Source organism: Bacillus sp. FSL H8-0547 (assembly GCA_038002745.1).
Classification (GTDB): domain Bacteria; phylum Bacillota; class Bacilli; order Bacillales; family Bacillaceae; genus Bacillus_P.
Genome location: JBBODD010000001.1, coordinates 749,727 through 1,211,099, shown reverse-complemented (window position 1 = coordinate 1,211,099; position 461,373 = coordinate 749,727). Strand labels below are relative to the sequence as shown.

The 461,373-nt window shown below is 44.4% G+C and carries 404 protein-coding genes, 17 tRNA genes, 3 rRNA genes, 3 pseudogenes and 3 riboswitches (2 of these 430 running past the window's edge); of the genes and pseudogenes, 298 read left to right on the top strand and 129 right to left on the bottom strand.

The features are described from left to right. A pseudogene (map, locus tag MHB63_05890) lies at positions 1-187 on the top strand (type I methionyl aminopeptidase) (it extends 404 nt beyond the left edge of the window). Between the two features lie 538 nt (positions 188-725). Here map (MHB63_05890) and MHB63_05885 read toward each other — a convergent pair. Together MHB63_05885 and MHB63_05880 are read right to left on the bottom strand one after the other, a co-directional pair. After that, on the bottom strand, positions 726-1,025 hold the full coding sequence (locus tag MHB63_05885; GenBank protein MEK3806108.1) for a hypothetical protein: 300 nt from the start codon (positions 1,023-1,025) through the stop codon (positions 726-728). A gap of 114 nt (positions 1,026-1,139) precedes the next feature. Next, the gene (locus MHB63_05880; protein MEK3806107.1) at positions 1,140-2,099 is read right to left on the bottom strand and encodes a hypothetical protein; all 960 of its coding nucleotides are present in this window, start codon (positions 2,097-2,099) and stop codon (positions 1,140-1,142) included. Between the two features lie 447 nt (positions 2,100-2,546). Between MHB63_05880 and MHB63_05875 the strand changes: the two genes are divergently transcribed. The 8 genes from MHB63_05875 (at position 2,547) to map (MHB63_05840) (ending at position 13,596) form a co-directional block, all read left to right on the top strand. After that, entirely contained in the window at positions 2,547-4,907 is a 2,361-nt protein-coding gene (locus tag MHB63_05875) for an AAA family ATPase (protein MEK3806106.1), read from the top strand. Beyond that, complete coding sequence (locus tag MHB63_05870; GenBank protein ID MEK3806105.1) at positions 4,900-6,150, top strand: hypothetical protein; 1,251 nt, start codon at positions 4,900-4,902, stop codon at positions 6,148-6,150. Before MHB63_05875 ends, MHB63_05870 begins: the two co-directional genes overlap by 8 nt. Positions 6,151-6,266: 116 nt before the next feature. Beyond that, a complete protein-coding gene (locus MHB63_05865; GenBank protein MEK3806104.1) occupies positions 6,267-7,496 on the top strand; it encodes a hypothetical protein in 1,230 nt (409 codons plus the stop codon). Between the two features lie 1,105 nt (positions 7,497-8,601). After that, the gene (locus MHB63_05860) at positions 8,602-9,615 is read left to right on the top strand and encodes a hypothetical protein (GenBank protein MEK3806103.1); all 1,014 of its coding nucleotides are present in this window, start codon (positions 8,602-8,604) and stop codon (positions 9,613-9,615) included. A gap of 280 nt (positions 9,616-9,895) precedes the next feature. After that, positions 9,896-10,714 (top strand): RES family NAD+ phosphorylase, encoded by an 819-nt coding sequence (locus MHB63_05855; protein MEK3806102.1) that lies wholly within the window; start codon positions 9,896-9,898, stop codon positions 10,712-10,714. 682 nt (positions 10,715-11,396) lie between these two features. Beyond that, entirely contained in the window at positions 11,397-11,915 is a 519-nt protein-coding gene (locus MHB63_05850; GenBank protein ID MEK3806101.1) for a hypothetical protein, read from the top strand. Between the two features lie 337 nt (positions 11,916-12,252). Next, complete coding sequence (locus MHB63_05845; protein MEK3806100.1) at positions 12,253-12,756, top strand: ATP-binding protein; 504 nt, start codon at positions 12,253-12,255, stop codon at positions 12,754-12,756. Positions 12,757-12,855: 99 nt separating this feature from the next. Beyond that, entirely contained in the window at positions 12,856-13,596 is a 741-nt protein-coding gene (gene map / locus MHB63_05840; protein MEK3806099.1) for a type I methionyl aminopeptidase, read from the top strand. Between the two features lie 150 nt (positions 13,597-13,746). On the opposite strand, the gene MHB63_05835 is transcribed toward map (MHB63_05840), so the two are convergent. Next, complete coding sequence (locus MHB63_05835) at positions 13,747-14,244, bottom strand: DinB family protein (GenBank protein MEK3806098.1); 498 nt, start codon at positions 14,242-14,244, stop codon at positions 13,747-13,749. A gap of 226 nt (positions 14,245-14,470) precedes the next feature. On the opposite strand from MHB63_05835, the gene MHB63_05830 reads away from it, so the two are divergent. From MHB63_05830 to MHB63_05755, 16 genes and pseudogenes are all read left to right on the top strand, one after another. Then, positions 14,471-16,267, top strand: coding sequence for a T7SS effector LXG polymorphic toxin (locus MHB63_05830; GenBank protein MEK3806097.1), 1,797 nt, complete (start codon positions 14,471-14,473; stop codon positions 16,265-16,267). Between the two features lie 6 nt (positions 16,268-16,273). Beyond that, positions 16,274-16,525, top strand: coding sequence for a hypothetical protein (locus MHB63_05825; protein MEK3806096.1), 252 nt, complete (start codon positions 16,274-16,276; stop codon positions 16,523-16,525). Positions 16,526-16,996: 471 nt separating this feature from the next. Beyond that, positions 16,997-17,353: a T7SS effector LXG polymorphic toxin gene (locus MHB63_05820; GenBank protein MEK3806095.1), complete on the top strand. Its 357-nt coding sequence runs from the start codon at positions 16,997-16,999 to the stop codon at positions 17,351-17,353. A gap of 220 nt (positions 17,354-17,573) precedes the next feature. Beyond that, positions 17,574-18,020, top strand: a complete 447-nt coding sequence (locus MHB63_05815) for an SMI1/KNR4 family protein (GenBank protein MEK3806094.1) — start codon at positions 17,574-17,576, stop codon at positions 18,018-18,020. A gap of 352 nt (positions 18,021-18,372) precedes the next feature. Continuing rightward, on the top strand, positions 18,373-19,263 hold the full coding sequence (locus MHB63_05810; GenBank protein ID MEK3806093.1) for a hypothetical protein: 891 nt from the start codon (positions 18,373-18,375) through the stop codon (positions 19,261-19,263). 16 nt (positions 19,264-19,279) lie between these two features. Further along, positions 19,280-19,585: a hypothetical protein gene (locus tag MHB63_05805; protein MEK3806092.1), complete on the top strand. Its 306-nt coding sequence runs from the start codon at positions 19,280-19,282 to the stop codon at positions 19,583-19,585. 211 nt (positions 19,586-19,796) lie between these two features. Next, a complete protein-coding gene (locus MHB63_05800) occupies positions 19,797-20,294 on the top strand; it encodes an SMI1/KNR4 family protein (protein MEK3806091.1) in 498 nt (165 codons plus the stop codon). A 450-nt stretch (positions 20,295-20,744) separates the two neighbouring features. Next, positions 20,745-21,044, top strand: a complete 300-nt coding sequence (locus MHB63_05795; protein MEK3806090.1) for an HNH endonuclease — start codon at positions 20,745-20,747, stop codon at positions 21,042-21,044. An 11-nt stretch (positions 21,045-21,055) separates the two neighbouring features. After that, complete coding sequence (locus MHB63_05790) at positions 21,056-21,517, top strand: SMI1/KNR4 family protein (protein MEK3806089.1); 462 nt, start codon at positions 21,056-21,058, stop codon at positions 21,515-21,517. Between the two features lie 35 nt (positions 21,518-21,552). Continuing rightward, positions 21,553-21,890, top strand: a pseudogene (locus MHB63_05785) (hypothetical protein). 83 nt (positions 21,891-21,973) lie between these two features. Further along, positions 21,974-22,309: a hypothetical protein gene (locus tag MHB63_05780; protein ID MEK3806088.1), complete on the top strand. Its 336-nt coding sequence runs from the start codon at positions 21,974-21,976 to the stop codon at positions 22,307-22,309. Positions 22,310-22,461: 152 nt separating this feature from the next. Next, a complete protein-coding gene (locus MHB63_05775; protein MEK3806087.1) occupies positions 22,462-23,007 on the top strand; it encodes a T6SS immunity protein Tdi1 domain-containing protein in 546 nt (181 codons plus the stop codon). Between the two features lie 72 nt (positions 23,008-23,079). Beyond that, complete coding sequence (locus MHB63_05770; GenBank protein ID MEK3806086.1) at positions 23,080-23,550, top strand: hypothetical protein; 471 nt, start codon at positions 23,080-23,082, stop codon at positions 23,548-23,550. A 162-nt stretch (positions 23,551-23,712) separates the two neighbouring features. Beyond that, entirely contained in the window at positions 23,713-24,048 is a 336-nt protein-coding gene (locus MHB63_05765) for a tRNA-Val4 (protein ID MEK3806085.1), read from the top strand. 200 nt (positions 24,049-24,248) lie between these two features. Continuing rightward, positions 24,249-24,584 carry a tRNA-Val4 gene (locus tag MHB63_05760; protein MEK3806084.1) on the top strand — a complete coding sequence of 112 codons (336 nt, stop codon included), beginning with the start codon at positions 24,249-24,251 and terminating at the stop codon, positions 24,582-24,584. Positions 24,585-24,646: 62 nt separating this feature from the next. Continuing rightward, positions 24,647-24,895 (top strand): hypothetical protein, encoded by a 249-nt coding sequence (locus MHB63_05755; GenBank protein ID MEK3806083.1) that lies wholly within the window; start codon positions 24,647-24,649, stop codon positions 24,893-24,895. A gap of 71 nt (positions 24,896-24,966) precedes the next feature. Here MHB63_05755 and MHB63_05750 read toward each other — a convergent pair whose 3' ends face one another. From MHB63_05750 to MHB63_05725, 6 genes are all read right to left on the bottom strand, one after another. Next, positions 24,967-25,701, bottom strand: coding sequence for a hypothetical protein (locus tag MHB63_05750; GenBank protein ID MEK3806082.1), 735 nt, complete (start codon positions 25,699-25,701; stop codon positions 24,967-24,969). 12 nt (positions 25,702-25,713) lie between these two features. Further along, entirely contained in the window at positions 25,714-26,550 is an 837-nt protein-coding gene (locus MHB63_05745; GenBank protein MEK3806081.1) for a DUF4097 family beta strand repeat-containing protein, read from the bottom strand. Between the two features lie 50 nt (positions 26,551-26,600). After that, a complete protein-coding gene (locus MHB63_05740; GenBank protein ID MEK3806080.1) occupies positions 26,601-27,635 on the bottom strand; it encodes a DUF418 domain-containing protein in 1,035 nt (344 codons plus the stop codon). 49 nt (positions 27,636-27,684) lie between these two features. Next, the gene (locus MHB63_05735; GenBank protein ID MEK3806079.1) at positions 27,685-28,398 is read right to left on the bottom strand and encodes a type II CAAX endopeptidase family protein; all 714 of its coding nucleotides are present in this window, start codon (positions 28,396-28,398) and stop codon (positions 27,685-27,687) included. A 201-nt stretch (positions 28,399-28,599) separates the two neighbouring features. Beyond that, positions 28,600-29,265: a CPBP family intramembrane glutamic endopeptidase gene (locus MHB63_05730; protein ID MEK3806078.1), complete on the bottom strand. Its 666-nt coding sequence runs from the start codon at positions 29,263-29,265 to the stop codon at positions 28,600-28,602. Positions 29,266-29,315: 50 nt separating this feature from the next. Further along, positions 29,316-29,552 (bottom strand): hypothetical protein, encoded by a 237-nt coding sequence (locus MHB63_05725; protein ID MEK3806077.1) that lies wholly within the window; start codon positions 29,550-29,552, stop codon positions 29,316-29,318. A gap of 237 nt (positions 29,553-29,789) precedes the next feature. On the opposite strand from MHB63_05725, the gene MHB63_05720 reads away from it, so the two are divergent. Further along, on the top strand, positions 29,790-30,500 hold the full coding sequence (locus tag MHB63_05720; GenBank protein MEK3806076.1) for a response regulator transcription factor: 711 nt from the start codon (positions 29,790-29,792) through the stop codon (positions 30,498-30,500). Further along, positions 30,497-32,239 (top strand): HAMP domain-containing sensor histidine kinase, encoded by a 1,743-nt coding sequence (locus MHB63_05715; GenBank protein MEK3806075.1) that lies wholly within the window; start codon positions 30,497-30,499, stop codon positions 32,237-32,239. The genes MHB63_05720 and MHB63_05715 overlap by 4 nt, the downstream gene beginning before the upstream one ends. A gap of 171 nt (positions 32,240-32,410) precedes the next feature. Here the strand turns inward: MHB63_05715 and MHB63_05710 are convergent, their stop codons facing one another. From MHB63_05710 to MHB63_05700, 3 genes are all read right to left on the bottom strand, one after another. Then, positions 32,411-33,076, bottom strand: a complete 666-nt coding sequence (locus MHB63_05710) for a DUF3885 domain-containing protein (protein ID MEK3806074.1) — start codon at positions 33,074-33,076, stop codon at positions 32,411-32,413. A 143-nt stretch (positions 33,077-33,219) separates the two neighbouring features. Beyond that, the gene (locus MHB63_05705; GenBank protein ID MEK3806073.1) at positions 33,220-34,197 is read right to left on the bottom strand and encodes an AAA family ATPase; all 978 of its coding nucleotides are present in this window, start codon (positions 34,195-34,197) and stop codon (positions 33,220-33,222) included. Further along, on the bottom strand, positions 34,197-35,264 hold the full coding sequence (locus tag MHB63_05700) for an RNA ligase (protein MEK3806072.1): 1,068 nt from the start codon (positions 35,262-35,264) through the stop codon (positions 34,197-34,199). Before MHB63_05700 ends, MHB63_05705 begins: the two co-directional genes overlap by 1 nt. A 129-nt stretch (positions 35,265-35,393) precedes the next feature. Between MHB63_05700 and MHB63_05695 the strand changes: the two genes are divergently transcribed. Further along, positions 35,394-36,095: a hypothetical protein gene (locus MHB63_05695; protein ID MEK3806071.1), complete on the top strand. Its 702-nt coding sequence runs from the start codon at positions 35,394-35,396 to the stop codon at positions 36,093-36,095. 40 nt (positions 36,096-36,135) lie between these two features. Further along, positions 36,136-36,519, top strand: coding sequence for a hypothetical protein (locus MHB63_05690; GenBank protein MEK3806070.1), 384 nt, complete (start codon positions 36,136-36,138; stop codon positions 36,517-36,519). 56 nt (positions 36,520-36,575) lie between these two features. On the opposite strand, the gene MHB63_05685 is transcribed toward MHB63_05690, so the two are convergent. The 4 genes from MHB63_05685 to MHB63_05670 all read right to left on the bottom strand — a co-directional run bounded on the left by MHB63_05685 (position 36,576) and on the right by MHB63_05670 (position 42,414). Beyond that, positions 36,576-38,318, bottom strand: a complete 1,743-nt coding sequence (locus tag MHB63_05685; protein MEK3806069.1) for an ABC transporter ATP-binding protein — start codon at positions 38,316-38,318, stop codon at positions 36,576-36,578. A 282-nt stretch (positions 38,319-38,600) separates the two neighbouring features. Then, the gene (locus tag MHB63_05680) at positions 38,601-39,236 is read right to left on the bottom strand and encodes a DUF1266 domain-containing protein (GenBank protein ID MEK3806068.1); all 636 of its coding nucleotides are present in this window, start codon (positions 39,234-39,236) and stop codon (positions 38,601-38,603) included. Positions 39,237-39,253: 17 nt separating this feature from the next. Beyond that, complete coding sequence (locus MHB63_05675) at positions 39,254-40,711, bottom strand: tetratricopeptide repeat protein (GenBank protein MEK3806067.1); 1,458 nt, start codon at positions 40,709-40,711, stop codon at positions 39,254-39,256. Continuing rightward, positions 40,708-42,414 carry a molecular chaperone HscC gene (locus MHB63_05670; GenBank protein MEK3806066.1) on the bottom strand — a complete coding sequence of 569 codons (1,707 nt, stop codon included), beginning with the start codon at positions 42,412-42,414 and terminating at the stop codon, positions 40,708-40,710. Before MHB63_05670 ends, MHB63_05675 begins: the two co-directional genes overlap by 4 nt. A 208-nt stretch (positions 42,415-42,622) precedes the next feature. On the opposite strand from MHB63_05670, the gene MHB63_05665 reads away from it, so the two are divergent. Beyond that, positions 42,623-43,759, top strand: coding sequence for a DEAD/DEAH box helicase (locus MHB63_05665; GenBank protein MEK3806065.1), 1,137 nt, complete (start codon positions 42,623-42,625; stop codon positions 43,757-43,759). Positions 43,760-44,197: 438 nt separating this feature from the next. On the opposite strand, the gene MHB63_05660 is transcribed toward MHB63_05665, so the two are convergent. From MHB63_05660 to MHB63_05640, 5 genes are all read right to left on the bottom strand, one after another. Further along, positions 44,198-44,380 carry a YfhD family protein gene (locus MHB63_05660; GenBank protein MEK3806064.1) on the bottom strand — a complete coding sequence of 61 codons (183 nt, stop codon included), beginning with the start codon at positions 44,378-44,380 and terminating at the stop codon, positions 44,198-44,200. A gap of 339 nt (positions 44,381-44,719) precedes the next feature. Beyond that, positions 44,720-44,848 carry a YfhE family protein gene (locus tag MHB63_05655; protein ID MEK3806063.1) on the bottom strand — a complete coding sequence of 43 codons (129 nt, stop codon included), beginning with the start codon at positions 44,846-44,848 and terminating at the stop codon, positions 44,720-44,722. A gap of 271 nt (positions 44,849-45,119) precedes the next feature. Next, entirely contained in the window at positions 45,120-45,677 is a 558-nt protein-coding gene (locus MHB63_05650) for a GNAT family N-acetyltransferase (GenBank protein ID MEK3806062.1), read from the bottom strand. A 402-nt stretch (positions 45,678-46,079) separates the two neighbouring features. Continuing rightward, a complete protein-coding gene (locus MHB63_05645; protein ID MEK3806061.1) occupies positions 46,080-47,210 on the bottom strand; it encodes an amidohydrolase in 1,131 nt (376 codons plus the stop codon). A gap of 23 nt (positions 47,211-47,233) precedes the next feature. Continuing rightward, the gene (locus tag MHB63_05640; protein ID MEK3806060.1) at positions 47,234-48,136 is read right to left on the bottom strand and encodes a TIGR01777 family oxidoreductase; all 903 of its coding nucleotides are present in this window, start codon (positions 48,134-48,136) and stop codon (positions 47,234-47,236) included. A 163-nt stretch (positions 48,137-48,299) separates the two neighbouring features. Between MHB63_05640 and recX the strand changes: the two genes are divergently transcribed. Then, on the top strand, positions 48,300-49,112 hold the full coding sequence (gene recX / locus MHB63_05635; GenBank protein ID MEK3806059.1) for a recombination regulator RecX: 813 nt from the start codon (positions 48,300-48,302) through the stop codon (positions 49,110-49,112). Positions 49,113-49,117: 5 nt separating this feature from the next. On the opposite strand, the gene MHB63_05630 is transcribed toward recX, so the two are convergent. After that, positions 49,118-49,774 carry an SDR family oxidoreductase gene (locus tag MHB63_05630; protein ID MEK3806058.1) on the bottom strand — a complete coding sequence of 219 codons (657 nt, stop codon included), beginning with the start codon at positions 49,772-49,774 and terminating at the stop codon, positions 49,118-49,120. 71 nt (positions 49,775-49,845) lie between these two features. On the opposite strand from MHB63_05630, the gene MHB63_05625 reads away from it, so the two are divergent. Beyond that, on the top strand, positions 49,846-50,187 hold the full coding sequence (locus MHB63_05625; protein MEK3806057.1) for a YfhH family protein: 342 nt from the start codon (positions 49,846-49,848) through the stop codon (positions 50,185-50,187). Between the two features lie 37 nt (positions 50,188-50,224). On the opposite strand, the gene MHB63_05620 is transcribed toward MHB63_05625, so the two are convergent. Continuing rightward, positions 50,225-50,383 carry a YpzG family protein gene (locus MHB63_05620; protein MEK3806056.1) on the bottom strand — a complete coding sequence of 53 codons (159 nt, stop codon included), beginning with the start codon at positions 50,381-50,383 and terminating at the stop codon, positions 50,225-50,227. A 32-nt stretch (positions 50,384-50,415) separates the two neighbouring features. Beyond that, positions 50,416-50,577 (bottom strand): small, acid-soluble spore protein K, encoded by a 162-nt coding sequence (locus tag MHB63_05615; protein ID MEK3806055.1) that lies wholly within the window; start codon positions 50,575-50,577, stop codon positions 50,416-50,418. Positions 50,578-50,676: 99 nt separating this feature from the next. Between MHB63_05615 and MHB63_05610 the strand changes: the two genes are divergently transcribed. Next, on the top strand, positions 50,677-50,946 hold the full coding sequence (locus tag MHB63_05610; protein ID MEK3806054.1) for a YfhJ family protein: 270 nt from the start codon (positions 50,677-50,679) through the stop codon (positions 50,944-50,946). A 37-nt stretch (positions 50,947-50,983) separates the two neighbouring features. Here the strand turns inward: MHB63_05610 and MHB63_05605 are convergent, their stop codons facing one another. Next, a complete protein-coding gene (locus tag MHB63_05605; protein ID MEK3806053.1) occupies positions 50,984-51,964 on the bottom strand; it encodes a metal-dependent hydrolase in 981 nt (326 codons plus the stop codon). Between the two features lie 235 nt (positions 51,965-52,199). On the opposite strand from MHB63_05605, the gene mutY reads away from it, so the two are divergent. Then, on the top strand, positions 52,200-53,294 hold the full coding sequence (gene mutY, locus MHB63_05600) for an A/G-specific adenine glycosylase (protein MEK3806052.1): 1,095 nt from the start codon (positions 52,200-52,202) through the stop codon (positions 53,292-53,294). Positions 53,295-53,322: 28 nt separating this feature from the next. On the opposite strand, the gene MHB63_05595 is transcribed toward mutY, so the two are convergent. After that, positions 53,323-53,547 (bottom strand): hypothetical protein, encoded by a 225-nt coding sequence (locus MHB63_05595; GenBank protein ID MEK3806051.1) that lies wholly within the window; start codon positions 53,545-53,547, stop codon positions 53,323-53,325. 89 nt (positions 53,548-53,636) lie between these two features. Between MHB63_05595 and fabL the strand changes: the two genes are divergently transcribed. Beyond that, complete coding sequence (gene fabL / locus MHB63_05590) at positions 53,637-54,389, top strand: enoyl-[acyl-carrier-protein] reductase FabL (GenBank protein MEK3806050.1); 753 nt, start codon at positions 53,637-53,639, stop codon at positions 54,387-54,389. An 83-nt stretch (positions 54,390-54,472) separates the two neighbouring features. Further along, on the top strand, positions 54,473-54,658 hold the full coding sequence (locus tag MHB63_05585) for a gamma-type small acid-soluble spore protein (protein ID MEK3806049.1): 186 nt from the start codon (positions 54,473-54,475) through the stop codon (positions 54,656-54,658). A 1,272-nt stretch (positions 54,659-55,930) separates the two neighbouring features. On the opposite strand, the gene crtI (MHB63_05580) is transcribed toward MHB63_05585, so the two are convergent. Next, positions 55,931-57,439, bottom strand: coding sequence for a phytoene desaturase family protein (crtI, locus tag MHB63_05580; protein ID MEK3806048.1), 1,509 nt, complete (start codon positions 57,437-57,439; stop codon positions 55,931-55,933). A gap of 21 nt (positions 57,440-57,460) precedes the next feature. Continuing rightward, positions 57,461-58,012: an isoprenylcysteine carboxylmethyltransferase family protein gene (locus MHB63_05575; GenBank protein ID MEK3806047.1), complete on the bottom strand. Its 552-nt coding sequence runs from the start codon at positions 58,010-58,012 to the stop codon at positions 57,461-57,463. 206 nt (positions 58,013-58,218) lie between these two features. Here MHB63_05575 and MHB63_05570 point away from each other — a divergent pair, with 206 nt between their 5' ends. The 9 genes from MHB63_05570 (at position 58,219) to MHB63_05530 (ending at position 68,388) form a co-directional block, all read left to right on the top strand. After that, positions 58,219-58,476: a YgaB family protein gene (locus MHB63_05570; protein ID MEK3806046.1), complete on the top strand. Its 258-nt coding sequence runs from the start codon at positions 58,219-58,221 to the stop codon at positions 58,474-58,476. A gap of 137 nt (positions 58,477-58,613) precedes the next feature. After that, the gene (locus MHB63_05565; GenBank protein MEK3806045.1) at positions 58,614-59,144 is read left to right on the top strand and encodes a DUF402 domain-containing protein; all 531 of its coding nucleotides are present in this window, start codon (positions 58,614-58,616) and stop codon (positions 59,142-59,144) included. 132 nt (positions 59,145-59,276) lie between these two features. Further along, positions 59,277-61,019 carry an ABC transporter ATP-binding protein gene (locus MHB63_05560; protein ID MEK3806044.1) on the top strand — a complete coding sequence of 581 codons (1,743 nt, stop codon included), beginning with the start codon at positions 59,277-59,279 and terminating at the stop codon, positions 61,017-61,019. A gap of 286 nt (positions 61,020-61,305) precedes the next feature. Beyond that, the gene (locus MHB63_05555; GenBank protein MEK3806043.1) at positions 61,306-62,343 is read left to right on the top strand and encodes an ABC transporter ATP-binding protein; all 1,038 of its coding nucleotides are present in this window, start codon (positions 61,306-61,308) and stop codon (positions 62,341-62,343) included. Continuing rightward, a complete protein-coding gene (locus tag MHB63_05550) occupies positions 62,324-63,292 on the top strand; it encodes a dipeptide ABC transporter ATP-binding protein (GenBank protein ID MEK3806042.1) in 969 nt (322 codons plus the stop codon). Before MHB63_05555 ends, MHB63_05550 begins: the two co-directional genes overlap by 20 nt. A 50-nt stretch (positions 63,293-63,342) precedes the next feature. Continuing rightward, positions 63,343-64,950: an ABC transporter substrate-binding protein gene (locus tag MHB63_05545; protein MEK3806041.1), complete on the top strand. Its 1,608-nt coding sequence runs from the start codon at positions 63,343-63,345 to the stop codon at positions 64,948-64,950. 69 nt (positions 64,951-65,019) lie between these two features. Further along, complete coding sequence (locus MHB63_05540; GenBank protein MEK3806040.1) at positions 65,020-66,021, top strand: ABC transporter permease; 1,002 nt, start codon at positions 65,020-65,022, stop codon at positions 66,019-66,021. 17 nt (positions 66,022-66,038) lie between these two features. Further along, complete coding sequence (locus MHB63_05535) at positions 66,039-66,935, top strand: ABC transporter permease (protein ID MEK3806039.1); 897 nt, start codon at positions 66,039-66,041, stop codon at positions 66,933-66,935. Positions 66,936-67,830: 895 nt separating this feature from the next. Continuing rightward, positions 67,831-68,388, top strand: coding sequence for a YdhK family protein (locus MHB63_05530; GenBank protein MEK3806038.1), 558 nt, complete (start codon positions 67,831-67,833; stop codon positions 68,386-68,388). Between the two features lie 219 nt (positions 68,389-68,607). Here MHB63_05530 and MHB63_05525 read toward each other — a convergent pair whose 3' ends face one another. The 3 genes from MHB63_05525 to MHB63_05515 form a co-directional block, all read right to left on the bottom strand. Continuing rightward, positions 68,608-69,690, bottom strand: a complete 1,083-nt coding sequence (locus MHB63_05525) for an aromatic acid exporter family protein (GenBank protein ID MEK3806037.1) — start codon at positions 69,688-69,690, stop codon at positions 68,608-68,610. A gap of 245 nt (positions 69,691-69,935) precedes the next feature. Beyond that, positions 69,936-74,408: a glutamate synthase-related protein gene (locus tag MHB63_05520; GenBank protein MEK3806036.1), complete on the bottom strand. Its 4,473-nt coding sequence runs from the start codon at positions 74,406-74,408 to the stop codon at positions 69,936-69,938. A gap of 313 nt (positions 74,409-74,721) precedes the next feature. Then, positions 74,722-76,017 carry a glutamate-1-semialdehyde 2,1-aminomutase gene (locus MHB63_05515; GenBank protein MEK3806035.1) on the bottom strand — a complete coding sequence of 432 codons (1,296 nt, stop codon included), beginning with the start codon at positions 76,015-76,017 and terminating at the stop codon, positions 74,722-74,724. Between the two features lie 116 nt (positions 76,018-76,133). Here MHB63_05515 and modA point away from each other — a divergent pair, with 116 nt between their 5' ends. From modA to perR, 6 genes are all read left to right on the top strand, one after another. Then, the gene (modA, locus tag MHB63_05510; protein MEK3806034.1) at positions 76,134-76,904 is read left to right on the top strand and encodes a molybdate ABC transporter substrate-binding protein; all 771 of its coding nucleotides are present in this window, start codon (positions 76,134-76,136) and stop codon (positions 76,902-76,904) included. After that, positions 76,894-77,556 (top strand): molybdate ABC transporter permease subunit, encoded by a 663-nt coding sequence (gene modB / locus MHB63_05505; GenBank protein MEK3806033.1) that lies wholly within the window; start codon positions 76,894-76,896, stop codon positions 77,554-77,556. The genes modA and modB overlap by 11 nt, the downstream gene beginning before the upstream one ends. 79 nt (positions 77,557-77,635) lie before the next feature. Beyond that, positions 77,636-78,040, top strand: coding sequence for an ion channel (locus MHB63_05500; GenBank protein MEK3806032.1), 405 nt, complete (start codon positions 77,636-77,638; stop codon positions 78,038-78,040). Between the two features lie 63 nt (positions 78,041-78,103). Further along, entirely contained in the window at positions 78,104-78,571 is a 468-nt protein-coding gene (gene bcp, locus MHB63_05495) for a thioredoxin-dependent thiol peroxidase (GenBank protein ID MEK3806031.1), read from the top strand. Between the two features lie 153 nt (positions 78,572-78,724). After that, on the top strand, positions 78,725-79,678 hold the full coding sequence (locus MHB63_05490; GenBank protein ID MEK3806030.1) for a D-2-hydroxyacid dehydrogenase: 954 nt from the start codon (positions 78,725-78,727) through the stop codon (positions 79,676-79,678). Positions 79,679-79,794: 116 nt separating this feature from the next. Beyond that, positions 79,795-80,232 (top strand): peroxide-responsive transcriptional repressor PerR, encoded by a 438-nt coding sequence (perR, locus tag MHB63_05485; protein MEK3806029.1) that lies wholly within the window; start codon positions 79,795-79,797, stop codon positions 80,230-80,232. 93 nt (positions 80,233-80,325) lie between these two features. On the opposite strand, the gene MHB63_05480 is transcribed toward perR, so the two are convergent. Then, on the bottom strand, positions 80,326-80,679 hold the full coding sequence (locus MHB63_05480) for a YgzB family protein (GenBank protein MEK3806028.1): 354 nt from the start codon (positions 80,677-80,679) through the stop codon (positions 80,326-80,328). Positions 80,680-80,780: 101 nt separating this feature from the next. Next, complete coding sequence (locus MHB63_05475) at positions 80,781-81,365, bottom strand: CGNR zinc finger domain-containing protein (protein ID MEK3806027.1); 585 nt, start codon at positions 81,363-81,365, stop codon at positions 80,781-80,783. Between the two features lie 194 nt (positions 81,366-81,559). Here MHB63_05475 and MHB63_05470 point away from each other — a divergent pair, with 194 nt between their 5' ends. From MHB63_05470 to MHB63_05335, 28 genes are all read left to right on the top strand, one after another. After that, the gene (locus tag MHB63_05470; protein ID MEK3806026.1) at positions 81,560-82,417 is read left to right on the top strand and encodes an alpha/beta hydrolase; all 858 of its coding nucleotides are present in this window, start codon (positions 81,560-81,562) and stop codon (positions 82,415-82,417) included. 471 nt (positions 82,418-82,888) lie between these two features. Continuing rightward, positions 82,889-83,761 carry a nucleotidyltransferase-like protein gene (locus MHB63_05465; GenBank protein ID MEK3806025.1) on the top strand — a complete coding sequence of 291 codons (873 nt, stop codon included), beginning with the start codon at positions 82,889-82,891 and terminating at the stop codon, positions 83,759-83,761. Between the two features lie 243 nt (positions 83,762-84,004). Beyond that, positions 84,005-85,542: ribosomal RNA gene (locus MHB63_05460) — 16S ribosomal RNA — on the top strand. A gap of 204 nt (positions 85,543-85,746) precedes the next feature. After that, positions 85,747-88,677: ribosomal RNA gene (locus MHB63_05455) — 23S ribosomal RNA — on the top strand. A 127-nt stretch (positions 88,678-88,804) separates the two neighbouring features. Next, a 5S ribosomal RNA gene (gene rrf / locus MHB63_05450) occupies positions 88,805-88,920 on the top strand. The 16S, 23S and 5S rRNA genes sit together here with 16 tRNA genes alongside, the layout of an rRNA operon. A gap of 16 nt (positions 88,921-88,936) precedes the next feature. Next, positions 88,937-89,011, top strand: a tRNA-Asn gene (locus MHB63_05445). A 4-nt stretch (positions 89,012-89,015) separates the two neighbouring features. Then, positions 89,016-89,105 (top strand) — tRNA-Ser (locus MHB63_05440). 9 nt (positions 89,106-89,114) lie between these two features. Beyond that, positions 89,115-89,189: transfer RNA gene (locus MHB63_05435), tRNA-Glu, on the top strand. 15 nt (positions 89,190-89,204) lie between these two features. Next, positions 89,205-89,280, top strand: a tRNA-Val gene (locus MHB63_05430). Between the two features lie 81 nt (positions 89,281-89,361). Further along, positions 89,362-89,438: transfer RNA gene (locus MHB63_05425), tRNA-Met, on the top strand. A 3-nt stretch (positions 89,439-89,441) separates the two neighbouring features. Then, positions 89,442-89,517: transfer RNA gene (locus MHB63_05420), tRNA-Asp, on the top strand. Positions 89,518-89,527: 10 nt separating this feature from the next. Further along, positions 89,528-89,603: transfer RNA gene (locus MHB63_05415), tRNA-Phe, on the top strand. Between the two features lie 13 nt (positions 89,604-89,616). Then, positions 89,617-89,692: transfer RNA gene (locus MHB63_05410), tRNA-Thr, on the top strand. Between the two features lie 9 nt (positions 89,693-89,701). Beyond that, a tRNA-Tyr gene (locus tag MHB63_05405) sits at positions 89,702-89,786 on the top strand. Positions 89,787-89,803: 17 nt separating this feature from the next. Next, positions 89,804-89,877, top strand: a tRNA-Trp gene (locus tag MHB63_05400). Between the two features lie 27 nt (positions 89,878-89,904). Then, positions 89,905-89,977, top strand: a tRNA-His gene (locus MHB63_05395). 33 nt (positions 89,978-90,010) lie between these two features. Beyond that, positions 90,011-90,085: transfer RNA gene (locus MHB63_05390), tRNA-Gln, on the top strand. A gap of 58 nt (positions 90,086-90,143) precedes the next feature. Further along, a tRNA-Gly gene (locus MHB63_05385) sits at positions 90,144-90,218 on the top strand. A 9-nt stretch (positions 90,219-90,227) separates the two neighbouring features. Further along, positions 90,228-90,301 (top strand) — tRNA-Cys (locus MHB63_05380). Positions 90,302-90,322: 21 nt separating this feature from the next. After that, a tRNA-Leu gene (locus MHB63_05375) sits at positions 90,323-90,408 on the top strand. A gap of 35 nt (positions 90,409-90,443) precedes the next feature. Further along, positions 90,444-90,524 (top strand) — tRNA-Leu (locus tag MHB63_05370). 153 nt (positions 90,525-90,677) lie between these two features. Further along, positions 90,678-91,493, top strand: a complete 816-nt coding sequence (locus tag MHB63_05365; protein MEK3806024.1) for a cupin domain-containing protein — start codon at positions 90,678-90,680, stop codon at positions 91,491-91,493. A gap of 297 nt (positions 91,494-91,790) precedes the next feature. Further along, positions 91,791-92,732: a sugar ABC transporter permease gene (locus MHB63_05360; protein MEK3806023.1), complete on the top strand. Its 942-nt coding sequence runs from the start codon at positions 91,791-91,793 to the stop codon at positions 92,730-92,732. Further along, positions 92,732-93,559: a carbohydrate ABC transporter permease gene (locus MHB63_05355; protein MEK3806022.1), complete on the top strand. Its 828-nt coding sequence runs from the start codon at positions 92,732-92,734 to the stop codon at positions 93,557-93,559. Before MHB63_05360 ends, MHB63_05355 begins: the two co-directional genes overlap by 1 nt. An 82-nt stretch (positions 93,560-93,641) precedes the next feature. Next, the gene (locus MHB63_05350; GenBank protein ID MEK3806021.1) at positions 93,642-94,925 is read left to right on the top strand and encodes an ABC transporter substrate-binding protein; all 1,284 of its coding nucleotides are present in this window, start codon (positions 93,642-93,644) and stop codon (positions 94,923-94,925) included. Positions 94,926-95,082: 157 nt separating this feature from the next. After that, entirely contained in the window at positions 95,083-96,891 is a 1,809-nt protein-coding gene (locus tag MHB63_05345) for a sensor histidine kinase (GenBank protein MEK3806020.1), read from the top strand. Beyond that, positions 96,872-98,419 (top strand): response regulator, encoded by a 1,548-nt coding sequence (locus MHB63_05340; GenBank protein ID MEK3806019.1) that lies wholly within the window; start codon positions 96,872-96,874, stop codon positions 98,417-98,419. Before MHB63_05345 ends, MHB63_05340 begins: the two co-directional genes overlap by 20 nt. A 121-nt stretch (positions 98,420-98,540) precedes the next feature. Next, positions 98,541-98,614 (top strand) — tRNA-Gly (locus tag MHB63_05335). A gap of 88 nt (positions 98,615-98,702) precedes the next feature. Here the strand turns inward: MHB63_05335 and MHB63_05330 are convergent. Continuing rightward, a complete protein-coding gene (locus tag MHB63_05330; protein ID MEK3806018.1) occupies positions 98,703-99,368 on the bottom strand; it encodes a phenylalanine--tRNA ligase beta subunit-related protein in 666 nt (221 codons plus the stop codon). A gap of 78 nt (positions 99,369-99,446) precedes the next feature. Here MHB63_05330 and queG point away from each other — a divergent pair, with 78 nt between their 5' ends. The 8 genes from queG (at position 99,447) to MHB63_05290 (ending at position 108,332) form a co-directional block, all read left to right on the top strand. Beyond that, positions 99,447-100,580, top strand: a complete 1,134-nt coding sequence (gene queG, locus MHB63_05325; protein MEK3806017.1) for a tRNA epoxyqueuosine(34) reductase QueG — start codon at positions 99,447-99,449, stop codon at positions 100,578-100,580. Between the two features lie 65 nt (positions 100,581-100,645). Next, positions 100,646-101,542: an amidase domain-containing protein gene (locus MHB63_05320; protein ID MEK3806016.1), complete on the top strand. Its 897-nt coding sequence runs from the start codon at positions 100,646-100,648 to the stop codon at positions 101,540-101,542. Between the two features lie 46 nt (positions 101,543-101,588). Next, the gene (trmL, locus tag MHB63_05315; protein MEK3806015.1) at positions 101,589-102,074 is read left to right on the top strand and encodes a tRNA (uridine(34)/cytosine(34)/5-carboxymethylaminomethyluridine(34)-2'-O)-methyltransferase TrmL; all 486 of its coding nucleotides are present in this window, start codon (positions 101,589-101,591) and stop codon (positions 102,072-102,074) included. Between the two features lie 407 nt (positions 102,075-102,481). Then, positions 102,482-104,377 (top strand): PrkA family serine protein kinase, encoded by a 1,896-nt coding sequence (locus MHB63_05310; protein ID MEK3806014.1) that lies wholly within the window; start codon positions 102,482-102,484, stop codon positions 104,375-104,377. A 119-nt stretch (positions 104,378-104,496) separates the two neighbouring features. Further along, positions 104,497-104,658: a hypothetical protein gene (locus MHB63_05305; protein ID MEK3806013.1), complete on the top strand. Its 162-nt coding sequence runs from the start codon at positions 104,497-104,499 to the stop codon at positions 104,656-104,658. A 344-nt stretch (positions 104,659-105,002) separates the two neighbouring features. Further along, positions 105,003-106,175: a sporulation protein YhbH gene (gene yhbH / locus MHB63_05300; protein MEK3806012.1), complete on the top strand. Its 1,173-nt coding sequence runs from the start codon at positions 105,003-105,005 to the stop codon at positions 106,173-106,175. A 131-nt stretch (positions 106,176-106,306) separates the two neighbouring features. Beyond that, a complete protein-coding gene (locus tag MHB63_05295) occupies positions 106,307-106,801 on the top strand; it encodes a fasciclin domain-containing protein (GenBank protein MEK3806011.1) in 495 nt (164 codons plus the stop codon). A 142-nt stretch (positions 106,802-106,943) separates the two neighbouring features. Continuing rightward, complete coding sequence (locus tag MHB63_05290; GenBank protein ID MEK3806010.1) at positions 106,944-108,332, top strand: M48 family metallopeptidase; 1,389 nt, start codon at positions 106,944-106,946, stop codon at positions 108,330-108,332. A gap of 741 nt (positions 108,333-109,073) precedes the next feature. Here MHB63_05290 and MHB63_05285 read toward each other — a convergent pair. The 4 genes from MHB63_05285 to MHB63_05270 all read right to left on the bottom strand — a co-directional run bounded on the left by MHB63_05285 (position 109,074) and on the right by MHB63_05270 (position 112,460). Further along, the gene (locus MHB63_05285; GenBank protein MEK3806009.1) at positions 109,074-109,637 is read right to left on the bottom strand and encodes a DUF4256 domain-containing protein; all 564 of its coding nucleotides are present in this window, start codon (positions 109,635-109,637) and stop codon (positions 109,074-109,076) included. 110 nt (positions 109,638-109,747) lie between these two features. Continuing rightward, complete coding sequence (locus MHB63_05280) at positions 109,748-111,508, bottom strand: HAMP domain-containing sensor histidine kinase (protein MEK3806008.1); 1,761 nt, start codon at positions 111,506-111,508, stop codon at positions 109,748-109,750. Beyond that, positions 111,505-112,221 (bottom strand): response regulator transcription factor, encoded by a 717-nt coding sequence (locus MHB63_05275; protein MEK3806007.1) that lies wholly within the window; start codon positions 112,219-112,221, stop codon positions 111,505-111,507. The genes MHB63_05280 and MHB63_05275 overlap by 4 nt, the downstream gene beginning before the upstream one ends. A gap of 62 nt (positions 112,222-112,283) precedes the next feature. Continuing rightward, positions 112,284-112,460 carry a hypothetical protein gene (locus tag MHB63_05270; protein MEK3806006.1) on the bottom strand — a complete coding sequence of 59 codons (177 nt, stop codon included), beginning with the start codon at positions 112,458-112,460 and terminating at the stop codon, positions 112,284-112,286. 157 nt (positions 112,461-112,617) lie between these two features. Here MHB63_05270 and MHB63_05265 point away from each other — a divergent pair, with 157 nt between their 5' ends. The 5 genes from MHB63_05265 to MHB63_05245 all read left to right on the top strand — a co-directional run bounded on the left by MHB63_05265 (position 112,618) and on the right by MHB63_05245 (position 117,033). Continuing rightward, positions 112,618-114,024, top strand: coding sequence for a spore germination protein (locus MHB63_05265; protein MEK3806005.1), 1,407 nt, complete (start codon positions 112,618-112,620; stop codon positions 114,022-114,024). Beyond that, positions 114,021-115,202, top strand: a complete 1,182-nt coding sequence (locus tag MHB63_05260) for a Ger(x)C family spore germination protein (GenBank protein ID MEK3806004.1) — start codon at positions 114,021-114,023, stop codon at positions 115,200-115,202. The genes MHB63_05265 and MHB63_05260 overlap by 4 nt, the downstream gene beginning before the upstream one ends. Before the next feature lie 12 nt (positions 115,203-115,214). Beyond that, entirely contained in the window at positions 115,215-116,336 is a 1,122-nt protein-coding gene (locus tag MHB63_05255; GenBank protein MEK3806003.1) for a GerAB/ArcD/ProY family transporter, read from the top strand. Beyond that, a complete protein-coding gene (locus tag MHB63_05250; protein ID MEK3806002.1) occupies positions 116,329-116,541 on the top strand; it encodes a hypothetical protein in 213 nt (70 codons plus the stop codon). Before MHB63_05255 ends, MHB63_05250 begins: the two co-directional genes overlap by 8 nt. 66 nt (positions 116,542-116,607) lie before the next feature. After that, positions 116,608-117,033 carry a ferritin-like domain-containing protein gene (locus tag MHB63_05245; protein MEK3806001.1) on the top strand — a complete coding sequence of 142 codons (426 nt, stop codon included), beginning with the start codon at positions 116,608-116,610 and terminating at the stop codon, positions 117,031-117,033. A 95-nt stretch (positions 117,034-117,128) separates the two neighbouring features. Here MHB63_05245 and MHB63_05240 read toward each other — a convergent pair whose 3' ends face one another. Further along, positions 117,129-117,896 (bottom strand): carotenoid biosynthesis protein, encoded by a 768-nt coding sequence (locus tag MHB63_05240; GenBank protein ID MEK3806000.1) that lies wholly within the window; start codon positions 117,894-117,896, stop codon positions 117,129-117,131. Between the two features lie 239 nt (positions 117,897-118,135). Here MHB63_05240 and MHB63_05235 point away from each other — a divergent pair, with 239 nt between their 5' ends. From MHB63_05235 to speE, 4 genes are read left to right on the top strand one after another with little or no spacing between them, the layout of a single operon-like run. Beyond that, positions 118,136-118,720, top strand: coding sequence for a TetR/AcrR family transcriptional regulator (locus tag MHB63_05235; protein MEK3805999.1), 585 nt, complete (start codon positions 118,136-118,138; stop codon positions 118,718-118,720). Beyond that, a complete protein-coding gene (locus MHB63_05230; GenBank protein MEK3805998.1) occupies positions 118,713-119,057 on the top strand; it encodes an SMR family transporter in 345 nt (114 codons plus the stop codon). The genes MHB63_05235 and MHB63_05230 overlap by 8 nt, the downstream gene beginning before the upstream one ends. Beyond that, positions 119,057-119,371 carry a multidrug efflux SMR transporter gene (locus MHB63_05225; protein MEK3805997.1) on the top strand — a complete coding sequence of 105 codons (315 nt, stop codon included), beginning with the start codon at positions 119,057-119,059 and terminating at the stop codon, positions 119,369-119,371. Before MHB63_05230 ends, MHB63_05225 begins: the two co-directional genes overlap by 1 nt. 16 nt (positions 119,372-119,387) lie before the next feature. Then, positions 119,388-120,221, top strand: a complete 834-nt coding sequence (gene speE, locus MHB63_05220; protein MEK3805996.1) for a polyamine aminopropyltransferase — start codon at positions 119,388-119,390, stop codon at positions 120,219-120,221. A 994-nt stretch (positions 120,222-121,215) separates the two neighbouring features. Here the strand turns inward: speE and MHB63_05215 are convergent. Then, positions 121,216-121,665, bottom strand: coding sequence for a hypothetical protein (locus MHB63_05215; GenBank protein ID MEK3805995.1), 450 nt, complete (start codon positions 121,663-121,665; stop codon positions 121,216-121,218). 159 nt (positions 121,666-121,824) lie between these two features. Here MHB63_05215 and MHB63_05210 point away from each other — a divergent pair, with 159 nt between their 5' ends. The 17 genes from MHB63_05210 to MHB63_05130 all read left to right on the top strand — a co-directional run bounded on the left by MHB63_05210 (position 121,825) and on the right by MHB63_05130 (position 154,809). Then, entirely contained in the window at positions 121,825-122,652 is an 828-nt protein-coding gene (locus MHB63_05210; protein ID MEK3805994.1) for an alpha/beta fold hydrolase, read from the top strand. A gap of 122 nt (positions 122,653-122,774) precedes the next feature. Further along, a complete protein-coding gene (locus MHB63_05205) occupies positions 122,775-123,785 on the top strand; it encodes a substrate-binding domain-containing protein (protein ID MEK3805993.1) in 1,011 nt (336 codons plus the stop codon). A 102-nt stretch (positions 123,786-123,887) separates the two neighbouring features. Next, on the top strand, positions 123,888-125,120 hold the full coding sequence (locus tag MHB63_05200; protein MEK3805992.1) for an extracellular solute-binding protein: 1,233 nt from the start codon (positions 123,888-123,890) through the stop codon (positions 125,118-125,120). Between the two features lie 42 nt (positions 125,121-125,162). Then, positions 125,163-126,029, top strand: coding sequence for a sugar ABC transporter permease (locus MHB63_05195; protein MEK3805991.1), 867 nt, complete (start codon positions 125,163-125,165; stop codon positions 126,027-126,029). After that, the gene (locus tag MHB63_05190; protein ID MEK3805990.1) at positions 126,026-126,847 is read left to right on the top strand and encodes a carbohydrate ABC transporter permease; all 822 of its coding nucleotides are present in this window, start codon (positions 126,026-126,028) and stop codon (positions 126,845-126,847) included. The genes MHB63_05195 and MHB63_05190 overlap by 4 nt, the downstream gene beginning before the upstream one ends. Positions 126,848-126,929: 82 nt before the next feature. Continuing rightward, the gene (locus tag MHB63_05185) at positions 126,930-127,652 is read left to right on the top strand and encodes a ThuA domain-containing protein (GenBank protein ID MEK3805989.1); all 723 of its coding nucleotides are present in this window, start codon (positions 126,930-126,932) and stop codon (positions 127,650-127,652) included. Positions 127,653-128,456: 804 nt separating this feature from the next. Then, on the top strand, positions 128,457-128,750 hold the full coding sequence (locus MHB63_05180; GenBank protein ID MEK3805988.1) for a hypothetical protein: 294 nt from the start codon (positions 128,457-128,459) through the stop codon (positions 128,748-128,750). Between the two features lie 926 nt (positions 128,751-129,676). Next, a complete protein-coding gene (locus MHB63_05175; GenBank protein ID MEK3805987.1) occupies positions 129,677-131,812 on the top strand; it encodes a type I secretion system permease/ATPase in 2,136 nt (711 codons plus the stop codon). A 2-nt stretch (positions 131,813-131,814) separates the two neighbouring features. After that, positions 131,815-133,140, top strand: a complete 1,326-nt coding sequence (locus tag MHB63_05170) for an HlyD family type I secretion periplasmic adaptor subunit (protein MEK3805986.1) — start codon at positions 131,815-131,817, stop codon at positions 133,138-133,140. Positions 133,141-133,253: 113 nt separating this feature from the next. Next, positions 133,254-133,955, top strand: a complete 702-nt coding sequence (locus MHB63_05165) for a hypothetical protein (GenBank protein ID MEK3805985.1) — start codon at positions 133,254-133,256, stop codon at positions 133,953-133,955. Positions 133,956-133,964: 9 nt separating this feature from the next. Then, positions 133,965-151,598: a calcium-binding protein gene (locus MHB63_05160; GenBank protein MEK3805984.1), complete on the top strand. Its 17,634-nt coding sequence runs from the start codon at positions 133,965-133,967 to the stop codon at positions 151,596-151,598. Between the two features lie 224 nt (positions 151,599-151,822). Then, positions 151,823-151,963, top strand: a complete 141-nt coding sequence (locus tag MHB63_05155) for a hypothetical protein (protein ID MEK3805983.1) — start codon at positions 151,823-151,825, stop codon at positions 151,961-151,963. A gap of 83 nt (positions 151,964-152,046) precedes the next feature. Continuing rightward, the gene (locus MHB63_05150; protein MEK3805982.1) at positions 152,047-152,229 is read left to right on the top strand and encodes a hypothetical protein; all 183 of its coding nucleotides are present in this window, start codon (positions 152,047-152,049) and stop codon (positions 152,227-152,229) included. 142 nt (positions 152,230-152,371) lie between these two features. Continuing rightward, positions 152,372-152,788: a DUF2283 domain-containing protein gene (locus tag MHB63_05145; GenBank protein ID MEK3805981.1), complete on the top strand. Its 417-nt coding sequence runs from the start codon at positions 152,372-152,374 to the stop codon at positions 152,786-152,788. Positions 152,789-152,941: 153 nt separating this feature from the next. Continuing rightward, positions 152,942-153,307 (top strand): hypothetical protein, encoded by a 366-nt coding sequence (locus tag MHB63_05140; protein MEK3805980.1) that lies wholly within the window; start codon positions 152,942-152,944, stop codon positions 153,305-153,307. Positions 153,308-153,851: 544 nt separating this feature from the next. Further along, the gene (locus tag MHB63_05135) at positions 153,852-154,310 is read left to right on the top strand and encodes a hypothetical protein (protein MEK3805979.1); all 459 of its coding nucleotides are present in this window, start codon (positions 153,852-153,854) and stop codon (positions 154,308-154,310) included. A gap of 277 nt (positions 154,311-154,587) precedes the next feature. Continuing rightward, entirely contained in the window at positions 154,588-154,809 is a 222-nt protein-coding gene (locus MHB63_05130; protein MEK3805978.1) for a hypothetical protein, read from the top strand. A gap of 34 nt (positions 154,810-154,843) precedes the next feature. Here the strand turns inward: MHB63_05130 and MHB63_05125 are convergent, their stop codons facing one another. Together MHB63_05125 and MHB63_05120 are read right to left on the bottom strand one after the other, a co-directional pair. Beyond that, positions 154,844-155,530, bottom strand: a complete 687-nt coding sequence (locus MHB63_05125) for a response regulator (protein MEK3805977.1) — start codon at positions 155,528-155,530, stop codon at positions 154,844-154,846. Then, a complete protein-coding gene (locus MHB63_05120) occupies positions 155,531-157,108 on the bottom strand; it encodes a sensor histidine kinase (protein ID MEK3805976.1) in 1,578 nt (525 codons plus the stop codon). 102 nt (positions 157,109-157,210) lie between these two features. On the opposite strand from MHB63_05120, the gene MHB63_05115 reads away from it, so the two are divergent. After that, positions 157,211-158,242, top strand: coding sequence for a DctP family TRAP transporter solute-binding subunit (locus MHB63_05115; protein MEK3805975.1), 1,032 nt, complete (start codon positions 157,211-157,213; stop codon positions 158,240-158,242). Between the two features lie 339 nt (positions 158,243-158,581). On the opposite strand, the gene MHB63_05110 is transcribed toward MHB63_05115, so the two are convergent. Then, entirely contained in the window at positions 158,582-158,812 is a 231-nt protein-coding gene (locus tag MHB63_05110; GenBank protein ID MEK3805974.1) for a hypothetical protein, read from the bottom strand. Between the two features lie 342 nt (positions 158,813-159,154). Here MHB63_05110 and MHB63_05105 point away from each other — a divergent pair, with 342 nt between their 5' ends. From MHB63_05105 to MHB63_05090, 4 genes are all read left to right on the top strand, one after another. Beyond that, positions 159,155-160,417: a dicarboxylate/amino acid:cation symporter gene (locus tag MHB63_05105; GenBank protein ID MEK3805973.1), complete on the top strand. Its 1,263-nt coding sequence runs from the start codon at positions 159,155-159,157 to the stop codon at positions 160,415-160,417. A 199-nt stretch (positions 160,418-160,616) separates the two neighbouring features. Further along, positions 160,617-161,237 carry a DUF47 domain-containing protein gene (locus tag MHB63_05100; protein ID MEK3805972.1) on the top strand — a complete coding sequence of 207 codons (621 nt, stop codon included), beginning with the start codon at positions 160,617-160,619 and terminating at the stop codon, positions 161,235-161,237. Positions 161,238-161,248: 11 nt separating this feature from the next. Next, positions 161,249-162,247, top strand: coding sequence for an inorganic phosphate transporter (locus MHB63_05095; GenBank protein MEK3805971.1), 999 nt, complete (start codon positions 161,249-161,251; stop codon positions 162,245-162,247). A gap of 146 nt (positions 162,248-162,393) precedes the next feature. Then, positions 162,394-162,948 (top strand): nitroreductase, encoded by a 555-nt coding sequence (locus MHB63_05090; protein MEK3805970.1) that lies wholly within the window; start codon positions 162,394-162,396, stop codon positions 162,946-162,948. A 150-nt stretch (positions 162,949-163,098) separates the two neighbouring features. On the opposite strand, the gene MHB63_05085 is transcribed toward MHB63_05090, so the two are convergent. Both MHB63_05085 and MHB63_05080 read right to left on the bottom strand, forming a co-directional pair. Next, positions 163,099-163,866, bottom strand: coding sequence for an alpha/beta fold hydrolase (locus MHB63_05085; GenBank protein MEK3805969.1), 768 nt, complete (start codon positions 163,864-163,866; stop codon positions 163,099-163,101). Continuing rightward, positions 163,863-165,104 (bottom strand): M14 family metallopeptidase, encoded by a 1,242-nt coding sequence (locus tag MHB63_05080; protein ID MEK3805968.1) that lies wholly within the window; start codon positions 165,102-165,104, stop codon positions 163,863-163,865. Before MHB63_05080 ends, MHB63_05085 begins: the two co-directional genes overlap by 4 nt. Positions 165,105-165,226: 122 nt before the next feature. Here MHB63_05080 and MHB63_05075 point away from each other — a divergent pair, with 122 nt between their 5' ends. The 3 genes from MHB63_05075 (at position 165,227) to MHB63_05065 (ending at position 169,659) form a co-directional block, all read left to right on the top strand. Continuing rightward, positions 165,227-166,735, top strand: coding sequence for a methyl-accepting chemotaxis protein (locus MHB63_05075; protein MEK3805967.1), 1,509 nt, complete (start codon positions 165,227-165,229; stop codon positions 166,733-166,735). A 57-nt stretch (positions 166,736-166,792) separates the two neighbouring features. Then, positions 166,793-167,383, top strand: coding sequence for an NAD(P)H-dependent oxidoreductase (locus tag MHB63_05070; protein MEK3805966.1), 591 nt, complete (start codon positions 166,793-166,795; stop codon positions 167,381-167,383). Positions 167,384-167,736: 353 nt separating this feature from the next. Continuing rightward, positions 167,737-169,659 (top strand): S8 family serine peptidase, encoded by a 1,923-nt coding sequence (locus MHB63_05065; protein MEK3805965.1) that lies wholly within the window; start codon positions 167,737-167,739, stop codon positions 169,657-169,659. A 429-nt stretch (positions 169,660-170,088) separates the two neighbouring features. Here the strand turns inward: MHB63_05065 and MHB63_05060 are convergent, their stop codons facing one another. Both MHB63_05060 and MHB63_05055 read right to left on the bottom strand, forming a co-directional pair. Further along, positions 170,089-171,855: a glycoside hydrolase family 66 protein gene (locus MHB63_05060; protein ID MEK3805964.1), complete on the bottom strand. Its 1,767-nt coding sequence runs from the start codon at positions 171,853-171,855 to the stop codon at positions 170,089-170,091. A 58-nt stretch (positions 171,856-171,913) separates the two neighbouring features. Beyond that, complete coding sequence (locus tag MHB63_05055) at positions 171,914-174,448, bottom strand: glycoside hydrolase family 31 protein (protein ID MEK3805963.1); 2,535 nt, start codon at positions 174,446-174,448, stop codon at positions 171,914-171,916. Positions 174,449-174,921: 473 nt separating this feature from the next. Between MHB63_05055 and MHB63_05050 the strand changes: the two genes are divergently transcribed. Continuing rightward, positions 174,922-175,320, top strand: coding sequence for a DoxX family protein (locus tag MHB63_05050; protein MEK3805962.1), 399 nt, complete (start codon positions 174,922-174,924; stop codon positions 175,318-175,320). A 20-nt stretch (positions 175,321-175,340) separates the two neighbouring features. On the opposite strand, the gene MHB63_05045 is transcribed toward MHB63_05050, so the two are convergent. Continuing rightward, positions 175,341-176,180: an EcsC family protein gene (locus MHB63_05045; protein ID MEK3805961.1), complete on the bottom strand. Its 840-nt coding sequence runs from the start codon at positions 176,178-176,180 to the stop codon at positions 175,341-175,343. Between the two features lie 143 nt (positions 176,181-176,323). Here MHB63_05045 and MHB63_05040 point away from each other — a divergent pair, with 143 nt between their 5' ends. From MHB63_05040 to MHB63_05030, 3 genes are all read left to right on the top strand, one after another. After that, on the top strand, positions 176,324-177,154 hold the full coding sequence (locus tag MHB63_05040; GenBank protein ID MEK3805960.1) for an aldo/keto reductase: 831 nt from the start codon (positions 176,324-176,326) through the stop codon (positions 177,152-177,154). A gap of 356 nt (positions 177,155-177,510) precedes the next feature. Beyond that, positions 177,511-178,098, top strand: a complete 588-nt coding sequence (locus tag MHB63_05035) for a class D sortase (GenBank protein ID MEK3805959.1) — start codon at positions 177,511-177,513, stop codon at positions 178,096-178,098. A gap of 17 nt (positions 178,099-178,115) precedes the next feature. After that, positions 178,116-178,538, top strand: coding sequence for a GNAT family N-acetyltransferase (locus tag MHB63_05030; protein ID MEK3805958.1), 423 nt, complete (start codon positions 178,116-178,118; stop codon positions 178,536-178,538). A 42-nt stretch (positions 178,539-178,580) separates the two neighbouring features. Here the strand turns inward: MHB63_05030 and MHB63_05025 are convergent, their stop codons facing one another. Further along, positions 178,581-179,492 (bottom strand): RluA family pseudouridine synthase, encoded by a 912-nt coding sequence (locus MHB63_05025; protein MEK3805957.1) that lies wholly within the window; start codon positions 179,490-179,492, stop codon positions 178,581-178,583. Positions 179,493-179,657: 165 nt separating this feature from the next. On the opposite strand from MHB63_05025, the gene MHB63_05020 reads away from it, so the two are divergent. Next, on the top strand, positions 179,658-180,050 hold the full coding sequence (locus MHB63_05020) for a DUF5365 family protein (GenBank protein MEK3805956.1): 393 nt from the start codon (positions 179,658-179,660) through the stop codon (positions 180,048-180,050). Positions 180,051-180,097: 47 nt separating this feature from the next. Here MHB63_05020 and MHB63_05015 read toward each other — a convergent pair whose 3' ends face one another. Together MHB63_05015 and MHB63_05010 are read right to left on the bottom strand one after the other, a co-directional pair. Further along, a complete protein-coding gene (locus MHB63_05015) occupies positions 180,098-180,562 on the bottom strand; it encodes a thioredoxin family protein (protein ID MEK3805955.1) in 465 nt (154 codons plus the stop codon). A 1-nt stretch (position 180,563) separates the two neighbouring features. Then, positions 180,564-181,001: a disulfide oxidoreductase gene (locus tag MHB63_05010; protein ID MEK3805954.1), complete on the bottom strand. Its 438-nt coding sequence runs from the start codon at positions 180,999-181,001 to the stop codon at positions 180,564-180,566. A gap of 658 nt (positions 181,002-181,659) precedes the next feature. Between MHB63_05010 and MHB63_05005 the strand changes: the two genes are divergently transcribed. The 10 genes from MHB63_05005 (at position 181,660) to MHB63_04960 (ending at position 194,822) form a co-directional block, all read left to right on the top strand. Next, on the top strand, positions 181,660-182,322 hold the full coding sequence (locus MHB63_05005; GenBank protein ID MEK3805953.1) for an HAD family hydrolase: 663 nt from the start codon (positions 181,660-181,662) through the stop codon (positions 182,320-182,322). Positions 182,323-182,384: 62 nt separating this feature from the next. After that, complete coding sequence (locus MHB63_05000) at positions 182,385-183,929, top strand: GNAT family N-acetyltransferase (GenBank protein MEK3805952.1); 1,545 nt, start codon at positions 182,385-182,387, stop codon at positions 183,927-183,929. 450 nt (positions 183,930-184,379) lie between these two features. Then, positions 184,380-184,943: a glycerol-3-phosphate responsive antiterminator gene (locus MHB63_04995; protein ID MEK3805951.1), complete on the top strand. Its 564-nt coding sequence runs from the start codon at positions 184,380-184,382 to the stop codon at positions 184,941-184,943. A 160-nt stretch (positions 184,944-185,103) separates the two neighbouring features. Then, a complete protein-coding gene (locus MHB63_04990; protein MEK3805950.1) occupies positions 185,104-185,919 on the top strand; it encodes an MIP/aquaporin family protein in 816 nt (271 codons plus the stop codon). Between the two features lie 24 nt (positions 185,920-185,943). Beyond that, positions 185,944-187,434, top strand: coding sequence for a glycerol kinase GlpK (glpK, locus tag MHB63_04985; GenBank protein MEK3805949.1), 1,491 nt, complete (start codon positions 185,944-185,946; stop codon positions 187,432-187,434). Positions 187,435-187,581: 147 nt separating this feature from the next. Then, positions 187,582-189,252, top strand: a complete 1,671-nt coding sequence (locus MHB63_04980; protein MEK3805948.1) for a glycerol-3-phosphate dehydrogenase/oxidase — start codon at positions 187,582-187,584, stop codon at positions 189,250-189,252. Positions 189,253-189,483: 231 nt separating this feature from the next. Beyond that, positions 189,484-191,214, top strand: coding sequence for a phospho-sugar mutase (locus MHB63_04975; protein MEK3805947.1), 1,731 nt, complete (start codon positions 189,484-189,486; stop codon positions 191,212-191,214). Positions 191,215-192,504: 1,290 nt separating this feature from the next. Then, on the top strand, positions 192,505-193,626 hold the full coding sequence (locus MHB63_04970; protein ID MEK3805946.1) for a GAF domain-containing sensor histidine kinase: 1,122 nt from the start codon (positions 192,505-192,507) through the stop codon (positions 193,624-193,626). A 13-nt stretch (positions 193,627-193,639) separates the two neighbouring features. Then, positions 193,640-194,278 carry a response regulator transcription factor gene (locus tag MHB63_04965; protein ID MEK3805945.1) on the top strand — a complete coding sequence of 213 codons (639 nt, stop codon included), beginning with the start codon at positions 193,640-193,642 and terminating at the stop codon, positions 194,276-194,278. Between the two features lie 16 nt (positions 194,279-194,294). Continuing rightward, positions 194,295-194,822 carry an NADPH-dependent FMN reductase gene (locus tag MHB63_04960; protein MEK3805944.1) on the top strand — a complete coding sequence of 176 codons (528 nt, stop codon included), beginning with the start codon at positions 194,295-194,297 and terminating at the stop codon, positions 194,820-194,822. A gap of 650 nt (positions 194,823-195,472) precedes the next feature. On the opposite strand, the gene MHB63_04955 is transcribed toward MHB63_04960, so the two are convergent. Then, positions 195,473-195,724: a YhdB family protein gene (locus MHB63_04955; protein ID MEK3805943.1), complete on the bottom strand. Its 252-nt coding sequence runs from the start codon at positions 195,722-195,724 to the stop codon at positions 195,473-195,475. A 205-nt stretch (positions 195,725-195,929) separates the two neighbouring features. Beyond that, on the bottom strand, positions 195,930-196,583 hold the full coding sequence (locus MHB63_04950) for a M23 family metallopeptidase (GenBank protein ID MEK3805942.1): 654 nt from the start codon (positions 196,581-196,583) through the stop codon (positions 195,930-195,932). 204 nt (positions 196,584-196,787) lie between these two features. Between MHB63_04950 and MHB63_04945 the strand changes: the two genes are divergently transcribed. From MHB63_04945 to MHB63_04905, 9 genes are all read left to right on the top strand, one after another. Continuing rightward, positions 196,788-198,140 (top strand): acyclic terpene utilization AtuA family protein, encoded by a 1,353-nt coding sequence (locus MHB63_04945; GenBank protein MEK3805941.1) that lies wholly within the window; start codon positions 196,788-196,790, stop codon positions 198,138-198,140. Next, positions 198,137-198,448 carry a DUF4387 domain-containing protein gene (locus MHB63_04940; GenBank protein MEK3805940.1) on the top strand — a complete coding sequence of 104 codons (312 nt, stop codon included), beginning with the start codon at positions 198,137-198,139 and terminating at the stop codon, positions 198,446-198,448. The genes MHB63_04945 and MHB63_04940 overlap by 4 nt, the downstream gene beginning before the upstream one ends. Positions 198,449-198,459: 11 nt before the next feature. Then, positions 198,460-199,356, top strand: coding sequence for a ribokinase (gene rbsK / locus MHB63_04935; protein ID MEK3805939.1), 897 nt, complete (start codon positions 198,460-198,462; stop codon positions 199,354-199,356). After that, positions 199,349-200,248 carry an ABC transporter permease subunit gene (locus MHB63_04930; protein ID MEK3805938.1) on the top strand — a complete coding sequence of 300 codons (900 nt, stop codon included), beginning with the start codon at positions 199,349-199,351 and terminating at the stop codon, positions 200,246-200,248. The genes rbsK and MHB63_04930 overlap by 8 nt, the downstream gene beginning before the upstream one ends. 2 nt (positions 200,249-200,250) lie before the next feature. Then, positions 200,251-201,129, top strand: coding sequence for a carbohydrate ABC transporter permease (locus MHB63_04925; protein MEK3805937.1), 879 nt, complete (start codon positions 200,251-200,253; stop codon positions 201,127-201,129). A 25-nt stretch (positions 201,130-201,154) separates the two neighbouring features. Beyond that, entirely contained in the window at positions 201,155-202,612 is a 1,458-nt protein-coding gene (locus MHB63_04920; GenBank protein ID MEK3805936.1) for an extracellular solute-binding protein, read from the top strand. A gap of 386 nt (positions 202,613-202,998) precedes the next feature. Further along, complete coding sequence (locus MHB63_04915) at positions 202,999-205,104, top strand: ADP-ribosylglycohydrolase family protein (GenBank protein ID MEK3805935.1); 2,106 nt, start codon at positions 202,999-203,001, stop codon at positions 205,102-205,104. 15 nt (positions 205,105-205,119) lie between these two features. Then, positions 205,120-206,256 carry an ADP-ribosylglycohydrolase family protein gene (locus tag MHB63_04910; GenBank protein ID MEK3805934.1) on the top strand — a complete coding sequence of 379 codons (1,137 nt, stop codon included), beginning with the start codon at positions 205,120-205,122 and terminating at the stop codon, positions 206,254-206,256. A gap of 119 nt (positions 206,257-206,375) precedes the next feature. Beyond that, the gene (locus MHB63_04905; protein ID MEK3805933.1) at positions 206,376-206,834 is read left to right on the top strand and encodes an arsenate reductase; all 459 of its coding nucleotides are present in this window, start codon (positions 206,376-206,378) and stop codon (positions 206,832-206,834) included. Positions 206,835-207,025: 191 nt separating this feature from the next. Here the strand turns inward: MHB63_04905 and MHB63_04900 are convergent, their stop codons facing one another. Together MHB63_04900 and MHB63_04895 are read right to left on the bottom strand one after the other, a co-directional pair. Next, positions 207,026-208,909: an alpha/beta hydrolase-fold protein gene (locus MHB63_04900; GenBank protein ID MEK3805932.1), complete on the bottom strand. Its 1,884-nt coding sequence runs from the start codon at positions 208,907-208,909 to the stop codon at positions 207,026-207,028. A 115-nt stretch (positions 208,910-209,024) separates the two neighbouring features. After that, on the bottom strand, positions 209,025-209,459 hold the full coding sequence (locus MHB63_04895; protein ID MEK3805931.1) for an Rrf2 family transcriptional regulator: 435 nt from the start codon (positions 209,457-209,459) through the stop codon (positions 209,025-209,027). A gap of 185 nt (positions 209,460-209,644) precedes the next feature. Here MHB63_04895 and hmpA point away from each other — a divergent pair, with 185 nt between their 5' ends. The 10 genes from hmpA to MHB63_04845 all read left to right on the top strand — a co-directional run bounded on the left by hmpA (position 209,645) and on the right by MHB63_04845 (position 219,675). Further along, complete coding sequence (gene hmpA, locus MHB63_04890; GenBank protein MEK3805930.1) at positions 209,645-210,856, top strand: NO-inducible flavohemoprotein; 1,212 nt, start codon at positions 209,645-209,647, stop codon at positions 210,854-210,856. 212 nt (positions 210,857-211,068) lie between these two features. Beyond that, a complete protein-coding gene (locus MHB63_04885) occupies positions 211,069-212,271 on the top strand; it encodes an MFS transporter (protein MEK3805929.1) in 1,203 nt (400 codons plus the stop codon). A gap of 767 nt (positions 212,272-213,038) precedes the next feature. After that, the gene (locus MHB63_04880; GenBank protein ID MEK3805928.1) at positions 213,039-214,448 is read left to right on the top strand and encodes a SpoVR family protein; all 1,410 of its coding nucleotides are present in this window, start codon (positions 213,039-213,041) and stop codon (positions 214,446-214,448) included. Positions 214,449-214,559: 111 nt separating this feature from the next. Beyond that, positions 214,560-215,009: a MarR family winged helix-turn-helix transcriptional regulator gene (locus tag MHB63_04875; GenBank protein MEK3805927.1), complete on the top strand. Its 450-nt coding sequence runs from the start codon at positions 214,560-214,562 to the stop codon at positions 215,007-215,009. Between the two features lie 63 nt (positions 215,010-215,072). After that, positions 215,073-216,416: an FAD-dependent oxidoreductase gene (locus tag MHB63_04870; protein ID MEK3805926.1), complete on the top strand. Its 1,344-nt coding sequence runs from the start codon at positions 215,073-215,075 to the stop codon at positions 216,414-216,416. 146 nt (positions 216,417-216,562) lie between these two features. Then, on the top strand, positions 216,563-216,910 hold the full coding sequence (locus MHB63_04865) for a metalloregulator ArsR/SmtB family transcription factor (protein MEK3805925.1): 348 nt from the start codon (positions 216,563-216,565) through the stop codon (positions 216,908-216,910). Positions 216,911-216,925: 15 nt separating this feature from the next. After that, a complete protein-coding gene (locus MHB63_04860; protein MEK3805924.1) occupies positions 216,926-218,221 on the top strand; it encodes an arsenic transporter in 1,296 nt (431 codons plus the stop codon). Positions 218,222-218,257: 36 nt separating this feature from the next. Then, complete coding sequence (arsC, locus tag MHB63_04855) at positions 218,258-218,677, top strand: arsenate reductase (thioredoxin) (GenBank protein ID MEK3805923.1); 420 nt, start codon at positions 218,258-218,260, stop codon at positions 218,675-218,677. Between the two features lie 31 nt (positions 218,678-218,708). Beyond that, positions 218,709-219,137: a dual specificity protein phosphatase family protein gene (locus tag MHB63_04850; GenBank protein MEK3805922.1), complete on the top strand. Its 429-nt coding sequence runs from the start codon at positions 218,709-218,711 to the stop codon at positions 219,135-219,137. A 52-nt stretch (positions 219,138-219,189) separates the two neighbouring features. After that, on the top strand, positions 219,190-219,675 hold the full coding sequence (locus MHB63_04845) for an N-acetyltransferase family protein (protein ID MEK3805921.1): 486 nt from the start codon (positions 219,190-219,192) through the stop codon (positions 219,673-219,675). 23 nt (positions 219,676-219,698) lie between these two features. On the opposite strand, the gene MHB63_04840 is transcribed toward MHB63_04845, so the two are convergent. Genes MHB63_04840 through crcB (MHB63_04830) form a run of 3 tightly spaced genes read right to left on the bottom strand, consistent with a single transcriptional unit; the run spans position 219,699 to position 221,568 of the window. Further along, entirely contained in the window at positions 219,699-220,784 is a 1,086-nt protein-coding gene (locus MHB63_04840) for a M42 family metallopeptidase (protein MEK3805920.1), read from the bottom strand. Positions 220,785-220,822: 38 nt separating this feature from the next. Further along, positions 220,823-221,176 carry a fluoride efflux transporter CrcB gene (crcB, locus tag MHB63_04835; protein ID MEK3805919.1) on the bottom strand — a complete coding sequence of 118 codons (354 nt, stop codon included), beginning with the start codon at positions 221,174-221,176 and terminating at the stop codon, positions 220,823-220,825. Beyond that, a complete protein-coding gene (crcB, locus tag MHB63_04830; GenBank protein ID MEK3805918.1) occupies positions 221,173-221,568 on the bottom strand; it encodes a fluoride efflux transporter CrcB in 396 nt (131 codons plus the stop codon). The genes crcB (MHB63_04835) and crcB (MHB63_04830) overlap by 4 nt, the downstream gene beginning before the upstream one ends. A gap of 417 nt (positions 221,569-221,985) precedes the next feature. Here crcB (MHB63_04830) and MHB63_04825 point away from each other — a divergent pair, with 417 nt between their 5' ends. The 4 genes from MHB63_04825 to MHB63_04810 all read left to right on the top strand — a co-directional run bounded on the left by MHB63_04825 (position 221,986) and on the right by MHB63_04810 (position 226,251). Beyond that, positions 221,986-222,660 carry a response regulator transcription factor gene (locus MHB63_04825; protein MEK3805917.1) on the top strand — a complete coding sequence of 225 codons (675 nt, stop codon included), beginning with the start codon at positions 221,986-221,988 and terminating at the stop codon, positions 222,658-222,660. 3 nt (positions 222,661-222,663) lie between these two features. Further along, positions 222,664-224,061: a HAMP domain-containing sensor histidine kinase gene (locus tag MHB63_04820; protein MEK3805916.1), complete on the top strand. Its 1,398-nt coding sequence runs from the start codon at positions 222,664-222,666 to the stop codon at positions 224,059-224,061. Between the two features lie 73 nt (positions 224,062-224,134). Continuing rightward, on the top strand, positions 224,135-224,290 hold the full coding sequence (locus MHB63_04815; protein ID MEK3805915.1) for a lmo0937 family membrane protein: 156 nt from the start codon (positions 224,135-224,137) through the stop codon (positions 224,288-224,290). 314 nt (positions 224,291-224,604) lie between these two features. Further along, entirely contained in the window at positions 224,605-226,251 is a 1,647-nt protein-coding gene (locus MHB63_04810) for a ribonuclease J (protein MEK3805914.1), read from the top strand. Between the two features lie 21 nt (positions 226,252-226,272). On the opposite strand, the gene MHB63_04805 is transcribed toward MHB63_04810, so the two are convergent. After that, a complete protein-coding gene (locus tag MHB63_04805; protein MEK3805913.1) occupies positions 226,273-227,562 on the bottom strand; it encodes an MFS transporter in 1,290 nt (429 codons plus the stop codon). A gap of 276 nt (positions 227,563-227,838) precedes the next feature. On the opposite strand from MHB63_04805, the gene MHB63_04800 reads away from it, so the two are divergent. The 5 genes and pseudogenes from MHB63_04800 (at position 227,839) to MHB63_04780 (ending at position 233,635) form a co-directional block, all read left to right on the top strand. Beyond that, positions 227,839-228,756 carry a proline dehydrogenase family protein gene (locus MHB63_04800; protein MEK3805912.1) on the top strand — a complete coding sequence of 306 codons (918 nt, stop codon included), beginning with the start codon at positions 227,839-227,841 and terminating at the stop codon, positions 228,754-228,756. A gap of 28 nt (positions 228,757-228,784) precedes the next feature. Continuing rightward, positions 228,785-230,326, top strand: a complete 1,542-nt coding sequence (pruA, locus tag MHB63_04795; GenBank protein ID MEK3805911.1) for an L-glutamate gamma-semialdehyde dehydrogenase — start codon at positions 228,785-228,787, stop codon at positions 230,324-230,326. Positions 230,327-230,482: 156 nt separating this feature from the next. Beyond that, on the top strand, positions 230,483-231,952 hold the full coding sequence (putP, locus tag MHB63_04790) for a sodium/proline symporter PutP (GenBank protein MEK3805910.1): 1,470 nt from the start codon (positions 230,483-230,485) through the stop codon (positions 231,950-231,952). A 120-nt stretch (positions 231,953-232,072) separates the two neighbouring features. Beyond that, entirely contained in the window at positions 232,073-233,293 is a 1,221-nt protein-coding gene (locus tag MHB63_04785; protein ID MEK3805909.1) for a helix-turn-helix domain-containing protein, read from the top strand. A 15-nt stretch (positions 233,294-233,308) separates the two neighbouring features. Next, a pseudogene (locus tag MHB63_04780) lies at positions 233,309-233,635 on the top strand (YnfA family protein). Between the two features lie 244 nt (positions 233,636-233,879). Here MHB63_04780 and MHB63_04775 read toward each other — a convergent pair. Then, on the bottom strand, positions 233,880-234,287 hold the full coding sequence (locus MHB63_04775; GenBank protein MEK3805908.1) for a YkvA family protein: 408 nt from the start codon (positions 234,285-234,287) through the stop codon (positions 233,880-233,882). Between the two features lie 132 nt (positions 234,288-234,419). Here MHB63_04775 and MHB63_04770 point away from each other — a divergent pair, with 132 nt between their 5' ends. Beyond that, positions 234,420-235,100 carry a zinc metallopeptidase gene (locus tag MHB63_04770; GenBank protein MEK3805907.1) on the top strand — a complete coding sequence of 227 codons (681 nt, stop codon included), beginning with the start codon at positions 234,420-234,422 and terminating at the stop codon, positions 235,098-235,100. 48 nt (positions 235,101-235,148) lie between these two features. On the opposite strand, the gene MHB63_04765 is transcribed toward MHB63_04770, so the two are convergent. Then, complete coding sequence (locus MHB63_04765; GenBank protein MEK3805906.1) at positions 235,149-237,155, bottom strand: sigma 54-interacting transcriptional regulator; 2,007 nt, start codon at positions 237,153-237,155, stop codon at positions 235,149-235,151. A gap of 277 nt (positions 237,156-237,432) precedes the next feature. On the opposite strand from MHB63_04765, the gene MHB63_04760 reads away from it, so the two are divergent. The 8 genes from MHB63_04760 (at position 237,433) to MHB63_04725 (ending at position 247,611) form a co-directional block, all read left to right on the top strand. After that, positions 237,433-238,860, top strand: a complete 1,428-nt coding sequence (locus MHB63_04760) for a C4-dicarboxylate ABC transporter permease (GenBank protein ID MEK3805905.1) — start codon at positions 237,433-237,435, stop codon at positions 238,858-238,860. A 35-nt stretch (positions 238,861-238,895) separates the two neighbouring features. Then, on the top strand, positions 238,896-240,071 hold the full coding sequence (iadA, locus tag MHB63_04755; protein ID MEK3805904.1) for a beta-aspartyl-peptidase: 1,176 nt from the start codon (positions 238,896-238,898) through the stop codon (positions 240,069-240,071). Between the two features lie 56 nt (positions 240,072-240,127). Beyond that, entirely contained in the window at positions 240,128-242,653 is a 2,526-nt protein-coding gene (locus tag MHB63_04750; GenBank protein ID MEK3805903.1) for a cyanophycinase, read from the top strand. Positions 242,654-243,146: 493 nt separating this feature from the next. Further along, complete coding sequence (locus MHB63_04745; GenBank protein MEK3805902.1) at positions 243,147-243,812, top strand: type 1 glutamine amidotransferase domain-containing protein; 666 nt, start codon at positions 243,147-243,149, stop codon at positions 243,810-243,812. Positions 243,813-243,954: 142 nt separating this feature from the next. After that, on the top strand, positions 243,955-244,935 hold the full coding sequence (locus MHB63_04740) for a zinc-binding dehydrogenase (protein MEK3805901.1): 981 nt from the start codon (positions 243,955-243,957) through the stop codon (positions 244,933-244,935). A 21-nt stretch (positions 244,936-244,956) separates the two neighbouring features. Then, on the top strand, positions 244,957-245,244 hold the full coding sequence (locus MHB63_04735) for a putative quinol monooxygenase (GenBank protein MEK3805900.1): 288 nt from the start codon (positions 244,957-244,959) through the stop codon (positions 245,242-245,244). Between the two features lie 120 nt (positions 245,245-245,364). Beyond that, a complete protein-coding gene (locus tag MHB63_04730; protein MEK3805899.1) occupies positions 245,365-246,222 on the top strand; it encodes a LysR family transcriptional regulator in 858 nt (285 codons plus the stop codon). A gap of 61 nt (positions 246,223-246,283) precedes the next feature. Then, positions 246,284-246,387, top strand: a riboswitch (purine riboswitch). A 189-nt stretch (positions 246,388-246,576) separates the two neighbouring features. Continuing rightward, complete coding sequence (locus MHB63_04725; GenBank protein MEK3805898.1) at positions 246,577-247,611, top strand: PTS sugar transporter subunit IIC; 1,035 nt, start codon at positions 246,577-246,579, stop codon at positions 247,609-247,611. 71 nt (positions 247,612-247,682) lie between these two features. On the opposite strand, the gene bla is transcribed toward MHB63_04725, so the two are convergent. Then, positions 247,683-248,612, bottom strand: a complete 930-nt coding sequence (gene bla / locus MHB63_04720; GenBank protein MEK3805897.1) for a class A beta-lactamase — start codon at positions 248,610-248,612, stop codon at positions 247,683-247,685. A gap of 311 nt (positions 248,613-248,923) precedes the next feature. On the opposite strand from bla, the gene MHB63_04715 reads away from it, so the two are divergent. Together MHB63_04715 and blaI are read left to right on the top strand one after the other, a co-directional pair. Then, positions 248,924-250,729 carry a BlaR1 family beta-lactam sensor/signal transducer gene (locus MHB63_04715; protein MEK3805896.1) on the top strand — a complete coding sequence of 602 codons (1,806 nt, stop codon included), beginning with the start codon at positions 248,924-248,926 and terminating at the stop codon, positions 250,727-250,729. Continuing rightward, entirely contained in the window at positions 250,710-251,093 is a 384-nt protein-coding gene (gene blaI, locus MHB63_04710; GenBank protein ID MEK3805895.1) for a penicillinase repressor BlaI, read from the top strand. Before MHB63_04715 ends, blaI begins: the two co-directional genes overlap by 20 nt. A gap of 325 nt (positions 251,094-251,418) precedes the next feature. Here the strand turns inward: blaI and MHB63_04705 are convergent, their stop codons facing one another. Next, positions 251,419-252,816, bottom strand: coding sequence for a sigma 54-interacting transcriptional regulator (locus MHB63_04705; GenBank protein MEK3805894.1), 1,398 nt, complete (start codon positions 252,814-252,816; stop codon positions 251,419-251,421). Between the two features lie 348 nt (positions 252,817-253,164). Here MHB63_04705 and MHB63_04700 point away from each other — a divergent pair, with 348 nt between their 5' ends. From MHB63_04700 to MHB63_04690, 3 genes are all read left to right on the top strand, one after another. After that, positions 253,165-254,367, top strand: coding sequence for an ornithine--oxo-acid transaminase (locus MHB63_04700; protein ID MEK3805893.1), 1,203 nt, complete (start codon positions 253,165-253,167; stop codon positions 254,365-254,367). Between the two features lie 31 nt (positions 254,368-254,398). Further along, a complete protein-coding gene (locus MHB63_04695; protein ID MEK3805892.1) occupies positions 254,399-255,679 on the top strand; it encodes a Glu/Leu/Phe/Val dehydrogenase in 1,281 nt (426 codons plus the stop codon). 108 nt (positions 255,680-255,787) lie between these two features. Next, positions 255,788-256,381 carry a GNAT family protein gene (locus tag MHB63_04690; protein ID MEK3805891.1) on the top strand — a complete coding sequence of 198 codons (594 nt, stop codon included), beginning with the start codon at positions 255,788-255,790 and terminating at the stop codon, positions 256,379-256,381. A gap of 49 nt (positions 256,382-256,430) precedes the next feature. Here MHB63_04690 and MHB63_04685 read toward each other — a convergent pair whose 3' ends face one another. After that, complete coding sequence (locus MHB63_04685; protein MEK3805890.1) at positions 256,431-257,081, bottom strand: phosphatase PAP2 family protein; 651 nt, start codon at positions 257,079-257,081, stop codon at positions 256,431-256,433. Between the two features lie 117 nt (positions 257,082-257,198). Between MHB63_04685 and MHB63_04680 the strand changes: the two genes are divergently transcribed. After that, complete coding sequence (locus MHB63_04680; protein ID MEK3805889.1) at positions 257,199-258,011, top strand: YihY/virulence factor BrkB family protein; 813 nt, start codon at positions 257,199-257,201, stop codon at positions 258,009-258,011. Positions 258,012-258,900: 889 nt separating this feature from the next. Here the strand turns inward: MHB63_04680 and MHB63_04675 are convergent. Beyond that, the gene (locus tag MHB63_04675; protein MEK3805888.1) at positions 258,901-260,172 is read right to left on the bottom strand and encodes a uracil/xanthine transporter; all 1,272 of its coding nucleotides are present in this window, start codon (positions 260,170-260,172) and stop codon (positions 258,901-258,903) included. A 198-nt stretch (positions 260,173-260,370) separates the two neighbouring features. Between MHB63_04675 and MHB63_04670 the strand changes: the two genes are divergently transcribed. The 5 genes from MHB63_04670 to chrA all read left to right on the top strand — a co-directional run bounded on the left by MHB63_04670 (position 260,371) and on the right by chrA (position 264,606). Next, entirely contained in the window at positions 260,371-261,264 is an 894-nt protein-coding gene (locus MHB63_04670; protein ID MEK3805887.1) for a LysR family transcriptional regulator, read from the top strand. Between the two features lie 2 nt (positions 261,265-261,266). After that, positions 261,267-262,484 (top strand): amidohydrolase, encoded by a 1,218-nt coding sequence (locus tag MHB63_04665; protein MEK3805886.1) that lies wholly within the window; start codon positions 261,267-261,269, stop codon positions 262,482-262,484. Between the two features lie 81 nt (positions 262,485-262,565). Continuing rightward, positions 262,566-263,006, top strand: coding sequence for a FixH family protein (locus tag MHB63_04660; GenBank protein MEK3805885.1), 441 nt, complete (start codon positions 262,566-262,568; stop codon positions 263,004-263,006). A 125-nt stretch (positions 263,007-263,131) separates the two neighbouring features. Further along, on the top strand, positions 263,132-263,434 hold the full coding sequence (locus MHB63_04655; protein MEK3805884.1) for a PadR family transcriptional regulator: 303 nt from the start codon (positions 263,132-263,134) through the stop codon (positions 263,432-263,434). Next, positions 263,434-264,606 carry a chromate efflux transporter gene (gene chrA / locus MHB63_04650; protein MEK3805883.1) on the top strand — a complete coding sequence of 391 codons (1,173 nt, stop codon included), beginning with the start codon at positions 263,434-263,436 and terminating at the stop codon, positions 264,604-264,606. Before MHB63_04655 ends, chrA begins: the two co-directional genes overlap by 1 nt. A 100-nt stretch (positions 264,607-264,706) precedes the next feature. Here the strand turns inward: chrA and MHB63_04645 are convergent, their stop codons facing one another. The 6 genes from MHB63_04645 to MHB63_04620 all read right to left on the bottom strand — a co-directional run bounded on the left by MHB63_04645 (position 264,707) and on the right by MHB63_04620 (position 269,922). Beyond that, entirely contained in the window at positions 264,707-265,570 is an 864-nt protein-coding gene (locus MHB63_04645; GenBank protein MEK3805882.1) for a DUF6612 family protein, read from the bottom strand. Positions 265,571-265,834: 264 nt separating this feature from the next. Then, entirely contained in the window at positions 265,835-266,800 is a 966-nt protein-coding gene (locus tag MHB63_04640; GenBank protein ID MEK3805881.1) for a cation diffusion facilitator family transporter, read from the bottom strand. Between the two features lie 61 nt (positions 266,801-266,861). Further along, positions 266,862-267,986 carry an AI-2E family transporter gene (locus MHB63_04635; GenBank protein ID MEK3805880.1) on the bottom strand — a complete coding sequence of 375 codons (1,125 nt, stop codon included), beginning with the start codon at positions 267,984-267,986 and terminating at the stop codon, positions 266,862-266,864. Between the two features lie 99 nt (positions 267,987-268,085). After that, on the bottom strand, positions 268,086-268,457 hold the full coding sequence (locus MHB63_04630; protein ID MEK3805879.1) for a DnaJ family domain-containing protein: 372 nt from the start codon (positions 268,455-268,457) through the stop codon (positions 268,086-268,088). Positions 268,458-268,544: 87 nt separating this feature from the next. Continuing rightward, positions 268,545-269,288: an STAS domain-containing protein gene (locus tag MHB63_04625; GenBank protein ID MEK3805878.1), complete on the bottom strand. Its 744-nt coding sequence runs from the start codon at positions 269,286-269,288 to the stop codon at positions 268,545-268,547. Next, positions 269,281-269,922 carry a cobalamin-dependent protein gene (locus MHB63_04620; GenBank protein ID MEK3805877.1) on the bottom strand — a complete coding sequence of 214 codons (642 nt, stop codon included), beginning with the start codon at positions 269,920-269,922 and terminating at the stop codon, positions 269,281-269,283. The genes MHB63_04625 and MHB63_04620 overlap by 8 nt, the downstream gene beginning before the upstream one ends. A gap of 299 nt (positions 269,923-270,221) precedes the next feature. On the opposite strand from MHB63_04620, the gene MHB63_04615 reads away from it, so the two are divergent. The 5 genes from MHB63_04615 (at position 270,222) to MHB63_04595 (ending at position 274,893) form a co-directional block, all read left to right on the top strand. Further along, positions 270,222-271,691 carry a potassium/proton antiporter gene (locus tag MHB63_04615; protein MEK3805876.1) on the top strand — a complete coding sequence of 490 codons (1,470 nt, stop codon included), beginning with the start codon at positions 270,222-270,224 and terminating at the stop codon, positions 271,689-271,691. A gap of 69 nt (positions 271,692-271,760) precedes the next feature. Beyond that, positions 271,761-272,378, top strand: a complete 618-nt coding sequence (locus tag MHB63_04610) for a DedA family protein (protein ID MEK3805875.1) — start codon at positions 271,761-271,763, stop codon at positions 272,376-272,378. A gap of 347 nt (positions 272,379-272,725) precedes the next feature. Beyond that, positions 272,726-273,277, top strand: a complete 552-nt coding sequence (locus MHB63_04605) for a copper resistance CopC family protein (protein ID MEK3805874.1) — start codon at positions 272,726-272,728, stop codon at positions 273,275-273,277. A gap of 6 nt (positions 273,278-273,283) precedes the next feature. Continuing rightward, positions 273,284-274,357, top strand: coding sequence for a CopD family protein (locus MHB63_04600; protein ID MEK3805873.1), 1,074 nt, complete (start codon positions 273,284-273,286; stop codon positions 274,355-274,357). A gap of 80 nt (positions 274,358-274,437) precedes the next feature. Next, the gene (locus MHB63_04595; GenBank protein MEK3805872.1) at positions 274,438-274,893 is read left to right on the top strand and encodes an OsmC family protein; all 456 of its coding nucleotides are present in this window, start codon (positions 274,438-274,440) and stop codon (positions 274,891-274,893) included. A 28-nt stretch (positions 274,894-274,921) separates the two neighbouring features. Here MHB63_04595 and MHB63_04590 read toward each other — a convergent pair whose 3' ends face one another. After that, positions 274,922-275,491, bottom strand: coding sequence for a thioredoxin family protein (locus MHB63_04590; GenBank protein MEK3805871.1), 570 nt, complete (start codon positions 275,489-275,491; stop codon positions 274,922-274,924). A 219-nt stretch (positions 275,492-275,710) separates the two neighbouring features. On the opposite strand from MHB63_04590, the gene MHB63_04585 reads away from it, so the two are divergent. The 5 genes from MHB63_04585 (at position 275,711) to MHB63_04565 (ending at position 279,566) form a co-directional block, all read left to right on the top strand. Beyond that, positions 275,711-276,802 (top strand): mechanosensitive ion channel family protein, encoded by a 1,092-nt coding sequence (locus tag MHB63_04585; protein ID MEK3805870.1) that lies wholly within the window; start codon positions 275,711-275,713, stop codon positions 276,800-276,802. Between the two features lie 66 nt (positions 276,803-276,868). After that, the gene (gene proC, locus MHB63_04580; protein MEK3805869.1) at positions 276,869-277,678 is read left to right on the top strand and encodes a pyrroline-5-carboxylate reductase; all 810 of its coding nucleotides are present in this window, start codon (positions 276,869-276,871) and stop codon (positions 277,676-277,678) included. 337 nt (positions 277,679-278,015) lie between these two features. Beyond that, positions 278,016-278,903, top strand: a complete 888-nt coding sequence (locus tag MHB63_04575; GenBank protein MEK3805868.1) for a YitT family protein — start codon at positions 278,016-278,018, stop codon at positions 278,901-278,903. Between the two features lie 264 nt (positions 278,904-279,167). Continuing rightward, complete coding sequence (locus MHB63_04570) at positions 279,168-279,278, top strand: YhdX family protein (protein ID MEK3805867.1); 111 nt, start codon at positions 279,168-279,170, stop codon at positions 279,276-279,278. A gap of 102 nt (positions 279,279-279,380) precedes the next feature. Beyond that, complete coding sequence (locus MHB63_04565) at positions 279,381-279,566, top strand: hypothetical protein (protein ID MEK3805866.1); 186 nt, start codon at positions 279,381-279,383, stop codon at positions 279,564-279,566. Between the two features lie 69 nt (positions 279,567-279,635). Here the strand turns inward: MHB63_04565 and MHB63_04560 are convergent, their stop codons facing one another. The 5 genes from MHB63_04560 to MHB63_04540 all read right to left on the bottom strand — a co-directional run bounded on the left by MHB63_04560 (position 279,636) and on the right by MHB63_04540 (position 290,727). Further along, a complete protein-coding gene (locus tag MHB63_04560; GenBank protein MEK3805865.1) occupies positions 279,636-285,686 on the bottom strand; it encodes a lamin tail domain-containing protein in 6,051 nt (2,016 codons plus the stop codon). 210 nt (positions 285,687-285,896) lie between these two features. Next, positions 285,897-286,658, bottom strand: coding sequence for an anti-sigma factor (locus tag MHB63_04555; protein ID MEK3805864.1), 762 nt, complete (start codon positions 286,656-286,658; stop codon positions 285,897-285,899). Further along, complete coding sequence (locus MHB63_04550) at positions 286,651-287,214, bottom strand: sigma-70 family RNA polymerase sigma factor (GenBank protein MEK3805863.1); 564 nt, start codon at positions 287,212-287,214, stop codon at positions 286,651-286,653. Before MHB63_04550 ends, MHB63_04555 begins: the two co-directional genes overlap by 8 nt. Positions 287,215-287,395: 181 nt before the next feature. Continuing rightward, positions 287,396-288,439, bottom strand: a complete 1,044-nt coding sequence (locus MHB63_04545; GenBank protein MEK3805862.1) for a ribonucleotide-diphosphate reductase subunit beta — start codon at positions 288,437-288,439, stop codon at positions 287,396-287,398. 17 nt (positions 288,440-288,456) lie between these two features. Beyond that, positions 288,457-290,727, bottom strand: coding sequence for a ribonucleoside-diphosphate reductase subunit alpha (locus MHB63_04540; GenBank protein ID MEK3805861.1), 2,271 nt, complete (start codon positions 290,725-290,727; stop codon positions 288,457-288,459). A gap of 190 nt (positions 290,728-290,917) precedes the next feature. Continuing rightward, positions 290,918-291,102, bottom strand: a riboswitch (cobalamin riboswitch). A 566-nt stretch (positions 291,103-291,668) separates the two neighbouring features. Here MHB63_04540 and dat point away from each other — a divergent pair. Continuing rightward, complete coding sequence (dat, locus tag MHB63_04535; GenBank protein ID MEK3805860.1) at positions 291,669-292,526, top strand: D-amino-acid transaminase; 858 nt, start codon at positions 291,669-291,671, stop codon at positions 292,524-292,526. 34 nt (positions 292,527-292,560) lie between these two features. On the opposite strand, the gene nhaC is transcribed toward dat, so the two are convergent. Beyond that, on the bottom strand, positions 292,561-293,937 hold the full coding sequence (nhaC, locus tag MHB63_04530; GenBank protein ID MEK3805859.1) for a Na+/H+ antiporter NhaC: 1,377 nt from the start codon (positions 293,935-293,937) through the stop codon (positions 292,561-292,563). A 213-nt stretch (positions 293,938-294,150) separates the two neighbouring features. Further along, a complete protein-coding gene (locus MHB63_04525; GenBank protein ID MEK3805858.1) occupies positions 294,151-294,666 on the bottom strand; it encodes a universal stress protein in 516 nt (171 codons plus the stop codon). 188 nt (positions 294,667-294,854) lie between these two features. On the opposite strand from MHB63_04525, the gene MHB63_04520 reads away from it, so the two are divergent. Beyond that, positions 294,855-297,182: a PBP1A family penicillin-binding protein gene (locus MHB63_04520; protein ID MEK3805857.1), complete on the top strand. Its 2,328-nt coding sequence runs from the start codon at positions 294,855-294,857 to the stop codon at positions 297,180-297,182. A 724-nt stretch (positions 297,183-297,906) separates the two neighbouring features. Here the strand turns inward: MHB63_04520 and MHB63_04515 are convergent. Beyond that, entirely contained in the window at positions 297,907-298,062 is a 156-nt protein-coding gene (locus tag MHB63_04515) for a hypothetical protein (protein ID MEK3805856.1), read from the bottom strand. Positions 298,063-298,233: 171 nt separating this feature from the next. Beyond that, positions 298,234-298,548, bottom strand: coding sequence for a hypothetical protein (locus MHB63_04510; GenBank protein ID MEK3805855.1), 315 nt, complete (start codon positions 298,546-298,548; stop codon positions 298,234-298,236). Between the two features lie 506 nt (positions 298,549-299,054). On the opposite strand from MHB63_04510, the gene MHB63_04505 reads away from it, so the two are divergent. Both MHB63_04505 and MHB63_04500 read left to right on the top strand, forming a co-directional pair. Then, positions 299,055-300,812 carry an ABC transporter transmembrane domain-containing protein gene (locus MHB63_04505; GenBank protein ID MEK3805854.1) on the top strand — a complete coding sequence of 586 codons (1,758 nt, stop codon included), beginning with the start codon at positions 299,055-299,057 and terminating at the stop codon, positions 300,810-300,812. Beyond that, positions 300,809-302,827, top strand: a complete 2,019-nt coding sequence (locus tag MHB63_04500) for an ABC transporter ATP-binding protein (GenBank protein ID MEK3805853.1) — start codon at positions 300,809-300,811, stop codon at positions 302,825-302,827. The genes MHB63_04505 and MHB63_04500 overlap by 4 nt, the downstream gene beginning before the upstream one ends. A 47-nt stretch (positions 302,828-302,874) precedes the next feature. On the opposite strand, the gene MHB63_04495 is transcribed toward MHB63_04500, so the two are convergent. Beyond that, the gene (locus MHB63_04495; protein ID MEK3805852.1) at positions 302,875-303,486 is read right to left on the bottom strand and encodes an NAD(P)H-binding protein; all 612 of its coding nucleotides are present in this window, start codon (positions 303,484-303,486) and stop codon (positions 302,875-302,877) included. Between the two features lie 183 nt (positions 303,487-303,669). On the opposite strand from MHB63_04495, the gene MHB63_04490 reads away from it, so the two are divergent. From MHB63_04490 to MHB63_04480, 3 genes are read left to right on the top strand one after another with little or no spacing between them, the layout of a single operon-like run. Further along, positions 303,670-304,482 carry an amino acid ABC transporter substrate-binding protein gene (locus tag MHB63_04490; protein ID MEK3805851.1) on the top strand — a complete coding sequence of 271 codons (813 nt, stop codon included), beginning with the start codon at positions 303,670-303,672 and terminating at the stop codon, positions 304,480-304,482. After that, positions 304,469-305,170, top strand: coding sequence for an amino acid ABC transporter permease (locus MHB63_04485; protein MEK3805850.1), 702 nt, complete (start codon positions 304,469-304,471; stop codon positions 305,168-305,170). Before MHB63_04490 ends, MHB63_04485 begins: the two co-directional genes overlap by 14 nt. A 15-nt stretch (positions 305,171-305,185) precedes the next feature. Further along, complete coding sequence (locus MHB63_04480; protein ID MEK3805849.1) at positions 305,186-305,923, top strand: amino acid ABC transporter ATP-binding protein; 738 nt, start codon at positions 305,186-305,188, stop codon at positions 305,921-305,923. A gap of 18 nt (positions 305,924-305,941) precedes the next feature. Here MHB63_04480 and MHB63_04475 read toward each other — a convergent pair whose 3' ends face one another. Next, complete coding sequence (locus tag MHB63_04475; GenBank protein ID MEK3805848.1) at positions 305,942-306,079, bottom strand: hypothetical protein; 138 nt, start codon at positions 306,077-306,079, stop codon at positions 305,942-305,944. 354 nt (positions 306,080-306,433) lie between these two features. Further along, positions 306,434-306,640 carry an alpha/beta-type small acid-soluble spore protein gene (locus MHB63_04470; protein ID MEK3805847.1) on the bottom strand — a complete coding sequence of 69 codons (207 nt, stop codon included), beginning with the start codon at positions 306,638-306,640 and terminating at the stop codon, positions 306,434-306,436. A 258-nt stretch (positions 306,641-306,898) separates the two neighbouring features. On the opposite strand from MHB63_04470, the gene MHB63_04465 reads away from it, so the two are divergent. Further along, entirely contained in the window at positions 306,899-307,147 is a 249-nt protein-coding gene (locus tag MHB63_04465; protein MEK3805846.1) for a hypothetical protein, read from the top strand. Positions 307,148-307,357: 210 nt separating this feature from the next. On the opposite strand, the gene ugpC is transcribed toward MHB63_04465, so the two are convergent. The 7 genes from ugpC to MHB63_04430 all read right to left on the bottom strand — a co-directional run bounded on the left by ugpC (position 307,358) and on the right by MHB63_04430 (position 313,794). Continuing rightward, positions 307,358-308,470, bottom strand: a complete 1,113-nt coding sequence (gene ugpC, locus MHB63_04460) for a sn-glycerol-3-phosphate ABC transporter ATP-binding protein UgpC (protein ID MEK3805845.1) — start codon at positions 308,468-308,470, stop codon at positions 307,358-307,360. 124 nt (positions 308,471-308,594) lie between these two features. Further along, the gene (locus tag MHB63_04455) at positions 308,595-309,479 is read right to left on the bottom strand and encodes a helix-turn-helix domain-containing protein (protein ID MEK3805844.1); all 885 of its coding nucleotides are present in this window, start codon (positions 309,477-309,479) and stop codon (positions 308,595-308,597) included. 72 nt (positions 309,480-309,551) lie between these two features. Then, positions 309,552-309,731, bottom strand: coding sequence for a hypothetical protein (locus MHB63_04450; protein MEK3805843.1), 180 nt, complete (start codon positions 309,729-309,731; stop codon positions 309,552-309,554). 44 nt (positions 309,732-309,775) lie between these two features. Beyond that, positions 309,776-309,988 (bottom strand): YheE family protein, encoded by a 213-nt coding sequence (locus MHB63_04445; GenBank protein ID MEK3805842.1) that lies wholly within the window; start codon positions 309,986-309,988, stop codon positions 309,776-309,778. Positions 309,989-310,010: 22 nt separating this feature from the next. Further along, positions 310,011-311,060, bottom strand: a complete 1,050-nt coding sequence (locus tag MHB63_04440; protein MEK3805841.1) for a YheC/YheD family protein — start codon at positions 311,058-311,060, stop codon at positions 310,011-310,013. Next, on the bottom strand, positions 311,057-312,412 hold the full coding sequence (locus MHB63_04435) for a YheC/YheD family protein (protein MEK3805840.1): 1,356 nt from the start codon (positions 312,410-312,412) through the stop codon (positions 311,057-311,059). Before MHB63_04435 ends, MHB63_04440 begins: the two co-directional genes overlap by 4 nt. Then, positions 312,409-313,794: a YheC/YheD family protein gene (locus tag MHB63_04430; GenBank protein ID MEK3805839.1), complete on the bottom strand. Its 1,386-nt coding sequence runs from the start codon at positions 313,792-313,794 to the stop codon at positions 312,409-312,411. The genes MHB63_04435 and MHB63_04430 overlap by 4 nt, the downstream gene beginning before the upstream one ends. A gap of 119 nt (positions 313,795-313,913) precedes the next feature. On the opposite strand from MHB63_04430, the gene MHB63_04425 reads away from it, so the two are divergent. The 19 genes from MHB63_04425 (at position 313,914) to MHB63_04335 (ending at position 329,754) form a co-directional block, all read left to right on the top strand. After that, positions 313,914-315,050 carry a DUF445 family protein gene (locus MHB63_04425; protein MEK3805838.1) on the top strand — a complete coding sequence of 379 codons (1,137 nt, stop codon included), beginning with the start codon at positions 313,914-313,916 and terminating at the stop codon, positions 315,048-315,050. Between the two features lie 89 nt (positions 315,051-315,139). Further along, entirely contained in the window at positions 315,140-315,493 is a 354-nt protein-coding gene (locus MHB63_04420) for a YlbF family regulator (protein MEK3805837.1), read from the top strand. Positions 315,494-316,454: 961 nt separating this feature from the next. Then, a complete protein-coding gene (locus tag MHB63_04415) occupies positions 316,455-317,321 on the top strand; it encodes a Cof-type HAD-IIB family hydrolase (protein MEK3805836.1) in 867 nt (288 codons plus the stop codon). Positions 317,322-317,921: 600 nt separating this feature from the next. Next, positions 317,922-318,464: a CPBP family intramembrane glutamic endopeptidase gene (locus tag MHB63_04410; protein ID MEK3805835.1), complete on the top strand. Its 543-nt coding sequence runs from the start codon at positions 317,922-317,924 to the stop codon at positions 318,462-318,464. 136 nt (positions 318,465-318,600) lie between these two features. After that, positions 318,601-319,524 (top strand): FkbM family methyltransferase, encoded by a 924-nt coding sequence (locus tag MHB63_04405; protein MEK3805834.1) that lies wholly within the window; start codon positions 318,601-318,603, stop codon positions 319,522-319,524. 157 nt (positions 319,525-319,681) lie between these two features. Continuing rightward, positions 319,682-320,161 carry a hypothetical protein gene (locus tag MHB63_04400; GenBank protein MEK3805833.1) on the top strand — a complete coding sequence of 160 codons (480 nt, stop codon included), beginning with the start codon at positions 319,682-319,684 and terminating at the stop codon, positions 320,159-320,161. A gap of 74 nt (positions 320,162-320,235) precedes the next feature. Next, a complete protein-coding gene (locus MHB63_04395) occupies positions 320,236-320,964 on the top strand; it encodes a Cof-type HAD-IIB family hydrolase (protein MEK3805832.1) in 729 nt (242 codons plus the stop codon). Positions 320,965-321,118: 154 nt separating this feature from the next. After that, positions 321,119-322,615, top strand: a complete 1,497-nt coding sequence (locus MHB63_04390; protein MEK3805831.1) for a coproporphyrinogen III oxidase — start codon at positions 321,119-321,121, stop codon at positions 322,613-322,615. A 345-nt stretch (positions 322,616-322,960) separates the two neighbouring features. Next, complete coding sequence (locus MHB63_04385; protein ID MEK3805830.1) at positions 322,961-323,449, top strand: hypothetical protein; 489 nt, start codon at positions 322,961-322,963, stop codon at positions 323,447-323,449. Positions 323,450-323,700: 251 nt separating this feature from the next. Continuing rightward, entirely contained in the window at positions 323,701-324,240 is a 540-nt protein-coding gene (locus tag MHB63_04380) for a GNAT family protein (protein MEK3805829.1), read from the top strand. A 93-nt stretch (positions 324,241-324,333) separates the two neighbouring features. Continuing rightward, positions 324,334-324,762 (top strand): HIT family protein, encoded by a 429-nt coding sequence (locus tag MHB63_04375; protein MEK3805828.1) that lies wholly within the window; start codon positions 324,334-324,336, stop codon positions 324,760-324,762. A 126-nt stretch (positions 324,763-324,888) separates the two neighbouring features. Further along, positions 324,889-325,659: an alpha/beta hydrolase-fold protein gene (locus tag MHB63_04370; protein MEK3805827.1), complete on the top strand. Its 771-nt coding sequence runs from the start codon at positions 324,889-324,891 to the stop codon at positions 325,657-325,659. A gap of 121 nt (positions 325,660-325,780) precedes the next feature. Then, a complete protein-coding gene (locus MHB63_04365; GenBank protein MEK3805826.1) occupies positions 325,781-326,269 on the top strand; it encodes an NUDIX hydrolase in 489 nt (162 codons plus the stop codon). A 129-nt stretch (positions 326,270-326,398) separates the two neighbouring features. Continuing rightward, positions 326,399-326,773: a hypothetical protein gene (locus tag MHB63_04360; GenBank protein ID MEK3805825.1), complete on the top strand. Its 375-nt coding sequence runs from the start codon at positions 326,399-326,401 to the stop codon at positions 326,771-326,773. Positions 326,774-326,954: 181 nt separating this feature from the next. After that, the gene (locus tag MHB63_04355) at positions 326,955-327,356 is read left to right on the top strand and encodes an NUDIX domain-containing protein (protein ID MEK3805824.1); all 402 of its coding nucleotides are present in this window, start codon (positions 326,955-326,957) and stop codon (positions 327,354-327,356) included. Between the two features lie 2 nt (positions 327,357-327,358). Continuing rightward, entirely contained in the window at positions 327,359-328,147 is a 789-nt protein-coding gene (locus MHB63_04350) for a class I SAM-dependent methyltransferase (GenBank protein MEK3805823.1), read from the top strand. A gap of 36 nt (positions 328,148-328,183) precedes the next feature. Further along, on the top strand, positions 328,184-328,486 hold the full coding sequence (locus MHB63_04345; protein MEK3805822.1) for a hypothetical protein: 303 nt from the start codon (positions 328,184-328,186) through the stop codon (positions 328,484-328,486). Positions 328,487-328,569: 83 nt separating this feature from the next. Then, on the top strand, positions 328,570-328,926 hold the full coding sequence (locus tag MHB63_04340; GenBank protein MEK3805821.1) for a YxiJ family protein: 357 nt from the start codon (positions 328,570-328,572) through the stop codon (positions 328,924-328,926). A gap of 267 nt (positions 328,927-329,193) precedes the next feature. Next, positions 329,194-329,754, top strand: a complete 561-nt coding sequence (locus MHB63_04335; protein MEK3805820.1) for a uridine kinase — start codon at positions 329,194-329,196, stop codon at positions 329,752-329,754. A gap of 228 nt (positions 329,755-329,982) precedes the next feature. On the opposite strand, the gene MHB63_04330 is transcribed toward MHB63_04335, so the two are convergent. After that, on the bottom strand, positions 329,983-331,254 hold the full coding sequence (locus MHB63_04330) for an FtsW/RodA/SpoVE family cell cycle protein (GenBank protein MEK3805819.1): 1,272 nt from the start codon (positions 331,252-331,254) through the stop codon (positions 329,983-329,985). Next, positions 331,245-331,589 (bottom strand): PadR family transcriptional regulator, encoded by a 345-nt coding sequence (locus tag MHB63_04325; GenBank protein ID MEK3805818.1) that lies wholly within the window; start codon positions 331,587-331,589, stop codon positions 331,245-331,247. Before MHB63_04325 ends, MHB63_04330 begins: the two co-directional genes overlap by 10 nt. 581 nt (positions 331,590-332,170) lie before the next feature. Between MHB63_04325 and MHB63_04320 the strand changes: the two genes are divergently transcribed. From MHB63_04320 to MHB63_04295, 6 genes are all read left to right on the top strand, one after another. Beyond that, the gene (locus MHB63_04320) at positions 332,171-333,286 is read left to right on the top strand and encodes an IS110 family transposase (GenBank protein MEK3805817.1); all 1,116 of its coding nucleotides are present in this window, start codon (positions 332,171-332,173) and stop codon (positions 333,284-333,286) included. A 945-nt stretch (positions 333,287-334,231) separates the two neighbouring features. Beyond that, a complete protein-coding gene (locus MHB63_04315; protein MEK3805816.1) occupies positions 334,232-335,791 on the top strand; it encodes a fatty acid--CoA ligase in 1,560 nt (519 codons plus the stop codon). A gap of 18 nt (positions 335,792-335,809) precedes the next feature. Continuing rightward, positions 335,810-336,958 carry an acyl-CoA dehydrogenase family protein gene (locus MHB63_04310; protein ID MEK3805815.1) on the top strand — a complete coding sequence of 383 codons (1,149 nt, stop codon included), beginning with the start codon at positions 335,810-335,812 and terminating at the stop codon, positions 336,956-336,958. 21 nt (positions 336,959-336,979) lie between these two features. After that, entirely contained in the window at positions 336,980-337,843 is an 864-nt protein-coding gene (locus tag MHB63_04305; GenBank protein MEK3805814.1) for a 3-hydroxyacyl-CoA dehydrogenase family protein, read from the top strand. After that, the gene (locus MHB63_04300) at positions 337,840-338,991 is read left to right on the top strand and encodes a thiolase family protein (GenBank protein ID MEK3805813.1); all 1,152 of its coding nucleotides are present in this window, start codon (positions 337,840-337,842) and stop codon (positions 338,989-338,991) included. The genes MHB63_04305 and MHB63_04300 overlap by 4 nt, the downstream gene beginning before the upstream one ends. A gap of 83 nt (positions 338,992-339,074) precedes the next feature. Then, on the top strand, positions 339,075-339,845 hold the full coding sequence (locus MHB63_04295; protein ID MEK3805812.1) for an enoyl-CoA hydratase: 771 nt from the start codon (positions 339,075-339,077) through the stop codon (positions 339,843-339,845). Positions 339,846-339,909: 64 nt separating this feature from the next. On the opposite strand, the gene MHB63_04290 is transcribed toward MHB63_04295, so the two are convergent. Then, entirely contained in the window at positions 339,910-340,095 is a 186-nt protein-coding gene (locus MHB63_04290) for a YhzD family protein (GenBank protein ID MEK3805811.1), read from the bottom strand. A gap of 129 nt (positions 340,096-340,224) precedes the next feature. On the opposite strand from MHB63_04290, the gene MHB63_04285 reads away from it, so the two are divergent. The 6 genes from MHB63_04285 to MHB63_04260 all read left to right on the top strand — a co-directional run bounded on the left by MHB63_04285 (position 340,225) and on the right by MHB63_04260 (position 349,372). Then, entirely contained in the window at positions 340,225-341,124 is a 900-nt protein-coding gene (locus MHB63_04285) for an ABC transporter ATP-binding protein (GenBank protein ID MEK3805810.1), read from the top strand. Continuing rightward, positions 341,117-342,379 carry an ABC transporter permease gene (locus MHB63_04280; GenBank protein MEK3805809.1) on the top strand — a complete coding sequence of 421 codons (1,263 nt, stop codon included), beginning with the start codon at positions 341,117-341,119 and terminating at the stop codon, positions 342,377-342,379. Before MHB63_04285 ends, MHB63_04280 begins: the two co-directional genes overlap by 8 nt. 1,395 nt (positions 342,380-343,774) lie before the next feature. Continuing rightward, positions 343,775-345,004 carry a DNA repair exonuclease gene (locus tag MHB63_04275; GenBank protein ID MEK3805808.1) on the top strand — a complete coding sequence of 410 codons (1,230 nt, stop codon included), beginning with the start codon at positions 343,775-343,777 and terminating at the stop codon, positions 345,002-345,004. Positions 345,005-345,017: 13 nt separating this feature from the next. Beyond that, entirely contained in the window at positions 345,018-348,032 is a 3,015-nt protein-coding gene (locus tag MHB63_04270; protein MEK3805807.1) for an AAA family ATPase, read from the top strand. Positions 348,033-348,109: 77 nt separating this feature from the next. After that, positions 348,110-349,057 carry a 3'-5' exoribonuclease YhaM gene (gene yhaM, locus MHB63_04265; protein ID MEK3805806.1) on the top strand — a complete coding sequence of 316 codons (948 nt, stop codon included), beginning with the start codon at positions 348,110-348,112 and terminating at the stop codon, positions 349,055-349,057. A 123-nt stretch (positions 349,058-349,180) separates the two neighbouring features. Continuing rightward, the gene (locus tag MHB63_04260) at positions 349,181-349,372 is read left to right on the top strand and encodes a sporulation YhaL family protein (protein ID MEK3805805.1); all 192 of its coding nucleotides are present in this window, start codon (positions 349,181-349,183) and stop codon (positions 349,370-349,372) included. 772 nt (positions 349,373-350,144) lie between these two features. Here the strand turns inward: MHB63_04260 and MHB63_04255 are convergent. After that, positions 350,145-351,008, bottom strand: a complete 864-nt coding sequence (locus MHB63_04255; protein ID MEK3805804.1) for a peptidylprolyl isomerase — start codon at positions 351,006-351,008, stop codon at positions 350,145-350,147. 265 nt (positions 351,009-351,273) lie between these two features. Between MHB63_04255 and MHB63_04250 the strand changes: the two genes are divergently transcribed. Together MHB63_04250 and MHB63_04245 are read left to right on the top strand one after the other, a co-directional pair. Next, on the top strand, positions 351,274-351,360 hold the full coding sequence (locus MHB63_04250; protein MEK3805803.1) for a YjcZ family sporulation protein: 87 nt from the start codon (positions 351,274-351,276) through the stop codon (positions 351,358-351,360). 101 nt (positions 351,361-351,461) lie between these two features. Beyond that, positions 351,462-351,542, top strand: coding sequence for a YjcZ family sporulation protein (locus MHB63_04245; GenBank protein MEK3805802.1), 81 nt, complete (start codon positions 351,462-351,464; stop codon positions 351,540-351,542). Positions 351,543-351,634: 92 nt separating this feature from the next. On the opposite strand, the gene MHB63_04240 is transcribed toward MHB63_04245, so the two are convergent. Together MHB63_04240 and MHB63_04235 are read right to left on the bottom strand one after the other, a co-directional pair. After that, on the bottom strand, positions 351,635-351,814 hold the full coding sequence (locus MHB63_04240; GenBank protein MEK3805801.1) for a hypothetical protein: 180 nt from the start codon (positions 351,812-351,814) through the stop codon (positions 351,635-351,637). 167 nt (positions 351,815-351,981) lie between these two features. After that, positions 351,982-352,518, bottom strand: a complete 537-nt coding sequence (locus tag MHB63_04235) for a DUF3267 domain-containing protein (GenBank protein MEK3805800.1) — start codon at positions 352,516-352,518, stop codon at positions 351,982-351,984. Between the two features lie 231 nt (positions 352,519-352,749). Between MHB63_04235 and MHB63_04230 the strand changes: the two genes are divergently transcribed. Further along, positions 352,750-353,085 carry a DUF1878 family protein gene (locus MHB63_04230; protein MEK3805799.1) on the top strand — a complete coding sequence of 112 codons (336 nt, stop codon included), beginning with the start codon at positions 352,750-352,752 and terminating at the stop codon, positions 353,083-353,085. On the opposite strand, the gene MHB63_04225 is transcribed toward MHB63_04230, so the two are convergent. After that, positions 353,072-353,668: an HTH-type transcriptional regulator Hpr gene (locus MHB63_04225; protein ID MEK3805798.1), complete on the bottom strand. Its 597-nt coding sequence runs from the start codon at positions 353,666-353,668 to the stop codon at positions 353,072-353,074. The genes MHB63_04230 and MHB63_04225 overlap by 14 nt on opposite strands. 203 nt (positions 353,669-353,871) lie before the next feature. Next, positions 353,872-354,228, bottom strand: a complete 357-nt coding sequence (locus MHB63_04220; protein MEK3805797.1) for a YtxH domain-containing protein — start codon at positions 354,226-354,228, stop codon at positions 353,872-353,874. A gap of 157 nt (positions 354,229-354,385) precedes the next feature. Here MHB63_04220 and MHB63_04215 point away from each other — a divergent pair, with 157 nt between their 5' ends. Beyond that, entirely contained in the window at positions 354,386-354,574 is a 189-nt protein-coding gene (locus tag MHB63_04215) for a hypothetical protein (protein MEK3805796.1), read from the top strand. Between the two features lie 39 nt (positions 354,575-354,613). Here the strand turns inward: MHB63_04215 and MHB63_04210 are convergent, their stop codons facing one another. From MHB63_04210 to MHB63_04200, 3 genes are all read right to left on the bottom strand, one after another. Beyond that, complete coding sequence (locus tag MHB63_04210) at positions 354,614-355,135, bottom strand: tryptophan transporter (protein ID MEK3805795.1); 522 nt, start codon at positions 355,133-355,135, stop codon at positions 354,614-354,616. Positions 355,136-355,250: 115 nt separating this feature from the next. Next, positions 355,251-356,327: a 3-phosphoserine/phosphohydroxythreonine transaminase gene (serC, locus tag MHB63_04205; GenBank protein ID MEK3805794.1), complete on the bottom strand. Its 1,077-nt coding sequence runs from the start codon at positions 356,325-356,327 to the stop codon at positions 355,251-355,253. A gap of 138 nt (positions 356,328-356,465) precedes the next feature. Further along, positions 356,466-356,888, bottom strand: coding sequence for an HIT family protein (locus tag MHB63_04200; GenBank protein ID MEK3805793.1), 423 nt, complete (start codon positions 356,886-356,888; stop codon positions 356,466-356,468). 937 nt (positions 356,889-357,825) lie between these two features. On the opposite strand from MHB63_04200, the gene MHB63_04195 reads away from it, so the two are divergent. From MHB63_04195 to MHB63_04185, 3 genes are read left to right on the top strand one after another with little or no spacing between them, the layout of a single operon-like run. Further along, entirely contained in the window at positions 357,826-358,563 is a 738-nt protein-coding gene (locus MHB63_04195; GenBank protein ID MEK3805792.1) for an ABC transporter ATP-binding protein, read from the top strand. Further along, positions 358,560-359,789, top strand: coding sequence for an ABC transporter permease (locus MHB63_04190; protein MEK3805791.1), 1,230 nt, complete (start codon positions 358,560-358,562; stop codon positions 359,787-359,789). Before MHB63_04195 ends, MHB63_04190 begins: the two co-directional genes overlap by 4 nt. A 20-nt stretch (positions 359,790-359,809) precedes the next feature. Next, positions 359,810-360,520, top strand: a complete 711-nt coding sequence (locus MHB63_04185; GenBank protein ID MEK3805790.1) for an EcsC family protein — start codon at positions 359,810-359,812, stop codon at positions 360,518-360,520. A gap of 199 nt (positions 360,521-360,719) precedes the next feature. On the opposite strand, the gene MHB63_04180 is transcribed toward MHB63_04185, so the two are convergent. After that, positions 360,720-361,307: an SMI1/KNR4 family protein gene (locus MHB63_04180; GenBank protein ID MEK3805789.1), complete on the bottom strand. Its 588-nt coding sequence runs from the start codon at positions 361,305-361,307 to the stop codon at positions 360,720-360,722. 78 nt (positions 361,308-361,385) lie between these two features. Continuing rightward, positions 361,386-362,585 (bottom strand): M20 family metallopeptidase, encoded by a 1,200-nt coding sequence (locus MHB63_04175; protein MEK3805788.1) that lies wholly within the window; start codon positions 362,583-362,585, stop codon positions 361,386-361,388. A 133-nt stretch (positions 362,586-362,718) separates the two neighbouring features. Here MHB63_04175 and MHB63_04170 point away from each other — a divergent pair, with 133 nt between their 5' ends. Next, positions 362,719-363,369 (top strand): phosphatase PAP2 family protein, encoded by a 651-nt coding sequence (locus MHB63_04170; protein MEK3805787.1) that lies wholly within the window; start codon positions 362,719-362,721, stop codon positions 363,367-363,369. Positions 363,370-363,430: 61 nt separating this feature from the next. Here the strand turns inward: MHB63_04170 and MHB63_04165 are convergent, their stop codons facing one another. After that, on the bottom strand, positions 363,431-364,816 hold the full coding sequence (locus tag MHB63_04165) for a hypothetical protein (GenBank protein ID MEK3805786.1): 1,386 nt from the start codon (positions 364,814-364,816) through the stop codon (positions 363,431-363,433). 189 nt (positions 364,817-365,005) lie between these two features. Continuing rightward, on the bottom strand, positions 365,006-365,512 hold the full coding sequence (locus MHB63_04160; protein MEK3805785.1) for an antibiotic biosynthesis monooxygenase: 507 nt from the start codon (positions 365,510-365,512) through the stop codon (positions 365,006-365,008). A gap of 134 nt (positions 365,513-365,646) precedes the next feature. Between MHB63_04160 and MHB63_04155 the strand changes: the two genes are divergently transcribed. The 12 genes from MHB63_04155 (at position 365,647) to MHB63_04100 (ending at position 376,577) form a co-directional block, all read left to right on the top strand. Next, the gene (locus MHB63_04155) at positions 365,647-367,788 is read left to right on the top strand and encodes a PBP1A family penicillin-binding protein (GenBank protein ID MEK3805784.1); all 2,142 of its coding nucleotides are present in this window, start codon (positions 365,647-365,649) and stop codon (positions 367,786-367,788) included. Positions 367,789-367,975: 187 nt separating this feature from the next. Continuing rightward, the gene (gene hemE / locus MHB63_04150) at positions 367,976-369,034 is read left to right on the top strand and encodes a uroporphyrinogen decarboxylase (GenBank protein ID MEK3805783.1); all 1,059 of its coding nucleotides are present in this window, start codon (positions 367,976-367,978) and stop codon (positions 369,032-369,034) included. A 66-nt stretch (positions 369,035-369,100) separates the two neighbouring features. Continuing rightward, positions 369,101-370,039: a ferrochelatase gene (gene hemH / locus MHB63_04145; GenBank protein ID MEK3805782.1), complete on the top strand. Its 939-nt coding sequence runs from the start codon at positions 369,101-369,103 to the stop codon at positions 370,037-370,039. Positions 370,040-370,120: 81 nt separating this feature from the next. After that, positions 370,121-371,542, top strand: a complete 1,422-nt coding sequence (hemY, locus tag MHB63_04140; GenBank protein ID MEK3805781.1) for a protoporphyrinogen oxidase — start codon at positions 370,121-370,123, stop codon at positions 371,540-371,542. Positions 371,543-371,816: 274 nt separating this feature from the next. Next, a complete protein-coding gene (locus MHB63_04135; protein ID MEK3805780.1) occupies positions 371,817-372,194 on the top strand; it encodes a hypothetical protein in 378 nt (125 codons plus the stop codon). 44 nt (positions 372,195-372,238) lie between these two features. Next, the gene (locus MHB63_04130; protein MEK3805779.1) at positions 372,239-372,379 is read left to right on the top strand and encodes a hypothetical protein; all 141 of its coding nucleotides are present in this window, start codon (positions 372,239-372,241) and stop codon (positions 372,377-372,379) included. A 367-nt stretch (positions 372,380-372,746) separates the two neighbouring features. Then, positions 372,747-373,334, top strand: a complete 588-nt coding sequence (locus tag MHB63_04125; GenBank protein ID MEK3805778.1) for a hypothetical protein — start codon at positions 372,747-372,749, stop codon at positions 373,332-373,334. 197 nt (positions 373,335-373,531) lie between these two features. Further along, positions 373,532-373,690: a tRNA U-34 5-methylaminomethyl-2-thiouridine biosynthesis protein gene (locus MHB63_04120; protein ID MEK3805777.1), complete on the top strand. Its 159-nt coding sequence runs from the start codon at positions 373,532-373,534 to the stop codon at positions 373,688-373,690. Positions 373,691-373,789: 99 nt separating this feature from the next. Then, positions 373,790-374,455 (top strand): GNAT family N-acetyltransferase, encoded by a 666-nt coding sequence (locus MHB63_04115; protein ID MEK3805776.1) that lies wholly within the window; start codon positions 373,790-373,792, stop codon positions 374,453-374,455. 92 nt (positions 374,456-374,547) lie between these two features. Then, on the top strand, positions 374,548-375,072 hold the full coding sequence (locus MHB63_04110) for a DUF2695 domain-containing protein (protein ID MEK3805775.1): 525 nt from the start codon (positions 374,548-374,550) through the stop codon (positions 375,070-375,072). An 88-nt stretch (positions 375,073-375,160) separates the two neighbouring features. Beyond that, entirely contained in the window at positions 375,161-375,841 is a 681-nt protein-coding gene (locus MHB63_04105; GenBank protein MEK3805774.1) for a hypothetical protein, read from the top strand. Between the two features lie 121 nt (positions 375,842-375,962). Continuing rightward, on the top strand, positions 375,963-376,577 hold the full coding sequence (locus MHB63_04100; GenBank protein MEK3805773.1) for a hypothetical protein: 615 nt from the start codon (positions 375,963-375,965) through the stop codon (positions 376,575-376,577). A 141-nt stretch (positions 376,578-376,718) separates the two neighbouring features. On the opposite strand, the gene MHB63_04095 is transcribed toward MHB63_04100, so the two are convergent. Next, positions 376,719-377,651: a sigma-70 family RNA polymerase sigma factor gene (locus MHB63_04095; protein MEK3805772.1), complete on the bottom strand. Its 933-nt coding sequence runs from the start codon at positions 377,649-377,651 to the stop codon at positions 376,719-376,721. A gap of 272 nt (positions 377,652-377,923) precedes the next feature. Here MHB63_04095 and MHB63_04090 point away from each other — a divergent pair, with 272 nt between their 5' ends. The 6 genes from MHB63_04090 to MHB63_04065 all read left to right on the top strand — a co-directional run bounded on the left by MHB63_04090 (position 377,924) and on the right by MHB63_04065 (position 385,921). Continuing rightward, positions 377,924-378,073: a hypothetical protein gene (locus MHB63_04090; GenBank protein ID MEK3805771.1), complete on the top strand. Its 150-nt coding sequence runs from the start codon at positions 377,924-377,926 to the stop codon at positions 378,071-378,073. A gap of 293 nt (positions 378,074-378,366) precedes the next feature. Continuing rightward, positions 378,367-378,882: a GrpB family protein gene (locus MHB63_04085; protein ID MEK3805770.1), complete on the top strand. Its 516-nt coding sequence runs from the start codon at positions 378,367-378,369 to the stop codon at positions 378,880-378,882. Positions 378,883-379,057: 175 nt separating this feature from the next. After that, the gene (locus MHB63_04080; protein ID MEK3805769.1) at positions 379,058-379,630 is read left to right on the top strand and encodes a TetR/AcrR family transcriptional regulator; all 573 of its coding nucleotides are present in this window, start codon (positions 379,058-379,060) and stop codon (positions 379,628-379,630) included. 75 nt (positions 379,631-379,705) lie between these two features. After that, complete coding sequence (locus tag MHB63_04075; protein MEK3805768.1) at positions 379,706-382,057, top strand: YhgE/Pip domain-containing protein; 2,352 nt, start codon at positions 379,706-379,708, stop codon at positions 382,055-382,057. Between the two features lie 158 nt (positions 382,058-382,215). Next, the gene (locus tag MHB63_04070; protein MEK3805767.1) at positions 382,216-383,229 is read left to right on the top strand and encodes a LacI family DNA-binding transcriptional regulator; all 1,014 of its coding nucleotides are present in this window, start codon (positions 382,216-382,218) and stop codon (positions 383,227-383,229) included. A 628-nt stretch (positions 383,230-383,857) separates the two neighbouring features. Then, on the top strand, positions 383,858-385,921 hold the full coding sequence (locus tag MHB63_04065; GenBank protein ID MEK3805766.1) for a catalase: 2,064 nt from the start codon (positions 383,858-383,860) through the stop codon (positions 385,919-385,921). A gap of 788 nt (positions 385,922-386,709) precedes the next feature. On the opposite strand, the gene yhfH is transcribed toward MHB63_04065, so the two are convergent. Then, a complete protein-coding gene (gene yhfH / locus MHB63_04060) occupies positions 386,710-386,844 on the bottom strand; it encodes a protein YhfH (protein ID MEK3805765.1) in 135 nt (44 codons plus the stop codon). Positions 386,845-387,036: 192 nt separating this feature from the next. On the opposite strand from yhfH, the gene MHB63_04055 reads away from it, so the two are divergent. The 11 genes from MHB63_04055 to MHB63_04005 all read left to right on the top strand — a co-directional run bounded on the left by MHB63_04055 (position 387,037) and on the right by MHB63_04005 (position 400,444). Beyond that, positions 387,037-387,777, top strand: coding sequence for an MBL fold metallo-hydrolase (locus tag MHB63_04055; GenBank protein ID MEK3805764.1), 741 nt, complete (start codon positions 387,037-387,039; stop codon positions 387,775-387,777). Positions 387,778-387,789: 12 nt separating this feature from the next. After that, positions 387,790-388,779: a lipoate--protein ligase gene (locus tag MHB63_04050; protein ID MEK3805763.1), complete on the top strand. Its 990-nt coding sequence runs from the start codon at positions 387,790-387,792 to the stop codon at positions 388,777-388,779. 194 nt (positions 388,780-388,973) lie between these two features. Then, positions 388,974-390,530: a fatty acid--CoA ligase family protein gene (locus MHB63_04045; GenBank protein ID MEK3805762.1), complete on the top strand. Its 1,557-nt coding sequence runs from the start codon at positions 388,974-388,976 to the stop codon at positions 390,528-390,530. A 17-nt stretch (positions 390,531-390,547) separates the two neighbouring features. Beyond that, the gene (locus MHB63_04040) at positions 390,548-391,318 is read left to right on the top strand and encodes an enoyl-CoA hydratase-related protein (GenBank protein ID MEK3805761.1); all 771 of its coding nucleotides are present in this window, start codon (positions 390,548-390,550) and stop codon (positions 391,316-391,318) included. Positions 391,319-391,603: 285 nt separating this feature from the next. Next, positions 391,604-392,155: an XRE family transcriptional regulator gene (locus MHB63_04035; GenBank protein MEK3805760.1), complete on the top strand. Its 552-nt coding sequence runs from the start codon at positions 391,604-391,606 to the stop codon at positions 392,153-392,155. 19 nt (positions 392,156-392,174) lie between these two features. Beyond that, the gene (locus tag MHB63_04030; GenBank protein ID MEK3805759.1) at positions 392,175-392,894 is read left to right on the top strand and encodes an AzlC family ABC transporter permease; all 720 of its coding nucleotides are present in this window, start codon (positions 392,175-392,177) and stop codon (positions 392,892-392,894) included. Continuing rightward, entirely contained in the window at positions 392,884-393,189 is a 306-nt protein-coding gene (locus MHB63_04025) for an AzlD domain-containing protein (GenBank protein ID MEK3805758.1), read from the top strand. The genes MHB63_04030 and MHB63_04025 overlap by 11 nt, the downstream gene beginning before the upstream one ends. Positions 393,190-393,266: 77 nt before the next feature. Further along, positions 393,267-394,532, top strand: a complete 1,266-nt coding sequence (locus MHB63_04020) for a M48 family metallopeptidase (GenBank protein ID MEK3805757.1) — start codon at positions 393,267-393,269, stop codon at positions 394,530-394,532. Positions 394,533-394,827: 295 nt separating this feature from the next. Further along, a complete protein-coding gene (gene aceA, locus MHB63_04015) occupies positions 394,828-396,111 on the top strand; it encodes an isocitrate lyase (GenBank protein ID MEK3805756.1) in 1,284 nt (427 codons plus the stop codon). 121 nt (positions 396,112-396,232) lie between these two features. Continuing rightward, positions 396,233-399,421, top strand: coding sequence for a DEAD/DEAH box helicase (locus MHB63_04010; protein ID MEK3805755.1), 3,189 nt, complete (start codon positions 396,233-396,235; stop codon positions 399,419-399,421). 144 nt (positions 399,422-399,565) lie between these two features. Continuing rightward, positions 399,566-400,444 carry a hypothetical protein gene (locus MHB63_04005; GenBank protein ID MEK3805754.1) on the top strand — a complete coding sequence of 293 codons (879 nt, stop codon included), beginning with the start codon at positions 399,566-399,568 and terminating at the stop codon, positions 400,442-400,444. Here MHB63_04005 and MHB63_04000 read toward each other — a convergent pair. The 3 genes from MHB63_04000 to MHB63_03990 form a co-directional block, all read right to left on the bottom strand. Then, complete coding sequence (locus MHB63_04000) at positions 400,431-400,838, bottom strand: DUF4275 family protein (GenBank protein MEK3805753.1); 408 nt, start codon at positions 400,836-400,838, stop codon at positions 400,431-400,433. The genes MHB63_04005 and MHB63_04000 overlap by 14 nt on opposite strands. A 280-nt stretch (positions 400,839-401,118) precedes the next feature. Further along, entirely contained in the window at positions 401,119-401,955 is an 837-nt protein-coding gene (locus tag MHB63_03995) for an alpha/beta hydrolase (GenBank protein ID MEK3805752.1), read from the bottom strand. Between the two features lie 263 nt (positions 401,956-402,218). Further along, positions 402,219-402,452, bottom strand: a complete 234-nt coding sequence (locus MHB63_03990; GenBank protein MEK3805751.1) for an IDEAL domain-containing protein — start codon at positions 402,450-402,452, stop codon at positions 402,219-402,221. 261 nt (positions 402,453-402,713) lie between these two features. Here MHB63_03990 and MHB63_03985 point away from each other — a divergent pair, with 261 nt between their 5' ends. Beyond that, positions 402,714-403,277: a competence protein ComK gene (locus MHB63_03985; protein MEK3805750.1), complete on the top strand. Its 564-nt coding sequence runs from the start codon at positions 402,714-402,716 to the stop codon at positions 403,275-403,277. Here MHB63_03985 and MHB63_03980 read toward each other — a convergent pair whose 3' ends face one another. Then, positions 403,278-403,640, bottom strand: a complete 363-nt coding sequence (locus MHB63_03980; protein ID MEK3805749.1) for a hypothetical protein — start codon at positions 403,638-403,640, stop codon at positions 403,278-403,280. Positions 403,641-403,820: 180 nt separating this feature from the next. Between MHB63_03980 and MHB63_03975 the strand changes: the two genes are divergently transcribed. Together MHB63_03975 and lepB are read left to right on the top strand one after the other, a co-directional pair. Further along, on the top strand, positions 403,821-404,438 hold the full coding sequence (locus MHB63_03975; GenBank protein MEK3805748.1) for a TVP38/TMEM64 family protein: 618 nt from the start codon (positions 403,821-403,823) through the stop codon (positions 404,436-404,438). Positions 404,439-404,459: 21 nt separating this feature from the next. Beyond that, positions 404,460-404,966, top strand: coding sequence for a signal peptidase I (gene lepB, locus MHB63_03970; protein MEK3805747.1), 507 nt, complete (start codon positions 404,460-404,462; stop codon positions 404,964-404,966). Between the two features lie 31 nt (positions 404,967-404,997). Here lepB and MHB63_03965 read toward each other — a convergent pair whose 3' ends face one another. After that, complete coding sequence (locus MHB63_03965) at positions 404,998-406,134, bottom strand: MFS transporter (protein ID MEK3805746.1); 1,137 nt, start codon at positions 406,132-406,134, stop codon at positions 404,998-405,000. A gap of 197 nt (positions 406,135-406,331) precedes the next feature. Between MHB63_03965 and addB the strand changes: the two genes are divergently transcribed. The 5 genes from addB to MHB63_03940 all read left to right on the top strand — a co-directional run bounded on the left by addB (position 406,332) and on the right by MHB63_03940 (position 418,441). Then, entirely contained in the window at positions 406,332-409,829 is a 3,498-nt protein-coding gene (gene addB / locus MHB63_03960) for a helicase-exonuclease AddAB subunit AddB (GenBank protein ID MEK3805745.1), read from the top strand. Beyond that, positions 409,826-413,533, top strand: a complete 3,708-nt coding sequence (gene addA, locus MHB63_03955; protein ID MEK3805744.1) for a helicase-exonuclease AddAB subunit AddA — start codon at positions 409,826-409,828, stop codon at positions 413,531-413,533. The genes addB and addA overlap by 4 nt, the downstream gene beginning before the upstream one ends. Before the next feature lie 66 nt (positions 413,534-413,599). After that, complete coding sequence (locus MHB63_03950) at positions 413,600-414,781, top strand: exonuclease SbcCD subunit D (protein MEK3805743.1); 1,182 nt, start codon at positions 413,600-413,602, stop codon at positions 414,779-414,781. Beyond that, complete coding sequence (locus MHB63_03945) at positions 414,778-418,122, top strand: SbcC/MukB-like Walker B domain-containing protein (GenBank protein MEK3805742.1); 3,345 nt, start codon at positions 414,778-414,780, stop codon at positions 418,120-418,122. Before MHB63_03950 ends, MHB63_03945 begins: the two co-directional genes overlap by 4 nt. A gap of 16 nt (positions 418,123-418,138) precedes the next feature. After that, positions 418,139-418,441 (top strand): HNH endonuclease, encoded by a 303-nt coding sequence (locus tag MHB63_03940; GenBank protein MEK3805741.1) that lies wholly within the window; start codon positions 418,139-418,141, stop codon positions 418,439-418,441. A 544-nt stretch (positions 418,442-418,985) separates the two neighbouring features. Here MHB63_03940 and MHB63_03935 read toward each other — a convergent pair. From MHB63_03935 to MHB63_03910, 6 genes are all read right to left on the bottom strand, one after another. Continuing rightward, positions 418,986-419,204, bottom strand: a complete 219-nt coding sequence (locus MHB63_03935; protein MEK3805740.1) for a spore germination protein — start codon at positions 419,202-419,204, stop codon at positions 418,986-418,988. 44 nt (positions 419,205-419,248) lie between these two features. Beyond that, positions 419,249-419,638, bottom strand: coding sequence for a spore germination protein GerPE (locus MHB63_03930; protein ID MEK3805739.1), 390 nt, complete (start codon positions 419,636-419,638; stop codon positions 419,249-419,251). Further along, positions 419,635-419,811, bottom strand: a complete 177-nt coding sequence (locus MHB63_03925) for a spore gernimation protein GerPD (protein ID MEK3805738.1) — start codon at positions 419,809-419,811, stop codon at positions 419,635-419,637. The genes MHB63_03930 and MHB63_03925 overlap by 4 nt, the downstream gene beginning before the upstream one ends. Then, the gene (gene gerPC, locus MHB63_03920) at positions 419,808-420,431 is read right to left on the bottom strand and encodes a spore germination protein GerPC (protein ID MEK3805737.1); all 624 of its coding nucleotides are present in this window, start codon (positions 420,429-420,431) and stop codon (positions 419,808-419,810) included. The genes MHB63_03925 and gerPC overlap by 4 nt, the downstream gene beginning before the upstream one ends. A gap of 88 nt (positions 420,432-420,519) precedes the next feature. After that, the gene (locus MHB63_03915) at positions 420,520-420,732 is read right to left on the bottom strand and encodes a spore germination protein GerPB (protein MEK3805736.1); all 213 of its coding nucleotides are present in this window, start codon (positions 420,730-420,732) and stop codon (positions 420,520-420,522) included. A gap of 13 nt (positions 420,733-420,745) precedes the next feature. Further along, positions 420,746-420,967 carry a spore germination protein gene (locus MHB63_03910; GenBank protein ID MEK3805735.1) on the bottom strand — a complete coding sequence of 74 codons (222 nt, stop codon included), beginning with the start codon at positions 420,965-420,967 and terminating at the stop codon, positions 420,746-420,748. A gap of 261 nt (positions 420,968-421,228) precedes the next feature. Here MHB63_03910 and MHB63_03905 point away from each other — a divergent pair, with 261 nt between their 5' ends. Further along, positions 421,229-423,352, top strand: a complete 2,124-nt coding sequence (locus tag MHB63_03905; GenBank protein ID MEK3805734.1) for a DNA topoisomerase 3 — start codon at positions 421,229-421,231, stop codon at positions 423,350-423,352. A gap of 480 nt (positions 423,353-423,832) precedes the next feature. Then, on the top strand, positions 423,833-424,987 hold the full coding sequence (locus MHB63_03900) for a DUF418 domain-containing protein (protein MEK3805733.1): 1,155 nt from the start codon (positions 423,833-423,835) through the stop codon (positions 424,985-424,987). Here the strand turns inward: MHB63_03900 and MHB63_03895 are convergent. After that, positions 424,984-425,151, bottom strand: coding sequence for an aspartyl-phosphate phosphatase Spo0E family protein (locus MHB63_03895; GenBank protein ID MEK3805732.1), 168 nt, complete (start codon positions 425,149-425,151; stop codon positions 424,984-424,986). The two genes, MHB63_03900 and MHB63_03895, sit on opposite strands and share 4 nt — an antisense overlap. Before the next feature lie 312 nt (positions 425,152-425,463). On the opposite strand from MHB63_03895, the gene MHB63_03890 reads away from it, so the two are divergent. Further along, positions 425,464-426,369, top strand: coding sequence for a fumarylacetoacetate hydrolase family protein (locus MHB63_03890; protein ID MEK3805731.1), 906 nt, complete (start codon positions 425,464-425,466; stop codon positions 426,367-426,369). Positions 426,370-426,582: 213 nt separating this feature from the next. On the opposite strand, the gene MHB63_03885 is transcribed toward MHB63_03890, so the two are convergent. Then, positions 426,583-427,773 carry an ornithine--oxo-acid transaminase gene (locus MHB63_03885; protein ID MEK3805730.1) on the bottom strand — a complete coding sequence of 397 codons (1,191 nt, stop codon included), beginning with the start codon at positions 427,771-427,773 and terminating at the stop codon, positions 426,583-426,585. 183 nt (positions 427,774-427,956) lie between these two features. On the opposite strand from MHB63_03885, the gene MHB63_03880 reads away from it, so the two are divergent. Further along, positions 427,957-428,313 carry a YisL family protein gene (locus MHB63_03880; GenBank protein ID MEK3805729.1) on the top strand — a complete coding sequence of 119 codons (357 nt, stop codon included), beginning with the start codon at positions 427,957-427,959 and terminating at the stop codon, positions 428,311-428,313. Positions 428,314-428,348: 35 nt separating this feature from the next. Here MHB63_03880 and MHB63_03875 read toward each other — a convergent pair whose 3' ends face one another. After that, positions 428,349-428,915 (bottom strand): DUF2777 family protein, encoded by a 567-nt coding sequence (locus tag MHB63_03875; protein ID MEK3805728.1) that lies wholly within the window; start codon positions 428,913-428,915, stop codon positions 428,349-428,351. A gap of 195 nt (positions 428,916-429,110) precedes the next feature. On the opposite strand from MHB63_03875, the gene asnB reads away from it, so the two are divergent. From asnB to MHB63_03840, 7 genes are all read left to right on the top strand, one after another. Beyond that, positions 429,111-430,961 carry an asparagine synthase (glutamine-hydrolyzing) gene (asnB, locus tag MHB63_03870; protein MEK3805727.1) on the top strand — a complete coding sequence of 617 codons (1,851 nt, stop codon included), beginning with the start codon at positions 429,111-429,113 and terminating at the stop codon, positions 430,959-430,961. A gap of 85 nt (positions 430,962-431,046) precedes the next feature. Continuing rightward, the gene (locus MHB63_03865; GenBank protein MEK3805726.1) at positions 431,047-431,922 is read left to right on the top strand and encodes a hypothetical protein; all 876 of its coding nucleotides are present in this window, start codon (positions 431,047-431,049) and stop codon (positions 431,920-431,922) included. A gap of 158 nt (positions 431,923-432,080) precedes the next feature. Beyond that, on the top strand, positions 432,081-433,604 hold the full coding sequence (crtI, locus tag MHB63_03860) for a phytoene desaturase family protein (protein ID MEK3805725.1): 1,524 nt from the start codon (positions 432,081-432,083) through the stop codon (positions 433,602-433,604). After that, a complete protein-coding gene (crtI, locus tag MHB63_03855; protein MEK3805724.1) occupies positions 433,601-435,076 on the top strand; it encodes a phytoene desaturase family protein in 1,476 nt (491 codons plus the stop codon). The genes crtI (MHB63_03860) and crtI (MHB63_03855) overlap by 4 nt, the downstream gene beginning before the upstream one ends. Beyond that, on the top strand, positions 435,069-435,902 hold the full coding sequence (locus tag MHB63_03850; GenBank protein MEK3805723.1) for a phytoene/squalene synthase family protein: 834 nt from the start codon (positions 435,069-435,071) through the stop codon (positions 435,900-435,902). The genes crtI (MHB63_03855) and MHB63_03850 overlap by 8 nt, the downstream gene beginning before the upstream one ends. 145 nt (positions 435,903-436,047) lie before the next feature. Continuing rightward, a riboswitch (SAM riboswitch) is annotated at positions 436,048-436,154 on the top strand. A 68-nt stretch (positions 436,155-436,222) separates the two neighbouring features. Further along, complete coding sequence (locus MHB63_03845) at positions 436,223-437,038, top strand: MetQ/NlpA family ABC transporter substrate-binding protein (protein ID MEK3805722.1); 816 nt, start codon at positions 436,223-436,225, stop codon at positions 437,036-437,038. A gap of 293 nt (positions 437,039-437,331) precedes the next feature. Further along, the gene (locus tag MHB63_03840) at positions 437,332-438,786 is read left to right on the top strand and encodes a YdiU family protein (protein ID MEK3805721.1); all 1,455 of its coding nucleotides are present in this window, start codon (positions 437,332-437,334) and stop codon (positions 438,784-438,786) included. Between the two features lie 41 nt (positions 438,787-438,827). On the opposite strand, the gene crtI (MHB63_03835) is transcribed toward MHB63_03840, so the two are convergent. The 5 genes from crtI (MHB63_03835) to MHB63_03815 all read right to left on the bottom strand — a co-directional run bounded on the left by crtI (MHB63_03835) (position 438,828) and on the right by MHB63_03815 (position 444,758). After that, positions 438,828-440,306 carry a phytoene desaturase family protein gene (gene crtI, locus MHB63_03835; GenBank protein ID MEK3805720.1) on the bottom strand — a complete coding sequence of 493 codons (1,479 nt, stop codon included), beginning with the start codon at positions 440,304-440,306 and terminating at the stop codon, positions 438,828-438,830. Positions 440,307-440,324: 18 nt separating this feature from the next. Beyond that, positions 440,325-440,984 carry a lysophospholipid acyltransferase family protein gene (locus MHB63_03830; GenBank protein MEK3805719.1) on the bottom strand — a complete coding sequence of 220 codons (660 nt, stop codon included), beginning with the start codon at positions 440,982-440,984 and terminating at the stop codon, positions 440,325-440,327. Continuing rightward, positions 440,977-441,738 (bottom strand): carotenoid biosynthesis protein, encoded by a 762-nt coding sequence (locus MHB63_03825; GenBank protein ID MEK3805718.1) that lies wholly within the window; start codon positions 441,736-441,738, stop codon positions 440,977-440,979. The genes MHB63_03830 and MHB63_03825 overlap by 8 nt, the downstream gene beginning before the upstream one ends. A gap of 139 nt (positions 441,739-441,877) precedes the next feature. Continuing rightward, on the bottom strand, positions 441,878-443,161 hold the full coding sequence (locus MHB63_03820) for an ammonium transporter (protein MEK3805717.1): 1,284 nt from the start codon (positions 443,159-443,161) through the stop codon (positions 441,878-441,880). Between the two features lie 235 nt (positions 443,162-443,396). Next, entirely contained in the window at positions 443,397-444,758 is a 1,362-nt protein-coding gene (locus tag MHB63_03815; protein MEK3805716.1) for an MATE family efflux transporter, read from the bottom strand. A gap of 122 nt (positions 444,759-444,880) precedes the next feature. Between MHB63_03815 and MHB63_03810 the strand changes: the two genes are divergently transcribed. Together MHB63_03810 and MHB63_03805 are read left to right on the top strand one after the other, a co-directional pair. Next, positions 444,881-445,744, top strand: coding sequence for an AraC family transcriptional regulator (locus MHB63_03810; GenBank protein ID MEK3805715.1), 864 nt, complete (start codon positions 444,881-444,883; stop codon positions 445,742-445,744). An 826-nt stretch (positions 445,745-446,570) separates the two neighbouring features. After that, entirely contained in the window at positions 446,571-446,891 is a 321-nt protein-coding gene (locus MHB63_03805) for a 2Fe-2S iron-sulfur cluster-binding protein (protein MEK3805714.1), read from the top strand. Between the two features lie 275 nt (positions 446,892-447,166). Here the strand turns inward: MHB63_03805 and MHB63_03800 are convergent, their stop codons facing one another. Beyond that, positions 447,167-448,936 carry an alpha-glycosidase gene (locus tag MHB63_03800; protein MEK3805713.1) on the bottom strand — a complete coding sequence of 590 codons (1,770 nt, stop codon included), beginning with the start codon at positions 448,934-448,936 and terminating at the stop codon, positions 447,167-447,169. A gap of 391 nt (positions 448,937-449,327) precedes the next feature. Between MHB63_03800 and MHB63_03795 the strand changes: the two genes are divergently transcribed. From MHB63_03795 to MHB63_03775, 5 genes are all read left to right on the top strand, one after another. Beyond that, entirely contained in the window at positions 449,328-450,632 is a 1,305-nt protein-coding gene (locus tag MHB63_03795) for a maltose ABC transporter substrate-binding protein (protein MEK3805712.1), read from the top strand. A gap of 210 nt (positions 450,633-450,842) precedes the next feature. Then, on the top strand, positions 450,843-452,144 hold the full coding sequence (locus MHB63_03790; protein MEK3805711.1) for a sugar ABC transporter permease: 1,302 nt from the start codon (positions 450,843-450,845) through the stop codon (positions 452,142-452,144). After that, the gene (locus MHB63_03785; GenBank protein MEK3805710.1) at positions 452,144-452,980 is read left to right on the top strand and encodes a sugar ABC transporter permease; all 837 of its coding nucleotides are present in this window, start codon (positions 452,144-452,146) and stop codon (positions 452,978-452,980) included. Before MHB63_03790 ends, MHB63_03785 begins: the two co-directional genes overlap by 1 nt. A gap of 104 nt (positions 452,981-453,084) precedes the next feature. Beyond that, positions 453,085-454,620, top strand: coding sequence for an alpha-amylase family glycosyl hydrolase (locus tag MHB63_03780; GenBank protein ID MEK3805709.1), 1,536 nt, complete (start codon positions 453,085-453,087; stop codon positions 454,618-454,620). Positions 454,621-454,755: 135 nt separating this feature from the next. Beyond that, positions 454,756-455,802: a LacI family DNA-binding transcriptional regulator gene (locus MHB63_03775; protein MEK3805708.1), complete on the top strand. Its 1,047-nt coding sequence runs from the start codon at positions 454,756-454,758 to the stop codon at positions 455,800-455,802. Between the two features lie 43 nt (positions 455,803-455,845). On the opposite strand, the gene MHB63_03770 is transcribed toward MHB63_03775, so the two are convergent. Further along, positions 455,846-458,230 (bottom strand): penicillin acylase family protein, encoded by a 2,385-nt coding sequence (locus tag MHB63_03770; GenBank protein ID MEK3805707.1) that lies wholly within the window; start codon positions 458,228-458,230, stop codon positions 455,846-455,848. A 133-nt stretch (positions 458,231-458,363) separates the two neighbouring features. Between MHB63_03770 and MHB63_03765 the strand changes: the two genes are divergently transcribed. Both MHB63_03765 and MHB63_03760 read left to right on the top strand, forming a co-directional pair. Then, positions 458,364-459,299, top strand: a complete 936-nt coding sequence (locus tag MHB63_03765; GenBank protein ID MEK3805706.1) for a nucleoside hydrolase — start codon at positions 458,364-458,366, stop codon at positions 459,297-459,299. A gap of 126 nt (positions 459,300-459,425) precedes the next feature. Continuing rightward, on the top strand, positions 459,426-461,373 hold the start of the coding sequence (locus MHB63_03760) for a tetratricopeptide repeat protein (protein ID MEK3805705.1). Its footprint extends 2,282 nt past the window's final position; only the first 1,948 of its 4,230 coding nucleotides appear in the window; it begins with the start codon at positions 459,426-459,428; its stop codon lies off the right edge, out of view.

Below are 461,373 nucleotides of genomic sequence, written 5' to 3'. Positions count from 1 at the left end.
CCCGTGGGATGACGAGATACTAAAGGAAGGAATGGTCATCGCCTTCGAACCTTTTATTTCCACCTCTGAAGAAGAAGTGTTCCAACTGGATGACGGCTGGACCTTTGCTACGGAAAAGAGCTATGTTTCTCAAGTGGAACATACGATTATCCTTACGAAAAACGGGCTGATTATTTTAACTTTTTAAAGGTTGTTAGAAACAAATTTAAGAAAAGGTAACCCATTCTACATGATGCACAGCTCTATTTCACTGAAGCTTTAAGCTAGACAATTTGTTCTAAAACAAAGAGCAGGAACCCGTTGACAGGTTCCTGCTTCTTTTCATTTACGTTAAAACAGGTATCACCCATGCCTTTCGGAAAAATACGAAAATAAGAGGGTGGGTAGGTTCTGAATGCGGTATATGAAGCGGGTACTCTGATTTCAGCGATAGAAATGCTTTCGAATGACTATAAAAAATTCAATTTGAGTCTTCTGGATACACGCAAAAGCAAGAGAACGGAATACGTACTTTTTCTTTCTTGATAATGTGGATGGATTTCCTGACACAAAATATAAGCTGCTTATCTTCCCTTGGTGAATAGGTGTAGAAAGCCTTCGAAAGCAATGGAATGTACGGTGCATTCATAGACTTAACTATTTATCGTTTATTTTATTTAAAATATCAGATATCATTAGAATAAAGTTTTCATAACCAACTTTAGCCCCTTTAAGGAATTTGTCTTTCATACATCTTCCTCCGATAAAGATTTATTTATAATTTTTGCTGCTTTTTTTCCTAGAAATGCTCCGCCTGTTGTTCCTGTTATGGTACCACATACTGTACCAATGCCATAACCAATACTAGCCCCTATAGGGCCTGCAGCTACAAAGCCAATGCCTGCTCCTATTGTTGCACCTGATAAACCACCAATTACTCCCCCAGAAGTGACTCCTATGGAAACACCGGTTGATAGAATTAGTTTGTTCCCTTTGCCTTTTAAGACCGATTCAATTGACTTGTAGGGAGGGTTAGTGTCAATCATTTTGTTCAACCTTTCTTTCAAGAGTCGTCCGAACATTGTTAACAGCTTTTAGAAATTCATTTAAAATAACTACAATAATTTTAAAGTTCATATTATTGATGCCACCTTTGCCTGTTAGTCGGTTTCTTTGTATAGATCATCTACAAATTGATGTAACAAATGTTTTTGATTAATTGTATCCATTTTGTACTTCTTTGAATAAGCACTATTTCTTTGGTTTTTTTCCTTTTTATAAGCTTGATTAATTAATTTCTCAGTATAAAAAAAGGGACACTGCTCTTGATTAAGATTTTCAATATCATTTTTTAATTCTTTATAAATAATAGAGTTGTTGTATCCTAACAAATTTTTGATATAGTTACATAGTTGAAGAGTAACCCTAAAGTGATTATGTTCTTGATGTAATATCCATTCATAGCAACTTTTAGGGTTTTGATAGTTTTGGTTATATTTTTGAATCTTTTTGGCTAATAGTTCTGTCTGCAAAAATATGATAAATTTGCTACCATAAGATACATTTATTTGTTCACTCCTCATTCCTTTTTCTAACAATTCATAATAATCGTTTATTAAATGATATAAATTTTCACTCTTCTTATCTGGTGTCAGCTCCCCAAAATTATTTATCGCGTTATTAAGTGTGTCTACTGAAGGTACTAAGTTTTTTATTTTTTCGAGCATTATTATAATGTCTTTAGAGTTTCTTACATTTAACCTTTTTTCTTGGTCAATGAATTTCTGAAGTAAAGAGTTCCATCTGGTTGTCAAATTTGACTCATCTCTTTTAAATGATTGAGCATATATCAAATGCTGTTTCAAATCATCTAAGAAACGATATCTTGCTTCCCACTGATTTTCTCTGACATTGGCAACATTCCTTATTAACCATTCAAAGGCCATCGTAGTAATTTCCTCGGTTTTTTTTGCTAATAATAAATCTTTATTGAATTCATCATCATTAATATCCTCATTTAATAAAAAAGTACTTTGAAAGGATTCAGGGTTAAATCTAAGAACCTTAAATAAAGTCACATATTTTGATCTTAGTTGAGTACTATTATGAAAATTTTTCACTTTACTCTCACCTCCATTTCTAACTTTATTCTATTAGAATTCAATTTTTTATAAAATCCTGCATTTTTGATTAAATTTTAATCATATGAGTATGAATTCAAAACATGGAAACGGTTCTCCTGCTTCTTAAGCAATAGCACCGTCCCTGTACTTTCAAAATTCATCCATTTCCAATGGAAAAGCAGAAAACTTAGATCATACTGAAAAATTTCTCGTATACGTTATTTAATGAACTGAGCTGTTTTTCCGGCTCTTTTTGTTTTGATTTTAATCCTTATTTAGAAATTAATTTCACAACATCAAAGGTCAGTAACGTGATCCTAAATTTTCGACGGCAGTGAACCTGTCCCTGATGTGTCCCATTGTTGGCTAATCGGCAGGGATTTTTTTATGAATGTCGAAAATTGTACCTAATACACAAAGCGATACAGGAGGCGGTTTTTTGTGGTGAATAAGGGAATTCGCTGGAACGAATCTGAAACGAAGAAAATATATCAGGCTAATAAAGAATCCGAGAGTTTAATGGAATATCTGGAGAAGCAGCTATTCAATAATGATATTGTAGATTCTTCTGCCGATAGCCCCACACCTGAGCGGGGGTACGGGAGGATGCTTTATTATTCAAAAGGTAAGAGAATTGTTGTTGCAGCTCCGAGAAAAAAATATAAGCATGTTCATGTGATTTTAACGAATAAGGTGAACATGGCTGAGGTGAGAAAATCCGGCATTGAGTTAGGGAATCAAAAAACGGATATCATGATTACTTCAAATGAAGATATCGATAAACTTGTAGACTTACTGAAGGACGAGATGTACAAGGGCTCAACTGTGAAGGAAGAGACTTTGGGATATAAAACGAGATCCCTAGAGGAGTGGGTCCTCCTATATGATAAAGACGAAACAGTACGGTTAAGGAACCATTTCATTTTACACGAGAGATCGATGTTCATTTCTAATTTTACAGAGCTGGACGAACTACGGAATGGCGAGATCGATATATTAGTGTTTAAGAAAAAGGTTGACCAAAAGATGAAAGCAAAGCTGGAATTTGAAGGGGAACGCATTAACCTATGGGGATTCAGCGGCTTCTCGGGACAGATGTTCTTTAACCTACTGTACAATATGGCGGAGTACACCGAAACAGTCTGCCAGCTTCAAGATGAGTTTTTAAAAGCAATTGACATCCCAGCTCATGAAAAAGGAGACTTCAGCTGGACGAAAGGAAAATACGAGCGTTTTGGAGGTTATATTAAAAAACTCAAGAAAAATGCTATTGAACAAGGTTTTCCACCGCAAAAATGCCCGACGATAAAATTTATGACCTTCTTCCTCAGCTTTTTCTGGGGCATCCAGGACATGGATAAATATCCGATCTATTATAAAGCCAGCCGGGAAGGTCTTGAGTATTTAGGCTACAGTCTGGCTGAGGACTCACAGGCTGCCGAACATAATAGGTATTTTCTTTTCGTCAATAAGCTTTATGAGCTGAACAAAGACATTGTGAAATTGTCAAGTGAAACATATGAGCTTGATATGATGTCGATTAGTAACTTATTATACTATGTGACCAAGATATCTCAAGCAGAGCCCAACCCGAATGGAGACGGAACTGACCCAATCGCAGAAGATGAATTCGCGCTTCAAATCCGGGATGTGCTTTTTGAAGAAGGTTATAAATTTTCACAAATGCAGACGGCCGACTGGGAGGAAGCGGGACTCAACGAAGAATACACGGACAATCTCATCTGGCAATACAGGGGCGAAGCGAAAGAAGATATGATGAGCCTGGTGATAATTTGGGAGGACGAGGAGCTTTACCATGCGGATCTTTACACGGTAAATGAAGAAGGGGAACTGCAGAAAGGGAAAGTTATCCAGGCTCTCGATGACAGGGAATTTATCAGTGAGCTAAAATTGTTTCTCCAGAAGCGAACCGGTAGCAGAAAGCCGTACACAATTGAGGACGCAGTGAAGGAAACATATGTAAGCATAGAAAACATGGAGGAATGGCTCGAGCTCCTCACTGAAAAACGGCAGGTCATTTTTTACGGGCCGCCAGGGACTGGAAAGACCTTTATCGCACAGCGCCTCGCAAAAATTTTAACCCAGCAGCCACAGCGGATCGAGCTGATCCAGTTCCACCCATCCTACACATACGAGGAATTTATTGAAGGTCTACGCCCGGAACTTGCTGGAGAAGAAGGGTCAAAGCAGCTTTCGGTGAAAGTGCAGCCCGGCATTTTTACGTTCCTCTGCCAGGAGGCTAGGAAACCGGAGAACCAGGATAAATCATATGTGATGATTGTCGATGAGATTAACCGGGCAAATACAGCGAAGGTATTCGGGGAACTCCTGTATGCCTTGGAGTACAGGAATACGTCTGTACCGCTGCCTTATTCGAAAAAGAAATTGATTGTACCTGAAAATATATACGTAATCGGAACGATGAACACTACTGACCGCTCGTTGGCACAAATTGATTTCGCTTTAAGGAGAAGGTTTCAGTTCATTCCATTTTCTGCGAAGGAGACAGAGAGCGTACTGAAGAATTATCTTTTGGACAATGAGCCGGAGATGGCGTGGGTAGCTGATTTAGTTCAAAAAGTGAATGGTATGATCGGTGATCCTGATATTTCTATCGGCCACAGTTATTTTATTGGGCAGGATCTTTCTATGGAGAAGCTGAGGCGTATCTGGAAATATCAGATTATGCCTTACCTTGAGGAGTGCTTTGTCCATGACAGGCAGAAGCTGGAGCAGTTCGAGCTGGATTTTATGCTAGAGTACGGTGCTGAAGAGAATGAGTGATGAACAAGTAATCAATCTGAAGGAATATGAACAGGTGAACGATGTATATCTGCCGGAAGAGACAGCGGTCATACTAAGGCAGGCATATTCCAATGTTGTGCAACTGCAGCATACAGGCAGGGAAAGCCATTACAGCCTACGGGCAGGAGCAGTTGCTGGGGTGTTCCGCGTGGGAAATTATAAGTTCCGAATCTCTCCAAAGGTGGATCTCCCAGTCATCTGGGACTGGCTTGCAGCTGCATATGATTTGAATTCTGTCCATTGGAGCAGAACAGAAACAGGTTTTCAAAAGCAGCTAGGCGATCTGGAATGGGTCGTTAAGTTTTTCCTTCATGAATGCAAGAAGATATACTCCCGGGGAATCAAAAAGGGTTATATTACTGAGGAAGCACCCCTTCGGGCTATGAGGGGACAACTTCAGGCGCAACGTACTCTCCAGCTTTGGCAGAAGCATGATTACCAATTTGACTGCCGGTACGACGAACTGACTGAAAATGTAAAGGAAAACCATATTATCGTCTGCGCCCTAGCTGATATGCTTCATAGAGAGTACGAGGATCCAATTGTATTAAATGATTTGCGGGAGATAAGGTATATATTCGGCAGGGAGTTAGAAAGCTTTACATTGAAAAAAAGCACAGTCTCTGCAGAACAGCTGAAGGAAATCGAGCTTCTTCCGGTAACAAGACTGAATATGCATTACATGTCTGCCTTTCAGTGGGCGATATTATATTGGCAGACGTCAGCACTCAGCTTTGAGCTTGGGGACAGGAAAAGCAGCTCTTTTCTTCTTGATATGAACGAGCTATTTGAAATGTATATCGGAAAACGGCTGATAAAGGAACTGGGTAGGTACGGCATGCAAGTTAGCCTACAAAAGCATGACTCCCTAGCCAAAGGAGGGAAAATCAGGATTATTCCTGATGTAATAATAAAAAAAAGAGACGGCCGCGAGATCATACTGGACTTAAAATATATCTCACGCCGAGACGATTCTTCGATTAACAGCAACGTCTTTCAAATGCTCGCTTATTTAACGGCAAGAAGAGCACAACACGGCATTTTGCTGTATGCAGGCGGAGGAGAGCGGAGTGATTCAATTAAGAACAGTTCGTTTACGATTCATCAGTGGAGCCTGCAGCTGGACAGGGGGTTGAGAAGGGAGGAAATTGAGAAGCGGATTGGCATGATAGTAGAGAAGATGGTTAGACTTGGAACCGAGGATGCCTCTATAGTTACTTAGTAAAAGCTCTTCATGTGGGGCTTAGCAGTCGATTCACGAGGAGGAACTGATACGGACATTGTAGCAGCCCCTTGGGTAAAATATATTAATGAAAAAAAACCGAGGAGATAGTTTAAATGTCTGAAAATAAAATGTTAAATAACTCAAATGAAATCAATGAAATTGTTGTCTCTAGCCCTATCGGCGGTGAGCTTTCTTTGGAAAAAGTAACTGATGATAAATTGGGTGCAAAGAAAAAATACAAGGAGGTCTTTGTAACTGACTTGTCATTGATGACGGGTAACGTTTCACAAACTGCATTGCAAGTTGCTAATCAAGGAATGACTTTAGCTCAAATTGCAAAACAAGCACCTAATGGCTTGTTTGCTGCAACTACAAATCCCGCCAATTTGTCTAAATTTGCAAATGGAACTACATCAACAATGGTGCGAGACACGTCTGGACGTTTAGTTGAGCACGCTGGTTTTGCTGGCGTTGGATTAAGTGCTTCAGTGAATCCAGCAATTATTCTTTCAGCAGGAATGCAAGTGATGTCAGCTGTTTCAGGGACATATTATTTAGAAAAAATTAATGCTCAAATTAAAGATATAGATGCGAAATTAGAAGAACTTCTAAACATTCATCATGATACAAACATTGGGCGTTTGATTGCAGCTAGAAATGGTTTGTCTGAAATTGCAAATAGAGAATTTGTTGATACTACTGATTTATCTGCTATTAGGAACTATAAAGTAACTACAGATGAAATTCATGAAGAATATATATATCGTTTGAAAAGACAAGGGAAAGAGGAACAGAAACTTTCGGATATTGATTTCACAATTGCTTTTGAGGCTAGTAAATTATCTTTGTTTGCAGAACTAATTGAAATTGGAACAAGAATGAAGATCGGTGGTCAAATAGATATTATTAATGGACTAACAAGCCAATTAAAACAAAATTATGTTAATAGTTTTTATCATAGTTATGAATCAGAAGTTGAGAAGATTTATTCAATGATAGAGCAGCGAAGTATTAACGAATTGGTTAATAAAAATAAAAAATTTGAAAAATCATTAGAAAAATTAACTGATAATAGTTCTACTGGTTGGGGCATTTTAGCTGAAATTGGAATCAAGTCGGTTGTTGCTGGTAAATCTAAATTCGATGTAAATAAAGCAAAAGAAAAAGTTGATTCGGAAAGAAATAAATTGAGCACAGTAAAAAAAGGTATAAAACAAAACAAGGAAAGCGATGGAATTGATAAAATTATTGATGAAGTCGTTGAAATACCATTTAAAGAAATAGAAATCCTTTATATTCCTAATGAAAATAACAAACAACGAATATTTGTGCCAGAAAGATGAGTAGATAAATAATTTGTGAACATGCTATTTAAGCCTTCAAGATTATCTTGTTGGCTTTTTTGATTTAAAAAAATGGAGGTGGTGAAAAGTTTAAAGCTTTACTTGAACCCATAAAATTAACTTTTGATAGGGGAAGGAAAGGGTTGCATAAGCCAATAGTATTTGAAAATGGCACTAGTTTTGCATAAAAGGAATTAAGACCTTAAAATTCTTTTGCAAAGAAATACTATTTAAATTAATACAGGTTTTTGAGTGTTCTTGCGGTTACAAGGAAACACAGGAACCGTCGCTCGCGCTATTGTGAATAAGGATAGAGTAGATAGATGATTTTGAACAAATTAAGCCATTTATTGATTTAGCGTATAACTTAAGATGAAGGGGTTATAGAAATTGGATTTACCAAAGGCCACGGTTCGTTTGTAAAAAGGGGAAGTAAAATATTTATCGAACTTCAACTTACATTCAATGGGGAGAATCTGAAACATCCATTGGCGCGTGTCTATTACTTAACCCAGGATCATCTGATTTAGAAAGTGATTTATCTTTAAAGCTTGGGGAAAAAGGTTATGCAGAAGGTAGAATAAAGTCATAAGATCCTACTATGAAGCAATTAATAGCCTTCATTCAAACTAATTACGAGCAGGATCAGCTAATTTCAGGGAGGTTACATATCATTATTTAATCTTCAGAATAAAAAAATCCAAAATACAATTGATAAATTTGAAGAACTTGTATTGCGTGAAGAGTATTTTGGCATTATTCGTAAGTCAAATTCACGTATGAACCACCGTACACCGAACATAGAGGACTTTCTAGGTAATTGGAATATATACGAAAATAATAGGTTTTTAGAATTCGATTTTTGAAGGTTTTTAAGAGTCTTATGTCGTATTACTAACGACGGGCTAGTAAAAAAGGACTTGAAGCTGAATAGTACTAAAGCATCTTAGCAAGATTTAATGAATCAAAAAGATAATTGCTGAAATTTAAGATATTTTTAATGTGTTTTCTGTTACTAATGGGGATCCCCACATACGCATTTCAGCATATGGCATTGTTGATTTAATCTAAAATGCAATCTAAATAAAATGGAGATGATCTAAGTATGTTTACAAATATTGTGATTAATAAGGATGCAACAGGAATTGTTTTTACTTTTACATCATCACTTTTGACACTCGTAGGTTTAATAGCTATCTTTATCTCCCTAAATACTCAACATATACTTCTAAAAGTTAGAGAGTTGTATTGGCATATTCACACTTTAAGAGCTTCTTTCGACATTAATATTAGTAATGACAGCGCAAGTAATATAGATGACACCACCAAAAGCTTTTATGAATCTCTAGTAACATATAAGACATTATACAAAAAAGATAGTGTCATGAGTGGGGTACTAAGTGTAACTAAATGGTCCATTATTGCAGTACTAATAATTTGGTGGATTACTATAGGTTTGTTGTGGAATAGTCATAGTCATTCTATCTCTGTAGTTACATATTTAAAAACGGATTTATGGTTAATTAGTATCGTATGTTTAATTATTTCGGGACTAATTATATGGTTTTTAGTGTATTTATGGAAGCTAGACAATATCCCTAAAATCAGTAGTTTTCCAAGTGCTGATGAGTTAACAGATATCGAAAAAGATAAATCACTAATATCAATTGGATGTGCTTTTCTTGGTTTGACATACTACCTTAATAAATTATATATAACCATGCCATACGTACGAAATGAATTCACTGAAAGCCCTGATCTAATATTCAAAAACATAAGAGTCAAGATTGATAGTTTAAGATTAAATGTCCTTAAACAAAATGATATACATAAGGGATTTGTTGATTTAGTCCATACTAATCCTGAAGACTGGAGTAGAGAGATACATATTATAGAAGGTCAACAAAATTTTTTTAGGAATGGTACTGCCTGGTACTCACTTCCTAAAAATGTTCCTGGAACATGGGGGGATTTTAGGGTGGTAAGTTTTGATATTTCCCTTAAAATAGAAACGGATGACCAAAGATATATATGTTATTATCCTACAATTAAGAAAGAAGCCCTACTTGAAATTGTAAAAAGAAGTGCAATAAAAATAAGTTTTAAGTTTGAAACTTAATAATTGAATTGCATAAAATGGTAATTTATGCAGCATCCGTACTTGGTGGTTTTATAGTGAACTAATGAAATGCTTTTGATGATTCTATGGATGGTTTAGCAGTGTTAACATGAAAATCTTGTAAGTATATTCATTAGTTTAACATTCTCAAATACATGTAAAATTCCAAGATGAATTAAAACTAGGAAACCTTATATAAATAGTCTAGTTTAAACTTGGCGTAACAAATACCCACAATATATAGAATGATTATGATAGAGAAAAAGGAGTATTGCTAAACATGAAAATTAGATTGGATATTCCTATTAACAAAAGAGATGATAGATTTTTTAAGCCAGAGAACATAGAAAAAAAGATAAATAAGCTTAGAAGTTTGGATTTAAAAAGAGCAGACGATGGGGACATAATATCAGCTCTTAGAGAGATTATTTCGTATCAGCCAGATCCAAATGTCGGTCATTCTGTAATAAACATGGTATCTTCTTCTCGGCTTATAATGAAGGGTTCTACTCTTTATCGTGTTAGAATTTGCGGAGATACTTTAGAGGAAATGAAAATAGAAAGCGATGCATGGAACCCTCCTGTTAAGTTTGCGAATACAGGACGAGTAAACAAAAATGGGGAATCTGTATTGTACGTTGCTGAAGACATGGAAACTGCTATGAAAGAGATGAAAATGCAATATGACCAATACTTTTGGTTAATCGTTTATGATGTTAAAAAAGATATAAATGTAATTGATATAGGGGAATACGCACATGAAAATGACGAATTTGATCCAGCATACCGAGTAATAGCTGATTTCTTAAAACAAGAATTTACGAGGGAAGTTGAGACAGGAATGGAACACGAATACGTTGTTTCAAATTTAATAGCCAAGTTTTTCTATCCATACACTACTTACAAATTTGATGGGTGGTCCTATCCATCTGTTGCTGATAAAGGTTCAAAATGTCTTTGTTTAGCACCACATAAAGCAAGGAAAAAAATGAAAATTAATTATGCGATTAAATATTTGATGCTGAAAGATGAAATTATACCTGTTCATATAGCATATTTGAATAAAGTGCGTCGCTTTGAATATCATACACTAACTTAACTACAAACACATCTAGTGAGATAAAACTTGGATTAATGAAAATAACATCTCTATTTTAAAAAGGATTATGCTAAAGGCTTTAATGAACTAACATTAAAGTCTATTTTTATCGTATTTAATTTATATGAGAAGGTATCCAGCAGTTTCTGTTGGATACATTTTTTTAGTTAGCAAGTAGATGGTTTTACTATTTGGCAGCATGAGAACTTTGTTAATCCATTTGTGAGCTTTTTGTTGAGAGTTCTCTCTATTTTTTAAATTTGAACTTAAAAATACAAATTAAGGATGAGTGAATGTGGTATTATTTGGATAGTTACTAAGGTTGAATCGGGAGTTATATACATGGAAAAAGTGTATTTAAATTTAATGCAGTTTTTCGAAGGTGAAACAGAATTAACTCCTACTCTGATTGAAGTTGTTAACAAATGATTCACATTATCGTCTTACACTTATAAGATACTTTGAGTTTAAACGCAATTAATCAAAAAGAGATTTGATAGATAGATTTGAAGGTGAAGTATTGAGATGGTTCTACTAGTTTGGAATCATGAGAACGCCACAGTGCTTTCTAGTCTTGATTTCAAGGGTGGAGAAGTAAAACATCTGTAAATGCCGCCCATTTTCAAAAGTTTCGAGACTATGGTGTATTCTAGGTAAAACCATTTATTTGAAGGAGGAAAATATGAAAGAAACTCAGTTCTCAATCGAAATAAATGCCTCTAAAGAAAGTGTCTGGACAACTCTTTGGGAAGATACAACATTCCGTGACTGGGCAGATATAATTGATGAAGGCACATCTATGAAAGGAGTATTGAAAGAAGGAAATGAAATCCAGTTTATATCATCTGTAAATGGTTACGGTGTGACAAGTCTGATAGAGAAACTTACATCAAATGAATTTGTTTTATTCAGGCACGGTGCAGACACAAAAGAAAGTGGACAGCAGGAGCGCGAAAAAGAGTGGACTGGTGGAAAAGAGAGTTATTCTCTTACCGAAAAAAATGGAGTTACTACATTAATAGTTAAAACCGATATTCCACAGGGACAAGAAGAAACATTTAATATCAGTTTTCCCAAAGCTCTAGAGCGTATAAAAACTCTAGCGGAAAAATGCAATAAGAATCTAATGCCAATGAATGAAATTCCCCCTGCCCAAAAGCGATCTCCATGCAAAAACGATAATAAATTGCGTATTAATTAGTACTATCTTACTGGCAAAAAACATGTTGAAGCAGTTACCATGCTTAAGCCTCGTTGATATGAAGATTGCCTTTCATAACAGAGTTGCGAAATGCAGCTAATTCTAATTTGACCGCTCAGACATTTATCAATATGGAGTTTCTTGAACATGACCTTGCTAATGGCTACAGACGGTCCAAGGAGATGGTTGCAGATCAGCAATCGGCCCTTACCGGAATAGTAAGTAGCTTTGTAGACCTGCAGCTTTAATTCCAATCCCTTTGAAACGTAGATGGACAAGGCTGAGTAAGAAGAACGATCAACGATAAAACCAATTATTAATAAAGGCGGGATAGCAACTGAACCAACTAGGAACCCTATACTTCTTCTGCGGAAAAATGGGCGCCGGAAAATCTACAGAGTCAAAACGATTGGCGTCAGATAAACGTGCGGTATTGCTGTCAGAGGATGAATGGCTTTCATCACTTTATCCGAATCAGATTGATTCATTTGAGGATTACAAACAATTTGCACTGCAGCTAAAGCCACTGGTGAAAAAGCATGTCCAAAACATATTATCTGTTGGTACAGATGTAGTTATGGACTTTCCGGCCAACACTCAAAAGCTGCGAAAATGGTTTTTAGGTTTGGCTGAAGAGGTTCATGCAGACCATCAGCTGATTTATCTCAACCTGAGTGACGACCAGTGCTTGCGCCAAATTGCTCAAAGACGTAAGGAACAACCTGAACGAGCGGCTTTTGATACGGAAGCGGTGTTTCATCATGTCACAAGTTTCTTCGAAGAGCCAGATGCATCTGAGGGTTTACATGTTATAGAGTTTAGTGGAGGATCTAAAGGGTAGATTGTCCGGCAGCCTATTCCCGAAGCATATTCCGGGTATTTTCGATTAAACAATGGAATAATGACACCTATAGAAGAAAAAGAAAAAGAGGTAGAAAAAATGATTGCTAAGACAGAAGAAGATTTCAACGGTTTAAAGGAAATCGGAAAGATTATCGCGTCCATTCGGGATGAATTGGTTCAAAAAACGGTTCCCGGCATTACGACGAAAGAGCTTGATGAGTTGGCTGGGGAGCTTTTTGAACAAGCAGGGGCCGTTTCAGCACCAAAAGGCGAATATGATTTTCCGGGGTATACGTGCATTAGTGTGAATGAAGAGGTGGCACACGGGATTCCTGGTGACCGGGTAATTCAGGAAGGGGATCTCGTCAATATCGATGTGTCTGCTTCCAAGAACGGTTATTTTGCTGATACGGGAATCTCATTTGTTGTGGGAGAAGGCGAAGAAGTCTTAACGAGATTATGTGCCACTGCGAAGAAAGCATTTGAAGCGGGCCTTGAGAAAGCAAAGCCAGGTTCCAAAAAAAGCAGAATAGGAAAAGCGGTATTCGAAACAGCGCGGCAACATGGGTTCACCGTTATCAAAAACCTTACCGGTCACGGGATCGGCCGTAAAATCCACGAAGCCCCTGACCATATTTTAAACTATAATGACCCGTGGGATGATGAGATCCTGAAGGAAGGAATGGTCATCGCCTTCGAACCGTTTATCTCCACCTCTGAAGAAGAAGTGTTCCAATTGGATGACGGCTGGACCTTTGCTACGGAAAAGAGCTATGTCGCTCAAGTGGAACATACAATCATCCTGACGAAAAACGGGCCGATTATTTTAACTCTTTAATGCTAGATAGAAGCAATTTTGAAAAAAGGTAACTAATATGATGGCAGCTCTGTTACCCTGATGGAGTGCGTTATAATTAGTTCTAAAAAAGAAGCAGGAACCCGTTAACAGGTTCCTGCTTCTTTTCATTTACATTTAAACAGGAGCCCACTAAGACCAATCAACCCCGCCCCAAGAAGATTGTAACTTCCGAAGCAAAACAATTTGTCCAATATGATAAGAATCATGCATCATAATACTGCTGATTAAGCGCTCAATGGAGGGCCTGTTCGCTGCATAGGGGGCTTTTAGCTTTTCGTCATCCAGTTCCGCGATGACGGTTTTGAATTGATTCATGACTTCATCAAGGCGCTGTACTGTTTGGGCCCAGCCATTTTCGTCTTCCGGATCCCCGGGATCTGCAAAGGTTTCTTCATTATCCTTTATTTTATGCGGGTTTTCTGTGCCCTTGATGCGGTGAATGACGTCATCATTCCAATAAATCAAATGGTTGACAATCTGCCATATCGAATTGCTCTTTCCTGAACCTGTCCATGATGCCTCAGGCGCGGTTACTCCATCAAGCGCCTGTTCCAAGGATGCAAACCAGTCATTCTCGCGCCAATGCATGTCGAGCTGATCTGAAAAAATGGTGGTTATTGTTTGCATACATCATATCTCCTCACTGATTAGGGTAATCTTTCAAAATGAAACATAGTTGAAAATCCCGAAGACATTGATTCAGGGTATAAAATTCTTCATCCTACTATTCGGCTCATCCAGCTTATATCCCTGCATCATGACGCCCCACGATGATTCTGCTGGTGGCTGCTATGCTTTTATGTCCATTTACATTTAAACAGGATTCCAACCCGCCTTTCATGATAAACTATAATTGGAAAATTACGACAAGAGGGGGCGGTTGGTTCTGAATGCGTTGTATGAAGCAGACAGTCTGATTTCAGCAATGGAAAAGCGTGCGAATGACTATAAAAACGTTAGGGAACAGCTGCTTGTCTTACAGAAGACCATGGATCAAGTCGCTCAGTCCCATTATCTTTTTCAGGGTGAAGGGGCGGAGGCTGTCCAGAGCTTTTACCAGGAACAGGCGTCGCTTGTGGATGAGTGGCTGATCCTTGTGGATATGCAGATTGCCTTCCATAACGGAGTGGCAGCAGATGCGGCTGATTCGAATTTGGCCGGCCACACCTATATCAATGTGGAGTTTCTTGAACATGAACTTGCTAATGGCTACAGACGGTCCAAGGAGATGGTTGCCGATCAGCGAACGACCTTGACCGGAATTTTAAGCAGCATCAGCGACCTTGTAGACCTGCAGCCTTTCGATTCAGGCCCCTTTGAAACGCAAATGGACAAGGCTGAGAAAGAAAGAAGAACCACCATTGACAAAATGCATGAACTGACTGAAAAATTGACCTATGAGTACCGGCAGTCCGAAGCCATTCAAGCGCACATTGTCAGCCGGTTTCAAGCCTTGATTGATGCTACCCGGCAGGGCGCTCAGGCTTCACCTGTCTATTTTGATGCCAAAGCATACCGGAACAGTGCCGCCTACAAAATGAAAGACAGTGTGCATCATCAATCGCATGCCTATCTTTCGTTTAAAAAGAAACAAGCCGAAGAGCGCAGAATTCAGGAACTACAAAAACAGCTCGATCAGCCAACGCTTTCTCTGGACGAGTATTTGAAAATAGCAGAGTCCATCGGGGATGAACATTTAACCTCTGACCAGAAAGAAATTGTCAGACTGATAAAAGTGAAAAAACTACATGGAGAAAGAGCAAAAGGGGTCAGCGCAGGCTTATGGAACTTCACAAAAGATGCTGCTTCCGGCTTATGGGATGTCCTAATGACTCCTCCCGAACAGGTTCTTTGGGATATGGGGAAAGCTGTCATCAACTATGAAGAAACCTATGCCCAAATCAGCGCAGCCATCGCCAGCTCCTATGAGAGAGATATGGTCAACGGAGACGACTATACCCGCGCTAGATGGGTCACCTATGCAATTGCCACAACCGCAACTTCATTTGTAGGATTAAAAGGTGCTGATAAAACAGCGAAAGCGGGTTTTGTGGCGGGAAAGAATGCTGTGCGGGAGACGAAAGAGGTTGTTTCCGAGAAGTTGAACTCTTTTCCTGAAAATGAGTTAGTACTTAATTATGAAGGTGTACCTTATAATACTGTGAATTCATTTGGGTTGAAGGGTGAGCTGGAAAAGCAGGTGTATTTGTTCTCTAAAAATACCAATAATTCTATACAGTATGCTGAATCGGGTGGAAGAAATATATCACCAGAGCAATTTTTTGAAGAAGAAGATATAGCAGAAGAGATGTATGAAAAATTCAGGAATTTAGGAAAAGAAGATGTAAATGCTATTGCTAGGAATACTGGCTTCCCGGTTACTAGAATACAAAGGATAAAAGAACATGTCTTTTTAAAGTCTCATATTAAGGATCACGGTATCGGGAGGTTTGATCCTGATTATGAACTAGCTCAAGCATGGCAAAGGTTAATAGATGGGAAGTATCTAGATTCTGATATAAAATTATTACATCACGAAATTTTCGAATCGAAATTTGAGGGGATATTTCATACAAACTATAGAACGGCTCATGATAAAACAATAGAATCTGGAAGGCACTGGAACTGGGAGAAAAATTATGAGGAGTGAAGATTCGTGGCGGTTTTTGTTTTAATGTTGAAGGAGTTTGAGGATGAAGATAGGGTAGTTTATCTTTATGGACCCAATGAAGATTTAATGGGACAAATAGAGTATGATAAGAAAAACAGAGTTATCAATCAGTTGTCGCAAATTAATTCAAGTGAGTTCGCGGATGACTTTTTTTTCAAGAGAGCAGGTAGACGCCTTTCAAGAATGATTATCAAGGAAAATTCAAATTTTGTCGATAGAACAACTATTGAATCCTGATTTATTTGAGAAGCACGGGAACGGTTCTCTTTCATCCAAAGTTGGATTGCTACTTGACTTAGAAAATGCGGTTACATGAAAGGTGTATGGAATTGGCGGTACAGAAATCTGCATCGAACAAAACGTGAGCGATATGAAAATAGATCAATTCCAATTTAGGAATTGATCTATACAGCTCGGTGATGTCAGAGATACGTATGGATTTGACGGAATCATCGGCAGTGATTTCTTTCTTGCCAATGAGTTAATTATCGACTTTAAGAATATGGAAGCTAGATAAATAGGTTGAGATAAACATTACCACAACATGCCCAGCTCCATTTCACCTATGGAATGCGGAATAATTTGTTCTAAAACAAGAAGCAAGAACCCGCCAAAAGGTTCCTGCTTCTTTTCATTTATATTAAAACAGGATTCCAACCCGCTTTTCATGATAAACTATAATTGGAAAATTAAGACAATAGGGGGCGATTGGTTCTGAATGCGGTGTATGAAGCGGACAGTCTGATTTCAGCAATGGAAAAGCGTGCGAATGACTATAAAAACGTTAGGGAACAGCTGCTTGTCTTACAGAAGACCTTGGATCAAATCGCTCAATCTCATGATCTTTTTCAGGGAGAAGGGGCGGAGGCTGTCCAGAGCTTTTACCAGGAACAGGCGTCACTGGTGGATGAGTGGCTGATCCTCGTGGATATGCAGATTGCCTTTCATAACGGAGTGGCAGCAGATGCGGCTGATTCGAATTTGGCCGGCCACACAGCTATCCATATGGAGTTTCTTGAACGTGAACTTGCTAATGGCTACAGACGGTCCAAGGAGATAGATTAGATAAGGGAAGCCTATATATGAAATATTTTAGTTAACTATAAAGCACTTGATTGTCTTTTAGGCAACAAGTGCTTTTTTGAGAGAAATTAACCCTTTGGACAACTTTGTAGCACGGGGACGGTTTTCTTGCTTACCAATGGCGTCATCAACAGGAACCGGGAAAAATGGAACTAGTGGACAAAGAAATTCATGCTCAAACAGGAATTAAAGGAGAGATAGTATGATTAATGTAGAATGGGATACTTCAGATTTTATTGAGGTAACTAATAAGGATATTCAAGATGTTGAAAATCAGCTTGGAATTAAGTTTCCTTTGGATTATATTGCAGTAATAAAAAAATTTAATGGCTGTTCACCGATTCAAGACTTGGTCAGTAGAGAGAACTTTAGTGAACCATTTGGCTATTTACTAAGCATTGGGAAAGAAGATGAATCTATTGATTTGTATAAAACCTATACTAATGTTAAAGATCGATTAATTGACAACGTTTTTCCTTTTGCAGATGATCCAGGGGGGAATTTATATTGTTTTGATTATAGATCAAGCGACCACCCTTCAATATGTTATTGGGACCATGAAGAAGCATTTGAGAATCGTGAGAAAGCAATAAAGTTCATTTGCCATACATTTACAGATTTGATAGAGTCTCTTACAGAAGACGAATAAAATACATAAAGCCAACAAATGCATAATGAAACCCTAGAATAATAAAAAGAATGAATTCTTGGGTTTTATTTTTTTTAGTACATCCTTTTAAAACATTTCTTTGAAAATAAAAATATTGCTATGAAAGTTAACGGATTTTCCTCTATTTGTAAAGTGGAATTCAGTCTTCTCCACACGTACGTTCTGATGCAAAAGCATAACATAACCGAACAATGCACCCTACAAAAAGAAAGACAGCGTCCACCATCAGGCACATGCCTATCTTTCGTTTAAAAAGAAGCAGGCCGAAGAGCGCAGAATCCGGGAACTTCAAGAACAGCTCGAGCAGCCAACTCTTTCTCTGGACGAGTAATTGAAAATAGCAGAGTCCATCGGGGATGAACATTTAAACTCTGACCAGAAAGAAATTGTCAGACTGATAAACGTGAAAAAGCAGCACGGAGAAAGGATAAAAGGGGTAAGCGCGGGCTTATGGAACTTCACGAAAGATACTGCTTCCGGCTTATGGGATGTCCTGATGACACCTCCCGAACAGGTTCTCTGGGATCTGGGGAAAGCTGTCATCAACTATGAAGAAACCTATGCCCAAATCAGCGCAGCCATCGCCAGCTCCTACGAACGTGATGTGATTAACGGTACCGGCTATACCAGGGCAAGATGGGTCACCTATGCAATTGCCACGACCGCAACTTCAGTTGTAGGATTAAAAGGGGCTGATAAAGCCGGGAAAGCGGGTATTGCGGCAGGGAAGAATGCTGTCAGGGAGACGAAAACGGTTGTTTCTAATAAGATAAATTCAATAAGTGGCTACAGATTTTTTCCGGACAGGTTAGCTTATGTTGAGGCTTATGATGGTGGTCCTTATAATGTGGTGGATACGGTAGCTTTGAAGGAGAAGTTGGAGACGCAGGGGTATATGTTTTTTAAGGGTACATATAAAACTGTTGAACCTGTTTCAAATATGAATGAGTTTTTTGATATGGACTTTGGAAAATTAATAGTAAATTCCTTATCAAAATCAAAAGTGAAGTATGATGGACAATCAATTTATAAGGTAGAAAAGAAGACTGATAACCCATATTTGAAAAAGGGTTATGGAATTTATCTTGACGCTTTACACAAAGACCATTTAGAAGTAATAGATAAGACAGGGAATGTGAAATACGTTTTGAACTTGGATGGTACTTTAAACCCTGATAAGACTAAAAAAGCACTTGGACGGGTAGTTAAAGGGTGGAAATAAGAGTGGAGGATTTTATATGGATAAAAAATTAGAAGGAATATTGGAGATCCTAGATAAACTTAATTCAAGTAGCAATATTGTCAAAAAAGAAGATTTAGAAGAACAGTACGAGAACTTAGAGGATTTCAAGATGTTGAATAACGACTTAGATAGTCTATTAAAAAACTTTGGTTCAGTGGATACAAACAATGGTGATGAAGTAGAGAGAATGTTATTTGAACTTCATAGAATTATAACGACATTTGAATGGCATTTTTCTGAAATAAGCGATTTAAACACAACTATTTTAAAAGTTTATAAAGACAAAATTAATAATGTTTAATTATGAGAAGCCTTAAAAGAGTTTATTTTCTCTTAAGGCTTTTTTAGTGTGGGTGGATATATAATAGTACAAGATATAATTGATAGGTTTTTAAGGAAAGGTGTGAGGGTTGAAATTTGCTCCATATAATTCTTGGGAAATTCCATGACGAGATGAGTCTGCTATGTATTTGCTACGACCGTTCTTAACATTTTTTTCGGGAGTGAATCAGGTGGAAAAGATAAAGCAGTTGCTCACACAAGTAAAAACGTTACCACATTCCCGGATCATGAAACCTGCAGGTATACCCAGTATTGACGAAACAAAGCATATTTTACCTGCTGATTTAAACGAGTTTTATAGTTTATGTGGGGGATTAGCACTATTTGAAAATGAGGAATATCCCGTCTATTTCGTGTCACCTGATAAGTTTTTATTAGCAAATCCAATAATTGTAGGAGACCTGTGTGAAGAAGATATATCATCTGACTGGTATATTATTTGTAATGATGGAACGGACGAGTACTTAACGATTGATTTAAATAAAGAAAGATTAGGCAGATGTTACGATAGTTTTTTTGACCGTCACGGACTTGTAGGAGAGTCTCAAATCATCGCGACATCTTTAGCAGATTTACTTGAGCGACTTATAAATAATAAAGGTCGATATTGGTATTGGTTAAGAGATGATTTTATCTCTCTAGGTGATGCATATGATGAAATGGATTAGCAGAGTTATTATATGTAGAAAAATTGTCCTTGTTTGGCTAATCGCCACTCAAGGTTTCTTTATGTTGGTGGACATAGCCTCGGTCGCAGAGCAATAATGCTTGATAGCTATGGCTTCTTGGCTCACACTCTTTCACGAAGGGGCTCCAAGGCCTGCTCTATCTTCCAATAAAGTGTAGAGGGAGACGAAAGCGGTTGTTTCTAATAAAATTCATTCGGTAAATACTTATAGTTTTTTTCCGAATAGGTATGCCTATATTGATGGGTATGATGGGGCTCCTTATAATGTGGTGGATTCAAGTGAATTAAAAAATACATTAATTACAAGAGCTGCTGCTTACTCGTTTAAAGATGAACAAGGTAATACAAAAACCATTAATTTAAGAATGGGTCTTTAAAAAATGATGTTCATCCAATTACGAAAGTACCTTACGATAAAGATGGATTTCCTATGTTTGATGTAAAACACACCATATACTTAGATACAAAAGATTTTAAAAAAGATAGAACATCTCATTTTAGAATTTTATATAAGAAATTGCTTGATGAAATCAAGAGAAATCCTAGATTAATTTTAGATCTTGAATTAGATGAAGATGACTTGATAGATTTAAATGCAGGTACAACACCAGAGAAATACACGTGGCATCATCATCAAAACCCTGGCAGAATGGAATTAGTAGACAGTGAGATTCATTCAAGAACAGGACATACAGGTGGACAAAAAATTTGGGGTAAAGACTCTAATTAAGGAGATAAGATATGCAAAAAATAGATTGGCATAAAAGGAAAACCTTCAAACAAGCTTCTGAGCAAGACATTATTGCAGTCGAGAGAGAGTTGTCCATTAAATTCCCCCTAGACTACAGGGAATTTATTAAAGATCATAATGGATGTGCCCCTTTAAATAAGAATGTAGTATGTATAAATGATTTTAGAGAAACTCTAAACTATCTATTGAGCATTGGTGATCAGAGCAGACCGATTGATTTGCTAAGCACATATGCAAATATCAAAGACAGACTTATAGATGGAGTCTTTCCATTTGCGAAAGATCCAGGGGGGAACATGTTTTGCTTTCATTTTACTAATCGGAATAGTGAACCTGAAATTGTATTTTGGAATCATGAAGAAGCATTTGAAGATCGTAATAACGCTTTAACCTTCGTGTGTTCGAGTTTTACAGAATTAATTAGTTCCTTACAAGCTTATGAAGAGGAATAAATTCTCTTTTCCAATTAGATATAAGGAGCTGAAGCATGGGGTACGACACGTTAATTGAGACATTAATAAAGTTTGAAGATAGCGAACTGATTGTGGAATGGGAAAATGGATTGATAGTCAGCGGGAAACTAGATACTGTCTTTGAAACAGACAATGGACTTGAAGAGTCTGATTTTTACTATGCGGAATACGATGCAGCTGTTTTTAGAGTAAGTAAAATCTTATCCCCTCCAGCATCTATTGAAGATGATGTCTATCATTGGTTAACTACGGGGAAAGGTACATTAATTGAAATTTCTCTTCATGAGAACATCCGCCAATTACAATTGCTCTTACGAACGGAAAAGGGATATGGAAACGGAGAGACAACTAAGCATAATGCCTGTAAGAACCTTGTTTGGTCAATCTTTCGAGGTTTTTTTCGTGAAGGTACTCAGCTTGGAAAGGATGTTAATTATGAAACCAGATTCTTTATTTGAAACATTATTAAAATATGAAGGGAACGAAATGATTATCGAATGGAACAGCGGTCTGAAAATTGCAGGCAGAACAGACACATTCTATGAGACAAACAACGGGTTTGATGAAAAAGACTCTAAGTATGCTGACTATTATGCAACTGCGTTCAGAGTGGATCAGATAATAACACGCCCATCGTCTAATGTAGGATGGATTTACAACTGGCTTGTTCAGGAAAAGAGTTCATTAATAGAGATATCACTCCATGACGATCCGCCGAGCAGTGTCTACTTAGCGAATGGGCAATGTGTATGGAAGGGTTCTATAAAATAGATGTCACATCATATACTAGCCAAGTTTATGTTCATTGTCTAAAGCAACTGAAATACATTGCCGCTCACGTTAATTATACCCACAGCGTGGTTTGATCGTTTAGTAAAGGAGCTAAAAAAAGCATTAAAATCAAGCAAAGGAGGCAGTTGTAATTGGGGACAATATTGAATGATTTTACTGAGCATAAAAAGATATGTGCTGATGTTTTTGAGAAATTTAAGGACAAGCTTCCGGCAGAATTGATTGAAGTGTGGAAGAAACATGGGTATGGCTTATTTAAGGATGGATTTTTAAAAACAATTAATCCAGATGAATATTCAGAGATTGTTGAGCACAGCTATCTTAGGCATGATAGGGCCATTCCAATTTTCACAACTGCTATGGGTGATATCATAGTCTGGGAACAAAACAGGTATGTGTATTTATTAAACTACAGAAAAGGATATGCCCACATTGTGTCAGCCGGTCTAGATTTCTTTTTTGAGGATTTAGAAGATGAATCCTTTATGAATGACGAACTAATGTGGCTGCCCTATCCAGACGTTGTAATTAAGCAGGGTATTCCTGATTATAATGAGTGTTTCGGTTACACACCTCTATTAGCCCTCGGAGGAGAAGAGAAGGCAGAAAATCTTAAGATTGTGAAACTAAAAGAACATATACTTGTTCGTACAGAATTTATGGGGCCAATTCAGTAAGATGAGAATAAAAATAGAAGTTGTATTGGATACAATTACAGATTGTATGGTAGCGGTGATTTGGAATATGTCTTGACTAAATATGTTGATAAGGGATACTGGGTCAGTCAGCTATATAATGAGGTTGAAGAAATATTCATCGACAATCTTACCGACTTCAGTTATTCGACATGCTTTTCTTATTTCATTCAATTAACACTGAGCTCTAACTATAGAATAGGCAGTGAAGAATTTACACATTTTCTTAAAGAAAAGAAGGAGATTATTGGGGTTATGGTGTTAATTTCATCAATCGCACCTTATGCAGTAATTAAATTTAGTAAGTACACTTTTAAAGATGGGGCTGTACATTTACATGAAACATATTCTCCACTCAACAAGGAAACAGAGCGAATAAGTGAAAGAATAATAGAAATCTTAAATTCTGATGGCATTCAATCTTTGGAAGAATCTATCTTGAATACTCTAGTTCCAAATGTTTCTCTAGAGTTAAAAGAGAAGGATGTTACAATATTTAACTGTCTTTTTGAGGATAATTATTGATGATCATTCTGAATACAAATTTGCATCTAGAAACTAATTCACATGATTCACATAAAATTGCTGTTAGTTTGGAGAAAAAATTTTGGGAATATTCAGAGGGAAGATGTTATAGGTACACGATGAAGTGGTTGCAGCCCTTAAATACTTAAAAGGAAATGAAAGATGAAATATAAAGTTCTGTTTTATAGAGACCACCTTAACATGCTAAGAATTAAATTGCCGGATCGTGTAAAGCTGTTTACCGACTTTATTGAAGATATTTCTACAGCACAAGAGTTAGATGAATATGTAGAGGATGTTGAAAAAGTATTAAATGGCTTTTACGATGAATTTGAAATTCAATTAAATGCTGCTAGCGCTATAGTAAAGAGAGATCTAACTACGGTTGAAAACACATTTAGGATTGAAGAGCCGTATGAAAATACGATAGAAACTGACCAATTTTTAGAGCTGTTGTTACTATGGAGAGAAAAGATTCCGGAAAGATTTAGAGATTAAACTTTATTCTAGCGATTTACTAGAACGACTGTTGGATAACCAGGGAGACTATTGGTATTGCCTAAAGGATAAGTTTGTTCCTCTAGGAGAAACTTAAAAATCGAATTGTACTAAGTTAACTCAGGCTGTGCTTTGTCGAAGTATCTATTGAAAGGTATAAAGCGTGTAACTAAATATAAAAACAAAAAGAGTTGATTAAAATGAGATATGCGTATGAATTTAGAAAAGATCCTTTTGGAGACCTAGGAATAGTACTTCCAGAAGAAATAAGCATTTTCTCAGATTTCATTGAAAATATTGCTACAGAAGAACAAGTGGATGAGTATATTGAATACATCAAAAAAGTGTTAGATGGCACTTATGATGAATTTGAAATCGAATTAAATGCTGCAAGTGTACTAATAAAGAACGATGTGTCAGTTGTTAAAAACTATTTTAGGATTGAAGAACCATATGAGAATACGATTGAAACCGATCAATTCATACAACTGCTATTGGTGTGGAGAAAGAAAATTCCGGAAATATTCAGAGGTTAACCATCAAATAAGAAAACAGTTAAATCCGAGCTTCCATGGTATCCACCAGAGGATGAGTGAAATTGGCTTCGTACGTTTTGTTAATAAAGGAATATGAAGATGATGAAACTGTAGTTTACAAATTTGGACCTAATGAAGAAATTATGGGTAAAATTAAATTAATTAAAATAAACAGGAAGTTTTCAGAGTTAGAAAGTTTACCAGATCAAAATTTTCCTACTAAGTTTTATTTTGATCGGGCTGCTCAAAGATTGGCTGTTTTTCACAGCTTTACAAATTCGGATAGCTATTGTCATCCGGATTGGCATTGAGAGTGTACGCGGGAATTTGAGCCAAGAAGAATTCCTGGAAGCGTATATAAATTGAATCACACGGGCTGCTACTAAAAGTTCCCGTCTAGCAATGCATTCCAATGCAGTCGCGTTGCGCGCTCCACGCTCCCTGCTGCGGCGCAGAAGCCGAGTCCAATGTTGATCCACGCCGGCAGAGTAATGGGTGAGTTAAAGGTCCCGAAACGCTGAGCGATCTGGGGTACCTGGGTGACCGCATCGATGATTTGAGGGATGGCTAAAACCATCGGAACAATGAGCATGATCAGCGAAATGAAACTGATCCAGCGGCTCAAAGCGGGGTGTTCGCGATCGAGACGGGCACGCCGTCCTTCAGCGGAACTTTCATCCGGAATAAGCTGGTGCACCGTTCCTTCGTCGGTTACGAAATGGCAGCGTTTGAGGCCAAAGACCGTGGACGCTACCTCGATCGTTCCTCCAGCCACGGAGAAGGCGGCAGGGAGCTTAGACTCGGCGTAATGTTTGCCATCGAGGTATAGGTGGGCCGTTCCTTTATCGTCATCTGCAGAGAAAAACTTCTGCCAATACGGGACGTCAACTGCGAACACTGCTTGCCGGCCAGCATCGTTTGTCAATGTGAGGTAAAACAGTGCACGGGAGAGCTGCTGCCACCAGCGGAAATCCTTTAGCGGACGCCCGTTACCGGCCTTGACCCGCCGCGCTGCTTTACGTCTGCGTATCTCTTTGAACATTTCCTCAACTCCTTTTGTATATAAAATTAACAACAGGGGAAACCCTGCCTCAATTTTTTCACCATGTGGTTTCACTGACGATCCACATTACCCGATCCGAATATCACCCGAAACGGTTCTTACCTTGATAACATCTGTCGTCTTTTTAGGGGATTCTGGAGCTGTGATGTCTCCGGAAGTGGTCTTCAAGTCATAAAATCCTATGAACTCCGGATCGGGTGACAAAGTCACATCTCCGCTGCGAACGGAGATATCCAGGCTATCCGAACGTTGCCCCGTCACAGTAACGTTGCCGGCTGTGGACTGGACCGCCAGAGCGCCCTTCAGCCCATCCACCTTGATTTCGCCTGAGTGCAGCTGGATTTCCGCATTCCCCTGGATTCGATCCGCCGTAATATCCCCGGATTTTGAGGTTAAACTCAACCGTCCGGCAGTGATAGCTTCCGCGCGCAGTTTGCCGGAAGAAACGGACAAGTCGATATTTTCCGCCTTCAAACCGGTAAAGCTGGTGTTGCCGGAGTCCGCTTTATAGCTGATCTGCTGCAGTTTGGTTTCATCCGCCAGCGCTACAATTACCTTCGTCTTAATAGACTTATAGGTAGGTGCTGCTAATTTCACATCCTTCTGCAGTGGGAGTTCCAGCGTATTCCCTGTGATCTCCGTCTCTTTCAACTGGTCGATCGTGTTTTGCTGCATATTGCCACTGACTTCCACATAATTGGTGTCATCGGGGCTGGCGATGAACTCCATATTCACGTCAAATTCGCTTTCGATGGTGAGCGCACTCAGTTCGTCCGGTGTAAACTCCCATTTTTGCTCGTGTGAGGACAAATTGTCGACATACTTAAGCGGCTGGCAAGCCGTTCCGGCGAAGCTCAAGACGATCAGCGCAATTCCTGGGAAATACCACTTTTTATTGCGCAAGAATAACTCTCTCCTTTCAAAGTTTCTTAATTTGAATTTTTTGCATCTGTTTATCTTCGTATCGAAAGCCAGCTTCCATACGTTCCGCATCTCCAAAGCCATTCTAATGGGCCATATTTAAAATACGTAAGCCAATACGAAGAAGCTATGATTTGCAGGATCACTACAAGGAGACACGTTATCGCTGAAGACGTGTATGAAACTGCCGTATTAACTGGAATAAACACCGCAATGATAATCAGGATAATGGATTGACCAATGTAATTGGTAAACGCCATTCGTCCGAATGCATTTAATGGGGATAACATTTTCCGAAAATGGGGTTCAAGCAAAACGAGAAAACTGACGTAAAATACAGAGAAAAACGGAGCAAATGCTAAGGACAATTCTGTAAAGGCATAAAAGGCAACATTGGAGTCGATTTGTGCTTTGGATAACTCAAGTCCAGTCATACGGTTAGCCGATCCATTGTCAGGTGCTTCTTGCCAAAGAAAAACAGCTAGAATACAAGTTGCTATAAATGATAGAATAGCAGCCATCGTCCACAATTTTCGATTTTTACTATAATGTTCAAAGACACGATATTGCCCGAACGCCAGACCCAGTATAAAAAAGGGGAAAATGGCAAGCAGTTTATTTTCAAGATAACTTGCTAGAATAATTCCTGCTATACCTAAGATTAGGTTCATCTGTTTTGGAGCCTTATCAAGAAAAAAAACAGGGAGCCCCATAATGGCATAGATTAGCAAGGTTTCACCATCGTATATTAGGTGGTGCAAGACCCCTGCTGCAAGTAAAACCAGCATACGCCGAATAAAAAGGGCAGATGGATGGTCACTTTTCTCTTTCGCCCTGGATAAGAAAATCCAAAGTCCCAATCCGAACAAAAAGGAAAATATAGCGTAAAAGCGCCCCTCGACAAACAAATACAAGAAACGCTGAACCAAAATATCCTGCTGCGTTCCTGACAAATTAACGTTTGTTCTCCAAAGAGCCAGCACATTAACAAAAGGAAGACCAATCAACGCAAACCCTCTAATTAAATCAATAACATCCATTCGTTCCTTGCTTATTGTCGGTTCCATTATGACGTACCCCTTTTTTATCATTTCTGCAACGATAGGAGCCCAGTCTTTAAAGCGAACTAGCCACAACTGCAGTCAGGATTGTTATCGATCCATTGTAGGTTGCATGGACGATCACCCCGGGCCACACTGAGCCCGTCCGGTAAAACAAATAGCCGGCGGCCAAACCAGTCACGAACGCATACAGCCATACTTCATTCAAACCGTGAACGGTAGCAAAAATAAGTGCACTGCCAATAATGCTGATCCATGGACCATATTTTTTCAGCGCATTGGTTAAAACGGCGCGGAAAGCAAATTCTTCACCGAGCGGTGTCAATACAGCAATCATCAGAAATTGAGCGATGAATGCGAGTGTTCCTCCGCTCGCTGCAGATTCATAAGACGACTGGGTGCTGCCGGTAAATCCTATATAGTACATAATCAGAGCAAAAACACGAGTAAATACCAAAACACCAATCCCGAACCCGATGCCAGCCAGCAGCCACCGTACAGATGTCCCCCGGATGCCGAAAGCTTCCCTGGAGCGAATACGCAATACATAAGCCGCAAGGAAAGCACCTAATCCGGCTAGGCCGGATAATGCAGCAAAACTGATTCCGCTTATAACTGAAGCATCCTCCGTGGTCCAATTAATAATTTGGGCAACACCGAGCACAAGTACAAAATAGACGAGGCCCATTATTCCGATTTCAGGCCAGCCAGGCTCCTTTTCGTTCCTTACCGTTTTTCCTGATGGATTTAACGGATTGGAAGTTAACATAGACGGTCACCCCTTTATGGAAAATGTTTGTTTGCTGCTTACTAAAAAAAATTAAATCTTTGAATCTCTCTTTCTTTCCTCCATGAAACGCAACACTCCAGGGAAAAGTTACACTCTATTGAACGTAAAGTCAGTTAATTCTAAAATGAAGTCTCTTACCTGCTCAATACCCATTATTTGGTTATGGTACACTTTACGTATTTATTTCATATCATTTGTCAATCCCGACTGCTGGGCAACGCCCGCCCGCCGTTCGCGCATCCAGACAAATGCGACCATGGCGACGTTGACGGCGGCAAGGATGAGCAGGGATGCATCTCCCGTTTCAGTGGAACGGTCCAAGGTGTATACTTTGCCACCCGCCATGAGCGAGTTGACGGTCGACATCATGACGTTGTTGGCGACGTGGAACGCAATCGACGCCTCGATGCCGCGGCTAATGATCGCAATCAGCGCTGTTGAGGCGCCGACAACGAAGAAGTACCCAAACAGCCAAGGGTCGGTGGAACCGTGCATCACCGCGAAGTGAAGGCTGGAGATCAGGAGACCGACGATCAGGGCAGGGAGGATTGGACGCACCCAGGACGCAGCGGCCGGCATGACGGCGCTTCGATACATCAGCTCTTCACCTAAGGACTGGATCGGAGTGAACAAGAAGGTGACCGCAAGCATAGCCATCGTGGTGCCAGTGAAACCGAAGGCCGTCCATCCCGGTGCTTCGGGTGCGACGAGCGCGATCACACCAATTCCGGCGCCCACTAGCAGTGCCGCGCCGAGCAGGTACTGCACGAAGCGCTGTCTGTCGAATGCACGCGGTGAGCTGAGCAGGCTTCGCCAAGGCACTTTGGCCATCCAGACGAGGAGCAAGACCGCCAGTACACCTGTGACGCCTATGCTTAAGCTGTCGCTTAGAAACCTCAACGGCTATAAGCAGGTGACAGCGGATCGTCGCTGCCTTCAATGAGGCCGACGGCCAGGCGGAACAAAACCTGCACGACAACCAGCGCCACCGATGGCACAACGATGATTGCGAGTGGCTTCCACCAGCTCATAAGGATGTGGGCACCGAACGGTCTGGTACTGTCTGCGGCCGGCTGGGCATTCTTCAAAGCTGCACCTTCGTTTTTCATTTCACCGCTTTTTTCTTTTGACATCGTATTTATCCTCCGATTTATTATTTTTAAATTCATACTCTAGAAACTCCCGCTTGTGATGGGTAACAAACCAATCTTCGGCTGCTGCATCCTTTTTGGAAGATTCTCTTTTACTCAGTATAAGCCGCCTTTATTTCCCTTGAAGAAACAGAAGTTTACTTTCTGATAAACTTTTCCGAGAGTTGTTAATATTCTGGTAATGTTTGTGTGCTACGATATTCACCGAGGTGGATAAAAGTGGAGAATACAGAAATTTTATTAGTGGATGATGAAAAATCAATCGTTAAATTAATGGAAACGGTTCTTAGAAAAGAAGGATTTAGCCATATACACAAAGCTTATACTGCAGAAGATGCGCTGGAGTGTGTTTCCCGGCACCCTATTGATATCGTGGTGCTTGATGTTACGCTTCCCGGACAGAGCGGTTTCAATATTTGCCCAAAAATCAGGGAAATCTCCAACGCTTATATTCTTTTTTTAACAGCACGCGTCTCCGACCTTGATGTGCTGACAGGGTTTGCGATCGGCGGGGATGATTATATTACCAAGCCCTTTAACCCGCTTGAAATTGCAGCGAGGATTAAGGCTAGGATCCGGCGGAACCAAGCTCATGCCCCTTCCTTAAAAGAGACTGGAAGGAAGCATGATTTCGGGCGCTTTATCCTGGATGAAGAAGCAGGGGAACTGATCGTCGAGGGCAAGGCCGTGCAGACGCCTGCCCAGGTATTTCTCCTGCTGCAGTATCTGTGCCAGCACCCGAATACCGTCATTTCTAAGACGAAGATGCTTGAAGCCGTATGGGGATTTGACAGCATTGTGGATGACAACACCGTTACAGTACATATTCGAAGGATCCGGGAAAGAATCGAGATAGACCCGAGCCAGCCTGAACTGCTCGTGACCGTGCGCGGGCTGGGCTACAAGCTGGTCAAGGAGAAAAAGGGTTGAGGTCGCTCAGGCGGAGACTGGCTCTTCACTTCTCCCTTCAGTTCATTTCCATCATGGTGTTTGTCGGGATTATTTCTTTGGTGCTTCTATTTGTGCTTCTGATGCATGTAAACAGAGAAGAAATGAAGCAAAACTTCCCTGAAGGCGCCCTTGAAAACATTGCGATTGAAACGCAGATCGAGGAAAATAAGGCAACCATCAGCGATGTGTGGAAACACCAGCTCGAAGAACGGAATCTCTGGGTGCAGGTTGTTGATATGGAAGGAGACGTCATCGGATCAGAAAATACACCTGAATTCCTGCCCGGCTCATACTCAGTCAGCGAGATTCTCCAGATTGAAAAAACGAACCAATATGAAGGCTTCTACGTCTACTCCCAAGTCGATACCACCTTTGAAAAGCCGTATTTTTATATGCTTGGATATGAAAATAATGAGCAGGAAAGCCTCCAGCACTTGTTTTCACTGTATTCAAGCAATGGCAGGATTTCTGGTGAAAACCTTAAGCAGCTGGAAAGGGAATTAGAGAAAATGGAAGGCTCGATCCAGGTGATAAACCAGGAAGGGAAAGTTGTCCAGTCAACCGGCTCTGAAAAGATGAAGGAAGACTACAAGCCGCTGGACGTGCTTGTCAGGACAACTTCACCAGGAAAATTCGAAACCCATACAGCCATTTTCATGGATCCGAAATCTGGTCTTACTTGGATTCTGCATACACCCAAGCAAGGTGCAGAGCCAGTGACCTTCTCCATTCTTACCGAAATTGTTAGGCTCATTATTATCCTCGGAGTGGTCCTGCTCACATTAACGTTAGGCATTTCCTTTTGGCAGGGATTCAGGTACAGCCAGCCCCTCCTTCTCTTCACCAGCTGGCTTGAAAGGATGGGATACGGGAATTACGGGGAAGTACTGACAGAAAAAGAGCGCAAAAAAGTCTTCAAGAAAAATGGGAAGGTGCGCCTGAAGTATAAGCTCTTTAAAGAAGTGATCGGGGCCTTCTACGAAATGGCCGAAAAGCTTTCTGCCGCAGACAAGGAAAGAGACCGGCTGGAAAAAACGCGTGAAGAGTGGATGACCGGCATATCCCACGACCTCAGGACACCCCTTTCAACAATCCAGGGCTATGCCCATTTGCTCGAAAGCGGACAGTACCGCTGGACCGAAGAAGAGCTTCTGGATATGGGAAGGATGATCAGGGAAAAAGGAGATTATATGACGGCCTTAATTGAGGATTTCTCCCTTGCCTTCCAGCTCGAAAACCAGTCGCTCCCCCATCAGCTGAAGCCTGCTGAACTGAATGAACTAGTAAGGGACATCCTTCTTAAATTTGCCAACGACCGCACCCTTGAAGATGTTCCCTTTCATTTTAAAAGCACAGATTCAAACCTTTACATCCATGCAGATCGGCGCTGGTTTGAGCGGATGCTCGATAACCTGATCTATAACGGCATCAAGCATAATCCAAAGGGAACGAGCATTACCGCTTCAGTCAGCAGACAGGGGGAGTCCGCCGTTGTCACCATCTCTGACGACGGTGCGGGAATGGGCGAAGAAACGGTCCAGCACCTCTTCGACCGCTACTTTCGCGGCACAAGCACAGATGAGCAGACAGAAGGCGCCGGCCTGGGAATGAGCATCGCCCGCGCCATCGCAGAGCTCCATGGCGGCAGCATTCATGTCTCTTCTGTAAAACATAGGGGCACTGTTTTCCGGCTTGAATTTCCTTTGGAAGGGGAGTAGGAGAAACACTTAAATGTTCGTCAAGGTCAGCCCTCTTTCATCATAAATCTCTTCATCTGCTTTCAATACAATACTCCGGTTCTCACCCAGATAATCGGGATTATTGTTCACAAAAACCACTAATGTTTATAAAAAACCTTGATTGGCAATGCCTTTCAAGGTTTTTATAAATTAGGTTGCAGAATTAATCCCCAACACCCCATCAATCTCATCCCGGTCATAATCCAGTATCCACTCTTTAAGCCCGTGATAGAGCGGGAGCAAATCTTCTTTTCTCGATGCAATGACGTCACAGCCCCGGTCATCGTAGAGATGATAAATCATTTTCCTGGTGGTATTTATGAAATAAATATTGATCCCCATTTTGGGGAAGCCCTTCAGGATGGTGGATGGGTGCCGGAAGTCTTCGTAGCTGATGGCAGACAGCAGCGCGCTGTACCGGATGTCGCTTTTTTTGCAGGGAAGAATAAAACGGTGTGTGACCATTTCTTCTTCTGAGAAGGCGTCGGGAAGCGTCGTATGCTTCAGGTTTTGCAGCAGCGCTTTGTTTTTGATGTATTTTTGGTACACGTTTGAGGGTCTTTTTTGCAGAAACCGGTCGTGCCTTCCGCAGTGAATGTCGGTTATTAAAAGCACGTCATCTCCAACTTGAAACACTTTATTGAATATGCCTGTGCTTCGTTCTTCGATTTGGCGAAGGTTGCGTTTGTCCTCATGTTTCATCCAGGGTATAGCAATTTCAAAGCGTATGCCGTATGGAGACGAATAGAAGAGGGGTGGCTCAAGTTTTAGGCTGTTAAAGTGTTCGTGCAAAAAATGAGATAGATCGTCTTTCATGGTTCCTCCTGGTTAGTACGGATGATGTATAAAAGTTGAAAACAGCAGGTCGCCCAGGTTGCCGGTACGGACATGCGGTTTTTGACCATTTGGAAGCACGAGATGGCTGGAAACCATCCCTGTGCTTAATACTTTGAGACTCTTTACTTGGCGCCCATATCTGCTTCATGAAGGATGAGCAGTTTAGTGAAGGCGTCTTCTCCGATCAGCTGCTCGACTTCCTTCAATTTCTTTTCCGTGGCCTTCATTGGAATCATGTGCATTTGGATGAGGTCACTTGTTACCTGTATGAAGGGTTTGTCGTAGCCAAGAGCCGCGAGCCAGTAGACAGCCAGCTGGGAGGACACGTATTCATGTCCGAGGAAGCTGGCGTATTTCGTCGGCTCACCCTTGTAGTTGATAAACGACTTGCAGAAACCTTTTCCCGCATCATGAAACAAGGCGGCCCAGAGCAATGGGAGCTTGTCTGTGCCCTGGTGATTCTCCAGAATGGTCTTCCACACGTGGTATGTGTGCCTGCTTATGGAAAAGCTGTGGTAGGAAGAATCATGCGGCACATTGTAGATGGAGTGAAAGTCAGGTATATAGGAAGCAAGCTGTGTAAAAAGCAGATCATGGTCCGTTTCGGATGTAATGAGGTTCTCCGCAGCTTGTCTGGTGTCTGCGATGCTCTTTTCGCCTGATATGATGATGACGTCATCCCACCCCTCATTTTTTAAAGGGATATGCATGGACTTGTACATTCGGTCAATGACCTGCTTTGAAACTTTGCGCTCGCGACCCGCGTTGCGTGTTGTTACGGTGTCATAATGTTCATTCACATAGTAGGCAAATTTCTTTTCGCATTTGATGACATGGCTGATCAGGTGTTTCCGGCGCTTGCGGTTTGTATTGGTGGCGTCATAAATAACATTTCCGCCATCTGCAAGGTGAAGGTTGATTCGTTTATGCATCTCTTCAAAAATGTCATCGTTGCGGCTTTGATCATGCACATTGCCAAGCAGTTCTTCTCTGAGCAGGTCGGAGGAGAAAACAGCTGCATCGATTTCTTTTGCGAGCTTTTCAGCATAGGTGGATTTGCCGCTTCCGGGTAAACCGATCATCATATGAAAGGATGGCATTACTCAATCTCCCCTTTATAGCTGAGGTAATTTTTGTAGATGTGTTCCTTAACGGTTTGCTCCGTCAATTTCCCGTCTGCCTGTTTGTATACTAAGTATTTCAGCTCGCGGGGGACATGCTGGTTCACGTAGATGGCAAAGGATTTCCTGTCGGATGAATTCCCGCTTGCACTTGAATAGTGATGGGCAATGTTTGTTGTCAATTCCATGAGCTGACGATCCAGTATAGCTTTAAAGCCCTCGATTTCTTTTCGGAATTCTTCAGGCATCTTCAAGATTAGTTCTTCTATTTTTCCAAGTGCCCAGTATTCTGTTTTTAATTTATCTGAAAGGCCGTACGCAATTTTGTGTATGTCCAGGTAGCTGTTTCCCTTGATTTTCAGCCTCATGCCGTTGGACCATCTGAGGACCCAGCCTTCACTGTTATGGTCCATGGTGTCTTTTAATTTGATGGCTTCTTCAACCGTCAGCTTGATTTGCTCTGTGACCTGCATTCCGAGAGCTGCTCCGAGTTCCTGCAGCTCGGCATAGCTGTAGTCATGGCCTGTGAACCTGTTGACGGCCCCAATGATAATTAAATCGGTCATGCCGCCATAATCGACAACCACCCTCGTAGCAGGATGGATAATTTCCACCAGCAGTGTCACTTCAGGCGGAACCTGGACATGGGAGTAGGTTTGATCCCAGATCATTTGAGCAGCCTTCGCCTGATCGGATTCAAAAGACCCCCGTGTAGACCAGTAGATTTGATCATTGATTCTGTAGCAAATGCCCAACGATCCGTCATGCTTGACCGTAAATTCCGGCGTTTCAGAAAAAGGGATGCCGGACTCTAATTCCGTCATCTCTCCATAGTTGAAAAATTTCGGAAACGGTCTTGCCAGCACTTCGCCTGTTAACTCATCAATGATCAGCCCTCTGCAATGAATGGTGACATCATTCCAGCGTTTTTCGTATGTAGCATGATCCGTATAGTTGAGGATCACGATATGCGGATGCTCCGGATGAAGTCTTCTATTGATAAACCTGCCTTCAACCTCGGGCATGTATTGTTCCTTTGTAAACACGCTCATCTCTCCTTTTCCTTATTTTACTATATATGAGAGTGAATCTGGTTTTCTTTTTAATAGAGGGAAAAGCAGGATAGGATGGATTAAAATAGAAACATAGGTTTTTAGTAGAAAGGAGATGACATAATGGCTGATGCCAAGTTGTTTACCGCCATCCACATACCGGGGATCCCATTTGTTCATGAGATCATCAGGCCGAATAAATTAAAGAAACATAACTACCAACTGGCAGAAAATAAGAAGATAACAGATTCGCTTTTTCATTATCTTTATAAAAAGGATGCGAGAGAACTTCACTGCTACTACTTGATAGCGGATCCTGATGATGCGATGGAGAGATATCTGTTTGTGGAAAATAATGAGTTATATCATGACTTTCTTTCGCGGTTCCGGGACGGGCAAAGACAGTATGAAGCCACCGAAATGGATGCCTATTTGGATGTGGACGATCCGAAAGGTGTTTTGAATCAGCTGAAACACGCTTACAGCAAACAGTTTTATGGTGAGGATGAGGCTGTTCCGTTGTGCCATATGTACGGCCAGCGGATGTGGCATCACAGTGCCTTCCTTGTTGCCAACGAGGCAGCGTTACTGGAATTGAAAGAAGCGATTGATACGGCACTGAAACATAAAGAATCAAGGCTTGGCTTATTTCCATCAGATGGAGAAGGGTATGACATGTATATTAAGTGCGTGGAAGATGACTTTGATTGGGAAAAGCTAGAACTACCATACCATGATCGGGAGTACTATATTCCTGATGAAGAGGCAGATTGTTCACCGCCTGAGGTCTTCAGGAGGTTCAAGTACCAGTTGAGGGACCGGTAGTGACAAGAACTTTATTCTTTCCAACTAAGGAGGTGCTTCCATGTTCATCCTTCACGACAGCAAAATCCTGTCCTATCAAGTTGATTTTGAAAACTCGTGCATAGAAATGAAGGCAATAGATGAATTCGGCAAGAAAGCAAAGCTGCTGTTTGACGATGTCTTTGCGCATTATTTTGAAGACCAGCTGCCAGGCAGCATCCTTTTTGACATTACTGAAGGGGATCTCAAAGATTTTGCAGGAGATCATAAGGAGCTGCTGCAAAAATCAAAAGATTATGGTTGGCCGATGGATTATAGAAATGTAGAGGAATTAAGCAATTATCTTGTGAAAAACAGGTTTATATACTACATAGTTGAATCTTCTTATGGATTGAACGGCTGGATTTTAGCCAGGAGGATGAGTACAGAAGATTGCTTTTCTTAAAAAAATTCTCTCCAAAACAAAACCCGGCTCTTTTAACAGAGCAGGGTCAGAAAGATTTATACAATTGGTTCAAACTGCTTTGAATAAAGAAGCGAATAAGCGCCTTGCCTTGAAAGCAGTTCATCATGTGTTCCTTCTTCCGCGATACCCTCTTCTGTTAAAACGATGATCCGGTGTGCGTTCCGAATGGTGGAGAGGCGGTGGGCGATGACGATGGTTGTTCGGCCTTTTGCGAGCAGTTCCAGTGAGTCCTTAATGATGCTTTCACTTTCGTTATCAAGCGCGCTCGTTGCCTCATCTAAAATCAGGACTGGCGGATTTTTAAGGAAGACGCGGGCGATGCTGAGCCGCTGCTTTTGTCCGCCCGAAAGTCTTACGCCCCGCTGGCCAATTTCTGATTGATAGCCGTTCGGCAGTTTCATGATAAAGTCGTGGGCATTGGCGCTCCTGGCTGCAGCGATAATTTCCTCATCACTTGCTTCGGGGTTTCCGTAGCGGATATTTTCCATCACTGTCCCGGCAAACAGGTAAACATCCTGCTGAACGATCCCGATGTTGTTCCTTAATGAGGCTAAATCAATTGTTCGCACATCAATCCCATCAAGCATGACTTCACCGGCGCTTACATCATAAAAGCGGGGGATGAGAGAGCAAAATGTTGTTTTGCCTGCTCCTGATGGGCCAACCAGGGCAACGTATTCCCCGGGGTTAATTTTCAAAGACAATTGATTAAGGACGTTGTCCAGATAATCTTCGTACCTGAATTCAACTTGCTTAAACTCAATCTCGCCACGCACGTGCCCCAGTGTAACCGCACCTGGTTTATTCTCAATGGAGGGCTTTAGCTTCATGATTTCCGTAAAGCGCTGGAAGCCTGTGATTCCTTCCTGGAATAACGTGCTCATTTGAGTCATTTTTTGAACCGGCTCGAGCATGTAGTTTATATAGAGCATAAACGTAATCAAATCGGCTAAATCCAAAGTCTTATTTACGATGCTTGAACTTCCGAAGATGATGACCGCGATCGTAATCAGCTGGATGAACGTTTGGGTGACATTGTAAAAGTTAGCTTCTGTCTTATAGAAGCTGATCCTGCTGTCTAAAAAACGGTTATTTTCACGGGTGAATTTCCCGATTTCTACCTGCTCGTTGGCAAAAGATTTCACAACCCGGATGCCGGCCAGACTATCCTCTACCTGGGCGTTCACATCTCCAATTCTTTCTTTGTTTCGGATCAGCGCCTTGTTTTCAAGTTTATTGAAATAGAAGATGATGAACCCAAGGACAGGCAAAAAGCAGAAAATCACAATCGTCAGCGGCGCGTTAATAAAGAACAAGATGAAAAAGGCTCCGATAAAGCGGACGAGATATTTTAAATAGTCTTCAGGTCCGTGGTGATACAGCTCAGACAGCCAAAGCAGGTCGTTTGTAATTCTGGCCATGAGCTGACCGGTCTTTTCCTTATCATAAAAGCTGAACGAAAGCTTCTGCATGTGTTCAAACAGCTCGGTGCGGAGGCTGCTTTCCATTCTGGCACCGAGTTCATGGCCTTTGTAATCCACGATATAGTTTCCGATATTTTGAATCGCGGTGACCAAGAGCATCAGACCGCCAACCCAATACACCTGTTGAATGGCAGTTGACAAGTCTCCCGCCAAAACTTCCTTGGTGATATACCGGACAAGCAGCGGGAATACCAAAGACAATGCAGATACAATCAAAGCACACGCCAAAATGGATAAAAATAACCTCAGATGCGGCTTATAATAAGAGAAAAACTTTTTGACTGGAAAATCCATGATTTACCCCTTTATGTGTTATTTAAATAAACACATATAAGGGAGTACACCGTGACAATTAAAGAAGTGCTGCCCCCTTATACGGTTGTACGGTTTTCTTCATGATTTTTCTCATTGAAAATTCCTCCTTATGGTTGATAAGAAAAGTATAATCTAAATCTTTTTATTGAGTACAGAAAATTCTTTAAATTCACATCAGAAACCTGATATCGTATTCAGCTGCTTCAGACAGGGAAGGTTATTTTTCTGAAATCTAAAAAAGAGCACATCAACAGGATGTGCTCAAGAAAAACTAGTATGAAAATCAATCTTCCTAAACGGACTGTGCTTCGATGCCATAAATTTAATCAGAGTGTTTTTATGATAAGATAAGTATTTTTCCTGATCGCTTATACTTTTCTGAAGATATTCTGCTCCGGCTGTGCAGGAGATAAGGTAATCACTCCAGTTTGTATACATGCTTTGTGCAAGTGTGACGGCTCTCAATTCGTAGGCTTGTGCTTCTTCCTTTGTAATGAAGCCGATTTTCTGGGCATGCATTGTAACCCATAGCACGCTGGAAATATCGAATGCTCCGAGACTGTGCTGATTTAGGCGATACATATACTTTTTCACTGCAGCGAGCTTAGCCTTGAGCCTTTCATCTTCGTTTGCGGAAAGTGGATCATGGGATTCGTCTTCTGTATGAAAAAGGAAGACGCCTTTAAAGCCGTTAAATTCCCATCTGTTTCCCTTGGTCAGTAACCACTCAAGTCTGAAGTGTGCGGTCTGACTGTCTGTTACTTCAATATGCTTCAGCTTTTTTTTGGCATGGCGCTTGCTGAATGGAACCTTCGTGAGAGAATAGTAAAAAGAAGGATATCCTATCATGCATAGGGGTGCCAGTGTCTTTATATAGTTCTTCTGTTTCCTATTCATAAAATGTTTCCTCCTTTCTATAAAACCGTTTTTCTGACGCGGTTCCATTCTCTCAGGATTGTGATGATGGAAGCGATCCATAAGACTGCCCAAAACAGCGGAGTTAAGGTGTCCTCAAAATAGAAGGAGAAATTAATATACTGAAAGATGGAAAAGATGGCGTATAGAACTTTAAGAATTGGATGATCAAACCATTCCTCTCCGCCAAGAGCGTTCAGTTGATAATGACTGACCATTAAAAAACTTAAAGCGAAAATCATTCTCCATTTTAAATGGCAGCCCAGAAATATAGCCAGCTTATTCTCAAACGTATCCGGCCTGATCTCTTTCTTAATTTCCTTCTTCGTAAGCGGCTTTCGCTTATAGCTGTTTCTGAGCAGAAAATCATTGATTTTAGCCAGGTAAACAATCGTCTCTGCATCCTTCCCCTGAATCCTCTCCAGGTGCATAAAGTGCTCACGGGCTTTTTGCCATTCTTCTGTTTCAAAATGGATTCTGCCTAAAAGGCTGAGAGCATCCGGGTGATCCGGATGGTCAGAAAGGATTTTCAGGCAGGCTTCTTCCTGTTTTCCTGTTTTAAATAGCAGCTGTGCAAGAAGCATTCGATTTTTGATGTTTTCAGGCTGAAGTGCACATGCTTTTTCAAAAGCAGCGGCAGCTTCTTCAAATCTTTCGCTCCGTTCATAAATCATTCCGGCAATTGTCTGCAGCTGCGGATCATCCTGAAAAATGGACAAGGCAGTATTCACATAGGTTTCTGCTTCTTCCAGCCGGTTTTCAAGGAGTTCGTCAAGGGCTCTTTCCCGGTTCATCAGATAGAGATCATATGGAATATCCTCGATATGTAAAAGTGGCTGATACGAAAGCGATGGATAGAGCCCTGTATTGTCTTTCAGGCGCCGCAGAAATGCTTCGGTTTCTTCCTCGCCGAGAATGTACGGGTTTTCCCTAAGCATGTCAGTCCACTGGAAGGTGTCTTCAAGCAGCTTCCAGATGTAGTCCGGGAGATAAGGATTCAGCTCGAGAAAGGTCAGGAGCCGTTCACTCAGATACTCTCTTTGTTCCATATCCCACAGTGCATCATCATTCAGAAGTTCAAGCCACTTCTCTTTGTTTATGCGCGAAGGAAAGTGGTCATAGAGCTGCTCGACTTTCTCCATGAACAAATCGATGGTTGAGCGGGAATCTGTTTCTGTCTCTTGCCATTCTGAAAATGGGAAATGAGACGGGAGGGGAGGGGCAGGTTCCTCCTCCATAGGTACATGTACGGTCTCTTCATACGCTCTTTCTTCAGCCGGACGTAAGTTTCGGTTTTTCCATGCTTTTTTGACCGTTTCAAAGGCCTCCCGCAGCCTCTGATAGCCTTCCGGGTCGTCTTCGGGGTGATGAATTTTGAGCTTTGCCGAGTAGGCTTTTTTAATAGCGGTCATGTCGTCAGTCGGTTCGATCCCTAGTATCTTCCACGCTGAATTCATCGCTGTCTGCTCCAGTTCTCCATCTCTTCTAGGATCTCTTTTAAGCGCACTGCGGCTGCGCGGATCTTCTGGTCATCCTGTGAGGCAAGGATGTGTTCGAACTGTTCAAGGGCTGCAGCTGCAGCTTCCCGTTCGCGTCCGAGTGTTTCCTCATATAACCGTTCGCCTCTTGCAAGAAGGAGCCTGTTTTCCGTGCGGTCTCTCGGATGAATTTTAAGACCCTTCAGCTCTTCCATTCTTTTTTCCATTTCCAGAGGGGTCATGCTCCCTGCATTTTTTTCAATCATCATGTTCTGTTTGCTGCCGGTGCTGATGGTTGTGACCTCAACCTCAAGCAGGCCGTTTATGTCGTATGTATAGCGCACATCGACAGCTTCTTTTCCAGCAGGCGATTTTGGAATGTGAACAGTCAGTTCCCCTATCTTCAAGTTGTTTTCAACGCGTCTGCTTTCTCCCTGATAGATGTCAATGACAATCCGGTCCTGATTGTCCTTGATGGTGTAGAGGCGTTCGACTCTGCTTACGGGAATCGGCGTGTTCCGCTCAATGATCGGCAGGAAATGGCCGGAGGTGTAGGAGTCTGCATCATGCTGTTTCACGACATCTGTTCCAAGCGAATAAGGGCACACATCGGTCAGGATGAGCTCGTCAACGGCTTCATTCCGCTCCTTCAGCGCCACCTGGACGGCGGTTCCAAGAGCTACTGCTTCATCAGGATGAATCGTCAGAAACGGAAGCTTGCCGAAAATCTTTGTGACAATGCTTTTAATCATAGGAAGTCTTGTGGCTCCGCCAATCAGGATCACAGCGTCAATCTCGTCTGTCTGCAGGTCGGCGTCGCGCAGTGCGCGTTCGATAGGATTCCGCAGTTTCAGCACGAGAGGCTGTGATATTTTTTCAAAAGTGACCCTGTCCACGCTGGTTGAATACTCCTGTCCGTTGTGATGAAGCACCATCCGGCCGCGCATATGATGGCTGCCAATTTCCCGTTTGCATGTTTCTGCCTGCTTGAACAGGACAGCTTGCGCCCGTGCATCCAGGTCATCTGCCGCAAGCTTGTGGTCGTTCAGAAAATAGTGCATGAGCAGGTTCGTAAAATCCTCGCCGCCGAGAAAATTGTCTCCTGCAATAGATTTAACCTCCATGACGCCTTCAAAAAGCTCAAGAATCGATACGTCAAAGGTTCCGCCGCCAAGGTCAAAAACGAGGAAGCGGGTGTCCTCATTCTGCTGGTGAAAGCCGTATGCAATAGCTGCAGCTGTCGGTTCGCTGATCAGACGGTCAACCGTAAGACCTGCAAGTTCGGCTGCACGCTTTGTCGCTTTTCGCTGCTGGTCATTAAAGTATGCTGGAACACTGATGACCGCATGTGTAATTTCTTCGTTCAAAAACGTTTCCGCATCTCTTTTTAAAGACTGAAGAACAAAGGAGGACAATTCCTCCGGAGATAAATGATAGGTTCCAAGATCATAAGTTTTAGCCGTGCCCATATAACGCTTAAAAGCGGAAGCTGTGAGGTGGGGATGTGAAATCTGGCGCTCTTTTGCAATTTCGCCGACGAGAATTTCGCCGTTATCATCAATGCTGACAATGGATGGAGTCAAATTGCTGCCGAGTACATTTGGAATAATTTTCGGCCCTTCTTCAGACCAAAACGCTGCAAGACTGTTGGATGTGCCCAGGTCGATGCCAATGACAGTCATTCTGTTCTCTCCTCTGTGAAAAGTTCTATTTATGGAGTCTATTATATAAGCTGGAAACGAAAAGTTAAAACAATAACTGGTAATCTTCAGGATATTCTTGCAGGCGTAAAAACAAGAGCTGTTTTTCCCTTTGCCGAAATGGTATATAATAAGAAAATGCGTCTTTCTTTATGAAAGACGGACTTCAGATACGAAAAGGTGAAAACACATGAACAGCACATGGTCACTGCTTGAAGAAGCAAAACCATTTTTACAGGAAGCCTGGGAAAAGGCTTCGTATACAACTCCAACCGCTATACAGGAAAAGGCGGTTCCTGCCATTCTGGACGGACGCGATGTGATTGCAGAATCGCCGACGGGAACGGGCAAAACGCTTGCCTATTTGCTGCCTGTCCTCCAGCGCATCAACCCTGAGAGCAAAAATATCCAAACACTGATCATGGCGTCTTCAAGAGAACTGGTTATGCAGATCCATGAGGAGATTCAAAAGTGGTCAGCAGGGAGCGGCATTCTCGGAGCAAGCTTCATCGGCGGAGCCAATGTGAAAAGACAGCTCGAGAAGCTGAAGAAGCGCCCGCAGATTATCGTTGGAACACCGGGCCGTGTTTACGAACTGATCAATCAGAAAAAAATCAAAATGCATGAGGTTAAGACAATCGTTCTTGATGAAGGCGATCAGCTGCTGCAGCCGGAGCATCTTTCAAACATTAAAAACATTATCAAAACAACGTTCAAAGACAGACAGCTTCTTCTTTTCTCGGCGACTCTTCCTGAAAAAACGGAAGCAGAAGCAAAACAGCTGATGCAAAATCCGGAGCTGATTAAAATCAGCCGCGGGGAAGCCGTTCAGTCGGATGTTGAACATATTTATTTCCCATCTGAACAGCGCGACAAGATTGATCTTCTTCAAAAGCTTTCAAGAATGGAAGGGACAAAAGCGATTGCTTTCGTAAAGGATATCGGCAATGCAGCGGTCCTTGCTGAAAAGCTGATGTATAAAGGCATTGAACTCGGCATTCTTCACGGCGACTCCTCAAAGCGCGATCGTGAACTAGCGATGAAGAGCTTCCGAACAGGGGAGATCTCCATGCTGCTTGCAACAGATGTTGCCGCACGGGGCCTTGATATTGAAGGAGTGACGCACGTCATTCACTATGACCTGCCGGAAACCTCTGAGCAGTATGTTCATCGCTCAGGACGAACAGGAAGAAATGGTGCCAGTGGAACGGTCGTATCTCTTGTGACAGAACGTGAAGAACGCGAATTGAAGCAGCTGTGCCGCAACCTCAAAATTGAGCTGCACAAAAAGCGTTTTTACCATGGAGCAGTTGTGGATTCAAAGTGAGTTAAGTGAAGGTCCTGCACTTAGTGCGGGGCTTTTTCAGCTGGTTTTACATTATACAGCTATAAAAAAGAAAAAGCCGCCGGGAAGGCAGCTTTGTACATATCATGGGGCCAATCTTGGATGTATCTTTAAAGTGTGTATATCTTGAAGAAACTATACATGTTTATCCACAGTGGGATAAAAGAGGCATGCCCGAAGATATCCACAGATAATTGAAGTATTTAAACTGGAAATTAAAGTGTTTACATAACTTATACACATTATCCACAGTTTTATCACAGTCTGCGTGATAATTCTGTGGATGGAGAGGGCGTTGTGAAATAGTGGGCGTGTTCCTGCTGGAATAGATTTGTACACATTATCAACAGGTGTGTGGATAACTTTATCCCCATTCAAAAGCCAGCGGCGGATGATCCGTCACTGGCTGTTTTTTTTCTGCTATAATGATTTTCCCTGACGCTGGTCGGCAGCTTTTGCTCTAGCCTGAGCTTCTTTGTCTGCACTGTCTGCGAGTTCAGCTGAATATTCCTCGTAAACACCGTCAGCTTCTTTTTTTAAGTTTTTCGGTACTTGAGGCAAGTTGCTCTTGTTTTTGGACTGCTGGCTGTTTGCTCTTCCCATGATAAAAGCCCCCCTAAAAAAAGTTGAACGAAACGTTCTTCTTTAGTGTGGATTATTTGTGAGGACTTATGCTGGTAGTTGCTGACTTTAGGGGTTAAGCTCACTTACGGTGAAGCGGTTATTAGTTTTTGTGCTGGTTAAGAGCACTTTACAAAGAGCGATCAAGAAAGTTTGTGCTGTTAACTCAGGTTAAGAACATTTTCCAAAGCCCAATCATCCATGTTTGTGCTGCAAACTCAACTTAAGCGCACTTTCCATAAAGCAATCAACAAAGAAAGTGCTGCAAACCAAGGTTCACAGCACTTTCTAAAAATATTCACCAAAGCTTATACTCCTGCCTCAGCGTCCGCTCTTACTGCCTATGTACCCGCCCGCGCGGTCTGCCATTTTAAATTCCCGTGAATAGGTTACTTCTTGAGCGCCGCTTAGAGAGTTGCGTGTTTTTTCGCGTTTTCTTTTGTCCGACATGCTTTTTCACCCTTTCGAATTTGTGTCACATCTATTTTCGTCATCCCATCAAAATCTCATACAAAAAAACCTGCTTTGTATGAGCAGGTTTTTTAGGCTTTTCTTAAAACTTCCGTACTATGAGGTTTGCGCACAGATGTCCAGCTCCAGCACCCAGCTCCAGCACCCAGCTCCTCTGTCAGAACAAAATCGCCTAAAAAGTCAAAACCGGACTTTTTAGGCGATTTCTTATCTGCCTATCGGAGCTAAACGGGCGCTTCCGCTTTTCTTATTAGGCCTCTTTAAGATGCTGTTCCTCTGTTTCTGCAGCGGTGCGCACCGTATAGAAGGTGTAAAGGTCTTTTGAAATTTCGTAAAGGTTGTAGATATCTTCACCCTGATTGATTTCATCAAGGAGCGGTTTTCTTGTTTCGTTCGCGTAGACAACGTACGGCAGCTTTTCGGCTGCTTTTGTTGAACGGACGTTTTTCTTGCGGATGCGAAGGAAAATCCGATCGATGCCAAGCTCAAAAAAGAGTTCATTGAAGAAGGCATCTTTTGCGGCCTGGTTATAGCCTTTTCCGTGGTAGGGTTTCCCGAGCCATGTGCCGAGAAATCCTGCGTTGTCCTGAATGTCAAACAGACTGATCGTTCCGATTGGAGAGCCCCATTCATCAAGAATGGTACGTGAAATTAATTCCCCGCGCTCTTCTGCTTCAATTGTCTGTTTGGTTAAAAAAAGATATTCATCAATTGATGCTGCTTTGTGGCGCACAAATGGGAAGACATCAGGGTGGATCATATGATCATATAGCGGCTGACTGTCATGAATATCACGTTTTTTAAGCATTTGCTGTCCCTCCAACCAGAGGGCAGACTTACAGACTTGTCGTGTGAAAGTCCCACCCTCGAAATTTTTTAAATTAGCCAAAAAATTTCGGGGTGGGAATCGAACCCACTAGGACCAGTTTACTGGTGGCGCACCATTTGCCTTCCCACGCAATTGCATCATTCGGTTTTTAGTAATTAATGTCCAGCTGCAGCTCTCGGTCTCCTCTGTCGGAACAAAATCTCGACTTTCTTATCTGACTGCCGGAGAAAAACGGGCTCTTCCGCTTTTCTAGTTTATTACTCTTTCCTCAAGTATCATACTCGATTTTTTTTCAAAATGGAACAATTTTTTTTGTTAATTTTATGTGAATTTGAGCACATTTTTTGAGACTGAGAAAGCGCTGTTTTTCAAGAGGGAAATTCAGGTTTTTTGATAGACTATTTTCCCATTTATCATTGTCAGCCCGGGCTTTGCGAGGTAGTGGAACGGGTGGTGGTTCCACAGGACGATGTCAGCGTCTTTTCCTGGTTCAAGGCTCCCGACTAGGTGGTCGATCATCAGGTTTTTGGCAGCGGTTATGGTGATCGATTCAAGAGCGAGTTTTTCGTCAAAACCTTCCCTTACGGCGATGGATGCGACCACGTTCAAATACTGGATCGGGGTGTAGGGGTGGTCCGTCGTGATGGAGACTTCGACCCCCCGGTCAGCGAGTGCCTGATACGTTTCCCAGCTTTTGTTTTTGAGTTCGATTTTTGATTTGCGGGTAAGGGTCGGGCCGACACTTACTTTGATGTTTTTTCCGATAAATTCATCTGCTATCAGATGGCCCTCTGTACAGTGTTCAATCCTGAAATCCAGGTCGAATTCTTCTGCAAATCTTATAGCAGACAGGATGTCATCTGCTCTGTGGGCATGAATGCGGACTGGAATTTCACGGTTCAGCACTTTTTTGATGGGGATGGATCTGAAGTCATCGCAGTCATTCATGCTGCATTTGGCTTTATAAAAAACTTCCCTGAGCATGCCCATGATACCCATTCTTGTAATGGAATCCTTATTGCCGTGGCTGTGAATCCGCTTCGGGTTTTCGCCCAAAGCAATTTTGAGAGCTGCGGTTTCTACTACGAGCATGTCTTTGATATTGACGCCGTGGGTTTTAATGACGGATGTTGTTCCGCCGATTACGTTCGCGCTGCCAGGCATGACGTGCACAGTTGTGATGCCGTACCGGACTGCATCTTTAAAGCCCTGATCAAGCGGGTGTACCCCGTCAAGGGCACGGATGTGGGGCGAGAGCACCTCGATGGTTTCGTTTGCATCATTGCCTGCCCAGCCTGTTCCTTCGTCGTAAAGGCCGAGGTGTGTATGAACATCGATAAAGCCGGGGAAAAGAAACTGCTCCCCGCACTCGATGATGGATGAATCAGGCGGGGCCGAGAGGTTCTTGCCGATTGCTTTGATTTTTCCTCCTGTTACGAGCAGATCTGATTGATAGAGCGTTTTTGACGTTATGGGATAAATGGTTGCGTTCTTAAATAAAAAACTGTCCATGGCAAACTCCTATTCTGAGTGACCTATCTTGATTTTAATAAGTCTGACAAAGCGTCTTCAAGTAATGGAAAGGAAAAAGTAAAGCCGTTTTCTGCCGCTGCCTTCGGGATGACACGCTGCCCTTCAAGGACAAGAATGCTTCGTTCCCCAAGAGCCATTTTCAAGGCAAATCCCGGGGCAGGAATCCAGTGGGGGCGGTTCATCACTTTTGCTGCCGTTTTTCCGAATTCTTTCATCTGCACCGGATTTGGCGAAACGGCATTCACAGGGCCTTCTATTGTGCTGTCGTTCATGACGAAATGTATAAGTCTCACTACATCATGTATATGAACCCATGACATCCATTGTGTGCCTGAGCCCACTGTCCCGCCGGCAAATAATTTATATGGAAGCAGAATGGCTGGAAGAGCTCCTTTATCACCGAGGATAATCCCGAAGCGGACAAATACGGTGCGGACACCAAGTTTTCCGATTTCCGACGCTTCCTGCTCCCATTTCATGACGGTCTCTGACAGGAAATCAGAGGCGCCGGGATTAGATTCTTCCGTAAATGTCTCGGTCTCTGACGTTCCGTAAATGCCGACTGCGCTTGCATTTACATGGACTTCAGGTTTTTTCTGGAGGCTGTCGATGATTCTGTATACTTCCCGGGTGGTTTTGATTCTGCTTTCCACGATTTCTTTTTTATTTTCCTCTGTCCATCTGTCGTTGATGGATTTGCCTGCAAGGTTGATAAAGGCATCAATGCCCTCGAGTTCTTTCTCAGGAGCAGCGCCGTCTGTCATCCATTCAACGAAGCGCACGCCGCTTTTTTCGCTTTCTTTTTTTGATCGCGTTAAGATCAGTACTTCGTTTCCATTATCTGCGAGAAAGGCAGTAAGCTCGTTTCCGACAAAGCCCGTTCCGCCTGCGATTGCTATTTTCACGGTCATCACTCCTTGTTATTCTCTTTCCTTATAATTCAGCACTCAAACCCCAATAATCCTTTTTAATATGCTCTGCTGCAGAAAGTTTTTTGTGAAGACGGAAGGAGTGCTTTTTAAAAGGTGCAAAAAGGGAAATGTGATAAAATAAAGGGGAGGTGTTCCTATGCCAACAATATCGAAAATAACGACTCAAAAGAGCAGTGAAGAACGGTTTAATGTGTTTTTGAATGATGGCAAAGGTGAAAAATTCGCCTTCAGCGTCGACCAGAACGTTCTATTAAAGTTTGGCCTGAAAAAAGGCCTTGAACTGGATGAGATGGAGATTCTTGAGATCCAGTACGGGGATGCGGTTAAAAAGGCGTTTAACAAAGCGATTGAATTTCTCGGATTCAGAATGAGATCAGAGAAGGAAACGGCCGATATGCTCCTGAAAAAAGAGTACCCTGAATCGGTTGTGACAGAGGTTATCCATCAGCTTCGGCATTATAAATATGTTAATGACAGTGAATTCGCGGATGCATTTGTGCGGACGCACTGGAAAACCGGGGGAAAGGGACCCGGCGTGATTAAAAGGGAGCTTTCCTTAAAAGGGATTGATAAAGCAACCGCTGAGAAGGCGTTGGAGCAGTATACAAAAGAGGATCAGATTGAACAGGCAATGGTTCATGCTGAGAAAACGGTGAGAAAAGAAGCAAAAAGCTCTACTGTTCAGACGAAGCAGAAAATAGAGCAGACACTGCTTCGAAAAGGGTTCAATTTCGATGTCATTTCAATCGTCACGGAAGAAATGACCTATGAGAACAATGACGATGAGGAATATCAGTCTCTGGTGAAGCAGGCAGAAAAACTTCAGCGGAAGTACGCCAAAGAAAAGCCGTCTGCATACCGGCTCAAGATGAAGCAGGCGCTATACAGAAAAGGATTCCAGATCGACATGATCGAACGGTTCCTGAATGAAGAAGAAGAGCAGGACTGAACGCCCTACTCCACAATGATTTCAGGTCTCCCGTCATCAAGACTGTATATTTTTTCTGCGATAACGTCGGGTGACCGAAGCCGCGATTTATCTTTAATATGATCGGTTTCGTTCCAGAACGGAGTGTCCATGCCTCCCATGTAGGCTCCCGACAGAACGATGCCTGTTCCTTCATATTCTTTCACAAGGCTCTCAGTAAAGCCCCTCAGGGCAAATTTGGAGGCGCAGTAGGCACTTTCATTCACTTTGCCTCTGAGGCCTGCTGTTGAGATAATGTTCACGATTTTTCCTTTTTCTTTGAAATGCTTTAGAAATGCCTGTGTTAAAAGAATGGTGCCAAACACATTTGTATCGAGCATTTCTTTGATTCGATCAGCGGGCATGTCCGTGATTGGACCAAAGTGGCCCACTCCTGCGTTATTGATCAGCGCAGTGACAGGATGACGGCTGAAGAGGGTGTCTGTCAGCCGTTCAATCTCCGCATGAGACCTTATGTCAAGCTCATATGTAAATACCTGCTTATCAGGCAGCAGCTGTTTTGTTTCCAGCAGCTTTTCCGTGCTGCGCCCGAGAAGAATGATCTCGTCAAAATCCCTGCTGTAGGCCAAGGCGAGTGAGCGTCCGAGTCCTGAGCCTGCACCTGTGACGACTAGTGCTGTCATAAAATCACTCCTATAGATGTCATACATTTATTTTATCCTTTTAAAGGGCAAAAAAGAAAGGAAGTACCATCATGCAGACAAAACGCTACAGCACGATGACAGAATATGAACTGAAAACAGAAATCGCCGCTCTTTCCGAGAAAGCCCGCAAAGCGGAGCAGCTAGGCATGGTCAATGAATTTGCGGTGCTTGACCGCAAGATTACGATGGCAAAGGCCTATTTGCTTAATCCCGATGATTTTAAGCCTGGGGAAGTGTATGAAATAGAAGGTGCACCGGGCTCATACTTTAAAATTGACTACATGAATGGTGTATTTGCGTGGGGAAACCGTCTTGACTCTCAGGAATCAGAAGAGGAAGGTATACCGATTTCCATGCTTGGACGAAAAAAAGAAGAAAACGAACCACGCTGAATCTGATTCATTCAGCATGATTCGTTATGCGTTTAGCCTATGATCTTTTTCGTGTCTGACGCTCGAGAATGATTAAGTCCTGAGTCTGCTGCGTCTGCCCGTTTACCTGTGCATGCGCATGCTTTGGGTTGGCCCAAGGCTGCTGAAACGGATTAGCCATTCGATTTTCAAAAAACTTTTTGTGTGTTGACCCCATTATAAGCACCTCCGCAAAATGTGTGCAGTCTTTTAAAACTGATTTTCGCGCTCGCCGGAAGCTCTCATGCGTTCCTGCGGATGTGTGTTGATGGTTCCGTCGGCCCGTTTGGACGCGAAATCATCTTTTGCTCTTGGCTCTCCTTCAAACTTATTGCTTGACTGGATCGGAAAGTCTTTCGCTTTATTCCGCATTCGTATGACCTCCAATGGGTTTAAACTAGCTTCATTCGAAGCCTACTTATAGTATGTGATGCTTCCGCAAAAACTATAAACAGAACGGGGTGATGAAAAATGGAAATGTATCACGACCGGCTTGCCCGGCTGCTTATGGAAAAAAATCCTGCCCTGTCCTATGACAAGGCGAGAACATGGGTTGAATTGCTCTGGGATGACTTTGAGACAACGTACGCCAAAGCGGGGGAGAAGTACCGCGGAAAAAACATGACGGAAAAGATCGTCACGCAGTGGATTGTCAATTACGGAGACAAGCTGCACCAGTTTTTGGCGACGAATCCGAAATACAGTCATCTGCTGAATGACAGCGACGGCATGCTCCATTAAACGAAAAAACTTGGCTCCATAGAGGAGGCCAAGTTTTTTATTCCGGCAAAAGGTCTAATTTTTTCCTGAGCTTTTCTTCACTGAAGATCCAGCCGGTGTAAGAACTGACAATGTTCAAGTCCTGATCGAGCTGGACGATGGCGACAAAGGGATAATGTCCCTTGCTTCTGTATCTCAGATCGATAAATTTCACTTCATAGTGGTCTGTATACTCATCCACTTCCCACCTGTACACGGGAGAGAAAGACAGAAAGGCCGAAATGTTTTCATCCTCTTCAGCAGCCTGAATGATGGCCGTCTGCGGGACGGGAACCCGGTCATACTCATCAAGTATCGTTAGTTTTCCGTTCAGCGACCGTCCCACATAGAAATGTGATTTTGTAATAATCGCTACGCGCCACCGTCTGAATTTCATCGTCGGGGAAATGATGATTTTTTCCACTTCGCTGTATTTTTGATGGATTTTTTTCACAATGCTTCTTTTCATAAAGAAGCGTAAAATGTAATAGAAAAACACGATGACAAATACAGTCAGAAACGTGTACCCTGCAGGTGTGCCGAAAACCCAGGACAGAATGCCTGCACAGTAAATGGCAAACAGAATCGGGTCAAACGTGTTGATCATGCCGAGTGCCACCCATTTGTGGGAAAACGGCCTTAGAGCCTGCGTGCCGTACGCGTTGAAAATATCAACGAAAACATGCAGCACGACGGCAATTGTTGTCCATATCCCAAGATGCAGCAAGTTCGAGCCGGGGAAAAGCCAGTACAGCAAGCCGGTTATGAGCACCGACCAGAGAATAACAGCCGGAATCGAATGGGTGATGCCGCGGTGATTGCGGATATATTTTGCGTTATTTCGGAATTTGAGTATCGTATCAAGATCAGGAGCCTGTGAACCGGCAATCGCTCCAATCATGACTGCCTGAGCTGTTACCGGGTCTGAACCGACAGCGGGATCCAGTGTCGCAAGTCCGCCAAGGGCAATGCCCATCACAACGTGTGTGCCTGTATCCACTTTGCAAAACCTCCTGTCACATTCTTATGAAGACTGAGCTTTTCCTATCCCTTGATGAAAAGAATAAGTGTGCTCTTTATGGCATTTTGCATGGAACGGCATGAAAGAGTCAAACACTAACATGCTTTCCCTTTTTAAATACGGATAAATGCTGTATGATTTCTAAGTTGAAAACAAAGATACCCTTTTATTTTCCCAAATATCCAATAAAAATAACATGAGAGGAAAGATAAATATGCTTGATGCAGCCGATAAGAATCTGCACTCATTACATATAGAAGATTTCAGGCGCGATTTAATCTCATGGTACCTGCGCGAAAAAAGAGATCTGCCGTGGAGGCTTGACCAGGATCCTTATAAGGTGTGGGTGTCTGAGATCATGCTGCAGCAAACAAGGGTGGACACGGTCATTCCTTATTTCCTGAACTTTACGGAGAAATTTCCGACTCTTGAAGCCCTTGCAGCAGCTGATGAGGAAGATGTGCTGAAAGCGTGGGAGGGGCTTGGTTACTACTCGCGCGTCCGGAATCTTCAATCTGCTGTTAAAGAAGTCGTAAGTACTTACGGAGGCATCGTGCCAAATACGCCTGAGGAAATCAGCAAGCTGAAAGGTGTCGGTCCCTACACAAAAGGGGCGATCCTGAGCATTGCATACGGGGTGCCTGAGCCCGCTGTTGACGGAAATGTCATGAGAGTCATGTCGCGTATTCTTTCAATCTGGGAAGACATCGCGAAACCGAAGACAAGAACCATTTTTGAAAAAATTCTGTATGAAGTCATTTCAAAAGAACAGCCGTCTGAATTTAACCAGGCACTCATGGAGCTTGGTGCAATTGTATGTACACCGACGTCGCCATCCTGCCTGATCTGTCCTGTGAGAGAACACTGCCAGGCATTTGAAGAAGGGGTTCAGACAGAACTTCCGGTGAAAAGCAAAAAGAAAAAGCCAAGACCGGTAATGATGGCAGCTGCTGTACTGAAAGACGATGCCGGAAATTTCTATATTCATAAACGTCCATCATCAGGACTGCTTGCAAACCTGTGGGAGTTCCCGAACTGTGAAACAGAAATTGGGCTGCTTTCTCAAAAAGAGCAGCTTATTAAGTACTTGCATGAGGAATATGAAGCGGAAGCCGAGCTTGAGCCCCTGTCAGGAACCATTCAGCATATTTTTTCCCATCTCGTCTGGAATATCTCTGTTTACGCTGGAAGGCTGAAGCCGGGCAGCAGCCCCGATAATCTTTTAAAAGTAACAGAAGCAGAAATGCAGAAATATGCCTTTCCCGTGTCCCATCAGAAAATTTATCAGATGACGGAAGTGCACAAATAAAATCCGGCCGGTTGCGGCCGGATTTTCGTCAATCATAGCTCACTCTGGTTCCGTGGGTGTAATCCGCCTCGCCGCGCTTAAGACCTCCGCGCGCTTCAATCTCCTCCATAATTTCACGGTGGATCGTCTGGCCCTCTGCGTTTAAATACGGCATCATCTGCTGAAGCCCGTGGTGAAAGTATGCAAGCTCACTGTCTTTCCATTCGTGTATGGACATCATTGACAGTTCCGTCATATCTCTGCCTACGTACATGATGAATTCCTCCTCTACTACTCGCTTTTCCTATTGTTTGATACAATAAGGGCAACTATACGAACTACTGCATTGAAGGAGATGTCAATATGAACCAGAACAAAACCGCTCTAATTACAGGAAGCAGCCGCGGCATCGGCAAAGCAATCGCCCTCCGCCTTGCCAAACAGGGCTATAACATCGTAATCAACTATGCGCGCAGCAAAAGCGCCGCCCTGCAGACAGCGGAAGAAATTGAAGCACTTGGAGTTAAAGCGCTTGTCGTGAAAGCGAATGTGGGCAAGCCTGAAAAAATTAAAGAAATGTTCGCCGAAATCGATGAGACGTTCGGCAGACTTGATATTTTCGTCAATAACGCTGCATCAGGCGTTCTCCGTCCTCTTATGGAGCTTGAAGAAACGCATTGGGACTGGACAATGGATATTAACAGCAAGGCCCTTTTATTCTGTGCCCAGGAAGCGGCCAAGCGCATGGAGAAAACCGGCGGAGGAACAATTGTCAGCATCAGCTCCCTCGGCTCCATCCGTGTACTTGAAAACTATACAACTGTAGGCGTTTCAAAAGCTGCGCTTGAATCATTGACGCGCTATCTTGCTGTAGAGCTTGCGTCCAAAAATATCGTGGTCAACGCCGTATCCGGCGGAGCGGTCGATACAGAAGCACTCAAGCATTTCCCAAACCGCGAAGAACTGCTTGCTGATGCAAGAAGAATGACCCCTGCCGGCAGAATGGTCGAAACAGAAGACATGGTTGATGCCGTTGAATTCCTTTGCTCGGAAAAAGCTTCGATGATCAGAGGACAGACCATTATTGTAGATGGCGGCCGCTCTCTTTTGATGTAAATCGGTCCGGAAAAAAGATCGAAAAAAAAAGCGGATATAAAAATCACCTCCGGGACATGATAAATTTCGTGGAGGTGATAAAGATGGCAAACCAACAACAAAACAACAAAACACAATCTGGCACAAGCGTGCAACACGTGAAACAACAAAACGCTCAAGCTGCTCAAGGTCAACAACAATACGGTGCTGAGTTCGCAAGCGAGACTGACGCTCAACACGTAAAGAAGTACAACCAGCAAGCTGAAGCTAAAAAGAACCAAAACTCATAATAAAACCGTTAAAAAAACGAAAAGAGACACTTCTCCCTTGTGTGGAGAGGTGTCTTTTTTGTTTGTGGGTGGGGAGCGGGCTTAATAAATGAGAGTTGAAGGGTCAAACAAGGTCGCATATGACCCTTCAGAGCAAAGCAACAGAGCTGAAGGGTCAAAACAAGGTCGCATATGACCCTTCAGAGCAAACCAATAGAGCTGAAGGGTCAAAACAAGGTCGCAAATGACCCTTCAGAGCAAAGCAACAGAGCTGAAGGGTCAAAACAGGATAGCTTATGACCCTTCAGAGCAAACCAATAGAGCTGAAGGGTCAAAACAGGATAGCATATGACCCTTCAGAGCAAACCAATAGAGCTGAAGGGTCAAAACAAGGTCGCAAATGACCCTTCAGAGCAAAGCAACAGAGCTGAAGGGTCAAAACAAGGTCGCATATGACTCTTCAGAGCAAAGCAACAGAGCTGAAGGATCAAAACAAGGTTGCATATGACGCTTCAGAGCAAACCAACAAAGCTGAAGGGTCAAAACAAGGTTGCATATGACCCTTCAGAGCAAAGCAACAGAGCTGAAGGGTCAAAACAAGATCGCATATGACCTTTCAGAGCAAACCAATAGAGCTGAAGGGTCAAAACAAGGTCGCAAATGAACCTTCAGAGCAAAGTAACGGATATCACTTGGTTAGTGGTACTGATCGGAGAAAATGGAACCATCAACAGAGAATTTTGTTTGGTTGGTGGTACTGATCGGAGAGAACGGAACCATCAACAAAGGATTTTGTTTGGTTGGTGGTACTTGTAGGAGAGAATGGAACCATCAATAGAGGAAATCGTTTGGTTGATGGTACTTATTGGGGAGAAAGGAACCCTCAACAGAGGAAATCGTTTGGTTGGCGGCACTTATCGGAGAGAACGGAACCATCAAAAGCGAATTCCGTTTGATTGGTGGTACTTATCGGAGAGAATGGAACCATCAACAGCGGATTTCGTTTAGTTGGTGGTACTTATCGGAGAGAATGGAACCATCAACAGAGGATCTCGTTTGGTTGGTGGCACTTATCGGGGAGAATGAAACCTTCAACAGAGGATTTCGTTTGGTTGGTGGTACTGATCGGAGAGAATAGAACCCTCAAAAGCGGATTCCGTATCCTTGGCGGCACTTATCCCAAAGAATAGACCACCAAAGCCCGGTACTCGTTAGCTTAATGGTCCTTAAAAATATACACAAAAAAACACCGCATCACCCCAAAAGGCAACGCGGCATTCAATATACATAAACCTATTTCACAGCAGCAAGCTCATTCTCTTTAATCAAATCCGCTGTCAGCTGGCCGGAGAGGGTGACCATCGGTACGCCTCCGCCTGGGTGCGTTGAGCCGCCGACAAAGTACAGGCCTTCGTACAGCTGGCTTTTGGACGGGATTTTGAACCCGCTGTTTTTCTTCTTGTCTGATGCGACTCCGTAGATGGATCCGCCGTTTGGACCGTAAAGCTCTTCAAGGTTCTCGGGGGTAAAACGGTATTCAAATTCGATGGAGTCGCGGAGTCCGGTCATGCCCATCCGCTCGAGTTTGTTCAGGACAAGCTCTCTGTATTCGTCCCAGTCGAAGCTTGTTTTGGCTCCTTCTTTTAGAGGAGGGACGTGCGTCAGCACAAAGAGGTTGTCTTTTCCTTCAGGCGCCTGGCTTGCGTCAGATCTTGCGGAAATGCCGATATAAACGGTCGGGTCATCTGCCGGAACCCCTTGATCAAAGATTTGCTGGAATTCCTTTTTCGGATCTTCTGAGAAGAAGAAGTTGTGGTGTTTTAAGTTTTCAAACTTCCGGTCTGTCCCAAGCAGAAGCACGAGTCCGGATACGCTCGGGATGAAAGACTTGCCGAGCTTTTTCACTTCACGCTTCACTTCCCCGGTTGACGGGGCAAGGTTCCGGTAGGCCGGAATGGCTTCCAGGTTTGAAATGACGACATCAGCGCGGTAAACATCTCCGCTCTCTGTCACAACGCCCGTCACTTTTTTGCCTTCGAGCTCAAGGTGGGCAACAGGTGTGTCTGTTTTCACTTCGATTCTCAGTTCGTCCATGACTTTCTTCATGCCTTCTGCGATCTCATACATTCCGCCTTTTACGTAGTAAATGCCGAGGCCGAGCTGCACATAGATCAGCTGATTCAGTATCGCCGGGGCGGAATATGGGTTTGAGCCGACGTACATGACAAAGAAGTTGAAGAGCTGCTGAAGGTGCTTTGAATCAAGATATTTCTCTGTTCCATCGGCAACCGTGCTCAGCGGATCCATCGCCATCAAGTCTTTCAGTGTGTGGTGTTTTTTCAGATCTTTCAGGTCTTCAAGGCTGTATTTGTAAAAGCTTTTCAGACAGAGATCATACATTTTTTCGCTGTAGGAAAGGAGACTGCTCATGCTGCCGTGCGGTTCGTTCGACACCTTTGCCATCTCGGCGATCATCGTCGGCAGGTCGCTTGATACATCAATGGATGTGCCGTCTTCGAAAAAGGTGCGCCACTGAGGTTCCACACGTACAACGGTTATGTAGTCTTCAAGATGCCTGTTGACGCTTTTAAAGAGCTTCTCAAGCACCCACGGCATTGTCAGGATGGAAGGGCCAGTATCAAACGTAAAGCCTTTCCCGGACCTGCGGTTAAGCTTGCCTCCGACATTGCTGTTTTTCTCTAAAACTGTCACATCATAGCCGTCTGCCGAAAGTCTGATTGCAGCAGACATGCCTCCAAGTCCTGCTCCGACTACAACGGCTTTCTTTTTTTGATTTAACATGCAAGCACCTCCAGGTAATGGTTAATATATAGGCGGAACAAGGCGGTATCTTTTCTCTGCCCAGCTCCGGTATTCCTCTCCGTAAGCTTCGATCAGCATCTTTTCTTCAATTTGAATTCTTTTAAGAAGGCCAAGAGCGGCGGCTGTCCCGCCTGCGCCTGCAAGCACCGCATTGCCGAGAGAAAGGCATATGCCGATGATAATGAGCAGGAGTCCTGTATAGAGAGGATGCCTCAGCCTGCGGTACGGGCCGGAGCTGACAAGCTCATCCCCTTTGCGGAAGGATACATGGCGGGTAAACTGCTCTTTCAGGTGAAAAATCCCCCAGTATCTCAGAAGAACCCCTGATGCATATAGAACAATGCCAGCCCCATGAACAAGGGTACTGCCGACATAAAAGATGTTCCATTCCCTCATCAGTACAGCCATTGAAATTGTGAGGGCAATGACTAAAAGCAAAAAAGGATAGGAGCGCCTTTCCTGCATTTCACCCTCAGAAGTTCCCCTGTTCCGGAAAAGAATGAATTCAGCCATCCAGCTGACGGTGATCACTAAAAAGAGAAGGGAAATCAAAGAACGGCTCATCTCCTTTGAATAGGATTACAACTTTTATCCAATTCCCCTATTTTATGACCGGCAAACCAATTAAAGCGCATAGAATGTGCTGAGCCCGCCCAAAATTTTTCCGACAAAACCTCCGATTCCTCAACAGATAAAGTCAAAGGAGATCCGCTCCTGCAAAACGAATTGGTATAGCGGACAAATAAGCGGAGGTGCAAATGAACTTGAAGGAATTTGATGCATTGGTGGGCCGCCAGCTTGAGACAATGGATAAGCTGCTGGATCTCCAGGGAGAGATTGAGAGATGCCAGGAACTGAAAGAGCAGCTGAGCAATCTTCCGGGTGAAGCGTGCGGGGATATCCAGATGGAAATTGAGATCATGAAAGAGGAGCTGCAGTCCATTCAGAAGGTTTTTCAAAAACAGACAGAAGAGGTTATCCGGTCCTATCAGATCAGGGAGCCTCTGCATAAATGACCGACCATAAGAGTCTCCGGTATACGGGCGGCTCTTTTATTTTCTTTTTTAAACGGCAGGCGGTATAATGGTAAAAACGAAAAGTTGACAATCTTTGCTTATTTGCGGAGCGGCGATATAGAAAGTAGGGGAGCAAAATGGGATTTCCCAAGGAAGGAGACAGCATACAGATACATAGTTACAAACATAACGGGCATATCCACAGAATCTGGGATGAGACAACAGTCCTGAAGGCAAGCGGGCACTGCATCATCGGCGGAAACGACCGGACGATCGTAACGGAATCTGACGGAAGAACATGGATCACCCGGGAGCCGGCCATCTGTTACTTTCATACAAAATACTGGTTCAATGTAATTGGCATGATCCGGGAAGACGGAATCTACTATTACTGCAACATCAGTTCGCCATTTGCATGGGATGATGAAGCCCTTAAATATATTGACTATGACCTGGATGTGAAAATTTTTCCCGATATGACGTACATCATTCTTGATGAAGATGAGTACGAATATCACCGTAAGAAAATGAATTATCCGAATGTGATCGACTTGATTTTAAAAAGCAATCTTGAAAAGCTGCTTCGCTGGATCAGACAGCGGAAAGGTCCTTTTTCACCTGACTTTATCGATGAGTGGTACGAGCGCTATCTGACACATGTGAAATGACAAGCACAAGACAAATGAATGGGTTGTTTTTTTAAGAGCCTGTTTTCTAAAGCAGGCTCTTTCTGCATGGGGTCGGCATGAACCGCGCGCAAAAGCACAAAATAAAAAGAAATGAGAGGGGGAGACAAAACCTTGAGTTCAGTTAAACGCTACATGAAATTTGTTAAACCCTACAAATGGCAGATTACAGGGACAATCGCAATTGGAATCATTAAATTTTCCATACCTCTTCTTACGCCCCTGCTTCTTAAATATGTAGTAGATGACATTCTCGGCGGAAACATGTCCGCTGATGAAAAAACGGGAAAGCTGTTCGCCATCATGGGCATCATGTTTGCGATCTTCCTGCTGGCAAGGCCGCCGATTGAATATTACAGACAGTATTTTGCGCAGTGGACAGGTAGCAAAATCCTCTATGATATAAGGGATAGTTTGTTTACCCATCTTCAAAAGCTGAGTCTGCGCTACTATGCGAATACAAGAGCGGGAGAGATTATTTCCCGCGTCATCAATGATGTGGAGCAGACGAAAAACTTTGTCATCACAGGGCTTATGAACGTGTGGCTCGATATCTTTACGATTGTAATTGCGGTCATTATTATGTTCACGATGGATATTAAATTGACACTAGTCTCAATCGTGCTGTTTCCGCTGTACGGTTTTTCGGTGAAGTATTTCTACGGAAGACTTAGACATCTGACAAGAGTGAGATCGCAGGCGCTTGCTCAGGTTCAGGGACATCTTCATGAAAGGGTGCAGGGGATGCCTGTCATCCGAAGCTTTGCAATTGAAGATCATGAACAAAAAGAGTTCGATAAGGAAAACCATAACTTTTTAAACAAAGCTATTGATCATACAAGCTGGAACGCAAAGACCTTTGCCGTAGTAAATACGATTACGGACGTTGCCCCGCTGCTTGTCATTGGCTTTGCGGCCTACCAGGTCATTCACGGGAACATGACAGTTGGCACCATGGTGGCGTTTATCGCCTACATTGATCAGCTTTACAATCCGCTGAGACGCCTTGTGACATCTTCCACAACGCTGACGCAGGCTCTTGCGTCTATGGACCGCGTCTTTGAGCTGATTGATGAAAAATACGATATAACAGACAAGCCTGATGCGAAAGAAGCAAAAGACATCAGCGGCACCATTAAGTTTGACCGTGTTTCCTTTAAATACGATGAGAAGGAACCGATGATTCTTGAAGACGTATCACTTGAGGTAAACAGGGGAGAAACCGTTGCGCTTGTTGGAATGAGCGGCGGCGGAAAGTCGACTTTCATCAGTCTGATCCCGCGGTTTTACGATGTAACCGAGGGCAGGATTCTACTTGACGGCACAGACATCCGGGAATACCGCGCACAAAGCCTGAGAGATCAGATTGGCATGGTGCTTCAGGATACGTTCTTGTTCAGCCAGACTGTGAAAGAAAATATTCTGATCGGGAAGCCGGGAGCCACCGATGAAGAAGTGTTTGAAGCGGCAAAAGCTGCGAATGCACACGACTTTATCCTTGGTTTTCCTGAAGGCTACAACACAAAGGTCGGCGAGCGGGGAGTCAAGCTTTCGGGAGGGCAGAAGCAGCGCCTTGCCATTGCAAGGGTCTTTTTGAAAAATCCGCCGATTCTTGTGCTTGATGAAGCAACCTCGGCACTGGATCTTGAAAGTGAGCATCTTATTCAGGAAGCTCTCGAGAAGCTTGCTGAAGACAGAACGACCTTCATTGTTGCTCACAGACTGTCGACCATCACACATGCCGATAAGATTGTCGTGATGGAAAACGGGAAGATTGTCGAAGAAGGCACCCACGCCGAATTAATGGAAAAACAGGGCCACTATTATTCCCTGTTCCAGATTCAGCAGCTGGATTAACCCATATTTTTCTATCATAATAAAAATACTTTTCAGCAGATATAAAATGCTAAATTAAGTAAAAATAAGCAGTCCTTTGCGGACTGCTTATTTTTTATGCTTCAAATGACATGAATTTCACCATATTCACCGTCTTATGGAAAAGATAGGTACAGATGGAAATAGGAGTAATGAACTATTTTAATATTTAGAATTTTTAGTCTATAATTTGTACATATCCAAATTTTAAGTAGTTTTAATAGTATCTTACAGAAATAACATGACATAGCGGGTCACCCGGCTTCATATGCTGTTTAGGGTGTCCAAACTGGGGGTGAGCGGTCTGTCGCGGGAAAAGATTTTGGAAATCAAAGATTTGAGCATTACGTTCCTGCAGGGAAAAGAAGAAACGCGTGTCGTTGATTCGATCAGGTTTGACGTACATAAAGGGGAAGTTCTCGGCATTGTCGGAGAATCCGGCTGCGGAAAGAGCGTGACCTCCCTATCCATTATGGGGCTGCTGCCCCAAAAAACTTCAAAGCTCTCAGGTGAAATTCTGTTTCAGGGGAAAGATCTGCTGAAGCTGAACGAAAAATCGATGCGCAAACTGCGGGGAAATGAACTGGCGATGGTTTTTCAGGAACCGATGACCTCGCTTAATCCGCTGTTTAAAATCGGGAACCAGCTTGAAGAGTCTCTCCGCGTTCATTTAAGCCTGACGAAAAAACAGGCGAAAGAGCGGGCGATTCAAATTTTGAAGCTCGTCGGCCTGCCGCGCCCTGAAGAGCTTTACGGGGAGTATCCGCATCAGCTTTCAGGCGGAATGAGGCAGCGCGTCATGATTGCCATGGCGATGATCTGTGATCCGAAAGTGCTGATTGCAGATGAACCGACAACGGCGCTTGATGTGACGATTCAGGCTCAGATTCTGAAGCTGATGAAGGATCTGAACAAAAAAATGGATACCTCCATCGTGTTTATCACCCATGACCTTGGTGTGGTCGCGGAAATGTGCGACCGAGTCATGGTCATGTATGCCGGACAGGTTGTGGAGGAAGGCAGCGTCAAAACCATCTTTAAAAATCCGAAGCATCCGTACACAAAGGGCTTAATGAAATCTGTTCCGGACATCCGGAAGAAAAATGAACGGCTGTATTCCATCTCGGGCCAGGTGCCGCGTCCGGGCACTGTGCAGACAGGCTGTCTGTTTGCAGGCCGCTGCGAATATGCGATGGCAGAGTGCGTGAAGCATTCGCCTCCGCTTTATAAACTGCAGGATTCGCACCAGTCGAGATGTTTTTTAGCGAGAGAGGAGGCTTTAGAGCATGACGAAGCCTTTGCTTAAAGTAGAAAAGCTCACAAAGCATTTCCCGATTACGGGAGGGGTTCTCGGCAGAAAAGTGGGAGCGGTAAAAGCGGTTAATGACCTGTCCTTTGAAGTGTACGAAGGAGAAACCCTAGGGATTGTCGGGGAATCCGGCTGCGGCAAATCAACGATGGGGCGCCTATTGCTTAAGTTGATTGAGCCGACAGACGGATCGGTCTCCTTCCGCGAGGAGCAGCTGTTAACGAAATCTCCTAAGGAAATGAGAAAAATGAGGCGGGAGCTGCAGATGGTCTTCCAGGATCCTTATGCTTCCCTGAACCCGAGGATGACCGTTGAACGAATTCTTGAAGAGCCGCTCATTGTCCACGGAATCGGCAGCAAAGAAGAACGCCGCAAAAAGGTGAAAGAGATGCTTGGGATTGTCGGGCTTGATGAAGCCTACGGCAAGCGCTACCCTCATCAGTTCAGCGGAGGACAGCGCCAGAGAATCGGGATTGCAAGAGCGCTGATGACAAATCCGAAGCTCATCATTGCAGACGAGCCGGTCTCTGCCCTTGATGTATCCATCCAGTCGCAAATCCTGAATCTGCTGAAGGATCTGCAGAAGGAATTTTCCCTGACGTATATTTTCATCTCCCATGATCTCGGGGTTGTCCGCCATATAAGCGACAGACTCGGAGTCATGTATTTAGGCAGTTTAGTAGAACTTGCAGACAGCGAAAAGGTGTATGCAGATCCGCTGCACCCGTACACGAAGGCGCTTCTGTCGGCTGTGCCGCTGCCTGATCCGGAAGCGGTAAAAGAGCAGATAGTGTTAAAAGGGGATCTTCCTAGCCCGTCTGACCCGCCAAAAGGGTGCGCGTTTCACACGAGGTGCCCGGCATGCTTTGAACCATGCATGGTCAAAAAGCCGGAATGGAAGGAAGTTAAAGAAGGTCATTATGTCGCATGTCACTTGTATGAGTGACACGGGACGTGATTGATAGATTCATCACTAGAAAATAGGGGGATGTATGCGTGAAAAAGAAAAGTCTGTTAGTCTCAATTATGTTTGTGCTGCTTTTATCAGCTGCCTTGATGGGCTGCAGTTCTGACAGCTCTTCATCAGAAGGCGGCGACGGCGGAAGCAGTGAAAAGAAACAGGACAGCCTCGTTTTTGGACGCGGCGGTGACTCTACTTCTCTTGATCCGATTACAACAACAGAAGGGGAAGCCTTCAAAGTAACAGTCAACGTTTTTGAAACACTCTTAAACTATGGTGAACAGGATACAACAGTACAGGAAGGCCTTGCAACGAAATGGGAAGTGTCAGAAGATAACCTGACTTACACGCTTACTCTAAGAGAAGGCGTCAAATTCCATGACGGCACAGACTTCAATGCAGACGCGGTTGTCTTCAACTTTGAACGCTGGATGAACGGGGATGCAGACAAATTCCCTTACTACACAATGTTCGGCGGCTTTAAAAAGGACGAAGGACATGTCATTAAAGAAGTAAAAGCAGACGGCGCCAACAAAGTTGTTTTCACATTAAAACGCCCTCAGGCTCCGTTCTTGAAGAACCTTGCCATGTCTCCATTCGGCATTGCAAGCCCGGCAGCCATCGAGAAGCACGGAGACAAATTCAGAGAAAATCCGGTTGGAACCGGCCCGTTTAAATTTGTAGAGTGGAAGCCAAACGACAGAATCGTTCTTGAAAAGAATGAAGACTACTGGATGGAAGGCTATCCGAAATTAAATCAGGTTATCTTCAAATCGATTCCTGAAAACTCAGCACGCCTAAATGCCCTTCAAACAGGCGAAATCGACTTAATGGATGGCGTCAACCCATCTGATACGAAATCTATTTCAAGCAACAGCGACCTTCAGACGTTTGAACGTCCGTCTATGAACATTGGCTACGTCGGCCTGACAACAAACCGCAAGCCGCTTGACAACAAGCTTGTGCGCCAGGCGCTGAACCATGCGGTTGACAAGCAGGGCATTATCGATTCTTTCTACGGCGGACTTGCAGAGCCTGCGAAAAATCCAATGCCTCCGTCACTTGAAGGCTACAATGATGACATTGAGCCTTATCCGTATGATCTTGAAAAAGCGAAAGCCTTACTTGCAGAAGCCGGCTTCCCGGATGGATTCAAAATGGAGCTTTGGGCAATGCCTGTTCCTCGTCCATATATGCCTGAAGGAATGAAAGTAGCGGAAGTCATCAAATCAAGCTTTGCCAAAATCGGCGTTGAAGCAGAAATCAAAACGTACGACTGGGCTACTTACCTTGATAAAGCGGCAAAAGGGGAAGCTGACTCATTCATGCTTGGATGGACAGGCGACAACGGTGATGCCGACAACTTCCTTTACACGCTTCTTGACAAAGACAGCATCGGCAGCAACAACTACACGTACTACAGCAACGATGAGCTTCATGACATTTTAATTGAAGCACAATCCAATGCTGATCAGGAAAAACGAAACGAGCTATACAAAAAAGCACAGGAAATCATTAAAGAAGATGCACCTTGGATTCCGCTTGCCCACTCTACGCCAATCCTGGCCGGAAGCAGCAAGCTGACGAACTTCAAGCCGCATCCAACAGGTTCTGACATCCTGACAAAGGTCGAATTTAAGTAATGAGTTGGGAGGAGGACCTGTCCTCCTCTCTTTTTTAAGAGGCACTATTCGCTTAAGAGAGGTGAGAAAATGGTTTCATATACAATTAGAAGAATCGGTCTGCTCATACCTGTTCTGATCGGAATGACGCTCGTTGTCTTTTCCATCATCAGAGCCATACCGGGGAACCCGGCACAGGTCATTCTCGGGCAGCGTGCAACACAGGAGGCCATTGAAAAATTAACACAGCAGCTTGGACTCGATCAGCCATGGTACATACAGTATTTTGATTACGTCGGCGGACTTCTGACAGGTAATCTCGGTCAATCCATCCGGACAGGTGCCGCCATAAGTAAAGAGATGACGCCTTATCTTGCCGCTACAATGGAACTGACAATCTTTGCGATGGTCATTGCCATCGTTGTCGGCATTAATGCGGGGATCATCAGCGCTTGGTTCCGCAATTCATGGTTCGATTACATAGCGATGATCATTGCCTTAGTTGGTGTGTCGATGCCGATTTTCTGGCTTGGCCTGATGGAGCAGTACGTCTTCTCGATCAAGCTTGGCTGGCTGCCGACAACAGGAAGGGAGGAAATCAGAAATCCTGTAGACAGCATCACGAATCTGTACCTGCTTGATACCCTTCTGCAGGGAAGGTTTGATCAGTTCGTTCAGGTGCTGAAGCATATTCTGATGCCGGGAATTGCTCTTGCTACAATCCCGATGGCCATTATTGCAAGAATTACAAGATCAACCATGATTGAAGCGATGGAATCTGATTTTATCAGAACAGCCAGAGCGAAAGGCCTTCACATGTTCTGGGTTGTGTACAAGCACGCTTTGAAAAATGCAGTCATTCCAATTTTAACGATTATCGGACTTCAAACAGGACTGCTTCTCGGAGGCGCGATCCTGACAGAAACCATCTTCGGCTGGCCGGGGATGGGCAGGTATATCTTCGATGCCATCAGCTACCGGGATTATCCGGTCATCCAGTCGGGCATCTTAGTCATTGCCGCCATCTTTGTTTTTATCAATCTGATCGTCGATCTCTTGTATGCAGCCATTGATCCGAGGATTAAATACTAGAAAAGGGGGAGAATGCCATGTCACTGCCGGCACTTCAAGAAGAAAAGACAGCCATCATCAAACAGGAAAAGGTCATCACCCCTTTTCAGCAGAAGCTCCGTTTATTTCTGCAAAATAAACTCGCGATCGCAGGAAGTGTTCTCGTATTATTTTTTATCTTTATTGCCATAGCTGCCCCGCTTATTGCACCGCAGGGCATTGATGATCAGGAGCTTTCAAAACGCCTGCTTCCTCCGTCATCCGAGCATTGGTTTGGAACAGATGACTTTGGAAGAGATATTTTCTCAAGGGTATTATTCGGCGCGCGTATATCCCTTTGGGTGGGATTTTTCTCCGTCCTTGGATCAGCTGTGATCGGAACGCTGCTTGGAATCCTTGCCGGATATTACGGCCGCGTCATCGACAGCATCATTTCAAGGGTGTTTGACATCATGCTCGCGTTCCCAAGCATCCTGCTTGCCATCGCGATCGTAGCCATCCTTGGCCCATCCCTTCAAAATGCCCTGATTGCTATCGCCGTCATCAACATTCCGAACTTTGGAAGACTGATCCGGGCAAAGGTTCTCAGCGTAAAAGAAGAAGAGTATATCATGGCCGCCAAAGCCCTTGGCACAAGTGATACACGGATCCTTTTCGTGCACGTGCTGCCAAACAGCCTTTCGCCCATTATCGTACAAGCCTCCCTGGCCATCGCAACGGCCATCATCGAGGCAGCTGCCCTAGGCTTCATCGGACTCGGAGCCCAGGCCCCGAACCCTGAGTGGGGCAAAATGCTCGCAGATGCTAAGCAGTACCTGGTACAGGCACCATGGACACTCTTCTTCCCTGGTATTGCCATCATGCTGACGGTTCTTGGCTTTAACCTAATGGGGGATGGATTGCGTGATGCTTTGGATCCTAAGGGGAAGCATTGAGGGGGAGTTTACTTGATTTCTTCAAAACGAAAGAAGGATGCTGACTGGGTCAGCGTCCTTCTTTCGTTTTGAAGGTTCTGATCTCCTGGATAAGTGCCATCAAATCTCCGATTCCTGTTCTTGAGGGTTCTTATCTCTTGGATAAGTGCCATCAATTCTTAGATTCCTGTTTTTGAGGGTTCTAATCTCTCCGATAAGTGCCATCAATTCTTAGATTCCTGTTTTTGAGTGTTCTGATCTCTTTGATAAGTGCCACCAATTCTTAGATTCCTGTTCTTGAGGTCCTGATTTCTTGGATAAGTGCCTTCAAATCTCCGATTCCTGTTCTTGAGTGTTCTGATCTCTTGGATAAGTGCTACCAAATCTTCGATTCCTGTTCTTGAGGGTTCTTATCTCTTGGATAAGTGCCATCAATTCTGAGATTCCTGTTCTTGATGGTTCTAATCTCCTGGATAAGTGCCATCAAATTCTTAGAATCCTGTTCTTGAGGGTTCTAATCTCCTGGATAAGTGCCATCAATTCTCCGATTCCTGTTCTTGAGGGTTCTGATCTCCTGGATAAGTGCCATCAATACTTAGATTTCTGTTTTTGAGGGTTCTTATCTCCTGGATAAGTGCCATCAATTCTCCGATTCCTGTTCTTGAGGGTCCTAATCTCCTGGATAAGTGCCATCAATTCTCCGATTCCTGTTCTTGAGGGTCTTAATCTCCTGGATAAGTGCCATCAATACTTAGATTCCTGTTCTTGAGGGTTCTTATCTTTCTGATAAGTGCCACCAATTCTCCGATTCCTGCAGATTCCGTGGCAATACAGTTTTTGCGAGTTGCTTATATGCACACTTTCTGCACAATCTTCTTTTAAAATTACTTTAGACGATGACGAAAGGATGATTGAGATGAAAAAATCTATGATGCTTGCTCTTGCTGCAGCTTTTTCGCTGACGCTTGCAGGGTGTGCGAATGAAAATGAAGGGCAGAAGAAGGAGGAGTCTTCTGAGCATGCCGGTCACGAAGGCATGAACCACTCAGGTTCAGGCGAGTTGCCTGAGGGTTTGAAGGAAGCTGAAAATCCTGCGTTTGAAAAAGGAAGTAAAGCTGTTATGAACGCTGACCACATGGAAGGCATGGGCGGTGCGGAGGCGACCATTGCGGGTGCATATGACACAACTGTTTATACCGTTTCCTATACTCCAGAAGGAGGCGGAGATCCGGTAACAGACCATAAATGGGTCATTCATGAAGAAATTAAAGATGCAGCTGAAGAGCCATACAAAGAAGGAGACAAAGTGACCCTTGCAGCCGATCATATGGAAGGTATGGACGGAGCTGAGGCAACGATTGACTCAGCCGAAGAAACGACTGTCTACATGGTTGATTTTGTTCCTTCAGACGGCGGCGAAGAAGTGAAGAATCACAAGTGGGTGACAGAAAGCGAGCTTTCTGCCGCTGAATAACAAAAAAGGACTGAACGATTTCCGTTCAGTCCTTTTTCGTCGCTTGATGAAATTTTTCAAGTGCTAGAGTGTGGTTGACTTTAATAAGTTTTATCCTCGTCCAGCTCCAGTGCCTAAATCCTCTGTCAGAACAAATCCGCCAAAAAAGTCAAAACCGGACTTTTCTGGCGGATTCTTATCTGCCTATCGGATCTGTTCGAGGCGCTTACGCTTTTGTGTTTAACTTGGTTCTTCCTGCTCCGATATTTGAAGTTCATTCTCTTCTTTGTGATAGCTGTGGAAGCTGTTGATCAGCGTATCAAGATGCTCAAGCTGTTCACTGTAATCAATGATGATGGCGATAAGCGGCAGCAGGTGGTAGAAGCACTCCTGGTCAATGCAGTTTCCTTTAAAGTTCATAAAGGTATCAACAAGCTCCTGTTTGTTGAACTGCCCTTCTTTAATAAACTCCACCGGTGCCTCGGGCTTGATTTTCCCGATAAATTTCAGCAGACTTCGTTCGTGGAAATCAACGAGATAGTCCAGCTCATTTGCGAGAATGCTCTGGAATTCCTCCGGCAGGTGATGCAGTTCGTTTTCCAGGCGGTGCAGCTTTTTCAGGGTATCAAGCGACCTGTTGGTGGTCACCAGCATTTGTCTGAAAAGCACCAGCTTGCGCGATTTTGCATAAATATTGCGTTTGAAATAGGCGCGTTCTTCCTTGTACATTAGATAAAGCTGATCGAGCTTCATCATTTTTTCTTTCAGTCTTTCAATATCTGTCTTGAGCTCCGTGTATTCCGACACCTGTCTCGTGTTAAAACGGATCCACTTAATAATTTCCTCTGTATTATCCACAATTCTGTAATACAGCTTTGTTTCATATTTTGGCGGAATGAAAATCAGATTCACAATGAATGCTGATAAGACGCCGAGGAGAACTGTTCCAAAGCGGATCAGGGCAAATTCAATGAAATCTTCGCCGGGACTTTCCAAAATCGCAATAACGGTTACGACTGAAACCGGAATTGTATTTTCAATCTTTATTCTTAAATTAATCGCAATGACGATAATGACAGTTAAACCGATAACAAACGGATGGGGACCGAAAATCAGCCCGAATAAAATGGCAAAGGCTGCTCCGATGACATTTGCCTGAACCTGCTCGATAACAGATAGATAAGAGCGATAAATCGTAGGCTGTATCGCAAAAATCGCGGCGATACCGGCAAAGGCTGGAGACGGTATGTTTAAAAGAGTGGCCAAATACAGAGCCAGTGTAATGGCAATCCCCGTTTTGATAATGCGGGCACCAAGTTTCATTGGGTGTGTATCTACATTCCCTTCTTTACTGATATGATAATGGACCTTATGACAGAAAAATCTGTCTGGTAAACAAGTAATGACTATACAATGTTAAAAGAAATTATTCAAGTTACTTTTTCCCGTTTTCATGAAAAAAATAAGCCTTTTTTCGAAAGTTTTTTATCCGGTACCACTTAGAACTATGCCGTTTGTGTAAAAAAAATAACACCCGCATAGCAGGTGTTATTTTTAATGTGCCGCAATCACTCAGTCGATACAGATGGATCTGCCTGTTCTTTAACTGGAACAAGCTGAATGAAGTGATCTCCGACTGCGTTCAGAAGCGGCTTCAGTTCATTTGCTTCATCACGCTGTCCGTGTTTTTCAAGTGATTCGATGTAAGTTGTCAGAAGCTCTGTTACATCGTTTTTGCCTTTTGCATTCAGAGATGAGATCTCGATTTTGGCGCCTTTGGCAACACGGCGCTCTAGCGCCTGTTTTGTTAAGCCGAGTTGGGGCTGGTGTCTGACGTACACGACGCCGCCGGTCATGCCTGCACAGATCCATGGTCCAGGATCGCCGAGGACAAGTCCGCGTCCGTTCGTCATATACTCAAATGCAAATCCTTTTATGTTGGCATTTACCCCGATATTGCCATTTTCCTCTGCAGGGATTGGCTTTGTGATTTTTCCCCCGATGATCATGTCGGCACCTGATAAGCGGATGCCTGCACGCGCATCTGCATTCCCCTGAACGAGAAGGAGGCCGCTCTGTGCACCGTAACCGAAGCCTTTTCCGACAGAACCGTTGTAATAGTTTCCGTCTGCTCCTTTTGATTTGAAGACCTGAATCGTACCGCCAAAGGACGTTTTACCCGTGCCGTCCTGGGCGCCGCCTTCTACGCGGATATTGATGCCGCTTGAGTTGTAGGCGCCAAGTCCGTTGCCCGGAATAGAACCTTCTTTGTAGTGCAGCTCAATATCGTCAAGTTTGCGGTATGAACCGTCAAGACGTCCGCGGACCCTGTGACAGGAAACGCGGCTGCCGAGAATGCGCTGCTCGGATGTAACGCTTGAAAATTCTCTTGAGCTGTGAAGTTCGCTTTCGTCATAGTCAAGGTACTCTGCTCCTGCAGCAACTGCAAGACGCTTGCTTTCAAGACTTGCTGCCACTTCTTTATGTGAGAGGTTCTGGATTTCAAGCGTCTCAAGAAGAAGGGACAGGTCCATTTCATCCTTGCCTCGGGTCTGTTCAAGAAGATCAGAGCGTCCGACAAGGTCCTGAAGATTTGTAAAGCCAAGGGAAGCAGTCAATGTCTGAAGCTCTGAACCGAACGCGCTGAACAGGTTCACGAGTCCTTCTACAGACGGGTCGTACTTTCTAGGAACAAATCGGCGAAGACCGTGCTCTTTCGCCTGTGCTTCGGACTCAATTTGTGTCGCAATACCAACATGGCATGTATCCAAATGACAGCCGCGGCATGTTGTACAGCCGATGGCAATCATTGAAAGAGTACCGAAGCCGACGCGGTTGGCGCCAAGCAGCATGACCTTCATGACGTCCATCGCACTCTTGATGCCGCCGTCTGCCCAAAGCTCCACTTTTTCACGGAGACCGGCTTCAAGCAGGGCGTTGTGCGCCGCCTTTACCCCGATCTCAACAGGAAGACCGACGTGCTGAAGGGCATGAATACGCGCAGCACCTGTTCCGCCGTCAAAACCGCTGAGTGTAATGATGTCAGCGCCGGCTTTTGCGATTCCCACTGCGATTGTCCCGATGTTTGGAACAACAGGAACCTTTACAGAAACCTTCGCCTGATCGTTGGCTGTTTTCAGCTCTGAAATCATCTGCGCCAAATCTTCAATCGAATAGATGTCATGGTTATTTGACGGAGAAATAAGGTCAGAACCGATTGTAGCATTCCGTGATTCAGCAATTTTTGCTGTTACTTTTGAACCTGGAAGATGTCCGCCTTCACCAGGCTTTGCACCCTGGCCAATCTTGATTTCAAGCAGGTTTGATGAGTTCAGAAGCTCGGCGTTTACGCCAAAGCGTCCTGACGCAATCTGCTGGCCGCGGGTACGCGGGTATTTCCCGAGCATATCCTTAATCTCGCCGCCTTCACCGTTTAAGCTCACCATGTTCAGCTGCTCTGCCGCTTCTGCATATGCGCGGAACGCGACTTCATTTTGCGAACCGAATGACATGGAGGCGATGACAAACGGAAGGCTGTGATCGCCGACGCCAATATTGACTTTATCTTTAGGGACAGAAGACTTTCCTTTTTTCAGATCAGTCAGATGGCGGATTGTAATCGGATTGCTTTCTTCCTGCTCTGTCAGCTTTTCGCGGTAGCCTTCATAATCTCCGGATTTCGCCACATCGCCGATTGCTTTCCAGATCCGCGGGAAGATGTGGAACGTTTTGCTCGGACGTGCTTTTTCATTTTCAAAATCGCTGCTTCGTTCAATTGCATCTGCCTTCATGCTTTCAAAATTGAATTTCAAAGAAGGAGAGCCAAGGAAGTTAACGATGTTCAGTTCTTTTTCAATTTCTTCATTCAACCCGATAGCGGAGAAGAGTCTTCCGTATCCGCGCAGCTCATGAATGCCGATCGTCGAAATGACTTTTTCAAGGCCTTTATTTAATGACTCATACAAATTGACCGCAGGCTTCGCCGATTCTTCTTCAGCAACCGTCGCAAACAGAATGTACGGGCTGATCAGATTTGCTCCTAATCCATAAGCCACCATAATGTCATGCAAGGATCTGACCGCCCCTGTGCGGAGAAGGATCGAACAGTTTCTGCGCAGGCTTTCCTTTACAAGGGCCTGATCAATGACAGATGTGACCAAATGCGGATCAATCCAGAGCTTGCCGTTTTGATGTGCTTCTCTGTCATCAAGGACAAGCAGGACAGCGCCGTCATTTACGGCATGAATGGCTTCAAGCTTCATGCGGTTGAGAGCGTCTTTAAGCGTTTCATCTTCTGTGTAGACAGCTGAAAGGACGTGAAGCTGCTTTTCTTTTGAAAAATAGTCAATGACTTCTTCATATGGCAGCTGGTCAATCTGCTCAGAAGCCATAATGCCTAGCTTGCCTTCAAGCAGAAGCGGTGACGGCAGTTCAATCATCGCCGTTTTATCATGCTGCTCTGTCAGCGAAGGACGTTTGCCGACAACCGATCGGATTGAAAAGTGCTCGGATTCGCGGTCACGGTCAATCGCCGGATTCGTAACAACCGCAACACTTTCTTTAATGAAGTCTGCGATGTTTTTCCGGTCCGGATGGATGGCTGCAAGCGGTCCGTCGTGTCCAAGCGAGCGGATCGGCTCAGCGCCTTTTTCAGCCATTTGCTCAAGCAGCTGGATATGCTCGCGGTCCCAGCCGAAAGCAGCATAATGTCCGTTGTGGACTTTGAAAATAGGCGAAGCAGAGCATTTGCCTTTGCTGACAGGGTGCAGAAGCCGTTCTCTGTAGCCGTCCACTTCAAGTCTGCTTGAGAAACGCTTGTAGACTTCTTCCTGAAGGGATGGATATTCAAACAATTCCATCTCATCTTCTTTCCACTTAAGGCCAAGTTTTTCTCCGGGTCCAAGCGGCTTTGGTTCGCCCGCATAAAGGGAGTTCGGAATGATTCCCGGCTCTGATGCGAAAATATAGGAAGAAACAGATTCCACTTTCCAAAGCGGTCTAAGGCCAAGTGCGTCGACACTGAAGACAGCTTCATCGGCAAATCTTGAAATAATGCCGGCAGGTCCCTGTGCAAAGTGTCCCCATGCCTCGCGGATGTACGTATATAAATCCTTCAGATGATCTGGATAAGCTTTGATTTCATTAATAATAGGAGGGAACAGAACGTCAAGTGCTTCAAAGAGGCTGTATCCTTCTCGTGCGACAAGCGTTTCAATCGTTCTGTTCAGATCCTGGGAATCACTGCCGCCGTCGGTAAGCGGGACATCCATGATTCTTGCTTCATCGCGAAGCTTGGCAATGGTGTTGATTTCTCCGTTGTGGCCAAGCAGGCTGAATGGCTGCACGCGAAAAAAAGTAGAAAGCGTATTCGTAGAATACCTGTTATGGCCAAGAGTCATCGTTGACGCTGCAAGCGGGTTTGCAAGGTCATGATAGAACTTCGGAAGAACATCTCCTGCTCCCATTACTTTGTAGACGGCTGCATGCTGGCTGAGCGATGCCACATGCACATGATGATTTTTCTCGATTTGTATCGTCAGCTCAAATAGATCCTTATTCAGGGAATCAGAATTTCCAGCAGGAATCACGGCAAATTGCCAAAAGAGAGGTTCTTCTTGTAAAGCGATGGGTCCAAGTGCAGATGAAGTTGTTACTTTGTCCGTTTCAAATAGAAGTTCGAAGTTTTTATCAGAAAGAAGCTGCCTGATTTCTTTTTTAAGTGTATCCGGGTTTTCGTTTTTGGATAGAAACAGGTGGCCGACAATGAAATCTCCGCGCTCGGCAAGCGCCGGGTCAAGGCCTGCATTCTCAAGCTTTTCCTTCCAAAGAGCTCTTGGAATGTCGATATGGATGCCGACTCCGTCACCTTCGCCATTGATGAAACCTGCACGATGGTTCATCGTCACGAGGGCATCAATACAGAGGTCGATATTTTCTTTTGTCGGGACTTTCCTTTTCTCGATGACTGACACGATGCCGCAAGCGTCATGCTCTGCGTTGTGAAAGTCCTTAAACTTACTTGGGCTCCAGTTTTCTCTCATAAAAGCGGCTTGAAAGGGGAATTCGTTTCCCGCTTATAGCCTTCACCTCCCGGGTAAAATATGAATCTATCATGTAAAAACATAGATTTCTTTGTGAGATTTAATAACAAAATTTTCAGAAATGTAATACTTATCATATCATTTAGATTGTGAAAATTCAATTATTTATGCATTTTTTTGAAGGGGGCATACATAGCAGAAAAGTTTAAATATTCATGCAAAAGGTTGAATGGCTTATTTGTAAACGTTTTCAAACATGTGCGAAAAAAGAAAAAAACAGGGAGGAAAATCCCTGTTTGAATAAATTGTATATTTATACAGTCTTTAATTGTTTGAATGATCGCTCCACTGCTGCAAGTGTCTGTGCGATGTCTTCTTCCGTGTGAGCTGTAGTGAGGAACCATGCTTCATATTTGGACGGAGCAAGGTTGATGCCTTCATGAAGCATCAGCTTAAAGAACCTGGCGAACATTTCGCCGTCAGTCTTTTCAGCTTGATCATAGTTTACTACTTTCTCAGTCGTAAAGTAGATGGTGAGGGCTCCTTTTAAGCGGTTCATCGTAATCGGGATGCCGTGGGTTTCTGCATGCTTCCGGATGCCCTCTTCAAGCATCTGGCCAAGTTTGTCCAGCTTTTCATAGACGCCTTCTTCCTTCAGAACTTCAAGGCAGGCAATGCCGGACAGAATGGAAGCAGGGTTTCCGGCCATGGTTCCCGCCTGATAAGCAGGTCCAAGCGGGGCAACCTGTTCCATGATCTCTTTTTTGCCTCCGTATGCACCGATTGGAAGACCTCCGCCGATGATTTTGCCGAGGGCAGTAAGGTCAGGAGTAATGCCGAGCAGATCCTGCGCTCCTCCGTACATAAAGCGGAAGGCTGTAATGACTTCATCATAGATGACGAGTGCTCCTGCATCGTGTGTCAGGTCGTTTACTGCTTGAAGGAATCCAGGCAGCGGCTCGACAATCCCGAAATTGCCGACGATCGGCTCAACAAGCACAGCGGCGATTTGATCTCCCCATTTATCAAGCGCTTCTTTAAAAGGTTCGATATCATTAAACGGCACCGTGATGACTTCATTGGCAATGCTTTTCGGCACGCCTGCCGAATCGGGGGTGCCAAGGGTGGAAGGACCGGATCCTGCTGCCACGAGCACAAGGTCGGAATGTCCGTGATAGCAGCCTGCGAATTTAATGATTTTGTCGCGTCCCGTATAAGCGCGGGCTACACGGATGGTCGTCATGACCGCTTCTGTACCTGAGTTGACAAAGCGGACCTTGTCCATGCCCGGCATGGCTTCTTTTAGCATTTTTGCAAATTTCACTTCATGCGGAGTAGGGGTCCCGTAAAGTACGCCGTCTTCTGCCGCTTTTTGAATGGCTTTTGTAATATGCGGATGGGCATGTCCTGTGATGATCGGGCCATACGCAGCAAGATAATCGATGTATTTGTTGCCGTCCACATCCCAGAAATAAGCTCCGTTCGCTCTCTCCATCACAACCGGCGACCCTCCGCCAACCGCTTTATACGAACGGGATGGGCTGTTCACCCCGCCGACAACATGTTCTAATGCTTCGGAATGAAGCTGTTCAGATTTTGTGAAATTCATAGAATCCTCCTGAAAAATAAGTCTGCTGTCTATTCTAGCACGTTTAAATAAGATGAAAAACGTCACATGAGACTAGTATAATAGAAATAATGAACCTATGAAAAGGATGGGCACCTGTGCACAGAAACTATCTCTTACTCTTACTATGTCTTGTTCTTGCCGCCTGCGGGGGACAGGCACCCTCCGAAAAGAAAACCGTGCTGCTTATTTCGGCTGCAGCAAGCCTGAAGGAATCTCTTCAGGAGGTAAAAATACAGTTTGAAAAGGAAAATCCTTCTATTGAAGTGCGAATAAACTTCGGCTCAACCGGTTCCCTTCAGAAGCAGATCGAACAGGGTGCTCCCGCAGATCTGCTGATATCGGCTTCCAAACCATTTTTCACGGAGCTGAGCAAAAAAGGATACATAAGCGCATCGCATCAAATGGACTATCTGGGGAATGAACTTGTTATGGTTACAGCCGGCGGCGGCCTGCAGTTTAAGGACTTGCCCGAGGCAAGGAAAATATCAATCGGCATTCCTGAAACTGTGCCTGCGGGAGCTTATGCAAAAGAAGCACTTGAATATCACGGTATATGGAACATGGTGGAAGCGAAAACCATCTTTGCAAAGGACGTCAGGCAGGTTCTTTCATATATAGAGACAGGAAACGTCGATGCGGGAATTGTCTACAGGACAGATGCCCTGCAGTCCAAAAAAGTGAAGCAGGAAAGCATCGATCCTGATTCTTATGGGGATATTGTCTATCCGGCAGGTGTTCTGGAGAGAACGAAGCATCCGAAAGAAGCAGAAGCCTTTTATGATTTTTTAAAAACAGACAGGGCAAAGCAGGTATTTAAAAAGTACGGATTTGCTGTTTTGCCTGCAGGTGACGAACATGTGGACTGATGCAAGCGGGCCGGTTCTGCTGTCCGTCCAGGTTGCAGTGATTTCAACTATCTTTGTGGCTGGAGCCGGGATATTCGCTGGGAGACTGATGGCGAGAGCTTCGTTCAAGGGTAAGACGCTCCTTGAAACCTTCTTAATGCTTCCTCTTGTTCTTCCGCCTACAGTTGTTGGATTTTTGCTGATTGTCATTTTTGGGGTGAACAGTCCGGCAGGGAGGCTGATCGAGCAGGTCATGGGATCTCCGGTTATTTTTACCCGGTGGGCCGCTGTCATCGCTGCAGGAGTGGTATCTTTTCCTCTTATGTATCAGGCGGCAAAGCATGGTTTTCAGATGGTGGACAGGGAAATTGAGGATGCATCCAGGGTGGACGGGGCAGGAGGGATGCAGACGTTTCTGCACATTACGCTGCCTCTTGCCGTTCCGTCTCTCATAACCGGAGTGGTGCTTTCTTTTACAAGAGCCCTTGGGGAATTCGGGGCAAGTCTGATGTTTGCGGGCAATATCCCCGGTCAGACCCAGACGGCGGCAACGGCTATTTATATTGCCATGGACTCAGGTGATATGAACCTTGCATGGCTTTTAACGGGAATCCTGATCTTGCTGTCTTTCAGCCTGTTGTTTTTCGTCCAGATGCTCAAGAGACAGCCGTAATTTTCAGACAGGCCGAATAAACAAAGCCTTCCTGTATATATTGTATCATTACCTGTTTTGGACATGGGGTGCTGCATACATGGGAGGGCTTTTTGCGGTAGCTGTAACGCTGTGCCTGCTGATGAGCTTCAACATTTTCATCCGGACATTTTCGAGAAGGAATTTTCTCTCCATTGACACCCTGCTGATCGTGATCTTTCTGTATCTTTCCATATTGATTGGTTTCAGTATGATGTACCTGATCCTTGACGCTAGCGGCTTTGTGGTGCTGGTGGACAATGGGGTGATATTGGAAGGGACGTACCTTGAGCGGCTGCATACATGCTTATATTTCAGTGCGGTGACGCTGTTTTCCCTGGGATACGGGGATGTTGTGCCCATCGGGTTCGGCCGCCTGCTTGCCGTGCTTGAGGCGCTGATCGGCTATGTGCTTCCGGCGGTGTTTGTAGCAAGAACCGTATGGGGCATGGATAAAGTGTCATAAGTTGTATCCTGCCGCTGAATTGGGTAATCTTTTAGTAAACCTATTTTAGCGGAGGATGATACGATGACAATCGAAGCCGGCCAAATGGCTCCTGATTTTGAACTGACAGCAGATACTGGGGAAAAAGTGAAGCTGTCTGACTTCAGAGGGAAAAACGTAGTCCTTTATTTTTATCCAAAAGATATGACGCCGGGGTGCACGACTCAGGCGTGTGATTTCAGAGACCAGCATAAAAGCTTTGAAGAAGTGGATGCCGTCATTCTTGGCGTAAGCACGGATCCGCAAAGCCGTCACGAAAAATTCAAGGAAAAATACGACCTTCCGTTTCTCCTTCTTGTTGATGAAGAACATGAGGCAGCAGAAAAATTCGGAGTGTGGAAGCTTAAGAAAAACTTCGGCAAAGAATACATGGGAATCGAGCGCTCCACTTTCATCATTAACAAAGACGGCGAGATCGCCAAAGAATGGAGAAAAGTGAAAGTAAAGGGACATGTAGAAGAAGCGCTGCAGTATATAAAAGAAAATATGTGAACATGAGGCAAACGTCCAGACAGAACCATTCATCCGTGAGTATGCTGTATGGAAGGCATAACCTCCTCATTCGTTAGCGCATTGTACGTGCAGGAATTCAGATTCCTGCACGCTTTTTATTTTTGGTAAACTAACAAAAAAGGGGGATAAACAGTGAACGTATTTTCTACAGTGAAATTGCCTGTACATATGAAAGAAGACTTGTTAAAAGGATTTCCTGAAGCAGAGTTCAGCTTTGACAACAAAATAGAAGAAGCTGGGGATGAACTGCACAATGCCGAAGTGATTTTAACCTACGGGGAGGATTTGACGGCTGAAATCATTGAAGGGGCGTCGTCCCTGAAATGGATCATGGTCGCATCTGCCGGAATGGACAGGATGCCGTTTGAAGCATTGCGTGATAAAAAAATTCTTGTAACAAATGCTAAAGGTGTACATAAGATCCCGATGGCTGAATATACACTATCAATGATGCTGCAAATCTCAAGAGACGCCGCTAAGCTTTCTGAAAATCAGCAAAAACGGAAGTGGGACCGGAGAGTCGTGATGCATGAAATTCACGGAAGTACCATTTTTGTTCTGGGAGCGGGAGCAATAGGCACGGAAATAGCGAGGCTTGCTAAGGCTTTTGGCATGACAGCAGTCGGAATGAACCGCTCCGGGAAGCCGGTGGACTACTTTGATGAGATTCTGACGTTTGAGGAGATGCACCGGGGTCTTCAGGAAGCGGATTTTGCTGTTTCGGTCCTTCCGAGCACAAAAGAGACAAGGCATATCCTGAACCTGGATGCTTTCAGGCAGATGAAGAAGGAGGCGGTTTTCATCAACATTGGGCGCGGGGATGCCGTTGTGGAAGCGGATTTGATCACAGCCCTTAATGAAGGTTCCCTGCAGCATGCTGTACTAGATGTGTTTGAAGAAGAGCCGCTTAGAGAAGATCATCCGTTCTGGGAAATGGAGAAGGTGACGGTTACGCCTCATTTGTCAGGGATTACGAAGAACTACCTGCCAAGAGCAATGGAGATTTTCAAGCAGAATTTAAGGAGCTACCTGGACGGTGCCCCATCAGCGTTTGAAAACCCGATCGATTTAGAGAAGGAATACTAAGCCATCTTTTAAAGGAATTCCCGGGGCATCTGATTGACAAAAGTCCCAGGCACACTGTACACTAATTATAAATATTATAAAGTAAGAATGTTTTTCAGAAAAGAGGTGCATAGCGGATGTCAGACCATCAGTTGAAAGAAGCCCTTGACACGCTGAAGCAGACTGGAGTAAGAATCACACCCCAGCGGCATGCCATTTTAGAATATCTTATCCAATCAATGACTCACCCTACGGCAGATGATATCTATAAATCCCTCGAAAGCAAATTTCCGAACATGAGCGTTGCGACTGTCTATAACAACCTTCGTGTCTTCAGGGAAGTTGGCCTTGTGAAGGAGCTTACCTACGGAGATGCCTCTAGCAGATTTGATTTCGTTACAACAGAGCACTACCACGTAATCTGCGAAAAATGCGGCAAGATCGTAGATTTTCATTATCCGGGACTGGACGAGGTAGAACACCTTGCTTCTCACGTGACAGGCTTTAAAGTCAGCCACCACCGTATGGAAATATACGGCGTGTGCGGAACCTGCGAAAATAAAGAAACCCATTAATCGTACTGAATGCTGCAAGCGGCATTCAGTTTTTTCTTTATATACGAATAAAAGCGGAGGGCTGTCGCTCTCCGCTTTTGTGTGTAAAGCTTTTTATTCTACTGTCTTCCGGTTGTATTTTTCGTCAAAGTCTTTGCCTTCAAGGTTCGGATCAAGTGTCAGCGGCTCATTGCAGTACATGCACATATCCACTCTTCCAAGAATCTTCGTGGTCTTCCCGCAGGACGGGCAAGTGACCTGGACGGCTTTAGTGGAAAGCATGCCGATCCAGAAATACACAACCGTGCTTCCTACTATTGATAATAATCCGAGCATCATGAAGATGGTCATAATGATCGGAGATGTTCTAAAGAAGATGCCGATATACATAATGAAAAAGCCAATAAAGATGAGACTGAGCGCGAACGTGCGGATTTTATTAATCTTGCTTGAATATTTCAGTGCCATTATTCCGACCTCCTAATTACCAATATAGCACAAATGTAAGGGATTTCGGACAACTTATCGGAAGTCTCTTTATGTTTTAAAGCGTCAATCATAAAAGGCTTCTAGGATTTCTTTTTCTTCGAATAAAATCCGGCTGCTTTTTTGCGGTTTCCGCACAACTCCATACTACACCAACGTCTCTTTCCTGCTTTAGATGTATCGACGAAATAGAGTTTGCATTCTTCATGATTACACTTCCGAATACGCCCGAGAGAGGTGTTTTCAAAAGTATTCATCATTGAATCAATAATGTTGTACATTACGTGATCTTCAACTGTTTCCCCTTCGAGTGTCATCTTCAATTTTTCACTTTCTGAATGAATGGTTAGGCTGACTTGAAGCTTTTCGACAGCTTTTTTTATTCTATTGGTTGTATTAAGGGAAATCTCTCCTCTTTGGTCGATCTCAGACAATATGGTGTTACAAAGAGTACGGATTGACTGAAGTTCAACAATTAAAGAATCCAGTAATTCCTTTTTTTCTAAAGCTAATACATCAGACTCACGCAATAGATTATTTTCCTTCATCCATTGAAGCGCACTTGATGCATTAGCTAAGATGTCAATCTCTTGTTTATTAGAGATGTAAGTTGTATTGACAAGGTTTATCCATAAAGCCCCACCTAAAGTGATTATTGATTTATCCATTAAATTTTCACCTCAATATAATTATAACCACTAAAAATAATTTGACAAGTTATAAAGTGTGATATAATTTAAGTTATAACTTCTAAAATTATTTTTAATGGTTACATATTCGGATTTCAAAGTTCGTCAATAGTTTGAACTAAATTCGATTGGCCTTTTTAGGAGTTAAAAATACTAATTTATGAGGTGGTAATATGTTGGTGAATCACAAAACTATTAGTATCAAGGGCGTAGATATCTTCTATCGAGAAGCTGGTCAAAAGGAAAATCCAACAATTTTGCTGCTTCATGGTTTTCCTTCCTCTTCGCATATGTTTAGAAATTTAATACCGGAATTAATGGAGGAATTTCATGTTGTGGCACCAGATTATCCGGGTTTTGGGAATAGCGATCAGCCAGAAATAAATGAATTCGAATACACATTTAGTAACTATGCCCTTCTCATTAATGAGTTTGTCGAGCAATTAAACTTAGAGAAATTTAGTATTTACGTACATGATTATGGTGCTCCAGTAGGGTTCAGGCTGGCATGCGAACACCCTGAGCGTATTCAGGCCATAGTAACCCAAAACGGAAATGCTTATGAGGAGGGTTTAATGTCAGCTTGGGATCCTGTGCGCACATACTGGGAAAATCCTAATAAGGACAATGAGAATAACATTAGATTCCTTTTATCTGCAGACTTTACAAAATATCAATATACAAACGGTACTCGTAACCCTGAACATATTAGTCCGGACGCTTGGAATATGGATCAGTTTGTTTTGGATCGTCCCGGAAATGACGAGATACAGCTTGCTTTGCAATACGACTATAGAAACAACGTAAAACAGTATTCAAACTGGCATGAATTCTTCAGAACATACCAGCCGCCTACACTCGCTATATGGGGTAAAAATGACATGTTTTTCGGCCCTGAAGGAGCTTTGGCATTTCAGAGGGATCTTGATGATTGTGAAGTGCATTTATTGAATACTGGCCATTTCCCATTAGAAGAAGATTTAAAAACAAGCGCTAGTTTAATTAAACAGTTCCTGCAAGCCCGTCTTTAATGACAAAAGAGTGGGAACAATTCATTTCACACTTAGCTAAAGTTATTGAAAAAGAAATTTAAAAACAAAAGGAGCCTTGCAAACCAATTTGATTTGCAAGACTCCTTTTGTTTGTGAAGAGTCTTATGATATTTAAGTACATTTTTTAACAAAGCAGAAAAAGCTTATCTCCCAATTTAGGAAGATTAAGCTTTTTCTTACGCAACATCTAAGCACATCAGCGTAATTAGAGTAGCGGGAGTCTCAAATTGATGAAGACTTGGTTTTTGTTTTTTCTGCCAGACTAGTAATCGTGGCGCTGCCAAGGTCACCCATATTGGATTTGAAACACCATTTGGATGAGAAAATATCAGAAAACGATAGATTCTCTTTCTTCCTTCCCTTATAATTTTGAAGTGCTGAATGCAAAAGGAGTTTTTTCGCCTTTGTAGAATTGTGATATATAGTCATAAATATAATGGGGGAATACCAATGGAAAATCTTCTCCGTCCTATTTATCAAGAAAGAGCGAGCCATCCGGATACGCTTGCAATCGTCATGATTGAAAAAAGAAACCAGACATCACCGCTTACTGATAATTTGGATGTCGCGCTGCTTGTCATCGTAAAAGAAGCGAAGCAGCCTGTTTTTATTAAACACTATGAATTTGACGGACAAAAGGCTTCTCTTACGATTGTTTCAGATAAGCAGGTGCAGGAGTGGATCCTGCTTGGAACAAACCGCAGAATGGTCGACTGGATCCTGAACGGAAAAGTGTTATTTGACCGCAATGAATATTTAGGCGAGCTTGTAGACCGCCTGAAAGTATTCCCGTTCTCAGAGCGCAGGCTGAAAATCGGCCTTGAATACGGCAAGCTGATCAGAAGATACCTTGAAGGAAAAGTCTTCTTCGAATCAAGGCAGTTTCTTGATGCCTACAATCATATCGTCCATGCTCTTCATCATCTTGCAAGACTTGAAGTCATCGACCGCGGATTTTATCCTGAAGTAACGGTATGGAACCAGGTCCGTCAAATGGAGCCGCAGGTGTACAAGCTCTACAAAGAACTCGTTGAAAGTGAAGAATCTCTTGAAAAAAGACTTGAGCTGCTGTTTTTGGCGAGTGATTTTCTGATCCATTCCAAGTCTGAAATCGGAGCGGGGCATCTTCTTGGCATTCTTTCAGAGAAAGATGTATGGCAGTATGCCGATCTGATGGAGCATCCGGAAGCGCGGTATTATTCCGTTGATTTAAGTGTTCTGCTTGAGTTTCTTGTTGATAAAGAATTCGTTGAAGTCGTGAAGATTGAAACGAAGGGACAAAGAATTTTCCATCGCGGATATTCTGTTACAAAAAAGTATTGACTTTGATATTTTACGGTGATATATTAATAAGCGTCGCTGCTGAAGCAAGTTCACTTTTGACGGCGCAGACAGCGACTTCTCATTAAAAAACTTCTTAAAAAAGTTGTTGACACTGAGTTAACGAAATGATATATTAAGAAGGTCGCTCAAGAGCGATAATGATCTTTGAAAACTAAACAAAACCAAAAGCGTACCAAACGTTTTAAATTTTTTAAGTCAGCAACATTTATGAGTCACAAATTTTCTTCGGAGAGTTTGATCCTGGCTCAGGACGAACGCTGGCGGCGTGCCTAATACATGCAAGTCGAGCGGACCTCTTCGGAGGTCAGCGGCGGACGGGTGAGTAACACGTGGGCAACCTGCCTGTAAGACTGGGATAACTCCGGGAAACCGGAGCTAATACCGGATACTATGTCAAACCGCATGGTTTGACATTCAAAGACGGTTTCGGCTGTCACTTACAGATGGGCCCGCGGCGCATTAGCTAGTTGGTGAGGTAATGGCTCACCAAGGCAACGATGCGTAGCCGACCTGAGAGGGTGATCGGCCACACTGGGACTGAGACACGGCCCAGACTCCTACGGGAGGCAGCAGTAGGGAATCTTCCGCAATGGACGAAAGTCTGACGGAGCAACGCCGCGTGAGTGATGAAGGTTTTCGGATCGTAAAACTCTGTTGTCAGGGAAGAACAAGTGCCGGAGTAACTGCCGGCGCCTTGACGGTACCTGACCAGAAAGCCACGGCTAACTACGTGCCAGCAGCCGCGGTAATACGTAGGTGGCAAGCGTTGTCCGGAATTATTGGGCGTAAAGCGCGCGCAGGCGGTTTCTTAAGTCTGATGTGAAAGCCCCCGGCTCAACCGGGGAGGGTCATTGGAAACTGGGAAACTTGAGTGCAGAAGAGGAGAGTGGAATTCCACGTGTAGCGGTGAAATGCGTAGAGATGTGGAGGAACACCAGTGGCGAAGGCGACTCTCTGGTCTGTAACTGACGCTGAGGCGCGAAAGCGTGGGGAGCGAACAGGATTAGATACCCTGGTAGTCCACGCCGTAAACGATGAGTGCTAAGTGTTAGAGGGTTTCCGCCCTTTAGTGCTGCAGCTAACGCATTAAGCACTCCGCCTGGGGAGTACGGTCGCAAGACTGAAACTCAAAGGAATTGACGGGGGCCCGCACAAGCGGTGGAGCATGTGGTTTAATTCGAAGCAACGCGAAGAACCTTACCAGGTCTTGACATCCTTTGCCACTTCTAGAGATAGAAGGTTCCCCTTCGGGGGACAAAGTGACAGGTGGTGCATGGTTGTCGTCAGCTCGTGTCGTGAGATGTTGGGTTAAGTCCCGCAACGAGCGCAACCCTTGATCTTAGTTGCCAGCATTCAGTTGGGCACTCTAAGGTGACTGCCGGTGACAAACCGGAGGAAGGTGGGGATGACGTCAAATCATCATGCCCCTTATGACCTGGGCTACACACGTGCTACAATGGATGGTACAAAGGGCTGCGAGACCGCGAGGTTTAGCCAATCCCATAAAACCATTCTCAGTTCGGATTGCAGGCTGCAACTCGCCTGCATGAAGCTGGAATCGCTAGTAATCGCGGATCAGCATGCCGCGGTGAATACGTTCCCGGGCCTTGTACACACCGCCCGTCACACCACGAGAGTTTGCAACACCCGAAGTCGGTGGGGTAACCGCAAGGAGCCAGCCGCCTAAGGTGGGGTAGATGATTGGGGTGAAGTCGTAACAAGGTAGCCGTATCGGAAGGTGCGGCTGGATCACCTCCTTTCTAAGGATATGAGGTCGCTTTTGGTTTTTGTTTAGTTTTGAGAGATCATTCTCTCTATATGAAAGAAGGCAATCATTCTTGATCTGCCGGTTGTTCTTTGAAAACTGGATAACGTAATTGATAACAAGTAATTCACTGAGATTTACGCTTACCATAGTGATTTTTCTTAGACTTTACAGTCTAAACAAACGATTGACCAATTTTGGTTAAGTTATGAAGGGCGCACGGTGGATGCCTTGGCACTAGGAGCCGATGAAGGACGGGACTAACACCGATATGCTTTGGGGAGCTGTAAGTAAGCTTTGATCCAGAGATTTCCGAATGGGGAAACCCACTGTTCGTAATGGAACAGTATCTTTACCTGAATACATAGGGTACTGAAGGCAGACCCGGGGAACTGAAACATCTAAGTACCCGGAGGAAGAGAAAGCAAATGCGATTTCCCAAGTAGCGGCGAGCGAAACGGAATCAGCCCAAACCAAGAGGCTTGCCTCTTGGGGTTGTAGGACACTCTATACGGAGTTACAAAGGAACGGGGTAGATGAAGCGGCCTGGAAAGGCCTGTCATAGAAGGTAAAAACCCTGTAGTCGAAACTTCGTTCCCTCCAGAGTGGATCCTGAGTACGGCGGGACACGTGAAATCCCGTCGGAATCCGGGAGGACCATCTCCCAAGGCTAAATACTACCTAGTGACCGATAGTGAACCAGTACCGTGAGGGAAAGGTGAAAAGCACCCCGGAAGGGGAGTGAAAAGATCCTGAAACCGTGTGCTTACAAGTAGTCAGAGCCCGTTAACGGGTGATGGCGTGCCTTTTGTAGAATGAACCGGCGAGTTACGATCCCGTGCAAGGTTAAGTTGATGAGACGGAGCCGCAGCGAAAGCGAGTCTGAATAGGGCGAATTAGTACGTGGTCGTAGACCCGAAACCAGGTGATCTACCCATGTCCAGGGTGAAGTTCAGGTAACACTGAATGGAGGCCCGAACCCACGCACGTTGAAAAGTGCGGGGATGAGGTGTGGGTAGCGGAGAAATTCCAATCGAACTTGGAGATAGCTGGTTCTCTCCGAAATAGCTTTAGGGCTAGCCTCGAGTATGAGAGTCTTGGAGGTAGAGCACTGATTGGACTAGGGGCCCTCATCGGGTTACCGAATTCAGTCAAACTCCGAATGCCAAAGACTTGCTCCTCGGGAGTCAGACTGCGAGTGATAAGATCCGTAGTCAAGAGGGAAACAGCCCAGACCGCCAGCTAAGGTCCCAAAGTATACGTTAAGTGGAAAAGGATGTGGAGTTGCTTAGACAACCAGGATGTTGGCTTAGAAGCAGCCACCATTTAAAGAGTGCGTAATAGCTCACTGGTCGAGTGACTCTGCGCCGAAAATGTACCGGGGCTAAACGTATCACCGAAGCTGCGGACTGTTCTTACGAACAGTGGTAGGAGAGCGTTCTAAGGGCGTCGAAGCCAGACCGGAAGGACTGGTGGAGCGCTTAGAAGTGAGAATGCCGGTATGAGTAGCGAAAGAGGGGTGAGAATCCCCTCCACCGAATGCCTAAGGTTTCCTGAGGAAGGCTCGTCCGCTCAGGGTTAGTCGGGACCTAAGCCGAGGCCGAAAGGCGTAGGCGATGGACAACAGGTTGATATTCCTGTACCACCTCCTCACCATTTGAGCAATGGGGGGACGCAGGAGGATAGGGCAAGCGCGCTGTTGGATATGCGCGTCCAAGCAGTTAGGCCGGGAAGTAGGCAAATCCGCTTCCCATATAAGGCTGAGCTGTGATGGCGAGGGAAATTTAGTACCGAAGTTCCTGATTCCACACTGCCAAGAAAAGCCTCTAGCGAGGTGAGAGGTGCCCGTACCGCAAACCGACACAGGTAGGCGAGGAGAGAATCCTAAGGTGAGCGAGAGAACTCTCGTTAAGGAACTCGGCAAAATGACCCCGTAACTTCGGGAGAAGGGGTGCTTTTTAGGGTGAATAGCCCTGAAAAGCCGCAGTGAATAGGCCCAGGCGACTGTTTAGCAAAAACACAGGTCTCTGCGAAGCCGCAAGGCGAAGTATAGGGGCTGACGCCTGCCCGGTGCTGGAAGGTTAAGGGGAGAGGTTAGCGCAAGCGAAGCTTTGAACCGAAGCCCCAGTAAACGGCGGCCGTAACTATAACGGTCCTAAGGTAGCGAAATTCCTTGTCGGGTAAGTTCCGACCCGCACGAAAGGCGTAACGATCTGGGCACTGTCTCAACGAGAGACTCGGTGAAATTATAGTACCTGTGAAGATGCAGGTTACCCGCGACAGGACGGAAAGACCCCGTGGAGCTTTACTGCAGCCTGATATTGAATTTTGGTACAGCTTGTACAGGATAGGTAGGAGCCTTGGAAACCGGAGCGCCAGCTTCGGTGGAGGCATTGGTGGGATACTACCCTTGCTGTATTGAAATTCTAACCCGCAGCCCTTACCGGGCTGGGAGACAGTGTCAGGCGGGCAGTTTGACTGGGGCGGTCGCCTCCTAAAATGTAACGGAGGCGCCCAAAGGTTCCCTCAGAATGGTTGGAAATCATTCGCAGAGTGTAAAGGCACAAGGGAGCTTGACTGCGAGACCTACAAGTCGAGCAGGGACGAAAGTCGGGCTTAGTGATCCGGTGGTTCCGCATGGAAGGGCCATCGCTCAACGGATAAAAGCTACCCCGGGGATAACAGGCTTATCTCCCCCAAGAGTCCACATCGACGGGGAGGTTTGGCACCTCGATGTCGGCTCATCGCATCCTGGGGCTGTAGTCGGTCCCAAGGGTTGGGCTGTTCGCCCATTAAAGCGGTACGCGAGCTGGGTTCAGAACGTCGTGAGACAGTTCGGTCCCTATCCGTCGTGGGCGCAGGAAATTTGAGAGGAGCTGTCCTTAGTACGAGAGGACCGGGATGGACGCACCGCTGGTGTACCAGTTGTCTTGCCAAAGGCATCGCTGGGTAGCTATGTGCGGAAGGGATAAGTGCTGAAAGCATCTAAGCATGAAGCCCCCCTCAAGATGAGATTTCCCATCACATTTGTGAGTAAGAACCCTGAAAGATGATCAGGTTGATAGGTCTGAGGTGGAAGCGCGGTGACGTGTGGAGCTGACAGATACTAATCGTTCGAGGACTTAACCACAGTCTAACTAAGCGTAAGTTGCACGTGAATCTTGTTATCAAACGTTATTCAGTTTTGAAAGAATAACTTCTTTCAAAAAAAGCTTGAAATCTTCGGATTTCATAGTATAATAATTTTTGTCACTATGTCTGGTGATGATGGCAAAGAGGTCACACCCGTTCCCATGCCGAACACGGAAGTTAAGCTCTTTAGCGCCGATGGTAGTTGGGGGTTTCCCCCTGTGAGAGTAGGACGTTGCCAGGCTGGTGAAAATTATTATTCCGCAGTAGCTCAGTGGTAGAGCTATCGGCTGTTAACCGATCGGTCGTAGGTTCGAGTCCTACCTGCGGAGCCATTTTGGAGAGCTGTCCGAGTGGCCGAAGGAGCACGATTGGAAATCGTGTAGGCGGTAACCCGTCTCAAGGGTTCGAATCCCTTGCTCTCCGCCACAACTTTATGGCCCGTTGGTCAAGCGGTTAAGACACCGCCCTTTCACGGCGGTAACACGGGTTCGAATCCCGTACGGGTCACCAACATATTTTCGCTGCGGAGGATTAGCTCAGCTGGGAGAGCATCTGCCTTACAAGCAGAGGGTCGGCGGTTCGAGCCCGTCATCCTCCACCATGAAAATTTAAAGCAGCAGCGTAACGATCAAGCAGGTTTAACACCAACTTATCGGGACGAAAAAGATTACCTTATTATTATCGCGGGGTGGAGCAGTCTGGTAGCTCGTCGGGCTCATAACCCGAAGGTCGCAGGTTCAAATCCTGTCCCCGCAACCAAATGGTCCCGTGGTGTAGCGGTTAACATGCCTGCCTGTCACGCAGGAGATCGCCGGTTCGATCCCGGTCGGGACCGCCATTTTTATAAAGGCTTGGTAGCTCAGTCGGTAGAGCAAAGGACTGAAAATCCTTGTGTCGGCGGTTCGATTCCGTCCCAAGCCACCATTTACACTTATATGCCGGTGTAGCTCAATTGGTAGAGCAACTGACTTGTAATCAGTAGGTTGGGGGTTCAAGTCCTCTTGCCGGCACCACTGAAATGTGGAGGGGTAGCGAAGTGGCTAAACGCGGCGGACTGTAAATCCGCTCCCTCAGGGTTCGGCGGTTCGAATCCGTCCCCCTCCACCATTTTTAAAAAAGAATACAGGGGTATAGTTTAAAGGTAGAACAGAGGTCTCCAAAACCTCCGGTGTGGGTTCGAGTCCTACTACCCCTGCCAATTTAATTAATCTTATATAGTATAATGGCGGCTGTGGCGAAGTGGTTAACGCACCAGATTGTGGCTCTGGCATTCGTGGGTTCGATTCCCATCAGTCGCCCCTTTTTACTTAATAGGGTTTTTATTTTTGTTTTGGGCTATAGCCAAGCGGTAAGGCAACGGACTTTGACTCCGTCATGCGCTGGTTCGAATCCAGCTAGCCCAGCCATTTTCACTTTAACAGTCATCTTTGTGCACCAGCTGCATAAGATACAATTACAGCGAGTGCGGAAGTAGTTCAGTGGTAGAACACCACCTTGCCAAGGTGGGGGTCGCGGGTTCGAATCCCGTCTTCCGCTCCAGAATCTTAAGGCGGCATAGCCAAGTGGTAAGGCAGAGGTCTGCAAAACCTTTATCCCCGGTTCAAATCCGGGTGTCGCCTCCAATTTTTATGAACTCACCCTTAGCCGGGGTGGCGGAACTGGCAGACGCACAGGACTTAAAATCCTGCGGTAGGTGACTACCGTACCGGTTCGATTCCGGTCCTCGGCATCAACCAGTATCCAGTTCGAAAAAATGATCAATTTGCCGGTGTGGCGGAATTGGCAGACGCGCACGACTCAAAATCGTGTTCCTCTGGAGTGTCGGTTCGACCCCGACCACCGGTATCTATAACTACATGAAAACGAGTAAAGTCAATGCTTTGAGCAATCATAGCGTTGGCTTTTTTTGTTTTATCTGAACGCTGATTGTGTGAACAAGTACATTCGCCCACCTACCTGCATATAATGCTTTCATATGCACTGAAAGGGTGGAGAAGAATGTATTATTATCCGAATTACTGGTATCCAAATCCTTATTATCATCAGGTTCATGCACCGATGAACAGGTATTACAGAGAACCGGCCTATTGGAATTATCCAGGCAGCTACCCCTCTGAAATGAGTGATTACAGACTTTCATTAATGGATTATGGAGCAGAGCCGTTTGTTGTTAATATTAATGAAGCAACACTGCAGAATAATACTTTCCGGACGGCCTTATGGACAGGAACTCATCTGCAGCTTACATTGATGAGCATTAATCCGGGCGAAGATATCGGTTTGGAGATGCATCCTGATGTTGATCAGTTCCTGCGGGTTGAAGAGGGGCAGGGGATTGTTCAGATGGGCAAGAGCAAGGACCAATTGCCTTTCGTGAGAAACGTCTATGATGATTCAGCGATCTTCATACCTGCTGGAACATGGCACAATGTCACCAATACTGGAAAGTCTCCGCTGAAACTTTATTCAATCTATGCTCCTCCAAACCATCCGTTTGGTACGGTTCATGAAACGAAAGCGGCTGCAGAGGCTGCTGAAGAAGGCTACGGCAAAAATGGCGGGAAAACGGTGATTGATGGCAAGACTCCGGACGAATGGGTAAAGCACACGGAGTTTTTGGTGAAGGAAGGGCTTGAGGATGTGCAAAGAGGGATCAATGCGGTTCACATTCTTCAGGAGTTTATTTTGATGGGCGTGCTTGTAGGGAAAGGATACACTCCTGAGAAAGCATATGAAACAGTGGAAGAGTGGGAGCGTACGGGAGAGTCCAAGCTTCTGCAGCAGAGCAAAAAATTAGGGGGCCAAAGCGTATAGTGAGTGGTGTACCCCGGAGTATTAGTCACAATTCAGCAATGAGGAAGAACCTGGAGCTCACCAGGTTCTTTTTTTTGTTGAAGATATTTATTACACCAGCTGCCCAAAATGCCTCGTATCCGCGCATTTCTTAAGCATTAATATGATTTTTGAACTGTCATACAAAAAAAGGACAAGCCTTTCTCCCCACATCTAGTCAAAATAGTGCACCTTCTTCGTCAATACAGTATCCCCTTTTTAGTAAGCGCTATCATTATAATAAAAGAAAGCGATTACAAACTAAGGGTGGTGAGACGGTTGGAAACGAAAATTCAAACGGGGCCTGTGAGCACGAAGGCTCAGATGCAGACCGTTCCTAAGAAGAAGTTTAAGGTGAAGAGCCTGCTTGTATATGGCGCCTTTGTTGGTCCGGCGCTGCTGTTCTTCCTAGTGATCCAGATACTGCCGTTCATAATGGGGCTTTATTATTCGTTTACTTCATGGAATGGAGTCAGTTCGGCTGTTGAGTGGGTAGGTTTGGAGAACTACCTGAAGATCTTTACGAACGATCCGGCCTTTTTTAATTCTTTCCTTTTTACAACGAAGTTTATGTTTGCGGCTGTCATTATCAGTAATGTGATTGGGTTTGCTTTTGCACTGATGCTGAATGCAGCGCTTAAGACGAAGAATGTTCTGCGGACTGTCTTTTTCCTTCCGAACGTCATCGGGGGATTGTTGCTCGGGTTTATCTGGCAGTTCATTTTTGTAAAGGGTTTTGCATCACTCGGAAATTTAACGGGTCTTGAGTTTTTCAAAATGCCTTGGCTCGGCGATGAGACGACAGCGTTTTGGGGAATCGTCATCGTGTTTGCCTGGCAGACGAGCGGCTATATGATGGTCATCTACATTGCAGCTCTTCAGGGAGTGGATACTTCCCTGCTTGAGGCGGCGAAAATGGACGGAGCATCTGCTTGGACGCTATTGACGAAGATTATTGTTCCGCTGATTCTTCCGGCGTTTACGATTTGTTTGTTCCTTACAATATCAATGGCGTTTAAAATTTTCGATCTAAATATTTCTCTTACAGGCGGCGGGCCGTTCAACTCGACTCAGTCTGTAGCGATTAATATTTATCAGGAAGCCTTCCAGAATAACCGTTACGGTCTTGGTACGGCGAAGTCGATTCTGTTCTTTGTGGTTGTTGCCATCTTTACAACCGTACAGGTAATGATGACGAAGAAGCGGGAGGTTGAGGCGTAATGGGCAACCGGTATACAGGCAGAACATTTGTCCTCGAGATCATAGCAATCGCAATTGCGCTGATCTTCCTGATTCCGTTTTACTTCGTTCTAGTAAACTCAGTTAAGCCGTTTGCAGCTATCTTAATAGATGCTGCAGCATGGCCGAAGGAATTTATGTTCTCTAACTACGCCAAAGTGTGGGAGGTTATCAACTTCCCGCGGGCTTTCTGGAACTCGCTTATCATCACGGTTTTCAGTAATATTGGGTTAGTGATCATCAGCTCCATGGCTGCGTGGAAAATGGTCCGCACGCCGGGCAGATTCAGCAAAATCCTGTTTGTCCTGTTTGTAGCAGCAATGGTTATTCCGTTCCAGACGGTGATGATTCCGCTGATGAAGCTTGGAGGCATCCTTGGTCTGACAAACAGCATTCCGGGTCTGATTATCATGTATTTCGGATTTGGTGTTCCGCTTTCTTTGTTCCTTTATCACGGGTTTGTGAAAACAGTGCCTGTTGAAATTGAAGAGTCAGCTAAGATTGACGGCTGCAGTGAGTTCGGCGTGTTCTGGAGAATCGTTTTCCCTCTCCTGAAGCCGATCACGGTAACGGTAGTCATTCTGAATACGCTTTGGATCTGGAATGATTACCTGCTTCCATTGCTTGTTCTGCAGGATGCGGAGCTGCGCACGATTCCGCTTGCGGCAAGTTCATTCTTTGCGCAGTACACAAAACAGTGGGATATGGGACTCGCAGCGCTGGTGCTTGGCATTACGCCGGTCGTGATTTTCTTCCTGTTCCTGCAAAAGCACATTATTAAAGGAATCGCATCAGGTTCGATCAAGTAGATATAAAGTTTCTGCAATCTATTGATTTATAGATTGCAGGAATTTATATAAAATAAAAAGATTCAAGGAGGTCAATCCATCAATGAAACGCTTTCTGTTATTATGTATGTCATTCGTTTTCGTATTCGGCATTATGGCGGGCTGTTCGTCTAAAGAATCATCTTCAGGCGGAGATTCAGGCAAGGATTCAAAATCAGGCGATGAAGTGGTAACGCTTAACTTCTTCCAGTTTAAAGTGGAAATTGCTGACCAGCTGCAGGCAATGATTAAAGAATATGAAGCTGAGAATCCAAACATTAAGATTAAACTTGAAACAGTAGGCGGCGGTGCTGACTACGGTGCAGCGCTTAAAGCGAAATTTGCTTCAGGCGAAGAGCCGGATATTTTCAACAACGGCGGTTTTAAAGAGCTTGAGCTCTGGAAAGAAAAGCTTGCTGATCTTTCAGGCGAGCCATGGGTTGAGAACGTTCTTCCTATCGGAAAAGTGCCGATGACAGATGCAGACGGCAAGCTTTACGGAATGCCTGTCAACCTTGAAGGATACGGCTTTGTCTACAACAAAGACCTGTTTGAAAAAGCAGGCATCACTGAGCCTCCTAAAACAATCGATGAACTGAAAGAAGCTGCGAAAAAGCTTGAAGCTAAAAAGATCACTCCATTCTCTGCTGGATACGGCGAGTGGTGGGTAATCGGGCAGCATTTACTGAACATTCCATTTGCACAGCAGGAAGATCCGGAGAAATTTATCGCAGGTCTTTATGACGGTTCAGAGAAATTCACTGATAACGAGCAGTTCAAGCAGTTCAAAGAAGTTCTTGATACAGAGCTCAAATATGCAAATGACAATCCATTAACAACAGACTACAATACACAGGTTACACTTTTCGCTTCTGGCGAAACAGCTATGCTTCAGCAAGGTAACTGGACAGAGAACATGATCACAGAAATCAATCCTGAGATCAACATGGGCTTCCTTCCAATTCCAATCAGCAATGATGAGAATGCGAACAGCCTTCCAGTCGGCGTACCGAACAACTGGGTACTGAACAAAAATTCAGAGCACCTTGAAGAAGCGAAAGCATTCTTAAACTGGATGGTTTCATCTGAAACAGGCAAACGCTTCATCACAGAAGAGTTCGCATTCATCCCGGCATTCGATAACATCGAGCCTGCTGGACTTGGCGATCTTGGAACATCAATTCTTGATTACTCTAAAGAAGAGAAAACAATCCCTTGGACTTGGTTCAAATGGCCGGACGGGGCGAATAAAGAATTCGCTGCTGCCATGCAGGAATATGCTGCAGGCAAAATCGACTATGACACAATGCTTGAGCGCTTCCAGACTTCATGGGATAACTTGAAGTAATAGACTGATAGAGAAAGCATGCCCTCATGGGTGTGCTTTTTTTCATCCTTTTGCAATCCCCCCCAAGGTATTTGAAGGAAGATTCTAAAAAGTGCTTTCAAGCCTATGAAACTGGCTATATACTATAGAATAAGCTAGTCCCTGGAGGTCAGACCCCATGCTGAAACGAAGCATCCGCAACAAATTGATTGTTCTTCTGATGATTACGACCATCGTGCCGTTCGGCAGTTCCATTTTAATTACGTATTTATATACAAAAGAATCGCTTGAAGACCAGGTTGTGAAAGAAAGCAGCAACCTGCTGTACCAGGGGAAAATAAACCTTGAAAGCTATTTGAATGAGCTGAACGGTCTTACACTCTCCCTGTACAACAACCCGGATTTTATTAACTACCTCAGAGCGCCCGATGATAAAAATGACTATCAGAATGTCGGTGTTGTGAAAAATATTATGCAGACCATTCTCTACACAGGAGATACGATCAACGAGGTGAAAATTTCGTTTGCCAAAGATGACAGGGTGATTTCTGCTACTAAGCGTTCGACTGTAGTCTTTTCAACGAGTATTGAAGATGAAAAAAGTGAGGCCTTCAACAGTGCTGAGCGCAGCCCCTACAACCTGTATATCGAGCCCATGTACGCAAGCCATGAGGACAGCCCAAGAAGGGGAAGGGACATCGTGATGATGCACAGGGCGCTTACGAATGTGCCCGGAAGCGATGTACTTGGATACATCACTCTTGGCATTTCGCCTGATACGATCATTGATATGAGCCGGAATCTGTACAACCGGGAATCAGAGGAGTTTTTCCTCCTGTCATCAGAGGGGAAGATGATTTACAGTTCAAACGCCGAGATCCCGGACGGTTCCAATCAAAAGTGGATTGAGAGCGTGATGGATGCAGACACTGCATCAGGCACGTTTGAGTGGCAGGAGGATTCTTTTAACGGAGTGATGATGTACGACAGGCTTTCTGAATCGTCCGGAGGCTGGATCCTGGTCAAGCGGGTGCCGTTTCATATCCTTTATGACAGCGCATACAGTGTCGCTAAAATCAATATTCTTTTTGGTGTGATCGGTTTGTCGCTTGTGGTGCTTGCTGTTCTGTTCGTTTCCTTTAAGATGACGTCCCCGATCAGAATTCTGCTTCAGAATATTGAACAGGTTGAAAAAGGGAACATGAAGATTGCCTCGCAGTCCTTCGGATCAGATGAAATCGGGATTCTCGGCTCCCGTTTTCAGCAGATGATCGAGCGGATCAATCAGCTGATTACGAGGGAATACAAGCTTGAGCTTGAAAATAAGACAAACCAAATTAAAGTGCTGCAGTCTCAGATTAATCCGCATTTCCTTTATAATGCGCTGCAGTCGATCGGAACGGTTGCCCTTAAAAATAACGTCCCGCAAATCTATTCCCTGATTACCCACCTGTCAAAGATCATGAGATACGGGATGAATATGGAGGAGGATCTTGTTCCTCTGAGGAAAGAAATTACCTACACCAATGCCTTTCTTTTCCTGCAAAAAGAGCGGTTTGGCGAGCATTTGCAGGTGCATGTTGAGGTTGATGAGGATGTCCAGGATATTCTTGTGCCGAAAATGATTCTGCAGCCCGTGATTGAAAACTACTTTAAGCATGGCTTTGATATCCGCGACGGGATTGGAAGCATCGAGCTGAAGTGCTTCAGGGACGATGATGAACTGGTCATGAAAATCAGCGACAACGGCATTGGCGTCACGCCGAAGAGGCTGAATGAAATACATGAGCATTTCCGAGCAGACGCACTGAATAAAAAGGGCCCGGGGACAAATATAGGCCTAAAAAACGTCTATTCGCGGCTGAAGCTATATTATGATCACAAAGCAAAGCTTTTTCTGGAAAATAAAGAGGATGGCGGCTTCATGGTGACGATGAGGCTTCCGGTCCTGCAGGAGGGTGAGACGGGTGAAAGCGATCATAGTTGATGATGAAAAGCATGTAAGGGAAGGGCTCATGCTGCTCGCTGACTGGAAAAAGCACGGGATTGATCTCATTATGGAAGCGGAAGACGGCGAAGAGGCTGCAGCGCTCATTAAAGAACACAATCCTGAAATTATTTTTACAGATATGAGAATGCCAAGGCGCGACGGAATCAGTCTGTTAAAATGGCTGCATGCCGAGAACACGGCAAGCAAAACCATCGTCGTGAGCGGATATGATGATTTTGAGTACATGAGGCATGCTATCACCTATAAGAGCTTCGATTATATATTAAAGCCGATTGAGCCTGATGTGCTGAACGAGACGCTTGAGCGGGCTGTTCATGAATGGCGGGAACAGGCGAAATCAAAGTCTGCCCACGATGAGGAGAGCCGTGTCATCAATGAAGTCAGGCCCCTCTATTGGGATCAGCTTTTTTCAGGGCTTTGTCTGAAAAAAGAACTCTCAAAGGATGCTGAAGAAAACATACAGAAAGAATACGGGGTGCTTTTTTCAAGCGTTCAAAAAACGGCCGCTGTTCTCTCGCTGAAGGCATGTGAAGGAGACCGGGAAGCTGCTGCGGCCTCTATATCCGGCCTGTGCAGCGAGCACTTGAAGGACGGGCTCTGCTTTAAAAACGTGAATAAAGAGGATGAACTTGTTCTGCTTCTATGGAAGGAGAAAAATCCGCTTGCTGCGGCGGAAGAATTCATCAGGCTTGTCAAACAGAAGCTTAAGCTGAACGTTCTTGCTGCAGCTGGCAGCACCGGTTTTCAGCTGAATGAAACCTTTGGTGAGGCGGAGGCGGTTCTCCTTACACATGATCTCCGCCTGAAAAAAACGCTTGCCGCACCAAGGGACAAAGGAGACAAACCGCTGCTTCATCTGTTTGACTTTTCAAATGAGCTGAAGTGGGCGGTGCAGTCAGGCAGTATTCCTCAGACTGAAGCGCAGCTTGTAAAAATATTTGCAAAGCTTGAACAGCAGCATCATCTTTCCCTTGAGCAGATCACGCTGTGGGAAAAACAGTTTGAGCTCCTGCGAAGCAACTGGATCAAGGAATATGAAGTCAGCCACAAGGAAGGCTTTTATTCCGGAAAAGCTTACTGGGATTCAGACGGCGCTTTTTCCATGGCGAAATTTAAGGAAGAAAAAACAAAGGAATTTACAGAGCTTATCACCATTCTTTCGACCGTAAAGTATCAAAAAGAAAAAAACAACATGCAGCAAATCGAAGAATATCTTCAGCAGCATTATCAGGAGGACATTACGCTGCAGGAGATCGCAGACAAATTCTATTTAAGCAGGGAATACATCTCCCGAAAATTCAAGCAGGATTACCAGACAACCCTTACGGACTATTTGACCGGCATCCGTATGGAGAAGGCAAAATCGCTACTTGAAAATCCGTATCTCAAAATCTATGAAGTTGCATACGGCGTCGGCTACCAGAACGAAAAATACTTCAGCAAAGTCTTCAAAAAGTACACAGGCCAGACACCGAACGAATACAGGCAGACGGCAGGCAAGTAAAGGTGTCAGTCCCGCTCCGCTTTAACGCGGTGCGGGACTGACACCAATTTTCGACAAAATTATTCATTTTGTGTTGAAGAATCGTTAAGAATTTGTTAAGATATTTTTATCGCTTCTTCTTGCGGGTGTAGTTTAATGGTAAAACCTCAGCCTTCCAAGCTGATGTCGTGGGTTCGATTCCCATCACCCGCTCCATACATATACAACGCAGTGTTTCGTTTGTCAGAAAAACGGAGCATTGCGTTTTTTCATGTTCAAAAAAACCCCTCCGGAAAAGAGGGATTTACTGTATCACTTTATAATCTCCTGTGCCGCCGTGAATTTGCGTGAACATTTTCGTTAAAGATGATAACATCTCGAGTGCCTGCTCCACGTCCATGCCTGGCCTTAAATAGATCAGATGCAGGGCATTGCGCGTGTTCTCCGTGACTGCCGTCCGCCTGGAGTCAACAAACGGGCTGCCAAACGGTCCGTTTTCATCCGCAGATACAAGTTTGCCGGCCATATTTACTTCCCGTCCGTTGATGGCAAGATAGGAATCATCTGCTGCCCCAACCTTGATTTCAACGGGACCTGACAGTTCATCTGCATCGTAAATGCCAAACGGAATCTGATGCTGCAGCGAAAAGAAGTTATTGAGGTCAACAGCGGAATGAAACGGTTCGAGATACTGCTGCTTTTGGATTCTCCGGTACAGCGCCTCGCTTGAAGGACGGTAGCGCCCCGGATCTGTGCCGAGTTTTTTGAAAATGGCCCGCCACTCTTTAATCGGTTCGAGGTCCTGGACTTTTTTATCTTCCATTTCAAAGAAGATTGATTCCTGGAACAGACGCATTCTGCCTTTCAGCATTTGCGGCGATTCTGATACTTCAATGTTTTTATAGAAGATAACGCCGATTTTAAAACCGGGTACCTCCCGGGTGATTTCGGGACTGATTGAAGTTTCCATTATTTTATCCTCCACATTTTAATGACATTATTTTACCATAGAAGAAGTGACCAATCGAACGGAAAGGAGGGATAGACCATGAATGCAGCCGAATTAAAACAAGATTTAATTGCATACAGCAAAAGCATCGGCATTGATAAAATCGGATTTGCGCAGGCAACCGTTTTTGAAGAACTGAAGCAGCGGCTGATTGTGCACGAGCAAAAGGGCTATATGTCAGGCTTTGAGGAGCCGGATATTGAAAAAAGAACGAACCCGGAATTGCTTGTGCCCGGAGCAAAATCGATTATATCGATTGCCCTTGCGTATCCTTCAAAGCTGAAGGACGCCCCGAGAAGCACGAAGGAAGACAGACGGGGAATTTTCTGCCGGGCATCATGGGGACAGGATTATCATGATGTGCTGAGAGACAGGCTGAGGAAGCTTGAAGCCTATATCCTTGAAAAGCTGCCGGATGCAGAGCTCAAGTCCATGGTTGATACCGGCGAATTGTCTGACCGTGCGGCCGCCGAGAGAGCGGGAATCGGGTGGAGCGGAAAAAACTGCGCCATTATTACACCAGAATTCGGTTCTTATGTCTACCTTGGCGAAATCATCACGAATATTGCCCTCCCTCCTGATACACCGATGGAGGACCGGTGCGGCAGCTGCACGATTTGTGTGGATGCATGCCCGACAGGTGCCCTTGTTCAGGGCGGCCAGCTTGATTCATCCAAATGCATTGCTTTTTTAACTCAGACAAAAGGGTTTCTTGAAGAAAGATACCGCAAGAAGCTTGGAAACCGACTGTACGGATGCGATACGTGCCAGACAGTCTGTCCGGAGAATAAAGGCAAGGACTTTCATCTGCATGCCGAAATGGAGCCGGACCCGGAAATTGCAAAGCCGAAGCTGAAACCGCTGCTTACGATGAGCAACCGCGAATTTAAAGAGAAGTTCGGTCATGTGTCAGGTTCCTGGCGCGGGAAAAAACCGATCCAGCGCAATGCGATCATTGCTCTTGCTCATTTTAAAGATTCAACGGCGGTTCCTGAATTAACGTCCTTGATGCAAAAAGATCCCCGCCCTGTGATCCGGGGAACGGCAGCCTGGGCACTGGGTGTTATCGGTGAAAAAACGAGTCTCCCTGATTTGGAGAAAGCTCTTCAGCAAGAACAGGACGAAGAGGCGCGAGCGGAAATGGAAAAAGGGCTAGCGCTTCTTCAGCAGTAGAGTTCATACTTCCCTCCCGGTTTTCATAGAGTCTTACTAATGACACTTATGGCGGTGAGGCGTATATGAAAAAGGAACTTGCGGCTGCAGTAAAGAGCAAATTGGAGATGCTGGTCAACAATAGAAGTGCAAGGGATCTTCATCTTATCGAAGACAGTGAAACGCTGCTTAGAAAAAAGCAGATTCTAAAAGACCGGGAAGTGGAGCTTCTTAAAGGCAGAGCGGATGTGCAGGTGCTTCAGGTTGAGAACGTCACAGCCGAAGAAATGCACGTGACGTACAAGTGCCACTTTAAATATTTTCATAACGATCGGAAATCGTTCTATATGGAAGAAAAAACCGAAGACCGGATAGCCATTTTTCAAAATGGCATGATTGTCAGCGATGATAAGATTGAAGTGAACCGCGAAGATGAGACAGATGAAAACAGGGAAGACGAGTCAGATGAGCGGGTTCCGTTCCGGTATGACAGGCTCGCTGCGGTTCAGTATGCAGAGAGATGGTGGAACACGCACAATCCGAAGTATAAAAACTTTGATGTGAACTGCACGAACTATGTCTCTCAATGTCTGCGGGCAGGAGGAGCACCGATGCGCGGCTATCCCGGGCGCTCAGCCGGGTGGTGGATGCAAAACAGCAACTGGAGCTACAGCTGGACCGTTGCCCATTCCCTTACGATGCATCTCGGACATTCGAAAACAGGGCTGCGCGCATCAAGAGTCTACAAACCTGAAGCTCTCATGCCCGGCGATGTGATTTGCTATGACTTTCAGGGCGATGGCAGATTTGACCATACAACGATTGTTGTGGCAAAAGATAAATCAAACATGCCTCTGGTCAACGCCAATACGTACAACAGCAGAATGCGCTACTGGGATTATGAAGATTCCACTGCCTACACGCCAAACATCGCGTACAGATTTTATCATATAGAAGATGATGCAGGCTCAAAGAAACAATAATGAAGTGGTATAATAAAGGCAACAGATTTAGATGAGGTGAAAATAAGTGGCTTTACATGTCGTACTCTACCAGCCGGAGATCCCGGCTAACACAGGAAACATCGCACGCACCTGCGCGGCAACCAACACCGTTCTGCATTTGATCCGTCCGCTTGGATTTTCAACAGACGACAAAATGCTGAAGCGTGCAGGACTTGATTACTGGGAATTCGTCACCGTCGTGTATCACGATTCTCTCGACGAACTATTTGAAGCATATCCTGAAGGGGATTTCTACTTTATCTCGAAATTCGGCGAACAGCCCCATACAACCTTCGACTACAGCAGCGTGGAAAAAGACACGTTCTTTGTGTTCGGAAAAGAAACAACCGGCCTGCCGAAGGATCTCATTGCAGCCAACATGGAAAAATGCCTGCGCCTGCCAATGACGGGCAACGTGCGCTCCCTTAACTTATCCAACACCGCTGCGATTTTGATCTATGAGGCATTGAGACAGCAGAATTATCCGGGGTTACTAAAAAAAACGACCTAAGTGGTCGTTTTTTTTATATTATTTTTTCACGCCTGGCTTATCATTGTACCCTGCAGTAAATATAGAAACTAAAAATGTAATGCATACCCCTAGCACTAATGCTGTTTTCATCGCGGCAATTCCTCCCTTTTATGTAAATGATGACCCTTACATAGATAGTCTCATTATAGCTTATCCCTATAGGCATGTGAATAAAAATGGGGGGATTTTGTGAAATATCTTTACGAAAAGCGGAGCCGACTGGGCAGGCCTGGCAGTCAGATGAAAAATACCTAAATCCTTCTCTGACCTTCGGAGCTGAGCAAGGCGCTTCCGCTTTTCGAAATAAATTATAGAATGTTAAGGGACATCCTCGCATAAAGTGTATTAATCGCGCTCAAGTATCACCAATGATGGAGGAGGTCCTTATGGATATCTTAAAAAAAATTGAAAAGTACAGAGAAGATGAACAGCGACTGAAGTGGGAAGGAACCTTCGTTGAGTATTTAGAGATGCTGAAAGAGAAACCATGGGTTGCACAATCGGCTCATTCACGAGTTTACAATATGATCAAAGATGCCGGTATAGAGGAAGAAAACGGGTCAAAGCGCTATAAGTTCTTTGATCATAAACTGTTTGGGCTTGAAGATTCTCTTGAACGCCTTGTGGAGGAGTACTTCCATCCTGCTGCCAAACGGCTGGATGTCCGCAAGCGGATCCTGCTGCTGATGGGGCCGGTCAGCGGCGGTAAGTCCACGCTTGTGACGATGCTGAAGAGAGGTCTTGAATCGTATTCCCTTACTGACCGCGGTGCTGTTTATGCCATTAAAGGCTGCCCGATGCACGAGGATCCTCTGCATTTAATTCCCCATCATCTGAGAGAAGACTTCTTTGACGAATACGGCATCCGGATCGAAGGGAATCTTTCGCCTTTGAACCTGATGAGGCTTGAGCAGGAGTACGGCGGACGGATTGAAGATGTGATAATTGAGCGGATCTTTTTCTCTGAAGACAAACGGACGGGAATTGGAACGTTCAGCCCATCTGATCCAAAATCCCAGGACATTGCTGATTTAACAGGAAGCATTGACTTTTCGACGATTGCGGAATTCGGGTCAGAGTCTGATCCGCGCGCGTACCGATTTGACGGGGAGCTGAACAAAGCCAACCGCGGAATGATGGAATTCCAGGAGATGCTGAAGTGTGACGAGAAATTCCTCTGGCATCTGCTTTCTCTGACACAGGAAGGCAATTTTAAAGCGGGAAGATTTGCCCTCATTTCCGCTGATGAGCTGATTGTGGCGCACACGAATGAAACGGAGTACCGTTCGTTTATTTCAAACAAGAAGAATGAGGCGCTGCATTCACGGATTATCGTCATGCCTGTGCCATATAACCTGAGGGTCTCTGAAGAAGAGAGAATCTATGAAAAAATGATTATGGAAAGTGATGTTTCAAATGTTCATATTGCACCGCATACGATGCGGGTTGCTGCGATGTTTACCATATTAACAAGAATGAAGGATCCAAAGCGCGGCGACATCGATCTTGTGAAGAAAATGCGCCTGTATGACGGTGAGAATGTGGAAGGCTACAACACAGTCGATGTGGAAGAGCTGCAGAAGGAGCATGTGGATGAGGGCATGAGCGGAATCGATCCGCGGTATGTCATCAACCGGATTTCCTCTACTATTATCCGAAAAGAAATTCCGTCGATTAATGCGCTGGATGTCCTCAGATCGCTGAAAGAGGGGCTGGATCAGCACGCATCGATTTCAAATGAAGACCGCGAGCGGTACTTGAACTTCATCTCTGTTGCGAGAAAAGAGTATGATGATCTTGCGAAAAAAGAAGTGCAAAAAGCGTTCGTCTACTCGTACGAAGAGTCTGCCAAAACATTGATGGATAACTACCTCGACAACGTGGAAGCTTACTGCAACAAAAATAAAATCCGCGATCCGCTGACTGGCGAGGAGATGAATCCGGACGACAAGCTCATGCGCTCAATTGAAGAGCAGATCGGCATTTCCGAAAATGCGAAAAAGGCGTTCCGTGAAGAGATTCTTATCCGGATTTCAGCTTATGCCCGCAAAGGAAAACGATTTGATTACAATTCACATGAACGCCTACGTGAAGCGATCCAGAAAAAGCTGTTTGCCGATCTGAAGGATGTAGTCAAGATTACAACATCTTCGAAAACGCCGGATGAGCAGCAGCTGAAGAAAATCAATGAAGTTGTTAAGAGACTGATTGATGAGCATGGCTACAATTCTACGTCTGCAAATGATCTGCTGCGGTATGTAGGAAGTCTCTTAAACCGATAACGGGAAAAGCCGGGCATGGGAGTCCGGCTTTTCATCTTTAAAAAGAGAAAAGAGGATGCAGCCAATATGTTTCAACTTTTCCTCTGACGGGAAAACTAGAAGCATCGGAGGTGGTTTTCATGACAAAGAAGACTGAGACGGAAACAGAAAACGGCACAATGGTGCGCGACATGAAGGATCTGGTTGAGCACTCCAAAATTATGGAACATATGAAAACAAATAAAGAACTTGAGAAGGAAGGCAAAAGGCCTGATCCGGTTCAGCACAAAGAAGACAAATAGAACTCTCTGACACATTTGTGCCAGAGAGTTTTTTTCTGTCTTTTATCTCGCTCATTCCGATCAGTTTACAAAAATATGCAGGAAGATACAGACGGAATCCCTGAAGCAGGCGATCGTTCTGAATAGTGACAAGGTGTATGTAAATAATTATGCATCATGAGACTTGTCTATTTTTAACAGGGCCAAGCCTAATTTTCTAAATTATTTGTCAATTATCTCTTTTTTCAGCATAGGATAGAGTAATCTAAACAACACCGGAAATCGACCCAAAGCTATAGTATGTATATAGGTGCAGTTTGGTGAAGAATCATTCCAAAATAATTTTTGGAGGGGGAGAGTAGAAGATGAGTATAGGAAATGGGCGCAACTTTGTCATTTCGAATGAAGATTGGTCCCTCCACCGCAAAGGCCATGATGATCAGAAACGTCACCAGGAGAAGGTTCAGGAAGCGATTAAGAGCAATTTGCCTGACTTGATTACAGAAGAAAATATCGTGATGTCAAACGGCAAAGATGTAGTGAAAATTCCGATCAGGTCACTGGATGAATATAAAATCAGATACAATTATGATAAAAACAAACATGTCGGCCAGGGGGACGGGGAAAGCAAGGTCGGGGATGTTGTTGCACGCGACGGTTCCCCGCAAAACGCGAACGGTCCGGGCAAAGGTCAGGGCGCAGGAGACCAGGCGGGCGAAGATTACTACGAAGCAGAGGTCAGCATGCTGGAGCTTGAAGAGGCTCTTTTCAGCGAACTTGCGCTGCCTAATTTGAAGAGAAAAGAAATGGATCAGATAATTGTAGAAAATATCGAGTTCAATGATATTCGAAGAACAGGGCTGATGGGGAATATCGATAAGAAACGAACCATGCTTTCTGCGTATAAACGGAATGCGATGTCCGGCGCACCGAAGTTTCATCCGATTTACCCGGAGGATCTGAAATTTAAAACGTGGAATGAAGTATCAAAGCCCGAATCCCGTGCCGTTGTCATCGCGATGATGGATACAAGCGGCTCGATGGGAATCTGGGAGAAGTATATGGCCAGGAGCTTTTTCTTCTGGATGACAAGATTTCTCCGCTCGAAGTATGAGAAGGTGGACATTGAATTCATCGCCCATCATACAGAAGCGAAGGTTGTTTCAGAGGATGATTTCTTTTCTAAAGGGGAAAGCGGAGGGACCATTTGTTCATCTGCCTACCGGAAAGCACTTGAGATCATTGAAGAGAAGTATCAGCCAAGCCGCTATAATATTTACCCTTTTCACTTTTCAGACGGTGATAATCTGACTTCCGACAACGCCCGCTGCGTAAAGCTTGTGGGTGACCTGATGAAGGTTTCCAATATGTTCGGCTACGGGGAAGTCAATCAGTACAACCGCCACTCTACTCTCATGTCCGCTTATAAAAATATCTCTGATGAACGTTTCCGCCACTATATCCTCAAGCAAAAAGCCGATGTGTTTCACGCGATGAAAGGCTTCTTCAGAAAAGAAGAAGAGCAGATGTATGCATAAAAAAGAGGACGAAACCCGTCTTCTTTTTTTGTCCCAATTTTTGTATAAATTCCTCACTGTGAAAAATAATACTCATGGCGGCACTTACAGACGTAAGCTGGCAGATGTATTTATTAAAAGGAGGAATGGTTATGAAAAAGAAGTGGTTTGGGATCTTGATGATTCTCACGATGGTCCTTTCGTTTTCGACAGGTGCGTTTGCAGCTGAAAAAGGCGGGGAAGACAAGAAAGACATTGTCGATACAGCGGCAGCAGCAGGAGATTTTAAAATACTGGCGGCAGCACTGGAAAAAGCGGGTTTGGTCAGCACCCTGAAGGAAGCAGGACCATACACAGTATTTGCTCCTACAGATCAGGCATTCGAAAAGCTTCTGAAGGACTTGAATATTACAGCGGAGGAGTTACTGAACAGAGAAGATTTAAAAGATATTCTTCTATACCACGTTCTCTCCGGAAAGGTTCTTTCAAGTGATCTGAAAGACGGAATGAAAGCAAAAACACTTTCAGGAAAAGAAGTGACAATTACTCTCGATCCTGTTAAGGTGAACAATTCCACTGTTGTAAAACCGGATATTGAGGCTTCTAACGGAGTTATTCATGTCATTGATACGGTTTTGATTCCATAGGGACAGGCATATAGTCGCCAAAGCATTTCTTCTAATAGGAGAAGTGCTTTTTATTTTGGACTGGCTCCAAAAACATCTTCCCAAATTCTTGAAATCTAGGTAAAATAGGATAGTCCATAACACATAGATAACGGAGGAAGACATGTCAGTCTACGTTCATAGAAAAGAAGAAATTTATTTTATATTGCTGCTTTTAGTTACAATCCCAATGTACTTATTGTTTATTTTCACAGGTGTAGGACTCCTGATTCTGCTTCCTTTTATCCTTATTCCTCTGATTGCCCACTGGATCAATACAGGCATCATTCGAGGGAACGGTGTAAAGGTGACAGAAAAGCAGTTTCCCGAAATCCATGCAAGGGTGAAGGAAATCGCTGAGGTCATGCAGGTGAAAAAGCTGCCGGATGTTTTTATTGTTCAAAGAGACGGTATGCTGAATGCATTTGCCACCCGTTTCTTCGGTAAAAACATGGTGACTCTCTACTCTGGAATAGCCGATTTGCATGTGAATGGTGCACAAAAGGAGCTTGATTTTGTCATTGCGCATGAGCTTGCCCATGTTAAAAGAAATCATGTGATGAAAAATTTCCTTGTGTTATTTGGAAATTGGATTCCGTTTCTCGGAAGTGCATACTCAAGAGCCTGCGAATATACTTGTGATGCGATGGCACATGCATGTACAGAGGATTTGGAAGCTTCAAAGCGCGCACTCACGATTCTTGCCGCAGGACCTGAGCTATACAAACATGTGAATGAAGAAGCCTATCTGGAAGACAGCAGCAGGGAGAAACATTTCTTCGTCTGGTTCAGCGAAAAAATCTCAACGCATCCTGTTCTGCCAAAGAGAATATTCCGTCTTAATCAGGTATTTGGCGGAACGAATCCTGCTGTATCGTTTAAAACGACCGCTCTTTTTAAAGCAGGTCTGGCCGGCGCCTTTGTACTTGTTCTCATTCTTGGAGCGGGCGGGGCAGTTCTAATCAGTTTTCTTTCCACCACGAGTCTTTACAGCGACTTCGTTCTTGACAGCGAGGGAACAACCGAGCTGATGGCAGCTGCTTCTGAAAATGACTATGACCAGGCTCGGGAACTGATTGAGCAGGGAGAGGACGTCAATGTTCAGGATGAGTCCGGCATGACAGCCCTCATGTATGCCGTTTATGCAACCTATGACCTTGAGTTTGAAGAAGAAGCAGAAAGCTATGATGAAATGATTGCCCTGCTTCTTGAAAACGGAGTAGATCCGGACCTGATGTCGGATGAAGGAGACATTGCCACTGTGGATATCATCTCACTTGGGAACATTGATCTCGCAAACCTTCTGATTGAAAAAGGTGCAGACATCCATCAGGAAGACGGCTACGGACAAACACCGCTGACCATGGCAGTACACCAGGAAGATTCAGACATGGTTCAGCTTCTGATTGATGCCGGAGCCGATCCGTTTTATGTCACAAGTGAAAATGAATCGGCCCAGTCCATTGCAGAGGATGCCGATTTGACTGAAATTACGGCTCTTTTATATCAATAGACTGTTAGATTCATATAGAAAAATTGGAGTGCAAATCGCAGAGGATTTGTGCTCTTTTTTGTGGGAAATGCGCGGGGAATAACAATTATACAGAGCAATCGTACCCTGAGAAACTGTAAAACGATCTGAGAGGGTAAGCAAGGGGTTGAATCGTACCCTCGGAAACCGTAAAACGATCTGGGAGGGTAAGCAAGGGGTTGAATCGTACCCTGCGAAACCGTAAAACGATCTGGGAGGGTAAGCAAGGGGTTGAATCGTACCCTGGGAAACCGTAAAACGATCTGGGAGGGTAAGCAAGGGGTTGAATCGTACCCTGCGAAACCGTAAAACGATCTGAGAGGGTAAGCAAGGGGTTGAATCGTACCCTGCGAAACTGTAAAACAATCTGGGAGGGTAAGCAAAAATTTGAATCGTACCCTTTAAAACCGTAAAACGATTTGGAAGGATAAGAAAAGAACATTTACTCCCCACACTCCACATTGAAAAATTCTCCAAAGCTCGGATAAGAACACTTACTCCCACCACTTCACACCGGAAAGTGTTGCAAACCTCGGATAAGAACATTTACTCCCCACACTCCACATTGAAAAATGCTCTAAAGCCCGGAATAGAACACTTACTCCCCGCATTCCACTCCAAAAACTGTTCCAAAACTCGTAAACGAACCTCACCATTTTAAAAAGCCAAACGCAAAAAAGACCATCTTCACACAAGACGGCCTTGATCATGTATTCTATTATCTCAAACCTTCAGCAAGCCGCGAAATCCTCTTGCAGCATAGTAGGAATCTGCCCCGTTATGGTACAAGAATACATGACCATAGCGGTAATCGCAGAATAAGGCGCCGCCGAGGTCTCGGATATCAGCCGGTGTCTGGATCCAGCTTGATGTTTTTCTGTCGAAAGGCCCAAGTTCCTGCAGGCTGCGGTACTGCTCTTCGTCTAATACTTCTATACCCATGGCAGCTGCAAGATCCATGATGCTGTTTTCTGGTTTGTTCTTTTTGCGTGCATCAAGAGCTTTGCGGTCATAACACAGACTTCTTCGACCTGTTGGACTTTCAGCTGAGCAGTCACAGAAATGGAACTCCCCATCCTCAAACCCAATTACATCGGGCTCTCCGCCTGTTCGTTCCATTTCATGCAGCGACCACATTTTTTCAGGGTTTGCAGTCAGCTTTTCCTGAACGGCTGCCCACTGCAGACTGGGATGCCTGTTCATGTTTTTCTCAAAACGTTCAGTCAGAACGTCAAGCAGCGTCCTTTCTTCTTCTTGCGACAATTTCTTTTTCACAGTCTCTGCCATACGGTTTCCTCCTTAATGAGTTCCTGTTTTCAGCTTACAGCAAAAGGACAGGAGAAGTAAATTTTCATTCAAAAAAACACGCCGTTTAAAAAACAGCGTGTTCCAGCATATTACCAGTCCTGCTCCTCTTTTTTCTTATCAGGAGACAGCGGAAATTCAAGATGAATCACAGTCCCTTTGCCAGTTTCGCTCCAAACGCTGATTGTGCCGTTGTGTGCGTGGACGAGCTGTTTGGCAATGGCAAGGCCGAGGCCTGTGCCTTTGGTGGATTCTTCTGTGTTGGTTCCCCTGAAATAGCGGTCAAACAAATTGTTCCGGGTGGCCTCATCCATCCCGACTCCTGTATCTTTTATCAAGATGGAGAAGGAATCGTCTCCTTTTTTCAGGGAGATTTCCACTTCTGTTGAGGGAGGATTATGTTTAAAGGCATTGGCGGCAAGGTTTTCAATTATGCGGTGAAACCACCGTTTGTCGATCGGGTAAAAAATCTCTTCTTCTGAGGACCGGTAATCGATCTCGCGGTCCTGATACATCGGATCGTTCAGGAAATGCACGATGGATCTTCTGATTGTCTCATTCATTTCCTGTTCTTTGATTTCAAGAGGCAGGGCATTGTTTTTCAGTCTGTACGTCAGATTAAAATCTTCGATCAGGGATGTCATGTAGCTTGCTTTGTCTTTCATAATGCCGGCAAACTCCCTGACTTCCTCTTTTGACCAGTCATATTGCTGTGATTCAAGCATATACGCATATCCGTAGAGCGAGCTCAGCGGTGTTTTTAAATCATGGGAAAGGCCGGTAATCCAGTCTTCTCTCTTTTCATCCATCATCGCTCTGTCTTTGTCTTTCTGTATGAGATTAGAGGTCAGGACGTTCAGTGAGTAAATAATGTCATGATAGATTTTAAATGATTTCCTAAGCTTTCCGTTTTGCTTGGAGCTTGCCCGGATGCCCTGTTTGGTCAGAGGCTCGGCGTATTTGCCGGTCGCCAGGTTTTCAAGCCAGAGAATGATATGAAGCAGCGGTTTGCCCAGTTTATTGGAATACCAGAATGAAATCAGGAAAAACAAAACAGCCGTAATAAGAATAAAGACAACCATCCACTTCAGAAGTGAAGTCATAAGAGAATTGTCATACTGCTCATCAGGGAAATATTCTTTATTCGGCGAACCGATAATGTATTTGAATCCGGTTGAAGGATCGGCATAGGTTGAATAGGACGTCTTGTGGTTCCACGGTTCTTTTTTATTGGCCATCACTTCAAAATAGCGGGGAAGCTTCTTGCCTTTGTCATTATAGGAATAAATCAGATTGGACTGTGAATCATAGACGGCGAGCCATGCTTTTTTGCTTGAAAACAGGGTGCGCACTTCTTCTGCGAGATCAGGTTTTCCATCTGCAGGGATGCCGCCTTCCACAAGCTTTGTCATCAGGTGTGCATTTGCGGAGTGTTTGCCGTAAAGAACAATATACGATTCTTTCTCCTGGTTAAGCACCCAGTAGGTCTGGTCATAATGAAATGCTTTGTCAATGTCATCAAAGAAGTTCTTCAAAGAATAGGATGCCGGCACGTTCTCGGGTGTTAAATACGAGTAAACAACCTTGCCTTTTTCATTGATGACCTGCAGCCAGCCGTTCTGGTTTTTAATGGCGTTTTTGGCAGAGTCGTCAAGAGCAATGTCATTTTCTGATGTTTCAAAGATATCCCCGATGTACAGGGGGTCCATCCGTTTTACATCTTTTTCAAGCATGTTTTTAAAATCCTGCGTGATCAAAACCGCCAATGAAATTCCGACAAGGGTCATAAACATAAGAAACCATACAATCATATGAAAAATAAAAAAACGGGTCAGCTTTCCTTTTAAATTCATTGTCTTCGCCCATCATCAACAAATTTATAGCCAAGTCCCCGGATTGTTTTTATGTAGGAGGGCTGGCTTGGATTTTTTTCGATTTTCTCACGGAGCTTGCGAATATGCACCATGACGGTATTGTCATCGACCATATAATGCTCGTTCCAGACATTTTCATAGAGCTGATGCTTTGTAAAAACCCGGTTGGGGTGCTTGCAGAAAAAAATCAGCAGCTGAAAAAGCTGGGCGGAACAGTCAACAGGCTTTTGGTCAACGAACAGTTCTGCCGATGACACATTGACTGTGAAGCGGTCATATTCATAGATTTCCTCAATAGCCGTTTTCTTTGCGGTCTGCGGCATCGTCCGTTTTAAAAGAGCTTTAGCGCGGGCTGCAACCTCAAGAGGATTGAACGGTTTTGTAATGTAATCATCTGCGCCGTAGGCGAAGCCGGAAAGTTTATCAAGGTCACTGCTCTTTGCGCTCAGGAACACAATCGGCGTGTTCGTTTTCTGTTTGATGAGCGGGCATAAATCAAATCCGCTGATATCAGGCAGCATGATATCAAGCACAATCAAATCATATTCCTTTGTTTCAACGGCCTGAAGGGCAGCTGCGCCTGACAGGCATTCATCTATATGTGAAAATCCTTCTTTTTGCATAACGGTCCGGACGAGCTTTAGTATTGCTTCTTCATCGTCCACCAATAATATTTTGCAGTTCTGAAACAACGCATGTCCCCCTTTCTTTCTCTCATTACCATAATGCATTACCGGGTGTTTGTTAAGAAAAATTATTTGGCAGGCGTTTTTCTTTTTTCAGCTGCCCACAAAAGGAACTGTCCAAGAAGTGCCGCTAAAAAGACGGAGGCAACCCACCAGTAATATTCGTTTACAAATGACAATCCAACATGTCTTGAAATCAGAAGCAGACAAGCTGCAGTCGAAACGTACCATAAAAAATTTTTCAAAAGATCCAGCTCCTCAAGCATTTTCATACAGTCTAGCACTCCAAGCTTTCTCTCCCGTTATGAAAACCTTAAAGTTCTCTTAATTGTTAAAAACAGGATATACATACATAACTTAGTCGAAAAAACACATACTAACGAAAAAAAATGCGGTGGTTACATGACCATAAAAGAAGGGTCCATTTCGAGCGTTTTAAAAGAAAACATGGATTATATCGAGTCATTTGCCAAAATCAACGCTGACTTGATCATCCACAGAATTCAATCGTTCCAGCATTCCGGCATCAGCGGGGTCATGCTCAGGATCGAGGGCATTTCCGATGATCTTAAAGTGTATGAATTTATGCTGAAGCCGCTGATTGATTCGCTTGCTGCGAAACAAAAGTACGCATCGGCTGAATTTGTGAAAGAACTGAAGGAGTCGATTCTTGCCATTGATTCCATCAATATCGAAACGAAGTGGGAGAACATCATGCAGGAGCTTCTGAGCGGAAACACAGTCCTGCTGTTTGATCAAATTGCTCTTGGGTTAACTGCAGCAACTGCAGGGGGGGATAAACGGGAAATCTCTGAACCTACCTCCCAAACGGTTATCCGGGGGCCGAAAGACAGTTTTATAGAAGAGATCCGGGTGAATACATCCTTAATCAGAAAACGGCTGAAAAGTGCAGAGCTGTCCCTTGAAAAGCTTGAAGAAGGGAAGTACTCCCATACGAATGTGGAGCTGATGTATTTAAAGGATAAAGTGGATCAAAAAGCGTTGAAGTCTCTAAAAGAAAAACTGGAGATGAAAGATCCCAATATTATTATTGAGTCTGCGTATATTGAAAAGATGATTCAGAACAAGCAGATTACTCCCTTTCCTGTCATCAGCCACACAGAGAGGCCGGATGAAATAGTCACAAATCTTATGGAGGGGAGAATTGCAATATTCGTGGACGGAACGCCGTTTGTTTTATACTGTCCAGTCGAATTCAGAAGCTTTTTCCAAACGACAGAAGATTATTTTCAGCAGTTCAACATCGATAAAATTATGCAGGGCCTTCGCTACTTCGCTTTTTTCCTGTCCCTGTTTGCACCGTCTATTTATATTGGTCTCGTTACCCACCATCAGGCCCTGATTCCAAACAGCCTGCTGCTTAGCCTTTATGCACAGAGAGAGGGAATTCCATTTCCATCTTTGATTGAAGCGCTCTTCATGGAAACCACCTTTGAGATTTTGCGGGAGGCAGGGATCCGGATGCCAAGAGCCATTGGCCAGGCGGTATCAATTGTCGGCGCGCTTGTTATCGGCCAGACAGCTGTTGAAGCGGGTCTTGTGTCGACTGCGGTTGTCATTGTTGTATCGATTACGGCCATTTCAAGCTTTACAACGCCAAATTACAGCCTGGCTACTACCGCAAGGCTGCTGCGTTTTATCTTTATGTTTGTTTCTTATTTTCTCGGATTCTACGGCCTGCTTCTTGCCATGATGGTCCTATTTGGGCATTTGATGAGCTTGAAATCACTTGATAAGCCGTATTTTACCTACCAATCATCAAAAAAAGTCGGGAAGAATGTTCTATGAAAAAGGTGATGATCCTGTTCTGCTGTCTGTTGCTGCTGACAAGCTGCGGAACTCAGCGGGAACTGAATGAGCTGGCCCTGATTCTTTCTTTGGGAGTGGATGTCCACGAGGATACCGGGTATCAGGTGACGATGCAGATCGCAGATCCAAGCGAAATCATTTCCATAACCGGTGCGACAAGCGGAACGACTTCAATTCCGATTGTTAACTACACAGGTGTCGGTCCAACCTTTATAGAAGCACTTGAAAATGCGGCCAGACAAGTATCCCGGACAGCCTTTTATACACATATGGCCCTGGTTGTAGTCGGACAGGATCTTGCAGAAAGAGGGATTTTTCCGGTACTTGATATCCTTGAACGTGAAACGGAGATCCGCGAAAACGTTCCAATTGTTGTCGCCAAACAAGAATCCGCTTTCCACATCCTGAATTCACTGACCATGATCAACAAGCTTCCTGCTTATTCCATAAAGGGGAAGCTTAAAATGAACGAAGAAGGCTTTGGAAATACGATGACGGTCACCATCAAAGATTTTCTCGTGAAAAAAGACAGCGAAGCTTCGTTTCCGATCATCAGCGGCGTCATCTCTCCTCACTATACCGAAAAAACGTCAACTAAAGAAAATCTGGAGCAGGCAGCACCTAAATCGAGTCTTGTGTCAGGACTTGCCGTTTTTGACCACGGCGGCAAATTTCTGTACTGGTTGGAAGATGAGCATAAGCGCAGTGTCCTGTTTTTTGAGAACCGGATTCAGCATACGTTTGTGATGCTTCCTTGTGATGAAGAAAACCAAACCGCCATTAAAGTCATCTATGCAAAAACGAAGAAAGAAACAGCGGTTGAAAAAGGGAAGGCAAAACTGAACATCTCCATCAAAGCCGAGGGAGAGATTGACGGTCTGGGCTGCCCGAATAAGGAGATGACTAAAAAACAAATCATATCAGGCTATGAAAAAGAATTTGAGAAAAAATTGAAGGAAGAAATCGAGGCTGCGGTAAAAGAGGCTCAGGAACAGGAGACAGACATATACGGGTTCAACGATGTGCTATACAGAAGCAAACCGGATCAATGGAAGCGTGTAAAGCATTCCTGGTCAGAACTTTTCTCCGGGGCGGAAGTCCGTGTGAAAGCAGAAGCGGAAATTAAGCGTACAGGCAACATTACAAATTCAAACTAAAGGATCGATACTATGCAAAGGCCTTCGATTACAGCCAATCAGCTGCTCGTTACCATTTTTATATTTGAAATCGGAAGCGCCATCTTGCTTGATGCTGCGAAGGGAGCCAAGCAGGATGCGTGGATTGCGATTCTTCTTGGCTTTACTTTGTCCATACCGGTCATTGTCCTTTACCTGGTCCTTATGAAAAAAAATCCCGAACTGACCTTGTCAAACCAGCTGAAAAAGGGCTTTGGGAAATATGCGGGCATCGTTTTCAGTTTTGCCTATATGATTTATTTTCTGTACATATCTGCAAGGGTTCTCAGAGATTTCGGGGAGCTCCTGATCATTTCCGCTTATAATGATACATCCATGATTGTGATCAACAGTTTTATGATCCTGTGCGTCATTTACTTTTCCTTAAAGTCGTTTCAAGTAGTGGCTAAACTCAACATCATTTTGTTCGTCCTCATTTGGGCGCCGTTTGTCGTGATTATCCTCTTTGAAGTTCTATCGCAGCTTGTGCATCTTGACTATGTAAAGCCTGTGCTAGGAAACGGATGGATGCCTGTCTGGCATGCAGCGTTTCCGACTGTTTTAACATTTCCGTACGGAGAAATGGTTGTTTTCTTAATGATTTATCCGCTTCTCGACAAAAAACAGAAGGCGGTCAAAATGACGTTTGTATCCCTTCTCCTTGTGACATTCGTTTTAACTACGACAGCGTTTCTGCATGTAGCCATTCTTGGGCCTGAGATGGTTGAAAGATCGATGTTTCCAATCCTTACATCCGTATCGCTTGTCAGCATTTCCGATTTCATCGAGAGACTGGATTCGTTCGTCGTCATCCTGATGATCGTCACAGGCTTCATGAAGGTATATATCTTCTTTTACGGAGCAACGAGAATTGCCGAGGAGACGATGCCCTCACTGACGATGAAGCAAATATCGCTGACATTCGGGATTTTCGTCATCCTCCTTTCCGTGCTGATTGCGCCGGATTATATCGAGCACATAGAGGAGGGAATCAGGGTCGTGCCATATTACCTTCATCTCCCGTTTCAGATTGGACTTCCGGTCTTGCTGCTTGCCTCTCTTTTGATAAAGGATTTCCTTGCAAAGCGCCAGGCGGCAGGTGGCAAAAGTGGTTAAAACAATCATTTTCGGCGTGCTCAGCTTCTGCGGATTATTCGGAATGGCCATTGGACTGGATCTGCTGCAGGGTATAGACCTGACTGATTTTTTAAAAGAGGCCAAATTTTACTTTGGGACATTGAAGCTTGATGATTATTTTTCACTCTCCCTCTGGGCGGCCATCATCGGCATCTACCTCTACAAAGTGCCGAACGATCTTTGACAGGCATAATCCCCCATCTGAAAAATATATTATGAACAGTGAACCTTCTAAGGGGGAGAGGGAGTTATGTATTACTACGATTATTACAGGCAGAATCAAGATGAAATCAAAAATATCGCTAAAGCGCTTGAAGGAGAATACAATGCCATCCAGTGCTATGAGAAGCTTGCCATCCAGGCAAAATCACCTGAAGAGAAAAAGACAATTCAGGAAATCAGGCAGGATGAGGCAAAACACTATCAGACCTTTGCAGGCATCTATCAAAGTCTGACAGGACAGCCGTACAGTCCGAAACAGACGGAAGAATGCCCGGCAGATTACCTTTCAGGACTGACCGCTGGGATTAAAGATGAACAGGAAACAGTCGATTTTTACCTGACAATCTCAGACAGCGGCAGCACTCCATATATTAAAGAAGCATTCAAACGGGCCGCTTTAGATGAGCAGAATCATGCTGTCTGGTTTCTCTATTTTCTTGTGCAGAATAAATAAAAAAAGCAGCAGGGTAATTTTACACCTGCTGTTTTTTTGCTGTTAAAATGAGCATGCTTCAGCAAAGAAATCAGTCTCAACAGAAGCGGGGAGTTTTACCGCCGTAAGCTTAAGTGAGGTTTTCTTAAGAATAGATAGCATATGCTTGATGATAGGCCAACAGCCAAAACGCCGTACAGTCCGGAAATAAACGCTGTAAAACTAAAAAGGATATGCAGCATTAGGAACAAGTACTGATTATTTCTCTCTAATTCCACTATTGTAGCTTTCTCCTCGAACCTTGATATGACAGCTGCAAATAAAAGTGCAGTCAGATACCATCCCAGGAAATTCTGGGAGGGAATATCATAATACAAACCACCTTCAGCCCAAATCCAATAGGACTTAACGTTGGCAGCGACCGGATCGATGGCTAAGTCCAGCCATACCGCGAAAAGAGGAACCAGTATAATGGTCCGGTGAGGAAACGAGAATAATTTAGAAAATGCCAGACTGGCACCAATGACTGACAGCCACGCTGGCCCCATCGTAATGGGGACACCCAAAAACATCAGTCCAAAATCCGCCTCATACGTGTATTCACCGAATATAAGTCCGGTATGAGTACCCAGTGATTCAATGGCTATGGATCCAAAGAAAATAAACGGAATAATGAACCGCCCTTTCGGCAGCACGTTCCATAAATAGCAGGAAGCATACAAACCAGAAGCAAATAAGAAGACCGTATTTGCCCATTCAAGCCAGGGCGGTAAAATCGAAAAGCCGACTAGAATCAGCCCGATGAAAAACCAAACGCTAAAGAAATACCACAAATATTTCTGAAATACGAACATCCCATTCATCCTCACTTGATTGTCTTTCATCCTTCAACCCCCAATCATTTCTTTTTCTATTTTCCCTTTTCTTACTATTCAGCATGTCAAATGAATCGTCAAACTGTCAAATTTATCACCGGCCAAATGTGTTCTCTGTAAGCGTGTAAAACGAAACGTTCATTAACGCCTTTGTTTTTACCTTTAGCGAGGAGAGAATGCCTACCTTTGACATTTATGAATAAACTGACTAAAATAAACTTACGAACGTTCGTAAGGAAGTGATGTGAGTGAAATCTGAACAATTAAAAGAAATTGCCCTAAAGCAATTTGCCCTTAATGGGTATCAAGGAGCTTCTCTCGCTGCTATAGCAGAAAAAGCAGGCATTAAAAAACAATCTATCTATTCGCATTTCAAAAGCAAGGAAGATCTTTTCATCCAAACATTTTACGATTCAGTCCAAAAAGAATTGGATTTTATCGAGAAGTATTTGAGCGGAAGCAGAACATCCATCAGGTGCATGCTGAATCAGTTCCTTTTTAGTTATCTCAATCGTTATGGGGAAAACTCGAATATGAAGTTCTTTTTGAGAACATCTTTTTTTCCGCCTGTTGAGCTTGAAGGGCAAGTTAAAGAGGGCACTGAGAAATATATTACTGGATTGGAGTTCCTCTTTTATAAGCTGTTTGAAAAATATGGACGCCTTCAAGATGAGATAACAGCGGAGAAGGCTTGCGTTACTTTTTTGACGATAATGGACGGGCTGCTGGTTGAACTGTTGTATGGAGGCTCCGATCGACTTGAAAAACGGTTGGAGCATTCGCTGGAAGTATTCTGGCGAGGGATAAGTATAAAGGAGGGTAATTATGAATAAAGCATGGACATTCGTTTTACTCGGTTCTCTTTTTGAAGTAGGATGGGTCATCGGATTAAAACATTCATCAGATGTTCTTACATGGACTGCAACGATTGCAGCAATTGTACTGTCATTCGGATTTTTGATTAAGGCGACTCAAATGTCCCTTCCGGTAGGGACTGCCTACGCTGTATTTGCCGGACTTGGAACAACCGGCACTGTCATTGCAGAAATGGTTTTCTTTGATGTGCCGTTTCAAATGGCAAAAGTGCTTTTGATCCTTGTCCTTCTAATTGGGGTTGTCGGGCTGAAGCTTGTGACAGGAAATAGCCAGGAACAGGGGGGCGAATCGTAATGGGATGGATCTTTCTTATTGTTGCCGGGATTTTTGAAGTCATCGGTGTAACAGGATTAAATTTAATTAATAAGAAAAAAAGTGTATTTTCTTATCTCGTCTTTGTTATCGGATTAGCATGCAGCTTCACGTTTTTAAGTTTATCGATGCAGACTCTTCCTATGGGTACGGCCTACGCCATCTGGACCGGAATCGGCACCGTGGGATCCGGATTGGTCGGAATCTTATTTTACGGAGAATCAAAGAGCGTGCTGAGGATTGTTTTTATGGCCATGGTGTTGAGCGCGGCCATCGGGTTGAAGTTAATTAGTTAAATGGGAGTTGGAGAGAATGTCATTATGGTTTACAGAGAAACAAACGAAGTCTTTTGGAATTACAGGAAAAGTGCGCCGGACGCTTGAGAGTGAGCAAACGGATTTTCAGCAGCTGGACATGCTGGAAACAGAAGAGTTCGGTAACATGCTTTTACTGGATGGAATGGTGATGACGTCAGAAAAAGACGAATTCGTCTATCATGAGATGATTGTGCATGTCCCATTGAACACCCACCCTTCTCCAAAAAAAGTGCTGGTTGTAGGAGGAGGAGATGGCGGTACAATTAGAGAGGTCTTAAAGCATCCAGGTGTTGAGAGTGTCATGCAAGTAGAGATTGATGGCAAGGTCGTGGAATACTCCAAAAAACATCTTCCGTCGATTTCTTCAAGCTACGGGGATTCCAGGGCGAAATTGCTGATTGGGGACGGCTTCGAGCACATCATCAAGAGTGAAAACGTCTATGACGTCATACTGGTCGATTCCACTGAGCCGGTTGGACCGGCGGCAGGATTATTCACAAAAGGATTTTATGCAGGTATCGCCAAGGCGCTGAAACACGATGGAATGTTTGTAGCTCAGACAGACAACCCTTGGTTCAAATCGGACTTGATTAAAAATGTCATGAAGGATGCCGGCGAAGTATTTCCCATCACTCGCCTTTACACATGTAACATCCCGACATATCCAAGCGGCATGTGGACATTTACACTGGGATCCAAAAAATTTGATCCCTTGGAAGTGTCAGTGGAAAGGATAAGGGATATAGATACGAAGTATTATACTCCTGAGCTTCATCATGCCAGTTTTGTTCTGCCTAAGTTTGTGAAACAGCTTATTGATTCTGAATAGAGTTTCAGTTGAGGGAAAGTTCATAATGCTAAAAATGCAGGTTAAATTATAAATGAATTTAACCTGCATTTTTATTAAATCAAAGTTTGCTTTTGTTGATTTGGTAAATGAGGGGATTGATGGTGCTTTGCTGAATATTACAGCACCAGTGGATTGAAGCGGAAGGCACTTGACTCCTTGTCCAGCTGCAGCGCTCAGGCTCCTCTGTCAGAACAAAATCCCCCAAAAAGGCGGGACCCGGACTTTTCGGGTGATTTCTTATCTGACTGCCGGAGCAAAACGAGCGCTTCCGCTTTTCTACGGGATGAAGAGGGCCCTGAAGATCCCGCAAGCGCAGCGAGGAGGCTCCAGGCCCTCCCCGCGGAAAGCAAGTGACTGGAGCGTAAGGGAACGGGTATTGAATGATTGCCTATCAAAAAAACGAGGATGGGACAAAATATTTGCGCAGAGGTTATATCCCAAGACGCACTTGCATCGTATGCTATCTGGACACTGGCGGCTGATTATACCGTACGAATCAGTCGGTTTCTTATGCTATTTGAGTAGCGGTGGCTGATTATACCGTACGAATCAGTCGGTTTCTTATGCTATTTGAGTAGCGGTGGCTGATTATACCGTACGAATCAGCCAGTTTCTTATGCTATTTGAGTAGCGGTGGCTGATTATACCGTACGAATCAGTCGTTTCTTATGCTATTTGAGTAGCGGTGGCTGATTATACCATACGAATCAGTCTGTTTCTTATGCTATTTGAGTAGCGGTGGCTGATTATACCGTACGAATCAGCCAGTTTCGTATGCTATCTGGGCACCGACGGTTGAATATACCCTACGAACGAGCCGGTTACTTATGTTATCTGGGCAGCGGGTGCTGATTATAATGTATGAAAAGCATGCATGAAAAAGGGTGAATTTGAGTTGAACTCAAATTCACCCTTTAATGTTTCTCTGTCCCTGCCTCGTCTTTTTTTGCAGGCATCTTACAGCCAGGATTTTTTATTTCAGCTCATACTCAACTTTACTGTAAAGTCTTGTGCCATTATGAAGGCCAAGTTCTTTTTCCTGTTTTTCATTCAGGCCGCTGATGCTGACGACGATTTCGTCGCCGCGGAGGGAAATGGTCCCTTCGACAGGTTTGTCCAGAGCAGGATCTTCAATCGTAAACGGGCCATCGCCATTGCCGCGGATGGTCGTTTTTGTTTTGTGCTCCTTGAGAATTTTGCGGTCCTTCGATTTTAAACCGAGAGTCAGTTCAGCAAGCTGGCCTTCATCTTCAGGGAAGTTCACAATCAGAAAATTCCCCTCATCCTTTACTTTTACTCTGTCGACCCATGTTCCATTATAAATGCTCTGCATGCTGTATTCTTCATTATTCATCTGCGGGCGGTTGCAGGCAGACAAAATCATAAAAGCCATAATCAGCAAAGCTGCAGTCCGTTTTTTCATAGCAAATACCTTCCTCTTTCAAATCTTTCTTTTATTATCGCCTAAAACAGGCGAAAGAAGCAAAAGATAGTGGTTGGCGTCAGGATGAACCTTCCAGTTTATGCGCATGAAGCCTGGGGTATATTTTAACCTTACAGCAAGGTTAAGAAAGGACTTTTTATGACTTCAAAAAAAAATATCGCTTTATTTGCAGCAGCAGCCATTCTTTCAACGATCCTTATCATCCAGGCGCTGGGTCCGGACGAGCCGACCCGGGCGAGCGAAGAACAGACGCCCACTGTCTTTATACACGGATACAGAGGAACCATTAATTCATTTGAAGGCATGCTGGACCGCTTTCAGTCAGACTATGAATGGGGCGAAAAAACACATATCTGCACATCCAAAAAAGGGACGGCGGCATGTACACCACTGAACATCACAAAAGCTGAACGCCCTATGATACAGGTGTACTTCGAGGATAACGACGCCGATTTTGAAAATACGAGTGTTGAGCTAGGGAACATCATGAAGCTGCTGAAGGAAGAATACGGTTATGACAAGGTCAACATTGTCGCTCATTCTATGGGGGGCCTTGTTTCAGTCAATTATATTCAGGAAACAAAGCAGGAAAAAGAATTTCCGAAAGTTGAAAAGCTTGTGACCATCGGAACGCCGTTTAAAGGCATTGAGAGGGAAGTGTTTGAAAAACGGTACCACGAAAAAGAACACGATCTGATTGCAGATTCCAAAGCCCTGCAGGAGCTCTATGCAGAGGAAAATGCCTTCGATCCCCGCACTAAGGTTTATTCACTGGCAGGAAAAATCAGTGAAAAAGAAGATGGCGACGGACTTGTCTCTGTTCAAAGTGCTACAGCCTTCGGCGATTATCTTTCAAAGAGCCAGTACCGCGAGCATGTTGTCGTTTCAAAAAAAGCCACTCATAATGGCCTCCATGAAAACAAACAGGTAGACGCGGAAGTCGGCCAGTTTCTATGGGAGCAATAAGAGTCCTTTCGGGGGCTCTTATTTATTTGGTCAAAAAAGGTATTGAAAATGCTTTCATTTGGTGGTACGATCAATTTACGAAAACGTTTACTCACACGCCAGAGCGGGAGAGAAGGTGGGAAATGGCTTACACCATAAAGGATGTTGCAAAGAAGGCAAATGTCTCGATTGCAACCGTATCCAGAATTCTCAACAATCAGAAGGGCTATTCCGAACAGACGAAGAAAAAAGTCCTGAAAGCCATTGAGGAGCTTGATTATCATCCAAATGCGATTGCAAGAGGGCTGATCAACAAAAAAACCTCAACCATCGGCGTTCTTTTTCCCGCGCTCTCAAGCATGCTTGCTACAGAGCTGCTGGCCGGCATTGAGAAGACTGCACATGAGCTTGGATCGAGTGTGATTGTCTGCCACACGGAATCAAACGGCTTAAAAACGATGAAATATCTGCACCTGCTGAATGAGAAACGCGTAGACGGCATTATTTTTACAAGTGAAATTTTAAAAGAAGAATACTACGAGTTTATTCAGAAGATGAATATTCCGCTCGTGCTCCTCTCTACAGAATCGCGGGCATATCCCGTGCCGTATGTGAAAGTGGATGACAGGCGCGCGGCCTATGCGGCTGTGCAGTACTTGATTAAACAAGGCCATAAACGGATCGGAATGATCAGCGGCAACGATCAGGACCTGATTGCAGGGAAGCCGAGGATTGAAGGTTACCTGGATGCCATGAGCGATTACGAGCTTCCCGCTGATGACAGCTTTATTGCGCGAATGAGAGGGTTTACGTTCTCAGACGGAACAGAAGGGCTGAAACTGCTGAAGAAGCAGCTTCCTGATGTAACAGCTGTTTTTGCAGCGAGCGACGATATCGCGGTGGGGGCGATTTCTTCCGCCTACCGGCTTGGCATACGGGTTCCGGACGATCTTTCCATTATCGGCTATGACAACCTGAAGATTGCAGATATGACGATTCCGCCTCTTACGTCGGTTGCCCAGCCATTTTATGAAATGGGGGAAAAAGCGGCTCAAATGATTTTTGATTTGATGGATGGCGATGAAATGATTGAAAGCCGGATCATGCCGCATTCAATTGCTGAGAGAAACAGCGTGTTGAAATTGAGGAGCTAGCTTTCTTCTCTTTTTTACACTTTACGTAAACGTTTACGTTTCTTTTTTTAGAAGATTGAGTATGCGTTTACTCAAATTAGTTATAACGGGGAGGCGATAGGAATGAAAAAGAAATGGACGATTTTTGCAGCGGGCATGGCGCTCAGCGCATCTATCCTTGCAGGATGTTCACCAGGTGAGAGCGAGGACGGAAAAACGACGCTCACCCTCTTTTCAAATAAGTCAGAGAACATCAATACATATAAGGGCCTGATTGAAGAATTCGAATCAGAAAATCCGGATATCAACGTTAAATTTGATTCTCCTCCTGAGGCAGAAACCGTCCTGCGCACAAAGCTGATCAAAAACGATATTCCGGATGTGATGCTGATTGCTGGGAACGCAACTTACGGGGAGCTTGGGCGAGCAGGTGTGCTTGAGGATTTCAGTGATTCTGACCTGGTCGATTCGGTTCAGCCTTCCTACCTTGAGATGATCAACAGGCTTGTCGGACCTGAAAAAGACGGTGTGTACGGACTTCCATATGCGACCAATGCAAACACGGTCATCTATAACAAACAAAAATTTGAAGAGCTTGGCCTTGAAGTTCCAAAGACATGGGATGAATTTATCTCCGTTCTTGAAAAATCAAAGGAAGCAGGAGAGATTCCGATCTATTTTACGCTTAAAGATGCGTGGACGGGCATGATTTCCCTTAACTCACTGGGTGGAGTGCTGGCGGGTGAAGAATTTGCCCAGCAAAAAAGCTCAGGAAAAACGTCTTTTGTCAAAAGCTATGACGAAGTGGCGGATAAACTGCTGACTCTTACCGAATACGGCCACGATGATAACTTCGGCACTGCTTACGGTGATGGAAACAACGCATTCGCAAATGGCGATGGCGTCATGTACATCCAGGGAAACTGGGCCATCCCGGAGATTATAAAAGCAAATCCGGAGATGGAGCTTGGCGTCTTCCCGATGCCGGTAACGAACGATCCCGAGAAAAACAAGCTGATTTCCGGAGTTGACGTCCTGCTTTCTGTGAGCAAAGACAGTGAGCACAAGAAAGAAGCAGAGCAGTTCCTGCAGTTTATGCTGGAAAAAGAAACAGCGAAGAAATACATCGATGAACAGAAGGCCTTTTCAGCCATTGAAGGTGTCTACCAGGAAGACCCCGTGTTTGAAGGAATCAAAGAAAACTTTGAGCAGGACAATATCACAAGCTTCCAGGACCATTACTATCCTGCCGGAATGGGAGCAGAAAACATTCTTCAGGAATTTTTAATCAGCAAAAAGAAAGACGCATTCCTGAAAAAGATGGACAGAGAATGGGAGAAGGTTGAGGACCGCTAAAAGCGGGTCCCGAATCCTAAAGGATTGGAGATGAAAAGCAAGATGGGCAACAAAGAAAAAGTGTTTATGATCATGACAATACCGGCCGTTCTCCTGTTCTTTATTTTTCACACGTATCCTGCGCTGCAGGGCATCTTCTACAGCTTCACCGACTGGAGAGGCTACGGGGAATGGAATTTTGTCGGCCTGAAAAACTACTTGAACGTCTTTAAAGATGAACGGGCGCTTCACGCATACGGCTTCACGTTTCAGTTTGCGATCATCTCAACGATTCTTGTCAATTTCTTCAGTCTTCTGATCGCGATGGGGCTGAATGCAAAAATTAAGTTCCGCAAGACGCTGAGAGCCGTGTATTTTATGCCTTATATTCTCAGCATTCTGATTGTCGGATTTATCTTCAATTTTATTTTTACACACTTTCTTCCTGATATCGCAGGAGGACTTGGAATTGAAGCCCTGTCCAAAAACATTCTTGGCGACCCGAACCTTGCCTGGATCGGCATTGTCATTGTAGCGGTCTGGCAGGCCATCGCGTTTAATACGATTCTTTATCTTGCAGGACTTGTTACGATTACAGAAGACCTGTATGAAGCTGCAAGCATTGACGGTGCTGGAATGTGGACGAAGTTCTGGAAAATTACGTTTCCGCTGATTGCGCCATTTTTCACCATCAATATGATCCTTTCCATGAAAGGCTTCCTGATGGTGTTTGACCAGATCATCGCGCTTACGGGCGGAGGTCCGGGTCAGTCGACGGAATCGATTTCTCTCCTGATTTACAGAGGCGGATTCCAGGGCGGGGAGTTTGCGTATCAGTCGGCCAATGCCGTGATCTACTTTATCGTCATTGTCGTCTTTTCCATCTTCCAGCTTAAGATTCTTGAAAAAAGAGAGGTGGGGAACGGATGATCAGCAAGAAAACCAACTGGCCAGTGACCATCCTATTGATACTCGGTGCCGTGTTTATCCTGTTTCCGCTGTATCTGACGGTTACGATTGCGTTTAAAACCCCGCAGGAGCTTGCCGGCAATCTGCTTGCTCTGCCGCAGAACTGGTCGCTTGCCAACTTTGCCCAGGCGATTGAAATGACGAATTTCTTCAATGCATTGAAAAACAGCGTGTTTGTCACTGTGCTTGTCGTGATTTTCACGGTTTTTACAAACTCCATGGTCGCCTATGCGATCGCACGCAATATGCATAAGAAGTTTTATAAATTTACGTTTTACTATTTTGTCAGCGCGATGTTTATCCCTTTCCCGATTATCATGCTGCCGATTGTAAGGCAGACTGCCTTGTGGAATATGGATAATCTGATTGGACTTGTGATTCTGTACATTGTCTACAATCTATCGTTTAACATCTTTATTTATGTAGGCTATATCAGGTCGATTCCAAAGGAGCTTGAAGAGGCTGCCATTGTGGACGGTGCGTCAACTTGGGGCGTGTTCTGGAAAGTCATTTTCCCTCTGCTTGCGCCAATGAATGCTACGGTTGCAATCCTGACGTGCCTTGGCGCATGGAATGACTTCCTGCTGCCGCTAGTCGTCCTGAGCGACAGCGACATGGCGACACTGCCGCTTGTACAGTATATATTCCAGTCGCAGTTCAGCACAGATTATAATCTCGCATTTGCATCCTACCTTCTGGCTCTGGTCCCGATGATCATCGTTTATGTGTTTGCACAAAAATGGATTATAAGCGGAGTCATGAAAGGATCTATAAAATAATTTTCTCTATTAAGTGAAATTATTGTATATTGGAAAAAGAAAGATTTAATAAACTACTCAGGAAAATAAGGAGATTACTACTATGAAAATCACAGTTTGGAACGAAAACAGACACGAACAGAAAAATCCGGTTGTAGCAGACATCTATCCGGAAGGCATTCACGGAGCCATTGCCGGGTTCCTGAAAGAAAACGGTTACGACGCTTCAACGGCTACTCTTGATGAGGCTGAGCACGGATTAACAGAAGACGTATTGAACAGCACGGACGTTCTTTTCTGGTGGGGACATCTTGCACACGATGAAGTATCAGATGAAATCGTTGAGCGCGTACAAAAGCGTGTTTTAGAAGGAATGGGGCTTGTCGTTCTTCACTCAGGCCACTTCTCAAAAATCTTCAAAAAGCTTATGGGTACATCGTGCGACCTGAAATGGCGCGAAGCAGATGACAAAGAGCGCCTGTGGGTCGTTGATCCATCTCACCCGATTGCAGAAGGCATCGGAGAGTACATCGAAATCGAAAAAGAAGAAATGTACGGCGAGCACTTCGACATTCCGGCTCCGGATCAACTGGTATTTGTCAGCTGGTTTGAAGGCGGAGAAGTCTTCCGTTCAGGCTGCACATACCAAAGAGGAAATGGCAAAATCTTCTACTTCCGTCCGGGACATGAAACATACCCGACTTACCACAACAAAGAAGTACAAAAAGTGCTCGTAAACGCAGCAAAATGGGCCGCACCTGTGAAACGCGACTACCCGGTTTACGGAAATGCGAAGCCGCTTGAGAAGATTACGGTTAAGGCGTAAAAAGAATAGACTTTCTGCTCCATTATCTAAAAAGAGACTGGGCAAAAGTGAGACAGCACAAGAAAAATCCGGACTGGAATAGTTTCGGATTTTTTTGTGCAGAAAGCAATAATGGCTCCTCGGAGTGCTGCCACTTTTTGCGTGATGGCTCCACCATATGTGGCGCTATTCGCAGGAGTACTGTCAAGTTCTTCTTATTCTTACATGTACTTTGAAGAAATTTAAAAAACAAGTTTTGTCCTAACGGGTTTGCTTCAGAAGTGAAAAATGAAAATCGAATAGTAATTCTCACACATTTTCACAGCCAAAGTGACGTGTTTTTTCATTTAACATATTAAAGCAGAACGAAGTATGATTGTGTTAAAATGGAAATATTAGTTATTCAGTTATAGGGCAGTTTAATGGAAGATTGGGTTAAACTTTAGAGAAGATAGGGGAAACAAATTTTGTTGGCATTTTTACTTCATATCTTAATTAGTTTTATCGTGTTAGGAATAGCATTACTTCTAGCTCAGATAGTAGAATTTAATAGTAGTAGAATGAATAAGATTACTACTAGAATTTCATTAATTGTTTTTTTTGGTGGGTACAGGTATATACGTAGGATCTAAATCTTCTCTACATATGTACTTTTATGTAACATTAGTACTTCAATTAATATTACTGTTTGTACTAACTCTCATTTACCATCGATTTAATAAGGTAGGGCATACAACGATTATAAATATTTGTTCAATATTCTTGGTCGCTATCAGTTATTTAGTTTATATAAATAAACTTGGAAGTAATCAGGGAGAATTCAACTTGCCGCATGGAATCACCAGTGACAGCGAAGGCAGCATCTATGTCGCAGACCGCAGCAATGCCCGTGTACAGGTATTCAATAAAAACGGTCGCTACATCGACGATTGGAATACGCCGGAAATCGGCAGGCCGTTTGGTGTAGAAGCCGGAAGTGATGGAAAAATATACGTTGTGGACGGCGGTGATTCGTTAAACGGTGCAAAGGAGAATTTAACGAGTCAGATTATTATTTTGGACAGACAGGGAACTATACTGGAACGTTTTGGAACAAGGGAAGTCAAGAAGGGCAGCTGAAGATTCCCCATGATATTGCAGTGGATGTGCAAGGAAATATTTACGTTGCTGAACTTGAAAATAGGAGAATTCAGGAATTCACTAAAAAATAATTGTTTGACGAGATAAAATACCATAAGCAATGGTTACTTACCTTTTAAAACAGCAGTTTTTTGTGCTAATTGAATCAATCGGGTCAATATTCTCCTCAGGTCTAGAATGATTCAGTAGTGACGGATGTAGAATTTGTCAAAATGGCGGGCATTTATTTATAAAGAGTAAACTGAATAAGGGAACATCTATTACCATACTTTTGCCTAAATTCATGCCAGAAAAAGGTTGAATAGACTTATTCTTAACCCTTTAGAATTAAAGCAACATGGATTTATTGGGTTAGCGATTAGAAAACCAATATTGCAGCTCAAAGGTTTTTGAAGTTTATAAGAAGCAAATTCGATTACCACTTAATAATAATGATAGTGTTTTATTTCATTGATAAAACTCAAAAAATACTGGAAAGTTCAATTATAAAAATTTTCTATTCATATAGTTGAAACTCGTTAAACCAACCTTCAGGGTTGGTTATTTTATTACCATAGATTTCAATTAAACCTTTGAGTAAACGTTAACACTATGTAAATCAAGCTTCTTAACAATTTATATCTAGATTAATATAATTCATTAAAACACTCATATGTAATGTTATTGTTTGTATATGTAAAATTAACCAGTAAGTTTAATTTTTTTAGTTTAACAGGGCTTTCTTTCCTGGTTTATGTTTTAGAAAGAAAACATTTAATACAAAATATTTTTGTATAAATTAGGGTTATTTTAGATTATTTTGTAATAAATTGTTGATTATTACCATCAAATCCATTACGTTTATACTAGTTTAATATAATTACTCAATGACTAGATTTCATTAGTTTTTAAGGAGATAAGCTACCATGGAGGCACTAATCAGCAAAAACAAAAGCATAGACACAGGATATGCTGCTTTAATTGTTATGTTAAGAATACTTGAAATTCCTTTTTCTAATACGGATTTAAGCAATCCCATCGACAACAGACAATATAAAAGTACGGACATAATCTACAACGCTAAACAGCTTGGACTCAAAGCAAAAGAAGCGAATTTGTCGTTAAAAAAGGTAAAGAAATTACCTACTCCTTTTATGTTTCAAAGTTATGAAGACAAGTTTTATATCATGGCAAAGTCGTCGGAATTTGAGTATTTGGTTTTTGACGCAGCATTGAATAAGACAATTACATTAAATCAGGACACTTTTGAAGATCTCTGGAACGGCAAGGTTATTTTATTCAAAAAGCATAACGTAGAAAACTCATCCTCTGAAGAGAAATTTGGATTCAAGTGGTTTATGCCGTTTTTGTTTAAATATAAAGCACCTCTTATTGAAGTCATAATAGCAACGCTGCTTTTGAATTTATTTTCTATTTTCACGCCTCTAATGGTACAAGTCTTAATTGATAAAGTTCTCGCTCATAATGGATACAGCACGTTAAGTGTGCTGGCTGTTGCTTTAATCGTTGTGGCGTTTTTTGAATTTCTTACCAACATTAGCCGGAATTACATATTCAATCATACCGGTAATAAAATCGATGTAATTCTCAGTTCACGGTTATTTAAGCATCTGCTTGATCTTCCTTTGCGATATTTCGAAGTTAGACGTGTGGGAGATACAGTCGCCAGAGTAAAGGAAATTGAAAATATAAGAAGATTTCTAACAGGTACGCCTCTAACGTCGATACTTGATGCAATGTTTATATTTGTATACATATTTTTACTGTTTTTCTACAGTCCAAAGCTCACGTTTATAGTTCTTGGATCATTGCCTTTCTTAATTTTATTATCAGTAATTGTTACGCCTCTAATGAAAAAAAGACTTGATGAGAAGTTTAACAGAGGTGCTGATACCCACTCATTCTTAGTTGAAACAGTGACTGGAATCCAAACCGTTAAAACTTTTTCTATAGAAGAAGACTTTAAACAAAAATGGGACAACCTTCAGTCACGGTATATCTATTCCAGCTATAAGACGCAAATCATTTCTGGGAATGCCAATGCGGTAGCGCAGTTTATCCAAAAGACAACGTATCTCGCCATATTGTTCTTCGGTGCACATCAGGTTATCAACAATGAAATAAGCCTTGGTCAGTTAATTGCATTTCAAATGCTTTCTAGCAGGGTGAGTGAGCCGGTGCTTAGACTTGTACAGCTTTGGCAGGATTTCCAGCAGACAGGGATATCCGTAAAGCGGATAGGTGATATCTTTGACACTAAACAGGAAAATCTAAAAGGAACCATGAAATCCAAATTGCCTAACATTAATGGGACAATCGATTTTAAAAGAGTCACGTTTAGATATGACAGTAAGTCTGCAGAAGTTATAAGAGATTTGTCTTTCAGAATACCGCAAGGAAGTGTTGTAGGGATAGTTGGAAGGAGTGGGTCCGGGAAGAGTACGGTTTCTAAACTAGTCCAAAGATTATACATTCCTGAACAAGGAAAAATCCTTATAGACGGGATTGATACATCCCTTATTGATTCTTCTTGGCTTCGTAAACAGATTGGCGTGGTGTTGCAAGAGAATTTTATGTTCAACGGAAGCATACGGGAAAATATTTCACTTAATAAACCTGGTTCTTCAATGAATGAAGTTATCAATGTTGCGAAGATTGCTGGTGCCCATGACTTCATTTTAGAATTACCGGAAGGCTATGATACCCTCATTGGTGAAAATGGAACATCTTTATCAGGTGGACAGAGACAAAGAATAGCTATAGCACGAGCCTTGATTGCGAATCCAAAGATTTTGATATTGGATGAAGCAACATCAGCACTGGATTACGAATCAGAAACAATTATCCAACAAAATTTAAAGAAAATCTGTCATGGAAGAACGGTTCTGATTATAGCTCATAGGCTTTCCACTTTAAAAGATGCGGATCGGATTATGGTCATCGACAGAGGGAGTTTGGTTGAATACAACACACAGGAGACATTACTTAAGAATAAGGGTCTGTACCATCATCTGCACAGCATGCAAAACAGGAGTGTTTAAGAATGTTTAAAAAGAAAATTGAATACGAATTTTTACCGCCAGCTCTTGAAATCGAAGAAAAACCAACCTCCCCATTGGGGAGAGTTTTTATTTGGTTTATTTTCCTTCTCTTGATCTTTTTAGTGGCTTGGTCATATGTTGGAAAAATTGATATCGTAACAACAGCTCGCGGAACTGTAGTTCCAAATGGAAACGTTAAACAAATCAAATCCTTGAATTCTGGAACAGTGCTGACTGATCTTGTTATTAAGGAAGGGGATGAAGTCAAAAAAGGACAGACTCTAATCCAACTGGATAACACTTCTGCAAAAGCAGATCAAACCAACATTATACGGCAGCTAACAGTTACTAGATTGGAAATGAAATTGCTTCAGGAAGAACTCGACGGGAAAAGCTTTTCAGTTGAAGAAGAGTATAAAAAGGTCCTTGATGATCCAACCATTCGGCTGCTAAGTGAATTGAGAACATCAAATAAAGAGCAGCAAGATATTCGGCTTCAGGCACTAAATATTACGGTTAGCCAAAAGGAAAGTCAGCTTGAGAGGGCGAGAGAAATCAAGAATAGACTAGATGAAAGGCTAGATGAATTAAAGATTGAAGAGGCTGAAAAAAAGAAACAATATGAAGCCGAAGAAATATCAGAGATGGAATGGGAATCTAAAAAAGATGCACTTCGAAATAGCGAAGATCAAGTCATTCAACAGGAGTATATGATTAAAGAGGCAGAACTCGCACTTGATGAGGCAAAAAACACGGTTAAAAATCTAAAAGAAGAATATGAAAAAGATTTGCTTTCCCAAATGAATGAAAAAGAAAGGCTCATATCGCAATTGACACAGGAAGAGGTTAAGTTCACCAAGGAACTAGCATTAGCGACCATTATCTCTCCTGTAGACGGATACATAAGCGAACTCGCTCAATTAACGTCTGGCAGCGTAATCACTCCTAATGAAAAAATCATGAGCATCATTCCAAAAGGCACTGAGCTGATTATTGAAGCAGAAATCCAAAATAAAGACATCGGCTTTATTGAAAAAAATCAAAAGGTTTTTGTGAAAATGGATACTTATCCGTTTCAGAAGTACGGTCAAATTAATGGCACGGTTTTATATATAAGCCCCGATTCTTTTAAAAATAATAAAAAAGAACCTTACTTCAAAGTTCTGGTAAAGCTAGATAAAAATCAGTTAGAAAAGAACGGAGAGAAATATCTGATTATGCCAGGTATGACTGCCAGTGTAGACGTCAAGACCGGCAAGAGAAGAATTTTAGATTTCTTTATTGATCCAATAAAAAAACATTTAGTTGAAAGTATAAACGTCCGATAGGTGCGGTTTAACCGGAAAGGGGGTGAAATCTGATCAGCAAGATGAAATTAGTGCTACTACTCATTGGAATATTCATCTTAAGTGGATGCACAGGAAGCAAGGAGGAAGAAAAAGTGCTTGAAAACTATGAAAAAAATTTCAAAAACCATCTGCAGACGAAATATGAAAGATCCTTTGAAATTAAAGAAATTACCAAGGGAGCAAAGTATTTGGGTGGACCCACTATGGTTACTGCAGAGATGTTCCCAACTGGTGAAGAAGAGCTCATTTTCAGTGTGAGTGCTGTTGAGGGTGAAAATGAATTTACAGAAAACTACTTGGCAACCAAGTGGGAAAAAGATGCGGATGAACTTATTCGAAATAAAATCAAAACAATCTTCAATAACGACGTGAGGTATCAGTTTTTATTTTCTGTAAAAGACAATTTACTAAGGCAGGAAGTCATTGATAAGCGACAGCAAACATTATCATATGCATTGAAAGAATATAATGACCAGATTGTGCCTTTTATTCAAATTGTAGATATTGAAAAAGATGCAGATTCAGATAAAAAACTATCCGAATTATATGATTTTATATCATTTTTACAGGAGAATAATCTAAAAAATACAAGGATTTCACTAGAAACGTACTCATCTGATTTTAAGGATGAAATAGAAAAAAATCCAAGAAAATTCCTTGAATTGGGTGATACCGACAGGATTCGTTATAAGCAAGATAAGACTATTGTTCTCAGTATTTTACTACGGGACAGTGATACCGCATCGATTAAGTCAAAAGAAGATTTGTTCCGTATTTACAACGGAAATCACTAGGAGGTATCTATGGACGCAAACACAGGAATTAATCATGAACAGTACATGCTTCTCTCACAATTATCTTATCAAGATTTAACGGGCAGTTCATCAGCTTATACAGGTAAGACTGTAAAAGAAATGATGCAGGACGGACAGTATAAAAATCACGATGGATGGGACTTTTCAAAAGTAGGAGAATGGGAGATTCTTTCTCATGTAAATAATTATTCGGGCACGGGGTTCAGCGGTACAGCTTTTAGAAACAGTGAAGGTAAGATTATTTTTTCCATGAGGGGAACCGAACAGGAAGACAGCAAAGTTGAAACCCTCGTGGCAAAAGATTTTATAACAGATGCACAGCTTGCTTTAAAAGGTGAAGCCCTTGGTAAGCCTAATCAATTTTTAGAGGCATATGAGTTCGTAAGGGCAACTGTGAGTAATGAATATGGCATTAACGTAGATGACTTGAATCAGGAATCACTTTCTAAACTAATACAAACCAATGGAATTTCCTACACGGGGCATTCACTAGGCGGCGGAATCGATCAGTATTTAACCTATATGACGGGGGGAAAAAGCATATCTTTTAATGCTGTAGGAATTGGACAATCCCTCCCTGAAGGCATCGATCCTTCTCTTTTTGATATAACGGATTTTGTTAATTCAGATGATATTATTGGAAATTTCGGTATCCAGCTTGGGGATACGGTTTATTTAAAAGGGAATATCGATGGATCTACTATCAATTCCAAAACAATTATTGAAGCTTTAAAGATTGTCGAGAAGATGGAATCTACTGGTGATGCTGGAAAGCTTCTAGGTATGGCAGCGCTTTACAACATTATGAAGACCATGGATCCTGCGACAAAAGCTTACTTTGAAGAGCAGCTTAAATTTAAAGCTCATGGAATGGAAACACTTAGGGGTTACCTTGATGAAAACGGTAATTTAACAAGCGGAATCGTCAAAGGGAGTGAAGTAGAGAATCTTACGGATGCTTTACTTGGGGTCACAAATATCGTTTCTGACGAACTTGCTGAAGTGGCAATTATTGACATTATTCTCGGAGCAGGTAAAGTATCAGATAGTTCTAAAAAATTACTTGATGAACTTGGAATTATCACTGAAAACATTACAGAAGCTATCAATGAAAATGTAAACGATATTAGAGTTGAGGCAGGCCGCATCATTAATCATAGAAGTAAAGAGTTAGAAGACAAACTCAAATCCATTCAGGGAGACTCCAAAGCAATCGCACTTGAACTGGAAGACTTTTTCAGAGATGTTAAATCAGAAATAAGTTTAATAATATCTAAGAATAGCAGTCTCATTTCAGAAGGTGTTACTGATACTCTTGGAGGTTTACTTCAGATTGCAGAAGAATTTGGTCTGGACTCGTTGATGAGAGATTTCAATGAACTCTTAAATGATGTCATCAACGGAAAAGGCTTCTCCGAATCCATCATGCAACAGCTTGGTGAAAAAGTGGAAGAAATTATAGCAGGCGCAAATCGTGTTACAGGCGGTATTTCTGATGTTTCTAAAGGAATTGCTGATACCATTAAGTCAGTAATTGAATCAACTGTTAACGAAGTAAAAGAGACGATATCAGCCATTACCCCAAATTTCAAAAATATTTTCAATGATATGGGTGATATGTGGGACAGTTTTACTGTCGGATTTGGAGATTTGTTTTCAAGTTTTACTTCAAATGTATTCGAGATGGGACATGGAATATTCTCGAGCATAGGTGACAGACTGGGTGATCTGGGAGATGGATTTTGGGACGCAATTACTGGAGTTGGACAGTTCTGGAACGGGTTGAGAGATACTTTTTCATGGGAGGACAACTTTGGCGATAATCTGAAATCTTTCTTTAAAAATATACTAAATCTTGATGATTTATTTGATATGGCTTCTGATGCTATGCCAATCAGAAGAGACCCTCTTGTATTAGATTTAAATGGTGACGGAATCACGACCATCAGTTCTGGTAACGGGGTTTATTTTGATCTTGACGTTAATGGATTTGCGGAAAGGACAGGTTGGATTAATAGGGATGATGGTTTTTTAGTGTTTGACCGTAATCAAGATGGCATCATTAATAATGGACTGGAGCTATTTGGTGACGGAACTAAGCTCAAAAATGGAGCTATAGCTGCTAACGGATTTGAGGCTCTTTCTGAAAATGATGATAACAAAGACGGGATAATAGATAAAAGTGACAGTATATTCAATAAATTGAGAGTTTGGAAAGACATTAATGGCGATGGCTTTTCCCAGACCAGTGAGCTTTTTACTTTGTCCAGTTTAGGCATTAAATCTATTTCTCTATCTTTTATTCAGCAAAATAATCTTGATCAGAACGGCAACATTCAATCAAGGACTGGTCATTATACAAAAGAGGATGGAACAAACTTTACTGTTGGCGAATTTTTACTAGATCGAATTACTGACGATACGAAAGAAACAAAGTTTGTAAAAATACCCATAGAAATTAAATTGCTTCCTAATTTACAGGGTATGGGCAATATTACTTCACTTCACAGAGCAATGGCAGCAGATGATTCAGGGGTACTGGCCAAACTCGTTAAACAGTTTATGACTTCTGAGAGCACAGAAGCGAGAGAATCAATATTAGAGCGAATTTTGTTGGAATGGACAGGAAGCAACGAGGTGTTGTCCGGTTCCAGAGGTTCATCATTTGAGGCTTCAAAATTAAGCATTTTAGAGAAATTTTTGGGTACTGAATTTGTGGGGGATAACGGGAGCAATAATCCCAATGAAACGGCTGCGCTATTGTTGGATCAGGCTTACAGCAAGCTGTTTAGTTATCTGTATTCAGCTTTAAGTGTACAGACGCACCTTAAATCCTTGGATGAGTTGCTTGTGGCAAAATGGGACAGCAACAGCGGACAGATTACATTTGATTACCGTGAGATTCAGGAGCTGCTTCAGTCATACATTGATCAGGATGTAGCTACAGGAAAAGATTATTTGTTTGATTTTGTAAGATTGATAAGATCTTTCGAGCTGTACAGTGGCTTTGAAAAGCCGTTTTTTGACCACTTCAAAGCACAGGGTATTGAATTTGAATGGATCATTGAATCAGCCGGAAAGCTTGAAATGAGAAGTTCAGATATTGATGACAGTATAAACGGAACTGTATTGGAAGATACAGTTAGAGGTGAAGCAGGCAATGATAGCATCAGCGGAAATGATGGCAACGATGCATTAGACGGAGGCTATGGTAATGATGTTTTACGCGGTGACAACGGAAACGACTTTATCTTAGGCGGACAAGGAAACGATTCCCTTTCTGGAGGAAACGGCAACGATGTCCTTTATGGAAATGAAGGAAACGATACGCTCTCAGGCGGCGCAGGAAATGATGTGCTGACAGGCGGAAAAGGAAATGATCGTCTGGAAGGCAACAGCGGAAATGATACGTATGTCTTCCAAAAAGGAGACGGTGTGGACCGGATCTATGACAATGATTCGAGTGCAGGAAACCGCGACGTTGTCCAAATTGGAGCTATGCCGGGCGAAGTGACCCTTTTGAGACGAGGTTATAACCTTGAGATACTGCTGATTGGAAGTGCAGACCGTCTGATTCTGGAGGATTACTTTGACAGTACGTCAGAGCGGATTGAAGAGATTAAGTTTGCGGACGGAACGGTGTGGGATTATGCAGCGGTGTACGGCCAAGGTTTTGAACTTGCGGGAAGTGACGCGAGCGAGGTCATGTATGGCAACGGAGGGGCAGATGTCCTGGACGGAGCTGCAGGGGATGACCGGATTGAAGGCCGCGAGGGTAACGATGGCATTTCAGGCGGAACGGGCAACGATTCCCTGTACGGTGAAGACGGCAACGACACTCTCTCCGGAGGAGACGGGAATGATTACCTTTCCGGATCAAACGGAGATGATGTGTTAACGGGCGGATTTGGCGATGACCGTCTGGAAGGCGGAAACGGCAACGATCTCCTTCATGGAAATGAAGGTAACGATACGCTGTCAGGCGGTGCCGGAAATGATGTGCTGTCAGGCGGCGCTGGAAACGACCGTCTGGAAGGCAACAGCGGAAATGATACGTATATCTTCCAAAAAGGAGATGGCGTGGACCGGATCTATGACAATGACTCGAGTGCAGGAAATCGTGACGTAGTTCAGATTCAAGCCCTGCCGGGCGAAGTGACCCTTTTGAGACGCGGGTATAACCTGGAGATACTGCTGATTGGAAGTGCAGACCGTCTGATCATAGAGGACTACTTTGACCATACGTACGAGAGAATCGAGGAAATTCAGTTTGCGGATGGGACCGTATGGGATTATGCAGCGGTGTACGGACAAGGCTTTAAGCTAATTGGAAGCGACGCGGGCGAGGTCATGTATGGCAACGGAGGGGCGGATGTCCTGGACGGTGCTGCAGGGGATGACCGGATTGAAGGCCGTGAAGGCAACGATGCCATTTCAGGCGGAACAGGCAACGACTTCCTGTACGGTGAAGACGGCAACGACACCCTCTCCGGAGGAGACGGGAATGACTACCTTTCCGGATCAAACGGGGACGATGTGTTAACGGGCGGATTTGGCGATGACCGTCTGGAAGGCGGAAACGACAGCGATGCCCTTTATGGCAATGAAGGAAATGATACGCTTTCAGGCGGTGCCGGAAGTGATGTGCTATCAGGAGGCGCTGGAAACGACCGACTGGAAGGCAACAGCGGAAATGATACGTATATCTTCCAAAAAGGAAATGGCGTGGACCGGATCTATGACTATGACTCAAATGCGGGTAACCGTGACATAGTTCAGATTCAAGCCCTGCCGGGCGAAGTGACCCTTTTGAGACGCGGGTATAACCTCGAGATACTGCTGATAGGAAGTACAGACCGTCTAATCCTGGAAGACTACTTTGACCATACGTACGAAAGAATTGAGGAAATTCAGTTCGCGGATGGAACTGTATGGGACTATACATATGTATACGGCCTAGGCTTTGAGGTTACCGGAAGCGATGCGAGCGATGTCATTTATGGCAATGGAGGGGCGGATGTCCTTGCCGGAGCTGCAGGGGATGACCGGATTGAAGGCCGCGAAGGCAACGATGCCATTTCAGCCGGAACGGGCAACGACTTCCTGTACGGTGAAGACGGCCGCGACACCCTCTCCGGAGGAGAAGGGAATGATTACCTTTCCGGATCAAACGGGGACGATGTGTTAACGGGCGGATTAGGGGATGACCGTCTGGAAGGTGGAAACGACAATGATGCCCTTTATGGAAATGAAGGGGACGATACGCTCTCAGGCGGTGCCGGAAATGATGTGCTGTCAGGCGGCGCTGGAAACGACCGTTTGGAAGGCAACAGCGGAAATGATACGTATATCTTCCAAAAAGGAGATGGCGTGGACCGGATCTATGACAATGACTCGAGTGCAGGAAATCGTGACGTAGTTCAGATTCAAGCCCTGCCGGGCGAAGTGACCCTTTTGAGACGCGGGTATAACCTGGAGATACTGCTGATTGGAAGTGCAGACCGTCTGATCATAGAGGACTACTTTGACCATACGTACGAGAGAATCGAGGAAATTCAGTTTGCGGATGGGACCGTATGGGATTATGCAGCGGTGTACGGACAAGGCTTTAAGCTAATTGGAAGCGACGCGGGCGAGGTCATGTATGGCAACGGAGGGGCGGATGTCCTGGACGGTGCTGCAGGGGATGACCGGATTGAAGGCCGTGAAGGCAACGATGCCATTTCAGGCGGAACAGGCAACGACTTCCTGTACGGTGAAGACGGCAACGACACCCTCTCCGGAGGAGACGGGAATGATTACCTTTCCGGATCAAACGGGGACGATGTGTTAACGGGCGGATTTGGCGATGACCGTCTGGAAGGCGGAAACGACAGCGATGCCCTTTATGGCAATGAAGGAAATGATACGCTTTCAGGCGGTGCCGGAAGTGATGTGCTATCAGGAGGCGCTGGAAACGACCGACTGGAAGGCAACAGCGGAAATGATACGTATATCTTCCAAAAAGGAAATGGCGTGGACCGGATCTATGACTATGACTCAAATGCGGGTAACCGTGACATAGTTCAGATTCAAGCCCTGCCGGGCGAAGTGACCCTTTTGAGACGCGGGTATAACCTCGAGATACTGCTGATAGGAAGTACAGACCGTCTGATCCTGGAAGACTATTTTGACCATACGTACGAGAGAATTGAAGAAATTCAGTTCGCGGATGGAACTGTATGGGACTATGCAGCGGTGTACAGCCAAGGCTTTGAGCTTGCAGGAAACGACGCCAGCGAGGTCATATATGGCAACGGTGGGGCGGATGTCCTTGCCGGAGCTGCAGGGGATGACCGGATTGAAGGCCGCGAGGGCAACGATGCCATTTCAGGTGGAACGGGCAATGACTCACTGTACGGAGAAGACGGCAACGACACCCTCTCCGGAGAAGACGGGAACGACTATCTTTCCGGATCGAACGGGGATGATCTCTTAAGCGGCGGTAATGGAGACGACACTCTCATTGGGGGAGCAGGCAATGATATTCTCATCGGCGGAAAAGGAAATGACCGTCTGGAAGGCGGTATCGGTAATGATGTGTATATCTTCCAAAAAGGAGACGGTGTCACTCGTATTTCTGACTATGACACGTCCAGTGGAAATAAAGATATTCTGAAAATAGATGCATTAGCTGAAGAAATCAAGCTTTATCGAAATGGGTACAATCTGGAGCTCGGAATTCTCGGGGGCTCTGATCGTATAATTATTGAAAATTATTTTGATGGGTCATATAAGAAGATAGAGGAATTCCAATTCTCTGACGGAACAGTCTGGAACAGTCAGAACTTTGGCACGCTGCCAATTGAAAATATAAACCTATCAAATTTAAATAAGTTCGGTACGAATTCTGCGGATACAATTCGAGGAGATTCTCTAAACGAAACACTATATGGCTATTCAGGAAATGATGTATTAGATGGCGGACTTGGAAATGATCTGCTTCTTGGAGACAGCGGAAGTGAAAGCTATATTTTTGCCCTTGGGTATGGTCAAGATACTATTGAAGACTATGATTATTCTTCTGGTGACATTGATAGAATTCAGCTAAATCTGTCTCCTCAGGAAGTGAGATTTGAACGTCAGGGAGATAATCTTGTAATCAAAGTAATCGGTACGAATGACCAGCTGACGGTTAACCGATATTTTGAAAGCAGCCGGTACCGTGTCGAGGAAGTGATTTTCAAAGACGGAAGCATCCTCACCTATGCGCAAATCAGTGTTCTGCCGGTAGTGGTCGGTGGAACAGCCGGAAGTGAAATCCTGAAGGGCATCAATGGGAATGACCAGATTTCTGGCGAGGACGGAGACGACACGCTATACGGCTATATGGGCGATGATGTGCTCTCAGGTGGTCGCGGAAACGATGTGCTTTACGGAGCAGAAGGTGCCGATAAGCTTGACGGCGGAGCCGGAAACGATCAGTTATACGGCGGAAACGACAATGATGAGCTGGTTGGCCGTGAGGGCAATGACATTCTGTATGGTGAAGAAGGAAACGATAAGCTTGACGGCGGCGAGGGCAATGATACCCTTGTGGGCGGAAACGGGGATGATGTGCTTGACGGCGGAACAGGCAATGATGCGTTAAACGGGGAAGGCGGCAACGACACGTACGTCTTCGGAAAAGGTTATGGCCAAGACACCATAGATGATTATGAGTATTCTTCAAAAGAAATGGACCGTATCAGACTTGATTTAACCCCGGGTGAAGCAGTGTTTGAACGCCAGGGAGATAATCTTGTGATCAAAGTAATCGGTACGAATGACCAGCTGACGGTTAACCGATATTTTGAAAGCAGCCGGTACCGTGTCGAGGAAGTGATTTTCAAAGACGGAAGCATCCTCACCTATGCGCAAATCAGTGTTCTGCCGGTAGTGGTCGGTGGAACAGCCGGAAGTGAAATCCTGAAGGGCATCAATGGGAATGACCAGATTTCTGGCGAGGACGGAGACGACACGCTATACGGCTATATGGGCGATGATGTGCTCTCAGGTGGTCGCGGAAACGACGTGCTTTACGGAGCAGAAGGTGCCGATAAGCTTGACGGCGGAGCCGGAAACGATCAGTTATACGGCGGAAACGACAGTGATGAGCTGGTTGGCCGTGAGGGAAATGACATTCTGTATGGTGAAGAAGGAAACGATAAGCTTGACGGCGGCGAGGGCAATGATACCCTTGTGGGCGGAAACGGGGATGATGTGCTTGACGGCGGAACAGGCAATGATGCGTTAAACGGGGAAGCCGGCAACGACACGTATGTCTTCGGAAAAGGTTATGGCCAAGACACCATAGACGATTATGAGTATTCTTCAAAAGAAATGGATCGTATCAGACTTGATTTAACCCCGGGTGAAGCAGTGTTTGAACGCCAGGGAGATAATCTTGTGATCAAAGTAATCGGTACGAATGACCAGCTGACGGTTAACCGATATTTTGAAAGCAGCCGGTACCGTGTCGAGGAAGTGATTTTCAAAGACGGAAGCATCCTCACCTATGCGCAAATCAGTGTTCTGCCGGTAGTGGTCGGTGGAACAGCCGGAAGTGAAATCCTGAAGGGCATCAATGGGAATGACCAGATTTCTGGCGAGGACGGAGACGACACGCTATACGGCTATATGGGCGATGATGTGCTCTCAGGTGGTCGCGGAAACGACGTGCTTTACGGAGCAGAAGGTGCCGATAAGCTTGACGGCGGAGCCGGAAACGATCAGTTATACGGCGGAAACGACAGTGATGAGCTGGTTGGCCGTGAGGGAAATGACATTCTGTATGGTGAAGAAGGAAACGATAAGCTTGACGGCGGCGAGGGCAATGATACCCTTGTGGGCGGAAACGGGGATGATGTGCTTGACGGCGGAACAGGCAATGATGCGTTAAACGGGGAAGCCGGCAATGACACGTACGTCTTCGGAAAAGGTTATGGCCAGGATACCATAGACGATTATGAGTATTCTTCAAAAGAAATGGACCGTATCAGACTTGATTTAACCCCGGGTGAAGCAGTGTTTGAACGCCAGGGAGATAATCTTGTGATCAAAGTAATCGGTACGAATGACCAGCTGACGGTTAACCGATATTTTGAAAGCAGCCGGTACCGTGTCGAGGAAGTGATTTTCAAAGACGGAAGCATCCTCACCTATGCGCAAATCAGTGTTCTGCCGGTAGTGGTCGGTGGAACAGCCGGAAGTGAAATCCTGAAGGGCATCAATGGGAATGACCAGATTTCTGGCGAGGACGGAGACGACACGCTATACGGCTATATGGGCGATGATGTGCTCTCAGGTGGTCGCGGAAACGACGTGCTTTACGGAGCAGAAGGTGCCGATAAGCTTGACGGCGGAGCCGGAAACGATCAGTTATACGGCGGAAACGACAGTGATGAGCTGGTTGGCCGTGAGGGAAATGACATTCTGTATGGTGAAGAAGGAAACGATAAGCTTGACGGCGGCGAGGGCAATGATACCCTTGTGGGCGGAAACGGGGATGATGTGCTTGACGGCGGAACAGGCAATGATGCGTTAAACGGGGAAGCCGGCAACGACACGTACGTCTTCGGAAAAGGTTATGGCCAGGATACCATAGACGATTATGAGTATTCTTCAAAAGAAATGGACCGTATCAGACTTGATTTAACCCCGGGTGAAGCAGTGTTTGAACGCCAGGGAGATAATCTTGTGATCAAAGTAATCGGTACGAATGACCAGCTGACGGTTAACCGATATTTTGAAAGCAGCCGGTACCGTGTCGAGGAAGTGATTTTCAAAGACGGAAGCATCCTCACCTATGCGCAAATCAGTGTTCTGCCGGTAGTGGTCGGTGGAACAGCCGGAAGTGAAATCCTGAAGGGCATCAATGGGAATGACCAGATTTCTGGCGAGGACGGAGACGACACGCTATACGGCTATATGGGCGATGATGTGCTCTCAGGTGGTCGCGGAAACGATGTGCTTTACGGAGCAGAAGGTGCCGATAAGCTTGACGGCGGAGCCGGAAACGATCAGTTATACGGCGGAAATGACAATGATGAGCTGTTTGGCCGTGAGGGCAATGACACTCTGAATGGCGAGGAAGGAAACGATACACTTTCCGGAGGAATAGGCACTGATACGCTATTTGGCGGTTTAGGAAACGACCTTTATTTATTTAATGAAGGCGATGGAAACGACGTTATTGAAGATTACGATCTAGTCAACAGTTTGGATAAGATTTCCCTTGGATTTAATTTTGAGGATATTTTGATACTCCGAAGAAACGATAATCTGGAACTGATAAGTAAAATCACCAATGACAAATTAATTGTCAAGAACCATTTTGGAGATAACCGATACCGAATTGAATCCATTGTCTTTGCTGATGGCAAGACCATAAGTCATGAAGACATTTATTTGATCTCCCAGACTATCTATGGAACAGACGACAGTGAAGTCATAAAAGGCAATGGTGGAGATGATTTACTGTACGGTGCTCATGGTAATGACGAATTGTATGGAAACCAGGGATCAGATTCTTTGTACGGGGAACTTGGTGCGGATTCACTCTACGGCGGTGACGGAAACGATTTTCTTTCAGGCGGAATGAACAATGATACTCTCTACGGTGAAAACAATGATGACAAATTAGAAGGTGGAGAAGGATCTGACAGACTGTACGGAGGAGATGGAAACGATCATCTCTTAGGCGGCAAAGGCAATGACATCCTGGAAGGCCAGATTGGAAATGATTTGTTAGAAGGTGAAGACGGATCCGACAGCCTCTATGGAGGCGATGGGACTGACCGATTGATTGGCGGAAAGGACAATGACAGTCTGTACGGCCAAAGTGGTAATGATGTCCTGGATGGAGGAGAAGGATCCGACAGTCTGTTTGGAGAGGATGGAGATGACCGTCTGATTGGCGGTACCGGCAATGATCTATTGGATGGCGGATACGGAAGTGACACGTATTTCTTCTCAAAAGGATTGGGTCAGGATACCATCACCGATTACAACAATTTGCCCTATGTGGATACAATTGAATTTGACATGGGTATTCTTCCGGGAGATATGGTGCTGTCCAGAGGCGGAACCACCGGAAATGACCTAATCATGCGTTTTAAGGGAACAGATGATCAGCTGACGGTCAAAAATTATTATTATGATTCCTACTATAGAATTGAAAAGATCAAGTTTGCGGATGGCACCTCGTGGGATATCGCAACACTTGAGAAACAGTCCTTCATCATTCAGGGAACAGCGCAAAATGACTCCTTGTACGGAGGCGGTGCAGATACCATCGAAGGCTTGGCTGGGAATGACAAGCTGTACGGTTACAGCCAGGATGACGTACTAGATGGGGGCGACGGACTGGACAGCCTCTACGGAGGCGATGGGAACGACCGGTTGATTGGCGGAAAAGACAATGACAGTCTGTATGGCCAAAGCGGAAATGATGTACTGGATGGAGGAGAAGGATCCGACAGTATGTTTGGAGAAGATGGAGATGATCGTCTGATTGGCGGTACCGGCAATGATCTATTGGATGGCGGATACGGAAATGACATGTATTTCTTCTCAAAAGGATTCGGTCAGGATACCATCACCGATTACAACGGTTCTTCGTTTGTGGATTCCATTGAGTTTGACACGGGCATCCTTCCAGGAGACTTGTTAATATCTAGAGGCGGAACCAACGGAAATGACCTGATCATGCGCCTGAAAGGAACCGATGATCAGCTGACGGTCAAAAATTATTATTATGATTCCTACTATAGAATTGAAAAGATCAAGTTTGCGGATGGCACCTCGTGGGATATCGCAACACTTGAGAAACAGTCCTTCATCATTCAGGGAACAGCGCAAAATGACTCCTTGCACGGAGGCGGTGCAGATACCATTGAAGGCTTGGCTGGGAATGACAAGCTGTACGGTTACAGTCAGGATGACGTACTAGATGGGGGCGACGGGCTGGACAGCCTCTACGGAGGCGATGGGAACGACCGATTGATTGGCGGAAAAGACAATGACAGTCTGTACGGCCAAAGCGGAAATGATGTACTGGATGGAGGAGAAGGATCCGATAGTCTGTTTGGAGAAGATGGAGATGACCGTCTGATTGGCGGTACCGGCAATGATCTATTGGATGGCGGATACGGAAATGACATGTATTTCTTCTCAAAAGGATTCGGTCAGGATACCATCACCGATTACAACGGTTCTTCGTTTGTGGATTCCATTGAGTTTGACACGGGCATCCTTCCAGGAGATTTGTTAATATCTAGAGGCGGAACCAACGGAAATGACTTGATCATGCGCCTGAAAGGAACCGATGATCAGCTGACGGTCAAAAATTATTATTATGATTCCTACTATAGAATTGAAAAGATCAAGTTTGCGGATGGCACCTCGTGGGATATCGCAACACTTGAGAAACAGTCCTTCATCATTCAGGGAACAGCGCAAAATGACTCCTTGCACGGAGGCGGTGCAGATACCATTGAAGGCTTGGCTGGGAATGACAAGCTGTACGGTTACAGTCAGGATGACGTACTAGATGGGGGCGACGGGCTGGACAGCCTCTACGGAGGCGATGGGAACGACCGATTGATTGGCGGAAAAGACAATGACAGTCTGTACGGCCAAAGCGGAAATGATGTACTGGATGGAGGAGAAGGATCCGATAGTCTGTTTGGAGAAGATGGAGATGACCGTCTGATTGGCGGTACCGGCAATGATCTATTGGATGGCGGATACGGAAATGACATGTATTTCTTCTCAAAAGGATTCGGTCAGGATACCATCACCGATTACAACGGTTCTTCGTTTGTGGATTCCATTGAGTTTGACACGGGCATCCTTCCAGGAGATTTGTTAATATCTAGAGGCGGAACCAACGGAAATGACTTGATCATGCGCCTGAAAGGAACCGATGATCAGCTGACGGTCAAAAATTATTATTATGATTCCTACTATAGAATTGAGCAAATCAAGTTTGCGGATGGCACCTCGTGGGATATTGCAACACTTGAGAAACAGTCCTTTATCATTCAGGGAACAGCGCAAAATGACTTCCTGTACGGGGGCGGTGCAGATATCATTGAAGGCTTGGCTGGGAATGATAAGCTGTACGGTTACAGCCAAGGTGACGTGCTAGATGGAGGCGACGGATTGGACAGCCTCTACGGAGGCAATGGGAACGACCGTCTGATTGGAGGAGAAGGATCCGACAGTCTGTTTGGGGAGGATGGAGATGACCGTCTGATTGGCGGTACCGGCAATGATCTATTGGATGGCGGATACGGAAGTGACACGTATTTCTTCTCAAAAGGATTCGGTCAGGATACCATCACCGACTACAACGGTTCTTCGTTTGTGGATTCCATTGAGTTTGACACAGGCATCCTTCCAGGAGATTTGTTAATATCCAGAGGCGGAACCAACGGAAATGACCTGATCATGCGCCTGAAAGGAACCGATGATCAGCTGACGGTCAAAAATTATTATTATGATTCCTATTATAGAATTGAGCAAATCAAGTTTGCGGATGGCACCTCGTGGGATATTGCAACACTTGAGAAACAGTCCTTTATCATTCAAGGAACAGCTCAAAATGACTTCCTGTACGGGGGTGGCTCAGATACCATCGAAGGCTTGGCTGGGAATGACAAGCTGTACGGCTACAGCCAGGATGACATATTAGATGGAGGCGACGGACTGGACAGCCTCTACGGAGGCGATGGGAACGACCGTCTGATTGGCGGAAAAGACAATGACAGTTTGTACGGCCATAGCGGTAATGATGCCTTGGATGGAGGAGAAGGATCCGACAGTCTGTTTGGAGAGGATGGAGATGACCGTCTGATAGGCGGTTCGGGCAACGATTTATTGGAAGGCGGATACGGAAGTGACACGTATTTCTTCTCAAAAGGATTCGGTCAGGATACCATCACCGATTACAACGGTTCTTCGTTTATAGATTCCATTGAGTTTGACACAGGCATCCTTCCAGGAGATTTGTTAATATCCAGAGGCGGATCCAACGGAAATGACCTGATCATGCGTTTTAAAGGAACCGATGATCAGCTAACGGTCAAAAATTATTATTATGATTCCTACTATAGAATTGAGCAGATTAAGTTTGCGGATGGCACCTCGTGGGATATCGCAACACTTGAGAAACAGTCCTTCATCATTCAGGGAACAGCTCAAAATGACTCCCTGTACGGTGGCGGTGCAGATACCATTGAAGGCTTGGCTGGAAATGACAAGCTGTACGGTTACAGCCAGGATGACATACTAGATGGAGGCGACGGACTGGATAGCCTCTACGGAGGCGATGGGAACGACCGTCTGATTGGCGGAAAAGACAATGATAGTCTGTATGGCCAAAGCGGAAATGATGTACTGGATGGTGGAGAAGGATCCGACAGTCTGTTTGGAGAGGATGGAGATGACCGTCTGATAGGCGGTTCCGGCAATGATTTATTGGAAGGCGGATACGGAAGTGACACGTATTTCTTCTCGAAAGGATTCGGTCAGGATACCATCACCGACTACAACGGTTCTTCGTTTGTGGATGCCATTGAGTTTGACACAGGCATCCTTCCAGGAGATTTGTTAATAACCAGAGGCGGAACCAACGCAAATGATCTGATCATACGCCTGAAAGGAACCGATGATCAGCTGACGGTCAAAAATTATTATTATGATTCCTACTATAGAATTGAGCAGATCAAGTTTGCGGATGGCACCTCGTGGGATATCGCAACACTTGAGAAACAGTCCTTCATCATTCAGGGAACAGCTCAAAATGACTTCCTGTACGGGGGTGGCTCAGATACCATCGAAGGTTTGGCTGGGGATGACAAGCTGTACGGTTACAGCCAGGATGACGTACTAGATGGGGGCGACGGGCTGGACAGCCTCTACGGAGGCGATGGGAACGACCGTCTGATTGGCGGAAAAGACAATGACAGTCTGTATGGCCAAAACGGCAGCGATGTTCTGGACGGAGGAGAAGGGACAGACTACCTGGAAGGTGGATCTGGCAATGATTCGTATCTGCTCTATAAAGGCATGGGCAAAGATACCATCTATGACTATGATTCCACAACAGGAAACATGGATGCCATCCAAATTGGAGAAGGCTTGACCCAATCAGATATTGTCCTTTCTCGCGGAGGCTATTCGAGCAGAGACCTTATCATCAGTATTGTGGGAACAGAGGACAGCCTGACGGTGACCAATCATTTCTACGACAGCTGGAATCGCATAGAGAAAGTTGTGTTCCCGGATGGTACAGCAGTGGCCATCAATGAAAATGCAGCTTTCCACACAAAAGGAACAGCTGCAGGAGAAACCTTATATGGCGGAGGGATCGACCATATCGAGGGGCTTGGAGGAGACGACAAGCTGTATGGCTACGAGTCAGCAGACCTCTTAGATGGAGGAGACGGATTGGACAGCCTCTACGGAGGCGATGGGAACGACCGTCTGATTGGCGGAAAAGACAATGACAGTCTGTACGGCCAAAACGGAAATGATGTCCTGGACGGAGGAGAAGGGGCTGACTACCTGGAAGGTGGATCCGGCAATGATTCGTATCTGCTCTATAAAGGCATGGGCAAAGATACCATCTATGACTATGATTCCACAACAGGAAACATGGATGCCATCCAAATTGGAGAAGGCTTGACCCAATCAGATATTGTCCTTTCTCGCGGAGGCTATTCGGGAAGAGACCTAATCGTCAGTATTGTGGGAACAGAGGACAGCCTGACGGTGACCAATCATTTCTATGACAGCTGGAATCGCATAGAGAAAGTTGTGTTCCCGGACGGAACAGCAGTGGCCATCAATGAAAATGCAGCTTTTCACACAAAAGGAACAGCTGCAGGAGAAACCTTATATGGCGGAGGGATCGACCATATCGAGGGGCTTGGAGGAGACGACAAGCTGTATGGCTACGAGTCAGCAGACCTCTTAGATGGAGGAGACGGATTGGACAGCCTCTACGGAGGCGATGGGAACGACCGTCTGATTGGCGGAAAAGACAATGACAGTCTGTACGGCCAAAACGGAAATGATGTCCTGGACGGAGGAGAAGGGGCTGACTACCTGGAAGGCGGATCCGGCAATGATTCGTATCTGCTCTATAAAGGCATGGGCAAAGATACCATCTATGACTATGATTCCACAACAGGAAACATGGATGCCATCCAAATTGGAGAAGGCTTGACCCAATCAGATATTGTCCTTTCTCGCGGAGGCTATTCGGGAAGAGACCTAATCGTCAGTATTGTGGGAACAGAGGACAGCCTGACGGTGACCAATCATTTCTATGACAGCTGGAATCGCATAGAGAAAGTTGTGTTCCCGGACGGAACAGCAGTGGCCATCAATGAAAATGCAGCTTTTTACACAAAAGGAACAGCTGCAGGAGAAACCTTATATGGCGGAGCGATCGACCATATCGAGGGGCTTGGAGGAGACGACACTCTATACGGCTACAGCCAGGATGACGTACTTGATGGAGGAGAAGGACGGGACAGCCTCTACGGAGGCGATGGGAACGACCGTCTGATGGGCGGAAAGGACAATGACAGTTTGTTCGGCCAAAACGGAAATGATGTCCTGGACGGAGGAGAAGGGACAGACTACCTGGAAGGCGGATACGGCAATGATTCGTACCTGCTCTATAAAGGCATGGGCAAAGATACCATCTATGACTATGATTCAACAACAGGAAACCTGGATGCCATCCAAATTGGAGAAGGCTTGACCCAATCAGATATTGTTGTGTCTCGCGGAGGCTATTCGGGAAGAGACCTTATCATCAGTATTGTGGGGACAGAAGACAGCCTGACTGTGACCGATCATTTCTACGACAGTTGGAATCGCATAGAGAAAGTTGTGTTCCCGGACGGAACAGCAGTGGCTATCAATGAAAATGCAGCTTTCCACACAAAAGGAACAGCTGTAGGAGAAACCTTATATGGCGGGGGAATAGACCATATTAAGGGCCTTGGAGGAGACGACGCTCTATACGGCTACAGCCAGGATGACGTACTTGATGGAGGAGACGGAAGGGACAGCCTCTACGGGGGAGATGGAAACGACCGTCTGATGGGTGGAAAGGATAATGACAGTATGTATGGCCAAAACGGAAACGATATTCTGGAAGGCGGAGAAGGGGCTGACTATCTGGAAGGCGGATATGGAAATGACACTTATCTACTCAATAGCAGTACAGACAGTGATAGGATTTATGAAAATGACAGTAATTATGGCAATTCAGATACTATTAAAATTGAATCGAGTTTTGAAAATGTTATGTTCCAAAACGATGGAAGAAATTTGATAGTGAAGTTAATCGATACTCAAGATCAAATCATTATTGACTCCTGGCACTCTGGAACAAGCAACCGAGTAGAAGTCTTTGAAACGTCAGCTGGAGACGTGTTGCTGGAATCTCAAGTGTCGCAACTGATACAAGAGATGGCTTCATTCAGTTCGAAAAACAATGGACTTTCTTGGGAAAATGCAGTTCAGCAAGATTCCGAAAGTGTAAAAGCTACTTTGTTGAATTACTGGGAAAACAAGTAATAAAGAAGAGAGGGAGTTCTCAAATTATTTGGGAACTCCTTTTCCATGTGTCTATAACTTTGCGTTAAATATTGTTTTTACACAAAGTTTAATTTGGTAGTACGGATATCGTTAAATGATTATTAAAAATCTCATACATTTATTCTGTTATGGAAAATATTAGATATTCAACAATCGGGCAGTTTAATTGAATAAGGGTTTTGGTGAAAATGGGGGGCTATACAATGAAAAAAGACGAAGAAAAAAGTAAAATCAATACGGATGATGGGTGGAACCGAACAGTTTTTGGTAGTCCTACAATTGGCGGTTTTGTAGTTGTTGGTCTAATTGTCATTTATATTGTTTATCAGTGGTTATTTAGTTAAATGTGGCGATTGCTAAGTAATTTAACCCATATACTCAAATTTCAAAAACAATTTTTATATTCAACTAATTGGAGGTGTAGAACTTGGAGAATACCGTATTGTTAGTAACAACTATTGGAGGTTTGTTAAGTGCTGTAGCATTCACTTGGTATTATGCTGCACTGGGAAAGAGAATTTCAAATGAAGAAAATGAGGAAGGAAAAGATTTAACATATCAATTAAATCCATTCACTGGCTCGTCTAAAGGTGACAACCAAAATAATTAATTAAGCATATTCAATTATCGGGGGCAATACTTCAATAACGGAAGTGTTGCATTTTTTATTGTGCTAACGGGGAGTTGAACAAGAAAATGATATAATTTTGGCATAGAACGAGAATAAGAATAAGTTTTGGAGGATTGAACTTATGGACTACATAGGAAATCAGGTTACATATGATAGGGATGCAGAGATGGGCTATATTTACTTTAGTGAACCATCTAAATACACAATAACTTATACGGAAGAACTTCCAGAAAACGATGATATAATGTTGGATTTTGGAGAAGAAGTCCCGATTATTGGAATAGAGTTAGAAGGAAAAACTGCAAGGAAGATTGAACTTATTGCTGATAAAGTTCACATTTTTAAAAAGAAAGTTTTTACTGATGGAAAGACTTATTATTCTTTTAGACTGAATGATGAAATAACAAGAAAGTCTATTTCTCATCCTGATGTTGAATCAATAGTGTTTCATTTTTCGGATACTGACTGTGAAGATTTTATAGGTATAGACATTTTTGATTCAAAGTCTTATTCGGAACAGTACCTAACTGGTAAATAAATTGTTCCTCTTATACTAATGGGGAAGTTAGTATAAGAAGAATTGTGAGTTGAGCAATTTTAGGAATGAGGCCATATTGCAGTTATTCTATTAAAGGGCGTTTACAGCAAAGTGTAATCAAAAAAAAAATTCTATTTTTATCGGAGGATAAATATGGTGTTAAACAAAGATTTAGAATTAATATTGAATAAAATAGAGGAACTTAAAAGTAATGACGTGGAAATAGATGATTCTGAAGGCGAGACCATATCAATTCACCTGTTTTCACGAGAAGAATTTGAAGAAGGGCAGCTAGGCTATAGTATTGATGAAGGTGGAACTTCTCTAACTGGTAATGAAGAAGGTGAGTGGAAGGAAAGTTGGTATGTCATTGGATACGATGAGCTTGTAGGTGACCCAATCTTCATTGATATAAGCATTGAAAGATATCCTGTAATGACCGCTATGCACGGAGAAGGAGAATGGGAGCCAAAAGTAATGTACTGGACATTGGATAAATTCTTAGAAGCTGTGTTATAAAATAGGGGCTGGACCTTTTTAACTATAAAAACTAATTCGTCGAAGAGAAGAACAGCTTTATAGCTTATTCGACAATCGGGGGCTTATCCGGAATAAGATAAGTCCTTTTAATATGCATTTTTTTGTTGTTAATACGACTTCTATTTGAAATAATTGGTATAAAGATATTGGGCAGTACCCTTATTAAAATGCTGGGCTTAGTTCAAAAGAAATTGACACTTTAAATATATAGAGGTGATTCTGTTTTGAGGTCAATTAATAAAAAACTTCTTTTGCTCATTGCACTAATTCTTACGGTTTCAATAGCTTTTATTCCTAACATAGGATACTGGAGTGAAGGTTCTTATACGTTCTATGGGATACCTGCTCAATGGCTAGGTTACTATGGGGATGGTCAATTTAGTCTAGAAATATGGGGACTTCTGTTGAATGTACTAATTATATATGTCATTCTCTTTGGTTTATTAAAATTGTTTAAGAGTAAATTTTTATAAAACTTTTACAAAAAAACCGTTTAAATAAGTTAAGGAGTTAACTGACAAATATGATTTCACGTAAAATAATATCTGCTTCTATTTCAAGTACTCTATACGCAATTTTATTAAGTATATTCTTTTATCGATTTGGTTCTAATGGCTCTATTTTTTATTCTGTCATTTCTTCCCTTTCAATTTATATGATTTATGTAGTGCCAGCTATATTTTTTTATGGAATAATTACATCGATTCTCAGTGATAAAATTGGTGAACTATCAAAAAGATATTCTAATTTAAAATATATAAGTTTACTTATTTCAAGTATCTTTCATTTTCTGTTTGGGTTAATCTTAGGCTGGATTAGTTTATTAGCAGCAGGAATCTTTTTAATCACTGATCAGCTTTTATTAAAGAAAAAACCATATTATACCGTTAAAGAGGCAATTATAAGCCTTGTTATTCTAGTAAGTGTTTTCATTCTATTTTGGGGTACAATTTACTATTCAGATTACAGAAATGCAGCTTAGATTTGATTTCTTATTATTCAACAATCGGGGGCGATTGCAGCAAAGTGGATCGCCTTTTCTTATTGATAAATTGGGCAGTTTAATGGAATAAGGGTTTTTGTGAAAATAGGGGGCTATACAATGGTTAAATGACTATGGAAACTTAGAAGGAAAAAGTCAGGGGAATGAAACAAATGCAAAACTGTCAAGTGAGAGCGATGGAATAGTGACTGTAAAATGGAAAGATCAAAATGGAAAATTAACCTTAACAAAAAAGAAATAGAGGATGTGCTTTTTAATGAGTGAGGAAAAAAAGAATACGTTTCTTAAAGAGTCACTAAAAGCTGTCAGTGAAGGTTCTGTTTTCAATTCTAAACTTAAAGAAGATCAAGGCAGTGTAGATAAGCTTGTTCCAGCGCGTTCTGTCCTCAACTATTTAACAGGGCGAAAAAAACTTTCAAAAGTGGAAATCGAAAGAATAAAGAAAGCTGCTAAATATAATAAAAACTTACCTATCTAATTTTTAATAAAGACGCAGGGAGCAACCTCCCCGCCTACATCTTCCCCAAAACCACATACTTATTAACAGGCCGTCCGACTCCGCCATACTGAATATCAAGAGAGAGGACGCCCTCTTTTTCCAGGTGCTCCAGATACCGTCTTGCTGTTACTCTCGCGGTACCGACATGTGCGGCGACATCTTCTGCAGATACAGGTTCCTTTTGCGCGGATAGAAAGCCGAGTATTTTTTGAAGGGTAACTTCATGAAGCCCTTTTGGAAGGTCCTGCGAAGCTTTCGGCTCATCCCGCTGAAAGCGGATGGCGTCCAGCTCCTTCTGGGTCAGCTGCACTTTTTCATTGATCATCTTCCGGTACTGCAAATAACGGTCGAGCGCTTCTTTGAGCCGTTCAAACTTGAAGGGCTTCATCAGGTAGTCTGCAGCGCCGTTCTGAAGAACCTGACGGACTGTCTCCATATCACTTGCAGCCGTAATGGCAATAATGTCAGCTGTGTGACCTTCTTCCCGGATGGCTTTGATCGTGTCGAGGCCGTTCATCTTCGGCATGTACATATCAATCAGCACAAGGTCAGGAGCAAGCTCCCTGACAAGCTGGAGTCCTTCCGCACCATTTGAGGCCATGCCAACCACTTTAAATCCTTTTATCCGGTTTAAAAATTCACGGTTCACTTCCTGAACCATTAAATCATCTTCAATCAGCAGAACGTTCACTTGATCCACTTACATCTCCTCCATCTGAAAAGTGACAGTAAAGCTTGTTCCCGCACCTTCTTCTGATTCTGCCTGAATGCTGCCGTTTGCCTGGTGAATAAGCTGCCGGACCATATAGAGTCCAATGCCGCGCTCATTTCCTCCTTTTGTTGAAAAGCCCTGATCAAAAATAAAAGGAAGATCCTGTTCACGAATTCCGCTTCCATTGTCCTCTACAATAAGGATCGACTGCCCTGAAACTTGTTCCAGGCTGACAAAGATTCGCGGCTTGGAACACTCTCCGTGCTGAAAGGAGTCAAAAGCATTTTCGATCAGGTTTCCGATAATAAGAACAAGATCGTGATGGTCGATTCGGGGAGGGAAAAGTTCAAATCTGCTGCTTCGGTCAATTTCTACCGCAATGCCAAGTTCTTTTCCGCGGCGGATTTTGCTCAGCAACAGACCCGCGATGCTTTCATCTTTTATGTTCCTGTTCAGGAACTGAATCAGTTCGTCCTGTTCTTCAGTCGTTTGAAAAACAAACTGCAGCGCCTTTTCATAATTGCCGAGCTGGATTAAGCCTGCAATCGTATGAAGTTTATTGTTGTATTCATGATTCTGAACTCGTAAAGCGTTTACAAATGCCCGTACTCCCGTCAGTTCTTCCGCCATCTTTTTCACTTCTGTACGGTCCTGAAAAATGGCGACAGCGCCAATCGTTTCTCCGTTGACTTTAATTGGCACGCGGTTGCTCAGAATGTTCAGGTTATGGACGTTCAGCTCCTTGCTGTAGATGCCGTGATCAAGCTCAAGGATTTCGGGCAGTGCGGTGTCCGGTATCACATCACGGATGGACCTGCCTGTGACGTCACCTTCGATTCGCATCATGCTCCGTGCTTTCTTGTTAAAGATGGTGATGTTTTCATCTGTATCAATGGCAATGACGCCTTCATGCATCGCGTTGAAGGTTTCCGTCCGTTCAACTAACAGCCTCGCAATCTCATGCGGCTCAAGCTTAAACATCTGCTTTTTGATCTGTCTGGCAAGAATCCATGCGCCCCAGCCTCCAAAAAGGAGAGAAAGCCCTGAGGTGATCGCAATTTCAAACGCCAGGTTTTCAAGTACTTCGGTGAACGACGGCACTTTGTAGCCAGCCAGTACGACGCCGATCTGCTCGTGCGCATCATTCATGACAGGAACGAATGCCCTCATCACGGTTCCGATTTCGCCTTTTGCTTTTGACGTATAGGAATGCTCGGCGAAAGCGGGTCCTTCGTCCGCCCCTTCAGAAACGGTGCCGATCCTCTCGTGTACGGGATGCGTCAGTCTTATGCGGTCCATATTCATCACGACAATATAGTTGGCGTTGTTGATGACCCTTAAGCGGTCGATCACTTCATTCAGGCCGCCGTCATCCTGTTCAAGAGCTTCTTTTACTTCAGGAAGCTCGGCAATCGTCTGGGCCGTGACAAACGAACGGGCCTTCAGTTCCTCTTCCTTTCCGCTGATGTAATTTCCAATCAGCACGATGCCTGCGAGAAAAAGAGAAAACCCGAGGATAAAGAAAATCAGCCCTGTAATTTTCCATAGAATTGATATGCGTTTCATAGCGGCTCCTCATTTTCAGAACAGTAAAATATCTTTTATTTTAACATGAGTAAAAAACTCGTGATACAATGAATCTACTAAATGACTGAAATGGTGAAAAAAATGAAATGGTTTATTAGTGCAAGTGTGCTTACTGTGCTGATTTTGATTGCCTTGTTTTCCCATGACTCCATGGAAGCACTGCAGGAAGATGACGAACAGAAGGGGCTGAGCGACCAGATTGTGATCAAGTTCAGTCACGTTGTGGCTGAAAATACGCCAAAAGGACTTGCAGCGGAAAAATTTGCAGAACTCATTGCCAAACGGACGGACGGGAAAATCAAGGTAGAGATTTTCCCAAATGAAATCATGTATTCAGATGAACAGGAGCTTGCCGCGCTGAAAAGGGGAGATGTTCAGATGATTGCGCCATCCTACTCAAAAATGACCGAGGTTATACCTGAGTGGCAGGTGCTTGATCTTCCTTTTCTTTTCAGGAGCGAAGAGCATGTAGAAGCGGTTTACACAGGAGAAATTGGGGAGCGGCTCCTAAGCAGGCTCGAAGAGGAGAACATGAAAGGCCTTGCGCTATGGGGGAACGGCTTTAAACAGATGACAAGCAGCAGCGGGACACTGATTCAGCCGGAGGATTTCGCCGGACAGCGATTCAGAATTATGCCGAGCGATACAATCGCAAAACAGTTTGAACTCCTAGGCGGAATCCCGAAGGCCGCCTCATTTAATGATGTGTACATCGCCCTTGAAGGAAACGAATTTGACGGACAGGAAAACACAATCTCAAATATTTATTCCAAAGGCTTTTACCGCCTCCAGAAAAATATGACCCTTTCCAATCACGGGTACCTCGGGTATTCCGTTCTCATGAACAAAGAATTTTGGAACAGTCTCGATCCTGAGCTTCAGATTCAAATAGAAAAAGCCATGAAGGACACAACAAAATGGATGCTATCAGAATCAAAAGAAATGAATGAATCCCAGCTACGGAGAATGAGGGAAAACTCAAAGCTCGGCATTCATGAACTCAGCCCGGATGAAAGAAAAGAGTGGGAAAAGGTGTTCGAGCCACTCTATCAATCTTATATTGAACGCTATGGAGATGAGTGGATAGAGGATATACGGAAGGCTGGAAAATAAAGAAGATATGGACGTCCTAACAGGGGGCGTCTTTATTTTGTATTTGAAGCCGAGTTAATAGTGCCATCAAAGGGTTGGGGTTGAAGGTTTGATGGTTCTAAAGCGAGTTAATGGTGCCATCAAAGGGTTGGGGTTGGGGGGTTGATGGAACTAAAGCGGCTTAATAGTGCCATCAATGGTTTGTGATTGGAGGTTTGATGGTTCTAAAGCGAGTTAATAGTGCCACCAAAGGGTTGGGGTTGGGGGTTTGATGGTTCTAAAACGGCTTAATAGTGCCATCAATGTGTTGTGATTGAGGTTTGATGGTTCTGAACTGAGTTAATAGTGTCATCAAAAGTGTCAGATTGGTTGCTTGATGGTTTCAAACCGGATTTTCAGTGCCGTCAAAGGCGTGTAGGACCACAGGTCTAAACGAGCGATTCCGCTTTTCACATTGTCCAGCTCCATGGCCCAACTCCTCGGCCAGAACAGATCCGTCGAAAAAAGCAAACCCGGCTTTTTCCGCCGGATCCTTTTCTGTCCTTCGGAGCTAACCGGGCCCTTCCGCTTTTCTGCATTGTCCAGCTCCATCAGCCAGCTCCTCCGCCAGAACAAAATTCCCAAAAAAGTCAAACCCGGACTTTTCGGGTGATTTCTTTTCTGTCTGTCGGAGCTAAACGGCTGATTCCGCTTTTCGTATTGTCCAGCTCCATCGCTCAACTCCTCTGTCAGAACGGAACCATCGGCAAAGGCAAAAAGCGCCTTTACCGCTGTTTCCTTATCTGACTCCCGGAGCTAAACGAGCGATTCCGCTTTTCTGGTGACCACAAAGACCAAAACGAACTTTACGTTCTAAAGCTTTTGTTGGGGAAATGTTCAGTTATTATAAGGATTATATTGTAAGCGCTAACAAAGATGAAGGGGTGGGTGCAGGTGAAGGTTAATTTCAGGAATTTGACGGTTCAGGTTGTGATCGGGATCATCTTGGGGATTGCTGTTGGGTTTTTGTTTCCGGCTTTTGGGATTGAGCTGAAGGTTCTGGCTGATGTGTTTATTAAGATGATCAAGATGGTGATTGCGCCGATTATTTTCTTTACAGTGGTCATCGGAATCGGCAGCATGGGGGATTTAAAGAAGGTCGGACGGATCGGCGGAAAGGCTCTTTTGTACTTTGAGATTGTAACAACTTTTGCGCTTGCGATCGGGATTATCGTCGTCGGAATTGTAAAGCCGGGTGAAGGTTTTAATACGGATGCGGTTGAAGGCGGGGATGTTTCCCAGTATACGGAGCAGGCGGAAGAGACGAGTCACGGTTTTGTTGATTTTGTTGTAGGAATTATTCCGGAGAACGTTGTAGGCGCCATGGCGGAGGGAGAGCTTCTTCCTATTTTATTCTTCGCGGTTCTGTTCGGAGTATCGATGGCGGCTGTTGGTGAAAAGGCCAAGCCGGTTGTGCAGCTTTTTGAGAGGCTGACGGATATCTTCTTCGGCGTCGTCAACATGATTATGAAGGTTTCTCCGTTTGCAGCTTTCGGAGCGATGGCGTATACAATCGGCCAGTTTGGCATCGGTTCGCTTGTTGCTCTCGGGAAGCTGATGGGGTCCGTTTACATCACGATGTTCTTCTTTATTATCCTGGTGCTGGGAGCCATTGCAAAATACTACGGTTTCAGCATCTTTAAGTTTATCGCATTTATTAAGGAAGAAATTCTTCTTGTTCTCGGTACATCTTCATCAGAATCAGCCCTGCCGAAAATGATGGAGAAGATGGAAAAGTACGGCTGTTCAAAATCGGTTGTCGGTCTTGTTATCCCTACAGGATATTCCTTCAACCTTGACGGAACTTCCATTTATCTCTCAATGGCAGCGATGTTCATTGCCCAGGCATATGGAATTGACTTGAGCATCTGGCAGCAGCTGACCCTTCTTGGTATTTTGATGCTCACGTCTAAGGGCGCTGCAGGAGTAACAGGTTCAGGATTTATCACACTTGCAGCAACACTCGCAGCTTTTCCGATGATACCTGTTGAAGGAATGGCGCTGCTGCTTGGTGTCGACCGTTTTATGTCTGAAGCGCGTGCGATTACAAATCTAATTGGCAACGGTGTAGCGACAGTAGCTGTTTCTAAAATGGAGAATGAGTTCCATCCTCCAAAAGATCACTCTGATTCAGCTCCTATCTCTATTGCCAAGTAAAAAAAGCGGACTTGTTCCGCTTTTTTTTTGCGCATCAAAAAAACATAACATATGAATACTTTGCTAATATTAATTGTTTGTAAAGAAATTGTTAAAATTAACGACAAAGTCTTTTCTGATTCGACATAAAGATATATACTTTCTAAGTTGTAAAAAATAGAGAGAAAACAACTAATACGGCTCCTTGGAGGAAAAAGAAATGGCTATCAAAAGAAGAAAAGATAAGTTTTCTGAAATGTTAAGTCAAATATCTGAGAACTTAAAAGAGACAGGTCAATACTTTTATGATTACAAAATCAAAAACGGCAACGACCTGAAAGTGTTCTCGGACACAATTAAAGAGTATGAATCAAAAGGTGATTCATATGTACACACCATTATTATGGAGCTTAATAAAGCTTTCATTACACCAATTGAGCGTGAAGACATTCTTCAGCTTGCCATGATCATGGACGATGTTTTGGATGGCATCGAGCATTCAGCAGCTCTTTTCGAAATGTATTCTGTCACACAGCCTACAGAGTATATGGTTAAGTTTGTTGACACAATCAATGAGTGTACAATTGAAATTGCAAAAGCGATTGATCTGCTTTCAAATAAAAAGCTGATTGATATCCGCACACATGCGATTAAATTGAAAGAACTTGAATCAAACTGTGATAACTACCTGCGCACAGCTGTTAAAAACTTATTTGCAACAGAAAAAGATCCAATTAAAATTATTCAGCATAAAGAGATTTATGAAACTTTAGAAGAGATTGCTGATAGCTGCCAGGGTGTAGCCAACACACTTGAAACTATCATCATGAAAAACGCGTAAGAGGCGATTATATGGATACAATTCTGATTCTAACCATACTTATCGTTATTTTTGCCCTGGCGTTTGACTTTATTAATGGATTTCATGATACGGCAAATGCAATCGCAACGTCAGTTTCGACGAAAGCACTGAAGCCAAGACAGGCGATTATTCTGGCATCTGTCATGAACTTCGTCGGTGCGATGACTTTTACAGGTGTCGCGAAAACAATTACGAAAGACATCGTTGATCCATTTACGCTTCAAAATGGTTCGGTCGTTATTCTTGCAGCATTAATTGCGGCCATCACTTGGAACCTAATCACATGGTATTACGGAATTCCAAGCAGTTCGTCGCATGCGATTATCGGTTCAATTGCAGGTGCTGCTATTGCAGCAGCGGGTTTCAGCTCCCTGAACTATACCGGGTTCTTGAAAATCCTTCAGGCCCTGATCCTGTCTCCGATTCTTGCATTTGTCGTCGGTTATATCGTTTACAGCATTTTTAAAGTCGTTTTTAAAAACAACAACCTGACGAAAACAAACCGCAACTTCCGTGCAATCCAAGTGGCAACAGCAGCGCTGCAGTCCTATACGCACGGAACGAACGATGCCCAAAAGGCAATGGGTATTATCACTATGGCCCTTATTGCAGGAAATCTGCAGAGCACGACTGATATCCAGTGGTGGGTTCAGTTCTCCTGTGCACTGGCAATGGGTCTTGGTACAAGCGTCGGCGGATGGAAAATCATTAAAACCGTAGGCGGTAAAATTATGAAAATCCGACCAGTTAACGGAGTTGCAGCTGACCTTACAGGTGCTGCCGTTATCTTTGGTGCTTCCATCATACATTTGCCTGTAAGTACAACTCACGTTATCTCATCTTCCATTCTGGGTGTAGGTTCTGCACACAGACTGAAAGGCGTAAAATGGGGAACGGCCAAAACAATGATCATTACTTGGTTCATTACTTTGCCGATTTCGGCAACACTTGCAGCAATTTCTTATTTTATTTTGAATTTATTCTTCTAATAGATCATATCCTCCGGTTTTCCGGAGGGTATTTTTTGTTTCATTAGCAAATACCAGCATCATGTGTTTTCATAGCTGATTGACTCACGGAACGGGCAGTGATATAGTCGTGATAGTGAAAATCATTATCAATTGGAGGCTGTACTATGATTAAGAGTCGCTCTTCTGTTTCCTCAATAATCCGTGAAAGAACGTCCATAAAAACAAATTACCTTCCAAAAGAAGTGGAAGAAGAAACCGTTATATCTCTATTAAATGATGCTGTCTGGGCACCGACCCACGGTCTCAGAGAACCGTGGAGATTTATTTTTGTAAGCGGAGAGAGAAAAACTTTTTTCATTGAGACTGTTCTTTCCTGCCTGGATGCTAAGAATCAGGAGAAAATGAGAGGGAACTTAATGGATGTGCCCGCCTTTTTGATAGCAGTTATGCCGGAAGACCCGCGCCAGAAAATCTGGGAAGAGGATTTTGCAGCCGTTTGTACACTGATACAAAATCTGCAGCTCCTGGGGTGGGAAAATGAACTCGGCATGGTCTGGAAAACGCCGAACCATATGTATGACCCTAGATTCCGAAATGCAATAGGGGTTCAAAATGGCGAGAAAGTTGTTGGTATCCTCCAGCTTGGCTATTTTGATCCGGCCCAGCATGTGAAAGAACGAAAAAGGACATCCGTTTCTGAAAAATGGACATCCTTCTAATAAACTGAACGAAGAAAAGGGTGAATTTGAGTAGGATCTAGTCAAATTCACCCTTTTTCTAAGTGGATGGCAGAAATTTTTAAAGAACCGGAAGCCTTTGTAACCTGTTACCAGGATGTTATGCGGTTCGGTTTATCCCAGCCCTATTTTTTACGTGTACAGATAATCGAGAATGTCAGGCACCCGTTTTCTCCAGGCCGCTTCATTATGCTCAGCGTCCTGTACAATGTCGTAACGGCAGTTCTCAATCCTTTCTTTCAGCAGCGCATAGACGCTGTCGCTTGAATCAATGTAATCCTGCCAGCGGACAGAAGCCGTGCCCTCTTTCGTGCCGACATCCATATAAAAGCGCTCAATGGAAGAGAGGTCGCTTTCTTTAATCAGCTCTTCAAGCTCGGCCTGGTTAAACCAGTAGGCAGAAGAGACTGAGGCAATTCTTCTGAAAATGTGAGGATACTTGCATGCAGCATATGTTGAAATGAGACCGCCCATTGAGCTTCCGGCCATCGCCGTTTCATCCGGCCGTGTCCGGTATTTGCCGTCTATGAAAGGCTTAAGCTCACTTACGATGAAATCAATGTAAGCTTCTCCTTTTCCGCCAAGCTCACCCGGTTCCCCGATCAGATCTTTTGCAAGGGTATGATTCACCCATGGTCCGTATTCATCAAAACGGCCATATCCCTCATGGTTGCAGTCAATGCCTACAACGATTATATTCATGCAGTTTTCTTCAAGGTGCTCTTTTAAACCCCAGCTTACTCCAAAGCTTGCTTTGCTGTCTTCAAACAGGTTCTGTCCGTCGTGCATGTAGAGGACTGGATAGGAATCGCTGCCTTCGCTGTAGGATTCAGGCAGAAAAACAGTGACTTGTCGCTCTAGATCAAAGGCTGAAATGGTTACTTTAAATGTCTCGATCATTTTTCTATCTCCTCTTCACGAAGGATGTTCTTATAGGCTAAAACGCCATTTACAGCATCTTTAAAATCGGCAGCTGCTTTTTTCCGCCACTTTTCTTCAGATGGATAAAACAGTTCCAAGTAGCGATTATGTATAATTTCTTCTGACTTCTTGCTGCCGGCCTGATTAAAATACAGCTGGTTTTCTTCGATTGTCCGTTTAAGAGACTGAATGGAAGCAGCAGTGCCGTCTCCTAGAGTTCCAAATTCAAACGTAGTGGAATAGAGCTCTTTTTCTGGGGCAAGGTCTTCTTTTAATCTGTAAAAATACTCTGTCATGTCACCGTTTGTCACATAGTAATCTTCTGAATCCGGAGTGAAAACGAGAGGATAATTGAATGCCTTCTCTGCTTCTTTTTCTGTCATGGTTTCTTTTGATGAGCTGAAAATGCTCATTTGATAGCGGGGACCGTATCCTGTATGAAGATCAATGTGAATGATCTTTTTATAGCCGCTTTTCAAAATATCTGCAAATGCGCCTTTCATATAGGCTGTAGATGGCTCGTCTTTCGTACCGCCATAATAGACTCCTTTGGAATATGCATACTGACCTGTCAGAAGCGCCTGTTCGATTGCAGACGTTCCACTCGTCACTGCCCGCACTGCAAGCCTGGAATAAAAGCCTGCATCATGCAGCAGCATGTGGCCGACCTTCGTTTCGCTTTCAAAAAAGTCGTTCAGCTCCTCATAATCTTTGTTCTGACTGAGGTCAAAGCTGTTCCAGTCATAGACAAAATTCCTGTTCAAATCCACGTTGTGTTCATTATAGCGGCGTTCATTTTTCATTCCCCACGGGTTTACGGCATGAACGATATGCAGGCCGGTTGTCTTTTCATCCAGCTTTCCTGCAATCTCACTGACAAAAATGGATTGCATCGCGCTCCCGGCATAGCCTTCGATTCCGTGCACGCCTCCGGTGAGCACAATAAGATTTTCTTTTTCTTCTGTTGCATCCGCCTTGATCGAATCTATTGTTTCTTTTTCATTCAGGCTGAAGGATTCGTGCCGGACATTCGTCCATTTAGGTTTCAGGACGTTCTCGTATGATAAAAAAGTCTGCCTGGATTCATCATACGACTCTGGAAAGATTCCTTCCAGTGAGTGACTTTCCCGCTGATTAAGTGACTGAACCGCTTTCGGATAAATGAAAACGAGTAAAACGGCTGCTGCTGTAAGAATGATGATTCCCTTTTTTAGCATCGTACCTATTCCTCCGTGTTTCTTTTTTCTCTCTATCATTATATTGGAAAATTTTCTGAAAGAGTAGAAGTTTGGAAAATTATGACGAAATATAAGGAAGAGAGACCAGGAGGAGGAAAAAGATGGATGTACTATCATTGAAGAAAAGCAACGAAGAAAATGTGAATGCTACTCTGATAAAAGTGTTTGCGGCTGCAGCCATTGTTCTTGCGCTGAACAATGTTTTTCAGATAGCTATGTACGGATTTCCGGAACTGAGGGCAATAAATATAGCTTACCAGCTTTTCTTTACGCTGTTTTTAATACCTGTTATTTATTACAAGTTTTCTAAAAAGAAAGCCCGGTTTAAAGCTTTATCGATCGGCAGCATGATCGTATTTGCCTTTGTCCTGCATACTGATTCGTGGGTAAACGTGCCGTTCGTCTGGCTGATACCGCTTGGAATTGCAGGACTGTATGCTGATTACCGGCTGATGAAAAGAACATTCACAGCGCTGATACCGCTCCTGATTGGCGCCCAATTTTCCCACTTGTGGCTTGCTGATAAGCTGATCATTGAAACCAGTTTAAACCGGTCGGTGCTTACTGCTGTTTACTATGGAATCCAATTTATCCTTATTGGTATTCTTCTTATAAACGGTACAAAAAGGTTTTCGGTGATGCTGAATGAAAGTGAAGCTTTAAAGGTTCAGCTTAATGGACTGCTGGATTCCGTTCAGGAGTCTGCAGGGCAGCTTTCAGAGCATGTTTCCCACTTGAATCAAACCGTTTCGGATTCCAACAGCGGTGTCATCGAGGTGAACCAGTCCATTCAAGCCATACACCAGGACTCACAGTATTTGTATAAAACAATGGACGGAGCTGTGTCGGAAGTCACCAGCATGTATGAACGGCTTGAGCATTCGCTGATTTTCACAAAGCAGCTGGACAGCAATGTAGATGATGCCATGGAAATGATTGAATCAAACAAAGCGAATTTGAAAAAAACGGTAGAATCAATCGATCAAATTAAACATTCTTCCTCAATGTCAATGGATAATGTTCAAATCCTTGCCCGAAAGACGAATGAAGTGGAATCTGTGATGGAACACATTCAGGCGATTGCAGACCAGACGAATTTGCTTGCTCTAAATGCAGCGATTGAAGCCGCGCGTGCCGGAGAACATGGCAAAGGTTTTGCAGTGGTGGCAAGTGAGGTCCGCAAGCTTGCTGAACAATCATCAAACTCATCCGTTATGATCCAAACCATTCTTCAGGAAATACTCGCTGCAAAAGATCATGTCATCGGAGGCCTTCATCATACTGAATCCATTGTTAAGAGCAGTGTTATATCAATTTTAAATGCAGCAGATGACTTTGACAGAATGATTTCCCTTCAAGAAGGAAACAATCAGCATCTTCATCAATTGGTAAATGCTATTGAGGAACTTCAGCTCAAAGGCAATAGTGTGAAGACCGGAATCAGCCAGCTCAGGGCACAGTACAGCGGAAACGAAGACAGAATTTCTGAAGTGGCATCTGTCATGGAACAGATGAGTGCATCCCTTCAGGAGATTGCCTCATTTGCTGAAGTGGTTGATGAAAAAGCAGCAATGCTTTATACCGCAGCAGAAGAAAAAAGCGCAGGATAAATTCATACTTTTTTATTCTCTGTAAATACTAGTAAAAAAGGAATTCAGGAGAAAAAAATGAATGTATTGATTATTCTCGCGCATCCAAATCCGGAAAGCTACAATGCGGCTATTTGCGACGCTGCCGAACAGGAATTCAAAGACAAACAGTATAATGTGCGCAAACGGGATTTGTACCGTATGAATTTTAATCCTATCTTAACTGAAAACAGCTATTCGCACTTTTATCAGGATAAGATTCCTGCCGACGTACAGGCTGAACAAAAAGATATAACATGGGCTGATTTTCTAGTCTTTGTTTATCCTACATGGTGGTCCGGAATGCCGGCGATCATGAAAGGCTATTTTGACAGGGTGTTTACGAACGGCTTTGCATTCAGATATTCAGATGAAGGGCCGGTAGGACTGCTTAAGGGCAAACAGGCCCTCATTTTTCAGACAACCGGACTTCCGGAAAAAGTACTGAAGCCGCCGCAAATCACCATGGCTATCCAGGCAGCATTTGATATCGGGATTATGAATTTCTGCGGTATCGAGGTCCTGGCCCATAAGTTCTTGTACAGTGTCGAATACATCGATGAAGAAACGAGAAAAGTCATGCTGAATGAAGTGAAGGAAGTTGTTGAAATGGTGGGACAGCAGCAATAGGGAAGACCTCTCATATGAGAGGTCTTTTTTTTCGTATACACGGCAAAAAAAAATTTTCCCCCGCAGGCATTTTCCTCTTAAAAACCCAAAATTCGTCATGAGCCTAAATCTTTCGTCCAGTTTAGCAGCGTAAAGAGAACCTCTTTTTCTGTCCAAAGTCTCAGTCCTGTCTCCCGCAACAGGTTCTGCAGTAGGATTTCCATGTTGTGAAAACCTTTGCAATATACTTCTATTATTTTTAAATATAGAGGTCTTTTTCCCAATAAACAGTTCTGCTTTCATGTGATAGATTAGTAGAGAATAGAAGAGCAAGAAAATTCTTCTAGAATAGGATTGTTGAGGAGCTGAGTGAGTTGGCGAAGAGTGTAAAAATGACGGCTTTGGCAGTATCGGTTTGTTTGGCGGGAAGTCTTGTATTCACCCCGGACGGAAATGCGTCTGCTGCACAAATGAACGGGCAGCTGCAGGAACTAAAAGCAAGTCAGGTATCATCGTACAGCAGTGAGTACCGGACAGGCGGCAAAGCAATGTTCAAGATGGACAGCTATGCAAACAAGCTTCCAAAGAGCGTTTTGAAGAAGCTCGAGGCGGCAGGTGCAAAGAATTCGCTGTATGTGGTTCAGCTTAATGGACCTGTGACAGAGGCAAACCGTGCGGCTATTACGGATGCGGGCGCCGAAATCATGGAATACGTGCCGGATTTTGCATTTGTTGTAAAAGCAGAGAAGAGCGCAGTAAAGGCTTTAAAGAAAAAGCAGGAAATTTCATCGGTTACCGCTTATCTCCCATTATATAAATTGGATCCTGCCCTCGTTGAAGAGGGATTTGGAAAGCTCCTTGACGTTGAGCTGAAGGATACAGCTAAAAATAAGAAGAAATTTGCAAAAAGAACGCTGAATGAGATCATTGAGCTTGCCAGCCGGGAAGATACCCTGTTTGTGGGCAAGTCGAATACTTTTCAGCTTCACAATGATGTCGCCGCAGGAATTATGAAAACAACAACTGCAAGCAGCACATACGGTTTGTCAGGTGCAGGCCAGACAGTTGCCGTTGCGGATACCGGTCTTGATACAGGACGAAATGATGCATCGATGCACGAAGCATTCCAGGGCGGGAAAATCAAAGCTTTGTATGCCCTCGGCAGAACGAACAATTCAAGTGATCCGGACGGTCACGGAACACACGTTGCAGGATCTGTTCTTGGAGATGCACAGTTTAAAGGGATGGCACCAAAGGCAAGTCTGGTCTTTCAATCTATTATGGATGCAAGCGGCGGGCTTGGAGGACTGCCGAGCAACTTGAACACGCTGTTTTCACAGGCCTACAGTGCAGGTGCGCGCATTCATACGAATTCATGGGGAGCTCCTGTAAACGGGGCGTATACGCTTGAATCAAAGCAGGTGGATGAGTATGTCTACAATAATGACGATATGACCGTGCTTTTTGCGGCGGGGAATGAAGGTCCCAACGCGAAAACGCTGAGTACGCCGGGAACAGCTAAAAATGCGATTACGGTAGGTGCTTCAGAAAATAACCGTCCTTCATTCGGAACGTATGCGGACAACATTAACCACATTGCCGCGTTCTCATCAAGAGGCCTGACTTCTGACGGACGTGTAAAGCCAGACATCGTGGCACCTGGAACGTTCATTCTTTCGACGCGCTCTTCACTTGCGCCGGATGGAAACTTCTGGGCAACGTATAACAGCAAGTATGCCTACATGGGCGGAACGTCTATGGCGACACCGCTCGTTGCGGGAAATGCAGCTCTTCTCCGCGAGCATTTTATTAAAAACAAAGGCATCACCCCGAAGCCGTCTTTAATTAAGGCTTCCCTTATCGCGGGTGCACAGGACACCGGTCTTGGCTATCCTAACGGAAATCAGGGCTGGGGCCGGGTAACGATGGACAAGTCTGCACAGGCTGCCTTTGTTAATGAAACAAAAGCGCTGAGAACAAGTGAAAAAGCCGCATACAGCTTTAATGCAGTCAGCGGAAAACCGCTTAGAATCGCTCTTGCGTGGACGGATTACCCTGGTAACCCTTCTGCTTCGGTTTCCCTTGTGAATGATTTGGATCTTGTCATCAAATCTCCGAGCGGAAAAACATATACAGGAAACGACTTTACGTCTCCGTATAACAGTGAGTGGGATGGAAGAAACAACGTGGAAACAGTAATTCTTCCAAGTGCTGAAGCAGGAACGTATACCATTGAAGTTCAGGCATACAACGTGCCGACGGGAACACAGGATTTCTCTTTTGCTGTTGTTCAATAAGAATTAAATACGATGCTGGGATATAAAAAGGGTGAATTTGAGTACTAAGCAAATTCACCCTTTTTTATTTTGTTAGTTAAGGTTAAAAGTTTTATAACCTGCTGGCAGGCCTGGCTTCTGCAGCGAGTGGTTTCCCGCCATTGCGTATGGTATTAGCAGCATAAACTCGGTGCTTGTCCTCGCCAAAAGTGTTCCAAACATGAGTTAGCAGCATAAACTCGGTGCTTGTCCCCGCCGAAAGTGTTCCAAACATGAGTTAGCAGCATAAACTCGGTGCTTGTCCCCGCCGAAAGTGTTCCAAACATGAGTTAGCAGCATAAATTCGGTGCGGTGCCGGGTTCAGATAGCATAAGAAAAACGCCTGTATGTAAGTGATAACACCATCAGGCAGCCATTTAACGCAGAATTCGACTATCTTTTATTTTATGATTACATACTCTTATCATACTCAATGACAGCCATACTCCAATATTTGAGCGAAGGCAGGGTCATGATGACATTGTTGCCCTTTTGGGTGAACGAAACAGCCCGGGGCATTCCTTCTTTCGTGTCAGGACTTGCCATCCAGATGCTTTTTATCTTCCGAGGTTCAGATAAACGGATGGACACGTTTTTACGAAGCTCAGGTTCAGGCTGCGTGCCAGACGTATCTCGCCATTCCATGGAGTCCGCCTCTAAAAAGTTAATGAAATGGAGCACTTTCTGATGCCTGTTTTGTTTGGCAAACGACCAGACTGCTCCTTTTTCCGGCATGGCGGAGATTTTTACATCAGAACGGCTCTCCAATTCCGTTTTCGTTTCTTTTAAATCTCTGCTCCGCATAAGATTCTGGTAAGCTGTCAGAAAATCATAATAGCGAATCAGGCCGTCTGACAGTTCATCATCACTTTTAAGCTGATTGTGGGGAAAATATTCTTTGGACAGCATATGCTCGCCAAGCTCCAGATGGGCTCCGCCGCTTGCGAAAATGACGCTGTTTGTCAAAAAGATGCCGGACGGATTGAATGTGCCTCTTGTATCTGAAAGGTCATAGTTCATGTAGGCGGCAAGGACGGTGTTCATTCTGCTGTCTGACATGGTTCTGTTGTCATCAATGATCTTCTTCAGATCACCATAGTACTTGTAAGGATCCCAGACTTCTGTGTACAAAAAGTCTGCCGGAGCCGACGATATATTCTCCTGGCCGTACTGATTGACGGCATTCATCACCATTTTTTTATCAGGAGATTGTGATTTGGCGTAATGGATAAATTCATCAAAGCCGTCTGCGAGATTAACAGATTTCCCTTTAGAATCATACACTGCTCCGCGGTCCCCGAGTTGGTCGATGTGCCAGCCGTCAAAATCAAGAGCCTGATAGACTTGCTTCTGCCTGCCGATCAGATAATCCTGCCAGCTGCGGTCATTGGAGTTTGCAAGGATGACATCACTTTTCCAGTCATCAGGAAGAGGGTGAAAATCAGGTTCCTTTTGATGCGGATCCTTAAACAGCATCCATTCCTTTTTGACCCCGTCTTCTTCTGCTCCTCTGAATGCTCCGTAAAGCAGATTGTAGGCCATGGCATTCATTCCGTATTCATGAGCCCTCTCAATATAGTTTTTTACAGTATCCAGCTGAATGCTTCTTCCGGCGATATCCTTCCATTCAGAAGAAGGTCCGTTTTGTGTCATCTTCAGCGGCTGTTGATGTTCATAATGCCAGTCGTAAAACTGGATGCCGTTTATATGATGCCGGTTCAGTTTTTTCAGCACAGAAGCGGCTTCTTTTTCACTGACATCGCCAAATTCGGATAAAAAGCCGTAGCGTGGGAAAACAGACCAGCTGCTTGAAACGTCAACTGCAATGGTTTTAGCGTCTTTTTCGGACTGCACCTTCACGAGGTAGCCTTTAAAATCATCCCCGGGAGGCTGCCAGGACCAGACGGCTTTTCCGTTATCAGCATTTACGATTTGGGTTTTGATTTTCTCATTCAGTTTCATATAGGTAATGGAAAGGCTTCTGCCGGAGCGTTCTGCAAGTGATGCCTCAAATCTGACAGGCTCTCCGGGTTCGTATCTTGCTTTATCTGTGTGAATGTCAGTGATGTCTGCAGTTTCCTTCTTATCGAGAACCGGAGTACTATGGTTATTCTTATAGAGGAAAATTGCCAAAAGACAGCAAAGGAGAGACAACAGCAAAAGAAATTTTTTTCTCATGTTTTCACCCTTAATAGAAAAGGAGACCGGCTAATAAACAGCCGGTCCCCTTTTGAATTTATTGCTTGATTCTTACATCCCTGTTTTCATCAACCGGGATATTTACATAGAGCTTTTTGGCTTTTGCATCATAGAAGTAAGAACGGGATGTTTTTGTCATTTCATCCATGCTCGCAGCTGCTTTGTATTTCGCAAAGCCTGATTTTACTTCTTTAGGTTTAGCCGCGTTATTCAGCTTCAATGTGTATTTCTCAAGCTTGGAATCATAGTTTTCAACAAGTTTCTCCTGCTTGAAGACGATGTCTTTTCCGCGTTTTTCCACTTTCAGGCTTGTTTCGTTGTACTCGCCGTTTTCGTGGTCAAGTGTTTTGCCGTCATCCTCATAGAAGCTGTACTCTGCTTCATCAGTCAGGTACGTATCAAGAATCAGGTCCGTAAGCGGCTTTTCGTCTGTGTACTGCTGTACATCGCGGTTTGGAATAATCGAGTTTTTCTTCACAAAGATCGGAAGGTGCTCAAGCGGAGCAGAAACACTGATCGTCTGGCCGCCTTTGTATTCTTTTCCAGTCCAGTAATCAACCCATGTTTCATTTTCCGGAAGGTAAACGTCACGGCTTGTCTGGCCTTGCTTCACGACAGGCGCAAGCATCAGAGAGTTTCCGAACATGAACTGGTCGCTGATGTCATATGTGTTTTCATCTTCCTGGAACTGATAAACAAGCGGCTGCTGAACAGGTGATCCTGATTCTGCAGAATCCTGGAATGCGTTGTACAGATAAGGAAGAAGCTTATAGCGCATTTCAATGTATTTCTTGCTGATGCCTTCAACTTCAGGTCCGAAAGCCCAAGGCTCCTGTCCTTGCTTCACTGCTGCTTTTGCATCACTATCGTAATGAATGCGTGAGAATGGAAGGAATGCTCCAACCTCAATCCAGCGTGCGAACAGCTCTGCATCAGGACGCTGCGCAAATCCGCCGATGTCATTACCTACGAAAGAAACACCGGACATTCCGATATTCATGTTCATAGGAAGAGACATTTCAAGGTGTTCCCAGTTACTTACATTGTCGCCAGTCCAAAGAGCGGCATAGCGCTGTGATCCTGCGAACATGTCACGTGTTAAAACGAATGGACGGGTGTTTGGCTTGTATTTTTCCCAGGCGCGGTACGTAGCGTCTGCTTCGTCGTGTCCATAAAGGTTATGATATTCGGTATGAATGATTTTGTTGTCATCATAACCGAAGTAAGAATCAAGAGGCATTGTATGATTGTGTCTTTCATCATCAAGGAATACGGCAGGTTCGTTCATGTCATTCCAGATGCCGTCAATTCCCTGGTCAAACAGAATGTTGTGCTTGCCTGCCCACCATTCGCGTACTTCTTCTTTGGAGAAGTCAGGGAATGCGGAGTCACCAGGCCATACAGGTCCGATGAACGGAGTGCCGTCAGCATTCTTTGCCCAGAAATCATTTTTTGTGCCTTCCTGGTACATTTGATAGTTTTCGTCTTGCTTAACTGCCGGGTCGTTGATGGCGATTGCTTTGAATCCAGGCATTGTTTTTAGTGTCTTCAGAGCTTGTTTGTATTCTTCGCTCCATGTGAATACGCGGTATTCATCCATATAATCGATGTCAAAGTGCATCGTATCAAGCGGAATTTCTTTCTCGCGGTATGTTTTGGCCACATTCAATATTTCATCAGCTGTGTAGCCCCATTTGCTTTGGTGAAGGCCGAGGGACCATTCTGCAGGAACGTCCATTTTTCCTGTCAGTTCTGTGTAGCGGTCAAGAACGTCTGAGATTTCAGGGCCGTTCATGAAGTAATAGCTCAAGTCTCCGCCATTAGCGTAGAAGTAGTAGTAGTCATCAGATTCAGTGGCCATTTCAAAATAAGAACGGTGGGAGTTATCAAAAAGAATTCCGTAGGCACGTTCATTCTTTAAGCCGATAAAGAAAGGAATCGTCGTGTATAAGTATTTTGTATCTTTGTTATAGGCGTAGGCATCTGTGTTCCACATTCCGATGCTTTTGCCGCGTTTATTGACTTCAAGGCCTGACTGTTCACCGAATCCGTAGAAGTTCTCGTCAGGATTTGTTTTCTTCATCACGTACGGCTTTCCGTTTTCATAGCCGGCCGAACCGTTGTTCATGTAGTCTTCATTGATGACATTTCCTTTTTCATCCATGAATTTAACGCCGAATTGAGATTTTTTAATATGAATAATAAGTTCTTTTGTTCGAAGTTCGTAGTGATCTTTCTTGTCTTTTAAAGTGAATCTCGGGGTTTTCCAGTCTTTCTTGGAGATGGCCGGAGTTTCTTTTTCTTTTTCGCCTTTTTCAAGGACGGTTACCTTTGCAAGATCTTCATCAAGGATACGTATGTATGCATCGTTTGTTCCAAGATCAAGCTTTACGCCGTTGTTCAGGCGCTTCATGCCTTTAACAGCAAGCTTCTGAAGGTTTTCTTTGTTCAGCTTCGTATCAGCTTCCGGCTGAGTTACGGCTGATGCGCTTGGTGCAAGGCCTGAAAAAGCCATGACTACTGCAAGTGCGGAAGCAAATACAGTACGCTTCATATTTTTCGAATGTTGCATCATGTCACCTCTTTGAAATTTTTGTGTGTTAGCACAAGAAAACTATAGAGAAAACATGTATAGACAGGCAACCCCCATAAAATTTGGAACCTGAGAGTGTCCATGTGCCCAGACACGCTGCTATTACTGGAATGTAAGCGATCATGAAACTTTGTGAAAAGGGTAACAGAAAAAAATGAAAATGAATCTAATCGTCCAGGTGATTTTCATATATTACAGAAAACAGGACATAACGCTCACAATGTGTAACAAATGACACATAGAGCGTTTACATAAGGATTTTGCAGAAGAATAATCCTCAGGAAATTTACAAAACCGATTGACAGTTTTACAAATAGGTCATATAATTACTTTGAATTCAAGATATTTTAATTAAAAGTAATATTCACCTTCAGCCCGCATATATGGTAAAGAGGGTAAATTTTTTTAGCTATATATCTCGAATTAAAAATAATTTGTGAAGGATGATTAGCATGTTAGATTTAGGACTTTTACTGATTCGTCTTGTTGTCGGATTATCATTTATGGCCCACGGGGCACAAAAACTGTTCGGCTCTTTCGGGGGACACGGACTGAAGGGCACAGGGGGATTTTTTGAATCGATCGGAATTAAACCCGGAGTTGCTATGGCGCTGCTTGCGGGACTTGCAGAATTTGCGGGCGGAGCTCTCTTTGCAGCCGGCTTGTTTACACCACTTGCAGGTGCTGCGCTGGCAGGAACGATGCTTGTTGCGATCTTCAAAGTTCACGCGCCTAATGGCTTCTGGGCTTCAAACAACGGCTATGAGCTGAACCTGACCCTGCTTGCCGTGGCTGTGGGAGTTGCCCTTACAGGTGCAGGTGCTTATTCTCTGGATGCCCTTTTCTTTTAATACGGCATGAAAAAAGGAACTCAAATTTGAGTTCCTTTTTCATTTTCTATAACGAGTGGTGAGTCTGTTTCTAGTCTTTCAAGAATTCTTCTTTTTTGATAAAGCATAATGCCTGCTTCAGCAATGTCTTTGATCATTGAACGGTTTGTATAGGCGCCGAAAAGCATCCCGGCAACAGGGACCATCTGGAGAAGTTTTTTCAGGCCGAAATGGTCACGGTACGTGTAGACAACCTCCCGCCAGCCCTGCAGTTTTGAAAGCATGTCCGCGGGCTTTGCGCTGCGTCCGTAATAGCCTGATAGTTCGTTTAGAATCGCTTCTTTTCCAACCACATCGGCAGAGGCAAACTGCAGGCATTTCACGATAAAAATGCGCTCCTCTTTTTCATCAGGATCATAGCCGTAAATGACCGCGATTTCCTGCAGGGTTTTCAGTGAAAGACCAAGGATGACAGGGATGTCCACTGCAAGAGTGAAAACTCCGCCAAACCCGGTCGTCGCTCCCTGAACCGTCGCGACATTTCCCCTGTTTGTTTTAAGGTCGCCGCTTACAATGTTCATGACATTCAAAGGAACGGTTTTCAGGTCATCAATTGTTTCAATCGTTTTGTCAGGAACGAGCTGCTGCACCTTTTTCAGCATTCCGTTCTTCTGAGTTAAGTATTTTCCGCCGCCCTGGATGAAGCTTCCAAGCTCATCAAGAAGAACGCCGATTTTCTTTTGGATAAATGCAGGTGTAAGTTTATCAAGAATCTTAAAAGGAATCCGGCCGATTTTCTCCCAGAAAAACAGGCCTTTCTGATCGTCTTCCCATTCCTCAATTTCTTTTAAACGTGCAAGAAGCTGCTCCTTTGTTTCCACCGTTCACCGCGCCCTTTCCCTTGCTTTTTCTTCATTTTAGCAAAAGGGAGCAGGAAAAAGAAAAAATGAAGCATATTTTTTGGATTTTGCCGAAGTTTATCAGATAATAGGGTTATTCTGAGTTTCAGAAAGGGGATACAACAATGGCAAAAAATCTGCAGGATACAACAACTTTACATAACGGAGTGAAAATGCCCTGGTTTGGCCTTGGCGTCTTTAAAGTGGAAGACGGAAATGAGGTTGTAAACTCTGTTAAATGGGCAATCGAAGCAGGCTATAAAAGCATCGATACCGCTGCTATTTACGGAAATGAAGAGGGCGTAGGACAAGCAATCAAAGAAAGCGGCGTTGCGCGCGAAGAGCTTTTCATCACGACTAAAGTATGGAATGCTGATCAGGGCTATGATTCTACCCTTAAAGCATTTGACGAAAGCATGAAAAAGCTTGGTCTTGAGTATCTTGATCTTTACCTTGTTCACTGGCCGGTTAAAGGCAAGTACAAAGAAACATGGAAAGCTCTTGAAACGCTTTACAAAGAAGGAAAAGTAAAAGCAATCGGCGTAAGCAACTTCCAGGTTCACCATCTTAAAGATATTATGGAAGACGCTGAAATCGTACCTATGGTAAACCAGGTTGAATACCATCCGCGCCTGACTCAAAAAGAGCTTCATGCATTCTGCAAAGAAAACAGCATTCAGCTTGAAGCGTGGTCACCGCTTATGCAGGGTAAACTGCTTGACGACGAGACACTGACAGAAATCGCAGAAAAACACGGGAAGTCTGTCGCTCAGGTTATCTTGCGCTGGGATCTTCAGAATGGCGTAGTGACCATTCCAAAATCAGTGAAAGAACACCGCATTTACGACAATGCTGCCATCTTTGATTTCGAACTGACACAAGAAGAGATGGAACGCATCGACGGCTTAAACCGCGATGAGCGTGTAGGTCCGGATCCGGATAATTTTGATTTTTAATCATATGCAGAAAAAGGCTGTTCTTTATGAACAGCCTTTTTTTTATGCTTTTTTCGTAAATAAGGTTTCGTGTAATTTCGGTAAACTCCAGTGGATTGCAGCGGAAGGCACTTGACTCCTGCGGGATGAAGAGGGCACTGAAGATCCCGCAAGCGCAGCGAGGAAGCTTCAGGCACTCCCCGCGGAAAGCAAGTGACTGGAGCGGAAAGGAACGGGTGATGCAAAAACAAACTTTATTCAAAAGCAACCTTTTTTATGGCGCTATTTTGTAAAAATTGAGAAAAATCCATGTCCGAATTTTTCAAATTTGATATAATCAAACTGGATGAAACAGTAAAAGGAGACGTGCCGGCTTAATGAAGAAATTATCATTTTTTCCGATACTATTAATTGCTGCCGGACTTTGTTTGACAGGCTACGGGGGCTTTCAAATTGCAGAAACCCACCTGAAAACAAATCAGTCTCTTGCGGATGCAGAAGCCATCATCAAAGCCTCTGCAAGCTCCAAAACGGAAATGCCGACTCAGGAGAACCGGTACGAAGCTGAAACAGGAGATGCTGTCGGCATTCTTAAAATCAACCGGCTTGATGCGGAGCTGCCAATCGTGGAAGGGACAGACCCGGACGACCTGGCCAAGGGAGTCGGACACTACAAAGGCAGCTATTACCCGAATGAGAACGGACAAATTGTTCTTTCCGGACACAGAGACACGGTCTTCAGAAAAGCGGGGGAGCTGAAAATAGGTGACTCTCTTATCGTAGCCATGCCTTACGGAGAATTTGAATACCGAATCAAATCGACAAAAATCGTGGATGCCGATGACCTCAGTGTGATCACTCTTCAAAATGATAAAGAAGAACTGATCCTGACAACGTGCTATCCATTCAGTTTCGTGGGAAGCGCACCGGAGAGGTATATTATTTATGCTGAAAAAGCGGAATGAGATCGGAGAGATACAGCTTGATCATTAGAGAACTGAAAACAGATGCAGAATTTAAAGAAGCCTATCCTGTCATGTCCCAGCTGAGAGTCAACCTGAGTGAAGAGGATTACCTGGGGCTGCTTGAGCCTATGCAAAAGCAGGGCTACAGGCTGCTTGCTCTTTATGATGAACATCAGATAAAAGGACTGGCAGGCATTATTGAGCTGACGAATTTCTACAATGAAAAGCACATTTATGTCTATGACCTTGTGACGGACGGAGCTTCAAGATCCAAGGGGTACGGGGAAAAACTCCTGCACCATGTAGAAGAGCTTGCGAAAGAATCCGGCTGCGGCATGATTTCACTGAGTTCAGGCAATCAGCGGAAGGACGCACACCGGTTTTATGAAGAAAAGATGGGCTTTGACAGAGTAAGTCACGTTTTTAATAAGAAGCTGTAAAAAAATGCTCCGGATACGGTATCCGGAGCATTTTTCATGTTTTTAAAGAAACTCCAGCCGTACTAGGAGATCTCTCATATCCTCAGGAAACGGAGCAGAAACATCAATCTCTTCACCTGTAAATGGATGGACGACGGATATTTCCGATGCATGAAGCGCCTGCCTGCGGATAAGATTTTGATTGCCGCCGTACAGGACATCTCCTGCAATCGGAAAGCCTAAGTAACTGACATGAACACGAATCTGGTGTGTTCTGCCTGTATCAAGCTGGAGCTTAAGCAGAGACTCATCATATTTCGGGTTATATCCTTCGCGTTTAAAATGAGTGAGAGCGGACTGCCCGCCCGTTGAAACTCTCCTGCGGGACGGGTGGTGCCGGTCTTTTCCGATTGGATGATCGATACTGCCTTTTTTCTGTTTCACTTCGCCTTGAACCACGGCCGTATAGGTTCTCTTTACTTTCCGTTCTTCAAGCAGCCGGTCAAGCACGGCATGCGACAAGGCATGTTTCGCAAAAACGACGGCACCTGATGTATCGCGGTCGAGTCTATGAATATGCCTGATTTTCCGCGCTATGCCGTTCATCTGAAAATGGGAAGCAACACCGTTTGCAAGAGTTCCCGTTTGAGACGGTTCATTCGGGTGTGTGTCCATTCCGGCCGGCTTGTTTACAATTAGGAAATGATCGTCTTCATATAGAAAGTCAAGCTCCATGTATTCAGGCTCCGTGTCACATGTTTCATCCTGAAAAACCCGGATCATCAGTGAGTCATTTTCTTTCAGCGGCTGCGTCCAGTCCGGGTCATTGTCATTTAATTTAACTTCTTTATTCATTCTAAAGCTATGGGCAAGTCCTTTTGGAACATGAAGTTTTTCCTTTAACATTTGCTGAAGTGACATTCCTGCCCACTCTTCCTTTGCAGGTAATATCAGCCATTCGCCTTTGCGTTTCATTCTTTGTCCCCCAACTGTGAGTAGTTCTTCAAGTATACTAGACCATCTATTTGGATGTCCAAGCTATAAACGGAAACACTTACCTCTGCTTAGCGGTTTGGAGCTATGTTAAAGTTGAAGTAAGACAAAGAGTGAGCAGCAAAGAGGTGAATAGATTTGAGGATTGTGTTTGCATCAACTGAGGAACAGGAGCATTATATTGAAGAGCTGATTCAAACGATGTACGAAGACATTTTTCCGCGGTATTTTTCAGATGAAACGATCGATCAGCTTGATGAGCTTTCTGTTCTGAAACCCCATTCAGATGACCTCGACTATAACGGAACGCTGAAAGAAGCCTTTCAAATCATGTCGAGTCTTCAGGCGCTGACGGCGCTGCTGGATCACCTGGATGATCAGCAGGGGGAAGATCAGCGAAAATTGTATAACCGCAATATTACTATTTTAAAAAAGTATGGCTACAAATTTCCGCTGACATTTGATCATTTTCTGGCTTCAAGGGAGAAGGCGGATGAAGTGAGCAAGTACGGAAAGCCGGCGAATAAGTGGATTGTGTAAGGAATGAAAAAAGGGACACGGATGTGTCCCCTTTTTGCGTTGGTCGTTTATTTCCATTCGCTGAACAGGTCTTTAAAGAAAGCCCCGTCATTATATCCGACTACACGGTCAACTTCTTTTCCGTTTTCGTATTTAACTAGCGTAGGCGTTGATTCAATGCCGTATTTTTGCCAGCCGTCTTCAAACTCGAGAAGGTTGAACTGTCCGATTTCAACACCTGCTTCTTCAGCTGCAGGCATAAGTTCAGGAGTTGTCCGCTTGCAGTGTGAGCAGGTCGGGCTGAAATAATAAACGATGAAATCTTCTTTTTTGTCCATTTTTTCATCTACTTCTTCAGGAAGAATGATGTTTTGATAGTTAGGATCGTCAAGCTGATCAACCGTTGCGGAGTTCAGCTCATCCTTGCCGTAAGGATTGCCTTCTGATTTTTCCGACTGCTGATAGGTTGTTACAAAGGCCAAGCCTCCGAAAATGACTAAGAAAATCCCTGCAAATATCAAGATCTTTTTCATATTATCGACCTGCTTTCCATTTTCTGTGTATTGTAAAGCTTGCTGCAAAAATAATTGAAAATCCGATTAATGCGAGAAACGGGATCGTAATGAATCCAAGCCAGTTAATGTACTCGCCCGTGCATGGGACGATTCCGCATGCGGCTGAGTTCTCACCGACAAAATCAATTTTCTGGACGGCGTAGTGGTAAATGGAGATTGCTCCGCCTATGCCTGATAAAATCATCGTGTAAAAGGCAATCTGATAATCTTTTTTAATGACGGCAATACCAAGGATTACAACCAGTGGATACATGAGGATCCGCTGATACCAGCAGAGATTGCACGGAACAAAATCGAGAACCTCCGAAAAATATAAGCTGCCGAGCATCGAAATAAAGGACGCTCCCCAGGCGGTAAACAAAGCATTTTCTATGTACTTTTTCTCTCGTTCAGACACACTATCGCCTCTCCATCATTAAGGTTACACGACATATTATAGTTGCCGGGCCCGTTCTTGTAAAATGAAAGCGCCTTGGGAGAGGGCGGGAGTGGGGTTTCAGGAGTTGAAGGAACTCTTGGATTGGGTCCTTTTAACTCGGGATATAACCTATCAACAGGAAAGAAGTTTTATGAAAGGTCATAAATGCCTATGATATGACCTTTTAGAATGAAGGAGCCAGTTTGAAAGGTCATAAGCGCCCATGATATGACCTTTCAGCATGAAAAATCCGTACGAAAGGTCGTAAGCGCCCGTGATATGACCTTACAGCATGAAGAAATCCGTACGAAAGGTCATAAGCGCCCATGATATGACCTTTCAGAACGAAGGAACCCGTGTGAAGGGTCATAAGCGCCTAAGATATGACCTTTCAGCATGAAGATATCCGTACGAAAGGTCATAAGCGCACACGATATGACCTTTCAGAGCGAACAAACCCGTACGAAGGGTCATAAGCGCTCAAGATATGACCGTTCAGCATGAAGGCCCCTGTACGAAAGGTCATAAGCACAACACTTTTCAGATAGAAATGCAATACTCCTCAAACACTCCCCATTTTCTTTCTTTTTAAAATCCGTTATATAATGAACATACTACTCGATAGGAGGGGCACACAATGATCAAAGCAATCGTTTTCGATTTTGACGGACTGATATTGGATACAGAAACGCACGAGTATGAAGTGCTCCAGGAAATTTTTCAGGAGCATGGGAGCGAGCTTCCGATGCAGGTGTGGGGAAAAGTCATTGGAACATCCTCAGATTTTAACCCTTATAAGTATTTGGAGGAGCAGATTGGGAAAACGGTGGTGCATGAAGACCTGATCAGCCTGCGGAAAGAAAAATTCGCCAAGAGAATGGAAGCGGAAGGTCCGCGGCCCGGTGTTGAAGCCTACTTGCTTGCTGCACAGGACCTTGGACTGAAAATCGGTTTAGCTTCAAGTTCCAGTTATCAGTGGGTTTCCGGCTATCTTAAGTCTCTGAACTTATTTGATTATTTTGAGTGCATCCGCACCTCTGATGATGTGGAAAAAGTAAAGCCTGACCCGGCCCTTTACATAAAAGCGGCAGAATGCCTTGGCCTGAAGCCTGAAGAATGCCTGGCTTTTGAAGACTCAGCAAACGGGGCACTTGCAGCAAAACGTGCAGGAATGTTCTGCACCATTGTTCCAAACAGCGTGACGGCCCATATGGAATTTGGGGAGATCGACCACAGGCTGGAATCGATGGCAGAGATGGAGCTTGCAGAAGTGATCAGAAAAATTGAATCAAATCGTTAACATGTTTTAAACCGGTCTCTAGCGGGAATAAATTGCTGGTAAGAAATAAAGGAGCGATTTTTGTGACAGATACAATTGACTTATCGAAATTTGAGAAAAAGATGATTATCAGAAATATTGAAGACAAAGACATAGATGAAATTCTGGCGATGCAGGCGCTTTGTTTCCCGGGGATGGTTCCATGGGAAAGAGAGCATCTTGAAAGCCATCTTGAACATTTTCCCGAAGGGCAGTTCTGTGCTGAATTTGAAGGCAAAATCATCGGATCCTGTTCAAGTCTGATCATCAACTTTGATGAATATGACGACAGACACACATGGGATGATATTACAGACAACGGCTACATCACCAACCACAATCCGGACGGATACAATATGTACGGCATCGAGGTCATGGTGCATCCGGATTACCGCCGGATGAAAATAGGCCACAGACTTTATGAGGCTAGAAAAGATCTTGCGAGAAGACTGAACCTGAAGAGCATTATTATCGGTGGAAGAATCCCGAACTATCATAAATATGAAAAAGAGCTTTCGCCAAGGCAGTATGTGCAGGAAGTGAAACAGCATAAAATTTATGATCCTGTTCTTTCTTTTCAGCTGCTGAATGGATTTACGCTGATGAGGATCAACCCGAACTATCTGCCTGATGACAGGGCTTCAGGCAAATACGCCACGCTGATGGAGTGGAACAACGTTGACTATTTGCCAACTTCAAAGCGCTATTACAAAACGGCTTTTCCGGTTCGCATCTGCGTTGTGCAGTATCAGATGAAGCAAATCAATTCGTTTGAAGAATTTGCGACACAGGTTGAGTATTACACAGACGTTGCATCAGATGCTTCCGCAGATTTTGCGGTATTCCCTGAGCTGCTTACAACCCAGCTGATGTCGTTCCTGGATGAAAAATCACCGAGCAGGGCCATCCGAAGAGTAACGGAATATACAGAGGAATACATCAGCCTGTTTACAGAGCTTGCTGTAAAGTATAACGTGAATATTATCGGCGGATCCCATTTCGTTGAAGAAGACAACGGGAAAATTTTCAACGTGGCCTATCTTTTCAGAAGAGACGGCACCATTGAAAAACAATACAAAATCCACATTACGCCGAATGAGCGCAAATGGTGGGGCATCAGCAGGGGCGACGACATTAAAGTATTCGATACCGACTGCGGAAAAATTGCCATTCAAATCTGCTATGATATCGAGTTTCCTGAGCTTGCGCGGATTGCTGCAGACAAAGGAGCAAAAATTATCTTTACGCCTTTCTGTACAGAAGATCGTCAGGGTTATCTCCGGGTCCGCTACTGCTCACAGGCACGCGCGGTAGAAAACCAGATTTACACGGTGATTTCCGGAACAGTAGGAAACCTGCCGCAGACGGAAAATATGGATATCCAGTATGCGCAGTCAGCGATTTTCGCACCGTCTGACTTTGAGTTTGCAAGAGACGGAATCGTTGGGGAGTGCAACCCTAATATTGAGATGGTCGTCATTGGAGATGTTGACCTCGAGATCCTCCGCAGACAGCGCCAGTCCGGTACAGTCAGACAGCTTAAAGACCGCAGACATGACGTGTACGGAATCCGTTATAAGAAAAACTGATTTGGAACTAATGGAGACAGAGATTTTCTTTGTCTCTTTTTTTATGGAAGGCTGTTAGAACACTTTCCAGATGTCAAAGCTGAGACAAAGTGTTCTAATCGGATTTTAAGAACACTTTCCAGATGCCGGAGCATGGACAAAGTGTTCTAATTGGAACTTAAGAACACTTTCCAGATGCCGGAGCATGGACAAAGTGTTCTAATCGGGTCTTAAGAACACTTTCCAGATGTAAAAGCTGAGACAAAGTGTTCTAATCGGATCTTAAGAGCAATTACCAGATGTCAAAGCTGAGACAAAGTGTTCTAATCGGGTCTTTAGAACACTTACCATTCAAAAGTGAAATGAGATTGTGTTTCACTCAACCCCCCTTGAGTTGTCACCCCGTATATAGTACATTCCTTGTATGCCATTATTCATAAAAAAAACCAAAAAATGAAAGGAGGACGATTCATGAGTTTTGAAGGCCAGCAGATTCTGCCTGCGATCCGCAATATGAAGCAGTTTGAACGGTTTCTCGACAGTCCTTATACATATGGGGTGCTTCTTGATACACACCTTGGACAGGTGCGGAATATTGTCCGTCTTGCCAATTCTTCGAACAAGAAAATGCTGATTCACATAGATTTGATCCAGGGGCTGAAGCATGATGAGTATGCTGCGGAGTTTATCTGCCAGGAGGTTAAGCCTGCCGGGTTGATTTCGACAAGGTCCAATGTGATCGCCAAAGCCAAGCAGCGCGGGATATATGCGATTCAGCGGCTGTTTTTGCTCGATTCGAGTGCACTTGAAAAAAGCCTGGAGCTGATTGCTAGGACAAAGCCGGACTATATTGAGGTTCTTCCGGGCCTTGTGCCGGGATTGATCGCAGAGATTAAGGAGAAAACAGGCATTCCGATTTTTGCAGGAGGCTTTGTGAAAACGTCAGAAGAGGTCCATCAGGCGTTGCAGGCAGGGGCCACGGCAGTGACTTCATCGGAAATGGATTTATGGAAAAATTATCAAAAGCTATCATAAATTTCTGTTGACACCGCTTTCATTAGCATGTACCATAAGGGCAAGTTAATAAATGTGACGGAGAAACGGAGATCCACAGCAGTACTTTACATTATTGTAGAGGTATTTGCTGTGGATTTTTTTCTTTCCCGCCGCATTTAAAGAATTGGAGGAATTATAAATGACTGCTTTTTGGGGAGAAGTTATCGGTACAATGATCTTAATTGTATTTGGAGGCGGTGTCTGCGCCGGGGTCAGTCTTAAAAAATCATTCGCCCACCAGTCAGGCTGGATCGTCATCACGATGGGCTGGGGATTTGGTGTAGCAATGGCCGTATATGCCGTTGGCGAAATAAGCGGCGCGCATTTAAATCCGGCAGTGACATTTGCACTTGCCTTTTCAGGATCATTTGAATGGAGCCAGGTGCCATCATACATCGTTGCACAGTTGCTTGGAGCATTCCTTGGGGCAGTGCTTGTCTACTTGCAATACTTGCCGCACTGGAAGGAAACAGAAGATCCAGGTGCGAAGCTCAGTGTTTTTTCAACAAGCCCTGCAATTCCGAATTATTTTGCGAACTTTATCAGTGAAGCGCTTGGAACATTTATTTTTGTCCTTACATTGCTTGCCATCGGAGCGAATACTTTTACAGAAGGCTTAAATCCGCTGATTGTTGGATTTTTGGTTGTTGCCATCGGGCTATCGCTTGGAGGCACAACAGGCTATGCCATCAATCCGGCGCGTGACCTTGGACCAAGACTTGCACATTTTGTTCTTCCGATAGCAGGAAAAGGGAGTTCGAACTGGAAATATGCATGGATACCGGTTGTTGCGCCGCTTGCAGGAGGTTCATTTGCCGCAGTCTTTTACAATTACGTTTTTAAGGGTACTATGAGTACTGCATTCTGGTATGTAGCGGCAGCTTTAGTTTTCATGCTTTGCGTTGTTTATGCGATGACGAAAAAACAATCCGCGCAGCGTTCAGCCGTTTATTAAAACTTTTGAGGGGGAAAATGTATCATGGAAAAATACATCTTATCTTTAGATCAGGGAACAACAAGTTCAAGAGCTATTTTATTTAACAAACAAGGCGAAATCGTTCACATTGCTCAAAAGGAATTTAAGCAGTATTTTCCTAAGCCGGGCTGGGTTGAGCACAACGCGAACGAAATCTGGGGATCAATTTTGGCTGTTATTGCAACATGCCTGAGCGAAACAAATGTGAAGCCTGAGCAGATTGCAGGGATCGGAATTACCAACCAGCGTGAAACGGCAGTTGTCTGGGATAAAAACACATCACAGCCTGTCTATAACGCAATTGTGTGGCAATCCCGCCAGACTGCAGGGATCTGCGAGGAACTGAAGCAAAAAGGCTACAATGATACATTCAGAGAAAAAACAGGATTACTAATCGATGCCTACTTCTCTGGAACAAAAGTGAAATGGATCCTTGACAACGTGGAAGGAGCAAGAGAAAAAGCTGAAAATGGCGACCTCTTGTTCGGTACCATTGATACGTGGCTGATTTGGAAGCTTTCAGGCGGAAAAGCGCACGTGACGGATTATTCAAACGCTTCCCGCACACTCATGTACAACATTCATGAACTAAAGTGGGACGACGAGCTGCTTGAGTACCTGACTGTGCCGAAATCTATGCTGCCTGAAGTGAAACCGTCTTCAGAAGTATATGCCAACACGATTGAATATCATTTCTTCGGCCATTCTGTACCGATTGCAGGTGCTGCAGGAGATCAGCAGTCTGCCTTATTCGGACAGGCGTGTTTTGAAGAAGGAATGGCTAAAAATACGTACGGAACTGGCTGCTTTATGCTCATGAACACTGGGGAAAAAGCTATTCGCTCTGAAAATGGCCTGCTGACGACAATCGCATGGGGCGTTGACGGAAAAGTGGAGTATGCCCTTGAAGGAAGCATTTTCGTTGCAGGATCGGCTATTCAGTGGCTGCGCGACGGTCTCCGCATGTTTAAAGACGCAAAGGACAGCGAGGCATACGCAGAACGCGTTGAGTCTACAGAGGGTGTTTATGTCGTTCCTGCATTTGTGGGCCTTGGAACTCCTTATTGGGACAGTGACGTGAGAGGTGCTGTCTTCGGCCTAACGCGCGGCACGTCTAAAGAGCACTTTGTCCGCGCTACACTGGAATCCCTCGCTTATCAGACAAAAGACGTTCTGACTGCGATGGAAGCTGATTCAGGCATTTCCCTTAAGACACTCCGCGTAGACGGCGGTGCGGTGAAAAATAACTTCCTGATGGATTTCCAGAGCAATATGCTTGGAGTGCCTGTAGAGCGTCCGGAAGTAAATGAAACGACAGCTCTTGGCGCTGCCTATCTTGCAGGACTTGCAGTCGGCTTCTGGGAAGACAAGTCGAATATTGAAAAGCAATGGAAGCTTGATAAGCAATTCGAACCAGAAATGGAAGATGAAAAGCGCGATGAGCTTTACAGCGGCTGGAAAAAAGCAGTAAATGCAGCTCAGGCTTTTAAATAAATAGAAGCTGTGATATACTAATATCAAGTTAATAGAACGGTTGGAGATTTGGAGAGGCCACAACACTGGCGCATGCATGTCATGCTGCACCAGCTTGTTGTGGTCTCTTTTTTATCCCCTTCTGGAAAATAATAGGAGGTACTAACTATGACTTTTTCAAGCGATAAACGACACGATCTTTTAAATAAAATGACACAGGAAACATATGATGTATTTGTAATCGGCGGCGGTATAACAGGTTCAGGAATTGCGCTCGACGCGGCTTCCAGAGGAATGAAAATTGCCCTTGCAGAAATGCAGGACTTTGCAGCAGGAACATCAAGCAGATCAACTAAGCTCGTGCATGGAGGACTGCGCTACTTAAAGCAGTTTGAAGTGAAAATGGTTGCTGATGTGGGAAAAGAAAGAGCCATCGTATACGAAAATGGACCGCATGTCACAACGCCTGAGTGGATGCTTCTTCCGATGCACAAAGGTGGAACATTCGGACCGTTCTCAACCTCCATCGGGTTGCGCGTGTACGATTTCCTTGCAGCCGTCAAACGCGGCGAAAGAAGAAAAATGCTGAGTGCGAAAGATACTCTTGCTAAAGAGCCATTAGTTAAAAAAGAGGGGCTTAAAGGCGGAGGGTACTACGTTGAATACCGCACAGATGACGCTAGACTGACGATTGAAGTGATCAAAGAAGCGGCGCGATTTGGCGCAGATGCCGTCAACTATGCAAAAGTGGAAGGCTTCATTTACGAAAAAGGAAAAGTAGTAGGCGTTCATTTAGTTGATACGATTTCAGGGAAACAATATGATGTCTACGCAAAAAGAGTCATCAATGCTGCAGGTCCGTGGGTTGATACATTGAGAGAGATGGACAAATCAAAAACAGGCAAATCCCTGCAGATGACAAAAGGAATTCATCTCGTGTTTGACCAGAGCAAGTTCCCGCTTAAGCAGGCCATCTATTTTGATACGCCGGATAAGCGCATGGTTTTTGCCATCCCGCGTGACGGCAAAACGTATGTCGGCACTACAGATACTGTTTACAAAGAAGATCCTAAAAACCCGCGCATGACAGTGAAGGACAGGGACTATGTTATTGAGTCAATCAACTACATGTTCCCTGATCTGAATATTAAAGCAGAAGATGCCGAATCAAGCTGGGCCGGTATCCGTCCTCTTATCCATGAAGATGGAAAAGATCCGTCTGAGATCTCCAGAAAAGATGAAATCTGGACGTCTGAAACAGGTCTCATGACGATCGCCGGCGGCAAGCTGACAGGCTACAGAAAAATGGCAGAGCACATCATCGATATGATTGTGAAGGATTTCAAAGCAGCAGGAATGAAAGATTTCGGTCCGTGCAAAACGCGTAATATGCCTATCTCCGGAGGGCACGTTGGAGGTTCTGGAAGCCTTGAAACGTTTGTTAAAACAAAAACGCAGCAGGGAATGTCCCTTGGCCTGACTGAAATGCAGGCAAAGCATCTTTCAAGAAGATACGGATCAAATGCAGATGCGCTTTTCGAAAGAGTGGAAGCATTAAAATCTGAGGCTGATCAATACGGACTCCCGGTTTACGTCCTTGCTGAAATTGATTACAGCATGTCAGAGGAAATGACGGCGACTCCTTCAGACTTCTTTGTGAGACGAACAGGTGCTGTGTATTTCGACATAAACTGGGCGAAGCAATACAAAGATGCGGTCATTATTTACATGGCTGATAAACTGAAGTGGACTCCTGAGCAAAAACAAACTCACACAAGCATTCTTGAAAAGCAAATTCATGATGCAGTCGTACCTGATGAAGTAAGAAAAGCGAATTAACAGTTGAAGCTGCAGCCCGATACGGCTGCAGTTTTTCTTTATGCTTTCCTTAAATTTAACTATATTGAAATTGAAATTTTTTTACAGAAATAAAAAGTCAGACAGGCTCAAGATGTGTTAAAATAAGCGGAGAAATCGACGTATTTCTATTTTTTACATACGAAATCAGGCAGGATTTGTCTGAAACATGAAGAAAGAGTTACATATAAATAAAATTACTGGAGGTACGTTATGAGTTTTGAAAAAAGCTATCAGCGCTGGAACAGCAAAACAGATTTAGATTCAGAATTAAGACTGCTTTTATCCGGTTTGGAGAGCGACGACAAGGCGCGCGAGGATTGCTTTTATAAAAACTTGGAGTTTGGGACGGGCGGAATGCGCGGAGAAATTGGTCCAGGCACAAACCGCATGAATGTCTATACGGTCCGCAAAGCTTCAGAAGGACTTGCTCTTTATATCGAATCTTTCGGTGAAGAAGCCAAAAAGCGCGGAGTGGCGATTGCCTACGATTCACGCCACAAATCACCCGAGTTTGCCATGGAGGCAGCAAAGACTTTTGCAAGCCACGGCATTCAAACGTATGTTTTTGAAGAGCTGCGCCCGACACCTGAACTTTCATTTGCTGTCCGCTATTTGAATGCGTTTTCCGGCATCGTAGTAACAGCAAGCCACAATCCTCCTGAATATAACGGCTATAAAGTATACGGCGAAGACGGCGGACAGCTGCCGCCTGCTGCCGCAGATGAAGTCATTGCGAAGGTCAACTCAATTGAAGATGAACTGAGCATCGAGGTAAAGGATGAAGCTGAACTGAAAGAAGCCGGCCTCATCAAAATGATCGGGGAAGAAATCGATGCTGCCTATACAGATAAGCTCGTGACCATTTCGGTAAACCCTGACCTGTCAAAAGAAACAGACTTAAAAATCGTTTTCACTCCGCTTCACGGAACAGCAAACAAGCCTGTTCGCCGCGGACTCAAAGCGCTGGGCTATGAGAATGTAACAGTCGTTGCCGAACAGGAACAGCCAGATCCAAACTTCAGCACAGTAAAATCGCCAAACCCGGAAGAGCATGCAGCATTTGAATATGCGATTCAGTATGGGCAGAAAAACGACGCTGACCTATTAATAGCAACGGATCCTGATGCAGACCGCCTCGGCCTAGCCGTTAAGAATCTCGACGGCGAATACGTCGTTCTGACTGGAAACCAGACAGGCGCGATCCTGCTTCACTACCTGCTTTCCCAGAAAAAAGAAAAAGGCACTCTTCCTGAAAACGGCGTGGTGCTGAAGACGATCGTGACCTCTGAAATCGGCCGTGCCGTTGCTGAGTCATTCGGTCTCGATACAATTGACACGCTTACAGGATTTAAATTTATCGGAGAAAAAATCAACGAATATGAAAGAACAGGTCAATACTCATTCCAGTTCGGATACGAGGAGAGCTACGGCTATCTGATCGGCGATTTTGCACGCGACAAAGATGCCGTTCAGGCTGCCATCCTCGGGGTAGAAGTTGCTGCCTACTACAAAAAACAGGGCAAAACGCTGTACGAAGGCCTGCTTGATCTTTTTGAACAGTACGGCTACTACCGCGAAGGCCTTGAGTCTTTAACCCTCAAGGGAAAAGACGGAGCAGAGCAGATCCAGAGAATTCTTGCATCCTTCCGCAGCACTCCGCCTGAAACACTTGCAGGCTTGAAGGTAACAGTTGTTGAAGATTACAAAGCGGGAACCCGGTTGAACATTTCATCTGCCGAAACAGAAGAAATCACGCTCCCATCTTCAAACGTCCTGAAATACTACCTAGAAGACGGCTCATGGTTCTGTCTCCGCCCATCAGGCACAGAGCCTAAAGCGAAATTCTATTTCGGTGTAAAAGGAAAAACCCTGTCAGAAAGCGATCAAAAGCTTGAAGAAATATCTTCAGATCTGATGAAAATAGTACATGCATTGATTTAAGCAGAAAGCTGAAAAGGAATTATCCTTTTCGGCTTTTTTTGCGGATTCTTAGGTGTGAATTCGGATTTTGAGTACACTCAATATTTTATTTCTGCGGTTTGAGGGTACGAATCCGGCATTTGAGTACCCTCAATTTTTGGATTTCTGAGGTTTGAGGGTACGAATTCGACATTTGAGTACCCTCAATTTTGGATTTCTGAGGTTTGAGGGTACTTATCTGTCTTATAAGTGCCCTCAATTTTTGATTTCTGAGGTTTGAGGGTACTTATCTGTCTTATAAGTGCCCTCAATTTTTGATTTTTAAGTTTTGGGGGTACGAATCCGTCTTATAAGTGCCCTCAATTTTTGATCTTTGGGTTTTGAGGGTACTTATCTGTCTTACAAGTGCCCTCAATTTTTGATTTTTAAGTTTTGGGGGTACGAATCCAGCTTATAAGTGCCCTCAATTTTTGATCTTTGGGTTTTGAGGGTACTTATCTGTCTTATAAGTGCCCTCAATTTTTGATTTTTAAGTTTTGAGGGTACGAATCCGGCTTATAAGTGCCCTCAATTTTTGATTTTTGGGTTTTGAGGGTACGAATCCAGCTTATAAGTACCCTCAATCTTTGATTTTCAAGTTTTGAGGGTACAAATCCAGCTTATAAGTGCCCTCAATTTTTGATCTTTGGGTTTTGAGGGTACTTATCTGTCTTATAAGTGCCCTCAATTTTTGATTTTTAAGTTTTGGGGGTACGAATCCGTCTTATAAGTACCCTCAATTTTTGATTTTTGGGTTTTGAGGGTACTTATCTGTCTTACAAGTGCTCTCAATTATTGATTTTCAAGTTTTGAGGGTACGAATCCAGCTTATAAGTACCCTCAATCTTTGATTTTCAAGTTTTGAGGGTACAAATCCGGTTGAGGTATTTTCCTGAGCTAAACGGCCGCTTCCGCTTTTCGAATTGTCCAGCTGCGCCTCCTAGTCCTTCTGTCAGAACAAAATCCCCGAAAAAGTCAAAAGCGGACTTTTCCGGTGATTTCTTTTCCGCCGATCGGACCTAAACGGTCGACTCCGCTTTTCGTGGTGTCCAGCTCCAGCGCTCAACTCCTCTGCCAGAACGGAACCATCGACAAAGGCAAAAAGCGCCTTTACCGCTGTTTCCTTATCTGACTCCCGGAGCTAAACGAGCGCTTCCGCTTTTCTAGTGTCTACATCTAAAGTCGTACTCAAAATCAGTCACATTTACAAGGGAGCAGATGGGAAAAGATTGATATACTGGTTCTATAGACAACGCAGATGAGGGTGAGAAAATGGCTATAGATGAAAAAAGGATTTTTGAGCTGCAGGCTTTGAAAACGATTGCTGAGACGCTTAATCAATCAAACGACCTTATTCAGATGCTGGATGATGTGCTCGGCAAGCTTTTAGATGTGACAGGTCTTGCGACTGGCTGGATTTTTCTGATAGACAGTGACAAGCAATACAGGCTGGCGGCTTATCATTGTCTTCCGCAGGCTCTTGAAGCATGCGGGAAAAAGGCGATGTGCGAGGGCGACTGCTGGTGCATTGATAAATTTTATGACGGCAGGCTGAATAAAGCAGCCAATATTATCAACTGCAAACGCCTTGAGGATGCGGAGGAATTTGAGTGGGGGGATACAAACGGCATTACCCATCATGCGACTGTTCCTCTTCGCACAGGTGAGGAAAAAATCGGACTTTTAAACGTCGCTTCTCCAAATAAAACGCATTTTTCATCAGAAGAACTGGCCCTCCTTGAGGCTGTTGCCCTTCAGATTGGAACAGCCATGAAACGGATGAAGCTTGTAGAGAATGAACAGCGCCTGGCATTGATTGCAGAGCGGAACAGACTTGCGCAGGATCTGCACGATTCCGTTAATCAGCTGCTTTTTTCCATCATGCTGACGGCCAGAGGGGCAAAAGAAATGACCGAGGAAGAGCAGATGCAGGAGATGCTTACATATGTAGGGGATCTTTCGCAGGAGGCTCTGGCAGAAATGAGAGCGCTGATCTGGCAGCTCAGACCTCAGGGACTTGAAAACGGCATTGCATCCGCTCTTATGAATTACGCTAAGGTGCTAGGCTTGAAGCTTGATGCAGATATTCAAGGGGTCCAGACTCTGCCTTGCTGCACAGAAGAAGAGCTGTGGCGAATCGGCCAGGAAGCCTTAAACAACTGTAAAAAACATTCGGGAGTCAAAGAGGCGTCCATTTCCATTTTCAGATGCAAAAATGAAGTAACCATGACCATAAAAGATCAGGGAGCAGGTTTTTCCTATCATGAAAAACTGCTGCTGCCTTCCCTCGGTCTTCAGGGTATGAAGGACAGGGCTCATAAGCTGAAAGGATCTTTTGCGGTGCGGACGGAAATCGGAAAAGGAACCGAAATAGAAATCAGACTACCAATTTAGGGGGATACGGGCAATGGGAATACGCCTGCTGATAGCAGATGATCACAAAGTCGTCCGCAGAGGATTGCATTTTTTTCTTAAAACACAAAAAGACATTGATATTGTGGGAGAAGCCGAAAACGGGCAGGCAGCGGTAGAGCTTGTCCGTTCCTTAAATCCGGATGTCATTTTAATGGATCTCTCCATGCCGGTTATGGACGGCGTGGAGGCAACGAAGGAAATCCGCACGTTCAACCAGGAGATCAAAGTTATTATCTTAACGAGCTATGCCGATCAGGACCATGTCATTCCCGCCATTCAGGCCGGTGCATCAGGCTATCAGCTGAAGGATGTCGAACCTGATGAACTGGTCCATACGATCAGGGAAGTGCTTAACGGGGAAAGCAAGCTTCATCCAAAAGTCACATCCCACGTCATGTCCCACTTGATGCAAACGATTCAAAAAGAGCAAAAGCCATTGACACCGCTTACCAATCGGGAAAATGATGTATTAAAGGAAATTGCAAAAGGCAAAAGCAACAAAGAAATAGCATCAGCTCTCTACATTACAGAAAAAACAGTCAAAACACATGTATCCAATATACTTTCTAAGCTTGAGCTTGCAGACCGGACGCAGGCTGCGCTCTATGCAGTGAAAAACGGATTGGACTAAAGAAAGGAAGATGAAAATGAAATTGCTTGTTATTAACGGAAGTCCGAGAAAAAAAGGAAGAACACGGCTTGCTGCTGCTGCAGTCGCAGAAAAATCAGGAGCAGAGCTGATTGATTTAAGCGTGCTGAATCTCCCGCTTTTTAACGGAGAAGAAGAGCAGGAAACCATTGAAGCAGTACAGGAACTAAAAGCGAAAGTTAAGGCAGCTGACGGAATCGTACTTTTATCTCCTGAATACCACAGCGGGATGAGCGGCGCTTTAAAAAACGCGCTTGATTTTCTTGGCAGCGGACAATTTGCCCGCAAACCAGTCGGACTCATTGCTGTTGCAGGGGGCGGAAAGGGCGGCATCAACGCATTGAACAACATGAGAACTGTCATGAGGGGCGTGTATGCAAACGCCATTCCAAAGCAGCTTGTCCTTGATCCGATTTGCTTTGACTACGAAAACAGAAAGCTGCTTGAAGACTCTGACGTCCTTGTCAATCAGCTGATTGAAGAATTAAAAATGTATGTAGAATTTTATGTACAGAAACAAAAATAATCAGGAGAGGGATGTGATCCCGCTCCTGTTTTTGTTTGACTTCTGAGCTTGAATCATGCGTTGGACGGTTAGGCGCCTGATTCGGATTGTTAGACAGGTTGTTTCGCTTGTTAGATGTGCTGTTTGGATTGTTAGGCACGGAATTTGGATTGTTAGCCGACTTAAACGGTCGGCTCCGCTTTTCTGCATTGTCCAGCTTCATCGCCCAACTCCTCGGCCAGAACGGCTCCGCCGTAAAAAGCAAACCCGGCTTTTTTCGTCGGATCCTTTTCTGTCCTTCGGAGCTAACCGGGCGATTCCGCTTTTCTCACTGTCCAGCTCCGCCTCCCAGCCCTTCCGTCAGAACAAAATCCCCCAAAAAGTCAAACCCGGACTTTTCCGGTGATTTCTTTTCTGCCTGTCAGGGCTAAACGGTCGGCTCCGCCTCCCAGCCCTTCCGTCAGAACAAAATCCCCCAAAAAGTCAAACCCGGACTTTTCCGGTGATTTCTTTTCTGCCTGTCAGGGCTAAACGGTCGGCTCCGCTTTTCACGTTGTCTAGCTCCAGCGCTCAGCTCCTCTGTCAGAACGGAACCATCGGCAAAGGCAAAAAGCGCCTTTACCGCTGTTTCCTTATCTGACTCCCGGAGCTAAACGAGCGCTTCCGCTTTTCTATGTCAAATAAGCATATTCCGCCTCTTCGTGCTCGTGGCCGGTTTCGACGGCGTGGTCTATATAGCGCAGGAGCGAGTAGAGTTTCTTTTCGACTTCTGCGTAGTTGTTTTCAAAGTTGTAGGCGTGCAGGAACTGCTCGATTCGTTTTGAGAGCAGGTCATCTTTTGTGCGCACCATCAGGATCAGCAGGTTGTCCCACTGCGAGCGGTGCGTGTAGTATAAGGCTTTGTCGTAGTCGACTGTCTCCACATTCATTCCTCCTTTGAAGGAGATATGAATAGTGTATGTGGTTAGGGGGTCTTTTTTCTGTGTAAAAGTTGGAGGAGGCGAAGGCAGTGGGTGGGAGTGTTTTCCCGGGATAAAGAGCGGGTGAGTGAAATGATTCTGTTCAGGAAAAGATAAGTGTATAAGAACTTGCAGCCGGAATGGCCGCAAGTTCCAATTAAAGCCACAGTCAGTTGATAAATGGCAGGTCATCTTCAGATGATGACTGGTAGCCGTCACCGACAATCCAAATACTTTGGTTATCAGGGTCAGACACTTTTGTGTACAGGACACTTCGCGGTGACAGGACAGTTCCGGCGGTGCCCGCTTTTATGATATTTGAACTGGAGCCAAGGGTTGGAGAGTACTGATAGTAAACCGTGTCTGTGTCGATTTCAAAATGCAGGTGGGCCCCGGTAGAATACTTTCCGGTGTTTCCGTAGTTGCCCAATCTGGAATCTTTCGTTACACGTGCTCCTTTAGAGACAGCGATTGAATCCAGGTGGTTATACCTGAAAACTAAATCTCTGGTCTTGCCTGTTGAATGAATATAAGCATCGGGATATTTCACGATAACAGTATTGCCGAGTATGTTGTCATAGCCTGTCGCAAGAACTGTTCCGCTGCCGCTTGCCCATACAGCCCGGCTGCCTGATGAAGAAGTCAGGTCCCATCCATAGTGTTTGAATCCAAATCGCTGTTCATACTTCGCATTTAAATATCCTGCAGTGATATAGGCGTTGTTAACAGGCTGAATTAATTTTTGAGCCGCCGAGGCAAAAGAAGGGACCGAGAGCACGAGCAAGAAGACGAGGGCTGCGACACTGAATACAATTTTTTTCATTTTTTTCCTCCTTTGTATGATGGTACCTAATATAAAGAATATTCCGCCTGAAGTACACTGGAATTTTACAATTTGTAAAAAAAGGGAGTATTTTCCTGAGTCATAAGGGCTGTGCATTCCTTCCGCCAAAAGCAGGTATCACTCATACAATGAAGAAGTCTACATATATTGAAAGTACCTAATAGATGGACAAGGGGGGATGAAATGGAAAGGGAGATACGAATTCTGTCGCCATGCGGCATGCTCGGGTACGGTTTTCCGCATGAGAGTTTTTTGAATGGACTGAATTTAAAACCGCACGTGATTGCAGTGGATGCAGGTTCAACAGATGCCGGTCCGCATAAGCTTGGCGCGGGAGTTGGCATTGTTTCAAGGCGTGCTGCGAAAAGAGATATGCAGCTGCTGATTGCTGCAGCGGTTGATCATAAGATTCCGCTGATCATCGGTTCTGCAGGCGGTGCAGGTGCAAAACCCCACGTTGAGTGGACGCTTGAGATTGTTCATGAAATTATAAACGAGATAGCCGCTGAGCAGAAAATCGCCGTCATTTGGGCTGATATTCAGCACCAATCTGTCTTCGAAGCCTTTGAAGCTAATCGTATAAAAAAAATGAGTCCGAATGTTCCCGATCTAACAGAGAAAACGCTCAGTGAAACGAGTGCTATTGTTGCTCAAATGGGCCATGAACCTATAGTCCGGGCACTTGAGCAGGGATGTGACATTATTGTTTGCGGAAGGGCGTTTGATCCATCCGTCTACGCAGCAGCAGGCATCTTTTTTGGAAAGGATCCCGGCCTTTCGTATCACCTTGGAAAAATTCTTGAATGCGGAGCCCTTTGTGCAGAACCAGGAACCACGAAAGACTGCATTTTAGGCACGATAAAAGAACACTCTTTTACGGTACAGGCATTGAATCCGTCCAGGATGTGCACAGCAGCAAGTGTGGCAGCCCATACCTTTTATGAAAAAGACCACCCATACCTCCTGCACGGTCCCGGTTTTATGCTGGATTTATCCGGGTGCACATTCCATGATGGGGGAAGCGGCATTGTAGAAGTATCAGGAAGCAGGTACATCCCTTCAAATGAATACTGGATTAAGCTGGAAGGCGCACGCAAGACGGCATACAGAACCTTTGTGATTGCCGGTGTCCGCGATCCGCTGCTGATTGAAAAAATCGATGAAGTAGAAGAGGCTGTAAAACAGGATGTCTTAAGCCACTACAAGGAAATACTTGCTGACTCCTATCAGATCCAGTTTTACAACTACGGCAAAAATGCTGTACTGGGTGAAAATGAACGGGCTGTTTTTTCAGGACATGAGCTTGGCATTCTATTTGAAGTGACCGCTGTTACCCAGGAGATGGCGAGCAGCATTTGCGCGTCACTTCGCTCTACATTTTTGCATTTTGGCTATGAGGGCAGGAAGTCAACGGCAGGAAACTTGGCTTTTCCTTTTGCCCCGAGTGATATTGATTTTGGACCTGTTTATGAGTTTTCCGTCTATCATCTTATGAAACTTGAAAAAGAGCTGCCTTTTCGGCTGGAGGTTTTATGACATCACTTGGAGAGTATGCAAAAATCCTCAGAAGCAAAAACTCAGGGCCGTTTGAGATTACACTGGATGTTTTATTCAGCGACAGAGTGACCTACGATCATGTGAAGAAGACCGGGAAAATTAATAAAGAAACAATCTGCGGACTTTACCTCCTGAAAAAGGAGCAGCTGAAGAGCATTGTTTTTTTTGATCAGGCACTTGGGTTTAAAGTGACGTTTTACAGAAACACTTCATCGGGGGCGGTTTGTGACCGCGATGTATACGGTGCCCAGCAGCATGCGCCGCTTATGAACCTAGAAATAGATTAGGAGATTGAAAGATGAAGAAAATTGCTGTTATCGGAAGTTTGAATATGGATTTAGTCGCCGTTACGGAAGTGTCGCCAAAGATGGGAGAAACCGTATTCGGCAAAGACTTCAGCATGTTTCCCGGAGGCAAGGGAGCGAACCAGGCAACGGCTGCCGGAAGACTTGGAGCGGACGTCTTGATGTTCGGGACAGTTGGAGACGACGATCACGGGAGGTCCCTGCTTGCAGAGCTTGATATAAATCATGTTGATGCCAGCCATGTGGCTAAGCGGAATGATTCTCCTACAGGCTGTGCCCTGATTGAGAGCTGCCTGGGCCAAAACAGAATTATTGTGATTCCCGGTGCAAACAGCAAAACAGACAGGAGCTATCTTGAGGAGAAAATGGAGGTCATCCTTGAAGCGGATGTGATCCTTCTTTCAATGGAAATTCCGCTGGAGTCGATAGAGTATGCGGCTGAAATACTCAGCGGATATGGAAAGACGGTCATTCTGAATCCCGCTCCGGCTGTTCCCATTCCGAAATCACTGATTGATAACACATCCTGCATTCTGCCAAACGAGCACGAAGCCGCCATTCTTTTCAACATGCCGGAGAAAGAAGCATTAAGGAAATATCCCAATAAGCTGCTTATTACAAAAGGAGAGCAGGGAGTCGTCTATCATGACGGCGAAAAGCCGGTTCATATTCCTGCCGTAAAAGTAAATCCGGTTGATTCCACAGGTGCAGGAGATACATTTGCCGGCGCGTTCGCAGCGGCTTCAGCGAAAGGACTGGTGTTAAAAGAAGCTGTACAGTTTGCCGCAGCTGCAGCAGGCTTGAGTGTGGAAAAACACGGGGCACAAAGCGGCATGCCGACGGAAAAAGAACTGGAGGCATTCAGAAGCAGGGGCAGAAGCAATGAGTAGGGAAAAGCTTGCCTTTATTAAGCGGGACTGGGTTTTATACGTAATGTTTTTTCCTGCGCTTATATATTTCGGTATTTTCCATATTGTGCCGCTGATCGGGATGAAGCTCGCCTTTCAGGATTACCGGATTATCGGTGACAATGTGTGGGTCGGCTTGAAGCATTTTTATGTGTTATTTGATTCGCCCGCGTTTTTCACTGTGCTGAAAAATACCATCATCATCAGCACGATGAAAATCATTTTTGTTTTTCCGATTCCCATTATTCTGTCGCTGCTTATTAATGAAATCAGGCACGCCTCTTACCGGAAGTATGTTCAGTCTGTTGTCTATCTTCCTCACTTTCTTTCATGGGTTGTCATTGCAGGCATCTGGATCAGCCTGCTGAATCCGGTGGACGGAGGAGTGAATATCATTCGGAATATTTTCCAGCTGCCTTCGCTTGATTATATGACAAGCAAAGATCAGATCCGCTGGGTCCTTGTATTTTCCGAAATGTGGAGAAGCGCGGGATGGGATTCCATTATTTATCTGGCTGCAATTATGAAAATCAGCCCTTCTCTTTATGAAGCGGCAAAGATGGACGGGGCCTCCGGACTGCAGCAGATGAGGTATATTACGCTCCCTGAAATGAAAAGCACGGTCATTACCGTATTCATCTTAAACCTCGGATTCTTTATGAATGCAGGCTTTGATCAGGTATTTAACTTTATGAATGACTCAGTCATCAGTGTTGTAGATATTTTGGATACATATGTATACCGGATCGGAATTCTGAACGGTCAGTATGCATATGCGACGGCCGCCAGCCTTTTCAAAGGAGCAATTGGCGTTGTGCTGATCTTTGGAACACATTTTCTCGCCAAACGCCTGACCGGAAAGGGAGTGTGGTGAGAATGAAAACGAAGAAATGGCCGGTCGTGATTTTGTATACAGGCTTGTTTCTTGTGACGCTGACGATGATTGTGCCGATCCTGAACCTTTTGGCCCTCTCGCTGACAGCACCGGAAAACGCCCATAAAATGACTGGACTTTCGCTGCTTCCGAAAGGCTTTTCTCTCGTAAACTATGAGATTCTCCTTTCAAACCCGCTGATTGTGAAGAGCTTGTTTAACTCTCTTTTTATTACGGCTGCCGGAACGCTGCTGAACCTTCTTTTGACAGCGCTTTCAGCTTATGTTCTGACAAGGAAGAGGCTGGTTGGAAGAAGACTGTTTATGGTGCTGCTGATCGTCATCATGGTGTTTGAGCCCGGTCTTATTCCTGAGTACCTTGTGGTGAAAGACCTGGGGCTGCTGGATTCTTACCTTTCGCTGATTCTTTATAAGGCGATAAATGTTTACTATTTGTTTATTATGATGAGATTTTTCGAGGATGTGCCTGAAAGTATTCTTGAGGCCGCCAGAATGGACGGGGCCGGGCATATCAATATTTTCTTCAGAATTATGCTGCCGCTGTCTAAGCCGGCACTGGCGACACTTGGTCTTTTTTACGCCGTTTTTCACTGGAATGAGTTTTTCCGGGCTTCGATTTATTTGACGGACCCGGGGAAGTGGCCGCTGCAGCTCGTTCTCAGGCAGTTTGTTGTGGAACGGGACAATGCTTCACTCGTCGGCGTACAGACCCTGCTTGAATACAAAAGTGTCGCAAGCCTTGATTTTGCGTCGCTTCAGGCAGGCACCATCATCCTTGCCATTGTGCCGCTTTTGATCATGTATCCCTTCATCCTCAAATTTTATGCAAAAGGTGCGCTTGAGGGCGGAGTGAAAGATTAATTAAAAATTGAAAAGGGGAATGAAGATGAGAAAATGGCTGCTAATACTCCTTGCAACTTTGCTTATCACGGCTGCAGGGTGCTCTGAGAAAACGGAAACCTCTGAGAAAAATGAAGACGGTTCAACGACAATCCGGATTGTCATGAAGGATGAAAACCCGTCAAATCCCGCTTCTGTTAAGTATTTTGAGGCGCTGGAAAAAGGATTGAAAGAAGATGAGAAGCTCGATGTGAAATTTGAGCTTGTTGAGATGCCGCAGGGCAACTACGCTGAAAAATTAAACCTGCTCCTTATGAGCGGGGACATACCGGATATGATTTATTTTCAGGGCGGAGACCAGCAGATAGCTGATCAGGATCTGCTTGAAGATCTGACGCCGCATATTGAAAAATCGAAGTACATTAAGGATAAACTCGAACCATGGAATGAGAAACGTCTTGAAAACTACCCGTATTTGCTCTGGATCAAGCCGCTGTCCCAAAAAACGCCGGTGATCAGGGGGGACTGGTTTGACAAAATGGCTTCATCCAAAGCACTGATGGCGGATCCGACGATCGACAATTATTATGCGTTTTTCAAAGAACTGAAAACGAGTCCTCCTGGAGGAGAAGGAAAGCCTTCATACGCATTTACCGCGGCGGGTGATATTGAAGAGCTGAATGCCATTTTCAATATGTCCTTCGGCCTCACTTCCTCCTGGCTGAAAAAAGATGGAAGCTTTGTGTATCACAAAGTATCAGCTGAGGAAAAAGAGAAGCTTGCTTTTTATCAGAAACTCTACAAAGAAGGTCTATTGGACCCTGAATATTTAACAAAAGAATGGGATACGAAAGAAAAGGCATTTTATGATGGTGAAGCAGGGGTTATTACTGGTACGGCAGGTAAAGTCATCGATATATACAACGGGAAAATGATGCAGACGAACGGAAACGAAGCGGCAGTGAAAGTTCTTCCGCCTGCTAAAGGGAAAGGCCAGGGCTTTGGGGCTGCAGATGTGACAAAAGAAGCCCGGGGCGTTGCGATTTCTTCCCAATCAGAGAAAAAAGAACTGGCTTTTAAAATTCTTGATTATCTTGCAGGCCCGAAAGGTCAAATGATTGATCGCCTCGGCTTTGAAGGGGAGCATTACAGCACAGATGGCGGAGAAATTGAACTGACGGACACCTATTACGAGCAGTGGTTTGCAAGGTTCTGGGAGCCGTCAGAATTCACGCCTGACATGCCGCTGAAAAAGCCGCTCCTAAGCAAAGAAGCCGAAGCTTCACTGAAGCTTGTCAACGATTTCTATCAGGAGGATAACCTGTTCATTTTACCGGAAGAGTACATTGCAAACTGGGATGCAATGGAAAACCTCTATAAAGAATACTCCACAGACATCATTACAGGCAAACGCCCACTAGAAGACTTCGATGCGTTTGTTAAAGAGTGGGAGGCTGCTGGAGGGAAAGAGATTACGGAATATGCGAATAAAGAATTGAAATAGGTCTCTTTTATATTCGCTGCTAATTTAGTATAGATCCGGATAACTCCAGTGTACTGAAGCGGAAGGCACTTGACTCCTGCGGGATGAAGAGGGCACTGAAGATCCCGCAAGCGCAGCGAGGAAGCTTCAGGCACTCCCCGCGGAAAGCAAGTGGCTGGAGCGAAAGGGAACGGGTATGAATGTAAAAACAGTGTTAATTATGTGATTAAAGGGAGATTCTTCGCAGAGTCTCTTTTTTTAGGCCTTTATTTAGAAGCAAGTTCAAAAAGCTCCTGCACATTCCTTCTCTATCAAACTTTTTCCTGCAAAAAAGTAAGAATGATTGCCTTCCCCCATACGTATGGTAGAAAGAACAGCTTGTACAGAAAAAGGGGAGAGGGGAATGCATGTTGATTCCTGAAGATTATCTGGAGCGGGTGTATGCAGGCTTTCTCGGCATGAATGCCGGGATCAGGCTCGGGGCGCCGGTTGAGCCGCTTGAGTGGACATATGAACGGATACATGATGTGTACGGTGAGATAAACGGCTATTTAAAAGACTATAACGTCTTTTCGGCGGACGATGATGCGAACGGGCCGGCTTTTTTCATAAGGGCTCTTTACGATGACGCGAAGGACCGGGAACTGACGGCTGAAGACGTGGGTCGTGCATGGCTGAATTATACGCGCCACGGCATCGGAATGTTCTGGTGGGGCGGTGAAGGAATCAGCACGGAGCATACGGCGTATCTGAATCTTGAAAAAGGCATTCAGCCTCCGTATTCCGGTTCAGCAGAAAAAAACGGCCTTACGCTTGCCGAACAGATCGGCGGGCAGATTTTTGTGGATACGTGGGGACTGCTTTTCCCCGGAAATCCGGAAAAAGCGGCCGATTATGCAGCAAAAGCCGCGAGTGTATCACATGATAAAAACGGCATTTACGGGGCTAGGTTCATCGCGGCCTGCATTGCGGCGGCCTTCGATGCTTCGGACATTCAGGAAGTGATCGCAAGGGCCTTAAAAACCATTCCTCAGGACAGCACGTACGCTAAAATCGCAGGTGAAGTGCTGGATTTTCACTGGGAGCATCCGGGTGATTTCCGGGCATGCAGAGATTTTCTTGAGGTGAACTGGGGCTATGACAAATACCCTGGGGTATGCCATATTATCCCCAATGCGGGAGTGTGCATCCTTGCCATGCTCTACGGTAAGGGTTCCTTTGCAAGAACCATTGAAATCGCCACCATGTGCGGGTGGGATACAGACTGCAATGCCGGTAAAATCGGAACCATTGCAGGCGTGCTCTATGGAACCCGCAGCATACCTGATCATTACCGAAAACCAATCAACGACTTTATCGTCCTGTCCAGTGTCTCGGGCTATTTGAACATGATGGACATCCCTACTTTCGCAAAAGAGCTTGCGCTTCTTGGCTACAGAATGGCTGGAGAAGAACCACCAGACTCGCTTGTCAAAAGCTATAAAAAAGAAAATCTCTATTTCGACTTTGTCCTTCCGGGATCGACACACGGTTTTCAAACGGATTTTCCGTTTAAGCTTTTTCTCAGGCACTGTCCTAACAAGGGCTTTAAGACAAACGGTTCACTTGAGATCTTCATTGACCGGATGATTGAAGGAGAGGCAGGGAAAGTATTTTACAAGCCGTTCCACCGCAGAAAAGAGTTTAACGACGAAAAATACAAACCGGCTTTTTCTCCTAAAATATGCAGCGGCCAGACCATCAGCATGAAGGTGTTTTCAGATAAATGGCAGGGGGAAGACATCGTTTTGACACCATATGTCAGAAATACGTTCACGGAAGAGAATCTAAAGCTGCAGCCTGTCAAACTCGTCAATGGGGTCTGGAATGAGATTTCCTTTATCGTTCCGGATACACACGGTGCGGTCATTGATGAAGCCGGCTTTATGATAGAAAGCCCTTCACATCTGTTGGAACGGGCATTCGGAAAACTCTATCTTGATGAATTTGAAGTCAGCGGAAAAGCACATTACAAGATTGATTTCAGCAAACAGGCAACGGAGTTTCAGTCCGTTACGCCTTTTGCCCATCATAAAGGAAAAGCACTACTTGAGAACGGCAAAATGAAATGCACGTCTGATGAAGAATGTTCGTCGTTTACGGGGAATTATCATGCACGGGATTATACGGTTTCAGCAGACGTGGAACCGGTCAGCGGCGGCTGTCACATGATGATTGCCAGGGCGGAAGGCGTATACCGCCACTACAGGGCGGGGTTTGACGGCCAAAACAAGGTGTCCCTGCATCTTGTTGATTTTGGAGTGAAGAAATTGGTGGAAGTTCCTTTTGACTGGAGCCATACCGAAACATACAGATTTGAAGTGACATGCAAAGGCAGTCAGATTTGCTTTTCCATAAATGATGAAAAGCTCTTTTCTGCAGAAGACAGCCGCTTTGCATCCGGCATGTTCGGTTTTTCAGTACTTGGAAAGGGTGAGGCGCTGCTTTCAAATGTTGCGTGTAAAGAGCTGTAGAGGGAGGGAAAGGGTATGAAGGAAAAGCTGCTAGATAAAATCGAAGGCGTCATTTACGGCGGGGCTGTCGGCGATGCGATGGGATCGCCTACTGAAGGGCTGGTTCCGGCGGTCATCAGAGAGAAGTTCGGAGTTGTGACAACCTTCCGGGAACCTGCAAGCAATGCCTGGAGGGAGCCCGGCAACATGCGGCCACTTGAAAAGGGCAATGGCCACATCACGGATGATACGCTGATGGTAGAGGCACTTCTCAGGGTATATGAAAAAAAGCAGCGGCATCTCAATGCCTATGATATCGCTGAATCTCTAGTAGAAGAAATTGCAGAGCACAAGGTCTACATTCCTGAGCTGAAAAAAGAGGCACCTGTCATTACCCGTCTTTATTACCCGGAGCAGTATTTATTCCTGAGACACAGGCTTGCAAACGTGGATCCTCGTGAAGCGGGTCAAGGCAACATGGTAAACTGCGGGGCGGCGATGTATATGAGTCCGGTCGGCATCATGAATGCGGGTGATCCGGAGCGTGCCTACCGGGAAGCGATTGACCTTGCAGGGGCCCATCAGACAAGCTACGGCAGGGAAGCTGCGGGAGTCATGGCAGCGGCCGTTGCAGAAGCAATGAGCATGGATGCAAGCGTGCAGAGCATTCTCGCTGCTGCAAGAGACCTTGCTAAAGATGGAACAAAGCTTGCAATAGAAGCTGTTCTTGACGCGGCAGCAGGACACCTTGATGTTTTATCGGCGCGAGACGATATTCGGGCAGCGATAGAACACTTTGATACAGTAAAATCCTTTTCAGACCGGAAAAAGCAGGGGAAAGGAAATGCGAACATTCCAAGCCGGATACATGCCATAGAAGAGCTGCCTGTTGCTCTTGCTCTTTTTTCCATTGCAGGAGGCGACACAATGAAAACTATCATTGGCGGTGTGAATTACGGGCATGACGCTGATTCCATCGCAAGCATGGGAGGTGCCATTGCAGGGGCGCTTTGCGGAGGAACATCAATACCGGAAGCCCTAAAGCATGAACTTGATGCAGCAAATAAGCGTTCCTTCAAACAGCTTGCCCTTACGGCACTTGAGACTCTGACTCCCATTTTGGAAAGCGACCTGGCGAGCCACCAAAAGCGTTTCTCCCGAATCGGCAGGTAGGACGGCAGCGGTATTTTCCAAAATTCCTGCAGATTAACAGTAAATGGTTGTAAATAAGCGTGTAATTCTTGTTAAGAGCGGGTAAAGAATAATACAAACTTATAGAAAGAGGTACAGCGATGAGACAACCTACCATTTACTTTCTGTCCTATTTCAACTCATGCAGGAGCTTAATAGCAGAAGCCTGGGCAAAGAAATTGTTCTCCGGTAAATGGCAAATTAAAAGTGCCGGCCTTGCCAAAACTCAAGTCGACCCTGTCTGTGTGAAAGCAATGAAAGAAGTGAACGTATCCATGGAAGACTCTGACTCTGAGAAAATTGACCTTGGCCTGTTAAATAAAGCGGATATTGTTGTCCAAATGTTTGATTATAAGCAGGAAAAAACGCCTCCGGTGGACGGAGCAAAGGAAAATGTGCTTTCATGGAACCTTCCAAATCTTTCGCTTTACGCTTTTGAAAATGAAGAGGAGGAATTTGCCCACTACCAGGAGCTTTGCGACGATATCGCAATGAGGGTAAAAAAGCTTTATGAATCAATGGAAGGCAAACAGGCCGACCATACGGTTTCTGCTGTGTAAAAGTAAAAAAAGCTTGGCGGATGCCAAGCGTACATAACCCATTTTTCCGCTGCCTCTTTCATGGATATCTCCATTTTAAAAGACTTTGTCTCTCACAATCTCCACTCTTTTCTCTGGCTTGTTCCATTATTCTATATACTGAAAAAAGAACTGCGCCTGATGGTCGCAGTTCTTTTGACGTTGAACGAAATTCAGCGTCCAGACAAACCGTTCTCAAACATATACATCAGTCCCTGCTCAAAGCCTGCTGCCCAAACGGACATGCCGTGCCCTCCGTTTACGATTCTAAGTTCTGCCGGGCTTCCGGGTACAGGGCTCCACTTTTCATAAGGTCTGTTAAAAACATTGGATCTGTGAATCCGTTCATAGGACGTGACGGCCTGGACTTCCATGTTGTATCTCCAGGCGTCCGGGGGAAGGTCTTCTTTTTCGCTTAAATGGTTCCAGTCATCATCTCCCGCGATGATAAAAAGGGGTACTTCGTGCGGCTGGTTTCCGTAAGTTTCGAGCGCCCGCGGATAATTCAGCTGCTCCCATCGTTCCCGGTTAAATGGCTCTCCGAATGAACCGCGCTCAACTGCTCCTGATGTGCTTGGCGCTTCATCTGACTGAATGGCCGGACTCAGCAGGGCAGCAGCTCCAAACAGATTGGGGTACACAAGTGAATAGCGCAGGGCTCCATATCCGCCCATGGAATAGCCGACAAGCCCGCGTCCGCTCCGGTCAGCAATGGTCCGAAACTTTGCGTCCATTTCCGGCAGCAGGTCCTGAGTAACGGCTGTTTCTACAGCTCCGTATTTTTCCGAGTTCACCCAGTAGCTGTTTCCCGTTACCGGCGCTGCGGCAATAACAGGTTCGATTTTTTTCTCTTCAATCATTTTGTCTAAAATTGGCCAGAAAGAATCCCAGCTTTTTTCATTTCCATATGACCCGTGAAGGAGATAGAGAACGGGATAGCGTTTAGTCGGATCCTTTCCGTATTCTTCCGGGGTGTACACAACATAGGACAGATCTTTTGATAAGCTGTCAGAGTGAAACGTGCGGGTCTGAACGGCTCCTTTTTTTGTGCTTACATAATCATCCGGACGGTAGACAGGCGAGAATTCAGCGCCTTCCGGCTTGCCGAACATGTACTTAAGACCTTCTTCAAATCCTTTAAGCCACACATCCAGCCCATGCCCGCCGTTTCCAATTCTGAGCTCGGCGGGGCTTGATGGAACATCCTCCCACTTTGGAAAATCAAGGCCGAACAGGTTTTTTCTGTGAAGCTCCTGATAAAGCTGCACAGCCTGAACCTCCACATTGTACTTATAAGCATCAGGAGGAAGGTCCTCTTTTTCGCTCAGATGATTCCAGTCGTCATCTCCTGAAACGATGTACATCGGGACTCTGTAGGGCTGGCCGGCATAATGCTCAATTGCTGCAGGATAATTCAGTTCGTGCCATTTGGAAAGGTCAAAAGGCTCTCCAAAGCTTCCTCGTGTAACAGCTCCTGATGTTGCAGGCGGGTCGCTGTTTTGAATGGCGGGGCTCAGAAGTGTGGCTCCGGAAAATAAATCAGGATACATGAGTGAGTACCGGAGAGCACCGTATCCGCCCATGGAATAGCCTGAGAGAAACCTTCCGCTGCGGCTGCCTGCTGTATTGTATTTTTTATCGATATGGGGAATGAGATCTTCTATAACAGCGCTCTCATAATTTCCGTACTTTTTTGAATTTACCCAGTAAGAATTGCCCGAAGAAGGCACGACGGCGATGACAGGTTCAATTTCTTTTTTCGCAATCATCCGGTCCAAAGTTCCAAAGAAATCATCCCAGCTGTGTTCATTTCCTCCGCTGCCGTGCAGGAGGTACACAACAGGATAGCCGGCTTTCCGTTTTTTATCGTATCCTTCGGGCAAATAAAGTTTGTAGGTGAGTTTGTGGTGATGCGGGCGGTCATCCTTTTTGAGTGCTTTTGAGGAAATGGTTTCAACAACGGTCTTACTTCCGCTGACGGATGCTTCGGGTGCAGACGGAAAGGCAATCATAATGACAGCAAACAGAATAAGCAGCAAAATTTGTTTGGTTTTCAAAAGCATTCCTCCTCTGAAATCATGCAGATAATACCAGTATATTTGCTTATCAATTATTATGTAACAAAATGGGAACGATTTTTGGACAAAAGAAAAAACCGCCAATAGGCAGTTTTCATTGCTTCAGTAATTGTGAAAGCATCGATTTATTTTGAACAAGGTCAGCAAGTGTATAGCTGTCAAGCACTTCAAGGTATGCTTTTAAAGCTTTATGCAGGACACCCTTCAGCTTGCATGCGGGTGAGATGGCACACATATTGCGCTCAGGATCAAAGCATTCCACAAGGTTAAAGTCATCCTCTGTCTGCCTGACAATCGCGCCAATGTTGATTTCTTCGGGATTTAATGCAAGCCGGATGCCGCCGCCGCGGCCTCTGACTGTCTCAACCACCTTCATTTTGCCAAGCTCATATGTGACCTTCATCAAATGATTTTTCGAAATGTGATATGCGTCAGCGATTTCTTTTATATTGGACAGTTCTCCCTTTTCTTTAGAGGCAAGATAAATCAGCACCCTCAGAGAGTAATCTGTATAATTGGTCAGCCTCATGTTTCATCGCCCCACTGCAAGAAGTACGTTTATCTTACCACAACAGTATGCCCTTTAATAAAAGAAAGGCTCATTTGTGACAGATCCGTTAAAGATGTATTTTAGATATTGCTTTAAATGGGAAGCGGGAGTACTATAAAGATGTATTTGAAATACTACTTTAAATGAAAAGGGGAGCATCTCTAATGCTTACTCAAAAAACCATTGAAATTATTCAATCTACTGTGCCTGTTTTAAAGGAAAAAGGGGTAGACATTACAACACGTTTTTACAGCAATTTATTCAGAGATTATCCGGAACTATTGAATATCTTTAACCATGCGAATCAAAAAAAGGGCCGCCAGCAGACGGCTCTTGCAAACACCGTCTATGCAGCGGCTCTGCATATTCACCAGCTGCACATGATTCTGCCGGCAGTTGAACAGATTGCCCACAAGCACCGCAGTCTTGGCGTAAAAGAAGAACATTATCCAATTGTAGGGGAGTATTTGCTCGGGGCGATAAAAGAAGTTTTGGGAGATGCAGCAACACCTGAAATTCTTGAAGCATGGGGTGAAGCATACGGCGTGATTGCCGGCGTCTTTATCAATGCGGAAAAAAATCTCTACAACAATGCTGTATGGGAAGGCTTCCAGCCGTTTACCGTTGCACGGATTGAAAAAGAAAGCGATGCGGTTACATCTTTTTACCTTGAAAACAAGGAGATAAAACCACAATTTAAACCGGGTCAATATAGTACAGTAAGAGTCAAAATACCTGGAGAAACGTATACGATGAACAGGCAGTACAGCCTTTCAGGGGGACCTGAAATGCCTTATCTCAGAATCTCGGTCAAGCGCGAAGAAAAGGGACTGGAATCAGGAAAAGTATCAAACTACCTACACAGTCAAATGAATGTCGGAGATACGCTTGAAATCAGCGCTCCGGCTGGTGATTTTACTCTCAATGAAGCAGCCGAAACGCCAGTTACACTAATCAGCGGCGGAGTCGGCGTAACACCTTTCATGAGCATGCTTGCGTCGCTTGCTGCAAAGCAGCGTGACCGTGAGATGACCTTTATTCACGCCACTCAGAACAGCGGAACACATGCATTTAAATCTGCAGTGGCGGCTCTCTGCTCGAATATGCCAAACAGCAGGGTCTATACGATTTACAGCAATCCGCTGAACGAAGACTGCACAGAACAGAACTTCTTTAAAGAAGGACAGATCGAGAAGAAGGATCTGGAGCAAATGCTTCAAACGAAAAATGGAGATTTCTATGTTTGCGGTCCGGTCGGATTTATGAAGTGCGTCATCGACATGCTTGCTGAGCTTGGCATAAAAGAAGACCAGATTCACTCTGAGTTTTTCGGGCCTGCTGTTGATATGAAGAGTCTTCCTGAAACAGTCTCCTAAATTCATCAATTGTTTAAAATGACATAAAAATGTTGATAGTAAACCGGGAGAAAGTCAACAAGACTTTCTCCCGGTTTTTTCTGTGATGCAAAACAGTACGAGGCGGGGGTGCTTTCCATTGACAATGGGGCAGCAAACAATTTAACATAGTTAAGTATTTGCTGAAATAAAGCTTACAACATTCGTTAACTATAGAAAGCGGGGCTGTCATTTTGTCTGCAGAACAAAAAAAGAAAATGTTTATTTTGATGGTCAACATGTTTATTGCGATCGGCAGCTTTGGGATTATTATTCCGATTCTGCCTGCGTATCTTGAATCAATCAACCAGGGCGGCACGGCCGCAGGTTTGATGATTGCAATCTTTGCCGGCGCTCAGCTCGTTTTTTCTCCGATAGCAGGGAAATGGGCAGATCAGTACGGAAGAAGAAAAATGATTATTTACGGGTTAGTAGGACTGACATTATCGATGTTTGTTTTTTATGCCGTTGATTCGATCTGGTGGCTCTACGCTTCCCGTGTCATCGGCGGAGTTGGTGCGGCTCTGCTTGTTCCTGCCATTTTTGCCTATGTGGCGGACATCACGACGATGGACCAGCGTGCAAAAGGGAACAGCTTTGTTTCTGCCGCGATGTCACTTGGGATTGTCATCGGACCCGGCATCGGAGGATTTCTTGCGGATTTCGGGCTGAAAATGCCGTTCCTGATCTCTGCGATTGTATCTTTGGGAGCCGTTATTTTCTCGATTGTGCTGCTTGAAGACAGTGAATCAAAAATGACGACAGCTGCGATGATGCCTCAGGACAATGAATCCATGGCGCGAAAAATGGTGCGCTCGGTTAAAATGCCTTACTTTGTGCCCCTTATCATTACGCTTGTCATGAGCTTTGGCCTCATGGCGTACGAATCGGTGCTTGGCCTGTTTGTGGACAATCAGTTTGGCGCGACTCCGCAGGAGATTGCGCTGATGATTACATCAACCGGGATTATCAGTGTCATTGTCCAGCTGTTTGTTGTAGACCGTGTTGTCAGACGATTCGGTGAGGGAATGGTGCTCAATATCTTCCTTGCGGTTGCAGCTGCAGGATTCCTGCTTTCACTGTTTGCAACGAGCTATGTCCTGTTCTTTGGAATTACGCTGCTTATCTTCCTGGCAACTTCGATCCTGCGCCCCGTGCTCAACACCCTGATTTCCAAAATGGCCGGAAATGAACAGGGCTTTGCAATGGGCATGAACAATGCCTATATGAGCATTGGAAACGTGCTTGGACCGACGATTGCAGGCATGCTGTATGATGTCCAGATTCTGTATCCATTTGTTCTCGGACTAGTCTTCCTCGTTGTCACACTGGTGATGACAATGATCTGGCAGAAGCGGTCATTGAAGAAGGAAATGGTTGTTAAAACTGAACACTAATGAGAAAACATGAATCCTGACGGGGTTCATGTTTTTTTGTTGGTCTTTTTTAGATTCCCTTAGTCTTTATTACCCCGCTATACCGCAAAACGGTTTGGGAGGGTAAGCAAGTGAGCGAATCGTACCCTGCCAGATCGAAAAACAGTTTTGGAGGGTAAGCAAGTGAGCGAATCGTACCCAGCCAGATCGAAAAACAGTTTTGGAGGGTAAGCAAGTGAGCGAATCGTACCCAGCCAGATCGAAAAACAGTTTTGGAGGGTAAGCAAAGCTGTGAATCGTACCCCGTCAGAACGAAAAACAGTTTTAGAGGGTAAGAAAAGCAGCGAATCGTACCCAGCCAGATCGAAAAACAGTTTTGGAGGGTAAGCAAGTGAGCGATTCGTACCCTGCCAGATCGAAAAACGGTTTGGAAGGGTAAGCAAGTGAGCGAATCGTACCCTGCCAGATCGAAAAACAGTTTTGGAGGGTAAGCAAGTGAGCGAATCGTACCCTGCCAGAATGAAAAACAGTTTCGGAGGGTAAGAAAAGCAGGGAATCTTACCCTCCCAGATCGAAAAACAGTTTCGGAGGGTAAGCAAGTGAGCGAATCGTACCCTGCCAGATCGAAAAACAGTTTCGGAGGGTAAGCAAACGCCATAGTGTACCCTAAAATCATGGCGCAGCCTTGCACAATTCACCCTAAGAAAAAGGACCCGAACGCAATGTCTGTTCATGTTTTTCCCTTCCCGCTCATACATTGTCTTAAAGACGAGATAGGGGGAAAACGTGTGAACGAAGCCTACCGGAAATCACTGGAATATGCGATTGCGGAGATTACGGAAATTGCGGATGGATTTGGGCTCGATTATTATCCGATGCGGTACGAAATTTGTCCTGCTGATATTATTTATACATTTGGCGCTTATGGAATGCCGACCCGTTTTTCACATTGGAGCTTTGGCAAGCAGTTTTTCAAGATGAAACTTCACTATGATCTGGGACTGAGCAAGATTTACGAGCTTGTCATCAACTCGGATCCCTGCTATGCGTTTTTGCTGGATACGAATTCGCTCATCCAAAATAAACTGATCGTTGCGCACGTTCTGGCCCACTGCGATTTTTTCAAAAACAACAGCCGTTTTCAAAACACAAAGCGGGATATGGTTGAGAGCATGGCTGCTACGGCCGACAGAATTAAGCAGTATGAAATTGAGCATGGCAGAGCCGAGGTTGAAAAATTTCTTGATGCGGTGCTTGCGATTCAGGAGCACATTGATCCTTCGCTTATGCGTCCAAAGCTGTCCTGGACGATGGAGGATATAGAGGAAGAGGATGTGAAAAAAGCATCACCTTATGATGATCTTTGGGGGCTGGATCAAAAGGACAAACCTAACCCTGAGCGGGGCAAGAAAAAGAAAAAATTTCCGCCGGCACCTGAGAAAGATATTCTTCTCTTTATTGAGGAGTACAGCCGTGACCTCGAAGACTGGCAGCGTGATATTTTGACGATGATGCGTGAAGAAATGCTTTATTTCTGGCCGCAGCTTGAAACGAAGATTATGAACGAGGGCTGGGCATCCTTTTGGCATCAGCGGATCTTGAGAGAACTTGACCTTTCCACAGAAGAATCCATCGAGTATGCCAAGCTCAACGCGGGCGTTGTCCAGCCGTCAAAGACAGGAATCAACCCTTATTACCTCGGTCTCAAAATCTTTGAGGATATTGAGGAACGGTACAATAATCCGACAAAGGAAATGATCAGACGCGGAGCAGAACCGAACTCCGGCAGGGAGAAAATGTTTGAGGTGCGCGAGGTCGAATCAGATCTTTCGTTTATCCGGAACTATTTAACGAAGGATCTTGTTACCCGTGAAGATATGTATCTTTTCCAGAAGCAGGGGAGAGATTACAAGGTTGTCGACAAAGAATGGGAGCATGTCCGCGATCAACTGATCAATATGAGAGTAAACGGAGGATTCCCGTATATTACGGTTAATGACGGCGATTACCTCAAAAACAATGAGCTGTACTTGAAGCATTGGTTTGAAGACATTGAGCTTGATCTGAAATACCTGGAAAAAGTGCTGCCGTACATTCACCAGCTTTGGGGCCGCGCGGTTCATATGGAATCCGTGCTTGAAGGAAAGCCGGTACTGTTCACGTATGACGGAAAGGCGATTCACAGGAAATATCTATAAGTGCAGGGACTGGCTGAAAAGACTAAGCGTCATGCAGGCCAGTCTTTTTTTAAGAAAATACTTGCACTTTACAAGTGATGAGTGTATAAATAAAGTATGAGGTGAGAAAAAATGGAAAACACACGTGAATTGTTTCAAATCATGACCCGCCGTTTCGGGCTGCTAAACAAGAATTGCTGTACAGCAGGAGGAACTGAGATTTCTTTAATACAAAGCCATATCCTTTATGAAGTTGATAAGATGAACCGACCGTCTATGCAGGAAGCGGCCGAAGTGCTTGCCACGGATATCACAACGTTCAGCAGGCAGGTCCAGTCATTGATAAAGCTGAATTTGCTGAAAAAAACCCCTCATCCTGATGACCGCAGAGTTCATATCTTGTCACTGACAACAGAGGGCAAGTATGTTGCAACAACGATTGACCAGCAGATGAATGCCTATTTGAACGAGGTTTTTTCACATATGAATGAGTTTGAAAAAGAAACGGTTATCCGCTCGATTAAGCTTTTGAATGAAGCAATGGCGAAGTCCAGCGTATGCTGCACCACTCCTTTGGGGTGATTTCTTCCGTTTAAAACTTGCATAATGCAAGTTTTTGATAAAAATAGTTCAGGAGGGTTTTAAATGAAACTTGATGTAAAAGTGAACACATGCTGCAATACCCCGGAAAAAGCGCCAATTACCAAGGAGAAGAAATTGCCCGTTGCGATCATAGGAGGAGGACCCGTCGGCCTTGCAGCTGCTGCACATCTGGCCAAACGGGGAGAATCCTTTTTCCTGCTGGAAGCAGGGGAGGCGGGGGCAAACGTATTGTCCTGGGGTCATGTGAGATTATTTTCTCCGTGGCGCTATAACATTGATAAGGCCGCTGTCGCACTTCTTAAAAAGCATAACTGGCAGGAGCCTGAACTGGATACACTGCCTTTTGGAAAAGAGCTTGTTGATCTATATCTGTCGCCGCTGTCGAACCTTCCGGAAATAAAACCTTTTCTCCACACGAAAACAAAGGTTTTATCCGTCGGGAAAAAAGAGATCGATAAGATGAAAAGTGCTGGCAGGGAAAACGTGTCGTTTGTCATCTATGCAGAGAGGGAGGGAAATCTTCAAATATTTGAAGCAAAAGCAGTAATTGATGCCACAGGAACATGGGGAAATCCAAATCCTGCTGCTTCAAGCGGCATCTGGCACAGCGAAGAGAGGGCATTGAGCGGTCACATCTATTACGGAATCCCTGATATTGCAGGAAAAGAAAAAGAGCGTTATGCAAAGAAGCGGACAGCTGTTATCGGAGGGGGACACTCTGCAGTCAATGCGCTTCTTGAACTGGCAGAACTTAAGGAATCGCATCCTGAAACGGACATCGTCTGGGTGATGCGCAAGCAGAAAGCGGAAGATGCATACGGCGGAGAAGAGAAGGACGCGTTTGCTGCAAGAGGGGCTTTGGGAAGCAGGGTTCATCAGCTTGTCGATGCCGGAGTAATCGCAGTCCAAACACCGTTTTTCATCCAATCTATGAAAAAGTCGGATCATGGAATTGACATAATCGGAACGCAATCTGGAGAAACAAAACAACTTGCAGACTTTGAAGAAATCATAGTCAATGCAGGAAGCAGACCGGACCTCAGCATCATCAGCGAGCTGCGGACATCCATTGATTCTGCAACAGAAAGCGTTTCCGCTTTATCCCCGTTAATCGATCCTAACGTGCACAGCTGCGGAACCGTCCGGCCGCACGGTGAAAAAGAACTGCGCCAGCCGGAAAAGAATTTTTATATAGTCGGTGTCAAAAGCTATGGGCGCGCTCCCACCTTCTTAATGGCAACAGGGTATGAACAGGTCCGTTCAGTAGTTGCACACCTGTGCGGGGACTATGCTGCAGCAGAAAAAGTGGAACTCGATCTTCCTGAAACCGGGGTGTGCAGTGTGAATTTCTCAAAAAACAGCAAGACAGAATCCTGGTGTTCTTAAATTGAAACCTGATGGAGCTTGGACTTAAATCCAAGCTTACTTTAATTAGAATGGAAATCATACATTCACAAACTTTTTACATATAAGCTATTTATTATATAAGTATTTTATTATATAATGATTTTCGACATGGAGGTGTTGGTAAGTTGGAAGTAACTTCAACGCTTGATATTGAACGAGTTTCTCACATACTGAAGCTTCTCGGAGACAAAACACGTCTGACAATGATGAAGCTGCTTGAGAGAAATGACTGCTGTGTCTGCGAATTCACAGCTATTTTTAAGACAAGCCAGCCGGCAATCAGCCAGCATGTAAGAAAGCTTCGGGATGCAGGTTTAGTAAAGGAAAATCGGAAAGGGCAATGGATCTTCTATTCCATAAATAAGGAGAGCGAAGTATATCCTTTTGTAAAAGGTTTACTTGAACATCTGCCTGAGCAAAATAAGTTAATAACAGAATTAGAAACACAGGGATTGCGTATTACCTGTGAATAGAGAGGGGAAGAAAGATTGACTTCAGTACTTTTAGCTTCCAGTATTTTTCTTTTAACTCTCATCTTGGTGATCTGGCAGCCGAAAGGTCTTTCCATAGGGTGGTCAGCCTGCGGAGGAGCTTTAGCTGCATTGTTGGTTGGAGTAGTTGATTTTGGTGACGTTATTGACGTTACATCGATTGTCTGGAATGCAACTTTGGCATTTATCGCAATTATTATCATCTCTCTGATTTTAGATGAGATTGGATTTTTTGAATGGTCTGCTCTTCATATGGCAAGAGCAGCGCGGGGGAACGGCCTCCGGATGTTTATTTATGTATCCATTTTAGGTGCGCTTGTGGCGGCGTTTTTTGCTAACGACGGCGCAGCACTTATCTTGACACCTATTGTTCTGGCAATGGTGCGTAATTTGAATTTTAATGAAAAAATGGTATTTCCGTTCATCATGGCGAGCGGATTTATCGCAGATACGACGTCACTGCCGCTAGTTGTCAGCAACCTGGTGAACATCGTGTCTGCAGATTACTTTGATATCGGATTTATCGAATATGCTTCACGAATGATTGTTCCGAACTTCTTTGCTTTAGGAGCTAGTATTCTTGTCCTGTACTTGTACTTCCGCAAAAGCATACCGGCAAATTATGATCTGGCCGATTTGAAAACACCTAAAGCTGCCATTAAAGACGAGAAAATGTTCCGTCTTTCCTGGTTCGTACTCGGAGTACTGCTGATTGGATATTTTATCAGTGAATTCCTTCATATTCCTGTATCCTTTGTTGCCGGTGTTGTCGCTGTTTTCTTCCTGGTAATGGCCAGAAGAAGCCCGGCTGTGCATACGAAAAAGGTATTAAAGGGAGCTCCGTGGGCGATTGTATTCTTCTCAATTGGGATGTATGTCGTTGTGTACGGCCTTCGGAATGCAGGATTAACAGCCGTTCTGGCTGATGTCATTCAGGCGGCGGCTGATCAGGGTCTGTTTGCCGCAACCATCTCAATGGGCTTTATTGCAGCCATCCTGTCTTCTGTCATGAACAATATGCCGACGGTCATGATTGATGCACTTGCCATCGCTGATACAAATACATCAGGCACCCTGAGAGAAGCGTTAATCTATGCCAATGTGATCGGTTCTGATTTAGGACCTAAAATTACTCCGATCGGTTCCCTTGCAACCCTTTTATGGCTCCATGTATTGAGCTTAAAGGGCGTCAAAATATCCTGGGGCACCTATTTTAAAACAGGAATCATTTTAACCATTCCAACCTTGTTTATCACACTTGTCGGCCTCTATTTATGGCTGCTGATTATATAAAAAATACGAATACTCATTTAAAAGGAGACTGCACCTATGTCTAAAAAAACAATCTACTTCTTATGTACTGGAAATTCATGCAGAAGCCAAATGGCTGAAGGCTGGGCAAAAAAGCATCTTGGTGAGGACTGGATCGTAAAAAGCGCAGGGCTTGAAGCACACGGACTTAACCCTAACGCTGTAAAAGCGATGAAAGAAGCAGGAGTCGATATTTCAAATCAAACTTCTGATGTCATCGATCCTGAAATCCTTAACAATGCAGATCTAGTTGTTACTCTATGCGGGCATGCGGCTGACCACTGCCCTGTAACGCCTCCTCACATTAAACGTGTTCACTGGGGATTTGACGACCCTGCTAAAGCAGAAGGCACAGACGAAGAGAAATGGGCATTCTTCCAGCGTGTACGTGATGAGATCAGTGAGCGCATCGAGCGTTTTGCGAAGACTGGTGAATAACTGGTGAATAATTGAAAGCAGGTGTTTGGGAATGCAACCCAAAAACTATCATGAGCTAATTAAAAACCGTATTTATATAGGAGGCGCTGCGGACGCACCTGCAGCTGCTGAAAACGAAAAGACAGATATTGTTTTTGACTTGAGGTCAGATTCGGATAATCCAGATAGCGGATATAATCGAATTCACAGCCCTATTACAGACAACCAAGAACAACAGGATGAATCAGTAAAAAGTTCAATTGATCAGGTTGTCAGTGCTTTTCATGACGGGAAAAAGATCTACTTTCATTGCGGGGGCGGCAGCAACCGCACCGGCACCGTGGCAATTGGTACACTCCTTTCACTAAACATGGCTTCCACTATTGAAGAAGCAGAGCAAAAAGCGAAAGAAATCCGCCCGAAAATCCAGGTTAAGCCTGAAATGAAAGAAACGTTAAAAAGACTGTATCCAAATGCATAAAGCAGAATAGGTCTCAGAGATGAGGCCTTTTTTGTATGAAGGGGGGAGTTTCATGTACGAGATATTAAAGTTAGCCGATCTTCACTGGAATCAGGTGAAAGAAATTTATCTTGAAGGTATTGCGACCGGTAACGCCACTTTTGAAACGAATGCTCCATCTTGGGAGGACTGGGATAGCAGCCACACTAAAGAATGCCGACTTGTTGCTGAGCATGGCGGAGTTGTTTTGGGATGGGCGGCATTGAGTCCTGTATCCGGAAGATGCGTTTATGCAGGGGTGGCAGATGTGAGCATCTATATAGCTGGTGCTCATAAAGGAAAGGGAATTGGAACAGCTCTGCTGCGTTCAATCATAGATCTCAGTGAACAGGAAGGATTCTGGACCTTGCAGGCAGGAATTTTCCCGGAAAATACTTCAAGCTTAAAGCTTCATGAAAAAGCGGGATTCAGAAGAATCGGTGTAAGGGAGAAAATCGGAAAGATGAATGGCGTTTGGAGAGATGTGGTGTTTTTGGAAAGACGGAGCGGCAAATTGTAAAAAGAGAGCCTCGGCTCTCTTTTTTAATGCAGATTTCCATCGATTTCAGTCAGCTGTCTGACCGTTTTTTCATCCAGCTGTTTAATGACCTGATAAAGCAGTTCAGCGGCATGGTCGAGGTCATCTCTGTGAACAACGGATACGTGGCTGTGAATATATCTCGCTGGAACACTTACAACCACAGTAGGAACACCTTCATATCCGAGATGGAACTTCCCGCCGTCGGTTCCGCCTCCGGGCATAATATCGACTTGATAAGGAATGCCATTTTTACCTGCAATGTCTGTTACAAAGTTTCTTAGCTTCAGATGGGGAATCATGCTGGCATCGAAAAAGCCGATCAGCGGTCCTTTTCCAAGCTCTGTATGCCCTTCATCTTTCATCCCCGGTGTGTCTCCTGCGACACCAACATCAAGAGCAAACGAGATATCAGGCTTTACTGTATTGACGAGTGTTTGAGCGCCTCTGAGCCCTACTTCTTCCTGGACGGTGGCTCCGGCATATAAGATATTTGGATGCTTTTTATCCGCAGCCGCTTTTTCAAGGGTTTTAAGCGCCACATAACACCCGGCGCGGTTATCCCAGTTGCGGGCAAGCAGGAGCTTTTGGTTTGGAAACACTTCGAATGGGCAGATTGTCGAAATGGGATCGCCGACCTGAACGCCAAAGCTTTCCGCTTCTTCCTTGCTTGAGGCGCCAATATCAATAAACATATTTTTGGTCTCAAGGACGTTTTTCCGTTCTTCAATCGTCAGAACATGCGGAGCTTTTGAACCAATGACCCCTGTGAGGTCCCCTTTTTTTGTCATGACTTTTACACGCTGTGCAAGCATGACATGTCCCCACCAGCCGCCGAGTGTCTGAAACTTCAGGAACCCGTCCTTGGTTATGGCTTTCACCATTAGTCCGACTTCATCCATGTGCCCGGCAATCAGAATCTTCGGCCCTTTTTTGCCGGTAACTCCTGTAATGCTCCCCAGTTTGTCTTTGATTAAATCAGGGGTGAAGGCCTTGATTTTTTCTTCAAGGACCTTGTGAATTCTCGCTTCAAATCCCGAAGGACCTTCGGGATCAGTCAACTCTTTTAACAGCTGAAGATCTTTATCCATTGTACATCCCTCCAGTAGGTAGGATGCCTTTCTTGCCATTAGCTCATACCAATCATGATGCCGGCAAAGGCTGATAAAAGTCCTCCTGTATAGCTGATGAAAAGGTAGGCAATGAGAAGACGGTGTTTTTCTTTTTCTCTGAGCTGGATGTTCTCGAGCTTGAACGTGGAAAATGTCGTGAAAGCTCCCATAAATCCGATGCCAAGGAAAGAATACAGTCCTTCTGACAGGCCATATCCTGTCATCAGGCCCAGGAGAAAGGAGCCGGCAAGATTCACAGTCAATGTGCCGATTGGAAAACCTGTTTTGCTTTTGCTGTTCATCCAGGAGCTTAAAAGAAAGCGGGCTATAGCACCGAGGCATCCTCCTGCAGCAATCAATAGCAGGTTCATAGCACGGACTCTCCTTTCCTTTTAAAAGAGCGTCCCAGGGAGTATCCGTACCACGCGAGGAACAGCCCCCCGAAAAGGCTGAGCAGCACATATAAAAAGGCCAGCGCAAACATGCCGTCTTTCATCAGCAGCACCGTTTCAACGCTGAAGGTGGAAAAGGTAGTAAAAGAGCCGACAACTCCGGTGCCAAGACCCGCGAGAATATGGGGATGAAAGACTTTCAGTTTGACGATGCTGTTTGTAAACCATCCCAGAACAAAGCAGCCAATCAGATTGGCAAGAAGCGTGCCGAGCGGGAAGCCCCCGCTGTACCAGGTATGAGTAAGCAGTCCGAGCCCGTATCTGAGGAGGCTGCCGGCAACTCCCCCTGCGCCTATAAGCAGATAATTCATTGTAGTAGTCCCCTCAATTTCTTTATAAACTTTTGCGGGCAGAAAAGAAGTGTCAGCTGATGTAATAACCCTTATTTTAAAATCCGTCTTCATTCTTTACAAGCTGTTCATTGATTACGTGAAGAAAATGGTGCCCTATAATTCGGTACTCAGCGAATATAGGGCATTAAAAAGCGTACATGATACCCTATAAACCGGTACTCCGGAAATACGGGTTACCAAAACCCAAAAATGCTGCCTTATAAACCGACACACCGGGAATATAGGGCATCAAAATTGCAAAATGATACCCTTTAAACTGACACTCAATAAATACAGGGCACCAAAACCCAAAATAGCAAAAACCTCATAAAAATTTCACATCCTTCAGGTAAAATAGGAGGTAATATATAGACAGGCAAAAGCGAGGTAATTCTTATGAGCACAACAACGGTGATGGTACTTGATGATGAAGAAGCAATGCGGTCTCTGATCAGAACGTTCCTGGTTCAGGAAGGCTACAGGGTGATTGAAGCGGCAAATGGTTCAGAGGCTCTTGATCTTTTGAAAAGAGAGGTTCCGGATCTGATTATTGCGGATGTTATGATGCCGTATATGGACGGGTTTTCTTTTGCAGGGGAATTAAAAAAGGCGTATGAGATTCCGCTTATTTTCCTGTCGGCAAAAGGGGAAGAGTGGGATAAGATTCAGGGCCTGAAACTTGGCGGGGATGATTATATCGTGAAGCCGTTTCACCCAGGAGAACTGCTTGCGAGAGTGGAATCTGTTCTCAGAAGAGCAAGGCAGAGCACTTCTGCAGGCAGCCGGGCAGCAGTGGGCCCGCTTGTTCTGGATGCTCTCTCTTATAAGGCGATGATTGGAAGCGAAACGCTTTCGCTAACACTTAAAGAGTTTGAGCTTTTGTCGATTCTCGCCAGAAATAAAGGAACGGTCTTTACCAGGGAACAGCTTCTTGAATCGGTATGGGGCTCCAATTACATTGGTACAGGCAGAACGGTGGATACTCATATCAAAACATTAAGGCTTAAATTAAAAGACCATGCGCATCTTATACAGACCGCATGGGGCGTGGGCTATAAATTTGAGGTGTAAGGATTGATTAAGCGATTAAATTTAAGTCAGAAAGTGCTTATGCTGATTGGTGCCTGCATTCTTTTCAGCATTGTTTTTTCTTTTTTCTTTCTGCATTTTTTGTATAAGGAGCTTTATTTCAACAGTGTGAAAGAGTCTGTGATCTATCAGGGAGAGAGAACGGCAGCACATTATCACTCCGGGACGCTGAGTGAAGAAATTATTGAAAAGATTCACTGGTACAATATGGTTTCTGAATATGAAATTATTGTTCTTGACGAGATTGAAGATCTCTCATCATACTTTCCGTACGAAGTTAATCATCAGGCTCTTATAACCCGGTCAGACAGAAAAAGGCTGGAGAATGAAGAGTTTATTGTAAAAGATGGGTATGTAGAAGAGTTCGGCAGGGAAATCATTGGAGCCGTTTTCCCTGTTGCCGGAAAAAGCGGCACAGAAAGCTATATTTATATATATGTGCCTCTGGCTGATCTTCAGGAAGTGTTTGAGGGGAGCATTCCGATTCTTTTGCTTGCAGGTTCCATGTTTTTTATGATTTTGTTTCTTGCTGTCAATCAGATTCGGCGTTCCCTGTTTCAGCCGCTTCAGGAAATCCGGCTTTTTTCAAAGGAAGTGTCCAGAGGGAATTATTCCAACCGGCTCCAGATTTCAAAGCGGGATGAAATCGGAGAGCTGGCAAGAGCGTTTAATTCGATGAGCGAATCTCTTGAGAAGCAGGAGGCGCGCAAAAAAGAATTCCTTGCGAATATTGTTCACGAGCTTAGAACGCCTCTTACTTATATTGGAGGGTACAGCCAGGCGCTGTCCCATCAGATGTACAAATCTCCTGAGGAAGCAGAGCACTACGTAAAGACGATTGAGAGGGAAACGAACCGGGTCAACAAGATGATTCATGACCTGATAGACCTGGACGTCCTCCAGGAGAGTATGTATACCTTAAAGACAGAGCCGATCGCCATTGCGCAGCTGTTTTTGGATACGTTTGCTTTGTTTGAAATCAGGCTCCACGAAAAAAATCTTCAGACGAAGCTTCATTTGCATGAGGATCTTGTTATCATGGGCGATCCGAAACGGATTCAGCAGGTGTTCTACAATCTGATTGACAATGCGATAAAGTACGCAGAAGAAGGAAGTGTGATCCAAATTTCTTTCTCAGAAGAGAAGAACCGATTTCATTTCCGCATTCATAACATTGGCAGCGAGCTTTCGGAACAGGACCTCGCTCATATCGGAGAGCGGTTCTTCCGGACGGATAAAGCACGCAGCCGCCTGACAGGAGGAACAGGACTTGGACTTTCTATTGTAAAGGAAATTGTCAGGCTCCATGAAGGCGAACTCAGAATTGAAAGTGACGCTTCATCAGGCACTGCGGTAACCGTTATTCTGCCAAGCCTCCTGTAAAAAAAGGACCAGTTTATTTCTGAAGAATTAAGGGAAACTACTTTGTAACTAAACGAGAAAGTAGGAACCCGCTATGTTATGGACGATTATTGGACTTTTAATCTTATTTTGGATTCTCGGGCTTGTTTTTAAAGTTGCAGGAGGAATTATCCACATCCTTTTAGTTCTTGCCTTGATTGTGTTTTTGTACAACTTCTTTATGAAAAGAAAAGGCAGGGCACGGGGATAAGTGGGAGAGACCGAAAGAAAGCGAAAGCTGACTTCGGTCTTTTTTTTATGCTCTATAAATTCTAAAAAATTTTAAGACTGTTGATGATGTTGCAAAGTTATCTTCGGCAAGCGGAAGCGCCTAGATCCTCTGTCAGAACATATCCGGCAAAAAAGGCGGGACCCGAAATTTTTTGTGCCGGATTCTTACCTGTCTATCGGATCTGACCAAGGCGCTTGCGCTTTTGTTCGTAATGTTGTGATACAATGGAAAGATAGTTCACTATGTGAAGAAACGATACTAAGATAAGCAATCAGCTTGCTGGGAGACTAAACATGACTAAAGAAAAAAACGTAAAAATCATACCGCTTGGCGGGATGGGCGAAATCGGAAAGAACATGTATGTGGTTGAGTATGGCGGAGAAATCGTCATTGTTGATGCTGGTGTTAAGTTTCCGGATGAAGAATTAAGGGGCGTTGATTACATCATTCCTGATTACTCGTATCTTGTGAAGAATGCCGGAAGAGTAAAAGGCCTGTTCATTACTCATGGACATGAAGATCATATCGGCGGAGTGCCGTTTTTGTTGAAAAAATTAAATGTGCCGGTCTATGCCGGGGGACTGGCTATGGGCTTTATCAGGAACAAGCTCGAAGAACATGGGCTGCTGAGAGAAGCAGAACTGCACGACATTACGGAAGATAGCTTGATTGAACTTGGTGAATTGAATGTGTCCTTTTTCCGGACGACGCACAGTATCCCTGATTCATTCGGAGTTGTGATTCACACACCGCAGGGGAACGTGGTTCATACGGGTGACTTTAAATTTGATTTAACTCCGGCCGGTCCGGAGCAGGACTTGTCTAAGATTGCAAAAGTCGGGCAGGACGGGGTTCTCTGTCTTTTATCTGACAGCACCAACAGCGAAATTCCGGGGTTCTCTGTTTCTGAGAAGAAAATCGGCCAGAATATTTTGAACGTTGTCAGAAAGCAGTCGGGACGAATTATCGTCGCTCTGTTTGCATCAAACGTGTTCCGTCTTCAGCAGGTGATTCAGGCATCTGTCGCATGCGGAAGAAAGGTTGCCTACACAGGGAGAAGCATGGAAAGAGCGATCGGCATCGGCCTTGAGCTTGGATATATTGATGCTCCAAAGGGCACGTTTATTGACCCTAATGAAATCAGTGCCTATAAAAACAGCGAGCTGACCATTCTGTGCACGGGAAGCCAGGGAGAGCCCTTTGCTGCCCTTTCACGAATTGCAGAAGGAAAGCACCGCCATATCCATATTGAAGAAGGTGACACGATAATCTTCTCATCTTCTCCAATTCCGGGGAATGTCCTCAGCGTGAACCGCATCGTCAACAAACTGATGAAAGCGGGAGCGGATGTCATTGATAACAAGCTTTATGACATTCATACATCAGGACACGGCGGCCAGGAAGAGCTGAAGTTGATGCTTAAGCTTCTAAAACCGAAATTCCTGGTGCCGATCCACGGGGAGTACCGCATGCAGAAGATGCACCAGACACTTGCCCTGGACTGCTTTGTGCCGGAAGAAAACATCTTTATTCTCGACAATGGACAAGTTCTCAATGTGTCAAAAGAAAAAGCTTACCAGGCAGGCAGAGTGCCGGCGCGGTCTGTTTATGTGGACGGCCACGGAATCGGTGACGTCGGAACCTCTCTGCTTGGCGAACGGAAGCAGCTGGCAGACAGCGGAATCTTATCGATTCTTCTTTTCAAAGAAGGAGAGGAAATCATCCGCAAGCCGCAGATCATTTCGAGAGGCTTTGTCTATTTGAGAGAATCAAGCAGCTTTATGGGAGAAATTGAAACGAGGGCAGCAGCTCTTGTTGATCAGCATCCAACAGATGATATTGAACGGAAATTAAGTTCGGCTATTTCTGATTTCATCTACAAAAAATTGAAGAGGTCTCCAATTGTCGTGACGAAAGTCATTGATGTGACAAGGGGATAATGAAAAAAGCTCTGACATGTTTCAGAGCTTTTTGCTTTTAACAGAAATCTGTTCAATATCGCCGAGCACGACGGTATAAAAAATCAAGCCAATGACGAGCACGGCTGCCGCAATGATGAAAGCAAGATCAAATGACCCTGTTGCGTCAACTATGTATCCGGTCAAAAATGTCGCTATGATCCCTCCGAAAAGGTTGTTCGCAAAATTGACCATTGAACTCAGGATGGCTGTTGTGCCGGGCGGTGCAAGCTTTGCTGCAATGGTCCAGCCGATTGGAGCTGTTGCAGATATGCCCGCAAGGCCGATGGAAATAAAAATCATCGACAGGACGGGGCTTGATGTAAAGATGGATCCGATAAAGATAAGGCCAACAAGCAGTCCTGTCGAAATGATGTTTTTATATACTCTGTGAGGAGAATATCCTTTCTTAATCAGGCTGTCGACAAGCCATCCTCCAGCCAGAATACCTGATAGAGCGGCAATCAGCCACGGAATGGCTGTGTAAAGAGCGGAAGACAGCAAATCCAGCTGAAACTGCTCCTTAAAAAACGTCGGCAGCCACAGAAGCAGCAGGTTGAAGGTATAACCGTACCCGGTAAAACCGATCATCAGCCCCCAGGCCTTTCTGTTTGTAAAAAACGTTTTAAGGACAAGTGCCGCTTTGTAAGAAGGAAGGTCTGCGGAATCTTCATACATATGAATGTAGTTGATTTCTTCTTTGGATATGCTCTTGTGAGTGTCCGGCTCGTCGTAATACTTCCAGAAGACAAAGGTAAACAGCACGTTAATGGCCCCGATTGCCAAAAAAGCTGTTTTCCAGTCATAAAGGGTAATCAAAATCGCTACAAGAGGCCCGCCGATTACATTTGAAAGCTTGGCAGAAGAATCAAACAGGGCAGTGGCAAGTCCTCTCTCATGAAAAGGAAACCAGCTGGCTGTAGCTTTTGCGGCGGCAGGGAAGGCGGATGCGCTGGTGATGCCTGTGAAAAAACGGATGATATATAAAAGAAGAGTGCCTTGAATAAAGACAAGGCTGATTGTCAAAAACGTCCAGATGACCATGCCTGTCCTTGTCACCCAGCTGACTCCCCATCTGTCGAGCATACTGCCGATCGGAAGCTGCATAAGGGTGTAGGCATAGTTATACACCGTAAAAACAAGTCCCATTTCAAAGGCGCTCAGCGAAAAGGCTTTCTGAAGTTCAGGAGCAGCGGCAGCAAGGGCAACCCTGTCAAAATAGTTCAATATGATGAACGTGCTGAGAAGCGCGGATATTGTCCACCTTGTATTTTTTCCGGCGGGACGGGCCATTTCCCTTTCATTGCTCAACTCTCGCACCTGCCTCTCAAAAAGGAATCTTTGTTTATGTTTTCCTCTTTTTTGCAGCATCATTCCGTCACTAAAAACTGGCAAAGAAGAGTGCGGAGCTTCTGGTGAAATTAGGTAATAAACCCATTCATCTGCCTGTATTTGTCTAAAACCAACAAATAAAGCGCTTGAATATTGTTTTTTTAGAACGTTGTGAAAATTGTCGACAGGACGTAAGATGAGGGTGTAGAACAACTTTTATGAGGGGGTGCATGTAAAGTGGAAGCGATTACAAGAGACTTTTTCCTCTTCTTATCAAAGAACCATTTACTTAACAATATAGCTAAAAAGCGCGGAGGCAGTTTTGCAGCCGGCAAGATTATCGGAGGAACTGATTTTAAAAGTTCCATAAAGTTCATCAGGCAGCTGAATGACAGCGGTTTGTCTGTAACAGTTGATCATCTGGGCGAATTTGTAGATTCGGAAGCCGTTACACGCGAGCGGACGGCAGAATGCATTGAAACCATTGAAATGATCAGCAGAGAGAAGCTTGATTCTCAGGTGTCGCTGAAAATGACATCGCTCGGTCTTGATATCGACCGGAAGCTTGTTATTGAAAACATGACAAAGATTCTGGATACGGCAGAAAGACACGGCGTCATGGTCACCATTGACATGGAGGATGAGGTGCGCTGCCAGGCAACTCTTGATATCTTTAAAGAGTTTAAAGCGAAATACAGCTGCATAAGCACGGTGCTGCAGGCATACCTGTACCGCACAGAAAGAGATTTAAGCGACCTGGCTGACTATCAGCCGTTTCTCCGTCTTGTAAAAGGCGCATATAAAGAATCACCGGAAGTAGCGTTTCCTGAAAAGAAAGATGTAGATGAAAACTACAAAAAGCTGATCGAACAAAGCCTGCTTAACGGCAACTATACAGCCATCGCATCACATGACGATCAAATCATTGAATATACAAAGATGCTGGCTAAGAAGCACAACATCCCTAATTCAAAATTCGAGTTTCAAATGCTTTACGGCATGAGAAGCAAAACGCAGCTTGACCTTGTGAAGCAGGGTTATAAGATGCGCGTTTACGTTCCATACGGTCTTGACTGGTATGGCTACTTCATGAGAAGACTTGCCGAAAGACCTTCAAATATCGCATTTGCATTTAAAGGTATGGTAAAAAGCTAACCAATTTTATAAAAGGGAGAGGATCTGCATGATTCCATACAAACACGAACCATTTACTGATTTTTCAAACGAGGAAAACAAGAAAGCATACCTTGAAGCGCTTGAGCAGGTAGAAGGCTATCTTGGCCAGGACTATCCGCTTTACATTGGGGCAGAAAAAGTAACGACTGAAGACAAAATTACGTCTTACAACCCGGCAGACAAAGCTCAAGTAATCGGACGAGTTTCAAAAGCAAACCGCGAGCTTGCTGAAAAGGCTATGCAGGAAGCTTCTGCAGCATTTGAAAGCTGGAAAAAAGTAAAACCTGAAATCCGCGCTGACGTTCTTTTCAAAGCAGCAGCCATCATCCGCCGCCGCAAGCATGAGTTTTCGGCTCTTTTAACAAAAGAAGCGGGTAAGCCTTGGAATGAAGCGGATGCGGATACAGCTGAAGCGATTGATTTCCTTGAGTTCTACGCTCGCCAAATGCTGAAGCTCAAAGACGGAGTGCCGGTTGAAAGCCGTCCGGGCGAATACAACCGCTATGACTACATTCCGCTTGGAGTAGGCATCATCATCTCTCCTTGGAACTTCCCATTTGCGATCATGGCAGGAACGGCTGTTGCTGCAATCGTAACAGGAAATACGATTCTATTAAAACCGGCATCAACAACTCCGGTCGTTGCAGCTAAATTCGTTGAGGTTATGCTTGAAGCGGGTCTTCCTGCAGGCGTTCTGAACTTTGTTCCTGGAAGCGGAGCGGAAGTTGGCGACTACCTTGTTGACCATCCGAAAACTCGCTTTATCTCATTCACTGGCTCACGTGATGTAGGTCTTCGCATCTTCAACCGTGCTTCACAGCTGAACGACGGCCAAATCTGGCTTAAGCGCGTAATCGCTGAAATGGGCGGTAAAGATACGATTGTCGTAGATAAAGAGGCAGACCTTGAGCTTGCTGCTCAATCGATCGTAAAATCAGCATTTGGCTTCTCGGGACAAAAGTGCTCAGCATGCTCGCGTGCGGTGATCGTTGAAGATGTATACGATCAAGTTTTGAACCGTGCGGTTGAACTGACGAAAGAGCTGACAGTAGGCAACCCGACTGAAAACCACTTCATGGGTCCTGTCATTGATCAGGCTGCTTTTGACAAAATCATGAGCTACGTTGAAATCGGCAAAGAAGAGGGCCGCATTCTATCTGGAGGCGAAGGCGACAGCTCAAAAGGCTTCTTCGTTCAGCCGACAATCGTTGCGGACGTAGATCCGAAAGCGCGCTTAATGCAGGAAGAAATCTTTGGTCCGGTTGTTGCATTTGCTAAAGCAAAAGACTTTGATGAAGCGATTGAAATTGCCAATAACACAGAATACGGCCTGACTGGTGCTGTTATCACGAAAAACCGTGAAAACATGGAAAAAGCACGCGAAGATTTCCATGTAGGAAACCTTTACTTTAACCGCGGCTGCACAGGCGCAATTGTAGGCTACCAGCCATTCGGCGGATTTAATATGTCCGGCACTGACTCTAAAGCGGGCGGACCAGACTATCTGCAGCTTCACATGCAGGCAAAAACAACGTCTGAAACGTTCTGATTTCAGCTCCAGCATAAACAAAAGGGATAAAAAGAAGGAGGAAGTGACCAACCAAGTTGCTTCCTCTTTTTAAAAGCTGATTACGCATGAAGTGCAGAATACTGCATTAAAAAAAGAATCAAACAGAGAGATTTTTGGCGGAAGAGGGGTACTTTTATGATAGACTACGCACTCATTACATCAATAGGCATCTATATGGCAGGTATGCTGCTGATTGGGTATTTTGCCTATAAACGTACTTCAAATTTAAATGATTACATGCTTGGCGACCGCGGTCTCGGGCCTGCTGTTACAGCACTGAGTGCAGGAGCTGCCGATATGAGCGGATGGCTTTTGATGGGTCTTCCGGGGGCAATGTATGCCACAGGTCTAAGTTCAATGTGGATTGTCATCGGTTTGACGCTCGGCGCTTATGCGAACTGGCTGTATGTTGCACCGCGCTTAAGAACGTATACGGAAATTGCGAATAATTCCATCACCATTCCTTCCTTCCTTGAGAACAGGTTTGCAGACGGATCCAGGATTTTACGATTAATTTCGGCTTTAGTTATCTTAATATTCTTTACTTTTTATGTATCCTCAGGAATGGTTTCCGGGGGAGTGCTGTTTGAAAGCACATTTGGACTTGATTATCACACGGGTCTTTGGATTTTAACAGGCGTTGTTGTCGCCTATACGCTGTTTGGAGGATTCCTTGCAGTAAGCTGGACTGATTTTGTTCAGGGAATTATTATGTTTGTTGCACTTATCTTAGTTCCGATCGTCACGGTCATTCATGTGGGAGGGTTCGGTCCTGCATTTGAAACACCGGGTTCAATAGATCCGGCTCTGCTTGATATTTTTAAAGGAACAAGCTTCCTCGGCATCGTTTCCCTTTTTGCATGGGGACTCGGCTATTTCGGCCAGCCGCACATTATTGTCCGCTTTATGGCAATCAGCTCTGTGAAAGAAATTAAGAAGGCGCGCGCAATTGGAATGGGATGGATGATTTTTTCAAGCATCGGCGCTATGCTTACCGGATTTTTCGGCATCACCTATTTTGCAGGTGAAGGCACAAAGCTTGATGATCCAGAAACAGTTTTCATCGTGCTTGGAGAAGTCCTGTTTCATCCTTACATCACAGGATTTTTAATCTCTGCGATTCTCGCTGCCATCATGAGCACGATATCTTCGCAGCTGCTTGTAACAGCAAGCTCGCTGACGGAGGATATTTATAAAACATTCTTCAGACGGTCTGCATCAGATAAAGAACTTGTTTTCTTGGGAAGAATGTCTGTCCTGCTGATCTCTGTCATTGCCCTGATTCTGTCATGGGAGCAAAATGACACGATTCTTGGACTTGTAGGTTACGCGTGGGCAGGCTTCGGTTCTTCATTTGGACCGCTGATCCTCCTGAGCCTTTTCTGGAAGCGCATGACGAAGTGGGGGGCACTTGCAGGAATGGTAGTAGGTGCTGCCACGGTCATCATCTGGTCAATGGCCGGATTGTCAGACATGCTTTATGAAATGATTCCAGGCTTTGCCGCAAGCTTGATTGCCATTGTTGCAATCAGTCTGATCACACCAAAGCCTCCTAAAGAAGCAGGGGAGCAATTTGATGAATTTGAACGAGTGTTGAAGCAGTAATATCCAGCAGGAAGTCCCTCTATGCGGACTTCCTGTTTTTTTCGGCTATTCCATTCTTCTGATCAAAAGGTATATAATTAGGTTCATCAATTTACCTAAAGAATCGGGGGGCCGATCTGCATGATCCTTGAGAAGATCCAGACCATTACAAACATTAATGATATTACGGATATGGTCAGCACCTATTTGAAAAAGCCGGTTGTGATTGAAAATGACCAATTCTCTCTTTTGTCCTACAGTTCGTATTACATCGATCAGTTTGATCAGGCGAATCAGCAGACCATTTTCACGAAACACTGGCCCATTCCTATTTTAGAAAAGTTTATGGATGAAGGAATTGTGGAACAGCTGAAGACCATTCCCCATCCTTTCAGAGTGAAACAGATTGCGGAAATCGGCCTTAATCAGCGTGTCGTTGTAAGCGCTATTTATAAAGAACAGGTTTTTGGCTATATATGGGTTCAGGAGACAGAGCCTATGTCAGAGGAGGATCTCGATTTTCTTCATGAAGTGTCCCGTCACATCGGGAAGCTTCTCTATCAAAAAAATCAGATTAACCTGAGAGAAAACGAAGAAAAAAACGAGTTCTACAAAAAGATCATCGGGCAGGCGTTTCAAACGGAAAATCAGATCAGGTGGGAAGCGGCAAATCACAGCATCATGATTCCGGAAACGTTTATTGTCACAATCTTCACGGTCTCCCAAAGTGAGGAGGAGCAGCTGGAGGAACTGACGGAAACGGTCAGGCTGTTTGCCAATGCACTGAATCATTTTGCACACGTCTTTACCGATCAGCTGAAGGTGGTCGTCATTATCGGAAGCAATGCAAAAGTATCCGATCAGCTCTCGGCAAGTGCAGCAGAACTGACGTCGACGGTCATTTCCCAGTTTGGCGGCTATAAGATATATGCCGGCATCGGCAATTCGTATTCCTCCATCCTGCAGCTAAGAAAATCTTACTTTGAGGCTCTTGAAGTGATTAACGCTGCCAAGTTTATCGGTTCATCCGAAAAGCTGCCGTTTACATACAGCAAGCTCGGCATTTTCAGATACTTGGAGACCATTTCAAAGCACCACAGTATTACCGGCTACAACAATACAAGCCTCCAGATACTGAGAAAAAAAGATGAGGAAAGCCAGACGAAGCTGATTCATACGCTTGAAATTTATCTGCTTAATAACTGCAAACTGAAACCAACCGCTGAACAGCTGTTTGTTCACACTAATACACTCAAATACCGGATAAATCAAATTCAGGAGCTGACTTCGATCGATTTTGATGATTTTTATACGCGGATTCAGCTGTATATTGATCTGCAGCTTTTGAAAAAAGAGATTTAGACCGGGAGGACATTTTTGATGTATTCGATTCTTTTATTCCTGATTGCAGGTCTTTTAGAAATTGGAGGCGGCTACCTGATCTGGCTTTGGCTGCGCGAAGGAAAACCTGTTTACTGGGGAATATTCGGCGGCGTGTCGCTTGCCGTCTATGGAATCATTGCAGCGATGCAGACGTTCCCTTCGTTCGGACGGGTCTAAGCTGCTTACGGAGGGATTTTCATCATTCTCTCAGTTCTTTGGGGATGGGGAGTTGACCGGAAGACGCCAGATCTCTATGATTGGGTCGGCGCAGGCATCTGCCTTGTCGGAGTTTCCGTTATGCTGTTTGCGCCGAGGGATTGAGAGGTTACTTTCAGGCGTTTTTGATGATTGGATTGTTAGCGGTGTGTTTTGGATTGTTAGACCGGAAATTTGGATTGTTAGCGAACCGAATTGGATTGTTAGACGGGGTGTTTGGCTTGTTAGCCGGCCCAATTGGCTTGTTGGACCTTAAAATTGGTTCGCAGTCCTGCTGCAGAGTTCGTAAAAGTCCTTTTTCACCAAAAAACGTCTGTTCCTAAGCGGAACAGACGTTTTTTTATCGCACTTATTTGATTTTCTCGTCAATGGCAGCGGTGTCGACAGAAGGTCCGAACCATTCTGTCAGCTTTTCTTTCGCCTGGGTTTTGATATCATCGTCAATATACATTGCCACCTGAAGGAGTGCCAGGCCCAAAGCTCCGAGGTCATCGGTGTAGCCCACGCCGGCGGCAAGGTCCGGTATAAGGTCAAGCGGCAGAATGAAGTAGCCTAAAGCACCGATAATGATGGCTTTTGTTTTGGCAGGCACTTCAGGCTTCTGAAGGGTATAGTACAGCAAAAGGACAGCGTACACGACAGATGATCCGGCTTTTTTGCCGAATTTTTTTAATTTATTCCAGAACTTTGAGTCGGAATAATGTTTTTCCGCTTTCTGCAGTTCCTCAAGAGTTTCATTTTCCTGCTTGATCGTCATGCTTTCACCTTCGTTTCCATGTGGTATGCCATTATTTTACTACAAGATGGGCACATCATGATAGCACTTCGCTGTTTATTAACAGATGCTTGAGGAAATATAACAGTAAGAACTTTACTCAGGAGGCGCTATATGTTTTTTCATCCTATGGATATTCTCATTTTTGCCGCGTTCGGGCTTGCCCTGTGGGCGCAGGCCAAGGTGAAAAGCAATTTTAATAAATGGTCCAAAGTTCAGGCATCATCGGGACTTACCGGCATGGAGGTTGCACGAAGAATTCTTGATCATCACGGTCTCCATCATGTACCCGTAGAACCGGTAAAAGGAACTCTTTCCGATCATTATGATCCGACGAAAAAAGCGGTTCGCCTTTCCGAGCCTGTCTATGCGGGTCATTCGATTGCCGCCATTTCGGTTGCGGCACATGAAGTGGGGCACGCCGTTCAGCATAAAGAAGCATACGGGGCCCTGACGTTAAGACATAAAATGTTTCCGGTTGTAAGCCTGTCCTCCGGGGTCGCGCCTTTTCTGCTGATTGGAGGATTTTTGCTCGGTTCAATGAATCTGATCGGACTCGGCATTATTTTCTTCTCGGCAGCTGTCGCCTTTCAGCTTATAACGCTGCCTGTCGAATTTAATGCAAGCAACAGAGCAAAGGATTTTATGATTGCAGAAGGCATCATCCGGAATGAAGAAGAGCGCGGAGTGAACAAAGTGCTTGGAGCAGCCGCCCTGACATATGTAGCAGCCGCACTCATCTCTCTGCTTGAGCTGCTGAAGTTTGTATTGATTTTTACACAAAACAGAGAATAGACAGATGCCGGACCTTGTAAAAGAGGTCCGGCTTTTATATGCTGACCTTTATTTCACGACAGCTGTTCTCTCCAAATACCTTATCCCCGCCTCCGTAATTTTCGTCCCGCCGCGTCCTTTCCGTTTTTGGATCCATCCTTTTTCCTCCAGGTCGTCAAGCCGTCTGCGCACTTGCTGAGGGGTAAGGGGCATGATCCATTCTTTTGTTTTTTCCGAGATCAAATCTCTGCTTGCTGCTTTTCCTGCCAGGTTGCATTCTCTCACAATCAACAGGATGGCGTCATGCTCTGACTGTTCGCTGCTTGCTGCTTGCGGAATGTCTGCTGAAAACGAATGAGGAAGGTCATGTTTTGTTAAAACAGAGCCATCGGCAACTGTAATCATATAATCAACCGTATTTTTAAGTTCTCTTATGTTGCCGTCCCATTCTGCTGATGCAAGCAAATTCATTAATGCAGGCTCGACCTTGAGCCACTTGCCGTTTTTTGTGATGAAGTGGTGAATGAGAAGAGGGATATCCTCTTTTCTTTCCTTCAGTGACGGAATGGAGAGGTTAAGGACATTCAGCCTGTGGAACAGGTCATTGCGGAATGTCTGCTCTTTCATTTGCTTTTCAATCCGTTTATTTGTGGCCGAGATGATTCTGACATTAATGGGTATGATTTTCGTTCCGCCGATTCTGCGGATTTCCTTTTCCTGAAGCACTCGCAGCAACCGGGATTGCATGGAGAGACTGATGTCGCCGATTTCATCGAGAAAAATGGTTCCGTTATCAGCTAGCTCAAACAATCCTTTTTTCCCCCCTCGCTGAGCACCCGTAAATGTCCCTTCCTCATAACCGAAAAGCTCGCTCTCAAGCAGGCTTTCTGAAAGAGCACTGCAGTTGACAGGCAGAAAAGGTCCGTTTTTTCTCATGGAATGCTGATGAATGGCGTGTGCAAATAATTCTTTGCCTGTTCCTGATTCTCCCTGGATTAAAATCGGGTGTTCGGAAAGAGCCAGTTTTTTCGCGATCTGCTTGAGGTTTATCATTCCGGCATTTTCACAAATGATGTCATCAAAGCTGTATTTGGCAAAAAATCCTTTCTCGCGCAGTTTACGCTGGGCCGTTTTTTCAATTTCCGATGCCTGCCGGACGCTTTTAAAGACAGCGACAGTTGTTTGTTCTAAAGCCATTGAATAGCGATAAACAGCAACATCTACCCCGTGAATGCTGAAAAGGCGGCTTTCTTCGATGCCGTTCTGAATAAATGAAACCACGTCATCCTGCAGGGCTGCTGTTTGAATTGTAAGGTTGATGATATCTGATCCCCTTACTTGAAACAGCGCTTCAAGTTTTTCATTAAAAACCGTTATTTCCATTTTTTCATTCATGGCGAGAATGCCGTCATCCACCGTGTTGACCACGTTCTCGAGATGCTGATAAATCGCTTTTGTCTGCTTTTGCGCAGCCATCAGCTTTTGCTGCAGCTCAATCATGCTGCGGATGTACCTCTCTGAAATGTGGAGAGCTGCATTTTCAGGCAGATTGCAGTAGTCCGCTATTTTTAAAATTGTTGTCATGTCAAACAGACGCACACCAATGTCGAGAATAAGCGGTATGTAAGGGGGGACAAGTTCGATTTCGCCAGGTGAAACGGCTGCATCGATTTTCTCGTGATAGGTCTGATTCTTTTTAAACGGGAGAAACCGGACATGGCTGATCCCCAGCTGATAAAGCGACTGAATCAGTTCCATTGTGACATTGTACTCATCGTTGACGACAAGGACGCTTGAACCTTCCGGAATGGAAAGGAGCTTGTCGAGATAGTCATGATGAACGGTGCGTTTGCCGATTATAACTTTTTCTGCATCTATATTCTTTATATGGTTCAATTCATCTTTGAGGGATTCAGAGGAAAAAAGGATAATATCAGCTTTCAGATTCGAAGGGAGACCTTCATCAGCAGCATAGCTCCTTATAGAAAGGTCATCGCCCAAAAGTTGTACGAGCTGGTGGTGAAGCGTTTTCTTTGTTTTTGTACCGCCTGTCAGGAGAATAAGAGATCGTTTCATACATTCGCTCCTTTTGGTTCTATTGGTTTTATCATATCATAATAAATCACCAATTAAAGGCCAAAAAAGAGAGGATTATTAGAAATTTTAGATAATAACTCTTTATGCAGTAAAGTGAATATGAGCCCTTGAAGAAACTATCATTTTGAATGATACTTACATATGACAAGTATTGAGTTCGGGTGATACCAGCATTTACTCTTCTTTTTTGCATCTTGGCACAAATATTGCATTTACCTTATCAAACGCATCAAAAGAAAAAGGGGAGAAAACGATTATGGCTCTAGCAGAAAAAGCTTACGAACCAAAGGGAAAAGAAGTGAAACCAAAAAAGGAAAGAAAGATCAATGTATTTGCCCTCCTCCTGGGTGTATTGGTTGTTGCAACTCTATTAACCTATGTACTGCCGGCAGGAGACTACGCCAGGGTAGAGGTTGACGGAAGAACAGAGATTGATCCGGATACCTTTACGTCAGCTGAAAATACGCCGGTCAGTCCGTTCGGCATGGTAAAGGCACTTCATACAGGAATGGTTGAAGCGGCAAACATTATTTTCTTTGTTCTGATCATTGGCGGATTTTTTGGAGTATTAACGGCTACAGGAACAATTAACTTGCTGATTACAACTCTTGCAAAAAGGCTGGCTTCAAGGGAAAAGCTCTTGATTCCGGTGATGATGCTATTTTTTGCAGTCGGCGGATCGCTGATGGGGATGGCTGAGGAGACGCTTGCTTATATTCCGCTGCTCATTCCGCTTGCTCTTGCTTTGGGATTTGACGTGCTTACGGGAACGGCCATTGTTATTCTAGGCGCTGCTGCCGGTTTTACTACCGCGGTCATGAATCCATTTACAGTGGGCGTCGCCCAGGGAATCGCAGAGCTTCCGATGTTCTCTGGAATGGGATACAGACTTGTATTATTCGTGATTGTCTATGCGGTTTCCGTTATCTTCGTTTACCGTCATGCAATGAAAGTGAAAAAGGATCCGTCAAAAGGGTTCTTCGGAAAATATACAAAAGAGGAAGCGGATGTGCTGCTTCATTCAAAAGAAAGGCTTCAAACAAAGCACAAGCTGATTTTGGCGGCATTCCTTCTAAACTATATCGTACTTGCTTTTGGAGTCATTAAATTTCAGTGGTATATTACCGAGATTGCTGCTCTGTTCGTTGTTTTAACCATCCTTATCGGAATCATCGGCAGACTTTCTGCTGACCAGATTGCAAAATCGTTTGTCGAAGGGTCTTCGCTTTTGATTGGAGGCGCATTAATTATTGGGGTGTCAAGAGCGACACTGGTTGTTTTGAACGAAGGACATATCATTGACCCTATGCTTTTTGGAGTGTCTGATACGCTTAAGAACATTCCTGCTTTCTGGAGCGTGATCGGAATGTACAATTTCCAGGCTCTCATCCATTTTATCCTTGCTTCAGGCAGCGGACATGCGATGCTGACGATGCCGATCATGACGCCGCTTGCCGATTTGCTTGATATTACCCGTCAGACAGCTGTTCTCTCCTTCTCATTTGCAGATGGAATCGGCAATATTATTTTCCCGACAGCAGGCACATTGATGGCCGGACTTGCGATTGCGGGCATTCCTTGGACAAAGTGGGCAAAATGGGTGCTCCCGCTTGTTTTCATTCAATATCTGATCGGCCTTGCAGCCGTTGTGATTGCTCATTTAATGGACTACGGACCGTTTTAAAGACGGATCATCCCAGATAAACAGGAGGTTTACACTTGCTTACACTTATAAAAAATACAGAAGTTTACGCACCGCATTATTTAGGCAGGAAGGATGTTCTTCTTACTGCGGACAAAATCGGCTACATCAAAGACAGGATTGATCTTGATCTTTCAGCACTGTCTGTTCATGTCATTGACGGAACGGGGAAACTTCTTGTTCCGGGGTTCATCGATTCACACGTTCACCTTATTGGCGGAGGGGGAGAAGGCGGGTTTAAAACCCGCACCCCCGAGCTGAACTTGACCGATGCCACGAAAGCAGGCGTTACAACGGTTGTAGGAGTGCTTGGTACAGACGGGACGACAAGAAAAATTGAAAGTCTGCTTGCAAAAGCTCATGCCTTGGATGAAGAAGGCATCACGGCTTATCTGCACACTGGGTCCTACCAGACTCCCGTCAAAACGCTGACCGGAAAAATTGAAGAGGATCTTATTTTTATCGATAAAATGATCGGGGTAGGAGAGATTGCGATTTCCGATCACCGTTCATCAGAACCGACGTTTGAAGAGCTATCCAAAATTGCTGCCGCCGCAAGGAACGGCGGTCTGATCACAGGTAAAGCAGGCGTCCTTGAAATCCATGTCGGCGACAGCGAACGCAAACTCGACCTGCTTTTTGAAATCGCCGAAAAAACGGATATCCCGATTCATCATTTCCACCCGACTCATATTAACCGGAACGAAGAATTGTTTGAAGAAGGCATCAGGTATGCAGAGATTGGCGGATATGTGGATTTCACAACGAGCACGATTCCCCAATTCCTCGAAGAAGGGGAAGTAAAGTGTAGCCGCGGTCTCAGACTGATGCTTGAAAAAGGAGTGCCTGTCACACAAATCACATTTTCATCAGATGGACAGGCAAGTCTTCCTTACTTTGATGAAAACGGGGATTTCGCCGGACTTCAAGTCGGAAAAGTTTCTTCCCTCTATCATGAGGTGCGATCGGCTGTTCTTGATGAAGGAGTTGAACTTGAGACGGCACTGCAGGTGATTACCTCAAACCCGGCCAGGATCCTGAAGCTTAAGAAAAAAGGGGAAATCCGCGAACAGCATGATGCAGATCTTGTGCTGCTTGAAAAAGAATCGCTTGCGATCGACACGGTCATTGCGAAAGGAAGAGTAATGGTTGAAGAAGGCGTCCCGCTTGTTAAGGGCACTTTTGAACAATAAATGAAAATCAGCCTGCGTATACAGACAAGCATCCAACATTAAGAGGGGGAATTGGTGTGAAGAAACGTATCAGCATGCTTGCAGCGGCCTGTCTTCTGGCGTCAAGCTTCAGCATTCCGGCTAATGCCGCGGGCAAGGAAGAAATAAAAGGAAGTCTTGTGATTGCGGGGGGATCTCTTGGAAGCAGCAACAAAGCGGTTTATGATGCTTTTATTGACCGTGCTGGAGGCGCCGGGAATGCTAAAATCGGAATTATACCAGCAGCGAGCGGGAAATTAAAATCATCGAATGAGTTTAAAGCAGATCTTGTGAAATACGGTGTAGACCCAGAAAATGTTGAAATTCTCCCAATCTCAAATCATGACTTCAGCGACACGGACTACAATGAAAAATGGTGGAAACGCAATGCAAATAAGAAAGAAATGGCTGCGAAAATTAACGGTCTGTCGGCTGTCTGGTTTGTCGGCGGCGATCAGCTTAAGATAACTGAAACGCTTTTTCAGGGCAAGGGAAAGCGGACGCGGGCACTTGAAGCCATCTGGGATATTTATGAAAAAGGGGCTGTCATAGGCGGGACAAGCGCAGGAGCCGCCATCATGAGTGATGTCATGATCACAGGCGGAGACAGCCTCGGGGGACTGAAGGGGGAATTTACAACAAAGGATCAAAGTGATCCTGACAAAGAGTACGCGCCTGTCTATATTGAACGGGGACTTGGATTTTTTAAGCACGGGATTGTAGACCAGCACTTTGATGAGCGCGCAAGACTTGGACGACTTGCCGCAACAGCCGTTAAGTATGAAAAACAAAAGAAAAAGAATTATTCATATGGAATTGATGAAGATACGGCACTGATTGTCGATAATCGGACAAAAACAGCCGAAATCGCAGGACGCGGGGGCGTAACGGTTATTGATACAAGCAAATCAAAGCCTGCCGCCAAAGACCTGCACCCTGTGAACGGCGTTGAGGTCAGCTTTTTATCTCCGGGAGATAAAATTGACCTGAAAACGAAAGCTTTTTCTTTCAGAGAGGACAAAGAGGGGACAAAAGGATATGAATACTATTCATTCCAGCCGCTTGATGCAACAGGTGTTTTAACATCATACGGAAGGCTTAAGCCATACCTTTCCTATTCGCTTGCAGACAACGAATCAGCAGATGCAGTCAAGAGCTATCTCTACGACAGCAAAGGGCAGGGATTTGCTTTGACCTTCAGTAAAACAGCTGCAACAAACGGCTACTGGGGCTATCAGGACGGGCAGAAGGATGACTATTCAATTGTGAAGGTCAAAATGGATGTCTCGCCGGTGAGTGTTTCATTTACGAAGGATGACAAGGCGTTTAAAGACTATAAACCTTCTGACTTTACGGTTCCGAGTAAACAGGACCGCGGTGACATCAAAGGAAATCTGGTCATTGCAGGCGGCGCTCTTGGATCAACCAACGAATCGGTTTACAAATCGTTCATCGACCTGGCAAACGGGAAAACGGATGCCAAATTTGGTATTGTTCCGGCAGCAAGCGGGTCGTTAAGTTCAAGTAATACGTTTAAAAAGGATCTGATTCGATACGGAGTAAAAGAAGAAAACATTCAAATCCTGCCTGTGACTGTTTCAAATTACAAGGACACTCCTCAGAATGATGCAGCTGAATGGGAAGAGATGAAGAATTCAGATGAAGCAGTCTCCAGAATAAAAGAACTAGACGCCATCTGGTTCGTCGGGGGAGATCAGACGAAAATCACGAAAGCTCTTTTCAACACTGATCAGTCTGAATCAAAAGCGCTGTCGGCCATCTGGGACATCTATAAAGAAGGGGCCGTCCTTGGAGGAACAAGTGCCGGGGCAGCCATTATGAGTGATGTTATGCTCGCAGGCGGAGGAAGTCTTGACACTCTTGCAAAAGGGTTCACTGACACCTATGACGGCATGCAGCAGCAGGAAGGCGGACCGGGCTATCTCGAGCGCGGACTTGGCTTCTTCCAATATGGCATCATTGACCAGCATTTCGACAACAAAGCCCGTCTTGGAAGACTGATCGCAACAGCTTACGAAAAAGGTGACCGCAATCAGCTATCTTACGGAATTGATGAAGATACAGCCATGGTTGTCCGCAATGCCGAGAAGAAAATAGAAGTAGTCGGCCGTGCAGGGGTTACAGTGGTTGATCTGTCAGAAGTTCAGACGAACCCGGCCGCTCAAAGCCAATACAAAAATATTCAGTTGTCCTCACTTGCAGAAGGCGACGCTGTCGATCTTAAAACGAAGGCATTCAGCATCAGCGAACACAAAGTCAGCACAACCGGATATGAGTACGGAGATTATCAGGCAGCCCCTCACTCAGGCGTACTGACTCCGCACGGCACACTCAGCAAGTACATTTCCTACAACCTTGTTGACAACTTCGGAGAAAAAGAAGTGAAAAGCTATGCCTTCAACCAGGGAAAAGGCGTTGAACTCACATTCAGAAAAACAGAAAAAACCGACGGATTCTGGGGCTACAAAGACGGCGGCAAAGATGATTATTCATTTGTAAATGCCGTCCTTGATATCCAGCCTGTTTCTGTAAAAGTGAAATAACCTTTCAGACCAAGCCGCTTTTGGCTTGGTTTTTTGATGCTTAAAACGAACATACAAAACCTAAACTCCAGTGGATTGCAGCGGAAGGAACTTGACTCCTTGTCCAGCTGCAGCGTCCAACTCCTCTGCCAGAACAAAATCACCCAAAAAGTCAAACCCGGACTTTTCGGGTGATTTCTTATCTGACTGCCGGAGCAAAACGGGCGCTTCCGCTTTTCTAAGGGATGAAGAGGGCACTGAAGATCCCGCAAGCGCAGCGAGGAAGCTTCAGGCACTCCCCGCGGAAAGCAAGTTCCTGGAGCGGAAAGGAACGGGTACGATTTGAAATCTGTATTGAACATACATAAAACAGCCTGCAGCGGAAAGCAATGGGTCCTAATGATAAATATATTTATACATAAGCAAAAAATATCTAATTTGTATTATAGATAACATCGCGCTAAACTAGGAATTGTTAAACAAACAAACCAACACACTCAGGAGGTAACATATTATGAGTAAACATATATTAATGGCCGTAACAACGGCTGACAAAATGAACGAGGATCACGCAACAGGACTTTGGCTCTCCGAATTCGGAGAAGCTTACGTTGAATTTAAAAAAGCCGGCTTTGACATCACAGTCGCAAGTCCCCTTGGCGGAAAAGCGCCGGTTGATGCACGCAGCTTAGAAGGCGGGGAAACTCCGCAGGAAATACTCGACACAGCTCAATACCTTGAACATACAGTAAAGCTTGAAGACGTAAAAGATGCATCTGCTTTTGATGCGATTTTCCTTCCGGGCGGACATGGAACGATGTTTGATCTTCCGGATAACGTGAAGCTTCAGGAATTGATCCGTGACCTGTATGAAGCAGACAAAATTGTAGCTGCCGTGTGCCACGGTCCAGCAGGTCTTGTCGGAGTTAAACTTTCAGACGGCACGCCGCTTGTTGCAGGAAAAGCTGTTACAGCTTTTACAGATGAAGAAGAAAGAGCCACAACACTTGACCGTTTCATGCCGTTCCTTCTTGAAACACGCATGCGCGAGCTTGGAGCAAAATTTGTGGCAGCTGAGAACTGGACAGACCATCTTCAGGCTGACGGCCGTCTTATTACGGGACAAAACCCGCAGTCTACAATCAGCGTAGCAAAAGAAGTCGTTAAACAATTGAGCTAATTCACGGCGGAAGCCTGTAAACTGCGGTTTACAGGTTTTCTTCTATTATGTCTCGTTTCTTCTTGCCGCAAAAAGAGAAGAACTTTTTTAAAACACAGGAAAGACTAATTGATGAACTAACACATAAGGAGAGTCAGAAATGATGAAAGCATTACTGCTTAACGGCAAAAACGAATGGAAAAACATGAAGATTGAAGAAACAGAAAAACCTGTACCAAAAAAGGGCGAGGTTGTAGTTGAAATTCATGCAGCAGGCCTGAATCCTGTCGACTATAAAACAGGAACGAACGGCAACCCGAACTGGACATTCCCACACATTCTCGGCCTTGATGCAGCAGGAACAATCCATGAGGTTGGCGAAGGTGTCACACAATGGAAAAAGGGAGACCGCGTTGTGTATCACGGAGATTTCAACAAAAGAGGGGCCTATGCGGAGTATGGCGTGACAACGGCTCATACAATTTCACGCATTCCGGACAGCATCACGTTTGAAGAAGCGGCAGCTCTTCCAACAGCTGGATATACGGCGTATCAGGCGCTGTTCCGCAAGCTTCCGATGAATGCCATAGAAACAATCTTGATTCACGGAGGAGCAGGCGGAGTCGGCGGCTTTGGCATTCAGCTTGCAAAAGCGGCGGGCAAAACAGTCATTACAACAGCATCCGAACGCAATCATGACTATGTGCTTTCACTCGGAGCAGATCATGTCATTGATTACACAAAAGAAGATGTAAAAGCAAAAGTGATGGAGCTGACAGACGGACGGGGAGTTGACGCTGTTCTTGATACAGTCGGAAGAGACAATGCTACTGCTTCACTTGATTTGATTGCCTATAACGGGCACATCGCCCACATTGCAGGAGCACCTGATTACTCCCGTGTGAAACCATTTACAAAGGTTATCTCCTTCCATGAAATTGCTTTAAATGCTATTCATCATCACGATGATGTCATTTCAGAGCGCGATCTTGCAAAAATGGGTGATGAGCTGCTTAAAATGGTCGACGAGAAAAAAGTTTCCCCATTGCTTGAGAGAGTCATCTCACTCGAAGAAGTGCCGCAAACCCTTGAAGAACTTTCTAACCGTCATGTAAAAGGAAAAATTGTTGCAAAAATAAAATAAGGCAAAGGGGGAAACCCAGTTATGCAACAGATTACAATCACAGCGATATTAACAGCCAAACAAGGCAGGGAAGCGGAACTGAGAGCAGAGCTTCAAAACGTGCTTGCCCCGTCGCGTGCTGAAGAAGGGTGCATGGAATACACGCTTCACGAATCTGCTGAAGATGAACGTGTATTTGTCTTTTACGAAACGTGGAAAGATGCGGAGGCCCTGCAGCAGCACATTGATTCGGCACATTATCAGGCCTACAGAAAAAATACGGCAGATTTAATGGAAAGCCGGCAAGTGCTCAAACTGAGAAAACTGTAACAAACGGCAGCCAGACACCGACCGCTTAGTCCGTCGGTGTCCTTTTTTTATAATAAAAGAATACTTCATAGCGATAACGATAAAAATTTTTATAACAGAACTAAAGGGAGAGAGCTTGAAATGATTGATTTTGAATGGTACCGGAGCTTTATCAGCATCTACCAGCACAGATCTGTTTCCGGAGCTGCAAAAGCCCGCATTCTTACTCAGCCTGCGATGAGCCAGCACCTTGCAGCACTTGAAGCCGAAGTCGGCGAACCGCTGTTCACGCGGGCTCCGCGGAAGATGATTCCGACAGAGAAGGGGAAGGAACTTTACACAAAGCTTGTGCCGCTGATTGAGAACCTTGAAAAAATGACGCTGTCGATCCGGTATGCCTCAGCATCTGCATCTTCAGCGCCGCTGATTCGGATAGGATCGCCAACAGAGTATTTCACAAAAGCAGCTTTAGCAAAGCTGTCTGAGATGGACATCCGGATGTCGGTTCACTTTGATGTGGCTCCGGCTCTCCTGGATGCTCTGCAAAAAGATGAAACGGATCTCATTTTAACGACTCAGAAGGTTCAGGTAGCGGGAATTGATTATGAAAAAATAGAGGACGAGCATTTTGTTCTTGTTGCTCCTGCGGGTTATCCTGAAGCGGAGGCAACTGAAGACTGGATGAAACGCCAGAAATGGCTCAGTTATGGACTTGAACTCCCGATTATCAGGAGGTTTTTCAGGGTGCACTTCGGAAAGCGGCCGGAAGTTCAGCCTCACTGCGTTTTTCCTGATTTACGAACCATTCTTGAAGCAGTTGAACTGGGAATGGGGATCAGTGTTCTGCCGGAATATTTGATAAAGGACTCCCTCCATGCAGGAAAAATAAAGATCCTGTTTCCCGAACGCAAAGTGGAGAATACCATTTTTGCCGCCTATAAAGTTGAAAACAAAGACAATCCATATCTCGGTGAGGTACTGAAGGTGCTGAAAAAGTAGACAATTCTGAACTTTTTCAGGCTGTTGTTAGAAGGGCCATTATGAGTTATACTTTTACGTATTATTCAAAATTTTTTATTCTTGTATAATTTCAGGTAAGAGGGTCTGAACGTTTCTACCTGGCAGCCGATAAAATGCCAGACTACAAGAAAGTGTGTACAGCAAAAAATGAGTTCATACGGATGCATCAGTCTGAAGTCTTTCAGATTGACCGAGTCCTTTCCATGCTCTTATTTTGCCATGCTTTCTGTCTAGCGGCTGATGGTGTGGGAAAATAGGGGCTTTTTAATTGAAATGAATACAGATTACGTGAAAGAGCAACAGGGCTCTTTTTCAGCCGGGGGAGAGAGACAGATGGATTTAGTAAAAGGAACAGTGCTCTTATTAGTCGTACTTGGTTTATTTTCATTATTCAGCTATAAAGCTCCAAAGGGCATGAAAGCGATGGGGGCTCTGGCAAACGCTGCTGTGGCGGCCTTTTTGGTTGAAGCCTTTCAGCGATTTGTAGGGGGAGATCTCCTGAAAATTGAATTTCTCGGAGAAGTGGGAGATGCCGCAGGCAGTATGGGAGGAGTTGCAGCTGCAGCTCTTGTAGCACTTGCGCTCGGGGTATCGCCGGTTTATGCCCTGATGCTTGGTGTATCCTGTGCGGGACTCGGTTTGCTGCCGGGATTTTTTGCGGGCTACGTTGTGGCGTTTCTGGTGAAATGGATTGAGAAAAAAACGCCTGCAGGATTGGATTTGCTCGTTACAATCATTGTGGCGGCGCCGCTTGTCCGCTTCATCGGAAACGGTCTGACTCCTGTAGTTGATGCGACGCTTCTGAACATTGGCGGCATTATTACCGAAACGGCCAACAGCAATCCGGTTCTGATGGGAATTATCCTTGGCGGAGTCATTACAGTGGTTGCCACTGCGCCGCTAAGCTCAATGGCTCTTACTGCCATGCTTGGATTAACAGGTCTGCCGATGGCAATCGGTGCACTTGCAGTCTTCGGGTCATCCTTTATGAACTATGTCCTTTTCAGCCGCCTGAAATTCGGCGACAGACGGACAACGATTGCCGTTGCCATAGAGCCTCTTACACAGGCGGACATTATTACCGCGAATCCTGTGCCTGTTTACGTCACGAACTTCTTCGGCGGGGCCGCTGCAGGGGTTGTTGTTTCACTTTTCGGTCTTGTCAATGATGCGACTGGAACAGCCACACCGATTGCAGGCCTTGCTGTTATGTACGGCTTCAATGATCCTATGACCGTTACAATCGCAGCTGCACTATGCGCCTTAGCCGGCGGAATTACAGGGCTCATCGGCTCTATCGTGTTTAAAAATTTCAAAATCAAAACTGTTTCAGAGATTAGAAAAAGCAGCATAAAAGAGGCTGCATAAGAACAATACATGTTCCACTCAGTACAATAAAAAGAGGAACTCCAGCTGTAAATGGAGTTCCTCTTTTTTATCTATTTATTGACTTTAAGGTCATTCATTACTATTTCTGTTGCCTCAGCAACAAGCTTGTCGTTATAGTCAGCATCTTTTTTATCACGGCTTGAAAGTACAGCAAGCACAATAGGATCTCCTTTTGGTGGCCAAATGATCGCAATGTCGTTGCGCGTTCCGTATGATCCTGATCCAGTTTTATCAGCCACTGCCCATCCTTCCGGCACTCCAGCACGAATTAACGCATCCCCAGTAGTGTTTCTCTTCATCCAATCTATTAAAAGTTCACGTTTCTCAGTTGGAAGTGCATCTCCCAATATAAAAGCCTGAAGACTGGCAGCAAGTGCTCTTGGTGTACTCGTATCATGGGTTTCACCAGGATTAACTTCATTTAAATCTGGCTCCATACGCTCAGGGCTTGTCGTGTTATCTCCAATATCCTCCAGTGCTTTCTTAAATCCGGCCGGTCCGCCCAATTGTTCGAGTATAAGGTTCCCGGCAGTATTGTCACTGTATCGAAGAGAAGCATCAGCAAGCTCCTTAAGAGTCATCCCCGTATCAATATACTTTTCTGTAATCGGATTATAATTAACAAGATCCTCGCGTGTATAAGTAATTCTTTGATTAAGGTCTTCTATTGATTTCTGTTGTAAAAGGGCTCCTACAGCCAGAGCCTTATGAGTGGATGCATAAGCAAAACGCTCATCTGGATGATAGGTTACTGTCCGGTTTGTACCAGTATCCAGGGCAAAGACACCAAGTTTGGCATCAAATTTTTCTTCAAGCTCAGCAAAATCATGATTAGTGGCATTTTCTTGTTCCTTGGGTTTAGTTATATCGGTATGCACATTATTGTTTGAACAACCTATAAGCGTTGCACATGAAAGGAATAGAACAGGCACTATTTTTTTGAAAGATGAAGTACGATAAATATTGCTTAATGATTTCATTAACATTCAACCTCTTTCTAAAAAGTATTTATTATGTATGCTTCTCTGATAGCAACCGCCTCTTTAACTCTTGCACCCTATCTTTTGTTCTTGATGTAGAATGAAGACCTCCTAATGTACGAATTGAATATTTATTCTCATACAAGGACTTTTAAAATGATTACATTTGTAGTCCGACTACATCTGTAGTATAGTATTACATGTGTAATCAAACGAAGTCAATACTTTATTTTTTTGCCATCAAGCCACTATAAATATCCTATTTTCCTTTTTTAAAAAATTTATAGTCATGAGAGGTGGTATTGAAAGACATGTCTTTAACTTTGTTTATAATAGGTCTGCTGGTGTCTTCATTTTCCGTCATGGTTATTCTGCTTATCCGGATATGGTTCCGAAGACAATTACCAGCAAAATGGACCTATCATTTGTGGATGTTTCTTTTATTGTCTTTAGTACTTCCATTCATACCGGCAGATTTGTATAATTTTAGTTCTCTCTTTAGCAGTGGGGATACATATCAGACTAAGGCACCCAGCTCTGATACAGAAAAAAATGGAACGATGCAGAGTCTGAACCTTATTCAAGATTTTTCTGAATCTGTCAACCGGCCGGACCTGTCTTTGCTTACTATGAGTGTGGCGGGTTTATGGGTTTCGGGGGTGCTTATAGTTGCCTTTACGATGGTTCGCGGATTGATCGAACTTAGCAGGATAAAGAAGGATTCTTCTGCGTTTGCCGATCACGAAGTTCTCGTGCTTTTCGAAGAATGCAAGAAACGACTGCAGATTAAAAAATCAATAAAGATTGTTCGTTCGAAAAGAGTCCAATCGCCAATGATATTCGGACTATTTCAGACATTTATTGTCTTACCTTCTCAGCATGAACACTGGCTAAGCTTGAAAAATTACGAGTATATCTTTCTTCATGAACTGAGTCACTATAAAAACAAGGATTTGCTGACAAATTACGTGATATTGTTCTATCAAATTATTTATTGGTTTAATCCCCTTATCTGGCTTGCTTTTAGAAAAATGAGATTCGATCGGGAAATTGCATGTGATGCATCTGTTTTACAGTTGCTGGATGATCATTCTTTTAGTGATTATGGACATACAATCATTAATTTTCTGGCTCTTTCAAAGCGGTCAAGCAAGCTGCAGTTAGTGACGCAATTAAACGGTTCGAAGGTTCAAATCAAAAAACGAATTGAACACATTTCTGCCTATAAGCATTCCGCAGGAAAACCAATAAGAAAAAGCATCTTTATTTATGTGTTGGCCAGCATCATTCTGACATTCCAGTTACCTTTCGTTTCTGCATTTGCGACGGAAAACGACCGATACTATTTTAATAATGACGGAGCAATGTATGAGGATTTACATCAATTCTTTCAAGGGTATGAAGGAAGCTTTGTTTTATATGATGAGAATGCAAAGCAATATCGCATTTATAACGAAGAGAAAAGTACGTTGCGGGTATCACCTGATTCCACATACAAGATCTACAGTGCCTTATTCGCACTAGAATCAAATGTGATTTCACCTGAAGAATCCACTCTTGTATGGGACGGGACAAAGCAGCCCTATGACGCTTGGAATGAGGATCAGGATGTCTCATCTGCTCTGCAAAAATCTGTAAGCTGGTATTTCCAAGAAGCAGATCGCAGAACAGGATTTGAAATCATACAATCCAATCTGAAAGAAATAAATTATGGAAACTCAGATGTATCTGGGGGATTAAATGAATTTTGGCTCGAATCCTCATTGAAAATTTCTCCAGTCGAACAAGTCCAACTTCTGCAATCCTTTTATCACAACCAATTTGGATATGAGCAAATGCATATCCAAACTGTTAAAGATGCACTGCTCATAGAAAAGAATGAAGATGCACGCCTATCGGGAAAAACAGGTACAGGAACAGTGAATGGAAAAAACATCAATGGCTGGTTTATCGGTTATGTAGAGACGAAGAACAATACTTATTTCTTTGCTGCCAATATACAAAACAATGTTGATTCATCAGGAAGCAAGGCGTCAGAAATTACATTATCAATCTTACGGGATTTAGGAATCTATAAAGGAAATGGAGGGGTGAAATATGGAGAAAAACATACCTAGTATTTCAGAATCAGAATGGGAAATCATGAACGTGCTTTGGGAAAAAGCCCCTCAAACAGCGAGTGACATCATATCCTCCTTACAGGAGAATACCGACTGGAAGCCGAAAACGATACGCACTCTTCTCGATCGACTGGTCCAAAAAGATGTAGTGGGCGTCAATAAAAATTTAAGAATCTACACCTTTTACCCGCTTTATACACAGGAAGAGTGCCAGCGTGCCGAAACTGAATCATTTATCAACCGCATCTATGGAGGCACCCTGAAATCCATGCTTGTCCAATTCATTCAGGAAGATACACTATCTGATGATGATATTAATGAACTTCGCTTTATTCTAAATAAGAAACCTGAAAAGGAATAGGATAAAACAGTCGATTTGGAATTTTTCCAAATCGCTTTTTTGTTGTTTAGAAAATTATAAAGAATAATGGGCTGTGGATAACATAACAAAGTTATCATCGGCAAGCGTAAGCGCCTAGATCCTCTGTCAGAACAAATCCGTCAAAAAAGTCAAAACCGGACTTTTCCGCCGAATTCTTATCTGCCTATCGGAGCGGGCCTTGGCGCTTGCGCTTTTGTTCTTGGATCGCAGTACAAGAAGCACACCATCTTAGCTGGCGATGGTGTGCAAGTCCTTTCTATTTTGCATTTCGAAACGTAACCGTCAAGATCACCCGAAAGTTTTTTTATGCGTGTATACCAAGCTTCTTCATCCTGTACTGCAGGCTCTGGCGGCTCAGCCCGGCATCTGATGCGGCTTTTGTGATGTTGCCGCGGTTTTTTTTCAGCATAGAACGGATATAGCTTGCTTCTGTCCGCTCCAAATACTCTTTCAGCTGTATGGATTCTGTCTCTTCCTCTCGGTGTACCTCAACCTCAAGGGGCGGCACAGAGGCAGGTGTCCTCGCAAATGATCTGGAGCGAAAGTGCATGGGAAGGTGGCTGAAGCGGATTGTCTCTTCATCTGCCATCACATTCATTGCGCCTTCAATCATGTGCTGCAGCTCTCTTACATTGCCGGGCCAGTCATACGTGATCAGCATGTCCATGACCTCCTGATCAACGCGCCTAACCTCCATTTGGAACAGCTCATTATATTTCCTGATAAAGCGCTGGATCAGCAGAGGAATATCTTCTGTTCTGTCTCTCAGAGGCGGAACAAAAACAGTGACAACGCTTAATCGGTAATAAAGGTCCTTACGGATCCGATCTTTTGTGATGGCTTCAATAGGATCTTCGTTGATTGTTGCGATGATCCTCACATCAATCGGCGTGTCTTTCGTATCCCCGATTCTTCTAATCGTTCTCTCCTGCAAAGCCCGAAGCAGCTTGGACTGTAGGTTTGGATTCAATGAGTTGATTTCATCAAGCAGCAGCGTGCCGCCTTCTGCCTGTTCAAACAAACCCGGATGATCAACTGCACCCGAAAAAGCGCCTTTTTTTGTGCCGAACAGCAGGCTTTCGATCAAATTGTCCGGAAGAGCGGCGCAGTTCTGGGAAATAAACGGGGCGGCAGAACGGCTGCTTCCGTTATGTATGCTTTGAGCGAACAGCTCTTTCCCTGTGCCGGTTTCGCCGACAATCAGAACAGAGGAGGTTGTCCGTGTCGCCCGTTTTGCCCCCTCAATCACATCTTTTATAGCAGAACCTTCCCCGATGATGCTGTCAAACGTATAAGATGTTTTGCTTCTTCCTTTCATCGTGTTCTTCATCAGACTTTCGATCTTGGTCATGTCTTTGGCGATTTCGACCGCGCCAATAATTTCATGGCCATTTTTTATTGGAAAGGTGTTATTGACCGTTGTAATTTCCTTGCCTTTGTTATTGAAATAAGTCTGCTTGCTGTTCTTTGTTTCCGTGCCGTTTTGGAGCGCCTGCACAAGCGTGCTTCCTTCCTTTGAAAACATAAACACATCAAGAAGGTTTTTGTGCATGACGTCTTTACTGTCCATAGATTCAAGCTGGGACATTTTTTTGTTGTAGAGAATGGTGGTGCCGTTTTTGTCTATCACATGGAGCCCGACATCTATTTCATCGATGATGGCTTCCATGAAAAGCTGCATGTATTCCTTGTTTTTATCCATGATTGTGCTCCAGTTTTTTCTTCTATTTTACTCTCATTCTCTATGATGCGCAAAAATATTTTGCGTTTTGAATGCAAAGAATATTGGCAATGCAAAAAAAGTTTGCATTCAAAAGCCGTTTTCTCTCGTCTTTCAATACTAATTGCAAAATTTAGTTTTATACTTTTCATATTGTCTAGCTCCGCCTCCTAGTCCTTCCGTCAGAACAAAATCCCCGAAAAAGTCAAACCCGGACTTTTCCGGTGATTTCTTTTCTGCCTGTCAGGCCTAAACAGTCGGCTCCGCTTTTCTAAGTTGGCACAAAACTTGCATCTACATGTGTAATGAAAGTATGAAGGAGGAAACAAGATGACAACTTTGACAAAATCACAGGAACTGATCCAGCAGACATCCAAGTTTGGAGCAAACAATTACCATCCGCTGCCGATCGTTATTTCGGAAGCGTGTGGGGTATGGGTTAAGGATCCTGAAGGCAATGAGTACATGGATATGCTGAGTGCTTACTCTGCTGTGAATCAGGGTCACAGGCATCCAAAAATTATTAAAGCCCTGAAAGATCAGGCGGATAAAATCACCCTGACATCCCGTGCTTTTCACAACGACCAGCTTGGGCCTTTTTATGAAATGACGGCAAAGCTGACGGGAAAAGAGATGGTTCTGCCGATGAATACGGGAGCTGAAGCAGTAGAAACAGCAATCAAAGCTGCACGCAGATGGGCATATGACGTGAAAGGCGTGGAAGAAAACCGTGCTGAGATCATCGCATGCATCGGAAATTTTCACGGCCGTACAATGTCAGCCGTGTCCCTGTCATCAGAAGAAGAATACAAGCGCGGCTTTGGTCCAATGCTGCCCGGCATCAAATTGATTCCTTACGGAGATCTTGAGGCATTGAAAGCAGCGATTACGCCTAATACGGCAGCATTCTTGATTGAACCGATTCAGGGAGAAGCAGGGATTGTCATTCCGCCTGATGGATTCCTGAAGCAGGCATCCATGCTTTGTCAGGAACAAAACGTCCTGTTTATTGCCGATGAAATCCAGTCAGGTCTTGGCCGTTCGGGAAAAACATTTGCATGTGACTGGGAAGATGTTGCTCCTGATATGTACATTTTGGGCAAAGCACTTGGTGGCGGGGTATTCCCGATTTCATGTGTGGCCGCAAATAAGAACATACTCGGTGTTTTCAACCCGGGATCACACGGTTCCACGTTTGGAGGAAATCCGCTGGCATGTGCTGTTTCGGTGGCTGCTCTTGAGGTGCTGGAAGAGGAGAAGCTGTCAGAGCGTTCACTGAGACTGGGAGCTTATTTTAAAGAGAAGCTTGCAGAAATACAAAATCCTCTCATTAAGGAAGTCCGCGGTAGAGGTTTATTTATTGGGGTGGAACTGACTGTACCGGCGCGTCCGTATTGCGAAAAATTAAAAGAAGAAGGCCTGCTCTGCAAAGAGACGCATGAGACGGTTATTCGCTTTGCACCTCCGCTTGTGATTTCAGAAGATGATCTCCAGTGGGCAATTGAAAGAATTACAAGAGTACTATCTAAATAAAAAGCTATTATCATATCAATGGGGTGGAATCATGGGGATTATTAAGGACGTACAACAGGCAGATAAAGAAAAAGAAAGCTTGAATTTATTTCAGTCGACGCAGACAATCATCAAAGAGGCTTTGGGAAAATTAGGCTACTCAGAAGAATTTTATGAGCTGCTGAAGGAGCCTGTGAGAATGCTCACTGTCCGCATACCGATTCAGATGGACGACGGCTCGGTCAAAGTGTTTACAGGCTACCGTTCCCAGCACAACGATGCCGTCGGTCCGACAAAGGGCGGCGTGCGCTTTCATCCGGAAGTAAATGAAGATGAAGTAAAAGCCCTTTCCATCTGGATGAGCTTAAAATGCGGCATAGTCAACCTGCCGTACGGCGGCGGAAAAGGCGGCATTATCTGCGACCCGAGAGAAATGTCATTAAAGGAGCTTGAAAGACTGAGCCGCGGATATGTCCGTGCCGTCAGCCAGATTGTAGGTCCTACAAAAGATATCCCAGCCCCGGATGTGTTTACAAACTCCCAGATCATGGCGTGGATGATGGATGAATACAGCAGACTGCGCGAGTTTGATTCACCGGGTTTTATAACAGGCAAACCGCTTGTCCTTGGCGGTTCCCACGGAAGAGAAACGGCAACAGCAAGGGGAGTGACAATCTGCATCGAAGAAGCGGCAAAGAAAAAAGGCATCAGCCTTGCCGGTGCCCGCGTAGTCATTCAGGGCTTTGGCAACGCAGGCAGTTTCCTCGCCAAATTCATGCATGATGCAGGGGCAAAAGTCATCGGTATATCTGATGCCTACGGAGCGCTGCATGATGCAAACGGGCTTGATATTGACTACCTGCTTGACCGCCGCGACAGCTTTGGCACGGTCACAACTCTTTTTACAGATACGATCACAAACAAAGAGCTGCTTGAGCTCGACTGCGACATCCTTGTGCCGGCAGCTATCTCAAACCAGATCACGGCTGAAAACGCCAGTAAGATTAAAGCATCCATCGTCGTAGAAGCAGCAAACGGGCCGACGACGATTGAAGCTACAAAAATCCTCACACAGCGCGGAGTCCTGCTCGTTCCGGACGTCTTGGCAAGTGCAGGAGGGGTAACCGTTTCCTACTTCGAATGGGTGCAGAACAATCAGGGGTATTACTGGACCGAGGAAGAAGTCGCAGAACGTCTGCAGAGGGTCATGGTCGATTCGTTTGAAAACACGTTTCAGACTGCACTCATTCACAGAGTTGACATGAGACTTGCCGCCTACATGATCGGCAGCCGGAAAATGGCTGAAGCATCACGGTTCAGAGGGTGGATATAAAAAACAGAATGAAGAACACAAATCCTGGTGGGGGTTTGTTTTTTTTTTTGTAAAACTAATGCGGAAGCCTGTGATAAACTTAAATAGAGAAATAATGGAAAGCACAGAATGAGTCTTTGCAGGGGGGCTGCAGCATTGAAAGAGACAGAGGAAGGATTTCAAATCGCTTCAGAAACAGAAAGATTAATCATAAGACCATTGCAAAAAGAAGATTATGAGAACTGGCTGAATGAATTTGAAGCACGTCATCCATCACTAAACCGGCACGACAGCGGGAAAATAGATATGAGTGAATGCACACGGGAGTGGTTTCATCAGCTTGTAGACAAGTATCAAAGGCTCGCACTTTCGGATACCGCTCATGTTTTTGATATTTTCAGGAAATCGGACGGCAGAAACATAGGCACGGTTGATTTTTCAACCTTGGCAAGAGATGATTTTCAGTGGGGACGGATCGGGTATACCATGCATAATCAGCATTGGAAAAAGGGATACGGCAGCGAAGCGGTTAAAGAAGCTCTTTCCATGGCTTTTCACCAGTTGAAATTCCACCGCATCGAAGCCCATATCAACCTCGATAATACGGCTTCAATCAAACTGGCCCAAAGTGCAGGCATGGCATACGAATGCACGCGAAAAGGTTTTATATACGAAAACGGTGAGTGGACGGATCATTTGATTTATGTCAAAACCGCAGACTGATTATTTAACAAAAACAGGGACTACCCAATGAAGGGAGTCCCTGTTTTTGTTATCGCTGAAGCTTGTATTTTAATGCTGCGATACAAATCACAAGCCAGGCGCAGCCTGCTGCAAATCCTGCGATCACATCGCTTGGATAATGAACACCCAAATAGATGCGGCTGAAGCCTATTAATAGAATGAGAAGCATCGACAGGACCAGAATCAGGACTTTCACGCTTTTTTTTCTGACCATGGTCGTCAGCAGGTAGGCTAAGATGCCGATAAAGGAAAAGGAAACCATGGAATGGCCGCTTGGAAAACTGTACCCGCTCTCCTCTAAAAGCGGGTTAAAAGTCGGGCGGTCTCTTTTAAACAGCCATTTCAAGTAATAATTCAGAAGAGACGAGCCGGATACTGATACGATCAGAAACAGACCTTCCCACCATTGCCTGGCAATCAAAAGAAAGATCAGGGCAATGGACATGCCGATCATAATGCCTGTTACAGATCCGAGGGAGGTTATGGCGGACATGATTTCGCCAAACCAAGGAGTCCGAAGGCCATGTATGTATTGAATGAAAGGAGTATCAAAGGATTTAAGTTCCATTTCTATGACTTCATCGGCAAATTCGATAAAGACAAAACAGCATGCGCCGATGAGAAGGATGGAGTACATAATGAATGATTTGGACAGGCGCTCTTGTGCTTCGTTTTTCATAAACATGCTCCTTATGCGTTTAATTGTAGGAATACCACGTTTCACAAGCAAGCAAACATGTGGTTTCAATTGCAGGATTTTAGGAAAATAGAATACTACAATTGGAGGTGCTGCACAATGATAAAAGAACTGATAAAACGCATTCAGCTGCATGAAACTGGGGATCAGGCAGCCGTCCTGTCCCATTTCTTCCTGCTCTCATTATTTCCGCTGCTGATTTTTCTTGTAGCACTGCTTCCATACCTGCAGATTGAGACAGCGACAATCGTGGACGTTATTAAGCAATATGCCCCGGCTGAGGCGGGATCCATGCTGACGGACCACTTGACCGGTCTGATAAATGAGCCAAACGGGGGCCTGCTTTCATTCGGACTTCTAGCGGCCCTCTGGTCTGCTTCTAATGCTACCAACGCCTTAATCCGTTCACTGAACAAAGCGTTTATTGTCGAGGAAACGAGGCCGTTCTGGAAAATCCGCCTCCAGGCCATCATTATGACGGTGGGACTTGTCCTGACGTTTGCGCTGACACTTGTCCTCCCGATCTTCGGAAGTGCCATTATAGAATTTGTCGGCAACTACTTTTCTGTCGTGAGCGAAAATGAGATTTTCTTAAACGTCCTGAGATTCATTATTTCATTTTTCATGATGTGTGCGGTGCTGATGGTTCTCTACTATCTTGCACCTAATGAGGATATGACATTGAAAAGTGTGTACTTCGGAGCTATCGTCGCCACTGTCATCTGGCAAGTGATTTCTCTCGGATTTGCCTTTTATGTTTCGCAGTTCGGGAATTATAATGCTACATACGGAAGTATCGGGGGCGTCATCGTGCTGATCATGTGGCTGTATTTATCAGGCTTTGCCATCCTGATCGGAGGAGAAATCAATGCAATTAAAGCCTGTGAGAAGAATGGGAAAAAGTGTGTTTAAGAGAGACTGAAAAAAAACTCCAATCGATTGGGATTGGAGTTTTTTGTGTTTGCTATTTATAAACAGGCGTGATGACAGCGGAAAGAAGGTGGCAGAATCGTACGCTATGTTCATGTCAGTGAGAGTTTATAGCGCTGGAAAGAGGTTGAATCGTATGGTATTTTTATGCCAGTGAGAGCAGATAGTGTATAAAAATAGCAGAATCGTACGTTATTTTCAGGTCATGAAGAGCGGATAGCATAAGAAAGGGGCTGAATCGTACGTTATTTTTACGTCAGGGAGAGAGGATAGCATAAGAAAAGGTCTGAATCGTACGTTATTTTCAGGTCAGGGAGAGAGGATAGCATAAGAAAAGGTCTGAATCGTATGTTATTTTCAGTTCAGGGAGAGAGAATAGCATAAGAAAAGGGCTGAATCGTACGTTATTTTCACGTCAGGGAGAGAGGATAGCATAAGAAAGAGGCTGAATCGTACGTTATTTTCAGGTCAGGGAGAGAGGATAGCATGAGAGAGGGTATAGATTGTACGGTATTATAGTTTCTCAATTGCCTTCCGTCAGAACAAAATTGCCCAAAAAGGCAAAGCCGGCCTTTCTGGTCAATTTCTTATCTGGCTCCCGGAGCTAAACGAGCGATTCCACTTTTCGCATTGTCCAGCTCCGCCTCCTAGTCCTTCCGTCAGAACAAAATCACCGAAAAAGGCAAACCCGGCCTTTTCCGGTGATTTCTTTTCTGCCTGTCAGGCCTGAACAGTCGGCTCCGCTTTTCGCATTGTCCAGCTCCATCGCTCAACTCCTCTGCCAGAACAAAATTGCCCAAAAAGGCAAACCCGGCCTTTCTGGTCAATTTCTTATCTGGCTCCCGGAGCTAAACGAGCGATTCCGCTTTTCTTATTCCCATTTCACAAACGCCTCCAACAATATCGACAGCAATATCCCCATCATCAGTCCGTTTGAAAGCAGCGGCGAGATGTAGACGGATAGGTCTCGGAAGACGGCAGGATCTGTGTTCATGATGCTGACGCCGATCAGAAGAGGGGCGGCGATCCGGAAGATGGTTTTTGAATCAAATGCCTTGCCCTGTATGCTTTTCAGCGCAGTGCCAAAGAGCTGGAGATAGGCGACAAACAGGACGGCGTTGCCTACAGTGATCGGGAGAGTGACCAGAATGGATACAAGAGGCGGAAAGATTCCCATAATCGTGATCATTGCTCCGCCGATCAGAAACGGTTTGCGCCGAAGTATTTGAGTGCTCTCCAAAAAACCGATGGTAGAGGTGAATGGCGCATACGAAACAAGGCCAAGCAGTGAAGCGCCAACGGAATAAGAGCCTGTAAGGAAAAAGGACCTTCTGAAGGACGCAGGTTCAGGTTCGTTCTGATAAAGCTTCTCAGCCGCCTGGATGGAAGCGATCGTATTGCTCAGATTCATCATCCCCCCAAGAAAGGCAATTAGGACAATTCCCCATTCCAGGTTAGGAAGGCCAAGAGGGAAGAAAATGGACCCTTCAGGAGAAACGGATTCTGCTGCAGTTTCGCCTGGGAAGAGGATCAAATAGAGAATCCAGCCGACCGCAATTCCAAGCAGAATTGAAAAGTTTCCGAGAAAGGCATTTCCTTTTATTTTAAGGAGGCTGACAAAAAGAACGAGCAGGATGGAAAATAAGCTCACAGCCACGTTTAAGGTTCCGTCATCTTCTATTTTCAGCATCCCTTTAAAAAAGGTAAGAATCAGCTGAAAGGCAAGCAGGAATAAATAGACGCTCGCAACCATTGGCGTGAAGATCTTCTGAACCACTGCAGTCAAATTAAAAGCAGCAAGGATGATTGTGACAATGCCCGCGAGCAAAATGCCTGAAGCAATGCCCCCTCCAATTTGGGTAAAACTCATCCCAAGTGAGGACGCAGACATGCCGAGGTTAAGTATCAGACCCCAAATAATTCCTGAATGGCCTTCCATAATCGGGTATCTGTGGCCGATCCACCCCTGAAGAAAGCAGGCAATACCCGTAAAAATCAGGGAGCTTCTGAGAGTGACGGCAATCTGGTCCGGGGTCAGATCAAAAGCAGTTCCTACTGAAATCGGCACCACAATCGTATTTGCAAAAATAAAGAACAGCCACTGCACGGAGGCAAGCGGTGTCGTGAATTTAGAGTTGTTCATGTTTCAATCGATCCTCTCTGACATACTTCAGTATCTAATCTATCAAACATCATTTTAAAGTGGGAACCGTAATTAGATTTTTAAAAAACATCCATCTTCATCCATTCAATTTATGCTATCATACAGTCATGTATATGAAAAATATTTATATAATCAATAAAGTATATTAAAAAAGTATGGTAATAAGGAGGGTTGCATATGGATATCAGACAATTGAATTATTTCATTGCAATTGCTGAAGAAGGCCAGATCACAGCAGCTGCAAACAGACTGAAAATGGCCCAGCCGCCCCTCAGCCAGCAGCTGAAGCAGATGGAGACAGAGCTTGGACTTATTCTTGCTGAGCGCAAAGGGAAATCACTTGAGCTGACAGATGCCGGGGAAAAGCTTTACCAGCATGCATTAAAAGTAACAGATGCAATGGAAGAGGCGCTTTTTGAGGTGAAAGAAACTGGGACAGGGAAAAAGGGGAAGCTGTCCATCGGGGTGAACACCCTTTCAAACGATAAGCTGCCCGGTTTATTAAAGCATTTTCAAAAGAAATATCCTGATGTGACCTATAAAATTCAGCAGAATGATTCCGCCCAGCTTTGCAGGCTGTTAAAGGAAAAAGTCCTGGATCTTGCCATCGTCAGACTGCCTCTCGATCTAAATGATTATCATGTCATTCATCTTGAACCTGAACCGTTTTACTTTGTCTCTTCAAGTCCGCTTAATCCTGATCAAAGAACGGTTAAAGCAGAGGAAACTGTAAATGTGCCTCTCATTATCCCAAGTACAGAAGGGCTCGGTCTTTACAGCAAGATTTTATCTGTTTTTACATCAAGGGACCTTGATCCTGACGTCATATGTGAATGCTCGGATGTCACCATTCTCTTTGATCTGGTCTCAGCAGGTTTCGGGGCAACGATTGTCCCGGAGACGGTCATCAAATTAAAACCGCCTTCAGGCCTTCACATTTATCTGCTTGAAGAGACAGAGGGGTTAGGGGAATCCGGACTTATATATTTGAAAAATCACTACCTGCCGAAAACGGCACAGAACTTTATTGATCTTCTGCAAGAAAAGAAAAAGGGACAGACGGAGGGGTAATCGTGAAGAAAACGCTTGTAAAGAATGTGCTTGTTGAAAAGGGCTATGGTTTTAATGAATTGGGAGATGTAACCGCTACAGAAACAGAAATGGTTGATTTCATTCTTGCTGATGGGAGAATAGAAGAGATTGTGCGTGCCGGTTCAGGAGAATTGGAAGATTATGAGTTGTTCGATGCAGAAAGCGCATTGGCACTTCCTTCGTTTGCGGAAATGCATATCCATTTGGACAAGACCTATTACGGAGGAAGATGGAAGGCCCCGACTAAGGCGAAATCGATTTTTACGAGAATAGAAGAGGAACAAACGCTTCTTCTCGAGCAGCTGCCCTCAGTGCAGGAACGCGCAGAAAAGCTGCTTGAGCTCCAGCTGATGAACGGGACAGCGTTTGTAAGAACACACTGCAATGTCGATCAGGTTATCGGTGTGAAGCATATTGAGCTGATCCAGCAGGCATTTAAGAGCTTTGAGAACAAGCTTGAAGGCGAAATCGTAGCTTTTCCCCAGCATGGTTTGCTCAGGAGCAGCAGCGTTGAACTTGTAAAAGAAGCGATGAGAAATGGAGCACAGTTTGTCGGGGGAGTCGATCCTGCGACGGTAGATGAAGATATTGAAAAGTCACTCTCTGCGATGATCGAGATTGCTGTGGAATTTGGGGCAGGAATCGATCTGCATTTGCATGACAGAGGACACCTTGGCATTTATACGATCAAACGACTATTAACTATGCTTGAAGATGCGAAATTCAAAAAGCCTGTGACAATCAGCCACGCATTTGGACTTGCTGCACTGTCAGAAGGCGAAGCACGGGAGCTTGCTATAAGATTTGCAGAACGTGGTGTCAGTCTTGCTTCAACCGTACCCCTTGATTTTAAGATGCCGCTTGCTTTAATGAAGGCTGAAGGAGTGGACGTTTATCTGGGCAATGACAGCATTACCGACCACTGGGATCCGTTTGGGACAGGGGATATGCTTGAGAAGGCTAACGTGCTTTCCCAGGTAAACCGGTGGAAGGATGAACTTGCCTTGAGTCAGTCGCTGGGCTATATCACAAAGGGAATAACTCCGCTGTCAAAAGAAGGTGAGCAGCTTTGGCCAAAACCGGGAGACCGTGCGGATTTTCTTTTAACAGAAGCATCCTGCTCTGCGGAAGCCATTGCGAGAAGAACAAAGAGAAAGGCCGTGTTCTTTGGAGGAAAGGCTGTATATGAAGCAGAATAACCACAATGGCCGAGTTGTGCTTGTCCATTGAAGCGGTTACAATAATAGGGGCTTTATTTTTTCATAGGAGATGAATGGAAGATGAAACGTATTGCAGCGGGGATTTTAATGGTATCGGCTGTGTTTGTTCTTTTTGCCTGTTCAAAAGGAGAAAACGCGGCAGAAGGTTCACTGATGGTACATGCTGAAATCAGCGTTCCCGAAACGATCAGCCTGAACAAGGAAGAAACCCTATCTGTCACTGTCTCTCAAGGAGATCAGGCTGTGGAAGATGCTTCCGAGGTGCAGTTTGAAATCTGGAAAGCAGACAGCAAGGAAGAAAGTGAAATGATCAGAGCGGAGCACACAGGTGACGGCATTTATGAAGTTCAGAAATCGTTCAGTGAAGAAGGCAGCTACTTTGTTCAGACACATGTCACGGCACGTGACTTGCATGTGATGCCCAAAAAAGAATTTGTTGTCGGCAAAGGTGAACTCACAAATAAGGAAGAAGAATCAAACGAAGAACATTCTCATCACTAAAAGCTTCCAGCGGAGGCTTTTTTTGTTTTATAAATGATGAAATCTTCACATGAAATTAATAAATCTTTGTTAAAATATTGATTAACGATATCGGTATTCGATATCAGGAAAGGTGATGGTCATTCGTGCGTGAATTTATTTTAGGCGCCATTAAAATTCACATCCTGTACCATGCGAAAATAGAGCCGGTCTACGGTTCTTTCATGATTGAGGAGCTTAGAAGCCACGGATATGAAATCGGCCCCGGAACACTCTATCCGTACTTGCACAATCTTGAGAAGTCAGGCTGCTTAACGAGGGAAGACCGGAAAGAAAACGGCCGGATCCGCAAATACTACAGCATCACAAAAGAAGGAGAGCAAGCACTGGAAGATGCTAAGAAAATGCTTAGAGAGCTTGCAAAAGAAGTGTTAAGGGAGGAGTATTGATGCTTAAAACTTGGATTGAAATTCTGCTGGTGTCAACGAGGCTTGGCCTCACTTCATTTGGCGGGCCAGTGGCCCATCTGGGTTATTTCAGAGATGAATATGTGAAAAAGAGGAAGTGGCTTGACGAACGCAGCTATGCAGATCTTGTGGCGCTCTGCCAGTTCCTGCCCGGACCTGCGAGCAGCCAGGTGGGCATATCCATAGGAATTGTCAGAGGAGGATTGGTCGGTGGCTTCATCTCCTGGTTTGGATTCACGATGCCTTCTGTGATTGCCCTTATCCTGTTTGCCTACTTTGTTACCGGTTTTCAGGCTGAAGATGCCGGGTGGATCACGGGTCTGAAGATTGTTGCAGTTGCGGTTGTTGCACAGGCGATTATGGGGATGGGGAAGAATCTTGCCCCTGACCGGCCAAGAATTGCCATCGCTGTGATTGCTGCAGTCTGCGCCCTGTTTTTCCCGACAGCAATCGGACAAATTGTCATCATCATCATTGCCGGAGTGACCGGTTACATCATGTACCGGAATCAGGACGTTCCAAAGGCTGATAAACTTGCTATTTCCATCAGTAAAAAGACAGGAGCTGCAGCCTGGATTCTTTTCGCGGGACTGCTGGCCGGACTTCCGCTGCTCCGCCAGGTCTTCCCGTCTATTTGGATGGCAATGTTTGATACGTTTTACCGTGTCGGATCGATCGTCTTCGGCGGAGGGCATGTCGTTCTTCCGATGATCGAGAGAGAGGTTGTTCCTCCGGGCTGGATTTCTGAGGAAACCTTCCTTGCCGGGTACGGGGCCGCCCAGGCGGTTCCAGGACCGCTGTTTACGTTTGCGAGTTATCTCGGGGCGTCAATGAACGGTGTAACAGGAGCTCTTGTTGCGACAGCTGCCATGTTCCTGCCTTCATTCCTATTGGTTGTCGGCATGCTTCCGTTTTGGAATTTTCTCAGGGAGAAAAGCAGCGTGCAGGCAGCACTGATGGGAGTAAATGCCGCTGTAGTCGGTATCCTCCTTGCTGCACTCTACGATCCGGTCTGGACAAGTGCGATTAAATCGACAGGAGACTTTGCACTTGCCCTGGCAGCATTCGCTCTGCTTGTTTACTTTAAACTGCCTCCATGGCTTGTCGTACTTCTGGCTGCTGCCGGCGGGATTGTGCTTGGGATGATTGGATAGCAGATGAATGATGAAAAGACCTTCTTTTGAGGGTCTTTTTTCTGTTGGATATAAAAAAAGAAAAAAAAATCACCCGGAATAAATTCCGGATGATTCGCATTTAACCTCCAGGCTGAACTTCCACAGCTTGATCAAGAACTTCTTTTGGGATGCTGAAGCCTTCAAGCTCGTTCATTTCTGAAAACTTTGTGGAGATGGACTGCTGCAGCTCTACTTCTTCGTTGTTTTCTGTAACGAACATTTTGATAACCATATCCAGTGCTTTCGGATAGTAGGTTTCTTTATCAAGTGTATACGTATAATCAATTTGTTCAATGTCCATTTGGTCCATAACAGCCTGCATGTTCGGATCAGAACCCATCATGTTTCCAGTCAGGCTCATCAGTTTCTCGCCGTTTCCTTTTACGCTCAGGATATACTCAGTGTCTGTTTCTTCAAGCTGTATGTCGTCTGCCATTGCTTCCATTTGCTTAATCTGGTCTGCAGGCGTCATTGTTTTTGCCTGGTTCATCATTTCTCCCATGCCCGGTCCTGCCTGGCTCATTTTGATCCAGCCTCCGGAAACAGGGTCGTTCATGTATATGTACTGGTCATCCATATACATTTCAATGGAAGTTGTCTGTCCTTCAGCCGACATATTCATCGTCTGCTGCATGACGAGCGGCTCGATATTCGTTTTTGTCTGCATGTCGGCCGTTGTTTCCATTTGTCCTTCACTTGAAGTGACGATCATATCCATTGTTCCGTCCATGGCGAAGTTTTTAAGGTCAGCTGATTTCTCGGAAGCCGATGCAAGGACTTCTTCAGCTGTAGCTTCTTTCTCTTTATCTGCTGTTTCGGTCGTTTCAGCTTCTGCTTTTTCTGCTTGTTTGTCTTCTTTCTCCTCATTTGTTGCTGCGCTCTGTCCGCATCCGGCCAAAACGAGTGTAAACAGTAAACCGATCAATAAACTCCACTTTTTCAAAATAAACAAGCTCCTCTCCGATTTGGTCTATCAAGTTGTACATACTTTTAAACGTTTGACATCACTTAAAGCTTCACTTTTTTTAACCCCCTGACACTATTGGAAAACATTTGAACTTTTCCCTTTGTTGTCCAGTTTAAAACCCTTAAATAGGAAAATAGCAGGAATAGAACACATTAGGGGTTTCCTTGCCGAAAAGGCCTTCCTATCCATAAAAAAATCCGAACTGGTTAGCCCAGCTCGGATTGTATTTAGCTTAAATGCTTAAACGGTAGGTTCGTCTCTCCACGACTTAATTCCGTCAGATTCAAAAATGCCCAGTACAACATCGGCAACGTCCGGATCTGTATAGAGCAGGTCCCGGACCCTGATTTTAATATCATCAGCTACAGCAAGGGATAATCCCGGTTTCAGCTCCAGGTAGCTTTCAACATGATATTTCCGGCCTTCCTGGAGTATGCGGAGGTTTCTAATATCATCAACGTCCGGGTCAGTCAGGATTAATTCGGCGATCCGGTCTTCCACATCTTTCGGTGCAGCAACCCCGATCAGGCCGATTGTATTCTCATATCCGATTTTAACTGCGATGACAATAAGCAGGATTCCAATCAGCAGTGTGCCGATCCCGTCAAGCACATAGAGGCCGGTGAAATAAGAAACAACAATGGATACAAGAGCAAGGAGCGCACCGAACGTTGCGATAATATCCTCATAAAAAACAAGCCGGGTCGGGGGAGAGGCAAGGCTCACATTTTTGAATGCGTTCGAGGCAAGCCCAAGTCCTTTTCCTTCTGTTCTTGTTTCGTGTGCAATTTCTTTCATGGCTTTAATGAGTATGAGCCCGTCAACAATAACGGCAATCACCAGAATTCCGGCATTCAGCAAAATGTTTGTGGTCTCTTTCGGATGCTGGATCAGTTCCCATCCTTTATGAAGCGTTTCATAAGCCATTATGGAAATGACGATTACCGCTATGAGTACAAAAAGGTTCACCACCCGGCCGAAGCCTGTTGGAAAACGCTTCGTCGGAGCCTTTTCTGCAAGCGCGCTCCCGATAAAAACGAAGCCCTGATTGATTGCGTCTGCCGCTGAATGCAGAGTTGTTGCAAACATCGTTCCATTGCCGCTTATGAAGGCGGCAATCCCTTTAATAATGGTCAAAGCCGTATTTCCAAGAGCGGCAATCCCTGATGATTTGTTTCCCTTTTTCAGTAGTTGAAAAAACGACATAGTTCCACCTGCCCGTTTTTATTTGGTCATTTCCTATTACTATCTTGCAAATGCGGAAAAATTACTCCGTTTCGATGTCAATTGATGAATTGCGGAGCGGATCCTTCTTTTCTTTTCTGAGCAGATACAGTCTGTATGAATGACTGACTATGACTTTTAAAATGGCATAAGTCGGAACGGCGAGAAGCATGCCCAGCAGGCCGCCCATGCTTCCTGCGACAATCAGCAGCAGGATAATGGTCAACGGGTGAATATCCAGTCTTTTGCCCATAATCAGCGGGGATGTAACGTTGCCGTCAATCTGCTGGACGATAATGACCACGATCAGAACCTGTATAACCATAAACGGTGAGTCCAAAAAGCCTACAATCACAGCCGGAATGACCGCAATAAATGGTCCGAGGAAAGGAATAACGTTCGTCAGCATCGCAAACAGAGCAAGGAGAATGGAATAATCAAGCCCGATAATCAGGTAGCCAATATACATCATGACCCCGACCACAAGGCTGACAAGAGCCTGCCCCTGAATATAGGAGCTGAGGGCATGATCCATGTCCTTCAAGATCAGCTTTGCTTCTTCAGCTTTTGTATATGGAAGAAAGCGCAGCACTTGTTTCGGTGCATGGTCCCCGTCTTTCAACAGATAGAAGACGATAAACGGAACGGTCACAAAAATCGTCGCTATGCTTGTCAGAATGCCGATAAACCCAGTGATTCTGCTGCCGATATTGCTGACATTTGACTGAAAATAATCTGTTACAGAAGCCGTCATTTTTTCAAACGTCATAATGTCATTCTGTTCAAAGCGGGCAAACCATTTGTTTTCCCTCAGTGCAAGAAGGTTGTCCTGCAGAGTCTGAACGATTTGGGGGAAGTTGTTGATCAGCTGCTGAAACTGCTGCTGAATCGGCGGACCGATCAGGAAAACAGCGAGTGTGCCAAGTCCAATCACAAGCAAGTAAATAATAATGATGGAAATGGTATTTGGAACTCCTTTTCTCCCGAGAAATCTTACAATGGGCCGGAGCAGATAAAAAATGATGCCCGATACAAGAAAAGGGAAGAATAGAGTCGTGAAAATGATTTCAAGAGGTCTGAAGATGAAATCCACTTTCGTTGATAAAAGAATGATTGTCAGAAAAATAATAATGCCGTATCCGATTTTAAAGATTTTGTCTTTCGGCAAATAGATGCACCACTTTCTAAAATATTTCTCACCTTCGTGAGCTTCGGCAATTTGCCATAATCAGCTTTTCCCGAGAAGGGACTGAATGAAACCAAGTGATTATTCCCACTGTTTGTACTGGCTCTCAAGCTGGCCTGATGAAAGCTGATTTTTTTGAAGAGCAGGCGGACACATACGGTTATATTTGATGATGTCCTGATTGATCCGCTCAACTTCTTTAATACGCAGTTTTTCATCTTTAAGTTTCATAACAATCTCAATTTGCTGTTTGATTTCTTTTTGACGCTGCAGCCATGCGGGCAGATAGTTAGCATTTTTGACGATTTTGGAGAAAATATCCCCTTTGAGAGCACTTTTTGGCAGGGGTTTTCCCATTCCCGGCAGTTTTGCAGCACCGCCTTTTTTCTCAAATTCATCATAAATCGAGCTCATCAAATCTCTGTTCTCATTCTTGTAAGGTTCTTTTTTCATCGCAGCCTCCTGTATTTGCGTTTAAGGAGAACTTCTGTATCATCACGCAAAATCCTTGCTGTGAAGAGAGATAAAAAGAAAAACCCATCATAAGAGATAGGTTTCAAGGGCGGAACTAAGGCTGTTTACATATGTGACATCCAGTGACGTATGACAACGGTAAACCTGTTTAGCCTGAACCGGATTTAGGCTTGCAAAGCAGGTGGAAGCCCCCATCAGGGTGAATTCCTTCACGAGATCTGCCAGAGCCTTCATGCCGGTTTCAGCGATGAATCCGACACCATGAAAATCAATCAGGATCTGTTCTGCGCAGGTTTCCTGAAGCAGATTTAAAAGTCTTCCGGCGTTAGCTGAAATCAGCTCTTCCGTCAATTCCCCGTAGAGTGGAAGAAGGGCGGTCTTTTTCGTGAGCATAATGAATGGACACGAAAGCTCAATGATTTTCCTGTAAGCGTCCTCTGCCTCTTCTTTTTTTGCCAGCAGCTGCAGGTCTGTTTCCGCAAGTCTTCTGCGGTGAAGCTCGACCTGCTGAACGAGCGTCTCCATTTTTGAATTCTGCTCTGTAAGGATAAGATACAGAAAATCATCATCTGTATTCATATTCAATTTGAACAAAGCAAGAGGAGATTGATAGGTTCTGAGTACAAGCTCTGTTTCGCTTTTTCCGGAAGATAACACTTTCTCGGCTTTTCTCCTGCTGTCCTCATCAGCCAGATCAAGAAAGCTTTCCTGCTCTTCAAACAGCTTGCCTGCTGCCAAAGAACGTTCAATGATGCGGAAATTTTTATCTAATTTATAGAAAGGAAGCGGAAGATGTTTGCCGTCAAGCATGGCTGTCTTCCTTCAGCAGCCAGTCATTTGCGTCCGATAAGCCTGAGAAAAGCTGTGTGTTCTCTGAACAGCAGTGCTTAAAGTCAGACGCTGTAACCAGTCTGCCTCCCACAATCACTTGAGGAGAGTGATCAAGTTTTTCTATTTCATCTATATAATGTGACAGACGTTCAGAGTTTTTACGGAGAGAAAAAGAAAGGCCGACTACATCAGGCTTCCAGTCTGCTGCGTATTCAAGAGCGTATTCCAGCGGCAGGCTCGCTCCAAACAGCCTCGTCTGATAACCGTGCCATTCAAACAAAATAGAAACCATCTTCAGCCCCAGGTGATGAAGTTCATCTTCCAGGCAAAGAAACATGGCTTTTTTTTCGGTTTTCGGTATTTGCTTTAAACTGTATTCTCTGTACCGCGACAGAATAAAGTCGCAGGTTGTGGTTGCAAGATGTTCATCAGCTACAGAAATCTCATCTTCTTCCCACAGCAAACCAATCTTTGCCATAGAAGGAGTTAATAGCTTCTGCATAACCGCCAGAGGATGTGCACCGCCATCATGGCTTTTTTTTAAGATGTTCCATGCGCTGTTTTGATTGCCCTCAAGCAGCAACCTTGTAAAAGCAGCAGTATCTATATTCATTCTGTCACCTCAGAATCCATCAATTAAATGTGTTATGACCCGATTTCTGCCATCTGAAAACTATCTTACCATATCGGGGATGCTTTATAAGAGGAAGAAGCATCCAGCAGCTTTGAAAAGAAACCCATTTCCCGGTTCAATTATTAGACTGTACAGGCAGAAATACGATAAAATAGACTTATTCCCCTATTTAGGACCTTCAAAACCGGTCTTTCCGCAATTCCTTTATACCAGCCCCAGGCTGACATCTTCATTTAAATATTCTTTAATATAAATCTGAATCCAGAGGTGAGGCCATATTGACATTTTCTGTAGATAACATCATTCTCATATTCGCTGTTCTCCTGACAATCGGAGTTATGACCGCTAAGTTTTCCTCGCGGCTTGGATTGCCTTCGCTTGTCTTCTTTATTGCTGTCGGGATGGTGCTGAGCCATTATATTTACTTCGATAATGCAAAGCTTGCCCAGCTTTTTGGCGTGATTGCCCTCATTATCATTATTTTTGACGGAGGTCTTCAGACTAAATGGATGGATGTACGCAAGATCATCGTTCCATCTTCTATGCTTGCGACAATCGGCGTTTTTGTTACAACCATTATCATAGGGGTATTCGCTAAATATGTTCTGGATCTGACATGGCTTGAAGGGCTTCTGTTCGGTGCAATCGTCGGATCTACGGATGCAGCAGCTGTTTTTGCCGTGCTCGGCAATAAAAACATAAAGAAAAGACTGACTTCGACACTTGAAGCAGAATCAGGAACAAACGATCCAATGGCCGTCTTTTTAACCGTTACGATTATCCATTTAATCGGCCAGCCTGAAACGGGATTCTTCGGTCTTATCCTGCGCTTCTTCTGGGAGATGGGTTTTGGGCTCGCGGCAGGACTGCTGTTTGGTAAACTGGCTGTTTGGGTCATAAACAAAATCAATCTCGATTCTTCCGGTCTTTATCCGGTTCTGTCACTTGCCATGGCAGTTCTTACTTACGGCCTTACTACGGCCGCACATGCAAGCGGACTGCTTGCGGTATACGTGATGGCAGTTATTGTCGGAAACTCGGATCTTACATTCCGTCATTCGATCATCCGTTTTAACGAAGGCTTCGCCTGGATGATGCAGATTCTAATGTTTATTTTACTCGGTTTGCTTGTATTCCCGAATCAGCTTGTTGATATCATCTGGGAAGGACTGCTACTGTCCATTATCCTGATGATCGTCGCGCGTCCGGCAGGAGTGTTCCTCAGCATGATTGCTTCCAAGTTTACAGTGAAAGAAAAACTGTTTATTTCATGGGCAGGGCTGAGAGGAGCCGTTCCGATTGTCCTTGCAACCTATCCGATGCTCGCGGGGCTTGAAAACAGCCAGCTGATCTTTAACGTCGTCTTTTTCGTCGTTCTGACATCTGCACTGCTTCAAGGGGCAACCCTGACGCCTCTTGCAAACAAATTAAAACTGTCGGAAAGCAAGAAAATTTCCGTGCCTCATTCGCTTGAGCTGATTTCAATCGGGAGGACGAACAATGAAATGGTTGAACTGGAAGTCGGAGAAGGCGCTGCTGTCTCAGGAAAAGAACTCAAAGACATTGAGCTTCCGAATGATGCGCTTATAACAGCTGTCATCAGGAATGAAAAACTTCATACGCCGCGGGGGGAAACGAATATTTTCTCCGGTGATACGCTGTATATTCTTGTTTCTAAAAAGAACCGCGAAAAAATCAAAGCGATTTTTCAAGGGGAAATCCATGAAGCGGCAGAGATTTCTGAGTAGGATTCAGAACTCGGAATTTCATTACTTTAGAATAATCAGGCTCACTTAAACGAAAGGGCAGTGAAAAACATGGAGAGTTCTGAGCTTCTTATTTTTATGGAGGAATACGGATATGTTGCCCTTTACGTCATGCTGTCAGCGGGGACCTTCTTTATTCCCCTTCCTAACGAAGTCATCATCATGATGGGGGGATTTGCATCTTCACACGGAATCCTGCATCCGGTTCCTGCTTTTTTCACATCTTATTTGGGCATTATGACGGCCCTTACATGCTGGTTTTTAATTGGGAAAAGTTTTGGCGGGCTTGCTCTTTCCATTCTTGTCAGAAAAGAAAGGGCAAAGAGGCGGTTTGAACGATTTCAGCTTCGTTTCTCAAGATACGGAGAATACACGCTTGGAATCACTTATTTTTTTCCGCTTCTGCGTCATTTAGGTCCCGTTCTTGCGGGGATGAACAAAGTGAAGTTCTGGAAATTTGCGCTGCTTGCATACGGATCTGCTTTTATATGGGCTCTCGCTTTTTTTTGGCTCGGCAACCAGTTTGGAGACTCGGCTGAAACAGTTAATGCCCTGTTAAACCGCTTTGGCCCGGCTTTTATAGCATCAGGCTGCGCACTATTTGCAGGAATGATCCTGCTGCGCTATGTTCAAAGAAAAAGAATAAAATCACAGCAACACGGGGGTTAGAGAATGAGTGCTGAGACAATGGATGTTTTTCATAAGAAAACGGCATTAGATACAGCGAGTATATGGAGCGTGCGATTCTTGCTTGTGATCAGATTGAAAGGGAAGAAAACCGCACTCTCTTAGAAAATGATTTAAATCAGCTGAAAGTCCATTCAGTAAAACTCGGAAGGTAAAACATATCCGGGTTTTTTTGTTTGTGTAAACAAGCATCCAAACTCATAAAAAACACGTTATCAATGTAATCAGTGCTGACAGAAGTTTAGAAAACTGTTGAAATTAGGCGGATGTCCCGCCGGTATACCGTGATAAGATACAGTGGATGATATAAGTGAAAGGAATTGATCGAGATGAAAAAATGGATAAGTATAGCGGCAATGGCCGTTTTGCTGATTTTTCCTAATGCCGTCATGGCGCACACACATATGACTTCTTCTCTTCCTGAAAAAGGTTCAACTGTTACAGAACCATTGAAAACAATCGAATTGACCTTTGATACAAAGATAGAACCCCTAAGTTCAATGAAGCTTGTGAAAGATGGATCTGAGGTGCCTGTTGAGGTCAAAGCAGAAGGGGAAAAGCTTATCGGCACGCCTCAAAGTGAGCTTGAAAACGGAGCTTACACAGCTGAGTGGAAAATTATCGGCGAAGACGGACATGAAATGGAAGGAACGCTTGCTTTCAATGTTCAGCAGGAGGCTGCAGAAGAAGCTCCGCAAACGGAAGAAGAACCTGAAGACAGCGGGAAATCCGAAGTAGCTCAAGAGGAACAGCCGGCTGATGAACAGACCGGAAGTGCAGAAGCTTCGGAGGAAGGCTCTCCGGTTATGACAATAGCCCTTGCGGCAATTGGCGTTCTGGCCGTTATTTTCATCATTTCTCTCATGAGAAAAAAACGGTAAAGAGCTGTGAATATCCTGATACCCATCGGAGAAGGAATAACCTATATTCTTTTCTCCTTTTTAATTGGCCATGTGGTTCTGCAGCTTGTACCGGCCTCAAAAAAACCTGAAATGGTTGTGTCTAAGAGGTTCTTGCTGCTGTCTGTTGTTCTGATCATCGGGCTTACATTTCTGCCTGTTTTAAAGGTGATCCTGAGCTTTTATCAAGCGGCAGGAATCAGCCAGACCGTGCAGTCCGTGCTGATGGATTTCCAGATTGGACAATCCTGGATGCTCACAGCGGCTGCTGCGATTGTCTTATGGCTCGTTCTTTATATGGATGGTCCAAAATTCATTCAGGGCATGCTGCTGCTGTTTATGATCTTTGCACTTGGCTATGCAAGCCATGCTGCGTCATTATCGTTTTGGATGGGCATGGCTTCGCACAGTATTCATTTTCTTGCTGTGGCTCTATGGGCGGGTGTTTTGCTTCATGTAGCCTGGTTTACCGTTCATCCTGTAAACTGGCCGGCCTTTCTTAAGTGGTTTACGCCTTTTGCGGTTGCCTGTTTCGCGGTCCTGACCGCAGCGGGTCTGTTTGTTATGAACCTGATGGTTGATTTGCGGGATTATGTGCAGGCATGGCCGCTGTCGTATGGCCAAGTGATTCTGCTAAAGCATCTGGCGATTATCCCCCTGCTGGTATTTGCTTTTTTAAATGGCTTTATCGGAAGGAAGGCAGGCGAAAGGGGAACGTTCGCGTGGGTCAGAGCAGAGAGTTTGATAGTTGGAACTGTTTTTTTTCTGACAGGCTTTCTTGGAACACAGGCTCCGCCTCACGACGTGAACGTGACGCTGCGTTCAGAAGGAGCTGCTCCCCTGTTTGAGTGGATCAAGGGCTTTGCCATAGAGCCTCAGGTAACGCTTAGCCTTGATTTTTCAATAGATGGCATCCTTCTATTATTTTTGGCAGGCCTTTTTCTTGGAATGATTGGTTTAAGTTTTATGAAAAAAAGAAACGCTTATGCAGCCGTTGTTCTTGCTTTGCTTTTCATTGTCTCAGCCTATTTGGGACTGATGTCCGGTGTGTCGGTTTCCTGACTGAGCACAATTTCTGACATTCATGTTTGCTGAAGCTATACTTTAATGGTGAGATGAACATTATTTTTGGAGGGATCTATATGGCTGAACATTCTTTTTATCTAAAAGCCCATTGGCCCGGACTCAGAAATGACGTTGGGGAAATCGAGAGCGGACAGCTGAAAACAAAAGTTTCCATACCGCCTGAAATGGATGGGCCGGGTGTCGGAACAAATCCTGATGAAATGCTCCTCGGCGCTGCAGCAACGTGCTACATTATTACGCTTGCGGCCATGATGGGGCGCAGCCGCCTTGAAAAAGAGGATTTAACGATGGAATCTGAGGGGATTGTTGAAGTGGTAAACGGGGTAATCACCTATAAACGAATCGTGCATCGTCCTGTTATCACGCTAAAAGCCGCAGCATCGGAAAAGGATATAGAGCTTGCGAAGAAACTTGCTGAACGTGCTGAAAGTTCGTGCATGATCAGCCGTGCGGTTAAAGGGAATGTGGAAATTGAACTTCAGGCAGAAATCAAGAAAGCAGCCGCTGAGTAACGGCTGCTTTGCTGTTTATTCAGATTGCTTATACATGCAATCTTCGTTTTTTGAGCGTTGTAATGATGCTGTATGAAACTTCTTTCCACAGCGATTCGTCTTCTTTATAAGCGGCAGTCAGTTTTTTGATCATCTCTGACTGCTTTTCTTTGAAATCAGGGTGATCTTTTTCAGGAAGATGTTTTCTGAGTGAGTCAACAAGCTGCTGGATTTTCGGGGCGCGCGGACCCCAGACCGCTTTTTCATTTCCGTCCCGGTCGATAAAGATGAAGATTGGAATGGCACGGGATGTTCCGTTTGTTAAGTACTGGTCCATTAAGTCAAGGTTGGAGTCGCGAAGCAGAAAACGCACGTCCATCCCTGCCTCTTCAGCAATTTTCAAAAGAATCGGGTTGTTGAGCATGGCATCTCCGCACCAGTCTTCTGTCAGGACAATGACGCGAAGAGACTGGGTTCTCATGCTTTCGAGAATGGAGATGTCATCTTCATCCAGCGAAAACCCCTCATGAATAATCGTCATTTCTTCCTTGTTGACATTCATTTGCTCCATGTATTCCTGTGCAGTTAACCCTTTTGCAAACCAAGTGTTTAGTGACATTGAATGTACCTCTCTCTGGTTTTTTATGATAACGGTATCAGAATCTTAGGAAAAAATCCAGAAAGTTGTTCTGACCCGGACGGATTGATAAATACGGAATGGAAGCTTAAGAAAAATGTCTCTTCAAATAGGGACTAAAAGACCATGAGGATCTCGAAGAGTTTAGTATAATAGTATTTTGTGAAAAACATAAGGGATACAAACATAAGGGAGAGAAACATATTGCTTGAAAAATATACCTCAACTGAAAGCCTGATTGAGATCGCCGTCAGTATAGGGATCTTCGTTCTGTTCATGGTCCTGCGCAAGCTGTTTACGAAATATGTGTTTAAGATGATTCTTAAATTCAGCAGCAAAACGCCGACAGATCTGTTCAGAAATGTACTGGTCGCCTATGATAAACCGCTGCGGATGTTTTTTATTCTGATCGGATTGTATTTGGCGATTCTGTATTCTCCTTTTCTGGACAATCAAAGGGACATACTCAGCCAGTTTTACCGGTCTTCCATTGTTCTCACACTGGCGTGGGGACTGTATAACCTGACAGCATCATCATCTCTGCTTTTTGATAAAGTAAACAAACGGTTTGAGCTTGAGATGGATGATATTCTTGGGCCATTTTTATCCAAAGTCATGAGATTTGTCATTCTGGCTCTTACTTTCAGCATCATTGCCCAGGAATTTAATTATGATGTTAACGGGTTTGTCGCCGGACTCGGTCTTGGAGGACTTGCTTTTGCCCTAGCTGCCAAAGAAACGATCGGCAACTTTTTCGGAGGCATTATTATTATCACAGAGAAGCCGTTTACCCTTGGTGACTGGATCAAAACACCAAGTGTAGAAGGAGTTGTAGAAGACATATCCTTCAGGAGCACAAAAATCCGGACATTCGCTCAGGCCCTTGTGACGGTTCCAAACTCTACACTTGCCAATGAGCCGATTACAAACTGGACGAAGATGGGGAAAAGGCAGATTCAGTTCACACTTGGGGTCACTTATGATACAACGCAGAAACAGCTTAAGACGTGCGTGAAAAAAATTGAGCATATGCTTACAGAGCATGACGGCGTTCATGATGAAACAATCAACGTTGTTTTTAACGCTTTTGGCGACAGCAGCCTCAATATTTTCCTTAATTTCTTTACGAAAACAACTGCTTATGCCGACCATTTAAGCGTGAAGCAGGACATCAACTTTAAAATCATGGCAATCCTGGAAGAGGAAGGCGTCGATTTCGCATTTCCGAGCCGGACCATTTACGTTGAAGGAGCCAAACAGGAAGTTAAAGAAAAAGAAAAGCAGTACAGCTAAAGCCGGTGCGGATGCACCGGTTTTTCTGGTACACTGATTACATGACATAAAGAGAGGAAGAACGCTTTGAAGAAACAGACGATTCTTTTTATTGGTGCAGGCCGGATGGCAGAATCCATCATTTCCGGGCTCGTAAAGTCGCCGAACATCGAGGATATTTATGTATCGAATCATAGAAACAAAGATAAGCTTCTGTATCTTGAGAACAAGTACGGCATTAGGCCTTCGTTCAGCTGGATCAGTGATGCTGAAAAAGCGGACATGATTCTGCTGGCTATGCCTCCTGAAGCTCACCCTGAATTTTTAAAGGAGCTTAAACCGGTCTTAAAGGGGCAATTTGTTGTGACGATTGCAGCCGGTATCGGCCCGTCCTTTCTGGAAGAACATCTCGGCCAGCATGTACCTGCAGCATGGATCATGCCAAATACAGCTTCTGAAATCGGCGAGTCGATGTCACTTGCTGCTTACGGTCAGGCTGCTTTAGAACATCATAAATTGATGCTGAAGGATGTACTGGATGCGATAGGTGAATCAGAGGTGTGCACAGAGGAACAGGTTCATCAGTTAACGGCCATTACAGGAAGTGCCCCTGCATTTCTGTATGCATTTGCTGAGAGCTTGATCGAACAGGCAGAGACGTACGGAATTTCACATGAACATGCAACAAAGCTTGTCTCTCAAATGATGGCCGGTTCCTCTGCCATGCTGAAGCTGAAAAAAGCGCCGAAGGAACTGAGAGAACAAGTGACAACACCAGGGGGAGCTACAGCGGAAGGAATAAACGTTCTTGTAGAGGGCGGATACAGCCGTCTGATCAAGGAGGCAGTTATCGCCACCAATCGAAAAGCATTGGGCAAGTGGCAGGAGAATCAATAGAAAAATGAAAAGAGGATGAGGGCGGTCAGGCGCGCTTAGATTCTTTTATTGTCGTCTGACGCTTGCCCGTCCCATTGCAGAGAGTGCAGGTTTTCTTGAAAAAAGGCAGTTTGGATCTGATTTTTCCTTTTCCATTGCATTTCAAACATATGTTGACCAGTTTCATCCGCATCACCGTCCGAATTTTCTTTATTTTCATTTTATCACAGAGATTTGCAGCAATCACCCGGATTAAGGGTGGTTTTTTTTTTGCTCAATAGTCATGCCGCGTTCATTCTGTACTTATATTTAATATATAAATCCACAAGAAAAAGAGTGACTAAAAGGAGGAGGATAAATGGAGCCCCATCAAGTTTCCTTGATCAAACAGCATAAAAAGCTGCCAAAAGCAGAGATTGGAAAGCGGATGGTGCTCATTTGTTCGGGTGCGGTCCTAATGGCTGTCGGTCTTGAGATTTTCCTCGTTCCAAATCGCATCATTGACGGCGGAATTGTGGGAATCTCGATTATTCTGTCTCACCTGACAAATTTGAAGCTGAGTCTTTTTCTTTTTTTCCTCAATGTCCCTTTCCTGTTCATCGGCTATAATCAGATTGGAAAAACATTTGCTCTTTCTACTCTGTTTGGTGTCGTCGTGCTGAGTTTTGCAACTGCTCTATTGCATCCTGTTCCTGTTTTAACCGAAGATTTGCTTCTCGCGTCTGTTTTTGGAGGGATTATTCTCGGTATTGGCGTCGGGCTTGTCATCAGATACGGCGGCTCGCTTGACGGTACGGAAATTCTGGCTATTCTCTTTAACAAGCAGTCTCCTTTTTCTGTAGGGGAACTGATTATGTTTTTCAACCTGTTTATCTTAGGAAGTGCAGGATTTGTATTCGGGTGGGACCGGGCCATGTATTCGCTGATTGCTTATTTTATAGCATATAAAACGATTGATGTCGTCGTTCAGGGGCTTGATGAATCAAAATCTGCCTGGATCATCAGTGAAAATCCGGATGAGGTCGGTCAGGCTATTCTTGCCAGGCTTGGGCGGGGAGTCACTTACTTAAACGGAGAAGGCGCATATACGGGTGAAGGCAAGAAAGTCATTTTCTGCGTGATTACAAGACTTGAAGAAGCTAAGCTGAAACTGATTGTGGAAGAGCTGGATCCTTCTGCATTTCTGGCAGTAGCAAACATAACCGAAGTCAGAGGCGGCAGGTTTAAAAAGAGAAGCATTCACTAGCATGACACAATCCGGAAAAAAACATCATCAAATGATGGAATAAGACATTTCCCGCATAAGCCATTAGTCCTTTTTTTAGGCAATTCGTCAAAATGTACGTCTGAGTGGATTCTAGAAAGCTAAAAGTCGAAACTTTGCAGATAAAGTAGGATGAACTTTCTTATCCGCTTACACAGACTTCAAAAATTCGTCAAATAAATAGGGCGAAATCATTATTTACTAAATTTTCAGATTAATTATGATATCAATAAAGGAGGAGATAAAATGGGTAAAGGAAGAATTCGTGTGGAAGAGAGTATTAAAGTGCAGACTGATGAGGAAATGTACGAAGCAACTTTAATTGAGAAAGCGGAAGAAGAAGCTGTAAAGCCGTAAATCCTGCTGCCATGTGAGTCCTTGATACATTTGTCTCTTGAAAAGGCAGATCATCCAGAATATAGTTAGAGCATACCTGAAAATGGAAACGGGGGATGAGCAATGCCGCTCTGGGCCTGGCTTCTTGCCGGATTTCTCGTGCTTGTTCTAATAGGATGGATCAGTGACCTGCGATCTAAGCGAAGACGAAAGCTGAATGTTTATCACTCCGACCCTAAAGCTGAAGCAATGAGAGCTGAACAGCAGATGCATACCTATAACCGCGATACAGATTATTTCGGAATGTAAATAAGAAAAGGAGGCGATCCGGCGGGATCGTCTCCTTTTCCTGTTCGTGCATGCTGCTGTTCAGCTAGTTTAAGAGATGTTTCTTTTTCTTCTTTGGTAAAGCAAAACTGATGCTCCGGCGAGGATGAATAAGCCTCCTGCAGCAAACAGGTTATACATTTCTGTAGCAGTAGAAGGCAAATGGCTGCCTTTAGCTGCATCATCGCTGTCCCCTTGTGCACGGTCATGATCAGGTGCCGAATCCTCTTTGTTTGGATCCCGGGGATTTTCAGATCCCTTAGGCTGTCCGTTTTTACCAGGGGAAGCACCAGGGCCGTTATTGCCGCTGTCTTCTCCCGGATTACCGCCGCCTGCAGGAGGAGTACCTGTATCTCCTTCACCATCAGCAGGGGGATTACCTGAATCTTCTCCGCCGTCAGCAGGAGGATTACCTGTGTCTCCGCCGCCGTCAGCAGGAGGGTCTTCTTCATCAGGAACCGTTACTTTCTCTCCTTTTGTGAAGGACCAGATGTCGGAAACTGTACTTCCTGTAAACGAATCTTCGGCTGATGCGTACCAGAAATAGGTTTGGCCGGTTTCAAGGCCTGTCCAGATTGTTTCTGCAATCGAGCCGCTTTCTATGTTCTCATCCGAGCCGATTGTCTCATCTGTATAAACATTTACTGCAAAGGAATCGGTGGCAATTCTCTTCTCTACAGGAGCAAGGTCAAGACTGATCTCAAACTCATCCATTTCAGGGAATTCATCCGTATCGTAATAGTTATAGTCATCTAAATAAGGTGAATACGTATTGACAAGGATCCTGTTGTTGTCCTGATCAAAATGAAGGAGCCTCATATATCCCTGCCCGCCTTCAGGGCCTGCCTGATAATCAGCAAGCATTTGAGTAACCGTACGGTCAGGCGTGCCGTCACCGTTATCGTCAATTTGATCAACATACGTTTTCGCGGCATGATAATGGCCGCTCAGTACAGCAAATACGTTTTTATTTGGAACGACGACTTCATTATACAATTTTTCTCCCAATGGGTGGCGTGTGCCGGTTGACAGTAAATACTCATGGAAGCTTAAGATGGCCTTTCGATCAGGGTAGGCGGAAAGAACATCATTCATCCAGGCTATCCCTTCATCTGTTACTCCCCAGCCAAGATAAACCATGATGTAATCATTGCCTCCGGCTGAAATTAAATCGAAGTGACCGCGGTTGTTAAGATAAGATTCGCCGTAATAATCTTTTGATTGAAAGCGGTCCTCTCCAAAATAACGATAGTAATCGGTATAGTCGTTTGATACCTGATCAACATCGTGGTTACCGGCCAGTACACCGTACGGGATGTTTTGATCGTCAAGCACCTTCATTGATGTATCGGCAATTTCCCACTGTTTCTCATCCGTAGAGATATTGACGAGATCTCCGGTGTGGAAAACATACTTAATCTTTAATTCTTCCTGTTTCTGTGCAATCCATTCTGTCTGGCGCTGGTAAATATGCGGGTAGCTTTCCGAATAATACTGTGTGTCGGACATCCAGGCAAATGTGTAATCATACTCTTCCGGACTTTTTGGAATTTCGTCCTGAACAAGAACGTTGATTTTTGAGCCTTTTACAAATTCTCCTGCTTGAACGCTTCCGGTAAGCTCGAAGTCCTCTGTCCCTGCAATTTCAACATCTACAAGGGACCAGTCCTTTTGCTTATGGCTCCAGGCATACATGGAAACTTTTCTGCCTTCTAATGAATTTCCGTCCCACTTGAGCTCAATGCGGTCACTGTCATCCACAGCCGGATCAACGGTTACATCAAACCTGTGATAAGGGAACTGCGTGCTTGAATCTGTCGTGAGATAGGTGCCGTCTTTTTCTGACGTCAGCTGAATATCTTCAGACGTAAATGCCTGTTCACCTGCAGGTGCTTGCTGCTTGGGCGGTTCTGTATCTGCTGCATGTTTGAATGATTTAACACTGCTGTCAGACGGGGTGTATTGATACCCTTTAAAGAAGGAGACGTTCATGCTGTCGTTTGAAGGATCCGTCACCTTTACCTGAAGCTTCGGATCGCCTGCAGGAAGTCCTTTTGCACCGTCTGCCGGTCCAATCAGTTCAATTTTTTCAGGATTTTCGTTTGCCGTTTTAAATGTGATGACTTTTTCAGCGTGATTTCCTGCTTTATCTGCTGCTTTAACTGTTAATTGATGGTCACCGGGCTTCATCTTCCCGGAGGCGGTGCTGTACGGAAAATCAATTTTTGCACCATCAAGCCATGCCTCTGAAGAAGCGATGCCTGCTATTGAATCCTCGATCCCCGCATTGATTTCAAATGAACCCTTATATTCTTTGCCTTCTTCAATAGAAGGAGTGATAACCGGAGCCGTATTGTCCACCTTAACATTTGCTGTCACGGCATGATTTAAATGCTGGACAGATATGACATGGTCTCCGTCAAACGAAGCTTTTGTATCCCATTTATAGGTTTTGCTTGCTGCAAGTTCATCTGCAAGCTGGAAAGAAAAATCTTCAAACGGGTGAGCATCATTCATGGTCATAACTTTCTTTTCATCTGGGAAATTGTCCGGTCTAAGGACAGTGCCGTCGGATAAAACAAGTCTAACGTTCCGGATTGTATAATCATCACGGTTTTCCTCTGAGTCAAGATCAAATGGCGACGCTTTATTTCCTGAACGGACTGTGAGAATATTTTCGCCTGTCTGTATTCGCTCGGGATCAACCGGAACGGTATACGTTTTCCAGTCGGTCAACCAATCCTTGTCCATTAAATAAAGGATGTCCTCGCCCATCGTAACAGCGTTCTGGAAATACGTGTTGAGGCCGTTCGCTTCAAATGCGAAATAGGCGGTGCGCTCAATTGAACGGTAGGTTTCCTCTGCCTCTTTGCCGTCAATTTTAATGGAAATCTGATTCGGATTTCCGTCTTTTGCTGTAGCTTTTATGATTTTTTCTCCGCTTAGAATTTGTCCATCTTCAAGATTCAACCGAAGATCGGCATCATCAAAATCACTTGTAATGGCAATTGTCTTTTTGCTGCTGACTGTTTCATTCATTCCGTCTGAGACAGTAAAATAATATTCGACTGATTTTCTTCCAATCAGGTCCGGTGAGTAAATCGTATGGTGATAGAGCATATCATCATAATCTTCCTTGAGAATGACGCTCTGGTAGTCAGATTGCTGATCGGTCTTGTAGAACAGCCGGACCGATGTTAAAGAGTTGTTATCCTTTGCTTCTGCAAGAATATGAATATCTTCTTTTTGATCTATTTCTGTCAGATCAGTAAGGTCTTTTACAGTTGGCGGACTGTTGTCCTCTTTTTGAGTAACCGGTTTTTTTGGAATCTGGTAGGCTTCAACAGAACCCGGCGCTGCAGCCTTCACGCCTGCGCTGACCTTCACCTGAACGGTCGATCCGTCAGAAGGATATTTGTAGAAAATTCCTTTATCTGCTGCGGTATCGTCAATTCCGGTTTGCTCATTATAGTAGGCCACCGAAACTTCTTTGTTTGTGTTGGTTGAAACGACAAGGCCCCTTGTACTTCCGTTTGCCATGCCACCACTGAAAATACGGACAATATCTTTGTTTTCTTCAAGGTCTGTGCCGTAATTCTTATTAAAGTCGGCTACTGTGCTGTTTTTGTTTTGATCATTGATGATCCAGAAAACAAGTGTTTCACCGGAAGGAATCAAAAGATCTTCAGGTACCGAAGGCCAGACAACATCGGTAGATGCCTCCATTCCATAACGGTAATTAATCTTGTAGTCTTTAAAATTAACAGTCTGGTTCGTATTATTGTAGATTTCAACAAACTCATACCCGTCACCTGAACCGACATTGGACGAATCAGGAACGACTTCCGTAACAAGGAAATAAGGGAGCTTTTCCGTATCCACTTCAGGAAGATCTACGGCAATCGTTTGTTCTTCTGTAGCAGCAGTGTTGATGCCATCAGAGGCCTCAATGTAATAGATTACATCTGAATGGACGTCAGTACCTGCTATCACTGCTTTGTACTGTTCAGGTTTTGCTTCATCAGGGTTCATCGGAACAGACAGGAACGTACTGTCATTTTCTGATTTGTAGAACAGTGTTGCAAAAGGGACAGCTTTATCATCTGTAATGTCAGCTTCAATCGCAATCTCTTTAAAGCCTTCTGCTGTCGTTACAGGAGTATGCGTGATTTCAGGCTTAACAGAATCATTATTTTCTTCAGGAGCTTTCGCAGGAGAAGAAGGGACCTGTTCTGCGGATATGGCTCCCGGATCAGGATCAGCAAGAGTTTGAAGCTTGCCCATCTCTGTTCCTGTTTTCGGGTACTGGTACTTAACTGTTTTACCGTTATTATCGGTTTCATTGGCCAAATAAGCTGCGGAGATAACTTCAGCTCCTGTGCGGTCTTTAATCGAGATGGCTCTATTGCCTCCGTTAGCGAAGCCTGGGAATGCATCTTTAAAGAACGCAAGGCTGGATGATTCAAGAGCTGTTCCGAACTGTTTATTGAAATCCCCGGCTGTCAGATTTCCATTATTAAACCAAAGGACCAGCGTTTCCTGCGGATTAACCGTCAGATCCTCAGGAATCTTAAAAGACACTTCGCTGCCTGTATCCGTATACCGGTATGCAAACGAATAATCAGAAAGCGACTGAGTCTTGTCTGTGTTGTTGTAGATTTCGAAATATTCATAGTAGTCAGTTCCAGGTCCTGCTGAATTCGGTGAAATCTCAGTAATCAGGAGGTGCGGGTAACTGTCGAAATCTTCCGGGTTATCAGGTTCTGCCGGGGGGGCTTCCGGCCGGTCAATGGTCACCTTGTAGTTTGCACCGCTGTTGTTCAGCAGCACCCGGTTGTTTGGATCGGTGATTTCAATGTAATAGAAGAAACTCTCGCCGGTCAGCTCTTCTTTTGGAATGGAGGCACTGTACGTATTCCCCTCAGAAGCCATTGGCGCTTTTTTGAAATCACCGTCTGTTTTGTAATAAAGGTTTGCTCTGATGTCGGCAGTGTCATCTGTAATAACTGCAGTGAGAGAAGGAGTGCTGCCTTCAGAAATGGATGTTAATGGCTCGTGAACAGCAGAAGGCTCCTGATTTTCAGGTGTCGGGACAGCTTCCGCCGGTGCCTGTGTGTTCAGAATGATTCCAGGTGTGGGATCTGCTTTTTTTTCAAGCTTCTTCATTTCCGTGCCGGATTCAGGGAATGTGTAATGTACGGACTTGCCGCTGCTGATATCTTCTGCGAGATAGGAAGCTGTTGCGGCATCTCCATTTGGACCCGTTATCGCAAAGCCGCGGTTTCCGCCATTTGCAAAGTTAGGTGTGCCCGTAAATTCAACAACCTGCTCAGTAGTTAATTGGACGCTGTATTTTTGATTAAAGTCTTCAAGGGATTTATCTGCCAGGTTCAGCCAGAGTACGGCTGTCTTCCCTGAACCAAGAGTGTAAGGACTGAAAAGAGCCGGTTTATCCGTGCTGCTTCCGTCCGTATAGCGGAGAGAAATGGTGTAATGATCTAAGATGACCGGCTTATCCGTCGGATTGTGTACTTCTATGTATTCAAATTCATCAGCACCGGCATTGTCGGCCATTATCTCTGTAATAAGCAGGGGAGAGCCGTTCATCGGCACACTGCTCTTATTTTCTGTCTCAATGGCTGCTTCAGGCGGTGTTTTTTGCTCTTTTTCAGAAGCTTCCTGCTCAGGTTTTGGTCCATCGGAAGGCTCCTGTTCAGGTTTTGGTTCATTTGATTCAGCAGGCTCTTGTTCAGCTTCTGCTTTTTTTGATTGAACAGGTTTTTGTTCAGTCGCTGGCTCCGTCTCCTTTACCTGACCCGGAGTTTGAGCTGCGGGCGGTGCCTGCTGAGTGTCTTGCTCAGCCGGCATTTCCGGCTGGCTGTCAGGGGCGACAGGAATTGCTTCAGCTTCTGCAGGCAGAGCCTCTTTTTCCTCTTTTTCAGACTCCGTTTCTTCGGCAGGAACAGCCGTTTCTGCCCCTGATGGAACTGCATTTACCTCAGCAGACACATTTGCCGGAGGAAAAGCGGCAAGCAGATTTGAGACAAGCATCATAAGGATTAAGGGATAAATAAAACAGGAACGTCTTTTTTGGCGTGACATGAAAATCTCCTTTTTTACAATTTTTTTACACAAATTCAATTCTAGCTGGAAGATGTAGGGGTTTTGTGAATTTTATGTAAAAATAATGTAAATTAAGGGGATTTTTGCTCAATTCTGTCAATTTTTGTTGAGGGAGGGGAGCAATACGGCTCAAAAAGAGGTTTCATAACAAAAAAAAGAGGGTACGGTAGTACCGTACTCTCTGGGGGACTATAGCTGTGACGCCAGAACAACAGCGCCTTCAGGAGCCTTATTTCCTGCTTTAGGTTCAATCGTTATGGCTATCGTATCCCAGTTGAATCCGCCTTCCAGATTCATTTCGTACATGACGGCACCATGTCCGGATGAATCTGGAACGAATGAACCTGCCGCAACCGGCTTGTCATTTTCAATCAGCCATACTTGATAGACTTCGCCTTCATCGAGCTGCTTCAGCTGCTCGGCCTGAAGGAAGACCATTTCTTTGGAATCTTTTTTCATCAATGCTGCCATTGCCGTCGTTTCGCTCAGCTGATCATCAACCGGTGCAAGTGCAACCTGTTTTTGCAGATCATCGATACTTATGGCTTTTTCTTCCGGAGACTCATTTTCCATCTGAGTGAAAAAATAAGCATTTCCGAGCAATGATGCAAACAGCAGAGCTGCGACAGACGGGAGGACAAATCGATTTGGCCGTTTTTCAGACTTGATTTGAACCGGGAAGTTTACCATCTTGTTCCGGTCATTTTTATTTTCATCAACAGCAGCAGAATCAGATTCAAACACATTTCCGAGAATCCTCTGTTTCATTTCCTGTGGAGGCTGCACAGGCACAGAGAGATAAGGGAGGTCTTCGGTCAGAGAGGTCAATTCCTGAAGTTCTTCTCTGCAATCAGGACATGACTCCAAATGAGCTTCAAACTCGGCTTTTTCTTCCGGTGGTAAACTTTCACTAAAATAATCGTACAGCTTCTCACACATTTGGCTACTCATCCATAACCCTCCCTTCATTTTCAAGCATGCTCCTCAGGTGTTTCAGCGCAAGCCTGATTCGTCCTTTAACAGTTCCAAGCGGAATCTGGTACACATCCGAGATCTTCTGCTGGGTAAATCCTTTAAAATAGAAAAGTTCTATCATCTGCTGCTGGTCCTTTTTCAGTCTGGATACAGCTTCTCTTAAAATCTCGCCTTTTTCCATCCATTCAACTTCATGTTCTACTGACTGTTCCGGAGTGGAAACAGCGTCCTTTTCTAATATTTCGACGGTGTCGGCCTTTTTATGTTTGCGAATCAGGTCTATTGCCTGATTTCTTGTGACAGTCAAAAGCCAGGAAGTGAATTTTCCTTTTGTGCTGTCGTAAACACGGTTTCCGTGCCACAGCTTCATAAAGACATCCTGAAGGACTTCTTCAGCGAGAGTATGATCATGAGTAATGCGGAAAGCAAAAGAGTAAAGCAGCTTTTCATAGCGGTCGTACATAGCTTCAAGAGCATCTTTGTCTTTCCTCAGAATCCTTTCGTACAACTTAGCGTCGTCGTTTACTGTCATCTCCTAATCTCCTCTAATTTAATCAGACATTCATCTAAATTAAAGAATATCATTTTTTGTCGCAAATTGGAAAGCGGGAGATGGTTTTTCCTGCTGTAAAGCTAACGGAAAAAAATTGAATTTGTATCACTGATTTCTCAAAAAAAAAAACGCCGCTAAGGCGCTTTTCTTCATAAGTGATTTACAAATCATCAAACCCGTTGTCAATCGAATTGACTTTCGTATACTGTCTTGATTTTTGCTCGAAAAAATCGGATTTCCCAAGGTCAACTTCCTCATAGGCCTTGATCCATTTCAGCGGGTTTGTCCGGTTTGCTTCAAACGGACGCTCAAAGCCCAGCTGATTGCATCTTACGTTTGCATAAAACTTAATATAATCTTCCACATCCTGCATATGGATGCCGTCTATTTTGTTTCCGATAATGGTGCGTCCCCACTCGATTTCAAGGGAGGCTGCTTCTTTAAAGGTTTCCTGAACGAATGCTGCCAGCTCAGCTGTATCATATTCCGGATATTCGCGGAGAATTTCCTTGAAGATTTTCACGAACAGATCCACATGAATTTGCTCATCCCGGTTAATATAGTTAATCATCGTGGATGTGGCGACCATTTTTTGATTGCGTGCGAGGTTATAGAAATACGCGAATCCTGAGTAGAAAAAGAGTCCTTCAAGAATAACGTCATATACAATGGATTTCAGCAGATTCAGCACATTCGCTTCTTCCGCAAAAGCCTGATAGCCGCTTGTTACAAATTCATTTCTCTTCCGCAGCGTAGGTTCGCTGCGCCAGTATTCGAAAACTTCATCCTGAACATGCTTTGGAACAATGCTAGACAAAACATATGAGTAGGAATGATTGTGGATGACTTCCTGCTGTGCGAGCATAATCATCAGGGCGTTTATGCTTGAGTCTGTTATATACTCAGCTACTTTTCCTGCGTAGTCCGTCTGGATGCTGTCAAGAAGAGCCAGAAGGCCGATGATCTTCAAAAATGCCTCCTGTTCGTCACCGGAAAGCTCTGGAAACTGTTTAATGTCCCCTGACATATTGATCTCAAACGGCGTCCAGAAATTAGAGAGCATTTTTTTATATTTTGCATAGGCCCAGGGATAAGATACGTCGTCCCAGTTTAAAACGTTTGAGCTCCTCCCGTTAATGATGGAAGTTGAACGATTCGGCGCAGAAGCGTCCATGATCGGACGCGCGTTCAATGAGTGTGTCATATGCCATCTCTCCTTTATCAGCTTGCGCAGGATTCGCAGTCTTCTATTTCGCTTGATGTTGACCGGACATAGTAAGTGGTTTTAAGACCCGCTTTCCATGCGGTCAGATGCAGGTCCAGCAGCTCTTTTGCTTTAATGGTGTTGCGGACGTAAAAGTTAAATGAGACAGACTGATCAATGTGCTTTTGTCTGGCTGCGTTCTGTTTAATGCTCCACATCTGGTCAATCAAATAGGCTGATTTATAAAACCAGGTGGTTTCTGCATTTAAGTCAGGTGCAGTAACGGGAATTTTGTAGTCCTTTTTCTCTTCGGAGTACATTTTTTGAAAAATCGGATCGATGCTTGCCGTGCTTCCCGCAAGAATGGATGTTGAAGCATTCGGGGCAACGGCCATTAAATAGCCGTTTCGAATGCCGTTTTCTTTGATCTTTTCTGAAAGCTCATCCCATGGCATAGAGTCAGGTGTATAGTTTCTGTTCTTAAAGTAGTCGCCAGTATGCCAGTCTGAGCCTTCAAAGACAGGATAGGCGCCTTTTTCCTCTGCAAGCCTCATGCTTGCCTGAATGGTGTAAAAGGCTATTTTTTCATAGAGTTCATCTGCAAACTGAACGGCTTCTTCGTCTTCCCAGCGCAGGCGCTTGAGCGCAAGAAGGTGGTGCCATCCAAAGGTTCCGAGGCCGACTGCGCGGTACTTTTTGTTTGTGAGCTTGGCCTGAAGTACGGGAATATCATTTAAATCAATGACATTATCGAGCATTCTGACCTGGATTGTGATCAGCCGCTCCAGCACATCATCTGTCACAGCCCGGGCAAGGTTGATGGAAGAGAGGTTGCACACAACAAAATCTCCCGGTGTTTTAACGGTAATGATTTTGCCGTCCTCTGTGTACTGTTCATCCATGGTTGTCGGGCTTTGGTTTTGAGTGATTTCTGTACAGAGATTGCTGCAGTAAACCATTCCTTTATGCGCATTGGGGTTTTTCCGGTTCACTTCATCCCGGTAAAACATAAAGGGGGTTCCTGACTCAAGCTGGCTTTTCATAATGCCCTTCATAATGTCAATCGCAGGAACAGTTGTTTTTGAGAGCTCCGGATGATTGGCGCATTCCCAATATTTTTCGCGGAACGAACCTGAGCCAACTCTCTCATCATAGTAATCTTCCAGCGAGTAACCCATGACTTTCCGTACTTCATGAGGGTCGAACAAATGCCACTCCCCGCGGTTTTCAGCCTGTTCCATGAAAAGGTCCGGGAGGCATACGCCGGTGAAGAGGTCATGCGTTCGTAAACGCTCATCACCATTGTTCAGCTTGGAATCAAGGAATGAATAGATATCCTTGTGCCAGACGTCAAGGTAAACGGCAATCGCGCCTTTTCTTTGCCCGAGCTGATCAACGCTTACCGCCGTATTGTTCAGCTGCTTCATCCACGGGATGACACCGGATGACACTCCTTTAAAGCCTTTAATATCACTCCCGCGGCTGCGGATCTTCCCGAGATAAACTCCAATGCCGCCGCCAGATTTTGAGAGATTGGCAATGTCTGTATTGCTGTCAAAGATGCCCTGCAGGCTGTCATCAACTGTATCAATAAAACAGCTGGACAGCTGTCCGACAGGCTTTCCTGCGTTTGACAAAGTTGGAGTCGCAACGGTCATATACAAATTGCTGAGTGCCCAGTAGGCTTCTTTTACAAGCTGAAGGCGGTGTTCCGTTTCTTCCTTTGCCATCAGCGTCATGGCGATGACGAGGTACCGCTCCTGGGGAAGCTCATAAACCGACTTGTCATAATCTCTCGCAAGATACCGGTCAGAGAGCGTCCGCAGCCCGATATATGTAAAAAGCTTGTCTTTGTCATGGTCGATGACTTGCGAAAGCTGCTCAATTTCTTCTTCGGAATAAGAATCAAGAAGATGTCTGCTGTAGATGCCTTTTGCCGTAAGGGTTTTGATCAGTGACAGGAAGGTGCCGCCCCCTGATTTTCTGTTGAATGCAGCTTCTTTATAAAGCTTTTTAAGATAAATCCGGGCACAAAAATAGGTCCATTCCGGCTGCAGCTCACTGATATTTGAGAGGCCTTCGAGAATAAGCAGGTTGGTCACCTGAGAGGCAGAACAGACTGTGCGGCCTTCCATGCTTTGAACAGCTCTTTCGGTGTATGTATGGAGGTCAAGCTCTTTAAAATCTTTTCCGGTTTCAGAAATAAAGTCAGTCAGCCGCTCCTGTGAGAACGGGGCTTTTTCGTTTGTCAGCTCGTTTACGATTAAGGTGGTCATTTTGGTTGCCATAAGACATCCTCCTCATTTATACTTCAGATTTTCCGCGTAATATAACGGTCAATGATCTTTCAGAAAAAATACTGCGAAAAATCAAAAAAACCGCCCATGAGAACATGAGCGGATCAAACGATAGAATAAGAGGGTGCACGCATCCCTGTTACTGGCCATCGTTTCATCTCCTCAGTCCCCGAAGAATTCGAAACTTGTGCAAATCTAAGGCAGGTCTCCTGACTTGTGATCACTCTGCGCTGAGTCCTTCCCATACATTTCTCTCGTACAGTGGTATTCCCAGTTCGTCACACTTACAGTTGCGGGGACAGTTCCGGATTTGCACCGGATTCCCTTTTAAGCCAACATGTTGGCACCTTGATTCGCTGTTAATTTCAATATGTAGTATTTAAATTTTAGTAAATAATCAATATATTGTGTTATTTGATATTCTCATCATAAATGACACGGGGTGAAATTTCAACTGAAATCTATGAAAATGTCGAAAGAAAAATAGAAAACCATTTTACAGTTCAGCGTGTTTCATCATACCATAGGTTTAAGGGCAGGTTGCACTGCGTTGTTTAAAAACAAATTACTTTTAGGGGGAAACCCGTTCCTTTACGCTGCAGTCACTTGCTTTCCGCGGGGAGCGCCGGAAGCTTCCTCGCTGCGCTTGCGGGATCTTCCGTGCCCTCTTCATCCCCTAGAAAAGTGGAAGCGCCCGTTTATCTCCGGGAGTCAGATAAGGAAACGGCGGTAAAGGCGCTTTTTGCCTTTGGCGACGGTTCCGTTCTGACAGAGGAGTTGGGCGCTGCAGCTGGACAGGAGTCAAGTGCCTTCCGCTCCAATCCACTGGTATCAAAACTTATTAAACTTTGTGAAAATGGATTCACATTATCAGATTTAGTAAAAAGGCACCTATGCAAAATCAGACTAAACTTATAAAAAGGAGATTTATCATGTACATACTTGTTAACGGTGAATATAAAAAGCGTGATGAAGTTTCAATTGATCTTGAAGACAGGGGCCATCAGTTCGGTGACGGGGTCTATGAGGTCATCAGGGTGTATGATGGAGCATATTTTGCGATGAAGGAGCATATGGAGCGGTTCATTCGAAGCGCAAAAGAAATCAAAATCGACCTTCCATATACGATAAAGGAGCTGACAGACCAGCTTGAGGAACTTCTCCGCCTGAATAAGACAGAAGACGGCGGTGTCTATATGCAGGTAACCAGAGGGGCTGCCGCAAGAAAACATCTGTTTCCGGGCAAGAATACGGTTCCTGAATTAACAGCCTATCCAATTCCTTGCTCAAAACCCGCAAAAGAGCAGGAGGAAGGGATTTCTCTCTGTCTGCTTGAAGACGTGCGCTGGCTCAGATGCGATATCAAAAGCTTGAATCTTCTCGGAAATGTCCTTGCCAAGCAGGAGGCGCATGACCGCGGGGCTTATGAGGCGCTGCTGCACCGGAGCGGCATGATTACGGAAGGGTCTTCCTCCAATTTCTACGGAGTGAAAAACGGAAGTGTGTTTACTCATCCTGCGAATAACCTGATTCTGAATGGTGTTACGAGAATGAAAGTAGAGGAGCTTTGCAGACAGAACGGAATTGAGTTTCTGGAAGAAAGACTGAGCACAGAAGGTCTTGCCTCTCTTGATGAAGCTTTTATCACATCTACGACCAGTGAAGTAATTCCTGTGATAAAGGTTGATGAAGGGAAGGTTGGGGAAGGAATTCCCGGCCCTGTCACAAGAAAACTTCAGAAGCTGTTTGATGAACTGATTGCAAAAGAAACGAAAGTGGTCGAGAAATAATAAAAATCCCGCCTGGGTCAGGCGGGATTTTCTGCTAGACTGTGTATTTCTTAGCAGGCAGGAATCCAAAAAGGACAGAAAACAATGGAGACAGATAGAGAAAGAACGCAAATGGCAGGTACGCAATGACGTCCACGCCGAGTGTCTGCGCGAAAAAGGCTCCGCTTACTCCCCAGGGAATAAGGGGATTTATCAGAGTTCCGGCATCTTCAAGGGATCTTGATAAATATTTCTTTTCAACGTTCAGTTTTTCATAGGCCGGTTTAAACGACTGACCGGGAATGAGTATGGACAAATACTGCTCTCCCGTTACGAGATTAACTCCGATTGAAGAAGAAATGGTTGCAAGGATCAGCTGACCTTTGACTTTAATTCTCTCAATCAATCCGTTTAAAAGAGTCTGAATCAGCTGCATTTTATCCATCAATCCGCCAAGAGCAAATGCGATCATGATCAGCGAAATGGACCACATCATAGATTGAAGCCCGCCGCGGTTCAGCATTTGCTGGACGGTTTCCTGCTGAATATCAAACGCTGTTCCATTTTGCAGAACAGCTAAGAAACCGGAAAGATTTGTCCCGTCCTGAATGAGGAGACCTGTGATGCCGGCAGTTGCAATGCCTGCAGCAAGAGCAGGAATAACAGGAACCCTGGAAATGGCAAGACCAATCACAATCAGAGGAGAGATCAAAGTCCATGGACTGATCGTTACGTGCTCCTTCATGATCGTCATAATTTCTTTGATGTTATCTAGTGTCGCTGCGTCAGCTGCAAGTGTTGTTCCCATATACCAGAAAAGAACAGCTGTTATCGCATAAGCTGGAATTGTTGTCTTTGACATATGGCGGATATGTGTAAAAATATTGACTTCGGCAACACCGGAGGCAAAGTTCGTCGTATCTGACATCGGCGACATTTTATCCCCAAAGCATGCTCCGCAAATAACAGCCCCTGCAGCCCATTCAACAGGAACTCCTGCAGCAATCGCCACTCCCATAAGAGCAACTCCGACTGTGCTGACCGTTGTAAAACTGCTGCCCACAAGGCTTGAAATAATGGTACAGCATACAAGAGTCAAAATCAGAAGGTACGCCGGATCTATGATGGACAAAGCAGCCATCATAACAGTCGGTATCGTACCGCTGAACATCCAGGCTCCAATAAGGATTCCGATAAGAGCCAGAATAATGATCGGCTGAACACCGGATTGAATGCCTTTTACAATTCCGTCCTCAATATCCTTCCAAGAGTACTTATATAGGACTGCAGCGCCGCTGAGAAAAACAAGGCAAAGCATCAGCGGAAGATGCGGTTCTGTTTTCAAGTAAAATAAACTGATGAAAATAATGCCGATCATCGATAAAAATAGAATCACTGAACCAGTGAATGAAAGTGATTTTGATTGATTCATAAATTGAAATTCCTTCCTTTTATACTTAAACGCTTTTATGCTTTTGTGCATAAAAGTATTATATCAGTCTATTGATCTATGTCAACTGGTGATAAAAGTAAAAGGAACTGGAGTCTGCAAGGATCGAAAAAACCCCTGAAACTTTGTTTGTGTCAGGGGTTTTTGAGTAGCACTCAAAAAAACGGATGCTTTAAAAAGCACCCGTTATCACATTTATTTTGCAATCAGCACTGAAATATTCGACTGATGATGCACTTTATCGCTAACACCGCCGAAAAGCAGTTTTTTAAGGCCGCCTGAATCACTGTTGCCCATAATGATGAGATCGGCTGAATGTTCATCAGCAAATGCAAGGATGGCATCTGCAGGAGAGCCTGACAGAATCTCAACGTCTCCAGTTGCCTGGTTCTCATCAAGCTTCATTCGGATCCTCGACGTGACTTCATCAGAATGGTCGAAGTATTCATTCTTCGGCTGATCATCAAACTGCCGTGCCGCATCAGGCGCCACCGGATAGTTCTGAAGGTTATCAGTCAGGTAACCGTTTGCAGGAGCACTCGGAATAGCGGGCCTTACGCCTCCTGTATTCATGGCGTGCTCTGCCTGATAGACGTGAACAACTGTTAATCGAGTGCCAAGCTGCTTGCTCAGCTGAATTCCTTTAACAAGAGCTGCTGAACTTTCATCCTGTCCGTCATAAGCTACAACAATGTGGTGAAATGTATCCAAGTTCATTCATTCCTTTCTTTTGGCAGATGATTTTGTTTCTATGTAAATACCCTGATATTTCCTTGGGAAAACGTTCATCTGTCAGAAATTTAGCTGTGGCGGACACATTTTTTCATAAATAGGCGTACACCTGTTGTAATTGGGGTAATAAGAGATAGGATTTATTTTTCTATATCAGGGGGTTATTCATGTTTAAGTCACTATTTTCAATTAAGGGTGTGTTCATGAAACTGCTCATCTTCGTGCTGCTTTCAGTCATCCTTGTCTTTATGGTGCACAACTCAGTTATTGCATCGCAGGATGTGAGCAAATTGGAAGAACGAGCAAACGCCCCGACAATTATTTATGATCAGAACGGAGAAATCGCAAGCAAGATCTCAAGCTCCAAACAGGAATGGGTCAAGTATGAAGATGTGCCCGAACACTTTTATGAGGCGCTTCAGGCAACAGAGGACCAGAATTTCTACAAGCATAATGGGATCGATTATATCGGAATTGTCCGTGCTGCATTCAAGAATGTGCTGGCGGGAGGAGTTGTAGAGGGAGGAAGCACGCTGACACAGCAGCTTGCCAAAAATACCCTGCTTACTCACGATCAGACATTTAAACGGAAATTTGATGAGTATTTTATCTCTCAGAAGATTGAAGACGAATATTCAAAAGAAGAAATACTGGAACTTTACGTAAACAAAGTTTATTTCGGAGAGGGTGCCTGGGGACTTAAGCGGGCTTCAAAAGTATATTTTGGAAAAGAGCCTGCAGATCTGACCCTTAACGAATCGGCGATTCTGGTCGGCCTGATTAAAGCCCCGACAAATTATTCACCAGTCAAGAATATGGAAAAGTCTCTTGACCGGAGAGACGTTGTTCTGAAACTGATGAAAGAAGAAAAAGTAATTACTGAAGCAGAAATGAACGAAGCGAAAAATGAAAAAGTCGTTCTTGAAAGAAAAGAACTGGATCAATATAAAGGCCGCTATCCATCCTACGTGGATCACGTCATTGAAGAAGCGATCAAAAAATACGGATTAACGCAAAATGAAATTCTTGCCGGCGGGTTTGAGATTCATACAGAACTGCGCCAGGATATGCAGTCATCGATCGAGAATGTTTTTAAAGACGATGCGAATTTCCCTGACTTGGGCGGAGATCAGCTCGTGCAAAGCGGTGCGGTTCTCCTTAACCCTAAAACAGGAGGAGTCCAGGCGCTGATCGGCGGCCGCGGAGAACACTCATTCAGGCAATTCAACAGGGCTACACAGCTGAAGAGGCAGCCCGGTTCAACGATGAAGCCGATTTCGGTTTATACGCCGGCTCTTGAAAACGGGATGACTGTAAACTCCAAGCTTGAGGATAAGCCTCTTGACATTGACGGTTATAAGCCAGAGAACTTTGATGGTTCCTATCACGGCGAGGTTACGATGTATGAAGCTCTGGTAAAATCCCATAATGTGCCGGCCGTCTGGACGCTAAATGAGATTGGCGTTGCAAAAGGCGTAGATGCGACAGAGCGTTTCGGCCTGCCGATTACAGAGAATGACCGCAACCTGAGTCTTGCACTCGGAGGACTTGATGAAGGTGTTGCACCCCTTAACATGGCAGAAGCCTATTCCGCTTTTCCAAATGACGGCACGCGCGTAGAAGCTCATGCGATCACGAAAATTGTTGATGTGCAGGGCAACACCATTGCGGAATGGAAAAAGAAAGAAACAGAAGTAACGACAAAAGAAGTAGCTCAAACGATGACACACATGATGCTTGGGGTTGTCAAAGAAGGAACAGGAAAAAAAGCCGGGCTCGAAAAGCATGAGCTTGCGGCGAAAACAGGTTCCACCCAGCTTGGCATTGACGGCATCGACGGGACAAAGGACCAGTGGGTTGTCGGATATACACCGAACGTAGTCGGTGCGCTGTGGCTCGGCTACGATCAGACAGATGAAAATCATTACCTGAATACGTCCAGCAGTGCAACAGCTGCACCGCTCTATAAAGTCATAATGGATGCAGCACTGAAAAACGAAAAGCCTGAAGACTTTAAACTTGCGCAGGTTAAGAATGACGAAAAAAAGCCCGTGAAGAAAAAAGAGACAGGCGAAGAGGAAAAAGAAAAGAAACGGGCTGAAGAAGGAAAAAAAGAAGCTGACAAAAAGGCAGAACAAGATGCCCAAGCAAGAAAAGAAGAACAGGAACGGCTGAAGCAGGAAGAAAAAGCAAAAGCCGATGAAGAAAAGAGAAAAGCAGACGAGAAAAAGCGTCAGGATGAGGAAGCAAAAAAAGCAGCAGAAGAAGAAGCTAAACGAGCAGAAGAAGAGGCGCGGAAAGCAGAAGAGGAAGCACGAAAAGAAGAGGAACGAAGAAAAGAAGAAGAGAAGAAAAAAGAAGAAGAAAAGCCAGCCGAGCCGCCAGCTGAGGAACCGGCAGAGCCCGAAGAGCCAGCTGAGCCGGCAGAACCTGAGGAACCGCCAGCCGAGCCTGAAGAGCCTGCTGCACCTCCGGCAGACAGCGGGGGCGGTTAATTTTAGACCGAACAGGGAGACTCCTGTTCGGTTTTTTATGCGGAATGCCTGGGCTTGCGATCGGGGGTTTTTTGGGCGGGGGAATAGGACCATCAAAAGCATGAATCTGAAGATTGGTGGATCCAAACGGGTGGAAAAGGACCATCAAAACGGCTTAACAGAAGCTTGGTGGTTCCAAACGGGTGGAATAGGACCATCAAAACGGGAAAGCAGAAGCTTGGTGGTTCCGAACGGGTGGAATAGGATCATCAAAACGGGAAAGCAGGAGCTTGATGGTTCCGAACGGGTGGAATAGAACCATCAAAACGGGAAAGCAGGAGCTTGATGGTTCCGAACGGATGGAATAGAACCATCAAAACGGGAAAGCAGGAGCTTGGTGGTTCTGAACGGGTGGAATAGGACCATCAAAACGGGAAAGCAGGAGCTTGGTGGTTCTGAACGGGTGGAATAGGACCATCAAAACGGGAAAGCAGAAGTTTGGTGGTTCCAACAAGCAGAATAGATCCATCAAAAAGGGTAAGCAGAAGTTTGATGGTTCCGAACGGGTGGAATAGAACCATCAAAAAGGGTAAGCAGAAGTTTGGTGGTTCCAAACAAGCAGAATAGAACCATCAAACCCGCAAACCAGAAGCTTGATGGCACCAGCTCCCGTCACCACCTACACAAAACAAAACACAACAAAAAACCGCATCCATTTACGAACGCGGTTTTAAAACTCTTTATCCTAAAACATTGGCATAATATAAGTAATTAAAAACCATATAATTCCGAAGAAAATAACAAGATATGCTGTGTATTTGATAAAAGTGGCGCCAAGAAGGCTGTTATTTGTCTTGTGCTCTTCTTTTCGTTCAACATTTACTTGTTTGTGCTCAGACATAAGGTTCCTCTCCCTTATTGGTTTTTATAGGATAACGTTAAGCAGCCAGCCGATTACGACGATTGCTCCAATTACGATTAAAATAGTTCTGATCATAGCAGCGGTCTCCTTTTCTGTGGTGGATTGAAAACAGGGTGTCCTGACATTATCTTTTGTAAAAACCCTGGAGCTTTATACCTTTACTTTTTCAGCTGTATTCAGAAAGCTTGATGTAAAGCGTGATTCTGTTGAACAGATGTCATCCATTTCAGCAAGAAGCTCGCCTGGATTTTCACCGTCAATTAACACTTTTATCTGCTTTGAGCTTGACGTCATAAGAGAGAACGTTATCAAAGAAGGAAGTTTTGAAACATCCACAATGCTTCGTCTTCCAGCTATGAAATACACCTTCCCGCTATAATTTTTGGCAAGCTGATTCAAACTGATCAGCTGGTCCATTCTGAATGGATTCTGAGTACAAAGACTTGTGGATACTAACTGGCTCATCATGTTCCTCCTTTGATTTTCCTATGTCGTTTGATAGTGTTCTTTACCTTGTTTTTAAGATGTTGAAACCTGTCTTTATAAAAATGAGAAAAATAGCGAAAAATCTTAATTGACAAAATAATGAAACGAATGGTAATCTATTTTAGGAATAAAATCAAAAAAATGGTAAAGGAGGGGTACAACATGAAAAAGTTCATTGCACGTCAGTTCGATCGCAAAAACCGTTTTTATGCAGCCCCGCCTTGCCTTCCGGCTATTTAGAGTTTTTGCTCTAAATACTTGTAAGCAAAAGGCACGGGGTATGCTCTACTGTATACTCATGTGCCTTTTTATGTTTGTGTAAAAAGGCAGATCTCTGACGGAGATGTGCCTTTTTTATATTTTTAAAACAAAAGAAGGAGGAAATGAAATGAATGTTTGGGTAAGCAAAGCTGAAAAACGCGTGAAGAAAGGCGATCCGGAAAGCGGCTAGATAGTTAAAAGGAAGTTTTAAGGGAGATGAAAGCATGTTTGCAGTTTTAGGGAAATTAGGATGGTTTTTTAAGAAATACTGGAAGCGTTATACAGCAGCGATTATTCTGCTGCTCGTTGTAAATGTTCTGGAGATTATTCCTCCAAAGCTGCTCGGGAACGCGATTGATGATATTCAGACAGGGAATTTTACGAGTGATTTGCTTGTGGAGTACATTGTATTATTTATCGGTCTTGGTGTACTTGTCTATTTTTTATCATACTTCTGGATGTACAGTTTATTTGGCGGAGCACATCTCGCTGAGAGAATTTTGAGATCCAAGCTGATGGGCCAGTTTTTGGTCATGACACCGCGTTTTTATGAAAAAAACAGAACGGGTGACTTAATGGCCCGTGCGACAAACGATTTAAAAGCGATATCGACTACTGCCGGCTTTGGGATCCTGACACTGGTTGATTCAAGCATGTTCATGCTGACGATCCTTTTAACAATGGGGATACTCATCAGCTGGAAGCTGACCTTTGCAGCCATTCTTCCGCTGCCGATCATGGCAATCGCCATGGGGATCTACGGGAAGAAGATTCATACGCGGTTCACGGCTGCTCAAGATGCATTTGGGGATATGAACGATCAGGTGCTGGAATCAGTATCTGGAGTCAGGGTAATCCGCGCGTATGTTCAGGAACAGGCTGACGTGAACAGATTCAACGAACTGACTGATGATGTTTACAAAAAGAATGTTCATGTAGCCAAAATTGATGCCTTGTTTGAACCGACGATTAAGCTGCTTGTCGGCATCAGCTACTTAATTGGTCTCGGATACGGAGCGTATCTCGTTTTCCATAATGAAATTACCCTTGGTGAACTTGTTTCCTTCAACGTTTACCTAGGCATGATGATCTGGCCGATGTTTGCGATTGGCGAGCTGATTAATATTATGCAGCGCGGCAATGCCTCTCTAGACAGAATCAATGACACTCTTTCCTATGAGCCGGATGTGAAAAATGCCGATCAGCAGGTGCAGGTAAGTTCGCCTAAATCCATTGAATTCAAAAATGTGACATTCCGGTATCCCTCATCAAACGTGGGGAATTTAAACGCCGTCAGCTTCTCGGTCAAGCGGGGAGAAACAATCGGGATTGTCGGAAAAACCGGCAGCGGAAAAACAACAATTGTCAAACAGCTTTTGAGACAATATCCTGCAGGAAGCGGAGAGATTTTGATATCCGGTGTTCCGATTGAAAAAATCCCACTTGAAACGCTGCAGCGGTTTATCGGGTATGTCCCGCAGGATCATGTCCTTTTTTCAAGAACGGTAAGAGAAAATATTCTCTTCGGGAAAAAAGACGGATCAGATGAAGAACTGAATAAGGCCATTGATCTTGCGTTTTTCAGAAAAGATCTTGAGATGCTTCCAGAGGGTTTGAACACGCTCGTCGGAGAAAAGGGAGTCGCATTGTCAGGAGGCCAAAAGCAGCGGATTTCCATTGCACGTGCTCTTCTGATAGATCCTGAAATTCTAATTCTGGATGATTCGCTTTCAGCCGTAGATGCAAAAACGGAAACGGCCATTATCTCGAATATCCGCAGTGAGCGTGCCGGAAAAACAACCTTTATTACAACGCACCGCCTGTCTGCGGTTGAACATGCAGACTGGATTATCGTCCTTGATGAAGGGAAAATCATCGAGGAAGGCAGGCACGAATCGCTGCTTGCAAAAAATGGCTGGTACAAGGAGCAATTTGAACGCCAGCAAATTGAAGCTGAAAACGAAGGCGGGGTGGGAGCATGAGCACAGGAAAACGATTATTCCGCTATGCAGCCCTTTATAAAAAAACGCTGATCGCAGCTCTCCTAATGCTTACGGTTGCCGTAGGCGCAGAGCTGACCGGTCCTTTCATCGCCAAGAAAATGATTGATGACCATATTCTCGGCATCGAAAAAACATGGTATGAAACAGAAAAAGGGGAGCAGACGACTGCCTATAATGGCTCCTTTTACAAACGGGAAGATTATTTTGAGCCCGGTGAGGAAAAAGGGAAAGAAGTGCACATCCTCCAAGTGCAGCGGGATTATTATTTTATCCCAGGTGAGCTTCAGTTTGACGGAGAGCGCAATGCTGACGGAAATACAGTCACCATTGCAAAGGGAGAGCAGTCCGAGTCATATCAGGGAACGAAGCTGTCTTCTAAAGAGCTGTTTGCTTTTTATGAACCGGAAATCGGGGGGCTGCTGACGTTAATTTTTATTTATTTCGGCCTGCTTGTTTTTGCCTCTTTCTTTCATTACGGACAGCGTTATTTTCTGCAGGTTACATCCAACAGGATTATCCAGAAAATGCGCCAGGATGTTTTTGCCCATATTCAAAGACTGCCGGTTGTCTATTTTGACAACCTCCCTGCAGGGAAAGTAGTCGCTAGGATTACAAATGATACAGAGGCGATCAGAGAGCTGTTCGTTGCGGTTCTGTCGACGTTCTTTACAAGTGCGATTTATATTACAGGAATCTTTGTTGCGTTATTCCTGCTTGATGTGAAACTTGCCTTGATCTGTATGGTCATCCTTCCGATTCTTGCAGTATGGAGTGTGGTATACAGAAAGTATGCATCAGATTACAACCATAAGATCAGATCGCTCGTCAGTGACATTAACGGAATGATCAATGAATCCATCCAAGGGATGACGATCATCCAGGCTTTCCGGAGACAGGAAGAAACTAGAGCTGAATTTGAAGAGATGAATGATTCGCATTTTCATTATCAAAACAAGCTTTTGAGCCTGAACTCTCTACTTTCGCACAACATGGTCGGATTTATGAGAAACTGTGCCTTTGTTGCACTGATCTGGTATTTTGGGGGCGCCTCGATCGGTGTCGGTTCCGTGGTATCAATCGGAGTTCTCTATGCGTTTGTTGATTATCTTAACCGGCTTTTTCAGCCGATTACAGGCATTGTCAATCAGTTTGCCCAGCTTGAAACAGCGCGTGTCTCAGCAGAGAGAGTCTTTACGCTGCTTGATGAAAAAGGGATCGACGTCAGCGAAAAGAAAGAGCCGCGCTACAAGGGTGATGTTACATTTGAGAATGTCTCGTTTGGCTATAAGGAAGGCGAATATGTCCTGAAGAATATTGACTTTCAGGCAAAACAGGGCGAGACGGTTGCGCTTGTCGGCCATACCGGTTCGGGAAAAAGTTCGATAATGAATCTTCTCTTCCGCTTTTACGACTCCAAGGAAGGGAAAATCATGATAGACGGAAAAGACATCATGTCGATGCCGCGCCAGACTGTGCGGGAGCATATGGGGATTGTGCTTCAGGACCCGTTCCTGTTTACCGGAACCATTGCCGCGAATGTCAGTCTGAACAACCCTGCGATTTCACGTGAGCAAGTTGAAAAGGCACTAACTGATGTAGGTGCTGACAAACTCCTGAAACATTTGCCGCTTGGATTCGATGAACCGGTTATTGAAAAAGGAAGCACGCTTTCTTCCGGACAAAGGCAGCTCATTTCATTTGCCAGAGCACTTGCATTTGATCCCGCCATCCTGATTCTCGACGAAGCAACAGCGAGTATAGATACCGAAACAGAAGCGGTCATCCAGGAAGCGCTTGAGGTGCTGAAAAAAGGAAGAACAACCTTTATCATCGCCCACAGGCTTTCAACGATTAAGAATGCAGACCAGATTCTTGTGCTCGACCGCGGCGAGATTGCCGAGCGGGGCAGCCATGACGAGCTTATGAAACAAAAAGGAAAGTATTATCAAATGTATGAACTGCAGCAGGGAAAACAAAATTCCCTTGCAGGTTAAAAGAAGAGCGTCCTCATCGGGCGCTCTTTTTAAGTTGTTTCATGTTGTCAGTAAGCAATTCCAACGCGTTTTTTCACATAAAGATCTTCCGCAAGCACTTTATAGGCAAAATATCCCGTATCTTCTGCAGAAATTTGTTTTCCTTCCTCAGGCAGAAAATCTTCTTCCATTCTAAATGTTTTTGTCAATTCCCCATCCGGCAAATAGGTCGGGCATACGACAGTCCAGTCCAGCCCCGATTCTTTCAGGGACAAATAGGCATTTAAATGTTCGTTAGCTGCGCGGGTGAGGGTTCTGCGGGATTCGCCTGACTGAAATCTGTACAGATCAGGTGCCGTTCTTGCCTGCAAAATCCCTGCTGTTCCAATTGTAATAATCCTGTTTATGCCTTCTTTTTTCATAGCTGAAATGATCAGAGGCACAGCAACTGTCAGAGTATCATTGCCGTCAGTGCCAAGACAGCTTACTACTGCGTCACAGCCGGTCAACGTTTTTTCAATGCTTGAAAGCTCTCTCGCATTTCCCGCAATGACCTGTACATGAGCCTCAACTTGCTGCGGATCACGAGCAAGCATCCTCACATGGTGGTTTTCTTCTAAAGCTGTTTTTAAGAAAGCTCTGCCGACTCTTCCGGTTCCTCCGAATAAAGCAATGTTCATCGTATCAGTCTCCAGTTCTTTTCTTTTAGTGTACTTTAAAATACCCTCAGAATAAAAACATACGCAGGCAAGAACTGGTTACACTAAAAAAGCGGAAACAAATAGATTGACAGCCATATGCAATCCGAGTAATATTCTAACGTAATGAATATAAAATCCGATAAGGTTACTGGGGGTTTAACAATGAAGAAATTATTCAGCTTAATTGCACTTTTATCAGTCTCAGCGCTGATTTTAGCTGCCTGCGGAACAGGCGGCGATAAAAAGAACGGAGGAGAGCAGGCTGGTGACGCCGGACTTTACGATAAAGTAAAAGAAGAAGGCGTGCTTGTGATTGGTACAGAGGGTACATACCCGCCGTTTACGTTTCATGATGACAGCAACAAACTGACAGGCTTCGATGTGGAAATTGCACAAGAGGTTGCTAAACGACTTGGCGTGAAAGCGGAGTTTAAAGAAACACAGTGGGATGCCATGTTTGCAGGGCTTGATGCCAAGCGTTTTGACATGATTGCAAACCAGGTCGGCATTAAACCTGAACGCGAAGAGAAGTATGCATTCTCTGATCCGTACATTTCATCTGCAGCTGTACTTGTCACTCATAAAGACAACAAAGACATTAAGTCATTTAAAGATCTTGAAGGCAAAAAAGCGGCTCAATCCCTTACAAGCAACTACGGTGAAATTGCGAAAGAAAACGGAGCTGAGCTTGTAGGTGTTGAAGGGTTTACACAGGCAATCGATTTAATCAATTCCAAACGTGTTGATGCAACCATCAATGATAAGCTTTCTGTTCTCGATTTCCAGAATCAGCGCAAAAACGCACCGATTCAAATCGTGGATGAAAGCAAGGATGCTGCACAAAGCGGTCTGATGTTCCGTAAAGACAGCGGAAAATTAGTGGATGAGGTCAATAAAGCACTTGCTGAAATGAAAGAAGACGGCACGTACAAGAAGATTTCAGAGAAATGGTTTGGCGAAGATGTATCTGAATAACATTTTTGCAGATCCTGAACGTTTAGAACGTTTGGCCAATATTGCACAAAGTTCCCTTCTCCCTTTGGTGAAGGGAGCTTTGTATTATACCCTGCCGCTTACGCTTATCACGTTTGCAATCGGACTGATTTTAGCCGTCCTGACAGCTCTTGCGAGAATTTCAACGGTTAAGCCTCTGCAGTGGATCGCACGGTTTTATGTCTCCATTATCAGAGGCACGCCGCTGCTTGTCCAGCTGTTCATTATCTTTTACGGCCTGCCGAGTATCGGGGTGACAATCAGCCCGTTCATTTCAGCAATTATCGGTTTTTCTCTGAATGTCGGGGCCTATGCTTCTGAAATCATGAGAGCGGCGATTCTGTCAACACCGAAAGGCCAGTGGGAGGCGGGATACTCAATTGGAATGAGCTATTCCCAGACACTGAAACGCATCGTTCTGCCGCAGGCAGCGAGGGTGTCGATACCGCCGCTTTCAAATACGTTCATCAGTCTGGTGAAAGACACGTCACTTGCCTCATTAATTCTTGTAACAGAGATGTTCAGAAAGGCTCAGGAAATTGCTTCAACGAATTACGAATTTCTGCTGATGTACTCCATGGCAGGACTCTTGTACTGGATCATCTGTTTTATCCTTTCTGTCGTTCAGCAGCAGATTGAAGGAAAGCTGGACCGCTATGTTGCAAAATAAGAAAGGAGAATACGCATGATCTCAATTAAAGAGCTGCACAAAAGCTTTGGTGAACTGGACGTTTTAAAAGGAATCAATCTTGATATTCCAAAAGGGAAAGTAGTCGTTGTCATCGGTCCTTCAGGTTCGGGCAAAACAACGTTTTTGCGGTGTTTGAACGTGCTTGAGATGCCGAATAAAGGCAGGATTACGCTTGATCAGCAAACACTTGATTTTACTAAGCCTGTCCCTAAGAAAACCATTACACAATTCAGAAGCAATACAGGAATGGTTTTTCAAAACTATAATCTGTTTCCTCATAAAACAGCCCTGGAAAATGTCATTGAAGGGCCAGTGATTGTTAAGAAAACAGACAAAGAAACAGCGAGAAACAAAGCGAAGGTCCTGCTTGAGAAAGTCGGCCTGGGAGACAAAATGGATTTCTATCCGTTTCAGCTCTCAGGCGGCCAGCAGCAGCGTGTAGGCATTGCAAGAGCTCTTGCGATGGAACCTAAGGTTATGCTGTTTGATGAACCAACCTCTGCGCTTGATCCGGAATTAGTAGGTGAAGTACTGAAAGTAATGAAGGATCTCGCAACTGATGGAATGACAATGGTTGTCGTAACGCATGAAATGAGATTTGCAAAAGAAGCAGCTGATGAAGTGATCTTCATGGACGGGGGAGTCATTGTCGAACAGGGCACACCGGAAGCCTTGTTCAACTCGCCAAAAGAAGAACGGACGAAAAAATTCCTCAGAAAGCTTGAAGAGTAGGCGGAAAGCCTGCTCTTTTTATTTTGCCTGCTTTATCAGCTCTTTTTTTTCCTGTTCAAAATAATACACCCGGGGCATGTTAAGATGGACAACCATCTCATGCGCAAGACTTACACAAACGAAAGTGACCGCTTTCCAATCAATCGCTTCGAGCATGGAGCATTCTCCTCATGGACGTTTTCTCTATATATATGGAAGCAGGAACTTGTTTGATACTAGCGGGAAGAAACTACTTTGGATTATAGGGAGAATGATGAAGGTTCTTTTTATGAACAGCTCTGCTTTGAGTAAATACAATCAGAAATTTAGTGGACTGCAGCGGAAGGCACTTGACTCCTGCGGGATGAAGAGGGCGCTGGAGACCCCGCAAGCGCAGCGAGGAGGCTCCAGGCACTCCCCGCGGAAAGCAAGTGACTGGAGCGAAAGGGAACGGGTAAACCTTCAAAATTAACAAAGAAGACCCCAGCAGAATGCCGGGGGTCCTTTAAGCCATGTTATGCAGTTGTGTTATTAGAATTTGCCGCCCATGTTAGATTGAGCGTAAGAAACTAAACGCTTAGTGATTTCGCCGCCAACAGAACCGTTAGCACGAGCTGTTGTTTCTGGTCCAAGGTTAACTCCGAACTCAGAAGCGATTTCGTACTTCATTTGATCGATTGCTTGTTGTGCACCAGGTACAACTAGTTGGTTTGAAGAATTGCTGCGTGATTGTGCCATGTAATAACACTCCTTGATGTAGTATAGTTTTTTTTGGGTTCTCTGGAGTTGCACCAGTGCATGAGGTTCATGGCCGTCTCGGCTAACCCACTATGTGAGTTGGCAGCGGGTTGTTCGTTGCTGTTACTAGGTATTATGGGTAGAATGAGCGGTATTATGCACGAACCTAAAATGGTAAATATTATGGAAAATTGCATGTTACATAAAGTAGAAGAAAGTAAGGGAAGATAGAAAAAAACTCGTCCGCAGGTGATCAGAATGAATATGTGTCCGCTATGCAATGGATTCAGCGATGAAGCAGGCGCTGCAAGCTGTCCAAACTGCCAGACTGTTATGATTGATCATGGGAAAATGACAGATTACCTTGATGAATACAGTGCGTATATGGAGATTGATACAATGAAGCTGTTTGACGGAGTGCGGGAATCACTTGAAGCACACCGCTGTGTGCATTTGTTTTCATGTATGAACTGTTTGCATGAAGAGGCAAGGGAGATTCAGGAATAAGTCTGCATAAAAAAACTGCCTGAGCTGTCTCAGGCAGTTTTTGCGTTTCCGCTTTTCTTATTTCTCAAAAATAAGTAAGTTTAGCGCTTCGATGTCTAGCTCCACCATCCAGCTCCTCTGCCAGAACAAAATCCCCCAATAAGTCAAAACCGGACTTTTTGGGGGATTTCTTTTCTGTTTACCTGCGCTAAATGGACGCTTCCGCTTTTCTTATTTCTCGCTCGCAGGACGAATGCGCGCTTCTGAATCTTTATCGAAGAAGTGAGCTTTGTTCATATCAAGCGCAAGCTCAATGATTTGGTCAGGTGCTACATCTGTGCGTGAATCAACGCGTGCGATGAAGTCCTGTCCGTCAATTTTTGAATAAAGCATTGTTTCTGCACCCATAAGCTCAGAAACTTCAATTTTAGCCTGGATTTTTGATCCTGCAGATGAATCGATGAATACCGGCTCATCGTGAATATCCTCAGGACGCACACCCATGATCAGTTCTTTTCCTACATAGCCCTGTTCGCGGAGGTATTTCATTTTTCCTTCTGGAACAGCGATGGATTGAGTGCCGATTGCAAACTTTCCGTCAGTCAGCTGGCCTGTAAAGAAGTTCATGGAAGGTGATCCGATGAATCCTCCAACGAAGAGGTTCTCAGGCTTTTCATATACTTCTTTAGGAGCTCCGACCTGCTGGATGATGCCGTCTTTCATGACGACAAGACGTGTTGCCATTGTCATGGCTTCTGTCTGGTCATGCGTTACATAGATTGTAGTCGTTTGCAGACGGTGGTGAAGCTTTGAAATTTCAGCACGCATTTGAACGCGCAGTTTAGCATCAAGGTTTGAAAGCGGCTCATCCATTAAGAATACTTTAGCGTCGCGGACGATTGCGCGTCCAAGTGCAACACGCTGGCGCTGACCGCCTGAAAGTGCTTTTGGTTTGCGGTCTAAGTACTGATCAAGGCCAAGAATGCGGGAAGCATCTTTAACTCGGCGGTCGATCTCGTCTTTAGGGAATTTACGGAGTTTCAGTCCGAATGCCATGTTGTCGTATACAGACATATGCGGGTATAGCGCGTAGTTCTGGAATACCATTGCGATGTCGCGGTCTTTAGGAGCAACATCGTTCATGCGTTTTCCGTCGATTGAGAAGTCTCCGTTTGAAATTTCTTCAAGTCCTGCAATCATGCGAAGAGTTGTTGATTTACCGCAGCCTGACGGACCTACGAATACGATAAATTCTTTATCCTGAATATGAAGGTTGAAATCTTCAACCGCTGTTACTTTGTTGTCATATACTTTGTAAATGTGGTCTAATTTAAGCTCAGCCATGTGAATCCTCCTCTGAAGTGAAAGCGTTTTATTTATAGATTCAGTGTAAGCCATTTCAGAGGATAAGCCTATGGACAGGTTGCACAAAAAAATGTAAGGGTTTTCGTGCAACGTGTACAGAGAGTCAATCAGCCATTTGTTCGATGTACTTCATCATGAGGGAAACTGCTGCTGCTTCATGAAAATGCTTCACATCAAGCCCTGTTTTTTCAATGAACTTATCAATCCGGTACTGCACGCTGTTTCTGTGCATGTACAGTTTTTTTGCAGTAAGCGAGACATTCAGGTTGCATTCAAAGTACACCTTGAGTGTCTGGACAAGCTCTGTGTCTGTCAGTGATTCTGTCAGGAATTCCGAGAAGAGCTGGTCAGATACACTGCCGTTTAAAAAGAAAACGGGAAGAGCTTCTGAGAAGGTGATGCATTGTTTGATCCTGAAGGACTGACAGATCTCTTCAAAGCCTGTCTGTTCAGTTCGAATTCTCTCTTTTACCCCGGCATCCAGTTTGTTAAGCTGTCCGATGCAGACGTAAAGCTCGATGAAAAAGTCACTTGTGAACGAATCAATCCACTGGTCGATGCTTTCTTTATCAATAACGGGCTCGGGATGATCTTCAAAGATGATGCCCTTGTGCTGGCTGATCCAAAGAATAACAGAAGATGGAATCGATCCCTGCATCGCTTCTTCAAAGCTCTGCCTGTCAGAAACAGGCTGCCTGCTGAAAAAATAATAGCATCTGACTGCATCTGCAGAGGGGGAAAAAGGGGGTCCGCCGTCCCCGTACAAATAGTGAAGCCACTTGAGAGAGCGCTCGCTGTGCTCACCAAGACCAGGGTCATAGGGTGTATAAAGAGTTGCAAGCAGATTTTCTTCTTCTTCAGTTACAGCTTCGCTTAATATGCCGAAAACCTGTCCTTCATCTGTTTTATACCACTTGTAGCCTTTCTTTTCATGCGAAAAGGCAAGAGAAAAGGCATCTTTATAATGGGCTGCTAATTTTTCAATCATAGGCTGTCTCCTTTCTCTGCCGGTTAAAGGGTTCTGTCCTTATTATATAAAAAAGAGAGAGCAGGCGATAGCCTAGCTCTCTCTTTTTGCCGGCGGCTCCTCCGGTTCGAGGTCGCGGGCTTCTTCAATATTTGCGGAGTGATATCTGCTGTGGACAGAACCTCCTGACAAACCTTCGTTGATCATCCGGTCGATATCCAGATAGGCTTTGTCCCGGCCCTCATACTCCGTATCTTTCAGTTCCTCTTTCATGGCTTCGCCTCCTTTTTCCCTATTGTGCGGAGGGAAAGCGGAAATTAACCGTCATAGACATGAAAGAGCATGAGTTCATGAATCTGAGACCTTATCGCCTCTTCATCTTCTGCTGCGGGTGAAGCCTTTTCCCATTCAATTTCGCCGTTTTTATGATAGATCGCATCATAACGGATGCCTTTAAAATAAAAAGAAACCCTCCATCCAGGCAAATTTGCCTGTTTGAAAAGAGGCTTCCATTGGAAGTGTGTAATCATCAGCCATCGCCCCCTTGTACATTTATCTTAATGGAAGTCGGGGAGATTGGAAAGCGGTTCCTTTACTGAGTTCAAAAAAGAGCGAAAGAATCCGGCTCAGCCGTTTTTTCTGAATAGAAGCTTCATCAAAGGACATCGGTTTGCTGTTCAGTTCAAAGATGACCGGACCTTTCTCTGTCAGACCGATATCTGCAGAAAATTCCGCGATCAGCCCGAAGCTTCTGGAAAGCTCGTATCCCGCTGTGCTCAAGATGGCCTGCAAGTGATCCAGATCAGCCTTTTCCCTGACAGATTCAAATGGAAGGAGAGTTCCTCCATATTTTACATGCGTTGTCGGATGGGCTGGGCCGCCTGCAGCACGAACGCCAATGCCGGTTATCGTAAACTCCCCGCGGCTTAAATGAACAAGTGCCCTTAAATCGTATTTTCTGCCCAGGACGGTGTCTGTATGGGCTTCTTCCTGAATCAGATACCCATTTAAAAAGGGACGGCAGGCAGTCCTTAAATCCTTATAGCAGGTGTCAGATCCGTCAGCTGACGTGAGCTTGAACCCGGCTGATGCTTTGCGAATCCGAAAAATCCCCTGGCCATGGCTGCTGTCCACCGGCTTTAAGTAGGCGGACGGACAGTCGTTCATAAACATCAGAATGTCATTATGGGACGTCACTTTGTGTGTTCGCGGGAGGGATGTATTCAGTTTCTGCTTCAAAAGACAATAGACATCCCATTTATTGAAAAAAAACGGGTTGAAGAACGGAATTTTTTCAGCTTTCATCCGTGTCATAAACAGACGATATCCAGTCGTCTCCTCTGCTGCACGGTCCGGCAGCCTGTTGTAGATGACAAGCGGCAAAGGCAGCTCGACTTTTGCCCATTGCTGATGCCTGCGGCTGTAGACAAAGCCGCTGACTCCAGATTCATGAAAAGAGCTCAATGTCACCACACAGCATAATTCCCCGGCTTTTTGCACTTCATACTGCAGGCTTTTGAAAAAGGTGCCGTCTCCATGAAAGACCGCACCGTCTATTCCTTCTCCTGCAAGAATACCGACAAGCGGCCGCCGCGCTGTCATGTAAATAAAGTCTCCGGCTCGACGATTGCCTTCCTCGTCAAATACTTCGCGTATTGAAGCGACAGCTCAGTTGACATCCTGTCTGCTTCTCTGAGGTCAGGATGTGAAAAGATTGATCTTCCGGGCTTTGAATTTGCTTCAAACAGCCAGACCGCACCGTCAGTATCGATGCCAAGGTCAAAACCGATTTCTCCTATGTGTCCGATGGTGCCTTTGTCAATCTCCTCACTTAAAAGAAGTGCCGCTTTCTTAAGTGACCGAAAGGCATAGTTCCGTTCAGCCTCAGTCTGGAAAAGCTCATGGAGCGTCTTGACTGCCCCTCCGTTTTCAAGATGAGTTGTGGCACTTCCTCTGCCTGCTACTTTGGCTGCGATGGCTGTTACTTGAAAACGGCCGCTGCCGTCTTTGTTGGTGTGGACACGAAAGTCCATTTTCTGCTTGCCTGACTTCAGCAGTTTTATGCGCTGCTGGATGACATACTCATCAGGATTCCGATCACCGAAGGAATGGGTAAAAAAGGCATCAAGAGACTGGTACTTCCTCAAAATGTTCCTGTCAGTGCCGGAGCGGTACCTGCTGTAGTACTCCTTTTTTTCCGGTTCATAAATAAGCTGAAAGATGCCGCGGCCGAGACTGCCGTTTTTCGGCTTTAAAAAAACACTGCCGCAGCGGACAAGCATAGTGTGAATGTCTGACACGTCCGCACCTTGCAAAGTTTCAGGCAAATAGGCTGATGCCTCAGGACTCGCAAGCAGGAGCTGATGGATGTTCCATTTGTCAAAAAAACCGGGATTAAACCAGGGAATCCCATATTCTACACTCAAACGTCTTTTGATCTCCTGTATGGCCTGGTGGTCTTCAATCTGCCTGTTCGGCAGCCGGTCATACACCACATTCGGCAGAGGAAGCGTTGTCCGCCTCCATCCATCGTCATCAAAGACACAGGCGCTGACTGTACCCGAAAGCCAGTCAATGGAGTGACTGCCAAAAACATACGCTGCCACGCCTGCAGCCCTTTGAGCAGTCAGAAATTTCGCAAACAGAAGAGACCGGCTTCCAATGGGCCTCAGGATGGAATCCGTAAAACCAGCTGTGAAAATACCGACAAGAGGTCCAAAATAAACAGATTCACCGTGTACAAAAACCTGTGTTTTCTGAAGGGGAAGATGAAGGTGATCAAACAAATCCTTTGACAGTCTGATTTCATGTTTATCATGAAAATCAACCGTGCAGCCGCGTACGAAAGAACCAAAAACGACCTGGCTGATTTCGCCTGCTGCTTCATGTTTGAAAGAAGACGGGAGGGTCAGCATCAAGGAGTCAGTAAAGCTCAGGCTGATCGGGTAACTCATAAAACACCTCCGGATTCATCTTTTTCTCTCCCGGTTTGGCAAAGGAAAAGGGAGTAATCAATAATGGCGCGGGCCGACGGTCTCGGACCGGCTGCCGTCCTGTCATCCTGATGTTTAGAAGGTTTCGTGTTCACTTCAATAATCCAGGGACGACCTGCCAAATCCACGGCAAGATCAATGCCGAATTCACCGAACAGCCCGCCCGCATACATGCTGAGTGCTTTTGACATTTCAATGGACAGTTCATTTATCAGCTTGCGGATGTGAAATGCGTCTTCTGCAGCAAATGACTCTTCAAGTATTCGTTTAATCGGGTGCTGTGACCCTCCCCTTGCAAGGTTGGCCACGAATTGATTTTCAGCAGAAACACGGGCAACCGCCGAAGTCACAGCCCACTCCGCCATGTTCCGTTTATGGCACAGAATCCTGAAATCAAGCGGTCTGTCCTGAAAGGTCAACAGGCTTATGCCTTCCTGAATGATAAAAGCTTCCTCTTTTATTCTCGGATAAAGGCTCCTGAAAAGCTCATCTGCCGATACGTAATGCCTGAGCAGGTGGCCTGAGAAGGTCGAATAATCAAGCTCATAGCCGTCATCCGTCTGTGAAATCCGGAAGATCCTTCTGCCCAGGCTGCCGCTTGCAGGCTTTAAAAAAACGACGGGGAAGAGCCTCACCATCATCTCAAAGATCCCCTTTGAAGCAAGCAGTTCTGTTCTTGGCAGATGCGGCGCGAGTGCTCCGGCCTGACTTAGAATCTGATGGACTTCCCATTTGTTTAAAAACCGGTCATTGAAATAAGGAATTCTTTCCCGGATGAAATGAGAAGACATCTCCATAAAAGCTTCCGACTGCTCAAGCGCGCGGGAGTGAAGGCGGTTGTGAACAGCATCGGGGAAAGGAACTGTGCTTTCCAGCCATTTGTCCTGAAAAAGCGTATACCCGCGCATTTTGGATTTTTCATAGCCTGAAAGATCAAACACATAAAAAAGGACACCTTTCTCAAGGCTGCAGGAAGCAAGCTCCCTGCAAAAGCCATCCATTTTTCCAAGTGACTGAGGCAGTCCTGCTTTTTCACATTCTGTCAGCACCGCAATCACAGGTCCAAGCTTGACGGTTTTCACTCTCCGGTCATACGTCATGCTGACAGCAAATGGGTGCATCGGCAGGGCAAGTTCATTCAAAAGCTCCGGATGGATGGAGACGAGGGAATGTTCTTCCCTTATACTTACGAACTGTGCAAAAAGACTATTCCTCCCGCACATCACCCGGACTCTTGCGCCGGCAGGAATGTTCAGCGCTTCGCGTAAAGACCGGCTGATATAAATGCATCTGCCCGGAAGTTCCTTGCGTGCGGCCTTAATCTGAATTTTTTCGGTCACCATACAGAACCCTCATTTGCTCACTTTTCTAACAAGCTCTATAATATTCCTATAGGCAGAAGCTGATAGAAGCATCTTATGAAAAATTACTCAAACGGTGAGATTTTGGAAGGTAGATGAAGATGACAGCATTAATGACAATCGTATTCATGGTCGTGATTGGAGCGGCGATCGGCGGGGTAACAAATCATCTCGCCATCAAAATGCTATTTAAGCCGCATGAAGCAAAGTATCTATTCGGGAAAAAGGTTCCGTTTACTCCGGGTCTGATTCCTAAACGGCGTGATGAACTGGCAGATCAAATGGGGAAAATGGTTGTGGGGCACCTCCTCACTCCGGACGGCATCAAGCGGAAGCTTGCCAATGAAGAGTTTCATCAGACACTGACATTATGGACAGCCAAAGAAGCGGAAAAACTGATTTCAAGCAGCAAAACCGTGACGGAGTTTGCAGCAGATTTTGGCATAAAGGACCTGGATGACAAGGCAGAAAGATGGCTTAAGGATCTGCTGGGTAAAAAAATAGCAGAAAAAACAGCTCATTATAAAGATCTTTCCATCAAAGAAGCTCTCCCGGAAACACTTCTTGAGAAAATTCAGCAGTCTATTCCGCAGGCCGCAGATTTTATCCTGAAAAAAGGCAGTGACTATTTCCAGAGCGATGAAGGAAAACAGCGCCTGAGACGGATGATTGATGATTTTCTGGCAGAAAGGGGCATGCTCGGCGGCATGGTCCAGATGTTCCTCGGAAACACAAGTGTATTTGACAAAGTGCAGCCGGAAGTTCTGAAATTTCTCCGCAACGGGGAAACAAAGCGGCTGATTACATCTGTCCTCGAAAAAGAATGGGCAAACATACAGAATCTGAATGTTGGCGAAGCTGCGGAAAAATTCAGGCTCGAAGATCTTGCTGATGCTGCACAAGAAGCCATCCTCAAAGAAATCGGCATCAAAGAGCGGCTGAACGCACCGGTTTCACAGTATTTAATGCCTTACTCTGAATGGATACAGGAGGACCTGATTCCAAAAATGACGGCAAAAGCCGTTGATTATCTGCATAACAACCTGGATCACATGCTTGGACAGATGCACCTTCACGATATTGTCAAAGAACAGGTTCAATCTTTTTCAGTTTCACGGCTTGAAGAAATGGTGCTTGGCATCTCAAGACGCGAATTTACGATGATCACGTATCTGGGCGCACTGCTTGGAGGTCTCATCGGGGCACTTCAGGGGATAATCGTCCTGCTGATGAACTAGCGGAATGGGCACGAAATGAAATTCCGGGAATAGTCTGTTATAGTGGTAGGAGCCTGCGTAAAAGGCGAAAAGATGTTAGGAGGACAATTATGTCTGCAAATGTATATGATTTAGGCTACAGCCTTGAGAAAGCACTTCGCGAAAGCGATGATTTTAAAACATTAAAAAACCTTTATGATGAAGTGAACTCAGACAGCTCGGCACGCACGCTGTTTGAAAGCTTCAGAGACGTTCAGCTGAACCTTCAGCAAAAGCAAATGTCCGGCCAGGAAATCACACAGGATGAAATTGAACAGGCGCAAAAATCCGTTGCTCTCGTTCAGCAGCACGACAAAATCTCTAAGCTCATGGAAGCAGAACAGCGCATGAGCATGACAATTGCAGAACTCAACAAAATCATCATGAAGCCGCTTGAAGAGCTTTATGGGAGTCTTGAGCAGTAATAAAAAGAAGATGTGACTTACGTATATAAGTCATTGCAAAAACCGAACTAGCTATAATTAGTTCGGTTTTTTTTACGTGAAAGGACCTTTCTAAGAGGAGCTACCCTTTTTCATGTTGAGCATGTGATATTTTATCAATCAGATCCTCGTTAGTGGCGCCAATCCTTGTAGTGCTGCCACTTTTTTTGGAGAGGGATCCTGGTTAGTGGCATTACTCGCTGTAGTGCTGCCACTTTTTTTGGAGAGGGATCCTGGTTAGTGGCATCACTCGCTGTAGTGCTGCCACTTTTAACGGAGAAGGATCCCCAATAGTGGCGTCATTCGCTGTAGTGCTGCCACTTTTAACGGAGAAGGATACCCAATAGTGGTGTCATTCGCTGTAGTGCTGCCACTTTTGCCGGAGAAGGATCCTCGTTAGTGGCGCCACTCCCCTGGGTGCTGCCACTTTTGCCGGAGAAGGATCCTCGTTAGTGGCGCCACTCCCCGGAGAACTGCCACTTTTGTCGGAAAAGGACCCTCATTAGTAGCGCCATTCCGTAATAATGCTGCCATCCCCCATCGACGCTTTAAAATTCGACTTTTCGAAATAAAAGAACTATTTAACCGCTTACATTTTTTCGCGAAAAGCTCTTGTCAAAACGGAAAAAACTTGTAATAATAAATGTAAGCGTTTTTATTATACCTATTCTTTGGTCTGCGGTTATGGGGATGACCTGCAGTGCCGTTTTGCGTTCAGATCCTGCGGGTAACAGGACCTGAAACAATGGGAGAAAATCAAATATCGGGGTTTTAACTTATAGAACAGCTCTGAGGCACATGCTTCAGAGCTGTTTGCGTTTGTTCAATTACATGGCTCTTTCCTTTTCTGTTAAGGCATATCTGCTTTTCTATCGTTCTATTTCAGTTCAAAAGGACATATTCCTATATTAGAAATCAGACATCAGCTGAAGGGGGATTCACTGTGATCTACCGACTACTGGCATTAAATATTGACGGAACCCTGCTCCGTTCAAACGGCCGTCTTGAACCTTCAACAAGGGAAGCGGTCCAATATGTGCAAAACAAGGGAGTTTATGTGACTCTCGTGACAAGCCGTCATTTTCAGATGGCAAAAAAACTTGCAAAGGCACTGAAGATAAATAATTTGCTGGTCACTCACAGCGGTGCGTTTGTTTCTGATAAAGTGGACAGATCGCTGTATGAAAACAGGATCTCAGAGGAAAAGACATTTAACCTCGTTCAGGTGCTGGAAACGTTCGACTGCAACGTGCGCATCGTGCACGAACGGTTTTCGCTTGGCAACCGGAAAAAGGTATCTTCTTCTATTTTGGGGAAAACGCTGCTGAGTCCAAAAGATCCGCTTTTTTATCCTGTTCAATTCGTCGAATCGCTTGGGGAAAATTTAAGAGATGAACCGCTCGCTGCACCTAAGCTTGATGTTTATTTCTCTGAGGCAGAGTCATGCCTTGAGGCAGAGAATCTTCTTGCCAATGCGTTTGAAGGTATTACAGTAAGAGTGAAGAACCCTTCCATGCTTGAGATAACAGCAAAAGGAGTTTCAAAGGAAAATGGTTTAAGGCTGATCGGCCAGCATCTCGGCATTGCACAGGAGGAAATGGTTGCAATCGGTGATGCAGAGGACGATATGAACATGATTGAGCTCGCAGGTTTGGGTGTGGCAATGGGAAATGCTCCTCATGCCGTTAAAAAAGCAGCGGACTGGATAACAAGAAGCAACGATGACCAGGGAGTTGCCTACATGGTCAAAGAGCATTTCAGAAAACAGCACCGCATTGAATTTTTGGATAAACTGAAGGTGGACCGCTAGTACCGGGGAATAAAGAATCATACCCAGTTTTGGCCAGATATTTTGGAAGCATCACTTAAATTTCATATAAAAATATACAAAGAACCCGTGAATACATGCATTCACGGGTTCTTTTTCTGCGGAAAAAAGGTGTTTTTGAACATATTGGTTATAAAGGGACAACAGGTTTTTCCATTTGTGTTATGATATGAAAGACAAAGTTTGGAAAAAAAGCATGTTATGAAAGGTAATGTTATGTTCAACTCCATGAAAATCCGTTCCTTCTTACTTTCAGGACTTGTGTTCTGCATCCTTCTATTAACAGGATATTGTTTGATCCTGGGTGTGCCTAAAGAAGATGATTCCTTATTTTACGTTATCTTTTCTTATGGGTTATTAGGTGTTTTTCCGCTTCTATGGTTTACTTTTCAATTCCAAAAACAGAAGTACAGCCTTTCTGCTGTCTTTTACATGAGAGGGTTAAAGAAGCAATTACCGCTTATTCCGGGATTGGTCTTTCTTTTGATTGTTTTTTCTCTAGGGGCATATTGGTTAACAAATTACACAATGTCTTTTATCTTTCCAAATATGGTAGAAGAGATGTTAAGTGAGGAGGTTCCGGTGCCCTCGAACACCTTTTATTATCTATTGCTGGGGATAAATATTTGTCTGGCAGGCCCGATTGCTGAGGAGTTTATATTCAGAGGGTTGCTGTTAAAGCGTTTAGCCGAGAAAACAAATCTATTGGCAAGTGCTGTGATAACAAATGTACTGTTCGGCCTCTTTCATTCTGACATAATCGGGGGAGTCATGTTCGGGTTTATCGTCACGCTGCTCTACCTTAAAACAGACAATATTCTCGTTCCTGTGGCGGCTCATATCCTGAATAACTCAACCTTAATGGCTTTATCTATTTTTTCACCTGATTCACCTGAATTCACGATGATCCTGACTGTTGATGATTTACATACTAAGATGGTGCCTAATTTAGTCATTCTGGTGGTTTCTGCGGTCATGCTGGTTTTCTATATCAGCAAAAATATAAATGTTTTGACGAAAGAAAATATGGTGAGGCCGACAGAAAGCGATTCAATTTTACGGAACCATGTCATTTCAGTTGCATCAACGAATGTTTTGCCGTCATCAAAAAATACGCATAAATAGTGAAAGGTCCTTTTATAAGGATCTTTTTTATTTTTCAAAAAGCATTTGTAAATTCTATGTTAATCTGTATCCCTTTTGAAAGGATTTTTATAGATTAATAAGAAATACGTAAGAATGCTGAAAAAGGAGGCTCATCATGATAAACAAAGCAGCAGTCCGCAAGCCGTTTCTGATGAAAATGTGGGAGCATTACCCGAAGCTCTGGAAAGGGCTGATTGATGCAGGGATCCTGCTGAAATACAAAACACTTGATATCAGGAAGCTTCCTGACAAAGTCGTAATGCCCTCGTCGAACGTCCTGTACGTTGACGCAAAGGAAAACCGGGGGAGGGCCCTGCTGATCAGCGGCGGCGTCACGCAAAAAAGACTTCTGTCTTTCTGGGAAAACGCCGTAAGAATCCTGCAGCCGGATACCGTCATAGACATTGGCGTCAACTACGGAGAATGCATCTTTTCTGTTCCTTATCCAAAGCATGCCAAGATTTTCGGGATAGAAGCAAACCGCAATTTGCTTACATATATCCAAAAATCAAGGGATGCGCATCCTAATTCAGCGCAGATCAGGATCATTCATGCGTTTGCATCTGATAAAGACGGGGAGGAAAAGGAATTTTTCGTTGATAACCACTGGTCTGGAACTTCTTCTGCTTCTTATAAACCGTCCCACAGTATGATTGACCAGGTCTCAGTAAAGGCCATCACAGTTGATTCGCTGTTTAAAAATGACTTGAAGGACCAGACGGTTCTCTTCAAAATTGACGTGGAAGGGTACGAAGCGTTTGTTCTGAAAGGAATGAAGCGTCTTTTTGAACAAAGCCGGTGTGTTCTCGGGTTTATTGAGTTCAACAGTGAATACTTTGGAAAATCAGGAGTGGACGTGAAGGAGTTTTTCACATATTTGAACCGGTATTTTACAATCTACGTCTATCAGGATAACGATACTTTAGTAAAAATGAAAAATCTCACAATCGATGACTTGTACAGCATGTTTGATTCCCGGTATGTTCATACAGATCTATTGCTTGCAACCAATGAAGAGCTGGCAGATTCCCTTGTTTGAAAGAGGGGGCTGCATACAGCTCTTTTCATTTTTTGAGAAGGGATTTCGCGTTATGTTTAGAAATAATAAAGTACCATTATTTTTATTTTTTTAAAGCTTGAGTCTCTCGGTCAATTACATCGTTTTGAATGACTAACTAAAGAAAGAAGGGAAAGAGATGAAAGGGGATTTCTTTTCAAACTATGAAAAGTTTATTATTGTGCCGCTGGAAGATCAAAATGCTAAGCAGGAATTCACTCCTTCCGACTATCCGTCTCATTATATCCTGACCCTGTCGCTCTATGATGCGCTTATTGAAAACTGGAATGAAGCTGCTAAATTCGAAATAGACATAAAAGCCGGTCTTGAGAAGGTATTGGAGGAGTTTAACAGGAAGCATGGCGATCATTATCATTTGCAGGTGCTTGAGCTCGATTCTGAGAAACCGTACTTTGTTCTCGCTTTTTCAAGCAAATTGAAAATCGAGAGCGAAGAAGCAGACAGCAGAATCGCCTATGTGCTTGAAATTCTATTATCCAATCATCTTTATGTGGGCCAAAGCTGGTACAGGCTGATCGGTGACAAAGGAAGGATCAAGCGCCAGCTGTTCAGCTACTCGTTTAAAGAATACTATGTCATGGAATCTGCCGGCGTATAGGACCATTCTTTTGGTGAATCCTCATGGACATGATATTATGTAGTGAGCTGAAAAGGTATAGGAGGATTCACAAAATGGATATAAAATTAATTGCACTCGACATGGACGGCACCCTTCTGAATGAGAAAAAAGAAATTTCAGAAGCGAACCGCAGCGCTATAAAAGCGGCAGAAGAAAAAGGGCTGCACGTCGTGATCAGCACAGGAAGAAGCATGGCGACACTAAGAGACCTTGCTAAATCTCTGAGTCTGAAATCATACCTTGTTACTGTAAACGGAAGCGAAATCTGGGATGAGCACGGTGAACTTGTTCACAGAAGCATTGTGGAAAACGACGCAATCACTTGGATGTATGATCTTTCCAAAACACACAAAACCGGATACTGGGCAACAAGCACAGAGCGGGTTTTCTTTAATGAGATGCCGGAAGATCTGACTGCCTATCAATGGCTGAAGTTCGGCTTTGAGATTGAAGACGACAAAGCCCGCGAGACCATCCTGAAAGAGCTTCAGGACAGAGGAGAGTTTGAGATCACCAATTCAAGCCTGACAAATCTCGAGGTCAACACGATGGGTGTCAACAAAGCGCGCGGCATTGAAAAAGTGTGCGGCCTTCTCGGCATCACATTGGAAAATGTCATGGCGTGCGGAGACAGCATGAATGACATGGCCATGATTAAAGAAGCAGGACTCGGTATCGCCATGGGCAATGCACAGGATACTGTCAAAGAGGCTGCCGACTGGGTAACACTGTCGAATGATGAAGACGGAGTCGCTGAAGCGATTAAAAAATATGTGCTTTAAAAATGAACAGACGGTTTAGCGGCCGTCTGTTTTTTCTTTATTAAGGATCGGATCTGCTCAAGGCGCTTGCGCTTTTGTTAATAAAATTGACCGCACGCTCTATGTTTTGTACACTAAAAGAAGTTTTGAATCCAATAAAGATAAGGTGAGAGTCTTGCGTTTTTATATAAATGGCATAGAAGATGAACGTCTTCACCGGCCGCTGCAGTTAATATCAAACTTGTTTTATGAAGAAACCGAGCTGTTCTTTAATGAGGAAGAAGCGGATATCCGGATTGCCTACGAAGTGGAACTGAAAAACGGAAGCGTTTCTGTAAAAGGCGTGCTTTCCGGCCAAAACGGATACAACGGGGAAGCCCGGCATGAAAAAGAATTATCCGGACAGCTTACGGAAAAAGAAATTTTTAAACAAATCAAGCATACCCTCGTTTTTGTGCATCTGAATCTTCTTCAGGATTACACAGGAATCATTCAGCAATGGGGAATTCTGACTGGGATCAGGCCGACGAAGCTGCTTCACAAAAAGCTGCGCGAAGGCATGTCCAAAGAAGAAGCACACCGCACGCTGAAAGAAGAGTATTTAATATCGGATGAAAAGATCGCGCTCATGCAGAGGATTGTCGACAGACAGCTGAGTGTTGTCCCGGACCTTTACGACTTATCCAGGGAAGTCAGCATCTACATCGGCATTCCGTTCTGCCCGACGAAATGTGCCTACTGTACGTTTCCTGCCTACGCCATCAATGGAAGACAGGGTTCTGTTGATTCCTTCCTTGGCGGACTGCACTACGAGATCCGCGAAATGGGCAGATGGCTGAAAGAAAAAGGCATTAAAATAACGACGGTTTATTACGGAGGCGGCACTCCGACAAGTATTACCGCAGAAGAAATGGACATGCTCTATGAAGAAATGTACGCGGCATTCCCCGGTGTCGAAAACATTCGGGAACTGACTGTGGAAGCAGGCCGTCCGGATACGATAACAGAAGAAAAGCTGGATGTGCTCAACAAATGGAAGATCAGCCGCATCAGCATCAATCCCCAGTCCTACATTGATGAAACGCTGAAAGCGATCGGGCGCCATCATACCGTTCAGGAAACCATCGATAAGTTCCATTTAGCAAGAAAAATGGGCATGGACAATATCAACATGGATCTGATTATCGGACTTCCGGGTGAAGGAGTGGAGGAATTTGATTATACTCTTTCAGAAACAGAAAAGCTGATGCCCGAATCACTGACGGTTCACACGCTTTCGTTTAAACGGGCATCAGAAATGACGCGCAACAAACAAAGGTATAAAGTGGCAGACCGCGGAGAAATCGAAGAAATGATGAACCGCGCTGTGCAGTGGACAGATGCTCACGGCTATACGCCATATTACTTGTACCGCCAGAAAAATATCCTGGGCAACCTCGAAAACGTCGGATATGCGCTCGAAGGCCAGGACAGCATCTACAACATCATGATCATGGAAGAACAGCAGACCATTATCGGAATCGGCTGCGGTGCTGCGAGCAAATTCATCCACCCTGAAACAGGAAAAATCACGCAATTTGCAAATCCGAAAGACCCGAAGTCATACAATGACAGCTTCAAGCATTATACAGAAGAAAAAATCAGGCTTCTTGAAGAAATGTTTCAGGCGTAAAGCTTTCCCTTTTTAGGGGGAGCTTTTTTCATTTTGATGATAGGATAGCTGTTTTATGATGCTTCAAGAAGGTATAACAAAAGTGGACTGAAGCGGAGAAAACTTGACTCCTGCGGGATGAAGAGGGCACTGAAGATCCCGCAAGCGCAGCGAGGAAGCTTCAGGCACTCCCCGCGGAAAGCAAGTTTTCGGAGCGGAAGGGAACGGTTATCAGCTTCAAAATGGCATTACAAAAACAGCTTTTCCGAACAAAAAAGGTACAGGATCCTCAAAATTTTCTGCTCATCCTCCTAACATCAGACATCTCCTGCCTGAATAGCTTTAAGGAGTGAGAGGAGGCAGGAGATGATTAAACGATTGGGCGGATGTCTGCTGTTTTTTGCGTTTCTGCTTGCCGGCTGTTCAGCTGATCCTGTTCAGGAAGAATTGCTGGCGTATGTAAATGATGTGCTTCCTGAGGTCACCGAAAAAGAAGTGGCTGCCATTACAGCCTATGACAGTGTGTCAGGAGACAATTACACAAGTGATGATGTCATGTATTCCGTGATGGTGGATGAAGTATCACCTGTTTACAATTCCTTCATTGCCGACCTTGAAGAAGTAGAAATTGAATCAAAAGAGCTGAAAGAGCTTCATGAGCACTATATTGAAGCAGCCAACATTCAGCATGCAGGATTTATCCTGATCATCGCGGGCCTTGAACAGCAGGATCGCGGCAAAATCATTGAAGCAAACGAAAAACTTGCAGCTGCACGGAAAATGCTCAGAGAATACACCGCAGACCTCGAGGCACTTGCTGAAAAACATGATGTTACGCTTGAGGAAGAGTATTAAAGAAAGCCCCGTGTGTTTTTAACGGGTTCGGTCCAGAGATGCTAAACAGAAAATCGCCATGTAATCCGCACACCATTTAACAGTTCAAATGGTGTGCTTTTTCACTTATATAATTAAAACAGGATATTGGACAATTGTGATAAAATGGAAATATCAGTTATTCAGTTAAAGGGCAGTTTAATGGAATAAGCCGAGACTTTTTTAATTGAGTTTTCGTGTTATTATGAAAGGTTATTTAGGGGGATAGATAAATGAAGACCGCACAGCTGCCTATAGTTCAATTAAGAGAATTAACACTTGAAGACGCGGAAGACCGCTATCAATGGTGTTTAGATAAAGAAGTGACGAGACATTTAAATATGCCAGAGAAGTATCCGCCTTTTAGCAAGGTAGAAACACAGAGTTGGATAGAAATGTGTATCAACAAAACAAATGGTTATGAACAAAAAGCCATTGTAACTGAAGATGGGAAACATATTGGTTGGATTGATTTAAAAAACATTGATAAGATGAATAGACACGCGGAATTAGGAATTGCAATAGGAAATAAATTATATTGGGGTAAAGGTTTTGGGCTTGCTGCAATGAAGGAAATGCTTGTATTGGGATTTGGTGAATTAGGTTTAAACAAGATTTGGTTAAGAGTCGAAGTAGATAATGAAAAAGCAATCAAATCTTATAAACGTATGGGCTATGTTGAAGAAGGTGTTTTAAGACAAGACCGATTAAGAAACGGTAAGTTTGTTGACCGCTTAAGAATGAGTATCCTTAAACAGGATTTCTTCAAGTAACGAAGGCGATTGCAGCAAAGTGGATCGTCTTTTCTTATTGAGTAATTGAGCAGCATTCCTGTAATAACAAGAAATTAGAAAGGTGACGCAAATATGTCAATAAATTATGGATGTTTGGGCTGCAAACTTGCTAATAAAATTGAACCGGTAAATGTCGTATATGAGAATGAATACATTTGTTGTGTTTTAGATATTGAACCATTTAATGAAGGTCATACTTTAATCCTTCCAAAAAAGCACTATCTAGATGTCGATGATTTAGATTTAAAAACGTCAAATGCCATTATGGAAGCATCTATGAAGATTTCAAAAGCAATAAAGAAAATATTCGCCCCTGACGGAATTACCATTTGCCAAAATGGTGGGAAATTTAATGATCTAAGTCATTACCATATGCATATTATTCCGAGGTTTGAAGGCGAACAGTTCTATTATGAAGAACAGATAGATAATGCGAAAGAGAAAAATAAATTTTTAGAAACTAAAGCAAGATTAAAGAGGCAAATAGAATTACAATATTAAGCAATCGGGGGCGATTGTAGCAAAGAGGATCGCCTTTTATTATTGAGGAATTGGGCAGTCTAAGAGAATAATGAAAATTACGGTAGATATAAAATTTAGAAAATGATAGCGAAAGGCGGAATAGTCTTGTTAGAAAAATTCCCCATATATATAACTTCATTCAATCAAGAAAGATTGATTAGAGTATATCTACCTAAAAATTACAACAAGGAAAATAAGAGTTATCCCGTATTGTATATGCACGATGGGCAAAATGTTTTTCAGGATGATGATGCAATTGGTGGCAAATCTTTAGAACTTGAAAGCTACTTGGATGAAAGTGGGTTGGAAGTTATCGTTGTCGGAATAGATCAAAATAGCGATGAACGAATAAATGAATATTGTCCTTGGATAAATGGAGAATATAGCAAGAAGATATTAGGTCAGGCTAGTTCAGCCGGTGGGAAAGGTATACAGTATGTAGACTTTATTGTGAATGAACTAAAGCCATTCATAGACAATAAATACCGTACGTTAAAAGATAGTACTGCAATGGCAGGAATTTCCTTAGGAGGGCTTATTTCCACTTTCGCTATGTGCCGTTATCCTCAAGTATTCAAAAGGATAGCTGTTTTGTCTTCAGCTTTTTACCGTAACCAGGAGGAAATTGAAAAGTTACTACAAGATACAGATTTGTCATTGATTGAAATGATTTACTTAGACTGCGGAACGAAGGAGGCAGGTAAAGAAGATGTTATAAGTAATGAATTTTTAGCATCAAACGAAGCTGTTTTTACAATTTTGAGAGAGAAATTGCCCAATGCAAAATTCGAGATTATTAAGGATGCGGAACATAACTATTATTTCTTTAAGAGGCGTGTTCCTGAAATTGTTTCTTATTTAATGTCAGTAAAATAGATAAGAGAACTTTAAAGTAGCCCAACGATATTCAAACAAAGCTATATCATTAACTAACGGGAGTTATTGAGTAATATCGCTTGTCACCCTTTGACGTTCAGAATATAGCGAGGAGAAAATAATGATTATTGATAAAAAGATTCACCGAGCTTTTGGAGTTTACGGCATTTACACCGACGGCAATAAAATACTAGTAATCAATAAGAACAGAGGACCTTACATAAATCGTTATGATCTTCCAGGAGGAAGTTTAGAAGATGGTGAAAGTCTGACAGTAGCATTAAAAAGAGAATTTCTTGAAGAGACTGGTTTTGAAGTGAAAGTAGACAAAAACTTGGGTATAGCAGACTTTATGTTACCTTGGGCTTGGAATGAGTGTGAATTTGTCCATCATATTGCAGCCTATTATTTAGTTGAAGTAATCAGAGGCGATATAAAGAAACCTCATCAGTTTGAAGGTCAAGACTCTCTGGGTGCGTTGTGGTTGTCAGAAGAAGAAGCAAATATTAATAATGCATCTCCACTAGTTCTTAAAGCATTTAGGTGGTTAAAGGAAAGTGTATTTGATCCGGATGTTGAGGTTTATAATGATTGGGAAATTAGAATGTAAGATATTCAGTAATCGGAGGCGATTGCAGCAAAGTGGATCGCCTTTTCTTATTGTGGATTGGGCAGGTAGCTCAATAAGAAATGTTATGATTAATAATCTCAAACAGGTGTAGGTAGGTAAAATAAGAATATGGACAAATATGAAAAGGCACGTAACTTATATTATTTAGGATTAGAAAATTTCGAGAATGCGGATTATGAAAATTCCCTACAATGCTTTATTGAATCCAATAAATTAGATGAACATTCACGAACTTATGCGAGAATTTATGAATGTTTAAAGAAGTTAGGAAAAAATAAAGAAGCTAAAGCCTATATAGAAATATCTTATAAAAAAAATCCAATTCAGGATAAAGTGACGCTGCAATATGCAGAAGAGTTAGTATTTGATGGGAAAGTGGGGTTGGCTAAAGAAATTTTGGAAAAGTTATTGATTAGAAATGCAACTTACGGTCCTGCTAAAAGACTACTTGAAAAGATAAATAAGGATAATTTCTTGAACTAACTGGTGTTTTAATTCAAGAGGAATTGTGAGTTGAGCAATTTTATTCGACATAATTGTGTAGTTATTCAATTATAGGGGGGCGTTAATCCAAGAAGGGATTGACGCTTCTTTTATTGAAATCAATAAATGTAGAAAGATTACAATAGATGGATCTGGGGGAGTTCTTTTGAAGTTTAGACATATGGCTGTAGCATTTCTAATAAATGAGTGGGAACAAATCCTTTTCTTACAAAAGAGTGCTAACAGCTCTTTTCTGGCCGGCCATTTGGTTCTCATTGGTGGACATATAGAAGAAAATGAGATGAGTTTGCCTATTGAAGCTTGTATTAGAGAAATAAAAGAAGAAACAGGCTTAAATAAATCTGACATAAGTAATTTAAAACTGAGATACATTGTAATGAGAATGAAAAATGTAAGAGAAGTTAGAACACAGTATGTCTTTTTTGGTGAAGTTAAAAGTGCAGCAAGATTAACTGGAAGTGATGAAGGTTCCTTATCTTGGATCGATTTTGATAAGATCTCAAAACATAATGTTTCAGCTACAACTAAAGAATACCTTTTGGTCCATTTGGAAGGGGAATGAAAATGAAGAATCTAGAAGAACAATATAAAAATTCATCAAATTTAAATACTCGGATCAATATACACGAGTTATTTAGTACAAATAAAAAAGACTGGCATCATTGGCTATTCGAGCAATATGAGATTTCTCCAAGCAGTAAAATATTAGAGATTGGATGTGGAGATGGAGCTTTTTGGCTTAAGAATAGGAACCGAATTCCTAGCAGCTGGCACATTGTCCTATCAGATTTTTCTAAGGGAATGCTTGAATCTGCTAAGGAGAATCTTCGAGGAGTCAAATCTTTTCAGTATTATCCATTAAATATTGAAGAGATTCCATTTGATGATAATAGTTTTGACGTAATTATCGCTAACCATATGCTCTACCACGTTCAAAATAGAAATATAGCTTTGAGAGAAGTTCGACGAGTATTGAAAACAGGAGGAGTATTTTATTCCTCTACCATTGGAAAAGATCATATGAAGGAATTTGGACAATTGTTAAATAGGTTTGACCCAAAACTTGATTATGGTTCAGCAAATGAAAATGCCTTTGCATTCGGAATAGAGAATGGTGAAAATCAACTACAGCCTTATTTTAATGATATTGTTTATAAAGATTTTCCTGGAGGTCTTCATATTACCGATGAAAGAGCCATAGCAGATTATTTACTTTCATTGAATACTGATTTAAGTGGAATATTAGTGAATGAAAAACTTACAGAGTTTCTTCAGTTTTTAAAGGAACAAAAAAAAGCAAACAATGGAGGTATAAGCATAACAAAGTCCACTGGATTATTTAAATCGAGATAACAGTGTTGTTCAACAATCGGGGGCGATTATCGAAATATGAATAAGATGCTAGGGTATGCAAGCATATTGGCAGGCATATTGTTTATGGGAGTATCAGCAATAAATTTCACTACACCTATTGGTGAAAGGGGAATGTCAATCGGTCAAACATATCTGGGTATATCTGAACCAGTTCCCACTCTGTTAGGATTATTTATTGGAGCAGTTTTAATTTGCTGGTCTCTGTACCTTATATGGAACATATTTGCGAAGAAGGTAATTAGAATAGCGATATTATCCTTAATTATCATTTCTCTAATTCCAATTGTCATACTATTCTTTTATGCTGGCTCCATTTAAATTTCAGTTAGGCGATTTATTAAGAAATCGGGGGCGATTGCAGCAAACTGTGATCGCTCTGTTAAAAGGCAAGGTGTTAGATAATGAGAAAAGAACTAATAAACAAACTCAAAATCCTGTCAGATACAGAACTAAAGAATGCATTCCCTTATGAGGATATAGGGCAAATGGAAGAGTATTTCGATGATAAACTTTCTGATGAACATTCTCTCACTGGTGACTTTAATGAATTTATTATGCTTATAGCAGGCAGTGCTTCGTATGTATTAAGCAATAAGGAGGTCCCAAAATATCAAATGCACTTCCTTGATAAAGATTTTTTCTCTCTATATCCTCACTACTCTTTTTTTCGAGGCTCGGTTAATAAATATCCAGAGTTTCATAAGGAATTACTGAGTTTTGAAAAAGCAAGATTATTGTTGTTAGAAATCGTTAAATAGTTGTCCTAAGCGGTTATCTATTAAATAGAATTTGTTTTTAGGGATAATTCAGTAGTGTTATTCAGTTATCGGGGGCTATTGCTGCAAAGTAATTTGCTTTGGTCCTATAATTAACTAGTTGTAGGTGTTAATCCAAGGAGGGTTAAGGCCTTTTTTGTTGAATTCTGTGAATGTCGTTATCAAATTTCTAAACGAACCTAGAGGGGTGATGAAATTATGTGTGATATGAAATTAGTAAGGGGAACAGTCAACTCCTTTAAAGAGTTTATGGAAACTATCAGTGAGATCACTAAAATGCAATCAACTTTGGTGATTGGAATAGATGGATGTGGCGGCTCAGGGAAAAGTACATTTGCTGATAAAATGAAAGAAGTACTCCCTAATATAACAATTGTACATAATGATGATTTTTACTTTCCTTCATCACAAATTATAAAAAAACATCCTACACAAAAGCCAGTCGGTGCAGACTTCGATTGGAAACGTCTTTTAAATCAGGTACTGGAACCAATAAGCCAAGGGAGAGAAGGACAATATCAGCGATACGATTGGGAAACTGATTCCTTAGCAGAATGCCATACTGTGCCTGTAGGTGGTATTGTCGTAGTTGAAGGTATATATACCATTCGTCAAGAACTAGAAAATAAATATGATATAAAGATATGGATTGATTGCCCTAGAGAGATAAGGCTATCAAGAGGTATCAAAAGAGACGGAGAAGACGCTCGTGAATTGTGGGAAGATAATTGGATGATTTCAGAAGATATTTATCTGGAAGAGCAAAAACCATTTCAAAGAGCAGATCTTGTATTCAGTGGGACTAAGTGAACTTTTTATTCAACGATCGGGGGCGTTAATTCAAAAAGAATAAACTCATTTTTCAATGAATTTATTAAAAAATGGAGCAGGTTCGTGGAAGAAAGACGGTTTGATTATAAAGAATTTGACACTATTTTTATTATATATAAAGTAGTCCATTAAAAAATCTCAGACTGGCAAAAGCCTGAGATTTTTAATAATGGCCTTTTGCAGCATTGAATCCATTATGGTTTGTTTCTAATTACTTTGCGGATCATGAATCAAGGAAACTGTCTCTTTGGCTTTTCGCCTTCTATATATGCTTAGAATTAGTCCTGCGGATATCATCTCCAGCAATAAATGTGAACCTCCATAACTCATGAATGGCACCGAAACACCAGTGAGTGGAGATAAACCGAGATTCGTCAGTAGGCTTAGTATAAACTGAGCTGAAAAGACTGCTGCCAATCCTGTAATAAGCAATTTTCCATAAGGTGAATTCACACTTTTGGCGGTAATCGATATTCTATAAATAAAAAATATAACCAGGGTTATAGCCGTGATTGCGGCTAGCCACCCAAACGAATAGATGATGTACGCCAAGATAAAATCTGTATGGACTTCAGAAATGAAACTTGGGGTCACCTGAAGGGCACGTCCTATAAAATAAGCCTCACCTACTTTAAAATCTGAATAGGAGCTTACCATGGGGTTTATCTGAGAAAGAGACAGCAGATTCCAGATGGGCCAAATAGAAGCAACAACTGTTAATGTTATCGTTTGCTTAAGGCTGGACCTTGACGTACGCATGATTGCAGCGCATACAATGATGCTTATAATAGTAGCTGCGAAGGCTCCTGTAGTCGCCATTAATGAGATTGGTATTGACATAATACCTATTCCAAGCCAAGACTTTCGGTTATCATTCCAATCCCAGGAATGAAAGATTCCAGCAAAGGCAATGACTAGAAGGAATGGAGTAATTTCGGTGAAATTAATAGTGGCAAAGCCTACATTTAAAAATGGTACATTATCAACTCTAACACCAATAAGAACGGTCAATAAAAGTATGACGATTGTTGCCGCATAGAAGTGCTTGGAGTATTTCATCAATCTTCTGTAGTCAAACATAAAGATGCTTAGCATGAGCACGACACCCAACAAGTAGAAGCCAAGACTTTTATTGAAAACTTTCAGTTCTTGAAGCTCTGTAAAAGCCGAATGGAATTGCAAATAATACATAACCAGCAGTCCAAATAGAGAAGCTGTCAGCACTGGCAGCAAGATTTTCACATCCATTGGGGCTTTGTGTGTTTTGTTAAGCTGCTTTCCCAAAACTTCTGCATCTCCCATACGTGCCAATGCTTGATCTATAGCTTCTTCTTCTGAAAGTCCTGTACTCATGGCCTCCTCTTTGAGTGTATGAAGGTGATCGTTAATTTCCAGTTTTATATGGGCATGTACATCCTTATTTTTTATCCGTTTACACAGCTCTCTAATATAGATTTCAAACTTAGTATCTAGTCCCATACGATTTTCTCCCCGCTTAAAACTTCGTCCACAGCATTCTTGAAAACGGACCACTCTTCTTTTTTTTCTTGAATCAATTCTTTGCCCTGGTTATTAATCTTGTAATATTTTCTCTTTCTTTTTCCAGTCCCTTCGCCCCAGTAAGATACAATTAATTCTTTTTCCTCAAGGCTGTGAAGGATGGGATAGATTGTGCCTTCCTTAAAATTAAAAATTCCATTAGACTTCAATTCCAGTTCTTTAATGATTTCATAGCCGTACATTGGTTTAGAATTAAGCAAACTCAAAATAAGAGTAGTGGTACTACCCTTTAACAATTCTTTGCTTATCTTCATAAAGAATCATCCTCCCTAATGCATAGTAAATCTATGCATAGTTATTGTATGTATAATTTATGATATAAATGAATTCCTGTCAATATATCTTTAAAGAAAAACGTCATGTTTTATATAACAAAAATTCCTTATTTAATTGGTAGAGCACATTCTTCTCATAAGCTGCTTTTAAAAGTTGAATAAGATCTAAGTAAAAAAAGGGATAGCAGACAATAAGACTTCCTATCAGATATGATTTTCATGTTTATGAAGCAAACATTGATTATTCAACAAACGGTTGCTTTAATTGAAGAATTGTCATTAAAAAATGGTCAGAGGCACATCAGCCACTGACCATTTTTAATGCGAATATAATTGTTTTTCCGCTGATTTAATAGAAACGCATAAATCACCAGTGGACTGCAGTGGAAGGAACTTGACTCCTGCGGGATTTAGAGGAAAGGGGAGACCCCGCAGGCTGGACGAGTTATCATGAACGAAACTAGCTCCTTATTCGTAACATCGTAGGTTAATCTGGTTAGAATGTTTACTGGAAAAAAACATACCAAATCAGAGCTGCATTACGGAAGGAGCTAGTTATTATGAAGGATGCCATGAAATACGTAGGTTTAGACGTATCGAAAGAAAAAATTGCGGTCGCGATTGCAGAAGAGGGACGCGAAGCCCCACGTTACTGGGGAGTGATCGACCACACACCTGAGGCCATAAAAAAGCTAATGAAAAAGTTGGGGGAGGCAAAAACTCTTCGCGTCTGTTATGAAGCTGGTCCTACAGGTTATGCCTTATACAGACTATTGTCTGATATGGGGATTCACTGTGAGGTAATTGCTCCATCCCTTATTCCTCAAAAGCCTGGAGAGCGAATTAAAACAGATCGCAGGGATGCCATTCGGCTAGCACAATTACATCGTGCAGCCGAATTAACATCTATTTACATTCCAACTCCAGATGATGAAGCATTGCGAGACCTTGTCCGCTGTAGAGAAGATGCGAAAGAAGATGAGTTAAGAGCTAAACACCGATTGAGTAAATTTCTTCTTCGAAACGATATAAAACCACCGACCGGGATTAATAAATGGACAGTGAAATATTATCGTTGGCTGGATACGCTTCAGTTTGAAAATGTTCACCTTCGCGTTGTTTTTCAAGAATATTACTACCAGCTAAAAGAATTAAAACAGCGTATTCTGCGATTAGAGGAAGAAATAAACATTCACGCAAAAGAAGGTGTCCACGCAGAAAAAGTTCAAGCTCTTCAAGCATTAAGAGGGATAGCGCTTGTGACAGCGACAAGCATCGTAGCTGAGATTGGTTCATTTAAACGTTTTTCGACCCCTCGACAGTTTATGTCATACGTTGGATTGATTCCAAGCGAATATTCAAGTGGAGAAAAACGAAAACAAGGCAATATTACGAAAACAGGAAATCGTCATGTTCGGCGCTTGCTTGTAGAATCGGCATGGAGTTATCGCTATCAGCCAGCTGTGAAGGGAGATCTTGAAAGGCGCATAAAAGGTCAATCACCGGCTATTCAATCGATTTCATGGAAAGCACAAAATCGTCTTCACAAGAAATACTACCGGCTGTTGTCCAAAGGGAAAAATGGAGGGAAAGCTGTAACCGCAGTTGCCAGGGAATTAGCCGGCTTTATTTGGGCGGTGATGCAAGAAGTAGAAGAGATGCCTAGCACAAATTGAGATTGTATCTACCAGTTAGAAACAAACGTATCGAGAATGGAAGAATGAGAATAGGGCTCGAAGGCAAAGAGAAAAACCGGAAAGGAAAACCCACGTGCCTCCTCTGTGCTAAGTCGAAAATGATGAATGCACGCGCCGAGTTAGTGGAACAGTCCTTTACACGGAAAGATAAAATGTGAAAACCCACGAATATCAGAGTGCTAACCGCAGTTGAAATTTTTGCCTTCGTGCCGTGTTCTTACCTTTCATTTTTAGCAGGCTACGTTCGTACTTGTTTCCTGAATATAAGTTTAAACACCAGTGGACTGAAGCGGAAGGCACTTGACTCCTGCGGGATGAAGAGTGCACGGGAGACCCCGCAAACGAAGTGAGGAGGCTCCCGGGGCTCCCCGCGGAAAGCAAGTGACTGGAGCGCAAGGGAACGGGTACGATTTAGAATCTACAATGATCATAAAAACAGCCTGCCATTAAAAAAGAGAGGAAAATGGGTTCACATCTTCTTTAGCTTGAGAAGAATCTCATCTCTCTGGTTAGCCATCAAGGAAAGCACTTGACCGCTAACCAGAGAGATGAGCAGCGGTAGGTAAGCTAAAGAAGGAGATCAGCTAGCCACTATGGCTTTAACTTTTACATGAAAAGAAGCTGAAAATCGCTTCTCTTATTAAAGGCGTTCAAAAATCGGTGTGGGTTAGGAGCCTTGACAGTTTCGTTCATATCAGGAGGCTCCCCGCCCTCCCCGCGGAAAGCAAGTTCCTGGAGCGAAAGGGAACGGGTACGAGGTGCTTTTTCAAATAGTAAGGAAAAACAGAAGCTTCAGAAGATGAGTTTCTCAAAACTTATGATTACATTGAAGGAATTTTCAGAAAAGAGAGGAATGTTATTAAAGGGCATACATAGAAGTCACACTTATTTTGAAAACGCTTTCTATTATAAGGAGGAGTTTCCATGTATTCAACAATTGGCCGAGTGTTTGATTTAACTGCTGAAAAATACCCTGCAAAGGAAGCCATTTACGATGTCCGCAGAGGCATCAGATGGAGCTATTCAGAATGGCAGAAGGAAGTAAACAAGCTTGCCAATGCATTCCTTGATGCCGGCGTGAAAAAAGGGGACAGAATTTCAACCTATTTATTCAATACAATCGAGCTTGCCACGGCTTACTTTGCAAGTGCGAAGATCGGTGCTGTCATCAATCCGATCAACTTCAGGCTGAAGTCACAGGAAGTCGCTTATATTCTCAAAGATGCCAAGCCCGCAATCGTCCTGTTTGAGCGTGCGCTGCAGCCGCAGATTGACGAGATTCATTTACAGTTCAGCGAAATCTCCTTCTGGTTTATCGACAATGAAGCACCAACCTACGCGGTAAGTTATCACGAACAGGTGAAACACGGAGACAGCCGGCTTGAAGATATGCAGATTACCGAGAATGATCTGTATGCCATCATGTACACAAGCGGGACGACTGGCCGCCCGAAAGGCGTGCTTCACAGACACAGGGATATGATCGAGCAAAATCATATATGCATAGCATCAAAAAGACTGACAAAGGATGACAGAGGCCTTGTTGCAGCCCCGATGTTTCACTGTGCTGAGCTGCATTGCTGTTTTCTTCCGAGGGTCCAGGTTGGCGGAAGCAACGTGATTCTGCACCATTTTGAACCGGAGCTTGTGCTGCAGCTGATGGAAGAGGAGAAAATCACTGTTTTCTTCGGTGCGCCGACAATGTGGAATATGATGCTGCAGGAGAAAATTGAAAACTATGACTTGTCTTCACTGAGACTTGGGCTTTACGGTGCAGCCCCGATGGCTCCCGCTCTTGTTAAACTCTGCAAGGAGAAGCTTGGAACAGATCTCATTCAGGCTTACGGCATGACGGAAATGGGACCTGCTGTCACCTTCCTTTCAGAGGATGAGCAGCTGACAAAGGTCGGATCCGCCGGAAAAGTGTGCTTTGGCCATGAGCTGCGGATTGTAAAACCAAATGAATCCGGTCCTTCAGAACCTGATGCCATTTTGCCTCCAGGCGAGGTCGGTGAAATTATTGTGAAAGGTCCATGTGTAATGGCCGGTTATTTCAATATGCCCGAGGCAACGGAGAAAGCTCTATACAAAGGCTGGTACCACTCCGGGGACCTTGGATTCCTTGATGGGGACGGTTTTCTTTTTGTAGCCGACAGGGTGGATGACATGATCATCAGCGGCGGAGAAAATGTGTATCCGCGGGAAGTGGAGGATGTTCTGTTCGAACATAAAGGAGTGCTCGATGCAGCCGTTCTCGGTGAACCGCACGAAAAATGGGGCGAGTGCGTGACGGCCTTCATTGTCAGAAAAGAAGCAGGATTAACAGAAGAGGACCTTGATGAGTTCTGCAGAACAAGCGATAAGCTCGCGCCATATAAAAGGCCGCGGAAGTATCATTTTGTTGATGCATTGCCGAGAAACGCAAGCGGAAAAATCCAGAAATTTTTATTGAAGGAAAAACTTGCTGAACAGCCAAGCGCATAAAACAGGGGGATGGAAGAAATGGCAGCTTCGTATTTGCAGAAAGAACACCATATTTTCAGGGAATCGCTGAGAAAGTTTTTACAGAAAGAAGCAGTCCCGTACTATGATGAGTGGGAAAAAGCCGGGATGATCCCGAGAGAACTATGGATCAAAATGGGTGAGCAGGGGTTCCTGTGTCCATGGGCAGATGAAAAATACGGCGGGTCAGGCGTTGATTTTTCCTATTCCGTCATTATTAACGAAGAGCTTGAAAAAGTGGGGTCAAGTTTCATCGGAATCAGCCTTCACAATGACATTACCGTGCCGTATTTCGAGTCTTACGGCTCAGAAGAGCTTAAAGACAGGTTCATGCCAACGTGCGTGACTGGAGAGACGATCACAGCCATCGCCATGACAGAGCCGGGAGCGGGATCTGATCTGTCTGCGGTAAAAACAACCGCTATAAAACACGGAGACTATTATCTTTTAAACGGAGAAAAGACCTTTATTACTAACGGGATTTCATCTGACCTGGTGATTGTGGTCTGCAAGACAGATCCAAAGGCAGTGCCCGCGCATAAAGGCATCAGCCTGATTGTAGTGGAGAGGGACACTCCTGGCTTTAAAAGAGGGAGAAAGCTTGAAAAAGTCGGGCTTCATGCCCAGGACACAGCTGAACTTATTTTTGAAGACTGCAAAGTGCCTGCTGCGAATCTATTGGGTGAGGAAGGAATGGGCTTTTACTACTTAATGGAAAAGCTGCAGCAGGAACGGCTGCTTGTGGCGATCGGTGCGCAGACTTCTGCAGAAAGAATGCTCAGCATCGCAAAAGACTACACAAAGCAAAGAAAAGCGTTCGGCAAATCAATCAGCGATTTTCAGACCGTTCAGTTCAGGCTGGCTGAAATGGCAACTGAAATTGAAATCGGCCGGACATTTCTTGATTCGGTGATTGAAGATCATCTTGCAGGCAAGAATGCAGTCACGCGCGTTTCCATGGCCAAGTACTGGATTACCGACATGGCTAAAAAGACAGCCGCTGAAGTGATGCAGCTTCACGGGGGCTACGGCTACATGGAAGAGTACGAGATTGCAAGAAGGTACAGGGACATACCTGTTTCCGCCATCTATGCAGGAACAAATGAAATCATGAAAACCATTATCGTTAAAAATATGGATCTTGCTTAAAAGGCAGAGGAGGAAGCTTCCATGAGCATACAAAAAATTGCCGTCATCGGCTCAGGGCTGATGGGAAGCGGGATTGCCCAGGCATTTGCAGCAGCCGGGAAAAGCGTTTATTTGTACGATCTTTCAGAGCAAGTGCTGGGAAAAGCACTTGCCGGCATTGAAAAGAGTCTCTCCCGTTTTGTGAAAGCAGGACATCTGACGGATGAAGGGAAATCACAGGCTCTGGCAAACATTGAAACGTATGCGGTGCTTGCAGATGCCGTAAAACAGGCAGAGCTTGTTGTAGAAGCTGTTCCTGAAAATCTCGAGCTGAAAAAGAACGTTTTTGCCGAGCTTGATGGATGTACCGCCCCAAATGTCATTCTGGCAACAAATACGTCTGAGCTCAGCGTCACAGCAATCGCTGCCGCAACGAAGAGGCCGGACAAAGTCATTGGCATGCACTGGTTCAATCCGGCTCCTGTCATGAAACTGATTGAAATTGTAAGAGGCGTGGATACGTCAGATGAAACAATTGAAATCATCAGAGAGCTTTCTGAAGAAACGGGGAAAGAAACGGTGCTTGTTAAGGACGCTCAGGGGTTTGTCACGACAAGGGCTCTCTCTGCCCATATGCTCGAGTGCATCCGCATTTATGAGGAAGGAATTGCAAGTGCTGAGGACATTGATAAAGCAGTCAGACTCGGGCTGAATTATCCGATGGGACCCCTTGAGCTTGCCGATCTGGTCGGCCTTGATACGATGCTGTTTGTAAGCAACGGCATGGCAGATGCTTACGGCGACAGGTTTCTTCCGCCGCAGCTGCTCAGAAAACTTGTTGAGGCGGGGCATTACGGGCGCAAAACCGGAAAAGGATTCTACACATACGGAGGGGAGAAAAAATGACCAGGGACGTAGTCATCGTTGAAGCTGTAAGAACCGCAGTGGGAAAAAGAAATGGGGCCCTGCGTGAAACACACCCTGTTCATCTTGCTGCAGCCGTGCTTGATGAAGTAGTGAAAAGAGCCGGGGTTTCAAAAGATCTGATTGAGGATGTTGTGATGGGCTGTGTCTCACCCATTGCTGAACAGGGATTCAACATTGGCAGGCTCGCTCTCCTAGATGCGGGATTCCCGGTCAGTGTGCCGGCCGTTCAAATTAACCGGATGTGCGGCTCCGGCCAGCAGGCCATCCATTTTGCATGCCAGGAAATCCGTTCTGGCGATATGGACATCGTCATTGCAGGAGGTGTGGAAAGCATGACAAAGGTGCCGATCCTAAGCGACGGAAATGAGCAGACCATTCCTGAGAGCCTCCATCAAAAATATCATTTTGTCCATCAGGGAATCTCCGCCGAAATGATCGCAGAGAAACATGGGATTTCCCGGAGAGAGCTTGATGAGTACGCATTAAGGAGCCATCAGCGGGCGCTCGCCGCGATAGAAAAAGGACTCTTTCAATCTGAAATCGTTCCTTTAAAGGGCCTGAATAAAGACGGGGAAGAGATAGACTTCGATCAGGATGAAGGACCGCGGGCGGATACATCACTTGAAGCACTTGCAGGCTTGAAAACGGTGTTTAAAGAGGATGGTAGGGTGACGGCCGGAAACGCAAGCCAGATGAGTGACGGGGCAGCCGCTGTATTGCTCATGGAGGCAGAAAAAGCGAAAGAGCTTGGCCTCAAAGCGAAAGCAAGGATTGTCGCTCAGGCAGTTGTCGGATCTGATCCGACCTACATGCTTGAAGGAGTGATCCCGGCTACGCAAAAAGTACTGCAGAAAAGCGGATTAACTGTGAACGATATCGACCTTTTTGAAATCAATGAAGCGTTCGCACCTGTTGTACTTGCATGGCAAAAGGAAATTGGAGCGGATCTTGATAAAGTGAACGTAAACGGTGGAGCCATCTCACTCGGACACCCTCTTGGCGCAACGGGCGCCAAGCTGATGACGTCTCTGATTCAGGAGCTTGACAGAAGAGAAGCAAGGTACGGGCTGCTGACGATCTGCATCGGTCACGGAATGGCAACCGCAACGATTATCGAGCGAATGTAAAGTTATCTGAAAATAATATCAATTCGGTTTGAAACGAGCTATAATAAACTAGATGGGTTTAAAAATCAGCAAGGGGGATGAACATGGGAACAGTTACATACGGGGTGCACGGAAGATATGCAACAATCGAAATGAACAGACCGGAAGTCTTGAACGCGATGAACGGGCAAATGCTTGAAGAATTGCTGCAGGCGTTTAAACAGGCGGCAGAAAGTGAAGCAGATGTTGTCATTCTCTCCGGAAGCGGAAGAGGCTTTTCTGCCGGCGGAGATATTAAAACGATGCTGAATTCAATGGATAACGAAGGATTTTCACAGGTCATGGACCTGATTTCAGAGGTAGTCACCACTTTTCATACCATGCCAAAAGTAACAATCAGCGCCATTCATGGGCCTGCGGCAGGACTCGGCTTCAGCCTTGCCCTTGCAGCTGATTACGTCGTTGCACATTCAAGCGCGGTCCTTGCCATGAATTTCATCGGCATCGGCCTTGTTCCTGACGGCGGCGGCCATTATTTTATGAAGAAACGTCTTGGAGAAACAAAAGCGAAACACCTAATCTGGAGCGGCGAAAAGCTGACGGCAGACGCTGCCCTCAATCTTGGCCTTGTTGATCAGGTAACAGATGCAGATCTGCTTGATACAGTAAAGACGCTTGTCGGCGGCATGCTCCAAAGACCGGTTAAAGCAATGATCGCTTCTAAAAACATTTATTCAGCCGTAGGCAAAGAGGAGCTTCAGCAAATTCTTACACTTGAAAAAGAAACGCAGTACAACATGCGTCAGTCTGAAGACCACAAGGAGGGCATCAAAGCCTTTCTGGAAAAAAGAAAACCCCAGTTTACGGGGAAGTAAAGGGCCCAAGCTTGAATTTCGGACACAAATAAAAAATCGCTCACAATCTGAGCGATTTTTTATATTATCTTTCAAAAAGGATTAATTGTCCGCTCGCTGTCGTGCAGCGGTGCGTTTTTTTCAGTGCATCCTTTTCTTCGAGCTTCTGCGTGCCAATTTGTTTTGCTTCGTGATCATTGGCTGCTTCAAAGCTTTCATCCAATAATTTTTCCCCGTCTTTGCCAAATGCCGTTAAGTAATACAAGCCCATATGATGGCCCCCTTTGCTTGTGATTGATCAGGCTTCCTTTAAGGTATTCTCACTTTTTTCTTTTTTTCCTGCAATAGATGAAACATTTGTAGGACGCGATACGTACATAAACGGACAGGAGGAATCAGGATGACATTAAAACTCGAAGGCATTACAAAAAGGTTCGGGACTCATACAGCAGTAAACGACTTGTCGCTTGCCATTCCGGAAAGTGAAATGTTCGGTCTTCTCGGAGCAAACGGCGCAGGCAAAACAACGACGTTCAGGATGATACTTGGACTTTTAAATCCATCAGAGGGGCAGATTTCATGGGACGGAAAACCAATAGGCTATCATGCGAGCGATTCGATCGGCTATCTGCCTGAAGAACGGGGACTCTATCCAAAAGTGAAAGTGCGGGATCAGCTGATTTACCTTGGACGGCTAAAAGGGATGAAAAAGCAGGAAGCTCTTTCCGAAATGGAAAAATGGCTCGATCGATTCAGGGTACCTGAATATGCAGGCAAAAAGGTTGAAGACCTGTCAAAGGGCAACCAGCAGAAAATCCAATTTATAACGGCTGTTCTTCACAGGCCAAAGCTATTGATCCTCGATGAACCCTTCAGCGGTCTGGACCCTGTTAATGTGGAGCTGCTGAAAGAAGCTGTGCTGGATCTGAAAAAACAGGGCACCTCCATAGTGTTTTCAAGCCACAGAATGGAGCATGTGGAAGAACTGTGTCAGCATCTGTGCATTCTTCACAGAGGAAAGCCCGTTGTACACGGCAATTTAAAGGAGATCAAACGATCATTCGGCAAAAAGAATGTCATCATTCACGGGGATTTTGAGATGGATGACCTGCAGCATATGAAAGGCGTGACGAAGTTCAGACAGACATCATCAGGTGCAGAGCTTCAGGTTACAGGAGAGGAAATCTCGCAGGAAATCTTTGCATCCCTATCAGGAAGAGGCTTTGTGCGGAAATTTGAACTGGCAGAACCGTCCCTGAATGATATTTTCATTGAAAAGGCGGGTGCAGTCTATGAATAAGTTCTGGATTATTCTTTTTCATACGTATGTCAGCAAGTTAAAGACAAAATCTTTTTTAATCACAACAGGGATTATTCTCCTGCTGATTGTCGGACTCTCAAACGTGCAAACTGTTATTGAGTTTTTTAATAAAGAAGACCAAGAAGCTGAAAGAATAGCAGTGATTGATCAGACTGAGAGCGATCAGCTATATGGCATTTTTGAACAGAATACGGCTGCCCTTGATAAAAATTTGGAACTCGAAAAAACGGATCAGCCTGAGGATGAGCTGAAAAAAGCCGTACTTGATGAAAAGATGGAAGGCTACTTCATTCTGACTCTTGACGGAGACGATTTTCCGCAAGGTTCCTATTTTGCCAGAAGCATAGCGGACTCAAGTATTGCGGGCACGTTTGAACAGGCCCTGCAGCAGACGAAGCTTGCAGCGGGCACGGCAAACCTTGGCCTGGAGCAGGAGGACCTGAACCAGTTATTTTCACCTGTGGAGGTAAAAAGCACAGCGCTTCTTGATAACGCGAAATCAGAGGAAGAATTAAATCAGGCAAGAGGACTTGTCTATGTTCTTCTTTTCATTATTTATTTCGCCGTCATCCTGTATGCGAGCATGATTGCCATGGAGGTTGCGGTTGAAAAATCGTCGAGAGTAATGGAAATACTGATCAGCAGCGTCTCTCCGGTCAAGCAGATGTTTGCAAAGCTTCTTGGAATCGGGCTGCTCAGCCTGACTCAGTTTGGATTAATCATTCTGGTCGGCTACTATTCGATGAGAGAAAGTCTTGAAAGCGGCGGACTTGCGGGCGGAGGCTTCTTAAGCTTCTCGGATATACCGGCTGGGACCCTTGTATACGCAGTGGTTTTCTTCCTGCTCGGCTATTTTCTTTTTGCCACCCTTGCTGCGTTTCTCGGATCACTCGTTACGAGAATCGAAGATGTGCAGCAAATGATTTCGCCGCTGACGTTCATCATAATGGCAGCCTTTTTCATCGCCATGTTCGGACTTGGCAATCCGGAGGCAACATTCATTACAGTTACTTCCTTTATCCCTCTATTCTCGCCGATGATCATGTTCCTCAGAGTCGGCATGCTTTCGGTCCCTGTCTGGGAAGTGGCGCTGTCGATCGGACTGCTGATTGCCACAATCGCAGCTCTTGCCGTCATTGGTGCCAGAGTGTATAAAGGCGGAGTGCTGATGTACGGAAAGTCATCCTCCTTCAAGGATATTAAAAAAGCAATGGATATCGCAAAGGATCAGTAAGCAAAAGAAATCAGAGCCGGTTGGGCTCTGGTTTTTTTTGTGGGCAGGTCCAAAAACTTAAAGGTTGGTGGCGCTTATCGGGCTTGTAAGAACCATCAATCCAAAAAACTTGGAGATTGGTGGCACTTATCGGGCTGATAAGAACCATCAAGTCAAGAAAGTCAGAGGTTGGTGGTACTTATTGGATAGATAAGAACCATCAAGTCAAGAAAGTCAGAGGTTGGTGGCGCTTATCGGGCTGATAAGAACCATCAATCCAAAAAACTTGGAGATTGGTGGTACATATTGGGCTTGTAAGAACCATCAAGTCAAGAAACTCAGGGTTTGGTGGCACTTATGGGGCTGATAAGAACCATCAAGTCGAGAAACCAAAGGTTGGTGGTACTTATTGGGCTTGTAAGAACCATCAAGTCAAGAAACTCAGGGTTTGGTGGTTCTTATCGAGCTTATAAGAACCATCAATCCAATAAGCTAGGAGGTTGGTGGCACTTATCGGGCTGATAAGAACCATCAATCCATAAAACTTGGAGATTGGTGGTACTTATTGGAGAGATAAGAACCATCAAGTCAAGAAACTGAGGGTTTGGTGGTACTTATCGAACATATAAGAACCATCAATCCAAAAAACTAGGAGGTTGGTGGCACTTATTGGGCTTGTAAGAATCATCAAGTCAAGACTGACTCCCGGAGCTAAACGAGCGATTCCGCTTTTCGTGGTGTCTAGCTCCGCCTCCTAGTCCTTCTGCCAGAACAAATCCGTCAAAAAAGTCAAACCCGGACTTTTCCGCCGGATTCTTATCTGACTCCCGGAGCTAAACGAGCGATTCCGCTTTTCGTGGTGTCTAGCTCCGCCTCCTAGTCCTTCTGTCAGAACAAAATCCCCGAAAAAGTCAAACCCGGACTTTTCCGGTGATTTCTTATCTGACTGCCAGGCCTGAACAGTCGATGCCGCTTTTCGTGGTGTCCAGCTCCATCGCTCAACTCCTCTGCCAGAACAAATCCGTCAAAAAAGTCAAACCCGGACTTTTCCGCCGGATTCTTATCTGACTCCCGGAGCTAAACGAGCGATTCCGCTTTTCGTGGTGTCCAGCTCCATCGCTCAACTCCTCTGCCAGAACAAATCCGTCAAAAAAGTCAAACCCGGACTTTTCCGCCGGATTCTTATCTGACTCCCGGAGCTAAACGAGCGATTCCGCTTTTCGTGGTGTCCAGCTGCGCCTCCCAGCCCTTCCGTCAGAACAAAATCCCCCAAAAAGTCAAGCCCGGACTTTTCGGGTGATTTCTTTTCTGCCTGTCAGGGCTAAACGGTCGGCTCCGCTTTTCGGTGCAGAACGTGCATTCGCCTTTTTATGATGGTACAATATAGAATAAGAGAAAAGTAAAGGAAGGTTCGAGATGAAGGGGATTCGATTTATTCATGCGGCTGATTTGCATGTGGACAGTCCTTTTTTGGGGATGCAGCAGCTTGCAGGTCCGATTTTTGAGAGGCTTAAAGAGAGTACGTTTGCTGCTTTGGACCGTTTGACGGTGCTTGCAATTGATGAAAAAGTGGATTTTATGCTGATTGCCGGTGATTTGTACGACGGGGAGGACCGCAGCCTGAAAGCGCAGCTGAGGCTGAAGAAGGCGTTTGAGAAGCTGGATGAAAACGGCATTCCCGTTTACGTCATTCACGGAAATCATGATCATTTAAGCGGAAAATGGCTGGATATAAGCTGGCCTGCAAATGTACATGTTTTTTCGGAAAAGCAGGCTGAATGCAAGGTGTTTGAAAAGAATGGAACGATCGTTCATTTGTACGGGCACAGCTATCCGGAGAGAGCCGTCTATGAAAACATGACTGCAGCTTTTGAAAAACAAAAAGGGGCAGATTTCCATATTGGCCTGCTGCATGGCTCTGTCAGCGGAAATACGGAGCATGATGCGTATGCGCCGTTTACAGCAGGAGATCTGCTCCAGAAAGAATTCGACTACTGGGCGCTCGGGCATATACACAAGCGCATGTCTCTTCGGGAACAGGATCCTCCCATTCTTTATTCAGGGAATGTACAGGGCAGGAACCGAAAGGAGACAGGTGAAAAGGGCTGTTATCTTGTTTCCATGACGGAAGCGGAAACTTCTTATTCATTTGTGCCGCTTCACGATGTGAGGTGGGAGGAACTTCAGCTTTCAGCAGACGGCAGCTTTCAGGAGATGCTGAACCGCCTTCATCAGGGACTGGATGACATGAGAAGCAGCATGGAACCTGTCGTTGTCACAGTCCGGTTAACCGGTACAACTGATTTCTATCATGCCCTTAAAGAGGAACCGGTCCTATCTGACATGCTTGAACAGTGGAACGAGGAAGAGAGCGACAGAGAAAATTTTGTATGGATTTCGTCTGTTATCAACGAAACGATGCCAATTTCAAGCGCAGATACCCTGCAGCTTGATTCTCATTTTCTGAAAGACCTGACAGAGATAATCCGGAAATTTGATCAATTTGATGATGCCCTGCAGCCGCTCAGACATCACCCGGTTTATAGAAAACACATGCAGGATTTCGGGGAAGAGGAAAAAGAGCAGATCAAAAAAGAAGCAGAAACCCTGATTTTTCAGGAGCTTTTTAAACATAGAAGATTGTGAGGCGGAGGAGCACGTGAAAATTATCCAACTGAACATATACGGATACGGACAATTTCATCACACTGAAATTATGCTTGATTCTCCGTCTTTTCAAGTCATCTACGGTGAAAATGAAGCGGGGAAATCAACCATCATGTCCTTTATACAGTGCATTTTATTTGGCTTTCCCCAAAAAGTGCAGCAGGAAAAGAGATATGAGCCAAAGCACGTCAATGCATATGGGGGATCGCTTGTGGCAGAGACGGTCCAGCACGGGCGGGTGAAAATTGAGAGGCTGCCGGGAAAAGCAGGCAGCGGTGTCACGGTTTATTTTGAAAATGGCGAAACGGGTGGCGCAGATGTTCTTCAGCAGCTGGTGTCCTATTTTGATAAAACGGTGTATCAGTCGATTTACTCCTTTGATATTCATGGGATTCAGCAGGTAAGCAAAGTCGGTGCTGAAGACTTGGGCAAATTTTTATTATCATCAGGACTGCTTGGTACGGACGCTGTTTTGCAGACAGAACTGAGCCTTTCAAAAAAGCAGGAGCAGCTGTTTAAGCCAAACGGCAAAAAACCTGAAATCAATGCAGCGCTTGCTGCCCTTAAAGATATCCACACCGAAGTGATGAAGGCAAAGCAGCAGCTCGAACCCTACAATGATTTTATAAATGAAAAAGAAGCAGCAGAACAGTCATTAAGGGAGATCACGGAGAAAAAAAGGGAGCTTGAAGCAGAAGCGAAAAGAATGGGTGAAATCGTTGAAGCCCTTCCGCTTTTTCATGAAGAAGCTGCCCTCAAAAATGAACTCGACAAAGCACAGAGTCATTTTCCGTCCAATGGCCAGAAGCGAATGGAGGAGCTTGAAGGAAGAGAATCTCCTCTCAGGTCTGAATATATGGCACTGAAAACCATTATCCGCGAACAAACAGAGGCCATTGAACAAGTTCCGGCTGATGAACGTATTCTCGAGCATAAAGAAGAAATCGAACGGCTGCGCGGAGAGTATTCTGCCTGGGAAATGAAACGGGCTCAGTATGGCCAGACCAGGGCGAAACAAGAACAAGCTGAAAGCAGAATTCATGAGGAGAAAAAACGGCTGTTTTCCCATGAAATCGACAGCAGCATCATTCTTGATTTGAACACAGGTGCAGCTGTGAGAGAAGAAATTAGAGAAATTGTAGGAAAACATCAGCACCTGCAGCAGAAGAAACACCTTCTTGATCAGCAGTTTGAACGGGTGAAGGAAAACCTTGAAGAAAGTGAAAGCAGACTGTCTGATTATGCCGAAGGAATGCTTGAGGAAGAAGAAAGAAGGCAGCTTGAGGAACGGGTCCGCAATCTTGAAGAGGTGCAGCGGGCCAATTTGGACAAGAATAAACTTCGGGAAGAGCATCGCGAGGTTCAGACGGAAATTAAGAAGCAAAAAGATGCTGTGAAAAAAAAGAACAGCCGGCTGAAAGGGCTGGGCGTGTTTTTTGCTCTTATCATCCTTCTTTGCACGGGCTGGCTGTTTGCAGAGGGGCTGTGGCTTATTGGGGCTGCGCTTCTGAGTCTAGGCATGGCAGGTTTCTTCATTTTAATGAAAAGCAGAACAACCGATACGTCTTTCATAGAGCATCTTCAGAACAAAGAAAAGGTATTAAAAAAGCAGCTGGATGCGGCGGACCATACCTCTGAAAACACCGCAGATATGGAAACGGCAAAGGGAATGCTGTGGAAGGATGAACAAATCAGACGCTCATACGAACTGGAAGAAGTGGTTTTTAAGCAGTGTGAGCGGGCTTATGACCGGACAGTGTCCAGTTTTGATGAATGGGAAAAGGAATACTATACAGCTGATCAGCAGGCACGGCGCGTGTTTGAAACCTTGAAAATGGACAGCTCCTTTTCGCCTCTCGTCCTCCCTGACCTCCTGCAGGCGGCTGTAAATCTGCAGAACGATATTCTGGCATTCAGACAGGCAGAAAAAAAAGCAGCGGAGCTTTCAGCTGAACTTACGGCTTATGAAAAAAAGATTGCTTCCTTGGCACAGTCCTTTGATATCGGCGGTACGGCTTGCAGCAGCCTTCTTGACGGCCTTTTTAAAGCTTTGAAAGATTCTGAAGAAAATAAGCGGCTGAGGGAAACGGCTGCTGCAAAAAGAGCAGAAGCGGAAGATAAGCTTAAGAAGATTGAGGCCGAGCTCAGTCTGCTCGACGAGAAAAAGAAAGAACTTTTATCACTTGCTGACGCCGATGATACAGAAGAGTTTTGGGAAAAGGGGAAACAGGCCGAGCATTTGGCAGCTGTCAAACAGAAGGCTTCCTGGATCCAGCAGCAGCTGAAGACAAAGCAGCACCTGCTGGCACATGAACCTCTCGATTTTTCAAAGGACTATCCAGCAGAAAAGGCTAGATGTGAGCAGGAGCTTATTGCTGCAGCAGACACAGAGAACCAGCTTAAAAAGAAGCTTGCTGAGCTGACAGTACACATTAAAAACATGGAAGAATCCGGGCTGTATTCGGACTTAAAACAAAAGGCTGCGCTCCAAAAAGAAGAAGTGAAGCAGCTTGCCCGTCAATGGGCGGTTCTTGCTGCTGCGAGACATATGCTGAACCAGACGGTAGAGTACAGCAGATCTGTCAGGCTGCCAAGCTTGCTTCAGCAGGCCGAATCTTTCTTCAGCAGGCTGACGAATGAACGGTATGTGAGAGTTTTTCTCCCTGAAAATGAACAAACCATGACAGTTGAACGAAAAGATGGAACCCGATTTGCAGCGCACGAACTTTCCCAGGCAACAGCAGAGCAGCTTTATATCGCGATCCGGCTGGCGCTGGCATGCCATATCAGTACATCTGAAGCCATGCCGCTGCTGATTGATGATGGGTTTGTGAATTTTGACAGGGAACGAACAGGCAGGGTGATGGAACTGCTCAGAGAGCTGTCTGAACACCATCAAATTCTCTTTTTCACCTGTCAGGAACATTTGTTAAAGCTGTTTCATGAAAGCGATATTCTGGACCTGGAAAAGAAGAAGAGGGCTGCGGGCCTGTCTCCTCATTCCTGACGCACGGTTTACAGCAGATAAAACAGACTGATTATGCTATACTCAGAATACTGAGTCACTATGGGAGGGACCGCATTATGACGCCAAAAGGCATAAATCATTACGGGGTAGGAGAGCAGGCAGACGTATTTTTGCTTGTTAAAACATCCACTAAAGGCATTGCAAGCAACGGGAAACCGTTTTTAACGCTTATTCTGCAGGATCAATCCGGAGAGATCGAAGCAAAGCTCTGGGATGCAGGTCCTGAGGATGAAACATCATACAGTTCGCAAAGCATTGTTAAAATATATGGAGACATTCATCATTACCGCGGGCGCAATCAGCTGAAGATCCGCAACATCCGCACAGCAACCGCTGCCGATAATGTGAAAATATCGGATTTCCTTGAAACGGCCCCAGTCGGACAGGAAGAAATGATGGAAAAAGTCACACAGTACATCTTTGAAATGAAAAATCCGAATATCCAGCGCATCACAAGATATTTAATGAAAAAGCATCAGAACGAATTTCTTGAATATCCGGCTGCAACGAAAAACCATCACGAATTTGTATCAGGTCTTGCCTACCATGTTGTGTCCATGCTGGATTTGGCGAAATCAATCGCAGATCTTTATCCGAGCCTGGACAAAGATCTGCTGTATGCAGGTGTCATTCTTCACGACCTCGGCAAGGTTACAGAGCTTTCCGGCCCGATCGGAACGACCTATACGGTGGAAGGAAACCTGATCGGACATATTTCCATCATGGTCAATGAAATCGCAAAAGCAGCAGAGCACCTTGGCATCGAAGGGGAAGAGGTTGTTATTCTTCAGCATCTGGTCCTCAGCCATCACGGAAAAGCGGAGTGGGGAAGCCCTAAACCGCCGCTGATCAAAGAAGCTGAAATTCTTCATTACATCGATAACCTCGATGCAAAAATGAACATGCTTGACCGCGCGCTTGAACGGGTAAAACCAGGCGAATACACGGAGCGGGTTTTTGCTCTTGATAACCGCTCGTTCTATAAACCTTCCTTTCATAAATAATGATAAAGCCCTTTCTCTTTTTAAAGAGGAGGGCTTTTAATTTTTTCAGATGTAGGGATAATCGGCCAGGCTCTCACATATAGTGCAGTAAGAGGCTTGTCAAAGAAAAGGGGGAAAAAGGGCATGATCTTGCTGCCATGGTGGGTATACCTCTGCGTACTTGGGATTTTATACAGCGGCTACATGGCTTTTTCAACAACGAGAAAAGAAAGAATCGTTGAAGAAGCCTATATAGAAAAAGAGGGCAACGTGTACATCGAACGGATGATGAAAGAACGCGAATCGCGGAAAAAGAATGAGGATGAAGAGAACTGAAGATGGTGAGAGAGCAGCTGGGAGTATGTTCCCGGCTGTTTTTATATTTGGGTAAGTGTTTATACGGATTGGTATAAAAGGAATAGAACCATCAAAAGTTTGTGAACAGATGTTAATGGCACTGATTGACCAGGATATAACCATCAAAAGCTTTATCCGAAAGATTGATGGTACTGATTGGCCGGAATAGAACCATCAAAATCTTTATCTGAAAGATTGATGGTACTGATTGACCGGATTAGAACCATCAAAAGCTTTACAAGAAGGATTGATGGTACTTATCAACCGGAATAGAACCATCAAAAGCTTTATCCGAAAGATTGATGGTACTGATCAGCCCGAATAGAACCATCAAAAGCTTCATCCGAAAGATTGATGGTACTGATCGGCCGGAATAGAACCATCAAAAGCTTCATCCGAAAGATTGATGGTACTGATCGGCCGGAATAGAACCATCAAAAGCTTCATCCGAAAGATTGAAGGCACTAATCGGCCGGAATAGAACCATCAAAAGCTTCATCCGAAAGATTGATGGTACTGATCGGCCGGAATAGAACCATCAAAAGCTTCATCCGAAAGATTGATGGTACTGATCGGCCGGAATAGAACCATCAAAAGCTTCATCCGAAAGATTGATGGTACTGATCGGCCGAATAGAATCATCAAAAGCTTCACCAGAAAGATTGATGACACAACCCAGCGTATGAGATCATCCGCCAATCAAACAAAAAAGCCCCGAAGCATTCACTTCGGGGCTTGTAACAATCCTTTATTATTGTCCTTCAGCCGGAGCAGCTTCAGGAGCTTTGAATGTATCTTCTAGATCTTTGTCTTTCACTTTTACATCAGCTTCTTTCAGGGCTTTGTCAAGAGCTCCCTGAACAGCATCTGGCTGGCTTACTTTTTGTTTTTTCACGTCAGCTTCAAGCTGTTTTTTCATTTCATCGTAAGGTTTTACTGTTTCGGTTACTTTGATGATGTGGTAGCCGAATTCAGATTTGACCGGCGCGCTTACTTCTCCTTCTTTAAGAGCGAAAGCTGCTTTTTCGAACTCAGGAACCATTTGTCCTTCGCCAAACCAGCCTAAGTCGCCGCCGTTTTGACCTGAAGGATCTTTAGATGCTTCTTTTGCAAGATCTTCAAACTTTTCGCCTTTATCAAGACGGGATTTAATTTCTGTTGCTGTTTTTTCGTCTTCAACAAGGATGTGGCTTGCTTTTACTTTGCCTTTAAGTGTTTCGTAGTATTGCTTTGTGTCTTCGTCTGTTACTTTTACTTCTTTTTCAGCTGCTTTTTTGCGGAGCAGGTCCACTTTTACCATATCTTTAACAGTCTTTTCGCCTTGCTGCTGAATGACTGCTTCAAATTGAGGGCCGTATTGCTGTTTTAAGTTGTCGATTTCCTGATCTACTTCTTTGTCCGTTACTTTGTAGTCTTCGCTTAGTACTTTTTCGTGGACAAGCTCTGTCAGAACATCTTTTCCAAAGCGGTCTTTCATTGCTTCGTAAAATTCATCCTTCGTTACGTTGCCTGCTTTTGTTTCAGCGATGACTTCTGAACCGCCATCATTGTTACTGCATGCGCCAAGTGCTAAAACACTGGATGCTGCTGCTAGTGCGAGAGCAAATCTTTTCATCTGATACAACTCCTGATTCTGTTTTTAGTAAGGATGTTTCGCCTCTTCTGCGGGTTTATGTGTGAAAACAAGTATGTACATGCAAAAAGGCAGGGGCGGAAAATCCTTAAGGCAGCGTACTGCCTAATAAATGGAACACTATACCACATTGTGCCATGAACTAAAAAGTTTTGCAATAGGACCAGGGTAATCAGGGCATTCGTCTAGGTCAAATCGGCAAATCGTCCATATGATGTATGGAACACCGATAAGGGAGGTTTTCATTATGGGATATGGATATTCAAACGGTTTTGCATTGCTGGTGGTTCTGTTCATTTTATTAATCATTATTGGTGCTTCTTATCTTTACTAGGAAGCGAAGGGCTAAAAATTTTCAAACAAAAGACAGTTGCCTATTCGCTGTAAAGTGATCATGCATAGTATAACTTACCGACGTATAAAGGAGGTGTCATTATGGGAGGATACGCTGGAGGCTTCGCGTTAATCGTTGTTTTGTTCATCTTGTTGATCATTGTTGGTGCTGCTTGGCTGTAAGCCAAATTAAAATAGCTGACAGATAATCTGTCAGCTATCATTGTATAAGCTGTATGCGGCTGTTTGCATACAGCTTTTTATAATGGTGAAATCTAAGTAAACAAGATTTCTATGTAAGATGAAACTAATAAGATGGTGATCAGGACATTGATTGTCCGGAATACTTTTGTTTGTCGGTCTTCAGGAATCTCTCTTACCAGGCAGAGTGCGCTGGTTAATTTATTGATATAGAATAAGATGAACACTGCAAACAAAATGAAAAAAGCTATCATATGAGATTCCCCCTCTCCTCACTGATACATATAACATTACCAAAAATCCAATGAAAAAGATAGCAATGACTCCTAATAAATAGCAAAAGAAAAGCATCTCAGTAGTGAGCTGCTTTTCTTAACCGGAGTCAAGCCTATCCTATTCGGCAGTGCTCCACGTTATGCTCTTATTTTTGGAAGAGGATTTCAAAGCTCTCGTCCGCTTCTTCAATGTAGCAGGCCTTGGGAGCCTTTAACAGATGATTCATGTAAATAAAGTCTGTTATACAAATCCCGGTATGAAAGGCGATTCCCAAACTGAAATAATGCAGGTAAGATGGAAAAGCAATCAAGCCGGCAGCAAGAGATGAGTTCACAAGCACAATTGGCGCTGCAAGAGACAGCAGCATCATTGTTTTTGATACATTGCAGTTTGTTTTTAAATAGATAACCGGTAAATAGGATTGAAGCCTGCACTTCAGTGAGACGCGGTATCCGGCCATCCACAACGGCAGGGCATGCAGCAGTTTGTGGCAGGGCACGACGCAGAATGCAAACAAAAGCAGCAGGAGAAAGTGATCTGCTTTAAGATGGATGTATGGAAAAACGACCATTAATGGCAGATAGATGCCGATAAACGTAGTCATCATGATGAATGCAGCTAATATAGACAATTTATGGAATCCATAATCTTTTGAAAGATTAATGGTTTTCCAGCAGTTCATTAAAATCACCGTCCGAAAATCATGTCTGTGACATAATTGGTATTGAAACATAGGAGCTCAGTCCGGCTCCGTTACATACTTTACGATGCCTGAACAGAAATTGCAATATGAAATTTCGGATGAAAACGGTTAAAATAAAAAATAGGAATCTTTTACAAAAGATGAGCCTACCTAAATGAGTCGGAATGATTTAAAATATAGAAACGAATCAGAAGGAAAGAAGTGAACGGAGTGGAATCGTTTGAAAAACGCATGGCCAATTTGGAGTATTATCAAAAGATGCTGATTAAGATGGCTGATGCTGAAAAATATCCCTTTTATGTATCGGTTATGAAGGCGGGTCTTTCAGCAGAGGAAATTGAAGAGATCCATCGTATATGCAGGGAACTCGAAGATATGCTTGCAGAACAAAAAGAGCAAGGGCTTCTGAATTACGAAAGCCTTCTTACTCTTTTTGCGGGTCAGCTGAATTATAAGCTCTCTGTCGATGACACCATTATTCACCTGCATAAACAAGGGCTTTATGAGCCGCTGATGGGTGAATTCAGAAACATTATTCGGAAATAGCTGGAACCGTTTCAGCTTCTGGGTCTGCAAGCTTTTTCAGCTTCCGGTTTTCCTCAACAAATTCCTTTTCGATGTTCGTAAAGGAATGCTCGAAGATCTCCATAAAATCGTCCCCGTAAATATTTCGAATGATGCACATCATTTCCATAATCTCAGGGAATTTTCCGTATAAGTTTTGAAGGGGCAGGGCTCCTTTAAAAACGGCATTTCTGCTTGGATCATAATCTTCAAGCAGCTTCAGAAGAATTTCTTCTCCCTGCTCTGTCAGCTGAATGTACGTATTCCGTTTGTCATTCTGCTTTTTCGAAAACTCAAGATAGCCTCTTTCTTCAAGCTTTTTTGAAAAGTTAAAGGCTGTTGAAACATGCATGACCCCGAATTTGGCAATCTCGGAGATTGAAGCGCCCTTTAAATGATAGGCAATCCATAAAATATGGTGCTCATTTATGTTTAAGTCATAGGGCTTTATCCATTGCTGCCAGTCTTTTTCGATGGATTTCCACAAAGCTTTGCTCAGCTGAGCGATTCTCTGGCTGAATAACAAGGCTTCTTTAATGGAATAATCCTGTTCGTTTCGTTTCATCCCCAGTCACCTACTTTTTCTCTTTTACTCTTATATTCTATTATGCCAATAAAATAAAGATTAATAAAGATTAAATTTACAAAATTTTTAAATAAATTGTAAAAAAGGCCGGAAAAGCGTTGTTTTACTCACATAAAAAAAAGAACGGCCTGTGAGAAAATCTGCCGCTCTTTTTTCAATATTGGTTTGTCTACAAAAACAATCTATTTGTTCAGTGTTTGCTCAAGCTCTTTTATTTTTTCTTCAATCTGGCTGATTTCTTTTTGAAGCTCTGCTTTATGCGGTTCAATTTCCTCCTGCCAGGTCTGGATTGATTTCTGCAGATCAGCGGTTACATCCTTTAGTACGACAGCGCTTTCTTGAGCTGTCTTCACAACCGAGTCTTTCAGGGAGATGCTGTCATCTTTCAGCTGTATGAGGATGGATTCGAGTTTTTGTTTGTTCTGCTTTAACTGAGTCCGCAGGTCCCTGCCGGAAGAAGGTGCTGTCAGGATGGTCGCAAGTCCTCCGATTACGCCTCCTACAAGCAGGCCTGTCATTAAAGATTTTCCATTTGCCATAAGTATCACTCCAGTTTTTTGTTATGTACATATAGACTCTAAGGAAGTCTTTCCTTATTAAATACCCTCTGTTAAGGGAGATAAACGCTTGTTTTACTCATAGCATATGCCGTTTTTGCATAGGTATGAGTAAGGACATGAAAGGGGAGGGGGAAGAGTGGCCGGAGTTATATTTCTGTTTTTTTCACTCAGCGTACTTCTGTTTACCGGATCGTTTCACTATCTGAGATTGGCTCAGCAGTCCGCTTCCTATCCGCCTAAGCATATTGTTCATCAAAAAGCAGCAGTCCTTGCAGGCGGAGGAGCCATTGCACTTCTAATTGGGATCTTATTTTATACCATATAAGTTTTAAAAAAACCCGACCGTTTAGGATCGGGTTTTCGTTTAATTAAGTGCAATTTTCGAACGTTTAAGGATTGTCTGCACAATCGGGTATATAAAGACCATTGCCACAGTGTTCATAGCAACAGCAGGAAGAACAACTGCGAGAAATAATGCTGTAAATCCGGCTCCGCCAGGCAGGCCTACGATAAAAAAGGCTGCTGTCAGGAATACCGTTCCTGATACAAGTGTGCCGACAGCTGTCAAGACGCCCGCTCCTGCTACAGTTGAAGCATATTTCTTAATCATCAGTACAAGCAAGTAGAAAACAAAGGCTGTTACAATCTTGTCAATCACATTCGGCAGCAATCCTCCTGGGAAGCTGGTAGTCAGGCCTGAAAGGACACCTGTAACTGCTCCAAGCAGGAAAACGTTGCGTATGTGCGGGAAAAGCAGAATGCCTAAAAACATCATCGTCAGCATCATATCAGGCTTCATGCCTCCGAAGATCGGCGGAATAATGCCGTGAAGCGCCAAACCCATTGCGACAAACAAAGATAACACCACTAGTACTCTTGTATTCATTTCTCAACTCTCCTCAGTCTAAGCTCTTTTTTTGGCCTCCCCAATAATGACCTCTGTCTTATTGCGGGAGAACTTAAAAATAGTATAACAGGTATTTCTTCCCTTGTAAAAAAGATTATCTGTGTTTTTTCTGGAATTCTGACATGAATGCCGCAAGCGCCTCGCAGGCTTCAAGAGGTACGGCGTTGTATGCGGAAGCACGGCATCCTCCAATAGAACGGTGTCCGTTTAAGCCCGAAAATCCTCTTTCTTTTGATTCCTTAAGAAACGCTTTTGTTAATTCTTCATTCTCCAAAGTAAACGTAATGTTCATGTTCGAGCGGCTTTCTTTTTTCGCATGGCCCCTATAAAATCCGCCGCTTTCGTCAATGCATGAATAAATGATCTGTGCTTTCCGCTCGTTCAGCTCTTCAATAGCTGAAAGCCCGCCCTGTTCTTTGATCCACTCAAGTACTAAAGAAAGCATGTAAATGGCAAAAGTAGGCGGTGTATTATAAAGCGAATTCTGCTTCGAGTGAGTCGCATATTTCAAAATGGAAGGGATGTCCTGATTGGCATTCTCAAGCAACTCTTTTTTGACGATCACAACTGTGACTCCTGAAGGACCGAGGTTTTTCTGCGCTCCGGCGTAAATGAGGGAAAATTGGCTGACATCGATTTTCCTGCTCATAATGTCGCTTGACATATCCGCTATTAAAGGAAGTTTTGTTTTCGGAAAGTTCTTCCACTGTGTGCCGTAGATTGTATTATTGGATGTCAAATGGACATAGCTTCCTTCAGAAGGATCTTCAAATTCTTCAGGCACAAAGGTGTATTGATGATCTTTTGAAGAAACGATAACAGCTGTTTCTCCCAGCTTTTCCGCTTCTGCCAGTGCTTTTTCAGACCAGACGCCGCTCATCACAAAGTGAGCCGGTGAACCGCTTTTGAGAAAATTCATCGGAATCATTGCAAATTGCAGGCTCGCTCCGCCCTGCAGGAACAGAACTTCATATTCTTCAGGAATGCCCATCAGCTCCCGCATCAGTTCGGAAGCTTTGTTATGTACATCTTCATATGGTTTGCTCCTGTGGCTGAGTTCCATGACCGACATGCCTGTACCTTTAAAATCAATAAGTTCGCTTTGTGCTTTTTCCAGAACTGCAAGCGGGATGGCAGCAGGTCCGGCATTAAAATTGTGCGTACGTTTCATGAAAAATAACACTCCTCACTCTGTCGCTGTGATTGATTAAAATTTCTATTTTTATATCCTAACATGAAATGAGAAAGACGAGTCGGAATTTTTAAAAAATATTTCAGCTAATGAAAAAACCCGCTGTGTAAGCGGGTGTTACAGAAGGCCTTCCTGAATGGATGAAGCGATTTGCTTCAAGTCATCAGGAGTATATTCCTCCGTATGGGTTTTCCAGACCGCACCAAATCCGTCGCCTTTTCCGTAGCGGGGAATCAGGTGAATATGGTAATGAAATACGGACTGTCCGGCTTTTTCACCGTTGTTGTTCAGGATGTTCATGCCAACAGGCTGAAACTGCTCTTTAATGGCATTAGCAATTTTAGGAACCGTTTCAAAAACATTGCGGGCAATATCAGGTGTTAATTCGTAAATGTTTTCCTTATGTACTTTCGGAATGACCAAAGTATGGCCTTTTGTGACCTGGCTGATGTCGAGGAACGCAACAACATGTTCATTTTCAAAAACTTTTGCACTTGGGATCTCCCCGTTTACAATCTTGCAGAAAATACATCCGCTCATTCAATTCATCCTTTCGTAGGTACGGTTTGCTTATCCATATAGTACCATAGCTGGCTGAGTGGATTCAAAAGTTGGGAGGGGTTTCTTATTTGCTGCAGCACAAACTCAAAATGGGGAAGAGTGGAAAGTGTTCTAAAAAGGGTTTAGCAGCACAAACTCTGGTTGAAGAGGAGCAGAAAGTGTTCTGAAAAGGGTTTAGCCGCAGAAACTCCGGTTGAAGAGGAGTGGAAAGTGTTCTAAAAAGGGTTTAGCCGCACAAACCCTAGTTGGAGAAGGGAGGAAAGTGTTCTAAAAAGGATTTAGCAACACAAACGCCAGCTCGAGAAGAAATGAAAGTGTTGCTATAAATGTTTAACAACACAAACTCCGATTGGAGAATAGGGGAAAGTGTTCTAAAAAACATTACTGCACCACACACGCAAAACAAACCCGCAAAAAAAAGAAACAGGATGATCATAATGATCACCCTGCTCTGCAGAGGAGGAAGAGCCGGCGCAGCTTAATGGCTAGGCTCGCAAATCTCTTTGTCATCTCCCTCATTTGCTTGGAAATGAAGGAAAAAAAGAGTGAATTTGTTAAACATGGTTCAAAGCAACCATCTCCCAGTTAAGAGTATCTCTAATGAGTCTTAACTAATCAATAACTGTCTTTGACGAACACCTCATTCAGAAAATGAATTTATACAGAGCATCTATTACTAAAAGTAACGGCCCGCAAACACCTCATCTCGAAATGGAAATATTCATGATGTTAACTAGCTCATGGATTCCTTCACTAAACTGTCTTTAACAAACACCTCATTTGAATGAATGTCTGTGACAGCTCCTCACCTCTACATCCATTATGATGTCCAGGTAAATGACAATTATGCATGCGAAATTAGCAAAATGGCCGGCGGATTTGGTAAGATAAAAGAAAACGGCGAAGGGACGAAACGATGAGCTTATTACAAGTAAACCAGCTTACGGGAGGCTACACGCGAAACCCCGTTTTAAAAGATATTTCGTTTGAAATTGACAAGCATTCCATTGTGGGGCTGATTGGGTTAAATGGTGCCGGAAAGAGCACGACAATCCGTCATGTGATCGGGCTGATGGAACCGCATAAAGGGGAGATCTCAATCAATGGCATTTCGTTTCAGGATGAGCCTGAGGCTTACCGCAGCCAGTTCTCTTTTATTCCTGAAACACCGATTCTGTACGAAGAATTAACTCTTTACGAGCATCTGGAACTGACGGCCATGGCATATGGTTTAAGCCGCGAGACATTCAAAAACCGTTTGGATCCGCTGCTTAAGGAATTCAGAATGGAAAAAAGGCTGAAATGGTTTCCAAGCCACTTTTCAAAAGGCATGAAGCAAAAAGTCATGATTATGTGCGCTTTTTTAGTTGAGCCTGAACTGTACATCATTGACGAACCGTTTGTCGGCCTTGATCCTCTTGCCATCAATGCGCTTCTTGAAATGATGAACAAGGCGAAACAGGAAGGGGCCGGCATTCTGATGTCAACGCACATCCTGGCCACAGCAGAAAGATACTGTGATTCCTTCATCATTTTACATAACGGCAAAATCCGTGCAAAAGGCACCCTTTCAGAGCTTCAGGATGAATTCGGGATGAAGGGTGCATCGCTTGATGACTTATATATTCAGCTGACAAAGGAAGATCAGCAATGAAAAATCTCGACCAGATATGGAAAACACGGCTTGAAGCTCATGTAAAAGAAGTGCAGTCCTATACAAAATATATGTTCAATGACCATCTCATTTTTGTACTTGTTTTTTTAGGTGCAGGAGGGGCGCTGTCCTACCAGGAATGGCTAAAAACCATGCCTGAAGATTTTCCGGCCCTGCTGATTTTGACCGTTGTGTTTGCGCTGATTATCACAGCTTCGAGTGTGCGGACACTTTTGAAAGAAGCCGATCTTGTCTTTTTGCTGCCGCTTGAAGTCAAAATGGCGGACTACTTCCGAAAAGCAATGGTCTACAGCTTTTTCAGCCAGCTGTACATCTTTTTTATTGCAGCGATTGTATTCGCTCCGATGATTTTCCGGGCTGAAAATTTTACAGGAACAGACTACCTGTTCATGTGTCTGCTTATTCTTCTTGCAAAAGCATGGAATTTGCTGATGAGTTTCAGAATATCTTTTTATACTGAACAGTCTGCCAAAGCAGCGGATCTTGCCGTTCGTTTTGCTTTAAATGCAGCGGCCGTCTTTTTCGTACTATCCAAAGCTTATTTATATGCGATCGTTGTCTTTGCGGTCATGGCAGTTCTATATCTGTATTTTAAAAAAGCAACAGCAGCAAAGGGCATCAAATGGGAAGCGCTCATTGATCGCGAACTTGAGAAAAAGCAGTCCTTTTACCGGATTGCCAATCTCTTTACAGATGTACCGAAGCTGAAGAAGAAGGCCAAGCGGAGAAAGATGCTTGACGGTTTGCTTACGCTGATTAAATACAAACAGGAAAATATGTACGCCTACCTTTACACACGCGCCTTTTTCCGGTCCGGAGACTTTCTCGGCATCTTTTTGAGGCTGACCGTCATCGGAAGCATCGTTCTGTTTATCATTCCGACGAATCAGTTCAGCGTCCTTGCGATTGCTATTTTAGTCCTGTATTTGACAGGCATCCAGATTCTCGGTTTGTATAAGCATTTTGATATGCTGTCACTGCCCGATCTGTATCCCGTTCACAGGCAGCATAAAAAAGGGAAGTTCCTGAACTTGCTCTTCAGTATCGTTCTGTTCCAGCATCTCATTCTAACGGTGGTATCACTTGTTTCCGGAAAATGGATGCCTTCCATTATCCTTTTAGGAACCGGCATCGTGTTTGCTTATTTATTTGTTTACCTGTATGTAAAACAAAGGCTGGCTAAAATGGATGCCAGCGTATATTAGAGTAAAGGCAGCTGATACACATGCTTTATGAGCAGCAGCTTGAAGAGGATCTTTTTCAATGGAAAAAGAAATTGCTGAGAAAGTCCTCCCGGTTTGAACGACTTTCGAAAAAAACACAAACCAAAATCAACGCGCATATTCCTGCAAAAATACACACGATCATTACAGAAAGCATTAAAAAAATGGTCGGAGCAACGCTTGCCGGATCGAATTTGACAACGACAGAAAAAAAGCTTGAAGGCATCTCGCTTGAAGAGCGGGAAAATAAGGTGCGGCAAACCATCTCTGCCTTTCAGAAGGCGGCGGCTGTTGAGGGTGCCGGGACAGGTGCCGGCGGACTGCTTGCTTCTGCAGCTGATTTTCCTTTGCTGCTGGGGATTAAAATGAAGTGTCTGTTTGAAATTGCCACACTTTATGGATATGACCCTAAGCAGGTTGAAGAGAGGATCTTTCTGCTTTATGTTTTCCAGCTTGCCTATTCAAGCGATGATCACCGCAGAAAAACATTCGATCTGATTGAGAACTGGGAAGAGCAGAAGGAAACGGTTAAGGATATCGACTGGCAAACCTTCCAGCAGGAATACAGAGATCATATCGATCTTGTCAAACTGCTGCAGGTCATGCCCGGAATCGGAGCGGTAGTCGGAGGCGTTGCCAATTATCATCTTGTCAGGCACCTCGGGGAGACTGCCATGAATTGCTACAGACTGAGAAGGCTCGGCACAATCTAATGGATTGTGCTTTTTTTGCGGGGAGCGTTCACTTATTTGCCTGCATTTCTGATTCACTTGCCGAAATCCTTCTTTTTTTTAGAAAAAAGATCTGTTTACTTGCCTTGATATCAGTTTACTTGAAAATGTTCAGCCTGCTCCTAATCAGCGAATACCTTCTACCCGGGACAACGATTATGGGTGTTCAATGCTCCTGTCTTTAATCTTCTTCCTCCAAAAATGCAAAACCACCGTCAATAAGCTTCTGTAAATATTCATCAAAGCTCCCTGCAATAACTGCATATTGATCAGGGTCGTGTAAAAAGCGAACGATTTGACCGCATGTACCTTTATCAGAAGGATTGAAATCAATATAAAGTCTTGATGTTCCTCCATTGTTCATACAGTCAGAAAAATGAATGTACTTACCTGGAAGAAGTCCCTCAGAATGTATCTTAGCATCAACAGCACCCTCATCTTCTTCGTATTCTAGAAGATACGAGATGTCTTCTTCTTCTCTTGAACTTTCGAGCATCTGTTGCGCTGACAATAAATAATACGGATATTTGCCTTCTTCTACATCTGAGCCAAGTATACATACCGCAATTTTTTTATCTCCGTAATTCCTCCAATAGGTCCCATCAATTGATTCCAGTAAAGAGATTAGTGATTCAGGACAATTTGGGTATTCTGACCGAATTGCCGCAATATCCTTTTTTGCAGCACCGAAGGATGTATTTAGAGCCTCTAGTTCATCTTTTGGTAAAGCTGCTTTCAAGTCCTTTAAAAAATTGTTTACCAAATCCATTGTGATTTCCTCCTGGAAAAATAGTGTTTTTCTGACCTTGCTCAAAAAAAAACGGCGCCGAAGCACCGTTTCAATTACTTATTTCCCAGCCGCCACAGCAGCATGTTCTGCCTGATATTGAAGAATGGCAAGGCTGAAGGTTTTGGCTGCGATCAGCATCGCTTTTTCGTCGATATCAAATTTAGGATGGTGATGCGGATAGGTTGTGTCTGAATAGGTCGGCTTTGCACCTGTGAAGAAGAAGGTTCCTTTTACGTGCTGAAGGAAGTAGGCAAAGTCTTCGCCGCCCATTTGCATCGGACTTTCTTCTACAACGCCCACGCCAGGGACGTTTCCTGCAAGGTTTGCAAGGAATTCTGTTTCCTCGCGGTGGTTGACAACGGCCGGATAGCCTCTGTCAAACGTATACTCATAGGATGCATCGTAAAGGTCGCAGGAAGCTTTCACCGTACGCTCGATTTCCTGCTCAATTTGAGTGCGGATTTCTTCATTGAAAGTTCTTACGGTTCCGATTAATTCGGCCGAATCGGCAATAACGTTAAACGGGTTTTCTGCGATGAATGATCCGACAGATACAACGGCTGATTCAACAGGATCGACTTTCCGGCTGACGATCTGCTGGAGGTTCAGCACAAGCTGGGAGCCGATGACAACAGCATCCTTCGTTTTTTGCGGCTGTGCTCCGTGTCCGCCTTTTCCCTGCACCTTAATTTGGAAGCGGTCTGCAGCTGCCATAATCGGTCCTGTCCGGTACTGGATTTTGCCTGCAGGCTCGCTTGCCCATAGATGGGTGCCGAAAATGACATCGACGCCATCAAGGCATCCGTCCTCAATCATCGCTTTTGCACCGCCTGGAGCATACTCCTCTGCATGCTGGTGAATAAACACCACATTTCCTTCAAGATTCTCTTTGTGCTTATGCAGCACTTTTGCCAAAACGAGAAGTGTCGCTGTATGGCCGTCATGTCCGCAGGCGTGGGTGACACCGGGAACCGTCGACTTGTAGGGTACATCCTTTTCGTCCTGAATCGGAAGGGCATCAAAGTCTGCGCGAAGGGCAATTGTTTTCCCCGGCAGTCCGCCTTTTACCACCGCTACAACGCCGTTTCCTCCCACTCCGGTCCTTGGCTCAATGCCGAGCTTCTGATAATATTCCGCTATGTAGGCCGCTGTCTTGAATTCCATAAAAGAAACCTCTGGATGCATATGAAAATAGCGCCTGATTTCTACCATTTCCTCATAGGCTGCATCGAGTTCTGAACAAATCTCCTGAAACAAATCACTTCATCCTTTCTTTTTAAAAATATATATTCGCCAAACGATTCATAAGATAAAATAAATTCTGATATTAGGTCAATTTTAGGGAAGTTGTTTGAAAATTACAAGATTTAAATCTGGAAGGTGTGAAAAGGTGAAAAAGATTTCGATTATGGGAGGATGTCTTCTGGCAGTTCTCATTCTGTACGTTCTCATCCGCACGGCTTTAGTAAAGCCTGCAGATGATGGAGTGTCGCAACTTGTCCAAATCATCCAGCAGTCAGAGGGCATGCTTGCGTTTTTTGAGGGAATAGGCTATCTTGCTTCAAAACCTGGCATCATCAGTCTGCTTGCATTAGCCATTGTTGTGCTCATTCTGTTATTCAGGCATTATCTTCAGCCGCTGATGATTGGTTTGGCGGTGTATCTTGGAGATGTTTTAAACAAATTTCTTAAAAGCGTGACGGCAAGAGAACGTCCGCCGGAGCCGCTTCATCTTGAAGAAGGGTTCAGCTTTCCGAGCGGGCATGCCATGGTAGGCGTCATCTTTTATGGTCTATTTGCCTATATGATCATTGAAAAAATCAAGTCTCCTGCTCATAAAAAAGGGATTTGGGCAGCGGTTGTTCTGTTAATGGCCTTGATTGGGATCAGCCGCGTCATCACCAATTCGCATTATGCTACAGATGTGATTGGCGGGTACTTCATCGGCCTCGTTTTTCTTCTTGGGACCATTCTTATTTATGAATGGGCAAAGAATCTGCTTGCTGCTGCAAAAAGGAAAAAAGGCGGCGTTTCTGCTTAAAAAACAGGCATTCTCTTGATGAGAGTGCCTGTTTTTGTCCTTTTATTATTCTTTTACTCATTTAAATTAAGAACATCGCCACAATAGTAGTCACTGCAAGCCCGATTGTCACGGGGAGCAAGTTTCTTCTGGCAAGTTCAAACGGATCAACTCCGCATATGGCTGCTGCAGGGATTAAAGCCCAGGGGATAAGGGTTCCGCCTCCTACCCAAATGGCGGTGATCTGTCCAAGAGCGGTCAGCGTTGCAGCACCTGTTCCAATGGCAGCAGAGAAAAGATTGGCAATGGAACCTGCAAGGGAAATGCCTGAGAAGCCTGAGCCGTCAAGTCCTGTCAGGACGCCCACGCCTGTCAGGGTGATGGCGCCGATCTCTTTTGTGAGCGGGACGACAGAGGCGAGTGCAACCCCCAGGTCGTTGACAATTCCCTGTGAAGCTTTTGGCAGATAATCGCCTACAATTTTGATAAAGCCCGCATCTCCCAGGTAGAAGAAGGCAGCTATCGGAATGACAGGCCCGAAAACCTTGAAACCGAATTGAAAACCTTCAATCATATATCCCGTAGTTTTTTCCAGACTGGCATTTTTATGGGCAAGCACACAAACGGCCATTAAAATGACCAGAGCAGTTCCACCTATCAGAGCCGTTGCGCTGCCCCCCTGAAGATTAAGCTTTGCCATTAACACGATGTCAATGACAAACAGCACAGGTATCAGCAGGGCCATAAAAAGTTTCATTTTGCCTGACAGAAGCTGTGTTTTTTTCTCTTCCAGCACAGGCATCGTTAATGCAGGAAATGGCTTGCCGCGTTTCAGGTCTCTCATAAGGAACACGTAAGCCGTAATAGTTGTTACAGCTCCCATGACAATCACGAGAGGAATGGATGCCTGAATCACGTCTCCTATCGGAAGACCGGCCGCATCAGAGGTGAGTTTTGGGGCTGCCTGAATGACAAAATCTCCGGACAGGGCTATGCCATGACCGAACAAATTCATGGCCATCGCAACACCGAGCGCCGGAAGACCGGCTTTAACCGCCACCGGAAGAAGAACGGCTCCAATCAGCGCAACTGCGGGAGACGGCCAGAAAAACCAAGATATCGCCATCATCAGCAGCCCGATGGTCCAGTAGGCAAGAGTTGGATTTCGGATGAACTTTGTGAACGGGGAAACCATCGATTCATTAATTCCTGTAATCTCTAAAATTCTGCTCATCGACACAATAATTGAGATGACCAATATGGTAGGAAGCAGCTCGGTTATGGCAAATATGAAGCTATTAAACACGCTTGTTATGGAATGGCTCACAGATTGACTCGCAGCAAAAGAAATGACAATGATGCCAATAATGCTGATCATCGTTGTATCGCGCCTGAAGAGCATAAATCCAACGATGCTGATAATAAATAAAACATAAACCCAGTGAATGAGTGTTAACTCAACTCCCATGGAAATCACTCCTGTATAAATGCCTGGTGTTTTTTATACAGGTTATGTATTGAATCAGCGGGTGTGAGTGTTAGCGGAAAATGAAAGACGGGTAAAGAAACTGGAGGGATTTGTGTCATTTCCAAGGAAATAGTGTCGCAATTTAGATGTGAAAAACTCCTCCGCACTATGGGCGGAGGAGCGGTTCTTTTAGTATTCTTTCACAGCCTGATAGGTCGTTACGTAAGAAGGTCTCGGGAAAATCGGCTTTTGATCCATGCCCTCGCTTGTTCCGCGTTTTTTATGGGCTTTTGCGTAGGACTGTGACTGCTGCCAGTTTTTAAATGATTCTTCTTTATCCCAAAGTGTTAAGATGACGTATGTGTCATCATGAACAGGTCTCAGGACGCGGATTGCCGCAAATCCCGGTTCGTTTTCGATCATGCGGGCACGCTCTTTGAAGCGCTGTTCAAATAGCGGTCTGCCTTCGTCTGTGACAGGTATATTGTTCAAAACGGCGTAGCTGCCAGTCTTGAAATCTCCCACTCCATCAAGCACTTCATATTTTTTAGGCTCTTTAAAAAGGGAAGCGGATTCGCTTTCATGAAGAAGGATGCCCTTATCTTCATTCTGCATAAGCAGCATGTTTTCATCTGCGTGTTCTGCGGCGGTTTTTGCCAGGTATTCCGGAGTTCCAAATGTGACATAAAAGTTCATTTTACATACACCTCTTTTTGTTTCATTATAACAATGACTGGACAAAGAAGGCTATTATGAGCCTCTGCTTACATATTCAACCCTTTTTTTAACAATACTAAACATGTATAAATCTACGGAACGCAGGTGACAGCATGCGAAAAAAAGTCATTCTTTCGGCTCTGGCAGCTCTGCTGACAGCTATTATTGCCCTGGCAGTTTACCTCATCATCCTTGTCATTGGAGACTATTCCATTGATGAGAAAAAGCTTGTGATGGATTCTACGACGACGCTTGTTGATCCTGAAGGCAGCAAGGTGGCTGAACTGTATTTGCAGAACCGGGAGCCTGTCTCGATCAAAGAAATTCCCGTTCACGTCCGCGAAGCGTTTATAGCTGTTGAGGATAAACGGTTTTACGAACATAACGGCATCGATTTAAAAGCCATTTCAAGGGCTTTGTACAGGGATTTGCTTGCCGGCGGGAAGGTGGAGGGCGGAAGCACCATCACCCAGCAGCTTGCAAAAAACACATTTTTGACTACTGAAAAATCTGTGCTAAGGAAAGCCAAGGAAGCCGCCATTGCCATGAGCCTTGAGAACAAATACAGCAAAAGCAAACTGCTTGAGCTTTATTTAAATCAGGTTTATTTCGGCCACGGTGCATACGGGATCCAGAGCGCATCGCTTTATTATTTTAATAAAGAGGTAAAGGATCTGACGGTTGAAGAAGGAGCGATGCTTGCAGGAATTCCTAAAGCACCTTCCAATTATTCTCCTGTCCTTCATCCGGAAAAAAGCAAAGAACGGAGGGACACAATCCTTTCTTTAATGGGTGATCAGGGCTATCTGACGGCTGAGGAAGTTGTCAGATCCCAGGGAAGGACGCTCGGACTTTCGATTTCTGAGGAGTCTGAGACTCCATGGCTTACCTCCTATATCGACATGGTGATGGATGAAGCGGAAGAAAGATACAGCCTCTCAAATGAAGAACTGATGCGGGGCGGATATACAGTCACAGTGCCACTTGATGCAGATATGCAAAAGACCGCCTACGAACTGTTCCAGAAAGATGCGTATTTCCCAGGAACGACAAAAGGCGCAGAAGGAGCATTTGTCCTGATTGACAACAAGACCGGCGGTATCAAGGCTGCCATCGGCGGCCGGAATTACGTGCAAAAAGGGTACAACCGCGTGACGACAAGGCGTCAGCCGGGCTCTACTTTCAAGCCGATTGCCGTTTATGCTCCAGCCATGGAGGAAGAAGAATTCGGGCCATACTCCCTGCTTGAAGACAAGCCTGTCTCATATGATGGCTATCAGCCTAAAAACAACGACCGCCAATACGATGAAGAGGTTACGATGTACGATGCGATAACGGCCTCCAAAAATGCTCCGGCTGTGTGGACATTAAATGAAATGGGTGTCTCAACCAGCAAAAAGTACTTGGAAAAATCCGGCCTGAGCATTGAAGACAACGGCCTCTCCATTGCGCTTGGCGGACTTAAAAACGGAGTAACACCTCTTCAGATGGCAAACGCGTACAGAGCTTTTGCGCAATACGGTGTATACAGTGAGCCGTATTTTATCCAAAAGATTACAGACCGCGATGCTAAAGAAGTATCGGCACCAGAGCGCGTAAAGAAACGGATTTTTTCCGCACAGACTGCCTGGAACATGACAAGAATGCTTGAAGAGGTTGTGAATGAAGGGACAGCAAGGACTGGAACTTATGAGGGCGAGCTTGCCGGCAAAACGGGCACGACTTCATTTACCGGTGTAGATGGCGCCGTGAAGGATGCATGGTTTGTCGGGTATACCCCTTCTGTTTCCGGAGCTCTCTGGATGGGATATGACCGCACGGACAGCAAGCAGTATCTTAAGCAGGGAAGCTCCTATCCTACACGCCTTTTCAAAGAGATCCTGAATGAGTCCGGTAAAGGCCGGAAAGCGGCATTCCGGATGCCTGACGGCGTAGAAGATCTTGAAGAGCCGATCAGACTGAAGAATCTGGGAGAAGTAAAGGCAGGGTATACGTTTAAAGCACTTGGCCTTTTCACCGTCACTTTAAAATGGGATGCGCAGAAAGATGACCGCGTCATCTACAGAATTTATGAGACAAGCGGAAGCAAAGACAAGCTAGTAGGGTTTGTTAAGGGTGAGAATTCGTTTGAGATTCCTTATTCCAATCTCTTTTCAAACGCAGAATACAAAGTCGTTCCGTATAATGAGCAGACAGACCAGGAAGGCAAAGGATCAGATCCTGTCAAACCAGAGCTTTTTTCATCCGGTCTATGAGCAGCATGCAGATTCCGCATGCTGCTTGATTACGTCAATTTTTTGACATTTAAATGTGAAATCTATACAACCAGTTGTGAAACAGTTATAGTGTAAGAAGCAAAAACATAGGGAAGGCGCGGTTTGTCTGCGCAGCGCTGTTTCTATTTGAGGAACAGCATACATAGAAAGGTGGATTTGAGGATTTATGACGGATTTGCAGTTTAATGATACATTCCTTAAGGCGTGCAGAGGGGAAAAAACAGATCACGTTCCGGTATGGTATATGAGACAGGCAGGCCGTTCGCAGCCTGAATACCGTGCGATTAAAGAGAAATACAGTCTGTTTGAAATCACGCATCAGCCTGAGCTGTGTGCCTATGTGACGAGATTGCCGGTAGAGCAGTACGGCGTAGATGCAGCAATTTTATATAAGGATATCATGACACCGCTTCCATCAATAGGGGTAGATGTAGAAATCAAGTCCGGCGTCGGACCGGTCATTGACAATCCGATCCGCTCTTTCGCAGATGTTGAAAAGCTTGGAGAAATTGATCCTGAAAGCGACATTCCGTATGTGCTTGATACCATTAAGCTTTTAACGCAGGAGCAGCTGAACGTGCCGCTGATCGGATTTGCGGGAGCTCCTTTCACGATGGCAAGCTACATGATCGAGGGCGGACCGTCAAAAAGCTACAATAAGACAAAAGCATTCATGTATGCAGAACCAAAGGCATGGTTTGCTTTGATGGACAAGCTCGCAGAAATGACGATTGTCTACTTAAAGGCTCAAATTAAGGCCGGGGCAAAAGCGTTTCAAATTTTCGATTCATGGGTAGGGGCTTTAAATGAAACCGACTACCGTTATTATATAAAACCTGTGATGGAGCGCATTTTTTCCGCAATGAAGGAAGAAAATGTGCCAATGATCATGTTCGGAGTCGGAGCAAGCCATCTTGCACGCGACTGGCATGACCTTCCGCTTGATGTTGTCGGACTCGACTGGAGACTACAGGTTGATCAGGCAAGAGAAATGGGTCTGACGAAAACACTGATGGGGAACCTTGATCCGGCTATTCTTCTTGCTCCATGGGACGTCATTGAAGAGCGCGCCAAGCATATTCTTGACCAGGGAATGAAGCAGGACGGATATATTTTCAACCTCGGACACGGCGTTTTCCCGTCTGTTAATCCGGACGTTTTAAAAAGACTGACAGCTTTCATTCATGACTATACAAAAAATGCCAAGAGTGCGCGGAGCATCTAATTTGGAATCCTGACCTCAGGAATGGCAAAATAAGAATCAGAACGAATCCAAAAGAGGTGTATGAAAATGACAAAGAAAACAATGGGTCTTCTTGTAATGGCATACGGAACACCATATAAAGAAGAAGACATTGAACGCTATTACACACATATCAGACACGGCCGCGCGCCTGCTCCTGAGATGCTGCAGGATTTAAAAGACCGCTACGAGGCAATCGGCGGCATTTCGCCGCTCGCCAAAATCACGCTTGATCAGGCCAAATCACTGGAAGAGCATTTGAATGCCGTTCAGGATGAAGTCGTATTCAAAATGTATCTTGGGCTGAAGCACATCGAGCCATTCGTTGAAGACGCCGTGAAACAAATGAAAGAAGACGGAATTGAAGAAGCTGTCAGCATCGTTCTTGCTCCCCACTTCTCAACATTCAGCGTCAAGTCCTACAATGGACGTGCTAAGCAGGAAGCCGAAAATCTCGGCGGACCGGCTATTACGTCTGTTGAAAGCTGGTACAAAGAGCCTAAGTTTATTGATTACTGGGCGAAAAAAGTAGAAGAAACCTATGCTAAGATGACAGAAGATGAACGCGAAAAGGCTGTTCTGATTGTCTCTGCCCACAGCCTTCCTGAAAAGATTATCGCTGCCGGCGATCCTTACCCTGAACAGCTGCAGGAAACGGCAGATCTTATTGCAAAAGCAGCCGGCATCACGCACTATGAGACTGGGTGGCAAAGTGCGGGCAATACGCCTGAGCCGTGGCTTGGACCTGACGTTCAGGATCTGACAAGAGACCTTTTTGAACAGAAAGGGTACCGGACATTTGTATACATTCCGGTTGGATTTGTAGCAGATCACCTTGAGGTTCTGTATGACAATGATTATGAATGCAAAATCATAACAGATGAACTGGGCGCTAACTATTACCGTCCTGAAATGCCAAATGCGAAGAAAGAGTTTATTGACTGTCTTTCAACTGTCGTTCTTAAAGAACTTGGCATGAAAAAGTAGAAATGAAGCGGAGTTTCAGCAAGTGAAGCTCCGCTCAAATATGTGATGCACAAAAGTAAACAAAAAAGAAGGCGATAAACAATGACTGGCAAAAAGAAAAAAGTTGTCATCATTGGCGGGGGAATCACAGGATTATCCGCGGCATTTTACATGCAAAAAGAAATACGCGAACAAAACCTGCAGGCTGAAACGGTTCTCATTGAATCAAGTCCCCGGCTTGGCGGGAAGATTCAGACGGTTCATAAGGACGGCTTTATTATCGAGCGCGGACCTGATTCTTTTCTGGAGCGAAAAACGAGCGGCCCGCAGTTTGTAAGAGACGTCGGACTGGGTTCTGAGCTTGTCAACAACGCAACCGGAAGATCATACGTACTTGTAGGAGAACGGCTTCATCCAATCCCGGCCGGTGCTGTTATGGGTATACCAACTCAAATTATGCCGTTTGTCACAACAGGCCTTTTTTCCGTTCTTGGAAAAGCACGGGCAGCAGGCGACTTTATCATGCCTGCAGGCAGAGAGCAGGGCGACCAGTCATTGGGGCATTTTTTCAGAAGGCGCCTTGGAAATGAAGTGGTTGAGAATCTGATCGAACCGCTGCTTTCAGGAATCTATGCCGGAGATATCGACAAGCTGAGCCTCCTGTCCACCTTCCCGCAATTCCATAAAGTCGAGCAGGATCACAGAAGCCTGATACTGGGAATGAAAAAAGGACTTCCTGCATCAAACCAAAAACATGAGCCTTCCAGAAAAAAAGGCATTTTCCAGACTGTTAAAGGCGGGCTTCAAAGCTTGGTCGACGCTGCTGAAAGCAAGCTGACAGATACCCGGATCCTAAAAGGGATCAAAGTTGAGGCCATCGAAAAATCAGGTGCTCAATATACCCTAAAGCTTAGCAGCGGGGAGAGGATGGAAGCTGACACATTAATTGTGACCACTCCACATCAGCACACTGCAGGCATGCTTCCGGACAAGGAAAACTTTCAGTACATGCAGGAAATGCCTTCTACTTCTGTTGCAACGGTAGCCATGGCTTTCCCTGAGGATGCTGTCGCGATTGAAGGAAACGGAACGGGATTTGTGATTTCCAGAAACGGCGATTATACAATCACTGCCTGCACCTGGACCCACCGCAAGTGGCCGCATACCGTCCCAAAAGGAAAAGCGCTTATCCGTGCATACGTAGGAAAAGCAGGCGACCAGGCCATTGTAGAACAGCCGGATCACGAAATCATTTCAGCCGTCCTGGAAGATTTGAATAAAATTATGAAATTGGATCAAAAACCTGAATTCACAGTCGTTTCAAGATGGAACCAGGCCATGCCCCAATACAACGTGGGCCACCAGGAAGAAGTCCATAAAGTAAAAGAAAAAATCATGAACAACTATCCTGGCATGTTCCTGGCCGGTGCCTCCTACGCAGGAGTCGGCATCCCCGACTGCATCGACCAGGGAAAATCAGCCGTCTCGTACGCATTGGATTATTTGAAAAAGGCAACTCTTTAATTAACGGGCTCGGTTCGGAGGTTAAAAACAGAAAATCGTAAAGTATTCGCACACCATTCAACATAAAATGGTGTGCTTTTTCATTTATGTAATTTAAACAGGATGTTAGATAATTGTGATAAAATGGAAAAACAGTTATTCAGCTATTCAGCAATCGGGCAGTTTAACGGAATAAGGCATTGTCAAAAATAATTTGAATAATTATCTGAATAGTGAAACTTAAAACTTGAGTCTCCGTATAAACATTAAAGATGTTCCTTAAGGGGGTATGGATGTGTTACGAGAAATTACAACAGTATCAACATTGCTAATGGTATTGTTCTTAACTGCCTGTTCTTCAGATACTAATGTTTTTAAAGGGGAAACTGAAAACTGGGAAGCTGAATTGAAGGTTATTCATAATGATAACAAAATTGTTGACCAATATTTAAACCTCCAATTTAAGGGCAATGATCTAGATTCTGCAAATAATATTTCATATGAGGTTGACACTAATGCCGGTGGATTTGGTGGAAGCGGATTAAAATTAAATGAAAAAGGAACTTTAAAGGGCAGCCATTTAAATAATAAAAATGGCCTTAAAACAACTTCAGCCAAAATCTTTGTAGAGTGGAACGGAAATAAGGAAGAAATTCCGCTAGAAAATAATTAATACTATTCTTATAAGAGTTATATTATTTATGGGGGTATTTTTCTATGAAAAAAGAAGAAGAAAAAAGTAAAATAAATAATGATGATGGCTGGAACAGGACGGTATTTGGTAGCCCTACTATTGGTGGATTTATAGTCTTTGGTTTAATTGCTATATATATTGGATACCAGTGGATATTTGGTTAAAGAGGGCGAATGTATTAACTATCTTATACAAAAGGGGGCGATTGCAGCAAAGTGAATCGGCTTTCCTATTGAAAAAATGGGCAAATTAATGGAGTAATGGAAAATTAATTTACATAAAAGGAGATTTTATGGAACATCCATATAAAGAATATGAAAACACAGAACTTTGGGATTTAATCTCAAAAGGAATAGATGAACTGTCCGAGAACAAGGACATCCAAGAATTGACTAGAAGAGAATACATCGTCGGTTATCTATGTAAACTCATTAAACAAGACAATTAAATACTTTTATACAATCGGAGGCGTGCAGCAAAGTGGAACGCCTTTTCTTATTGAGGAAATGGGCTGATTGTTGAGGAAGGGCTTTGTTACAATATTTTTGGATGGTGAATAAATTGGTATTTATATATAAATTGACTGGTGCCGGTTGGGCGGAATGTCATTTAGAAATAAATTCAAAGAAAACTTCTTTTACCGCAGGTTATTTAACCAATGCTCTTGGTGATTTACTTCAAGCCTTATTAAATATTAATCCCTTTTATACTGAAGATGTTTATGTGGATTCTGGTTCTGAACTCTATTGGGATGCAGAACCGAGTAGAACGGACTGGCACTTCCGCTATTTGGGTGAAGGAAAAATGCAATTAAAAGTCACGGCCTATGAGGATGACAATTATGATGGAAATCCTATGATAGAACTAAATAATGAGTGTAATTACGACAATTTCCTAGGTGAAGTGATAGGAGAAGCTGAAAAAATCCTGAAAGAATATGGAATTGTCGGATATAAGAATATGTGGATTGAGCACGATTTTCCTTTAAGCACATTTTTGCAATTAAAATTTTATCTAGAACATAAATCAGAGTTTCCAATTACTAAAAAGACTATTGATCATTCAGAAATGATAAAAAGTGATATAGAAATGGAATTAAATTATTTGAACAGAAAGTAAATCTATCCACGGGGAAATTCTATAAGAGAAGTCTGTTCAACAGTTTTTTTATCTTCAACAATCGGGGGCAATTATAGCATAAAGGGATCTTCTCTTTAGTTAAGAATTGTACAGGATATTGAAAGCAGGAAATCCTTCTTGCGGTAACATATAAAATGAATTTGTTAACTCAGTATCAGGTGGAGGGATAGGATTTAATGAAGGGATTATTTTTAGCTATCTTAGGTGCTATAACAGCTTGGGGAGTATTCGGATTTTTTCAAAATGACTTTGAGACTGATTCTTTATTCGCCCTTATCATAGGTATTGTGATTGGCTTTAATATTCGGAAAAAGGAAACAGGGGTATCAAAATGAGATTAACTTTTTATTCCACAATCGGGGGCAATTATTAAATTAGCACCTTTATTTAACAACTCGCTTTAAGTGTTTAATTTAAACTAGGGGATTGAAAAATTGAGTAAAGAGAAAAAAATGATGGAAAGGCAGACTGAAGTATTATTTAAAATTGATAAACTAAATAGAATAACAGGATTGAATGAACATAAAGATGCAGCTGGACCGTTCCTATTCATTGGACGTACTAAAACAGGAAATGTAATTCGGTTTGATAGGACTATTTCCGAAATTGAAAAAAATGAAATTTTAACACAGGTAGATAACCTGGATTTAGGAAAAATCATTCTTAATCTTAATAAGATTAGGAAGATTAATTCTATATGGTTGGGACCAGCTTTCGCCTTTCCTGAAAGCTTTAATATGACATCTGATGCAATTAAGATAACTAATGAAAATAAAGACCTCCTGGCTGAAGAATTTCCTAACCTAATGAGTGAAATAGGATGTAAGAAGCAAATGTACGTTATTGTTCGAGATGGTAAAGCGGTGTCCGTATGTTCTAGTGCTAGAATAAGTGCAGCAGCAGCTGAAGCTAGTGTGGAAACATCACCAAGTTATCAAGGTCAAGGCTATGCTACTAGATGTGTAATATCTTGGGCTAATGAAGTGAAGAAATTAGGTTTGCAGCCTCTCTATAGTACTGCTTGGGATAATTTTTCATCACAGTCTGTTGCGAGGAAGCTAAACTTATATCAATATGGAATCGACTTGCATTTTAGTTAATTAAGCAATCGGGGGCGTTAGCTTAACAAAGTGTCATCTCTTAATCTTGGAGTAAAGGCCAGGTTAGTGAATTCAACCTCCGGAGGAGTTGTATGATGGATATTTTAAATGACCTACAAAATGAACTTATACAAGGACAAAAGCTATCTATGCAAGGAGGCTATCACAGAAGGGCTCCTGCTAAAAAAGCGATACCCTATCTCTTAAGTGCCCGAAGAGGTTTAAAGCTTTATGTGAAACAGAATACAGATAATACTTTAGCTTGGCGTTTATTATCACAAGCTGAAGAATATTTGTTGAATTATAACGCTGCCCTATTCAGTCTCGAAAAGGTAATTGAACTAGGGGGAGACAGAAAAGATTTAAAAAGACTTGCTATGTTAAAAGAGTATGGGGTGAAATGGCAAGACTTAAATATGTCTCCAGAACAATTAGCTTCTCTGGGCAGATATTTAGAGATAAAAATAGATTCTTATGGCTGTGATCATACACTTATTCATACTAAAGAATGGTTGGACGAGAACATAACTAAGAGTAAAAAATCAAATATTACAAAGGCAATGCAAAATCAAGGCGGGTTTTGCGATTGTGAAGTTCTTATAAATGTAATTCATTAAATCGCAGATTAGGGTAACATATTTCGAAATTCTGTTGGAAGTCCTTCTTCAATTAAGGGGGCTTTTATGTAATTAAATAAAGAAAGGAATGATCGGCATATTCCTACGAGATATTCAATTTATTGAAAATGAAGAATCTGCTCAATTAAATACAGAAAGTCTTTGCATAAAAGAAATGTTCTTATGGGAACTGGGAAAGAAGTTTAAAACAAATGATTGTGAAGCTATATTTTTTCATTGCGGCAGATACTCAAAAATTAGGTTAATTAGTGAATCATACGAAGATTATGATATGTTCATCCCTAAGAAAAGTTATGATGTAGAGATACCTTTTGATACAGAAGTTTATTTTTCCTTGTCAATAATCGATAAGAAAAAAATGCTAACAGATTGTTTGCAAAAAGGAATGATATATCTTACAGAATTAAAAAAATGGGATCTAGATAAAATAAATGAAGCTTTTAGGGCAATGTCTAAGAAAGAATTCATTCATACTTTCAAGGTTTGGAAACCTAAACTATCGCCTAATAGAAAATTGAAAGCATATCCTTTACTTAATATTGATTTATTAGATTGTACTCTAGGTTTAGTTGTTGAGGATCGAAAGGGGAATATCATTGCAAGAAAACATATCGTAAAAACGAAACCTAACATCGCTGAAATAGATTATTTTCTTGAGAAATTAGTATGGTTGAGTGATAAGGAAGTGGCATTGTTCACACGTGCTCACAAGACTAAGTACAACAGTATTTTACTTGAAGGGAACTAACAGATTTTAAATACCTTATTCCACAATCGGGGGCAATTGCAGTAAAGTGGATTTTCTTTTTTTATAGAAGACTTTGGCAGGATAGTTAAATAAGAAAACTATAAAAATCACGAGGTGAAAGATGCGAGGAAAAGAAATGATTTATTGGATAGGGGGTTCAGCTTGTGCTGGGAAAAGTACATTAGCTCAGATGTACGCAAAAAAGTATGGATTAGATCTTTATTCTTGTGATGAGCATTTTTATGAACATTTGAAAAACATATCTAAATTAACACAACCTGCAATGTACAAAGTTTCTAAGATGACCGCAAACGAAGCGTTTTACAAAAGGGAAATAGCTGAACAATTAAGAGTTTATATTCTATCTTTTAAAGAAGACTTTTTATTTGTTATAAATGACCTTGCAAAAATGAGTGATAGACCAATTGTCGTAGAAGGAAACCAACTGCTACCCTCTTTAGTACTGCCATATCTAAATGATAAAGATAAGGCAATCTGGTTAATACCTACTGAAAATTTCCAAAGAGAATATTATAAGAGAAGAAATTGGATAGAAAAGGTTTTAGAAGACACAGAAGATCCAGAGATGGCTTTTAATAATTGGATGACAAGAGACGCTTTGTTTGCAAAGTTAGTTTATCAAAAAGCGACTGATTTAAAATTAAATGTACTACAAGTAGATGGCAGTAAAAATTCATGTGATAACTTTAAGCTGGTTGAAGATTACTTCAACTAAAGGGGCTTTAATAGAATAATATTAGTGTATTTATAAAATTACTATTACTACTGTTTAGAACCTTCTATGGCCAGAAAAGAAGCTTTTGATGGAAAGTTTTAAATGAATTAAAAGGGATGACAATTGTCATCCCTAAAGGTTTCAGTTCCAATCTACTGGTGGTTTTACTAACTGTGCCTTCATGCCAAGCTCTTCAGCTGCAGCTAAAATAAATTCTTTTCTGAAAAAGTAACTTTTATGGCTTACTATTTTTCCATTTTCAATCTCTTGCATTTGTATGTCATGTATTTCACGACCATGATCAGTTAAAACAATGATAACTGGTTTACCCCAAAGGATGATTTCTTGAGCTGTATGGCCGGGCAATCCAAATCTCAGAGACCCTTTAAGCATTTCCTTCTTAGAAAATTCCTGGAAACCAAAGAACGCTTCATTTTGTGCTTGCTCACTAAATAAACTCAACATACTATCTAAATCGCCATTATTAAAGGCTTCTAAGTATGCTTGGATGGTTTCGTTTTGACTGTGTTTATTCACTCTAGTATCGGATTTCGAAAAGTCTATGGAAGCTATATTTCTTCTCGCACGTTGCACAGCTGAATAGACACCTCCTGGAGTACTTTGGACAATCCCAGCTACCTCTTCTGCACTAAACTGAAAAATATCCAATAGCAGGAATGCTGTTGTTTGTTTAGGAGTCAAATTTGATTCCAAGGATGTTAGGATTTCTTCCAGGAATAGACGATCTGAAAAATCAATATTCGGTTCGGGTACTTCATCTAAAGACCCTACTTCACGTTTTAGCTTTCTGCACTGATCAAGCCAAGTGTTTGTTGCAACTCTGAACAGGTAGTATTTTTTGTCAGTAATATCACTCCACCTTTGAGGAAGTAACCCTAAAGACTTTATCATCGTTTCTTGATAAAGATCTTCTCCGTCCCAAGGGGAACCAGTGACGTATTTACAATAATTCCACAGATCTGTGGAATATACTGAAACGATTTCTGTAAATTCATTTCTTAATTTTCGAGCTTCATCCACTAAATCCTTGTCAATGTTCTTTGTTAGCTCCATACTATTTCCCTCCTAAAATACTTACATTAATAAGACGTTTAAATATAGAGAAATTATACGGCTAAGTAAAAAATATTTAAAGAAGCTTCAATATCATTGTTCTGATAAACAATTGGGCAATGAATTATTTTACTCAGTTTTTAATGTTTTTACTGATATATGCAAAGTTTGCAGTACAACTAATAAACTAATAAGGTTTACTTCAGTAAAATAAGGTATATTATATTTGTTGAATAGCATCTCTTTAAAGACAAGAAAAGTAGGTGAACAAAGTGGGAAAATATCAATTGGATACTAAAGGTCAGGTAGCTGTGACAAAGTTTCATGAAAAACAGACGCCTGCCAAATTTGATAAAAAGCAGCAACTTGAAAAAATACGTGCGGAATATTTGAAAAAGAAGCAAAAACAAACAGATAAATAATATGAATGAAAACATAGGAAGACTAAAATCTCCCTATGTTTTTCTTATTCAAAGTATTTTTGAAAATTGATGATAGAGTTTTTTTATTCCCATATGAACGAACGGGGGCATTAATTGAAGAAGGATTAATGCTTTTTATGTTGAAATTCAACAAATTAGAAAATGGGTAAGTGACATCAGGAGGAAAATACTTTGAGTAATAAGGAAAAGGCAACCGAACCCGTTACTAGTTAATTTAAGAATTGTTATTTAAATGCACTGCTACTGAAGTTGCCCAATCAAGGAGTAAAAACGTGTATAAAGCCATTATTATAGAAGAATACAGCATGAATTGGTCGAGACAATTCGAACAAGAAAAGAAAAAGCTTAACGATATTCTAAGGGACAGGGTTCAATCCATTGAACATATAGGAAGTACAGCCGTTGAGGGCCTTGGAGCAAAACCTGTCATAGATATTGCTGCTGGAGTAAATAATCTGGAGACAGTCAGTGAATTTATTGAACCTTTAAAACAAATTCATTATGAATTTGTTCACCATAAAGAATTTCCTCAAAGACGTTTTTTTAGAAAAGGCCAGCGGAGAGCGGGTACACATCACTTGCACTTTTATGAATTTGAGGGAAAACACTGGAATAATCAACTATTGTTTAGAGATTACTTGAGGAAAAATCCTGATGAAGCAAGAACATATCATCACCTGAAAGTGTACCTGGCAAAAAAATACCGGTTTGACAGAATTGCTTATACGGAGAACAAAGCTTCTTTTATCCAAAAGATTTTGCAAAAAGCGAGGCCCTCAGAGATATAGCAAAGCACAAAACTCCAGTGCCCGGAGCGGAAGGGAACGGGTATGTTTATATAAACCCGGAGAAAGTATTATTGTCTTTATAACAGCAGTTGCTTCTTTAAAAAATGTATGATATATTTCTTTTTGTACTAAATGACCAAAAATGTCATTCGGTCATTTTTAGGAGGTGAGAGGGTTGAGCGTGGACCGCAAACAGCTTATTTTAGAAGCAGCAACAAGATCATTTACCCACTATGGCTACAAAGCAACGACAATGGATTCTGTTGCAAAGCTTGCAAATGTGGGAAAAGGAACGATCTATACCTTCTTTAAAAACAAGGAAGAGCTGTTTGATGAGATTGTCTCATCTTTGCTGACGGAAATGCGGGTTGCTGCTGAAGAGGCAATGGATGAAGATCTTCCATTCTTTGAAAATGTTCATCGTGCCCTGTACAATCTGCTTGAATTTCGAAAAAAGCATCAATTCACGATTAAAATTTTTCAGGAAAGCACAGATGTCGGCACACCTGCCGTTCAGGAAGTTGTTCAGAGGCTTGAAAAGATGATCCTGCAGTTTATCGCTGCCAAAATAGAAGCAGCTGTAAATAAAGGAGAACTTCGAGAGTGCAACCCTGAAGTAACAGCATTCGTGATGCTGAAACTGTATATCTCTCTCATTTTTGACTGGGAAAAGCACCATGAACCGCTTGAGAAAGAAGAAATTGCGCATTTATTTGAATTATACTTACTCAAAGGATTATCAACATAGATGGTCCTATCTTTTTGGGGAAAAGTGACTAATTGAACAAATTGGTCAATTTGTATTAAATTAGGAGGAAATGCAATGAGTTTAATGGCTAAAGAGTGGAAAGCGTTAGTTTCCAATAAAAAAGTGCTGATTCCGGTCCTTGCTGTTTTATTCATCCCGCTCATGTATGCAGGGATGTTCCTTTGGGCGTTCTGGGATCCGTATGAGCAGCTTGATCAGCTTCCTGTTGCCGTAGTCAACGAAGATACTGGAGCAGATTATGATGGAACAGAGCTTCAGATTGGATCTGAGCTTGTTGATAATTTGAAAGCAAATCCAAAGTTCAAATGGAAATTTGTTTCAAAGGATGAGGCTGTGAGAGGCCTTGAAAACGAGCAGTACTATATGATGATTGAAATACCCGAGAATTTTTCGGAAAATGCGACAACACTGATGGATGAGGATCCTCAGTCACTTGAACTGAAATATGTTCCGAATGAAGGCTTTAACTTTTTGTCAGGGCAAATTGGCGGAACAGCAGTTGCTCAAATTAAAGAAGAAGTCTCAAATACGATTACGAAAACCTATGCAGAAAGCATCTTTGAAAACATTGACAAGCTTGCAGACGGACTTGGCGATGCAAGTGATGGAGCAGGCAAGATCGATGAGGGTGTCGTCGATCTGAAAGGCGGTTCAGCTGAACTGAAAGAAAAGCTTGAGCTGCTTGCAGGAAAATCGATCACGTTTAAGGACGGATTGAATGACGCTTCTGCCGGAGCAAAGAAACTGGCAGACGGAGCCCAAGAGCTTGACAGCGGTCTGGGACAGCTTCAGGATGGCAGCGGAAAGCTTTACAGCGGATCAGTGAGCGCTGAAAAAGGAGCTGCCCAGCTGAACGAAGGTCTTGGAACGTCTCTATCCGGAATGAAAGAGCTGCAAAGCAATGTTCCAAAACTTACTGCCGGAGCTGAGGGAATCAGTGCCGGAGCAGGTGAATTATCCGGAGGAGTTAACCGCCTTTCTGACGGAAGCACGGCATTAGCTGCCGGAGCAGGTGAATTATCTACAGGTCTCGATAAGCTTTCTGCCGGTAATCAGGCTGCCTATAAAGGAGCCGGAGAACTCTCTGCAGGCCTGACTCAGTTAAATGACCAGCTGGCAGTCATGCTGCCGCAAATCGAGAAGCTTCCTCTTCCGGAAGCTGAGAAACAAAAACTGATTGAAGCGGCAAAAGGCGTCAGCCAGCTTTCTGAAGGAAGCAAACAGCTGGAGTCAAGTCTCGGACAGCTTTCTGCGGGAGCTGCCGATGCACAAAAGGGAGCATCTACTCTTGCTGGTAAAAGTGCAGAACTTTCAGCAGGAGCCGGAGAGCTTCAGGAAGGTGCTTCCAAGCTTTCAAAAGGTTCTTCTGAACTTGCAGCAGGCCAAAAGAAAGCAGAAGAAGGCATCAATCAGCTTGTGGCCGGACAGGAAAAACTGTATGCAGGCTCAGGTGAACTGCTGAATGGGCAAAAACAATTAACCGAAGGACAAAAGACGTTTAATCAGGAATTCGCGAAAGCAAAAGCCGGCTCAGCTGAACTTGCTGCCGGAAATAATGAACTCGGTTCCGGAATTTCAAAGCTTGCTGAAGGGTCAAGTGCGCTTCAGGACGGCACAAACAAGCTTGCTGACGGTGCCGGAAAAGTGGACGACGGCGTCGGCAAACTCTCTGAAGGGACAGGCGAGCTGTCATCTAAACTTGGTGACGCAGCAGAGGAAACAAAAGATGCCGGAGGCTCTGACGAAACCTATGACATGATTTCAGAGCCGGTAAAAGTAAAAGATGAAAAAATCAACGCCGTTCCAAACTACGGAACCGGTTTTGCACCATACTTCCTGTCACTCGGACTATTCGTTGGAGCCCTGCTGCTTTCCATCGTATTCCCGTTAAGACAGGCAGCCGGAACGCCTAAGAGCGCAATTGGGTGGTTCATGAGCAAGTTTGGTGTACTGGCTGCAGTCGGAGTCATCCAGGCTTTGCTGTCTGATGCCGTTTTACTCTATGGACTTGATATCGAAGTACAAAGTGTTCCATTGTTTATTTTATTCAGCATCATCACAAGCATAGCATTCCTTACACTGGTACAATTCTTTGTGACATCACTAGGAGATCCGGGAAGATTTGTGGCTATTATTATCCTGATTCTCCAGCTTACTACAAGCGCCGGAACATTCCCTCTGGAATTGATTCCAGAGCCATTGCAGATCTTTAATGCATGGCTGCCGATGACCTATACAGTCTCAGGTTTCAAAGCGGTCATCTCATCAGGTGATTACAGCTTCATGTGGCAGCAGGCAGGTATCCTCGGCATCTTCATCGCAGCGATGATTGCAGGAACCATTGCCTACTTCTTCGTGGCCATGAGAAAAAACAAGAACAGCCTCACTGAGGAAGCTGCAGCATAACCTTAAACACCCGAAGCAAAAAGCTTCGGGTGTTTTTTTGCAATGGAAAAATCTATAAAACTATTATTGAAAGCCCTTACATTTTAACATATAATAGAAAAATGAGAACGATTTCACCGTGGGTACGCTGTTCGTTCGCAAGATGAGGAGGAGTGAACGTGTCAACAATCGAGGATGTTGCCAGACTTGCAGGACTGTCAAGGACCACTGTTTCCCGGGTCATCAACAATCATCCGTACGTTTCCGATTCGAAGAAAAAAGTTGTCTTAGAAGCAATGGATGAGCTTGGATATGTTCCAAATTCATCTGCAAGAAGTCTTCGAAATCAAAAAACTGAAATTATTGCTGTTTTTATACCGCGGGTTCTAAATCCTTTTTTCAGCCAGTTTATCGAATCACTTGAAATGGCGTCGTCAGCCAGGAATTATCAGCTGATTGTGTGCCAGACTCAATATTCCAAAACAAAAGAGCTCACCTATTTAAACCTTCTTAAAACAAAGCAGGTGGATGGTGTGATACTTGCATCCCTGGAGAACGACTGGAGCAAAATCGAGCCATTCACAGATTACGGTCCGATTGTTCTTTGCAATGAGTTTGAAGAGGATGCGTCTGTGCCGATGATCAGGCTTGATCAGACGTTTGGAGGATACATAGCAACCAAGCATCTGATTGAACAGGGGCATACCCATATCGGCTATTGCTGCGGCGGGCACAGAAGCAACGTTGCCAAAGAGCGGGAAAGAGGCTTCAGGCAGGCACTGAAGGAAGCTGGATTAACGTTTGATGAAAACGCCGCATTCCGGAATGCATTTAATATTGAAGACGGAAAACGTGTTTTTCATGAGCTGGCTGCTTTGGAGAATCGGCCGTCCGCTCTTTTTACCGGAGCAGATGAAGTGGCTGCAGGAGTCATCTCTGAAGCGAAAAAAAACGGCTGGAGCATTCCTTCTGACCTTGCAGTTGTGGGCTTTGATAATCAGGCCATCACAGAACTGCTCGACCCCATGATTACAACCGTACAGCAGCCTGTCTGCGAAATGGCCCAAAAAGCCATGGACATCATGATTGAAAAAATAAACAGAAAATCTTATGCTGCCCGTGAAATCTATCAGTTTCCGCTAAAACTGATTATAAGAGATTCAACGGCCGGCAAAAAGCTCGCAAACGTTTAAGAGAGTAAGAGGCTGGGCCAGTAGCATAAAAGGGTGAATTTGAGTTCAACTCAAATTCACCCTTTTTTATGCATGCTCGTTTGTACGGTATAATCAGCCACAGGTGCAGAGATAACATAAGAAACCGTCTCATTCGTACGGTATAATCAGCTGCCGGTGCCAAGATAACATAAGAAACAGCCATATTCGTACGGTATAATCATCCGCCGGTGCCAAGATAACATAAGAAACAGCCATATTCGTACGGTATAATCATCCGCCGGTGCCAAGATAACATTAGAATCAGCCATATTCGTACGGTATAATCATCCGCCGGTGCCAAGATAACATAAGAATCAGCCATATTCGTACGGTATAATCATCCGCCGGTGCCAAGATAGCATAAGAAACCGTCTCATTCGTACGGTATAATCATCCGCCGGTGTCAAGATAGCATAAGAAACCGTCTCATTCGTAAGGTATAATCAGCTGCCGGTGTCAAGATAGCATAAGATACAAGTGCTTATTGCGGTATAACCTCTGCGGAAATGTTTTTGTCCAGTCCACTTTTTATGTGCATACGCCTTCAATGTTTACTGGAAAGAAAAGTGTGGTAATTCAAAAGGGTGACTATTACTGTACGGAAGGGATGAGAGATTTGGACAAGCAGAGTAAAAACAGCAAGGATGAGCAGCTGGAAGCATACCGGGTTGATGATAAAGACGGGAACATGACGACAAATCAGGGACTTAAGGTTTCAGATGACGAGCACTCTCTTAAGGCAGGCGACCGCGGACCGACCCTGATGGAGGACTTTCATTTCCGGGAAAAGATGACCCATTTCGACCACGAGCGGATTCTGGAGAGGGCTGTCCATGCAATGGGATACGGAGCACACGGGTATTTTCAGGTTTACGAGCCGATGAAAGAATTTACAATGGCGGGATTTTTGCAGGACCCTTCTGTCAAAACACCTGTATTCGTGCGGTTTTCAACGGTGGCGGGCTCTAAGGGGTCTGCAGATACGGTCAGGGATGTCAGGGGATTTGCCGTTAAATTTTATACGGAAGAAGGAAACTATGATCTCGTCGGGAACAATATCCCTGTCTTTTTCATCCAGGATGCGATTAAATTTCCGGATCTCGTCCATGCCGTAAAGCCGGAGCCTCATAACGAAATGCCCCAGGCCTCATCTGCTCATGACACGTTCTGGGACTTCATTGCCAACAATCAGGAATCTGCACACATGATGATGTGGGCGATGTCTGACCGGGCGATTCCCCGCAGCTACCGGATGATGGAAGGGTTTGGCGTACATACTTTCAGGTTTGTCAATGAAGAAGGAAAAGCGCGCTTCGTAAAATTCCACTGGAAACCGAAGCTCGGCGTTCATTCGCTCGTATGGGACGAAGCCCAGAAGCTTGCCGGAAAAGATCCTGATTTTCACAGAAGAGATCTCTACGAATCTATTGAGAACGGTGACTATCCTGAGTACGAGCTTGGGGTTCAGATGATTGAGGAAGAGGACGAATTTAACTTTGATTTTGATCTTCTTGACGCAACAAAACTGTGGCCGGAGGAAATCGTCCCAGTTAAAATCATCGGCAAAATGACGCTCGACCGCAATCAGGATAATGTATTTGCCGAATCTGAGCAGGTTGCGTTCCATCCGGGACACGTAGTGCCGGGCATCGATTTTACAAATGATCCGCTGCTGCAGGGGCGCCTCTTTTCCTATACAGATACACAGATTACAAGACTTGGCGGTCCGAACTTCCATGAGATTCCAATCAATCGTCCTGTCTGTCCGTTTCATAACAATCAGCGGGACGGCATGCACCGCATGACCATAAACCGCGGGCAGACAGCCTATCATCAGAATTCGCTTGCCCAAAACGCTCCGCGTCCTGCCGCGCGCGAGCAAGGCGGATATGTCCACTATCAGGAAAAAGTGGATGGACGGAAGATCCGCCAGCGCAGCGAGAGCTTTAAAGATCATTTCTCACAGGCAAAGCTGTTCTGGAACAGCATGTCAGAAGTGGAAAAGCAGCATATGATCTCTGCCTTCCGCTTTGAGCTCGGCAAAGTAAAAAGCAAAAGCGTTCAGCAGCAGGTCGTCAATATGATCAGCTGCATTGACACCAGACTTGCCGGTGAAGTGGCTGAGGGGATTGGCGCTTCGGTTCCAAATGAGCAAACGGAGTCTGGCGTCACACTTGAGTCACCTGCACTGAGCCAGGAGAAAACGGTCAAAGTTCCCGATACGCGTAAAGTGGCAGTGCTTGCCGAAGACGGCTACGATTCGGCTTCCCTGAACGCTTTTATTGGAAAAATGAAAGAAACAGGCATGATGCCTGAAGTCATCAGCCATACGCTGAGCCCGCTGAAAAGTGAGGGCGGCGAAGAGCTTGAGGTTAATCATACCTTCCTCACAAGTGATTCCATTCTGTTCGACGCTTTTTATGTAGCGGGCGGGCAGAAGAACAAAGAGCTTCTGCTCGGCAAAAAAGACGCCGCAGCATTTCTAAAAGAAGGATTCAGTCACTTTAAGCCAATTGGAGCTGCCTATGAAGCTGCAGAAGTACTTGAAGCAGCGGGAATCGCTAATGGTCCCGGCGTGATTGTAGCAGAACAAACACAAGATCCTGCGGTATTCTCTGATGCATTTATCAGTGCCGCAGCCGAGCACCGTCATTGGGACAGGGAAGTATGACAGGAGAGACACTGAGATTTTCAGTGTCTTTTTTTATTTATAGTAAAGCTTTATTGCAGCACTTATTAATCATGGGGAGATTAGAAAGTGCTGTTAGCGGGGGTTAAGCACACAAATGTGGTTATGGGAAAATGAGAAAGTGCTGTTAGTGGGGGTTAAGAACACAAACGTGATTATGGGAAAAGAAGAAAGTGCTGTTAGCGGCGGTTAAGCGCACAAACGGGGTTATGGAAAATAGAGAAAGTGCTGTTAGAGGCGGTTAAGCGCACAAACGTGGTTATGGGAATAAGAGAAAGTGCTGTTAGCGGCGATTAAGCGCACAAATGTGGTTATGGGAAAAGGAGAAAGTGCTGTTAGCGGGGGTTAAGCGCACAAACGCGGTTATGTGAAAGGGAGAAAGTGCTGTTAGCGGGGGTTAAGAACACAAACGTGGTTATGGGAAAAGAAGAAAGTGCTGTTAGCGGCGGTTAAGCGCACAAACGGGGTTATGGAAAATAGAGAAAGTGCTGTTAGAGGCGGTTAAGCGCACAAACGCGGTTATAGAAAATGGAGAAAGTGCTGCTAAAGGCAGTTAAGAACACAAACGCGGTTATGTGAAAGGGAGAAAGTGCTGTTAGCGGGGATTAAGAACACAAACGTGGTTATGGGAAAAGAAGAAAGTGCAGCTGCAGGCAGTTAAGAACAGAAACGCGGGTATAGAAAATCGGGAAAGTGCTGTAAATGTTCGCAAAAAAAAAAGAAAGGACAATGAGTCCTTTCTCAAAAATATAGGTATAGGATTGGTATGGTTACAGGCTGCCGACGTTCATGCACTTATCGCATGTATTGCCGTAGCACTCGTGCTGCTCTTCAATCTTTTCCCCGCACTCAAGACATTTTTTTGCCGGCAGGTTTTTGAAAAATTCAGTCATTTTAACTAACATTGGTATCCCCTCCAAGTTGTTATTACACTCATTGTATTATAACAGATGGAGGTATGTCAACATCTGTTTTGTAACAATATGCTTCTTTTCAAAAAATGGGCTGCTGTCTACAGGTTTAGAGGCGCCTCAGCTTGCGCTTGTCAGCGAAAAATGGGTATATTGTAAGATAGGAATGAGCGAGGGAGGATTCACATGAAAATAACGGTTGTTGGTTTTTGGGGAGGATTTCCTGCTGTAAATGAAGCTTCTTCAGGCTATCTGTTTGAATCAGATGGTTTCCGGCTTTTAGTTGACTGCGGAAGCGCGGTTTTATCCCAGCTGCAGAATTACGCAAAACCGGAAGAACTTGATGCGGTGATCCTGTCTCATTATCATCATGATCATATTGCTGATGTAGGGCCGCTGCAATTTGCAAGACTTGTTGGATCCTTTATGAATAAAAGCACCAGGACGCTGCCTATATACGGCCATTCAGCTGATGCAGAAGCATTTGCAGGGCTTACATACAAAGAAGTAAGTGCAGGAAAAGCCTACAATCCGGAAGAACCAATCCAGATTGGACCGTTTCACATCCGTTTTATGAAAACAAAGCATCCGGTAGACTGCTATGCGATGAGGATTTCAGATGGCGAAGCAGAGGTTGTTTACACGGCTGATTCCAGTTACCGGGAAGAATTTGTCCCATTTTCAAAAGATGCAGACCTTCTGCTGTGCGAATGCAATTTTTACGGGGATATGGACGGCTCGTCTGCCGGGCATATGAACAGTCTTGATGCCGGTAGACTTGCTGAGCGTGCCTCGGTAAAAGAATTGATCCTGACGCACCTTCCTCATTTCGGAACCGTGGCAAATCTCGTAAGTGAGGCTAAAACGATCTACAAAGGTCCCGTCCGTCTTGCAGCATCCGGCCTGCAATGGACGAAGGGCAATTAGGAGGAAAAGTACATGCTGTTTATTGATAATAAAGGAATTACAGATCCGAGAATCAATCTGGCAATCGAAGAATATTGCCTGAAAAATCTCGATCCTGAGCAATCGTATTTGCTTTTTTATATTAACGAACCTTCCATTATCATCGGGAAGAATCAAAATACAATAGAAGAAATCAACACAAAGTATGTGGAAGAGCAGGGTCTTCATGTTGTGCGGAGGCTTTCAGGCGGGGGTGCGGTTTATCATGACCTTGGTAACCTGAACTTCAGCTTTATTACAAAAGATGACGGAAACAGCTTTCACAATTTCAAAAAATTCACTGAACCCGTGACGCGCGCATTAAAGCGTCTTGGTGTAGATGCGGAGCTTAGCGGCCGCAATGATATCCTTGCTGAAGGCAGAAAGATTTCAGGAAATGCCCAGTTTTCTACAAAGGGCAGAATGTTCAGCCATGGAACGCTGCTGTTTGATTCGGAAATGGAAAACGTCGTGTCCGCGCTGAAAGTGAAAAAGGACAAGATCGAGTCAAAAGGAATCAAATCCATTCGCAGCCGTGTGGCAAACATCAGCGAATTTCTTGAAGAGAAAATCACGATTGAGGAATTCAGAGAACTGATTCTGCGCTACATCTTCGATACAGACGGCGAAATTCCGCAATACGTTTTAACAGAAGCGGATTGGGAAAAAATCCATGCTCTGTCTGAGGAACGCTATCAGAACTGGAACTGGAACTACGGCAAATCGCCATCCTTTAACCTCCAGCATTCGCACCGCTTTCCGATCGGACAGATTGACATCCGCCTGGAAGTGAAGAAAGGTAAAATCGAAAACTGCAAAATCTTCGGAGACTTCTTCGGGGTAGGTGAAGTTGAAGAGATCGAAAACCTTCTTACCGGCCTGCAATATGACCGTTCTTCCATTGAAACAGCTTTGAGGGACACAGATATCAAGCATTATTTCGGCAATATTGAAAAAGAACAATTTATTGAGCTTATCTATTGATTACGGAGCGCGTCCTTTTTTAGGGCGCTTTTTTATTGTTGGGCAGGTGATATACGTTCACAATTCAGCAAATTTCTCCCACATCCGCCAAGCCGTTTGTTGAGAATTTTTCCGTCATAAAATATAATAGATTTATAGTTTTAAATTTTTAGAAAATGAATGGCTGTTCATTCATTTTCGCAAGGGGTGGGAGAATGAATTTACTATCACAGCTGTCTCTGTCTGCACAGAAGTACGGAGGCAAGCCGGCGTTTATTTTTGAAGGGAAAGAAACGTCGTACGGGGAACTTGATGTGCTGATCAGCAAATTTGCTGACAGTCTGCAGCAGCTTGGGGTCAAAAAGGGGGATCATCTTGCGCTTGTGCTTGGCAATTCTCCGTATTTCGTGATTTCTCTTTACGGGGCAATGCGCGCGGGGGCTACGGTTATACCAATCAATCCAATTTACACACCGGATGAAATCGGGTACATATTGAATAACGGTGATGTAAAGACAATTGTCACACTGGATGTGCTGCTGCCGCTTTTTGAAAAAATGAATGGGGTTCTGCCTCAGGTCGAGCACATTATCTCATGTGAAACACCTCCGTCAGAAGCTAAGAGCGGGTTTGATGTGTCTTCGCTTTCAATCAGTCCAAAATTGAAATCGTTTACAAGTATTGTGGCCCAGGCAGGCGCAAACCCGGCTGAAGTTACGCTTGAGGACGATGACACGGCTGTCATTCTCTATACATCAGGCACGACAGGAAAGCCGAAAGGCGCTATGCTGACGCACAAAAACCTGTACAGCAATGCACGTGATGTAGGTTCTTACTTGAAAATGAACGACGGGGACAAAATCGTAGCGACTCTACCGATGTTCCACGTGTTCTGTCTGACGGTTTCGCTGAACGCGCCGCTGATCAGCGGTGCAACATTGCTGATTGTTCCGCGCTTTAGCCCTGCTGAAATCTTTAAGCTTGTAAAAACGTATGAAGCAACTGTTTTTGCAGGAGTACCGACGATGTATAATTTCCTTCTTCAGCATGAAGGCGGGGACAAAGAGGATCTTCGGACGCTCAGATTGTGCATTTCCGGCGGAGCTTCGATGCCGGTTGCTCTTTTAAAAGGCTTTGAACAGAAATTTAATGTGGTTGTGTCGGAAGGCTATGGTTTATCGGAAGCTTCTCCTGTCACCTGCTTTAATCCGCTGGACCGTCCGAGAAAGGCAGGATCCATCGGGACAAACATTTTAAACGTTGAAAATAAAGTGGTGAATGAGCTTGGAGAGGAAGTGCCTCCAGGACAGGTTGGAGAACTGATCGTCAAGGGCCCGAATGTCATGAAGGGCTACTATAACATGCCTGAGGAAACAGCCCATACAATCCGCAATGGCTGGCTTTATACAGGCGACCTTGCCACAATGGATGAAGAAGGCTATTTTACAATTGTTGACCGTAAAAAAGATATGGTCATCGTCGGCGGCTATAATGTTTATCCCCGTGAAGTTGAGGAAGTTCTCTACAGCCACCCGGGTGTAGTGGAAGCTGCGGTTGTCGGCGTGCCTGACCCGAATCAGGGAGAAGCGGTGAAATGCTTTGTTGTTGTAAAAGACAAATCGCTGACAGAAGAAGGCCTGAAAGCGCACTGCCGTGAGCATCTGGCGAAGTATAAAGTCCCTGGCTCCATTGAATTCCTGGAGGAGCTTCCAAAGAATACGACTGGAAAAATCCTGCGCAGAGCGCTTAAGGATCAAGTTCTTCAAAAATAGCCGGGGGGAAGTCTGTTTTGACAACTATTCTATATACGGTAGAAAAGAATCTTGCGGTCGTCACGCTGAACAGACCGGAAGTGTTCAACTGTTTCAACTACGAAACGCTTCTTCAGCTTGAGGAGGCAGTAGAGGATATCCGGACAAACGAAGAAGTAAGGGCCGTTATTTTTACAGGATCAGGAGATAAAGCCTTTTGTGCCGGAGCTGATTTAAAGGAACGAAAAATGCTGACTGACCAGCAGGTGAAACGGAACCTCTTTAAAATAGGTGAAGTTTTCACGAAAATTGATTCACTTCCTCAGCCAACCATTGCCGCCATTAACGGCTATGCATTCGGGGGCGGCATGGAGCTTGCTCTTTCATGCGATTTCAGAATCATTGCTGAGCGAACGTCAGTGGGCCTCACAGAGACTGGACTCGGAATTATTCCGGGTGCAGGAGGAACGCAGCGTCTTCCGAGAATTATTGGGGAGGCGAAGGCGCTGGAGCTGATTTTGACTGCGAGGAAAATCACTTCCGAGCAGGCAGCAGCCTATGGACTTGCCTTAAAAACAGCTCCGAATGCGCTCGAAGCTGCTAAGGAGCTCGCAGAGGAAATTCTTAAAAATGCGCCAATTGCCCTGCAGCAGGCAAAGTTTGCCGTCAAACAGGGAATGAATGCAGATCTTCAGACAGGCCTTCATATTGAACGCAAAGCATATGAAGTGACTATTCCAACGGAGGACCGTCTGGAGGCATTAGCAGCCTTCAGTGAAAAAAGAAAACCCGTTTTCAAAGGAAAGTAAGAAAAAGCAGCCGGCCGGCTGCTTTTTCTTGTTCAGCAAATAATAAAGAATAATAGGGCTGTGGATAACATAACAAAGTTATCATCGGCAAGCGTAAGCGCCTAAATCCTCAGTCAGAACAAATCCGTCAAAAAAGTCAAACCCGGACTTTTCCGACGGATTCTTATCTGCCTATCGGATCTGACCAAGGCGCTTGCGCTTTTGTTCTTGTGTCTGAATATTTCCTATTGTTCAAAATATTATACAAATGTATACTATAAAAAACATTAACGAAAGGAGACAGATATGAAATCCTTGCAGGAGCAGATTGGCTACAACTTAAAAAGCATCCGGAAAATGCGCCAGTACAGTCTTGATCAGCTTTCAGCCGTCACAGGTGTGAGCAAGGGGATGCTTGCCCAAATTGAAAAAGGGCAGTCAAGTCCGACCGTCAACACCCTGTGGAAAATTGCAAATGGTCTTGGAGTCTCTTTTTCATCTCTCGTTGAAGAAGAAAACGCCGGAATCTCTATTGTCCGCAAAGAGGAAAAGACCGCTTTGCAGGATGTAAACGAGAAATATCGTGTGTATCCTTATTTTCCTTATGATCAGCAGAAGAAGTTTGAAGTATTTTTGCTTGAGCTTCTTCCGGGCTGCAGACATGTTTCGCAGCAGCATTTGAGCGGAGTGGAAGAGTACTTGTTTGTCAGTGAAGGTGAACTTTTTGTCTCAATCGGTGACGATCACTATGAACTGGGAAAAGGAGATTCAATCAAATTTACTGCTAACCGGGAGCACGTTTACGAAAATAAGACAGAAGCAGTTTCAAGATGCTTTCTGCTTATCTATTATTCATAGGGAGAGAGGAGGAAACACAATGGCAGAAACAGCGTTTATCAGAAAACAGACGCACTTTTCAGAGGGGATGACAGCGGGGCTCAGCATTGCGGTCGGGTATATGCCGGTGGCGCTGACATTCGGGCTGCTTGCGGGGGAAACAGGACTGACCCTTTCTGAAACGGTGATGATGAGCATTTTTGTGTTTGCAGGTGCTGCCCAATACATATCGCTCAGCCTGCTTGCGGCAGGCACGGGCACTTTTGAAATTGTGTTTACGACGTTCATTGTGAACATCCGGCATTTTTTAATGTCAGCCTCCCTGAATGAAAAGGTGGAGGGGGACAGTCTTTGGAAAAAGGCGCTCTATTCTTTCGGTATCACAGATGAAACCTTTTCCGTAGCTTCGGTTAAAGAGGGAACGGTATCTGCTGGATATATGTTCGGACTTATTTTTATTTCATATTCAAGCTGGGTTGTTTTTTCCGGTGTCGGTCATCTGATTGGCGCAAATCTTCCGGAAACCCTGCAGGAAAGTATGTCTGTTGCGCTGTATGCGATGTTTATCGGCCTGCTCGTCCCGTCAATGAAAAAGCAGCGGAAGGTCGTCTTTTTAGCGGGCGCGGCAGCGGTTTTTAATTCCGTTTTCTATCTGACAGGCTCTCTTTCAACAGGCTGGTCAATTGTCCTGTCCACCCTGTTATCCGCTGTCTTAGTTGAACTTGCTTATTCAAAGGGGGCCAAGCGGCATGATGAGTAATATGATGATGATGATCCTCGGAATGGCTATAGTAACCTATCTCCCAAGAATGATTCCGCTTGTTGCGCTAAGCGGTATAGATCTGCCGCCTTTTGTTCAGAATGTATTGCGGAATGTTCCGTTTGCAACGCTCGGAGCCCTGATTGTGCCCGGTGTCTTTTTTATCCAGGAGGATATTTGGTTTGGGGCAGTTGGCGCCGCGGCAGCATTTGCAGTGGCCTATTTTGGTGTGAATGTCATCATTGTCGTCATGAGTTCCATTTTTACCCTTATCGTGTACGGGCTATTGTTTTAATCCGTACGAATAAGTTCTAACTCTGCCGCTTTCACACTACACTAGTACAAAGAGCTTGTTCGGGGGAGGACAACATCATGCGCAAATGGCTTACTGTATCAGTCCTGATTTATTTTTTATACGGCCTGTTTGTCTACTGGTATATCTATATGGGAGCGGACTCCACACTTCCGGCACAATTCCAGGGCGGTTCAGCCGACCCGAATACGTTTATGAACAGCAGGGAGCTGATGCTCTCGGGTGAATACTCGAAGCTGAGGGATTTTATGTTTTTTGCCGCCGCTCCGTTTGAATGGTTTATCTTTTTTGTTGTCCTCGTTACCGGGTTTGCAAAGAAGATGCAGCGCTGGGCTGAAAGTATCTCCAGGTTTTTTATTATCCAGACGGCCGTGTTTGTCTTTGGATTGTCTTTGCTTGTAACGGTCTGTGCTTTTCCGCTTGAATGGCTGCGCTATAAAATTTCGCTGTCCTATCACATTACGACCCAGACTTTTTCAGGGTGGATGAAGGATCAGCTGATTGATTTCTGGGTGAACTGCGCAATTATGGTGCTGATTGTTGCCGTATTGTACGGCCTGATCAGAAAATTTTCAAGGAAATGGTGGCTGTTTGCGTGGATTCTCTCTGTACCGTTCAGCCTGTTCCTGATGTTTATTCAGCCGGTCCTGATCGACCCGCTGTACAATGAGTTTACGCCTCTTAAAAATAAAGAGCTTGAAACGAAGATCCTCGCGATTGCCGAGGAGGCCAACATTCCGGCAGATCATGTGTTTGAAGTGAACATGTCTGAGAAGACAAATGCTTTGAACGCATACGTCACAGGAATTGGAGACAACTCAAGGATTGTTCTTTGGGATACAACGTTAAATAAACTGAGCGAAGAAGAAATTCTGTTTATCATGGCGCATGAGATGGGGCACTATGTGATGAAGCATATTTATATCGGGATAGGCGGCTATCTCGTGCTCACTTTGCTTGGTCTTTATATGATCAACAGGCTCATGAATTTCTCCATCAGGCGTTACGGGCACGTTCTGAAGCTTGACGGGAAAAAACAGCTTGCCTCACTCCCGCTTTTTCTCATGCTGCTCGGCATGCTGAGCTTTGCCTCTGATCCTTTTTCAAATATCATATCGCGCCACCAGGAAAAGGACGCAGATCTGTATGCCATAGAAATGACAGAGAACCCGGAGGCTGCGGTAAACACATTCCAGGAACTGACGCGTGCCGGTTTAAGCCAGGTCAATCCGCCGGGGCTCGTGAAAATCTTCAGATACAGCCACCCGACCATTTTGGAAAGAATCAACTATCTTGAAGAATGGGGCAGCGGGAGGGAAGAATAATAAGAAACTGATTATTACTTTTAAAAAATCCGAACTGGCTGTTAGTTCGGATTTTTTTCGTTTTGAGTGAAACTTTCTCCTGCTTTCCTGCTGTTATCATACAGCGGTAGACTGGCTCCTCTTCTTTATGAATCTTATAAAACCCAGTAATATCAAGCTTTCAATCAATAAATCTAAAAAAATTCAAAAAATTTAAAAGAAAAAGATTCCATTTTCAATTAATCTGTTATATATTAATACTATAAAATACAAACTGTATTATAACAAAACGTACAGACTATTGGAGGGACTGGAAATGACAAACGAAAGAGCGCGAAAACTGGAAGAAAGCTGGGCAATGGATGCAAGATGGAATGGAGTAGAAAGACCGTATTCGGCGGAAGAAGTCATTCGTCTGCGCGGATCGATTGATATTGAACATACTCTTGCACGCAGAGGTGCAGAAAAGTTCTGGAATTTGCTTCAGACTGAAGACTACATTCATGCACTGGGAGCATTAACCGGCAATCAGGCCGTTCAACAGGTAAAGGCAGGATTGAAAGCGATTTATTTAAGCGGCTGGCAGGTTGCGGCTGATGCAAACCTTTCAGGCCATATGTACCCTGACCAAAGCCTTTATCCGGCAAACAGCGTTCCGGCCGTTGTGAAACGAATCAACCAGGCCCTTCAGCGTGCAGATCAGATTCAGCATATGGAAGGAGAAGGAGATATTGACTGGTTTGCTCCAATCATTGCAGATGCTGAAGCAGGTTTTGGCGGACAGCTTAATGTATTTGAACTGATGAAGGGCATGATTGAAGCCGGAGCAGCTGCTGTTCATTTTGAAGACCAGCTTTCTTCTGAGAAAAAATGCGGTCACCTTGGCGGCAAAGTGCTTCTGCCTACACAAACAGCTGTGAAGAATTTGATTTCTGCCCGCCTTGCAGCGGATGTTTCGGGTGTTCCGACGATCATTATTGCCCGCACGGATGCTGACGCAGCAGATTTAATTACAAGTGATGTTGATCCTGAAGATCAGGCATTTATTACAGGCGAGCGCACGGCAGAAGGATTTTTCCGGACAACAGCCGGGATCGATCAGGCGATTGCCCGCGGACTTGCTTATGCGCCTTATGCCGACCTTATTTGGTGCGAAACGTCAGAGCCGAACCTTGATCAGGCTCAGAAGTTTGCGGATGCCATTCATGCGAAGTTTCCTGGGAAGCTTCTTGCCTACAACTGCTCCCCATCCTTTAACTGGAAAAAGAAATTGGACGAAGAAACAATTGCGAAATTCCAAAGAGAAATCGCGAAAATGGGCTATAAATTCCAGTTCGTTACTCTTGCCGGATTCCATGCCCTCAACTACGGCATGTTCGAGCTCGCCAGAAAATACCGCGATAACGGAATGGCAGCCTATTCGGAGCTTCAGCAGGCAGAGTTTGCAAGCGAACAATACGGCTACACAGCGACAAGACATCAGCGTGAAGTCGGAACAGGCTACTTTGATGAAGTGTCACAGGTTATCACAGGAGGCACATCCTCCACAACTGCACTTAAAGGTTCAACAGAAGAAGAGCAGTTTACAGCACAGTCCTAAAAAAAAGCTGCTGCATCCATCGGGGTGCGGCAGTTTTTTTATGCATTTGTTCCCTCTCTGTTAAAATGGTAGATAAAGAACAGTATGCAAGACCGAAATTTAACTTTGAGGAGCTTTTGCCTTGAATAGGAAGCTGAACAAAAAAATGATTGAAAACCTCTGCGGCCGCGTCTCTTTGAAAAGCGGGGATTCGCTGCGCCGCTCCAATAAAGTAAAGTTCCGGGAGTACCATGAAGATCGCTGTCATGCAGTTGTTAAAAGTAAGGAAGATTTCTGTGTTTCGATAACGGTGGACAAAGGCGGCGTTTTTCAGGCAGCCTGCAGCTGTCCGAAGCTGATCTCCTTTAAACAGGAATGCCAGCATGTTGCGGCGGTATTGCTTGAGATAGAAGAACATCAGAAACAAGGGACGATTCCTCCTGTTCCGATCGAGGGAGAGGTCTCCAGTAACCCTGACTATGCGCTGACAGATGAATTGCTGACGGCCTTTAAGGAGCGAAAAGACCGTATAACAGAGGCGCAAAATTATTTTGAAACTCGAACCGTACTGCCTGCCGTGTTTACGTTCAAGCCGGCATCAAAGGGAGACGGTGGGCTCTTACTTGCACTGGATCTCACGGTTGGACCGGTGAAAATCGGGAAACCGAGGGCTTTTCTTGAACAGCTTAATAGCGGACAGTCCTTTCAGATTGCGCCAGGCTTCCTGTTTGATCCAGAGTCTTATTGCTTCACAAAAGAGACGGATGCTGTCTTTCAGCAGCTTGTCAAGATCGTACGGAATGAGAGGACTGAGGAAGATCCTCAGCTTCTCCTCTCTCCTATTTCATGGAATCTGCTCCTGCCTGTCCTTATAAAAGCGCCAAATGTAGAGCTTGAGGTCAACGGAGAGATTTATTCGGGACTTCATTTGTCAGAAGGCATCCTGCCGCTTCAATTTGATTTGTATGAAGAAGGATCGGGATATGTGCTGAGAGTGAACGGCTTAAAGGATCTGCTCCTGTTGGAGCCTTATGAATCGGTGTTTTCCGCAGGAACATGGTATCACTTAGAACCTGAAAATTTCGAGCGCTTGGCCGAATTGGATCGGGTCATCCTCGCATCCGGAAAAAATACAGTCCCAATCCCGCCGCATCAGGTCAGCCTGTATCTGGAGAAAGTGGTGCCTGGTCTTCGGAGACTGGGGGACGTAACCGTATCTGAAACAATTTCCAGGCGGTTAGCGGAAACTTCTCTTACTGCGAAGCTCTATCTAGACCGTGTGAAAAACCGGCTGCTTGCGGGACTTGAATTTCATTACGGAAACATCGTTTTTAATCCCCTGGATGAACAAGAGGTACGCTCTCTGCAGGTGGTCATCCGGGATATTGAAAAAGAGGATCTGATTCTTAAACTGATGGAGGAAAGCTCATTTACCCGGACGGACAGCGGCTATTATCTCCAAAATGAACTACTGGAATATGAGTTCCTGTATCATGTCCTGCCGAAGGTTGAAAAGGTGGCCAAGGTACTTGCAACCACTGCTGTCCGGAGCAGGATATTTAAAGAAGCAGCCCCGCCGAGAATCAAGGTGGAGGCGAATAAGGAGAGGACGAACTGGCTGGAATTCAAGTTTGAGATGGATGGAATTTCTGAAAAGGAAATCCGCAATGTACTTGCGGCCCTCGAGGAAAAACGGAAGTATTACCGGTTAAGGAGCGGGGCGCTGCTTTCTCTTGAAAAACGGGAATATGAGGAGATTTACCGGTTTTTAAATGCGGCACCGGTACAGGCGGAGGACTGGGAACAAGAGCTTGAAATGCCTTTGATCAAAGGACTTCAGCTTCTCGATTCGGTTCCTGTTTCCGGCACAATGACGCTCGGTGATTCGGTTCAGCAGCTGCTTAATGGACTTCTCCACCCGGACGAGAAGGAATTTGCGGTTCCAGTGAAGCTCGAACCGGTGCTGAGGAATTATCAGAAGACCGGATACAAGTGGATGAAATCTCTTGCGAAGCACGGTTTTGGAGGAATTCTGGCAGATGATATGGGTCTTGGGAAGACCTTGCAGAGCATCACGTATATTGTGTCGGTTCTTCCTGAAATCCGCCGGTTAAAAAGGCCGGTCCTGATTATTTGTCCATCCTCTCTTCTGTATAACTGGAAAAATGAAATTGAATCCTTTGCGCCTGACATCAAAACCATGATTATCGATGGCAGCCGGAAAGAGAGGACGGGGCACTTTCAGGATCATGCAGCGGCAGATGTTCTCATTACTTCCTATCCGCTCATCAGACGGGACATCCATGAGTATGAAAAACGGCTTTTTTATACGGTTTTTTATGATGAGGCGCAGGCCTTTAAAAATCCGCTGACCCAAACGGCAAGAGCGGTGAAAAGAATTCAGGCCTCGCACCGGTTCGCGCTGACAGGCACACCTGTTGAGAATTCGAGGGAAGAACTATGGTCAATCTTTCATGTTGTCTTTCCGGAGCTGTTCATGGGATTAAAGGAATACAGCACGCTCACAAGAAAAAAGATCGCAAGGAGAATCCGCCCTTTTATGCTCCGCAGAATGAAGGAGGATGTACTGCCTGAGCTTCCGGAAAAGATTGAGTCAATGGAAATCGTCGAGCTGTTCCCGGAGCAGAAGAAGCTTTATGCTGCCTGTCTGGCAAAGCTTCGCGAGGATACCCTGAAGCATTTGGATAAAGACACACTTCAGAAAAACCGGATGAAAATCCTGGCCGGAATCACAAGACTTAGGCAGATCTGCTGCCATCCTTCTCTGTTCGTTGATGGATACAGCGGAGGGTCGGCAAAATTTGACCAGCTCCTCAAGATTTTGGAGGAGGCCAGGCAGTCAGGAAGAAGAGTGCTGATTTTTTCCCAGTTTACCTCTATGCTCAATTTGATTGGAAGAAAACTCGCAGTACTGGGTATGCCCTACTTTTATCTCGATGGTCAAACCGCAATGCCGGAAAGGGTGGATCTGTGCAGACGCTTTAATGAAGGGGAACGGGATCTGTTTCTCATTTCGCTGAAGGCGGGAGGTACGGGTTTAAACTTAACGGGTGCAGATACAGTCGTTCATTTCGATACTTGGTGGAATCCCGCGGTAGAGGAGCAGGCGGCAGACCGTGCTCACCGGATAGGCCAAACTAATAAAGTGAATGTCATCAAGCTTATCACCCGCGGAACGATTGAGGAAAAAATGAACGAGCTGCAGGATAAGAAAAGGCAGCTTATTAATGAAATAGTGGATATCGATGAAAAAAGGCCGTTTACCCTGACCGAAGAGGATCTCCACGATTTGCTGAGGATTCATACATGACACATCCTCAGTCTGCAATATGTGTTATTTGTGTGTGACTGGTCCTCAAATTCCATCGGCTTTAGAAGGTCGTAAGGTTTAACAAGCCATCCGTTAGGAGATGGTTTATATACCACATGTCCTGAAAAAAGGAGGCGAACCGCTATGAGCTCATTCTCTCTTGGCAAAGAAGGATTAAGCAAAGCTAAATCATTAATAGCCAAAGCTTCCCTGCATCAGGAAGAGCTGCTCGGGGAAACGATTGCTCCTGAATTTATCGAAAGAGCCACACCGGTTGCGTGGCTGGGAGAGGCGATTCCGGGCAGCTGGGTCACAATGGCCACCAATCCGTCTCCTAAAGAATTCCTCAATCGGAACAATCAGCTGCTTCTTGGAGAACAAGCAAGATTTCATATCCTGGAAAACGGACAATCATTAGCAGAGTTTGCAAAGGACGACGCTCAGTTGGAATCAGCCGTTGAATTCTATCAAACCTATTTTAAGGAGGGGAAGACGTACCGCACATGGTTTGGCAAACCTGGTGGAGCGAAACTGGAAGGTTTCTTAAATGGAATGGGCGGTTCTTTTTACGGCTCTCCCCATTTTCAAAACGTAGTTCATTCGGACTTTTTTCCTTTTGCGACGCGTACGCATATGGGGAGGATTAAAGAGAAACTTAGTTTGCTCGGTTCTGATTTTTCACGGGAGTTTTTGCGGTCAAAGCTCGAGTTCTTAAGACCGGGCATGGTCATTCTTCTAGGCAGAGAGCACTGCGCACTGTTTGAAAGAGTCGAACCTGGGATTGGATTTGATCCGCCGAAAGCGATTGAATCTTACCCGGGCGCCGCCTATCAGCTTGGCTTTCATCATAGGCTTGGAATTCCGCTGCTAGGCCTCCATTTCAAACCGTCCGAGCAATTTCTTGGGTTAGGAGGGGGACAGGATAAAAATGGCCAGAGTCATGGAAAATACGGGACAAAAGCGGCCTTGAACAAGATGGGAAGAGAAATCGCACTGAATTTGAAATCCTTTACAAACGGATGAAATAAGGTCCGCAGCTTGACTCATGCGTCATCACAAATGTCCACTTCTGTTCCCAGTCCATTACATACAAATCCCCAAAATCCATATGGAGCCGATCATAAGGCAGGTCTTCCATTGTTAAGGAAGCAGCATGATTGATGAGGCAGGCATCATTTACAAACTGATAGAAGAAGGTGCACTTCTCCTTTTTCTGATCCTGAAACGCCTGGATCGCTTCCTGCTTCTCCAGACAGACTATCTTTTGATAGCTGCACACATGCCATAAAAAGGAGTCTAAATAAATTTCTTCTTTTTCCTCAGCAGAGAGATGGCCGGTAAACCGGGCCTCCCACTGGCCTCGCAGATACGTTCCCCAGCCGGGTATTTCCTGGATCTGCAATCGTTTTGTTCCCATAGAATCGCCCTCCGTTTTTGTTTTAGCATACTAAAAAAGGTCAGGCTCTAAAAGCGTGACCTGCATGGAAGCGTCCTACTGCCGTGAAAATCGAAGAACCGGATTACTATGATTGATGCAGGCCTCTTTAGGATTATCCATTAATTGCCCTATCTCTAATTAGCAGTGCCGAAAGGGTGTTTGCGGTTAGGCTGCACTTACCCTTTTTACAGGTTAAACAAAGAAAAAAACCAGTTCTAAAATTAAACTGGTTTTTTTGCCCATTATAGCTATTCCATCATTAAGAATTAAGGAAGCTGATTAGACCCCGGTTAAATTCCTCGGCATGCGTAGCGTTGAATCCGTGAGGAGCGCCTTCAATCACAACAAGCTCACTACCTGGAATCATTTCATGGGTACGCTTGCCGCTCACTTCGAACGGGACAGTCCCGTCTGAATCCCCATGAATGATGAGTGTTGGAACAGTTATTTTCTCCAAGTCGCCCCGGAAATCGGTTTTAGCGAACGCTGCGATACATTCAAGGGTGCCTTTTGGAGACGCCATTGCTGCAATATCCCTGTTGTAGAGACGGAATGGCTCGCTGACAAGGTCTGTCTTGTCACCGGCTGCAAAGAAATTTTGCGTAAACGTATCAAGGAACGCGATTCGGTCGCCTTTTACACCGTTCTGGAACTCTTCAATTGCCCCATCATCCAGACCACCATCAGGGTTATCCGAAGCCTTGTACAAATATGGAGGAACCGCTGCAGCGAACACCGCTTTGTTCACACGTTCTGTTCCATATGTGCTGATGTAGCGCGCTACTTCTCCGCCGCCCATTGAGAATCCGACAAGTGTGGCTTCACGGAGATCTAAATGCTCAAGCAAACTGTTCAGGTCCGCTGCGAATGTATCATATTCATAGCCGTTGTAGGGCTGAGAGGATTTTCCAAACCCTCTGCGGTCGTATGTAATCACCCTGTAGCCGGCATCAATGAGAGCGGGCACCTGGCTTTCCCATGATCGTCCGCTCAGCGGCCATCCGTGAATGAGTACAACCGGTTTTCCGGTTCCTTGATCTTCATAGTAAATGTCAATTGGAGCATCGTTTTCATTGCCAACTTTAAGCATCGCCATACTAATCCCTCCAAACAAAATGTGAATGACAAACAGGCACTGAGAAAAGACGGCTCGTGTCATCCTTTAGATAAGTGATACCCGGATCTTTTTTGGTTCAATCTTTTAAATGTTTTTTATAAGTAAACAGGGCCCTGTCCGGATCTTACATCCGACCACTAAGGAAGCAGATAACTTTCTTCAAAAAACAGAAAAAGGTGAATTTGAGCTTGCTCAAATTCACCTTTTTCATTATTCGGAGCTAGTTATGATCGTAGCCTCTTTTAAATAAGCAGTCTCAATTCTGCATATTCTTTTGCCAGTTTAAAAAACAGCGGTTTGTCATTTCGGTCTAAGGACTCATCGATCTTTTCCTGAAGGAGGGACAGTTTCCGGGTCAACACAGCTTCATCCAACACCATTTGAATGTAAATATCAAGTACGGTTTCCTGTTTCTTTTCCATCTTGAGCGTGTTACGGGACTTCATGATCTCGGTATACGTTTTCCTGTTTTTCAAGAAAGATCACCCCTGATGCCTTTTTTTAATTATATGGATAATGGGCCTATAAATCAACTAAATATTTAAAATTTTTAGAAAACTTATTTCACCAAATTTTGCACGTTTTTCCTTTTTCATAAAAAGCGTCAAAGAGGGATTCTTGTCGTTGGGGATCAAACCGCAATAATGTAAAAATATTGTAAAAATGTAGAAATACAGAGAGGGATTGTGCTAGATTGAAAGTAGTTCTTTACTCCTATTAAAATTGAGGTGATAGCGATGGAAAATATGTTTATGAAGGACTACATAGCAAACCGGTTCACGATGGCCATTCTTCCTGATCCGCATATGGGAAAGCTTTATTCGAGGGTGATTGAGACGGAGAAAGAGATTGCAGTTAAGCTCAGCCCCCAGGAGATTGTAAGCAAGAGCTGCATGTACTTCGGCAGCAGCTATGAAGGAAGAAAGGCGGGGACACGGGACCTTATGGGAATTACACACAAGCCGCCGATTGTCATTGACCCCGGAAACTATATGTTCTTTTTTCCTACACTGGCCTCAACCAGGAGTCAGTGCGCCTGGATATCGCACGCCCATATCCAGCATTATACGGCTTCGGATTTTGACAATACAGAAGTGATGTTTACGAACGGACTGATTGAAACCATACCGATTTCCTCTTCGTCATTTGAAAATCAGCTTTACAGAACAGCTCAGCTGCGAACCATTATTACGGCAAGAATTGAAGAGGAGCACCGCAAAATGAATATGCTGATGTTTCCAAAGGAAAAGCAGACAAATTTCATTTACGAACAGATTATCCGTGAACTCAACAAACACTAATCAGGCTTTTACCGCTTTAAACAAATATTCTTCCATCAGCTCGCATACCTTATTGCGTATTCTTGGATTAAAATAGTTGTGCTGCTCTTCGTAGCCTCTGAAGATAAAGGAATACATCGTAAAAGCTTCATCCCTTTTCACTTCACTTACTTTGATGCTGTTTTTTTTCAGCTCGCGGCGCACTGCAGCAAGGTCTTTCTGTGCAAGCTTCAGTGATTCCTCCACGAGGTTCAAATAGGGCTGCTGCAGCTTGAATGGACTTTTTTCAATGATTAACAGATCCCTGCTGAAGATGGAGATGGTCATGGGGAGGTAGATGGACATCTCAATGGCATCTCGCAGGTCTGAGGGAATTCTTGTCATCGCAAAAACCTCGCTTTAACATGATAAAAGGAACGTATGTTCGGTTTTATTTTACTTTATCAGTATACGAAATGCAAGCTGCTTTTATGCAGGCAGTTCCTGAAAAAATGCTCCATGTTTAAAGTCTTTGCACAAACGTGTAGAATATGAGCATAGAGAAAGATAGAAGGAGCTTGCAGGATGGAACTTCAGGCAATAATGGATTATTTTACAATTGAAAGAATGATGGAATTCTTTAAGGATTACAGATCGTTTGGACCGCTGCTTGGCATTGGGCTTCCTTTGCTCGAGGCATTTCTTCCGTTTTTGCCTCTGGTTGTGTTTATTGTGGCGAATGCCAATTCATACGGGTTATGGTTCGGCTTCTTGTATTCCTGGATTGGAAGCTGTCTCGGGGCGCTCATCCTGTTTTTTCTTGTAAGAAAGTACGGGCAGGAGCGGTTTTTCAGATTTATAAGCCGTCATCAATCGGTGCAGAAAATGATGGGCTGGATTGAGAGACATGGTTTCGGACCTTTGTTTATCCTGCTGTGCTTTCCATTTACACCGTCTGCTGCCGTCAATGTGGTGGCCGGCCTGTCGAAGGTCAGCATCTGGCAGTTCTGTCTTGCTGTGATGTCCGGAAAGCTCGTGATGATTTTCCTGGTCAGCTTTATTGGATATGACCTGCGTGCCATCATCACGCAGCCTGAAAGAACGCTCATCGCTGCGGTTGTTATTTTTCTGCTCTGGCTGATTGGCAAGCAGGTGGAAAAGAGGCTGAATGTCAGAATGCTTGAGAGGAAACGAAGCCACTAATTTTTTTACGGGGGAGTAAAGATGGGAAAAAGATACTGGTTTATGTCTGCCGTCATCACCTTTTTGCTCATACTTACTATAAAAAATCTTCTGTTTGTCGACTACAGGGTGGAAGGGGTTTCGATGCAGCCTACTCTGACAGCGGGCCACCTTCTGTCTATTAATAAAGTAAACCACCGGCTTTTTGACCTGAAACGATTTGATATTGTTGTCTTTCAGCCTCCAGGGGAAAAAGAGGCCTACATCAAGAGAATTATCGGTCTGCCTGGAGATGAGCTGGAATATAAGAACGATAAGCTTTACATTAACGGAAAAGCAGTGAAAGAACCTTATCTGAATCCGGTGAAAAAAGACATGAGCATAGGAAAACTGACTGGCAATTTCACGCTTGAGGAGATTACGGGAAAAAAAACAATTCCCGAAGGCTGTCTTTTCGTTATGGGTGACAACCGTCTTGCCAGCAGGGACAGCAGACAGTTTGGCCTGATCAGCACAGATTATGTGATTGGCAAGGCTTCAAAAGAATAGGGAATACCTCAGTAAAAGTGCACGATCATGATCATCGTGCACTTTTTTGATTCCCTGATTCAAATAAAGTAACCGCAGCAGCAATCCCGTAAAACACCGAGAACCCAAGCAGCATGCTTTGAAAAGACAGAACTCCCGCAAGCAAAGGCCCTATGCTTGCACCTGTGAGCAAAATACAGGAATACAGTGAGACGGCTGTTGCCCTGTCTCTTCCCGCAGCCTCTCCGATCATGGAAATAACCGCCGGTATACAAATGGAAAGAGAGGCAGTGAACAGGACAGATAAAGCGGCGGACATGAAGAGGCTTCCGCTTGCATAGTTCAGCAGAAAAGCCAGAATGATCAACAGCATGGCGTACCTGACAGCAGCTGTTTTCCCGAACCTTCCGATCCACTTTACGCTGAACAAGGAAAACAGCGCCCCGGCAAGTCCTGCTGCTTTGCACCAGAACAGGACTTCTTCAGAGACAATCCCCGAATAGGCACGGTGAAACCCCTCATAATAGGAGACAAATGACATCAGCATGGCAAACGTCAAAATATAGCACAGAACAAGCTTCCCATTACGGAAAATGGACCGGAACGAGGAGATCAGGCTCTTTGGCTCGGTGTTTTTTTTCCTGCCGTCTATCAGCCATGCCAGACATCCTGTAAGCAGGGCATAGGCGACGGCGAAAAAGAGAAAGACCGTTCTCCAGTCATACGAAATGGCTATGACTGAGCTGATCAGCTGCCCGATCATGCCGGACATTAAAAATCCCATATTAATCAGGGAGATGAGCATGGTTGCCTCTTTTTCCCTGAACGATTCAAAGCAATAGGCATAGGCAACGGGCGCAAAGCAGCCGAGGCAAAAACCCTGCAGGGATCTGAGCGGAATAAATGTGGCGGATGAGGAAAACGCGAGCATGGCGGTTGCTGCAATCGCGATGGCAAAGCCTCCGATCAGGACGTTTTTCTTTCCGGCTTTTTCTGTGAGCGGACCGAACGTGAAAAGGCCGGCCGCATAAAAGAATGTAAAAAAGGTGCTGCCGAGAACGGCTTCATTGAAGGAAAGGCCCGTATCCTCCGATATAGATGCATACAGGGGAATAAGGACATAGATGCTGCTTGCGACCATAACGGCCGTCACGAGAAAAAAGGCCGAGAGCAGATGGATTTTTTTCATCAGACTGCCTCCTTTAAAAACAGCCTATGCATGTGCCGGCACAGCGGTCACGGGGCTTCTGCAAAACTTGGAAGTCCCGGGAGAATGGCATTCCCTATTGTTTTCAAGTAAAATAGAGAGATAGAAAAAAGAGAGTGAAACGGAACAGAAAGGCGTATGATCGTATGCCTTTTTTTACATAGAAAGGGGTTCTGACGGTGGGTGTCAAGTTTATTTTGGGAAGATCGGGAAGCGGAAAAACACACCGCATGCTGAATGAAATCCGTTCAGAGCTTTTCAGGAAGCCTGAAGGGGATCCGGTTGTCTATCTTGTGCCCGATCAGATGACATTCGGCATAGAATATGAGCTTGCCAAAACGCCAGGGCTTGGCGGCATGATGAGGGCGCAGACGTTCAGCTTCAGCCGTCTTGCGTGGAGAATTCTTCAGGAAACAGGCGGGATCAGCCGCTATCATATAACCGGGACAGGCATTCAGATGATGCTGAGAAAGCTGATTGAGCAGCACAAGCAGGACTTCAGGCTCTTTGCAAAAGCAAGCGGCAAAAGCGGTTTTATTGATCATATGGAAGCGATGATTACGGAGCTTAAACGCTATTGCCTCACGCCGCAGGAGATGGAAGAGAAGATAAACGGGATGTCAGTCAACGCCACGAGACAGGAGCAGGCGCTCGCTGACAAACTTCATGACGTTGTTCTGCTGTATAAGCAGATGGAAAAGGAACTGAGCGGCACATACGTCGATTCAGAGGATTATCTGCGTCTTCTGGCTGAAAAAATTCAGGATTCATCCTATATTCAGAAGGCGGATATTTACCTCGATGGTTTTCACAGCTTTACGCCTCAGGAATACATGGTGATCGGCGCGTTAATGAAACATGCAAAGAGTGTAACGATTGCGCTGACAGCAGACAAGCCGTTTCATGAACATCTGCCTCATGAACTGCATCTTTTCAGGATGACAGGCATGACCTATCACAGGCTTTCTGTTCTTGCCGCGGATAACGGTGCCGAAATCGAGGATGTGACGGTGCTGAACGAAATGCCCCGTTTTGCAGAGCGGCCGTCCCTTGCCCATCTGGAGCGCTTCCTTGAGTCACGACCGGTGAAGCCTTATGAGGGAGAGACAAATGCCGTGCTTGCACAAGCTTCCTCACGAAGGGCGGAAATTGAGGGCATTGCCAGAAAAATAAGAGGATTTGTCATGGATGATGGCTACCGGTATAAGGACCTTGCTGTTTTGATCCGGAATATCGGAGACTATCAGGATGTCATCGAACAGGTATTCAAAGATTACGAGATTCCTTTTTTCATCGATCAAAAGAGATCGATGCTGAATCATCCGGTCATAGAATTGATTCGCTCGGCTCTTGAAGTGCTGAATGGGGGCTGGCGTTATGAGGCTGTTTTCAGGGCGGTTAAAACCGAGCTCCTGTTCCCTGCTGAAACGGATAAGCGCAGCATGAGAGAAAAAATGGACCAGTTTGAAAACTATGTTCTTTCCTACGGCGTTCAGGGCAGCAAATGGACGAACGGTGAACGGTTTGTCTACCGCCGCTATTATTCTCTTGATGATGAATACGTCAGAACAGATGAAGAAAATGAAACGGAAGAGATGATTAATGAGCTGAAAGACATCGTTGTACCGCCGATCCAGACGCTCGGTGAACGGATGAAGCGTGCGAAAGATGCATCCGGTATGGCAGAGGCTCTTTATCTATTCCTCGAAGAACTCCATATTCCATATAAACTCGAACAGATGAGAGCGGAAGCAGAGGAAGCGGGGAGACTCGTTGAGGCGAGAGAGCATGCTCAGGTGTGGAGCGCGGTCATCGGAATGCTTGATGAATTTGCCGAGATGATGAATGAACACCGTGTATCACGCAGTCTGTTCGCGGATATGATTGACACCGGGCTTGAAGCCATGAAGTTTGCTCTTGTACCGCCTGCGATGGACCAGGTAGTGATTGCAAGCCTGGAACGTTCAAGGCTGCTGAATGTGAGCGTTGCGTTTGTTGCAGGAGCAAATGACGGTGTACTGCCTGCAAGACCGATGGAAGAAGGCGTGCTGACGGAGGAAGACCGCATCTCCCTTCATCATCAGGGCATTGAACTTGCCCCGACTGCAAGGGAGCAGCTGCTTGATGAAACCTTTGTTTTGTACATGGCCCTCTCAAGTGCATCCCGCGAGCTGTATATCTCGTATCCTCTCGCAGATGAGGAAGGAAAGGCGATGCTGCCTTCCATCATCGTGAAACGATTAAGAGATTTATTTCCTGATATCAAAACTGAGATTTTTATCAATGAGCCGGAAGAGCTTCCAGAAGAGGAACAGCTTTCCTTTATCGTAAATGAGGAGGTCACTCTTTCTTACTTAACATCTCAGCTTCAAAACTGGAAAAGAAGCTATCCGATCAGCCCGATCTGGTGGGATGCCTATACACATTTTGCAGAAAAAGAGGAGCGGTCTGCGCTGTCAAAAGTGACAGGAAGCCTGTTTTACCGGAATGAAGCAGAAACACTTGAAAAAGGAATCAGCAGAGAGCTTTACGGAGAGCACATTCAGGGAAGTGTGTCCCGGATGGAAATGTTCAAAGCCTGTGCGTTTTCCCACTATGCTTCCCACGGCCTGAAATTAAAGGACAGGCAGCAGTTCCGTCTTGAGGCTCCTGATATCGGACAGCTGTTCCACTCTGCGCTTAAACTGATTTCAGACCGGATGCAGCAGCTGAAAATCGGCTGGAAGGACCTGTCTTTAGATCAGTGCTCCCGTCTTTCCCATGATGCTGTCGAAACACTGGCGCCGCGGCTTCAGCGCGAAATTCTGCTGAGCTCAAACAGGCATCATTATTTAAAGAGAAAGCTCGTCACCATCATTACGAGGGCATCCTCCATCTTGAGCGAGCATGCCAGGGCAAGCGGCTTTGCCCCCGCAGGCCTTGAGCTTGGATTCGGAAAAGGCGGCCCGCTGCCGCCAATCCGCTTTAAGCTTGAAAATGGATGCACAATGGAGCTTGTCGGCCGGATTGACAGGGTTGATAAAGCAGAAAGTTCAAAAGGCGTTCTTCTCAGGATTGTTGATTTTAAATCAAGTGATAAGACGCTGAATTTATCGGAAGTGTACTACGGACTCGCTCTGCAGATGCTGACGTATCTTGACGTCATCATTACTCATTCAAAATCATGGCTTGGTGTCGAAGCGACTCCTGCCGGTGTTCTCTATTTCCATGTGCATGATCCGATGATCCAGTCTTCAGCCATGCTGCCGCAGGATAAAATCGATGAAGAGATTTTCAAAAAGTTTAAAATGAAAGGCCTGCTTCTTGGAGATGAGGAAGCTGTAAGGCTGATGGATCAGACACTTGAATCCGGCCTCTCAAAAATCGTCTCGGCAGGCCTTAAGAAAGACGGCGGATTCAGGTCAGATTCCGCCATTGCAAGCGAAGCCGAATTTGATCTGCTCAGAGGCCATGTCAGATCCGTTTTTCAATCGATCGGAACGGACATTACGAACGGGAAAACGGACATTTCTCCTTACAAGCTGAAGGATAAAGTACCGTGTACCTTCTGTTCATTCAAATCGGTCTGCCAGTTTGACCAGTCGCTTTCTGAAAATCAGTACCGTGTTCTGAAAGATGACAAGAATGATGTGATTTTAAAACGGCTTCAGAACGAAGCGGGAAGGGAGGAATCATGATGCTGCAAAAACCAGCAGACAGCCAGTGGACAGATGACCAGTGGAAAGCCATTGTCTCAAGCGGACAGGACATACTGGTTGCTGCAGCTGCCGGCTCAGGAAAAACAGCGGTGCTTGTCGAACGGATCATCCGGAAAATCATTTCAAAAGAAAATCCCGTGGACGTTGACGGCCTTCTTGTTGCTACGTTTACGAATGCGTCTGCAGCTGAAATGAGAAACCGGATCGGCGAAGCGCTTGACAGGGCGCTGAAGGAAAATCCATCATCCCTGCATTTAAGACGCCAGCTTTCACTGCTGAACAGGGCTGCCATTTCCACCTTGCATTCGTTCTGCTTAAACGTTGTAAGAAAGTATTATTATTTGATCGACCTTGATCCCGGGTTCCGGATTGCCGATCAGACGGAAGGCCAGCTGCTGATCGATGAAGTGCTTGATGATCTGTTTGAAGAGCAGTACAGCATCCCCGATAACGAGCGGTTTTTTGACCTTGTTGATATGTATACAACAGACAGAAGCGATACGGATCTTCAGACACTGATCCGGACGCTGTATGATTTTTCCCGCTCTCATCCGAATCCTGAAGGGTGGCTTTATGGGCTGCTGGATATGTACGGCGGAGAAGAACCGCTTGAAAACCTGCCGTTCTTCCCGTATCTTGCTGAAGACATCTCGATGCAGCTTACGAGCAGTCTCGAAAAGCTGAAACGGGCGCTTGCCCTGACTGAAAAGCCCGGAGGTCCGGCACCGAGAGCTGAAAATCTGACAGATGACATCAGACAGGTTCAGGGGCTGCTTGAGGTGAAAGGGTCGTGGCACGATCTTGCTGAGAAAATCAAGCTGATTTCTTTCTCCCGCGCCAAGGCATGCAGAGGGGCTGAATACAGCAAAGAGCTGCTTGAACAGGCGACATCGCTCCGCAATTCCGCAAAAAAGCAGATTGAACAGCTGCAGGAAGAATTGTTTGCGCGCTCTTATGAAAGCCACATGAACGACCTTAAGGAACTGAAGCCTGTCATAGAAACACTGATTGGGCTTGTTCATCAGTTCGGAATCCGTTTTGACGAGATGAAAAAACAAAAAGGCATCGTTGATTTCTCGGACCTTGAGCACTATTGCCTGCAGATTCTCGGTGTTCCAGATGAGCACGGCCGTCTGCAGCCGGGCGAAGCTGCCCTTGATTACAGACAGCAGTTTGAAGAGGTGCTTGTTGATGAATACCAGGACACAAACCTTGTTCAGGAAACGATTCTGAAGCTTGTTTCAAAAAGCGGGCCGGGAAACCTCTTTATGGTCGGCGATGTCAAGCAGTCCATTTACCGTTTCCGCCTTGCAGAGCCGTTTCTGTTTTTAAGCAAATACAAGACATTCGGCAAAGACGATCACGCACAGGACGGTCTGAGAATTGACCTGTCAAAAAATTTCAGAAGCCGTGCGGAAGTGATAGACGGCACCAATTTTCTCTTTAAACAGGTGATGGGAGAAAAAGTGGGAGAGGTCGCCTATGACGAAGCCGCTGAGCTGAAGCTTGGCGCGTCCTACCCGGAGTCTGAAACGATGAGTGCGGAACTTCTGCTTGTGGACCGAGGAAAAGAAGAATCAGATGATGCTTCTGAAGAAGATGTTTTTGCTGCAGAGGATTTGGAAACCGTTCAGCTTGAAGCAAGAGTGATGGCCAAAAAAATCCGGGAAATGGTTCAGACAAAATATCAGATCTATGACCGAAAGCTTGGAGGCACGCGAAATATCACATACAAAGATATTGTCGTGCTTCTCCGTTCCATGCCGTGGGCACCGCAGATCATGGAAGAGTTTAAGCAGGAAGGAATTCCTGTCTATGCGAATCTCTCAGGCGGTTATTTTGAAGCGGCGGAGGTAGCTGTCATGATGTCGCTGCTGAAGGTCATCGATAACCCGTATCAGGATGTTCCTCTGGCGTCTGTTTTAAGGTCTCCTGTTGCGGGCCTTGGCACGAACGAACTTGCTGTTATCCGCACCTATTCAAAAAAGGGCACTTATTTTGAGGCGCTGAAGGTGTTTCTTTCTGAAGCTCAGGGCTCTGATGCGGCTTTAAGAGATCAGCTTCAAGTATTTTATGATCAGCTCCAGGAGTGGAGAGAACGGGCGCGGATGGGCTCTGTTTCAGAGCTGATCTGGCAGCTGTACAGAGATACAAAGTTCTTTAACTACGTCGGCGGCATGCCGGGCGGAAAGCAGCGCCAGGCCAATCTGCGTGCCCTTTATGACAGGGCAAGACAGTATGAAGCGACTTCGTTCAGGGGACTGTTCCGGTTTCTGCGCTTTATTGAACGGATGCAGGAGCGCGGAGATGATCTCGGTGCAGCAAGGGCACTCGGCGAGCAGGAGGATGTTGTCAGGCTGATGACCATCCACAGCAGCAAAGGGCTAGAGTTCCCGGTGGTCTTTACTGCCGGGCTCGCAAGACAGTTTAATATGATGGATATGAACAAAAAGTATTTGCTGGATAAAGAGCTTGGCTTTGCCACGAAGCTGATTAAACCATCACTCAGAATCAGCTATCCGACGCTTGCGCTTTCAGCCATGAAGAAAAAAATGAAGATTGAGCTGCTTTCAGAAGAGCTCAGAGTCTTGTATGTTGCGCTTACCCGTGCAAAGGAAAAGCTCTTTTTAATCGGAACAGTTAAAGATGCAGCAAAATCTCTTTCAGACTGGCAGACAGCGCTGGGTCAGGAAGATTGGCTGCTGCCTGATTTTGAACGGGCGCAGGCAAAGTCCTACCTGGACTGGATCGGGCCGGCGCTTGTCCGCCACAAAGACGCAGAACTGTTGAGAGAACAGGCTGAAGGGGCTCAGCATCTGCTTACACATCCTTCCAGATGGTTAATCTCCATGGTGAAAGAAACGGACCTTTACGATATCCGGGCAGAAGAAAAGAAATATGATGAGGACATGCTCACAGCCTTGAAAAATCTGGAGCCAATCGCAGAGCAGTCAGCATACCGCGATCAGATTGAAAAGCAGCTCTCATGGGTCTATCCTCATCAGTTCGCCTCTGTGTGCAGATCCAAGCAGTCCGTTTCAGAAGTGAAGAGGCAGCAGGAAACGCGGGATGAATTCAGCGACATCCGGATTCTCGAAAATCAGAAGGATACGTATATGTTTGACCGCCCTAAATTCATGCAGAAGAAAACTCTCACAGCAGCCGAAAAAGGGACAGCCATGCATGCCGTCATGCAGCAGCTGAATGTCAGAGAGCCTGTGACGAAAGAAAATACTGCATTGAAAGTAAACGAGCTTGTTGAAAAAGAAATTTTGACAAGAGCGCAGGCGGACAGCATCAATATTGCTGCCATTGTCCATTTTTTTGAAACAGATATCGGCATGCGCCTTCAAAAAGCAGACCGCATCGAACGGGAAGTGCCCTTCAGCTATGCCCTGCCGGCTGAAGAGCTGTACGAGGCAGCAAGCGGTGAACAGGTGCTTATCCAGGGGGTTATTGACTGTCTGTTTGAAGACGAAGAAGGAGTCGTGCTGCTTGATTACAAGACAGATGCTATTCACGGGAAATTTCCGGGAGGCTTCGAGGATGCAAAGCCTGTCCTTGCACGCCGCTACAGCGTGCAGCTTGACCTCTACGGCAAAGCCATTGAAAAAATAACGAAAAAACCGCTCTCTTCAAAGGTGCTGTATTTCTTTGACGGAGGGCATGTGCTGGAAATGTAAAGAAAAAGAACAAGCTCAGGGTGCGCCTCTTGGCGCAGCTTGAGCTTTTTTAAAGGAGAGAAGCTTATGAGAATTCTGCACACAGCAGACTGGCATCTTGGAAGGACGCTTGAAGGAAGGAGCCGGCTTGAAGAGCAGGCCCAGTTTTTAGATGAGCTCTCCCTGATCGCCGCGGATGAAAAAGCGGATGCCATTATCATGGCCGGAGACGTATTTGACACAGTTAATCCGCCCGCAGCGGCTGAACAGCTGTTTTATGAGAGCATCTCAAGACTTTCGGACAAGGGAAACCGGCCTGTCGTTGTGATTGCAGGGAATCATGACAATCCGGAACGGGTTCAGGCTGCTTCGCCCCTTGCAGATACCCAGGGGATCTACTTGGTTGGCTACCCGACAGCGGATGTACTGACAATTGATGTGCCGTCTGCCGGCCAGACGATGGCCATGGCTGCTCTTGCCTATCCTTCTGAGGCAAGGCTTAAAGAGGTTCTTTCAGACACCCACGATGAAATACTGCTCCGCAACTCATATGACGAGCGGATCAGAGATTTGTTTGCCGTGATGGCGGGAAAGTTCAGAAAAGACACAGTGAATCTTGCGATGAGCCACATCTATGTCGCAGGCGGGAGCTCGACCGACTCAGAAAGGCCGATTGAAGTAGGCGGGGCATATACGGTCGCTGCCTCAAGCCTTCCGGAACTTGCTCAGTATACGGCGCTAGGCCACCTCCACCGTCCTCAAACGCTGAAGCGGGCGAGCTCTGTAGCCAGATATTCCGGCTCGCCGCTTGCCTACAGTTTTTCTGAATCTGGCTATGCGAAATCCGTCACGATGGTGGAGGCAGATCCTGGAGGACAGGCACAGGTATCCGAGATTCTCCTCTCAAGCGGAAAGCCTCTTGTGAAATGGAGAGCCCAGGAAGGTCTTCATCAGGTTCATCAGTGGCTGGATGAAGGGAAGGACAGGCTTGCCTGGATTGACCTTGAGGTGCACCTGAAGGATACTCTTTCCCTTGAGGAAATTCACAGGTTGAGAAAATCACATCCGGGCTTTGTTCATATTCGTCCGGTTTTTGAAAAGAACATGAACGAAGAAATCCGTGAAAGCAGGGCGAACCTGCCCATTCACGAGCTTTTTACGAGGTTTTATGAAAAACAGACCGGTGGGGCTCAGCCGGACGGGGAAACGATGAAACTTTTCCTTGATATGGTTCATGATGAGTCGAAAGATGAGGAGGACAGAGGATGAAGCCAATCGCACTTACCATCTCGGGGCTTCACAGCTTCAGAGAAAAACAGACCGTAGATTTCAGTTCTCTCTGCGAAGGCGGCGTATTCGGTATATTCGGACCGACCGGAAGCGGGAAATCCTCGATTCTTGACGCCATGACACTCGCTCTGTACGGAAAAGTGGAGCGGGCGGCAAACAACACTCACGGAATCATCAATCATGCCGAGGATACTGTTCATGTCTCGTTTACATTTGAACTGGAAAATGCCGAAAGCCTGAAGCGGTATTCGGTTGAAAGGATGTTTAAGCGGACAGATGAGCACCGGGTGAAAACCGCGCTGTGCAGAATTCTTGAGCATGGCGAGGAAACAGCGGTCCTTGCGGATAAAGCAGCGGAAGTGAATGAAAAAGTACATGCTCTTTTAGGCTTGACCATTGATGATTTCACAAGGGCAGTCGTGCTTCCGCAGGGCAAGTTTGCAGAATTTTTATCTCTCAAGGGAGCTGAAAGAAGACAGATGCTGCAGCGGCTTTTCCACTTGGAGCAATACGGGGAAGAGCTTGTCAAAAAGGTCAGAAAACGGCTGATGGATGCCAGGGGAGAGCAGAACGAGATTTCAGCCGAACAGGCAGGTCTTGGAGATGCTTCAGAGGAAGCCGTTAAACTGGCGGAAGAAGAGCTGAAAGGCGTAAATCTTCTTTTAGAAAAAAGGCAGAAGGAATATGAAGAAACAGTCAGGCAGCATCAAGAGCTTGAGGAAGTCCGGGCACTTCAGCTTGAACAGGAAAGCTATGAAAAGGAACTTGCAGAGCTTGAAAAGCGGAAAGCGGACATCGAACAGCTGGCAGCAAAACTTGACCGCGCAGAAAAAGCGGATTTGGCAAAACCATACGCCGAAGCACTGCAAACGGCTGAGCGGGAAAAAGAACTCAGCAGCAGGATAAAGGAAGAGTCTTCACAGGAATGGCAAAGACAAAAGCGCTCCTATGCTGCGGCGGCATCGGCCTATGAACAGATACGGAAACAAAAGGCAGCCGATGAGCCCGCGCTTGCTTCAAGAAAAGAACAGCTCCTGCAGCTGCTTGCTCTGGAAGAAGAACTGAAAAATGAAAACCGCCTGCTTGAAGAAAAGGAAGCACAGCACAATCGCCTGACAACTGAACTCTCAGAAAAAGAGGAAACTGCTGCGCGGGCAAATGAGCTTTTGAAAAAAGCTGTTCAAAAGCAAAATCTTTTAAAAGAGCAGATGGAGAAAAATACAGTAACAAGCAAAGAAAGAGAACGAATACGGGCTGCGTCAGAACAAAGAATGTTCCTTGCAAATGCCGAGTCGGTCCTTGCTGAATGGAAGAATAAAGCAGAGCATAAGAAGCAGAAGATCGGTCAATCTGATGAAATACTGAAGCAGGCAAAGGGGGAAATTCAAGAAGCTGAAGGCAGCTTAAAAGCTCTCTATGACAATGTGCAATGGGGCTATCATGCAAGCTGCGAAGTGCTGAACCAGCACAAAAAACTTGCAGAGACGAGACAACAGCTGCTCCAGCAGGAAAAGAAAAATGTTCAGAGAAACATGGCAGAAATGCTTGCAAAAAGCCTCACCGCTGATGAGCCGTGCCCTGTATGCGGATCTGTTCATCACCCTGCGCCGGCTGACTTCAAGGCGTTGGAATCTTCAGATGGATCAAATCTTGAAATGCTTGAAAAGCAGGCAGGCCAAGATGCGCTTCTGACGCTGCAATTGGAGAATGCAAAAGAAAAGTGGGAAGACCTCTCAAAAGAAATGGTCTCATCCTATTCGTTTTTATCCTCTGTCTTAACTGATGTTAAAGACAGGAATGATGAAATGGATGTGTTAACAGAATCAAAATCATTAACTCAGGATTTTCTTCAAATGAAAGAGCAGTATACAAAGCTTGACTCATCCGTAAGGAAGCAAAATGAAGCTCTTCGCCAGCTTGAGTTTACGCATGGCACCCTTGTTTCTGAGCATCAGGAAGCAGCAGAAAAACGGCAACAGGCAGAAAAGGAACACAATGCTGCACTTGAAAAGTGGACAGAAACGTTTGGTGACCTTACAGCTGACCAGGCAGCAGAAGAGCAGCGGCTGATCCGGGAGAAAGATGAACAATTTGAAGAGCTGAAAACCAGAGTTGCAAAGAGCATTGATTTCATTGAAGAAAAAGAGAAAGAGATCAAGCAGCTTGAGAGAGAATGCCAGCAGCTGAGCATCAGCCGCGCAGAGCTGACAGCCTATCTGACAAGCATGAGGCAAACTGCGGCTGAAAAACAAAAACGGATTGAAAAAGAAACAGGAGAGAAAGACCTCTCCCTTCAGCTTCAGGAAAACGAAATGATGCTAAAAGAACTTTCTGCAAAGGAACAAAGCCTCTACAAATCCTTTCAGGAAGCGATGGAGGCTCTGCAAAAAGCAGAAAGCAGCAGCGCGGCAGCAGAAAAAACGTTTGAGCAGGCAGAAGCAAGACTGCGCGAAGCAGCTGAAAAATGGGAGCAGATCAAACAGAAGACACCTTTCAAAGATGCTTCTGAGGCTGCCGCTGCTTTTATGCCACAAGCCGTCAAACAAAATCTGAAGGAAGAGTTTGACGTCTATCAGGATAAAAAGAAACAAGTCATGGCAGACTTTAAACGTGTGGAAGCGAAACGGAAAAACCGCTCAGTAAGCTCTGAAGAATGGGAGTCCATTAAAGAGCTGAAAGCAGAAACGAAACAGTTGGCAGATACTGCTTCAGAAGCCCGCGGAGCTGCCGCAAAAGCTCTTCATATCCTGAAGGATAAGCACGAAAGATACATGGAACTGGAACAAAAACGTCTTGAGCTTGAAGAGCTTGCAGCAAGACTTGAAAAGCTGCAGACTGTATTTAAAGGAAACGCGTTTGTTGAATTCCTGGCAGAAGAACAGCTTCACCTTGTGAGCGAGGATGCTTCTGAGCGGCTTGGGCAGCTTACAAGACAGCGCTATGCCATTGAGGTGGATTCTTCCGGCGGATTTGTCATGCGTGATGATGCAAACGGGGGAGTAAGGCGTCCCGTTTCAAGCCTTTCAGGCGGAGAAACGTTCCTGACCTCTCTGGCATTGGCGCTTTCCCTCTCATCTCAGATCCAGCTTCGGGGGGAATATCCGCTGCAGTTCTTTTTCCTGGATGAAGGTTTCGGGACGCTTGATGCAGATTTGCTTGATACAGTCATAACAGCTCTTGAAAAGCTGCAGTCCGATAACCTTTCAGTCGGAGTCATCAGCCATGTGCAGGAGCTTCGTGCAAGACTTCCGAGAAAGCTGGTCGTAACACCTGCAGAGCCGACAGGAAGCGGCACATCGGTCCAGATTGAAGTGATGTAGAGAGGATAGGTTTAATATGGCAAAGAAACAACTTGGAACATGCGAGCTGTGCAAAAGGCAGGAGGTTGAAACAACAGAACACCATTTAACCCCGAAGGAAATGGGCGGAACCTTCATGCCGACCGCGATGCTCTGCATTCCTTGCCATAAACAGATCCATGCCCTCTATACAAATGACGAGCTTGCTGTAAGGCTGAATACGATTCATGACCTGAGAAGCGATCCGAAAATTTCAAGCTTCATCAAATGGATCCGCAAGCAGCCGTCCTCAAAGCTTGTCAGAACAAGAAAATCAAACGAGCGGAAGAAACGGAAATGAAAAAAGACGTGCCTGGTTTTGGCACGTCTTTTTTGTGTGGTCTGGTGATTCCGCTTTTCTCAGTGTCCAGCTCCAGCGCCTAACTCCTCGGCCAGAACAAAATCCCCGAAAAAGTCAAACCCGGACTTTTCCGGTGATTTCTTTTCTGTCTGTCGGAGCTAAACGGCTGATTCCGCTTTTCTAGTGTCCAGCTGCGCCTCCTAGTCCTTCTGTCAGAACATAATCCCCGAAAAAGTCAAAATCGGACTTTTCCGGTGATTTTGTTCTGACTGCCAGGCCTGAACAGTCGGCTCCGCTTTTCTAGTGTCCAGCTCCAGCGCTCAACTCCTCTGTCAGAACGGAACCGTCGGCAAAGGCAAAAAGCGCCTTTACCGCCGTTTCCTTATCTGACTCCCGGAGCTAAACGAGCGCTTCCGCTTTTCTCAGTGTCTAGCTCCAGCGCCTAACTCCTCGGCCAGAACGGCTCCGCCGCAAAAAGCAAAACCGGCTTTTTCCGTCGGATCCTTTTCTGTCCTTCGGAGCTGACCAAGGCGCTTCCGCATTTCTAATTATTAGCCACAATATTCTGATCATTCACATCTGGGTCTAGCGAGTTGGTTGCACTTACGATGTTGTTGACTATGATAAAGTCGCCTGTATTTCCGCCGCCAGAACCGGAAGCTGTCTTTGATGAGCTTTTTGGAGACAGATAAAAGGAATCACCAAAGTTTACGACACCGCCGCCGACAGAGTTAATGCAGATCGGACCGATGATTGCTGGCATGAACGAACACCCTTTGTCTTTCTGTCATACTTTCAGTCTATGCATTATGAATCGGAACGTTCATTCCTGTTCCGCAATTGTCTGATGTGCTTCACTCTTGATTCGCCGTCTATCGTATTGGTTGACCCGAAATGGACAACACCGGCAGAGGATATAGAGGTAACTTTTACAGCACCGACACGGATGACCGGACATTCATGAAAAAATGCAGTCTGAACATTTTCATATATGAGCGGACGGGGGAGGTTTTCTGAATAAATATTATACTGCCTCAGGTCTCCTTCATTTCCGAGTTCAATTTCTTCTTCCCTCTGAACGGCATAAACTTTTACACGCGGGATAATATCAACGCTGTCGCCGACTTGAAAAACCGAACTGATCCCCACCGAATCAATGTACGCCGCATTGACGATGGATAAACGATTCTGGATCATGCCGGGGCAAGCGGCACAAACGGACCGATGATCAATGATTCAGGCGGCGTATCAAAAACCGATGACATGGTGATGCAGTTTGCATCTCCTATGAGAAAGACACTTGAACTCGCAACAGCCGTTACTCTGATGGCACCAACTGAAATGTCCTTGTTTACAACCGTGAATTTCATGTTTCGCTTTCAGCTCCTTCTTGGGGCAGGGCCTGGATAAAGTAAGTGATTGACCGTTCCACTTCCTGTTTTACTTTAGCCGTAATTTCTTCTATCTGCTTTTCGGCAGGAACAGACTCGCTGTATCCTCCCTGCTTCAAATAGAATTTGATCCGGCTGTCAATTTGTTTGCGGATGTCTTCAATAATGAATTCTTTATGTGCGTTATCAAGCTGGTAGTTATTCTGCTCAGCAAGCGTTTCGATGTATTTGGCAACGTCTTCTGTTAAGAAGACAAGCAGATTTGACTGAACGGCATCAAAGATTTCTTCCTCGCGCTTTGGATTTGTGGTCTGGTTGTTCACCTGCAGACCGTTCTGTTCAACGTCAAACTGTTCAATCTGGTCTGGAACGGTTGGATTCAGCCCGATATTCAACGTCCCTTCAAGCGTCTCCACTTTTAACTGGTCAAATTTATATTCAATCTTTTCAATCGTTGTACTGGGGCGTTTTTTTAGTTCTTCTATTTCTTCCATCATAGCGGAAACAGCGGCTTCAAGTTTTTGAATCTTCTGATCTTGAGCCTGAACCATTCCATACAAATGCTGAATGCACTGCATCATCGACTGGTCATAGTACAATTCACTCACCCCGTTTCTATGGATCACGTGCAAAACGATTATGGGCTATTATATGCACGCTGCCAATTTGGGTGAATGCCTATTGAAATTAACTCGGTGCAAGCGGGACAAACGGGCCTTCTGACTGAGAGCCGCCCGGACTGATTGCAGGAGGAGCAGGCGTTGTGAAAGCCCCGGTGTTATAAAGATTTGCAAGAGGCTTGATGATGCCTGCGCTTCCGATCTGCAGGACGGAAGAATTGCTGACGGCATCCACTTTCAAAAAATTAATTTGAATGGTCTGGTTAATGTAAAAATTCATTTTTTCACCCCGTTTATGCATTGCCGACAATCGGCTGGTCAACAGTGTCGTTATCGTATGCGTTCGTTACACTGTTTTGATTGTAGATGTTCAGTCCGTCACCTGTATTAAACGATCCTGCCCCTGCAAAGGTTTTGACCTCGCTGTAAGGTGAGATGGTAATAACATCCCCGACATGAACAATGCTGCTAGTTCCGACGGCATTTACTTTAAATGCTCCCACAATGGCTGGCATATTCAACATCCTTTGCTTCATTCAGGCAGTAAGGCACCTGTAACATATCGTATGAAAGATAGGCAGACTTGTGATAAAAGCGGAATTTTTCCTGCAGCGCGAAAAGTAATTTTTCACCCTTTTTCCATCAAGAAAAAGACGTTTTGCCAGCTCTCACTGAAGCTGAAGCTATTTCTTTTTAGAGCAAAATGATCCATACTGGATAAGAATACAAGAGAAGCAGATTTATTGTTTCTTAAATGAAATGAGGTCCATGCAAACATGTCCCAAGTGGTCATTCTAGCTGAAAAACCAGATCAGGGCCGCAAGCTTGCAGCCCCTTTTCCTTCTGTTAAAAAAGAGGGATATTTAGAGATTAAACCATGCCCGGTCTTTCCGGACGGGGCAAAGGTTACGTGGGCAATCGGCCATCTGGTCGAACTTAAAAACCCTGATGAATATAAAGACGAATGGAAAAAATGGCGGTTTGAAACACTGCCGATTATTCCCGATCATTTTTCATATAAAGTCAGTAAAGGAAAAGCGAAGCAGTTTAAGATTGTCAAAGAGTTATTAAAGGAAGCAGATGAAATTATCATCGGCACTGATCCTGCCCGTGAAGGGGAAAATATTGCAAGACTTCTGATCATGATGGCCGGTGCAGAAAAAAAGAGCGTGAAGCGTCTTTGGACAAGTTCGTTAACAGAAAATGCCATCATGAAAGGATTCACAGAGCTTTACGACGGAAGCAAAACCATTCATCTTTATCACGAAGCGCAGGCGAGACAGATCTCCGACTGGCTTGTAGGCTTAAATGCGAGCAGACTTTATACCCTTCACCTTCAGAAGAAAGGGATAAGGGATGTCTTCAGTGTGGGAAGAGTACAGACTCCGGTTCTGAAACTGATTTATGACAGGCAAAAGGAGATTGAAAACTTTAAGCCTGAACCTTTCTTCGAGCTTCAGGCTGCTTTTGAAGTGGCCGCAGGAAACTATACTGGAAAGCTGAAGGGCCGCTTTAAAAGCCAGGAAGAATTGTTTTCTGCTGTTGGTCCTGACATTGTAAAGGGAAAAACGCTGTATGAAGCGACAGTGAAAAGTGCAGATACAGCGGAGAAAAGAGTACCGCCGCCAAAGCTTCACAGCTTATCAACCCTTCAGGCGAAATTGAATAAACAGAGAAAAATGAGCCCAAGCGGGGTTCTGAAAACAGCACAGTCTCTTTATGAAAAAGGGTATATTTCGTATCCGAGAACAGACTCACAGTTTATTACAGAGGAAGAATTCAGTTACATTAAGGCAAGAATCGGCCAGTATCAGGAAACCCTGTCCCTCTCGTTTACCCCTGCAAGACTGTCGCCTTCAAAACGGTTTGTGGATGCCAAACGAGTGAGCGATCACTATGCTATCGTGCCTACTGAAAAAAGAGTCACGCAAGCTGCTTACAATTCCTTCAGCGGTGAACAAAAAGCTGTATACGAAGAAGTCATCAAAACAGCTCTCGGCATGTTTATGGAGGATTACGTCTATGATGAAACAACCATCCTGACGTCCATCGGAAAAAACGATTTTATCAGCAAGGGAAGAACGATGAAAAAGCCAGGGTGGAAGACGCTTTACCAAAGAGAGACTGACAGCCCGGAAGAAAAAGCAGATCTTCAAATGCTTCCAAAAGTGGCGGCGGGAGAGCCTGCCAAAGCGGAAATCGGTGTGAAGGACGGCATGACACAGCCACCTAAACCGTACACCCAGGGACAGCTGATCACGCTCATGAAAACAGCCGGCAAGCATGTGGAAGACAAAGAGATGAGAGAAGCGCTGAACAGCACAGAAGGTCTCGGGACAGAAGCAACGCGCTCCGGAATTATTGATACGCTTCTTATGAGGAAGTTTATTGAAGTGAAGAAAAATGAAGTGTTTGTCACGCCGAAAGGGGAAGTTCTTTGTGAAGCGGTTGACGGCACTCTGCTCTCCAAGCCTGAAATGACAGCAAAATGGGAAGTCTACCTAAAAGGAATCGGAAGCGGCGAAAAGTCCAAAGAAGTCTTTATCGAAACGGCTAAAAAATTCTGCTACACCCTGATCAGTCAGGCAGGGGAAAGTATGGAAAAACTTGAGGTCGACATTCCGCCCCAGCAGGAAACCCGGGCTGCAATCTGCGCCTGCCCGGCCTGTCTAAAGGGCAGCATCATGGACCGAAAAACGTTCTACGGCTGCACAGAATACAAAAGCGGATGCAAGCAGACCTTTCCGAAAAAACTGCTTGGAAAATCCATATCCGCCTCACAGATTAAAACACTGTGCCAAAAAGGAAAAACAAACAAGCTGAAAGGCTTCAAAGGCAAAAAGCCTTTTGATGCAAGTCTTGTCCTGAAGGACGGGAAGATTGAGTTTTCGTTTGACTAATCTGACTGCACCGCATGCTCTTCGGTAATCAAGGGCGGTGAATAGCGGAACAACCGTACCCTTAAACCCTTGGAGACTGGGCTTGGGGGTAGTGGAGAGCGGGGGAGTGATGCCCTCAAAACCTGGAAATCAGAGCTTGAGGGTACTGGAGAGCGGGAGTGGTGCCCTCAAAACCTGGAAACCGGAGATTAAGGGCACTAAAGAGCAGGAATGGTGCCCTGAAAACCTGTAAATCGGAGCTTGAGGGCACTAAAAACGCAGATTAGAACCCTCAAAAATCAAAAGTCGGAAATTGGGGCACTAAAAACGCAGAATGGTGCCCTCAAATGCTGGAAATCGGAGCTTGAGGGTACGAAAGAGCGAGAACAGTACCCTCAAAACCTGAAAGTAGGAAATTGAGGGCACTAAAAAAGCGGATTCGCACCCCAAGACCATAAAAACCAGAAAATTGATCGTATGAAAAAAAGGAGGGAAATCAAAATGGATCCACTTACAGCAGTCCCTGAGAAGGACAGGCTGCATACGCTTGATATTCTGAGAGGCTTTTCGCTGCTTGGCATCCTGCTTGTAAATATGAAGTCTTTTTATGAGCCTGCTCTTTATGAGACAAGCCTTGTAAGCGGCAGCGGCTCTGACCGGATTGTTGAGCAGCTGATTTCGTTTTTTGCTCAGGCAAGCTTTTATCCGCTGTTCTCATTTTTATTTGGAGCGGGAACGGTGATTTTTTATGAGAGGGCATTGAAAAAGGGGCATTCGTTCAATGTGTATTTCTCAAGAAGGCTGATTGGGCTGTTGATTATTGGCCTTCTGCATGCTTTTTTGATCTGGCATGGGGACATTCTGACAAACTACGCCTTGATTGGGTTTTTATTTCTGATATTTATAAAGTGGAATTCCAGGGGGCTCATTAAGTGGGGGCTTTTCATCCTGCTGCTTCCGAATGTGCTGATTTCTTTTGCTCTTATTGCGGCATATGCAGCGGATCCGGAGATGCTCAGTTACTACAAATCGGAGGAAGCTGTTCAGCAGTCAGCTGAGACGTACCAGACGGGAAGCTTTTTTGACATTACTCAGCAGAGAGTGACAGACTGGCTGTATGTAAATAACTTTGAGAATGCATTTTTTCTTGTGATATCCATTTTACCGCTTTTCATGCTTGGTGCTGCCGCCTATAAGCGTGGCTGGTTTCATAAGGATCTGTCGTCTGAATGGAAACGGACGGCACTGATAACAGGAACTGCCGCAGTTTTGTTAAAAGGTGCACCCTTTTATTGGGAGGAGAATTTGCTTACTCAGCATCTGCAGCTGTCATTAGGGGGTCCGGCACTGACCCTGTTTTATGTTTCGGTGATACTGCTGCTGCTGAATAACTATTCTTTCAAGCTCGGCGCGGTTAAGGCAGCGGGACGGGCGTCTTTAAGCAATTATCTGATGCAGTCATTGGTCTGTACACTTCTTTTTTATTCCTATGGTTTTGGGTTGTACGGAAACATTTCAGCAGGCGAAGGCGTCATGATCGCAGTGGTCCTCTATTCGGTGCAGCTTATTGTCAGCTATTATTGGTTTAGAACATTTCGGTTTGGTCCGGCAGAATGGCTTTTGCGGAAGTGGATTTACTTGTTCAGCAGAGCTTAGTTTACTGCCGTCTGCAGTTCACCTTCCATCTGCCGCTTGATTTGTTCTAAGATCAGCTGGTCGAGCTCCTGGCTGCGGCGCACCGTTTCAGAAGAATTCATTCCATGTTCTTTTGCTGCTTCAAAAAGCTTTTGTCTGTGCACTTCAATTTCATTCACTGCCATGATTTTTCTCCAACTTTCATGGTTTAATAGGATGGTTTTCTATGAAATGGATTCCCTGGAAAGTCTTCTTTCACGCGGGTTACACTTATTATACACAGGGTTGTACAAAATGGTTTGATTTCGCTAAAATAACAAAAAACATTACAGGTTTCTACAAAGCGGGATAGGTTTCGATCTGTTTTTTCATTGGTCTTATGCCAAAGAAAAATGCTGCCGTACAGACAGGCGGTTTTTTAGAGGAAATGTGTCATTCTTTATCGAATAAGATACATTATCAGGCAGTTTAGATTAAAGAGATAACGGGGGGTAACAATGAAACTTGCAACAGCTCAGATTGGCGGAAGGACCTTCATCGGACTGATTATGGAGGAAAACAGGATTCTTGATATTCAAAGGGCAGAGAAAAAATGGTTTGATATGGAATCAGCCCCGCAGTCAATGATTGAATGCATTGAAATGGGGGAGAAGTTTTTCAATCACCTGAAACAGCTGCAGATGTATGTGAAAAAGGCGGATGAGACAGAATCGTTTTTATATTCTCTGTCTGATGTAACATGGCTTCCTCCTATTGCTACTCCGCGCAAGAACATATTCTGCGTGGGCAAAAATTACCGGGAACATGCGATTGAGCTTGGAAGCGAAGCGGATATTCCGGAACATGTGATGCTTTTTTCAAAAGCCCCGACAGCCGTAACGGGCCATGGACAGAAGATAGACCCTCACCTCCATCTGACAAGTGAGCTGGATTACGAGGGTGAGCTTGCGGTCATTATCGGGAAAAAGGGAAAACAGATCCCGGAAGCTGAGGCGATGGAATACGTATACGGTTATACGGTGTTAAATGACATTACGGCAAGGGATCTTCAGTCAAGGCATAAGCAGTTTCTTCTTGGAAAAAGCCTGGATACGTCCTGCCCGATGGGACCGTATATCGTACATAAATCTGCGGTTCCTGATCCATACGCACTTTCTCTTGTTACAAAAGTAAATGGGGAAGTCAGACAGGACGGTCATACGAAAGACATGATCTTCTCCATTGAAAATGTGATCTCGACCATTTCACAGGGCACGACGCTTGAGCCCGGTGATATCATTGCAACAGGAACACCTGCTGGAGTAGGGAAAGGGTTTAAGCCGCCAAAATATTTAAGCCCGGGAGATACTGTTGAAATATCAATTGAAGGCATCGGAACGTTAAGCAACACGATCGCTGAATAAATAGAAAGAAGCACACCGAAACCGGTGTGCTTCTTTGCTCTTGTATAGGAAATTATAAAGTTAAAAGGCTGTGGATAACATTACCAAGTTATCCTCGTCCAGCCCCTAGATCCTCTGTCAGAACAAATCCGTCAAAAAAGTCAAAACCGGACTTTTTTGACGGATTCTTATCTGCCTATCGGATCTGACCAAGGCGCTTGCGCTTTTGTTCGTTTATGAAAGAACTTTCTTCACTTTTTCAATCGCCCAGTCCAGATCTTCTTTTGAAATGACTAGCGGCGGTGCAAACCGGATGACCGTATCATGTGTCTCTTTGCAAAGAAGGCCTTCTTCTTTCAGCTTCTCGCAGTATGGACGAGCAGCTTCAGTCAGCTCAAGGCCGATAAATAAACCTCTTCCGCGGACTTCTTTAATGATGGGATTGCTGATTTCACGGAGCTTCTCCTGCATATATGTGCCGAGTTCAAGTGAACGCTCAGGAAGCTTTTCCTCTGTGAGAACGTCAAGTGCAGCGATGGAAACAGCGCACGCAAGAGGATTTCCTCCGAACGTTGAACCATGTGATCCCGGCTCAAACACACCAAGGACATCTTTGTCTGCAGCTACGCAGGAAATCGGGAAAACCCCGCCTCCAAGTGCTTTTCCAAGAATGTACATGTCAGGCTTAACGTCTTCCCAGTCGCAGGCAAACAGCTTGCCTGACCGGCCAAGACCTGCCTGAATTTCATCTGCAACGTAGAGAACATTTTGTTCTTTGCAGATGTCAAAAGCAGCTTTCAGGAAGCCTTCTTCAGGAATGTGGATGCCTGCTTCGCCCTGAATCGGCTCGAAAATGAAAGCAGCTGTATTCGGTGTAATCGCTGCTTTAAGCGCCTCAAGATCACCGAACGGAATGACTTTTATTCCCGGAAGCATCGGCCCGAAACCGCGCTTGTATTCATCGCTTGAACTCATTGATACCGCTGTCATTGTACGGCCGTGGAAATTTTCCTCGCACACGATGATCTCAGCCTGATCAGCAGGTACCCCTTTCACATCATATGCCCACCGGCGCACTGTTTTTACAGCGGTTTCAACGGCTTCAGCACCTGTATTCATTGGCAGAACCATTTCTTTTCCAGTTAAAGCGGATACTTTCTCATACCATGGTCCGAGCTGGTCGTTGTGAAAAGCTCTGGAAGTCAGGGTGATTTTGTCTGCCTGTTCCTTAAGTGCTTCAATGATCTTAGGGTGGCGGTGGCCCTGATTGACGGCTGAATAAGCGCTGAGCATATCCATATATTTGTTTCCTTCAGGATCCTCTACCCAAACCCCTTCTGCCTTGGATATAACGATCGGCAGCGGATGATAATTATTTGCCCCGTATTTTTCAGTCAAGCTGATGATTTGTACTGATTTAGACACAATATCCCCTCCTGGTGCGATTAAGTCTTGTAATACAGGAATCTAGCATTCCTCAAGTACTACAATAGCCTACCTTTTTGAAGAAAACAATAGGCAGGCAAATGCGCTTACATTTCATTTTTTAATGAGATTCGTGATATTATATGGATGGATTATTATGTTTAAAAGAGGAGGAACTACCACATGACACACTTGCATATCACGACCTGGGTTGTCGCACTTATTCTATTTTTCGTTGCGAACTCCCTCTTCAAGTCGGGAAAAGAAAAACCGTTTAAAATCGTACACATGACACTCAGACTGTTCTATCTGCTGATCATTGCATCAGGAATTCAGCTGCTGCTCGGTCTTGGCGCGATCACCGGCGAGTACATCGGAAAAGTCATTCTTGGAATCTATGTAATAGGCATGATGGAAATGATCCTTGTCCGCGGAAAAAAGGGCAAGCCGACACGCATTTTCTGGATTCAGTTTGTCATTGCATTGATTGTTGTTATTCTGCTTGGCCTGCGACTGCCGCTTGGCTTAAAGCTGTTTTAATGAAAAAAGCCTCCGCAATTTTTGCGGAGGCTTTTTTATGGTTTCAGCTGAGTTAAAAGAGCTCTTGTTCCAGTACAGACTGTAAATTCAAATCTGTCTTCATGTTTGCTTCCTCTTGAGAAGTGATGCTGCACGCCGCAGACGGCTTCCTCATTATCAAACTGGTAGAAGGATACCCCTTTTTTATCTTCTGTTTCTTCTAGAAAGACCATCTGATTGTAGCTGTATATGCAGTCATGAATGGAAAAGGAAAGTTCATTCAGTTTTGACGTAAACGCAACAAATGAGTCATCTGTAGCTTCTTTCAGCATATAATCAAGCGCGTATTGAACCTTTTTGGGAATACGGAGGGTATCATTTTCACGGAGCTTATGCATCCCCGTCGGAACCGCTAGCTGTCCGTTTCCGGTATAAATCCCCTGATACCAGCTGTCTTCTAAAAGAATCTCCACTTTTTCATCTTTTTTAAAATGAAGAATGGTCACTTCCTCATGCTCATCATCATAAAATAAGATTTCCTGATCCTCGCCAATCTCAATAAATCCGGTTATGTGCGCTCTTTTTTGACGCTCAAACAGCCGGTGCTTCTGTTTTGACAGCATAACGCAGACCTCCTTTGCCCATATTCTTATCTTTCGTTTTTTCCAAAAGGAGGAAGAATTATGCAGAATGCCTTCACACTTGCCAGAAGAAAACGTGATAAGGACAAATCAACACTTCATAAAGTAAGCATAGGATAGGTACATCTTTGACCGTCTGAGACCTATCAGACAGTAAAAATGGGGAGTGAGAGGCAGATGTGTGGAATAACAGGCTGGGTTGATTACCAGAAAGATCTCAAACAGCAAAAAGCTGTCATGAAAGCCATGGCGGAGTGCTTATCCAAGCGCGGACCGGATGATACGAACCTGTGGGGAGAGCAGCATGTTCTGTTTGGGCATAAGCGTCTCGTTGTTGTGGACCCTGAAGGCGGCAGGCAGCCGATGACAAGGAGCAGGGAAGATAACAATTATACAATCTGCTACAATGGCGAGCTGTACAATACAGAAGATATCCGCACGGAACTTCTTAAAAGAGGCTACACATTCAGAGGCCATTCTGATACAGAGGTGCTGCTGACTGCCTATATGGAATGGAAAGAAGAGTGCGTCACTCATTTAAACGGCATATTTGCCTTTGCTGTGTGGGATGCTGCCCGGGAATCAGTGTTCATCGCAAGAGACAGACTGGGGGTAAAGCCGTTATTTTATGCAGAGAAGGACGCATCTCTGATTTTCGGCTCCGAGCTGAAAGCGATCCTTGCACACCCTGATCAAAAGGCGGTGATTGACCGGGAAGGGATGAGCGAAATATTCGGCCTCGGACCATCCAGAACGCCCGGCATCGGCGTTTTTAAAGGAATAAAAGAACTGCGTCCTGCCCATGCCATGACATTTTCAAAGAATGGCATTAAGGTCTGGAGATACTGGAATGTGAAAAGTGCCAGGCATATAGATACATTTGATGAAACGGTCAGCCGCGTCGGGTTCCTTGTGAATGATGCTGTGACAAGGCAGCTTGTATCCGATGTGCCGGTTTGCACCTTTTTATCCGGCGGTCTTGATTCAAGCGCCATTACCGCTATTGCAGCCAAGGCTTTTGAAAAGGAAGGAAAAGGCCCGCTTCACACATTTTCAATTGATTATGAAGATAACGAGAAGTTTTTTAAAGCCAATGAATTTCAGCCGAACTCGGATGCCCCGTGGATTGATAAAATGACAGAAGCGTTCCAGACCGTTCATCACCGGTCTGTTATCACGCAGCAGCAGCTCGTTGACAACTTGACGGAAGCGGTAGAAGTCAGAGATCTTCCTGGAATGGCGGATATTGATTCATCTCTGCTCTGGTTCTGCCGCGAGATAAAGAAAGACTTTGTTGTGGGTCTGTCCGGAGAGTGTGCGGATGAAATTTTTGGAGGCTATCCGTGGTTCCACAGGCCGCAGGATTTATCAGAAGAAGCCTTCCCGTGGATGAGGTCAACAGATGCACGTATGAATCTGCTTCACAAGGACTGGCAAAGCAAGCTGAATTTGAAAGAGTATGTGAAAATGAGATATCAGGAAACGCTGAAGGAGACGCCGCTGCTCGACGGGGAATCTGAGACAGAGTCAAAACGCAGACAGCTGTTTTATTTGAATATCCTATGGTTTATGACGACGCTGCTTGACCGCAAAGACCGCATGAGCATGGGCGCAAGCCTTGAAGTCCGGGTGCCGTTTGCAGATCACCGTCTTGTTGAATATGTCTGGAACATTCCGTGGGAGATGAAGATGCACGGAGACCGGGAAAAAGGCATCCTCCGCAAAGCGCTCGAAGGTGCTCTGCCAAACGAAGTGCTCTACCGGAAAAAGAGCCCGTATCCGAAAACGCACAATCCTCATTACACAAAAGCGGTCAAAACGTGGCTGCAGTCTCTTACTCAGAAAAAGGATTCAGCACTGCATACATTTTTCGATAAAAAGGCGCTGCATGACATCATCGAATCAGAAGGCAGTGCATTCAAGGCGCCGTGGTACGGACAGCTGATGACTGGACCGCAGCTGCTTGCCCATCTTGCACAGATCCACGTCTGGTTTGAAACCTACAGAATTGATATTGATGAATCGTAAAAGCCGGATTTGCCGGCTTTTTTGTGTTTTAGAACATCCTTGTATTTTCCTCTTTATGTTAAAATTGGATTTGGGGGTGAATGCAATGATATTAAAAAAAATCTTAAGTGCAGCAGGTACCGCTTTTGTTCTTAGTCTGGTTTTGAGCTTGATTTCTGGTTCTTTTAATAGTGATTCAGATTTTTGGAACTCATTAATGATAGTACCGATTTATTTGATTTATTCTGCGATGTTTATTTTCGCTGCAGGGCTCCCTGTAAGCATCGTTTCCTATTACATTGTGCGGAACAGGGGTAAGAGCAGAAGGTTTCTGAACTTTTCCATCCATGTTTTTTCTGCGGCTGCTGCCGGGTTTATCTTGTCCATTGGGTCTCTTGATGGTGTCCTCCTGACCGTTTTCGCAGGCTTTTTATTTTTTCTCTTCGATGAAGTGCTTCTTTATCACCGAAAGCATGTGCCGGTAAGAGTCACAAAGTGGGACGGTGCGCTCGGTGCACTTGTTCTTATAGGTATAGGAATTCCCATTTATCTGTCTCTAGCAAACAGCGGCGGAACAGAAGGGGAAGTGGAAACTGTTGATTTGTCCAAGCCTCCGGTTGTTTCGGTCGTATGGAAGAATAGCACGCTTGGGTCTATAAAGCCCCAGTACTGCAAGGTTGAATCTGAAGCCTGTACAAAGGATATGGATCCATATTATACAAGCAGCCTGAAGGGTGAGGTGCTTGACACCTATTATTCAAACACATTCACGCTGAGTGCCTCTAACAGAGAAGAAGTGCCGGAATTTGAAATCTATTATCTCGAAGGAGAAGAAGTGAAGGAGCTCAGACCAGTGAACGGCGTTTATGTTGTGCCTTTGGGACTGAAAGATCAGGTAATGAAGGGAAATGCCATTTGGGAGGACGAAATCCTGACATTTGAAGCAGAGGTGAATATGATAGAAGCGAGTCCGGCGAAATAGCCGGACTTTTTTATGTGCATCAAATGATCGGAAAAGCTGCTGAAATCGTTTGTATTAGGGAATAGTAAAAAAAAGGGAGAACCTAAATAATTGTGTTTTAATAAATTGAATTGTATAATGTTTGTATAACTGTTGTACAGGAATTAGGAGGAGTAAACATGGCTAAAAAAATCATAGTCATCGGTGCAGGGCCTGGCGGCTTGGCAGCTGCCATGAATTTAGCGAGTCAGGGGTACCAGGTAGACGTATATGAAAAACAGCCATATGTCGGGGGGCGCAACGCTTCCATTGAACTGGACGGCTTCACGTTTGACATGGGGCCGACCTTTTTGAGCATGGTCCATATTGCTGAAGAGATTTTTGCTTCAGCCGGAAGAAACCTTCATGATTATATGGACATGATTGAACTTGAAGAAATGTACGAACTGATTTTTGACGATCAGTCCTTAAAAATGACAAAAAATCCGGAAAAAATGGTCGAGAGATTAGAAGAGTTTTCGCCGGGGGACGGCAAAGGCTATAACAGGTTCATGAACGATACGCGCAGGAAAATGGCGGCATTGACTCCAATACTGCAAAGTAAAATGGACCGCTTCAGTCATTACATGAGCTGGAAGGTCATTAAGGCTCTTCCGCAGCTGACTGTTACGAAATCGCTGTATGATGTTTTATCAGGCTATTTTAAAGACGAAAGAGTCAAATATGCGTTTACGTTTCAGTCTAAATATCTTGGCATGTCCCCCTGGGAATGTCCCGGCGCATTTTCAATCCTTTCTTTTATGGAACACGAATACGGCATTTTTCACCCAAGAGGCGGGGTAAACCAGCTGTCAAAAGCAATGGCAGCCGTGCTGAAAGAGCATGGGGGAACCATCCACCTCGGAAAAGGAGTGAAAAAACTGCTGCTCCAAGGCAAGGATGTGAAAGGCGTCATTCTTGAAGACGGAACGACAGCAGCTGCTGATGAAGTCGTCATCAACGGAGATTTCGCCCACGTTATGTCAAATCTCGTTGAACCGGGAATCTTAAAGAAATTCTCAAAAGAAAAACTGGAGAAGAAAAAATACTCCTGTTCAACCTTCATGATCTACCTCGGTCTCGATAAAAAATATGATCTGCCTCACCATACAATCGTTTTTTCTGAAGATTATAAGAGAAACGTAGAGGAAATCACGAAAACCCTCAAGCTGTCAGGGGATCCGTCCATCTATATTCAAAATGCAGCCGCAACAGATGATACTCTGGCGCCCGAAGGCAAGTCTGCGCTTTACATACTTGCCCCGGTACCAAACAACTTCAGCAATATTGACTGGGAACAGCATCAGGAAGAGTTCCGGGAACTCGTGTTTGAGACAATTGAACGGAAAACGCAGTTTAAAAATTTGAGAAATCATATTGAAACTGAAAAAATCATTACGCCAAAGAACTGGGAAGAAGACATTCTTGTCTATAAAGGAGCAACCTTTAATTTAGGCCATCAGCTGACACAGATGATGGTGCTCAGACCGCACAACAAATTTGAAGAGCTGAACAACTGCTGGCTTGTCGGAGGAGGAACTCATCCGGGCAGCGGGCTTCCTACCATTCTCGAATCAGCAAGGATCACGACTAATGCCATAATGGACGAAACCAGTCATGCTCTACCAATCAAATCTGAAAAGAAATTGGGGAATGCACTATGAAAATTGCAATAGCGGGCGGCGGCATCGGCGGGCTTATTTCAGCTCTTATGCTCAGGAAAAAAGGATATGAGGTCAGTTTGTTTGAAAAGAGAGACAGACTTGGGGGAAGGCTTGCCTTTACAGAAGAGAAGGGGTATAGGATCGATGAAGGCCCGACAATAGTTCTTTTGCCGGAAATGCTCACATCCATTTTGAATGAAGCAGGAATTAGCCGTGATCAGTACGAATTAATCAATATTAATCCGCTTTATAAACTGCACTTTAAAGATGGGTCTTCGTACACGAAATACAATTCCATTGAACGGCAGATCCAGGAGATAAAGGAGAACTTTCCGGGAAATGAAGAAGGCTTCGTTCAGTTCATGAAGGATATGGAGATCCGCTTTAACCTTGGACGGGACCAGTTTCTCGAGAAATCTTTTCATGATAAGCGAACATTCTGGACACGCAACAATCTGAAAACACTCATGCATCTGAAAGCTTATAAATCTGTAAACAACTCTCTAAAAGCCTATTTTCAGGATGAGAGAATCCGGCAGGCCTATTCCCTGCAGACGCTATATATCGGAGGCAATCCGCTTGATTCACCGGCCCTTTATTCGCTTATTTCATTCAGCGAGCATAAGCATGGCATTTATTATCTGAAAGGCGGTTATGCTTCCCTTGTAACGGTTCTTGAAAACGCCCTTCTAAATTCTGGCGTAAAGGTGATGAAAAATGCTACTGTTGAGAGAGTGGTAACAGATGGCGTGCAAGCAGCAGCTCTGATTGTAAACGGAGAAGAAGTCAAGGCGGATGCCTTTGTTTTAAACGGCGATTTTCCGGGCGCATCAAAGATGATTCCAAAGGAGTCAATGCCTGCAAGAAACTATACGGCGTCATCCAGCTGTGTTCTGCTTTACTTCGGACTGGACAAAGTCTACAGGGATTCACCTGTGCATCAGTTTTTCATGGGCTCGAATTTTCAGCAGCATATGAAAGAAATCTTTGAAACAAAAGAAGTTCCGTCAGATCCTTCCATCTACGCATTTCATCCTTCTGTAATCGATTCCTCACTTGCACCCGAGGGACACGGCGTTTTATACGCGCTTGTGCCGGTGCCGTCAGGCAGTTCGATCAACTGGGGGGAACAGGAAGGGTTCGTTGAAAAGATGATTGATCAGCTTGAAGAAAGAGGATTCCCCGGACTTAGAAAGTCGATCCAGTGGAAAAAAGTCAGAACACCGGATGACAAAGAAATGGAAGGACTCTTTCAGGGAGGAAGCTTCGGCATCGCTCCGACTTTGTTTCAATCCGGCGTGTTCAGACCGCAGGTTAAACCATCCAAGCTCACAAACGTTTATGCAGCAGGAGCTTCGATTCACCCCGGAGGCGGAGTCCCGATCGTGATGCAGGGGGCGAAGCTGATGGTTTCTGCCATCTTATCCGATCATCAAAACAAAGAGAGGGAAGGAGTGAGTCTGAGTGGTTGATTTAAAACAAGCCTATCAGCAGTGTGAAGAAGTCATCCGGCATCATTCTAAAACTTTCTATAAAGCTTTTTCGCTTCTGCCTCCCAAAAAAAGAAAAGCAGTGTGGGCTGTTTATGCATTCTGCAGAATCGTCGATGACATTGTAGACGAGGGAGAGAGGCCAAGCGAAGAATTAATGGCATTCACGGCTGAATTTGACTCTTTTCTAAGAGGGGACTACTCCAGAGACAATTTCATGTGGGTGGCCCTTCACGATACATTCACCAATTACGATATGGATGTGGAAGCTTTCCGGGACATGATTAAAGGCCAGGGAATGGATCTTGTCAAAATCCGCTATCAGTCTATGGAAGAAGTGCTCGATTATTCGTATCACGTTGCAAGCACAGTCGGCCTCATGCTTTTGCCGGTGCTTGCTCCGAAAAAGACAAGCCTTCTTCGGGAAGGGGCTATTGCTCTTGGACTCGGCATGCAGCTGACGAACATCCTAAGGGATATCGGAGAAGATCTTGAACGCGGCCGCATTTATGTCCCTGAAGAGGTGATGGCAAGACATAAAATGACCGAATTTGATCTGCAGCAACAGAAGGTAACCCCTGAATTTATCCGAGTATGGGAGCATCTTGCGGCAGAAGCGGAAAAGCATTATGATACAGCGATGCTGACTATGCATGAATACCCTCTGCATTCCCGCGCACCTGTGAAAGCGGCCGGCCACTTTTACCGTGCGATCCTTAATAAAATCCGCTTAAATGACTACAATGTGTTCGGTGAGCGGAATTTTGTGTCAAGTGAAGAAAAACATGCGATCCTTTCGCAGATCTGATTTTGAACACAGCTCTGAGCTGCACCGTCTTCATCGGGACGGTGCTTTTTAGCAGAGTGTTAATCTTACTATTTTGATTATTCTAAAATAGTGATTGACAGAACCCAATACACAGTATAAGATTACGTTATTCAATTTAATAGCTTGCTTATCAAGAGTGACTGAGGGAACAGGCCCTGCGACGTCCGGCAACCTCCTTAATTGGAACGGTGCTAAATCCTGCAGAATGTTCTTCATTCTGAAAGATAAGTCGTCATACATACGATTCCTCTTTCTGAATGAAGGAGGAATTTTTTTATTCAATCTAGGGGGAAAAAGACATGAAGAAAATGGTATTGGCATTATTAGTGGCAGGAGCGGGAATCCTGTCTGCGTGCGGCGCAGAAGAAACAAATGGAGAGAAGAAAGAAATTAAAATCGGGGCATCAGCAGGTCCATACACAGATATGGTAGAGCTTGCGATTAAACCTGGTCTGGAAAAGAAGGGCTATGAAGTAGAGGTTGTCCAGTTCAACGATTATATTCAGCCCAATAATGCCCTCGGCAATGATGAACTTGATGCAAACCTGTTTCAGCATAAAATCTACATGGAAACATTCGCAGAGCAAAGCAAACTGGAACTTTCGGAAATTATCACAGTTCCCACGGCCCCAATGGGATTGTATTCTGATAAAGTAAAGGACATTGATGAAGTCAAAGAGGGTGCCTCAGTCGCCATTCCAAACGATCCGACGAATGCTGCCAGGGCGCTTCATATTCTGAAGGACGCAGGACTGATTCAGTTAAATGAAGAGGTCAGCCCGCTTCAAGTATCTGAAAAAGATGTGACGGAGAATCCTAAAAAACTGACGTTCCTTCCGATCGAAGCTGCACAGCTTCCAAGAGCTGTAGAAGATGCGGACCTTTCTGCCGTGCCGGGGAATTTTGCTCTTGCAGCTAAAATGGACCTTGCGGATGCGGTGACTCTCGAGAACATGAACGATGTACACCGCAATCGCGTTGTGATGAACACAAAAGACGCTGAGTCGGAAATCGCCAAGGATATTAAAGACGTTGTTGAATCCGAAGAGTTTGAGGAGGCAATAGACAAAGATTTTAAAGGATTTGGAAAGCCTGACTGGATGGAAGGCAAATAAATGGAGCAGAATGAAAACAGTCCGTATTGGGCTGTTTTTCTGATGGGAATTATAAAAAATGAGTTGTGAAAAACTTTGAAACGTGATCGGCGTCCAGCTCCACCACCTAGATCCTCTGTCAGAACAAATCCGGCAAAAAAGTCAAACCCGGACTTTTCTGCCGGATTCTTATCTGTCTATCGGTCTGTTCAAGGCGTTTCCGCTTTTGTTATTTCTTGAGTAAATTCGCTTCCTCTGAAATAATTGAAATACAGTTTATCCTAAACCTGAATGAAAACAAGAAAGGAGACAGGATGAAAAATTTAACCAGCGGATGGAATTTTGACAACAGCTACATGCGTCTTCCGTCACTCTTTTTTGCCAGTCAGAAACCGGCTCCGGCAAGTTCTCCTGAAATGGTGATGTTTAATGAAAAACTGGCTGCTTCTCTCGGGCTCAGTGCTGACACATTAAAAAGAGATGCGGCTGTTTTTGCCGGAAACCGGATTCCTGATGGTGCAGAGCCGCTTGCACAAGCTTACGCAGGTCATCAATTTGGACATTTTACAATGCTTGGGGACGGCCGGGCGATCCTGATTGGTGAACACCTGACGCCGGATGACAGAAGAATCGATATTCAGCTGAAAGGCGGAGGAAGGACAAAATTTTCCCGGGGAGGCGACGGTCGGGCTGCCCTTGGCCCGATGCTTCGGGAGTACATCATCAGTGAAGCCATGCACGGCCTTGGCATCCCGACGACACGGAGTCTTGCAGTGGTCAAAACGGGGGACGCTGTGATCAGGGAATCGTTTTTGCCTGGTGCGGTTCTGACCCGGATCGCTTCAAGCCACATTAGGGTAGGCACCTTCCAGTATGCGGCTAACTGGGGAAGCAGAGAGGATTTAAAGACGCTTGCTGACTATGCAATCAAGCGGCATGATCCGGAGATTGAAGAAAATGGACACGCCTATTTGTCCTTTTTAAAGAAAGTGATTGACCGTCAGGCTGAACTCATTGCCAAATGGCAGCTTGCAGGATTTATTCACGGTGTCATGAACACAGACAACATGACAATCAGCGGAGAAACCATCGATTACGGACCATGTGCCTTTATGGACGCATATGATCCGGGAACCGTATTTAGCTCCATTGATGTCAATGGCCGCTATGCATACGGAAATCAGCCTTACATCGGAGGATGGAACCTTGCAAGACTGGCAGAATCCCTTTTGCCGCTGCTTCATGAGGATGAGGAAAAGGCGATTGAGATTGCGCAGGATACCCTCTCAGCGTACAGTGATTTGTATCAGCAGTACTGGCTTAATGGAATGAGGGCTAAATTGGGCTTGTTCACTCAGGAAGAAGAGGACGAGTCTCTCGTTCAGGAATGGCTGAAGTTGATGCAGAAGCATCATGCGGATTACACAAATTCGTTCAGGTCACTCACGACTGGTTCATACGGGGACTCTGCCCTGTTTCAATCAGAGGAGTTCGGAAAGTGGAATCGTCTTTGGGAAGAGAGGCTAAGCAGGCAGACGCAATCAAAAGAGGAGTCGCTGCAGCTTATGAAAAACAGCAACCCCGCAGTCATTGCCCGCAATCACCGGGTAGAAGAGGCCCTTGCAGCCGCTGCCGAGGGAGATTACAGTGTGACTGAGAGGCTGCTGCGTGTATTGGAAAATCCGTATGCGTACTCCCCGGAACAGGAAGAATACTGCAAGCTTCCTCTGAATGACGATCAGCCTTACAAGACTTATTGTGGTACGTGAGATGATAAAAAAACTGTTTCCCGCATTCAGGGAACAGTTTTTTAGCTTCTGTGCCTTGAAGCAACAGCCTCCCCGACGTTCATACCGCTCAGGGTTACCATGGGCGAACCTCCTCCGGGATGGGTGCTGCCGCCAACGAAGGAAAGATTGCGGATGTCTTTTGAAAAATTGGAAGGCCGGAGAAAGGCGTCCATTTTTCTGTTGGCTGAGATGCCGTAAAGAGCTCCGCGGTATGCTCCGAACGTGTCTGCGATTTCAAGCGGAGTTATGACTTGTTCACATGCAAGCTGACCTCGGATCTCGAGTCCTTTTGCCTCCAGAATATCATAAATCCGTTCCTTGTATTCTTCTGCATCTGCAGCAAGCTCTCCCTCTTTTGTAAGAGCCGGAGCATTGACCAAAATGAACAGGTTATCTCCCGACGGGGATACGCTTTTGTCCGTATACGAGGAATTACTGATGTAGATGGTCGGCTCACCGCTGTACCGATGCTCAGAAAACAGATCATTAAATTCCTCTTTGTAATCCTTAGAGAAAAAGACATTATGGTGCAAAAGCTCCCTATGTCTTTTTTTCAGGCCGGCCAAAATGACAAATGCAGAGATGGACGGCTGGTAGCTGTCGCGCTTGGAAGCTTTAAATCCCGGACGGTGCTGCTCGTCAACAAGTTCAGGATACGCCTGAAGCAGGTCGGCATTCATGATGACTTCATCCGCTTGAAAAGATCGTCCGTCTTCAAGCAGAACTGATGACACCTTCTTATCTTTGACTTGGAGCCTGTTCACCTTCGACCCAAAGTGAAACCGCACCCCGAGTTTTTCTGCAGCCGCTTTAAATCCTTCTGCAATTTTCACATTCCCGCCTTCAACGTAATAAACGCCCTGCACAAGTTCAAGATAAGCAATCATTGAAAAAGTGGCAGGAGAGATATACGGGGAGGAGCCGATGTATGTGGCATACCGGTCAAACGCCTTGAGCAGCTCAGGGTTTTTAAAATATCTGCCGAAAAAGTGATGCATGGATTCAAGCGGCCGGACTTTCAGCAGCGCGCTTCCAAGAGAAGGTGAAAGGTAGTCTGCAAACGACTGAAACATCTTTGGGAAAAAGTGCGTTTCAGACAGTTTGTACAGCCTCGTAATTTCTCTTAAAAAGTCATCATAATGCTGTGCGGCGAACGGATCGATTTCCTTCAGCTGTTCTTTCATGGCAGCGGTATTGTTTGTAAAATCAAAGACCGTTCCGTCACTAAAAACGTTGCGCGTATGAACATCAAGCTTTTTCATGTTCAGAACGTCACTCATCCTTATGCCTGCTTTTGAAAAGACGCGGTCAAAAACCTGAGGCATGGTAATCGTATTTGGACCAAAGTCAAAATGATAGTCTAAAAGAGAAACAGGCATCAGCTTTCCGCCTGCATGCCTGTTCTTCTCCACGACATCTACGTGAAAGCCTTCGCTTGCAAGAGTAATGGCCGCAGACAGCCCTCCAAGACCGGCTCCGATGACGACTGCTTTTTTCATAGGGAAACGTCCTTTCTTCTATAACACATTCTCAAACCCGCTGACGTTCTTTTCAATGACCTGCTGTCTCAGGGAATCGAGTTCTTTTGTAAACAGTTCCTCAAAACAAAGGTTCTTTTCTTTACGGGAGGTCCCGGTAAGTTCCTTGTATGTAATAGGAGGACAAATTCGGACGAAAAGATCCTGCTTTTTCCGGTCTCCAAAAGAATAGTAAAAGATGACGGGAAGAACCGGTATGTGAGGGTGTTTCTCAAGCAGGGAAACCGCCCCTGGCAAAAAGCCTAGAGGGCGCTTCTCGAGATGCATTTCATCCCCCTGCGGGAAAAGACAGACTGATTTGCCCTCATCCAGTTTTCTGCCTGCATACTGAAGAGAAAGCACAATGTCTTTCGGTTTCCCCCGGTTAACAGAAAACGCGCCGAGCTTTCTGAAAAAGGGGAATTCCTTCAGTCCTTTTTCGTGCATCATGATGTAGATATCGTGCTTTATTTTTGCCTGATTGCAGTGGAAAAGAAGAAGACCGTCCCACCACGAACTGTGATTCATGCAGATGATCGCCTGATTGGGCAGCTCTGCAGGCCCATCGAGGTAAATCCCGTTAAAATGGCGTTTAAACAGCTGCCTGTTATAAAGGAAAAACAATTTTTCAAAGTAAGGCTTTTTGGCGGCTTCAATCATGTGGGAACCTCTTTAAAGAATAATAGTAAACCGCAAGCGCTGCAGCAGTCAGCACAATAGTGGCGGAAACAGCAAGCCACAGTTTGCTGATCAGAGCCAAAAGGATGAACATGGCCTGCATCAGAATAAAAACAAGGACCATCCGGCTGTGCCAGATGCCGCTCACGTTCATTTCGCTATGTACAAGAAAGTAGATGACAGCATGCAGAATGAAGGCGACAATAAACCACCCTGCAAAATTTGAAAAGGGAATGTTGTAGTAAAAACTTTCTGCCTGCCATACCCAGTATTCTTTAACCTCGTAGGCTACAGGATCAATGATCAGATCCATCAGAACCGCAAGCAAAGAGCCTGTGAGAACGTAGATCAGCACATTTTTCTTATAGGCGATCACTTTGGCAAGTGCATGTGACGAGGCGATCACCATCAGCCATGCAAATCCGATTGCGATCGGAACGCCGATCAGTTTAGGGCCGAAATCCTGAGTGTAGTAGTAGTCACCAAACAAAATACCGTACTCAACGCCGAGGTGCTCTGCAAAAATGGAGAAAAAAACGATGATCGCAGAAATGGAAAGTCCTTTTGAAGTTCCGTACGAACGGACAAAATAAATGCCTCCAATCAAGCCTGCAGCTATCAGGAACACCACATTTGCCCATTCCAGGGCGGGAGGAAGGATATCAAAGCTTAAAAGAACAACACCGCACGCATACCAGAAAAGGAAAAAATAATAGATGGACTGGTCAATTTTCATTTGTGCACCTCTCTCTACTCTGATTATAAGAAACCGCAGGGGAATGCACAAGGAAACGCGCTCTGGCCATGCGGACGAGGCGTCTGATGAAAGCTGAGCACAAAAAAAGAGCGGCATCACACCGCTCTAAACCACTCTGTTAAGCTGTTGTTTTTTTCTCAGGCTTGCTTCCTTCTGCAGAAGCAAACGATTCAGGATAGCCGTAGCTGCCGTGTTCACTCATATCAAGACCGATCATTTCTTCTTCTTCTGTCACGCGGATTGTGCCCATTGCCTTTTTCATCACAATGAGGATGACGTAAGACACGATGAACGCATACGCGGCACATGAGAGAATGCCGATGGCCTGAACGCCGAGCTGTGTGAGGCCTCCTCCGTAGAACAGTCCCGCAAGTCCGCCGTTTCGCTCAGCAAGCTCCGGAGTAGCGAAGAAACCGGTGGATAATGTACCCCAGACGCCTGCCGCACCGTGAACAGAGAGGGCAAAAATCGGATCATCAATTTTCGCTTTATCAAACAGCTTCATGCTGAAGTAGACAAGAACTCCGGCGACAAGTCCGATGACAACCGCTGCCCACGGGGCCACGAATGCACAGGAGGCAGTGATGGCTACAAGTCCGGCAAGAGCGCCGTTTAAAGTTGTAGGAATATCAGCTTTGCCTGTCATCACCCGGACGGCAATCATCGCTGCGATGGCACCTGCACCTGCTGCAAGCTGCGTGTTTAAAGCAACATATCCAAAAAATCCGTCTGATACGCCGAATGTGCTTCCTGCGTTAAATCCGAACCAGCCGACCCAAAGGATTAAAACGCCTAGAGCCGTGTATACCTGGTTATGGCCGAAAAGCTGATTCATCGTACCGTCTTTTGCATATTTTCCGAGTCTTGGCTTTAAGACAATCGTCGCAGCGAGTGCCGCCATTGCACCAGTCAAATGAACGACTGTGGATCCTGCGAAATCCTGCTTGCCTAAATCCTTAAGCCAGCCGGCTCCCCAAATCCAGTGGGCAACGACCGGATAGATCAATGCAGAGAATAAGACTGCGAAGATAACATATGCAGACAGTTTAGCACGTTCTGCAAATCCTCCGAAGGCAATTGTCAGTGCAATTGCTGCAAAGGCGAGCTGGAAAAAGAAATCAACGGAAGTGGTCAGCCCGTCAGTTGCTGGAGAAGCATCTCCGTAAAAGAAGTTTGAAAGACCGATAAACTTGTTGCCATCACCGTAAATGAACCCGTACCCTACTGCCCAGAACACAAGAGAGGCAATTCCAACTGTAAAAATCGTCTTCCCTGCAATATGACCGGCGTTTTTCATCCGGGTAGATCCCGCTTCAAGAAGAATAAATCCTCCTTGCATGAGCAAAACAAGTATACCCGCAATGACGACCCATAAATTATCCATTAGCACGATAGCATCCATTCCTCAACACACTCCTTTTAATAAAAGATAATAAAGACTGATTTTCATGTCAGGAAATATAACACCTGTTGTTATGTTTATTATCATATGGCAAGAGTATGCAGAAAGCAAGCATTTTTCTGAAAATTATAATAAAAAATAAGGACTAATTTCCTGTGTGATTTTTGACAGCGGTTACAACTTGCGTCACATAAGCTGACGCGAAAATTAAAACATCCGGCGGAATCGCCGGATGTCAGATTGCTGCTTTTGAATGTAAAACAAATCCTTTATTGATCCAGACTCTGGACTTCCATCTTATAAGCATGAGGATGCCTCTCAGCCACTCATCCGCTATAAACGCAATCCAGATGCCTGCAAGACCAAGTTCAAACTGAATCCCAAGCACATAGGCAAGCGGAACGCTGATTCCCCACATGGACAAAATACCCATATATACCGGGAACTTTACATCTCCTGCCGCTCTAAGCGCACTGATGATAATCAGATTAAATGCTCTGCCGGGTTCAAGAATGATGGTCAGGAGAAGAAGGACAGCTCCTGTCTGCAGAATCTCGGTGTTATCTGTGAAGATGCCGAACAGACTGTCGGTAAAAATGCTGAATATCACAGCGATGACGGCAGAAGTACCGATACCCCAATAGAGGGACTTCATGCATCTGGCGTAAGCCTGGTTGTATTCTTTAGCTCCTGTCATCTGTCCGATCATAATCTGATTTCCCTGGCTGATCGCGAGACTGAAAAGGAAGATGAACATCATCAGGTTCTGTGCATAAACCTTTGTTGTCAGCGCTTCAGCTCCAAGCATGGTAATAAAAATGGTAATGACGATTTGAGATCCGTTGTAGGCAAGATGCTCACCTGCGGACGGCACCCCGATCTTCAGCAGATTTTTCAGGTGAGAAACAGGCAGTTTAAAAACATCGAGCGCTTTCGTCTGGAATGAAATCCGCTTTACAAGGAGATAAGAAATCGCAATCAGTCCCGCAAGCCTTGAGACAACAGTCGAAAGGGCAACCCCCTCCACTCCAAGAACCGGTATGCCGAATGGTCCGAAAATAAACAGATAATTTCCAATGACATTAAGAATATTCATGCCGATTGTGATATACATCGTATCCTTTGTAAATCCGTAGCTCTTAAGGACAGCTCCAATGGTCATGATAAGCGCCTGAAGGAAACAGAGCCCTCCGACCATCTTTAAGTAATAGTCTGCTTCTGCCATCAGGGCAGGGGGGATATTCATCATCATGAGCATGTTTTCGCTGAAAGCAATGACCGCTGCACCGATAATCAGGCCAAGAACCAGATTGGCTGCAATGGATACCTGCGAAATTTCAAGGGCGCTTCTGCTGTTGCCGGCACCGACGTTCTGCGTAATCAGAACAATCGTTCCTGTTGCGATAAAGCCGAACATGACGATTAAAATGTTCAGAATCTGATTCGCCACTCCTACAGCTGCAACAGAGTTATCCGAATACTGGCTGAGCATCAGGGTGTCGGCATTTCCCATCAGCATGTGAAGAAACAGCTCAATAAAAATAGGCCAGGTAAGAGCAAATAATGTCAATTTTCGATCTTTCTTTACTTGAGGCAAAAAACATCCTCCTTCCCAAAAACTTACGTAAAATCATTACTAGTTTACAGATGATCTTCTATAATAAAAAGAGATGATTTCGATCATTTTTGGAAAAATACGACCTGAAGAGAGAGAGCGCCATGTCCTACATCGGTTTTGACATTCCTCCATTTCCAACTTTTATAAAAGGCGGAGATGCTATTTTTAAAAAGGGATCCAAGCACTTTAAGCGCATTTTTACCGTCTTTGATCTGATCTACGTCCAGTCGGGAGAGCTTTACATAACGGAAAACAGCGAGCCATTTACAATAAAAGACGGCCAGTTCATCATCTTAACTCCAGGCTTTGAACACTACGGACATAAAAGCTGCAGAGAAGATACAAGAGTTTTTTGGTGTCATTTCAAAATGGAGGGTGAATTTTCACTGTACAGGGAGGGGTATGAAAACTGGGCAGAGATTCAGACGCGAGACGGGGACTTTGTCGTTCCGCCCCAATTTCATTTTAAACTTCCGGCTTTCGGAGAGTGCCTCCACCGTGATTTTGTTGAAAAGATTTTTGAGAATCTTACACGTCTGGATCATCAGACCCCTGATTTTCCGCTGAGGCAGCAGATTTATTTTCAGGAAATCATTCTTCATCTCCAAAAAGAATCACTGAAAATTTCAAGTGCAGCTGAAAAAGTAGTAGAAGACACGCTGCGTTATATTAGGAAACATTACAAAGAAGAGAAGAAGATGGAGGACGTTGCAAAGGAACTTCACTTTCATCCCGACTACATCACAAGATGCATGCAGAAAACAATGGGGGTCACACCCGTACAGTACTTAACTCAGTACCGGATGGAACAGGCGAAGCGTCTTCTGTCTACTACTGACGATAAAATTTCATTCATTGCAAAAGAGTCCGGCATACAGGATCCCGCCTACTTCACAAAAATATTTAAGCGGCTGGAAGGAGTTTCACCACTTGAATATCGAAAGATAGTATCAAGGAAAAAATAAAACATGTATGAATAAGACCGATAATAGGTCAGGATGGTACTGAAGTTATGGTCTTGGGGGTAAGTGCCTTCAGGGCGGAAAATCATGTGTTTGATGGTTGCGATCCTGGAGATAAGTGCCGTCAAAACAGAAAACCGGTAGCTTGATGGTTCCGAACTCGGAGATAAGTGCCGTCAAACGAGAAAATTGCTGGCTTGATGGTTCTCAACTTGGAGATAAGTGCCATCAAAACAGAAAAGCGGTAGCTTGATGGTTCCGAACTCGGAGATAAAGGCCATCAAACGGGAAAATCGCTGGCTTGATGGTCCTGAACTTGGAGATAAGTGCCATCAAACGGGAAAAACGCTGGCTTGATGGTCCTGATCTCGGAGATAAGTGCCACCAAGCCGGAAAATCCGGGTCTTGATGGTTCCAATCCCGTAGATAAGTGCCACCAAGCCGGAAAATCCGGGTCTCGATGGTTCCAATCTCGTAGATAAGTGCCATCAAGACAGAAAATCCGGGTCTTGATGGTTCCAATCCCGGAGATAAGTGCCATCAAGACAGAAAATCTGCAGCTTGATGGTTCCGAACTCGGATATAAGTGCCGTCAAAACAGAAAATCGCTGGCTTGATGGTTCCAAACTCGGAGATAAGTGCCACCAAGCCGGAAAATCCGGGTCTTGATGGTTCCAATCCCGTAGATAAGTGCCACCAAGCCGGAAAATCCGGGTCTTGATGGTTCCAATCCCGTAGATAAGTGCCATCAAGACAGAAAATCTGCAGCTTGATGGTTCCAATTCAAGTAATAAGTAACATTAAACCAGAAACCAATGGAGGAATAAAAATGCCGACAATTAACGTGCCGGGCCACGGCTCATTTGAAACAGAAATGGGAAAAAAACTTGTTTTAGCACTTGAAGATAATGGAGTCAACATTCTCCACCGCTGCGGCGGGAAAGCGAAATGCACAAGCTGCCGCGTGGAAATTCTTGAAGGTGATTTTGAAGATTTAACTAACACAGAACGAAACGCGTTCGCTGAAAAGGGAGTAGAGGATCATCTGCGCCTATCCTGCCAGATCCGCGTAAACGGCGATGTCACCTGCAGGCCGATTATGACGGTTGAAAGCAGGGGCATTGATGCGGGGCCAAGGCCTGAGGAATGAAACCGGATAGTAACACGTCAGAAAATTTTTTCTGGCGTGTTTTTTTGTGGTTTTTATGGGGACAGAGTGGATGGGTTTTGGAAATTTCTGGTACGAAACCTGCAGGTTGGAGGACATTTGATTGGCGGGTCAAAAAGGAGGAAAGATATGACCTTTCAACAGCACTAGTCCGTCGTGAACGGTCAATAATCAGAAGGATAAGCCCCTCCATCAAAACAGTTCCATCGTGAAAGAACCAAAAAAAAGCACCCCATACACCGGGGCACCTTCATTCCTTATTCCTCAACCAAATAAAACGCCATCTCATAAGGAGGCACTGTCACCGTCAGTTTCTCTGCATGTGCTGCAAATTCTTTTCCGGTGAGCAAGTCAGTCAGATTCGTGTCTTCGAGGCTGAACGGAAGAACGGCTGAGAGTTCTTTGTCCGAATTGTTCAGAACGGCTATCATTTTCTGGCTGCTGTTCTGTTTTGTGAAAATGACATGATTGGTCTCATCGTTTGCTTCAACAAATGTGATGTCGCCGCCGTTTCCGAATACAGGGTACTTTTTGCGCAGGCTGATCAGTTTTTTGACATAAGTGAACAGTTCGCGGTCCTGCTTGTCCTCTTCCCAGATCATGCACTTGCGGCAGCCCGGGTCCTGTTCTCCGTCCATGCCGATTTCATCTCCGTAGTAGATGCACGGTGTTCCGATGAAGCTTAATTGATAGGCAAAAAGCAGTTTCAGTTTTTCTTCGGACCCGCCTGCTGTTGTTAAGATTCTTGGGGTATCATGGCTGCCAAGAAGGTTGAAGGCGACCTCGTTCACGTTTTTAGGATAAGAGTGGAGGACGCTTTCCATGATGTGAACAAATTCTTCCGCTTTTACTTTATTATTTGCGATAAAGTTCATCGTTCCGGTTGTGAACGGGTAATTCATGACGGCATCAAACTGATCACCCTGAAGCCAAGGCATAGAGTCGTGCCAGATTTCACCCAGTATGTAGACATCTTCTTTTTCAGCTCTCACAGCCTGCCTGAACTCTCTCCAGAATGCATGATCCACTTCGTTCGCAACATCGAGGCGCCATCCGTCAATATCAAACTCCCTTACCCAGTAACGGCCCACTTCCAGCAGATAGCTCCGCACTTCTGGATGCTCTGTGTTCAGCTTCGGCATGCTTTCAACAAATGCGAACGCATCATAATTCAAAGAATCATCCTCGTTTTTTAGAGGGAACTTGCGGATGTGAAACCAGTCTTTATAGGCTGATTTCTCGCCGTTTTCAAGAACGTCCTGAAACTGCGGGAAATAGTAGCCGCTGTGATTGAAAACAGCATCAAGCATCACTTTAATGCCGTTATCATGACACGTTCTGACAAGGCGCTTAAAGGTTTCTTTATCACCGAATTGCGGATCAAGCTCCATGTAGTCGATCGTGTCGTATTTGTGGTTTGAATACGCTTTAAAAACAGGAGTGAAATAAATGCCGCTGATGCCAAGGTCCTTCAGGTAGCCGATGTTTTGGATGACTCCTTCAAAATCACCGCCGAAGAAATTGCTGCTTGTCGGTTCTGTTCTTCCCCATTCCAGGGTGCCATCTGGATTAATAGAAGAATCTCCATTGGCAAAACGTTCCGGGAATATCTGATACCAGACTGTTTCCTTCACCCACTCAGGTGCATGGAATACATCCGCTTTATTTAAGAAAGGGAAGGCGAAGTACGGAGCTGTATCGTCCGAGACCACATCTTTAGTAAATCCCTTTTCTGTATAGACCCATTTTTCATCTCCTGAAATCAGCTCAAATCCGTAGCGCATTCTTCTGTATTCCGGTTCGACAGCTGTAAACCAGTAGTCAAACAGCTCATCCGATCCGCTTTTTTTCATTTCTTTCTGCTTAAACGTCCAGCCGTCTTTGCTCCATTCATATGGATCGCCATGCACAAGGCTGACGGTTTCAACATCATTCTTCTTCGTGCGCAGTCTGATGTGCAGTGTTTTTTCATCGTATGCGTAAGCATATTGATTTTTAGGGCGGTGATATACAGCTTCTTTTAACAATACATTCACTCTCTTTCTGCGGGCCGTTTTGCAGCGGGGCACAGGAATGGAGGATGTGTGACTATCATCCCATCCTTTTGTGCACCGACTATAGCCAAAAAATAGATTTCTTTTCTATTATAAGGCAATGGGAAAACGTTTGCATTTATTTTAAAAATGTATTGACTTTTAATTCTGGCAAACTTAAAATAAAAATTAGTTAGTAGGGAAAACGTTTGCACAAACCTTGGCAGAAACGGCTGTCTGATAGAGATGAAAGCCTTTTTTTAAGAGGGTAATAGGAAGCGTTTTCACTAACGAACTATGAGACTTTGGTTTCAGTTGTGCTGAAAGTCCCCTGGGCACTAAGTACAATGAAATAGATTACAACAAAATAAAAGGTGGGGAAATTATGAGAAAGTTTTTATCACTTACTCTCATTGCTTTGCTTGTATTCGTCATGGCAGCATGCAGCAAGCCTGGCAGCTCAGAGCCGGCAAAGACAGAAGGCGGCGACAAAGAGGGAGAAAAAAAGACAGAAGAAGCAGTAGATTTGACTCCTGAAGAAGGCGCAAAGCTTGTACTTTGGGATAATGCAGACTCAGAAGCCAAGTGGGCGACTATGGTTGCAGAAGAATTTACGAAAAAATACGATATCCCGGTTGAAGTGCAGGAAGTTAACCACGTTGACGCTGCAGGCAAACTTGAAGTAGACGGTCCTGCTGGACTTGGCGGAGATGTATTCCACGCACCTCACGATCATGTAGGAAACATGGTTAAAGCTGGTCTTATTTATGAAAACGTTTTAGCTGATGAGTATAAAGAAAGCTTCCTTCCAGCTGCGATCAGCGGAACATCTTACACAGATGAAAACGGCGATTCTAAGCTTTACGGATTCCCGATGGCTATTGAAACATATGCACTATATTACAATAAAGATTTAGTAGACAAGCCTGCAGAAACATTTGACGAAATTTTTGAACAGTCTAAAGGCTTTGCCGGAGACGGCAAATACGGCTTCATGATGGAGCCTGCAAACTTCTACTTTGCACATGCATTCTTCGCTGGCTACGGCGGCTACATTTTCGGCAGCGACAACACAGATGCAGCTGATCTTGGAGTGAACAGCGAAGGCGCAGTTAAATCCGGTGAATTCATGCAGCGCATGAACAAAGAACTTCTTCCGCTTAAAAAAGAAGACATCACTGGCGACTTGATCAGTTCTTTCTTTAACGAAAACAACTTAATGTACCGCATCTCTGGTCCATGGGATATTAAAAACCATGAAGAAGCAGGCATCAACTTCGGTATTGCTCCGCTTCCGAAATTAGATAACGGCGAAACACCAAAAAGTTTCTCTGGAATCAAAGCTTACTATGTTAACTCTTATTCTAAATATCCAAAAGCAGCTACACTTCTTGCACAATTTGCAACAAGCAAAGAAATGCTTGAAAAACGCTTTGAAATGACAGGACAGCTTCCTCCTCAAACAGAATTGATTGAAAGCGATGCTATCCAAAACGACGAAGTTGCTTCAGCATTCCTTGAGCAGGCTGAATCAGCACTTCCAATGCCGAACATTCCTGAAATGCAATCAGTTTGGGGTCCAATGGAAACGGCTTATACAACAATGTGGAACGATGGAACTGAACCTAAAAAGGCACTTGACGCTGCACGTCAGCAAATTGAGGATGCTATCTCTTCACAAACGAAGTAATAGTCAGTCTGAGCCGATACCTATGGTATTGGCTCAACTTTTATCCTTTATTGGCAGGCAGCAGCCTCTACCTCTATGCCCTGAACATGCATGAGAAAGAGGTGGGGGTCAACTGCCCGTAAATGGGGACAGCAAAGGGACAATGGGGATTTTTTGAAGAAGTTTTCTCAATATACATGATTTTCATACAACGTGAGGAGGCCTGGCATAATGCGCGGACCAGCAAGAATAGGTGCATTACTATCGCTTTTATTAATGGGGCTTGGACAGATTTACCACCGTCAATATTTAAAGGGTATCCTTTTTATCCTTTTGGAAGTTTATCTTCTCGTTTTTTGGTCACTGCCTTTCAGATATGCAATGTGGGGTCTGACAACTCTTGGAGACACACCTCAGTCAAGAAATGGATTCGAAGTTGTTCAGGGCGATCACTCAATCTTCCTGATGATCGAAGGAATTATCTTCTTAATTTCATTCATTTTGTTCCTGTGGGTTTACTACTTGAACGTGCGCGATGCCTATAAAGTCGGCAAAGCACGCGAACGCGGCATTAAGCCTAACACAACTAAGCAAACGCTTGCCAACGTATGGGAGAACGGATTCCCTTACATTCTGTTAACACCTTCTATTCTATTTACAATGTTCCTTACCATTCTTCCGCTCCTGTTCGGAGTTATGATTGCTTTTACAAACTACTCCGGTCCAAACCACTTGCCGCCGAAGGCGCTTGTTGACTGGGTAGGCTTTGATACATTCCTTAACCTTTTCCAGCTGAAGACATGGAGCACAACGTTCTACGGAGTATTCGGATGGACGGTTCTATGGGCGATTCTTTCTACAGCAACAACCTTCTTCCTTGGTCTTGTGTTTGCTGTTCTGATCAACCACAAAGGAATTAAACTTAAGCGCTTATGGCGCTCGATCTACATTCTGCCTTGGGCTATTCCGCAGTTTGTCAGCATTTTGATTATGAGAAACATCTTCAACGGAGAATTCGGTCCGCTGAATCAATACTTAAGAGCACTTGGTCTTGAAGCGATTCCATGGCTTTCTGATCCGATGTGGGCAAAAGTGACGCTTGTCACAGTTAACATGTGGTTTGGATTCCCGTTCTGGATGGTTCTGATGAGCGGTGTCATGACTACAATTGATAAAGAAATGTTTGAAGCGGCAGATGTTGACGGAGCAACTCCATGGAGCAAGTTCTGGAAAATCACTATGCCGATCGTCATGTTCTCAACGGCTCCGCTGCTTATCATGAGCTTTGCAGGAAACTTCAATAACTTCAACATTATCTATCTATTAACGCAGGGTAATCCTGTAAATGTTGAATACAGCTATGCCGGCTCTACAGATATCCTGATCAGCTGGATTTACAAAATGACGCTTGAGCAGAGCCAGTTTGCTACAGCTTCGGTTGTATCCATCCTCATCTTTATCGTAGTAGCAACTCTTTCTATCTGGAACTTCAGAAAAACAAAAGCCTTCAAGGAAGAGGATATGTTGTCATGATGAATAAAAAACTAACTGATAAACTCGTCGTAGGCGTTATATATGCCATTTTAATCCTAACAGCTATTGCAGTGCTGTATCCTGTGTATTTCATTATTATCGGGTCACTGAATCCAGGGGATTCTCTTTTCAAAACAAAGCTGATTCCAGAGGCGCTTACACTGGATCATTACCGCTATCTGTTTGAAGAAACAAAGTATCTGACATGGTATAAGAACACATTTAAAATTGCCTTTTTCAACATGCTCATCTCAACATTCCTTGTTGTAACGGCAGCATATGCATTTTCGCGCTTCCGTTTCCCGGGACGCAAGCAGGGTCTTATGGCCATGCTCGTTCTTCAGATGTTCCCAAGCTTCATGGGGATGATCGCCATATACATTCTTCTGCTTCAAATTGGCCTTTTGGACAATCACTGGGGTCTGATTCTTGTTTACGCCGGCGGATCCATTCCGTTTGGTGCATGGCTGGTTAAAGGTTACTTTGACGGTCTGCCAAGAAGTCTTGAAGAGGCAGCGAAGATTGACGGAGCGAGCCATACAACGATTTTCTTTAAAATCATGATGCCGCTTTCTAAACCGATCCTTGTTTTTATCGCTGTTAATAACTTTATCGGTCCATGGATGGACTTCATCTTTGCCCGTTTGATCCTTCGTTCGAATGAAAATAAAACACTTGCCGTTGGATTGTTCGAATTTGTTACAGGCAGAACAAGCACTCAGTTTACGACCTTTGCAGCAGGAGCTGTACTGGTAGCCGTTCCAATTACGATTTTGTTCTTGATCTTCCAGAAGTATATCGTTGAAGGACTGACTGCAGGAGCAAATAAAGGATAAGCAGGAGAACGATTTCATATTGAAATCACCTTAACAGTTTAATAGTCTTATGTGTAAAGCTGTCCGGTTCCGGGCAGCTATTACGCAGTAAGGGGGGCATAGGGATGTTTAAACGGTTTATAAAAGGACTAGTCATCCCTTTTCTTCTTCTATCAGCATTCCCGGCGTCTCATGCCGGTGCTGAAAAGAAGGAGGAAAATCGTTCTTGGCAGGATGAAAGTATGTATTTTATCATGGTGGACCGCTTCCATAATGGCGACACGTCCAATGATTTTGAAGCAGATCCGAAAAATCCGAAAGCCTATCACGGAGGGGACCTGAAAGGAATCATTGACAAGCTTGATTACATTCAGGAAATGGGCTTTACGTCTATCTGGCTGACTCCTGTGTTCGATAATGAAGAAGGCGGCTATCATGGCTACTGGATCCGCGATTTCAAGAACGTTGATGAAAACTTTGGAACACTTGAAGAGTTTAAGACGCTCGTAAAAGAAGCGCACAAACGCGACATGAAAGTGATGCTTGATTTTGTAGTCAATCATACCGGCTATAAGCATCCGTGGGTAAATGATTCGGACAAAAAAGACTGGTTTCATGAAAAAAAGGACATTGCCAACTGGCAAAACCAAGAGGAAGTAGAAAATGGCTGGCTTTTCGGTCTGCCTGATCTGAATACGGAAAATCCGGAAACGAAAGCGTTTTTGATAGACGCTGCAAAATGGTGGATTACGGAGACAGACATTGACGGCTATCGCCTTGATACAGTCCGTCACGTCCCAAAAGCATTCTGGGAAGAGTTTTCCAGGGAAGTAAAATCAGTCAAAAGCGACTTCTTTTTAATGGGAGAGGTCTGGGATAAGGACCCGAAGTATGTTGCGGGGTATACGGAAGCAGGACTTGATTCTGTTGTAGACTACCCGTTTTATGAGGATGCTTCCAAAGTGTTTTCCAATACAGGAGGCACTGCAGGAATGCTTGCAAATGTTTTTAAAAGAAATCAGGTTCTGTACAAGGATCCATTTGTTTTAGGCAATTTTATTGATAATCATGATAACGAACGATTTACGAGAAAAGCTCTTGTCAATAAACAGAATCCGGTTACCCGTATTAAAATGGCGCTGACATACATGTACGCTGCACCGGGCATGCCGATTGTGTATTACGGAACTGAAATTGCGATGGACGGAGGCAATGATCCGGATAATCGCAGAATGATGAATTTCCGTGCAAATGATGAACTCATAAAATATGTTTCAAAGCTTGGAAAGGTCCGAAATGAATTTCCTTCTCTCAGAAGAGGAGAGATGGAAGTGCTGTTTGATGAAAAGGGCATGACCATTTTCAAGCGGACATACAAAGGTGAAACAACGGTGGTTGCCGTAAACAATACCGAAGAATCAAGAACGGCTGTTGTTCCGGCTGATGCTCTCTCTGAAGGTAAAGAACTGAACGGGCTTTTAACCGGGGACAGTACCGAAGAGAAAAACGGGGAGTACGAATTTATTCTCGACAGAGAGACTGCTGAAATCTATGAGACTGTTGAAAAAACAGGACCGAATATTCCGCTGATCAGTGTATTTATAGCCGTTCCCGCATTATTTGCAGGATTTTTGTACCGGAACAGAAGGAAGAAAGCATAGGGGAAATCTTTCCCCTTTTTACAGAAAAGATTTGAATGCGGTTACAGTATTGTAGCTTTAAAGCATTCGTGATAGATTAAATGATACTTATCCGGAGAAGAAAATCTCCGATCATGCCAGTAAGAGAGGGATGGGATTGTGGCAACAATAAAAGATGTCGCAAAGTTAGCAAATGTAGCTCCATCAACAGTTTCGAGAGTGATTGCTAATAACCCGCGTATAAGTGAAAAAACAAAAGAGAGAGTTAGAGAAGCGATGAGTGAGCTTGGGTATCATCCCAATTTCATTGCCAGAAGTCTTGCCAATCAGTCAACCCAGGCAATCGGCATCGTGATTCCGGGTTCTGCTGACAAAGCGTTCTTAAATCCATTCTTTCCTGAAGTTATCCGCGGCATAAGCAAAGGAGCCCATCAAAAACATTATGCTCTGCATATGTCGACGGGTGAAACGGACGCTGAAATTATGGAGGGCGTCGTGCAAATGGTTGAAGGGAAACGGGTAGACGGCATCATTCTCCTGTATTCTCAAGTAGACGATAAGCTGACTAAATATCTTCTCAGAAAAAAATTCCCGTTTGTCATTGTCGGCAAGCCATTTAAAGATGTCGAGCACATTACGCATGTAGACAATGATAACTACCGTGCAGCGAAGGAAGTTACGGATCATCTGATTCAGCTTGGCCATGAGCGGGTTGCGTTCATCGGGGGAAATCTCAAGCTTGTCGTAACGGTCGAGCGCCTTTTGGGATATGAAAAAGCGATACGCAACGCAGGCCTTGTTTACCGTGATGATTACATCATCCACGCACAGTTTTTAAAAGAGGGCGGGCAGGCAGCCGTTCAGGAACTGTTTAACCTGGATGAGCCTCCAACAGCTCTTGTCGTAGCAGACGATCTGATGGCTCTTGGGGTGCTGAACACCCTTGATGATATGGGCATTAATGTTCCGAATGATGTATCTGTTGTATCATTCAATAATGTTATGCTTTCTGAAGTGTCAAGACCGCCGCTTACAACCGTTGATATCAATATTTTTCAATTAGGCTATGAAGCTTCCAAGCATGTCATTCAGCTGGTGGAAGATCCGATGGACCCGATCAAGCGCATTATCATCCCGCATAAGCTGATGAAGCGTCAATCATGCAGAGAATACGTTCCTGCAAAAAAAACAACGATAATCTAAACAAAAACGGCCTTCAGGGCCGTTTTTGTTTCATCTGCTGTATTCAGCCGCCCGGCACAAGCACAAGCGTCTTTTTCCCCTCGGCCTTTTTAATATCTGTCACATGATAGGTTCCATTTACCCAATCATCAAGCTGATCTTTGTACCATTCACTCTTAACATGCCCTGACTGGCCAGGCCCTACAATATGGTGGCCTTTGCCGAGATCAGCTGCATCGATGACAAACCGCCATGAAGCTCCGTGATTCACTGTGCCTTCCGCGTTATAGTTTGCAGCCTGCACTGTAATTTGGCTGCCTCCGACAGGCACAGGATTTTCCCTGTTAAAAAGCCACTTTAGAACAGGTGAAGCGGAAGAAAGCGGATGGGCGAAATAAAGCTGATGATACTCACCCCATTTCCAGCTGTCAGGATCATTGCCGTATTTTTCTTGAATCAGACTGACGGTATCCTGAAAAGAAGCGAGAAGAACCTGCTGGAATCCGCCCTGATCTGTAAACCACTTAGATTCATCCCCGTTCAAAGCCCGCCTTAAGAGTTCATCCGTTATCCCCTGTTTCCCTTCAAATAAATCATCCATTTTCTTCGGAATGGAATCTTCAAACAGCACGGCTGGAATCTGCTTCATCCATAAATGAAACAAAAGGGGTGCCGCAAGCTCTTTATCGTCAGTCATATTCCAGCTGCCAAGCAGGTCCGCTGCTGCTTGTTCGGTTTCATTTAAACCAGCCGTTTCAAGCTGTTCAAGAAGGGGCTTTAAAAATTCTTCAGCATACAGATTTTTCTTGTCCATTTGAAGGTCTTTCATATCCTGAAGGGAAAACTTCTCTTTGGACTCCAATACTTCCTTTATTCTCATATACCTGTACGGCTGTGCCCAATGATGGCTGATGTGATATGGGTAGTCATCGCCGATCACTTTATTGTTTGCGGTGGCAGCAAATCCTTCCTTGGGGTTAACAGTCCTCGGGAGCTCATCATATGGAATAAATCCTTCCCATTCGTATTCATCTGTCCATCCCGGAACAGGCAGCATGCCGTCGCCTTTTTTGCGGATCGGAATTTTCCCGTTTGCTTTGTAGGCAATCGTTCCGTCTTTGCCGGCAAACACAAAGTTTTGGGTCGGAACGTGAAAGTCGGCAAGTGCCCGCTCAAATTCATCCCAGTTTTTCGCTTTATTCATCGAAAGAACTGCCTGAAATTCGGTTGACGGCATAAGGGCCGTCCATTTCATTGCAAGCGCTGTGTCTTTCTTTGAATCATGGGCAAAATCCGAAATGATCGGACCGTGTCTCGTTTCTACTACTTCATAATCAATCGTTTTTCCGTCTTTTACAGCAATCGGTTCTTTTATGACAGCGGCATCCTCATAGCTTCCGTTGTATAAAAATTGGTTCGGGTTTTCAGGATTGCGTTTTTCGATATATAAATCCTGCACATCAGGGCCGGTATTTGTCACACCCCATGCGATGTCTTCATTATGACCTAGAATAATCCCCGGAACTCCCGCAAAAATAACGCCGCTTACATTCATGTTCTCATTTTGCAGATGCATCTGATACCAGATGGACGGAGTGCCGAGCGAAAGGTGGGGATCGTCTGCAAGCATCGGTTTGCCGCTTTCACTCTTTTCTCCGCTTATTACCCAGTTGTTGCTTCCGTTAAATTCCGGCGGTATAACGGCAGAAGCAAATCCAGTTTCAATATCTAAATCCGAATCTTTGTAGGAAGAGATGATTTCAGGTGCATTCTTTGGATACGTTGGGAAAAGGTCCAGTGCTTTTTCTTCCGGCAGGTTTTCCATGGCCCAGTAGCGGAAGGCCTGTCCAGACCAGTGGCCGCCGAGATCAAAGGCCATATATTTCCCTATCGTCAGGGAATCAGCGGGCGTCCATTCAGCTGGTTCGTAGCCCAGTATCCTGAATTCAAACGGCAGTTTTCCCTCAGCCTCCGCCTCTTTGATGAAGGCATTCACACCGTCTGCAAACCATTGCATCGCCTTTTTTGATGTCTCATCGTAAATTGGATAGGACGCCTCAGCTGCTCTTCTAAGTCCGAGTGTCCTGAAAAACTTGTCTCTTTCGATGGCTGCTTCCCCAACGACTTCGCTGAGTGTTCCGGATGCCTGCCTTCTGCTTAAATCCATTTGAAAAAGTCTGTCCTGTGCCTGAACATAGCCCTGAGCTGTGTAGAGATCTTGATCAGATCCGGCGAGGATATGGGGAACACCATGCGTATCCCTTGTGACGTACACCTCTGCCGAAAGACCTGAAACGGATAATTCTCCAGATAAAACAGGAAGGCTTCTGCTTATGTAAAGGTTTACAAAAACCAGGACTCCAGTAATCAAAAACAGCAGTCCTATCGTTCCGATCCAAATTCCCTTCTTTTTACCTGCCATCCCTCTGCGCGGTACCTGTGCTTCCATTTTCTCACTCCCAATATGATTTAAGAACTATATACCACCTGGTTCACCAAAAACCCTTTGGATAAAATAGGAATTCTCTAAACGGCTTTTCCTTCATATAGTGAACTATCAAATGGAAAAAGGTGACTGATGCATGAAAAAACTTCTGCTGTTTGCCGACCCCGGCATTGATGACTCGCTTGCGATTATTTATGCTTTGCTGCACCCTGACATAAAACTGCTTGGAATTGTCACAAGTTTCGGCAATGTCTCAAAGCAGCAGGCAACAGAGAATACTGCCTATCTGCTGAAACTTGCAGGGAGAGAAGATATCCCGGTCATTGAAGGGGCTACCTTCCCGTTAAGCGGTGAATTGTCTGTCTACTATCCGGAAATACACGGCGCGGAAGGACTCGGGCCAATCAGGCCTCCAAAAGGAATCAGGGTGAATCTAAAAAGGTTTTCCCATGTATTTGAACTGATTGAAAAACACCCTGATCTGACGATTGCCGATATCGGCAGGCCCACATCGCTTGCCCATGCCTTCAATTTAAACCTTGAAAGGCTGCAGCAGGTGAACGATATATTCAGCATGGGCGGCGCCTTTTTTGTGCCCGGAAACGTCACGGCGCTTGCTGAAGCAAATTACCACGGGGATCCTGTCGCCGCAAATGTTGTCCTTAACTATGCAAAAAGTGTCCATATCGCGCCCCTCAATGTGACGGACCGGGCCATCGTAACGAGAGAGACTGCCGCGTACATCGATTCCATTTCAAAAAATCCGTTTAAAGCATTGATTCCGTCTGTAACGAATTATTATTCAGACGCTTATGCGAAGCTTAGGCCGCACCAGAATGGTCCATCGATCCACGACGCCTTTGCCATCTACTTTATGATGAATCAGGAAAAAATTTATTCTGTCAAAAAAACCGTTTCTGTTTGTGTTTTGGGAGATGCAAGAGGAATGAGCTTTGCCGATTTCCGTAATCACCTCACCCCGCCTGGCGCGAAACATACCATTGCACTGAATTTTAACTATCAGGATTTTCTGACTGATTTCATCAAAGTCATGGCATCCGAAATCAACTGAATATCTTCTGCCAGAACCCGCTTTCATGCGGGTTTTTTTTGCATGGAAAAATGGATTGCAAAAGCACCGGAACAGAGTATAGTTACCTTATAAAGCGTTTTACAAACTAACGGGCGAGGGGTAAAAATGAATCTATCATACATAGAGGAAATGCTTGAAAAGCAAGAATACAAGGCGGCAGTTTCTCACTTTTCAGAGGCGTATCAGGAAATGGCAGCGAAAAATAGTCTGACAGCTTTCAAATCTTTTATCCGCTGCGGCAGCAATGAAAAGGAAATGAAGGAATTGCTGATTGCAGCAGAGGAAAGCCTGATGGATCAGCTGAGCTCCATTATGATTCGGGATATGTACCGGACGGCTCCTTCTCCGCAGACGGCCATCTGGTACAGCGAACAGCTTGCGGATGAACACAAGCTGATTGAGGCAGAAGAGCTGCTTGTTCAGGTTGAGAAACAGGAGCTGACAGAGGAACTGAGAGAAAAGCTCTCTTTTTCCATGGCGACAGTTCTCATGCAGATGAGAAGGCTTGGGGCAGCCTATGAGTATATGAAAAAATGTGAAGCGCTGGCGAAGGACGGCATGAATACAAGGTGGGGCTATTACTACCTACAAAGCGGTGACTGGGACAAGGCTGTTTCCCTTCTTGAAGCGGGGAAGAAGGATAAGAAAGACGGTGTGATTGCCCGTTTGCTTCTCGTTCAGCATGATGCTCTTCAAGGGGAGGCTGTACGTGCACAGCGTGAGCTTGACGAAGCGATTGCCCTGTACCCCGATTACCCAAAACTTCTTATTGAAAAAATCAGGCTTTGTTCAAAGCAAAAGAAGTGGAAAGAGATGCGGGAGACAATTCAGCGGCTGAATGAGCTTACCCCATACCACGATTACAAGAAAATGACCGAATACTACACGGCCGAATCCCATTACGGGGAAGAAGATTTTGATGTTCTTGTATCTTACTTAAACAAACACAGCCATTTTAAAGAGAAGTCCTATTTTAAGCATTTTAAAAAAGAAGGCAGCTTTAAAAAGAAAAATACCGCTTATAAACCGGTCGTGCAGAAGTACAACTATTGTGTTCCTGCCTGTGCAGAGATGGTTTTCAGCATGTACGGGAAAACCGTAAAACAGGATGAGATTGCCGAATCCATTTTTGCCGTAAACGGATCAAAGCTTTCTAAGATGATTGCTTATTTTAAAGAAAAAGAATTCCGGTGCACGTATTTTTTTGGAAACGAAGAGGTATTTAAAGAGCTGCTTGACCGTGATATAGCCATTATGGTTAATATTGATTACCCTACGGCGTCCCATGTTCAATTGATTGTCGGGTATGATGACAGACTTCAGGTTTTTCACGTGCAGGACCCAAACAACAGATATACGCACGAGCTGATGTATCAAGATCTGCAGCGCGAATTTGGAAACAATGGTGCGTTATCGCTTGCCATTTCTCCAATGGGACACTCAAACCTGTCCGGCCTTCTGCCTGATCACGTACATGAGATGTCTGAAAAACTTTTCACTTTGACCGAAATTTTTCATAAGGAACTCAGCCGTGAAGATCAGGATTTCCTGAAAGAGAATATCGGGCACATGGCCGTGTCCGCCTATATCATGAAATACTTGCCGGGTGTTGTGGATGAAGAAATCTTAAGCGCAGCTGCAGAAGTCATTTCAAAGCATAAAGAACAGGCGGAATACCACAGTCTTACAGCCGCTATGGCCTATTACAGCGCAAAAAACAATGAACAGGCAGAAAGCTATTTGAACAGCACCAAGTCCCGCCATTATCCGGGGGTCTATTGGTTGACAAAAGGCAGAATCAGCTACGGTTCCGGGCAGTACGATGAAGCCTATTCGGCTTTTAAAGAAGCCCTGAAAAAAGAGCCTGAAGACCACGTGTTATGGACCTACCTGTCGATGGCAGCATTCAGCAGAAACCAGTCGGCAGAAGCGCTCAGGCTTTCTGAAATTGCAATGGATATTAACAGCCTGGATCTTTTCACAATCGTCAATCATTGCCTCCTTCTGCTTGAAGCAGACCGGCCGGAGGAGGCTAGAGGCCTGCTTCACGAAT

Bases quoted from the DNA above. Each gene is read 5' to 3' on its own strand.
- MHB63_04605 (MEK3805874.1), top strand. From the start codon at position 272,726: ATGAAAAAATGGATAAGTATAGCGGCAATGGCCGTTTTGCTGATTTTT.
- MHB63_05765 (MEK3806085.1), top strand. From the start codon at position 23,713: ATGAAATATAAAGTTCTGTTTTATAGAGACCACCTTAACATGCTAAGA.
- MHB63_04345 (MEK3805822.1), top strand. From the start codon at position 328,184: ATGAATAAGATGCTAGGGTATGCAAGCATATTGGCAGGCATATTGTTT.
- MHB63_04075 (MEK3805768.1), top strand. From the start codon at position 379,706: ATGAGTTTAATGGCTAAAGAGTGGAAAGCGTTAGTTTCCAATAAAAAA.
- crtI (MEK3805725.1), top strand. From the start codon at position 432,081: ATGGCTAAAAAAATCATAGTCATCGGTGCAGGGCCTGGCGGCTTGGCA.
- MHB63_04050 (MEK3805763.1), top strand. From the start codon at position 387,790: ATGCTGTTTATTGATAATAAAGGAATTACAGATCCGAGAATCAATCTG.
- MHB63_04565 (MEK3805866.1), top strand. From the start codon at position 279,381: ATGCCGCTCTGGGCCTGGCTTCTTGCCGGATTTCTCGTGCTTGTTCTA.
- MHB63_05570 (MEK3806046.1), top strand. From the start codon at position 58,219: ATGAACTTGAAGGAATTTGATGCATTGGTGGGCCGCCAGCTTGAGACA.
- MHB63_04155 (MEK3805784.1), top strand. From the start codon at position 365,647: ATGCGAAAAAAAGTCATTCTTTCGGCTCTGGCAGCTCTGCTGACAGCT.
- MHB63_05200 (MEK3805992.1), top strand. From the start codon at position 123,888: ATGAAAAAGAAATGGACGATTTTTGCAGCGGGCATGGCGCTCAGCGCA.
- MHB63_04435 (MEK3805840.1), bottom strand. From the start codon at position 312,412: ATGAGTTACCCGATCAGCCTGAGCTTTACTGACTCCTTGATGCTGACC.
- MHB63_04515 (MEK3805856.1), bottom strand. From the start codon at position 298,062: ATGTCTGAGCACAAACAAGTAAATGTTGAACGAAAAGAAGAGCACAAG.
- MHB63_04395 (MEK3805832.1), top strand. From the start codon at position 320,236: ATGGATATAAAATTAATTGCACTCGACATGGACGGCACCCTTCTGAAT.
- arsC (MEK3805923.1), top strand. From the start codon at position 218,258: ATGTCTAAAAAAACAATCTACTTCTTATGTACTGGAAATTCATGCAGA.
- MHB63_04540 (MEK3805861.1), bottom strand. From the start codon at position 290,727: ATGGCAACCAAAATGACCACCTTAATCGTAAACGAGCTGACAAACGAA.
- MHB63_05595 (MEK3806051.1), bottom strand. From the start codon at position 53,547: ATGTACGTAGGCAGAGATATGACGGAACTGTCAATGATGTCCATACAC.
- MHB63_05650 (MEK3806062.1), bottom strand. From the start codon at position 45,677: ATGCTTAAAAAACGTGATATTCATGACAGTCAGCCGCTATATGATCAT.
- MHB63_04450 (MEK3805843.1), bottom strand. From the start codon at position 309,731: ATGAAAGAGGAACTGAAAGATACGGAGTATGAGGGCCGGGACAAAGCC.
- MHB63_04300 (MEK3805813.1), top strand. From the start codon at position 337,840: ATGACCAGGGACGTAGTCATCGTTGAAGCTGTAAGAACCGCAGTGGGA.
- MHB63_05330 (MEK3806018.1), bottom strand. From the start codon at position 99,368: ATGGAAACTTCAATCAGTCCCGAAATCACCCGGGAGGTACCCGGTTTT.
- MHB63_04620 (MEK3805877.1), bottom strand. From the start codon at position 269,922: ATGAATATAGATACTGCTGCTTTTACAAGGTTGCTGCTTGAGGGCAAT.
- MHB63_04980 (MEK3805948.1), top strand. From the start codon at position 187,582: ATGACTTTTTCAAGCGATAAACGACACGATCTTTTAAATAAAATGACA.
- MHB63_04705 (MEK3805894.1), bottom strand. From the start codon at position 252,816: ATGGATAAAAACAAGGAATACATGCAGCTTTTCATGGAAGCCATCATC.
- MHB63_05295 (MEK3806011.1), top strand. From the start codon at position 106,307: ATGAAAAAGAAGTGGTTTGGGATCTTGATGATTCTCACGATGGTCCTT.
- MHB63_05135 (MEK3805979.1), top strand. From the start codon at position 153,852: ATGATTTCACGTAAAATAATATCTGCTTCTATTTCAAGTACTCTATAC.
- MHB63_04065 (MEK3805766.1), top strand. From the start codon at position 383,858: ATGAGAGATTTGGACAAGCAGAGTAAAAACAGCAAGGATGAGCAGCTG.
- MHB63_04590 (MEK3805871.1), bottom strand. From the start codon at position 275,491: ATGTCACTAAACACTTGGTTTGCAAAAGGGTTAACTGCACAGGAATAC.
- recX (MEK3806059.1), top strand. From the start codon at position 48,300: ATGCCAACAATATCGAAAATAACGACTCAAAAGAGCAGTGAAGAACGG.
- MHB63_05365 (MEK3806024.1), top strand. From the start codon at position 90,678: ATGTATTATTATCCGAATTACTGGTATCCAAATCCTTATTATCATCAG.
- MHB63_04235 (MEK3805800.1), bottom strand. From the start codon at position 352,518: ATGAACTGCTGGAAAACCATTAATCTTTCAAAAGATTATGGATTCCAT.
- MHB63_04350 (MEK3805823.1), top strand. From the start codon at position 327,359: ATGAAGAATCTAGAAGAACAATATAAAAATTCATCAAATTTAAATACT.
- MHB63_04100 (MEK3805773.1), top strand. From the start codon at position 375,963: ATGCGAGGAAAAGAAATGATTTATTGGATAGGGGGTTCAGCTTGTGCT.
- MHB63_03875 (MEK3805728.1), bottom strand. From the start codon at position 428,915: ATGCTGTCAAAACAGAAGCACCGGCTGTTTGAGCGTCAAAAAAGAGCG.
- MHB63_04685 (MEK3805890.1), bottom strand. From the start codon at position 257,081: ATGAAAAACGAAGCACAAGAGCGCCTGTCCAAATCATTCATTATGTAC.
- MHB63_05500 (MEK3806032.1), top strand. From the start codon at position 77,636: ATGGGAGGGCTTTTTGCGGTAGCTGTAACGCTGTGCCTGCTGATGAGC.
- MHB63_05610 (MEK3806054.1), top strand. From the start codon at position 50,677: ATGGAAATGTATCACGACCGGCTTGCCCGGCTGCTTATGGAAAAAAAT.
- MHB63_04675 (MEK3805888.1), bottom strand. From the start codon at position 260,172: ATGAACAACTCTAAATTCACGACACCGCTTGCCTCCGTGCAGTGGCTG.
- MHB63_04945 (MEK3805941.1), top strand. From the start codon at position 196,788: ATGGAAAGGGAGATACGAATTCTGTCGCCATGCGGCATGCTCGGGTAC.
- MHB63_05215 (MEK3805995.1), bottom strand. From the start codon at position 121,665: ATGAAAAAACGGACTGCAGCTTTGCTGATTATGGCTTTTATGATTTTG.
- MHB63_04970 (MEK3805946.1), top strand. From the start codon at position 192,505: ATGGCTATAGATGAAAAAAGGATTTTTGAGCTGCAGGCTTTGAAAACG.
- MHB63_05475 (MEK3806027.1), bottom strand. From the start codon at position 81,365: ATGGATAAATCAATAATCACTTTAGGTGGGGCTTTATGGATAAACCTT.
- MHB63_04340 (MEK3805821.1), top strand. From the start codon at position 328,570: ATGAGAAAAGAACTAATAAACAAACTCAAAATCCTGTCAGATACAGAA.
- chrA (MEK3805883.1), top strand. From the start codon at position 263,434: ATGCTTAAAACTTGGATTGAAATTCTGCTGGTGTCAACGAGGCTTGGC.
- MHB63_04365 (MEK3805826.1), top strand. From the start codon at position 325,781: ATGATTATTGATAAAAAGATTCACCGAGCTTTTGGAGTTTACGGCATT.
- MHB63_05690 (MEK3806070.1), top strand. From the start codon at position 36,136: ATGTTCATCCTTCACGACAGCAAAATCCTGTCCTATCAAGTTGATTTT.
- MHB63_03785 (MEK3805710.1), top strand. From the start codon at position 452,144: ATGAATAAAAAACTAACTGATAAACTCGTCGTAGGCGTTATATATGCC.
- crtI (MEK3806048.1), bottom strand. From the start codon at position 57,439: ATGTTAAATCAAAAAAAGAAAGCCGTTGTAGTCGGAGCAGGACTTGGA.
- MHB63_04105 (MEK3805774.1), top strand. From the start codon at position 375,161: ATGATCGGCATATTCCTACGAGATATTCAATTTATTGAAAATGAAGAA.
- MHB63_05695 (MEK3806071.1), top strand. From the start codon at position 35,394: ATGGCTGATGCCAAGTTGTTTACCGCCATCCACATACCGGGGATCCCA.
- MHB63_04110 (MEK3805775.1), top strand. From the start codon at position 374,548: ATGATGGATATTTTAAATGACCTACAAAATGAACTTATACAAGGACAA.
- MHB63_04225 (MEK3805798.1), bottom strand. From the start codon at position 353,668: ATGAAACGAAACGAACAGGATTATTCCATTAAAGAAGCCTTGTTATTC.
- MHB63_04330 (MEK3805819.1), bottom strand. From the start codon at position 331,254: ATGGGACTAGATACTAAGTTTGAAATCTATATTAGAGAGCTGTGTAAA.
- MHB63_05185 (MEK3805989.1), top strand. From the start codon at position 126,930: ATGAAAATCACAGTTTGGAACGAAAACAGACACGAACAGAAAAATCCG.
- MHB63_05205 (MEK3805993.1), top strand. From the start codon at position 122,775: ATGGCTTACACCATAAAGGATGTTGCAAAGAAGGCAAATGTCTCGATT.
- MHB63_03965 (MEK3805746.1), bottom strand. From the start codon at position 406,134: ATGAAAAAAATCCATCTGCTCTCGGCCTTTTTTCTCGTGACGGCCGTT.
- MHB63_04280 (MEK3805809.1), top strand. From the start codon at position 341,117: ATGAATAAGTTCTGGATTATTCTTTTTCATACGTATGTCAGCAAGTTA.
- MHB63_04045 (MEK3805762.1), top strand. From the start codon at position 388,974: ATGAATTTACTATCACAGCTGTCTCTGTCTGCACAGAAGTACGGAGGC.
- MHB63_04850 (MEK3805922.1), top strand. From the start codon at position 218,709: ATGCAACCCAAAAACTATCATGAGCTAATTAAAAACCGTATTTATATA.
- MHB63_04185 (MEK3805790.1), top strand. From the start codon at position 359,810: ATGCTTTATGAGCAGCAGCTTGAAGAGGATCTTTTTCAATGGAAAAAG.
- MHB63_04315 (MEK3805816.1), top strand. From the start codon at position 334,232: ATGTATTCAACAATTGGCCGAGTGTTTGATTTAACTGCTGAAAAATAC.
- crtI (MEK3805724.1), top strand. From the start codon at position 433,601: ATGAAAATTGCAATAGCGGGCGGCGGCATCGGCGGGCTTATTTCAGCT.
- MHB63_04160 (MEK3805785.1), bottom strand. From the start codon at position 365,512: ATGAACTTTTATGTCACATTTGGAACTCCGGAATACCTGGCAAAAACC.
- queG (MEK3806017.1), top strand. From the start codon at position 99,447: ATGAATGCAGCCGAATTAAAACAAGATTTAATTGCATACAGCAAAAGC.
- dat (MEK3805860.1), top strand. From the start codon at position 291,669: ATGTACATACTTGTTAACGGTGAATATAAAAAGCGTGATGAAGTTTCA.
- MHB63_04035 (MEK3805760.1), top strand. From the start codon at position 391,604: ATGAAATCCTTGCAGGAGCAGATTGGCTACAACTTAAAAAGCATCCGG.
- MHB63_04465 (MEK3805846.1), top strand. From the start codon at position 306,899: ATGAATATGTGTCCGCTATGCAATGGATTCAGCGATGAAGCAGGCGCT.
- MHB63_05320 (MEK3806016.1), top strand. From the start codon at position 100,646: ATGAAAAAGGAACTTGCGGCTGCAGTAAAGAGCAAATTGGAGATGCTG.
- MHB63_05740 (MEK3806080.1), bottom strand. From the start codon at position 27,635: ATGGAACCGACAATAAGCAAGGAACGAATGGATGTTATTGATTTAATT.
- MHB63_05870 (MEK3806105.1), top strand. From the start codon at position 4,900: ATGAGTGATGAACAAGTAATCAATCTGAAGGAATATGAACAGGTGAAC.
- MHB63_03895 (MEK3805732.1), bottom strand. From the start codon at position 425,151: ATGGCAGTGAATGAAATTGAAGTGCACAGACAAAAGCTTTTTGAAGCA.
- MHB63_04760 (MEK3805905.1), top strand. From the start codon at position 237,433: ATGGCTCTAGCAGAAAAAGCTTACGAACCAAAGGGAAAAGAAGTGAAA.
- MHB63_04030 (MEK3805759.1), top strand. From the start codon at position 392,175: ATGGCAGAAACAGCGTTTATCAGAAAACAGACGCACTTTTCAGAGGGG.
- rbsK (MEK3805939.1), top strand. From the start codon at position 198,460: ATGAAGAAAATTGCTGTTATCGGAAGTTTGAATATGGATTTAGTCGCC.
- MHB63_04020 (MEK3805757.1), top strand. From the start codon at position 393,267: ATGCGCAAATGGCTTACTGTATCAGTCCTGATTTATTTTTTATACGGC.
- MHB63_04810 (MEK3805914.1), top strand. From the start codon at position 224,605: ATGACTAAAGAAAAAAACGTAAAAATCATACCGCTTGGCGGGATGGGC.
- MHB63_04310 (MEK3805815.1), top strand. From the start codon at position 335,810: ATGGCAGCTTCGTATTTGCAGAAAGAACACCATATTTTCAGGGAATCG.
- aceA (MEK3805756.1), top strand. From the start codon at position 394,828: ATGACAAACGAAAGAGCGCGAAAACTGGAAGAAAGCTGGGCAATGGAT.
- MHB63_04575 (MEK3805868.1), top strand. From the start codon at position 278,016: ATGGAGCCCCATCAAGTTTCCTTGATCAAACAGCATAAAAAGCTGCCA.
- MHB63_05620 (MEK3806056.1), bottom strand. From the start codon at position 50,383: ATGGGGTCAACACACAAAAAGTTTTTTGAAAATCGAATGGCTAATCCG.
- MHB63_04295 (MEK3805812.1), top strand. From the start codon at position 339,075: ATGGGAACAGTTACATACGGGGTGCACGGAAGATATGCAACAATCGAA.
- yhfH (MEK3805765.1), bottom strand. From the start codon at position 386,844: ATGTTAGTTAAAATGACTGAATTTTTCAAAAACCTGCCGGCAAAAAAA.
- MHB63_04200 (MEK3805793.1), bottom strand. From the start codon at position 356,888: ATGAGCGGATGTATTTTCTGCAAGATTGTAAACGGGGAGATCCCAAGT.
- MHB63_05465 (MEK3806025.1), top strand. From the start codon at position 82,889: ATGGAAAATCTTCTCCGTCCTATTTATCAAGAAAGAGCGAGCCATCCG.
- MHB63_04285 (MEK3805810.1), top strand. From the start codon at position 340,225: ATGACATTAAAACTCGAAGGCATTACAAAAAGGTTCGGGACTCATACA.
- MHB63_03900 (MEK3805733.1), top strand. From the start codon at position 423,833: ATGGATCCACTTACAGCAGTCCCTGAGAAGGACAGGCTGCATACGCTT.
- MHB63_05815 (MEK3806094.1), top strand. From the start codon at position 17,574: ATGATTAATGTAGAATGGGATACTTCAGATTTTATTGAGGTAACTAAT.
- MHB63_05835 (MEK3806098.1), bottom strand. From the start codon at position 14,244: ATGCAAACAATAACCACCATTTTTTCAGATCAGCTCGACATGCATTGG.
- MHB63_05885 (MEK3806108.1), bottom strand. From the start codon at position 1,025: ATGATTGACACTAACCCTCCCTACAAGTCAATTGAATCGGTCTTAAAA.
- yhbH (MEK3806012.1), top strand. From the start codon at position 105,003: ATGAGTATAGGAAATGGGCGCAACTTTGTCATTTCGAATGAAGATTGG.
- MHB63_05290 (MEK3806010.1), top strand. From the start codon at position 106,944: ATGTCAGTCTACGTTCATAGAAAAGAAGAAATTTATTTTATATTGCTG.
- MHB63_05705 (MEK3806073.1), bottom strand. From the start codon at position 34,197: ATGCCATCCTTTCATATGATGATCGGTTTACCCGGAAGCGGCAAATCC.
- MHB63_03820 (MEK3805717.1), bottom strand. From the start codon at position 443,161: ATGGATGCTATCGTGCTAATGGATAATTTATGGGTCGTCATTGCGGGT.
- MHB63_04475 (MEK3805848.1), bottom strand. From the start codon at position 306,079: ATGCTCGAAGCGATTGATTGGAAAGCGGTCACTTTCGTTTGTGTAAGT.
- MHB63_03945 (MEK3805742.1), top strand. From the start codon at position 414,778: ATGAAGCCAATCGCACTTACCATCTCGGGGCTTCACAGCTTCAGAGAA.
- MHB63_04725 (MEK3805898.1), top strand. From the start codon at position 246,577: ATGGATTTAGTAAAAGGAACAGTGCTCTTATTAGTCGTACTTGGTTTA.
- MHB63_05645 (MEK3806061.1), bottom strand. From the start codon at position 47,210: ATGGACAGTTTTTTATTTAAGAACGCAACCATTTATCCCATAACGTCA.
- MHB63_04480 (MEK3805849.1), top strand. From the start codon at position 305,186: ATGATCTCAATTAAAGAGCTGCACAAAAGCTTTGGTGAACTGGACGTT.
- MHB63_05190 (MEK3805990.1), top strand. From the start codon at position 126,026: ATGATCAGCAAGAAAACCAACTGGCCAGTGACCATCCTATTGATACTC.
- MHB63_05075 (MEK3805967.1), top strand. From the start codon at position 165,227: ATGGATGTACTATCATTGAAGAAAAGCAACGAAGAAAATGTGAATGCT.
- MHB63_03805 (MEK3805714.1), top strand. From the start codon at position 446,571: ATGCCGACAATTAACGTGCCGGGCCACGGCTCATTTGAAACAGAAATG.
- MHB63_05280 (MEK3806008.1), bottom strand. From the start codon at position 111,508: ATGAATTTAAAAGGAAAGCTGACCCGTTTTTTTATTTTTCATATGATT.
- asnB (MEK3805727.1), top strand. From the start codon at position 429,111: ATGTGTGGAATAACAGGCTGGGTTGATTACCAGAAAGATCTCAAACAG.
- MHB63_04740 (MEK3805901.1), top strand. From the start codon at position 243,955: ATGAAAGCATTACTGCTTAACGGCAAAAACGAATGGAAAAACATGAAG.
- MHB63_04380 (MEK3805829.1), top strand. From the start codon at position 323,701: ATGAAGACCGCACAGCTGCCTATAGTTCAATTAAGAGAATTAACACTT.
- MHB63_04165 (MEK3805786.1), bottom strand. From the start codon at position 364,816: ATGGGAGTTGAGTTAACACTCATTCACTGGGTTTATGTTTTATTTATT.
- hmpA (MEK3805930.1), top strand. From the start codon at position 209,645: ATGCTTACTCAAAAAACCATTGAAATTATTCAATCTACTGTGCCTGTT.
- MHB63_05230 (MEK3805998.1), top strand. From the start codon at position 118,713: ATGAATAAAGCATGGACATTCGTTTTACTCGGTTCTCTTTTTGAAGTA.
- MHB63_05305 (MEK3806013.1), top strand. From the start codon at position 104,497: ATGACAAAGAAGACTGAGACGGAAACAGAAAACGGCACAATGGTGCGC.
- MHB63_04895 (MEK3805931.1), bottom strand. From the start codon at position 209,459: ATGAGGCTGACCAATTATACAGATTACTCTCTGAGGGTGCTGATTTAT.
- MHB63_04700 (MEK3805893.1), top strand. From the start codon at position 253,165: ATGACAACTTTGACAAAATCACAGGAACTGATCCAGCAGACATCCAAG.
- MHB63_03790 (MEK3805711.1), top strand. From the start codon at position 450,843: ATGCGCGGACCAGCAAGAATAGGTGCATTACTATCGCTTTTATTAATG.
- MHB63_04930 (MEK3805938.1), top strand. From the start codon at position 199,349: ATGAGTAGGGAAAAGCTTGCCTTTATTAAGCGGGACTGGGTTTTATAC.
- perR (MEK3806029.1), top strand. From the start codon at position 79,795: ATGTCAGACCATCAGTTGAAAGAAGCCCTTGACACGCTGAAGCAGACT.
- MHB63_04355 (MEK3805824.1), top strand. From the start codon at position 326,955: ATGGCTGTAGCATTTCTAATAAATGAGTGGGAACAAATCCTTTTCTTA.
- MHB63_04545 (MEK3805862.1), bottom strand. From the start codon at position 288,439: ATGACACACTCATTGAACGCGCGTCCGATCATGGACGCTTCTGCGCCG.
- MHB63_04510 (MEK3805855.1), bottom strand. From the start codon at position 298,548: ATGAGCCAGTTAGTATCCACAAGTCTTTGTACTCAGAATCCATTCAGA.
- crcB (MEK3805919.1), bottom strand. From the start codon at position 221,176: ATGAACCTGCTATTGATTGCTGCAGGAGGATGCCTCGGTGCTATAGCC.
- MHB63_04550 (MEK3805863.1), bottom strand. From the start codon at position 287,214: ATGACAGTAAACGACGACGCTAAGTTGTACGAAAGGATTCTGAGGAAA.
- bcp (MEK3806031.1), top strand. From the start codon at position 78,104: ATGACAATCGAAGCCGGCCAAATGGCTCCTGATTTTGAACTGACAGCA.
- MHB63_04455 (MEK3805844.1), bottom strand. From the start codon at position 309,479: ATGATTGAAAAATTAGCAGCCCATTATAAAGATGCCTTTTCTCTTGCC.
- MHB63_04695 (MEK3805892.1), top strand. From the start codon at position 254,399: ATGGGGATTATTAAGGACGTACAACAGGCAGATAAAGAAAAAGAAAGC.
- MHB63_04180 (MEK3805789.1), bottom strand. From the start codon at position 361,307: ATGGATTTGGTAAACAATTTTTTAAAGGACTTGAAAGCAGCTTTACCA.
- MHB63_04660 (MEK3805885.1), top strand. From the start codon at position 262,566: ATGAAACGTATTGCAGCGGGGATTTTAATGGTATCGGCTGTGTTTGTT.
- MHB63_05660 (MEK3806064.1), bottom strand. From the start codon at position 44,380: ATGGGAAGAGCAAACAGCCAGCAGTCCAAAAACAAGAGCAACTTGCCT.
- MHB63_04250 (MEK3805803.1), top strand. From the start codon at position 351,274: ATGGGATATGGATATTCAAACGGTTTTGCATTGCTGGTGGTTCTGTTC.
- MHB63_05245 (MEK3806001.1), top strand. From the start codon at position 116,608: ATGTATTACTACGATTATTACAGGCAGAATCAAGATGAAATCAAAAAT.
- MHB63_04845 (MEK3805921.1), top strand. From the start codon at position 219,190: ATGTACGAGATATTAAAGTTAGCCGATCTTCACTGGAATCAGGTGAAA.
- MHB63_05525 (MEK3806037.1), bottom strand. From the start codon at position 69,690: ATGAAACTTGGTGCCCGCATTATCAAAACGGGGATTGCCATTACACTG.
- MHB63_04130 (MEK3805779.1), top strand. From the start codon at position 372,239: ATGAAAAAAGAAGAAGAAAAAAGTAAAATAAATAATGATGATGGCTGG.
- MHB63_05140 (MEK3805980.1), top strand. From the start codon at position 152,942: ATGGTGTTAAACAAAGATTTAGAATTAATATTGAATAAAATAGAGGAA.
- crcB (MEK3805918.1), bottom strand. From the start codon at position 221,568: ATGAATTATCTGCTTATAGGCGCAGGGGGAGTTGCCGGCAGCCTCCTC.
- MHB63_05565 (MEK3806045.1), top strand. From the start codon at position 58,614: ATGGGATTTCCCAAGGAAGGAGACAGCATACAGATACATAGTTACAAA.
- MHB63_04000 (MEK3805753.1), bottom strand. From the start codon at position 400,838: ATGGGAACAAAACGATTGCAGATCCAGGAAATACCCGGCTGGGGAACG.
- MHB63_04440 (MEK3805841.1), bottom strand. From the start codon at position 311,060: ATGACAGCGCGGCGGCCGCTTGTCGGTATTCTTGCAGGAGAAGGAATA.
- MHB63_05310 (MEK3806014.1), top strand. From the start codon at position 102,482: ATGGATATCTTAAAAAAAATTGAAAAGTACAGAGAAGATGAACAGCGA.
- MHB63_03910 (MEK3805735.1), bottom strand. From the start codon at position 420,967: ATGCCAGCCATTGTGGGAGCATTTAAAGTAAATGCCGTCGGAACTAGC.
- MHB63_04325 (MEK3805818.1), bottom strand. From the start codon at position 331,589: ATGAAGATAAGCAAAGAATTGTTAAAGGGTAGTACCACTACTCTTATT.
- MHB63_04915 (MEK3805935.1), top strand. From the start codon at position 202,999: ATGTTGATTCCTGAAGATTATCTGGAGCGGGTGTATGCAGGCTTTCTC.
- MHB63_04995 (MEK3805951.1), top strand. From the start codon at position 184,380: ATGAGTTTTGAAGGCCAGCAGATTCTGCCTGCGATCCGCAATATGAAG.
- MHB63_04910 (MEK3805934.1), top strand. From the start codon at position 205,120: ATGAAGGAAAAGCTGCTAGATAAAATCGAAGGCGTCATTTACGGCGGG.
- MHB63_05095 (MEK3805971.1), top strand. From the start codon at position 161,249: ATGGATACAATTCTGATTCTAACCATACTTATCGTTATTTTTGCCCTG.
- MHB63_04785 (MEK3805909.1), top strand. From the start codon at position 232,073: ATGATCCTTGAGAAGATCCAGACCATTACAAACATTAATGATATTACG.
- MHB63_04610 (MEK3805875.1), top strand. From the start codon at position 271,761: ATGGAGAGTTCTGAGCTTCTTATTTTTATGGAGGAATACGGATATGTT.
- MHB63_04055 (MEK3805764.1), top strand. From the start codon at position 387,037: ATGAAAATAACGGTTGTTGGTTTTTGGGGAGGATTTCCTGCTGTAAAT.
- MHB63_05265 (MEK3806005.1), top strand. From the start codon at position 112,618: ATGACCATAAAAGAAGGGTCCATTTCGAGCGTTTTAAAAGAAAACATG.
- MHB63_03930 (MEK3805739.1), bottom strand. From the start codon at position 419,638: ATGATCCAGAATCGTTTATCCATCGTCAATGCGGCGTACATTGATTCG.
- MHB63_04470 (MEK3805847.1), bottom strand. From the start codon at position 306,640: ATGGCACAATCACGCAGCAATTCTTCAAACCAACTAGTTGTACCTGGT.
- MHB63_04805 (MEK3805913.1), bottom strand. From the start codon at position 227,562: ATGGCCCGTCCCGCCGGAAAAAATACAAGGTGGACAATATCCGCGCTT.
- MHB63_04555 (MEK3805864.1), bottom strand. From the start codon at position 286,658: ATGAGTAGCCAAATGTGTGAGAAGCTGTACGATTATTTTAGTGAAAGT.
- MHB63_03795 (MEK3805712.1), top strand. From the start codon at position 449,328: ATGAGAAAGTTTTTATCACTTACTCTCATTGCTTTGCTTGTATTCGTC.
- MHB63_04485 (MEK3805850.1), top strand. From the start codon at position 304,469: ATGTATCTGAATAACATTTTTGCAGATCCTGAACGTTTAGAACGTTTG.
- MHB63_05115 (MEK3805975.1), top strand. From the start codon at position 157,211: ATGAAATGGTTTATTAGTGCAAGTGTGCTTACTGTGCTGATTTTGATT.
- MHB63_05550 (MEK3806042.1), top strand. From the start codon at position 62,324: ATGACGAAGCCTTTGCTTAAAGTAGAAAAGCTCACAAAGCATTTCCCG.
- yhaM (MEK3805806.1), top strand. From the start codon at position 348,110: ATGACGCCAAAAGGCATAAATCATTACGGGGTAGGAGAGCAGGCAGAC.
- MHB63_04825 (MEK3805917.1), top strand. From the start codon at position 221,986: ATGAGCACAACAACGGTGATGGTACTTGATGATGAAGAAGCAATGCGG.
- putP (MEK3805910.1), top strand. From the start codon at position 230,483: ATGATAGACTACGCACTCATTACATCAATAGGCATCTATATGGCAGGT.
- MHB63_04335 (MEK3805820.1), top strand. From the start codon at position 329,194: ATGGAAACTATCAGTGAGATCACTAAAATGCAATCAACTTTGGTGATT.
- MHB63_04275 (MEK3805808.1), top strand. From the start codon at position 343,775: ATGAAGGGGATTCGATTTATTCATGCGGCTGATTTGCATGTGGACAGT.
- MHB63_05685 (MEK3806069.1), bottom strand. From the start codon at position 38,318: ATGGATTTTCCAGTCAAAAAGTTTTTCTCTTATTATAAGCCGCATCTG.
- MHB63_04570 (MEK3805867.1), top strand. From the start codon at position 279,168: ATGGGTAAAGGAAGAATTCGTGTGGAAGAGAGTATTAAAGTGCAGACT.
- MHB63_05085 (MEK3805969.1), bottom strand. From the start codon at position 163,866: ATGATCGAGACATTTAAAGTAACCATTTCAGCCTTTGATCTAGAGCGA.
- MHB63_04965 (MEK3805945.1), top strand. From the start codon at position 193,640: ATGGGAATACGCCTGCTGATAGCAGATGATCACAAAGTCGTCCGCAGA.
- MHB63_04950 (MEK3805942.1), bottom strand. From the start codon at position 196,583: ATGAAAAAAATTGTATTCAGTGTCGCAGCCCTCGTCTTCTTGCTCGTG.
- MHB63_05160 (MEK3805984.1), top strand. From the start codon at position 133,965: ATGGACGCAAACACAGGAATTAATCATGAACAGTACATGCTTCTCTCA.
- MHB63_05285 (MEK3806009.1), bottom strand. From the start codon at position 109,637: ATGGCAGAGACTGTGAAAAAGAAATTGTCGCAAGAAGAAGAAAGGACG.
- MHB63_04495 (MEK3805852.1), bottom strand. From the start codon at position 303,486: ATGAACATTGCTTTATTCGGAGGAACCGGAAGAGTCGGCAGAGCTTTC.
- MHB63_05100 (MEK3805972.1), top strand. From the start codon at position 160,617: ATGGCTATCAAAAGAAGAAAAGATAAGTTTTCTGAAATGTTAAGTCAA.
- MHB63_05210 (MEK3805994.1), top strand. From the start codon at position 121,825: ATGACTTCAAAAAAAAATATCGCTTTATTTGCAGCAGCAGCCATTCTT.
- MHB63_03905 (MEK3805734.1), top strand. From the start codon at position 421,229: ATGTCCCAAGTGGTCATTCTAGCTGAAAAACCAGATCAGGGCCGCAAG.
- MHB63_04745 (MEK3805902.1), top strand. From the start codon at position 243,147: ATGAGTAAACATATATTAATGGCCGTAACAACGGCTGACAAAATGAAC.
- MHB63_05865 (MEK3806104.1), top strand. From the start codon at position 6,267: ATGTCTGAAAATAAAATGTTAAATAACTCAAATGAAATCAATGAAATT.
- MHB63_03770 (MEK3805707.1), bottom strand. From the start codon at position 458,230: ATGGAAGCACAGGTACCGCGCAGAGGGATGGCAGGTAAAAAGAAGGGA.
- MHB63_05015 (MEK3805955.1), bottom strand. From the start codon at position 180,562: ATGAAAAAGATCTTGATATTTGCAGGGATTTTCTTAGTCATTTTCGGA.
- MHB63_04400 (MEK3805833.1), top strand. From the start codon at position 319,682: ATGAAAGGGGATTTCTTTTCAAACTATGAAAAGTTTATTATTGTGCCG.
- MHB63_03840 (MEK3805721.1), top strand. From the start codon at position 437,332: ATGAAAAATTTAACCAGCGGATGGAATTTTGACAACAGCTACATGCGT.
- MHB63_04870 (MEK3805926.1), top strand. From the start codon at position 215,073: ATGAAACTTGATGTAAAAGTGAACACATGCTGCAATACCCCGGAAAAA.
- MHB63_05005 (MEK3805953.1), top strand. From the start codon at position 181,660: ATGATCAAAGCAATCGTTTTCGATTTTGACGGACTGATATTGGATACA.
- modB (MEK3806033.1), top strand. From the start codon at position 76,894: ATGTGGACTGATGCAAGCGGGCCGGTTCTGCTGTCCGTCCAGGTTGCA.
- map (MEK3806099.1), top strand. From the start codon at position 12,856: ATGATTGCTAAGACAGAAGAAGATTTCAACGGTTTAAAGGAAATCGGA.
- MHB63_04005 (MEK3805754.1), top strand. From the start codon at position 399,566: ATGAGCTCATTCTCTCTTGGCAAAGAAGGATTAAGCAAAGCTAAATCA.
- MHB63_05850 (MEK3806101.1), top strand. From the start codon at position 11,397: ATGAAAGAAACTCAGTTCTCAATCGAAATAAATGCCTCTAAAGAAAGT.
- mutY (MEK3806052.1), top strand. From the start codon at position 52,200: ATGCTTGATGCAGCCGATAAGAATCTGCACTCATTACATATAGAAGAT.
- MHB63_05195 (MEK3805991.1), top strand. From the start codon at position 125,163: ATGGGCAACAAAGAAAAAGTGTTTATGATCATGACAATACCGGCCGTT.
- MHB63_05735 (MEK3806079.1), bottom strand. From the start codon at position 28,398: ATGTTAACTTCCAATCCGTTAAATCCATCAGGAAAAACGGTAAGGAAC.
- MHB63_05615 (MEK3806055.1), bottom strand. From the start codon at position 50,577: ATGCGGAATAAAGCGAAAGACTTTCCGATCCAGTCAAGCAATAAGTTT.
- MHB63_05680 (MEK3806068.1), bottom strand. From the start codon at position 39,236: ATGAATAGGAAACAGAAGAACTATATAAAGACACTGGCACCCCTATGC.
- MHB63_04640 (MEK3805881.1), bottom strand. From the start codon at position 266,800: ATGTCGTTTTTTCAACTACTGAAAAAGGGAAACAAATCATCAGGGATT.
- hemY (MEK3805781.1), top strand. From the start codon at position 370,121: ATGACTGGCAAAAAGAAAAAAGTTGTCATCATTGGCGGGGGAATCACA.
- MHB63_04735 (MEK3805900.1), top strand. From the start codon at position 244,957: ATGCAACAGATTACAATCACAGCGATATTAACAGCCAAACAAGGCAGG.
- MHB63_05155 (MEK3805983.1), top strand. From the start codon at position 151,823: ATGAAAAAAGACGAAGAAAAAAGTAAAATCAATACGGATGATGGGTGG.
- MHB63_03975 (MEK3805748.1), top strand. From the start codon at position 403,821: ATGGAACTTCAGGCAATAATGGATTATTTTACAATTGAAAGAATGATG.
- MHB63_05170 (MEK3805986.1), top strand. From the start codon at position 131,815: ATGTTTAAAAAGAAAATTGAATACGAATTTTTACCGCCAGCTCTTGAA.
- ugpC (MEK3805845.1), bottom strand. From the start codon at position 308,470: ATGGCTGAGCTTAAATTAGACCACATTTACAAAGTATATGACAACAAA.
- MHB63_05355 (MEK3806022.1), top strand. From the start codon at position 92,732: ATGGGCAACCGGTATACAGGCAGAACATTTGTCCTCGAGATCATAGCA.
- MHB63_05035 (MEK3805959.1), top strand. From the start codon at position 177,511: ATGAAGAAATTATCATTTTTTCCGATACTATTAATTGCTGCCGGACTT.
- MHB63_04840 (MEK3805920.1), bottom strand. From the start codon at position 220,784: ATGGATAAAGATCTTCAGCTGTTAAAAGAGTTGACTGATCCCGAAGGT.
- MHB63_05780 (MEK3806088.1), top strand. From the start codon at position 21,974: ATGAAACCAGATTCTTTATTTGAAACATTATTAAAATATGAAGGGAAC.
- MHB63_03915 (MEK3805736.1), bottom strand. From the start codon at position 420,732: ATGAATTTTTACATTAACCAGACCATTCAAATTAATTTTTTGAAAGTG.
- MHB63_05345 (MEK3806020.1), top strand. From the start codon at position 95,083: ATGCTGAAACGAAGCATCCGCAACAAATTGATTGTTCTTCTGATGATT.
- MHB63_04195 (MEK3805792.1), top strand. From the start codon at position 357,826: ATGAGCTTATTACAAGTAAACCAGCTTACGGGAGGCTACACGCGAAAC.
- MHB63_04730 (MEK3805899.1), top strand. From the start codon at position 245,365: ATGATTGATTTTGAATGGTACCGGAGCTTTATCAGCATCTACCAGCAC.
- MHB63_05040 (MEK3805960.1), top strand. From the start codon at position 176,324: ATGGCAAAAAATCTGCAGGATACAACAACTTTACATAACGGAGTGAAA.
- MHB63_05710 (MEK3806074.1), bottom strand. From the start codon at position 33,076: ATGAAAGACGATCTATCTCATTTTTTGCACGAACACTTTAACAGCCTA.
- MHB63_04095 (MEK3805772.1), bottom strand. From the start codon at position 377,651: ATGGAGCTAACAAAGAACATTGACAAGGATTTAGTGGATGAAGCTCGA.
- addA (MEK3805744.1), top strand. From the start codon at position 409,826: ATGATGCTGCAAAAACCAGCAGACAGCCAGTGGACAGATGACCAGTGG.
- MHB63_03950 (MEK3805743.1), top strand. From the start codon at position 413,600: ATGAGAATTCTGCACACAGCAGACTGGCATCTTGGAAGGACGCTTGAA.
- MHB63_05070 (MEK3805966.1), top strand. From the start codon at position 166,793: ATGAATGTATTGATTATTCTCGCGCATCCAAATCCGGAAAGCTACAAT.
- MHB63_05175 (MEK3805987.1), top strand. From the start codon at position 129,677: ATGGAGGCACTAATCAGCAAAAACAAAAGCATAGACACAGGATATGCT.
- MHB63_05760 (MEK3806084.1), top strand. From the start codon at position 24,249: ATGAGATATGCGTATGAATTTAGAAAAGATCCTTTTGGAGACCTAGGA.
- MHB63_04430 (MEK3805839.1), bottom strand. From the start codon at position 313,794: ATGGTGACCGAAAAAATTCAGATTAAGGCCGCACGCAAGGAACTTCCG.
- nhaC (MEK3805859.1), bottom strand. From the start codon at position 293,937: ATGAATCAATCAAAATCACTTTCATTCACTGGTTCAGTGATTCTATTT.
- MHB63_05470 (MEK3806026.1), top strand. From the start codon at position 81,560: ATGTTGGTGAATCACAAAACTATTAGTATCAAGGGCGTAGATATCTTC.
- MHB63_03935 (MEK3805740.1), bottom strand. From the start codon at position 419,204: ATGCCAGCAATCATCGGTCCGATCTGCATTAACTCTGTCGGCGGCGGT.
- MHB63_05585 (MEK3806049.1), top strand. From the start codon at position 54,473: ATGGCAAACCAACAACAAAACAACAAAACACAATCTGGCACAAGCGTG.
- MHB63_05670 (MEK3806066.1), bottom strand. From the start codon at position 42,414: ATGACTGTCATTGGCATCGACCTGGGCACATCCAACAGTCTTGCAGCG.
- MHB63_04630 (MEK3805879.1), bottom strand. From the start codon at position 268,457: ATGAAAAAAGAACCTTACAAGAATGAGAACAGAGATTTGATGAGCTCG.
- bla (MEK3805897.1), bottom strand. From the start codon at position 248,612: ATGAAATCATTAAGCAATATTTATCGTACTTCATCTTTCAAAAAAATA.
- MHB63_04920 (MEK3805936.1), top strand. From the start codon at position 201,155: ATGAGAAAATGGCTGCTAATACTCCTTGCAACTTTGCTTATCACGGCT.
- MHB63_05110 (MEK3805974.1), bottom strand. From the start codon at position 158,812: ATGGAGCTGGACAATGCAGAAAAGCGGAAGGGCCCGGTTAGCTCCGAA.
- MHB63_05480 (MEK3806028.1), bottom strand. From the start codon at position 80,679: ATGGCACTGAAATATTCAAGCAAGATTAATAAAATCCGCACGTTCGCG.
- crtI (MEK3805720.1), bottom strand. From the start codon at position 440,306: ATGAAAAAAGCAGTCGTCATCGGAGCCGGTCTTGGAGGGCTGTCTGCG.
- MHB63_04375 (MEK3805828.1), top strand. From the start codon at position 324,334: ATGTCAATAAATTATGGATGTTTGGGCTGCAAACTTGCTAATAAAATT.
- MHB63_05520 (MEK3806036.1), bottom strand. From the start codon at position 74,408: ATGAGAGAAAACTGGAGCCCAAGTAAGTTTAAGGACTTTCACAACGCA.
- MHB63_05725 (MEK3806077.1), bottom strand. From the start codon at position 29,552: ATGTCAAAAGAAAAAAGCGGTGAAATGAAAAACGAAGGTGCAGCTTTG.
- MHB63_04625 (MEK3805878.1), bottom strand. From the start codon at position 269,288: ATGCTTGACGGCAAACATCTTCCGCTTCCTTTCTATAAATTAGATAAA.
- MHB63_04190 (MEK3805791.1), top strand. From the start codon at position 358,560: ATGAAAAATCTCGACCAGATATGGAAAACACGGCTTGAAGCTCATGTA.
- MHB63_03845 (MEK3805722.1), top strand. From the start codon at position 436,223: ATGAAGAAAATGGTATTGGCATTATTAGTGGCAGGAGCGGGAATCCTG.
- MHB63_04905 (MEK3805933.1), top strand. From the start codon at position 206,376: ATGAGACAACCTACCATTTACTTTCTGTCCTATTTCAACTCATGCAGG.
- MHB63_05665 (MEK3806065.1), top strand. From the start codon at position 42,623: ATGAACAGCACATGGTCACTGCTTGAAGAAGCAAAACCATTTTTACAG.
- MHB63_04360 (MEK3805825.1), top strand. From the start codon at position 326,399: ATGGACAAATATGAAAAGGCACGTAACTTATATTATTTAGGATTAGAA.
- MHB63_05055 (MEK3805963.1), bottom strand. From the start codon at position 174,448: ATGCAACATTCGAAAAATATGAAGCGTACTGTATTTGCTTCCGCACTT.
- MHB63_05625 (MEK3806057.1), top strand. From the start codon at position 49,846: ATGCAGACAAAACGCTACAGCACGATGACAGAATATGAACTGAAAACA.
- MHB63_04815 (MEK3805915.1), top strand. From the start codon at position 224,135: ATGTTATGGACGATTATTGGACTTTTAATCTTATTTTGGATTCTCGGG.
- MHB63_04220 (MEK3805797.1), bottom strand. From the start codon at position 354,228: ATGGCAAATGGAAAATCTTTAATGACAGGCCTGCTTGTAGGAGGCGTA.
- MHB63_05145 (MEK3805981.1), top strand. From the start codon at position 152,372: ATGGACTACATAGGAAATCAGGTTACATATGATAGGGATGCAGAGATG.
- MHB63_04120 (MEK3805777.1), top strand. From the start codon at position 373,532: ATGAAGGGATTATTTTTAGCTATCTTAGGTGCTATAACAGCTTGGGGA.
- MHB63_05060 (MEK3805964.1), bottom strand. From the start codon at position 171,855: ATGAGAAAAAAATTTCTTTTGCTGTTGTCTCTCCTTTGCTGTCTTTTG.
- MHB63_04940 (MEK3805940.1), top strand. From the start codon at position 198,137: ATGACATCACTTGGAGAGTATGCAAAAATCCTCAGAAGCAAAAACTCA.
- MHB63_03925 (MEK3805738.1), bottom strand. From the start codon at position 419,811: ATGAAATTCACGGTTGTAAACAAGGACATTTCAGTTGGTGCCATCAGA.
- blaI (MEK3805895.1), top strand. From the start codon at position 250,710: ATGGAGAAAAACATACCTAGTATTTCAGAATCAGAATGGGAAATCATG.
- MHB63_03810 (MEK3805715.1), top strand. From the start codon at position 444,881: ATGTCCTACATCGGTTTTGACATTCCTCCATTTCCAACTTTTATAAAA.
- MHB63_04975 (MEK3805947.1), top strand. From the start codon at position 189,484: ATGAGTTTTGAAAAAAGCTATCAGCGCTGGAACAGCAAAACAGATTTA.
- speE (MEK3805996.1), top strand. From the start codon at position 119,388: ATGTCATTATGGTTTACAGAGAAACAAACGAAGTCTTTTGGAATTACA.
- MHB63_05860 (MEK3806103.1), top strand. From the start codon at position 8,602: ATGTTTACAAATATTGTGATTAATAAGGATGCAACAGGAATTGTTTTT.
- MHB63_04595 (MEK3805872.1), top strand. From the start codon at position 274,438: ATGGCTGAACATTCTTTTTATCTAAAAGCCCATTGGCCCGGACTCAGA.
- MHB63_04960 (MEK3805944.1), top strand. From the start codon at position 194,295: ATGAAATTGCTTGTTATTAACGGAAGTCCGAGAAAAAAAGGAAGAACA.
- MHB63_04425 (MEK3805838.1), top strand. From the start codon at position 313,914: ATGACAGCATTAATGACAATCGTATTCATGGTCGTGATTGGAGCGGCG.
- MHB63_05795 (MEK3806090.1), top strand. From the start codon at position 20,745: ATGTTTGATGTAAAACACACCATATACTTAGATACAAAAGATTTTAAA.
- hemH (MEK3805782.1), top strand. From the start codon at position 369,101: ATGACAAAGAAAACAATGGGTCTTCTTGTAATGGCATACGGAACACCA.
- MHB63_04770 (MEK3805907.1), top strand. From the start codon at position 234,420: ATGTTTTTTCATCCTATGGATATTCTCATTTTTGCCGCGTTCGGGCTT.
- MHB63_04245 (MEK3805802.1), top strand. From the start codon at position 351,462: ATGGGAGGATACGCTGGAGGCTTCGCGTTAATCGTTGTTTTGTTCATC.
- MHB63_05655 (MEK3806063.1), bottom strand. From the start codon at position 44,848: ATGTCGGACAAAAGAAAACGCGAAAAAACACGCAACTCTCTAAGCGGC.
- MHB63_04305 (MEK3805814.1), top strand. From the start codon at position 336,980: ATGAGCATACAAAAAATTGCCGTCATCGGCTCAGGGCTGATGGGAAGC.
- MHB63_05255 (MEK3806003.1), top strand. From the start codon at position 115,215: ATGCAAAGGCCTTCGATTACAGCCAATCAGCTGCTCGTTACCATTTTT.
- MHB63_04385 (MEK3805830.1), top strand. From the start codon at position 322,961: ATGATTAAACGATTGGGCGGATGTCTGCTGTTTTTTGCGTTTCTGCTT.
- MHB63_05855 (MEK3806102.1), top strand. From the start codon at position 9,896: ATGAAAATTAGATTGGATATTCCTATTAACAAAAGAGATGATAGATTT.
- MHB63_03985 (MEK3805750.1), top strand. From the start codon at position 402,714: ATGGAAAATATGTTTATGAAGGACTACATAGCAAACCGGTTCACGATG.
- MHB63_03890 (MEK3805731.1), top strand. From the start codon at position 425,464: ATGAAACTTGCAACAGCTCAGATTGGCGGAAGGACCTTCATCGGACTG.
- MHB63_05350 (MEK3806021.1), top strand. From the start codon at position 93,642: ATGAAACGCTTTCTGTTATTATGTATGTCATTCGTTTTCGTATTCGGC.
- MHB63_05225 (MEK3805997.1), top strand. From the start codon at position 119,057: ATGGGATGGATCTTTCTTATTGTTGCCGGGATTTTTGAAGTCATCGGT.
- MHB63_05080 (MEK3805968.1), bottom strand. From the start codon at position 165,104: ATGCTAAAAAAGGGAATCATCATTCTTACAGCAGCAGCCGTTTTACTC.
- MHB63_05555 (MEK3806043.1), top strand. From the start codon at position 61,306: ATGCTGTTTAGGGTGTCCAAACTGGGGGTGAGCGGTCTGTCGCGGGAA.
- MHB63_05515 (MEK3806035.1), bottom strand. From the start codon at position 76,017: ATGAATTTCACAAAATCTGAACAGCTTCATTCCGAAGCATTAGAACAT.
- MHB63_05675 (MEK3806067.1), bottom strand. From the start codon at position 40,711: ATGAATTCAGCGTGGAAGATACTAGGGATCGAACCGACTGACGACATG.
- MHB63_04715 (MEK3805896.1), top strand. From the start codon at position 248,924: ATGTCTTTAACTTTGTTTATAATAGGTCTGCTGGTGTCTTCATTTTCC.
- hemE (MEK3805783.1), top strand. From the start codon at position 367,976: ATGACGGATTTGCAGTTTAATGATACATTCCTTAAGGCGTGCAGAGGG.
- MHB63_04025 (MEK3805758.1), top strand. From the start codon at position 392,884: ATGATGAGTAATATGATGATGATGATCCTCGGAATGGCTATAGTAACC.
- MHB63_04505 (MEK3805854.1), top strand. From the start codon at position 299,055: ATGTTTGCAGTTTTAGGGAAATTAGGATGGTTTTTTAAGAAATACTGG.
- MHB63_04690 (MEK3805891.1), top strand. From the start codon at position 255,788: ATGAGTCTTTGCAGGGGGGCTGCAGCATTGAAAGAGACAGAGGAAGGA.
- MHB63_04670 (MEK3805887.1), top strand. From the start codon at position 260,371: ATGGATATCAGACAATTGAATTATTTCATTGCAATTGCTGAAGAAGGC.
- fabL (MEK3806050.1), top strand. From the start codon at position 53,637: ATGAACCAGAACAAAACCGCTCTAATTACAGGAAGCAGCCGCGGCATC.
- MHB63_03865 (MEK3805726.1), top strand. From the start codon at position 431,047: ATGATATTAAAAAAAATCTTAAGTGCAGCAGGTACCGCTTTTGTTCTT.
- MHB63_04210 (MEK3805795.1), bottom strand. From the start codon at position 355,135: ATGAATACAAGAGTACTAGTGGTGTTATCTTTGTTTGTCGCAATGGGT.
- MHB63_03765 (MEK3805706.1), top strand. From the start codon at position 458,364: ATGAAAAAACTTCTGCTGTTTGCCGACCCCGGCATTGATGACTCGCTT.
- glpK (MEK3805949.1), top strand. From the start codon at position 185,944: ATGGAAAAATACATCTTATCTTTAGATCAGGGAACAACAAGTTCAAGA.
- MHB63_03780 (MEK3805709.1), top strand. From the start codon at position 453,085: ATGTTTAAACGGTTTATAAAAGGACTAGTCATCCCTTTTCTTCTTCTA.
- MHB63_05630 (MEK3806058.1), bottom strand. From the start codon at position 49,774: ATGACAGCACTAGTCGTCACAGGTGCAGGCTCAGGACTCGGACGCTCA.
- MHB63_05790 (MEK3806089.1), top strand. From the start codon at position 21,056: ATGCAAAAAATAGATTGGCATAAAAGGAAAACCTTCAAACAAGCTTCT.
- MHB63_04260 (MEK3805805.1), top strand. From the start codon at position 349,181: ATGATCTTGCTGCCATGGTGGGTATACCTCTGCGTACTTGGGATTTTA.
- MHB63_04405 (MEK3805834.1), top strand. From the start codon at position 318,601: ATGATAAACAAAGCAGCAGTCCGCAAGCCGTTTCTGATGAAAATGTGG.
- MHB63_03825 (MEK3805718.1), bottom strand. From the start codon at position 441,738: ATGAAAATTGACCAGTCCATCTATTATTTTTTCCTTTTCTGGTATGCG.
- MHB63_05805 (MEK3806092.1), top strand. From the start codon at position 19,280: ATGGATAAAAAATTAGAAGGAATATTGGAGATCCTAGATAAACTTAAT.
- MHB63_04875 (MEK3805927.1), top strand. From the start codon at position 214,560: ATGGAAAACACACGTGAATTGTTTCAAATCATGACCCGCCGTTTCGGG.
- MHB63_04990 (MEK3805950.1), top strand. From the start codon at position 185,104: ATGACTGCTTTTTGGGGAGAAGTTATCGGTACAATGATCTTAATTGTA.
- MHB63_05130 (MEK3805978.1), top strand. From the start codon at position 154,588: ATGAGTGAGGAAAAAAAGAATACGTTTCTTAAAGAGTCACTAAAAGCT.
- pruA (MEK3805911.1), top strand. From the start codon at position 228,785: ATGATTCCATACAAACACGAACCATTTACTGATTTTTCAAACGAGGAA.
- MHB63_05540 (MEK3806040.1), top strand. From the start codon at position 65,020: ATGGTTTCATATACAATTAGAAGAATCGGTCTGCTCATACCTGTTCTG.
- MHB63_04520 (MEK3805857.1), top strand. From the start codon at position 294,855: ATGTTTAAGTCACTATTTTCAATTAAGGGTGTGTTCATGAAACTGCTC.
- MHB63_04775 (MEK3805908.1), bottom strand. From the start codon at position 234,287: ATGACGATCAAGCAGGAAAATGAAACTCTTGAGGAACTGCAGAAAGCG.
- MHB63_03980 (MEK3805749.1), bottom strand. From the start codon at position 403,640: ATGACAAGAATTCCCTCAGACCTGCGAGATGCCATTGAGATGTCCATC.
- MHB63_05050 (MEK3805962.1), top strand. From the start codon at position 174,922: ATGTTAGATTTAGGACTTTTACTGATTCGTCTTGTTGTCGGATTATCA.
- MHB63_04240 (MEK3805801.1), bottom strand. From the start codon at position 351,814: ATGATAGCTTTTTTCATTTTGTTTGCAGTGTTCATCTTATTCTATATC.
- MHB63_04680 (MEK3805889.1), top strand. From the start codon at position 257,199: ATGATAAAAGAACTGATAAAACGCATTCAGCTGCATGAAACTGGGGAT.
- MHB63_04500 (MEK3805853.1), top strand. From the start codon at position 300,809: ATGAGCACAGGAAAACGATTATTCCGCTATGCAGCCCTTTATAAAAAA.
- MHB63_05025 (MEK3805957.1), bottom strand. From the start codon at position 179,492: ATGAAACGCAAAGGCGAATGGCTGATATTACCTGCAAAGGAAGAGTGG.
- MHB63_05260 (MEK3806004.1), top strand. From the start codon at position 114,021: ATGAAAAAGGTGATGATCCTGTTCTGCTGTCTGTTGCTGCTGACAAGC.
- MHB63_05090 (MEK3805970.1), top strand. From the start codon at position 162,394: ATGATTAAGAGTCGCTCTTCTGTTTCCTCAATAATCCGTGAAAGAACG.
- lepB (MEK3805747.1), top strand. From the start codon at position 404,460: ATGGGAAAAAGATACTGGTTTATGTCTGCCGTCATCACCTTTTTGCTC.
- MHB63_03830 (MEK3805719.1), bottom strand. From the start codon at position 440,984: ATGATTGAAGCCGCCAAAAAGCCTTACTTTGAAAAATTGTTTTTCCTT.
- MHB63_05120 (MEK3805976.1), bottom strand. From the start codon at position 157,108: ATGAAACGCATATCAATTCTATGGAAAATTACAGGGCTGATTTTCTTT.
- MHB63_04320 (MEK3805817.1), top strand. From the start codon at position 332,171: ATGAAGGATGCCATGAAATACGTAGGTTTAGACGTATCGAAAGAAAAA.
- MHB63_03880 (MEK3805729.1), top strand. From the start codon at position 427,957: ATGACACACTTGCATATCACGACCTGGGTTGTCGCACTTATTCTATTT.
- serC (MEK3805794.1), bottom strand. From the start codon at position 356,327: ATGAAACGTACGCACAATTTTAATGCCGGACCTGCTGCCATCCCGCTT.
- MHB63_03995 (MEK3805752.1), bottom strand. From the start codon at position 401,955: ATGGCGATGCTTAAAGTTGGCAATGAAAACGATGCTCCAATTGACATT.
- MHB63_05535 (MEK3806039.1), top strand. From the start codon at position 66,039: ATGTCACTGCCGGCACTTCAAGAAGAAAAGACAGCCATCATCAAACAG.
- MHB63_04290 (MEK3805811.1), bottom strand. From the start codon at position 340,095: ATGGGCTTGTATTACTTAACGGCATTTGGCAAAGACGGGGAAAAATTA.
- MHB63_04420 (MEK3805837.1), top strand. From the start codon at position 315,140: ATGTCTGCAAATGTATATGATTTAGGCTACAGCCTTGAGAAAGCACTT.
- MHB63_04490 (MEK3805851.1), top strand. From the start codon at position 303,670: ATGAAGAAATTATTCAGCTTAATTGCACTTTTATCAGTCTCAGCGCTG.
- MHB63_05530 (MEK3806038.1), top strand. From the start codon at position 67,831: ATGAAAAAATCTATGATGCTTGCTCTTGCTGCAGCTTTTTCGCTGACG.
- MHB63_04765 (MEK3805906.1), bottom strand. From the start codon at position 237,155: ATGAAACGATCTCTTATTCTCCTGACAGGCGGTACAAAAACAAAGAAA.
- MHB63_04560 (MEK3805865.1), bottom strand. From the start codon at position 285,686: ATGTCACGCCAAAAAAGACGTTCCTGTTTTATTTATCCCTTAATCCTT.
- MHB63_04445 (MEK3805842.1), bottom strand. From the start codon at position 309,988: ATGATTACACACTTCCAATGGAAGCCTCTTTTCAAACAGGCAAATTTG.
- MHB63_03940 (MEK3805741.1), top strand. From the start codon at position 418,139: ATGGCAAAGAAACAACTTGGAACATGCGAGCTGTGCAAAAGGCAGGAG.
- MHB63_04925 (MEK3805937.1), top strand. From the start codon at position 200,251: ATGAAAACGAAGAAATGGCCGGTCGTGATTTTGTATACAGGCTTGTTT.
- MHB63_05240 (MEK3806000.1), bottom strand. From the start codon at position 117,896: ATGAAAGACAATCAAGTGAGGATGAATGGGATGTTCGTATTTCAGAAA.
- MHB63_04255 (MEK3805804.1), bottom strand. From the start codon at position 351,008: ATGAAAAGATTTGCTCTCGCACTAGCAGCAGCATCCAGTGTTTTAGCA.